The following is a 456,860-nucleotide window of genomic DNA, read 5'->3' as shown; positions in this document are numbered from 1 at the left end:
GCAGTGACTGATGAAGGTTGCAGTGTGATCTATGACCCGGCCCGCTTGGGTGAGGCCGCGCTGACCCTGCTGGCAGCCCGGTTCGAAGCGGCGCTTGCGCAGATCGAAGCGGCGCAAACCTGCGCCGATCTGTGGGCCTTGCCTGCCTCCGAACGCGATCAATTGCTTCTGGGTTGGAACGCCACCGACCGCAGCTATGACCGCACCACCATTCACGCGGCATTCGAGACGCAGGTCGCCCTTACGCCGGATGCAGAGGCGCTGGTGTTTGAGGGGGAAACCCTGAGTTATGGCGATCTGAACGGCCGCGCCAACAAACTGGCGCATGTCCTGCGCGATATGGGCGCAGCACCCGGCACGCCCATCGGCCTTTATGCCGCGCGCGGTGTCGATTTGATCATCGGAGCACTGGCGATCCTGAAATCGGGCGGCGCTTATGTCCCGCTTGATCCGGCCTATCCGGCGGATCGCATTGCCCACTACATAACCGATAGCGCTGCGCCCATCATCGTCACGCAGTCGGCGCTGGCGGGGCAATTGCCCGCGCATAACGGGCAGGTGTTGCAGATAGATACCGACGCCCGCGTGACTGCGGCACCAAAGGACAATCCAAAGGCCACTGCCACGCCAGAGGATCTGGCCTATCTGATCTACACTTCCGGCTCCACCGGCACACCCAAGGGTGTGATGGTCAACCACGGCAATGTCGCCAACTTCTTTGCCGGGATGGACGACCGGATCGACCACGAGGCGGGGGCGGTTTGGCTGGCTGTCACCAGCCTGTCGTTCGACATTTCAGTGCTTGAGCTGTTCTGGACCCTGTCGCGCGGTTTCAAACTGGTGCTGGCGGGTGATGAAAGCCGCACGCAGGTGTCGGATGGTCCCATCGGCCTGTCGGATCGCAAGATCGACTTCAACCTGTTTTACTGGGGCAACGATGGCGGTGTCGGACCCAAGAAATACGAGCTGCTGCTTGAGGGGGCAAAGTTTGCCGATGCCCACGGCTTCAATGCGCTTTGGACGCCGGAGCGGCACTTCCATGCCTTTGGTGGCCCATACCCGAACCCGTCTGTGACCGGCGCGGCGGCGGCGGCTGTCACCCAGAACCTCGAAATCCGCGCGGGGTCTTGCGTGGCCCCCTTGCACCATCCGGCCCGCATTGCCGAGGAATGGGCGGTGATCGACAATCTGACCAATGGCCGGGTGGGGATCGGCGTGGCCAGCGGCTGGCAGCCCGATGATTTTGTACTGCGCCCGGAAAATACGCCGCCCCACAACAAACCGGCGATGTTTGAAACCATTGACCAGCTGCGGCGCCTTTGGCGCGGCGAAGCTGTGGAATTCCCCAAGCAGGACGGCACGCCCCATGCGGTTGTCACCCAGCCGCGTCCGGTGTCCAAGGAATTGCCCGTTTGGGTGACCACGGCGGGCAATCCGGCGACATGGCGCGAGGCGGGCGAGATTGGCGCGAACGTGCTGACTCACCTTTTGGGCCAGTCGGTGGATGAGGTCGCGGACAAGATCAAGATCTACCACGACGCGTTGCGCGGGGCGGGGCATGATCCGGCGGACTTCAAAGTCACCGTAATGCTGCACACCTATCTTGCCGCCACCCGCGCAGAGGCCGAAGAGGTCGCGCGTGAGCCGATGAAAGATTACCTGCGTTCAGCCGCGGGTCTGATCAAACAATACGCCTGGGCCTTCCCGGCGTTCAAGAAGCCCAAGGGCGTGACCAACCCTTTTGAGGTCAATCTGGAGGATCTGTCGCACGACGAAATGGAAGGCATTCTGGAATTTGCGTTCCAGCGTTACTTCAATGACAGTGGCATGTTCGGCACCGTGGCCGATGGTCTTGCCCGTACAGAACAGCTCAAACGGATCGGCGTGGATGAGATTGCATGCCTGATTGACTATGGGATCTCCACGCCGAAGGTCATGGAAGGGCTCAAACCACTGGCGGATGTGCTGGCGCAATCCAACAAGGAAACCGTGCTGCGCGAGGATGATTATTCGCTTGCCACGCAGATCGTGCGCCACGGTGTGACCCATCTGCAATGCACGCCTTCCATGGCGCAGATGCTGGTCACCAACCACGAGGCACAGGCAGCACTGTCGCGGGTAAGACATCTGATGGTTGGCGGTGAGGCTTTGCCGGGTTCACTGGTTGCGGCGCTGAAATCCTGCACCTCGGCCAGTGTGCAAAATATGTATGGACCGACCGAGACCACAATTTGGTCGACCACAACGATGGTCCGGGACGGGGCAGAGGCCACAGCGCCCATCGGCACGCCGATTGCCAACACCCAAGTCTACGTTCTGGACGCGGACATGCAGTCGCAACCGGCGGGCGCAGCGGGCGAGCTGTGGATTGGCGGGGATGGGGTGACGGATGGCTATTGGAACCAGCCGGAACTGACCGCAGAGCGGTTTGTCGAAAATCCCTTTGGCGCAGGACGAATGTACCGCACTGGCGATCTGGCGGCTTGGGATGCGACAGGCATGTTGCACTTTATGGGCCGCGCCGATGCGCAGGTCAAAATTCGCGGTCACCGGATCGAGCTGGGGGAGATTGAAGCTTGTCTTGCGGGTTTGGATGGGCTCATACAATCGGTTGTTGTGCCGCGCGACGATGTGCCGGGCGGGCCGCAACTGGTGGGCTATTTCACCGCAAGCCGGGTTATCGCCGATGCTGAGCTGACGGCGCATCTGTCGCGCGATCTGCCGGCGATCATGGTGCCGGGGTATTTTGCGCAGCTAGAGGCTATGCCGCTGACGCCCAACAAAAAGATCGACCGCAAGGCGCTGCCTCGCCCGGATCGGCGCAAGGCCGCGCGGGCCGATGGTTCCGCCGTCAAAGCCGCGCCTGCCAGCGCGACGCAGGCCGCCATTGCCGAGGTCTGGTCCAAGGTTCTGGGCGTTGGAAACATCCGCGCCGAGGACAATTTCTTTGGTCTCGGCGGACATTCCTTGCTGGCCGTACAAGCGCACCGCGACATCAAGGCGGCGCTGGGCGCGGAACAATTGTCGATCACGGACATCTTCCGCTTTCCCACGCTCGAAGGCTTGGCGGCGCATTTGGACAAGGCACCGGGCGCGGCGGCAGAACCCGCGGCAGAACCTGCCGTTGCGGCACCCGATCCGGCCAAATCGGAGACCATGTCCAAACGCCGGATGATGCGCGCCGGGCGGAGCAAGGCCGGCGCATGATCGAGGCCTGCGCCGATGAAGATGCTGCGGTGATTGAGGCGGCAGCGGCGGACCTGTTTGACAGGGCTGTTGCTGTGGCAGTTGCTGACCCGCATCAGGCGCAGCAGCCGATCTGGGCTGAAGAGGCGCGATTTGTGGCGCAGGCGGTTGCCAAACGGCAGGCCGAGTTTGCCGCCGGTCGCAACGCGGCGCGGGCGGCGATGCGCAAGTTGGGCGGCAGGAATGCTGCGATTCCGGCAGGCCCGGACCGCGCCCCGCAATGGCCAATGGGATGGCATGGCAGCATCACTCACAATGACCGCTGGTGCCTCGCGGCGGTCACGCGCGGCGCGGCGCATCTGGGTGTCGATATAGAGGCGGCAACGCCGCTGAACCCCGATTTGTTGTCCACGATTTGCAGCCCCGAGGAACGAGCGCGGATTGCTGGTTCTGATCAGGCGATGCAGGCCAAGGTGATCTTTTCCGCGAAGGAGGCGGCCTACAAGGCACAGTTCCCTTTGACAGGAGTGCTGTTTGGATTTGATCATCTGGACATAGTTATTGCACCGGATTCAGGCCAGTTTCAGGCCCGATTTGTAAGACCAGCCGGACAGTTTGCAGCTGGTGATCGGCTGCAGGGCCGCTTTGCCCTGGTCCAAGGGCACATTGTTACGGCGGTCACCATCGACCCGGCCAAAGAGTAAAGAGGCGTTTTGTGATGGCCAGTATGAGCCGACGATTGACCCTGACCGGGCTTGCGCTTGTTGCGGCAGGCGGGGCGTTCTGGATGCTGCGGCGCCAGTCGGGCAAAGCCAAGGCCGAGGTGCTTTATGCGGCGCCTTTGCCAGCACCCGAGGGCGCACTGCGGGTTTATCACTTGGGCCATTCACTGGTGGGGCGCGACATGCCAGCGATGCTGGCCCAACTGGCGGGCGCGGGCCATCACTACGACAGCCAGCTTGGATGGGGCACGTCGCTCAAGGAACATTGGGAGCCGGATCTGCCGATCAATGGCTTTGATGCCGAAAACGCCCATCCGCGGTTCCGCCCAGCGACCGAGGCGATCACGTCAGGCACCTATGATGCGGTGGTGTTGACTGAAATGGTCGAGTTGCGCGATGCGATCAAATACCACGACAGCGCCCGTTATCTGGGCCAATGGGCCAAGCTGGCCCATGCGGCCAATCCGAAGGCGCGGCTTTACCTTTATGAGACCTGGCATCACATCAACGATCCTGCAGGCTGGAAGACACGCATAGATGATGATCTCGATGCACTGTGGCGTGAGCGGGTGCTTTATCCCGCGCTGGCCCAAGGCGGTGCTCCGATCCATCTGATCCCGGCAGGGCAGGTGATGGCGGCCTTTGCCCGTGCGGTTGAGAAGCGCGGGGGTGTTGAGGGTATCACGGCGGTGGATGATCTGTTCGGCATGACGGATGATGGCAGTCGCGACACGATCCATGTGAATGATCTGGGTGCCTATCTGGTGGCGCTGACCCATTATGCCGTTCTGTATCACCGTGATCCGTCAGGATTGCCGCATCAACTGACCCGTGCCGATGGCAGCAATGCCGATGCGCCCAGCGCAGAGGCGGCGGCGTTGATGCAGCAGGTCGTTTGGAAGGTGGTGCAATCCATGCCGGAAACCGGAGTCGCGGGATGAGCCTTCTGGATACTGTCTTTTCCGTCTTGATGGTGGGGCACAGCCTGTTTGGCCAAGACGGGCCGGATATGCTGGAGAACGCGCTCAGCGCAGGTTCAGGCGAAGCGCAGGTGCAGGCGCAGATCATCAACGGTGCGCCTTTGCGCTACAATTGGGACCATGGTGCGGACGCCGAGGGTGTGGATGCGCGGAAGGTGCTGGCGGAAGGCGCGATCACCCATCTGGTCCTGACAGAAGCCCTGCCGCTGGCCAACCATGTGACATGGTCCGACAGTGGGTTCTATGCCCGGTCCTATACAGAGCTGGCGCTGGCAGCCAATCCGGCGGTTCAAGTTTATATTATGGAAACTTGGCACAGTCTCAAAAGCGGGACAGGCGTTGCGGTGGATCACGATGACGGGGCAGATGTGCCTTGGCGCAGCCGGATTGATGCGGACCTGCCGGTCTGGGAAGGAATTGTTGACGAGGTCAACGCAGGCCTGCCAAGTGATGCGCCTGCCGCCCGTTTACTGCCCGCAGGTCAAGCCATGGGGCGGCTCTATGATGCCATCAATGCTGGCGAGGTTGCGGGTGTTTCCTCCATTTCAGCGCTGTTCTCGGATGACATCCACCTCAATGATCTGGGCCATTACTTTGTTTCCCAGGTTCAATATGCGGCACTGACCGGTCAATCCCCGCTGGGTTTGCCGGGGCCGGGTAAGGGGCGCTGGGGCGGTGATTTCCAAACGCTTGATCCCGCGTTGATGGCGGCGTTGCAGCAGATTGCATGGGATACGGTCGTGGCCTATCAGGGCGATATTGTGGTTGACGCGCCGCAACCAAAAGCAACCGCAGGGAAATCACCGAAATTACCCACTGGCCCGCCGCTGCCGGAACCCGCCACGCTGGTCGCAGGTGATGTGACCTTGGGCGGCGCCGGGGCCATTGGTCTTGCGGCCGTGACAGATTGGTCCAGCCAGCAGCCTTTCCTTGATGTGATGAAAACCGCCCGTCCGTGGTTTGGCCATCTGCCCAAACGCTGGGGCGGGATGGATCATGCGGTGTTGCGCGATGAAGGCTATCTGGATGCGCAAGGCTGGCCAATCCGGATGCCTGCGGAGGTCAGCAGCATTGGCACCATGGCTCTGACCGATATGCCTGAGGGCGCGACATCACTGGCGGGGCGGTATGTGCTGCGCTTTGAAGGGGACGCGGTGATCGAAGTTGCGGGCCGTGCCAGCAACATCCGCTATGGCACGGGCGAGGTGCGTTTTGACTATACCCCCGGTCCGGGCAGCGTGGATATCCGGGTGCAGCGTATAGGGACGGCCGCGCCACTGGGTGAGATCACATTGGTACGTGAAGACCGCGCGGCGCTGTTGGATCAGGGGGCGATGTTCAACCCCGATTGGACGGCGCGGCTGACCTCGTTCGAGGTGCTGCGGTTTATGGATTGGATGGAGACCAACAATTCAGACCTGTCCGCATGGCAGGACCGCCCGGTGCCGGGCAATGCCACCTATATGGGCGGGGTGCCGATTGAGGTGATGATCCGGCTGGGCAATGAGTTGGGCAAGGACATTTGGGTCAATGTTCCGCATCAGGCCACGGAGGATTTTGTGCAACGCTTCGCCGCAATGACCCGCGATCAGTTGAAGGATGAACGCAAGGTTTTCGTCGAATTCTCAAACGAGGTCTGGAACTGGCAGTTTGATCAGGCCCGATGGGCGGATGAACAGGCGCGAGACCGCTGGGGCGAGGATAACGCGTGGATGCAATATTACGGGTTGCGGGCAGCAGAGGTGGCGCGGATCTGGTCGGCTGCATTTGCGGCGGAGGCCAAAAACCAACTGGTCAATGTGATCAGCAGCCAAACCGGTTGGCTGGGGCTGGAGGATGCGGCATTGAATGCCCCTTTGGCACAGGCCGAAGGTGTTGCCGCACCAAAAACCGCCTTTGATGCCTATGCCGTAACGGGGTATTTTGGAGGTGTTCTGGGGCTGGAGGACCGCGAGGATATGGTCAAAGGCTGGCTTGCAGATAGCCTTGCCAAAGCGCGGGCCGATGCCGCCTCTGACGGACTGACTGGGCAGGCTGCAATCGAGTATATAGCCGCGTATCGCTATGATCTGGCCAGCACCTTGGCGGCACGTGAATTGCATGACGGCGCGGTGAGTGGCAATCCAGAAGACACCTTGGCCGATCTCATCGGACGGGTTTGGCCGTATCATGCAAAGGTTGCTAAAGACCACGGGCTGGACCTGATCATGTATGAGGGTGGCAGCCATATTGTGGGTCTTGGCCCGCAGGTTGAGGATGCCGAGCTGACCGCGTTCTTTCACCACTTCAACTACACGCAGGAGATGGGTGATCTTTACCGGACACTGCTGGCCGGCTGGCAGTCTGTGGGAGGCAAACTGTTCAATGCATACTCAGACGTGTATAGCCCAACCAAATGGGGATCATGGGGTGGCTTGCGCCATCTGGATGATCAAAACCCACGTTGGACCGCATTGACAGGCAATTTATGACCGGCACTTCCATCCTGATCCCTGCCCATAACGAGGCCGGCTATTTGCCGGCCTGTATGCGGGCGGTGCTGGCTTCTGACCTGGTCGAAGGACCGGTTGAGGTGATCGTGATCGCCAATGGGTGCACTGACGACACTGCCGCGATTGCGCAGGGGTTTGAGGAACAGACCCTGCTCAAGGGATGGCGGCTCAAGGTGTTGGACCTGGCCCAGGGCGGCAAACTGAATGCGTGGAATGCCGGAGAGGCCGCGGCACAGGGGGATGTGCTGATCTATCTGGATGCGGATGTGAATGTGTCGCCTCCGCTGGTGGGGCAGATCGCCAAAGCGCTGGCCGTGGATGCCCCGCGATATGCCAGCGGGCGGCCCAATGTGACGGTGCAGGATGATGCATTGACGCGGCACTACACACGGTTCTGGCTGACCACACCGTTTATGACCCACGGCGTGCCCGGTTTTGGCGTGTTTGCGATGAACCGTGCCGGGCGCAGGCGCTGGGACCATTGGCCGGATATCATTTCGGATGACACCTTTGCCCGCCTCAATTTTCGCCCCCACGAACGACACGCTGTGGATGCGGTTTATGATTGGCCGATGATCGAAGGGTTCGCGCGGCTGGTGCGGGTGCGGCGGCGGCAGGATATCGGGGTGGCCGAGATCGAAGACCGCTATCCAGCGCTGTTGGCCAATGACGACCCCAAGGACAACGTCGTGCCGGTGTGGAAGCGCGCCCTGCGTGATCCGCTGGCCTTTGTTGCATTTGCGGCTGTGCGGATTGCGATCAAGCTGCCGATCCTGCGATCGTCAGACCGCTGGGTGCGGGGCCGCTAGATTTACCGGACGTGAGAGGCCAGTTTGGCCGCTTCGACCGCGACATCATGGCGGGACAGGGCGCGAATACGGCCCGCTTCGCCCATTTTTGTTAGCTTTTGCGAAGTGGCCCTGGCCAATTCATCTAGAGCGCGGGCCAATGCATCTGCATCCCCTGCAGGCACCATCCAGCCGGTCTTGCCATCCACCACCAGTTCCGGCGTGCCAGCGATATAGGTCGCGATCACCGGGCGGGCGGCGGCCATCGCCTCCATAATTACCATCGGCAGACCTTCGGCAAAGCTGGGCATGACAAATCCATGCGCACCGGCCAGTTCGGAGCGTACCCGCGCCTCATCTACCCAGCCGGGCAAGGACACGCGCGATTGCAGGCCAAGTTGCGCGATCCGTGCCTCGATCATGCCGCGCATCTCGCCATCCCCCAAAAGGGTCAGGTGCAGATCGGGATCTTCGGTTCTGGCCAAGGCGTCGATCAACAACAACTGGCCCTTCTGTTCGACAAAGCGTCCGATGGAGACCACCCGCCGTGGCCCTTTGGGCAGGGGGGCGGGATCACCGAACCGGGCCGGCTCAATCCCGCAATGTACAACCTTGATGCGGTCCCAATCTTCGGCGGCGGCCCAGCGGCACAGCTGGCTGCGGCCAAAGTTGCTGATCGCGACGGTAAATGCAGCGTGATGCATCTTGGTGCCCAAGGACAACGCGCGGGGGGCGTCAAATTCTTCGGGGCCATGTACGGTGAATGAATACTCCGGCCCGCCCAACAAATGGGCCAGCATCGCCACGGCGGCGGCATTGGTGCCGAAATGGGCATGCATATGGGTGATGCCCTCGGCCTTACACCGCTCCAGCACGTAGCAGGCCTCGGCCAGATAGATCAGATGGCGTATGCGGCTGCTTTCGGATGCGGCACCCAGATCCGACGCAACCTTTGCCGCGGCAAAAAAAGTGGTGGCATCCGATTTCAAAACCCGAAACAGCGCACGGCCCAGCTGCCCGGCCCCTTGGGCCAGCACATGTTCGGTCTTGGCGTTTTCGGCCTGATCAAGCGGATCAACCAATGCAGCCGAAGAGGGGCGCATGGCAATGCGGAAGATATCATGGCCCTGCGTCTCAAGCGCGTGGATCTCGCGGCGGATAAAGCTGTGCGAGGGCTGCGGATAGGTGTTGAGGATATAGGCGATTTTCAAGTGGGTTGTCCTTTGGGTTTGTGCCATCCTAACGTCAAATCTTGGCGCTGGTACACGGGTCTTGCAGGGCTTAGTCTGCGCAAACGGCAGAAGTGAGGCAATTTTTCGAGTGTTTGCGCGTATTTGGGAAAAACTGGGGGACAACCGGCTGATGGCGCGGGTGTTCCGCTCGGCCTCTTTGATCATCCTTGGCTATGGTGCGTCGCAGGGGTTGCGGCTGTTGTCGAACCTGATCCTGACGCGGCTTCTGTTCCCCGAGGCATTTGGACTGATGGCGCTCATCTCTGTTGTGACGGTGGGGTTAACCCTATTTTCGGACGTGGGCATCGCCCCCTCTATCGCACAAAGCAAACGTGGCGATGATCCGGCGTTCCTGAACACTGCATGGAGCATTCAGGTGGTGCGGGGCGGGTTGCTTTGGGTTGCGGCCTGTCTTCTGGCTTATCCGCTGTCGGTGTTTTACGACCAGCCAGCTTTGGCCAGCTATCTGCCGCTGGCGGCGCTTTCGTTGCTGGTCAGCGGGTTCAACCCGACACGGATAGAAACGGCGCACCGGCATTTGTTGATGGGGCGGCTGACGGTTCTGGATCTGCTGTCACAGGTGATCGGGCTGATCAGCATGATCGCACTGGCATTGATCTTGCAATCGGTGCTGGCTTTGGTGATTGGCGGGGTGATCGGGGCGGCGGCAAAACTGGCGTTGACCCATTTTTACCTGCCCGGCGATCGCAACCGGTTCCAATGGGAAGGGGCCGCGGCCAAAGAGCTGATCACCTTTGGCAAATGGATTTTCCTGTCCACGGTGTTTTGGTTCTTTGCCAGTCAGGGGGACAAGGCCGTGCTTGGCAAGTTTCTGACGCTTGAGACCTTGGGCATTTACAACATCGGCTATTTCCTTGCCAGTTTTCCTCTGCTGTTGGGGCATAATGTAACGGCGCGGGTGATGATCCCGGTTTATCGGGAACAGACGGAACCCGCGCGGATCGCGCGGCTACGCTATGGGCTGTCGGTGGGGGTGATCGGGCTTTTGGTGGTGATGGCGCTGTCAGGGCCATGGCTTGTGGATCTGCTGTATGATGCACGCTATGCGCTGTCGGGGGCGATCATTGTGCTTTTGGCGGTGGCTCTGATCCCGCAGGTGATTGGCATGACCTATGATCAGGCGGCCTTGGCGGCGGGGGATTCGCGGCGGTTCTTTGTCTATTCCGCGATCCGGTCGAGCTTGCAGGTGGGGATGCTGTTTGTCGGAGCGGTTTATGCGGGTCTGATCGGCGCAATCATTGGGATGGGATTGGCGATGGTGCTGTCACATGGGGTACTGATCTGGCTGGCGCGGGCGCATGGAGTCTGGGATCCGCGTCATGATGGGCTGTTTGCCGGGGTGGGTCTGGCCACGGCTGTGACGGCCGGATGGATGCATTGGGGACCGATTGCCGCGCTTTGGGCGGCCTCTGGTCAACCCTGACGCAATTTGCGGGCCTGCCGTGCGGCGCGGCCGCGCTGACCAGCCTCACGGCGGCTTTGCCACATGCCCTTCAATCCGCCAGGGCCGCTGGTCTCGACCACCGGGATAGAGACAACAGGCCGCAGGCCGGTTTCTCGTTCCATCTGCCGGGCCGAACGCACAACAGGGTTCAGCAGCTCCAGCAAGAACGCCACGCCAACCGCCACAATGACAGAGGCCACGGCACCCAGCATCGCAATGGTTTTGCGACTGCGGGTGATTGCCGCCTCGGGCACTTGCGCCTCTTCAAGGGTGATCATTCGTTCGCTGCGCGCGCCTGCCTCAAGGGAAAAGCCGACCTCGGCCTCGCTGCGGCGGGTCGCGATGACGTCCAATTGCCCTTGTACCTGTTCAATCCGGCGGGTGTATTGGGCCAGTTGCAGTTCGACCTCTGGAGAGGTTTCCAGGCTTTTACTCAGAGCGGTGCGCCGTTGGTCCAAAAGCCGCCGCTGGGTGGTCAGGCTGCTGAGTTGCGCCTCGATCTCGCGCTCCTGGCGGGCGACGGTTTCGGCGCGGGCGGTGCGGTCAATGCGGGTGCGGGCCAGCTGGGTCGAGATAATCTCGCGGTCCAGTTCCAGCAGGGATGAATTGAGATTTGCAATCTCGTCACGGCGAAATTCAAGGCTGCCTTCAATGGACAGATCATTTGCCTTGCGGAACGCGGTCAGCTCGGCCTCGAGCGCGGCCAGTTCTACGATCAGCTTGTCTTCTTGCTGTTCAAAGAAATCCAGTGTTTCGCGGGTGCTGACCTCGCGCTGCTCTGCGGCCAAAAGGCGGGTGCGATCCGCGATCTCATGGGCAATGGCCTGCGCTTTTTCGGGAGTGTCCATATTGGCGGTGATGGTGATCACCGAAATGGCGCCATCATCGGCAAAGCCTTCGCGCACAGCCGCCATTCCGGTGATCGAAATGGCTTGCCGCAGGCGGCTGACTTTTTCGATCTGCATCAGACCGGGCATATCTTTGTAGAGGTCAAATTTGTCGATGATCTCAAGCAGGCTGCTCCGGGCCATGACCTGTTGTTCGATCAATTGCAAGCGCCGCGCAGAGGAGCCGTCAACGGTCGAAGGTGCCAGGTCGTCTTTGACGATGGGCTGTTCAACCTGAATAACCTCCGAAGAGCTATAGACGTGCTGTTGAAGCAGGGCAAAGACCACCGAGGCCACGCAACCCAGCAGGAACACAAACAGGATCAGCCCCGCACGGCGGCGGAGCATGTCCGTAAAGTCAGCCAGAGTATAGATCGGACCCATGCGTGCTCTATTCTATTTCAATAACCTCACCTGGATCGCCGTTCCGATCCGGGCCTGTCGTTCTAACCAGAGAATTCAGGCTAGAATAGGGCAAATTAATGTAGAAGGTTAGGGTTCTCTACTTCTGGTTAGCGGAACCGGCGGATGCTTGATTTGCGTGCGCGGTTCAGCACCACACCCAGCAACGGCACCTGACCGTCCAGCATCCGTTCGCATTCCAGCAAATCACGGCTGATTGTCTGGGTGCCGTCAGATACCACCAAGATCGCGTCAAGCTGCGGCAGGAAGGCCGAAACATCATCATAGGCCAACATGGGCGGCAGGTCGTAGATCACCAGATCGGGGTTCAGATCCTGTTGCATCCGCGCCAGCGTGGCGTGGGTCTTGGGATCCTGCATAACCTCGGCGGCATTGCGCGAGGGCGATTGGTTGAGGCCAAGCGCAAGTGTGTCTGACACACGCAGCAGGTGATCCTGATCGGCAACCGCGCCGGACAGGTAGTTTTCCATCATGCCGCCAGATGGCAGGTTAAAGGCCTGCGCCACGCCGGGATCGCGCAGGTTAAAGTCCATCAGGACGCTGCGCGAGCCTGCAATCCGTGACAGGCTTTGTGCCAGATTGGTGGCGGTGAAGGTACTGCCACAACCGGCGGTCGGGCCGGTGATGCCGATGTTGACCCATCCGTTTTCCAGCGTGGTCTGGCGCAAACGGGTGCGTAGCAAATCAAATGCACGGCCAGAGGCGTCTTCACGCTCTGCGGGCAGTGTGCTGGGGGCGGGGGACATGGCATTGCCCAGTCCTTCGGTGATCATCGGAATGTCGTTCCACCCATAGGCACGCGGTTGTACGGCCTCTTCGAGGATCATCGGCGCGGGCGCTTCTTCCTCTTCCGGGGGCAGGTCAAACTCAAGATTTGGGGCGGCAAGGGATTGATCCAGCAAGCGGCGTTTGGCCTGTTCGGCCAAGCCGCGGCGCGGGCGCAGGCTGTGTCCCATATCAACCGGGGCATCGATCAAAGCATCGTCCATGTCAAAATCGGACATGTCTTCTGAAAAATAATTATCTTTCATTGTCTTGCCTTTGGGTTTCTTGGCCATGTGCCACTTCGTTTGATAAAGGGTTGCCGGGATCGGGTTGTTTCTAGCAGCCCGTCCGGCGCAATACTACGCCAACCGTTTTGAACAGAATTTTCAGGTCCAGCATCAGCGTCAGATCACGCTCGTAGGTTGCATCAATGGACTTACGGTGGCTAAAGCCGTTGTCGTTGCGCGACGAGATCTGCCACAGACCGGTGATTCCAGGGCGCAGCGCCTCATAGGCGGAGGCATCCCCGTACATCGCCAGCTGTTCGGGCAGCATCGGGCGGGGGCCAACAATGCTCATATCGCCGGTCAGAACGTTGAACAGCTGTGGCAGCTCGTCCAATGAAGTCGCCCGCAAGAACTGTCCCACAGGTGTCACACGCGGATCATTGCGCAGCTTTTGCAGCTCATCCCATTCGCGGCGCATCTCGGGGTCGGCGGCCAGATAGGTTTCAAGAACCTCGTCGGCGTTGCGCACCATGGTGCGCAGTTTGAGGATCGAGAACCGTGCGCCTTTGCGGCCCAGACGGTCCTGCGTATAGAAAGGCGAGCCGCCTTCAATCCAAAGCGCCAAGGCACACAGCAGGATAACCGGCAGCGAGAATGGCAGGGTGATCGCAATAAAGGCGATATCCATCATGCGCTTGGCATAATCGCGATAGATGTAGAAAGGCGCGGTTTTGCGCGCAACGGCGGCATCCCAAACTTGACTGCGCGCCGCAGCACGCACCGCAACGGGTGCGGTGGCGCGGTGCGGCGCTGAAATGTCAAACAAGGCAAACTCAGGCCCATCCGCGTTAAACTTCTTCATGCCAAACCCCCCAGGGTCATTTGCAAATCATTCAGGTCCAAGTGACGGAGCATCCGCCAAACGGGGCTGGCCTTTCTCTGGCGCTTTGGCGGTTTGGGATGCAGGGGCAGCAGGCATCACCGGTTCGCTTGGGCGGCCAATCTGTCCTTCCGGGCCTCGGCGGCTTTTTTTCGCCGCATTTGCGTCAGCAAAAAGGTAGGTCGGACAACAGGCGCAGTATTCTTGGCCCATCTATAGCATCTTTTAGACACATTTGATGCGAAATCTGCGAAACAAACTGTTTCCCAAATGGAGGAAACGGTATTTCCACTACGTCATATTGTTGATTGATTTGAAGGGGGTAAGTGGCAGCCCGTAGGGGAGTCGAACCCCTCTTTTCAGGTTGAAAACCTGACGTCCTAACCGATAGACGAACGGGCCACTGTCTGTGAGCGGTTCTTTAAGCAAAGGTGTCTGGACCCGCAAGCAGAAATTTCAAACAAAATGAAAAAACTTTAGGGAGGCCGGTCTTTAAGCCTGCGCGGCATCTTCCAGACGCAATTGTACGGTCTGGCGACCGCGCCATGTGTTGATGTCCAGACGTCCCGCCAGGTGGAACCTTGCGCCATTGTGATTCTCCAGCGCCGGTCCAAGCGGGCCGTCAAACGCGCCGAAGGCGATGGCGTCCATCTTGGCGCCCAATCCATCGCCAAAGCTGATCTTGAGGTGGCTTTCGCCAACCCGCTTGGCAAAAAAGATCTTCATCTCGGCGAAAACATATCGTGGGGCAGGCGCGGCGGACCCAAATGGGCCGGCTTGCTCGATCATTTCGGCCAGCTCGACAGTTGCAGCCTCCGGCATCATCAATCCGGTCACTGACAGATCGGCAGGGCCGGCCAGATGTGCCCCCTGTTTTGCCAGCAACTCGCCCAGGCGTTCCATGGCTGCTTCCAGCTTGTCTTCGGCCACGGTCAGGCCAGCGGCCATCTTGTGACCGCCGCCTTTTATCAACAACCCTTCGGCGGCCAGCCGTTGAATGGGGGCGCCCAGATCAATGCCGGAGACGGAGCGCCCGGAACCTTTGCCGATGCCATCCTCGACACCAATGACGATCGAGGGGCGGTTGGAGGCTTCTTTCAGGCGTGATGCCACAATGCCCACAACGCCGGGGTGCCAGCCGGGGCCGGAGGCCCAGACCAGCGGTGCATCAAATCCACGGGATTCGGCCTGCTCCAGCGCAGCGGCGCGAACCGAAGCTTCGACTTCGCGGCGTTCGGTATTCAAGGTGTCGAGCCGTTCGGCCAAGGCAGCCGTTTCATGCGGATCATCCGAGGCCAGAAGCCGCGCACCCAGATCGGCTTGCCCAATGCGTCCGCCTGCGTTGATCCGCGGTCCCAGCAGGAACCCAAGGTGATAGGCGGTCGGCGCGGTGTCCATCCGCGCCACATCGGCCAGCGCGGCCAGGCCGGGCCGCTCGCGCCGTGCCATCACCCGCAGACCTTGACGCACAAAAGCACGGTTCACACCGGTCAGCGGCGCCACATCGGCCACTGTCGCCAGCCCCACCAGATCCAGCATTGCCATCAGGTCCGGGCCTTTGACCTGCGCTTCGCGCAATTGCCGTCCGGCCTCAACCAACATCAAGAACACCACCGCCGCCGCACAAAGATGGGCGCAGGCACCGTCCTCATCCTGACGGTTCGGGTTTACGACAGCCAGTGCATCAGGCAGGGTTTCACCGCCCAAGTGATGATCCAGCACAATCACGTCCGCGCCCTTGGCGGCGGCAATCGGGCCATGAGACAGCGTGCCACAATCGACGCAGATGATCAGATCATGATCCGCAGCAAGTGCCGCCATGGCCTCTTCATTGGGGCCGTAGCCTTCATCAATCCGGTCGGGGACATAGAGGGTCGCGTTATGGCCCATCTGCCGCAACCAGATCAGCAAAAGTGCGGCAGAGCTGCCGCCGTCGACATCATAATCGGCAAAGACCGCGATCTTTTCGCGGTTTTTCAGGGCAGACAGAAACCGCACAGCGGCTTGTTCCATATCTTTCAAAGATCGCGGATCAGGCAGCAGATCGCGCAGGGCCGGGGCCAAGAACGCCTCCGCCTCTTCTGCGGGCACACCGCGCCGGGCCAGAACCTGACAGACCGCCATGGGCAGGGCACTGCGTTGCATGATCAGCTCTGCTGCGCGTTCCACCTCGACGCCGGGCCCAACCCAGCGTCTGCCCGTCAAAGAAGCCTCTACGCCTAGAAAATGCACGCGCCGGCCTCCTCCTTCTTCATTTGGCCCTTTAACCTCCCCGCGGAGCGTCCCAAGGCTGCGCCCATCGCTGGGGCTTAGTGGGTCTCGACGGGGGTGCGGTAGTTGATGCGCCGCACCGATCCGGTTTTGGACCGCATGATCAGGGTTTCGGTGGTCATCCAGCCCGGCTCGCGTTTCACACCGGGCAGCAAGGTACCGCCAGTGACGCCGGTGGCGGCAAAGATCACGTCTTCGGTCACCATTTCATCGCGGCTGTAGATCCGGTCCAGATCGGTGATGCCAGCCTTGGCGGCGCGGCCCCGTTCATCATCATTGCGGAACAGCAGACGGCCGTACATCTGCCCGCCCATGCATTTCAGGGCTGCCGCGGCCAGAACACCCTCAGGCGCGCCGCCGTCGCCCATATACATGTCGATGCCGGTGTCGGGATCGGCGCAATGCATCACGCCGGCCACATCGCCATCGGTGATCAGACGGATCGCGGCGCCTTTGGCGCGGACCTCGGCGATCATCGCCTCGTGGCGCGGGCGTTCCAGAATACAGACGGTGATGTCTGCCACGTCACAGCCCTTGGCCTTGGCCAGTGCCTCCACCCGTTCGCCGGGAGACATGGACAGGGTCACAACATCGGTTTCATAGCCGGGGCCAATTGCCAGCTTTTCCATGTAGACGTCCGGTGCGTGCAGCATTGAACCACGCGGGCCCATGGCGATCACGGTCAGGGCGTTGGGCATGTCCTTGGCAGTCAGCGTGGTGCCTTCGAGCGGGTCCAGCGCAATGTCGACGCCCGGCCCGTTGCCTGTGCCAACCTCTTCGCCGATGTACAGCATCGGGGCTTCGTCCCGCTCACCTTCGCCGATCACCACAACACCGGCGATGTCCAGCATATTCAGCTGTTCTCGCATGGCGTTCACTGCCGCCTGATCCGCTGCTTTCTCATCGCCCTTGCCGACCAGCTTGGCCGAGGCCAAGGCAGCGGCTTCGGAAACGCGGGCAAGGCCCAGCGACAACATGCGGTCTTGGAATTGGGCGGAAGCGGTCATGGGCAATGTCCTTGCTGGTCAAAAAGTCAGCTCATGCTCTAACCGCCCATACCGATTGGCACAAGCATGCAGTGGCCGCGCGGCCCTATTTGAGGCCGTAAAAACCTGCTGCGGTGCCGCCAAAGACCGCCTGTTTGGCGTCTGCTGGCACGATGGCCTCATAGGCGCCGATCAGCGTTTCATAATCCGAGTAAAGCGAATCCACCGGAAAGTTCGATCCAAACATGCAGCGGTCCGGACCAAATTGATCAAGGCATGTCTCGATGATCGGGCGGATACTGTCTGCGGTCCAGTTGTGATCAAACATGCCCAAACCCGAAAGTTTGCACGTGACCTGCGGGCGCTCGGACATTCGGCGCAGGGATTTCGCCCAGGCGGTGATGCCTGCCGTGCTGCGATCATGGGGCGATCCGGCATGGCACAATGCGACAGGTACATCCGGGGCATGGTCCAACACCCGTGCCATTCCATCGTAAAGCTCGGGAATGAGTTGCAGATCAAAGGACAATCCGCGTTTGCCAGCCAGCGCAAGCCCCTTGGCAAACGCGGGGTTGTCCAGCAGATCGTTGGTGCCGGTCACGGCGTCCTCGCCGGGGGCGCGGCCGACGATCTGCCGCACACCGCGCAGGGTGCTGAGCGTCTGGAAATGATCAAGCTGCGCATCAAGATCGGGCGCGGTCAGATCGCAAAACACCACCTGCGCCAAGGGCCAGTCCGGTGCGTTGTCCGCTACCATCTGCACCCAGGTTGCCTCGGCGATACTGTCGGCGGCGCCCACCTGAATATGGACAGAGGCGTCAAATCCGGCAGCATCCTTGCGAAACTGATCCAGCAGATAGTCCTGCTGGATCGGGGCGGGGTTGCCAAAGAACCGTTCCACCCCCTTGGCCATCAGCCAAGGGTAATGCACAGCGCCGAGATCCCAAAGATGATGGTGCGCGTCTATTCTCATGTGCTCTGCCCTGTGGCTTCGGCCAGAAAGTCGCGACCTTGGGTCTTCCAGAAATGCAGCAGGTCAATGAAGATCCAGTTTTCGGCCAGCTTGTCCCCGTCGCGGCGGTAGATGTCGATCACCCTGAATTCGCCGCTGGTGTCACTGCCGGGCAGTCCCATAAAGCCGCCGGTGGGGCGGGCGGTAAAATTGGGCCAGCCAAAAAAGCCGCCATAATGCCCCTCGGCCAGCCTTGCGATATGTCTGGTCTTGGCGCGGTCGGTGAAACCGGCGCGGAAAGGGCCAGCGTGTTGTTTGGCATAGCGTTCAATGGTGTAGGTCGCGCCAATCCCCTCTGGCCCCCACCAGATCATGTCGTCATGCCATGTGCGGACCAGCTCGTCCTCAAGGGTCAGGCCGGATTTCCACTGCCCCAGATCGCCAATCATCGCATTGATGGCAGCGAGCGTGGCTGCGCCTTCCTCTTCGGGTTGGTCATCGATCAACAAGCCGTCGTGGGTCATCGGGCCGGGTTGCACCAGATGGAAGGCGGTCTGTGACGGGAAGGGACATTGCCCGGCCTGGGTCATCAGGTGTGGAATGTCGAAGTACATGGCTGTTTCGGTGATTTTGCCATTCTCGACCCGGTCAAAGCTACAATACCGCAGGAACGCCATTTTGTTGGTGGGTTTGATGCCCAGCCAAGGCTGATCAAACAGCCCCATCAGATGGCCCATGGACACCACCCAGACCCCTTTGAAGCCGTCCATTTCGTTGGTGCCGGCAAAGAAGATATCCTCGCGCCGTTGCATCCGGGTGAGGGCGGTGCGCAGGGGCGTCCAAAAGCGGGAGGCGACGGTCTCAGCGCCATTGATAAGCCCAAAGGGATGGAAGCCGCGCCAGAGGTAATCTTCGGCAACATCACGCTGCATCGATTCGCCGATTTTCGCCGGATCTGCCGAAATGAGGGCGGCATGGTGGGCGCGGACGAGGCGCTTTTCTTCTTTAAATGTTAACACGTTATAAGCCTGTGGTTCAGTTTTTTGCATACGTTTGCGAAAAAGAACTTGCCGTAAGGTAGGTCACATGTCTACCCTTGTTGCAAACGTATGCAAAAACATCATTGCGGGGGGAGATCGCTTTGGCCGAAATCAAATTGTCCGGCGTTTCAAAACGATGGGGTGCCTTCATAGGTGTCAACAAATTCGATCTGACGATTGCGGATCGGGAATTTCTGGTTCTGCTGGGGCCTTCGGGCTGCGGCAAGACAACAACCATGCGGATGATCGCAGGTCTGGAGGATCCCACCGATGGTGAGATCCTGATCGGTGGTCAGGTCGTGAATGATCTGGAACCCAAAGATCGCGACGTGGCGATGGTGTTCCAGAGTTACGCGCTTTATCCCAATCTCAACGTTTATGAGAACATCCGCTTTCCATTGCGGGTGCGGGGGGTCGATCCTACGACCCACAATGAAAAAGTGATGCGGGCCAGCGCGATGGTGGAACTCGACGAATTCCTGCACCGCAAACCGGCAGAGCTTTCGGGTGGTCAGCGCCAGCGTGTGGCCTTGGCCCGCGCTATTGTGCGTGAGCCGAATGTGTTCTTGATGGATGAACCTCTGTCAAACCTCGACGCCAAGCTGCGGGTTTCAACCCGTGCCCAGATCAAGAACCTCAGCCACGAGCTGGCGGCGACCACCATTTACGTGACCCATGACCAGATTGAGGCGATGACGCTCGCGGATCGGGTTGTGGTGATGGAAAAAGGCATCGTGCAACAGGTTGGCAGCCCCACAGACATCTATGACCGTCCGGCCAACACCTTTGTCGCCAGCTTTATCGGCAACCCGGCGATGAACCTGATCGATGGCGAGATCGCGGGCGGCGCCTTCACGGCCAAGCACACCAACATTCCGGGTCTGAAGGTCAAGGACGGCCCGATCACTTTGGGCTTCCGCGCCGAGGATGCGACGGTTTCTGCGGAAGGCGGCAATATCAATGCGCCGATCTACACGCTGGAGCTTTTGGGCGATGCGACCATGGTCAGCGTTCGGATCGGAAGTGCGCTGGTCAGTGCCCGTGCGGACAAAACCTTCCGCGCCGAGATCGGCGATATGGTGTCGATCACGATACCTCAAGATCACTGCCACTTGTTTGATGCAGAAACAGGGGCACGGCTGGAGGATTGATCCTCCGGCAAACCGAACCGCGCCCCAAGGCGCGGCTTTATCTACAGGGAGAAAACCAAATGAAACTCAAGACAATCCTCATGGCAGGTGTGATGAGCGTTGCAGGCAGCATTGTTGCTGCGGACTGCGCGTTTGAAAACACTGTCGAATTGCGTTCGCTGTCTGCGGGCTTTGAAGCATGGAAAGCTGTCACAGACGCGATGGCAGAATGCGGGAACTTCGAGGCCAACCTCGACCAGGACTTCCGCGAAAAGCAGCCAGAAGCTTTCGCTGCGAACCCATCGCTGTATCACATTGGCGGCGTTGCCAACTCCACCATGATCCCGCTGCTGACAAGCGGCTCGATCCGTCCGTTGGATGATCTGGTTGCCAAATACGGCCAGAACCTGACGCCAAACCAGAAGATCACTGTGGATGGCAAGATCATGGCGATTGCCATGATGGTGAACAACCAGCACCTGATGTACCGCGAGGACATCCTGAACGATCTGGGTATCGCTGTTCCGACAACCTATGACGAAGTGTTGGCCGCAGCTGAGAAGATCAAGGCGGCAGGCGTTGTTGAATACCCCTTGGGTGGCACCTTCAAAACAGGTTGGAACCTCGGCGAAGAGTTCATCAACATGTATCTCGGCGAGGGCGGTTCGTTCATCGACGGCAACAACATGCCAACGATCAACAACGAAAAGGGCATCAAGTCTCTTGAAACACTCAAGGCTCTGACCGCGTATATGGATCCAGAATACCTGGTGTCCGATTCCACATATGTGCAGCAGCAGTTCCAGCAGGGCAAAATCGCCATGGCGAACCTCTGGGCCAGCCGCGGCGGCGCAATGGATGACGAAGCGGAAAGCCAAGTTGTCGGCAAAGTCAAAATGGCCGCTGCGCCAATGGGTTCTGCTGCACCTGCCTCCTCGATCTGGTGGGACGGTATCGTGATCGCCTCCAACATCACCGACGAAGAAGCCGAAGCGGCGTTCCGCGTTGCGATGGAAGGCATGGACGAGGAAGTCGTCAAAGCCAACAACGACGCGGCTGTGTGGCTGATCGCAGGCTATGAGCCTGGTCCACTGGCAGCCGGCGCTGCGGCGACCGCACAAAAAGGTGCCAAGCCTTACCCTGCGTCCGGTCCGATGGGCATCATGCACACCTCTTTGGGTAACGGGATCTCCGACTACCTGACCGGTGCAAAAGACGCGGCAACTGCGCTGGCAGACATCGAAGCGGCCTATATAACAGCTGCCAAAGAATCCGGCCTGATCGACTGATCCGGTTGCGGGGCCGCCTTTTGCGGGCGGCCCCGATTTCCCAAACCAACTCAATTAACAAACAGCCGAATACCGGAAAGGGAGGTCGCATGAAGTTCAAGACATTCGCCGCATTTGTCGGCCCGTCCGTATTGATAATGCTGATTTTTATTGCTTTCCCGCTGATCACGGTGTTCTGGCAAAGCTTTAATCTGACACAGCCTATCTACAAAACCATCGAAGTTGAGACCTGCACGCCGGGTTTTCTGACCCAGACCTGTACGATGGAAACACAAACCATCCCGGAGCTGGACGAACATGGCGAGGTCATTACAGAGACCACATTCGTCGGGTTGCAAAGCTACCGCAATGTGCTTGAACTGGACCGTTTCTGGGAGGCTGTGTCCGAAGGGGCATGGGGCAAGCTGCAAACCATCGATTTCTGGAAAGCTCTGCGCTTTACCCTGATGTTTACGCTGGTCACCCTGCCACTTGTTGTGGGCACCGGGTTGCTGATCGCGCTCACCATCAACAACGCCAGCCGCGCCATTCGCGGGCCGGTGATCTTTATCTCGCTGCTGCCATTTGTCGTGACACCTGTGATCGGCGCTCTTTCGATCAACTGGCTGTTCCGCGGCGACGGTATTCTGACGGCCTTTCTGGAATGGTGGACCGCCAAGGATCTGGCGCTCTTTGCCCAGGCCTGGACCATCGAATTGATGATGATGTTCTACCGCGTCTGGCACGTCGCGCCCTTTGCCGCGATCATCTTCTATGCCGGCCTCCAGACAGTGAACCAGGACAGCCTTGAAAGCGCGGTGATCGACGGGGCAAGCCGTTGGCAGCGTCTGCGCCTGATCATTATTCCGCATCTGATGCCGCTGATCATCTTTGTGACCATCATTCACCTGATGGATTGCTACCGTGCCTTCGAAGAGATCGTTGGCTTCAGCAGCCAGGGTTACGTGATTTCCCTGCAATGGCTGACCTATGACTTCCTTGTGCCGGATCAGGCAGGCAACCGCTCTGTTTCACGGGCATCGGCCTCGGCCATGCTGACAATGATCGGGATTGCGATCCTGCTCGTGCCACTTCTCAAGCGCACCTGGCGCGACCATCGGGGGACCCACTAATGACTGCTCGCGCCCTTCAACAACCGACATCGCTCAAGATCGCATCGGGCAGCTTCCTCGCGATCTGGAGTGTGATCGCCGCTTTCCCGATCTTCTGGATCACGGTGATGAGCTTCAAATCCCCCGTGGATGCTTTCGACAGCAACCCGCTGAACGTGATCTTTGGCCCCGAAACCGTGGCCAATGGCAATGGGCTCTCGCTGTTCGATATCCTGCTTGGCGTTGTGCTGATCTATTTCGTGATCCGCCTCTGCATGCAGCGGTTGCCCGCACTGGTCGAACGCCACTCTCCCGGCGGTTGGCTGGTGCTGGGCTGGATCATCGCTGCTGCGCTGGCGGGTGTCGCTGTGATCTTTTTGTTCCTCGGGGTGTTCCCCGTGGTCAGCAACGTGGTGAACCCACTGCTTGGCCCGCTTGGCAAAGATGTGCTGGGCGCAACCACGGAACATTATTACACGGTCTGGTTTGAACGCGGATTTGCCAACAACTTTGCCAACTCCCTGATCGTGACCGCCGGCGTTGTGACTGTCTCTCTGACGGTGGGGACATTGGCAGGCTACGGGCTGGCACGGTCCGGTTCGGTTCTGGCCTTCTGGCTGCTGATCATTGCACTTGTTTTCCGCGCCCTGCCGCATTCGGTTCTGGTCGCAGGCTACCTGCCTGTGTTCATCAGCTCGTCTGAATGGCTGGCCCCGATCTTGGGTGAAAACGCGCCCACGCTTTACGGCAAGCCCATCGCGGTGATCGCGGTTCTGGTGGCGATCAACCAACCCTTTACGATCTGGATGCTGCGCAGCTTCTTCTCCAACATCCCTGCGGATCTGGACGAGGCCGCACGTGTGGACGGCTGTTCACACTTCAAAGCCTTCCGTCTGGTGATCATGCCAGTCATGTGGCCGGGGGTGATCACGACGGGTCTCTTCAGCTTCTTGCTGGCCTATAACGACTTCCTCGTGACCTCTTTGCTGCTTGATGCCAGCAATCAAACGATGGTTCCGGCGATCGCAGGCATGTTCAACCGCGAAACCACCACCACTGACCAAGTGGTTGCTGTGGCTGCGGCGGTGTCGATCACGGCGCCATTGTTCCTGCTGGTGATGGTGTTCCAACGCCAGATCGTCAGCGGCCTGACCGCAGGTGCGGTGAAAGGCTGATGAGCAGCAAGGCACGACATGGGGCAACTGCCCGGCATCCGGCGCTCAACCGGATGCCGCGGGACTTCATAGGCAGGATCGGCGCGTGCTGATCTGAAACCTATGCAAGAAAGGATGATCCGATGAAAGGATCCCGACCCGAACAAGCCGTGCTGAGCCGTGATACGGACCTGAGCAAAACAGATGAGACCCGCGCCGTGATCGAAGGCATGGTAGATGGGCTGAATGACCATACGATTGATGGCATTGGCGCATTCTTCCACGATAGCTTTCGCTGGATGGGCAACACCGGCTGCGGCACCAAAACCGGCCTGACGCAGTTTCAGGACAACTGGCAACGCCCCTTTCAGGCGGCGTTCTCGGACAAGGTCTGTGTGGACGAGGCCCGCCTTTACATGGGCGAATGGGCCGCGGCCTTTGGCCGGCAGGAAGCCACGCATTCGGGCGATTTCATGGGTCTCGCGCCCACAGGTAAAAGAATTGAAATCCGCTACATGGATTTCTGGAAAGTTGAAGACGGCAAGATCTCGGACAACTGGGTGATGGTCGATTTTCCGCATGTATTAGCCCAGCTGGGTGTCGATGTGTTCAACGGCGAAGGCTGGGAAAGCTATGACCGGGGCGAAAAAACGCCGCCCCGGCCCGACAATCAAGGATAAGAGCAATGGCGATCGAATTTCTCAAGCGCAGCAAGCCCGAGACAGAAAAAGCAGAAGATGACGCGAAGGTGCGGGATGTTGTGGCCTCCACTTTGGCGGATATCGAGGCGCGCGGCGATGCTGCGGTGCATGAGCTGGCGGTGAAGTTTGACGGCTATGACCGTCCGTCCTACCGCCTGTCGGATGACGAGATCGCGGCGATCATCGCCAAGGTGTCCGAGCGTGACATGGCCGACATCCGCTTTGCCCAGGAACAGGTGGTCAATTTCGCCAAGGCGCAACGGGCCTCGATGACCGATATCGAAGTGGAAACGCTGCCCGGTGTGATTTTGGGCCACAAGAACATCCCGGTGCAATCGGTGGGCTGCTATGTGCCTGGCGGCAAATTCCCGATGGTTGCTTCGGCGCATATGTCGGTGGCCACGGCCAAGGTGGCGGGGGTGCCGCGCATCATCGCCTGCACACCGCCCTTCAACGGAGAGCCGAACCCGGCAGTGATTGCTGCAATGCACATCGGCGGCGCGGACGAGATCTATGTTCTGGGCGGCATTCAGGCGGTGGGCGCGATGGCCATCGGCACCGAAAGCATCGCGCCGGTGCATCTGCTGGTTGGGCCGGGCAACGCCTTTGTCGCCGAGGCCAAGCGCCAGCTCTTTGGCCGGGTGGGCATTGATCTGTTTGCCGGGCCCACCGAGACCATGGTGATTGCCGATGACACGGTGGATGCCGAGATGTGCGCCACCGATCTGCTGGGACAGGCCGAACACGGCTACAACAGCCCCGCCTGCCTGATCACCACCTCGCGCAAACTGGCCGAGGCGACGATGGGCGAGATCGAGCGTATCCTGAAGATCCTGCCGACCGCCAACACCGCTTCGGTCAGCTGGGAAGACTTTGGTGATGTGGTGCTATGCGACAGCCATGACGAGATGCTGCAGGTTGCCAATGACATGGCCTATGAGCATGTGCAGGTGATGACGGACCGTGATGACTGGTATCTGGAGAACATGCACAGCTATGGCGCGCTGTTCCTTGGTCCGCGCACCAATGTGGCCAATGGTGACAAGGTGATCGGCACCAACCACACGCTGCCCACCAAGAAGGCCGGTCGCTACACGGGCGGTCTGTGGGTCGGCAAATACCTCAAGACCCACAGCTATCAGAAAGTCACCACGGACGAAGCCGCCGCGATGATCGGCGCCTATGGCTCACGCCTGTGCCTGCTCGAAGGCTTTGTCGGCCACGCCGAACAATGCAACCTGCGTGTCCGCCGCTACGGCGGCCAGAACGTGCCATATGGCGAGGCGGCTGAATGACGCAAGACAGACACGAGGCCAACAAAAGCGCCCTCGCGGCCCTGCGGGCGGCCCAGTACAACTGGGACGCGGCGGCCATTCGCAAGGCGCTTGACGATATCACTGCGCCGGACGCAGTGTTTCACCACTGCCACCCTTTCGGGGATCTGATCGGCGCTGAGGCGTTTTATGACGGGGCTTTGGCCCCGCTTCGGGCCGCTTGGCCCGACGTAGAGCGGCGCGACTGGATCGTGATGGCAGGGCAGGATGGCGACGGGGCAGAATGGGTCGGCTGCGGCGGGCATTTCTACGGCACCTTTGCCGCGCCGTTTCTGGATATCCCGCCAACGGGCCATTTGTGCCACATGCGGTTTCACGAATTCTACAGGTTCGAGAACGGCAAAGTGGTGGAGTTTCAGGCGATCTGGGACATCCCCGAAGTGATGATGCAGGCCAATGCATGGCCCATGTCGCCTTCGCTGGGGCGCGAGTATTGCGTGCCGGGGCCGGCCACCTGTGATGGGCTGCACCGCCCCGCGCGTGATCCTGAGCAAAGCCAGCAAAGCTGCGACCTGATCGTGGATATGCTGGAACATCTCAAGCTGCATCCGTCCAAAGGCGGTCCTGAAGTCATGCAAATGCCCAAGTATTGGGACGAACGTATGAACTGGTACGGGCCTGCGGGCATCGGAACCGGGCGCGGCTATGCAGGTTTTCGCAACTGGCACCAGATCCCGTTTCTGGGCGGCATGCCGGACCGCGGCCAATATGTGGATGAGATCACCTATCACTTCTTTGGCGACAACAATTATGCTGCCGTCACGGGCTGGCCCAATATGATCCAGACCGTGACCCATGACGGTTGGCTCGGGATTGCCCCTTCGGGCAAGAAAATCACCATGCGGTCGCTGGATTTCTGGCGTATTGAAGATGGCAAGATCCGCGAGAACTGGGTGACGGTTGATATTCTGGATGCCTACCGGCAATTGGGTGTAGACGTCTTTGCCCGTCTGCGGGAGTTCAACAAGGCCCGCGTGCCCGGCGCGGTGCCATTCCCAGTAGGAGACCCTTGATGGAATTGCCTTCAACACCGTCCTTTCGTCTGGATGGAAAACGCGCCCTTGTTGCGGGGGCGTCTTCCGGGATCGGGCTGGCCTGCGCGACCGCTTTGGCAGAGGCGGGCGCCTCTGTCACGCTGGCGGCCCGGCGGCGCGGCGCCTTGGAAGACTGCGCGGCGGCCTTTGCTGAAAAGGGCTGGAGCGCGGAAATCATGCAGTTGGACATCGGCGATCTGGAAGGCACCCGCGCAGCGGTCGGTGCGGCCGATCCGTTTGATATCCTGCTCAATGCCGCTGGCACGGCGCGCCATGCTCCGGCGCTGAACACAACGTCAGAGGATTTTGACGCGGTGATGGGCGTGAACGTGCGCGGCACCTATTTCTTGGCCCAAGCCGTGGCACAGGGGTTGATGGATGCGGGCAAGCCGGGTTCACTGATCACGATCTCCAGCCAGATGGGTCATGTCGGAGGACAGGAACGGGCGCTTTATTGTGCGTCCAAACATGCCGTGGAAGGCATGACCAAGGCGATGGCGATTGAATGGGGACCGGCGAAGATCCGCATCAACACCATTTGCCCGACCTTCATCCTGACCGACCTGACACGCCCGACATTTGATGATCCGGCCAAACGCGCCTGGATCGAAGAGAAGATCAAGCTGGGCCGCGCAGGCGAGGTCGAGGATATCATGGGCGCTGCGGTATATCTGGCCTCAGATGCCTCTGCGCTTGTCACCGGCACGGCGATGCTGATCGACGGAGGATGGACAGCAGACTGATGGCGCAGAACAAGGTCACCTCAGCAGAAGTTGCCGCCCGCGCAGGCGTAAGCCAATCGGCGGTCAGCCGGGTGTTCACGCCCGGTGCTTCGGCCTCGGCCAAGACTGTGGAGAAGGTGCGCACTGCCGCGGCAGAACTGGGCTACCGGCCCAATGTTCTGGCCCGTGCGATGGTATCAGGGCGCAGCCGCATCATCGGGTTGGTGGTGGCCTATCTGGAAAACCAATTCTATCCCGTCGCGCTTGAACTGCTTTCAAATGCCTTGCAGGCCAAGGGCTATCACATCCTGATCTTCACCGCGCCAAACTCCACCGACGGGATCGACAGCGTTTTGCAGGATCTGATGGATTATCAGGTCGATGGCATTGTCGCGGCGTCGGTTTCGATGAGTTCGGATCTGGCGGCGCGGGCGCGCTCGGCTGGGATTCCTGTCGTTCTGTTCAACCGGGGCCAAAACGGCGAAGGGTTTTCCAACGTCACCTCAAACAACGTGTTGGGCGGCGCCAAGGTGGCGGAATTCCTGATGGCTGGCGGACATGAGCGGATCGCCCATATCGCCGGTTGGCAGGGCAGTTCGACGGGCCGTGATCGCCAAGAGGGGTTTGTTACCGCGCTTGAAGCGGCAGGGGTGGAGCCGTTTGACGTGCTGGAAGGCATGTATAAACGCGATATCGCAATGGCGGCGGCGCGGTCCCTGGTGGACCGTACAGACCCGGCAGATGCGATTTTTGTTGGCAACGATCACATGGCCTTTGCCGTGATGGACGCGGTCCGCGACGCCGGGATGACACCCGGCAGAGACATTTCGATTGTGGGATATGACGATGTGCCAATGGCAAGTTGGGGCTCTTACGACCTGACAACGCTGCGGCAACCGGTCAATCGCATGGTCGATGCAACGGTCGAAACTCTGATCGACCAAATTGAAAAACCAGCCGGAAAACCCGGCCTGTTTGAAATAGAAGGCCAGCTGGTTGTACGCAGCTCGGCACGCATTCCTGAAGGATGGACACAATGAAAGGGTTTGACCCTAAATTCACCGATTTTCCCGACTATATCATCGGTATCACCAAAGAGATCTGGGAAGATCGCGGCATTTCCACGCTGCATCAATATTATGCACCCGACATCGTTGTGCGCTCACCTGCCTCGGTTGTGGTTGGCAATGAAGGGGTGATTGCGGCCACCATGGCCACGCTGGCGGAGTTTCCTGACCGGACCCTGTTTGGCGAAGACGTCATTTGGTCCGGCACGCCCGAGGAGGGCATGCTCAGCTCGCACCGGCTGTATTCGACGGCAACGCACAGCAATCCTGGCGTTTACGGCGCGGCGACGGGCAAGAAACTGGGTTACCGGATTCTTGCGGATTGCCATGCGATCAATAACCAGATCAACGACGAATGGCTGATCCGCGATCAGGGTGCGATTGTGCGCCAGCTGGGCGTTGACCCCAAGGATTATGCCCGTGATCTCATCGCCCGCGAGGGTGGTCCGGAAAATTGTGTACGGCCCTATACCCCTGCAAATGACGTCGAAGGTCCCTACAAGGGCACCGGCAACGACAATGAATGGGGACAGCGGTTCGCCGATATCCTGACCCGTATCATGAATGCCGATTTTACCGTGATCCCGCAGGAATATGACCGCGCGGCGAACCTTAATTATCCGGGCGGCATTGAAGCGATGTCATTCGACGGGGCGGACCAGTTCTGGATGGGGCTTCGGGCGTCCTTCCCGAATGCGGAGTTCAAGATCCACCACACGATTGGCCGCGATGATCCAATGATGCCGCCCCGAGCAGCCTTGCGCTGGACCTTGCACGGCAAGCACAGCGGTTGGGGCAGCTTTGGTGTGCCCACGGGCAAGGATGTGTTCATCCTCGGTGCAAGTCACGCCGAATTTGGGGCGCTTGTGGGCGGCGAGCCCAAGCTGCGCCGCGAATGGTCCTTGTTTGACGAAACATCTGTCTGGAAGCAAATCCTGCTTCAGACCGGAGACCTTTAAAATGGACGCAGGGCAACAGCCCTTTTGCCAGACATCGGGCCTGTGCGAGACCGCGCAGACCCGGCGTTTGCATGCCTATTTCCAAAGCCGCCGTGCGCGGCGGCTGAACCTGCGCCCACCGGGAGTTGCAGTGATCTGAACGGGCCATCGGCCCACATCCAAAACCAGACAACTGAACAAACGGAATATTCATATGACACGCGCAGACATCGAAAAACGCATCGTTCGCTATGGCGAGCTGAAGCCCTGCAAAACGGCCTTTATCGACGCTCACACACCGGGCAGCGATCAAAAGGAAAACTTTACTATTATCGGCGGCGGGGTTTCCGAAAGCCCGGACCAACACGTCCATATCCGCGACACCCCCGGCTTTAACATCGGGGCGGCGGGACAACCGCCCAAATGCCGCAACTCCCTGCACAGCCACACCACGGCAGAGGTGTTTTTTGTTCTGAAAGGGCGCTGGCGCTTTTTCTGGGGTCTGCACGGCACAGCGGGCGAATTTATCGCCGAAGAGGGGGATATCTTTAACATCCCCACCGGCATTTTCCGCGGCTTTGAAAACGTTGGCACCGATTACGGGATGATCATGGCCATCCTTGGCGGTGACGATGCAGGTGGCGGCGTGACCTGGGCGCCGCATGTGATCGAAGAGGCCAGTGCGCATGGATTGGTTCTGGGCGAGAACGGTGTGCTTTATGACACCAAGAAGGGTCAGGAGCTGCCGCACAATGTATCGCCCATGCCATTGCTGAGCGCCGAACAGCTCAAGGAATTCCCCGAAGTGCCCGTGGAAAATGTCGTGCCGCGATATGTCGCGCGGTACTGGGATCTGATGGCACTGGCCGGCAAGAAGCCGGCCAAGGTGATCGGCACCGATGCATTGCTGAAAGACAAACCGGGTTTCGAGGTGGATTTCCTGACCCGTGGGTCCATCGCGGACGAGATGCACAGCCATGAAAAACATGTTGTGCTGATGCCGATGCGCGGCCATTGGACATTGCGTTTTGAAGGTTATGAAACTGTGCTAAACCCCGGTGACACCGCGCTGATCAACCCACAGGAGGCCCATGCGCTGGCCCCCTCCATGACCGGCGAGGCCAGCCTTTATCGTGTAACCGCGACCGATGATCCGGCCGGCGCAACCTGGACCGAAAACTAAACAAGGGAAGAGCCCACATGACAACGATCAAAACCACCCATGTGGGCTCTTTGCCCCGGACCCAAGAGGTCGTGGATTTCATTTTCGCCCGCGAAAACAACGAAAACTACGATCCGGCGGCCTTTGACGCGGCAATGACTGCGGCGGTGTCGGACACCGTGCGCAAACAGGTTGAGGCGGGCGTCAGCATTGTCTCGGACGGGGAAACCTCCAAGATCAGCTATGCCACATATGTCAAAGACCGCTACACCGGATTTGACGGCGACAGCCCCCGCCACGCGCCAGCGGATCTCAAGAAATTTCCCGGCTTTCTCAAACGTTTGGCCGATGACGGCGGCACCCCGCAATATGCCCGCCCGATGTGCGTAGGGCCGGTCAAATCCAAAGGTCAGGGCGAGCTTGAGAAAGACATTGCCAACCTCAAGGCCGCGATGGCCACGCATGGCGCAGAGCGCGGTTTTATGAATGCAGCATCGCCCGGTGTGATCTCGCTGTTTTTGCAGAACGATCACTATGCCACCCGCGAGGCCTATCTGGCGGCGCTGGCGGATGCGATGAAAGACGAATACGAGGCGATTGTGGCCTCGGGTCTGGATCTGCAACTTGATTGCCCGGATCTGGCGCTGTCGCGGCACATGCTTTTCAACGATCTGAGCGATGCAGAGTTTGTGAAGATCGCCAACTCCCATGTCGAGGCGTTGAACCATGCGCTGCAAAACGTGCCGGAAGACAAAGTGCGCATTCATATCTGCTGGGGCAACTACGAGGGGCCGCATATCTGCGACGTGCCGATGGCGACCATGTTTGATACGCTGATGTCTGCCAAGGCGCAGTATGTGTTGTTCGAAACCTCCAATCCGCGCCATGGCCATGAATGGACCACGTTCCGGGACCGCAAGGCGGATATCCCGGATCACAAGGTGCTGGTGCCCGGTGTCGTCGATACCACCACCAATTTTGTCGAGCATCCCGAACTGGTGGCGCAGCGGACCCAGCGGTTTGTCGATATCGTAGGCAAGGACAGGGTCATCGCAGGAAGCGATTGCGGCTTTGGCACCTTTGCCGGATTTGGCACTGTGGATCCCGATATCGCCTATGCCAAGCTGTCGGCATTGGCCGAAGGGGTGGCACTGGTCAAGTGACAACCCCGCTTGTTCTGTTGCCGGGCATGATGTGTGATGCCCGGCTGTTTTCCCCCCAGATTGATGTTTTCGGCGCGGGCCGTGCGGTAGAGGTCCATGACCTTGCCAGCGCGGATAGTGTCGAGGCCTTGGCCGAAACGATCCTTGCCGCCGCGCCGCCGCGATTTGCCCTTGGCGGATTGTCTATGGGCGGGATCGTGGCGATGGAGGTCTTGCGCCAGGCGCCGGACCGCGTTGCGGGGCTGGCCCTGATGGACACCAATCCATTGGCGGAAAAAGATGAGGTCAAAGCCCGACGCGCCCCGCAGATGGACAAGGCCCGCAATGGCCAGCTTGATAGCGTGATGCGCGACGAGATGAAGCCCAACTACCTCAGCGATGGGCCGCGCCGGGGCGAGATCCTAGATCTGTGTATGGATATGGCATTGGCGCTGGGGCCGGAGGTGTTTTGCCGCCAATCCGTTGCCCTGATGAACCGGCCCGACCAGACCGAAACCTTGCGCTGCTTTGACGGTCCGGCGCTGGTGCTCTGCGGGCGGCAGGATCAGCTTTGCCCGGTGGAGCGGCATGAATTGATGGCCGGTCTGATGCCCCAATCACGGCTTTGCATCATCGAAGGCGCGGGCCATTTGCCGGTGCTGGAACAACCTGACGAAACAACCGCCGCGCTGCGCCGCTGGCTTGAGGAGATAGACAATGGATGAACAACTGCTGGCGCTGCTGCGCTCTGTCGATACGCCAACCGTGTGCAACGCCATCGAGGTGGTGGAGGGCAAGCGCGGTTTTGACCGTTTCACGCGCGGCACGGTGCTGTGCAGTGATCCTGGCGCGGGGGCCATCGTGGGCCGCGCCCGCACGGCCAAAATCTCGGCGATTGCGCCCCCAACAGAAGAGGCGGATGTGATCCGCGCCCGGCGTATGGATTATTACCGCCACATGGCCAGCGGCCCGCGTCCGGCGCTGGCGGTGGTCGAAGACGTGGATGGTGATGCGGCCATCGGTGCCTATTGGGGCGAGATCAACACCAGTGTCCACAAGGGCTTTGGCCTAGCCGGAGCCTTGACCAACGGGGTGATGCGCGATCTGGGCGATTTGCCTGACAACTTTCCGGTGATTGCCGGATCGGTGGGGCCAAGCCACGGTTTTGTGCATGTGCTGGAAATCGCAACACCGGTGACCGTCTTTGGGATGCAGGTCGCGGACAATGAGATGGTGCATGCGGACCGTCACGGTGCCTTGGTGATCCCGGATGATTACCTGGGAGCGATCGGCGGCGCGATTGCCAAACTCCTGGAGACAGAAAAGATTGTTCTGAATGCCGCGCGGGAGCCGGGCTTTGACTTTGCCAGTTTTGAGGCGGCCTGGGCCGAATTCGAACGCCAGCGTACCTGAAGGGCACGGATCAGACCAAAAAGAAAGGCGCGGGATCAGATGATCTCGCGCCTGTTTTATTTCGGCCCCGGTGCCAGCGGCGGGTCAGACCTCTTCGATCCGCAGTGCCACGGGTTCACCGGCCAGAACACCGGTGCCGTGCATATTCTCAAGCGCCGCCTCAAGCGCGGCGTGGGTTGTCTTGTGCGTGACGATCAACACCGGCGCGGAGGGGGCATCATGCTCATACTGGCGCATCCGGTAGATGCTCACGCCCGCTTCGCCCAGAACGGTGGCGATCTTGGCCAAGGCACCCGGTTTGTCGACCAAGGCCATGCGCAGATAATAAGGGGCGGCGGCCTGTGACTGCGCCGATTGCGAGGTTTCCAGCGTCGCGGCTGGCTGGCCAAAGACCGGACCGGACCAGCCCCGTGCAATGTCGCAGACATCGGCCATCACCGCGCTTGCGGTTGGACCTTCGCCCGCACCTGCGCCGCGCAGAACGATCTGGCCGACGGCATCGCCTTCGATGACCACCATATTGGTGCCGCCGTCAAGTTGGCCAAGCGGTGATGTTTCAGGGACAAGGCAAGGCTGCATGCGCTGTTCCAGACCGCGGCCCGTTTTCTGGGCGACGCCGAGGAGCTTGATCTTATAGCCCATATCGGCGGCAGCATTGATATCCTCGATGCTGACCCGCTCTATGCCTTCCAGCTGGATACCGTCAAAATCGACCTTGGTGCCAAAGGCGATGGCGCTGAGGATTGCCAGCTTGTGGGCGGCGTCGATCCCGCCCACATCCAGCTGCGGGTCTGCCTCAAGGTAGCCAAGGCCATCGGCCTCGGCAAAGATTTCCTGATAGGTTTTGCCGGAATTTTCCATGCGCGTCAGGATGTAGTTGCAAGAGCCATTCATAACGCCCATCACGCGCTTGATCTCATTGCCTGCCAGCCCTTCGAACAGGGCCTTGATCACCGGAATGCCGCCAGCAACAGCGGCCTCGTAGCGCAGGGTCAGCCCCTTGGCTTCGGCCAGTTCGGCCAGCGCCTGGCCGTGGATGGCCAGCATTGCCTTGTTGGCCGTGACCACATGTTTGCCTGCCTTCAGCGCCGCCTCGGTTGCGTCTTTGGCAAGGCCATCTTCGCCGCCCATCAGTTCAACAAAGACATCAACATCGTCGCGGGTTGCGAGGGCCACCGGATCATCTTCCCAAGCGTAACCAGACAGCGAAATGCCGCGATCCCGGCCTTTGCTGCGGGCAGAAACCGCGGAAATTGTGATCTCTCGTCCGGTGCGGGCGGACAGCAGTGCCGCCTGCTGGCGAATGATGCGCACCACACCAATACCCACCGTGCCCAAACCGGCGATACCAAGGCGAAGCGGGTCAGACATGTGAGGTTCCTTTGTAGCAATTCAAAATAAATAGGGGCTGCCCAATAGGGCAGGCTTCAAAGGCGATGTAGCGGGTTCAAGCGGCGCTTGCAACGCGCCAGATGCCTATTGCAAGCCTTCTTGCAGCCGCTGCTTTTCCCGTCCGGTCAGCACGGTGCCGCGCAAACGATCGGCACGGGCGCGCAACCCGGCAAGACGGCCATTCAGTTCCGCTTGGGTCTGGGCAGGATCAATACGGATGGGGTCCGTGCTGGTCTGCAATGTGGACAGCGGCACAAGCGTTGCGTAATCGGCATCGCGCACCTCTGGGCGAATGCTGTCATCAAGCTGCGGAAACGTCGTACAGCCCGCTGCAAAAAGCAGCGCAAAGGCGCAGATGTATGGAGAACGCGATGGCATCATGGACCTGTTTTTGCATCAGTGGGGCAGGGCGTGCAAGCGGGCTTTGCTTTTGAACGATTGTTCATTAAATTGCCCCCATGGCAAGAACCACCGGATCTCATTCTGATATCACCGGCCCCCGCGTGCGGGCGGCTGCGCTGCGGCTATTTGCGCAGGGCGGCTATGCCGCGGTGTCGATGCGGGCCATTGCGGCCGAGGTCGGCGTGCAGGCCGGGGCGCTTTATAATTATACGCCGGACAAACAGTCGCTGCTGTTTGATCTGATGCAGGGGCATATGACCGACCTGCTGGCCGAGGTGCCGGTGGCCGAGGGTAAATCCGCGCTTCAGGCCCTGCGCGATTTTGTTGAATTCCACATCCGGTTTCACGCGGATCGCCCGGACGCGGTGTTTATCGCCTATATGGAACTGCGCAATCTGACGCCTGAAAACTTCAGCCAGATCGAGGCGTTGCGCCGGCGGTATGAAGATCATCTCGAAGCCATCTTGCAGGCCGGCGCGGCGGAGGGGGTTTTTGTCGTCAGCGATACCAAAATTGTCACGTTGGCGATCATTGCGATGCTGACGGGGGTCAACACCTGGTTCCGGTCCGGCGGGCGGTTGTCGCTGAACGAGGTTGTGGCGCAGTATTGGGATATGGTCCGCAAGGCGGTTGGAGCGGGGTGACGCGCATAACTGCTGTTGGTGATGGGCGCTCGTGGTGCTCTTGAGTTTTTTTGGCCAAATGAAGAGAGGGGCGTTTGCCCTATTAGCGTGGGATGCCTTGTGGTGAGGGCGGCGGGGTTGCGCCGCCCATCCAAGGTCAGTGTACCGGCTTGATGAAGGTGCCGTTCTTGAGGTCCTGAAAGGCCTGCATCAGCTCCTCGCGGGTGTTCATCACGATGGGGCCATGCCATGCGACGGGTTCTTCGATCGGCGCACCTGAAATCAGCAGAAAGCGGATGCCATCGGGGCCAGCCTGAACCGTGACTTCGTCACCTGTGCCAAAGCGGATAAGCGTGCGATCCCCCGACAGATCGCGGATGTTCAGCTCTTGACCCGCAACTTCTTTCTCCAGCAGTACGCCGGACGGGGCAGAGGCATCGGCAAATGCGCCAGCCCCATCGAAAACATAGGCAAAGGCGCGGCGGTAGGTATCGATCCTGAAGGTCTTTTTCACGCCTGCAGGGACAAAGACATCAAGGTATTGCGGATCGGCGGCGATGCCGTCCACCGGGCCGCGTTTGCCCCAGAACTCACCCGTGATCACCTTGACGCGGGTGCCATCGTCATCTGTCACAACCGGAATATCCGCCGAAGTCACATCCTGATAACGCGGCGCACACATTTTCTGCGTGCCGGGCAGATTGCCCCAAAGCTGAAATCCGTGCATCTGGCCGCGTGCGTTTCCGCCGGGCATTTCCTGATGCATGATGCCGGAACCGGCGGTCATCCATTGCACATCACCCGCGCCCAATGTGCCGGTGTTGCCCAGCGAATCTCCATGCTCCACGGTGCCTTCCAGCACATAGGTGATGGTCTCGATGCCCCGATGCGGGTGCCAAGGAAAGCCTTTTTCAAAGTCTTCAGGCCGCTCGTTGCGGAAATCATCGAACAGCAGGAAGGGATCCAGTTCGGAGGGATCCTGAAAGCCGAAAGCGCGGTGCAGTTTCACGCCGGCGCCCTCAAGCGTTGGGGTGGCGCGGCGAGTTTCCAATGTGGGTCTGAGAGACATAGCATTCTCCTTTCTCAGCGTTGAGATGGATATAGGGCTGTGCAACTCATGCGCCAATAGGGCCGAAACTCAGGGCGGCTGTGCAGGGTTGCACAGAACTAGGTGCGTCCTTTGGCATATCGCGCCAGCCGGGTGTCCAAGGTGCCGCTGTGCAATTCGAACATGTGGTTGTCATCGTCATAAAAATAGAGCGAATGGCCTTCCCCCTCGACGCGCGCCCGGCCCTCGCGCAGGGTCAGGCCCAGTTTTTTGATCCGGGCGAGGCGGTCGTCATAGTCATCCGCGCCCATTTTGAAGGCGACGTGGTTGTAGGTTTGATCGACCAGCGGATCACCTTCCATCGTGGCAACCCAGACCCCGCCGATGTCAAAGAACCGTTCGCGTGAGAGAGAGAATGTCTTATCTCCACTGTCGTAGATTTTTCGCGCATCGAAGACGGTTGTCAGGATCTCTTCCATTCGGTCAAGATTGCGGGTGATAAAGGTGATATGGCTGAGCCCTTCGATCATTCTGCCGCCGCCCACCAATCAGAGGGTTTGCGGCGTTTGCCGCGGTTTCGATCCAGCCAAAGCGCCAGTTTGCGCAGGGGCGACAGGGCCAGTTTCAGCCACAGACGATGGCTGGTCTTGCTAAAATCGCGGTTGAACGGGCAGACCCGCATGCAGATCGCACAATCGGATGACATCTTGGCCCAGAAGCCAAAGCATTTCTCGGCATCGGATGTCCATTTGCGCACGCCCTTGATCGCGGATGGGTTGCTGCCGCCAACCTCGGGCGGGCCAAAGGGCAGCGCCTTGACCGGGCAGGCATCGGCGCATTTGGTACAGATATCGCAAAAGGCGCGCACGCCCTTGGGCTCGGGGCGGTCATGGGTCAGGGGCAGATTGGTAAAGATCTTGGAAAACCGCAGCCGTGGGCCAAATTCCGGTGTGATCACCATCTGGTTGCGGGCGTATTCGCCCAAACCTGCCTTGATCGCATAGGGGATGACCAGCCCGGTGTCATTCATGCTGGCCGTGGCCTCATAGCCCAGATTGCGGATATAAGCGGCCAGTTGCATGACCACGGCGGCCTCGTGGCTGTATTCACGCCCCGTGGCCGCCCCGGCGAGGGCGGAGGGGTAGGTCGCAACCAGCTCTTCTTCCATCTGGTGGCCCATGACGATCACCGATGTCATGCCTTCGGGCAGGTCGTTCGGAGCCTCCGTCATATCGCGGGTGTCGACGCGGCTGGCATAAAGCCACCGGTCGTCCATATCGGTGATCCCGCAGAGGTCCGCACCAAAGAAACGCGCGATGCGTTTGATCTCATGGGACATTTTCGCCGGATCGTCGATCTCTTGCTGCATCGGGGCGACCGGGGTGTCATTGGCAATCGAGGATTGAAATCCTTCGCGGCGGCCGGTGTCACCGCCCCGATCCGAGATCAGATCACTGATCAGCCAGGAGGCGTTGCGCAGGGCAAAGTCACGCTGGGTAAAGCCATCACCGCGGCGCGGGGTGGCCTCCATCCGGTAGGAGGCAAAGAAGGCGTCGGACCTCTTGGTGCGCACCGCATCGTCCCAAAAGGCGCGGGTAAAGATATCGTTGCGCTGGGTGAAGCGTTCGAAATCTTCGGTGACGTCAATGCCTGCGGCGGCATCGTCGGGGTGGGGCGCGGGGCGGTTGGAAGGATAGCTCATGGCCGGAGTTGAGCCTGCGCCGCCGGATTTGTCAAAGGCTGGATTGCACAGCGAATTGGCCGCTGGTTTTTGCGTCCGCCTCCGTGCGGTCCGGGCAGGAAAAGACCGCGCCATGGCAAACTTCGGTGGCAGGGCCAGCGGTCATGGACGGGCCTGCCCCTGCGAAGGCCTCAACGGCCGCGCAGATGCGCTGCAGGGCCTCCGTTGATGACTGTCTGGTGCTGTCCAGCGCCTGAAAGTTATGGGCCATGTCGGGCCACAGATCGAGCAATACATCAGCGCCCTTCGCGGCCTGTGCGCGGGCAAAGTCTCGGATCATGTCGCGCAATATCTCGCGGCCGCCTGCCTGTAGATAGATTGGTGCCAAGCCACTGTAATCATAGGCAATGGGCGACAGCGCAAGCCGCCCGAAGGTGCCTTTTGGGTCAAGCCACTCGCCGAACCTTAACGCCATCCAGCCTTGCACCAGATCATAGGAATCGTTGCCATGAAGGCTTGCCCCGCGATCCCCGATATCCGTCCAGGGGCAGAGGCCAATGCAAAGGGCGGGCTGCGGCTCCCCTTCGATCTTGAGCCGTTGCAGCAGGCTGAGGGCCATATGCCCGCCTGCACTGTCACCGATCACCACGATCTGCTTGGCGGGAACGGTTTCGCGCAGATATTGCCACGCGGCAAAGGCGTCATCTGACTGCGCTGGATGAGGATGTTCCGGCGTGAGGCGGTAATCGGGGGCAAAGAGCGGCGCCCCACTATGATGCGCCAGCATATCGGCATAGCGGTGGCTGACTGCGCCGTGAAATGTATAGCCGCCGCCGTGTAGATAGAGCAGGGTTGCGGCGCTTGATCGGGTTTCAGGGTGGTGCCACACTCCCTTTGGACTGTCGCTTGTGCTCCGTCTGACGGCATAGTGATCGTCAGTTTCGGTTTGCAGGCTGTCAAACAATGCACGGCCTTTGTCTATATCATCCATGGCCAATGCCTTGGTGAACTGGTGCCGCCAAAAGCGGATGCCGATTTCAAAATGCGCGTCCCATGTCCGCTCCAACCGGCGGCCAAGAGCGTGGCGGGCATAGGTGGCGAGAGCGATCTTGTTGATCGCGAGAAAGCTGGACAGGCGCAGGGAAAACGGCCCGCTGAATTTGATCTTGGACATCGGATGCTCCGGCTTTGAGAAGGTCGGTTTGGATTTGCCAGAGACTGCCCGCCCGCAATAGAATGATCCCGACAGTCGAGGACAAAAGCGTGGCACCCATTTCCAAATTGTTCTTGCCGCCTGCGGGTTTGGCGGATGCGGTGTTTGCGGGCATTCTGCGCGATACGCGCGGCTGCACCCTGAGCGATGCGGACAGGTTGAACCATTTTCCGGCCTCGCCATTGGTCTCGGTGTCCTTTGTGATCGAAGGTGGGCTGCGCATTTTGCCTGAAGGCTGCGATGTGGCTGTGGCCCACCAATTGCCTGAAATGGATCGGTTGTCCCTGACCCCGCCGCAGGCCAGCCCGACAACCAGCTGGAGTGACGGCCCGGTCTATGCCATTTCGGTTGGGCTGTTCCCCGATGCCTGGGAGGGGCTGTCGGAAGAGGCGCAGGGTGGTCCGGTCCCGGCGTTTCTTGAGGCCGCAATTGGTGGGTATGCGCAGGGCTTGCCTGCGGATGCAGCTTGGGCGCAATTTTGTGCAGTGTTGATGGCAGAGCGGTCGAAATCTCGCCCTTCCGCTGTTGGCTGGTCGGGCGGTCCGTGGTTGTCGGGCTGGTCGCGGTCCCTGATGCACCGCGCCGCATTGGCCGGGCCGGGGCGCAGCTTGCGGGCGATGGAACGGCGGATCAAACGCTGGAGCGGGCAGTCGCGGCAAACCCTTGCGTTTCATGCAGCGATTGACCGGCTGCATCAGATTTCAGTGGCAGAGAAAGACGCGCCATTGGCGGCGATTGCCGTGGATGCAGGATTTGCCGATCAGTCGCACATGGGGCGCGCGGTGCGCCGCGCCACAGGCTTTTCCCCCGCCAAGCTGAACCGGATGATTGAAACGCAGGAGGCCTTCTGGTGCTATCGCCTGCTGGGAGAGCGGTTCTAGGAGGCTGGGCCGCGTGATGTCGCCCAAAGGCCAGAACGTCGCGATCAGGCGCGACAGGTCGCGGGCGGGCCTCGCTGATGGGTAAAGATATCAGGGAGATGCAGATGAAAGTTGGGTTTATTGGGCTGGGGAATGTCGGCGGCAAACTGGCGGGATCGCTGCTGCGCAACGGGGTGGATCTTGCGGTCTTCGATCTGAACGCCGATCTGGTGGCCGATTTCGCCGAACGCGGCGCGGCCACTGGGGGATCCGCAGCGCAGCTCATGCAAGAATGCGACGCTGTGATCACTTGCCTGCCCAGCCCGGCGGCCTGTGCGGCGGTGGTGGCGGATATGCTGCCCCATGTGGGGAAGGGCAAGATCTGGATGGAAATGTCGACCACGGATGCCGATCAGATCAAGGCCCATGCCGAAGCGGTGATTGCTGCCGGCGGTGAGGCGGTGGACTGCCCCGTGTCAGGGGGCTGTCACCGGGCCGGGACCGGCAACATTTCGATCTATGCCGGCTGTACGCGGCAGACCTTTGACAAGGTGTTGCCGATCCTGACACATATGGGACGCCGGATTTTGCATGTGGGTGACGTGGGCACTTCCAGCACATTAAAGGTGATGACCAACTATCTGGCAACAATGAACCTTTTGTCTTTGTGCGAGGCGTTGACGGTGATGAAAGCTGCCGGGATGGACCTTGCCATGACCTATGAGGCAATCGCGATGTCCTCTGGCACGAGCTTTGTGCATGAGACCGAAAGCCAGCTGATCCTGTCGGGGTCGCGGGATGTGAATTTCACCATGGATCTTGTGCAAAAGGACATCGGCTTGTTCCAGAAACTGGCCGATGATCACAGCGTGCCACTGGAACTGTCGCCCTTGATGATCGAGATGATGACAGACGGGCAGAAGCGCTTTGGCGAACGGGCACAGTCGGACCGGATGATCGAGCGGCTGGAAGAGGCGACGGGCCTGAGTGTGACCGCCCCTGGTTTCCCGCAGGAACTGGTGGATGATGAACCCGAGGAACGCGGTTATGAGGTGAAAGTCCGGCGCGGAGCGTAATCCGGCGGGCGCGGCCCGCAGGGGCCGCGACGTGATATTTGGCGCGGGGGGCGGCGCGAGCCCATGCCTTGACAGGGTTGCGGAGGTGAGGGCAGTGGCCCGTTTTGCGCAGAGGTGCCTGAGCCGCAGGTCTGCGCTCAAGGCACCGATTCGAGGGTGGGGACGATTCCATTCGGCCTCAAGGACAAGCCGGGCAGGCCCGGTGCTGCGCATCCTTGACCCCAAACAGAATCGCCGTGTTTGATCAGCAGTTGGGAACGTTGACGGCCAGACCGCCCAGCGAGGTTTCCTTGTATTTCTCGGACATATCCGCACCGGTCTGACGCATGGTTTCGATACAGGCGTCCAGGGGCACAAGGTGGGTGCCATCGCCGCGCAGCGCCAGGGAGGCAGCCGAGACCGCCTTGATCGCGCCCAACCCGTTGCGTTCGATGCAGGGCACCTGCACCAGCCCCTTGACCGGATCGCAGGTCATGCCGAGGTGGTGCTCCAGTGCGATTTCCGCCGCGTTTTCAATTTGTTCGGGTGTTCCGCCCATCACGGCACAAAGGCCGGCGGCAGACATGGCCGCGGCAGAGCCCACTTCGGCCTGACAGCCCGCTTCGGCGCCCGAGATCGAGGCGTTGAACTTGACCAGCCCGCCGATAGCTGCGGCCGTCAGGAGGAAGTCCTCGACGTGGCTTTCGGAGGCGCCCGGCACGTGGTCGAGGTAGTAGCGCAGGGTCGCAGGCATCACGCCGGCCGCGCCATTGGTGGGGGCGGTTACAACCTGTCCGCCAGCGGCGTTTTCTTCGTTCACCGCCATGGCATAAACGCTCATCCAGTCATTGATGGTGTGCGGCGCGGATTGGTTCAGCCCGCGTTCGGCGATCAGGGCGTCATGGATGCCCTTGGCGCGGCGTTTGACGGACAGGCCGCCGGGCAGGATGCCGTCGGTCGCCAGACCGCGGTTGATGCAATCGTTCATCACCTGCCAAAGCCGTTTGGTGCCGGAACGCAGATGCACCTCGCCGTTGCGGGACACTTCGTTGTCACGTTTCATCTGGGCGATGGATTTGCCGGACGCTTTGGCCATCTCCAGCATTTCGGCGGCCGATTTGAACGGAAATGGCACAGGCGCGCCTTCGTCGGTGTCTTTTCCTGCCGCCAGTTCGGCTTCGGTCATGACAAAGCCGCCGCCGATGGAATAGAAGGTTTCGCTCAAGGTGACGTCGCCTTGGGCGTCCGTGGCCATCAGCATCATGCCGTTGGCGTGGCCTTCCAGTTTGTGATCGTAGTCAAAGATCATATCGGTCTTTGGGTTGAACCGCAGGGGCGGCAATCCGTCGACCGTGATTTCATGGGTTTCGTTGATCTGGGCCAGCACCGCCTCGGCGCGGTCGGCGTCATAATCGCCCGGGGTGAACCCTGCGAGGCCGAGAATGGTGGCGCGGTCCGTGGCGTGGCCGACGCCGGTGAACGCCAGCGATCCGTGCAGGGAGGCGCGCAGCCCGGCAAAATGGAAGGGCGAGGCGCGCATCTGGTCCAGGAACCGTGCGGCGGCCACCATGGGCCCCATCGTGTGCGAGGAAGACGGGCCAATGCCCACTTTGAACATGTCAAAAACCGAAAGAAACATCAGGTGGCCGAGCCTTCTGGAGGGGTGGGGCGCCGGGGCGCGGTGAAGGGTGTATCGCCCAGACCTTCAGCCTTTTGCAAGCCGGCGGTGCAGGGCAGGGTTTCGATGCGGGTGCAAAGATCCTGCAAAGCAGGGTAGTCGGCCAGCGTGAACCAGCTGCGATCAGCGTCTGACGGGTAGAGCGCGGGCCAGCGCAGCAGGGCAACGGTGTAGAAATCAAGCACGCCGGGCTTTCGGCCGCTGAGCCATGTCTCTGATTGGGAGGCATAGGTGTCGAGGGTTGCAAAGCCCTGTTTCAATTGGGCCTGCAATCCCCTGCGCAGCGCATCTTGATGGCCAGTGCCGATGTATTTCTCCGGATAGAACAGCATCCGCAGGCAGGGGTGCAGGGTGTTGGCCGCAAAGAAAAGCCATTTGAGAAAGTCACCGCGCGCCGGATCTGCGGGTTCAGGGCCAAGCCCGCCATGGGTGTCGGCCAGCCACAGCAGGATTGCGCCGGTTTCAAACAGCGGACCTTGCGGGGTTTCCAGGGTCGGGATCAGGCCGTTGGGATTGAGCGCACGGTAAGCCGCCGAGCTTTGTTCTTGGCTGGCGCGGTCTACCAGTTGGGTCCGGTATGGCAGCCCGCGATGATCCAGCGCCATGCGGACGATCAGGGAAGCGTTGTCAGGGGCATAGTGAAGCACATAGGTCATGGGCCCGTGTAACCCTGCCGCCGTCCGCCGTCAGGTTTGAAAACGACCACTTGCCTCTTGAATGGGTCTTGCAGGGCCGCAGGAGGATCGGCGCTGCAAAAAAGACCTTCCTGCCTCTCGCACCCGCGCGGCAATGTGCCTATAACCGCGCCAGACGTCATTTATCGGAGCTGCCTCATGTCCGGAGAACTCTCACCCATCGACAAGGCCAAATTTGTTTCGGCAAAACGGGCCGCGCAATATGTCGAAGACGGGATGCGTGTTGGGCTTGGCACCGGATCAACCGCCGCATGGCTGGTGCGTTGTCTGGGGGAGCTGGTGCGCGATGACGGGCTCAAGATCAAGGGCGTGCCGACCTCCAGCCGCACCGCGCAGCTGGCGCGGGATGTGGGGATTGAGGTGATCACGCTGGACGAGGCCAAATGGCTGGATCTGACCATTGACGGGGCTGATGAATTTGACGGTGATCTGAACCTGATCAAGGGGGGCGGCGGCGCGTTGCTTTTGGAGAAGATCGTGGCAACGGCCAGTGACCAGATGGTGGTGATTGCCGATGTCGGCAAAGAGGTCGAGACCCTTGGCGCGTTTCCCCTGCCGGTGGAAGTGATCCCGTTTGGCTGGCAATCCACACAGGCGCTGATCGAAGAAACGCTGATCAGCATGGATGTTCTAGGGCGCAGCTCAACCCTGCGGATGAACGGTCAGACGCCCTTTGTCACGGATGAGGGAAATCACATCCTTGATCTGCATCTCAACCGGATCGGCAATGCCCGGCAACTGGCGCTGGTACTGAACCAGATGCCAGGGGTTGTGGAAAACGGCTTGTTTATCGACATCTGTGACACAGTTGTGATCGGTTACGGGGATGGCAAGGTCGAGGTGCGCGACATAAATGAAGGCACGGTTGCAACAGAACGGCTTGATTTTGTTGAATCTGACAATTTGTTTTCGGACCTTACGGAATAGGAAATGCGCCCCATGGCCAACACAGACTTTGACTATGACCTTTTTGTAATCGGCGGCGGCTCTGGCGGGGTGCGTGCGGCCCGTGTGGCGGCTGGCGAATATGGGGCCAAGGTGGCGCTGGCCGAAGATGACCGCTATGGCGGCACCTGCGTGATCCGGGGCTGTGTGCCGAAAAAGCTGATGGTTTTTGCTTCTGGCTATGCCAATGTGGTGGAAGAGGCCAAATGCTATGGCTGGGATCTGACCGAAGGGCCATTTGACTGGCATGGCTTTAAAACCCGCCTGAATACGGAATTGGACCGCCTTGAGGGGGTGTATCGCAATCTTTTGGCCGGATCCGGTGTGGACACCTATGATCAGCGGGCCAAGCTGAAGGATGCCCATACGGTTGAGCTGGCCGATGGCACCACCAAGACGGCGAAACACATCCTTGTGGCGACGGGCGGGCGGCCCATCCGGCCTGACATTCCCAATGCCGAATTGGGGATCGTGTCGGATGACATCTTCCATTTGGAAAAACTGCCAAAGTCCATTCTGATCATTGGCGGTGGCTATATCGCGAGCGAGTTTGCTTGTATTCTCAATGGCTTGGGGGTTGAGGTTACGCAATATTATCGCGGTGCGCAGATTCTGCGCGGCTTTGATGAAGAGGCCCGCGGCTTGGTTGCGGAATCCATGCGCGAAAACGGCGTTGATCTGCACGTAGGCACCAACATTCTGGAAATGTCCCTGCTGGCCGATCACAAGGATGGCGCGATGCCGACCCAGTCAGATGCGGCGATGGGCGCCTCTGTGCAGCAAGCCCAAGAGATGCACGCCCAAAGCAGCGGCGCATCCGCCGGGCAAAAGGGGCCGATCTGGGTCAAGTCGACCACGGGCGGCGAAAAAGTATTCGACATGGTGCTGTTTGCCACGGGCCGTGACCCGGCAAGTGCCGATATGGGCCTGGAAGAGCTGGGCGTGAAGCTGGGCCGCAAGGGGCAGATCGAGGTGGATGAATACAGCCAAACGGCAGTGCCATCCGTCTATGCCATCGGCGATGTCACGGACCGGGTGAACCTGACCCCGGTCGCGATCCGGGAGGGGATGGCTTTTGTCCAAACCGTGTTTGGCGCCAATCCAACGCCGGTGGATCACGATCTGATTGCCAGTGCCATTTTCACGCAGCCGGAGATGGGCACCGTTGGTCTGAGCGAGGAAGACGCGCGTGAACAAGAGGAGATCGAGGTTTACAGCACATCCTTCCGGCCGATGCAGTCGGCCTTTGCCGAAAAATCTGATAGGGTGCTGATGAAACTGGTCGTATCCAAGAAAAACCGCACGGTCCTTGGCTGTCATATTGTCGCCCCCAATGCGGGCGAGATGATCCAATTGGCAGGGATCGCGGTAAAGGCGCGGTTGACCAAAGAACAATTCGATGCAACCTGCGCGGTGCACCCAACCATGTCCGAAGAGTTGGTCACCATGCGCAATCCGACGCGGACGGCTTGATTTTCGGCCATCTGCACACAAGTTTGAGACATCGGCCGCACTGAGCGGCACATAAGGGGAAAAGAATACATGGCTGGCAATTCAGGCGGTCCCTGGGGCGGGGGCGGAAACAGCGGCGGAGGCAACAACGGCGGCGGTGATCGCGGCACGCCTCCTAACCGTGGCAACCAAGGGGGCGGACGCCGCCCTGAAGGTGAAAAACCGCAAATCCCGGAGATCGACGATCTGGTGAGAAAAGGCCAGGAGCAGCTGCGTGTTCTGATGGGCGGCGGCGGTGGCCGTGAGCGCGGCGGCAATGGCAGCGGCGGCGGAGGCGGCAATGGTCCGGCCCTGACGCGCGGCACAGTCGGCATCGGCATTCTGGCCGCTGTGGCACTTTGGGGGTTTGCAAGCTTCTACACCGTGCGCCCTGAACAGCAGTCAATCGAGCTGTTCCTTGGCGAATTCTCCGAGATCGGCACCGAGGGTTTGAACTTTGCCCCATGGCCGGTTGTCACGGCTGAGGTCTTTGACGTCACCACCAACCGCACCGAAGAGATCGGCGTGGGGCGCGGGGCCAGTGACAACGACGGTTTGATGCTGACCACGGATGAAAACATCGTGGACATTGATTTCCAGGTGGTCTGGAACATCAAGAACGCCAAGGATTTCAAATTCTCGCTGCGCGATCCGGATGCCTCTGTGCGGGCGATCTCTGAATCTGCGATGCGCGAAGTGATTGCGCAATCTGAACTGGCACCAATTCTGAACCGGGATCGTGGCGCTGTTGCCGACCGCGTGAAGGAGCTGATCCAGATCACGCTTGATAACCGCCAGACTGGTATCAACGTGCTGCGTGTCAACGTGAACAAGGTTGACCCGCCAAGCCAGACAGTTCGGGTGACCAATCCGGATGGCACAATCAGCGCCGAATCTGTTGTGGATGCCTTCCGCGACGTTCAGGCCGCTGAACAGGAACGCGACCGGGTTGAGCGTCAGGCGGATGCCTATGCCAACCGCCGCACGGCTGAGGCGCGCGGTGAAAGCGCCCAACTGCTCGAAGCGGCCGAAGGCTATCGCGCCCGTGTGGTCAACGATGCTGTGGGTGAGGCAAGCCGCTTTGAGGCGGTTCTGACCGAATATCAGGCGGCACCCGAGGTGACGCGCAAACGTCTTTATATTGAAACCATGCAAAAGGTACTGGGCGACGTGGACAAGATCATTCTTGAAAACAACACCGGCGGTGCTGGCGGGCAGGGCGTTGTGCCTTATCTGCCGCTGAATGAATTGCGTCGCAACGGGGGATCAAACTGATGCGGAAAACAGGTTTTCTGATCCCGATTGTGGTGATTGCCGCCGTGGCGGTGTTGTCGTCGATTTTTGTTGTGGACGAACGCGAAAAGGTACTGGTGCTGCGTTTCGGCCAGATCAAACAGGTGCGGATCGAGCCGGGCATCGGCTTTAAAGTACCGATGTTGGATGAGGTCGTCCGCTTTGAAGACCGTATCCTGTCGCTTGAGACCGAGGTGATCGAAGTGACGCCGGCCGATGACCGCCGCCTCGAAATCGACGCCTTTGTGCTCTACCGGATCGACGACATCGTACAGTACCGTCAGGCGATTGGTGCTGGCGGTGAACGTCAGGCCAGCAGCGATCTGAGCGGTATTCTGGAATCACAGATCCGCGCGGTGCTGGGTTCGCAAGGTGTGACCTCAAACACCATCCTGTCGCCGGAGCGTTCGGCGCTGATGGACCAGATCCGGGAACGGGCGGACGCACGGGCCAATGCGCTGGGCCTCAAGGTTGTGGATGTGCGCCTGCGCCAAACCAACCTGCCGGAGCAGAACTTCGACGCCACCCTGCAGCGGATGATCGCGGAGCGTGACCGTGAAGCGACCGACGAACGTGCCCGCGGCCAAGAGGCGGCACAACGTGTGATCGCCCTTGCAGACCGGACCTACGAAGAGATCCTGTCAGAGGCCCGCCGTGATGCGCGTATCATCGAAGGTGAGGCAGACGCCGAGCGGAACCGCATCTTTGCCGAGGCTTATGGAAAAGATCAGGAGTTCTTTGAATTTTACCGGTCTCTGACGGCCTACGAAGAGTCCTTGAAAGGGGAGAATTCGACCATGGTTCTCTCCCCGGACAGCGAGTTCTTCAACTACCTGCGCTCCGATCAGGGCAGCCGCTCCGAAGAAGGCGAACGCAACTAAGGGTTTGTTCCGCTGACCTGCGGGTTGGCAAAGAATTTGGAAGGGGCCGGTGCATGCACTGGCCTCTTTTTTGTTGGGGGTTGGGGGCTGATCACGCTCAACGGTCTGGCAGTTCTGGTTGACCGAAAAGGGGGATCAGGTGTCAAATGTCGGCCATGCGGACAGAGGGTGAATTCGCTGCGCTTGCGCGAATGTCTGGATTGAACGATCAAATTTACTTCTATTCTGTTCTTTGAAACATCAATTTGTATCTTTCCGAACGGCGCCGGATAGAAAATTTTTAACTAACTGCCTGAATCTAAACCCTTCATTAATTTGAAGACTTGGCTCCGCATCCAGGATGCCATCGGCGCGTTTTCGGAACGCTTGTGCCAAACGCCGATGATCAACGCAGGTTCAATCTTCATTGGAGGTTTGAACACATGCAGCCCAAATGCCTTGGCCACCTTCTTAGCAAGTTGTGCAGGCACAAGCGCGATGAGATCGCTTTCGCTCACCGCGCGGCATACACCGCTAAACACAGGAACAGTCACAGCGACCTGTCTACGTTTACCAACGCGTGCCAGCGCTGCATCACCCATCGCAGCGAGATTTCCTTCAGGAGAAAACAGAACGTGGTGAAGCGCGCAAAAGGTTTCCATTGGCATCTGCGTCCCGTCCGTAAGTCCCTCAATACCTGGATTGCTTTTGCGGGCGATTACGTGGAACGGGGAATGGAAGAGCGGTTCTCGATTGACCCAGTCCGGCAATTCCAAGTCGGGGATCAGTGCAATGTCGGCCTTACGTTGTTCTAGGCTAGCCACATAATCATTCGGAACCAGGTCAACGAGTTGTGCGCGAAGACTAGGCGCTGATTTTTGCAGGAGATCGGCCAAGGGCGGCATGAGGAGTTCCGCGAAAAAATCGCTCGCGGCGATACGGAACGTGCCTTCTGCGGTTTGTGGATCAAAGGTCGCCGGCGGCGCAAGTAATGTTTCCAGACGTTCGAGTTCTTCGCGTAAACCGGTTTCGATCCCCGCTGCGTAATCCGTCGCAACCAATCGATTTCCCTGCCGGACAAAAAGGGGATCGCCCAAGGCATGGCGTAGACGCGACAGGGCTCCAGACACAGCCGATTGTGACATGGCCAAGCTGTTCGCCGCCTTGACGGTTGAGCCTTCGTGGAAAACTGCGTCTAAGACACGTAAGAGGTTAAGATCCAAAGTGGCGAAATTCACTTGGTCGATATCCTGTATCAGATAATACGATTTGCCTGATAGGTTGGCAAAATTGTAATATTCTGTCAACGAAAGCGCTTTCGTTTCATCCAATATCAAAGGGAGGAAACGATGAAAGACCTGGCCCAAATCGACGGAGCCATTGAATGGCTAGGTGTCCAGTATAAGACCATTCTGGGTCCTGAACAGACAGGCGGTGCAATGTCCATTGTGGATAGTTGGTCCCCTGCGGGCAGCGGTCCACCGCGCCATGTACATCAAAACGAGGACGAAACCTTTGTCATACTCACTGGGACTTGCAAGTTCTGGCTGGAAGGCCGGGAGTTTACAGCAGGTGCTGGCGAAAGCGTGTTCATCCCGCGCGGCAAGGAACATACGTTCAAAGTAACTGATGACGGACCATGCCGACACCTGATTATCCTGACACCCGGCGGTTTCGAAGGTTTCTTTGCAGACATGGCCGCTGGTCAGTGTCGCATCCTCGAGGACATGCCTGTCATCGAAGAGAGTGCCAAGCGGCACAATATGGCCTTTACCGGCCCCCCGCTGGATTGATCACATGACTGACAAACATATCGTTTATCACATCCCCGTCTGCCCTTTTTCGCAACGACTGGAGATTTTGCTGGCTCTTCGGGGTCTGTCAGGCGCGGTCGAATTCAGGGTCGTGGATATCACCAAACCGCGCGACCCGGATTTGCTGGCCAAAACCCGAGGCACCACTGCTTTGCCAGTGCTGGAAACCAGTGATGGGCGCATACTCAAAGAAAGCCTCGTCATCCTGCGCTACCTTGACGAAGTCTTGCCGGGGGCACCGTTGCGCCGTAGCGACCCGGTCGAACATGCCATTGAGTCAATGCTTATTGCCTGCGAAGGGCCCTTTACGATGGCTGGCTATCTTTTTGTCATGAACCAGGATCTGGCACAGCGGGACGCGCATCTAGACAAGCTCTTGGCGCTGTACCGGGAAATTGACGATTTTCTGGGTCATTACAATCCGACCGGCCCTTATCTATTTGAGGAATTCGGTCTGGCTGAGGCCGTCTTCACACCAATGTTCAAGCGATTTTGGTTCCTCGATTACTACGAAGGCTTCAAACTTCCCGAAGGCAAAGACTATGACCGTGTTCGCGCATGGCATGACGCGTGCATGGCTCATCCGGCGACAAAGCAAGTGACCGAAGAAGAGATCGTCAAGCTGTACTACGACTACGCGCTTGGGGCAGGAAATGGTGCCTTGCCAGAAGGGCGCAGCGTTTCAAGTTTCGCCTTCGAGCCGCCTTGGCCATTAAGACCCATGCCCCCCAAAGAGAAATATTTGGCTACAGCCACCGACAAAGACCTTGGCCTTGTCGCCTGACCATGGCGTAGGAAATAAAAACCGGAAATTTATGCTCCGCGCAGCATCGGACAGTTTGGGTTCAAAACAGACACCCCAAACCGGCAGACCGGCCCGTACCGTTGGAACAGTGGCTCAATACGCTTCTGGCCACCACAGACGCGCCAGACCGCGCCTCATCCCTCCCAACCGCCCTTTTCGGCAAAATTTTGCGCATATCTCACCTCACGACTGCCCTTGCGGCAGTTGAAAAGCACGTGATCAGCCACATCTTTCATATTGCGGAGCGGCCTTGCAGGATGCAGTCTGCTCTTCACGGAATGACCGGGGCGTGCCCGCGCCCAGCAGGACACAGCAGGAGAATACCATGCAGTCACAGGCAAAAGTGCAAGCCAGCCCGATACAGGAAACGCTGGCGTTCAAGGCCTTTTTCCTCAGCTTTTTGACGTTGATCTTTCTCACGGTGCAGGCGGCGATGGCCTTGGCCAAACCCGAAAGCCTCGCGCCGCTGGCCGAAAAGATCAGCCCCTCGGTGGTCAATATCACCACTTCAACCGTGATCGAGGGCCGCACCGGCCCGCAGGGCATTGTGCCCGAAGGATCGCCGTTTGAGGATTTCTTCCGCGATTTCCAGGACCGCAACAACCGCGGTGATGGCAACCGCCCACGCCGGTCCTCGGCACTTGGGTCGGGCTTTGTGATTTCGGAGGACGGCTATGTCGTCACCAACAATCACGTCATCGACGGGGCGGATGAGATCACCATCGAATTTTTCTCTGGCGAAGAACTGCAGGCCAAGGTGATCGGTACGGATCCGAACACCGATATTGCCTTGCTCAAGGTAGAGGCCGAAACCCCGCTGCCGTTTGTATCGTTCGGTGACAGTGACGCCGCCCGTGTGGGCGACTGGGTGATCGCCATGGGCAATCCGCTGGGGCAGGGGTTCTCTGTTTCTGCGGGTATCGTGTCTGCCCGTAACCGGGCCCTGTCCGGCACCTATGACGATTACATCCAGACCGATGCGGCGATCAACCGGGGCAATTCGGGCGGCCCGCTGTTCAATATGGACGGTGACGTGATCGGCGTGAACACGGCGATCCTGTCGCCCAATGGCGGCTCTATCGGGATCGGCTTTTCCATGGCCTCCAACGTGGTGACCCGTGTGGTGGACCAGCTCAAGGAATTTGGCGAAACCCGCCGGGGCTGGCTGGGTGTGCGCATTCAGGATGTGACCGATGATGTGGCCGATGCCATGGGGCTCGAGAACGCTGCAGGTGCGCTGATCACCGATGTGCCGGATGGCCCCGCCAAAGAGGCAGGCCTTGAAACAGGTGATGTGATCCTGTCCTTCGATGGCGTCGATGTGGCCGATACCCGCGGCCTCGTTCGTCAGGTGGGCAACAGCCCTGTGGGCGCAACGGTTCGGGTGACCGTCCTGCGCGAGGGCAAAAGCCAGACAATCAAGGTTGTTTTGGGCCGCCGCGAAGATGCGGACGGGGCGTCATCCTCTCCTGCGCAGGAACAAGAAACGCCGGCACCGCAAAGCAAAACCGTGCTGGGTCTGACCCTTGCACCGCTCACCGACGATCTGCGCTCGGAACTGGGTGTTGAGGCGAACATGGCCGGTCTGGCCGTGACCGAAGTGGATGAAACCTCCGAGGCCTTTGAGAAAGGTCTGCGTGCAGGTGACATCATCACCGAGGCGGGCCAACAGAAGGTCACCAACATCGCTGAGTTGGAGGCGCGTGTGGACGCGGCCAAGGAAGCAGGGCGCAAGTCACTGTTGATGTTGGTGCGCCGCGCGGGTGATCCACGGTTCGTGGCGCTGACCCTGTCTGACTGATTGGGCGCAGGACAAATCGCATTCATGAAAAAGGGCGTCCTGCGGGGCGCCCTTTTTTGGGACCTGACCCTTGGTCTTGCCTTTATTCCAACGTTGTCCTGTCCACAGCGATCAACCCCAGTTGCCGCGCAGAGGCCAGCGACAGCACACCGCTGTCCGGACCGGTGGTCCGCTGAAAGGCGCGAATGGCGGCTTGGGTGTTTTTGTCCAATATCCCTGTGATCGGCCCTTCGTAATAACGGCGCACGGCAAGTGCACGCTGCAACGATGCAATGAAATCCGGCGTCAGAGCCTCGGCGCAGGGGGTCTCGAACCAACTGTCAACACGGGGCGTGACGATCATTTGCCGGGCTTCGCTGCGGTATGACGGCGGGCGCAGCAGGCTGCCATCAGGATTGTATTGCGCCGGCGACACCTGCACCTGCTCTGTGACCGTTTCAATCACCGCCGGGCTGACTGTGCGGCCCCAACAACTGCCTTGGGGTGCGCCATCCGGGCCATTGCGGGTGGCCTGGTAGACACCGGGCTCTGCCCTATAGGCATGGCCCTTGTCGGCATATTGGGTTTCGCATCCCGCCAGAACAACAGCACCGCCCAGCCCAAAGGCCGCCAGCCGGAGCCATCGGAGCGGTGTTGCCTGTATCATAGCCCAATGCCTCTTGGGTCTGCGGTTCGGCCCAGATTAGCGGTTTTCCCGCCGCCTGCCTAGGGTCCGGACCTATTAACCCTGCCTGAAATTCAGGCCCCAAACCCCGGCCAATCTGTCATGGAAAAACGCCAATGAAAAAGGGGGTGGCAGTGCCGCGCTTGCCCCGCTAAACAGAAAAAATCGAAATTTGATTGAGGGCGCTCGAATGGCGAAAATCACCTATGTGGAGCACGGCGGAACCGAACATGTGGTCGAGGTCGCAAATGGCATGACCGTCATGGAAGGCGCACGCGACAACAACATCCCCGGTATCGAGGCCGATTGTGGCGGTGCCTGTGCTTGCTCCACCTGTCATGTCTATGTGGATCCGGCTTGGGTAGAGAAACTGCCGGCCAAAGACGACATGGAAGAAGACATGCTGGATTTCGCCTATGAGCCAAATCCAGAACGATCCCGACTGACCTGCCAGCTCAAGGTGACAGATGCCTTGGACGGCCTGCGCGTGCAGATGCCAGAAAAGCAGATCTGATGCGCCTGTGGCAGCGGAGTATTCTGGCGCTGCTGCTCACTCTGGGGCAGGGGGCCATTGCTGGCCCCGCCCCGACGATCCTTGCGGCGGAATATGCCGAGCCCACCACGCGCTACACCCATGGCATCCTTGGCGATGCGATCGAATGGGGTGCGCTGCGGCTCAAGGTAAAGGACTGTACTGACTGCTCGGCCCGACAGATCCTGCTGCGTCTCCCCCAACATCGCGTTTTTGAGGATGTCGCGCCCCGGCTTGCCGATCTTGGCGCAGGTGCGCCGTTGGTTGTGGTTGTCGAAAGCGATCTGTCCAAAGGGGCGCGACTGGCGATCTACGACGCAAACGGCGTCGTGACAGCGACACCCTTCATCGGCACTCGCAACCGCTGGCTGGCCCCGATTGGCGCGGCGGATCTGGACGGCGACGGCAGGGTCGAACTGGCCTATATCGACCGCCCCCATCTGGCCAAAACCCTGCGTCTCTGGCGGTTCGAAGACAACCGGCTCGCAGAGGTGGCCACGCTGCCGGGCCTGACCAACCACCGTATTGGCGAGACGGATATCGCAGGGGGCATTCGCAGTTGCGATGACAGACCTGAAATGATCGTCGCCACCGCAGATTGGTCGCGCCTGATGGCGGTCACTTTCGACGGAACCCAACTGCAAAAACGCGACATCGGCCCGCACAAGGGACGCAAAAGCTTTCGCGCCGCGCTTGCCTGTAACTGACCCTTTTTGGCCCTAAATATTCCGGGGGGTGCGGGGGGCTGGCCCCCCGTCCGGTCGGATCGGCAAAGCCCGATCCGAAGATGTTTACCCCAAAGCCCGCCAGCCGATATCTCGGCGGCAGAACCCTTCGGGCCAGTCAATCCCATCCACCATCTTATAGGCCCGCGCCTGTGCCTCGACCAAAGAGGCTCCGCGCGCCGTGACGTTCAAGACCCGTCCGCCCGTGGCAATGACCGCCCCGTCTTTCAGGGCTGTGCCCGCGTGAAACACCATATTGGCGCTGTCTTCCGGCATGTTGTCCAAACCGTTGATTACCGATCCCTTGTCATAGCTACCGGGATAACCCTCCGCCGCCATCACAACCGTAATGGCATGATCCTCGGCCCAGTTGACGCGCATTTCGTCCAGCCGCCCTTCTGCGGCGGCCTGGATCAGGTCAAAGGCCTGCGCCCCCAGCCGCATCATCAACACCTGACATTCCGGATCACCAAAGCGCACATTGTATTCCACCAAACGCGGCTGGCCATCCTTGATCATCAGCCCGGCATAAAGCACCCCCTGATAGGGCGTGCCGCGTTTGGCCATTTCGGCCATGGTCGGGCGAATGATCTCGTCCAGCGCCTTTTGCGCAATCGCGTCGGTCAAAACCGGCGCGGGGGAATAGGCGCCCATGCCGCCGGTGTTCGGGCCGGTGTCGCCTTCGCCCACGCGTTTGTGGTCTTGGGCGGTGCCGATGGGCAGCACCTCTTCGCCGTCACACAGGACAAAGAACGAAGCCTCTTCACCTTCCATGAACTCCTCGATCACCACCTCTGCGCCCGCCGCGCCAAAGGAGCCGTCAAACATTTCGTCCACCGCCGCCAGTGCTTCGGCATCGGTCATGGCGATGATCACACCTTTGCCTGCGGCCAGACCGTCAGCCTTGATCACAATTGGTGCGCCCTGCGCGGCGACATAGGCCCGCGCGGCGGCAGCATCGGTGAAATGACCATAGGCCGCCGTTGGGGCGTTGCAGGCGTCACAAATCTCTTTGGTAAAAGCTTTGGACGCTTCCAGCTCCGCCGCACCTGCCGAAGGGCCAAACACCTTGAAACCGGCGCTGCGCAGATCGTCGGCCACACCGGCGGCCAGGGGCGCCTCGGGGCCGACGATCACAAAATCAATACTGTTCTCTTCGCAAAACCCGACCACCACGGCACCGTCCATGATGTCAAAGCTGGCGCAATCGGCAATTGCTTCGATGCCTGCGTTTCCGGGCGCGACAATGAGTTTGTCACATTTAGGGTTCTGCATCACCGCCCAGGCCAATGCATGTTCGCGTCCACCGCTGCCCAGAATTAGGATGTTCATCGCGCTCTTGCTCCCTTGGCCTCTGCGTGCTGGCGTTCTAAGCTGGGCAAAGCCCCGAGACAAGGCGGCGCAGGCGGACATAAGGACACAATCTGCATGGACCTGATCGACGATCCCCAGGACGGGCTGAACAGCCCCGAATTTTCGGTCACCGAACTGTCAGGCGCGATCAAGCGTGTGATCGAGGGCGAATTTGGCCATGTGCGCATCCGCGGCGAAGTGGGACGGGTCAGCCGCCCCCGGTCCGGGCATATCTATCTGGACCTTAAAGACGACAAATCGGTCATATCCGGCGTGATCTGGAAAGGGGTCAGCGCCAAGCTGGAAACCCAGCCCGAAGAGGGGATGGAGGTCGTGGCGACCGGGCGCGTCACCACCTTTGGCGGGCAGTCCAAGTACCAGATCGTCATCGAAGATATCAAACCGGCAGGCATGGGCGCCTTGATGGCGCTTTTGGAGAAACGCAAGAAAATGCTGGCGGCAGAAGGGTTGTTTGACCCCGCCCGCAAGCGGCCCTTGCCTTACCTGCCTGAAATTATAGGCGTTGTGACCTCGCCCTCCGGCGCGGTCATCCGCGACATCCTGCACAGGCTGCGGGATCGGTTTCCGCGCAAGGTGCTGATCTGGCCGGTGGCGGTGCAGGGGGCCAAATGTGCGCCCGAGGTGGTCCGCGCAATCGAAGGCTTCAATGCGCTGACACCGGGCGGGGCGCTGCCACGGCCCGATTTGCTGATCGTTGCGCGGGGCGGCGGGTCGGTCGAGGATCTTTGGGGTTTTAACGAGGAAAGTGTGGCGCGGGCTGCAGCCGCCTCGCAGATTCCCCTGATCTCGGCGGTGGGGCATGAAACCGACACCACCCTGATCGACTTTGTGTCGGACAAACGCGCCCCAACTCCAACGGCGGCGGCAGAACTGGCGGTGCCGGTCCGGCACGAATTGGCCGCTTGGCTGGAGACCCAAGAGGCCCGCATGGGCCAGATGCTGAGCCAGGGATTGACCCGGCGGGGCCAACGGCTGCGCGACATGGCCCGTGCCTTGCCACGCCCCGAGACCTTGCTGGATGGCCCGCGACAGCGGCTTGACCGCGCGGCAGAGAAACTGGAACCGGCGCTGATCGCCGGGGTGCAACGGCGGCGGGTGCGGCTCGCGGATGTGTCAGGATCGTTGCGGCCAGCGACCTTGAATCGGCTAATGGACAATGACCGGCGCAGGTTGGCGGGATTGGCGACGCGCCTTGATCCGGCGCTCTTGCGCACCATCGCGGCCAAGCGCGACCGTTATGAGGCCCGCGCAAAGGCGTTTCGGCCCGAAGCCTTGGCGCAGGATCACCAGCGCAAGTCGGGGACTCTTGCCCAGATCAGCCTGCGCCTGTCCGAAGCGGGGCAACGGCAGACCCGCAATTGGCGGCAAAAGATCGACGCCTTGGACCGGCTGCGCGAAACGCTGAGCTACAAATCCACCCTGGCGCGGGGCTATGCCGTGGTGCGGGGCGATGGGGCGGTGATCACGGGCAAAGCCGCGGCGAAAAAAGCAACAACGCTTGAGATCGAATTTGCCGATGGGCGGGTTGAGGTTGGCGGCAAAGCCCCGGCCAAGAAGAAAACCCCGCCGCCACCCGCACCGGAGCAGGGGACGCTGCTTTAATCCGCCTGCGGCCCTTAGACGCCGACCTTTGGGCCTAGGCAAACCATCTCTTCACCCACGTCCTGCGCCTCGTAAAGCTCTGTTGTCAGGGGATTGTTTTCAAACCGCGCGACCAGTCCGCCGCTGCCCTCGGTGAAGGACCAGCATTGCGGGTCAGGGTTGTCCTCATAGACAAAACAGATCAGCCCGGCCTCTTCATACCATTCCCCGTCCTTGCATTGCCCGTCCAGAAAGGACCAGCGCACCCGGCGGTTTTCCAGATAGACCTCGGCCCCATAAGCCGCGCCATCGCGGCCATAGAACAGTGTCTTGCCCTTGGTGTAGCGGTCAAATTCAGCGGCTGTCATCAGATCCTGCGCTGCGGCGGGCAGAGCGGTGAAGGCGGCAAAGATCAAAGCGATGTATCTCATGGGCCAATGATTGTCAGAAACCGGCCTCATCGACCAGCCCTCTGATCGGCAGAAGCCGCATTTTGCCAACGGGCAGCGCGATGATCCATGATCCGGCGCCAGATGGGCGGGATCAGCGCGATGCTGGCCATAACAGGCAGGGACCGTGGCAGCACTGGCATGGTGTCCGGCGTCACCTGGAGCGCCGGAAACGGGCGGGCAGGGCGCAGGTGGTGATCCGAATGGCGCGGTGCGTTCAGCATCATCGCAGAAGAATACCATTGCGGCGCATTCCAGCTGTGCTGCGGGCCCATGGGTTCGGGTTTGCCCCCTGGCAGGATTGCACGGCGTAGCCCGTAGTGTTGGACATAATCGGACAAAAGCAATTGCCATTGCGCATAGGCGGCCAAGGCCACATGGATCAACAGCCCGCTCGTTCCCGCAATTGCATAGGACAAGAGCAGGCTGACCGCTGCTCCGCCGATCCACAGCCAATAAGGGTGGCGCAGCGGCTTGCCTTGATGTCTGCGGCTCTCAGCCCTCAGGCCAGCGACAAATTCTGCCGGTGCGGCCCGCAACCAGAACTGCCAGAACCCTTCGCCCAATCTGGCCGAATTCGGATCGCCGTTTGTGGCGGCGTGGATGTGATGGACATGCAGATGCGCCGAGACATGGTGCCCGTGGCCCAAGGTGCAAAAGATCAAGGCACCCAAGCGGCGGGGCAAGCGCGCCCTGGTGTGGATCAACTCATGCGCATTGGAATTGGACACCTGACCCAAGAACAGCCCCAATGCGGCAAAGGTCATGATTTTGCCGGTGAGATTTAGTGGATTGTCTGAGGAAAGCGCGATAACCCCCAACCACAGCAGCAAAAAATGCGCGGCAGCCAAGAGGTAAGACAGCCAGAGACCGGAGCTTTGCGTGTCTGGCAACAGCCGGTTCAGGCGATCCATAAAATACACAGCGCCGGTCACCGACAGCAATGCCAGCAACGGCCATATCCCTCCCCACAGGCAGGCGGCCCCCAGAAACGCCGCAGGGGTCAGGCTGGCGATGGCATACCACAACACGAAACGGCTCTCCTCAACTGCGGCTATTCTGGCGCGGCGGCGCGGGCGGCACAATCACACTTATCGCCCGCCGCCCGCGCAAACTGCGATGGAATTGTCGCTTTTTTATCGTGCCCGCCCCTAAGGATTTGTTAGAGATGCGCCAACCAATGCACAAAAAGGGTAGATCATGGCGCTGGATGAGAACACCAAGACCGCAGGCGACGGGCCGAAAAAAGGCGTCTGGAAGTCCGGCAAAGGCAAGGGCCGCCGTCACACCAAGGGCCGCCAGCTTGAGGATCAGGCCTGGGATGAGGTGCGTGCGCTGCTTGACGGGAAAAGCCGCGACCGGGATCTGCTGATTGAGCATTTGCACCTGATTCAAGACAAATACGGGCATTTGTCTGCCGCGCATATCCGGGCGCTGGCCGAAGAGATGCGCCTGTCGATGGCGGAGATTTACGAGGTCGCAACCTTTTATGCGCATTTCGATGTGGTCAAAGAGGGCGAAACTCCGCCCCCCGCACTGACCATTCGCGTATGCGATTCTCTGTCTTGTGAACTGGCTGGCGCACAACAACTGAAAGCGGCGCTTGAAGACGGGCTTGATCCGGCAGAGGTCCGCGTTCTGCGGGCGCCCTGCATGGGCCGCTGCGACACCGCGCCAGTGCTGGAACTGGGCCACAATCATATCGACAATGCGACCCCCGAGAAGGTGCAGGCCGCAATTGCTGCAAGTGACACCCACGCCCATCTGCCCGATTATGAAACCTTTGATGCCTATGCCGCCACCGGCGGCTATGAAACCTTCAAAGACCTGCGCGACAATGGCAATTGGGAAGAGGTGCAGGAAAAAGTGCTGGCCTCTGGCTTGCGCGGTCTGGGCGGGGCTGGTTTCCCGTCAGGCAAGAAATGGGGCTTTGTTCGCGCCAACGCAGGTACACGTTACCTTGCTGTGAATGGCGACGAAGGCGAGCCGGGCACGTTCAAGGACCGTTGGTATCTGGAACGCACGCCGCATTTGTTCCTTGAGGGCATGCTGATCGCCGCATGGGCCGTTGAGGCGGAAAAAGCGTTTATCTACATGCGCGATGAATATCCCGCGGTTCTGGAAATTCTGCGCCGTGAGATCGCCGCGCTGGAAGAGGCCGGGATCGTCAAGCCGGGCTATATCGATCTGCGCCGCGGCGCTGGCGCCTATATCTGCGGCGAAGAAAGCGCGATGATCGAAAGCATCGAAGGCAAACGCGGCATGCCACGCCACCGCCCGCCATTTGTGGCGCAGGTCGGAATTTTTGGCAAACCGACATTGGTGCACAACGTCGAAACACTCCATTGGGTTGCGCGGATTTGCCGGGAAGGGCCGGAGGTTCTGTCGTCCACCGAAAAAAACGGCCGCAAAGGGCTGCGCAGCTATTCCGTGTCGGGCCGTGTGGCCAATCCGGGGATGTATCTGCTGCCCGCCGGATCAACCATCACCGATATTATCGAGGCCTGCGGCGGCATGGCGAGCGGTCACAGCTTCAAGGCCTATCAGCCGGGTGGGCCGTCTTCGGGACTGCTGCCTGCGTCGATGAATGACATCCCCTTGGATTTCGACACGTTGCAGCCCCATGGATCCTTCATCGGCTCCGCTGCGGTGGTGGTTCTGTCCGATCAAGATTCGGCCAAGGCGGCGGCACTGAATATGCTGCGGTTCTTTGAGGACGAAAGCTGCGGCCAATGTACACCGTGCCGGGTAGGCTGCGAAAAGGCAGTGAAGCTGATGCAGAAAGACAGCTGGGATCAGGGGCTGCTGGAAGAATTGAGCACAGCGATGGTTGATGCCTCCATTTGCGGTCTGGGACAGGCGGCGCCAAACCCGATCCGGCTGGTGATGAAGCATTTCCCGGACGAGATTTAAGGATTGATCTGGGCACTGACAGGGGCGGCCGCCGCGATCTATTGGGCGCTGTCCCTGTTCGAAGGCCGCAGCGTTTTTCGGAGCGCTGTCAAAGGCTTGTCTGTGTTTCCTCTGGCGATTGTGGCGCTGCTTGCGGGTTTGCCCGCGCTTGCCCTGGCTTTGGCGCTTTGCAGTCTTGGTGATGTGATTTTGTCCCGTCCGGGGGACAAGGCGTTTCTGGGGGGATTGATCGCCTTCGCGCTGGGACATCTGGCGTGGATTGCCGTGTTTTTTGTCTATCTGGTTCCTGATCCGGCCCAGCTGGCTGCGCCGCTGGCCATTGCACTTCTCATTGGTCTGGCGGTTCTGGCGGGCGTCATGGTGCGCGTGCTGTTGCCCAATGCCGGTGATCTGCGCCTGCCGGTGGCTGTTTATATAGGTATTATCATCACCATGGGCATCTGCGGTCTTATGACGGCAGAACCTTTGGTGGTTTTGGGGGCATTGACGTTTGCGGCCTCCGATACCCTGCTGGGATTGCAAACCTTTGTTTTGGCGCGGGGGGACCGGGCCGAACGCTGGGCCAACGTTCTGATCTGGCCGCTGTATTGGGGGGCGATCGTGCTTTTGACACTCGGGACGGCTGGGCAAGGGGTGTTTTAACCGGCCACTCTTCCATCCGGCGGAACTAGACTATAGATCAGGGAAAACCTGCGCGGAGATTTCCCTTGGCATTTTTCAAGAAGCTCAAAGACAAGCTGTTTAAATCCTCGTCCAAGATCGACGAAGGTCTGGAGGCGATTGTCAGTGATGGCGGCGCCGAAGAGGCGGCTGTGGATGAGGTGATGCAAGAGGCTCCGGCGGCAGCTGCGGAAATTTTGCCGGAGGCCGTTGATCCGGAGCCTGCGCCGGTTGCAGAAGTTAAGGAGCCGCTGCCGGAACCAGTGCCTGCGCCCGTTGCAACGGACCCCGAGCCGATAGAAGAGCTGGCCAAAGAGGAGGAGATCGCCGAGCCCCTTCCAGAGCCAGAGCCAGAGCCAGAGCCAGAGCCAGAGCCAGAGCCAGAGCCAGAGCCAGAGCCAGAGCCAGAGCCAGAGCCAGAGCCAGAGCCAGAGCCAGAGCCAGAGCCAGAGCCAGAGCCAGAGCCAGAGCCAGAGATTGCGCCCGAACCGGAGCGGATCAAAGCCGAACCGCTGCGCACCACCATGACGTCGGTGGCACCCGATCTCGAAGAGGCCATGCCGACAGAGGTTGTCAAACCGGGGCTATTGGGCCGCCTGATGGGGCGCGCCGCACCAAAAACCGTGGTGCGCCGGACATTGGACGACGACATGCTGGAGCAGCTCGAAGAGCTGCTCATCACCGCCGATATGGGTGTGGAAACGGCGATGCGGGTGACCGCCAACATGGCTGAAGGGCGGTTTGGCAAGAAGCTGTCCGTGGGCGAAATCAAGCAATTGATGGCAGATGAAATCGCCCGGATCATGGAGCCGGTTGCACGTCCCTTGCCGCTTTATTCCAAAACGCCGCAAGTGGTCTTGGTCGTGGGAGTCAACGGATCGGGCAAGACCACGACCATCGGCAAATTGGCCAGCCAGTTCAAAGCGGCGGGCAAGAACGTGGTGATCGCGGCGGGCGATACATTCCGCGCCGCCGCTGTGGAACAATTGCAGGTCTGGGGCGACCGTGCGGGGGTGCCTGTGCTGACCGCCGCGCAGGGCACGGACCCGGCCAGCCTGGCCTTTGACGCAATGACCAAAGCACAGGAAGACGGCGCTGATTTGCTGATGATCGACACCGCCGGACGATTGCAAAACCGCGGTGATCTGATGGAAGAGCTGGCCAAGATCGTGCGCGTGATCCGCAAAAAGGACGACACCGCGCCGCATAACACGCTGTTGGTGCTGGATGCGACAACGGGCCAGAACGCGGTCAATCAGGTGAAGGTTTTTCAGGACATTTCCGATGTGTCCGGTCTGGTGATGACGAAGCTGGACGGCACGGCGAAGGGCGGTGTTCTGGTGGCGCTGGCCGATCAGTTTGGCCTGCCGATCCATGCTATCGGTGTGGGCGAACAGATCGACGATCTGTCGCCCTTTGACCCGCAAGAATTTGCAGATGCCCTTGTCGGTTATGAACGGTGAGGTTTAGACCCGCCTTTGCCCGTCCATGACCGATTGGTTGATCTCTATCGAAGGGACGGCAACGGGCCATACGGTGGCCCTTTGGCTGGCGATCATGGCGGCGTTTTTGCATGCGGTTTTCGGGGCGCTGCAAAAGGGGCGGCATGATCCCTGGCTGACACGGGGCGCGATTGACTTTGCCTATTGTGTGATGGCCGCGCCATTTGCGCTTCTTGTGGTGCCTTGGCCGGAGCCGCATATGTGGATCATCTTCCTTGGTGCGTTCCTTATTCATATTGTTTACAAGATGTTGCAGGCTTGGGCCTATACCAAGGGCGCCTATACCGTCGTCTATCCGGTGGTGCGTGGCACGGGGCCGCTCTTTGCGGTCATTGGCGCCTATCTGATCTTCGAGGAAAGCTTCACCTTGCTGCAATGGATGGGCGTTGCGGTCTTGCTTGCGGGGATCTTTGGGCTGGCGATCTACAACATGATCTTTCTCACGGCGGAGCGGGAGACGTTGAACGCCGCCCTTGCGATTGCGGTGCTGACCGGCCTCTTCGTGGCGCTTTATACCACTTATGACGCTTACGGCATCCGTGCGACGGCGGATCCTTTCACCTTTCTGGCATGGTTTTTCATGATTGACGGATTGGTGATGCCCTTCATCGCCGCGCGGCGGTGGTGGGCCATGGAAAACCCGCCCGCGCTTGGGCCCCTGATGGGGCGCGGTTTCATTGGCGGGCTTGTCGCCTTCATGAGCTTTGGCGCAATCATGATGGCAACCCGGCTGGACAAGGTGGGTGAGGCGGCGGTGCTGCGCGAAACCTCTACGGTGTTTGCCGCGATCATCGGCTGGGTGTTTTTGAAAGAAACTGTCGGCCCGCGCCGCGTGGCTTTGATGGCCTTGATTGCGGCGGGCGCCGTGATAGTTGAGATGGGCGGATAAGCAGGAGCAGATGATGGCGCAGGAACGGCAGATCAACCCCATGGTCAAGATGGCGCTCGAATACGGGCCGATCATCTTGTTTTTTGTCGCCTATTTGCGGCTGAAGGACCGGGTGTTCACCATCGGCGGCACTGAATACGACGGATTTATCGTTGTGACAGCGGCGTTTATCCCGATCCTCGTTGCGGCGATCGGGGCGATCTGGGCGCTGACCGGCAAGATCAACCGGATGCAGATTGCCACGGTGGTGTTGGTTGTGGTCTTTGGCGGGTTGTCGGTCTGGCTCAACGACGACCGGTTCTTCAAGATGAAGCCAACGATGATTTACGCCTTGTTTGGCGGTGTTCTGGCAGTTGGTTTGCTGCGCGGGCAGTCTTACCTTAAATATGTGATGGAAGAGATGATGCCGTTGCAGGATGCCGGTTGGATGTTGCTGACAAAACGGTTGATGTTGTTCTTCTTCGGGATGGCCGTCGCCAATGAACTAATCTGGCGGATGTTCAGCACAGAAATCTGGGTCTATTTCAAAACCTTCGGTCTGACAGCGGCGATCTTTGCGTTTTTCATGACGCAAGGCGCATTGTTCCAGACTTATGGGATTGAGAAAGACGACAGCGGGGCGTAGCAGAGATTTCAATAAGTCCGCGCCCGCCACGGTAGCTCAACGCTTAAACAATTGATCCTGCGCGCCTTTGTCCTTGGCGATGTCACCGCGTTTTTCGGCATGAAGCGCCCGTCCGGCCTGAACGCCGGGCCGCGCGGCCATCTGGTCGAGCCATCGGGCCATATGCGGCTTGTCCTCCAGCGTCTGTTGCTGCCCTTCCCACAAGGACGCCCATCCCCAGATCGAGAAATCCGCGATCGAGATAAAATCACCCGCCACGAATTCATGCTGCGCCAATTGCCGGTCCAGCACACCATAGAGCCGCGCCACCTCGTTGCGGTAGCGGTCCTTGGCATAGGGCAGATCGTTGGGCGGCTCCATATTGGGGGCGTATTTGAGGAAATGATGCGCCTGTCCCGCCATCGGACCCAGTCCGCCCATCTGCCACATCAGCCATTGATCCACTGCAATGCGTTCGCGTTCGGTGCTGCCGCAAAACTGGCCGGTCTTGCGGGCGAGGTATTGCAGGATTGCCCCGCTTTCAAAGATGGCAATCGGTGCGCCATCCGGGCCATCCGGGTCTACAATCGCAGGCATGCGATTGTTGGGGGAAATCTTTAAAAACTCCGGTGCAAATTGGTCGCCAGCGCCGATGTTGATCAAATGGGTGTCATAGGGAAGGCCCATTTCCTCAAGCGCGATAGAGACTTTCCAACCGTTGGGCGTGGGCCAGAAATAAAGGTCGATGGGGGCTGTCATGGGGCGCTCCTGCTGCAGTTTGTGCCAGCTTGGCCTGTTGCCGCCGGATTGCCAAGAGGCCAGCCCGTCAATCGCGCAGCGCACCATTGACGCATGACGTCATCAGGCGTAAAGCGGTCCCGTGGTGATTTGTAACCGGATTGCGGGCCACGTTAAACAATCTGCTAAAAGGTCAGGATGAAAGCCCTCTTTCGCTTGACCGCGTTGGGGGCATTTTTGTCTCTTTCGCCGCCGGGTCAACTTATGCCTGCCGTGCAGGCGCGAAAGGAAAAGACGATGAGCAACGATTGGCATCCGCGCACCAAAGCCATTCACGCCGGCACCCGCCGCAGCCAATATGGCGAGGTGAGCGAGGCGATTTTTCTCACCCAGGGGTTTGTCTACGAGACCGCCGAACACGCCGAGGCGCGTTTCTTGGAAAGCGGCCCGGACGAATTTATCTATGCCCGCTATGGCAACCCGACCGTGGCCATGTTCGAGGACCGCATTGCAGCGCTCGAAGGGGCAGAGGATGCTTTTGCAACCGCATCCGGAATGGCCGCGGTCAGCGGCGCGTTGACCGCGATGCTCAAGGCCGGGGATCACGTTGTCTCGGCGCGGGCGTTGTTCGGATCTTGTCTTTACGTTCTCGAAGACGTGCTGGCCCGGTTCGGGGTCGAGATTACCCTGGTGGACGGCACCGATCTGGCCGCATGGGAGGCGGCGATCCGTCCTGACACCAAAGCGGTGTTTTTTGAATCGGTTTCCAACCCGACGCTGCAACTGGTCGATATCAAAGCGGTGTCCGAACTGGCCCATGCCCAAGGGGCATTGGTTGTGGTCGACAATGTTTTTGCCACGCCGGAATTTTCCAGTGCCATCGCGCAGGGGGCAGATGTGGTGATCTATTCGGCCACCAAACACATCGACGGCCAAGGCCGCACCCTTGGCGGGGTGATCCTTGGCACCCGCGATTTTATCCGCGGCACGGTTGAACCCTATATGAAACATACCGGCGGTTCCATGAGCCCGTTTACCGCCTGGGTGATGCTCAAAGGGCTGGAAACCATGAGCCTGCGCGTGCGGGCGCAAGCGGCGTCGGCCCAGACCATCGCGGAGGCATTGCAGGGCCATGAGGCGCTGGAGACAGTGATCTATCCCGGTTTGGCGGATCATCCGCAGAACGCACTCGCGTTGTCGCAGATGGGGGCGGGCGGCACGGTGTTGTCGCTGGTTCTGAAGGGCGGCAAGGACGCCGCGTTCAAGTTCCTCAACGCGATCGAGGTCGGGGTGATTTCCAACAATCTGGGTGATGCCAAGACCATCCTGACCCATCCTGCCACCACCACCCATCAGAGGTTGCCGCAGGATCAAAAAGACCTTCTGGGAATCGCACCGGGCCTCGTGCGGATGTCCATCGGGCTGGAAGATGCGCAGGATCTGATCGCCGATATCCGGCAGGCGCTCACTGATTTGTGAAGGATGGGGCGCGGTTTGCGGTCCAAACCGTGCCATTCCTTACTTTTTTTGACGTGTGATGTTGGTTTTGGCCTCTCAAAGGACGCAAACGGTGTGATCCATGCCCCGACTTGCACCGTATGTGTTAAGATAATTGGTAATTGGCGCCGCGCAGCATAAGTATGAGGCAGGCACCAAAAGGGGGACACCGCCATGAATGCCATCACATCCGTCGAAAAAGGGCCGGACCGGTCCGATGCAGAGCAGGCGCTTGCCACGCTCAAGGCCTGGGCCGCAGGGGCCAGCGCGACCGAGATTGATGCACTCGACCCCCAGGTGGCGCGGCTTTTGCAAGACAAAGGTGAATACCCAAACTTCAGCCGCGAATACCCGCAGGATTTCAAAGTGGATGCCGCCTATAAGGCGGGTTTGCCCGACCTACAGAACGGACCTTCAAGCCTGATCCGCGGGGCCAAACAGCAGATCCAGCATGTTGGCATTTCGAACTTTCGCCTGCCTATCCGGTTTCATACCCGCAACAACGGTGATCTGACGCTGGAGACATCGATCACCGGTTCGGTCAGCCTTGAGGCGGACAAAAAGGGCATCAACATGTCCCGGATCATGCGCAGCTTTTACAAACATGCCGAGCGCACGTTCAGTTTTCATGTGATTGAGGCGGCGCTGGACGATTACAAATCCGATCTGGAAAGCTTTGATGCACGGATTCAGATGCGGTTCTCCTTTCCGATGAAAATCGAAAGCCTGCGCTCGGGCCTGTCGGGGTACCAGTATTATGACATCGCGCTGGAGCTGGTGGAGAAAGACGGTGTTCGTCAGAAGATCATCCATCTCGATTACGTCTACTCCAGCACATGCCCTTGTTCCCTGGAATTGAGCGAACATGCCCGCGCCACGCGCAATCAATTGGCCACTCCGCATTCGCAGCGATCCGTGGCACGCATTTCGGCAGTGCTTGAGGGCGACAACAGTTGTTTGTGGTTTGAAGACCTGATCGAGGCCTGCCGCCGCGCGGTGCCGACCGAAACACAAGTGATGGTCAAGCGCGAGGATGAACAGGCCTTTGCCGAGTTGAACGCAGCCAACCCGATCTTTGTGGAGGATGCAGCGCGTCTTTTCTGTCAACAATTGCAGCAAGATGCGCGCGTTGGCGATTTCCGCGTGATTGCCAGCCATCAGGAAAGCCTGCACAGCCATGATGCGATCAGCATTCTGACCGAGGGGCCGACCTTTGAGATGCAAAGCATCGATCCCAAGCTGTTCAACACGTTGTTCCACGTCGGATGACGGGCAGGGCGCGGCATGCTGCGCCCCTATGCCGCACTGCAGCGCGGGTCAAGCGCGGCTAGGCTGACCTCAATCAGCCAGGGAGCGCCGATATGACACGGGTCCGCAAGATTGATCTTCCCATTCACAGCCAGCTTTGGTCGCGGGTCGGGCCGCATGATTTTGTCGATTGTTATACCGTCGCTGCGGATATGCCCCCGCGCCGTGCCGCCGAGATCATCACCAGATTTCCCGGTTGGGCGCAGTTCTTGCTGCTGATCCGTCGCTGGGTGACGACGCCCTTCGGTCTGTCCAACGATGGGCCGGAAGGCAAAGACAAGGTCGGCATTTTTCCGGTTGAGATCGACACCGAGGGCGAGCTGATCGCAGGGTTCAACGACCGCCACCTCGATTTTCGCGTTTCCGTTCTGCGTCAGGGCGGGCAGGTGTCATTGGCCACCTGGGTGCATCCCCACAACATCGGCGGTCAGCTTTATCTGCGGATGATCCTGCCGTTTCACATCATGATCGCCCGTGACGCCTTGGCCCGCGTCAACGCTGCGGAGTGATCTTTCTTGCGCGCCGCTGCCCTGTGCGGGGCGGGCGGCGGCTATGCAGTATTGTCGGTACTGCCCGGTGATGTCTGTCCCTATGTAGAGGGCAAGACATTCCAATCATTTGCTGAGATAAAACAATGGCATATAACGACATCGCATCCCCTGCCGAAGTAATGGGCCGGGAAATCACCATGACCCGCAATCTGCTCGACGCAATTGCCAATAGCATTTCGAAGTTCGGCCGCGCGATCATGGCCAATTCCGCCGGCCAACGGCGGATCGACCGTGTGGAACGGCTGCGGGCAAAATCGGACGCCGAATTGGCGGAATTGAACATCAAACGCGATGACATCGTGCATTACGTGTTCAAAGACATCTACTACGTTTGAGCGGCACCACCACCCAACACGCAATTGGCCCTGCCTGACGTCGCGTTTTCGCGGCCGGGCGGGGTCTTTTTGTTTGGCTGGCGTGGCTTGACACTGGCCCGCCCCCGCGCCAACGCTGCGGCATGATGGATCTGCGCCCTGTTGGATATGTTGTTGGACTGCTGGTGGCGGTGCTGGGGCTTTTCATGCTCTTGCCGATGCTGGTTGATCTGGCCGAAGGGCGCGGCCATGCCTTCGTTTTTGTTGAGACCTTTCTGATCACCACACTGGGCGGCGGCATGATTGCGCTGGCCTGTTCCAATGGTGTGCGCGAAGGGCTGACGATCCAGCAAACCTTTTTGCTGACCACTGGCGTTTGGCTGATGCTGCCGTTGTTTGGCGCATTGCCGTTTATTCTGGGCGAGACCAATTCCAGTGTGACGGACGCGGTGTTCGAGGCGATGTCAGGGCTGACCACGACGGGGTCCACGGTTTTGTCGGGGCTGGACAGCTTGCCCAAGGGGCTGCTCTTGTGGCGCGGTATTCTGCAATGGTTGGGCGGCATTGGTATCATCGTTGTGGCAATGGTGTTTCTGCCAGAGCTGAAGGTGGGCGGCATGCAAATCTTCCGCTCCGAAGGGTTTGATACCTTTGGCAAAATCCTGCCCCGTGCCGGTGAAATCGCGACCCAGATCGCGGTGATCTACCTGTGGCTGACCATGGGCTGTATCCTGAGCTATTTGGCGCTGGGGATGAATGCGTTTGACGCCACGGTACATGCTCTGACCACGATCTCGACCGGTGGGTTTTCCAATTACGATGCCTCCTTTGGGGCGTTTTCGGGGCCGATGGAATATGTGGCCACGGTATTTATGATCCTCGCGGCACTGCCCTTCGTGCGCTATGTGCAATTGATCAATGGCAACCCGCTGGCCCTGCACCGCGATCCGCAGGTGCGTGGGTTCCTCGTGACCATCGTGATCCTCGTCGCCGTGATTGTCATCTCGTTGCAACAGACCTTTTCCTTTGGTTGGGAACGCAGTTTTCGAGAGGCGCTGTTCAACATCACCTCGATTATCTCGGGCACGGGTTATGCCTCTGTTGATTATATGCAGTGGGGCCCCTTTGCGGTGGCGCTGTTCTTTTTCATCGGGCTGATTGGCGGCTGCGCGGGGTCGACCGCCTGTTCGATCAAGATCTTCCGCTATCAGCTGCTCTTTGCATCGATCCGCGCCCAGTTGCGACGCATTCGGTCGCCGCATGGCATTTTCACCCCCCGCTATGACGGCAGACCTGTGGGACAGGACGTTCTGAGCTCGGTGATGTCGTTCTTTATGTTCTTTGTGGTGACGATGGGATTGGTGGCTGTGGCGCTGAGCATGACGGGGCTGGATTTTGTGACTTCGGTCTCCGGCGCGGCGGCGGCGCTGGCCAACATCGGTCCGGGGCTGGGCGATATCATCGGCCCCGCGGGCAATTTCAGCAGCCTCAACGACACCGCAAAATGGATCCTGACAGCCGCGATGCTGATCGGACGTCTCGAACTGATGGCGGTTTACGTCATTCTTACCGTTAAATTCTGGAGGGCCTGATGGCTGATCAAAACGGCGCTGGCCGCACCCGTCCCTTGGGGGCGCAAATCTCTCACATGCTCAAGGATCGCGGGGTGGATGTGATCTTTGGCATTCCCGGCGTGCACAATCAGGAAATGTATCGCGGGATCGAAGAGGCAGGCATCACCCATGTGCTGGCCCGTCACGAACAGGGTGCGGGGTTTATGGCCGACGGCTATGCCCGCGCAACGGGGCGGCCAGGGGTGGCCTATGTGATCACCGGACCGGGTGTCTGCAACATCATGACCCCGATGGGGCAGGCCTATTCGGATTCGGTGTCGATGTTGGTGATGTCTTCCTGTCTCGATGAAACAGCGGCGCGGCGCGGGCAATTGCACCAGATGAAGGATCAGGAAATTGCCGCTGGCACGGTGTGCGATTGGTCGGAAACGGCCCTGTCGGCGAATGCTACCTATGCGCTGATCGACCGTGCCTTGGTGGAGTTTGAGACCAAACGCCCACGCTCCAAACATATTCAGGTGCCGATTGCCCAGCTGGAGGCGCAGGCGCCCGCGGCGGATTTGGCGCATACGCCCAAACGCAAGCGGCCAGCCGCGCATGCGAATGACGTGGCGGAGGTGGCATCGTTGCTGGCGGCAGCCAAAAAGCCGATGATCGTGTTCGGTGGCGGGGCGGCGCAGGCCTCCGATGCCGCGCGTGATGTGCTGCGCAAAAGCGGCGCGGCCTCCGCGACCAGCTATGCCGGGCGCGGGATCGTCGGGCCGGATGCGCCCCTGCATTTCGGAGCCTGTCTGGCGCGGGCGGACAGCGCCGCAGTGATGGCCGAAGCTGATCTGGTGCTGGCGGTCGGCACCGAACTGGTGGAGGTCGATCTGTGGCGGGCGCATTTGGGTCATACCGCACCGATGATCCGGGTTGATTTGGACCCTGAAGTGCTCTGCGATCCGCAGGGGGCCAGCTTTGCCATCCACGCGGACGCGCAAGCGTTCCTGTCTGCCTTGTCCCGGGCCATGCCAGACGGAGCAGGCAGCAGTGAATGGTCCGAAGAACAGGTGGCTGCAACCCGCGCCCGCTGGCGGGCCGAAACCGATGCGGAACGTCCGGGCATTGTGCCGATCTGTGATGCGCTACGTGCGGCAGTGCCCGCCGATACGATGATATATTCGGACATGACCCAGTTTGCCTATGTGGCCAAGGAAGTGTGGGACATGGACCGGCCCGGCCACTGGCATCATCCATATGGCTTTGGCACCTTGGGCTATGCCACGCCTGCTGCGATTGGCGGCGCAGTAGCGCGGCGGGGGCAACCGACCATGGCGATCATTGGCGATTACGGTTTTCACTACACGATGCAGGAGCTGGGTGTTGCGGTGGAACTGGGTCTCAGCCTGCCGATCATCCTGTGGGACAATGGCAAGCTGAAAGAGATCGAGGACAGCATGGTCGGCGCGCAGATCGCGCCAAATGCGGTGATTGCGCAGAACCCCGATTTTGTGAAGCTGGCCGAGGCGTTTGGCGCGCGTGCGGTTGCTCCGGGATCACTGGAAGAGATGCAGAGCGCGGTTTCGGAGGCCTTTGAGGCGGAAGGACCGACCTTGATCTATCTCACACCGGCGCTGACGGCGTGATGCGATCTTTTTAGAAAAACCGCCCCGGAGTCTTTGATAACTCCGGGGCGTTGAGTTCTTGTTTGACATCGTCAGCCGATCATCTGGAGAAGATCGTTCCGGAGTTTTCAAGATCTCCGCAGGCTGTCCGCCTTTACTCCCAACAGCTGACCAGTACGGTCATGCCTTGCGCTGCGATCCGCAAATCTCGGGGGGCGACGGATCCGACATTGTCTGTCTTGGTCAGGCTCAAACCGGCCTGCTGCACCAGATCGGCAATCGTGGCTCCTTCAATGGCAAAGCTGACGTTTTCCGGCAATTGCTGACCATTTTGCGCATTGGGCAACAGCATACCAAGAACATTGCCGCTGACGTCAAAGACCGGCCCGCCCGCATCGCCGGGCTGTGCGTCGAGCGCCAGGCGGCTCAGGTTTTCCTCGCCGCGCAGGCCCTTCAAATCGGCCAAAGTGCCAAAGGTCAACGTGGCCGCGCTGAGCACGCCTTCGTAGGAATAGCCGGCGACCGAGATCTCTGATTGCAGGCGGGGCGGGGTGCTGCCGAATTGCGCCACGGCCATCGGTGACAGGCGATCGCGTGGTTTCAGCAGGGCGACTCCGCTGGCGCTGTCATCAGCCAGAATATCCGCCTCTGTGTCGCCATCAAGGGTCACGCGCGTACAGGCCTGAACCGCCTCAGTGGTGGTCGCAACTGTGCCTTGCCCGTCGATAAAGAAACCGGAGCGCGAGATTTTGGGTTGGCGGATCTTCAGGCCGGCCACCAGATCAATCGCCTGTGTGTCGCTTCCCCCCGCTGCGGGGTCGAGGGCGCCGTCCAGACGCGTCAGGCTTTTGGACATCTCCGCCACAACGCGGCGGCGGCGGTCCTCGTCACCTGCGGGCCAGATCAGGGTGAAGCCTTTGATTTGGCCGTTCTGCAACGATACCTGTGTCTGGCTGATGATGCTGCCGTTCTCACCGATCAATTCGAACGAATTGTTCTTGCGTGCGCGTGGACCATCCAGCGGCACGATCTCAAGGGTTTGCATGATGTCATAAAGACCAAAAAGCGTGTTCTGATCCCCGGCTTGCGAAATCAGCAAGACCTTTGCGCCGATATTGCCGGTGCTGTCGTAATGGGCGAAGGGTGGCTCGTAACGGGCAAAGGCAACTTCGGCAGTGGGCATCATGATCTCGATACCTGCGGTCTCGTCGCGGACCATTTGCAGGCCCAGACCGTCCAGCACCGCGTTGTACTGTCTGATTAGTGCCGCCCGCTGGCGGGTGGTCAGAACCCCGGTGACCTCATAGCCGTTGGCCTCTTGCCAGGCGCCCATGGAGTTGCGGGTGCCGCGCCCGAATGCGCCATCAATGGCGGCGTTGTAAAAACCGGCCCATTGCAGAGCAATCTGCAAATCCTTGCGTTCGTCGCGGTTCAGCAATTGCTCACTCCGGCGGGCTTCACGCGGGGTTTCATCGGGCTCTTCGGCAATCACCACGGGTGCTTCTTCCTGCGCCGCGGTTTCCTGCGTGGGTGTCTCGTCGGGGGTCTGCGGAGGAGGGGCGGCACCCACGCTGGCGGGCGCTTCGATCACGCCGCGGTTCAGCACATTTGCACCAACGGGCCAGAACTGTTGGCGGAACCGGCTGGAAAGCTGGATAAAGCTGTCACGCGCGACCAGCCCTTGACGCACGTAGGTGCGCCGGACCAGTTCTGCATCGGCGCGGCGATAAGGGCCAAGGGCAATACCGTACCAGCCGCCACCAAGGGCAAAACCGTTCACATCCTCAAGCTGCCCACTGAAATCGCGGGCGCGTTCGGTCGCGGCTGCCAAACTGGGATGTGCCTCGATCTGGACCCAGACAACATCGTCGTCTGATTGTGATTGTGCCATGGCTGGCACGGCCAGAAATACGGCCAGAAGGGTTGTCATAAGGACGTTCAGAATGCGCAACATCGTCAACTCAGCTCTCGTTCACCAAAATTCGCCGCAGATAAGCAGGAAATCCGGTAAAATGCCATGGGAAAGCACGGTGAAAATGTGTCATTGCTGCAATTGACCCTGCGCGGCTGCGCTCGTAGGTAAGTCGCGCAAGTTCAAAGGGGATCTCCATGTCCGAAAAGCCGCAAACACCCCGGTCGTTTCAAGCGATCATTCTGGCGCTCCAAAACTATTGGGCGCAGCAGGGATGCGCGATTCTGCAGCCCTATGACATGGAAGTTGGGGCAGGGACGTTCCATCCGGCCACCACATTGCGCAGCTTGGGCAGCCAGCCCTGGACAGCTGCCTACGTGCAGCCCTCGCGCCGCCCGACGGATGGTCGTTATGGGGAAAACCCGAACCGTCTGCAGCATTATTACCAATATCAGGTGCTGATCAAACCCAGCCCGCCGAACCTGCAGGAATTGTATCTCGGCTCGCTTGAGGCGATTGGCATCAATATGGATCTGCACGACATCCGATTTGTCGAGGATGACTGGGAAAGCCCGACGCTGGGGGCCTGGGGGCTGGGTTGGGAGGTCTGGTGCGACGGTATGGAAGTCAGCCAGTTTACCTATTTCCAGCAGGTCGGCGGCCATGACTGCGCACCGGTCTCGGGCGAATTGACCTATGGCTTGGAACGTTTGGCGATGTATGTGCTGGGCGTGGACCATGTGATGGACATGCCGTTCAATGATCCTGATGCACTGATCCCGTTGACCTATGCGGATGTGTTCAAACAGACCGAAGAGGAATACGCCCGCTGGAACTTTGACACCGCCAACACCGAAGTTCTGTTGCGCCAGTTCGAAGAGGCCGAGGCCCATTGCAAGGTGATCCTTGAGCAACCCGCGACCGATCCAAAGACCGGCAAGCGCATCATCATGGCGCATCCGGCCTATGACCAATGCATCAAGGCCAGCCACATGTTCAATCTGCTGGACGCGCGGGGCGTGATCTCTGTAACCGAACGGCAGGCCTATATCGGGCGTGTCAGGGCATTGGCCAAGATGTGCGCCGATGCCTTTGTGCAGACCCGCGCTGGTGGCTGGTCCGAGGATGCCGCGTAACAGCGTGGCCAGGTTGAGGGCAGGGATATGAACGGCAAGATCGTGGGAATCGTCATTATGGTGTCGGCGCTGATTGCGGGCCTTGGCCTGTACTACCTGCAAATCTACGGGTTCTACCGCGAGGTGCCTGCGGCTGACGTGACCTTGGTCTCTCTTACCACGCAAGAGCCGGAAACCATTGAGGCTGGCGGGATACAGGCGATTGATGCTGACAGCTCCCCCATTCGGTTCCGGGCCTGTTTTACCACGGATCTCAGCCTGCCCTTGCTGACCGAGACCTATGTACTGGTCGACAGCGCCACGCCACGCAACGCGCCGGGGTGGTTTGACTGCTTTGACGCCGAGGCGCTTGGCAACGAGATCGAAACCGGCACCGCGTTGACCTTTCTGGGCCAAAAGAACATCGCTTATGGCGTTGACCGGATTGTCGCGATCACCGATGACGGGCGCGGCTATGTCTGGCACGAACTGAACGATTGCGGCGAAAAGGCCTATGACGGCACGGTTGTCGGCGAAGAATGTCCGCCGCTTCCGTCCAGCCTCTCGGACTAATCCCCGCTCAAGGCGGAACCAAACCGCCCCTTACCGGCTTGTTCTTTCATAGCGAAAGGATTTGCCCGTGTCTGACACCCCACATTCCACCCTCAAATGGGTCATGCGATGCGGCTATGCCGCCCGCGGGATCATCTATTTCCTGATCGGGGGGCTGGCGTTCTGGGCATCGTTTTCCTCCATGTCCAGCTCCGGCACCGAAGACACGCTGTCGGCCCTGCGCGCACAGCCCATGGGGGTTCCGGCGCTTTGGGCTATCGGGCTTGGTCTGATGGCCTATCTGGTGTGGCGTGTTACGGCGGGGATCGCGGATGTTGAGGACCATGGAACCGGTCCGAAGGGTTTGATTGCGCGTGGCGGTCAGATCGTGACGGGGCTGATACACGGCGGGATCGGGCTGTCGGTGATTGGTCTGGCCTATGCCGGATCGGATCAGGGGGGCAGCGCGGCGCAAGACTGGACCGCGCGATTGATGGCGATGCCGGGCGGGCGCTATTTGGTGGCGCTGGCGGCGTTGATCCTCGTCGGGGCCGGGATCTACTACATGCAGAAGGGCTGGCGCGGCAGCTACAAGTCACATCTTGCCCGCTCACAATTCACGCAGAAGGTTGATCCTGTGCTGACCGCCGGCTTGATCATCTACGGGCTGATGCTGGCGCTGGTGGCCCTGTCGCTTGGCTTTGCCGCGCTGAATGCCGATCCGTCGCAGGCTGGCGGGCTGGGGCAGGCGCTGGACCAGCTGCGGAGCGCTTATCTGGGGCGGTTCCTGCTGGCGGGTGCGGGGCTGGGACTGGTGGCATTTGCCGTGTACAATATGGTTGAGGCGGGCTGGCGGGTCGTGCCGAAGCTGTCAGCGCCGGATATTCGCACATTGGCCAGCTAAAGACCGGGTTCTATAGCCATGGCGGAGGCGCTTCGGGGCTGGACCCACGCCGCCCCTGCGGTTATCCAAGCGCGAAAGACGCGCCGCATCGCGGCAAGACGAAGGACACCGCCCGTGCCAGACCTGCTGATTGAACTGTTTTCCGAAGAAATCCCCGCGCGGATGCAAACCCGCGCCGCCGAGGATCTGAAAAAGCTGGTGACCAATGGTCTGGTAGAGGCGGGTTTGACCTATGGTTCTGCTGCGGCCTTTTCCACACCGCGCCGGTTGACGCTGGCGCTGGGTGATATGCTGGCCGCCAGCCCGCGCACGGTGGAAGAGCGCAAAGGCCCAAAAGCTGACGCGCCCGAAAAAGCCATCGAAGGGTTTCTGCGCGGCGCGGGCCTGACCCGTGACCAGCTTGAGGAACGCGATACCCCCAAAGGCAAGATCCTCTTTGCCATGATCGAAAAGCCGGGCCGCCCGGCAGCCGAGATCGTGGCAGAGGTGCTTGAACAGACCATTCGCAACTTCCCATGGCCCAAATCCATGCGCTGGGGCAGTGGTAGCCTGAAATGGGTGCGCCCGCTGCATTCGATCTTGTGCATCATGTCGGCCGAAGACGGCGCCGAGGTTGTCGCGCTGGACGTGGACGGGATCACCTCCGGCGATGAGACTCGCGGCCACCGCTTCCTTGCGCCAGAGGCGATCAAGGTCAGCAGCTTTGAGGACTACGCGGCCAAACTGAAACGTGCCTTTGTGGTGCTTTCCGCCGAAGAGCGTGCTGAAACCATCTGGAATGACGCCACCAATATGGCCTTTGCCAATGGGCTGGAAGTGGTGGAGGACGCGGGTCTTTTGGCCGAGGTCGCAGGTCTGGTCGAATATCCGGTGGTTCTGATGGGCCAGATTGCCGATGATTTTCTGGGCCTGCCGCCAGAGGTGCTTCAGACCTCTATGCGCGAACATCAGAAGTTCTTTTCCGTGCGCAATCCCAAGACCGGACAGATCGAACGGTTTATCACCGTGGCCAACCGCACCACGGCGGACAATGGCGCGACCATTCTGGCCGGCAATGAAAAGGTGCTGTCGGCGCGGCTGGCGGATGCGAAGTTCTTCTGGGAGAACGACCTGCGCACCGCGACTTCGGATAAGGGCATGAGCGCTTGGGTCAAATCGCTTGAGAATGTGACCTTCCACAACAAACTAGGCACGCAGGCCGAATTGATCGAACGCATGGCCGTGCTGGCCCGCGAACTGGCCCCGATGGTCGGCGCGGATGCCGATGAGGCAGAGCAGGCGGCGCGGCTGGCCAAGGCGGATCTGAGTTCTGAAATGGTCTATGAATTCCCCGAACTTCAAGGACTTATGGGCAGTTATTACGCCAAAGCGGCGGGCAAAAGCGATGCGGTTGCGGCGGCAGCCAAGGAACATTACGCGCCACTTGGGCCATCCGATGACGTGCCCACCGCGCCCGTGTCGGTTGCCGTGTCGCTGGCTGAAAAGATCGACAAGCTGACCGGGTTTTGGGCGATTGATGAAAAGCCGACGGGTTCTAAGGACCCCTTTGCCCTGCGCCGTGCGGCGCTGGGGGTAATTCGGATGTTGGTTGAGAACGACATCTCATTGCACATGGACCGTTTTATCGACGCGCAACTGGTGCGCAACAAGGGGCAGTCAAATGGCGACCTCAAGGCAAACCTGATCCACGATCTGGTCGAAGAAATTGCCGAACACGGCGTGTTCGGGGCGGCATTCAAAACCGTGAAGGCGCGCCTTGCCGAAGGGGAAGGCAACGCTGCCTTTGAAGCTTTGGGTGAACAGGTGCCGGACAAATCGGTGGATCTACTGGGTTTCTTGCACGACCGCCTCAAGGTCTACCTCAAGGACCAAGGCATCCGCCACGACATCATCGACGCTTGCATTGCGATGGAAGGCAACGATGATCTGACGCTCTTGGTCAAACGCGCCCGTGCCTTGTCCGAGACCCTGTCAACCGATGATGGCGAAAACCTGATCCAGGGTTTCAAGCGCGCCAACAACATCCTGACCCAGGCCGAAGCGGCGGATGGGGTGGAATACTCTTACGGTGCAGACATCAAATTCGCCGAAACCGATGAGGAAAAGGCGCTGTTCGCCGCGCTGGACAAGGCCGAAGCCGCGATTGCCCCGGCAATGGCCGCGCAGGATTTCACCACAGCGATGTCCGCCATGGCCGCGCTGCGCGGTCCGATTGATGCGTTCTTTGATGCGGTTCAGGTCAACAGCGACAATGGCACCGTGCGGCGCAACCGTCTGAACCTGCTCAGCCGCATCCGCACCACCTGTTCTTCGGTCGCGGATCTGACGCGGATTGATGGGTAAACGCCTGCCCCTCCGGCGGGGCTGATACGGCAAGTTTGACGAAGGCAAAGGCGTGATGCAGTCAGCTGCTCACGCCTTTCTCTTGCCTGTTGGCGTCAACTGCCTATGCTGCACCTGAACACGAAAGGTGCTGCGGTGCAGAATAATCCACATACAACGCTGGTAACGGCCGACGGGCCGATTGCGAATGACACCCACGGCGGGCGGGCGAAATGCCTGCAACGGCTGGTGCGGCTTGACCTGCCTGTGCCGCGCACGGTGGCGCTGTCCTTTGATGCGGTGCAAAAGATCGCAGAGGGGCATTTGCCCGATGTGGATGCCGTGGTGGCGCAGTTTCCCAAAGAGGCGTTGCTCTGTGTGCGCCCCTCCAGCCAAGACCCTGATTGGGGCGGGCCGGGGGCCGTGTTGAACATTGGCATCAACGGCGCGCGGTTCGATGAATTCTGCGAAACCATGGGCGAGGAGCCGGCAGCGGCGCTATATACCCGGTTTGTCCAGACCTATGCGATCAACGTGGCGCGGCTTGACCCGGATATGTTTGACGATGTGACCGGCGATGGCCGCGCGGCGTTGGAGCAATCGCTCTGGGCCTATGAACAAGAGACCGAGGAAAGCTTCCCCCAGGATCCGGCCAAACAGCTGGCGGGCGTGTTGCGGTCGATGGCGCGGGCCTGGGGTGGCACCTCGGCGCGGCTGTTGCGGCAGGCCAAGGGGGCGCCAGCGGATGCGGGGCTTGGTCTTGTGGTGCAAGAGATGGCCTTTGGCGTCGGAACCGGCCAATGCGGGTCGGGCGTTTTGCAACTGGTGGACAGTGATACAGGGCTGCCGCAGATCAAGGGCCGCTACCTTAGCCAATCGCAGGGGCGCGACGCGCTGCAGGGCGATTCAGAGGCGCTGTACCTGACCAAAGACCCGCGCGGCCTGTCGCTTGAGGAACTGGTGCCGGACGCCTTCGCCGAACTGACCCAACATGCCGCTTTGATGCGGGCCAAACTGCGCGAGGAAATGCAGGTCGAATTTGTCATTCAGGATGGTGCTTTGCACATATTGGACGGCGTGCGCGTGGTGCGGTCGTCACGGGCGGCGGTGCGCATTGCCGTGCGACTGGCGGATGACAAGATTATCCCCCGCGAAGAGGCATTGATGCGGGTGGAACCGCGCACATTGACCGAATTGTTGCACCGGCAGGTGGATCCCAAGACCAAGCGAGACGTGATCGGGCGCGGCATTGCCGCCAGCCCCGGTGCGGCCACGGGCCGGATCGTGTTTTCCGCGACCGAGGCGCAGGCCAGCGCCTCACGCGGCGAACCTTGCATTCTGATCCGCCGCGAAACCAGCCCTGAGGACATTCGCGGCATGCATGCCGCCAGCGCGGTTTTGACGGAACGGGGCGGGATCACCAGCCACGCTGCGGTGATCGGGCGCGGGCTTGGCCTGCCTTGCGTTGTTGGCGCCTCTTCGATGAAACTGAACCTGAAGAAAAAGCAGATCACCGCGCCGGATGGCCGGGTGTTCAACGCAGGGGACGAAATCACGCTGGATGGATCAAATGGTCAGGTTCTGGCGGGCGCGGTTAAGATGCAAGAGGCCGCGCTGGACGAGACATTCAACAAATTACTCGACTGGGCAGAGCAGGTCGCCGACATTGGCATCCGCGCCAATGCGGACACGCCAGCAGACGCGCAGACCGCCCGCAACTTTAACGCCCATGGCATCGGGCTGTGCCGCACGGAACACATGTTCTTTGATCCCGGCCGCCTGACCGTGATGCGCGAAATGATCTTTGCCGAAACCGGAGAAGACCGCCGCGCCGTGCTGGAACGGCTGTTGCCGATGCAACGCGATGACTTCACCCAGTTGTTCCGCATCATGCAGGGGCAGCCGGTGTGCATCCGTTTGTTTGATCCGCCCTTGCACGAATTCCTGCCCGCGGACCGGATTGGCCAGCGCGAGTTGGCCGAGGCATTGAGCCTGCCCTTGTCGGATGTGACCCGCCGGATCGAGGCGATGAGCGAATACAACCCGATGCTGGGGCTGCGCGGGGTTCGGTTGGGCGTGACGGTGCCGGAGATTTACGAGATGCAGGCGCGGGCGATCTTTGAGGCGACCATTGCCGCCAGCAAAGATGGCGAACCGGTGGTGCCGGAGATCATGATCCCGCTGGTCAGCGCCAAACGCGAAGTCGAGCTGATCAAGACCTCCGTGGATGCGGTGGCGGCGGCGGTGCGCACTGAAAGCGATGCCAGCTTTACTTACCGGTTGGGTGTGATGGTGGAAACGCCGCGTGCAGCCTTGCGGGCGGCCGAGATTGCGCCGCATTGCGCGTTCCTCAGCTTTGGCACCAACGATTTGACCCAGATGACCTATGGTCTGTCCCGCGATGACGCGGGGCGTTTCATGTCTGATTACGTGCAGCAGGGGGTCTTTCCAGAAGATCCGTTTCACGTTCTCGATGTTGAGGGCGTGGGCGAGCTTTTGCAGCTTGGGGCAGAGCGGGGCCGCAAGGCGCAGCCGGGATTGACCCTGTCGATCTGCGGGGAGCACGGCGGCAACCCCGAATCGATTGCATTTTGCCGGGAATCGGGGTTCGACTACGTTTCTTGCTCACCGTTTCGCGTTCCAGTAGCAAGACTTGCCGCAGCACAACTCGCAATCCAACACAAGATCGGGTAGAAATCCCCTGCGGATCAACAATACCGGCCAATTTTTTCCACAATTGACGCACCCGCAAACGGGTGGGTTTACCAGAACGCGGATTCTGGGTAGGCGCTCAGCTGAGTTAACAGCACACGAGGCGCAGCATGCGTTGGTTTCAGACTTCGATTTTCGCGGCACTTTTGTCGGCCATCGTGATCACCCCCGTGGTCGCAACAGCCAATGCAGACAAGGCCGAAGAACTGGCTAAGGTCGAGGCAAAGGGCCTCAAATCTGCCGGGGACAAACGATTGAAGTCGTTGGTCACAGAGCCAAAAGCAGCCAAATCCGATGTTGAGTTCTCACGCAAGTGGCTCGACGCGCAGCCCAAAGCCTCAGGGTCCGCCCAATGGCGCTGTCTGGCCGAGGCGCTTTATTTCGAGGCGCGCGGCGAGACCGTGAAGGGCCAGTTTGCCGTGGCCGAGGTGATCCTGAACCGGGTGGAAAGCAAACGCTTTCCCAGCACTCCTTGCGGTGTGATCAATCAGGGGACCGGCAAGAAATATCAGTGCCAGTTCACCTATACCTGTGATGGCCATAAAGAAGTGATCGCTGAGCCACGTGCCTTTGCCCGCGTGTCGAAAGTGGCCCGCGCAAGCCTTGACGGCAAGGCGCCTGAGCTGACGGATGGCGCCACGCATTACCACACAACGGCGGTCAAACCGCGTTGGTCGCGCGTCTACACCCGCACGGCCCGGATCGGTGTGCATCTGTTCTACCGTCACACCTGGCGCACGGCCTCCAACTGAATTTGCCCAAAAGGGCGTGTTCCGGTGCTGGTCTGCCGGAAAAATGGCTGCTAATGCGGGCCGGATCGGCTATGCCCGCATCTGAAAACACCCATTGAAGGCCAGAACCATGTCGAACGAAGTCCGCCTTGCCTTTGCGCATCCCTCAGAGCGTGCGGAGGCCATGGCCGGTGATGCTCCGCTGGACCGCATTTCCCTGCGCGATCACATCGTCGAGGTCGAGATCGGCGCGTTTCAGGCTGAACGCGGGGTGACACAGCGCATCTGCTTTAATGTCGTGGTTGAGGTGCAGCCGCTGACCGGGCCTATTGAAGACGATGTGGACCGTATCCTGAGCTATGACCGAGTGACCGAAGCGATTGCCGCAGAACTGGCGGTGGAGCGTTTGGCGTTGCTTGAAACACTGGCAGAGCGCGTTGCAGATCGAATATTGCTGGAACCGCAGGCCATGCGGGCCTTTGTGCGTATCGAAAAGCTGGATCGTGGCCCCGGTGCATTGGGCGTCGAGATTGTGCGGGCCCGCGTGGCCGCTGCCCCCGCGCCCGAGGTGGTGCAAGAGGCCGCACCGCAGCCGCAGTTTCTGTTTCTGGGCAATGCCGCAATTGCCTCTCCGCATCTGGCGGGATGGCTGGATCAATTGACCGGGCAGGGCAAGCCGGTGATTATTTGTGTGGGCGCACCGGATGCCGCCGCGCCGCAGTTGTCGCACAAGATGGCACAGCGCCGGATTGATCTGTTGGCGATTGAACAGAATGCATGGGTTCTGGCCTCCAGGGATGACCGCTGCGTTGTGGTGGACACGCGCACCGAACTGGATTGGGCGATGAAGAATGGCCAGACCTGTGTTTGGGCACCCTCCAAAATCGTTCTGGATTCTGTGGATACCCCGTCTGCCCAGCCGCGTGATGCGGTGGCGCTGGCCGCATGGTTTGCCGCCTCGATGGAGGCCGAGGATATGCTGGTGATAGGGGCGGCGCTGCCGCAAGAGGCATCCGTGCCGCTCAAATCCATCTCGGCGGAGCAGGACAGGTTGTGACTGGGCGCGACTATTTTCGCCCGCTTGTGCAATGCGGGCCAGCGCGGCCTGATGAGGCGCTTTCCCTTGCGGGGGGATGGGGCTGGTTCTCGCAAGTTGAGGTATTGCGCCGTGGCGCGTCGGGGCAGATCATCGCGGCGCAAGACCTGCCGGCCGATGCGGCCGCCCTTTTGAGTGCACCGCGCCCGCAAGTGGCCATGCTGACCATGGATCGTCCACGGGTGATGGGCATTCTGAACACCACACCGGACAGTTTTTCAGATGGCGGTGTTCATGCGGCGGAACAGGACGCGGTTCGCGCCGGATTGCAGATGCAGGCTGCGGGCGTGGATATTCTGGACATCGGCGGCGAATCCACCCGCCCCGGCGCGGAAACCGTCGCCGTGGACGAAGAGATCCGCCGTACGTCTCCTGTCATCGAAGGGTTGCGGGCCTCCGGTGTGGATTGTGCGATCTCCATCGACACCCGCAAAGCGGCGGTGGCTGAAAACGCAATCCGGGCGGGTGCGGATCTGGTCAATGACGTTTCCGGGCTGACCTATGATGAGGCGCTGGCGCCTTTCTGCGCGGCACGGTCCTTGCCGGTTTGTGTGATGCATGCGCAGGGCGATCCCGAAACCATGCAGCAAGACCCGCGCTATGATGATGTGCTGCTGGATGTCTTCGACTATCTGGCAGGCCGCATTGAAACGCTTGCGGCCCAGGGCATTCCGCGCAGCCGGATCATCGCCGATCCGGGCATCGGTTTTGGCAAGACGCTGGATCACAACCTGACCCTCTTGGCGCGGCTCAGCCTGTTTCATGATCTGGGGGTGCCGATCCTATTGGGTGCATCGCGCAAGCGGTTTATCGGCACCATCGGCAATGCCCCGCAGGCAGATCACCGCGCACCGGGGTCGATTGCGGTTGCGCTTGCAGGCCTTGCCCATGGTATTCAGATCCTGCGTGTGCATGATGTGCCGCAAACAACTCAGGCAATAGCGCTGTGGCGGGCTGCCATGGCAGGAAGACAGGCATGACAAAGCTTTTTGGCACTGACGGCGTGCGTGGCACGGCCAATATCTATCCCATGACCGCCGAGATGGCCCTGCGCATCGGTGCGGCTGTGGGGCGTTATTTCCGGCGTGACAACAAGGGTGTGCACCGGGTGGTGATTGGCAAGGACACGCGGTTGTCTGGCTATATGTTTGAAAACGCGCTGACGGCGGGTCTGACCAGCACGGGCATGAATGTGCTGCTTTTGGGGCCGGTGCCGACCCCGGCGGTTGGGCTGCTGACCCGGTCGATGCGCGCCGATCTGGGTGTGATGATTTCCGCCAGCCACAACCCGGCCCATGACAATGGCATCAAATTCTTTGGCCCTGACGGGTTCAAACTGTCCGATCAGGCTGAGGCCGAGATTGAGGCGCTGGTCGCCGAAGGGGTTGAACCGACTGCGGCGGCCGAGATTGGCCGCGCCAAACGTATCGACGACAGCCGCTTTCGTTACATCGAAAGGGTGAAATCCTCCTTTCCGCGCCAGATGCGTCTGGACGGGTTGAAGGTGGTGATAGATTGCGCCAACGGTGCGGCGCATCACGTCGCGCCGATGACCCTGTGGGAGCTGGGCGCGACCGTGATTCCCGTGGGCGTGGCCCCCAATGGCCACAACATCAACGAGGGCTGTGGATCGACCCATCCGCAATCCGCGGCAGAAACGGTCGTGGCCCATGGGGCAGATGTGGGCATTTGTCTGGATGGTGATGCCGACCGGGTGATTCTGATCGACGAGAAAGGCAATGTTGGCGACGGCGATCAGTTCATGGCGCTGATGGCGGCCCGCTGGGCCGAAGAAGATCGGCTGAAGGGCAACGCCCTTGTGGCCACTGTGATGAGCAATCTGGGGCTGGAGCGTTTCCTGGACGCGCGTGGTTTGCGGCTGGAACGCACCAGCGTTGGCGATCGCTATGTGGTGGAACGCATGCGGCAGGGCGGCTTTAACCTTGGCGGCGAACAATCGGGGCACATCGTGATGACCGATTATGCCACCACGGGCGACGGGCTGATGGCGGGCATGCAGTTTCTGGCGGAACTGGTGCGGGGCGGGCGCAAGGCGTCAGAGTTGTTGCATCAATTTGATGCGGTGCCGCAATTGCTTAAGAACGTACGTTTTGCGGCGGGCCAGGCGCCGCTGGAAATGGCCCCGGTCAAGGCAGCGATCGCGCAGGCAGAGGCGGATTTGTCTGGGGGTGGGCGTCTGCTCATCCGCAAGTCCGGCACTGAACCCTTGGTCCGGGTGATGGCCGAACACGAAGACGCAGCGCTGATGGAGCGTTGTGTGGATGGTGTTGTGGCGGCTGTGACAGAGGCCGTTGGCGGTTCGAGTTAGGCGCGGCCAAACAACCGGCGCAATGCTCCATATTGGCTGATCCCGACCCCGACCAAGATCAAGACCATCGCATAAAGCAGCGATGGCGGCATCGGTTCGGCCAGGATCCATGCGCCCAGCACCACAGACCAGACCGGCACCTGGTAATTGACCAGTGACATGAAGACCGGCCCGGCGCTGCGCACCACCAGCACCCGCAGGATATTGGCGGCAGCAGTGGGGATCAGTCCCAGAAAGGCAAGCACAACAAGGGTTTGCTTGTCTGGCAGCGGCGGCAGCCCTTCGGTGATGAGGGCCAGCGGCACGGTGATGGACGAGGCGATCAACAGCAATACGGTCGCCAGACCAATGGGATCGACCGCAGGCAATCGGCGCATCAGGATCGAGCTGACCGAATAACAGAACGCGGCGCCGATGCAGGCCGCACGTCCAATGGGTTCCAGCAGGCCGCCCGAGGTCTCGAAGGCTTGACCACCGATCAGCACCACAACCCCGCAAAATCCGATGGCAAACCCGATAGACCGGCGCAGGGTCAACCGTTCACCCGGCACAAAGAAATGCGCCAGCACCAGCATGATCAGCGCGGTTGAGGCCATGGACACGCCGGCAAAGCCAGAGGTCACATGCTGCTGGCCCCAAGCGAGCAGGGAAAAAGGCACCGCCGAACTGGCCGCGCCGATGGTGAACAGGGCCGCACGTTGAGGCCCGCTGAGTGGAGCCTGGAACAGGACAAAGCCGCGCAATCCCCAAACCGCGATCATGATCAGGGCAGCGAATACAATGCGCGAGGCCGCCAGCCAGAACGGGGTGATGCCACGCAGCGCCACTTCGGTGACCATAAACGTGCCGCCCCAGACAAAGGCAAGGATGGCCACCATCAGCCAGCTGTAGAGGGTGATGCGTGGGGTGGTGTCAGGTGGCACTGGCGTCGATCACATAGGGGCTGGTTGCAGGCGCGCCTTGTAAGGTTTCAAAATGTCTTTCGGCAGTCTCTCCTGCGTCATCTCTGGTGAAATGCAGAACGCGGTCGTGGTCCGGAAAGGTCACGGTGTCGGCCTCCTTGCGAGTGCCGATGACGAGATATGTAATCGGTCGGTCTGACTTGTTCTGCACGCAATGTCCCAAGGGATCGCCGGCCCTGAAAGTTGCAGCATCTCCGGGGGTGAGCTGGTGTTCCTTATCTCCTTCGAGGACAGTTGCAACGCCGTCCAGAACATAGATCATTTCGTCTTCCTTGGCATGCCAATGTTTGATGGACGATGCCGAACCCGGTGGCAGGGTCTCAACAAAAGCGCCAAATTGGGTCAACCCTCCGCTGTCGGAAAAAAGCAGCGCCTCGTAAGGGCCACATGGGTTGCCCTTGCCGTCATCGCTCTCGCGTCTTGCGGCGGCTTTGGTGATGATGGGCATCTCGGCTCTCCTAGACCTTGGGGGTGATGCGTTCACGCAAAAGACCCCGACAGGGGACCGGGGTCAATCAGATTTACTTCGCCATGGGCCGAAGGATGGCAGGGCCGCCTTTGGAGCCGGCCCAGTAGGACGCCAAGAGATTTGAAAAGCTGCGCTCACCAGCCGTTGAACCTTGGCCAGAACCCACCCTGCCGCAGATGATAGCCTTCATAGCCGCCCGCCGCCGTGAGGCAGGCATGACCGGGCAGAATGCGCACCTGTGTTCCGATGGGCAAACGGTCAAATGCGGACGGGTCTTTGACCACCACCGTGCCGTGCTCCTGATGCACTGTGTCGATGCTCAGACCCAACGGGGTCAGGTCATTTGCATCGCAAAGCCAGCCAAAACGCGCATCAGGCAGATAGGTGTTGGCGCCTATGTCCTTGGACATGGCCAGAGCGCCCGCATCGACGGTCAGAACGCCCGCGCTTCGGTTGTGCCCGATCACCGTGGCCAGCACCGTCAAGGCGAGATCGTCTAGGGCGCAGATGCCCCGCCCGAATTGGCTCAGATCCCAGACCATGTAGATCCCGCAGCGCACCTCATTGACCCCGTCGAGGGTGTCCGCATGCAGCACCGTGGGCGTTGATCCGACAGAGACAATCGGCACCTCTATCCCGGCAGCCCGGAGCCGCGTTGCCGCTGTGGTGGCTGCATTGACCTCATCATCGGCGATCTCTTTGATCCGTCCGATCTCGTCAGAGCTATAAGAATGACCTGCGTGGGTCATAATGCCCGCAAATTGACGTCCAAGCACCCGGGCGATGTCTTCTAAATCTTTGTTATCGCTTCCGATCCCGCCTCGATGTTCGCCGCAGTCAATCTCGATCATCGCACTGTTGGGCAGGTCGTTTTGCACCAAAGCCTGCGCCATTTCGATAGAATCAAGGGTCAGGATCAGCCTCTTGCCAGTCTCTGCGTTGATCCTGCGCACGTGATCAAACTTGTTCGGCGTAATCCCCGCAGCATGCAGGATGTCGTCAAAACCGGCGCGGGCGAGAACCTCCGCCTCGCGGAGCGTAGAAACCGTGATCCTCTGCAGCATTCCACCCGTCGCAACCTTGGCCGCGTCAACCGATTTGAGCGTCTTGAGATGCGGCCGGAGGGCGACACCGCGTGCATCACAATGGGCACGCATCCTGGCTGCATTGGCCTCAAATCGCTCGTGGTCGAGGATAAGGCAGGGTGTTTCCATGTCCGCATAATTCATTGGGCTTCTCCTGTGTGCCGGCCAGCTGAAAAGGCCCGCACAATAAAAAGCGCCCAGCAGAACAGGCTGCCGGGCGCTGAATTGTCGAGATCGTAAGCCTTAGTTCTTGGCTTTGTCGACCATCTTGCCCGCAGAGATCCAGGGCATCATGTCGCGCAGCTTGCCACCGACAACTTCGATCTGGTGCTCGTCGTTTGCACGGCGCGAGGATTTGATCGTTGGCTGGCCAACTGCATTCTCCAGCATGAAGTCACGCACGAACTTGCCGGACTGGATGTCGCTCAGAACCGCTTTCATACGGGCCTTGGTTTCGTCGTAAGGCAGGATGCGCGGGCCGGAAACATACTGGCCATACTCGGCTGTATTGGAGATCGAGTAATCCATGTTTGCGATGCCGCCTTCATAGATCAGGTCCACGATCAGCTTGGTTTCGTGCAGGCACTCGAAATAGGCCATCTCAGGCTCGTAACCGGCTTCAACCAGTGTTTCGAAACCCATACGGATCAATTCAACGATACCGCCACAGAGAACGGCCTGTTCGCCAAAGAGGTCGGTTTCGCACTCTTCGCGGAAATCTGTTTCGATGATGCCAGAACGGCCGCCACCGATGGCGGAGCAGTAAGACAGCCCGATTTCCAGCGCTTTGCCGGAGGCGTCTTGGTTTACCGCAACGAGGCAAGGCACGCCGCCGCCTTTGGTATATTCGCCGCGCACGGTGTGGCCTGGGCCTTTTGGCGCCATCATGATCACGTCAACGCCTGCCTTTGGCTCGATGAGGCCAAAGTGTACGTTCAGACCGTGGGCAAATGCGATCGCTGCGCCTTCACGGATGTTGTCGTGAACATATTTCTTGTAGGTATCGGCCTGCAGTTCGTCGGGCATGGTGAACATGATCACATCGGCCCATGCTGCGGCTTCGGAGATTTCCATAACCTTGAGACCTTCGCCTTCGGCCTTGGCCTTGGAGGCAGAGCCGTCGCGCAGGGCTACTACAAGGTTTTTCGCGCCGCTGTCGCGCAGGTTCAGCGCATGGGCGTGGCCCTGAGAGCCATAGCCGAGGATGGCGACTTTTTTGTCTTTGATGAGATTAACGTCACAGTCACGGTCGTAATAAACGCGCATTTTGGTGGTCCTTTCGAGGTCATAAATCTGAGGTTCAACATACGCATTGTGCCGTGAGGGGCTATTGCTGATTTGTGAGTTTATTCGATCAGATGAAGATGGTAATGCGTGATTTGGTCAAATAATGGAAAAATCATGCTTGATGACATGGATCGGCGTTTGTTGCGCTATTGGCAGGCGGAGCCAAGCCTGAGCCCCGGTGAATTGGCCGAACGCTGCGGCATGACACCGGGCAAGGCGGCGCGGCGGATTGCCAAGATGGAAGATGACGGCATCGTGCAGGGCGTGAGCGCGGTGGTGAACTGGGCCGCGCTTGGCTATGCGGTGGAGGTGTCCTTGCGGGTGACGCTGGACAAAACCCAAAGCAATGCGTTTGACGCCTTTCTCGCCGAGGCACGGCAGGTGCCCGAGGTGATCGAGGTCCAGACCTTTTTGGGCCGCGTCGATGTGCGCCTCTCGATCATCGCCCGTGACATGGGCCACTATCAACAGATTTACCGCAGCCGTATCCTGACCCTGCCGCATATTGCGGACATTGAGGCCTTGATGCAGGTGGCGCGGATCAAATCAGAACAGACTTTGCCGATATGATTGATCTTGATGAAATCGACCATCAATTGATCCGGTCACTGGCGCGCGACGCCACACAAAGTGCTTCTGCCTTGGGGCGGCGCTATGGGCTGAGCCAGCCGGCCACATGGCGGCGCATCCGGCGGCTTGAGGAGGCCGGGATCTTGCGCGGGCGCAGATTGCGGCTCAATGCAGAAAGTCTTGGCTTTGGGGTGACGGTGTTTTTGGGCATCAAACTGGCCACCAAGGGGCGCGTCAGCCTCGAGGATTTTGAGCGTGCAGTGGCGGCGATCCCCGAAGTGCAGACGGTGGAGCATGTTCTGGGCCTTTATGACTACCGTTTGCGGGTCGTGGCGCGGGATTTGCCGGATTTTGAACGGGTGCTGCGGCGGCGGATCATGACCTTGCCCGGCGCGGGCGAGGTGGAGGCGAATGTGCTGCTCAGCGAGGAACGTCTGCCGGGGCCACTTGGCGTTTGAACGGGGTGCATAAGGGGCCAGACATCCGGGATTTTCGTGTTAGCATGACCCCAAGGAGGAGCCACAATGCCCCAGATCAAAGCCAATGCTGCCTTGCAGACCGTCATCACCACCTTCGAATGTTCGCCCGGAACCTGTCAGGATTTGCTGGACCTGCTGACCCAGGCCTATGCTGAGTTTATCTCGAAACAACCGGGATTTACGGGGGCCGGACTGCATGTGAATGACGCGGAAACGCGGATTGCGAATTACTCCCAATGGGCCACCCGTGATGATTTCAAGGCGATGCTGCGCACAGATGAGATGCGCCGCCGCAACCGCGAGATTGCCAAGCTTTGTACCCGGTTCGAGCCGGTGATGTATGAGGTCGCTGCCACCTTTCCGCAATAGGGGTGCAGGGCGGGCACGCTTGCGCTATGCCTTGGGCGTGAATTCAGCGTAAAGGATCGCGGCATGTTCATTCAGTTGCTTTTGGGAAGTGGTTTGATCGCAATCACTGCCATCGCCGCTGCGATGTCGTGGTGGGGGTTGGAGCTGGCACTGGCGCGCAGTCACCGCTGGGTGATCCGCCCGCCTCATGGGCCAAAACTGACCATTGTTTTGTCCTTTGCGATGTTTTGGACATTGGTGATGATGACAGCGGCGGTCTGGATCTGGGCGGTCGCCCTGTGGCTGTTGCAGATCTTTGTGACCTTTGAGGCATCGGTTTATTTCTCGCTGGTTGCCTTCACCACGTTGGGGTTTGGCGACATTCTGTTGCCGGTGGAATGGCGCCTGCTTGGCGGATTGGCAGCGGCAAATGGTCTTTTGATCTTTGGTTTGCTCACTGCGATGCTGGTGGAAACCCTGCGCCAGATCCGCACCCGCCAGCGCGGTGGGTCGGTTTGACCGGATCGGATATGGACATCAGATTGACTTACCTGCGCGGCGAAAGTGCAGGGCGAATTGCAAAAGGAACCTCAAATGGCTTTGCTAAATACAATTGACCCAAGCGGGTTGGATGAGTTTTCCGTGGTATTTACGGATCGGTCGCTCAACCATATGTCCGCCGCCTTTCAACAGGTGATGCGCGACATCTCCGAGCTGATGAAAGAGGTTTACAACGCGGATGCTGTGGCCCTGATCCCCGGCGGCGGCACCTATGCGATGGAAGCCGTGGCGCGGCAGTTCGCCCGCGGCGCCGAGGTGCTGGTGGTGCGCAATGGCTGGTTTTCCTACCGCTGGAGCCAGATCATCGAAAGCGGCGATTTGACTGGCAACACCACCGTGATGAAGGCACGGCCTCAAGGCAATGCGCCGCAAAGCCCCTTTGCCCCTGCGCCGATTGAGGACGTGATCGCGGCCATCCACGAGAACAGGCCGCAGGTGGTGTTTGCCCCCCATGTGGAAACCAGTGCCGGGGTGATCCTGCCCGATGATTACATCACCGCCATGGCGCAGGCCGCCCATGAGATTGGGGCGCTGATGGTGCTGGATTGCATCGCTTCGGGCTGCGCTTGGGTCGATATGAAAGCCCTTGGCGTCGATGTGGCAATTTCGGCCCCGCAAAAGGGGTGGAGCGCCTCGCCAAGTGCAGGCATCGTGATGATGTCATCGCGTGCCGAGGCGCGGTTGGCAGAGACACAATCGGACAGTTTCGCCATTGATCTGGCCAAGTGGCGCAGCATCATGAAAGCCTATGAGGACGGCGGTCATGCCTATCATGCGACCATGCCGACCGATGCCTTGCGGGCGTTCCGCGATACGGTGATCGAGACCAAGGAATACGGATTTGACCGCTTGAAAGAGGCGCAATGGCGGCTTGGTGATGGGGTGCGGGCGATGTTGGCGGCCAAGGGCGTGACCTCGGTTGCGGCGGATGGCTTTGGTGCGCCGGGGGTTGTGGTCAGCTATACCTCCGACCCGCAGGTGCAGAACGGCAAGGCGTTTGCCGAAAAGGGTATGCAGATTGCAGCCGGTGTGCCGTTGCAGGTTGGTGAGCCTGAGGGCTTCAGCACCTTCCGTTTGGGTCTGTTTGGTTTGGACAAGCTTTACGATGTGGACGCCACATTGGCGCGGCTGGCTGCCGTGCTGGATGAGGTGATTTGAGGGGGTGGTTTTGGGGGAGGAAAATGTCGGGTGTGCGGACTCAGCCGCCTTTAAAGTGCCATCGCGGCCGAACCGAGGGGTGGAAGCAAAGCGCCCGCCCCGTGGGGGCGGTTCGGGCGCTGCCAAATCGGTGATTTGGCAATTTGCACGCTATCTTCAAGGGCACCTTCGGGCTCGAAACGGACGTCTGGCGGCTTCAGTCTGCGAAAGGCGCAACACAGCACAAGCAAGCGTCCCCCAGAGCCGACCAACGTGGCGGTTTGAACCCCGCGTTACCGCACGCCAAGGCCCATTTGCATCAGCATCTTGCGCACCTGCGGCATGGCATAAAGCGCGTTCAGACCGGCCGCGCGGGCGTCGCGGGCGAGCGGGCTGCTGGCTTGGCTGGCGCGGTTGAGCAGGTCAATGCCGCGCACCCGCAGTTGGATGTCGGCAAAACGGGACTTGTGATATTTCTCCAGCATCGCCGCATCGCCCAGCGTTTCGGGATGTGCCACCGCCAGATCCAGCAAGCAGGCCAGATCATTGAGCGACATGTTCAACCCCTGCGCCCCGATGGGCGGCACGACATGGGCGGCCTCTGCGATCAACGCCAACCGTTCGCCCGCCAACCTTTCGGCGTGCTGATTGATGATCGGCCAGACGTTGCGCGGGCTGGCCAAGGTGAGTGGGCCAAACAGATGGCAGGACCGCTCTGACATTTCGGCCTCAAAATCGGCGGTGTCCGTTGCGGCGCGGGCCACGGTCAGGGGGCCATCGTCCATCCAGACCACCGCCGACGAGGGCATGCCATCCAGATCGGGCAGGGGCACCAGTGTGAACGGCCCGCCAGTGCGGTGAATCTCGGTCGATACATTTTCGTGCGGGATCGGGTGGGTCACGGCAAAGGCCAGTGCCTTTTGCCCATAACGCCGGGTGCTGACGGAAATGCCCGCCGCCTCGCGCATCGGGCTTGCGCGGCCATCGGCGGCGACCACCAGTTTGCAGCGGATGCGGCTGCCATCGGTCAGGCCCACGCGGGCCTCTGCGGTGCGGGTGAACAGGGATGTTGTGCCGGTGCCGGGCCGGAAATCCACATTAGGGAGATCGTTCAGCCGCGCCACCAGTTCCCGGCGGAGCAGCCAGTTGGGAAAGTTCCAGCCAAAGGGCTGATCCGAGATATCGCTGGCATCAAATTCGCGGGTAACACGCGGTTCGGCTACTTCTCCGCCGGCATCGACGATCCGCATGATCTGTAAAGGGGCGGCATGAGGGGCGAGCGCGGGCCAGATCTCGGCCGCTTCCAGCACCCGGCGGGCCGGCTGCAGGAATGCTGTGCTGCGCATGTCGGCGCCTTGTGCATCCTTTTCGACAACGGGCGGTGCCGGATCAACGCAGATCACATCAAACCCTGCGGTGCCAAAGGCCGCCGCCGCGGTCAGCCCGGCAATCCCGCCGCCCGAGATCAGAATATCGCAGTCAAAAGCCATGGTTTACACTTATGCTTTCACCCGGCCGAGGAAACCCCGAAGATCATCGGTATGGTAATCAATATGCGCGGCATGCTGTCGCGCAGGGGCCACATGCACCGTGCGCATGCCCATCTCGAAGGGTGCGGACAGGTTGCGGGCATCATCCTCGAACATCGCGGCAGAGGCAGGGTTCAGGCCGTCGGTGGCAAAAACCTTGTCAAAGGCGGCCCGGTCCGGCTTGGGCAGGAAATCGGCGTGTTCCACCCCGTAGACCGCATCAAACAGCCCCGACAGGCCACGCGCGGCCAGCACCCGCTCGGCATAGGGGGCGCAGCCATTGGTGTAGACAATGCGCCGCCCCGGCAGGCTGCGGATTTCGGCGGCAAGGTCGGGATCGGGGGTCAGGCTGTCCATGGAAATATCATGCACGTCCACAAGGTAGGGGGCGGGGTCGATGTCATGTTCGCGCATCAAGCCGGCCAATGTGGTGCCGTGTTCGTGCCAGTATTTGCGGCGCAGACGGTCCGCTTCGGGCTGATCCACCTTGAGTTCCTGCATCACCCAATTGGTCATGCGGACTTCAATCAGGTCAAACAGCCGCGCCTCGGGCGGGTACAGCGTGTTGTCCAGATCAAAGACCCAGGTATCGACGTGAGAGAAGGCATCGCGTGGCATATGTTTGGCTTAGGCGCTTGGCGGATGCTTCGCAAGGGGGCTGCGGGCTTGCGCCGAAGGGATCAGACAGTAAGGTGGCCGCAACCAAAGGAAGATTGCCATGGCCGCGCCCAAACCCGGATCAACAGACGCCTATTCGATGATACTTGAGGCCATCGATGTGGGCACCTATCGACCCGGTGACCGGCTGGTGGAAAGCGAATTGGCGGATCGTTTTGGCGTGTCCCGCACCCCGGTGCGCGAGGCGTTGCAACGGTTGGAGACACAGTCCTTGCTGACACGTGACGGGCGCAGCCTTATCGTGGCGTCACTGGATCACAACCAAACCGCCGAACTTTATGTGGTGCGGGGGGAGTTGGAGGGGCTGGCCGCACGTCTGGCCGCCCGCCACGCCACCGAGGAAGAGGTGCGGGTTCTGCGCGAAATGGTGGAGTCGGACAATAAGCTGGTCAATGATCCCTCGGCGCTCTCGCGCAGCAACCGGCGCTTTCACAAACAGATCCATCTGTCCTCGCACAACCGCTATTTGGTGCAACAGCTCGATCTTTTGTACCGTTCCATGGCGCTTATGGCGACCACGTCATTGGCGGCGGAGGGGCGCGGAGCGCTTGCGCAGGCGGAACATGACAAGATCGTTTCAATGATCGAAGCGCGGGATGAAGATGGCGCGGATGAGGCGCTGCGCAGTCATATTTCGGTGGCCTTTGTGACCCGTCTCAAGCAAGAGGCAGCGCGCCGCGAGGACGAAGGCTAGACCCTTTGCCTTGGGTGTCTGTGTCACCATCTAGCTGAGATGTGAGGCGTTTGCGGGCAAATGCGGCTGCGGGTCCGGCGTGACGCCATGCTGGGTTTTGTCCCAGAAAAACGGGCTGACCACAAATTCATGCAGAGCCTTGTACGCGGCCAGCGCCCCAAGTGGAAAATAGAACGGTGTCGTGAACACCCAAGGCATCAGGCGGCGGTGCCGCTCGCCGGAGGTGGCAATCATCCCGATCAACAGGTTCAGGGTCTCTGACAGAATAAACAGCGTCACCATCGCCCATAACACCCCATTGCCCATGGTCATCGGCACCGGATGGGGCAGCCCCGCCAGCGCCAGCCAGAATGACCACAGCAGCGGCGCGGCGGCAAACTGGGCAAAGGTCGCCAGCAGCATGGTTTGCACCCCCAAAAACCGCAGCCACCCCAGATCATGCAACAAGGCGGCCGGATCGCGCATATGCACCGACCATGTGATCAAGAACCCCTTGAGCCAGCGCGAGCGTTGCCGCACCCAAGGCCACGTCCGGCAATTGGCCTCTTCAAATGTGACGGTATCAATCAGCTCCGTGCTGTATCCATGGCGGGCCAGTCGCACGCCAAGATCGGCATCCTCGGTGACGTTATGGGCATCCCAACCACAAAGCTTCTCCAGCAGATCACGGCGAAAAAACAGGGTTGTCCCGCCCAGGGGCATCACCAGTCCCAACCGCGCCACACCGGGCAAAAGCACCCGCCACCACGCCGCATATTCGATTGTAAAACAACGTGATAACCAGTTTGCACTGCTGTTGTAATAGTCCAGCTTGCCTTGCAGGCAAGCGACCTCTGGCGGGGCGGATTGGAAACGGGAGACGACCTTTTCGATCTGATCGGCCTCCGGGGCATCTTCGGCGTCCCAAACGCCAATGATCGATCCTTGGCAAAAGTCCATCGCATAGTTCAATGCCCGCGGTTTTGTGGTCAATTGATTGGCTTCGGGCACCTCGATCACACTGATCCATTCGGGTAGCGATGTGCGGGCCAATGTCTCGCGGGTGAGTTCGTCCGTGGCCTCCAGCACCAACACAATTTCCAGCAGGGATTTTGGGTAGGTCAACCGTTCAAGCCTTTTGATCAGGGCGCCCGCAATTTCCTTCTCGTGCAGCAATGGCACCAGGACAGAGACCTTTGGCACCCGAAACGGCAGGACAGAGGAGGGCGCGGTCTGGCGCGACGCTGTATATCTATGGGACAACTCGGCCCAAAGCGCGGCGGCCTTGAGAGTGGTGGACATCACCAATGTCCCGACCGCGAAAAGCATCAGCACGGTGAGGGTCCAAAGAGGCGCGTAAATAAGCGCCACCATCAAAGCGGAGATGACGGCCACAGCCCAATTGCGCCGCCGGTTTCCCGAAATGTCCCAGATTCGGCAACTTTCGGCTGCGGGCACCTTTCTGGCGGCATGCTGGACCAGTTCCGCGCCGTAAAGGCGGCTGATATGTTTCTTGATTTGCCCCGGCGAGGCGATGGCTGGAAACATCCGTTTGCCGTTCTCTCCCACGGAGAGGCGCAATTGTTCAAACTCATTGGGATTGCTGGTGGCAACGAGAAGCATACCATTCAGGGATAGCCACGGAACCACTTGAAATTTCAGGCAAACCGAAGCGGACAGATGCTGTGCCATCATCGGGGTTGGCGGTTGACCATCCAGATCGGCCAATTGTGCGGCGCTTTGGCGTGACAGCGCCAATAGAACATCGTTGCGCGTCGCCAACCCTTCGGCAACCAGGATTTCGCCAATAGGCGCGTCAACATGGCGCTGCAAATCCAACGCATGCGCCAAATCCTGATCACCAATAACCCCCGCCGCCATCAGGTGTTGGCCCAATGGCATACGTTTTTGAACCGGGTTGGCGATCTGCGGCGCTGCCAGAGCCAGCCGAAGATTGCTCATTTTCAAAACCCCAACCTGAAATTCAGGTCAGCATTGGCTTTGGTTGGTTAATTTTCCCTTAACCAGAGAGAAGAACGGTTGACCGTCAAGCCGGATCGCGGATCAGACGCGGTTTTCCATCGCTTCTGCAAAACGCTCAAACAGGTAGAAGCTGTCTTGCGGTCCGGGGGAGGCTTCAGGGTGGTGCTGGACCGACCACACCGGACGATCCGCCAGACGGATACCGCAATTGGACCCGTCAAACAGCGACACATGGGTCTCCACAACGCCCTCCGGAAGGGTCTGGGCATCGACAGCAAACCCATGGTTCATCGAAGTGATCTCAACCTTGCCGGTGTCATTGTCTTTGACCGGATGGTTGGCGCCGTGGTGGCCGTGGCTCATCTTGATGGTCTTGGCACCAAGGGCCAGTGCAAGCATCTGATGACCAAGGCAAATTCCAAAAACCGGCAGCTCCGTCTTGTCCAGCACTTCGCGGATCATCGGCACGGCATAAGCGCCTGTGGCCGCCGGATCGCCGGGGCCGTTAGACAGGAACACGCCGTCAGGATTATGCGCCATCACATCCTCATAGGTGGCCGTGGCAGGCAGCACCGTCACATCACAACCGGCAGAGGCTAGGCAGCGCAGGATGTTGCGCTTGGCGCCATAATCAACGGCGACAACCTTGTGCTTGGGGTTCTCATTGGGTTTGTAGCCATCGGGCCAGGCCCAACGGGTCTCGTTCCAGCGGTAAGACTGCGCACAGGTCACTTCCTTGGCCAGATCCATGCCTTCCAAACCGGCAAAGGCGCGGGCCTTGGCGATCAGATCTTCGATATCGAAGTTGCCATCGGGGTCATGGGCCATCGCCACGTGGGGCGCGCCGCTGTGACGGATGGCGCGGGTCAGACGGCGGGTGTCCACACCGCCGATCGCGATCCGGCCCCGCGCCGCCAGCCAATTCGACAAATGCTGCACATTGCGCCAGTTGCTCGGGTCCGTCGGCATCCATTTGACGACCATGCCCGAGGCGACCGGATCGCCGGTTTCATCATCTTCGGGGTTGGTGCCAGTGTTACCGATGTGCGGAAAGGTGAATGTCACGATCTGGCCCGCATAGGAGGGGTCTGTCATGATCTCCTGATAACCGGTCATTGCTGTGTTAAAACAAAGCTCTGCGACGGTTTGGCCAGTGGCACCAAAACCCATGCCGTAGAAAATTGAACCGTCCGCCAGTACAAGACAGGCAGTCGGGCGAGGGGGAACGGGCGCGGACATGGGGGGCCTCCGGGCGGGATGTGTCTGGATAAATCTGCGCGAACCTAATGCCGGGGCGGGCTGTGGTCAAGTCTTGTTGAAAAATGAGATTGTGTTGGAAAACAATATCTTAGCGGCTTTGATGCCCATTGCCTGCTGGGCGGAGTGCAGGTATGGTCCGAAGCTTAGTATCGATCAGAGCACAGGACCGAACTCATGACTTTGCGCACCCGCATCTCAGATGCCCTCAAACAAGCCATGCGAGACAAGGCCGCTGAGCGGCTTTCGACCTTGCGGTTGATCAATGCTGCGATCAAGGACAAGGACATTGCGAGCCGCGCAACCGGCAGCGACGACGGCGCCAGCGAAGCCGAGGTTCTGGCGATTCTTGGCAAGATGGCCAAACAGCGGATGGAATCGGCGCGGGCCTATGAAGAGGGCGGGCGACTGGATCTGGCTGAGCGGGAACGTCAGGAGATCACTGTGATCGAAGAGTTCCTGCCGCGTCAACTTGACGATGCCGAGGTTGAAGCCGCCGTCGAAGCGGCGATTTCAGAGGTTGGTGCGTCGTCTATTCGGGACATGGGCAAGGTGATTGGCCTGCTCAAGACCAAGTACACAGGGCGGATGGATTTCGGTGCTGTTGGGCCGAAGGTCAAGAACCGACTGGGCTAATTTTTCCACAGGGGTGCGATGCGCCCTAGTTTCAAACATAACAAATGCTTGGCGGGACTACCTCATGCGGCGCATGAGGCAGTTATCCACAGGGTGGGGCTTCTTATGCCGGTTTCCGGGCGATCAGAAAAACGGCTTTGCGCTTGCCCGGACGCCAGCATGTGTGGATCTTCAAACCGGCATCCTGCACCGCATCTTCCAAATCACGTTTGCGTAGAAAATTGATGCGCGGCAAAAGTCCAAGGATGCGGCCGGGCCAAGCGATCAGTTTGAAAGCTGACAACCCTTCCGACATGCAGATGGTGCTGGTCACGAGAAAGCCGCCAGGCGCCAGCATATTGGCCATGTTGGTGATCACTTCGCGATGATCTTTCACCAGATGCAGCAGGCTATGGGCCATGATCATGTCATAGGGCCGATCCGGTTGCGGGACATCTTCGGCCGCGGCCTCCACAAAGGTGACGTTCTCAATCGCTGCTGTGCGGGCCTTTTCGCGGGCGATGTCCAGCATGCCAGAGGATAAATCCGTTGCCGTGATATGCGCAACGTTTGGCGCGTGCCAAAGTGCGGTGGATCCGGTTCCACAGCCGATCTCAAGCACCTGCATGTCAGGCCGCATCAATGCGGCGGTTTCACGCAGCTTGCGTTCGTAGTTTTCCACATCGGAGATGGTGCTGCGGGCATAACCGGGGGCCATACGGTTCCAAAACCGGCTTTCGGGATGGGGTTTGGTGAGATTGGTCATTGGGTGATCCATGCATTTGAGGCGTGAAGCGTGGCTACACCATAAGAAATTTTAGGGGAATTGACTAAATCTGGTGAATTGCTATGCAAATTTGCATGGATTGGCGATTGATCAACTTTGATTGGAACAGGGCGCGGGCCTTTTTGGTCACGGCGGAAGAGGGCTCTTTGTCCGCCGCTGCGCGGGCTCTTGGCTTAACCCAGCCAACATTGGGCCGGCAGGTGGCCGCACTGGAGGAGGAACTGGGTGTGGCCTTGTTTGAACGGGCAGGGCACGGTCTGATGCTGACCCCTTCAGGGCTCGAGATGATGGACCACGTCCGCGCCATGGGACAAGCCGCAGGTGGGCTGTCACGGGTGGCATCGGGGCAATCCCAGACGGCGGAAGGATTGGTCAGCATCACCGCCAGCGAGATTCTGTCGGTCTATAATCTGCCGCCCGTTCTGGCCAAGCTGCGGCAGGCGCATCCGGGCATTCGCATTGATATCGTGGCCAGCAACGAACTGCGCGATTTGAGGCGCCGCGAGGCCGATATCGCCCTGCGTAATGTAAGGCCCACCGATCCGCAATTGATCGCCCGAAAGCTGCGCAATGGCCGGGCCAGCCTCTATGCCGCGCAAAGCTATGTGCGCGATAACGGTCCCTTTGACACGCTCAAGTCCTTGGTGGCGGCCGATTTTATCGGCTTTGCCGACAATGATGTTCTGATTGACGGCTTGAACGCGGCGGGCGTGCCGGTTACGGCGGAGAACTTTATTTTGACCAGTGCCACCCATCTTGTGCAATGGCAAATGGTGCAGCAGGGGCTTGGTATCGGGATAATGACCGATGATGTGGCGGCGCAAACGGCGGGGGTGGTGCGGCTGATGCCGGGGATTGCCCCCTTTGAGATCGAAACCTGGCTGGTGGCCCACCGCGAGTTGAGCACAAGCCGCCGGATGCGCATTGTCTTTGATTATCTGGTTGAGGCACTTGGCTGATCCGGGGGTAGGCGGCGCTGCAGCTCCTCAAAAAGGGCGATGCGTTCGTCCTCGGACAGGAAGGCTCCGATTTCGACTTCGCGCCCCTTGCCGCGCAGGGTGACGTAGTGCGGCACCGGGCCGTCTGCGTCATATTTCGTGACCTGGGTCCAATAGCGGTTGCAATCCCAGTCTTTAACCTCCCCCTTGGCCGTGGTGTGGCGCAGGTGGGTCATCTCCTGATCGAGGGTCAGCACCTCTTCGATCAGGCGGGATTTGTGATTGCGTTGCAATGCAAAATAGATCCCCGCCACAGCCAACAGGACAAAGGGCAACAAGCCCCACAGAAGCGCCGTGCCCAACAGGGGCAGGGTCGGGATCAGGATCAGCGTGAAGGTCACAAGGATAAAGCCAGCAAAGCCGCGCGGCGGCAGGGATTGATGCGGCCAAAGGCGCATTTCCTGAGGTGTGTCACCGGGCGGAGTGGTCCATTCGTAGGGCATCGGATCAGCGCAATTGTTGTCTTGGATGGCCAAGATAACCGCCCCAGGCGTCAAGGCAATGCGGCACGATGTGCAAACTTCAGCTGCCGATCAGATCCCAACGATTGCCAAAAATGTCGCGGAACACTGCAACGGTGCCATAGGGCTCATGGCGCGGCGCTTCTTCAAAGGTGACACCCGCCGCCAACAGCCGCGCATGATCTGCGGCAAAATCATCGGTTTGCAAGAACAGCCAGACCCGCCCTGCACCCTGATCGCCGATCGCGGCGGTTTGTCGGTCGTCCGCCGCTTGGGCCAGTACAAAGCCCGCGCCGCCGCCCGGAGGTGTGACCCGGACCCAACGTTTGCGCCCCTGATCAATATCTTCATCCAAAACAAACCCCATTTGCCCGCAGTAAAAGGCAATGGCGGCGTCATAGTCGGGGACAATCAAGGTCAGGGCAGAAAGGCGCATGTGACGTCAGTGCAGGTTCTGCGCCCGATGATCAAGCATTTGAAAGATGCTATGGGTCAGGATTGATTTGCAAGCGGTCCAGCCAGCCCCCATATTGCGCATATGCAGCCAGACCCGAACCTCAGCAGTCATGACGCCATTGCAGAATGGCTTGTCCTACAAGGGGTCTACGGCACCTCGCAAGAAGACCTGCTTGAAGGGTATTGCACCCGGATATTGCAGGCGGGTCTCCCGGTGCAGCGGGTGCATGTGGCACAGCGGGCCTATCATCCAGAATATGGCGGCTTTGGCTACAACTGGCAGCGGGACGCAGGCATGGAGCGCGATTCCTATGAACACACGGATGCGCCGCTGGATGTCTGGCTGGCCAGCCCGCTTTATTATCTGTTGAGTGTCGATGAGGCGGATCTGCGGATCAGCCTCGAAAAGGGCGACCCGCCCGCCCGGTTTCCGTTTCTGTCCGAATTGAAAGAACGCGGATGCACCGATTATTTCGCGGCCAAGGTCAGCTTTGAACAGCCGCGCAATTCGTTGGCGACCAATCCCGATGACCCCGCCGAAGGATTGATGATGTCCTGGACCAGCGACCGCGAAGGCGGATTTTCTGATAGTGATCTTGCCATGTTGCGGCGGTTGTTGCCCTATTTGGGGCTGGCGCTCAAATCGGCGTCGAACCGGCAGATGGCCAGTGACATCGTGCAGACTTATCTGGGCGCCGATGCGGGCGAACGGGTGCTGTCGGGCGATATCGTGCGCGGCTCATCCGAGACAATACATGCGGTGATCTGGTACTTTGATCTGCGCGGTTTTACCAAATTGTCGGAACGGATTGCCGGTCATGCGGTCATTGATATGCTCAATGACTACTTTGGCGAAGTGGTCGGCCTTGTGGAAGGGCACGGCGGTAATGTCTTGAAATTTATGGGCGATGGCCTGCTTGCGATCTTTGATTGCAGCAAAGACGCCGGCGCGGTGGACAATGCGCTTGAGGCGGCGATCCAGGTGGGAGAGCGGATGGCGGCGGTCAGCGCCCGGCGGGCGGAGGAGGGATTGACCACCACCGATTACTCGCTCTCGCTGCATCTGGGTGATGTGCTTTATGGCAATATCGGCGGCAAGGCGCGGCTGGATTTCACGGTGATCGGGGCTGCGGTCAATCAAACGGCCCGTATTCAGGGCATGTGTGGGCCGCTGGACCGCAACTTTATCATGTCCGCCCAGGTCGCGCGGCAGGTCACAACCCGCAAGGCGGAGGTGATCTCGCTTGGCCCCTATATGCTGCGCGGTGTCGAAGCGCCGCAGGAATTGTTCACGCTGTATTTGGGCAGCGAATGACAGGGCGGCGTTGAACCGCCCTGCTGATAGCCTTTATTCCAACTCGACCAGCAGGTCTTTGGCGTCGATCTGGCCACCTGCCTGCACATGCACGGCCTTCACAACCGCGTCGCGCTCGGCGTGGATGCCGGTTTCCATCTTCATCGCTTCGATGGTCAGCAGGAGGTCACCTGCGTGCACGGTTTGCCCAACCACGGCCCCGACAGAGGCCACAACCCCCGGCATCGGCGCGCCGATGTGATTCTCATTACCCGCCTCGGCCTTGGGCCGTTGCAGGGTTGTAGATTTGACCAATCGGTTCGGCACCCGGATCACACGCGGCTGGCCGTTGAGTTCAAAGAACACTTTTACTTCGCCGTCTTCGGTGGTCTCGCTCATCGCTTGCATGCGAATTTCGAGGGTCTTGCCGGGGTCAATTTCGGCCGAGATTTCTTCGCCCGGTTCCATGCCATAGAAGAAGGTTTGCGTCGGCAAGGTGCGCACCGGGCCATAGCTGCGGTGGCGGCCCATGTAATCGAGGAAGACCTTGGGATACATCAGATAGCCGCAGAGATCCTCATCGTCGATGGCCATGCCGTCCAGCTCTGCCGACAGCTCGGCGCGGACGGCTTCGAGATCGACCGGTTCAAGGTGTTTGCCGGGGCGTTCGGTGTTGGGCGCTTCGCCCTTGAGCACCTTTTTGACGATCCCCTCCGGGAAGCCGCCGGGAGGCTGGCCCAGGTTGCCGCGCATCATGTCAACAACGCTGTCGGGAAAGGCGACATCGGTTTCGGGGTTCTCCACATCGGCGCGGGAAAGCCCTTGGGAGACCATCATCAACGCCATGTCGCCCACAACCTTGGAGGAGGGCGTCACTTTGACGATATCGCCGAACATCTGGTTCACATCCGCATAGGTGCGGGCGACCTCTGGCCAGCGGTCGTCAAGGCCAAGCGAGGCGGCCTGCGCCTTGAGGTTGGTGAACTGGCCGCCGGGCATTTCGTGCAGATACACCTCTGAGGAAGGCGCCTGCATGCCGGTTTCAAAGGCGCTGTATTGGCCGCGTACCGCTTCCCAATAGTCAGAGATTTCGCGCACTGCGTTCATATCCAGACCGGTGTCGCGGTCGGTGTGTTTGAGCGCCTCAACCACGGACCCAAGCGTCGCTTGTGAGGTATTGCCGCTGAGCGCGTCCATGGCGCAATCCACCGCATCCACACCGGCCTCGGAGGCCGCAAGGATGGTGGCAGAGGCAATGCCCGCCGTGTCGTGCGTGTGGAAGTGGATCGGCAGGCCAACCTCGGTCTTGAGCGCCTTGATCAACACGCGGGCCTGCGCCGGTTTCAAAAGTCCGGCCATATCCTTCAGGCCCAGCACATGGGCGCCAGCGGCCTTCAGATCCTTGCCCATCTGGACATAGTATTTCAGGTCATATTTGGCGCGGTTCGGGTCAAAGATATCGCCGGTGTAGCAGATCGTGCCTTCGCAGACCTTGTTCGCCTCGACCACGGCATCCATTGCGACGCGCATGTTCTCTACCCAGTTCAGGCTGTCAAAGACGCGGAAGACATCGACCCCGGTTTCGGCGGCCGTGGCGACAAATTTCTGCACCACATTGTCAGGATAGTTGGTGTAGCCCACACCGTTTGAGGCGCGCAGCAACATCTGCGTCATCACATTGGGCAGGGCGGCGCGCAGATCGCGCAGGCGCTGCCATGGGCATTCCTGCAAGAACCGGTAGGCCACGTCAAATGTCGCGCCGCCCCAGCATTCCATCGAGAACAGTTGCGGCAGGTTGGCGGCATAGGCGGGGGCGACCTTGATCATGTCGTGGCTGCGCATCCGCGTGGCCAGCAAGGATTGGTGCCCGTCGCGCATGGTGGTGTCGGTGATCAACAGCTGGCGTTGTTGGCCCATCCAGTCGGCCACGGCTTGCGGGCCTTTCTGTTCCAGAAGGTTGCGGGTGCCCATCATCGGATCTGCCTTGGTGGCGGGCGGCTTTGGGTCGCGCAATTGCACAGAGGGGCGCGGGGTATCCTTGGTCTCGGGATGCCCGTTCACGGTGATGTCGGCGATATAGGTCAAAACCTTGGTGCCGCGGTCCTTGCGCTTTTTGAACTGGAACAGCTCGGGCGTCTCGTCAATGAACTTGGTCGTGTATTCGTTGTTCAAGAACGTCGGATGCTTGAGCAGGTTTTCCACAAAGGCAATGTTGGTGCTGACGCCGCGCACACGGAATTCCCGCAGGGCGCGATCCATCCGGGAGATCGCCTTTTCCGGGGTTGGCGCCCAGGCCGTGACCTTGGTCAGCAGGCTGTCGTAATAGCGGGTGATCACCCCGCCCGCATAGGCGGTGCCGCCATCCAGGCGGATGCCCATGCCGGTGGCCGAGCGGTAAGCGGTGATGCGGCCATAATCGGGGATAAAATTGTTCAGCGGGTCTTCGGTGGTGACCCGTGTTTGCAGGGCGTGACCATTCAGGCGGATCTCGTCCTGTGCGTTCTTGCCTGTGGCCTCGGCAATGGTCTTGCCCTCGGCGATCAGGATCTGCGCCTGCACAATGTCGATGCCGGTGACCTCTTCGGTGACGGTATGTTCCACCTGCACCCGCGGGTTCACCTCGATGAAGTAGAATTTGCCCGTTTCCATATCCATCAGGAATTCAACAGTGCCAGCACATTCATAGCCGACATGGGCGCAGATCTTGCGGCCCAGCTCGCAGATCTCGGCGCGCTGTTCTTCGGTCAGATAGGGGGCAGGGGCGCGTTCCACGACCTTTTGATTGCGGCGCTGTACCGAACAATCGCGTTCAAACAGGTGATAGATTTCCCCGTGTTTGTCGCCCAAAATCTGCACCTCGACGTGGCGGGCGCGGATGATCATCTTTTCCAGATAACCTTCGCCATTGCCAAAGGCGGCCTCGGCCTCGCGGCGGCCCTCCAGCACTTTTTCCTCAAGCTCGGCCTCGCCGTGGATCGGGCGCATGCCGCGCCCGCCACCGCCCCATGACGCCTTGAGCATCAGGGGATAGCCGACCTCGGCTGCCTCGGCGCGGATAGCGTCCATGTCATCGCCCAGCACCTCGGTGGCGGGAATGACCGGCACACCGGCCTCCATGGCGACGCGGCGGGCGGATGCCTTGTCGCCCAAGGCCCGCATGGTTTCTGCCTTGGGCCCGATAAAGGTGATGCCGTTGTTTTCGCAGGCGTCAACAAAATCGGGGTTCTCCGAGAGCAGACCATAGCCGGGGTGGATCGCATCCGCGCCGGATTCCTTGGCCACGCGGATGATCTCGTCAATCGACAGATAGGCGGCCACTGGCCCCAATCCTTCGCCAATGCGGTAGGCCTCATCTGCCTTGAACCGGTGCAGACCCAGCTTGTCCTCTTCGGCATAGACGGCCACTGTTGTCTTGCCCATCTCGCTGACGGCACGCATGACGCGAATGGCAATTTCGCCGCGGTTGGCGATCAGGACTTTGGAAAAATCGGGCATGGGGCAGATCCTCGACGATTGAATTTGGCCGCACTTTAAGGATGCTGCGATGCAGCGCAATCCCTCCTGCGACGGTTTTGTAACAATTGCGAAAGGTTTCGTAAGGATTGGCGCGCAGGGTCAACTGCCCCAACGTCAATTTTTCCTTTACAGGGCTGGTTTTACAGGATTTTCTGTTAGCGCAATCGGGGCGGGCAGGTTTTTTAGGTCTGTTGCGCCCAATTGGCCCATATTGGCGCTGAGATCCTTGGCAAGCAGGTCAATCAGGTGATCAACGCCCCTCGGACCCAGCGCTGCAAGTGCGAAATGCGGGGCGCGGCCCAACATGACAAAATCCGCGCCGAGGGCCATTGCCCGCAGGATATCAAGGCCACTTTCCACACCGCTGTCAAAGATCACAGGCAGGTCTGTTGCGTCCCGAATGGCCGGAAGTGCGGCGATGCTGGACGGCGCGCCATCAAACTGGCGACCCGCGTGATTGGACACCCAGATGCCATCTACGCCAAGGCTTTCCAGCTGTGCTGCATCTTCAGGGCGCAGCACGCCTTTGATGACAAATGGCCCGTCCCAATGATCGCGCAGCCATTTGACATACTCCCAATCGGGCGCCGTGCGCAGCAGGTAGCCCACATGGGCCGTGGGGGACAGATTGGCGGTGGCGTCACTTGTGTATTTGTCCAGCATCCGCATATGCGGCATGCCGCGCTGTGCCATGCCCAAGGCCCAGGCCGGACGCATCGCCACTTGCGCCATCAGGCGCGGTGTCAATTTTGGCGGGTTGGTCAGACCCGATCGCACCTGTCTTTCGCGGCGGCTGGCCACGGGCACATCTACGGTCAGGATCAAAGTGTTGAACCCGGCGGATCTGGCACGCTGCAACATATCCTTGCGGATCTCGGGATCGCGGGGCGGATACATCTGGAACCAGCCGTGGCTGCCCAGATGCGGGGCGAGGTCTTCGGGGCTTTGGCTGGCGACGGTGGACAGGGAATAGGGGATGCCCGCCCTGGCCGCGGCGCGGGCGAGGTGGCCTTCAGCGTCGGGCCAGATCAGACCGGACATGCCAATGGGCGAAAACCCGAAAGGCAGGGGAAGTGTCTGGCCAAAGAGGGAGATGCTCAGGTCCGGGGTAAATTCGCCGCCCAGAATCGCCGGCATCATGCCGATGCGGTCGAGATCTGCGCGGTTGCGGGCCTTTGTCGCCTCGTTGCCGGTGCCGCTGTCGAGATATTCCCACACAAATTTGGGTATCCGCCTTTGGGCGCGGCGGCGCAGGTCAGACAGGGCGGGGTAGGTGGCGTGCAGGTCCATATCAGCATTTGCGCCAAGAGGGGCGGAATTGTCTAGCGCCAGTTGGGGGCCAGCCCCCAAACCCCCGGAGGTATTTAAGGCCAAAAAGGGAGGGGAACATCCCAAGAACATGGGTTTTCCTGCGCGGTGAAAGCGGCTAGGTTAACCGCCATGAGCAGTTTTGATGAAATGGACGCCTTTGAAGGCGCATCTTTGTCCGCCCGCGCAATGGCGGCGCGGCCTCAACCCTATCTGGACGGGCTGAACCCCGCGCAGCGGGCCGCGGTGGAGCAGATGGACGGGCCGGTGTTGATGCTGGCCGGGGCAGGCACGGGCAAGACCAAGGCCCTGACCGCGCGAATTGTGCATTTGATGAACACCGGGCGGGCGCGGCCAAACGAGATTTTGGCGGTGACCTTTACCAACAAGGCAGCGCGAGAGATGAAGACCCGCGTTGGGCATATGCTTGGTCAACAGGTTGAGGGGATGCCCTGGCTTGGCACATTTCATGCGATCTGTGTGAAACTGTTGCGCCGCCATGCGGAACTGGCGGGGCTCAAGAGCAATTTCACCATACTGGATACGGATGACCAGCTGCGGCTGCTGAAACAGTTGATCCGGGCCGAGAATATCGATGACAAACGCTGGCCGGCGCGGATGCTGGCGGGGATCATTGATGGCTGGAAGAACCGCGCGTTGACGCCCGATAAAGTGCCAGCGGCCGATGCGGGGCTGTATAATCACCGCGGTACAGAGGTTTACGATCAATACCAACGACGTTTGAAAGAGCTGAACGCGGTGGATTTTGGTGATCTGCTTTTGCATATGGTCACGATATTTCAGACCCATCCGGACATTCTGGAGCAGTATCAGCGCTGGTTCAAATTCATCCTTGTGGACGAATACCAAGATACCAACGTGGCCCAATATCTGTGGCTGCGTCTGTTGGCACAGGGGCATCGCAATATCTGCTGTGTGGGGGATGATGACCAGTCGATCTATGGCTGGCGCGGCGCCGAGGTGGGCAATATCCTGCGGTTCGAGACGGATTTTCCGGGCGCGCATGTTGTCAAGCTGGAGCAGAACTACCGCTCGACCCCGCATATTCTTGCTGCTGCCTCCGGCGTGATTGCGGGCAACGAGGGGCGTTTGGGCAAGACGCTGTGGACCGAGGCCGAGGACGGCGAGAAGGTGCGCCTTATTGGCCATTGGGACGGTGAGGAAGAGGCCCGCTGGATCGGGGATGAGATCGAAGCGATGCAGCGCGGCACGCGCGGGCAGGCGCCGATGGATCTGGATCAGATGGCGATCCTGGTGCGGGCCAGCCACCAGATGCGCGCCTTTGAGGACCGGTTTTTGACCATCGGTTTGCCCTATAGGGTGATTGGTGGGCCGCGCTTCTATGAGCGTTTGGAAATCCGCGATGCCATGGCCTATTTCCGCGTGGTGACCAGTCCGGATGATGATCTGGCGTTTGAGCGGATTGTGAATACGCCCAAGCGCGGGCTGGGGGACAAGGCGCAGCAAAAGATCCAGATCACCGCCCGCGAACATGGCACCAACCTTGTCGAGGGCGCGCGGATCTTGTTGGCTCATGACGGTTTGGGCGGCAAGGGCGGGGCGCAGCTTCGTCTTTTGATCAACGGGATTGACCGCTGGGGCCGGATGGTGGGCGATGAGACGATGTCCCACGTGGAGCTGGCCGAGATCATTCTGGACGAAAGCGGCTATACCGGGATGTGGCAAAATGACAAAACGCCTGAGGCGCCGGGGCGGCTGGAAAACCTCAAGGAACTGGTCAAGGCGCTTGAACAATTCGAGAACCTGCAAGGGTTTTTGGAACATGTCAGCCTGATCATGGACAATGAAAGCGATGACGGCGGCGCGAAAGTGTCGATCATGACCCTGCATGCGGCCAAGGGGCTGGAATTTCCTGCGGTTTTTCTGCCCGGCTGGGAGGATGGTTTGTTCCCCTCGCAGCGGTCGATGGATGAAAGCGGAATCAAGGGTTTGGAAGAAGAGCGGCGGCTTGCCTATGTGGGGATCACGCGGGCCGAAGAGCTGTGTACTATTTCCTTTGCCGCGAACCGGCGGGTGTTTGGCCAATGGCAATCCTCCATGCCGTCACGGTTTATTGATGAGCTGCCAGAGGAAAACGTCGAGGTGCTGACGCCCCCCGGTCTTTATGGCGGGGGCTACGGCGCGGCGATGCCGACCAGCAATCTGCATGATCAGGCGGCGGAGGCGAATGTCTATAACTCCCCCGGTTGGCGGCGCCTGCAGGCGCGGGCAGGGGAGCGTGGCATGAGCCAGCCCAAAGAAACCCGCAATGTCACGATCGATATGAACGCCGTGAGCAGTTTCACGATGGGCGAAAGGGTGTTTCACCAGAAGTTCGGCTATGGCGCGGTGATCGGGATCGAGGGTGACAAGCTTGAGGTCGAATTTGAAAAAGCGGGCACAAAGAAAGTTGTGTCCCGCTTTCTCTCAGGTTGCGATGATGTGCCGTTTTAACGCCTGATCAATCGGGGGAGTGGGTGTCGATCACACGGCATTTGTCCAATCCGTTTGACCGAGCCCATTTGCGCCCCTCAATGCCCAACCTGGCAAGCGCTTGGGCACTGCCGACGTTACAAAACTCGATAGCAGCGGCGTTTGCTTCGGCGGCGCTGACCCATCCGTAAGAAAAGCCATGATCGCTTGCTCCGTTGATGGCAAAGGCCCCGAATTTACCTTTATTTTGCTTTTTGACGTAGGTCGAAGCGAACTCCTTGCCTGCTCTTTGCCCAAGCCCCGCAAGCCCGTTGCCGTTGGGATCCATGCCTTTGGGGAATAACACAGCGACCAGTGAACATTTGGCCACTTTCGCGCCAAGCTCGCAGCCCTTCTTGGCACCCATTTTGGCGCTGTTCAGGCTGTGGAAATTTCTGGTCCAGAAGGAATAGTCGGTGGGTTGACCCCTATGCAGAGATCTCCGTCACGACCCGCATCGTGTTCTTTTGCGTCTGGCTTGTTCCCACGGCACTGGGTTGGCTGGCCTATTTGACCGGCGCGTCGCTGCTTTGGTTGCTGCGGGCCGGGGCCGTGTTTGATCAGCGCATTGCCTGCCGGCTGGTTTGGATGGGGCTGTTGATCTTTGGTTCTGCGACAACTTCGCTTCTGGCAGGCGCGGTAGGCCCGATGATCCGGTCCTGGCACAATGCGGGCGGTCCCTTACCGCTTCGGTTCTGGTATGACAGCGGCAATCTGGGATTGGCGTTCAGCGGGCTGGCATTCTTTTTCCTCGGACTTGTGATGCGCGAAGCCATCCGGATCGCCCGCGAGAACGAGGAGTTTGTCTGATGCAGATCATTGTCCGGTTGGATGTGATGTTGGCCAAACGCAAGATGAAGTCCAAGGATCTGGCCGAAGCGGTGGGGATCACGGTGCAGAATTTGAGCCTGCTCAAGTCCGGTAAGGTTAAAGGGGTGCGGTTTGAAACGCTGGCCAAGATTTGCGAGGTGCTGGAATGCCAGCCCGGAGACCTGCTTGAAGCGGCGCCCTGAGGCGACATCGGCCTCACAAAAGAAAACAGCGACACCTTGGGAGGAAGGTGTCGCTGTTTCTATGTCGGCCCGAAGCGTCAAGGGAGGGTCGGCTTCGGGTCTATGCGCAGGGTCTCGCAGCATCAGGGAGGAGGAAGGTGATGCGGACCTCTGCTTTGGACGCAAAGGCAGGGAGGTGCGTTGCGTCCAATCTCGGTGTCTTAGGCGCGGGAGGCTTCGATCGAAACGCGGCGCAGGTCAGAGCGATTCAGGCCCAGATCGGCCAGTTCACGGTTGCTCAGGGCGCTCAGCTCATCAAAGGTTGCGCGGTAAAGACGGTATTGTTTGTAGCGTGTTGCTGCGCCTTCAAAGAATGCACCGATTTGTGCAAATACAGAAGGGTGAGCGGCGGTTGTTGTGTTCATGTATGCCATCGGGGCACCTCGTATATGTATGACGTTATCGTCTTGTCTGATGAGGGGTACATACGCCTTTCCCAGACCCTTACAACGGCTGTAATGGCAAAGCCGATATGCAGTTTTTGCATGGGCGACGTGACGGCAACCTGTTGTTAATAAAACGGAAACAAATGGCGCTGCGGTTTGGTGCAGGGCATCGGTGTGGGGCGAAGCTGATTTTGAAGGGGGAGAAAAGAAAGAAAGGGCGACGACATTAGGGAGGAGGAAAATGTCGCCGCCAAATTCAAACAAGCCCGGGAGGAGGTAGGCCTGTTTGGTAACTTTCTCAAGGAGCCTTGCGACTTCCTGATGAGACTAGGATGGGGCAGATGCTGCAAGTGCACAATAATTAAATTTGCAATGCTGCTATGCAGCATTCGCATGGATTGCGATGGCCCCCTTGCATTGCGCGCAGAGCCATTGCGCAAATCGCCGCGCCCCTCTTGTGATTTGGGCAGAACCTGCCATTTCAGGGTCAAACAAGAGGAGAGTTCGCAATGCCCATCACCAAAGCCGAGGTAGAGGCCGCACTGGCCCGTGTGGCCCTGCCGGATGGCAAAAGCATTCTGGATCATGATTTGATCCGTGCATTGACCATTGACGGGGATGTGGTGCGCTTTGTCATTGAGGCGCCAAATGCGGACGTGGCCCGTTCCATGGCGCCGCTGCGCGATGCGGCGGAGAAGGTCGTGGCGGATCTGCCTGGTGTCTCCCAGGCCACGGTCGCCCTGACAGCACATGGTCCGGCGGCCAAACCGGCCGCACCTCCATCCCTAAAGATCGGCGGTCATCCCAAACCACAAGACGGTCCAACCAAACCATCCGGTGTCAAACGCATTTTGGCCATTGGATCGGGCAAGGGCGGTGTCGGCAAATCCACGGTCAGCACCAATCTTGCTGTGGCGCTGGCACGGGCCGGGCGCAAGGTCGGTCTTTTGGATGCCGATATCTATGGACCCAGTGTCCCGCGTATGATGGGGATCAACAAAAAGCCCGCCAGCCCTGATGGTAAGACGATCATTCCCTTGCAGGCCCATGGGGTCACGCTGATGTCGATCGGCTTCATGATGGAAGAGGGCAAGGCGGTCGTCTGGCGCGGGCCGATGTTGATGGGCGCCTTGCAACAGATGTTGGGACAGGTGGAATGGGGGGAGCTTGACGTTTTGCTGGTCGATCTGCCGCCGGGTACAGGGGATGTGCAGTTGACTCTTTGCACCAAGTCCGAACTGACCGGCGCGATTGTGGTCAGCACACCGCAGGATGTGGCGTTGATTGACGCCCGCAAGGCGCTGGACATGTTCGGCACGCTGAAGACACCGGTTTTGGGCTTGATCGAGAATATGTCGATGTTCGTGTGCCCCGACTGCGGGGCAGAGCATCAGATCTTTGGCCGCGGCGGCGTGGCGGATGAGGCCGAGAAGATCGGCGTGCCTTTGCTAGGCACTTTGCCGATTGATCTGGAGACCCGGTTGGCGGGTGACGGCGGCACGCCGGTCGCGGCGGGGGACAGCGCGATGGCCAAGGCTTACGGGCAGATCGCCGAAGGCTTGATCAAAGGTGGCATGGCATAGGGGCAGGACTTTAGGCCCGAAGGCGCATGTCACCCCAACGTGCGCCTTTCCACCAAATGACCGTATAGGGTTGTCAGGACCGAGACAAAGACCAACCCTTCGATCATGTAAACGCAGGCCGAAATCAGGGCTGAGACCACGGCGGCCTCTGGCAGGATCATCGCGGCAAGACCGTTGATCCCGATGTTGATCGCCGCCAAAAGCGCGGCAACGCCCCAAAGCGGTCCGGAGATCGGCGCAGTTTCGCGCCAGCTTTCGAAGATCTTCATTGGTTGCCCCAATGCAGCAGCCGGCAGCACGACCGAGAGCCGCAGCGCGATCCAGACAAAGACCACACTGGCCAGCAGCCCGATGACCAGTCCCAAAAATGCGCTGCCGCCCAGTCCTGCAGTCATCCCAATCACGGCGCCGATGGCGGCGGTGCCAATGACAATCGGGATGGTAGCGAGCAATTGCATGAGGCCGACAAGGATCGCCCGCCAGACGTAAGACAATACAATCGATGCAGAAGGGCGCAGATCGTCGGCATGGTCGGTCCCACTCAGCAAGACATGCCGGTGCCACAGGATCGCCATCAGCACATAGCCCATCAGCGCACAAAGTCCGAAAAGCGCCAGCAAGCCAAGTTCCCCACCGGAGGGCAGAACCATATCTTCCGGGTGGGCTTGCAACGCGGCGATGGCGTCGGGCAACAAGACCACGGACGCCAATGTGCTGCCAAGCACCAGCAGGATGGCGGGCATCACAACTTTCAACGTTGTGCCGGTTTCGAACACCAACATACGAATGGCATGGGAAATCAGCGCCAGTGCGGTGGTCATCTTTAGCTCCTCTGCCCAATAGCCCGTAGTGCGGGCTGGCCCGCCTGTTTTGGCGGTTTGGCGCGGGGGACGCAAGGTAAGGCGCGATTTTGCAGCGCGTGGAAGGTCAGAACTGGGATCCTATGGCACCTGTGGGATTAGATGGGACGGCTTACGGGAATAGATGGGCCATATGCCAATCAGGGGCGTGAAGTCCGGCTGAAACCTGCCGAAACCGAATCAATTCCACGGGAATAGGGTTGAAATTTGCCTTGGTTTGCAGTTACTGATGGGAACAAGTGGTGAACATTGCTTGTGGATAAGTTTGTGGGCGAAAATTTATGGGAAATTACCCCACTTTTTTCGATGTGTCGATGTCCTACTATATGTAGTGCCTTTGGGGTCATCTACTGCAAATTGAGCCAATTTTGTGAGCCATTTCTTAGCTAAATCTTGTTTTTCAGCCTTGTGCAAAACCAGATATTGTGTCGATTAGCTATAATAAATGTAGACACCCATGATTTCCCGTGGCATCCCTTCTTCATCGGATGAGAACGGGACACGGGGCACCAAACGACCCCACACAATAAAAACCACGCAGGTTTCATACAGGCCCTCGATTTCATCAGACCAAGAGATCCGGCGCGCGAGCGAGCAGACATCCCCCCAGGTGGCGCGCGCAGTCGGACTTCCCCGCAACAGCGGGACGAGGGCGGCGGGTTGATCAGTGGCAGCAGATCAACCCGCCGTTTCCATTTCACAAGATCGGTGGGGGGCATTCGCGGGGGCGCGACAACAGCAAAGCGCAGTTAAGCGCAGGCAGGACAAAGACAGTGAGCCGCAGGTTCAGAGGCGAGAGCCAACACAAGGTCGATACGAAGGGGCGGGTGTCTATCCCAGCCTCTTTTCGCCGTGTGCTTGAGGCTGGTGACCCGAACTGGCAATCGGGCAACAACCCCGAACTGGTCATTGTCTATGGCGATCATCGCCGCAATTATCTTGAATGTTATACAATGGACGCCATCAACGAGGTGGACGACAAGATCGACGCGCTGCCGCGCGGATCAATGGAGCGCAAGATGCTTCAACGTCTGTTTCACGGGCAGTCCTTTCCCACAAATGTAGATGAAACCGGGCGTTTGGTTCTGCCGGCCAAACTGCGCCGGAAAATCGAGCTTGAAAACGAAGCCTTCTTTATCGCGGCGGGCGACACCTTCCAGATCTGGAAGCCTGAAACCTACGACACCGTAGAGCGGGCAAAAGAGGAAGAGTGGTTAGATGAATTGCCCGAGGACTTTGATCCTCTGGTCTTTCTGGACGGAAAGTCGGGGGAGTAACGGATATGGCTGCTGCGGCCACTGATCATCCCTCTGCCCCCCACACCCCAGTCTTGTTGCGCCCGTTGTTGGCGGCCGTTGCGCCGGTTGAGGGCGTTTGGCTGGACGGCACGTTTGGTGCAGGCGGCTATACGCGCGGCCTGCTTGAGGCAGGCGCTGAGCGCGTGATTGGCGTGGACCGTGACCCGCTGGCCTTTGAGATGGCCGCGGAATGGGCGGGCGACTATGGCGACCGCATCGTGATGCAGCGGGGCGTGTTTTCGCGGATGGATGAATATGCGCAGGATCTGGACGGAGTTGTGCTGGATCTTGGGGTGTCCTCAATGCAGCTAGATCTCGCGGAACGCGGGTTTTCGTTCATGAGGGATGGCCCACTGGACATGCGGATGTCGCAGGACGGACCATCGGCGGCCGACCTGGTCAACGAGGCCGAAGAAGAGCTGCTGGCCAACATCCTGTTTCAATACGGCGAAGAACGCGCCAGCCGCCGCATCGCCAAAGCCATTGGCCGTGCGCGGGCCGAGGCGCCGATCACCACCACGCTTGAACTGGCCTCCCTGATTGAAGGGGTGTTGCCGCGCAGCAAGCCCGGCCAATCCCATGCCGCCACCCGCAGCTTCCAGGCGCTCCGGATTGCGGTAAACGATGAATATGGCGAATTGTTCCAAGGCCTTATGGCCGCCGAGCGGGCGCTGAAGCCCGGGGGAAAATTGGCCGTTGTTACCTTTCATTCTGTAGAAGACAGAATGGTCAAACGGTTCCTGACCGCGCGGTCAGGGTCGGGCGGCAATGCAAATCGCTTTGCCCCCGAGATGCAGCGCGACGCGCCGCAGTTCACCGTGAAATCGCGCAAGGCGATAGGACCGGATGCCGAAGAATTGGCAGACAACCCGCGCAGCCGCTCGGCCAAGCTGCGGGTGGCGACACGTACTGACGCACCCTCAGGGGGCGTTGATGCAAAATCCATCGGGATGCCGATGGTAAAGGGGCTCTGATCATGCGAGCGGTGTTATACATCCTGACGTCTTTGGCGGTGATCGGTCTGGCCTTCTGGGCCTACCGCGAGAATTATGCGACCCAATCGGCGCTGAGCGAAGCAGACAAGCTGCACGCCAGCATCCGGCAGGCCCATGCAAGGCTGGCGGTGCTGCGGGCCGAATGGGCCTATCAGAACCGTCCTGACCGGCTGCGCGATCTGTCGGTGATCAACTTTGACCGGCTGGGCCTTCTGCCCTTGCAGCCGGATCAGTTCGGCCTTGTGGATCAAGTGGCCTATCCCCCTGCGCCGCTGTTGCCGATCACCAATCCGGTCGATGTCTCCACCATGAACTCTGGCACTTCTTCTCAGGATGATCCGCTATGATCCGCACGCCGCTCCGCCCGCTTGCCCGCATTCTGGACGCCCGTCAAAAAGGCGAAAATCCCGACGCGATCGAGCGGGAAAACAAACGTATCCGTCACGAACAGATGCGCGACCAGTCGCGGCAACGCGCCGAGGGCCGTTTGCTGATCATGGGCGTGTGTTTCTTTTGTGCGTTCTCTGTTGTCGGTGGGCGTATGGGCCTTTTGGCGATGTCCGAACCGGTTGAGCCGCGCACCCATGCGCCGGGCGCCGTCATTTCGGCAAGCCGGGCCGATATCGTGGACCGTCATGGCAGCCTGCTGGCCACGAATTTTGACACCCATGCCCTTTACGCCCAGCCCCTGCATATGGTTGATCCCAATGCTGCCGCCGAAGGTCTGGTCAAGATCTTCCCCGATCTGGATCTGGCACGGCTCAAGAAGGATTTTACCGGCAAGCGTAAGTTCTTGTGGATCAAAAAGAAAATCAGCCCGGAGCAAATGCAGGCCGTGCATGATATTGGTGATCCCGGTCTGCTGTTTGCGCCGCGCGACATGCGGCTTTATCCCAACGGCAAGCTGGCCGCACATGTGATGGGCGGTGCCAGCTATGGCAAAGAGGGCGTGCATGCTGCCGAGGTGATCGGCGTTGCGGGAGTTGAGAAATATTTCGACAAATACCTGCGTGATCCGGCCAACGGCAACAAGCCGTTGCAACTGTCGCTGGATCTGACAGTGCAGGCCGCAGCCGAACAGGTGCTGTTTGGCGGTATGAAACTGATGAACGCCAAGGGTGCGACATCGGTGTTGATGGATGTGAAAACCGGCGAAGTGATCAGCGTGGCCTCTTTGCCAAGCTTTGATCCCAATGATCGCCCGCGCCCCGCGGTGGAAGGCGACGCCTCCGACAGCCCGTTGTTCAACCGGTCGGTGCAGGGGGTCTACGAGCTTGGCTCGACCTTCAAGATCTTTGCCGCCGCGCAGGCCGTTGATCTGGGGCTGGTGAACCCGGACACCGTGATCGACACCAAAGGCCCGATGAAAGTTGGCGGGTTTCGCATTGGCGAGTTCCGCAACAAGAACTACGGCAAGCTGTCAGTCACTGACATCATCGTCAAATCCTCGAACCGAGGCACCGGCCGGATGGCCTTGGAGATTGGCATCAAACGCCAACAGGAATTTCTAAAAAGCCTTGGCTTTTTTGAACCCACGGGCTTTGAAATCGTCGAGGCCGCAGGGGGCAAACCCTTGTTGCCAAAGAAATGGACGGACCTGTCCAGCGTAACAATCTCTTACGGTCATGGCATTTCGACCAGCCCAATGCATTTGGCGGCAGGTTACGCGGCGATTGCAAATGGGGGGTTCAAGGTGGAGCCGACCTTGATCAAACAGCCCCGTTCCAAGATGGGCGAGCGGGTGATGTCCTCACGCGCGGCCAAAGCGGCGCGGTTGATGCTGCGCAAAGTGGTCAGCAAGGGCACCGCCAGCTTTGGCGAGGTGCCCGGCTATCATGTGGGCGGCAAAACCGGCACAGCGGACAAACCCAAACCCACGGGCGGCTATTACGAGGACAAGGTGATTGCCACCTTCGCCTCGATCTTTCCCGCGCATGATCCCAAATATGTGCTGGTTGTGACGCTGGACGAACCGGTGGAAAGTTCGGGTGACAAGCCGCGCCGTACCGCTGGCTGGACGGCGGTTCCGGTGGCTGCGGAAATGATCCGGCGCGTCGCACCGCTTTTGGGGGTGCGACCAACTGTTGAACCTGCAAACGACGCTGTGCTAACGCTGACCAGCAGCAACTGACAAAAAGAATAACCTATGGCCAGCCCGTGTGTTTCCCTTTCCTCCCTTGGTCTGACGGCACGGGGCGGGGCCAATCCCGATATCACTGGCGTTGCGGTGGACAGCCGCGCCGTGAAAGACGGATTTTTGTTTGCCGCGATGCCCGGCAGCCGGGTGCATGGCGCTGAATTTATCCAATATGCATTGCGCATGGGGGCGGTGGCGGTCCTGACCGATGCCGAAGGGGCCGAGATTGCCGCAGATCTTATGGCGGAGGCAGGCACAGCTGTTGTCATCACCGATGCCCCGCGTGAGGCCTTGTCACGGGCGGCAGCCTTGTGGTCGGGGGCGCAGCCCCAGACGATGGTCGCGGTCACGGGCACCAATGGCAAAACCTCGGTCTCGACATTTGTGCGGCAAATCTGGATCGAGATGGATCTGCCAGCGGTCAACCTGGGCACCACCGGCGTTGAAGGTGCATGGTCCGCCCCGTTGGCCCATACCACGCCAGAGCCGATCACACTGCACCGGACCTTGGCCGAGGCCGCGCAGAACGGGATCACCCATGCGGCGATGGAGGCCTCGTCACATGGGCTGGATCAGCGGCGATTGGACGGTGTGATCCTACGTGCTGCCGGATTTACCAATTTCACTCAGGATCATCTGGACTATCACCAGACGTTCGAGGCCTATTTTGATGCCAAGGCGGGACTGTTTTCGCGGGTTTTGCCGCAGGATGGCACGGCGGTGATCAATATCGACGACCCCAAGGGCGTGGACATGGCCGCGATTGCCAAGGCGCGCGGCTGCGAGGTGATCACAGTGGGCCGCGATGGCGGTGATCTTCATCTGACAGCTCAGAGATTTGATGCTACGGGCCAGGATCTCCGGTTTGATTGGCGCGGCAAGACCTTTCAAAAGCGGCTGAACCTCATTGGCGGCTTTCAGGGCGACAATGTGCTGTTGGCGGCGGGGTTGGTCATCGCTTGCGGTGGTGATCCGGCGGATGTGTTCGACACGATCCCGCATCTGACGACGGTGCGTGGCCGGATGCAACTGGCCGCGACCCGCGACAATGGCGCGGCCGTGTTTGTCGATTATGCCCATACGCCTGATGCGGTGGCGACGGCACTGGCGGCGATGCGCCCCCATGTGATGGGGCGTTTGATCGCCATTGTTGGTGCGGGCGGCGACCGGGATGCGGGCAAACGTCCGTTGATGGGCGCGGCAGCGGCGGAAAATGCGGATCTGGTGATCGTGACGGATGACAACCCGCGCTCCGAAGAGCCGGCGGCCATTCGCGCCGCTGTGCTGGAAGGTGCGCCCGAGGCAACCGAGGTTGGCGACCGTGCCGAGGCGATTCTGCGCGGCGTGGACATGCTTGGGGCCGGGGATGCGTTGCTGGTTGCGGGCAAGGGCCATGAAACCGGGCAAGTGGTCGGTGATGACATCCTGCCCTTTGATGATGTGGAACAGGCCAGCGTTGCGGTGGCCGCGCTGGACGGGAGACTGGCATGACACTTTGGACCAGCGCAGAGGCGCAGGCGGCAACGGGCGGCAAGGCTCAGGGAGACTGGGCCTGCAACGGGGTGTCCATCGACACCCGCACGATTGAAGCAGGCGATTTGTTCGTGGCCCTTAGAGACGTGCGTGACGGCCATGATTTTGTGGCGCAGGCCTTTTCAAAAGGCGCGGGCGCAGCCCTTGTCAGCCATGTGCCGGAAGGTGTCGCGCCGGACGCGCCCTTGTTGATCGTACCTGATGTTTTGACCGGCCTGGAACAGCTTGGCGCGGCCGCGCGGGCGCGGACTGCCGCCAAAGTTGCCGCAATCACAGGCAGCGTTGGCAAAACCTCGACCAAGGAAATGCTGCTCTCAATGCTGGGGGATCAGGGGCGGACCCATGCCTCTGTCGCCAGTTACAACAACCATTGGGGGGTGCCGCTGACGCTGGCGCGGATGCCGCAGGACACCGAGTTCGCGATCATCGAGATCGGCATGAACCACCCCGGCGAAATTGCGCCGCTGGCCAAAATGGCCAAACCGGATGTGGCCATGGTCACAACAGTTGCCGCCGCACATCTGGAGGCATTCAACGATGTGGCGGGCATCGCCGTTGAAAAAGCATCGGTGTTCGAGGGGCTGCAGCCTGGCGGCGTGGCGGTGATCAATGCCGATATTGAACATGCGGCGATCCTGATGGCCAAGGCCGTGGATTGCAAATTGCGCGATGTGGAGTTTGGCACCCATGCGATGCATTTCAAATTGATAGAGGTGCAGGTGCAGGCCGATACCACCGTGGTGCAGGCGCAGGCCAATGGCACGCCGCTGCTGTTCAAAATCGCAACGCCTGGGCGACATTTTGCGATGAACGGGCTGGGCGCATTGGCGGTGGCGGAGGCGATGGGTGCCGATCTGGCGCTCGCTGCGCAATCGCTAGGCCGCTGGTCGCCCTACAAGGGGCGGGGCGTGCGCGAAACGGTGCAGCTTGACCCGGTGGAACATCACCTGACGCTGGATCTGATTGATGACAGCTACAACGCCAATCCGACCTCGATGGCCGCCTCTTTGGAGGTGCTGGCAGCATCGGCAGTTGGCGAGAATGCCATTCACAACCGCGCAGGGCGGCGGATTGCCATTCTGGGCGATATGAAAGAACTGGGCAGCGACGAGATCGCGCTGCATGCAGGGCTCGCCCATCTGGAGGCGATGGAGAAGGTGGATGTTGTGCATTGTATCGGGCCGCTGATGAAATCGCTTTATGATCTGTTGCCCGAACACCGGCGTGGTGACTGGACAGAGACCTCCGCCGAGATGCTGGAGGGGCTGACAGCCCGTTTGCATGCGGGAGATGTGGTTCTGGCCAAGGGGTCTCTTTCGATGAAACTGGGCGCTGTTGTTGACGCCATACGCAAAATGGGCCATCGCAACGGCCAGAGTTGAACGGGGCCATCTGGCCTCCCGATCATGAGTAAGGACGCATTTTATGCTCTATTGGTTGACCCTGCTGTCGGACGGTGGCGATTTCTTTAACCTGTTTCGCTACATCACCTTCCGGGCCGGGGGGGCGTTTCTGACCGCCTTGCTGTTCGGGTTTCTGTTCGGCAAGCCATTGATCGCGGTGTTGCGCCGCAAGCAGGGCAAAGGCCAGCCGATCCGCGATGACGGGCCAGAAGGGCATTTCGTCAAGGCGGGCACGCCGACAATGGGCGGGCTGTTGATCGTTGGGGCGCTGTTGACTTCGACCTTGCTTTGGGCGCGGCTTGACAATCCGTTTGTCTGGCTGGTGCTTTTTGTCACCATGAGCTTTGCCGCGATTGGCTTTGCCGACGATTACGCCAAGGTCAGCAAGCAAAACACGGCCGGTGTATCGGGCAAGGTGCGGCTGTTGCTGGGGCTGATCATTTCCGGGATTGCGGGCTATTGGGCGGCGCAATACCACCCTGAGGCGCTGCAGTACAAACTGGCGCTGCCGGTGTTCAAGGACACGCTGATCAACCTTTCGGTGCTGTTCATCCCCTTTGCGATAATCGTGATCGTGGGCGCGGCCAATGCGGTGAACCTTACCGATGGACTGGACGGTCTGGCGATCATGCCGGTGATGATTGCCGCTGGCACCCTTGGCATCATTGCCTATGCTGTGGGCCGCGTCGATTTCACCGAATATCTGGACGTGCATTACGTGCCGGGAACGGGCGAGATCCTGATCTTTACAGCCGGTATTTTTGGCGGCGGCTTGGGCTTTCTTTGGTACAACGCCCCTCCGGCGGCGGTGTTTATGGGCGACACGGGGTCACTCGCCCTTGGCGGGGCGCTGGGCGCGATTGCGGTGGCGACCAAGCACGAGTTGGTGCTGGCGATTGTTGGCGGATTGTTCGTGGTAGAGGCGCTGAGCGTGATCATTCAGGTGCTGTACTTCAAACGCACCGGCAAGCGGGTGTTCCTGATGGCACCGATCCATCACCATTATGAGAAAAAAGGTTGGGCGGAGCCGCAGATCGTGATCCGGTTCTGGATCATTTCGCTTATTCTGGCAATGCTCGGGCTGGCGACCTTGAAAATCCGTTAAGGATCTGCCGCAAATCTAGAAGATCGACCAATTCATCTGGCGCGCAAGGGTGGCCAAGGCTTCGGTGCCCTTGTGCGAGTTGCCATAGCGGTTGAGCCCCGGCGACCACACCGCAATGCTGGCCTGGCCGGGAACAATGGCAAGGATGCCGCCGCCAACCCCGGATTTCCCGGGCAGGCCGACGCGATAGGCAAAATCGCCCGATCCGTCGTAATGGCCGCAGGTCAGCATCAGCGCATTCAGCCGCCGGATGCGCCCCGCCGAGACAAGGCGCGGCAGGCCGGGCGCATCGACAAGGAACCGGCCCGCCATGGCCAGTTGCCGGACGGACATTTCGATGGCGCAGTGGTGGAAATAGGTGCCGAGCGTCAGCTCAGGCGCGTTCTTGAGGTTGCCAAACGACGCCAGAAAATGTGCCAGCGCAAAGTTGCGGTGGCCAAAGGCGGTTTCTGACGCAGCAACGGCATCATTGATGTGGATGTCCTCGGTGCCTGCCGCGGCGCGGACAAATTGCACGATCTCTGCCAAAGCCTCGCGCGGGGGGCGCTGGCCCAGCACCTCGTCCGTGGTCACGATGGCACCGGCGTTGATGAAGGGATTGCGCGGGCGGCCCTGTTCCTGTTCAAGCTGCACGATGGAGTTGAAGGCGCGGCCCGACGGTTCCCGCCCGACCCTTTGCCACAGTTGATCGCCGGACCGGCCCAACGCGATGGCAAGGGTGAAGACCTTGGTGATGGATTGAACCGAAAAGGGCACGTCGCTGTCGCCTGCCACATGACAGGTACCGTCCGCCGTCACCACGGCAATGCCAAACTGGCGCGGATCCACATGGGCCAGCTGCGGGATATAGGCGGCAACATCGCCCCAATGGTCATCCTCGCGCATGTGCCCGTTAAGGCGCGACAGGAGGCCGGGCAGGTCAGGGGCGCTGGATCGTGGCATGGACGGGCCTTTCTGGCGGATGCGGTGTGGGTCTGTCGAGGTTGCCTAGCAGGGGCGGGCGCGTGTTTCCAGTGGCAGCAGGGGGCCAGCCCCCATCGCGGCAGGCCGCGATTCCCCCGGATTATTTAGGGCCAAAAAGGGACAGGGTGGATGGTCTTCGACGCGCCCTTGCGCCATCTTGCCGGCAAAAGAAGGGGACGGCGATGATTCCGGTGCAAGGATTGGCGGGCACGCAGGTGGCGGTTTTGGGACTGGGGCGTTCGGGGCTTGTGGCCGCGCGGGCCTTGGCGGCTGGTGGGGCTGCGGCGCTGTGCTGGGATGACAATCCGGCAGCGCGAGCCAAGGCCGAGGCTGAGGGATTTGAATGTGTGGATCTCCGGCGTCGCGGCTTTGACGGGATTGCGCGTCTGATTGTCAGCCCCGGCATTCCGCATCTTTATCCTGATCCAAATCCGGTTGTCGCGGCGGCCCTGGAGGCCGGCGTGCCTGTGGACAATGACATCGGGCTGTTCTTTCAAAGCTTTGCCACCAGTGAATGGGACAATTTTGATACCAGTCCACGGGTGGTTGCGGTCACCGGATCGAACGGGAAATCAACGACATCGGCGCTGATCCATCATATTCTGGAACAGGTGGGCCGGCCCTGCCAATTGGCGGGCAACATCGGGCGCGGGGTTCTGGATCTGGATCCGGCGATCGATGGCGAAGTGGTGGTGCTGGAGCTGTCAAGCTATCAGACCGATCTGGCGCGCAGCCTGACCCCGGATGTGGCGGTGTTCACCAATCTCAGCCCCGACCATCTGGACCGGCATCATGGATTGGGCGGATATTTTGCGGCCAAGCGACGGCTTTTTGCCGAAGGCGGACCGGACCGTGCGGTGATCGGTGTGGACGAGGTCGAAGGGCGGTTTCTGGCCGGGCAGCTCACCGAGGGACCGGCGGATGACCGGGTGATCCGGATCAGTGTGGCGCAAAAGCTGACAGGGCCGGGCTGGCAGGTGTTTGCCCGCAAAGGGTTCCTGTCGGAATATCGCAAGGGCAAGCAGGTGGCGTCGATTGATCTGCGCGGGGTGGCAGGTTTGCCCGGCGCACATAATCACCAGAACGCCTGCGCCGCTTATGCGGCCTGCCGGACGCTTGGCCTGGCGCCCAAGGTGATCGAGGCGGCCTTTCACAGCTTTGGTGGTTTGCCGCATCGGTCCCAGACCATCGCCGAGAAAGACGGCGTGCGCTATGTCAATGACAGCAAGGCCACCAATGTGGACAGCGCGGCCAAGGCGCTGGCGGCCTTCAGCAACATCCGCTGGATTTGCGGGGGGCTGGAGAAGGAGGGCGGTCTCGGAGGGCTTGCAGGCGCCACCGGTGGGGTGCGCAAAGCCTATGTGATCGGGCGCGAGGCGGCGGGTTTTGCCATGCAGCTGGACGTGGAGGCCGAGGTTTGCGGTGATATGGCCACAGCCGTCGCCCGTGCGGTGGCGGAGGCCGAAGCGGGCGATGTGGTCCTGCTGGCCCCGGCGGCGGCGAGTTTTGACCAATATGACAGTTTCGAGCGGCGCGGCGATGACTTTGCAGCGCAGGTGGCCAAGCAGCTGGGCTAAGTCAGCTCATCGTGCGTGCGGCCGCCATCGCGGAGGACCAGGCCCATTGGAAGTTGTAGCCGCCAAGCCAGCCGGTCACATCCACCGCTTCGCCGATGAAATAGAGGCCCGGAACGGTTTTTGCCATCATGGACTTGGAGGACAGCGCATCCGTGTCCACCCCGCCAAGGGTTACTTCGGCGGTGCGGTATCCTTCGGTGCCGGAGGGAACCATCTGCCAGTTTTGTAGACCGTCGCAGAGGGCCATGAGCCGTGCATCGGACCAGTCAGCCAGGTTTCCGGTCAGGTCATGCAAGGCCCCAAGGTGCTCCACCAATCGGGCGGGCAGGTGGGCAGAGAGTTCAGTGGTGAAATTGCGGCGGCCGTAGCTTTGGCGCTGGTCGCGCAGCGCTTCGAACAGGGCGGTCTTTGGGTCGAGATTGACGGTGATCTCCGCGCCGTCCTGCCAATAGGAGGAGGCCTGCAAGACCGCCGGACCGGACAGTCCGCGATGGGTGAACAAAAGCGCTTCGTCAAAGCTGGTGCCGCCGGCCGCCACACGGGCCGGGACTGCGGTGCCCGAAATCGGGGCGAACCGCGCATCGGTGAAGGTGAATGGCACCAATCCTGCGCGCGTCTCTGTCACCGGAAGGCCAAACGCAGCGGCGACCTCATAGGCAAAGCCGGTCGCGCCCATTTTGGGGATGGATTTGCCGCCTGTGGCGATCACAAGGTTATTTGCAGCAACCAATGTATCGCCCTGCGGCCCATGCAAGGTCAGCGCAAAGCCGCTTTCCGTCTTACGGATGTTCGAAACACTGCTCTGCAGGCGCAGATCGACGCCGGCCTTCTGCATCAAGCGGCGCAGCATGGCGATGATCTCTTTGGCGGAGGTGTCACAAAACAGCTGACCAAGAGTCTTTTCGTGCCATTTGATACTGTGTTGATCGACCAGCTCGACGAAGTCCCATTGGGTATAGCGGGCCAAGGCGGATTTGACAAAATGTGGATTGCCAGAGAGGAAACTGCCCGGATCGCAGTACATATTGGTGAAATTGCAGCGCCCGCCGCCGGAGATGCGGATCTTTTCACCGGGCGCCTTTGCATGATCAACCAACAGCACCTTGCCGCCCGCATGGGCTGCGCACATCATGCCAGCCGCGCCTGCGCCTATGATTGCTGTATCCACCTGCATGGGGCGGCTCTGCCTGCTTTGGCGAGGGCGGTCAAGATGCTGTGAGGGGGATTGCCGCGACACCATGGGGCGTTAAGTCGGAGGAAACACGCAAGAAAGGACAAAGAATGAATACGCTAGAGGCCGGACAGGCATTTCCGCTCATGACCGCAGACAAATTGGGCGGGGGGCATGTGACCCTTGGCACGCCCTCAGACGGGTTCGAGTGGCAGATGGTAGTGGTCTATCGCGGGCTGCATTGCCCGATTTGCAAAAAATACCTTGCCAAGCTGGAGGAACTGGCCCCGCAATACCACGCCGAGGGGGTCGAAGTGGTCATGGTTTCAGGCGATCCTGAGGAAAAAGCGCAGACAATGGTGGATGAAAAGGAACTGAGCCTGCCAATGGGATACGGGCTGAGCGTTGCGCAGATGCAGGCCTTGGGGCTTTATATATCGGACCCGCGCAGCGCAAAGGAAACCGACCGTCCGTTCCCCGAACCGGGCCTTTTTGTGATCAATGAAAAAGGCAATGTGCAGATCCTTGATGTGTCCAATGCGCCCTTTGCCCGGCCGGAGCTGGAAGGTATCCTGAACGGGATCAAATTCATCCGGGCCAATGACTATCCGGTGCGCGGAACCCACCGCGCCGCATAATCTGCGAAAAACTGCCACCGGGGGATCATCCCCTGGTGGAAATCCACTAGATTACAGGGGCTTTTCGCGTTATGCTGCCTTTTAGACCCCGAAAAGGGGCGACGTGCCGGGCAGAAGCCAGGACGCGGCAGTTGAAGGCAGTGTAAGGCAGAGCCCATGACAGAAATGGTCTATGGTGCGGTCCCGGTGCGGGATGGCGAACCGATTCTTCCAAAATGGTGGCGAACAGTTGATAGATGGGCGATGTCCTGCATCCTCATGCTGTTCCTTGTTGGCATGTTGCTGGGGCTCGCGGCCTCGCCGCCCCTGGCCGCGAAAAACGGCTTTGAGCCGTTTCACTATGTGCAGCGGCAGGCATTCTTTGGCGGTCTTGCGATGATCGCAATGGTGCTGACCTCGATGATGTCGCCGGTTCTGGTGCGGCGGCTGGCGGTCCTTGGGTTCATCTGCGCCTTTGTGGCGCTGGCGTTGCTGCCGTTTCTGGGGACAGATTTCGGCAAAGGCGCGGTGCGTTGGTATTCACTTGGCTTCGCCTCGGTGCAACCTTCCGAATTTCTCAAACCCGGATTTGTGGTGGCGGCGGCCTGGATGATGGCCGCCAGCCAGGAAATTAACGGGCCTCCAGGGCGGCTTTGGTCTTTTGCGCTATGCATCGCGATTGTGCTGATGCTGGCGATGCAGCCCGATTTCGGTCAGGCCTGTCTGGTGCTGTTTGGCTGGGGCGTGATGTATTTTGTCGCCGGTGCGCCGATCACATTGTTGGTGGGTATGGCTGGATTGGTCGTTGTGGCAGGCACGGTGGCCTATTCCAATTCCGAACACTTTGCCCGGCGGATTGATGGGTTTCTCAGCCCCGATGTCGATCCCACAACGCAACTAGGCTATGCCACCAATGCGATCCGCGAGGGCGGGCTCTTCGGTGTGGGTGTGGGCGAGGGGCAGGTGAAATGGTCCCTGCCGGATGCGCATACGGATTTCATTATCGCGGTGGCGGCCGAAGAATACGGGCTGATCCTCGTTCTTTGCATTATCCTGCTGTACTCCGGCGTTGTGGTGCGGTCGCTGTTGCGGCTGGTGCGGGAACGTGATCCGTTCATCCGGCTGGCGGGCACGGGGCTGGCCTGCATGTTTGGCGTTCAGGCGATGATCAACATGGGCGTTGCGGTGCGTTTGCTGCCGGCCAAAGGCATGACCTTGCCGTTTGTCAGCTATGGCGGTAGTTCGGTGATTGCATCCGGGATCGCGGTTGGCATGTTGCTTGCCTTTACCCGCACAAGGCCCCAGGGCGAAATTTCTGATATACTGGGCCGCGGCCGGGCACGCTGATCGTGCCAAAGGGCGGCACAAGGAGACGGTCATGACGGCACCGCTATTGATTATCGCAGCCGGAGGCACCGGTGGGCATATGTTCCCCGCGCAGGCGCTGGCGGAGGTGATGCTCGCACGGGGCTGGCGGGTGCGCCTGTCCACGGATGCACGCGGGGCGCGGTACACAGGCGGTTTCCCAGATGCGGTCGAGATCGTGCAGGTGAGTTCCGCCACCTTTGCCCGTGGCGGACTTGCGGCCAAGGCCATGGTGCCGCTGCGCATTGGTGCAGGCGCGCTGGGCGCGATGGCCCGTATGCTGCGCGACCGGCCTGCGGCAGTGGTCGGTTTTGGCGGATATCCTTCTATTCCGGCGCTGGGCGCGGCTTGGGCCTTGCGGCTGCCGCGCATGATCCATGAACAAAACGGCGTCTTGGGCCGCGTGAACGAGGTGTTTTCCAAACGCGTTGATGCGGTGGCCTGCGGGACGTGGCCGACAACCCTGCCCGAAGGGGTGGAAGGGGTCCATGTGGGCAATCCGGTGCGCAGTGCCGTTCTGGACCGAGCCGGCGCTGGCTATATCGCGCCGGGGGATTATCCGATGGAACTGCTGGTGATGGGCGGATCGCAAGGCGCCCGCATTCTCAGTGACGTTGTGCCACCGGCCATTGCCAACCTGCCGATGGATATGCTGCGCAACATCCGCGTCAGCCATCAGGCGCGGGATGAAGACGGCGAACGGGTCTCGGCCTTTTATGCCGAACACGGGATTTCCGCCGATGTTCAGCCGTTCTTTGACGATGTGCCGCGCCGGATGAGCGAAGCGCAGCTGGTGATCAGCCGCGCTGGTGCGTCCTCGGTTGCGGATATATCGGTGATTGGTCGCCCGTCGATCCTGATCCCCTTCGCCGCGGCCACGGGCGATCATCAGACCGCAAATGCACGCGGCCTGGTTGAGGCCGGTGCGGCGATCATGGTGCCGGAAGACGCCGCAAATCCCGAAAGCCTGACCGAACAGATTCACTTGGTGCTTGGCAATTCGGATGCGGCGATGCAAATGGCGCTGGCCGCGCTGTCGGTCGGCAAACCCGAAGCTGCCGAGGCATTGGCGCAGATGGTCGAAGAACTGGCCCAAAAAGGAAAGCAGACATGAACGCAGCCGCCACCAAACTGCCCACCGATGTGGGCCCCATCCATTTTGTCGGTATCGGCGGCATTGGCATGTCTGGCATCGCCGAGGTGTTGCTGAATCACGGGTACACCGTGCAAGGCTCTGACCTGAAGGCCAGCAAGATTACCAACCGTCTGGCCGAATTGGGCGCGACGATTTTTGAAGGCGGGCAAAAGGCAGAAAACATCGAACATGCCGAGGTTGTGGTGATCTCTTCCGCGATCAAGCCCGGCAATCCCGAACTCGACGCCGCGCGCGCCGCAGGCCTGCCCATCGTGCGCCGGGCCGAGATGCTGGCCGAACTCATGCGCCTGAAATCCAACATCGCGGTCGCAGGCACCCACGGCAAGACCACCACCACAACACTGGTGGCGGAATTGTTGGTCAAGGGTGGGATTGACCCCACGGTGGTCAACGGCGGGATCATTCACGCTTATGGCTCCAATGCCCGGATGGGGCAGGGCGAATGGATGGTGGTGGAGGCCGACGAAAGCGATGGTACTTTCAACCGCCTGCCGGCAACCATCGCGATTGTGACCAACATCGACCCTGAACATATGGAACATTGGGGCGACTTTGACACGCTGCGGCAGGGCTTCCTCGATTTCGTGTCGAACATCCCGTTCTACGGGCTGGCGGTGTGCTGCACTGATCACCCCGAAGTGCAGGCGCTGGTGGGCAAGATCACCGATCGCCGGGTCGTGACCTATGGGTTCAACGCGCAGGCCGATGTGCGGGCCAGAAACCTGCACTACAAAAATGGTGTTGCGCATTTTGATATCTACCTGCAGGCCGAAGACATCGTGATCAAGGACTGCAGCCTGCCGATGCCGGGGGATCACAACGTGTCCAACGCGCTCTCGGCGGTGGCTGTGGCACGGCATCTGGGCATGAAGGCTGAAGAGATCCGCGGCGCATTGGCCAGCTTTGGCGGCGTTAACCGCCGGTTCACAAAAGTTGGCGAAATTGATGGCGTGACGATCATTGATGATTATGGCCACCACCCGGTTGAAATTGCCGCCGTTCTGAAGGCCGCGCGGCAAGCCACCGAAGGGCGCGTCATCGCGGTGCATCAGCCGCATCGCTACAGCCGGTTGCATGACCTATTCGATGACTTCTGTGCCTGTTTCAACGATGCGGATGTGGTTGGCATCGCCGATGTCTATTCGGCGGGTGAAGACCCCATCGAAGGGGCAGATCGTGACGGTCTGGTGGCCGGATTGATCCGCCACGGCCACCGTCATGCCCGCGCTGTGCAGGATGGCGATGATCTGGCCCGATTGGTGCGTGAACAGACCAGCCCCGGCGACATGGTGGTCTGTCTTGGTGCCGGTACGATCAGTGCATGGGCCAATGAATTGCCGGACCGGTTGAAGACGATGAAAGGGGCGGCGGCGTGACCTTGCTTTGGCTGTGCATTTTTTGGGTCTTTGCCTCCGTGGGCGTGGCAATGCTGCCCATGCGGCGGCAATATGTGCCGGGGGTGGCGCTTTTGTTGGCGGCGCCGGTGCTGATCGTGATGATCGGATTGCAGGTGGGATGGCTGATTGCCGCGCTTGCGCTGGCAGGTTTTGTCTCGATGTACCGTAACCCGCTGAAATTCCTGATCGCCAAGCTGCGTGGCCAAAATCCGCAGGTGCCGGAATGAGCCTTTCCCTGACGTTGGCCTGCTTGTGGGCCGTAGTGGCCAATGTCCTGGCTATGACGCCAAGCAAGGATCAGCATTGGCGCAACGCCTATATCCTGATCGGGCTGGGCATCCCCATTCTCGGCTATGTCACCATGCAGCATGGTCCCTGGGTGGCCTTGCTGGTTCTGGCGGGGGCCTGTTCGGTGCTGCGCTGGCCGGTGATCTATCTGGGCCGTTGGCTGCGCCGTGTGGTGTTGCGCCGGGATGGCGCTGCGGAATGAGCCTGCTGGTCGCCTCGCTTGTTGCGGTGCTGGCGGTTTGGATGCTGGCCTGTGCCTGGACCGGATTTCATTTCAATATCAAACGGTTCTTTGCTGTCTTGATTGTCGGGCTGGGGCTTAACATGATCTGGATGATGGGATGGCTGAATGCGCATCCCCTTGAGATCAACGCGTTGATTGCGCAGGCCTCTGCCGTTCTCTATGCGCTTTGTGCCTTTGGTGTCGGCGGGTTCGCCGGGCGCATCCACCGCGCTTGGGTGGCCAGCCGAGTGGATCAAAGCGATGTTTGACCCGCACAAAAATTGCCGCTAGTCCCGCGCCATGACTGATGCGAATTACCCATCCGTGCGCGGCAAGCTGACACCGCAGCGCCCCCTGAACGATCTGACCTGGCTGCGCGTGGGCGGACCGGCGGATTGTCTTTTTCAACCCGCTGATCTGGATGATTTGCGCGATTTCCTGCGTGATCTGCCCAAAACTGTGGCGGTTTTCCCCATGGGCGTGGGCAGCAATCTGATCGTGCGGGACGGGGGCTTGCGGGCCGTGGTGATCCGTTTGGGGCGCGGTTTCAACGGCATTGACGTATCAGGCGGCCAAGTCACTGCTGGCGCGGCGGCGCTGGATGCACATGTGGCCCGTAAGGCGGCAGATGCGGGTCTTGACCTTACATTTTTGCGTACCATTCCGGGCAGTATCGGTGGTGCAGTTCGCATGAACGCAGGGTGCTATGGCAGCTATACGGCGGATCATTTCGTCTCGGCCCAGGCGGTGACCCGCAGCGGCAGTTTGATCACCCTGACTGCCGATGATCTGAATTTTCGCTATCGCCAAAGTGACTTAGCAGATGGTGCCGTGATCGTCAGCGCCACCTTTGCGCCGCCCAAGGGCGATCCAGAGGCATTGCACGCCCGCATGGAAGACCAATTGCGCAAGCGCGATGAGACCCAACCCACAAAGGACCGCAGCGCGGGCAGCACATTTCGCAATCCTGCGGGTTTCTCAAGCACGGGCAAAGCCGACGATGTGCATGATCTCAAGGCATGGAAGGTTATCGACGACGCAGGCATGCGCGGCGCCTGTGTGGGCGGCGCGCAGATGAGCCCGAAACATTCCAATTTCATGATCAACGCCGATCAGGCCACAGCCGAAGATCTTGAAAGATTGGGCGAAGAGGTGCGGAAAAAGGTTTACGCAACCAGTGGGATAAGGCTAGAATGGGAAATCATGCGCATCGGTGAATTTTTAGGCGATCCGGTGCCTGAGGCATAAGCCGAAAATCGGCAAATAAACTGAAAATAAGGGCCGCAAAAGGTCCGGGACAAAAGGCACTCCGGTGGGTACGTCGAGCAGGACAACCCCGACAGTGGCGGTATTGATGGGCGGCCCCTCTGCAGAGCGCGAGGTCTCGCTGTCCAGTGGGCAAGCCTGCGCAGCCGCGCTAAGGGAAAGAAACTACAATGTGATCGAGGTCGACGCTGGCCCCGATCTTGCTGCCGTTTTGACACAGATAAAGCCTGACGCCGTTCTCAATTGCCTGCATGGCCGCTGGGGCGAAGATGGCTGTGTGCAGGGTTTGCTGGAATGGCTGCAGATCCCTTACAGTCATTCGGGTGTGTTGTCTTCTGCGCTGGCGATGGACAAACAGCGCACCAAGGAGATTTATCGCAGTGTTGGCCTGCCGGTTGTGCAAAGCACGATAGCCGCCGCCGAGGATGTGCGCCGCGACCACGTGATGACGCCACCCTATGTGGTCAAACCCAATAACGAAGGATCCTCCGTCGGGGTCTATCTGGTGGGCGCCGAGAACAACGGCCCGCCGCAACTGGGCCCGGAGATGCCAGAGTTTGTGATGGTCGAGGCTTTCGCGCCGGGGCGCGAATTGACCACGACTGTGATGGGACAGCGGGCGCTGACGGTCACGGATATCCTGACCACCGGCTGGTATGACTATGACGCGAAGTACAAAGAGGGCGGATCGTCCCATATCGTGCCGGCCGATGTCCCGACCGAGATTTTTGAGCTTTGTCTTGAGTATGCCTTGCGGGCGCATAACGCCTTGGGATGCCGGGGCGTCAGTCGCACGGATTTCCGTTGGGACGAAAGCAAGGGCGCCGATGGTCTGGTGCTGCTTGAGACCAATACCCAGCCGGGCATGACTGCCACGTCACTGACGCCGGAACAGGCGGCGGCTTGCGGCATGTCTTTCCCTGAGCTTTGCGCCTGGATGGTGGAGGACGCGACATGTTCCCGCTGAGCCTGCGCCGTTCCTCGGCCAAACCGGCCAAAGCAGACCCCGCGCCATCGCGCTGGTCCTGGCGGATGCAGCGGTTGATGCTGACGCCGGGGTTCCGGCTGGCACTGCGGGCGGGTGTTCCGTTTTGCCTGACCTTGATGGCCGCCACGATTTACCTGTCCAACGAAGAGCGCCGCGAGGCGATTGCGCTGGCGGTGTCGGACGCACGGCGCAGCATTGAAGAGCGCCCGGAATTTATGGTCAAACTGATGGCTGTGGATGGGGCGACCGGCGCGCTCGCGGCAAATGTGCGGGCGCTGGTGCCGGTGGAATTTCCCGTCAGTTCTTTTGATTTGGATGTCACAACCCTACGCCAGCAGATCACCGATCTGGACGGGGTCAAGAATGCCAGCGTGCGGATCAAACCAGGCGGTATTTTGCAGGTGGATGTGACGCCGCGCATTCCGGTTGCGGTTTGGCGCACCGAAGACGGTTTGGTTCTGGTGGATGAAGGTGGCGCACGGGTCGAAGTGGTTGACAGCCGCGCGGCGCGTCCCGATTTGCCGTTGATCGCCGGGCAGGGGGCGCAGGCAAAGGTGCCCGAGACATTGCGCCTGATCAACGCAACCGCGCCTATTGGAAAGCGACTGCGCGGTTTGGTCCGTGTGGGCGAACGGCGCTGGGATGTGGTTCTGGACCGCGACCAGCGGATCATGTTGCCCGAAACCGGCGCGGTTCAAGCGTTGGAGCGGGTGATCGCGCTGGAAGGCGCACAAGAGGTTCTCAGCCGGGATGTGTTGGTTGTGGACATGCGGTTGGCCCAGCGGCCGACCGTCAGGATGAGTGAAGAAGCCACAAAACAATGGTGGCAGATCAAACAGATTTCGGGCCAGTGATGCTGGACCCGCGACATGAGGCGGTGAGACGATGACAAATCTATATGACAGCCAACGGTCTATGCGGCACATGCGGAAACTCGCCATGCAGCGCGGTGTTGTCGCCGTTCTGGATGTAGGCAGTTCCAAGATCGCCTGCCTTGTTCTGCGCTTTGACGGGGCGGGGCAGTTGGGCGACGAGGGTGAGATCGGATCGCTGGCGGGGCAGTCGGGCTTTCGGGTTATTGGCGCCGCGACGACACGGTCTCGCGGGGTCCGCTTTGGCGAGATATGCGCGATGGGCGAAACCGAACGCGCCATCCGCACCGCATTGCAGGCCGCCCAAAAGATGGCCGGCATCCGTGTGGATCACGTGATTGCCTGTTTCTCCGGGGCCGAGCCGCGCAGCTACGGGCTGGACGCGCAGATCGAACTGGACGGGCAAACCGTGTCCGAACAGGATGTCGCCCAGGTTCTGGCCGGATGCGAGGTGCCCGAATACGGCGAGGGCCGCGAAGTGCTGCATGCCCAGCCCGTGAACTTTGCGCTGGACCATCGGTCGGGGCTCAGCGATCCGCGCGGACAATTGGGCAATACCCTTTCGGTGGATATGCATATGCTGACGGTCGATGCCGCAGCGGTACAGCATCTGGCCCATTGCATCAAACGTTGTGATCTTGAATTGGCTGGCATTGCCTCTTCTGCCTATGTCTCGGGCATTTCGGCACTCGTCGAGGATGAGCAAGAGCTGGGCGCGGCCTGTATCGATATGGGGGGCGGATCAACCAGCGTGTCTGTTTTCATCAAGAAACATATGATTTTTGCAGATTGCGTGCGCATGGGCGGTGATCACGTCACCAGCGATATTTCCATGGGCCTTCAGGTGCCAACAGCCAATGCCGAACGGATCAAGACATTTTATGGCGGCGTGCATGCCACCGGCATGGACGACCGCGAGATGATCGAGATCGGCGGCGACACGGGCGATTACGAACATGATCGCCGCACCGCCAGCCGCGCCGAATTGATTGGCATCATGCGGCCACGGGTCGAAGAGATCCTCGAAGAAGTGCGCGTGCGCCTTGATGCGGCAGGCTTTGACCATCTGCCGAGCCAGCAGATCGTTTTGACCGGCGGCGGCAGCCAGATCCCCGGCCTGGACGGGCTGGCGAGCAAGATTTTGGGACAACAGGTGCGCCTTGGCCGGCCCTTGCGCGTGCATGGGTTGCCGCAGGCCGCAACCGGGCCGGGCTTTGCCTCGGCGGTAGGGCTGTCGCTCTTTGCGGCGCATCCTCAGGACGAATGGTGGGACTTTGCGATCCCGGCGGACAGCTATCCGTCTAAGTCGCTCAAGCGGGCCGTAAAATGGTTCCGAGACAATTGGTGACCGCAATATGCGGTGGATGACCCGAAATGCATGGTAAATCGGCGAAAAAATGCCCATATTTAGCTGGTTTTAATCGATTTATGGGTGACGATGGGGCTGCAGGCCGTTAAGATTACCGGCAATTGGTGGCGAAATAAGCCTGCGAACGTGGGCAAATAAACAGGCGGACAGCATTATGACACTCAATCTTTCCATGCCCGGGCATGATGACCTGAAACCACGGATCACCGTTTTCGGTGTCGGCGGCGCAGGCGGCAACGCGGTCAACAACATGATCGACAAATCGCTCGAAGGCGTCGAATTCGTGGTTGCGAACACCGACGCGCAGGCTTTGCAGCAAGCCAAGGCGGAAAGCCGGGTGCAGTTGGGTATCAAAGTGACCGAAGGCTTGGGCGCGGGCGCACGGGCCAGCGTTGGCGCGGCCGCTGCCGAGGAAAGCATTGAACAGATCGTCGATCATCTGGCGGGTGCGCATATGTGCTTTATCACCGCAGGTATGGGCGGCGGCACCGGCACCGGTGCAGCCCCGATCATCGCCCAGGCGGCGCGTGAACTGGGCGTTTTGACCGTTGGCGTTGTGACCAAACCCTTCCAGTTTGAGGGTAACAAACGGATGCGCCAGGCCGAAGAGGGTGTCGAAGCCCTGCAAAAGGTCGTGGACACGCTGATCATCATTCCAAACCAGAACCTGTTCCGTTTGGCGAATGAAAAGACCACCTTTACCGATGCCTTCTCGATGGCAGATGACGTGCTTTATCAAGGGGTTAAGGGCGTTACGGATCTGATGGTCCGTCCCGGCCTGATCAACCTCGACTTTGCCGACGTGCGGGCCGTAATGGACGAAATGGGCAAGGCGATGATGGGCACAGGCGAGGCTGATGGCGAGGATCGCGCCATTCAGGCCGCTGAAAAGGCCATTGCCAACCCGCTGCTGGACGAAATCAGCCTGCGCGGAGCCAAGGGCGTGTTGATCAATATCACCGGCGGTCAGGATCTGACCTTGTTCGAACTGGACGAAGCGGCGAACCGCATTCGCGAAGAAGTTGACCCGGATGCGAACATCATCGTCGGGTCCACCATGGACGATTCCCTGGGCGGCATGATGCGCGTCAGCGTTGTGGCAACAGGCATTGACGCGGTTGAGGTCAACACGGACATCCCGGTGCCGCGCCGATCCATGAGCGCCCCCTTGAAGCCGCAGACCGTGGCCGAAGAGGCACCTGTTGATGTGGCCGATGAAGCGCCAATGACGGCTGAGACCGCACAGGCGGAAGATCAGGCGCCGCTCTTTGAGGATCTCGACGTGCAACGTGCCGCCGAGGAAGAGCAGGTCGACCATCTGTTTGCCGAAGACACCAATGATGCGGATGACCTGCCACCACCGGCCTATCAGCCGCAGGTCGCGGCCTTTGAACCCCGTCAGGAAGAAAGCCTTGAGGCCGAGCCTGATACCTTTGTGGCCCCGCGTGCCCCCGCACCTGGCACCCCGTCTCCAGAGGCGCTGGCACGTTTGCGGGCCGCGGCTCAGAAAGCCGCACCAGAGCAACAGCGAGCGCCCGCCGCGGCACCACAGGTTGCGCCGCAGGCTGAAAAACCACGCTTTGGCATCAACTCGCTGATCAACCGGATGACCGGCCACGCAGAGGGCGAAGCGCAGCAGCGTCCGGCCCGCCAGCAGCCGCAAATGCAGCCCCATCAGGGGCAGGCCGCAGCCGCGCCGCAGCCGCAGGAAAGCTCCGATCCGGATCAGGAACGGATCGAGATTCCCGCGTTTTTGCGCCGTCAGGCGAACTAAGCGCCTCACAAATGATCAAGGAAGGGTCGCTTTTTGGCGGCCCTTTTTCGTTTTTAATCAGGGTCTTGGTTTGTCATTGGCGTCTTTGCGCTCAATCATTACAGCCATGTTTCAGTCCGTTACAAAGATTGAGTTGAGACTGCGGTGTCCGCCCCTTACTTCCATGGCAACCGCTGCGGCGGGATTCGGATACAGGCGGACTGCGTGCAGAATACGATCAAATCTTCCATCAGCTTTACGGGCAAGGGCCTGCACTCGGGTGCACCGGCCACAGTGACCGTGCGCCCCGCCGGGGCCCATCACGGTATCTGGTTTTCCCGGAGCGATGTTTTGGTCGGTGACCGCCTGATCCCCGCACGTTGGGACGCGGTGAACCGTTCGCCATTGTGTACCAAGCTGGAAAATGCCTCGGGTTTGGCTGTTTCGACGGTTGAGCATCTGATGGCGGCGTTGGCTGGTTGCGGCATCCACAATGCAATGATCGACATCGACGGACCGGAAGTGCCAATCCTTGATGGCTCTGCGATCCCGTTTGTGCGCGGTTTCATGCAGCGTGGCATTCGCCAGTTGTCCGCGCCTGTGATGGCGTTTGAGGTGCTCAAGACCGTCACTGTCCGGGATGGTGAAGCGACCGCAACAATCGCGCCGGCCGACACGCTGCGCATTGATTTCGAGATCGATTTCGCTGACGCGGCCATTGGCCATCAGAAGAAATCCCTGGTGATGAACAACGGCTCATTTGCCCGCGAGCTGTGTGACAGTCGCACGTTCTGCCGCCAAGCGGATGTGGATGCGATGCAGGCCAATGGTCTGGCGCTGGGTGGCGATTCTGGTGAGAACGCGGTTGTTTTTGACGGTGACCGTGTCATCAGCCCGGGCGGTCTGCGCTATGCGGATGAGCCTGTGCGTCACAAGATGCTGGACGCATTGGGTGATCTGGCTTTGGCGGGAGCGCCACTTTTGGGCCATTATACGGGTTTTCGTGCGGGCCATTCCCTGACCAACACCTTGCTGCGCGCACTCTTTGCCACACCCGGTGCTGTGCGGCTGATCACCTGTGATGCACAGACCGCAGCGCGGCTGCCGGGTGCGGGCCTGATCTGGGACGAAATTCCGCAGGTTGCTTAGGGTCGGGACGCAACAGTTGCGATGTTGCAGCTATTGCCATTGAAGCGTGGCCCAAGTGCATGTAATTCCATACAGATAACGGTGGCGGCGCGTCAATTCCTCGGACTTTTCCGTGAGGTACACCACAAAGTGCGGAATCGGCGTTTTGCAACGCAAATTATTGTGCTAGGCAAGGTCGCAAGAAGGGTCGGGTGACCATGTGTTTAACGATACAAAGGGTGGGGGCATGACAGTGGCGGGGTCGCGTAAGCGGATGATCGGTGCGGTGCTTGTGGTTGCGGCTTTGACGGCTTGCGGCGCACGGGATGCCGGGCGCACCACAACAAGTTTCTTCAACCCTCAGGAAATCCCGCTTGAGACCTATTCTGCCGAACAGATCTTTGAACGGGGCGAGTTTGAACTGAACCGCCGCCGCCCCAAAGAGGCCGCTTTCTACTTCGCCGAGATTGAGCGGCTCTATCCCTATTCGGATTGGGCCCGCCGCGCATTGATCATGCAGGCCTTTGCCTATCACAAGAACAAGGACTACCCCGACAGCCGGTCTGCGGCGCAGCGTTTCATCGATTTTTACCCCGATGATGACGATGCCGCCTATGCGCAATATCTGCTGGCACTCAGCTATTATGACCAGATTGACGAAGTGGGCCGTGATCAGGGGCTGACCTTTCAGGCGTTGCAATCGTTGCGTGACGTGATCGAGAAATACCCAGACAGCGAATATGCCAAATCGGCGATCTTGAAATTCGATCTGGCCTTTGACCATCTGGCGGGCAAAGAGATGGAGATCGGCCGCTATTACCTGCGCCGGGATCATTACACCGCTGCGATCAATCGTTTCCGCGTTGTGGTGGAGGATTTCCAGACCACAACCCACACTGCCGAAGCCTTGCATCGTCTGGTCGAAGGATATCTTTCGCTTGGCCTGACAAACGAGGCCCAGACCGCGGCGGCGATCCTTGGCCACAACTACCGATCCACGGATTGGTATGAGGACAGCTATAAACTGCTGACCGGGCAGGGGCTTGAGCCGAAGTTCTTTAAGGACAACTGGCTGGGCAAGATTTACCGCCAGACCATCAAGGGCGAGTGGTTGTAACGCGTGGGGTAATTCCCCACTCTACGGGCTGATCTGATGCTGCGCGGGCTTGATATATCGGACATGCTGATCATTGACCGGCTGGAGCTTGGCTTTCAACCGGGGTTGAATGTGCTGACCGGTGAAACCGGTGCGGGCAAGTCTATCCTTCTGGATTCTTTGGGATTTGTTCTGGGTTGGCGCGGCCGCGCCGATCTGGTGCGCCAGGGGGCGGAGCAGGGCGAGGTCACAGCATGGTTCGATCTGGCCGAGGGGCACCCGGCCCGTGCTGTTTTGCAAGAGGCGGGATTGCCTGATGGGGATGAGTTGATCCTGCGGCGGATCAATGGCCGCGACGGGCGCAAGACCGCCTGGGTCAATGACCGGCGCTGTTCGGGCGAGGTGTTGCGGGCACTGTCCGAAACCCTGGTGGAATTGCACGGGCAGCATGACGACCGCGGTTTGCTGAACCCGCGCGGGCACCGGGCCATTCTGGATGATTTTGCCGGCAACGGTGCGGCACAAATCAATGTGCGCAAGGCATGGTCTGCGCTTGCGGCGGCGCGAAAAGCTGCAAAGATCGCAGCAGATGAACGCGAAGCTATTGAAGCCGAAGAAGAATTCTTGCGCCATGCGGTGGCCGAACTGGACAAGCTGGACCCACAAGAAGGCGAAGAGGCCACGCTGGATACCAAACGCCGGATGATGCAGGGCGCGGAAAAGATCCGCAGCGATGTGGTCAACGCCTATGAGATGATGGGCCAGAACGGTGCGGAGCGGCAATTGGGCGATGCGCTGCGCTGGCTCGATGGTGCGGCCGCACAGGCCGAAGGGGCGCTTGAGGCACCGATGGCGGCGCTGAACCGGGCGATGATGGAACTGGACGAGGCGATGTCCGGCGTGGCTGATGCGATTGATGCGATGTCCTTTAACCCGATTGAGCTGGAAGAGGCCGAAGAGCGCCTGTTTGCCATTCGCGGACTGGCGCGCAAACATGATGTGGCCCCCGACGATCTTGCCGGATTTGCCGATACCCTGCGGGCCAAGCTGGATGCATTGGACGCAGGCGAGGCAGCGCAGGCCGCGCTTGAACAGGCTGTCCGCGATGCCGAAGCTGCTTATGAGGCCGCAGCAGAAGCATTGAGCCGGAGCCGCGCCAAGGCCGCGGCCAAGCTGGACAAGGCTGTCGCGGCAGAGCTGGCCCCTCTCAAGATGGAGCGGGCGGTGTTCGAAACCCAAATCACCGCCGAAGATCCCGGCCCGGACGGACGCGATGGCGTGTCCTTTACCGTGGCCACCAACCCCGGTGCGCCCGCTGGCCCGCTGGGCAAAATCGCCTCTGGCGGTGAACTCAGCCGCTTTTTGCTGGCGCTCAAGGTCTGCCTGACCCAAGGCCAGTCGGGGCTGACCCTGATCTTTGACGAAATTGACCGCGGTGTGGGCGGGGCAACCGCCGATGCGGTCGGGCGACGTCTGTCGGCGCTGGCCGAGGGAGGGCAGGTTCTGGTTGTCACCCATTCGCCGCAGGTGGCCGCCCTTGGGGCGCATCACTGGCGCGTGGCCAAAGGCGTGGCCAAGGGGATCACCACCTCAACCGTGGTGCCGTTGACCCCTGCGGACCGGGTGGACGAAGTGGCGCGGATGTTGTCGGGGGACGTGATCACCGACGCCGCCCGCGCCGCCGCCGAGGCCTTGTTGGCGGGGTAGGCGGGATGGGGCAATGTCATAAGTCTTTGCTCCGATCTGATCGATCCTCGTTGCCGGTGGTGACATGACCGAACGCCCGCCTTCCTTTCTTGCACAGCAGTTTGACCAGGCGGTCTGCGCCTGCCGTGATGGTCTCAAGGTCATTCGCACCCGTGGTCCGGGCAAGATCACCTTTTGGTTTATTGCCCTGTTGATCGGCATCGCCGCCGGTTTCGCAGCACTGTTTTTTCGTAAAGGGATCAATTGGCTACAGGCCACTCTTTACGGAACGGAAGATGTGCAGAACCTGCATAGTTTCCTCACCGGAGTGCCGTGGTATTATATCGTTTTGATCCCCACCATTGGCGGGTTGATTGTCGGGCTGATCCTGCATTTCTTCACCCATGATGCGCGGTCGCGGTCCGTCAGTGACGTGATCCTTGGCGCGGCGATGCATGATGGCCGGGTCGAGACCCGCGCCGGGCTCGCCTCGGCGCTGTCGTCAATGATCACCCTCAGCACCGGTGGGTCGTCGGGGCGCGAAGGGCCGGTCGTGCATCTGGCGGGGGTGATTTCCACATGGGTCAGCCGCCGGATAAACGCCGATGGTATAACGGGGCGGGATCTGCTGGGATGCGCAGTGGCGGCGGCGGTATCGGCCAGCTTCAACGCCCCCATTGCAGGGGCCTTGTTCGCGCTTGAGGTGGTGCTGAGGCATTTTGCCGTACATGCCTTTGCACCCATCGTTATTGCATCTGTAGCGGGCACAGTGATCAACCGCTGGGAGTTTGGCGGCGTCACCGAGTTTATCCTGCCGACCTATGGCGATCTGCAATTCTATGTCGAGCTGCCCGCGTTCCTGCTGCTGGGGCTCACTTGCGGTTTGGTCTCTGTGGTCTTGATGCGGGGAATCTTTTGGGCCGAAGACTTTGGTGATGTCATTGAAAAGGCGACAAAATTGCCGCGATGGCTGCGCCCGGCGGTGGCGGGGGCGATCCTTGGCGTCATTGCGATCTGGTTTCCGCATATCATTGGCGTGGGCTATGAAACCACGTCTCACGCACTGACCGGCCAATTGGTGTTGCACGAGGCAATCATCTTTGCCGTGCTCAAGGTGGCGGCGGTTTCCATCACCTTGGGCGGGCGCATGGGCGGCGGGGTGTTTTCGCCCTCGTTGATGATCGGTGCGCTGACGGGCCTGGGCTTTGGCCTGATTGCCACCGGCGTGTTTCCCGATGTCTCCGGTTCGTCCTCGCTTTATGCGCTGGCGGGTATGGGCGCGGTGGCCGCAGCGGTGCTGGGTGCGCCGATTTCCACCACATTGATCGTCTTTGAGCTGACCGGGGATTGGCAAACCGGTCTTGCGGTGATGGTCGCGGTCAGCATGTCTACCGCGCTGGCCTCGCGCATCGTCGATCGCAGTTTCTTCCTGACCCAGATCGAGCGGCGCGGCATTCATCTGGCCGCAGGGCCGCAGGCTTATCTGCTGTCGATGTTCATGGTGGCGCGGATCATGCGCCGGCCGGATGATCCGAGGGCGGCGGATGACGCCGCCTGTTGGGATCTCATCAACGAAGGCACCTATATCGACGGCACCGCCACGCTTGAAGCTGCGCTGCCGGTGTTTGAGCAATCAGGCGCACGGTTCATTCCGGTCGTGACGCTCAGCTCGGATGCGCCTCCCGAACTGCTCGGGGCGTTGTTCCACGTCGATGCGCTTAAGGTCTACAACAGGGCCCTGGCCGCCACAGCGGCAGAAGAACACTCCTGACCCGGTGCGGGATCAGATCTGTTCGACGGTGATTTCCTCGATGGGATAAAAGGCAAGATGATCCTTGATCGCCGCCACGGCCTCATGCGGGTTTTCGTAGGACCAAACCGCATTCTCCAGCGTTCGGCTTTTGGTCACCACAGAGAAATAGCGGGCATCACCCTTGTGCGGGCAATGGGTGGTTTTGTCCGTTTCATCCAGAAACGCCATGGCAATATCGCTGCGCGGGAAATAGACAACCTCGGGATAATCGCCCTCTTGCAGGATCAGGGCATTGGTGGTTTCGCCCAGAACGGCACCACCGGCACGCACGGTCCAATTGGCATCGGATTGTGTAATTGTGATGTGATCGGCCATGCTGTTTCTCCCCAAAAGCGTTCTTCTTCCCCGTCAAATCGGGGCGGTGGCAGCATCCAACCATAGTTTTGTAACAGGCGATACCCGCGGGCCGATTTTTTCTGCAACCTCGGCGTGGTAGGCATTGAGCCATGTACGCGCCAGCGGGTCCAACAGTGCAGGCAGGATCAGCCTCCGGTCGATGGGCGCAAAGCTGAGCGTGCGCCAATGCAGCATTTTACGGTGCGCGTCGCCGCCGGCCAAATCTGGTGCGTCTTCGACCACCAAAAGGTTCTCGATCCGGATACCAAAGGCGCCCTCGCGGTAATAGCCCGGCTCATTCGACAGGATCATGCCCGTATCCAGCGGCACATGACTGAGTTTGCTGAGCCGTTGTGGCCCCTCATGCACGCTGAGATAAGCGCCAACGCCGTGCCCCAGCCCGTGATCGAAGTCTTGCCCAGCCAGCCACAGCGGCATGCGGCCAATCGCCTCGATATCACGTCCCGCCAGCCCGCGCGGCCAGCGCAGGCGGCTCATGGCAATCATTCCGGACAGAACGCGGGTGAAGGCAGCGCTGGCCTCTTCAGGTGGTGTGCCGATGGCAATGGTGCGGGTGATGTCGGTGGTGCCATCGAGATATTGCCCGCCGGAGTCCAGCACCAGCAGATGACCGTCTTCCAGGCGGCTGTCACTGTCTTCGGTCACGCGGTAATGCATGATCGCGCCATTAGGGCCGGTGCCTGCGATGGTTTCAAAGCTGATGTCCTGCAGCGCATTGTCCTTGCGCCGCGCTGCCTCCAACTGGCTGACCACCTGTGTCTCTGTCAGGCTGCCCACGGGCTGCGCGTCCAGCCAGGCCAGCACTTCGCAGAGCGCGGCCCCGTCGCGCAGATGCGCCTGAGCTGATCCGGCGATCTCGGCGGCGTTCTTGCAAGCCTTGGGCAGGGCGCAGGGATCATCGCCAAAGACCGCAGCATCGCGCAAAGCTTCGGCCAGAATGACCGGAACGCTTTGCTTTTCGATGCGCACCGGGCCTTTGAGCTGTTGCAGAAAGGTGATCAGTGTTTCGGGGTTATGTACCGTGACTTCCGCCCCCAGATGGTCTGTTGCCGCTTGCAGCTTGGAGGCGGCAGCGAACAGATCCACCGCGCCGTCCTGATGCAGCACCGCAAAGCCATGCATCACCGGATTGCGCGGAATATCCGCGCCGCGCAGGTTCAGCAGCCAGCACAGGCTGTCGGGCAGGGTGATCAGGGCTGCGGAATGGCCTGCCTTTTGCAAAGACTTGCCCAGCCGTGCCCGCTTGTCCTCATGGCTTTCGCCAGCAAACTCAATGGGGTGTACCTTGGCCGGTGCCATCGGCGGGGCAGGTTGATCCGCCCGGATCCGGTCCACCAGATTGGCGCAGGTCCGCATTTCTATACCGGTGCCGGATAGTGCCTCGGCCAGTTGTTCCAGCTGTCCTGCGGTGTGCAGCCAGGGGTCAAACCCAACTGCGCCGCCGCTGGGCAATTGGTCCTTGAGCCACTGCGCCAAAGACATTTCCGGCCATGGCACCGGTGTAAATTCTGCCGCGACCTGCGTCTTGACCTGTGTGCGATAGCGCCCGTCAATGAACACGCCCGCCACGTCTTTCAGCGCCGCACAAAAGCCTGCCGAGCCGGTAAACCCGGTCAGCCAGGCCAGCCGGTCATCACGGGGGGCAACATATTCGCCCTGATGGGCATCGGCGCGGGGAATGAGAAACCCATCAAGGCCCTCTGCGGTCAACTCTTGGCGCAGCGCGGCCAGACGGGGAGGCCCCTGTTCCGGGCGTGCGGTGACCTCGAAACTCTGGAACATCCGCCCCTCCTTCATTTGGCTCAAAAAACTCAATCCAGCGCTCTCAACTGGCTCGGCGAATACCCATGACGCGGGCCCGTGCCCGTGGATCACTGTCAAACAGCGCCGCCAGTTGTTCGGTCATTGCACCGGCCAATTGCTCCACATCGGTGATCGTCACCGCGCGGTCGTAATAGCGCGTGACGTCATGGCCGATACCGATGGCCAGCAGTTCCACAGCCTTGCGTTTCTCGACCATGGCGATCACATCGCGCAGATGCTTTTCCAGATAATTGGCGGGGTTCACCGACAGGGTGCTGTCATCCACCGGCGCCCCGTCCGAGATCACCATGAGGATCTTGCGGGCTTCATGCCGCGCCAGCATCCGGCGGTGCGCCCATTCCAGCGCCTCACCGTCGATGTTCTCCTTCAGCAGGCCTTCTTTCATCATCAGCCCCAGATTGGGCCGGGTCCGCCGCCACGGGGCGTCAGCGGACTTATAGATGATGTGGCGCAGATCGTTCAGGCGACCGGGCTGCACCGGGCGACCTTCGTTCAGCCACGCCTCGCGAGCCTGCCCGCCTTTCCAGGCGCGGGTGGTAAAACCGAGAATCTCGACCTTGACGTTACACCGCTCCAACGTGCGGGCCAGAACATCGGCACAGATCGCGGCGATGGAAATCGGCCGACCGCGCATGGAGCCTGAGTTGTCGAGCAGCAGCGTCACAACCGTGTCGCGGAATTCGGTGTCTTTCTCGACCTTGAAGGACAGCGGCGTCGTGGGATTGGCCACAACCCGCGCCAACCGGCCCGCGTCCAACATGCCCTCTTCAAGGTCAAATTCCCAAGACCGGTTCTGCTGGGCCTGCAAACGGCGTTGCAACTTGTTGGCCAGACGGCTGACCGCGCCCTTGAGCGGCTCAAGCTGCTGGTCGAGATAGGCCCGCAGGCGTTCAAGCTCTACCGGCTCTGCCAGATCTTCGGCACCAATCACCTCGTCGTGGGTGTCCATATAGACCAGATAATTGGGATCCGCGTCCGAGACCGGCTGCGGAGCAGGCGGCTCAAGCGGGGCCTCGCCCTCTGGCATCTCGGCCTCTTCGCCCAGTTCCTGATCGGCCATTTCGTCCATCGAGACCTGCGCCTCGGCGCTGTCTTGCTGTTCTTCCTGGCTTTGCTCGGCGCTGCCTTCGGCGTCGTCTTCGTCCTGATCGTCCTCGCCGGTGCTGTCGGGGTCTTGTTCTTCCTCCGCGCCTTCTTCGGCCTCGTCTTCCATGTCTTCGTCAAGCTGGTCGGGATCATCGCCCAATTGATCGCCATAACCCAGATCGCTGATCATCTGGCGGGCGAATTTGGCAAAGGCGGATTGGTCTTCCAGAATATCCCCAAGGGTGTCCAGCGTACCGCCGGCCTGTTCCTCGATATAACCGCGCCACAGCTCCATCGCGTTGTCCGCGCCGGGGGGCAAGTCGCGCCCGGTGGCCAGATGTCGCACCAGATAGCCCGCAGCGGTGGCCAGTGGCACGTCACTGGCCTGTCTGGCCTGATCATAGCCCTTGCGCAGGGCGTCATGTTTGATTTTGACGTCGATATTACCTGCGGTGCCGGGCATGTCGCGCGCGCCCACCGCTTCGCAGCGGGCGGTCTCCATGGCCTCGTAAAGATCGCGCGCCATTTCCCCTTGCGGGGCATAGCGTGCGTGGGTCTGGCCGTTGTGATAGCGCCGGTTCAGCGCCAGCGCATCGGCGGTTCCACGGGCCAGCAAGACCTCTTCGCGGGTCATGCGGCGGGTCACTTGCGGCAGGCGCATGGTGTCGCCGGACAGGCCGGAGGGATCTACCGAATAGCTGACCGTCAGTTCGGGATCATTGGCCATGACCTTGGACGCTTCGGCAAGCGCCTTTTTGAACGCATCTGCGGGATTGTCGGATGGTTTAGACATTGGTTGCCCCCATTGCATGCTCGTTCAGATCAGCCGCCCCCGTGGCCAGCTTGACCAGAAGGTCGATATGTATGTCTAGCGCGTCAATCACCCGATAGCCAACATCGCGCCCGTCAAACGCAAGGTTCAGATCGGTGCCTGCCAGAACGACGGCATCCGCGCCAGCGTCGATCAGGCTTTGACCCTGCTCAAAGAAATAGCTGCGCTGCGCGTCGGTGCAGATGCTCGACAACGCCATATCGAGATAGGTTTGGCCCGCGCCGGCGATGTCATCGGGCGCAATGGCCGCGGTGTTCTCAAGCTGGCCGTATAATTTTGTGCGCATCACCACTGCCGTTCCCAACAAGCCAACCGTTTTGATGCCCTGCTGCGTGAAGTATCCGTCCAGCGGGGTCACACCGCTGATCAACGGCAATGCGGACAGCGGCACGGTTTCCTCAATGCAGAAATGCCCCCCCAAAGAGGTGATCACCGCACAATCGGCCCCCGCCGCCTTGAGCCGGTCAATCAATCCCGCATAGACCTTTGCCTGCGCGGCGCGGTCATCTGCCAGATTGTTTTTCACCAGAACATTGGCATCCGCGTTGACGATGGTCAGCTCCAGCGGCTGCCCCAATGCGCGCAGGGCAGACGTCAGTTTTTGATAATAGACAACCGTGGATGCCGGACCGATGCCGCCGATCAAACCTAAGTGCATGACGCCTCCTTAGGCTTTGGCTTACCCCAAGCTAACGCTGGCCGCGCTTTCGGGCAGTTCCTCATCGAACAGACGCTGATAGAACTCCGCCACCGTCTGGCGCTCCAGCTCGTCACATTTGTTGAGGAAGGACAGGCGGAAGGCATAGCCGACATTGCGGAAAATTTCGGCGTTCTGGGCCCATGCGATGACGGTACGTGGCGACATCACGGTGGAAAGCTCACCATTCATGAAGGCCGTACGCGTCAGGTCCGCAACAGTCACCATCTGCTTGACCATTTTACGGCCCGCTTCGGTGTTGTAATGCGGGTTCTTGGACAGAACGATCGCGGTTTCTGCATCAATGCTGAGATAGTTCAGCGTCGCCACCAAAGACCAACGGTCCATCTGCCCCTGGTTGATCTGCTGTGTGCCGTGGTAAAGGCCAGTCGTGTCACCCAGACCCACGGTGTTGGCGGTCGCAAAAATGCGGAAATAAGGGTGGGGCGTGATCACCTGGTTCTGGTCCAGCAGGGTCAGCTTGCCGTCCACTTCCAGAACACGCTGGATCACGAACATCACATCGGCGCGGCCTGCGTCATATTCATCAAATACAATCGCGGTCGGGTTGCGCAGCGCCCAGGGCAGGATGCCTTCTTGGAAGTCTGTAACCTGCTTGCCGTCCTTGAGCTTGATCGCGTCCTTACCGATCAGGTCGATCCGGCTGATGTGGCTGTCGAGGTTGACGCGCACTGCAGGCCAGTTCAGGCGGCTTGCCACCTGTTCGATATGGGTCGATTTGCCCGTGCCGTGATAGCCCTGGATCATCACGCGGCGGTTGTGGCTAAAGCCTGCAAGGATCGCCAATGTCGTATCGGGATCGAACTTGTAAGTGCTGTCAAGATCCGGCACGCGGTTGGTGCGTTCGGCAAAGCCTTTTACAACCATGTCCGTATCAATACCGAAAACCTCGCGGACGCTGATTTCTTCGGTTGGTTTGGTGTCGATATCCAGCGCGCCGTCGGCCATCTGTCCTGTCCTTTTCTCTGGTGCGCCCCAAAGGGCGGCTCAAGCCGGACCGTTGTTCACCATTCGTCCGATGGGTGCAAGGGTTGGGCTAATGGTTTGTCAGACTTTAAGGCCAGTTATTTGGTGCAACATTGCGTCACGGCAACCTGGGCACATCCACAGGCCGCCAAAATGGGCCGATCCGCGCGGGCATTGGCCAGATCGAGGCGCAATTTGATATGGGGTGCCTCTTCGGTTTTTCCCTGTGCGGTCAGACAGTCATAAAGCCCGCGCAACGCCCAAACGTTGTCCGGATGCACGCAGGCACGGGGCAGGCCGGGGGCAAGGCCGAGATCCTCGCGAAAGACCTGTTCGGCCTCGGCATATTGCCCTTGTTCATAAAGCAACGCGCCAAGGGCATGGCGGGTGGGCTGGATCCAGCCCCAGGGTTCGTCATAGGGCAGGGCATCATCCAGCGCCACGGCCCGGCGCAGATGCGCAAAGGCGGTGTCATAGTCGCGCTTGCGATAGGTCAGCTCCCCTCGCAGCATGGCCTCGGCCACGTCCAACAGGTCAACCCCGCGCACATTATGCGACAGGCGGCTTTCCGGCACACGCGCCTTGGCGGCCAGAAACACCTCAAGCTGCGACTCGGCTTGCGGTACATTGCCAAGCGCGGAATGGGCCAGCGCCTTGGCGTATTCGATAAAAGCCGTGGTCATACAATAAAGTTCGGTATCGGCCGGCAGATCCAGTTCCAGGATCTCGTTCCACATGCCAAAGCGGATCAGGACATGGGGCTCTTTGCCCAAGGCCGTTTCGAAATAATCGGCCATCGGGGGTGACTTGATCTCCAACAGCTCTGGCGGGACGGTCTCTGCCATTTGCCGCACGGCCTGCATGGCTGGCTCAAACTGTCCCAGAAACATCGCGCCGCAGATCACAAAGTGATAATTGTGCTGCCGGTAGCCGGTGTAAATGTTGAACGCGCCTTCTGCCTCGTAATATTTCAGATCGGCCTCGATCGCCTTTTCGTTCCAACGCACGACGTTTTCATAATGCCCGCACAGCACGTCGATATGGGTGGGCATATGCACCAGATGGCCCGCATCGGGCACCAGAGTGCGCAGGACATCCGCCGCCTTCAGCGCCTTTTCGGGGAAGGGGGACATTTCCATCAGGTGAACGTAGAGATGCAGGATGCCGGGATGCGCCATGCCGCCGGGCATGGCCATGTGCCGCTCCAGCACCTCTTGCGCCTCTTCGGTCGCCGCATCAAAGGCTATTGCGCCGGTTTCGAGGTTCCACATGTTCCATGGGGTCAGGTTCATCAATGCATCGACAAAGATGGTGGCGATGTCGGCGTCATGGGGAAAGGCGTGGTGAACCGCGCGCATCGCATCGGCAAAGTCATAATCCCACTGGTGCATGTCCTCGATCACCTCCCGCTGTGGATAGCGTGCGGTGAGCGCGTTGATCAGGGCCGCTTCCGGCGGGGACGCATGGGCAATCTGCGCCAAGGCGGCTTGGGTGGCGTCATAGGACGCGGCAAGCGCCTCCGCCCGGCCTTTGTCATCGAACAGATCCCAGGACATGTTGTAATTGGGACCGGCCGCATAGGCATGCCCCCAAAAGGCCATGGCGCAATGCGGATCTGCGGCGGCGGCCTTGATAAAGCAGGCAACCGCCTCTTCGTGGTTAAATCCGTAGATCCAATTGAGGCCGCGATCGAACCATGTCTGCGCGTCCGCTGCGCCAGTCGTCACGGTGCGGCCGTATCGGCCCAAATCATAAGGGTAATTCATCTGCGCGGCTCCTGCGGTTTGGCGCAGGATGCCAATTGCAATGGGTTTTGCCCAGACCCGGCAGATGAAAAAACAAAAGGACCGCCGGGGCGATCCTTTAAGGTTTTGATATCAATCTGATATATTCAGATCAGTCCTTGAAATTCCGGCTGCCTTTGATCTGGTCCCATGCCCATACAACCTCTTGCAGCTGCTCTTCCTGGGACCGGTCGCCGCCGTTCATATCGGGGTGAAGCACCTTGATCAGAGCCTTGTAGGCCTTGCGTACCTCGGGCTTGGACCATGTGTCCTTGGCTTCAAGTATTTCGATGGCGCGGCGTTCGGTGGGGGGCAGGCGGCGGCCCGCCTGTGGCCCGCGACCGGGGTTCTGAGTCGCGTTCTTACCCAGAACCTGATGCGGGTCTTCAATCCCAAGACGTGCCCATGCGCGCGCTTCGGGATCGCCCAGCGGCTTGGTCTTGCGTTCCCACACCTTGTCTTCGGACATCTGGGCGTTCATTTCGGCCTCGGTGGTGCCGTCAAAGAAGTTCCACTTGAGATTATATTCGCGCACGTGCTGCTGGCAGAACCAGAAATAATCGTCCAGAACATCGGGTGCTTTGGGCGCGCGGAACTTTCCCGCCTCCTCGCATCCCTCATGATCGCAGATCCGTGTCGATGTCTCGGACGCGCCGGACATGCCACGGCGACCGCGCGGATTTTTCTTTTTCGATGTGGACACGGACATGTCAAATCCGAACGGATCTGGTTTGGGCATAGTGATAGACCTTTTAGACTCAGGCGGCAGAGTTTAGACTTTGTGCAGCGAGATTGAAGGGGCTTCGGAAAAAAAATGTCGAAAACGCAAGAGATCGAAGACCGGCTGACCGCTGCCTTTCCCGATGGCGAGGTTCTGGTGGTGGATGACAGCGAAAGCCATCGCGGACATGCGGGCTATCAAGAGGGGGGCGAAAGCCATTTCAATGTGCGCATCCGGACCAAGGATTTTGAAGGCAAAAACAGGTTAGCGCGGCACCGGGCGGTTCACGCCGCACTGGGGCCGGAGCTGATTGCCCGGATTCACGCGCTGGCACTTGATTTGGACGTTTAAGAGCGCCTCTTAATTATCTGATTTTGTTTTATTTCTTGCCTTTGCAAGAACCTCAAGTGGTGAGCCGATACCGGCCACATCATCAGTGTCTTCAACGCCGTTATCCACAGGGTTGTCCACAGGTGTTTTGGGCTGTTCATCGGGTTTTTCTGTAGCCTTGTCCTCAGCTTTTTCAGGAGCCAATTCCGAGGGCTTTTCCGCCTCAGACTCCCCGGCCGTTTCAGGCTTTTCGGGGGCAGGATCTTTGGGCATTTCCACTGGCACAGGGGCAGGCAACAGTTCAGGCGTAAAGGCCTCGGTCTGGGTTTCCACCGCGCGGCGGAACACCAAAACGTGACGCCACTCTGTTGTTGATGATGTCAGACCGGACCGTTCGACACTCGGCAGCGTTTCCGCACGCTGGTATTCCCAGCCATCGCCACCAAGTGTGTTCATCAGCGCTTGAAGCGCATTGGAAAACCGGGCCTCCGGTGTCCGTAATCCCTTCGCTTTGAGACCTTTTGTCGGGGCGGGCACAACTTTGTATTCGTAACGGGGCATAGGAACATCTCTTTAAAATCTGCGCGCTGTCTACCTTATGACGCGCCCAAAGGGAATGTTATCCGTTCATGGGGCAAGCAAACTGGCCAATGCGCCGCGATTGGCAGAGACATCGGCGAGGCTATAAGGGTCCAACGCGGCAAAGAACGCCTCCTTGGCCTGGGCCAGCGGATCGCGCAGACCGCAGGCAGATTCGATGCGGCATTGGCAGTTCGGGCCAAAGCATTCCACCACCGGCTCGTCCTCTTTGAGATGACGAATGACCGCGCCGATGCTGATCTCATCTGCCGCCCGAGCCAGAGTTAACCCACCTGCGCGGCCCCGTTCGGAACGTAGAAACCCGCCCCGCACAAGGGCAGAGGCCACTTTGGACAGGTGGTTTTCAGACAGGTTATAGACCTTTGCGATGCGGGCCACCGCCATCTTTTCTGGGTGGTGCACCGCCAGCGCCATCAGGATGCGCAGGGCATAGTCTGAGAATTTATCGAGCTGCATGGCTTTATTTAGCATTTACAATGCGTATTTAGAAGCGTTATAAAAGCCGCATCGAAAATACCGATTATAGGTGCGACATGACTCTATCAGATCTTATCCTTTGGCCTGGAACCCAGTTTTGCAAATGGATCGGGGTGGAGCCGACCTCGGACGCGGGCTTGATCCGCTGGATGATCAATACCTTGGTCTACACCGTCGTGATGTTGATCGCCGTTTGGGTGTTTGCCGTATGAGCCTTCCGCCGAGATTTGACGTGGATGCGGATGAGATCATCCGCGTTGTGCGCAGTTTCTACAGCGCCGTGCGGGACGATCCGGTACTAGGGCCTGTGTTTGGCGGCCATGTTGCCGATTGGCCCAGCCACGAGGACAAGATCGTTCTTTTCTGGCGCAATGCGATCTTGGGAGAGCGGTGCTATTCGGGCAATCCCATGCAGGTTCATCTCAAGGCCAAATCGGTGCATCCCGACCATTTTACAGGTTGGCTCACCTTGTTTGACGAGGTGTTGCAGCGCGAGTTGCCGCAAACATCCGCACAGGCATGGTCGGCGCTTGCGCACCGGATCGGGCAGGGGTTGCGGTCTGGCCTGTTGGCGCAGCGCGGCGGGTTCGGAGCGCTGCCGGATCTGGGGTGATCAGGTCTTGCGCTTGATCCCGATGCTGCGGCCCACACGGTCTGGAAGAGGCATTTCGCCTTGCCCGGCCTTGAACGCCGCCAGCTTTTTCTGAATGTCGTCCGGCATCGGTGCCACGCGCGGGCCGGATTGATCAACATGCAGCGTCAGCCCTTCGGCAGTCGCTGCACGCCAGCCATCCGAATGCCACATCTCTTGATAATAATGGAAACGTTTCTCATCATAATCAATCAATTGCAGCGTGACCGTGACCTCGTCGCCCTCATGCAATTCGCGCAGATAACAGATGTGGCATTCCGCAACATAGGTGGTGCAGCCGGTCTTTTGATACTCTGGCCCAAAGCCCAACTGCTCGTATGCGTGATCCACCGCGTGATCAAACAACACGTTGTAATAGGCCATGTTGAGATGGCCGTTGAAATCAATCCACTCCGGCAAAACCTTGAGCGGACGGGATCGGAAAAGCTGGGTCATTGGCGCTCCTGCGGGTGGCCCCGTTTATGAGTTCAGCTTTTTCGCGACCAGTTGGTTCACAGCCTTTGGATTGGCCTTGCCGCCAGTTGCTTTCATCACCTGACCCACAAACCAACCTGCCAGTTTGGGGTTTTCCTTGGCCTTGGCGACCTGATCAGGGTTGGCGGCGATGATCTCGTCCACTGCGGCCTCGATGGCGCCGGTGTCCGTGACCTGCTTCATGCCTTCGGTCTCGACAATCTCGCCCGGCTCGCGGCCCGTGGTATAGCTGATTTCAAAGACGTCCTTGGCGATTTTGCCAGAGATTGCGTCAGATGCGATCAGATCCACGATGGCACCCAAATGTGCGGGGGACACCGGGCTTTGTGTGATGTCCCTGTCGTCTTTTTTCAGGCGGCCGAACAATTCGTTGATCACCCAGTTCGCAGCCATCTTGCCGTCACGGCCTTTGGCCACGGCTTCGAAATAGCCCGCCGAATCCAGATCTGCGGTCAGCACCGAAGCGTCATAATCGCTCAGCCCGAAGTCGCTGATAAAGCGAGATTTCTTCGCGTCTGGCAGTTCGGGCAGATTGGCCGCGATGTCATCCACCCAGGCCTGTTCAATCTCAAGCGGCAGCAGATCGGGATCAGGGAAGTAGCGATAATCATGCGCCTCTTCCTTAGACCGCATGGACCGCGTTTCCTGTTTGTCTGGGTCAAACAGGCGGGTTTCCTGCACAACTTCGCCGCCCGCCTCGACAATCGCGATCTGGCGGCGCGCCTCGATTTCAATCGCCTGCTGGATAAAGCGCATGGAGTTCATGTTCTTGATCTCGCAGCGGGTGCCGAGGTGGGAAAAGTCCTGTGTTTCCTGATACTTCTCATACTGGTCCGGACGGCAGATTGACACGTTTACATCGGCCCGCATCGCGCCCGACTGCATGTCACCGTTGCAGGTGCCCAAGTAGCGCAGGATCTGGCGCAGCTTGCCCAGATAAGCGGCGGCCTCTTCGGGGCCGCGAATGTCGGGCCGGCTGACAATCTCCATCAGGCAGACGCCCGTACGGTTCAAATCCACAAAAGACATGTTCGGATCCATGTCGTGGATGGATTTGCCTGCGTCCTGTTCCATGTGGATGCGTTCCACCCGGACCAAACGCGCGGTGCCATCGCCCATCTCAACCAGAACTTCGCCTTCACCGACAATCGGTTCATAAAGCTGGGAGATCTGATAGCCCTGCGGCAGATCGGGATAGAAATAGTTTTTCCGGTCAAAGGCAGATTTCAGGTTGATCTGCGCCTTCAGGCCAAGGCCGGTGCGCACCGCCTGTTCCACACAATATTCATTGATAACCGGCAACATGCCGGGCATGGCGGCATCCACGAAAGCCACGTTGCTGTTCGGCTCTGCACCGAATTTGGTCGAGGCACCTGAGAACAATTTGGCGTTGGATTGCACCTGTGCGTGCACCTCCATCCCGATGACCAGTTCCCAGTCATTCTTGGCCCCCGCGATCACGCGTGGTTTTGGGGTGTCGTAAGTCAGATCAAGCATGGAAGGCCCTCGTGCGTTGGCGAACGTCGAAGGTCATAGGACAGGGGGCGGGGTGCTGCAAGAGGCTGCGGCTTATCCGGCGCGTGCAATTGGCCCTGTGTCGGTGAAAACGATACGTTTTCCGGCCGCTATTTCGCGTTGGAAGAGTTTTGTGATGATCCGCACGGCATCTTCGCGGCCCGCTTCGGCAAAACGTGTGGCAGAGCGGATGCGCAGATTGTTGTCAAACCCGCGGGCGGCATGGGCCCAGATCATCGGGTGCAGTTCGGTCAGGTGGCGGCGCACAATCCAATGGGCGCAATCCGCGATTTGCGAGCGGATCTGATCCACATCATCATTGCCGGAGATCGCCTGCCCAATGGCATTGGCGCAATAGGCGGCCAGCAGATTGGCAGTATATGGATCGGGGCGGCGTTCAAGGATGTCGTGCAAGCCCTCGATAAAGAACGGCAAATCGAGGTTGGCACAGGCACCTTCGTCGTTGAAGATCGCGTCGAAATAGACCCAGGTGTAGGCACCGGCGCCCCATGTGTCAGTGGTGCGGGCGGCGGTGCGGCGTGCCTCCAGTTCCAGCTCATCATAAGAGCCGTACCAGCGCGGCAACAGGTGGTTGCCCATCGCCCGCATCACACGCGGGTTGGCAGGGTTCAAATCAATCAGCTTTTCATAGCGGTCTGCCACCGGTAGCCTGCCGGGCGCAGTGCCGCCCAAGAGGGCACATGCCGTGCCCGCCAAGAGCGCCGATTGGTGGATTTGAATATTAAAGTCAGAGATGATGTCAGTGGCCCGGTCAAAATGCGCAGCAAAGGCGTTGGCATTCAGTTCCGGTACATCCCCGTCCCAGCCGTTGCCGCGCCAGGCCCAGCCGATGTCCATATGCGCCTGGGCGACGATCGACCCGATGATGTGATCACCCTTGTTTTCTGCCAACACATGTTCCAGCGCTTCAATCCCGGCCAACAGGGGCGCGCCCTTGGCTGGTTTTCCATCCATCAAGGCATGTTCAGCGGCGGCAACAACATCGGCGCGGGCGCCATATGCCATGAGATCGGCCACCGGCATCGCACCCGGTGTCATTTCGCGGCGCATGTCCGCATCTTTGATGGTTTGGGTCAGCTCCGCCCAGCGTTCCTGGCGCACCAAGGCCTGCGCCTGCCGGATGTGGCGGTCGCGCAGGGTGTCTTCGGCGGTGGGATCAGGGCATGCAATGCGCAGCGTGTCACGTTTGACCAGGGGCGCCAGCGGGACAATCGGATCCATCGCGTCCTCTTGCCGGCGAGATTTGCCGCGACGGGTGCCAACACGCGATTTATCGAGCAGCCCAAGCAGGGGGCTGGCGTGTTTTTGCAGAATGTCGTTCAGCGTTTTCATCACGGGTTTGGTCCTGGCGATTTGTGTTCGAGGTCCAATCTGCCCCTGATTTGGGGCGGAACCATGACCGCTGTGGGGTGTTCTCGCGGAGAAATCGGGCCGGAACCCGCTCTATGGCGTGGTCTGGCGCAGAATGTGCCGGATTGTTGCAAAGGGCAGGACAGTTGCGCAAATGCCGCCTTTTTGTCGCCCTGAAGGGTTAAGGCGCGTTAAGAAACTTGAAAATGGCATCGTGGGGCACCCATAGTTTCGCGATGAAGTTTACGTTCCTTGGGGGGGCGCTGGCGATCTGGATTGGTGCGGGGGGTGTCCTTGCACAGACGGACACGCCTGTTGCAGTGGCATTGGTGGCCCCGTCCGATCAGAGTATGCCAATAGATGCGGGGCTCAAAAAGCTGCGTCCGCCGCTGCGCCGGGCCGCGCTGCCGCGCACGCGTTGGCAACATATGAAGGGCCACGCCACATGGACGCGCGGCGCCTTGTCTGCGCTGGCGACCCATGGCAGGCCGCTGGTCGAACTGGTGCCTGCTGATATCGCCAAATGGTGCCCGGCCTATCCGGCAGCGGATGCACAGCAAAGGGCAGATTTCTGGGTTGGGTTCATGTCTGCACTGGCCAAACACGAAAGCACCTACCGACCTTGGGCCGTGGGCGGCGGCGGGCGCTGGTATGGCCTGCTGCAAATTCTGCCTGCAACGGCGCGGGGTTACAAATGCAATGCGCGGTCTGGCGACGGTCTCAAGAACGGTGCGGCTAACCTCAGCTGCGCGGTGCGGATCATGGCCCATACTGTGCCGCGTGACGGGGTCATCCATGGCTATCGTGGCCGCAAGGGGCAGGGGGTTACCGCCGATTGGGGCCCGATGCATTCTGCGGCCAAGCGCCGGGACATGGCCGGATGGCTGCGCAAGCAGGCCTATTGCACCCGTCTGGACAAACAGCGGCCCAAGGCGCGGCCTGAAACCCCGGACTACTGACGCAGTTGGAAATGGGTGCGCCGCACCTTGAGCCCCTGGGCGGTCAAAGCGTCCTCGAAGTCCTGATGTGGCGGCGTGCATTCAAATGGCAGGCGAATTTTGCGCCCGGTCTTGAGCACCGCAGTGGCCCGCACCGAAAAGTCCAGCCGCGTGTCCAGACGCATATGATCAATATCTTCCAGCGCGATCTCGGCGCTGCGGCGGCCGGTGAACCATCTGAGGTCGGTCTCTGACAGATCCAGCCCGCTTTGGGTGTCGCGGACCAAATCCCACAGCGCGGGCAGGGTGAAGGCCCCCAGGAAAGCGATGATCCACCACGCCGCTTCCAGCATCAAAAGAGCGGCAAGCAGCACCAGCCAGATCACCGCAAGCGTGATGAGCGTGCTGCGATTGCGGGCCGAGCGGCGAAAATGCAGCCCGTCCTCCATGGGATCAGCGGCCCCCGGTGACATTCAGAACCGATCCGGTGACGTAAGAGGCCTCATCCCCCAGCAGCCAGATCACCGCATTGGCGACCTCTTCGGCGCTGCCCGCGCGGCCCATGGGGGTGCTGCCGCCCAGCCGCGCGGCGCGGTCTGGCTGACCGCCCTTCATATGGATATCCGTTTCAATCAGGCCCGGCGCAATGGCCATCACCCGAATGCCATTTGGCGCGACCTCATCCGAAAGCCCCTTGGTGAAGGTGTCGATCGCGCCTTTGCTTGCGGCATAGTCGAGGTATTGATTGGCAGATCCAAGCCGTGCCGCAGCAGAGGAGATGTTGACGATCACCCCGCCGCCCGCAGGTTCCATCCTTGCCACGGCCCCCTTGGCCACCAGCATCGCGCCGATCACGTTGACATCAAATATCTGCTGCAGGCGGGCGTGATCCATGTCAGTCAGCCGCGCCGCCTCTGCGACAATGCCCGCGTTGTTGATCAGCACATCCAACCGCCCGAAATGTTGATCGACCGCCCTGTACATGGCTTCAATGGCTTCAGGGTCTGCCACGTCCAATTGCAGGACGACCACCTTTGCCCCGGCTGCACGGGCTTTGCCGGCAACATTCTCTGCGCCCTTGGGGTCAGAGTTGTAGGTCAGCGCCAGATCGTAGCCACGGCTGGCCGCCAGTGTTGCGCAGGCCGCACCGATGCCCGCAGAAGCGCCCGTGATGAGACAAACCGGACGCATCTTATGCCCCCCGGATGCGGGTGAGCATCTCTGTTGTATCGGGGCTGAGATCCGGTGTGGCCAGTATGCGGTCCAACGCGGCGGCGGCCTTGGCCTGGCGATCCGCGTCATAGCGTTTCCAGGTCTGGAAGGCGGTGCACATCCGCGCCGTGGTTTGCGGGTTCACCGCGTCCAGCTTGATCAGCCAATCGGCCAGCAAGGCATAGGCGTCGCCGCTGGCGTGATGGAACCCCGCGTGATGCATGGACAGGCTGCCAAAGACCGCGCGGAAACGGTTGGGGTTCTTCCAGTTGAAATCGCTGTGCTTCGTCAGGGTTTCGGCCACGGCGGCGGCCTCTTCGGGCTTGGCTTCCAGCACCTGTAGGCCAAACCATTTGTCCATCACCAGCCGGTCATCGCGCCATTGGGTTTCAAAACTGGCGAGGGGTTTCTCGCCGTCACCGGCGCGGATCAAACAGGCCAGCGCGCTGAGCTGTTGGGTCATGTTGTCGGCTGCGTCATACTGCGCTTGGGCCAAGGCCCCACCCTGGCGGCGAGTGATCATGGACAGCATGGCGTTGCCGAGGCTGCGTTTGCCCGCCTGCTCGGCACCCGGATCATAGGGGCCATCGATTTTGCAGGCGTCATAGATGGCTTGGGCTTCATCTGCGAAACGTGCAGCCTTTGCATCGCGCATGGCCTCACCGGCGCGGTAGATCGCGGCGGGGTCCGGCACTTGTCCTTGGTCATGCAGGGCGGAGGCCAGATCTGATTGGCTGGGCAGGCCCAGCATCAACGCGCGGTACGCCGGATCAAGGGCGGCGTCACAGACCACCGCATGAATGCCATCCAGATACGCGCTGTCGGGCGCGGCGTCCGATGTAATCATCGCCAACAAGGATTGCCGCGCCAAGCTGCGCCCGGCCTCCCAGCGGTTGAACGTGTCGGTGTCATGGGCCAGCAAATGCGCACGGTCCGCGTCGGACAGATCATGGGTGAGGACAACCGGCGCCGAGAACCCGCGCAGGATTGAGGCCACGGGCCGTGCGCCCAACCCTTCGAAGGTAAAGCTTTGCTTGGCTTCGGTCATTTCCAGAATTCGCGTTTCGGCCAATTCGTTGCCATTGGGGCCGATCAGGCCCGTGGCAATCGGGATGACCTGCGGCTGTGGATCGGGGGTGGCGACACTGGGCGGGGTGTGCTGGGTAAAGGTGAGGGTCAGCGTGCCGTCTTCCCATGTTTCCTCAACGCTCAGGCGCGGGGTGCCGGCCTGACCGTACCAACGCTTGAACTGCGCCAGATCACGGCCGGTGGTGTCCTCAAACACTTTCAGCCAATCCTCGATTGTTGCCGCATCACCGTCATGGCGCTCAAAATAGAGGTTCAGCGCTTTTGCATAGGCTTCATCCCCCACCAACGTCTTGAGCATCCCGATCACTTCGGCGCCTTTTTCATAGACCGTGGCAGTGTAGAAGTTGTTGATCTCCTGAAAGCTTTCAGGGCGCACAGGATGGGCCAGCGGCCCTTGATCCTCGGGAAACTGCCGCCCGCGCAGGTCGATCACATCCGAGATCCGCTTAACCGCGGCAGAGCGCATATCAGAGGTGAACTGGCTGTCGCGGTAGACGGTCAGCCCTTCCTTGAGGCACAGCTGGAACCAGTCACGGCAGGTGATGCGGTTGCCGGTCCAGTTGTGGAAATATTCATGGGCGATGATCGCCTCGATCCGCTCAAAGTTCATGTCGGTCGAAGTTTCGGGGGAGGCGAGGACGGCGGAGGAGTTGAAGATGTTCAGCCCCTTGTTCTCCATCGCGCCCATGTTGAAATCGTCCACCGCAACGATGTTGAACAGATCGAGATCATATTCGCGGCCATAGACCTCTTCGTCCCATTTCATCGAGGCGATCAGCGCCTCCATGCCAAAGGCGCATTTGCCCTCATCGCCGGGACGGACATAAAGGTTGAGATCAACCTTGCGCCCGCTTTGGGTCGTGAACTTGTCCGGATGGGCGACCAGATCACCGGCGACCAAGGCAAAGAGATAGGCGGGTTTGGGCCAAGGGTCATACCATTTGGCATGATGCTCTGAACTGCTGACCGGATTGCCATTGGACAGCAGCACGGGGTGGGGGCCATTGATCGTGACCTCAAAGGTGGCCATCACATCGGGGCGGTCGGGATAATAAGTGATCTTGCGAAAGCCCTCGGCCTCGCATTGGGTGCAATACATCCCGTTCGACATATAAAGCCCCTCCAGCGCGGTGTTGCCGATTGGGTCGATCTCGACCTCTGCCTCAAAGACAAAAGGTGCGTCCGGCACATCGCAGGTCAGCCCCTTGGACGTGATCTGGGGTGAAACCGCCTGTCCGTCGATTTTCGCCGAGATCAGCTTGAGGTGCTCCCCATGCAGGAAAAAAACGTGGTCCTCGGCATCTGGGTTGGGGCGAAAGGCGATGCGGCTTGTTACGCGGGTCGCGCGGGGATCCAGATCAAAGGTCAGCGCCACGCTGTCCACGATGAAACCGAAGGGAGTGTAATCGGCCAGATAGATGGTTTCGGGGGCGGTCTCGGGCATGGAGCAGATCCTTGAGATGGAACAATTTGTTTTGCCGCACGTTATGTCCCTGAACGGAGACCCGCAACCGGGTCTGAACCGAACTGATGAGAGGAACGAACAATGTCTGCACCCGACACAAATATCGAAACACAAAAAGAAAACCACCGTCCCCCGCTTTTGGGGATCAAAGGCGCAATGATCTTTGGGGCGCTGATGCTTCTGGTTGTGATCCTCTTTTCGGTCATGAACGGATCAGAACCAAGTGCGGAAACCCTGATCGGGACTGAAACGACGGTTCAGCCCAGCAACTGATCATTATAAATTTATCTATGAGAAAGCACATCCGGGAGGGTGTGCTTTTTCTTTTGGGCCGCCTGCAAAGTGCACCACTTGTGATCATAATCGCGTAGGGATCGGAATTGGTAATATAGTATTACCGCCCCAACTTGTATCGCTGCGACATTATGGATAAACGCGGCAAGGCCGAACATTGCATTGGAGGAGCGCATCGTGACAAACAGGACCGATAAACACGGGTTGCAGGTGGACCCGCTGCTGGCAGACTTTATCGAAACCAAAGCCTTGCCGGGCACGGGCGTGGACGTAGATGCGTTTTGGTCCGGTTTCTCATCGCTTGTTCACGATCTGGGGCCAAAAAACCGCGCATTGCTGCAGGCCCGCACCGATATTCAGGCCAAAATTGACGATTGGCACAAAGATCACAGGGGCCAGGCCCACGATGCGGCGGCCTATACCGCGTTTTTGAAAGAGATCGGTTATCTGGTGCCGGAAGGCAGCGCGTTCTCTATTGAAACGACCAATGTTGATCCTGAAATCGCACAGGTGCCGGGGCCGCAGCTTGTGGTGCCGATCACCAACGCCCGTTTTGCGCTGAACGCTGCCAATGCCCGCTGGGGGAGCCTCTATGATGCGTTTTATGGCACCGATGCGCTGGGCGATCTGCCTGCCAAGGGCGGCTATGACCCAGAGCGCGGTGCGCGTGTTGTGGCCAAGGCCAAGGCGTTTCTTGATGAGGTTGCGCCGCTGGCCGGTGGCAGCCATTCGGATGTGACGGGATATCGTGTCACGGATGGAGCGCTTGCGCCTGCATTGGCTGATCCCGCTCAATTTGCCGGGTATCGCGGCGCGGTGGATGCGCCATCGGCGATCCTGCTCAAGAACAACGGGTTGCACATCGAGGTGCAGATTGACGCGGAGCATGCCATCGGAAAAACCGATCCGGCGCATGTGTCCGACATGATCATGGAATCGGCCCTGTCCACGATCATGGATTGCGAAGACAGCGTCGCGGCCGTGGATGCGGAGGACAAGGTTGTCGCATATGGCAACTGGCTTGGCCTGATGAAAGGTGATCTGGAAGAGACCTTTGAAAAGGCCGGAAAGCAGATGACGCGCCGGATGAATCCGGACCGCGACTATACCGCGCCAGACGGGTCTGAGCTGACGCTGAAGGGTCGGTCGCTGATGCTGGTACGGAATGTGGGCCATCTGATGACCAATCCGGCCATTCTGGACCGCGACGGGCTGGAAGCAGGCGAGGGCTTGATGGACGCGATGATCACCAGCCTGATCGCCATGCACGATCTGGCGCGCGAGGGCGGCAATTCCGTCAAGGGCAGCATCTATGTGGTCAAACCCAAGATGCACGGGCCGGAAGAAGTTGCCTTTGCGGACGAGATTTTCAGCCATGTCGAGGCGGCGCTGGGCCTGCCTGCGAACACGGTGAAACTGGGCATCATGGACGAGGAGCGCCGAACCTCTGCCAATCTGGCGGAATGTATCCGCGCCGCGAAAAAACGGGTCGCCTTCATCAACACCGGGTTCCTCGACCGCACCGGCGACGAGATCCATACCTCGATGGAAGCCGGCCCAATGGTGCCGAAAGGCGAGATGAAAAATGCCGCCTGGATCGCGTCCTATGAGGATCGCAACGTCGATATCGGGCTGGCCTGCGGGCTGCAAGGGCGTGCGCAGATCGGCAAGGGCATGTGGGCCATGCCCGACCTGATGGCCGATATGCTGGAGGTCAAGATCGGCCACCCCAAATCGGGTGCCAATTGCGCATGGGTGCCATCCCCCACAGCGGCGACATTGCATGCCACCCATTATCATCAGGTGGATGTTCTGGCCCGCCAGAACGAGATCAAGGCAGGCGGCGCCCGCGGCACCCTTGCGGATCTGCTGACCATCCCGGTGATGGATGGCCGCAATCTGAGCGCCGAAGAGATCACCCGCGAGATCGAGAACAACGCCCAAGGCATTCTTGGCTATGTGGTGCGCTGGGTCGATCAGGGCGTGGGCTGTTCCAAGGTGCCGGACATCAATGATGTGGGCCTCATGGAAGACCGCGCCACCTGCCGGATTTCGGCGCAAGCGATGGCGAACTGGCTGCATCACGGGGTGATCAGCGAGGCGGAGGTCCTGGCCGGATTGAAAAAGATGGCTGCAGTGGTGGACCGGCAGAACGCCGGAGACCCGCTTTATCAGCCAATGGCGCCAGGGTTTGACGGGATCGCGTTTCAGGCGGCCTGTGATCTGGTGCTGAAAGGGCGGCAGCAGCCCTCAGGCTATACCGAGCCTGTGCTGCATGCCCGGCGGTTGGAGTTGAAGGCCGCAGACTAGGCTGCGCGGAACACAGGGCGGATGCGAGGGGCCAGCCCCTCGCGCACCCCGGAGTATTTAGAGCCAAAAAGGGAAGAGGAAGATCGAGATGGGTATTTCATTGCGCAAGGCGCGGACGATTATTCGCAAGTCACTGGAAAAAGGCCGCGAGATGGAGCTGAAGCCATTGTCCGTGGTGGTTTTGGATGCAGGCGGCCATGTTCAGGCGTTTGAGCGGGAGGATGGCGCAGCACCAGGGCGGTTCTCGATCGCCCATGGCAAGGCCTATGGTGCCGTGATGTTGGGCATGGCCGGTACGGCGCAGATGAAACGGGCCGAGGATCAGGCTTATTTCATGGCGGCGGTGAACGGCGTTTATGGCGGTCAGGTGATCCCGGTGCCGGGCGGCGTGTTGCTGCGCGACAAAAAGGGCGCGGTGATTGGCGCGGTTGGCGTCACGGGGGATACCTCGGACAATGATGCGGTGGCGGCGCTGGCCGGGATCGAAGCGGCGGGTCTGACCGGCGAGATCTGATCGGTGGTTGAGGGCGGGGAAATCCCGCCCTATATTGCCTCGAACCTGTCTAACCTTTTGGTGATCTATGGCCCGTCCAGTTGTTGGCATTATCGGCAATTCCTATTTGTTGAACGATCAGTACCCGGTGCATGCGGGCGGGCAGATGAACGCGGATGCCTTGGCCGAAGTGGCCGGCTGCATGCCGTTGATCATTCCGAGTGACCCCAAACATGTCAGCGTTGCAGAGCTTCTGGATGTGTGTGACGGCTTCCTGCTGACCGGTGGGCGGCCCAATGTGCATCCCGAGGAATATGGCGAGGACGCAACCGAGGCACATGGAGAATTTGACCGCGCCCGCGATGCAATTGTTTTGCCGCTGGTGCGGGCCTGCGTGGAGCGCGGCCAGCCGTTTCTGGGCATTTGCCGGGGGTTTCAAGAGGTCAATGTCGCGATGGGCGGCACGCTTTATCCCGAGATCCGCGATTTGCCGGGGCGCATGAACCACCGGATGCCGCCCGAGGGCACCATCGAGGAGAAGTTCGAGCTGCGCCATGATGTGACCTTTACCGAAGGCGGCGTGTTTCATGAGCTGATGGGGGCGCCGGTCGTTCGTACCAATACGCTGCACGGGCAGGGGATCAAACGCGCCGGGCAACGGATTGTGATTGATGGTCATGCCGAGGATGGCACCCCTGAGGCGATCTATGTTGAGGGCGCGCCGGGCTTTACCCTGGCGGTGCAATGGCACCCGGAGTGGAACGCGGCGGGTGATCCTGTTTCACGGCCCTTGTTTGCCGGATTTGGCAGCGCGGTGCGCCAATGGGCGGCGAGTGGCGCCGCGCCGGCCCTCAAAGCGGTCTGAATTCACAAAGCAACACGCGCGATCTCAAAGGGTTGCGGTATTACTGGCGGCGCGGCAGAGCCGAGTGGCGCAGGCAGGGGGTATCCGCGGGCAAGGTCGCGGTGGATCGATGAATATTGCCAATCCTGCGGGGTCTTGCACAATCCGGCCTGAACCGGACTGTGGTAAATCAAAGCCCGATACCGATTGAACTCGGCCGCATTGCGTAGAGGGTGGCACCAATAGCCGCGCTGCCAGATGCCTTTCTCTCCCTTCTTGATTTGTGACGGGCTGCGATATGTTGCGGGTGGCAGATGTTTTGAAAACCGCGCTTTGAACATCCCAATCCGGTTGGCGATATCAGTATTTTCATGCGGCAAGGTCCAGATCATGTGGATCGTTGCAGGCAGAACGGCAATGGCATCTATGCGAAACCTGTGATGGCGCAGGGTGCTGCGCATGGCGGCGCGCAATTTGCCGATGCGGCGCAGCAGCACATCGTCTTGCGGATCGGCGAGGCGAAGCGTGAAGAAGTGGCGGTTCGTGCCGAAGGCGGGCGGGGTGAGATCTTGCATGGTGATGAGGCTACGCAGGGCAAGGTTAACACTTGGCTAACGCCGGGGGAGCGGAAAACCAGAGGTGCGCAGGCGCACCGGCCTCATCGATGCGGCAGGGCGATTCACCTCTGCAAATGCGGCTCATGGCACCGGAACATTCTGATCACGACACTTTGTGCCTAAGAAACAGCATTTTTGGGAAGGATTTCCCTCGTTTGACGCCCCGAAACATGGACTGCCGCTTGTACAATTGTGGTCTGCACGCTATCGGATACGCAACAAAGTTGCGCCAATGGGGTGCGGCTCATTTGCGGGGGATTTTGAATTGAAGATCGGAACGCCAAAAGAGATTTTTGAAGGGGAAGCCCGCGTTGCAATGACGCCGGAGTCGGCTCTTCAGTTGCAAAAACTCGGGCATGATTGTGTGATTGAAACGGGGGCGGGTGCCGCTGCTGGTTTTGATGATGCGTCATATAAGGCTGCGGGTGTCGAGGTGGTCAAAACCGCTGCGGCGCTCTGGAAAGCGGCCGATGTGGTGGCCAAGGTCCGCGCGCCCAATGACGCCGAGCTGAAGCGCCTGCGCGACGGCCAGACGCTGATTTCCTTCTTCAACCCGGCAGGAAATGCCGAAGGCATGGAAGCGGCGGCCAAGAAGGGCGCCACAGTCATCGCGATGGAGATGATCCCGCGTATTTCCCGCGCGCAGAAAATGGATGCGTTGTCGTCGATGGCCAATATCGCAGGCTACCGCGCGGTGATCGAGGCAGGCAACAACTTCGGCCGCTTTTTCACCGGCCAGATCACGGCGGCGGGCAAGGTGCCCCCGGCCAAAGTTCTGGTTGTCGGGGCGGGTGTGGCCGGCCTTGCGGCGATTGGGACATCCACATCGCTGGGTGCGATCACCTATGCTTTTGACGTACGTCCAGAAGTGGCCGAACAGGTTGAATCCATGGGCGCTGAATTTGTCTACCTCGATTTTGAGGAAGAACAGCAGGACGGCGCAGCAACAGGCGGCTATGCCTCTGTTTCTTCACCGGAATTCCGCGAGGCGCAGCTGGCCAAATTCCGTGAACTGGCGCCTGAAGTCGATATCGTGATCACCACGGCGTTGATCCCCAACCGCGAGGCGCCGGAGCTGTGGACCGAAGATATGGTCAAGGCGATGAAGCCGGGCTCTGTCATCGTGGATCTGGCGGCGGAAAAGGGCGGCAACTGCAAGCTGACCGTGGCGGACGAGAAGATCGTGACCGACAATGGCGTGACCATCATCGGCTACACGGATTTCCCAAGCCGGATGGCGACGCAGGCTTCAACCCTCTACGCCACCAACATCCGTCATTTGATGACCGATCTGACCCCTGAAAAAGACGGTGTGATCAATCACAATATGGAAGATGACGTGATCCGCGGCGCGACCGTGACCCACGCCAAGGAAATCACCTTCCCGCCGCCACCGCCCAAGGTGGCCGCAATTGCCGCCGCGCCGAAAAAGGAAGCCCCCAAGGAACTAACAGCCGAAGAAAAGGCTGCGCAGGAACTGGCGACCTTCAAGCAGCAGACCAAGAACCAGGTGACCTTGCTGGCGGTTGGTGCGGCACTGCTGCTGGGCGTGGGTCTGGTGGCGCCAGCCAGCTTTATGCAGCACTTTATCGTGTTTGTTCTGGCGGTCTTTGTCGGCTTCCAGGTGATTTGGGGCGTCGCGCACAGCTTGCACACGCCGCTGATGGCGGTGACCAATGCGATCTCTTCGATCATCATTCTGGGGGCGCTGATGCAGATCGGCTCCAGCTCGTTCCTGGTGATCATTCTAGCTGCCTTGTCGGTCTTCATGTGTGGGATCAACATCTTTGGTGGCTTCCTCGTGACACGGCGCATGCTCGCCATGTTCCAGAAATCTTAAGGGAGCGGGATCCATGGATTTTGGTTTTACAACAGCAGCCTACGTCGTTGCGGCCGTTCTTTTCATTCTCAGCCTTGGCGGGCTGTCCGGTCAGGAAAGCGCCAAACGCGCGGTCTGGTACGGGATTGTCGGCATGGCGCTGGCGGTTGCGGCCACATTGATCGGGCCGGGCTCCGGGTTTTGGCTCTTGTCGTTGGTCCTGATCGCGGGTGGCGGTGCCATTGGGTATCAGCTGGCCACACGGGTGCAGATGACGCAGATGCCCGAATTGGTCGCGGCGATGCACTCCTTGGTGGGTCTGGCAGCGGTCTTTGTCGGCTTTAACGCCCATTTTGAGCTGGGCAATGTCATGGCGATGGACGAGGCCGCGAAGAAGGCGACCGAAGGCTTTGCCGCGCTTCTGGCCAAGAAAGACGGCGTCGAGATTGCCATCCTGCGGGTTGAGGTCTTTTTGGGCATCTTTATCGGTGCGGTGACCTTTACCGGCTCTGTGATTGCCTATGGCAAGCTGGCGGGCCGTGTAGATTCAGCGGCGAAGAAACTGCCCGGTGGGCATTTCCTGAACGCGGCTGCGGCGGCGCTCTCTGCCATTTGTCTGATCTGGTATTTCAACACAGGTGGCTTCCTGCCGCTCTTTGTGATGACGCTGGCCGCCTTGTTTATCGGTTATCACCTGATCACGGGGATCGGCGGCGCGGATATGCCGGTGGTTGTCTCGATGCTGAACTCCTACTCAGGTTGGGCTGCGGCGGCGATTGGCTTTAGCCTTGGCAATGATCTGTTGATCGTGGTGGGTGCACTTGTTGGCTCTTCCGGTGCGATCCTCAGCTACATCATGTGTAAGGCGATGAACCGTTCGTTCATCAGCGTGATCCTCGGCGGCTTTGGCGGCCCCGCAGGAGAGCAGATGGCGGTTGAGGGCGAGCAGATCGCGATAGAAGCGGATGGCGTTGCAGCGGCCTTGAACGAGGCCGACAGCGTAATCATCATCCCCGGTTACGGTATGGCGGTGGCCCAGGCCCAGCAGGCCGTGAGCGAGCTGGTGAAAAAGCTGCGTGCAAAGGGCAAGAATGTGCGGTTCGCCATTCACCCGGTTGCGGGGCGTTTGCCAGGACACATGAACGTGCTGCTGGCCGAGGCCAAGGTGCCTTATGACATCGTGATGGAGATGGACGAGATCAATGATGATTTCCCCGACACCGACGTGGCGATTGTGATTGGCTCCAACGACATCGTCAATCCGGCGGCGCAGGACGATCCGAACAGCCCGATTGCCGGTATGCCGGTTCTGGAATGCTGGAAAGCCAAGCAGGTGTTCGTGTCCAAACGCGGGCAGGGCACCGGTTATTCCGGGATCGAGAACCCGTTGTTCTTTAAGGAGAACACGCGGATGTTCTATGGCGACGCAAAGGCGTCCCTGGACAAGCTGTTGCCAATGATCGACTGACGTTTTCCTGGAAAGAAAACGGTGCGGAAATTTTGAAAAATTCCGCGCACCATCCTTGAACGCCCTGCCAGAAATGGCGGGGCGTTTTTCTTTGAAGGCAGGAGCGCAGAATTCGATTAGGATAGTGGCACCGTGGCCGTTCCAATTGGTTCAGAGACCCGCGGCCAAATGTGCCATGGGCAGGTGCCGCCATAACACGCCTTGTCAGCCCCCCGCTTTGGGCTGCGATGATGCGCGGCGTGGCAGGCAATGATCTGTATACCGAAGTACACCGTCAAGATGCTGATATATAACATTTTTTCTCTATTCAGGGCGGAGAAATTCCCTATGGTGGGCGAAATGTCCTCGACTGCCGGATTTGACCCATGGCCCCGATCAAAGACCACCCCAACCGCTATGCCCTTTCGGGGGAGCTTCACGCGCGGCCCTTTCCATCGCTCACTGCGCCCTCAACGGCGGTCTTCCTGGCGATCCAACCCTCTCCAGATCCTGCCAAGCGGGACCGCAGCGCCGATCACGCGCATTTGGTCGCCTTGCTGGACCATTACGGCGCGCCGCATCCCGGTGCGGATGCCACACATTATTATGGTGAGATGGGGAAATACTGGCTCAAGTGGGAACAGCACACGGAATTTGTAACCTATACGGTATTTTCACAAGATGTGTCGGACCGGCCATTTGATCCTGTCGAGTTTGATGTTTTTCCCGACTATTGGCTTGAGAGCGTGCCGGGGGGGCGGATCACATCTGCCTTGCTCCGGTTGATGCCGCGGCCAGAGGAGGACACCCAGATTGCCGACCAGTTGCGCAATTGGTTTGTGCCCGAAAGCCTTGCAGTGGCCACGGTTCTGGAAGGGGCTGCCGTTGTGGCCACCGATTTCAGGATCGATCCGGCGGGCCACCTGCGCATTGCGATTTTCACGGCAGAGACCACCGGCAAACGTCGCATCGGGCGCATTCTGCAACGGCTCTGCGAGATCGAGACCTACAAGGCGGCCTCGATGCTGGGGTTTGCCATGGTCAAGACCATGTCTCCGCAGCTCAACCGGCTTGATGGCAAGCTGACCGATCTGATGGCGCAGATGCGCGGCTCTTCTGCGGTGGCAGAGGACACCTTGCACGCGCTGTTGGATATCTCGGTGGAGCTTGAGACGCTGTCTGTGCAATCGGCCTACCGGCTGGGTGCGACGGGGGCCTATCAGGCCTTGGTCAACCAGCGCATCCTGGCGCTGCGGGAGTCGCGGTTTATGGGGCGGCAAGGCTTTGGCGAATTTATGATGCGCCGCTATGAGCCTGCGATGCGCACCGTGCAATCCACCGAGGCGCGGCTCAAGGAGACATCGGCGCGGGCGATCCGTGCCAGTGAGTTGCTCAGGACGCGGGTGGATGTGGAACGCTCGGCCCAGAACCAGGCCATTCTGGCCAGTATGGACCGCCGCGCCGATTTGCAGTTGCGGTTGCAACATACCGTTGAGGGGCTTTCGGTTGTGGCGATCAGCTATTACGCGGTCTCGCTCACCGGGTATTTGCTCTATCCATTGGCGGGGGTGATGGAGATGAGCAAAGGCATGCTCATCTCGTTGATCACTCTGCCGGTAGTGGGGGCTGTTTGGTGGATGGTGCGGCGTCTGCGTAAGCGTCTTGGCTGAGCAGGGCGTGGGTCACTTTGGCCCCGACCGCAATCATCACAATTGCCAGAATGGCGGCCACAGAGAGTGTCGGCACGCCTGAAAGGCCTGCACCAAGGGTACAGCCGCCCGCGAGCACACCGCCCACACCCATCAAGGCCGCGCCCAGCATGTAGCGCCCCGTCTGACGCGGCGCTTCAAAGCTTTGCCATTGGAAGCCGCCAAACAGCAGGCTGGCCAGCAAGGCTCCGACAAACACGCCGCCCAGAAGGCCAGTGCCGAATCCGGCAGGGATTGAGCTGCTGGCAATGCTCCAGAACAGGGTCTCCGATGCGGGGGAGGTGAACGACAGGCTTTCCATGGCGATGGGGTCAAAATCGTCAAAGAGGACAAAGCCGGTGCCGACCCATGCGGCAGGCACCAAAAGGCCGATCACGGCGGCCATCACCAATTGCGCAACGGAGTTGCCGGATTGAAAGGCAAAGATCAGGGCGATCATGACAATCAGCCCACTCCAGACCCATGCGCCGCCGGGCAGGGCGGCGAGGCTGACGTAGTCGCCCATTTCCACCGTGACACTGCCCAGGGCCACGCGCAGGGGGGCCAGAACCCCTTTGAGGGTCATATGGGCCACAACGGCAAAGACCAGCACCACCAGCGCTGCACGCAGGTTGCCAGAGCCGGATAGAACCGTCAGGCGAGAGATACAGCCGCGTGTCAGGACCATGCCTGCACCAAAGAGCAGGCCGCCTGCAGCGATGGCCAGAATGGGCAGGGCCGATGTCATAAAGCGATGTTCGTCAAAGGTGATCCATTCGGCGGCCACCGCACCTTGGGTGCCGATGATCGCGACAGCCAGCGCCATGAGCCAGACACCACCGGCGGCGCGGCGATCTTCGCCAACCAGCGACCGGCGGAAACAGAACTTGGTGCGCTGCGCCAACACGCCAAACACCAGACCAATGATCGCCGCCAGCAGAACAGACGCCTGCCGCGCGGTGGTTTCTTCAAAACCAAAAGACTCAAACATCGCCGTAATCTCCAAAATCGGAATATTTTCCCATTTGGCGCGATATACATTGCCAATCAAGCATATGAGAATGTGATTGTGGGGTGTTGGCAGGGAGATAATTCTGAAAAAGGGTGGAGGATCAAAACATCCTCCACCCTTTATTGATTTGTCAGAACAGGAGTTGTTTCAACGCGCCAGAGGAGGCGCATTGATCCTTATTTGCCTATCGGCCACGGATCCGCGGATCGAGCGCATCACGCAGGCCATCGCCAAGGTAGTTCACGCTCAGCACCGTCAGAGAGATCGCGATGCCGGGCAGCAAGACCCGTTCGGGGAAGTCCTGCATCCGCTGCACCGCATCGGCCAATAGCTTGCCCCATGTCGGATAGTCCGAGGGGAAGCCAACGCCCAGAAAGCTCAGCGCGCTTTCGGTGATGATCGCGGTCGCCAGACCCAGCGTCGCGGAAACCATGATGGGCGAGATCACATTGGGCAGCAGGTGCCGGCGGATGATCTTGCCCGAAGTGGTGCCGATGGACCGGGCGGCGAGGATGAACTCACGTTCCTTGAGCGCCAGAATGTCACCCCGCACGATCCGCGCGGTTTGCATCCATGAGGTGAGGCCGATGACCGCGACAATCAGGATGAACATGCCGCCTTCGGGTCCGAACCGCGAATTGAGCGGTTGCCGGAACAGGGTCACCGCCAGCAGAACCAGTGGCAGGATCGGCAGCGACAACACCAGATCGGTAAATCGCATCAGCCAGAAATCGAGCCGCTTGAAGTAGCCGGCAATCACGCCGATAGCGGTGCCGATGACCAAAGCCAGACCCATGGCGAGCCAGCCGACGGACATGGATACGCGCCCTCCGGCAATCATCTGGGCCATGATATCGCGGCCCAATTGGTCGGTGCCAAAGGGATGCGCCCATCCGGCCTTCGCATCCGGTTCCCAAAGCAGGGTGTAGACCGGGCGCCAGTTCTTGTTGCGAATATCGAGCCCCTTGGGATCAACATCCCACAGGTAAGGGCCAAAGATCACCGCAAAGGTGATGAAGATCAGGAAGCCGCCACCAAAGACCGCGCCTTTGTGTTTGCGGAACTGGTCCCAGACATCACGCCACTGGCTGCGCGGCGGCTTTTGAGGCTCTTTGTCGGTGAGCGCACCAAAGGTCTCGATATCGGCCTCGATGGGGCTTGCGGGGATAGGTTGCTCAGTCATAGCGGATCCTCGGGTCAAGCGCGCCATAGAGGACGTCGGCGATCAGGTTAAACAGAACGATCAGGATGGCGAAGATAAAGGTCAGGGTCATCACCATCGGCAGATCATTGGCAAACAGCGCGGTCAGCAGAAGCTGTCCGATGCCGTTCACCTTGAACACGTTCTCGGTGATGATCGCGCCGCCAAAGATCGCCGGCATGCCCAGTGCAATCACGGTCACAACCGGGATCATCGAGTTGCGCAGCACATGCACCATGACTACAACGCCTTCGCGCAGACCTTTGGCACGGGCTGTGCGCACATAGTCCTGATTGAGGTTGTCCAGCATCGCACCGCGCATATAGCGGCTGATCTGGGCGGTGGTTTGCAGCGCCAGCACCATCACGGGCATGATCATCTGAAAGAACTGCACCTTGAAGCTTTCCCAATCGGTCACAACATGGGTGGTGTCATAAATCGACGGCAGCCAGCCCAGATAGACCGAGAAAATCACGATCAGCAGCGGGCCGGTAAAGAACGGCGGGATCGAAAAGCCGATCATGGTGATAAACGTACCGGCCTGATCGAAGACGGAGTAATGCTTGTAGGCCGAATAGATCCCGATCGGGATCGCAATCACGATGCCAACAATATAGCTCAGCCCAACAACCCACAGGGTTTGCGGCATCCGCTGCACCACGATGTCCATCACCGGAGAGCGGGTTTGCCAGCTGATCACGCGCAGTTTGCCTTCGGAGAATGCGGTATCCGGCAGCCAGCTGAACAGGCTCGACGTGTTGGTCAGATAATCGATAAAGACCAGCGGTTCGATCCAGAAGAACTGGATCAGCCACTTGTAGTACTGCACATGGATCGGCTGACCCAGACCCAGCGCCTCGCGCATCTTTTGTTTGACCTCGGGCGGCACCGTCAACGGCACCTGTGCCATAGGATCGCCCGGAGCGAGTTGAAGAAGAAGGAAAATAACGAGACTGATGAACAAAAGTGTCGGGATCGACAGCAACAATCGTCGTAGGGTGAAGGTCAACATAAGCGTCGCCTTTGCAATTCAGTCTGATGGGGTGGGTGAAGGTGCAGGGCGAGACATGCCCGCCCTGCCGCAAAAAGAGAAAGGCGGGCCAGACGACCCGCCATTCCTTTATTCCTTGATGCGATACCAGTCAGCAACGTTCCACAGTTCGCTGTCCCATGTGTTCAGGACAACACCGCCCAATGTGTTGGACGCAGCGGAAACACGACCACGGTCAACCAGCGGCACGATTGTCATCGTGTCTTTGGTGAGCATGTTGTTCAGCTTCTTGGAGATTTCACCGCGCTTGTCCAGTTCGCCTGTGCGGGACAATTCGTCCAGCAGGGCGTCATATTCTGGATCACAGAAGCGGTTGATGTTTTCACCCTGCCACTGGCTGGATGGCTTTGGCTCGTTGCCGCAACGGTAGGCCGACAGATAAGCCTGTGGGTCTGTGCCGTCGAAGTTGTTGGCGTACATTTCCACGTCCGCGTAGAACTTCTGGAAGGTGTCAGGGGAACCTGGGTCACCACCAAAGAACACGGATGCGTCCAGGTTGCGCAGTTCAACTTCTACGCCGATCTGGTTCCACCAGTCCTTGATCAGGGCTTGGAAATCCTGACGCACAGCGTTGGTCGATGTCTGGTACAGGATCGACAGTTTCACGCCGTCCTTGTCACGTACACCGTCGCCATCGCTGTCAACCCAGCCGGCCGCGTCGAGCATGGCTTTGGCGCCATCGATGTCTTGTGTCAGACACTCGGTGTTGTCGGACGCATAAAGCGCTGGCGCAGGCACCAGGTTACAGGTCGGACGACCCGCCTGACCGTAGCCAACTTCGACCAGCAAAGGACGGTCGATCGCCATGGACAGTGCCCGGCGTACCGCTTCGTCAGACAGGAACGGGTGCGGATGCGCAACGGTGGAGCGCTCGCCCTCGGGCAGATCTGGCGATGGGTTGGTCAGGTTCATTTCCAGACGCTCAACCAGCGTACCGAATGCGGAAATTGGCTTGCCTTTGCCCGCTTCGGCCATTTTGGCCAGAACATCGGGTGCCAACTGCATGTTCCATGCATAGTCAAACTCGCCGGTTTCCATAACCGCACGGCCAGCTGCAACCGCATCACCGCCACCTTTGAAGGTCAGCGACGCAAAGGCAGGTTTGCCTTCTTCACGGTAGTTTTCGTTGGCTTCCATGGTGATCACGTCATTTGGACGGAACTCCACAACCTTGAAAGGACCGGTGCCAATTGGGTTAAAGTTGGCTTCGGTACATTCCGGCGCCTTGGCACCGAGGCATTCAGAGAACTGTGCCTTCTGAATGATCGGGGACTGGCCGCCCATGAACGGGCCGTATGGGTTTGGTTTGGCTTCGGAGAAGTGCACCTTGACCGTCAGGTCATCCAGAACTTCGACCGAATCAACGCCGTCAAACTTGGAACCCTGCGCACAGCCACCTTCGGGGTGCATACAGTATTCCGCCGTGAACGCGACGTCCGCAGATGTCACAGGGGAGCCGTCGGACCATACAAGACCGCTTTTCAGCTTCCATGTGATGGATTTGAGGTCTGCGCTTACGCCGCCATTTTCAACCGTTGGAATTTCTTCCGCCAGATAGGGGACCAATGCGCCGGTTTCGTTGTAACGGCCCAGAGGCTCAATCACGAGCGAGGCCGATTCGAGATCCTTGGTGCCGCCGGACAGATATGGGTTCAGGATCGATGGCGCTTGCCAATAAATGATCTTGACCTCACCGTCGCGCCCGCGTTCGCCGGAATGGCCGTCCGCGAGGGCGAAAGGTGCAAAGGCAGCTGAGGCAATTGCACCCATCAAAAGGGTTTTCATTTTCATTTTTTACTCCTTGTTGGACACGTGTTGCGTGTCGCGTTTTGGGGTGGGGTTGGTCCGCACCCTTTCTTGTCGCATTGAGTTTGGTTTAAGAACGACGGCTAACGTTGCGTAAAGTCCGCGCAAAAGCCGATTTGTTTGTTCACTCCCCCAAAGCGCATGGGGCGTATCGAAACAGGTTTGGCCAGAAATGCAACCCCAGACATTAATCCAGCCGCAAATTACGCATGGGCAACGGCGGATGTTTGACAGTCTTGGTGCAATCGCCGTAGCGTCCATCAACCCAGACGACAAATAACAATAGGAAACGTGATGCTGGATCAGACGACCAAAGGCCCGATTGCCCAAATTCAAGGGCTTCGCGTGGAATTTCAAACAAAAGATGGCCCTGTGGTCGGCGTTGAAGATGTCAGTTTCGACATCAATCCGGGCGAAACGGTCTGTGTCGTGGGCGAATCTGGCTCCGGTAAATCGGTCTCATCGCTGTCTTTGATGCGGTTGGTCGAATATGGTGGCGGAGAAATTGCCGGGGGGCGGCTGTTGTTTGACCGTGCCCAGGGCGGCGAGGTGGATCTGGCGCAAACCAATCAGCCAACGATGCGCCATATTCGCGGCAATGAGATCGGGATGATCTTCCAAGAACCGATGACGGCCCTGAACCCGGTGTTCACAGTGGGCAAGCAGTTGACCGAGGGTCTTCGCTTGCACAAGGGCATGAACAAGTCGCAGGCCGAAGCGCGGGCGCTGGATCTGCTCAAACAGGTGCGCATCCCCGAGCCGGAGCGGCGTTTGCAGCAATACCCTCATGAATTGTCAGGCGGCATGCGCCAGCGTGTTGTGATCGCCATGGCGCTGGCCTGCGAGCCGCGCCTTTTGATCGCGGATGAGCCGACAACGGCATTGGATGTGACAATTCAGGCCGAAATCCTTGCCTTGATGGACCGATTGAAGCGCGAAACCGGCACGGCGGTGATGTTTATCACCCATGATATGGCCGTTGTGGCACAGATGGCCGACCGTGTGGTGGTTATGTTCCGCGGCAACAAGGTAGAAGAGGGCACGGTCGAAGAGATTTTCGAGAACCCGCAGCACCCTTATACCAAGGCGCTTTTGGCGGCGGTTCCAAAACTGGGCGAGATGACCGGCAAGGCCTATCCCGAGCCGATGAAACTGATGGGCAGCGAAGACAAGGAAATCCTGCCGATCAAGGGATCGGACGAGGTTTTGCTGACGGTCAAGAATCTGACCACACGTTTTCCGGTGCAGGGCGGCTTTTTCCGCCGGACAATCGCCAATGTGCATGCGGTCGAGGATGTCTCATTCTCAATCAACAAAGGCGAAACGCTGAGCCTTGTGGGCGAATCCGGTTGCGGTAAATCCACCGCGGGCCGGTCCATTTTGCGGCTGGTAGAGCCGCAAGAGGGTGAGATCGACCTTGGCGGCAAAGACATCATGGCGTTGAACCACCAGCAGTTGCGCAACGCGCGGCTTGATATGCAGATGATCTTTCAAGATCCCTTCGCCTCGCTCAATCCGCAGATGCAATTGTCCGATCAGGTGGCCGAACCCATTCACAACTTTGCCACGCTCAAGGGTGGGGACATCACCAAACGGGTCGAGATGCTGTTTGACCGGGTGGAGCTGCCGCGCAGCTTTATGCGTCGCTTTCCGCACGAACTGTCCGGGGGACAACGCCAACGTGTCGCGATTGCCCGTGCGCTGGCACTGAACCCCAAGTTGATCATTGCGGATGAGGCTGTCTCGGCGCTGGACGTGTCGGTGCAGGCGCAGGTGCTGAACCTGATGATGGAGCTGCAACAAGAGCTTAATCTGTCGTTCCTGTTTATCAGCCACGATATGGCGGTGGTCGAACGTGTGAGCCACCGCGTGGGCGTGATGTATCTGGGCCGGATTGTCGAGATCGGAAAGCGATCTCAAGTATTTGAAAACCCACAGCATCCTTACACCCAAGCCTTGATGAAAGCGGTTCCCATCGCCGACCCGCGCAAACGTAAGGACGAGAAGGATCTCAACTTCAAGCCGATCCCTTCGCCGATCCATCCAATCAGTTACAGGCCGCAGAAATCCATCTACCGGCAGATCGAACCGGGCCACGAGGTGTTGCTGACCGACAGCGGCTATTGATCCCATGCGCCTGACGCAGATCACACCCTTTGTGCCCTGCACCAACCTGGCGGCGCAGACCGGGTTCTATCGCGACGTGCTGGGGTTTACCCTGGGATTTGAGGCAGACAATTACGCCTTTTTGCGCCGGGATGATGTTGCGGTTCGATTGGTCGAGGTCAGTGCGGGGGTAGATCTCAAAGATCCTGCCCGCGAGGGATCATTCTACATAGATGTACAGGGCATTGACGCGCTTTATGCCGACATGAAACCCATGCTGGACAGGCTGCCGGCGGGCCGGGTGCGCGCCCCCTTCAACCAAGATTATGGCCAGCGTGAATTCCACGTGGCGGACGAAGACTGCACCCTGGTCTTTTTCGGAGAAGGAATAAACTCAAATGGCTGAACGGCTTTCCCCCTTCGCCCTGATGGAAAAACTCATCAGTTTTCCCACTGTATCGCGTGACACCAACATCCCGCTGGTCGACTGGGTGGCCGATTACCTGGACAGCCACGGCATCGAGAGCCATCGCTATGTTGATCCGGAGGAGCCCAAGCATGCGCTTTTTGCCCATGTCGGCCCTTGGGAAGAGGGCGCAATCGTCCTGTCGGGTCATACTGATGTTGTGCCGATTGACGGGCAGCCCTGGGACACTGATCCGTTCAGCGTTGTGGAAAAAGACGGCAAATATTACGGGCGCGGCACCTGCGACATGAAAGGGTTTGATGCGCTGGCCCTTTGGGCCTTGGTCGAGGGGAAATACATGGGGCTGAAACGCCCGTTGCAGATCGCGTTGAGTTTTGATGAGGAAATTGGATGCACCGGGGCGCCGCCGATGATTGAGGCGATGCAGCCTGTGTTGCCCAAGGGGTCTGCCGTGATCGTGGGGGAGCCGTCAACCATGCAAGCGGTGACCGGCCACAAGGGCGGCACCGGGTTTGACACGCACGTGGTGGGCTTTGAGGTGCATTCCTCGCTGATGCACACCGGGGTCAACGCGATCATGGCCGGGGCCAAATTGATCGAATGGGCCAATGAAATGAACACTCAAAGCATGGCGCGTAAACCCACTGCCATTGCCGCGATGTTTGATCCGCCGTTCACCACCAGCCATGTTGGCATGATCGAAGGGGGAACAGCCCATAACATCACCGCCAAGGACTGCAAATTCGCCATGGATTTCCGCGTGGTGCCGGGCGAGGATAAAGATGCCTGGAGTACCGCCTATCTCAAGAAAGTGCGCGAGGTCGAAGCGCAGATGCAGGCTGTTGTGCCCGAGACTTACATCGAGGTCACACCACGTTTTGATGTGCCGGGGCTCAAGCCCGAAGACAATGGCGAGGCCGAAACATTGGTGCGCCAGATCACCGGTGACAATGCCAGTCACAAGGTCAGCTATGGCACTGAGGCCGGGCAGTTCCAAGAGGCCGGATATTCGGCGGTGATCTGCGGGCCGGGGGATATCGCGCAGGCGCATCAACCCAATGAGTTTATTGAGATATCTCAGTTCAACGCCGGACATGACTTTATGAAGAGCCTGCTGTCGCGGCTGGCCTCTTAAGGCCCGAACAGTCACCAATGTCCGCCTTCCCGTTCCGCGCCCCGATACCGCAACGCTTTGCCGGGCCCGTGCCTGAGGCGGCGGATGTGGTTGTCATCGGTGGCGGCGTGATCGGGGTGACCACCGCGCTTTACCTGGCGCGGAGCGGGCACCGGGTGGTCCTGCTTGAAAAAGGGCGCATCGCCGCCGAACAATCCGCGCGCAATTGGGGGTGGATCAGGCAACAGGGCCGCGATCCCGACGAACTGCCGATCATGATGGAGGCAATCGGCCTGTGGCAGGATCTGGCCGCCGATTGTGCCGTTGACATCGGGCTGCATCAGGGCGGCGTGACCTATTTTGCGGAGACCGAGAAAGACCTGTCCGGATTCGCCAATTGGCAGTCGTTGGCGGCGGATCACGATCTGGACACCCGTATGTTGTCCTCGCGTGAGGCGGCGGCGATGTTTCCCGATATGGGACAGCGTTACAAAGGCGCGATGGTGACGCCGTCTGACATGCGGGCAGAGCCATGGCTGGCGGTGCCCGCCCTGGCGGATCTTGCGGCGGCGGAAGGTGTAGATATCATTGAGAACTGCGCGGTGCGTTGCCTTGATCTGGCGGCGGGCAAAGTGGCGGGCGTCGTTACGGAAAGCGGCCATATCGCTGCGCCGCGTGTGGTTTTGGCGGCTGGCGCGTGGTCATCACTGTTTCTGCGCAATCACGGGGTGTCCCTGCCACAGCTTTCGGTGCGCGAAAGCGTTCTGTCGACCGCGCCCTTGCCGCATCTGTGTGAAGGCGCGGCTGCGGACAGCAAAGTGGCGTTCCGGCGCCGGGCCGATGGCGGCTACACCTTGGCGCCCTCTGGCGTGACAGAGCTCTTCATCGGTCCAGATGCCTTTCGCCATTTCGGAAAATATCTGCCCCAGCTCAGGGCCAATCCCTTGGGACAATCCTATCATCTTGCATCGCCAAAGGATTATCCGGATGGTTGGGGGACCAAACGCCGCTGGACCGCAGATGAGCAAACCCCGTTTGAGCGGATGCGCATTCTCGACCCTGCGCCCAACATCAAAAAGCTGGACCGTTTGGTGGAAGATTTTGTCGCGCTTTTCCCGGCCTTGCCTGAGGTCAAGGTCACGGCCCGCTGGGCAGGGATGATCGATACAATGCCTGATGTGGTGCCTGTGGTGGACCATTGTACTGAGCTGCCGGGGCTGGTGATCGGCACGGGCATGTCCGGCCATGGGTTCGGCATTGGTCCTGCGATGGGGCGTGTTTTGGCGGCTCTGGTCACTGGCGATCCGCTGGGGCATGATCTGACAAGGTTTCGCGCAGCCCGATTCACCGATGGCAGCGCGATCCGGCTGGGCCCATCTGTTTGAGCCCGCCAATTTAGGGGGACATATGCCAATTAAGAACCGTTTTGCCGAAACTCATGCCGAAATCACCGCATGGCGCCGTCACTTGCACCAATATCCAGAACTGCAATTTGACGTGCATGAAACCGCGAAATTCGTTGAGGAGAAGCTGAGGGAATTTGGCATCACGGACATCACCACCGGCATTGGCCAGACCGGCGTTGTGGCGGTGATTGAGGGCAAGACCAACACATCGGGGCGCACAATCGGGCTGAGGGCCGATATGGATGCACTGCCGATCGAAGAGGCGACGGGCCTTGAGTATGCCTCCAAAGTTCCCGGCAAGATGCATGCTTGCGGCCATGATGGCCATACCGCGATGCTGCTGGGGGCGGCGCAATATCTGGCGGAAACCCGCAACTTTGATGGCCGCTGTGTTCTGATCTTTCAGCCTGCCGAAGAGGGCGGCGGCGGTGGCAATGAGATGGTCAAAGACGGGCTTATGGAACGATGGTCAATTGATGAGGTCTACGGCATGCACAATATGCCGGATTACCCGGTGGGCAAATTCGCGATCCGCCCCGGTGCCTTGCTGGCGGCGACGGATCAATTTGACATCGTGATCGACGGGCAGGGCGGTCATGCCGCCGCCCCCCATGAGGCGGTTGATACCAATCTGGCGGCGGCGCATGTGGTGGTGGCGCTGCAATCCATTGCCAGCCGCAATGTGGACCCGATCAAACAGGTGGTTGTCTCGGTCTGCACCCTGCGCAGTGACACCGACAGCCACAATGTATTGCCGCAAACCGTACGCCTGCGCGGCACGGTGCGCAGCTTGGATGAAGACGTGCGCGATCTGGCCGAACAGCGGCTGCGCGATCTGGTGACGCATACCGCTGCGGCCTATCAATGCCGCGCCGATATTGACTATGAACGTGGCTATCCCGTGACGGTCAATCACGACAAAGAAACCGTATATGCCGCTGATGTTGCTGAAAAAATTGTGCCGGACGTCTGGCGCGACACGCCGCCGATCATGGCCGGAGAGGATTTCTCCTACATGCTGAATGCGCGTCCGGGAGCCTATATCATGATTGGCAACGGCGATGGCGCGACGGTGCATCACCCGATGTATGATTTCAACGACGATGCGATTCCGGCGGGCTGTTCATGGTTTGCCGAAATGGTTGAGACTCGTTTGCCGTCAAACTGATCCTACATATCAAACAGAGGCGGATGAAACCGCCTAAACAAGAATAAAAGGAAGACACCCAATGCCCGTAAAGAATCGATTTGCCGAATTGCATGATGACATCACCGCATGGCGACGTGATTTGCATGAACACCCCGAAATCCTGTTTGAGACCCACCGGACCTCGGCCACCGTGGCCGAGAAACTGCGGGCGTTCGGCTGCGACGAAGTGGTCGAAGGCATCGGGCGCACCGGTGTTGTGGGCGTGATCAAGGGCAAATCGACCGCGTCTGGCAAGGTGATCGGCCTGCGCGCGGATATGGACGCGCTGCCGATCCATGAACAGACCGGTGTTGAATATGCCTCCAAGACGCCCAATGCGATGCATGCCTGCGGCCATGACGGGCATACGGCGATGCTTCTTGGCGCGGCGCAATATCTGGCGGAGACCCGCAATTTTGACGGCACGGCGGTGGTGATCTTTCAGCCCGCCGAAGAGGGCGGCGGCGGTGGCCGCGAGATGTGCGAAGACGGGATGATGGACCGTTGGAACATCCAAGAGGTTTACGGCATGCACAACTGGCCGGGCGTGCCGACGGGCAAGTTCGGTATCCGCTCGGGCCCGTTCTTTGCGGCGACCGATCTGCTGGATATCGAGATTGAGGGCTTGGGCGGCCATGCGGCCAAACCGAACGAGACAATTGATACAACCGTTGTCGCCGCGCATATCGTGACCGCCCTGCAGACCATTGCCTCGCGAAATGCCGATCCGGTGGGCAGCATCGTGGTGTCGATCACATCCTTTGAAACCTCCTCAAAGGCGTTCAACGTGATCCCGCAGCGGGTCAATATGCTGGGTACGGTGCGCACCTTGTCCAATGAGCTGCGCGATCTGGCGGAAAAGCGGGTGACGGAGATCTGTGAAGGCATCGCCACGACCTTTGGCGCGACTGCAAGAGTGAACTATAAACGCAACTATCCGGTCATGGTAAACCACGAAGAACAGACAGAATTTGCAGCTGAAGTCGCGCGGTCCGTATCTGGAGATTGTGACGAGGCGCCGCTGGTCATGGGCGGCGAAGATTTCGCCTTTATGCTCGAAGAGCGGCCCGGCGCCTACATCCTTGTCGGCAATGGCGACAGCGCCGCCGTGCATCACCCTATGTACAATTTCAACGATGAGGCAATCCCGGCGGGATGCAGCTGGTGGGCGGGCATCGTTGAGCAGCGCATGCCTGTGATGAACTAAGCGGCGGGCGCTAACCCTGCCAAAGCGATTGGTAGACGGCATCAATGCCGTCTGCCTCTGCCTTGGCGCTAAAGCTGTGAAGCGCCACGTCACGGGCCGCAGCAGCGGCGTTCTTACGGTCCAGCATTTCCTGTGCGGCAAAAGCGGCGGCTTCAGCATCTTGCAGCGGGACAATGGCACCGACGCGCCCCTGCGCGGAAAAATTGCGATAGTATCCTGTTTCGCTGCCCACGAATGGCACCCCTGACGCGAGACCTTCCAGCGGCACCATGCCATACCCCTCATAGCGCGGCAGTTGCATCACCAGTGACAGGGACCGCATCAGCATGGGCAACCTGTCCGCTGCAATCTCGCCGGGAAAGAGCAGGCGATCGGCCAGTCCGGCGGCGGCAACCTTGGCTTTCAAGTCTTTGAGATAGCTTTCGTATTTCCCGCCAGCCCGGCCAATGACCAGAGCTACCGTTCCGGGCCGTTCAGGCAGCAGGCGCAGCATTGCATCGACAAAAACATCGGTGCCTTTTTCAGGCCGGATGCGCCCGATGGTCGCGATCCCCGAGGTGCCGCCATAGCCGAGATTGGCCCATGCGGCGGCGCGATCCTTGGCGGGATAGAACGCCTCGGTATCGACCCCATGCGGCACCACGGCGCGCACGTGGGGCACAAATTCGGCGGCTTTATCCGTAGTGGCAATCACCGCGTCCATGCGGCTGATCAGCCAGCGCGGATAGGCCGAATGCAAGCGTTGCGCGGCGGAGGTAAAGACGATCTTGATCGGCGCGCGCCGGATATCGCGCAACCAGATGGCGCTGCGCATTTCGGGGTTCCGCCGCACATGCCAGATCGCGAATGGGCGGTCCTCGGGCGCGGTGCGGGACATGGCATGGGCCGCACCCGGCGTGACCGGATCAGGGCAGCCGGGCAGGGGGTGTCCAACAAAGGTCAGATCATAGCGCCGCCGCTGCTGGCGGATCACATTGGCGGCTGTGGCCGAAACACCGGTGAAATTCGGGTTGTAGTTCGTGACAAAGACTTCAGCCATCTGCGCCAAGATCCAATGCTTTGATCAGGCGCTGCGCGATGCTGTCCAGCTTGTCGGTTTGCGCGGCGGTAAAGGAGGCAGCTGCATTTTTCATGGCAGTCCGCCGTGTCTCGTTGTCAAGCAGTTCAGCGATGTGTGCGGCGAGATCCTCGGCTGCCTCGACCAAACGGGCAGCGCCATTTTTTTCCATTTCTTCATAGGTTTCGGCAAAATTCTTTACGTGATGACCGGACAAAACCGCAGCGCCTGATTGTGCCACTTCAAACGGATTGTGCCCGCCGATGGGGTGCAAAGACCCGCCCAGAAACACCAGATCACTGACGGCATACCAACTGCCCAATTCGCCCATGGTATCGGCCAGAAACACCTGTCCGCCGGGCATGTCGCCTGCGGTTCTGCGGGTCATGCTGAGGCCGGATTGTACGATCATCGCTGCCACCGCATCGCCGCGTTCGGGATGGCGGGGGGCGAGGATCAGGCACAGATCAGGGAACCGTTTGAGCAAAGCCTGATGCGCCGCCAGCACCGTTTCCTCTTCGCCTTCATGGGTCGAGGAGGCCACCCAGACCGGCCGATGCCCAAGCGCGGCGCGGGCCTCAAACAGGAGGTCTTCGTCCACTGGCAGCGGGCCTGCCATGGATTTAAGGTTGATCCCTCGCGCCACACGATCCGGCGGCGCGTTCATCGCCACCATCGCCCCGGCCATTGCGTCGTTTTGAGTCAGGATCAGCGAAAAGACATCAAAGATATAGCGGGCGGTTTTGGGGAACCTGCGCCATTGCGCGATGGACCCTTCGGACAGGCGGGCATTGACCAGTGCCATACTGGTGCCACGCTCATAGGTCCGGCGCAGCATTTGCGGCCAAAGTTCGCTTTCCACAAACACCGCCGCATCGGGGCGCCAATGGCGCAGAAACCGTTTCAGCGGGCCGGGGGCGTCCAGCGGGGCAAATTGATGTACCGCGCGGTGCGGCATGCGCTGCGCCAGGAGGCGGGCCGATGTGGCGGTGCCGGAGGTGATCAGAAACTGCGCATTCGGCAAAGCCTTGCCCATGCGGTCAATCAACGCCAGCACAGACAGGCTTTCCCCGACAGAGGCGGCGTGAAACCAGATCAGCAGGCCAGAAGGATCGCGCGGTTCTGTGGCATGGCCCAGCTTTTCATGGGCGCGGTCCACTGACAGTCCGGCATCGCGCAATTTGCGCACTTCACGACGGGCAAAGAATGGCACAAGCAACATGCTTGCCCCCACCCAGGCACGATAGAGAAAGGGGGCAGGCATGGAAGATCAGCCGCCTGTATGGCTCATGTGGCGCGACATCTGGCCATCGGCGCGCTGGCGCGAATAGTCAAAGTCATGGCCCTTGGGCTTGCGTTCAATCGCGGCGCGGATCGCGGCCTCAAGCGGGGCGCTGTCAGTGGGATGGGCCCGCAGAGGGCCGCGCAGGTCGGCGACGTCCTCCTGCCCCAAACACATGTAAATCTCGCCCGTGCAGGTGATACGCACACGGTTGCAGCTTTCACAGAAATTATGGCTCAGAGGGGTGATAAAGCCGATCTTCTGGCCGGTTTCCTCAAGGCGCACGTAACGCGCAGGTCCGCCGGAGTTCTCCGCCAGATCTGTCACCGTGTAATGTTCGGCATAACGTGCGCGGACATCGTCGAGGGACCAATATTGTTCCAACCGGTCTTCATTGCCCAGATCGCCCATCGGCATCACTTCGATCCAGGTCAGATCCATGTCCCGCTCGGCGCACCACTTGGTAATTTCGGGCAGCTCGTCTTCGTTGAAACCTTTGAGCGCCACAGCATTGATCTTGACCCGCAGACCGGCTTTTTGCGCCGCATCAACACCGCGCAAAACCTGCGCCAGACGGCCCCAGCGCGTGATTTCGGCGAATTTGCCTTCGTCCAGGGTATCGAGCGAGATATTCACCCGCCGCACGCCTGCGGCATAAAGATCACCCGCGAAACGCTCCAACTGGCTGCCGTTGGTGGTGAGCGTCAGTTCCTTGAGCGTTCCAGCCTCAAGGTGACGGCCCATCGCATTGAAAAACGTCATGATGTCGCGGCGCACCAAGGGTTCTCCGCCGGTGATGCGCAGCTTTTGCACGCCCAGTCCAACAAAGGTGGAACACATGCGGTCCAGTTCTTCGAGGGTAAGCAGTTCCTTCTTGGGCAGGAAGGTCATGTTTTCCGACATGCAGTAGACACAGCGGAAATCGCAACGGTCCGTGACAGAAACCCGCAGATATGTGATTGCGCGCGCGAAAGGATCAATGAGAGGTGCGTTCATGGGTCATAGGTAATGCCCCGCCTATTGCGGGGCAAGCGCCAATTGGTTGATTGCCGGTCCGAAGGGCCGGGGCTAGAATGGCAGGATGAAGCCGTTTGCCCTGATCAGTTTGTCCTGTCTTATCCTCGTCGGTTGCGCTGGCGTGATGGACAGGATCGGAATCTCCATGCCCGGACCGGGCAAACCGGATGCGGTGGCTGATGACGCGCCGCTTGATCCTTTTGTCCCCAGTGATCCGGCGTCGCAGAGTAATATCTTGACCCCGGAAACCTCGGCGCCGCCGCCCGCGCCAAGCGCCCAATCGGCAGAAGCATTGGACACCACCACAGCAGAGCAACGCGCCGCCGCTGTTGCCCCCCCTGCCGCGCCCACCCGCGATCTGGGGCGCACCGTGGCCAGTCTGGGCAGCCCAACAGAGCCCGGATTATGGTTGAAAACACCCTTGGTCAAATCCGAGGCGCAAGGACGGGTGACCAATCCCGCCAATGGCAAATCCTCTCTGGTGACCTTAATCCCCTTGGATGGACCCGCAACGGGCGGCAGCCGGATGTCACTGTCTGCCATGCGTTTGATCGGCGCGTCCTTGACTGACCTGACCGAGGTCACTGTCGCGCTGGAGGGTTAACGGCCCGCTTTTTTCAGATGCCGCATCGCTTCTTTCACTGCGAAAGGCTTCATGACATCCCCGTGGGCCTCGACAAAGGCGATGGTGCGGGCCGGATCATGGCGCGACAGGTCGCGCAGCCACCAGCCGATGGCTTTTTGGATAAACCACTGATGATCTTTAACCAGGGCTGCGGCCCAGCCCAGAATTCGGTCCCGAGCGGCCAATTCATGGGGTTTAGGGTGGTTCTGCTTGGTCCAGGGCAAGGTCGAGACAAACGCCGCACGCCGTGTCCACATGTGATCGGAGGCAATCCAGGTTTCGACCTCGTCTAAACGTGCGGGGCCAGCCACCAAACGCTTTTGCGCAGCCATAGAGGCGTGATCGGCGATCGCCCAGCTGTCAAAATCAGGGGTCCATGATGCAATCAATCGCCATGCGGGTGTGTCATCGGGGCGCAGTCGGGCCTGGGTTAGCAATTTGGCCGCTGCCAAACGCCCTTCGAAAATATCGGTCTGCCAAAGCGCATCTGACAGTGCGACCCGTTCTGCCAGATTCAGCTCGGCCCGCCAGGACTTGGTCAGCGCGTCAATTTGCGGGTTGGCCAGGCCAAGGTATCGGCGGTCAGCCTTGTGATACTTGCGCATCTGCACGGCGCGTTCGGGGTCTGACAGCGCCTCCAAGGCCTCAAGGTACGGATCAATCATCAGACGGACCAAGAATATGGGTTGGCATCCCGTCAATGGTGCGCTGGTTGCGGGTGTCCCAATAGGTTTCGATTTCCGCGGGGCTTTTGTCCAAGGTCCATTTTTCCAAGGTGTCGCGCGGGCCTTGGTGGTCATAGTACGGCACGGCATAGCCGCAGCTGGTTTGCACAAGGTCGATCTGCAGGTCGTAGATCTGCCTTGCGCCGTCTGAGGGTGGGAAGAGCTTGTTAAATTCGGCGAATTCCACATCACGGGGGTGCAGGGTGCGGGCCGTGCCGTAGCAGCGCAAAATCATCGGGCGCTTTTCAAATCCGCACCACATCAGGGTCATGCGATTGACCCGTGCCAAATGACCGGCGGTTTCATTGCCCGATCCCGTCAGATTGCGCCAGATGATCCGGTTGGGGCCAAGCACCCGCAGGCTGTCCATCCCTTTGGGCGAGATATTGACACGTCCGTCCTGCGCCGCACTGCCACAAAAGAACATGTGCTGCGCGGCGATAAAGCTGCTGTGATCGTCGCTGAGGGCGTCAAATTGCTTGGCCATTACTCCACCGTGACCGATTTGGCCAGATTGCGCGGCTGGTCAACGTCCGTCCCCTTGGCGACGGCGGTGTGGTAGGCCAGCAATTGAGCCGGTATCGCATAAAGGATCGGGGTGAGTGCATCGCTTATTGAAGGCATCTCGATGCTCGACCAGACTCCTTCATTGGCCTCGCTCAAGCCCTTGTTGTCGGACACCAAGATCACTTTGCCTTTGCGGGCCATGACCTCCTGCATGTTGCTGACCGTCTTGTCGAAGAGCGGATCACGCGGGGCCAGCACCACCACCGGCACGTTCTCATCCACAAGCGCGATGGGACCGTGCTTCAGTTCACCTGATGCATAAGCTTCGGCGTGTATATAGCTGATTTCTTTTAATTTAAGGGCACCCTCAAGAGCGAGAGGATACATGTGGCCACGCCCCAGAAACAGCACATCTCGGGCCGAGGCCAGTTTACGGGCCGCATCGCGCAGGGCATCGTTTTGCTCTAGCGCGGTGTTCAATACGGCGGGCAATCCGCGCAGATGGCTGATGTGATCCGCGATGGCGGCGTCATCCAGAGCGCCGCGGTCTTTGGCCGCCTTCAGAACAAGCAGGAACAACACTGTGAGCTGGCATGTGAACGCTTTGGTCGAGGCCACGCCAACCTCAACACCGGCAAAGATCGGCAGCGCCAGATCGCTTTCGCGGGCGATGGAGGATTCCGGAACGTTGATCACTGATGTGATGGTTTGCGCCTTGCCCTCGCAATAGCGCAGGGCGGCCAGGGTATCGGCAGTCTCGCCTGACTGGCTGACAAACAGGGCCAGGGTGCGATCAGGGATCGGCGGTTCGCGGTAGCGGAATTCGGAGGCCACATCGACCTCTACGGGCAGGCGAGCAATTTGCTCAAACCAATATTTCGCGGTGAGGCAGGCATAGAATGCCGTGCCGCAGGCGACCATAGTGATGCGGTCTATCTTGCTGAAATCAATGCCTTTATCTGGTAGGTTAATCTCGCCTTCGGCGGTGATATATTGCCGCAGTGCATCCCCGATCACACCGGGCTGTTCGGCGATTTCCTTGGCCATAAAGTGCTTGTGCCCGCCCTTGTCGATGCGGGTGCTGTCGATCTGGATGGTACGGATCGCGCGATTGGCCAATGCGCCGTTTGCATCGGTGATTTCGGCGGAGTTTCGTGTGATGACCGCGACATCGCCTTCTTCAAGATAGGATATCCGGTCTGTCAGCGGCGATAGGGCAATGGCGTCGCTGCCGACGAACATTTCGCCCTCGCCATAGCCCAACGCAAGAGGTGATCCCTTGCGGGCTGCAATCATCAGATCGTCATGGCCGTCAAACAGGAAAGCCAAGGCGAATGCGCCATCCAGCCGGGCAATCGTGCGTTTTGCCGCCTCAACCGGCTCATGACCCTGAGACATATAGTGCTGCGCCATAAGAGCGACGGTTTCGGTGTCGGTCTCGGTGATGAATTTCACACCGTTTTCCGCCAGTTCGGACCGCAATTCGCGGAAGTTCTCGATGATCCCGTTGTGCACCACGGCAACTGGACCGGCCTTATGGGGGTGTGCGTTGTTGATCGTCGGCGCACCGTGGGTGGCCCAGCGGGTATGGCCGATGCCGGACTTGCCCGCCAGCGGTTCGTGCACCAGCAGATCGCTGAGGTTCACCAGCTTTCCGACTGCACGGCGGCGGTCCAATGTGCCGTCGTTCACCGTTGCGATACCGGCGCTGTCATAGCCACGATATTCCAGCCGTTTGAGAGCCTCTACAAGTATCGGCGCTGCTTCGTGGTTTCCCAGTACCCCTACAATTCCGCACATTTCTAGCTGCCTCTCTGCGCTTTGGCCTTTTTGGCCTTTAACATTTCGAACAATTTACGTGCCATCCCCGGTTTCTCGACCTGCGGCGCACGGGCCAGCGCCAGCGCGTCAGGCTCCACGTCCGAGGTGATAACAGAGCCGCTGCCGGTCATCGCGCCATCCCCGATTGAGACCGGCGCGACCAACATGGTGTTTGACCCGATAAATGCGTTCTCGCCGATATGGGTGTGATGCTTCATGACGCCGTCATAATTGCAAGTGATCGTGCCTGCGCCGATGTTGGATTTACGCCCGATTGTGGCATCGCCAATGTAGCTGAGGTGGTTGACCTTGGCCCCTTCGGCGATTTGCGCGTTCTTCACTTCGACAAAATTGCCGATGCGCACGTCTTCGGCCAGCTCCGCGCCAGGGCGCAGGCGGGCATAAGGGCCGACAATGGCACCGCGGGACACATGGCAGCCTTCCAAATGCGAAAACGCGCGGATGGTTGTGCCGGATTCGACAGTCACGCCGGGGCCAAAGACAACATTCGGTTCAATCACCGTGTCGCGGCCAATCACCGTATCACGGGCCAGATAAACTGTTTCGGGGGCCATCAGGGTGACGCCATCTTCCATCAGGGTTTGGCGGGCGCGGGCCTGAAACGCGGCATCGGCGGCGGCCAGATCAACGCGAGAATTGACGCCCATGGTTTCTTCTTCGGCGCAGGTCACTGCAGTGGCAGACAAGCCCCGCGCACGGGCGATTTCGACGATGTCGGTGAGGTAATATTCGCCCGCCGCATTGTCATTTCCAACGGCATCAATCAGATCAAAGAGCAGGTCCGACTTGCAGGCAACAACACCGCTATTACAGAGTGTTATTGCGCGTTCTTCATCTGATGCATCTTTGTATTCGACGATCCGGTCCAGGTGATCCCCTTGCAGGATCAACCGCCCATAGCGGGCCGGATCAGCCGCTTCAAAGCCCAGCACAACCAGATCATGCCTGGTCAGTGCCTCTTGCATTTTTTCTAACGTTTCAGGCTGCACGAATGGGGTGTCACCGTATAGCACCAATGCCATTCCATCGAACCCATCCAGCGCCTTGCGGGCCTGCGCCACCGCATGGGCAGTGCCAAGCTGTTCGTCCTGGGTGACAACGGTGACATCGGGATCATATTCCAACGCTGCGGTTTCGACCTGCGCGGCCCCATGCCCGGCGACAATCACGGTACATTCCGGTGCCAGCGCCGCACCGGAGGCCATGGCGTGCACCAGCATCGGCTCTCCCGCGATTGGGTGCAGTACTTTTGGTAATTCCGAATTCATCCGCGTGCCTTTGCCTGCGGCAAGGATGATCAGTCCAGTTTTCATGTCTGTCTCTTTATTCTGATACTTGCTTTCTCTTTACGCCCTTCGCACAAAGGCGCAAGGCTGCGCGGCATCAAACAAGGTTGCGGGTTGCAACATGTACGGGCGGGGTTCCGCTTAGCAGAGGGTTTCATGAAGACAGTTGTTTTTGATCTCGACGGCACTTTGGCAGACACCAGCGGGGATCTGATCGCGGCGGCGAACGCCTGTTTTCGGCAGATGGGCGAGGGCGATCTGCTGGATGCTGCCCGCGATGCGGGGACGGCGTTGCGGGGCGGTCGGGCGATGCTGACCCTCGGGATGGAACGTTTGGGCCGTCCGCTTGATGATGCCGTGATTGATGTGTTCTATCCCAAGCTGCTTGAAGCCTATGCGCAGGACATCGACAGCCGGACCTATCTGTATCCCGGCGCGATGGATGCGGTTGAGACCTTGAAATCAAGCGGTTATCGCGTTGCGATCTGCACAAACAAGCCAGAGGCGCTGGCCGATCAATTGCTGCGGCGGTTGGGCGTGCGTGACATCTGGCAATCCATGCTGGGGGCCGACAGCCTCGCTGTGCGCAAGCCAGATCCTGAGCATTTGCACGAAACCACCCGCCGCGCAGGCGGGGATCCGGCGCAGTCCATGCTGATCGGGGATTCGATCACGGACCGAAAGACGGCGCAGGCGGCCGGGGTGCCTTGTGTGTTGGTGACATTCGGTCCTGCGGGCGGCGACATGTCGGCATTGGAGCCTGAGGCGTTACTACATGATTATGCGGAACTGCCGGGCATTGTTGAAAATTTGATCGGAAGGGCGGGGCAATGACAGAGGTTTTCAAAGGCAGTTTCACACAGCAAGAGCCAATTCCCGAGGCCGGCATCGAGGCGGCCGTGGCGGTGATGCGGCATGGGCGCTTGCACCGATATAATACTGTCGCGGGCGAGATCGCGGAAACTGCGCTGTTGGAGCAGGAGTTTGCCGCGCAGGTCGGCGCGAAGTACTGTCTCGCGGTGGCATCGGGCGGTTATGCGATGGCCACGGCGATGCGGGCGGTGGGGGTCAAACCCGGCGATAAGGTTCTGACAAACACTTTTACCTTGGCCCCGGTTCCGGGGGCAATTGCGGCGCTTGGCGCTGTGCCGGTGTTTGTCGGTGTCACAGACCAGTTGGTGATTGATCTTGAGGATCTCGCCGCCAAGGCCGATCAGGCCGATGTTTTATTGTTGAGCCATATGCGCGGGCATTTGGCAGATATGACCGCGCTTATGGCGATTTGTGATGCGGCGGGGATCACCGTGATTGAAGATTGCGCGCATACCATGGGCGCGGCCTGGGACGGGGTGCCATCGGGAACGCAGGGCAAGGTCGGATGTTATTCCTGCCAGACCTACAAACATGTCAATTCGGGCGAGGGTGGATTGCTCGTCACAGACGATGCAGAGGTGGCGGCGCGGGCGATCATATTGTCCGGCTCTTACATGCTGTATGAACGGCATGAAGCCGGTCCGCCAAGAGAAGCTTTTGAGACCATTCGCTATGAGACCCCCAATATTTCGGGGCGAATGGATAATCTGCGGGCCGCGATCCTGCGCCCGCAATTGAAGGACCTGGACCGTCAAGTGCAGAGGTGGAACGAGCGGTACTATGCGATCGAAGCGGGGCTGCGCGGCACGCCGGGCCTGACCGTGATCGAACGCCCCGGAAAAGAAAGTATTGTTGGATCTTCCATTCAATTCCTGCTGTCCGGCTGGAGCGAGGCCGCCGTGCTAGAGGTGCAGCGCAGTTGCGCGGCACGCGGTGTTGAATTGAAATGGTTCGGCGGGGCAGAGCCGGTCGGATTTACCAGCCGCTATGATTCATGGCGTTACGTGGATGCGCCGCCGATGCCCAAAAGTGATGCGGTGCTGGCCGGGATCGTGGATATGCGCGTGCCGCTGACCTTCTCTTTGGAAGATTGCGCCTTGATTGCGCGGATCATCCGCGCAGAGGTTGGCCGCGTGTATCAAGCGCCAAGCTAAAACGCCCCCTCCTAAAGGAGAGGGCGCTGGGTTGATTAGAAATGCACCGTGCCGTGTTGGCCGACATCGGGTTGTTGGTCTGTCAGGTGGGCCTTGGCCACTTCGAACAGGAATTTGATGCTGCCATCGGTCAGCCAGACCTCGGCCTGTTTCAGATCCATCCGCAGCAGCTGCACGTCACTGTCATGCTTACCCCCATCAAACCAGACATCGGCCATCACGTTCCAGATCCGGTCAAGCTGCGCAGGGTCATTCACTGCCTGGACACGCCCATCAATGCGGGCGTAAAGCTGTTCGTCCTTGGTCGATACAATATATTGGGCGTCGGCGCCGGTGGCTGCCGCCTCGGCCAGTGCGGTGCCTTTGGCGGTGATGAACCACAAGAATGGCGCGGTGCTGTCGTCCTCAACAAAATGGCTCATTGGGACGGCAGGGGCGGATCCGGCGGACAACATGCCTGTGCGCGTGTCTTCCAGACGGTCCCAGAATTCTTTTTTCAAGCTGTCGGTCATGTTCTCTCTCTTTTTGCTGAATTTGCATTGCTGAAGGACCAACGGGCAGCGCGGCAATTGGTTCCACCTTTCCAAGACGCTTGACCGGTGGATGTTTGATCTGTAAGTAATGAACAAGCGTTCAATAAACGGGAGAGAGCCATGTTCAACGCCAGTATGCAGTTTGATCTGGGGGAAGATGTCGGCGCATTGCGCGAAATGGTGCATCGTTGGGCGCAAGAGCGCGTCAAGCCGATGGCCGCAGACATTGACACCAAGAATGAGTTCCCGCCCGAGCTTTGGACCGAGATGGGGGAGCTGGGCCTCCTTGGTATGACCGTCGACGAGGAATTTGGCGGCACCGGCATGGGCTATGTGGCGCATACGGTTGCGGTAGAGGAAATCGCGCGGGCGTCGGCTTCGGTCTCGCTGTCCTATGGGGCGCATTCGAACCTGTGCCTGAACCAGATCAAGTTGAACGGCACGCAAGAGCAGAAAGAGAAATACCTGCCCAAGCTGTGTTCCGGCGAACATGTTGGCGCTTTGGCAATGTCAGAGCCATCTGCGGGCAGTGACGTGGTCAGCATGAAACTTCGCGCCGAAAAGCGAAACGATCATTACCGTCTGTCGGGCAATAAATACTGGATCACCAACGGCCCGGATGCCGATACATTGGTGGTTTACGCCAAAACGGACCCCGATGCCGGCTCCAAGGGGATCACCGCCTTTTTGATCGAAAAGTCGATGAAGGGTTTCACCACCAGCCCGCATTTTGACAAGCTGGGGATGCGCGGGTCGAACACGGCAGAGCTGATCTTTGACGATGTAGAAGTGCCGTTTGAGAACGTGCTGGGCGAGGAGGGCAAAGGCGTGCGCGTGTTGATGTCCGGTCTGGACTACGAACGCGTGGTGCTGGCCGGTATCGGCCTTGGCATTATGGCGGCCTGTCTGGACGAGATCATGCCTTACATGGCCGAGCGTAAACAATTTGGTCAGCCGATTGGCAACTTCCAACTGATGCAGGGCAAGATGGCGGATATGTACACCGCGATGAATTCGGCCCGTGCCTATGTCTATTCGGTTGCGCAGGCCTGTGACCGTGGCACCGTAACCCGTCAGGATGCTGCGGCCTGCTGTCTTTACGCTTCGGAGCAGGCCATGGTGCAGGCGCATCAGGCCGTACAGGCCATGGGCGGCGCGGGCTATTTGTCCGACAACCCGGTGGGCCGGATTTTCCGTGATGCCAAACTGATGGAAATCGGCGCAGGCACTTCGGAAATTCGCCGGATGCTGGTGGGCCGCGAGATGATGGCTTCGATGGGTTAAACAGATGCCGCGCTGGCTTTGGTGGGCGCCCTTGGCGGCGCTGACCGGTCTTGGCGCGGTACTGGTTTTCCGGTTGGGCTGGATCGTGGCCACGCTGGAGCAAAGCGACGTGATCGCGCGGTATGCCGCGCTTTATCTGCAGGAGGCCGGAACAGGGGCCAAACCAACCGATTGCGCGGCCTATCCCGCGCCGGATTGGGCCAACGTTTGGATCGTCGTGCGGTGTAAACCGATGGGAGAAACTGGAGTGTTTGAGGCTGTGTACTACGTGAACAGGTTCGGCGGCCGCATTGCGGCACCCTTGCCTGCGGCCGGTACATCGCCTTTTCCGGAACTGGAGCCCGACACATGACAACCCCTCTCAAAGCCTTGTTTATCAACACGTCTCTCAAGAAAGAGCCATCGGAAAGCCATACCAAGCTTTTGATGAACGCCAGCGCCGCCATCATGGAGGGCGAGGGCGTAGAGGTCGAACATCTGCATCTGCTCAGCCATCAGGTGCCGCCAGGTGTTTATCCCGACATGACCGAACATGGCTGGGCGCAGGACGACTGGCCAATGTTATGGGAAAAGGTGCTGGCCGCCGATATCCTGATCATAGGCACGCCGCTTTGGCTGGGCGAGGAATCTTCCGTTTGCCGTGTCCTGATCGAACGTCTCTACGCGATGAGCGGGGAGCTGAACAACAAGGGGCAATCGGTCTTCTATGGCAAGGTGGCGGCCTGTGTGATCACCGGCAACGAGGATGGCATCAAACACACCGCGATGACCCTGGGCTTTGCGATGAACCACTTGGGCTACACGATCCCGCCGCAGGCCGATTGTGGCTGGATCGGCGAGGCGGGGCCGGGGCCATCTTATGGCGACGATCTGGAGGATGGCAGCCGCGCCGGGTTGGACAATGAATTCACCCAGCGCAACACGACGATCATGACATGGAACGCCATGCATCTGGCGCGAATGCTCAATGCGGCAGGCGGTTATCCCAATCAGGGCAACGATCGCAAGGCTTGGGATGCGGGTGCACGATTTGGCTATGAGAATCCGGAGTATCGCAGCTGATGAACCTGCCGGGCCTGCATATTGACCACAGCTGGGACATTCCCGCGCGGCTGAACATGGCCGCGCAATGCCTGTCGCAGCCGGACGGGGCCACGGCGATCATTGATTTGACCGGTCCGCAGCGTCGCGATGTCAGCTTTGGCCAATTGCATTCCATGGCCGATGGTCTGGCCCGTGCCCTGTTGAAAAAGGTGCGGGCAGGCGACCGTGTGGGCGTCTTGCTCAGTCAAAGCCCTTGGTGCGCGGCGGCGCATCTGGCGATCTGGAAAATTGGCGCGATTTCAGTGCCTTTGTTCAAACTCTTCAAGCATGATGCGCTGGCCAGCCGGGTCGGGGATGCGGGCTGTGCCATCGTTCTGACGGACGATGAAGGGGCGGCACTGCTGGGCGATTTGGCAGAGGCGTGGATCGCGAACTACGTCGGCATACAGGGTGATCCGGTCGGGTTTGCCGACACCGCATCTGACGATCCCGCCGTGCTGATTTATACCTCCGGCACCACCGGCAGCCCCAAGGGCGCGCTGCATGGGCACCGGGTTCTGACCGGCCATTTGCCCGGGGTCTCGATCAGTCACAATCATCTGGGGCAGGTGGGTGATTGCCTCTGGACACCCGCGGACTGGGCGTGGATTGGCGGGCTGTTTGATGTGCTGATGCCCGGGCTGGCGCTTGGCATTCCTGTGGTGGCGGCGCGAATGAGCAAATTCACGGTGGAGGGCTGCGCCGGGGTGATCGCGCAGTGCGGGGCGCGCAATGTATTCTTTCCGCCCACTGCTTTAAGAATGCTCAAAGCGGCAGATATGGCGATCCCCGGTTTGCGGTCCGTGGCCAGCGGCGGCGAGCCATTGGGCGGCGAGATGCTGGCTTGGGGGCGCAAAGCCTTCGGGTTGGAGATCAACGAGTTCTACGGCCAGACCGAATGCAACATGGTCGCTTCCTCCTGCGCCGCTGATTTTGCTGCACAACCGGGGTGTATCGGGAAGCCGGTGCCGGGCCATGACGTTGCCGTGATTGACAGCGCAGGCCAACCCACATCGGGCGAAGGTGACGTGGCCATTCGGCGCGGATCGGCGTCGATGATGCTGCGCTATTGGAACCGGCCAGAGGCGACGGCCGAGAAATTTCGCGATGATTGGCTGATTACCGGAGATCGCGGCATCTGGGAGGGTGATTACCTGCGCTTTGTCGGGCGCGAGGATGATGTGATCACCTCGGCCGGATACCGCATTGGCCCGGCCGAGATTGAAGATTGCCTGCTGACCCATCCCGGCGTTGCGACCGTGGGGGTTGTGGGCAAGCCTGATCCGCTGCGCACGGAGGTGGTCAAAGCCTATGTGGTGCGCAAGGACGGTTCCGGTGTAGAGGCCGAAGAGTTGCAGAAATGGGTCAAAGATCGGTTGGCAAGCTATTCTTACCCAAGGGAAATTTCTTTTGTCGACGCCCTGCCGATGACGGTAACTGGCAAGGTGATCCGCAAGGAGCTGAAGGCCCGTGCTGCGGCGGAGGGGGCCGTATGAACTGGTCCATTCTCCTCCCGGCGGCAGAACAGATTTATTCGAAAAAGCCGGCACCTCGGTGCCAGAATATTCCGCGAAATGAAGGAGATGAAACGTGAAACTCACTTCGCAGGCGCTGCCTTCGTCCGAAGGCTACAAAAACAACGAAGCGGCCCATCTGGAGGCGCTGGAGCAGGTGCGCGAGGCGGCACAGGCCGCCGCATTGGGTGGCGGCGAGAAGTCCCGCGCCCGCCACGAAAGCCGGGGCAAGATGTTGCCGCGCGAACGTGTGGCCAACTTGCTGGACCCCGGCAGCCCGTTTCTGGAGATCGGCGCGACGGCGGCGCATGGGCTTTATGATGGGGCGGCGCCCTGTGCGGGTGTGATCGCAGGCATTGGCCGGGTGCAGGGGCAAGAGGTCATGGTGGTGTGTAACGATGCCACCGTGAAGGGCGGCACCTATTATCCGATGACGGTGAAAAAACACCTGCGGGCCCAAGAGATCGCCGAGACAAACCATCTGCCTTGTGTCTACTTGGTGGACAGCGGCGGCGCGAACCTGCCCAATCAGGATGAAGTGTTCCCCGACCGCGACCATTTCGGCGCGATCTTCTACAATCAGGCCCGGATGAGCGCAAAGGGCATTCCGCAGATTGCGGTGGTGATGGGCTCTTGCACCGCGGGCGGGGCCTATGTACCGGCGATGTCGGATGTGACAATCATCGTCAAAGAGCAGGGCACGATCTTTCTCGCCGGTCCGCCCTTGGTCAAGGCGGCCACGGGCGAGGTGGTCTCTGCCGAGGATCTGGGCGGCGGTGATGTGCATACGCGCCTGTCCGGTGTGGCTGATTACCTGGCCGAAGATGACGCCCATGCCTTGTCTCTGGCCCGCCGTGCAGTGGGGCAGCTGAACCGCAGCAAGCCAAAGACCGTGGAATGGGCCAGCCCCGAAGAGCCGGCCTATGATCCATCCGAACTGCTGGGTGTGGTGCCAGCGGACCTGCGCACGCCCTATGATATCCGCGAGGTGATCGCGCGTCTGGTCGACGGTAGCCGCTTTGATGAATTCAAGGCCCGCTTTGGCGAAACCCTCGTGACCGGTTTTGCCCATGTCAAAGGCTGCCCGATCGGGATCGTGGCCAACAATGGTGTGCTGTTTTCCGAGGCAGCGCAGAAGGGTGCGCATTTCATTGAACTGTGCTCGCAACGCAATATCCCCTTGGTTTTCCTGCAAAACATCACCGGCTTTATGGTCGGACGTAAATATGAAAATGAAGGCATTGCGCGGCACGGCGCCAAGATGGTGACCGCGGTGGCCAGCACTAATGTACCCAAGATCACCATGCTGGTGGGCGGCTCCTTCGGGGCGGGCAACTATGGCATGTCCGGCCGGGCCTATCGCCCGCGGTTCCTGTGGACTTGGCCCAACAGCCGGATTTCTGTGATGGGCGGCCCGCAGGCGGCGGGGGTTCTGGCGACAGTCAAACGCGATGCCATTGAACGGGCCGGCGGCACCTGGTCCGCCGAAGAAGAGGCGGCCTTTAAGCAACCGACGATAGATATGTTCGAAGAACAGAGCCATCCGCTTTATGCCTCCGCGCGGCTTTGGGACGACGGGATCATTGATCCGCGCAAGAGCCGCGATGTGCTGTCACTGTCTTTGTCAGCCAGTTTGAACGCACCGATCGAGCCGACACGCTTTGGCGTGTTCCGGATGTGATGGCGATGGATCACGAAGGCGCAGGGGTCTTTTTTTGGGCAGAGCTGGGGGCCAGCCCCCAGACCCCCGGTGTATTGAAGGCCAAAAAGGAAGACAAAGTTGAAAGTGAAGGAACGGCGAATGTTTGACACGATCCTTATTGCGAACCGGGGCGAGATTGCCTGCCGGGTGATGGAAACGGCGCAGGCTATGGGTGTGCGTTGCGTGGCGGTGTATTCTGATGCGGACCGCGCGGCAAAACATGTGCAGATGGCAGATCTGGCTGTGCATATTGGCGGCTCCGCCCCGGCGGAAAGTTATCTGAAGGGTGATGTGATCATTCAGGCGGCGCTGGAGACCGGCGCACAGGCGATCCATCCCGGCTATGGCTTTCTGTCCGAGAACCCCGATTTTGTGGAGGCCGTCGAGAAGGCCGGTTTGACCTTTATCGGGCCATCGGCATCGGCCATTCGGGCGATGGGCCTGAAGGATGCGGCCAAGGCGTTGATGGTGGAGGCCGGCGTGCCGGTGGTGCCGGGCTATCATGGGGCGGATCAGGACGATGCGCTGCTGGCAGCCGAGGCCGAGAAAATCGGCTATCCGGTTCTGATCAAGGCGGTCGCAGGCGGCGGCGGCAAGGGCATGCGATTGGTCGAAAAGGCGGGCGCGTTCCAGGCGGCGCTGGACTCGGCTCGCTCTGAGGCCAAGACCGCCTTTGGCAATTCGGATGTTCTGGTTGAGAAATTTGTGACCAAGCCGCGCCATATCGAGGTGCAAGTCTTTGGTGATGGCACCAAGGCGGTGCATTTGTTCGAGCGCGATTGTTCCTTGCAGCGCCGCCATCAGAAGGTGATCGAAGAGGCACCCGCGCCGGATATGCCGCAGGATGTGCGCGATGCCATGGGCCAGGCGGCGGTTCGGGCCGCCGAGGCGATTGGCTATGCCGGGGCCGGCACCGTAGAGTTTATCGTGGACGGCTCGGGCGGATTGCGCGCAGATGGTTTCTTTTTCATGGAGATGAACACCCGCTTGCAGGTGGAACACCCCGTGACCGAGTTGATCACCGGTGTTGATCTGGTGGAATGGCAGCTGCGCGTGGCGGCGGGCGAGAGCCTGCCGAAGCAGCAGGGCGAATTGTCGATCAGCGGTCACGCCTTCGAGGCGCGGCTTTATGCCGAGGATGTGCCAAAGGGATTTTTGCCCGCGACCGGCACGTTGACGCATTTGCAGTTCACCCCGCAGACCCGTGCCGACAGCGGTGTGCGGGCGGGCGATACCATCAGCCCGTTTTATGATCCGATGATTGCCAAGGTGATTGTGCATGGGCCGAACCGTGATGTGGCCCTGTCGCGCCTGCGTGCGGCACTGAGCGGTTGTCAGGTGGGCGGCACCGTGACCAATCTGGCCTTCCTCGGCGCGCTTGCCGCGCATGAAGGGTTTGGCAAGGGCGAGGTCGATACAGGCCTCATTGCCCGCGACATTGATGCGCTGACAGCCGCACCGGAGATTGCACCGCGCCATGCGGCGCTGGCCGGAATGGCGGCGCTGGGCCTCTTGGAGACCCAGGCCGAGACGGGATTCACCCTGTGGCGGGCGCTGCGGCGTCAGATCATGCTCGGCTGGGGCGGCGAGGAACATCTGCTGAAAGTGCGGGTGATCTCACCGGATGAACAGCATTGGACCTTGGGCGAGGACGAAGTGCAGGCCCTGCGCCGGGGGGGGCGCTGGACCATTGGCGGCCAACCTGCGGCGGATGTGGCCATCTCGGGCGCGACAGTCACTGTGTTTGAGGGTTACGGAATGGCCTTTGACGTGATTGACCCGCTGTTGCGGGCGGCAGGGGCGCAGGGTGACGGCAACCTTATCGAGGCGCCAATGCCCGGTTTGGTCCGCGCCGTTGATGCCAAAGTTGGTCAGGCCGTGGCCAAGGGCGACCGCTTGGCGGTGCTTGAGGCGATGAAGATGGAGCATTCTTTGTTGGCGGCCCGTGATGGGGTTGTGGCCGAGGTTCTGGCGACAGCAGGTGATCAGGTTGAAGCTGGGGCAGCACTTGTTAGGTTGGAGGCCGAAGAGGAGGCCGCTGCATGATCACATTGCACCACTGTCCGCAGACCCGCTCGATGCGCACCCTTTGGTTGCTCAACGAGATGGATGTGGCGTTCCAGCTCAAGCTGCATGCGTTTGACAAATCCCTGCGCGATCCGGAGTACCTGAGCTTGTCACCGGCAGGCCGGGTGCCTGCGCTTGAGATCGACGGGGAACGGATGTTTGAAACCGGGGCGATCACACAATACCTGTGTGAACGCTACAGCCCTGACCGGTTGGGCCGTCCAGCGGATGATCCGGACCGCATGGCCTGGCTGGTCTGGGTACATTTCGCTGAAACCATCAGCCAGCACACGGCGGCCCTCACCCAGCAACATGTGGCGCTGCGCGAGGACCATATGCGCAGCCCTATCGTGATGAAGCTGGAGGCGGCGCGGATTGGCAAATGTTATGATGCACTCGAGGCGCGGCTGAGCACACCGGTGGAGAACCGCGACTATCTTTTGACCAGCGGGTTTTCGGCTGCGGATATTTCTGTTGGTCAGGCTGTTTATATGTCACGCTACTTTGTGAAGCTGGATCAGCACCCTGCGGTGGCCGAATGGTATGCGCGGATCACGGCGCGGGACAGCTTTGCCAAATCCTTGCCCACAGAGGGTGGGATCTATGAACAGGAATTTTATCCCCCTTGGCCAATAGAAAAGGTCTGAGGCGGATGCGGCAACGAAGGGGAATGCCATGAGCTTGGGACCATGTGAAATTTTTGAGGTCGGCCCCCGGGACGGATTGCAAAACGAGGCACGGGAAATTCCCGTGGCGGAAAAGGTCGCGCTGATCGACCGGCTGAGCGACGCGGGTTTTAGGCGCATTGAATGCGCCAGTTTTGTCAGCCCCAAGTGGGTGCCGCAGATGGCGGGCTCGGGTGAGGTGCTGGGCCAGATCAAGCGGGCCAAGGGCGTGCGCTATGCCGCCCTGACGCCGAACATGCTCGGTTACGAGGATGCGCTGGCGGCCAAAGCTGATGAGATAGCGGTGTTCGGTTCGGCCTCTGAGGGGTTCAGCCAAAAGAACATCAACGCCAGTATCGCAGAATCGCTGGAACGTTTTGTGCCAGTGCTGGAGGAGGCGCGGCATCTGGATATCCCGGTGCGCGGCTATGTGTCCTGTGTGGTGGAATGCCCCTATGACGGCGCGGTTGATCCCTCCGCTGTGGCAATGGTGGCGGACAAGCTGTTTGCCATGGGATGTTATGAGGTCTCGCTGGGCGACACGATTGGCGCGGGCACGCCGGACAGCATTGCCAAGATGCTGCTGGCGGTGCGCGATGTGGTGCCGGTGGGGCGTCTGGCGGGGCATTACCATGACACCCACGGGCGAGCGATGGCCAATATTGATGCATCTTTGTCGATGGGGGTGCGGGTCTTTGATGCGGCTGTTGGCGGCTTGGGTGGCTGCCCCTATGCGCCGGGGGCGGCGGGCAATGTCGCAACGGAGGCGGTGAATGCGCATCTGACGGCACTGGGCTATGAAACGGGCCTTGATCAAGCGGTGATCGAAGAGGCCGCCGGGATGGCCCGCGCGATGCGGGGCTAGGGCCACGGGCGCGGCAATCAGTAAAAAACGAAGTAGGAACAATATGTTCGAGACAATCAAGATTGAAACCGACACGCGCGGTGTGGCGACGCTGACGCTGAACCGGGAGGAAAAGCACAACGCCATGTCGGCGCAGATGCTGGCCGATCTGACACAGGCGGCGGCGGATCTGGCGGCGGATGATGCAGTGCGGGTGGTGGTGTTGACCGGTGCGGGCAAATCGTTTTGCGCGGGCGGTGATCTTGGCTGGATGCGCGATCAGGCCGAGATGGACCCGGAAACCCGCAGCAAAGAGGCAGGCAAGCTGGCGACGATGCTGGGGGCGCTCAACAGCTTGCCCAAGCCCCTGATTGGCAAGGTACAGGGCAATGCCTTTGGCGGCGGGGTTGGCATGGCCTCGGTCTGTGACGTGGCGATTGGTGTGGACAGCCTGAAGATGGGGTTCACCGAGACCCGGCTGGGGATCATTCCGGCGACCATCGGCCCTTATGTTCTGGCTCGGATGGGCGAGGGGCGGGCACGGCGCGTGTTCATGTCGGCGCGGCTTTTTGGCGCGGATGAGGCGATTGATCTGGGCCTGCTGGCCCGCGCGGTGCCTGCGGATGATCTGGACGCTGCGATTGAGGCCGAAGTGGTGCCCTATCTGTCCTGCGCCCCCGGCGCGGTGGCGGCGGCCAAGAAACTGGCCCGCGATCTGGGACCACGGATTGATGATGAGGTCGTCGCGCATACCATTTCCGCACTGGCGGAACGGTGGGAGACAGAAGAGGCCGCCGAGGGCATCGGCGCGTTCTTTGACCGGCGCAAGGCGGCTTGGATGTCGTGAGGGGCAGGGACGGCGCGGCGGTTTGTTTGTTCATAGCGTTTGGCGCTTTGATCTGTGCCGCGCCAGCGAGTGCTCTGAGCTGTCGATACCCTGAGGCCTTTTTTGGCAAAGACCCGGCCAAGTAAACTCAGGATGAATTTATTCGGCGGCTTGCGATGGCGCATGGCGATTTGTCAGAAGGGGAATTTCTGGTCTGGGGCACCTTTGAAAAGGTGAAAGTCGGGCCATTTACACATGAGATCGAGGTTGATGACCGATCTGAGCGTTGGCTCGATCCCGATACCGCGGCAAATGAAATTCAAGCTGATGTCACCTATACCTATTGTAGAGCCATTCGATTTTCGGGCGTGCGGCTGAAAAACGGATCAGCCGAGTCCTTCTCGACCAGCCAGACGATCGTTCACTTGCCGGTTCGGGCGCAATTCATCGGATCACTGCCAGCGTTTGATGAGCCGGTTTTTGGCATAATGTGGTCATCTGGTCAGGAGGATTGGGTCGAAATTCGCGCTGATCTGTGTGAGGTCTATTTCAGGCTTTCTGAACCCATGTTCCAGAAGGTCCGGGCCTGTTTGGCGGACCCAGATTGCACGATTGCGGATTGATCGACTGCAAAGGGGTAAACCGCGAACGCGGCCAAGCCCTTGCGGTCAATCCGCGCGAGGCACCCCATATCCATCCAATTGCGCCTGATAAGGGCGCTTCTGCGGCCATTTACACCCATCCTCCCGTTGACCCTGACCACCACCTTGGCTAAACCCGTTCCAAGTCTGTTCTGCCAGCGTCTTTGACCAATCCAAAGACTGCCAAGCTAAAGGAGCCTCCCCTTGGACGACATGCTGCGGGAATACCTGCCCATCCTTGTTTTTCTGGCCGTGGCCATCGGGTTTGGCGTTGTGCTGATCCTTGCCGCTATCGTGGTTGCTGTGCGCAACCCGGACCCTGAAAAAGTGTCCGCCTATGAATGCGGGTTCAATGCCTTTGACGATGCGCGGATGAAGTTCGACGTGCGATTCTATCTCGTCTCGATTTTGTTCATCATTTTTGACCTTGAGATTGCCTTCCTGTTCCCATGGGCGGTGGCGTTCAAGGATATCTCCATGGTCGGCTTCTGGTCGATGATGGTGTTCCTGGGGGTTTTGACCGCCGGATTTGCTTATGAGTGGAAGAAAGGGGCGCTGGAATGGCAGTGACCGCAACGGCAGGGCCCGACCGCGAGGTTGCAACGCAGGCCCTGAACGCAGAATTGCAGGACAAGGGGTTCCTTGTCACGTCAACCGCAGACATCATCAACTGGGCCCGGACAGGCTCGTTGCACTGGATGACCTTTGGTCTGGCGTGCTGTGCGGTTGAGATGATGCACACCTCGATGCCCCGCTATGATCTTGAGCGTTTCGGCACCGCGCCGCGCGCCAGCCCGCGCCAGTCTGACCTGATGATCGTTGCCGGGACGCTGACCAACAAGATGGCGCCGGCGCTGCGCAAGGTCTACGACCAGATGCCCGAGCCGCGCTATGTGATCTCCATGGGATCCTGTGCCAACGGTGGCGGCTATTACCACTATTCCTACAGCGTTGTGCGCGGCTGTGACCGGATTGTGCCGGTGGATGTCTATGTGCCGGGCTGCCCGCCCACGGCTGAGGCGCTGCTGTATGGTCTGCTGCAATTGCAGCGCAAGATGCGCCGGACAGGGACAATTGTACGATGAGCGAGCAACTGCAAGAACTCGGCGCCTATATTGAGGCCAAACGCCCCGATTGTGTGCTGTCATGGGAGATTGCCCATGGTGAGTTGACCGTGGATGTCACACTGACCAATATCACTGGTCTGGTGGAGTTTCTCAAAGGCGATGCAACCTGCCGGTTCTCGACCTTGATCGACATCACAGCGGTGGATTATCCGGGCCGGGCCAAACGCTTTGACGTGGTGTACCATTTCCTCAGCATGTACCAAAACCACCGCATTCGCCTGCGTGTCGCCGCGCGAGAAAAGGATATGGTGCCCTCACTGGTCGATGTACATCCCAGCGCCAACTGGTTCGAGCGTGAAATTTTTGACATGTTCGGCATCCTGTTCTCCGGTCACCCGGACCTGCGCCGCATCCTTACGGATTACGGCTTTCGCGGGCATCCGCTGCGCAAGGATTTCCCGACCACGGGTTATACCGAAGTGCGCTATGACGAAGCGCAGAAACGCGTGGTCTATGAGCCGGTGAAGCTGGTTCAGGAATACCGCCAGTTTGACTTCATGTCGCCATGGGAGGGGGCCGAATACATCCTGCCCGGCGACGACAAGGCGGAGGCGAAGTAATGGGCGGTATCTGGTGGTTGATCCTGTCTGCACTGACAGCCATCCCGATGGTCAAGCTGCTGCCATTCTTTGGCATCAACAAATACTGGGCGGCTGTGTGCCTTGTCCCGCTGGGCACTATTGCCTTGCTGTGGTGGATGGGTCTCAAGCTGCAAGAGTTGGAGAAACTGTAATGATTGCGTTTCTGGAAAAGATGATGGCCGATCTGTTTGGTCTGCGCCAAGAGCTGCCGATCCCTGTGCGGGTTGAAGACAGCGATGACAAGTCGGACATCTTTGCCCGCAGGACATCCGGAGGCGATCAATAATGGACGGCGATATTCGCGTGAACACCTATGATGATGGCTCAACCGATGCTGTCACCGGGGAACAGAAGATCCGCAATTTCAACATCAACTTCGGCCCGCAACACCCTGCGGCGCACGGGGTTTTGCGTCTGGTACTGGAACTGGACGGCGAGATTGTAGAGCGCTGCGATCCGCACATCGGCCTGCTGCACCGCGGCACGGAAAAGCTGATGGAAAGCCGGACCTATCTGCAAAACCTGCCGTATTTCGACCGGCTGGATTATGTGGCGCCGATGAACCAGGAACATGCCTGGTGTCTGGCGATTGAAAAGCTGACCGGCACCGAAGTGCCGCGCCGCGCCAGCCTGATCCGGGTGCTCTATTCCGAGATTGGCCGGGTGTTGAACCACCTGCTGAACGTGACGACGCAGGCCTTGGACGTGGGGGCGCTGACGCCGCCGCTATGGGGTTTCGAGGAACGCGAAAAGTTGATGGTGTTCTATGAGCGGGCCTGCGGCGCACGTCTGCACGCGGCCTATTTCCGTCCCGGCGGTGTGCATCAGGATCTGCCCGAAGACCTGATCGACGATATCGAAACATGGGCCAATGAATTTCCGAACCTCTTGGATGACATTGACGGGTTGCTGACCGAAAACCGGATTTTCAAACAGCGTAACGTCGATATTGGCGTCGTGACCGAACAGGACATTCTGGATTATGCCTTCAGCGGCGTTATGGTGCGCGGCTCCGGTATGGCATGGGATTTGCGCCGTTCGCAGCCCTATGAGTGCTATGACGAGTTCGATTTCCAGATCCCGATCGGCAAGAATGGCGATTGCTTTGACCGCTACCTTTGCCGGATGGAAGAGATGCGCCAATCTGTCAGCATCATCCATCAGGCCATTGCCAAGCTGCGCGCGCCCGAGGGCAAGGGCGATATTCTGGCACGGGGCAAACTGACCCCGCCGACCCGCTCTGCGATGAAGACCAACATGGAAAGCCTGATCCATCACTTCAAGCTTTATACCGAAGGGTTCCACGTGCCGGCGGGCGAGGTCTATTGCGCCGTCGAAGCGCCAAAAGGCGAGTTTGGTGTGTTCCTTGTGGCGGATGGATCCAACAAACCCTACCGCGCCAAGATCCGCGCACCGGGCTATCCGCATTTGCAGGCGATGGATCACATCAGCAAGGGCCACCAGCTGGCCGATGTTGCTGCGATCATTGGCACCATGGACGTGGTGTTCGGGGAGATCGACCGCTGATGCGGCCGATGGACCATCACCTATTTGAATACACTCATGGCGGGCCATCGGTCCGCCACACAAACGAAAGCTAGAGACTATGCTGCGCCGTTTGCACCACGAACAACCCGAAAGCTTTGCCTTCACCCCTGCCAATCAGGCCTGGGCCGAAGCGCAGATGACCAAATACCCCGAAGGGCGTCAGGCCAGCGCGATCATTCCACTGTTGTGGCGTGCGCAGGAACAGGAGGGCTGGCTCAGCCGTCCGGCGATTGAGCATATCTCTGACATGCTGGGCATGGCCTATATTCGCGGGCTTGAGGTCGCGACCTTCTATTTCATGTTCCAGTTGCAGCCGGTTGGCTCTGTTGCGCATATCCAGATTTGCGGCACCACGACCTGCATGATCTGCGGCGCCGAAGATCTGGTTGGCTTGTGCAAGGAACGCATCGCGCCCAACCCGCATGAGCTGTCGGCGGATGGCAAGTTTTCCTGGGAAGAGGTCGAATGCCTCGGGGCCTGTGCCAATGCGCCCATGGCGCAGATCGGCAAGGATTATTACGAAGATCTCACCCGTGACAAATTGATTGAGTTGCTGGATGATCTTTCCGCTGGCAAGGTTCCGGTTCCGGGTCCGCAAAACGGGCGTTACGCCTCCGAGCCACTCAGCGGTCTGACCAGCCTGACCGGCCATGACAGCGGCAAGACACAATACAACGCCAGTGCGCAACTGGCCGTGGACATTGGCGACAGTGTCAAACGCATTGATGGCACCGAAGTGCCGTTGCTGACCCCATGGCTCAAGGGTGCAAACGCGGACAAGAAACCTGCGGCGGCGAAAAAGACCAAGGCGGCGGCAAAACCTGCGGCGGCCAAACGCGCGGTGGGCGAGAGTTCCGACAAGTACTCCGAAACACCGGGCGAAGCGCCCAAGGTCAAGGCAAAGGCCAAGCCCAAGTCGGGCAGTGTGGCACCAGCACCGACCAAGGCAGAGGCGGCCCCGGCTGCGGGCAAAAAGCCACGCACGATGAAAGCGCCGCGCAAAGCGGGACCGGATGATCTGAAAATGATCAAAGGCGTCGGGCCAAAGCTGGAAGATTTGCTCAACTCCATGGGCTATTTCCACTACGACCAGATCGCGAAGTGGGACGCACAGGCGGTGGCTTGGGTGGATGAGAATTTGGAAGGCTTCAAAGGTCGCGTGAGCCGCGACAATTGGGTCGAACAGGCGGTTAAACTGGCCGCAGGCGAGGAGACAGAGTTTTCCACGCGGGCCAGCAAGGGGAATATCTACAAAGACTGAGACATAAAAAACAACGGGAAGAGGGACGAAAATGACAAAAAACACAGAAGGCGCCGATTGCGCGCGTAACTGTTGGATCATGGGTGCCGTTGGCGGCGTGATCTGCGCATTGTTGCTGCTGGCCCTGGCGGGCTGGTCGTTCCTTTCATCGCTGTTTGCAGGGATCGTGATTGCGATCATTCTTGGCTATTTGTTGATCCAGTTCCGCTGTAGCAGCAGTGGCAGTTCCTTTGCCTCGGGTCCGGCAGCGACGACGGTCTCTGCGGCCAGCGCAGCCAGCACGGACACCACAACCTCTGCTGCACCTGCTGCGTCTTCTGCTGCGGCAACGGCCCATGCAGCACCGGCCAAAGCGGTCGATATGGTTGATCCCGCGCCTGAGCCGGAGGCGCAGGAGGCCGCACCGGCAGAGACCTCCGCCCCGGCCACAGAAACAGCTGAGGCCGCAAGTGCCAAACCGGCCGCCGCCGCCAAGCCAAAAGCCGCCGCCAAGCCAAAAGCCGCAGCCAAACCGAAAGCCGCAGCCAAACCGAAAGCGGCAGCAAAACCAAAAGCCGCTGCCAAGTCCAAAGCCGCAGCGAAACCCAAGGAAGATGCCGCGGCCAAGCCCAAGCGGGCGCCCGTCGCGGCGGATGGCAAACCCGAATTGATGACTGCACCGCGTGCAACTGGCGCGGATGATCTCAAACTGATCAGCGGCGTTGGCCCCAAGTTGGAGCAAACCCTGAACGAGATGGGCATCTGGCACTACGATCAGGTTGCCGGATTGCGCAAGAAAGAGATCGCCTGGGTTGATGAGCGCCTGCGCTTCAAAGGCCGCATCGAACGGGACAATTGGGTCAGTCAGGCCAAGATACTGGCCAAAGGCGGCGAGACCGAGTTCTCGAAGCGTAAGAAGAAATAGACCGGAGCGCCCCGCAGATGAGCGTTGAGACAGACAAAGCAATTGCACGCAAAGGCCAGAGTGTTGCTCTGGTCATTGCCGTGACGATGGTGCTTTGGATCATCGCACAATGGGCGGGGCCTGCGTTGGGGCTGCCGGGGCGTTACGCGCTCCTGTTCGATTTTGCAGCTTTGGCCGCGCTCTTTTGGGCGTTGGTTGTGATTTATCAGATATGGCAGGCCCGGCGGGCCGCCAAAGCAAGTGAGTAGGTAGGCAGTTATGCTTCAGGACCAAGACCGCATCTTTACCAACATCTACGGGATGCATGACCGTACGCTCAAAGGGGCGCAGGCGCGCGGCCATTGGGATGGCACCGCCGGCATCATCAAAAAGGGGCGTGACTGGATCATCGACCAGATGAAAACCTCCGGTCTGCGCGGGCGCGGCGGTGCGGGTTTCCCCACCGGTTTGAAATGGTCCTTCATGCCGAAAGAAAGCGATGGCCGGCCATCCTATCTGGTGATCAACGCGGACGAATCCGAGCCGGGCACCTGCAAGGACCGCGAAATCATGCGCCACGATCCGCATACACTGATCGAAGGGTGCCTGATTGCCAGTTTCGCGATGAATGCCAACGCCTGCTACATCTACATTCGCGGCGAATACATCCGCGAGCGTGAGGCGCTGCAAGCCGCGATTGATGAGGCTTATGACGCGGGCCTTTTGGGCAAGAACGCTGCCAAGTCCGGCTGGGACTTTGATCTTTACCTGCACCACGGCGCCGGCGCCTATATCTGCGGCGAGGAAACCGCGCTGCTGGAAAGCCTTGAGGGCAAAAAGGGCATGCCGCGGATGAAGCCGCCGTTCCCGGCGGGGGCTGGCCTTTATGGCTGTCCGACCACGGTGAACAATGTGGAATCGATTGCCGTTGTGCCAACAATCCTACGGCGCGGGCCGGAATGGTTTGCCGGTTTTGGCCGCCCCAACAACGCGGGCACCAAGCTGTTTGCGATCTCCGGTCACGTCAACAACCCCTGCGTGGTCGAAGAGGCGATGTCGATCACTTTCGAAGAACTGATCGAAACCCACTGCGGCGGCATTCGCGGCGGCTGGGACAATCTCAAGGCTGTGATCCCGGGCGGATCCTCGGTGCCGATGATCCCCGGCAAGGACATGCGCGAAGCGATCATGGACTTTGACTACCTGCGTGAGCAGCGCTCTGGTCTGGGCACGGCGGCGGTCATCGTGATGGACAATTCCACCGACGTGATCAAAGCGATCTGGCGTTTGTCGAAGTTTTACAAGCACGAGAGCTGCGGTCAGTGTACGCCCTGCCGCGAAGGCACGGGCTGGATGATGCGGGTGATGGACCGTCTGGTGACAGGCGACGCGGAACCCGAAGAAATCGACATGCTGCTGGACGTGACCAAACAGGTCGAAGGCCATACAATCTGTGCGCTGGGTGATGCGGCGGCCTGGCCTATTCAGGGTCTCATCCGCCACTTCCGCGATGAGATCGAAGACCGGATCAAACACAAACGCACCGGACGCGTTTCAGCAGTGGCGGCAGAATAATGGAAGCTTTTGCAGAATACAGCCACGCCATCCTGTCTTTGGCGCTTTGGTCAGTGATTGTTGCGCTTCTGGCGGGGGCGTCCACGATTGGCCGCTCGGCAGAGAAACGTTGTGAATGTGGCAAGCCAAAGCGGGATTATTCCGATGTGGTTTACCGCCGCGAGCGGGCGTTCATGAACGCGGTTGAAAACTCCGGCCCATTCGTGGCGGCTACAGCAGCCGCGATGCTGGCCGGTGCGCCGGCGTTCTGGGTCAATCTTCTGGCCTCGTTGTTCATCGTGGCGCGGATCGTAATGGTGTTTATTCACATCAAGACGGAAAACCAGGGCATGCGTTCGGCCAGCTTTGCTGTGGGGTGGTTCTGCATGTTGGCATTGGCTGTTCTGGCCGTTGTGGCGGTGCTTTGATCTGATGCAACATCCCGCCGGTCATCATCTTGCCGAGCTGAACCTGGGCATTCTCAAATATGATTGGGATGACCCAAGGGTGAAGGATTTTGTAGATGGGCTGGATCTGGTCAACGGGATTGCGCAACGCGCACCCGGTTTTGTCTGGATGATGAACGAAGACACCATGGAGCGCGAACAGAACAATCCCGAAGGCGAATTGGGGGGTAACCCGCGCATGGCCTCGACCCTTTCTGTTTGGGAAAGCGTTGAATCGCTTGAACATTTTGTTTGGAACACCGTTCACAAGCAGTTCTATGACCGCAAGGCGGAATGGTACGACATGGGCGCGGCACTGCGGTTTGCGATGTGGTGGGTGCCTGAGGGACATCGCCCCACCATGGCCGAGGCGATGGAACGTTTCAGGCATCTGGAAAAGCACGGCGAAAGCGATTTTGCCTTTGGCTGGTCCTTTGTGAAATCTGCAGGGCTTTGGAAGACCAAGGCCTGTGGCGCGGGGCAGGCGGCGTGAGCATGACGCGCGGGCAACATATGATGATGCGGGGGCTGCGGCCCTGCTGCATTCTGGCGGAGAAGTAAGATGAAGATAATTGTTCCAGCCCTGATGGTTGCCGCGCTGCTGGCAGGCTGCGCAGACAAAAGCAAACTGACCCCGTTCGAAGGGTTCTATTATCGCACCAAGGTGGCAAAGGTGGACAAACAGCTGGATGTATTCACCGTGACAGTGCGCGACGCCTCCCAGTCGGTTGAGGGTGCGCGGCAGGCCGGTGAACACGCGGCGATCTCCCATTGCGTGCAGTACTACGGCAGTTCCGATATCGAATGGACGGTTGGTCCTGACACCCCCGCAGAGGAGTTGAGAATTGTGGATGACCGGCTGGTTTTCAGTGGCCGTTGCCCACAGTAAAATTTGGCGCGTAAAACCCGCCTGAGGCTTTGCATTTCGTGATGTTATTGCCTATCAGACACCAAAACCGCATGTGCGAAGCTGGGCCAGACTGCCCGCATCACATGAGGAGAAGTAAGAATGCGATTTATCGTGATTGCAATAACCGGATTAAGTTTGATGGCGGTGCCCGCCATGGCCAAGCCCCCGTTGCGGGAGGTGGCTGTGATTGATGATGCGCTGCTTGATCTTGGGATTGCCGACCGGATCCGCAAAAGCTGTCCAACGATCTCGGCGCGGATGCTCAAGGCGGTCAGTTATGTCTGGGATCTGAAGGCGCAGGCGCGGGCGCTTGGCTATTCCGAAGCAGAGATCGAGGCCTACGTCGACAGCGAGGCCGAAAAAGACCGGATGCGTGCCCGTGGAAGGGCGTTTTTCAAGGCAAAGGGGGTCGATACTTCTGACCCGCAAAGCTATTGTGCGCTAGGACGTGCAGAGATTCAAAAATCGAGCCGGATCGGTTCGTTACTGAAAGCGAAGTGAGCATATGAGCGATACCCGCAAGATCATCATCGACGGCAAGGAAATCGAAGTCGATGGGGCGATGACCCTCATTCAGGCCTGTGAGCAGACCGGCGTCGAAGTGCCGCGGTTTTGCTACCATGAACGGCTGTCGATTGCCGGGAACTGCCGAATGTGTCTTGTCGAGGTTGTGGGTGGTCCGCCCAAACCTGCGGCCTCCTGTGCGATGCAGGTGCGCGATCTGCGCCCCGGTCCCGAGGGCCAGCCGCCTGTGGTCAAGACCAATTCGCCTATGGTCAAAAAGGCCCGCGAAGGGGTCATGGAATTTCTGCTGATCAATCACCCCCTCGATTGCCCGATCTGCGATCAGGGTGGCGAATGCGATCTTCAGGATCAGGCGATGGCCTACGGCGTTGATTTCTCGCGTTACCGCGAGCCCAAGCGCGCCACCGAAGATCTGGATCTGGGGCCATTGGTTGAAACCCACATGACCCGCTGTATTTCCTGCACCCGCTGTGTGCGTTTCACCACCGAGGTGGCTGGTTTGCACATGATGGGTCAGACAGGCCGCGGCGAAGATGCCGAGATCACCTCGTATCTGGGCCAGACGCTCAACAGCAATCTGCAAGGCAACATCATTGATCTGTGCCCCGTGGGCGCATTGGTGTCGAAGCCTTACGCCTTTACCGCCCGTCCGTGGGAATTGACCAAAACCGAAAGCATCGATGTGATGGATGCGCTTGGCTCCAACATCCGGGTGGACACCAAGGGCCGTGAAGTGATGCGCATTCTGCCGCGCAACCATGACGGCGTGAATGAGGAATGGATTTCCGACAAAACCCGTTTTGTATGGGACGGTCTGCGCCGCCAGCGTTTGGACACGCCCTACATTCGCGAAAACGGCAAGCTGCGCAAAGCCAGCTGGCCAGAGGCGCTGTCCGCGGCTGCGGCGGCGATGAAGGGAAAGAAAGTTGGCGGTCTGGTCGGCGATCTGACGTCGGTCGAGGCGGCCTTTGCCTTGAAACAACTGATCGAAGGGCTGGGCGGCAGCGTTGAATGCCGCACCGATGGCGCGAAACTGCCAGCGGGCAACCGATCTGGCTATGTGGGCACGGCCACAATCGAAGACATCGACAGCGCACAGGCGATCATGCTGATCGGGACCAACCCCGCAGTTGAAGCGCCGGTTTTGAATGCGCGTATCCGCAAGGCCTGGACCAAAGGCGCGGGCATTGGCGTGATTGGCACAAACGTCGATCTGACCTATGAGACCATGCACATTGGCGATGATCCCTCGATCATGTCCGACCTGATGAAGCGGGATCATTCTGATGTGGCTGAAAAGCCGTCGGTGATCATCATCGGGCAGGCGGCATTGGCCCGAGAGGATGGCGCGGCGATCCTGGCCGAGGCGATGGCGCTGGCCGACAGCACCAAATCCACCTTCATGGTGCTGCACACTGCGGCAGGCCGTGTGGGCGCGATGGACATTGGCGCGACGTCCGAGAACGGCATCACCGATGTTCTGGGCGCAGAGGTGATCTACAACCTTGGCGCGGACGAGGGTGACATTCCCGCCGGTCCGTTTGTGATTTATCAGGGCAGCCATGGCGACCGTGGTGCTCACCGCGCAGACATCATCCTGCCCGGTGCCGCCTATACCGAAGAGCCGGGTCTGTTTGTGAACACCGAAGGGCGGCCACAGATTGCACAACGTGCAGGCTTTGCCCCCGGCGAAGCCAAGGAAAACTGGGCCATTCTGCGGGCACTTTCTGCGGAACTGGATGCAACCTTGCCGTTCGATTCCATCGCTGCCCTGCGTCAGCAATTGGTCGCGGCGCATTCGCATCTGGGCGATGTCGATGAAGTTGCGGCGAACGAATGGCAACCACTTGAGCGCGGCAAGATCACGGCCAACCCATTTGACGCGGCGATCAAGGATTTCTACCTGTCCAACCCGATTGCCCGCGCCAGCCAATTGATGGCGGAGCTGTCCGCCAACGCCGCCGCACGCGCCGCTGCACCACTGGCGGCGGAGTGAAGCGGGTGGCAGCAGTTTTTCCTCTTGCCTTGGCGGCTTGCGAGACACCGCCGCCCACGGCGGAGGATTTCATCCCGGAATACAAAGGGGTGGAAACCAAGCTTTTGGAGGGCGATCTGGTGCAGTTCAATGTCGCCATGACCAAAGCACAAAGCACAAAAGACGTGGCGGATTACGCCAGATGCGCTGCTGCGCAGTACACGTTAATCCGTGGTTACGGTTTTGCGCGTCATGTCCGCACAAATGTGAGCCAAGAGGGTAGCATATGGCGGGCAGATGCTGTTTACACAATCTCGCCGAGCCTGCCGCGCGGCTTGAGGACAATTGATGCTGAAGTGACTGCGCAAGACTGCGCAGAACGCGGCATACCGACGGTGTGAGGGACTAATGGCTGAATTCTTTTACAACACGGGTCTGGGCATTGCCTTGCTGACATTGGGGCAGGTTCTGTTGATCCTTCTGCCGCTTTTGGTCGCGCTGGCCTTTTTGATGTACGCGGACCGCAAAATCTGGGCGGCGGTGCAGATGCGCCGGGGGCCCAATGTGGTGGGCGTCTTTGGTCTGATGCAAAGTTTCGCGGACTTGCTGAAATACGTGGTGAAAGAGGTCGTCGTCCCTGCGGGCGCGGACAAGCCGGTGTTTTTCCTCGCGCCGATGGTGTCGCTGGTGATGGCACTGATCGCCTGGGCCGTGATCCCCTTCAACGAGGGTTGGATCCTGTCGGACATCAACGTGGCGATCCTGTATGTTTTTGCGGTCTCCTCGCTTGAGGTTTACGGCGTGATCATGGGTGGTTGGGCGTCCAACTCGAAGTATCCGTTCCTTGGCTCGCTCCGCTCTGCGGCGCAGATGATTTCTTACGAGGTGTCGATCGGCCTGATCATCATCGGCGTGATCCTGTCCACCGGTTCGATGAACTTTAGCTCGATCGTGAATGCGCAAGATGGCGACTGGGGCATCTTCAACTGGTACTTCCTGCCGCATTTCCCGATGCTGTTCTTGTTCTTCATCTCGGCGCTGGCCGAAACCAACCGCCCACCGTTTGACCTGCCCGAAGCGGAATCAGAACTGGTGGCGGGCTATCAGGTTGAATATTCCTCCACGCCGTTCCTTTTGTTCATGATCGGTGAACTGGTAGCCGTGGTTCTGATGTGCGCATTGGTATCGCTGTTGTTCTTCGGTGGCTGGCTGTCGCCGGTGCCGTTCCTGCCCGATGGCTTCTTCTGGATGTTCATCAAGATGCTGTTTGTCTTCTTCATGTTCTCCATGGTGAAGGCGATCACGCCGCGCTACCGCTATGACCAGCTGATGCGACTGGGGTGGAAAGTGTTCCTGCCGTTCAGCCTGTTCTGGGTGGTGTTCGTGGCCTTTGCCGCAAAATTCGAATGGTTCTGGGGCGTATATGCGCGCTGGACCGTAGGGGGCTGATATGACGCAGATCGACTATACCCGCGCCGCAAAATATTTCCTGCTGCAGGATTTTGCCAAAGGCATGATGCTGGGCCTGAAGTATATGTTCCGCCCCAAGGCGACCATCAACTATCCGCACGAAAAAGGCCCGCTGTCCCCGCGGTTTCGCGGTGAACATGCGCTGCGCCGCTATCCAAATGGCGAAGAGCGTTGCATCGCCTGCAAATTGTGCGAGGCGGTCTGCCCTGCACAGGCGATCACCATCGACGCCGAGCCGCGCGAGGACGGCAGCCGCCGCACCACGCGTTACGACATCGACATGACCAAATGCATCTACTGCGGTTTCTGCCAGGAAGCCTGCCCTGTAGATGCGATTGTCGAGGGGCCAAACTTCGAGTTCTCAACTGAAACCCGCGAAGAGCTGTATTACGACAAGGCCAAGCTGCTTGAGAACGGTGACCGCTGGGAAGCCGAAATCGCCCGCAACCTCGAAATGGATGCACCTTACCGATGAGCGATCCCAAAAACCCCTTTGAAGCGATGATGAACCAAGCGCAGGAAATGGCCAAAGGCTTTCCTGCGATGGATGCGTTCACGCCCAAGGGGTTTGAGGCGATGATGGGTACCATGCCCAAGGACATGATGGAAATGATGTTCGGCAATACGCTGAACGAAGGCGGGCTGGATGCGCGCACACGGATGTTGCTGACATTGGCCGGACTGACCATGCAGGGCGCACAAAACGATATGGCCGTGCGCCAGACTGTGCGCCACGCGCTTGAGGCCGGGGCGACCAAGCAGCACATCGTAGAAACAATCGGGCAGATGTCGGTGTTCGCCGGTATTCCCGCAATGACCCGCGCGCTGGAACTGGCGCAAGCGGTGTTGGACGAAAAAGAGGGCGACGCATGAGTGTCTTTTCATTCTACCTGTTTGCAACCTGCGTGATTGCGGGCGGGCTGTTCACCGTGATCAGCCGCAACCCCGTGCACTCGGTGCTGTGGTTGATCCTGTCATTCCTGAGCGCGGCGGGCCTGTTTGTCCTGCTGGGGGCGGAATTTGTCGCGATGCTGCTGATCATTGTCTATGTCGGCGCTGTCGCGGTGCTGTTCCTGTTCGTGGTGATGATGCTGGATGTCGATTTTGCCGAGCTGAAGGCAGAGATGGCTCGCTATATGCCGCTGGCTTTGCTCATCGGTCTGGTGATCTTGATGCAATTCGTCATGGCCTTTGGCGCATGGGAAAGCAACGCGGCGGCCGAGGGGCTGCGCACGCAGGTGACGGACACAAGCGTGCACAACACTGCGGCGCTGGGTCTGATCCTTTATGATGACTACTTCCTGCTGTTCCAACTGGCGGGGCTGATCCTGCTGGTGGCGATGATCGGCGCGATTGTGCTGACGCTGCGCCACCGGGTGGATGTGAAACGCCAGGACGTGGTGGCGCAGATGATGCGCGATCCGGCGAAGGCGATGGAATTGAAAGACGTGAAACCGGGGCAGGGGCTCTGAGCCCCGATTTTTCGGAAAAATCGGACCGGTTTCTTCGAAGAAACCGGCGCAAGACGGAAAGTGTAAGAATAAGATGATCGGACTTGAACACTATCTGACAGTAGCGGCGACGCTGTTTGTCATTGGCATCTTCGGGCTTTTTCTGAACCGTAAGAACGTGATCATTTTGTTGATGAGCATCGAATTGATGCTCTTGGCGGTGAACATCAACTTTGTCGCTTTCTCCAGCTTTCTGGGTGATCTGGTCGGGCAGGTTTACACGTTGTTTGTCCTGACCGTTGCGGCGGCTGAGGCGGCCATCGGTCTTGCCATTCTGGTCTGTTTCTTCCGCAACCGTGGCACGATCGCGGTCGAAGATGTCAACGTGATGAAGGGCTGAGATCATGGAAACCACACTCCTTTTTGCCCCTCTGGTTGGCGCATTGATCTGCGGCTTTGGCTGGAAGATCATCGGCGAACGACCTGCACAGATGGTTGCAACTGCGCTTTTGTTCCTGTCCGCCGCGCTGAGCTGGCTCACGTTCCTGACCTTTGAGGGACCCACAGAGCATATCCAGATCCTGCGCTTTATCGAAAGCGGCAGCCTGAGCACCGATTGGTCGATCCGTCTGGACCGTCTGACCGCGATCATGCTGATTGTTGTGACCACGGTCTCCAGCCTCGTGCATCTTTATTCCTTTGGCTACATGGCCCACGACGAGAACTTTGGTGAAAACGAAAGCTATCGCCCGCGTTTCTTTGCCTATCTGTCGTTCTTTACCTTCGCGATGCTGATGCTCGTGACCTCTGACAACCTTGTGCAGATGTTCTTTGGTTGGGAAGGGGTTGGCGTGGCCTCCTATCTGCTGATTGGTTTCTACTTCAAAAAGCCAAGCGCCAATGCTGCCGCGATCAAGGCCTTTGTGGTCAACCGAGTGGGCGACTTTGGCTTTGCGCTGGGGATATTCGCGCTGTTCTACCTGACCGACAGCATACGCTTTGACGATGTATTCGCTGCGGCACCGCAGCTGGCTGAACAGACCGTTGGCTTTCTGTGGACCGAATGGAATGCGGCCAACCTGATTGCCTTCTTGCTGTTCATCGGCGCGATGGGCAAATCTGCGCAGCTTTTCCTGCACACATGGTTGCCGGACGCGATGGAAGGCCCGACCCCGGTGTCTGCCCTGATCCACGCTGCGACCATGGTGACCGCAGGTGTATTCCTTGTCTGCCGCATGTCCCCATTGATGGAATTTGCGCCTGAGGCCATGACATTCGTGACCGTGATTGGTGCAACAACAGCTTTCTTTGCCGCGACAGTGGGTCTGGTTCAGACCGACATCAAACGAGTGATTGCCTATTCCACCTGTTCGCAGCTGGGCTATATGTTCGTGGCTGCAGGCGTAGGCATGTATTCCGCCGCGATGTTCCACCTGTTCACCCACGCGTTCTTCAAGGCGATGTTGTTCCTTGGGGCCGGTTCGGTGATCCACGCGATGCACCACGAGCAGGACATGACGAACTATGGCGGTCTGCGCAAAAAGATCCCCTATACCTTTGCTGCGATGATGATTGGTACGCTGGCGATCACCGGTGTTGGCATTCCGCTGACGCATATTGGTTTCGCGGGCTTCCTGTCCAAGGACGCGATTATCGAAAGCGCCTGGGGCGGCGGGTCTATGTATGGCTTCTGGCTCTTGGTTGTGGCTGCCGCGATGACCAGCTTCTACAGCTGGCGCCTGATCTTCCTGACATTCTATGGCACCCCGCGCGGCAACAAGCACACCCATGAGCACGCCCATGAATCGCCGATGACCATGCTGATCCCTCTGGGGGTTCTGGCCTTGGGCGCGGTGTTCTCGGGCATGTTGTGGTATGGCAGCTTCTTTGGGCACACTGACGAGATTGCGGAGTTCTATGACATTCCGCTGGCCCAAGAGGCCGGGCATGGCGACGCCCAAGTGGATGGCGCGTCAACCGATCACGGCGAAGGTGATCATGGCGCTTCTGACGGTGAACACCACGCGGCTTTTGGCGGCAACCCTGGTGATGGCGCGCTCTACTTTGCTCCGGATAACCATGTGCTGGATGCGGCTCATGACGCCCCGAAATGGGTTAAGGTCAGTCCCTTCATCGCGATGCTGGGCGGCTTTCTCATGGCGATGTGGTTCTACATCTGGAACCCGACCCTGCCGGCACGTTTGGCCGAAAACCAAAAGCCGCTTTATCTATTCCTGAAAAACAAATGGTACTTTGATGAGATCTACAACGTGGTCTTTGTCGGCCCTGCCAAGGCACTTGGCCGCTTCTTGTGGAAGCGCGGAGATGGCAACGTGATTGACGGCACTTTGAACGGCGTCGCCATGGGCATCGTCCCCTTCTTCACCCGTCTGGCCGGTAAGGCGCAATCGGGCTACATCTTTACCTATGTCTTTGCCATGGTGATCGGGATCGCGGTCCTTGTCACATGGATGACGATGAGCGGGGGGGCAAACTGATGGACTCGCATCTGCTTTCCATTGTCACGTTCATGCCCGCCTTTGCGGCGCTGATCCTGGCCATTTTCCTGCGCGGTGATGATGAGGCTGCGGGGCGCAATGCCAAGTGGCTCGCGATGATCACCACCACGGTGACCTTCCTGATCTCGCTGTTCATTCTGTTTGAATTTGACCCCAACGACACCGGGTTTCAATTTGTCGATGAGGCAGACTGGCTGCTGGGCCTGAAGTACCGCCTTGGTGTTGATGGCATCTCGATCCTGTTCGTGATGCTGACCACCTTCATGATGCCGCTGGTGATCGCAGCCTCCTGGAACGTGAACACCCGTGTGAAAGAATACATGATTGCCTTTCTGGTGCTCGAAACGCTCATGCTGGGTGTGTTCATGGCGCTGGATCTGGTGTTGTTTTACCTGTTCTTCGAGGCAGGCCTGATCCCGATGTTCCTGATCATCGGCATCTGGGGCGGGGCCAACCGCATCTATGCCAGCTTCAAGTTCTTCCTTTATACCTTCCTCGGCTCGGTTCTGATGCTGGTGGCCATGGTGGCGATGTTTACCGAGGCGGGCACCACATGTATCGGCGGTTGCGAGCTGAGCTTGCTGACACACACCTTTGGGTCCGAAACCTTCAGCGTGATGGGCGTTCAGATCATCGGCGGGATGCAAACACTATTGTTCCTCGCGTTCTTTGCCAGCTTTGCGGTGAAAATGCCGATGTGGCCGGTGCACACCTGGCTGCCGGATGCCCACGTACAGGCACCAACCGCAGGATCCGTGGTTCTGGCGGCGATCCTGCTCAAGATGGGTGGCTACGGTTTCCTGCGCTTCAGCCTGCCGATGTTCCCTGTGGGATCGGATATCATGGCGCCGCTGGTGTTGTGGATGTCGGCGATTGCGATTGTCTATACCTCGCTGGTCGCGCTGGTGCAGGAAGACATGAAAAAGCTGATCGCCTATTCATCTGTTGCGCATATGGGCTTTGTCACCATGGGGATCTTTGCCGCCAACCAGCAGGGTATTGATGGCGCGATTTTCCAGATGATCAGCCACGGCTTTATCTCCGGTGCGCTCTTCCTTTGCGTTGGGGTGATCTATGACCGGATGCACACTCGCGACATCGACGCCTATGGCGGTCTGGTGAACCGGATGCCGGCCTATGCGATGATCTTTATGCTGTTCACCATGGCCAATGTCGGCCTGCCGGGTACTTCCGGATTTGTCGGGGAATTCCTGACGCTGATGGCGACCTTCCAGGTCAACACCTGGGTTGCAGCGATTGCCACAACCGGCGTGATCTTTTCGGCGGCCTATGCACTTTGGCTGTACCGCCGGGTGGTCATGGGCGACCTGATCAAGGAAAGCCTCAAGGCGATCACCGATATGACCCCGCGTGAGCGCTGGATCTTTGCGCCACTGGTGGTGATGACCCTGCTCTTGGGGGTCTATCCGGCACTGGTGCTTGATATGATCGGCCCGTCCGTTGCGGCGCTGGTTGAAAACTACACTGTGGCGCTGGACGCGGCTGATACCGCTGTCCAATCCGCCGAAGCCACTCATTAAGAAGGACCACGCGATGATTTCCGCTGATCTGAATATCATCCTGCCCGAGATTCTGCTCTCAGCCTTTGCGCTGTTGGGGCTGATGGGGGCGGTCTATACCACCAAGGACAAAACCGGTGGTTTGCTGGTCTGGCTGACGGCCATCGTCTTTGTCGCGCTGGCGGCATGGATTGGCCTGACGGGTGAGGGCACGCGCGTGGCCTTTGATGGGATGTTCATCGAGGATGGCTTTGCCCGCTTTGCCAAGGTGACGATCCTGCTGTCCGCAGCGGCGGTTCTGGTGATGTCCGAAGGCTATATGAAATCGCGCGGTTTGCTGCGGTTTGAGTATCCGATGCTGGTGGCACTTTCTGCCGTGGGCATGATGATGATGGTCAGCGCGGGCGACTTGATGGCACTTTACATGGGTTTGGAGCTGCAATCGCTGGCACTTTACGTCGTTGCCTCCCTGCGCCGCGACTCTGTCAAATCCACTGAGGCCGGCCTGAAGTACTTTGTGCTGGGCGCGCTCAGCTCTGGTTTGCTGCTCTATGGTGCATCGCTGGTTTATGGTTACGCGGGCACAACGCTGTTCTCCGGTATCATCACCACCGCACAATCGGGCAATGTCTCGCTGGGGCTGCTGTTTGGTCTGGTGTTCCTGATCTCGGGCATGGCGTTCAAGGTATCCGCGGTGCCGTTCCACATGTGGACCCCTGACGTTTATGAAGGGTCTCCAACCCCGGTTACCGCGTTTTTTGCCACTGCGCCCAAGGTTGCGGCGATGGGTCTGTTTGCACGTGTGCTGCATGATGCCTTTGGCAACGCGGTCAGCGACTGGAGCCAGATTGTTGCACTGCTCTCGGTGCTGTCAATGTTCCTTGGCGCGATTGCGGCGATTGGCCAGACCAACATCAAACGTCTGATGGCGTTTTCGTCCATCGCGCATATGGGTTACGCCCTGATGGGTCTGGCGGCCGGTACCGTGTTGGGTGTGCAGGCGATGCTGGTCTATATGGCGATCTATGTGACGATGAATGTCGGCACCTTTGCCTTCATCCTGATGATGCAGAAGGACGGCGCACCGGTCACGGATATTTCGTCGCTGAACATGTACTCCAAAACCAATCCGGGCCGTGCCCTGGCGATGCTGGTTCTGCTGTTCTCGCTTGCGGGCGTGCCGCCGATGCTGGGCTTCTTTGGCAAGCTTTACGTGCTGCGGGCCGCCTATGAGGCTGATCTGGTGTGGCTGGCGATTGCCGGTGTGATCGCCTCTGTGATCGGTGCCTATTACTATCTGCGGATCGTTTTCTACATGTACTTTGGTGAGGAACAATCCGAACAGCTCGACAATTCGCGTGGCGGGATATTGGGCGGCTTCCTGATTGCTTCGGCGCTGATCATGGTGCTTGGCATTGCCAATATGTTTGGCGTGGAAGGGGCCGCAGCGGCGGCGGCGGGTGCGCTTGTCAACTGACGGTGCCTGCCTGCCGGCTGTGATGCCGTGCTTTGAAGACATGGTGAAAACATGACCGCCTGGCCGGATGGCTATGGGCGGCATGTTTTTGATGTGCTGGATTCAACCCTGTCCGAGGCGGCGCGTATGGCGCCCACGTTGTCCGGACCTGCGTGGATACTGGCGCTGGAACAAACCAACGCGCGCGGGCGGCGCGGGCGGGCCTGGTCCACCCCGCGTGGCAATTTTGCAGGCACCCTGATCATGCGGCGGCGAGAAGAGCCGGGCGTGGCTGCCCTGCGCAGTTTCGTGACCTCACTGGCGCTCTATCGGACCTTTGTCGAGGTCACGGGGCAGGCACAGGCTTTTGCACTCAAATGGCCCAATGATGTATTGCTCAAGGGCGGTAAGGTCGCGGGTATTCTGCTGGAAAGCATCGGCGATCACCTGGTGATCGGCATCGGCGTCAATCTGGCCCATGCCCCCGGCGCCGGTGAGGTCGAGGCGCGGGCGCTGACGCCGATGTCGCTGGCCGGAACGCTGGATATCAATGTCGCACCTGAGGTGTTTCTGGACGTACTCGCGGCGGAATATGCGGTGCTGGAGACCCAGTTTACCGCACATGGATTTGCCCCGATCCGCCGGGCGTGGCTGTCTCATGCGGCCAAACTGGGCGAAGTGATCACTGCCCGCACAATGCGGGATGAAACCGTTGGCACCTTTGAGGATGTCGATGAGGCGGGCAATCTGATCTTGCAAACGGCCAATGGCCGCGCCGCGATCACAGCGGCGGATGTCTATTTCTAACCCAAAAGGAGGCCAAGATATGCTTCTGGCCATTGACTGCGGCAACACCAACACGGTTTTTTCGATCTGGGACGGGGAGAAATTCCTCTGCACCATGCGAACCTCGACCCATCATGCGCGCACGGCGGATGCCTATTTCACGTGGTTCTCGACCTTGCTGGAACACTACGGCATTGATCCAAAGATCACCGAGGTGATCATTTCCTCTACCGTGCCAAGGGTTGTGTTCAATCTGCGGGTGTTCTCCGATCAGTTTTTTGGTTGTCGCCCGCTGGTGGTGGGCAAGCCTGACTGCCTGTTGCCAGCGCTTCCGCGTGTGGATCAGGGCACGATTGTCGGGCCAGACCGTTTGGTCAACACCGCAGGAGCCTTTGACCGCCATGGCGGCAACCTGATTGTGGTGGACTTTGGCACTGCGACGACCTTTGACGTGGCGGGCCGGGATGGTGCCTATGTGGGCGGCGTGATCGCCCCCGGTGTAAATCTGTCACTCGAAGCGCTGCATATGGCCGCCGCCGCGCTACCGCATGTGGACATTACCAAGCCGCAGCGTGTAGTAGGCACTAATACCGTCGCCTGTATGCAATCGGGCGTCTTTTGGGGCTATGTCGGGCTGGTCAAAGAGATCTGCGCCCGGATCAAGGCCGAACGCGACCAGAAAATGAAAATCATAGCAACCGGCGGACTGGCCCCGTTGTTTGCGCAAACCGAAGATCTATTTGACGTCATCGAAGATGACCTGACGATGCACGGGCTGACCGTCATCCATAAATACAACAAGGAAAATGCTTACTAATGAGCAGTGAAAGATTAATCTACCTGCCCCTCGGTGGGGCCGGTGAAATTGGCATGAATGCCTATGTCTATGGCTATGGGAAACCGGGCAAGGAGCGGCTGATCGTCGTGGACCTTGGCGTGGCCTTCCCCGACATGGATGGCAGCCCCGGCGTGGATCTGATCCTGCCCGATATTGCCTGGCTGAAGGAACGCCGTGACCAGATTGAGGCGGTGTTTATCACCCACGCCCATGAGGATCATATCGGCGCCGTGGCCCACACCTATGACATGCTGCGCGCGCCAATCTATGCGCGCCGGTTCACCGCCAATATCGCCCATCGCAAGATGTCTGAACACGGTCACCCCGAAGACGCGATCAGTGTTGTCGGGGCTTATCCAGAACAGATCAAAGTCGGTCCATTCAGCATCAGCTTTTTGCCGATCTCGCATTCGATCCCTGAATCCTCGGCCATGGTGATTGATACACCTGCGGGCCGCGTGATCCATTCGGGTGATTTCAAGATCGACACCACGCCGGGTGTGGGTGAGGCCTATGACCCCGATCTTTGGGCCGAAGTCTGCAAGGATGGCGTCAAGGCGCTGGTCTGCGACAGTACCAATGTCTTTTCGCCCGCGCCGGGCCGGTCTGAAGTGACCGTTGGCCCCGAGATTGAAAAGCTGGTTTCAAGCGCCGAAGGAATGGTTGTCGCAACCACCTTTGCCTCCAACGTGGCGCGGGTGAAAACCCTTGCCGTGGCGGGGGACAAGGCCGGGCGGTCGATTGTCTTGCTGGGCCGTGCGATGAAACGCATGGTCGAGGCGGCGCTGGAAACCGGGGTGATGAAGGATTTCCCCAATGTGATCAGCCCCGAAGAGGCCCGCGCGGTGCCACGCGAAAATCTGATGCTGTTGGTGACGGGCTCGCAAGGCGAGCGCCGTGCAGCCTCGGCGCAGCTGGCGCGGGGCAAGTATCAGGGGATCGAGATGAAGGAAGGGGACATGTTCCTGTTTTCCTCCAAGACCATCCCGGGCAACGAACGCGGCGTTATTCGCATCATCAACCAGTTCTCTGAAAAGGGAGTGGATGTGGTGGATGACAGCTCCGGTCTTTATCACGTGTCCGGTCACGCCAACCGCCCGGATCTCGAAACGCTGCATGATGTGGTCAAACCGCAAGTGCTGATTCCGATGCACGGCGAACACCGCCATCTGCGCGAACATGCCAAGCTGGCCGAAGCCAAGGGCATCAAAGGTGTGCTGGCTGTGAACGGCATGATGATTGATCTGTCCGGCAATGAGCCGAAAGTGGCGGAATACATCGAAACCGGCCGCACCTACCTGGACGGTTCGGTGCAAATCGGTGCGCTTGATGGTGTGGTGCGGGATCGTATCCGCATGGCGCTGAATGGGCATGTGACCGTGACTGTGATCATGGACACCGATGACGAACCTCTGGGCGATCCTTGGGTGGATATGATGGGGCTGCCGGAAACGGGCCGATCCAAGGCACCGCTGGTCGATGTGCTGGAGGAAGACCTTCGCCAATGGCTTGGCCGGTCCAAGGCAGCGACATTGCGCGACGATGACAAGCTGCACGATGGTCTGAAACGCGTGGTGCGTCAGTCCGCACAGGACGAAATCGGCAAAAAGCCGGAAGTAACAATCGTGGTGAGCCGGCTGAGTTGAGCCGGTTTTCCACCCATGCAAAACAAAAGGCCCCGCAAATTGCGGGGCCTTTTTTGTACGCGTGTCCGTTTGATCAGGTCGCGTTGCGGCGATCATCAAAGCTGAGGCCAATAAACTCTGGCGTGTGATCACCCAGACCCACCACCTGATGGCCACCACGATGATCGTTGCGGCCACGGCCACGTTTGTCATTGCGGCCCTTCTGGCTGTTGTCGCGGCCCTGTGTCTCGCGGGGTTTGTCATCCTGCTTGGGCTTGCCCTCGGATTTGGCCTTGGGGGCTGCCTGTTCCTGAGCGGGCTTTGAAGGCGTTTCCGCCGTTTGGGCCGCCTCTTTGGGCTTGTCGTCTGACTTGCGGGAGCGCGAGCGGCTGCGCTTGGGTTTTTCGCCCTCGGCGCTTTCTGCTGGCTTGGTCTCTGCTTTGACGTCCTCTTTCGGCTGACCCTTGGCCAACGGGTTGTCCAGGCGCGGAATTTCGTTCTGCACCAGACGTTCTACGTCTTCGAGGTTCTTCTCGTCGCGCGGCACGCAGATCATGATTGCGGTGCCATCGCGCCCGGCGCGGCCTGTGCGCCCGATGCGGTGGACATAATCTTCGGCATGGCTGGGCACGTCGTAGTTGAAAACATGGCTGACAGAGGGCACATCCAGACCGCGCGCAGCCACGTCAGAGGCCACAAGGATCTTCAGCGCGCCTTCGCGAAAGCCATCAAGCGTTCTTGTACGCTGGCTTTGGTCCAGATCACCGTGGATCGGCGCGGCATCATATCCGTATTTTTTCAGTGACTTGGCAACGATATCCACATCCATCTTGCGGTTGCAGAAGATAATGCCATTGGTCAGTTTTTCGCCCTCGGCGTCGATCAAAGTGCGAAGCAGTTTGCGTTTCTCTGACCCTTCGCGATCTTTGCGGGAGGCTTTGAACTTGACCACACCTTGGGTGATTGTCTCGCTTGTGGTGGCCTGGCGGGCAACCTCGATCCGCTCTGGATTGCTGAGGAAGGTGTTGGTGATCCGTTCAATCTCGGGGGCCATAGTGGCAGAGAAGAACAATGTCTGGCGGGTAAAGGGGGTCAGGCCAAAGATACGTTCGATGTCGGGGATGAACCCCATATCAAGCATCCGGTCAGCCTCATCCACAACCATGACTTTGACGTCATTCAGGATCAGCTTGCCGCGCTCAAAATGGTCAAGCAAACGGCCCGGCGTGGCGATCAGGACGTCAACGCCCTTGTCAATCAGCAGGTCTTGTTCCTTGAACGACACCCCACCAATGAGCAATGCCTTGGTCAGTTTGACGTGTTTGGCATAGGTGTCAAAGTTCTCGGCCACCTGTGCGGCGAGTTCCCGTGTGGGGCATAGAACCAAAGACCGAGGCATCCGCGCCCGCGCCCGGCCACGCGCCAAAAGCGTGATCATCGGCAGCGTAAAGCTGGCGGTTTTACCGGTGCCGGTCTGGGCAATGCCCAAAACATCACGGCCAATCAACGCAGGGGGAATAGCACCCGCCTGAATGGGGGTAGGGGTTTCGTACCCGGCCTCTTCAACGGCCTTGAGCACTTTGGGATTCAGATTCAGATCAGAAAATTTTGTCATGTGTATCCGATAAAAGCGGACACGCTTGGCCCGCAGCAGCAGTTCATGTCGGCCCGCATGGCCCAAGGGGCGGCCACCCGGCCGCTACATGTTGCGTTCGCATAACAACTTGGTGCTATCGCGTCAAACAGATGTGCGATTAGAGCAAAAACTGCGGGAAATGTGTGGACAATGTTGCCTTTAAGCCAAGATTGGCCCGCTTGAGCAGGTCAAAACCCGCCAACCTTTCCCGCATTGCGGGTGTATCTGCGCAAAGCTCGTCAAAGAACGCGCGCAGTCCAGCCTCGCCATCTTCGGTTTCGATCATTGTCAAAAGCTCATGCATCGACAACCCGCCCTTGTCGCGGGGTTGGTTCGGCGCAAGTTCCGCGCGGTAGGACCCTTTGGCGACGCGGAACCGATATGCGGCCATCCATTTGTCCCAACTCGCGGCGTGCAGGTGGGCGAGATCAATATCGGGATGTTGCTCTGGCCCTTTGAGCATCTGATCGTTTTGAAAAGCGTTGTGGATCTGCACTCGAACGTCGGGCAGTCCGGTGCGTACAAACACCTTGCCGGCCAGATGGCTGAGAAACCCACCTTTCACATAGGCGCCGTAAGTCGGGTAAAGGTCGCGCACGATCTTGGCCCGGTCAGGACCGTTGGGAATGAAGGCTTTGAACGCGGTGCCGTCACCTGCCAGCGCTTCCATCGGGCGAATGCGGGCGATTTTCTGGTCTGCCGGGCAGGCGGCAAGGGAGGCCGCAACAGACCGGGATGACACCAGAAACTCATCCACATCCATATGGATCAACCAATCGACTTCGCTCGCCCGTTGATAGGCCTGCGTGGCATTGGCCGATTGCCGGACCTGATGTTTGCGGGGCCGTTTCATACCCAGCCGGTCCCAGTGAGCGGCATCACAGCGGGTCACACGGACCTTGGGATGTGCTTTGAGCGCGTCAAAGGCGGCGGGGTTGTCATCGTCCAGATAGAGATAGATCCGATGCGCGCCCGCCTCCAGATGGTAGGCGGCAAATTGCAGAATTTCCGCGGCAGGGGCGAGGACAGTCGCGCTCAACCCCCAAGTGGTCATTACACCATCATCTCCTTGGTCGCGGTCAGGCGCACGTCGGGATAATCGCGCTCAACCCGGTCAATGTCCCACTGCAAACGGGTGAGATAGACAATGTCGCCATCATGGTCATGGGCGATATGTTGTTTGTTGCTATCCGCAAACTTTTCAACGGCTTGCGTATCACCGTTCACCCAGCGTGCCGAGGTGAATTGTGAGGCTTCAAACCGCACAGGCAGTCCATATTCCAGCTCGATCCGGCTGGCCAGAACTTCGAATTGCAACTGCCCCACAACGCCGACGATAAAGCCCGAACCGATGGAGGGTTTGAACACTTTTGCCGCGCCTTCTTCGGCAAATTGCATCAGAGCTTTCTCAAGGTGTTTGGCCTTGAGAGGATCACCCGCACGCACCCCTTGCAGCAATTCGGGCGCAAACGACGGGATGCCACTGACCCGCAACGCTTCGCCTTCGGTCAGGGTATCGCCGATGCGCAATTGGCCGTGATTGGGAATGCCGATGATATCGCCGGCCCATGCCTCTTCGGCCAGCTCACGGTCAGAGGCCAGGAACATCACTGGATTGGTGATCGACATCGGTTTTTTGGTGCGCACATGGGTCATCTTCATGCCGCGCAGAAAATGCCCCGAGGCAAGCCGGACAAAGGCCACGCGGTCGCGGTGCTTGGGGTCCATATTGGCCTGCACCTTGAACACAAATCCCGACACTTTCTTTTCTTCGGGCAGGATGTGACGCGGTTCAGCCGACTGGATTTGCGGCTCCGGGCCAAATTTGGCGATGCCCTCCATCAGTTCCTTGACCCCGAAAGAGTTGATTGCGGAGCCAAACCAGATCGGCGTCAGTGATCCTTCGGCCATCAATCTCGCGTCCATGGGCGGCATCAATTCGCGCACCATTTCAAGATCTTCCTGCAACTTTTCCAGCAGGTTGGCCGGCACATGTTCGGCCAGTTTTGGATCATCCAAGCCGTTGATCTCGATTGATTCCGAGACCTTGTTGCGATCGGCGCGGTCCATCAGCTCAAGCCGGTCGCGCAGGATGTCATAGCATCCGATAAAATCGCGTCCGATCCCGATGGGCCAGCTGGCTGGGGTCACGTCAATGGCGAGGTTTTCCTGAATTTCGTCAATGATCTCAAAAACGTCCCGGCTTTCGCGGTCCATCTTGTTACAGAAGGTCAGGATCGGCAGATCGCGCATCCGGCACACTTCGAACAGCTTTTGCGTCTGGCTTTCCACACCCTTTGCACCGTCAATCACCATCACGGCTGCATCCACCGCCGTCAGCGTGCGATAGGTGTCCTCGGAAAAGTCGGAGTGGCCGGGTGTGTCCACAAGGTTGAAGCGGAACTCTTTGAAATCGAAGGACATTGCCGAAGCGGAAACAGAGATGCCACGGTCCTTCTCCATCGCCATAAAGTCAGAGCGCGTGCGCCGCGCTTCGCCCTTGGCACGGACCTGTCCGGCCATCTGGATCGCACCCCCGAACAGCAGGAATTTTTCCGTCAGGGTGGTTTTGCCCGCATCAGGGTGACTGATGATGGCAAAGGTCCGGCGACGGGCGATTTCCGGGGGCAATTCGGGGCGGTTCTTGAGGTTGTCCAACATGGATTGGCATATAGCGATGGCGCAGCGCGGCGGCAAGCGGGCTTGGGCGGCGGTGATGGGCTGCTTTACGTCGGATCTGGTTGGCGCAGGGCTGACCTGCCCGTTAGGGTGGCTGAATGGAATCAGATTTAACCCTCCCGATCTCACTTGCCGCGGCGGCATTGAACATGGCTTTGGCCCTCGTCTGCGGGGGGTTGATCGGATCAGAGCGCCAGGTGCGCCGGCGTATGGCGGGGCTACGGACCAATGCATTGGTCGCGCTTGGTGCGGCAAGTTATGTCGTGTTTTCAAGCCTTTTCCCCGATGAATTAAGCCCGACACGGGTGGGCGCACAGGTGGTGTCCGGCATTGGTTTTCTGGGCGCGGGGATCATTTTCCGGCATGGGTTTACCGTGCACGGACTGAACACTGCGGCAACCTTGTGGTGTTCTGCTGCGGTCGGTTTGTTGGCCGGTGCGGGGGCGCCATTGTTTGCGGTGCTTGCCACAGGCATGATCATTTTTGTCAATCTGGGCCTGCGGCCCTTGGTGAAATTTCTCAAAACCAAGACCTCTGCTGGCATGCCGATTGTAACGGAGGCGCATATCACGGTGTCTTGTCAGTCCAAGCATGAGGCGGATGTGCGGTCTTTGCTTCTGAACCGTTTGCCGCCTCCTGAATTCCATGTCAGCGGGTTGGAACGTCAGCGCGAGGATGACAGCGGGGCATTGCGGCTGGAACTCAGTGTGACAGTGGCGGGTCCGTCGGATGCGCCGCTCAAGGAAGCGCTTGATCCGCTGATGCTGGACCTCAAGATCAGCAGCCTGCGCTATGAGGCGGCCGGCGACAGCTAGCGTTCGCATCCTAGCCCCGGCTGGCGCGGCGCAGCAGTCTGGCGGGGCTTTCCCTGCCAAAAGGGGCGGCGGCGATTTCAAATGCGGCATGGGGGCGGTCGGAATGGCCAGGGATTGCAGCCCCCCATCGGCGCGACATTTGGCTTGGCAACAAGGTGCGATTGCGGCGGGTGATCCGCATGGTTTCGACGGCGATGCCTTCGGCAAAGATGATCTGGTGATTGTCGAAAACCAACTGATAATATTCAACAAAACCACCCTCTTGCCGGGTGATGATCTGGCCGTCAACAAGATGCTCTGCCTTGATCATCACTTCGGCGCGGCCAAGGCCCAGACGGTCGTCCCGCTGATAGATGAACAGGCTTTGATCCTTGCTGAGCAACAGATCGTTTTGGTTGTTCAGCGTTCCGGTCGGGATCAGAACCGGGGCCAGATCCCCGACCGCCCGCAGCGTTTGCTGCCCGATCCAGCGTAGGGGTTGCGCACCGTCGTCACGGGTCATGATCAGATCGCCGGGAACCAAATGTTCGACGGGGGTTTGCTGTCCGCCCGCCCGTGTGATCAGGGTGCCGCGCCCCAGTGACACCGTGCCGGATTGCGCAAAAAACAGTCGCGCATTGTCCGGGTCAATATCCACCAGTGCATAGGGCACACCGGGCATCAGGGGCGAGAAAGGATGCAGGAAAACCGCGCGGTTGGCACCTGATGTGTTTGTCTCAACAAGCAAGAGCGCATCCATCATCATCCCCATTGGCGACATCATGCACAGCCGCGCTTCCAACAAAAGTTGAGCACCCGCGCGTGCCACAGACGCACCATCGGCAACCTCAAACAGGTTGTCCGGGCCGGGATGCAGGGCCAGAACCTCCGCTGGTGCATCCTTGGCCAAGGTATATTGATCGTCCAACACCAAATCAGAGGCACCAGTCAAAACATCCCCTTGATTTGCGCCCTGGCTGACGCGGAAGTCATCACCGCGTATCACGGCAAGCTGATGCGGATGGGACGTGCGAGAGGCTGGCATGGCAGGATCCTTTGCAGTTTTGCGATGATTTACCTGAAACCGTGAGAATTCCGTTAACCGGTAAGGATGATGTATCGGTGCTGGCTTCGGATCGTGGCCGTGGTAGGTCTTGCACAACAGATGGAGGGAATCGCGATATGGATCTTGGGATCAAGGGCAAAAAGGCACTGGTGTGCGCATCTTCAAAAGGCCTCGGCCTTGGCTGCGCCGAGGCATTGGCGGCGGCTGGTGTCAATCTGGTTATGAACGCACGTGGCGCCGAGGCGCTGCAGGCCTCGGCGGAGCGTCTGCGGCAGGCTTACGGTGTTGAGATCACCACAGTGGCGGCGGATGTGGCCACCGCAGAGGGCCAAGCGGCCGTGATCGAGGCGGCGGGCGACATTGATATTCTGGTCAACAACGCTGGCGGCCCGCCTCCGGGTATGTGGCATGACTGGGACCGCGAGGATTTCATCAAGGCGCTGGATGCCAATATGCTGGCTCCGATTGCCCTGATCAAAGCCAAAGTGCCGGGCATGATGGAGCGTGGCTGGGGCCGGGTGGTCAATATCACCTCGCAATCCGTGCGCGCGCCGATTGGTGTTTTGGGCCTGTCCAATTCGGCCCGCACCGGGCTGACCGGGTATGTCGCTGGCACCTCGCGGCAGGTGGCGAGCAAGGGCGTGACGATCAACAACCTGTTGCCCGGCATTCATGCGACCGACCGCGCAGATATGCTGGATGGCGGCGTGGTGAAGGCCCGCGGCATTTCTCTTGATGAGGCCCGCGCCGAACGCGCAGCCACAATTCCGGCAGGGCGCTATGGCACCTCGGACGAATTTGGTGCGACCTGCGCGTTTCTGTGTTCACAACATGCCGGTTTCATCGTCGGGCAGAATATCCTGCTGGATGGTGGTGCGACCAATATCACGATGTAATGGCTGAGAAATTTTCGCTTAAGGATCACCTGTTCAATCCGGATTCGGTGGGTGATCTGGCATCCGAATTTGCCAGCGCCTTGCCCGACTTTGACGCCGCCCGTTTCCAGCGGGAGGCGCTTGCAGGCTTTGCCGAGCGGGAATTGCTGGCGCGGATGGAGTGGATGGCCGATTGCCTTGAAGCGCAGTTGGCCCGCGATTTTCCCACCATGGCCGCACAGCTTGAAGCGGCGATGCCGCCTCCGCTTGATCCGTCATTGACCGATGATGATTTTGGGCGGTTTATCCACGGTTTGCCCGGCATTCTTGCGGTGCGGCATGGGCTGGAGGATCACCGGGAACGGGCGCTTGATCTGCTTTATCAGGCGACCAAACGGTTCTCGATGGAGTTCTACATCCGACCCTTTCTGAACCGTTGGCCGGATGAAACACTGGCGCGGATGAACCGTTGGGTTGAGGATGAGAATTACCATGTGCGCCGCCTGGTAAGCGAAGGCACACGCCCGAAATTGCCATGGGCCAAGGCTGTCACCTTGAGCAGCGATCAGACTTTGCCATTGCTGGCGCGGCTTCATGCGGACAAGACCCGATATGTGACAAGATCGGTCTCTAATCACTTGAATGACATTGCAAAAACCCAACCCGATGTCGTGGTGAATCTGCTTAGATCCTGGGATGACAGTGGCAAGCAAAGTGCCAAAGAACTGGCGTGGATGACCCGGCATTCCCTGCGCACCTTGATCAAGCAAGGGCATGGCGGGGCGCTGGATCTGCTTGGCTACCGCAGTGATGTCGATGTGGCGGCGCAGGTCAGGCTGGGACAAGAGAGCTATGCCATCGGCGAAGTTCTGAGCTTTGAGGTGGAACTGACTGCCAAGCAAGAGCTGCCTGTGCTGGTGGATTACCGCCTGCGATTTGCGCGACCGCAGGGCAAGAGCGCGGAGAAAGTGTTCAAGCTCAAGACTGGCAAGATCACGGCTGGCAAACCTCTGATCCTGTCCAAGAATCACCGGCTCAAGGGCGATGCGACAACCTTTACCCTGCATCCGGGTGCGCATCAGGTCATCTTGCAGGTCAATGGTGTCGATGTGGCCACGGCGGATTTTGAGCTGACCTGAGGGATGACAACCCATCACATTCCTGACAGCGGCGCCTGCGACAACTGGCGGGGCTGGTGGTGCTCGACTAAGGCTGATCCACAAGTTGATCTGCGAAAGGCTTTACCATGCAAACCCCTGTTCTGATTGCGCTCTTTGCGGCGGTCCTTGTTGCCAGCCTATTGGTAGCGCCGCGCCGCGCCAGCGTTGAGGGGTTCTTTGGCGGGCAGGGGGTGGATGGCCGAGCGCCCGGTCTCTGGGTCTTGGTCCTGTCGCAGGTGACCACCTGGATATTTGCCCGATCCCTGATGAACGCAGCGATTCTGGGCTATTATTACGGGATTGCGGGCACCTTGGCCTATGCCGCCTATTACGGATCGTTCCTGACGGGCGGCTATATCGTCGGGCATCTGCGGCGCGGCGGCGCAGGGTCCGTGCAGGATTGGTTGCAAGGCCGGTTTGGCGCGGTTGGCACCGGGTGCTACAATCTGGTGATTGCATTACGGCTGTTGTCCGAGGTCTTTGCCAATCTTTTGGTGGTGGGGCTGATTTTCAACGCTGTGCTTGCGGGCAGTGGCACGGGCGCGATCTTGATCGTTGCGGTGCTGGGGCTGGCCTATTCGGCATGGGGCGGTTTGTCTGCCGCGCTGCGCACGGATGTTTTGCAGATGGCGGTGTTTCTGGTGGTGTTTGGCCTTGCCTTTGGGGCGCTGTTGGCGGCACCGGGGTTTGATCTGCCTGCCGTTCTGACCGCACCGGGCGTTTCTGGTGCTTACAACGGCTGGGTGCTGCTGTTGGTGGCGGGGCTACAGGTTTTCTCCTATCCCGCGCATGATCCGGTGATGATGGATCGCGGGTTCATCGCGGATCCCGCGACGACACAGCGTTCCTTTCTGCATGCCTTCTGGATCTCGACCCTTTGCATCATCGGATTTGGCTTTTTCGGAATTCAAGCTGGGCTGTCCGGTGCGGATTATGAGGGACAATTGATCGGCACATGGGCGCTCATGTTCCCGCCTTGGGTCTTTGTGGCGTTAATGATTTCGCTGCTGGTGTCCGCGCTCAGCACTTTGGATTCGGCCCTGTCCTCTGCGGCGCGTCTGGTGGTAGAGGAGTTGCGCCTTGCGCCCCGGTCCCTTGGTGGCGGACGTATTGTGATGCTGGTGTTTATGACTGCTGGCACTGTGCTGACGCTGTGGGGCAATGCGACGCTGTTTGATGCAGTGGCGGTGTCTGGTACGGCGTCGATGTTCCTTACACCCGTGCTGATTGTCGGGTTGGTGATGGGACGGCCTGTGGCACTTTGGGCTTATCTGGTGGCCTTCGGCGCAGCGATTTTGGGTGCCTTTGCCTATTTCGCCCGCAGCTGGCCGACGGTGGCCGCATTCCTGCCGGAGGGGCACAAATACGAACAACTGCTGGTGATCTGCGTGGTGGTTTTGGTCGCAGGTTTTGCCGCAGTGCTTGCGGGGATGCGGCGGGGCTGATAGCTGGTTTCCGAGTGATTTTATCGGATACCCATGACTGCCCCTGTTCCCCGCCTTGAGATCAAAGACCTGCGCCGCACCTATGAGGGGCGGCCGGTTGTGGATGGTGTGTCTTTGCAGATCATGCCGGGGCAGGTGACCTGTCTTCTGGGCCCGTCTGGCTGCGGCAAATCCACGACATTGCGGATGATCGCCGGCGTTGAGATGCAGGACAGCGGCACGATCCATGTGGATGGCAAGCTGATCTGCGACACGGTGTTTCGTGTCCCGCCTGAGCGGCGCGAGATTGGCTTGATGTTTCAGGATTTTGCCCTGTTTCCGCATCTAAGCGTAGCAGACAACGTCGGCTTTGGCTTGAAGACCGGGACCAAGGCGGAAAAACGCAAGCGGATCGAAGAGCTTCTGGAACGCGTTGATCTCAAACGGTTTATCGACGGTTATCCGCATCAGCTTTCCGGCGGCGAACAACAACGCGTGGCGCTGGCCCGTGCGCTTGCCCCGCGTCCGCGCATCATGTTGATGGATGAGCCGTTCTCGGGGCTCGACAACCGGTTGCGCGATGGCATTCGCGATGAGACCCTGAGCATCCTGAAAGAAGAAGACACGGCAGTTTTGCTTGTCACCCATGAGCCGGACGAGGCGATGCGGATGGCGGATGAAATCGCCCTGATGCGCAATGGCAAGATCGTACAGCAGGGCGCGCCCTATAATGTCTACACCCGCCCGATTGACCGCGCCTCGGTTGCGTTCTTTAGTGACGCCAATGTGCTGCGGGCCGAAGTTTCGGGCGCTTTGGCACAAACTCCATTTGGCCGGTTTTTGGCCCCCGGTGTGCCCGATGGCACCGCCGTTGATATCGTTTTCCGTCCCCAGCATGTGCGCATCGACTTTGATCGTGGCGGCAAAGGGCCAGCGCCCACGGCCACCGACGGCGCGGCGGCGCGGGCCGTGGTGGAACGGGCGCGCTTTATGGGCAACGAAAGCCTTGTGGAATTTCGCATGGATCACGATGGGTCATTGCTCAAGGCGACGGTGCCCAATGTGTTCCTGCCGCAGCCCGGAGCGGTGATGTGGCTGACCATCCGGCGCGACAAATGTTTTGTGTTTCCAGTCACTTGACCGGGGACTGATCGAGGAGGGCAATCATGGCGCAGACGTTGTTGGTGGAATTTGGTATGGGGTCGTCGCTGCGGCGCGGAGATTATACCCAAGCGGCAAAGCGTGCTGTGCAAGATGCGCTCTGGCATAATTCGATCAATCTGGCGGAGCTGTTCGGCTTTGACAAAACCGACATGCAGATCACCCTCGATGTGGGTGTGCAAAAGCCCGAAGAGGTGGATGCTGATGCCCTGCGGGCGGTGTTTCCCTATGGCGATGTGACCGTCAACGTCCAGCGCGGCGGTCTGGATGTGCCGCGCCCGGATGGGGACGGCCATCCGACAATCATGGCCAATGTGGCGCTGTCCGTCGGGTTCGAGATGGAGCGGGCCGATGCGTAACACCAAAGACCATCAGCGCGTCATCATCGAAATGGGCATGGGCAATGATCTGCACGGTATGGACTATACCAAGGCCGCTGGCCGCGCGATTGAAGATGCGTTTCGTCATTCCTCACTGCCGATCTTTGGCGTGACGGGGCTGGATCACAATGACATGAGGGTCCAGGTGACGGTTGCGGTGCAGGAGCCGGAAAAGCTTGATCTTGAGGTTCTCGCGGCGAAACTGCCACGCGGTCGGGCCGAGGTCACGGCGGTGTTTGGCGGATTAAACGTGCCAGCGGGCGGCGAGACTATTGTGATAGCTCAAGCCAGTGTCGAGGCGTTCTTGCCGCCGCAGAACGGATGGAAGATCAAGGGCTGATCAACTGTCCGCATAGGGCTGGTAATCCGCGATGGTTTTACCCGGTTCGTCCACAAAGAGTTCCGGCAGAGCCTCGGTGCTTTCGATCAGGTCAAGGCGAAACACCCTGAAACCATTGCGCAATTCGCACCATGATGTCAGCGTCCAAACGCGGCCCCAATATTCCATATGCAATGGCCGGATCACCCGGCTTGTGACATTGCCGTCCCGCGAGGTGTAGGTCAGCCGCACCTTTTGCCGGGCTTTGATGGCGCTGCGCAAGAGGGCCATGTGGCTCAGGTTTCGGGTGGCATCGGCAAAAGGATAGACTGCAAATTTCCACGCCTGCGCCTCGGCAATCGTGCGGGCGGGCAGCACGGCATCAATCTTGTCCGCCAATGTGTCGGCGGCGTTTTTGAGATCCTGATCGGCGGCCTGCGCCACAACAGCCAGCCCCAGGTTCAACGCCTCCAACTCGCTGGCCGTCAGGGTCAGAGGCGGCAGGCTGATCGCTTCGGTGATCATATAGCCGACGCCGCGCTCCCCCTCGACGGGAACGCCGGAGCCAACCAGCGTGTCCATATCGCGGTAGATCGTGCGGGTGGACACCTCCAGACGTGCGGCGATGTCCTGCGCGCGGTGCAGTTTGCCGTCGCGCAGGATCTGGATGATGTCAAAAAGTCGATCGCTGCGGCGCATATTACTCCTTTTGATACATGATCCTGGCGTGGCGCAGGGCCACATCATCGGGGTCAATCATCGACATCATGGGCGCGGCGGCGGGATCGGCAATCATCTGTTCTGCAACTGTCCGGGCCGATTGCAGATCGGTCCAGATGATGTGATCGGTCCATAGTCCATCATCGTCCATGGACAGGGTCCGCCCCAGAACGGCTCCGCTTCTGCGAAGGATGGGATCAATCTCGGCAGCAGCGCTGACAAATGCGGCGGGATCGGCGCCCTTCAACAGGCGGAACGTGACAACTTCGGCAACTTGTGCGGTCTCAGACATGGGATACTCCTTTTCATGTGTGAGGCCGTCTTAGCCACCTACAACTGACATAAACCTGTCAGTTGAGTGTCGCAAGTGCCTGATTTTTTGCGTATCGACCCCGCGCAGTGCACCGCAAAGGGCGTTTGCCCTTCCTGTCTTGCGCCAAGCGGCCTAAGAAAGATGCTGAAAAACGGTCGCCTGAGGGGCGGCTTACAGAACGGAGAAGCAAAATGTTGAACAATATCGGATTGCCGGGCCTGCTGCTTATTGCGGTCGTGGTGCTGGTGCTTTTTGGCCGTGGCAAGATCTCGTCGCTCATGGGCGAAGTCGGCAAGGGCATCACCAGCTTTAAAAAGGGCATCAACGAAGGCGAAAAGGAACTGGCAGACCAGTCCGAGACCGCTGATCAAGAGACCGCTCCGGAAAAAGACAAGGTCTAAGGGATGTTCGATCTGGGCTGGACCGAACTATTGGTCGTTGGCATCGTCGCGTTGATCGTGGTGGGGCCGAAGGATCTGCCTGTGTTGTTCCGACGTGTCGGGCAGTTTGTGGGCAAGGCCAAAGGTATGGCGCGTGAATTCAGCACGGCGATGAATGACGCCGCGGACGAAAGCGGCGTGCGCGAAATGTCCAGCAGCATCAACAAATCCCTCAAGGCGGCCACCAACCCGGTGGGGGCGGCGATGGACGGTGTCAAATCGGCAGCCTCGTCATTGACGGACCTCGACCCCAACAGCGAGACTGGCAAGCTGGCCGCAGAACGCGCGGCGGATCGCAAAAAGATCGAAGCCGCCACCGCACGCGCCGCCGCAGAGCGAAAGCAGCGCGAGGCGACTGAGGCGCTGGCCAAAGCCGAAGCGGCAGAGGCGGATGTCGCTGCGCCATCGGCGGAAAAACCTGCCACCAAAAAGCCAGCCACCAAAAAACCGGCGGCCAAGAAACCGGCAGCCAAGAAAACCGCGGCGAAAAAACCTGCTGCGAAGACGGCCCCGGCCAAGACGCCCGCTGCCAAAAAAGCGCCCGCTAAGAAAAGCGCCACCAAAACAGCTGCGGCCAAAAAAGAGTAAAACATGAGCGCCACCGAAGACATCGACGACAGCGCAGCGCCGCTGATTGAACATCTGGCAGAATTGCGCACGCGGCTGATCCGGTCGGTGCTGGCGTTCCTGGTGGGGATGATCATCTGTTTTGCCTTTGGCAGTGCGATCCTCGATTTCCTTTTGGTGCCGATTGAAAACACCATGCGGAATCTCGGAAATCCCAATCCGGTGATGCAATACACTGCGCCACAGGAGTATTTCTTTACATTGATCCGCATCTCGATGGTGGGCGGTCTGGCCATCAGCTTTCCGGTGATTGCCAACCAGTTGTGGCGCTTCGTGGCGCCGGGGCTCTACAAGAACGAAAAATCGGCGTTCCTGCCGTTTCTGATCGCCTCGCCTGTCTTATTCCTAATGGGGGCCGCATTTGCGCATTACGTGGTTGTGCCGCTGGCGATGCAGTTCTTCCTTGGGTTTTCTGACGCGGCATCCTACATCGCCGCCCTTGTGGTTGACGGCGATGGCCGCAAAAGCGGGATCGATATCGTGTTCAACGGTAAGGTCAACGAAAGCCTTGATATCACGTTGAAAATGATCGTCGCCTTTGGCTTGTGTTTCCAGTTGCCGGTGCTTTTGACCCTGATGGGCAAGGCCGGTCTGGTCAGCACCGAAGGCCTGCGGAACGTGCGGAAATATGCGGTTGTTGGTATCCTTTTGCTGGCCGCGCTGGTGACACCGCCCGATGTTGTCACCCAGCTTATCCTGTTTGTTGTGGTCTATGGGCTTTATGAGATTTCGATCTTCCTTGTCAGCCGGGTTGAGGCCAAGCGCGAGGCACGTCTGCGGGCCGAAGGGTATTATGACGACGAAGATGATCTCTTGGCAGAATTCGACGACGAAGACGCGGATGACGAGGACGACCTGAAGTGACGAAAGATCCGATGGAACGTATCGCAGCGGCCCTGGAACGCATGGCCCCTGCGCCACTCGCCACGCCGGATTTTGACGCCGCGACAGCCTTTGTCTGGCACACCGATCCGGACCGGCTAGAGCCGGTTGGGAATGTGTCGCGGGTCGATATCGGCCTGTTGGTCGGTGTGGACCGGTCGCGCGATACATTGCTGGCCAACACGCGCCAGTTCGCGGCGGGGCTGCCCGCCAACAACGCGCTGCTTTGGGGCGCGCGGGGCATGGGAAAATCCAGCCTTGTCAAAGCGATACACGCGGATGTTCACGCCAGCCATGACCGGTTGCGGATCGTGGAATTGCAGCGCGAAGACTTGCCATCGGTGGGGCGTTTATTGTCGCTTCTGCGCGGTGCGCCGCAGCGGTTTATCCTGTTCTGCGACGATCTGAGCTTTGGCCATGATGATGCGCATTACAAGTCGCTCAAGGCCGTTCTGGACGGCGGGATCGAAGGGCGGCCGGACAATGTGGTGCTTTATGCCACGTCAAACCGCCGTCACCTGATGCCCCGTGACATGATCGAAAACGAGCGCGGCTCGGCGATCAACCCCTCCGAGGCGGTTGAGGAAAAAGTATCCTTGTCGGATCGCTTTGGTCTTTGGCTCGGTTTTCATCCCTGCGATCAGGACCAATATCTGTCGATGATCCGTGGCTATTGCGATGCCCATGGAGTGCAGATCAGCGATGACGATCTGCGGGCCGAAGCCATCGAATGGCAGGCCACACGCGGTGCACGGTCGGGCCGCGTGGCATGGCAATACTTTGTTGATCTGGCGGGCCGCAAAGGCGTGACGCTGGGCTAAACCCTTAATCAGCCGTTGATAAACGGTTCCGGATCGACGCTGTCAAAGCCTTTTCGCACTTCAAAATGCACATAGGCGTCATCGCCGCTGCGCAGCTTGGCGATGGATTGCCCGCGCGAGACCTTATCGCCTTTCTTGACACTCACATCGGTGACGTTTGCATAGACGGTCAGCAGGTTATCGGCATGGCGTACCACGACAATAGGCACACCTTCAGCGTTCTTGGTGATCGCGGCGACGGTGCCCTTGTCGGCGGCTTTTACCGCAGTGCCGGCGGCAGCCTTGATGTTGATGCCCTCATTGCGACCTTTGGAATACCCGCGAATGATGCTGCCCTTCACGGGTGTCAGGAGTTTGCCCGCCTTGGCAGCTTTGGTGGGTTTGCCGACATCGGCCACCGGTTTGGATGGTGCCGCTTTTTCCTTTTGGGTCAGTGGCTTGGCCGTGCTGTCCTGAGGCAACGGTTTGGCCGCTGAGGGCGGTGTTGGCGTTGGCGATCCGGCACCGGGAAGGGTGGTTGTAACGGGCTTGGCGGTGGCCGCTGCGGTCTTTTTCGCCGTGGCGGGCTGCGGTTTGCGCTTTGGCGGGGCTTGCTGCGGCACAGGGATCAACAGGAATTGCCCCTCCCGCAGGGCAAAATCGGCGCCAAGACCATTCCATTCGGCCAGATCCTTGACCGGCACCGCATAGAGCCGTGCGATGGTATAGGCAGTCTCGCCGCGTTCCACTTGGTGCCGGATCGGTTCTTTGCCAGTCATCACGGGCACGGCCTTGGCGCTGGCCGCTGGCTGGGATGGCGGCAGCGCGGCGGTTTGCACGGCCGGAGTTTCCGGCGCACGGGCGATCGCGCCTTCGGCAATGCTTGTGATGTCCAGGGGCTGAATTGGGCCGGTGCCCGCCGCGCCTGTGGCGGGGGAGGGTTCGGCCACGCGGTTGGGCAGCGCGATGATCTCGCCCTTGCGCAGGGCCACGTCGACCTCGATGCCGTTATAGCTGGCCAATGTGGACGCATCGGCGCCAACCCGTGCCGCCACATCATCCAGCGTGTCACCGCGCCGGGCGACGGCCACCTGATAGTTCGGATAGGAGATGATCCCGCGATCATCGGGTTTTGGGCGTTTGGCCAGGGGGCCGGTGGCCGCTTCGGCGGTGCTGAATCCGCCGCCAAGGCCGCGCAGGTCGAAATCAAGCGGCTGATCACCGCAAGCGGCCAGAATAATGGCGCTGCTGCCTGCCAACAGAGTCAGCCGCGCACGGCGGCGTAAAAATGAACGGTGCATCTGCATGTCCTCATCCGCGTCTATTCCGTGTCGTCCGGAATTTTCGCATACCATAATATATTTATCCGTCCTTGCCCAACCCTTCCAACAGGGGAACAAATCGGACAGAGCGTAATTCGTCATATTCGAGACCATCGGCGGATTTTCGCACGCGGATCAGGTGTTGAACCGCATCCGACTGGCCCACAGGCAGCACCATGATGCCGCCCTCCTTGAGCTGCGCCAACAGCGGGCCGGGCGGGTCTTCGGCCGCGGCGGTCACGATGATCCGGTCAAACGGGGCCTGTTCAGACAGGCCAAAGCTGCCATCGGCGGTGATGGCGGTGATGTTGTGCATGTCCAGCGCGTCAAAGATGCTGCGGGCCTCCTGCACCAGACGGCGGTGCCGGTCGATGGTGTAGACGCGCCGCGCCAGTTTGCTGAGGATCGCCGCCTGATAGCCAGAGCCGGTCCCGATCTCCAACACCTTGTCGCGCGGGCTGATCTCAAGCGCCTGAGTCATCAGCCCAACCACAGAGGGCTGGCTGATGGTTTGGCCGCAGGCAATCGGCAACGGCATATCCTCATAGGCGCGTTCGGAAAACAGCCCCTTGATGAACGGCCCGCGATCCACCGCTTCCATGGCCGACAGCACCCGGTTGTCCGTCACCCCCTTGGAGCGCAGCGCATATAGGAACTGCATCTTGCGTTCTGCATCAGAGGCGGCGGGATCACTCATGTGTTGATGCCATCCAGCGATTGCATCATGTCGTGGGCCGTCAGATCGGCGCGCATGGGCGTTACCGAAATATATCCCTCAAGGTTCACGGCCGCGTCGGTGCCGGGGGCGGTTTTGATCTGTTGATCGCCGCCCTTGATCCACAGAAAACGGCGGCCCGAGGGCGACTGATGCGGCTCTGTTGAAAAGCCCGTGCCGGGGCGGCGGCCCTGTTCGGCCAGACGGATGCCTTTGACATCCGCGCCGGGGACGGGCGGGAAATTCACGTTGTAAAACAACCGGTAACCGTCTGTCTCGTTTGGCGTCGCGGCCAGGATGCGGCGGATCACATCGACCCCGTGTCGGGCCGAGGCGTCGAATGGGTTGTCCATGTCGCGGTTGGCGGGGCCATAGTACTGTGACAGGGCGATGGCCGGAACGCCTTGCAGCGCCGCCTCCATCGCGCCGCCGATTGTGCCGGAGTAAAGGGTATTTTCGGCAGAGTTGTTGCCCCGGTTCACACCGGACAGCACCAGGTCGGGCGGCGCATCCGGCATCACGTCATGCAGCGCGGCAAGCACACAATCGGCTGGCGATCCCTCGGCGGCAAAGCTGCGCTCGTCCATCTTGGCGATCATCATCGGGTGAGTGTAGCTGATGCAATGTCCAACACCGGATTGTTCAAACGCGGGGGCGCAGGTCCAGACTTCGCCCTCCGGTCCGGCAAGGGTTTTGGCGATCTCTTCCAGAACCTGCAGCCCCGGCGCGTTGATACCATCGTCATTTGTGATCAGAATGCGCATGAAAGCCCCTTTTTCGCCTTGATAGGCGAGGGGCCGCGACTGGGCAAGGATGCGGGCCTTGCCGAGCCGCAATTTACCCCACAGCAGCGTTTAGAGTTGCGCCAATACCGCAGCGGCCTGGGTTTTGGTGTCGCTCAGCGGGCTGCGATCCTCGCCGGGAAAGAACCGGGCGCGGGTGCCGGTGGGCATAGGCGCGGGTGTGGCGATCTGGATCTTGGGGCCGATATTGGCGGTTTCGGCCTGCCAGGACCGGGCCAATGCCATCTGCGCGGCTTTGGAGGCGCCATAGCTGCCAAAGAATTTCTGGCCCGCGCAAGGGTCGTCAAAGAACACCGCCTGACCGGATTGCCCCAGCAAAGGCGCAACATAGGTGATCAGCCGCGATGTGGCGGTGACGTTAATGTCGATGGATTTGGCCAGATGCTTGGCATCCACATGATCGGCAGGGGCCAGCGGCGCGGCGTGAATGGCGGTGTGCAGCCATAGATCAAGGCTGCCCCAACGGTCATGAATGCCCTTGCACAGGACCGCCATGGCATCAGCGGTGGTGATGTCCATCGGGGCCAGCGTGGCAGTGCCGCCAGCGGCCTGAATGCGGTCATCCAGCTCTTCTAGGGCGCCGGTGGTGCGGGCCACAGCGATGATGTGATGGGTGGGGGCCAAAGCCTCTGCCAGGGCGGCGCCAAGGCCGCGCGAGGCGCCTGTGATCAATACGGTTTTTGTCATGGGCGCGGTTTGCACTTCGCGGCCTTGCGCGTCAAGGCTGCTGTCAGGTCTGGGGCAGCTTCATTTGGGTGGTTTTGCCACGTTTGTTCAGGATTACGGCGTTTTCACTGATCGCGGCGACCACGCCCCCCGCGACCTTATCGCCCACCGCGACCCGTTCAATCTTGCCTCGGTGGGTACGGATCAAGGCGCCGGGCGCGGCGTTGCTGCCGAAAATCCCGATCACTGCGATGCTGTCCAAGCGAACCTGTTCGGTGGCCAGTTTGGCCACTTGTGGGGGCGTCTGCCCCTGCGATGTCTGCGATGTCATATATGCCTTCTTGCGCCTGGCTCTCTGGCCCGGCTGCTTAACGGGTGGTGTGTTAACAGCCAGCTAACAACGCCCGTAATAAGGTAAAAGGGGCCTGTCTTGGCGTCAGCCAAAGCCTGCCAATACGGCGGCGGAGATTAGCCGACAGCGGCGGTTTTCAGATGATAGCAGAAGGTCATCTGCGCCAGATGCGCGATGGCCTGCTCCGGGAGGGGCTGTGCCAGATCCACCGCAAGACGCCGCCGCCCGTCATTTTGCGGCAAATCGGGGTAAAGGGTCCGCATGCGGCTGGCCAAATCGGTTTTGCAATCCACAAACAGGGGCAGGTGATTGGGATCACCGCTGTCCCAACTGACCCGCAAAGTCGACCCTGTGCGCGGCTTTTTCGGCCGCCAGGACGGTTGGCCCCATTTGAGGCTTTCGTCCAGATGCCCGATGCCAGCGGTCCCCGCCACATCGTGAAAGATGGCACGGCAGGCCCAAAGCCCTTGCTGGGCGGGGCCGGACCATTTGGCGATCAGGGCCAGAAGCGGGGCGGGCGCATGTTCCATCCTTTGGGTTATGCCATGAATTGCTGACAAAAGATGGCAGGAGGTTGGCCCCCGACCTGGATTGCGGGTCAGGGGCCAACCGCTCAAAGCCGTTTGCGAAAGATCACCTTGTCGTCGCCATCAGCCCAAAAGTCCCTAATGCGGGCCTCTTGGTCATAACCGGCGGTGTCATAGAAACGGCGGGTAGCGGCATATGCCGCCAAACCGGAAGTTTCCACAATCAGCAGTCGCTGCGCATTTTGGCGCAGCTGCGCTTCTGTTGCGCGGACAAGGTCTGCGCCGTGCCCTTTGCCCTGATGGTCCGGTGCGATGGCAATGGCCAGCATGTTCCACGCCCCTTCGGCAAGCATTTCAGGTTCGGTATAGCTGAACCCGATGGCGCTGCCGTCCAGATGTGCAGTGAGCCACAGCGCGGGATGGCTGCCATCCAAAGCAGGCATGAGCATTTCCTTGAGCATCTCAGGCGGAAAAAGCTCGGTCTGGTCAAGGATTTGCCGAAGGGCAGGGATGTCATCGGCGCGTGTTGGTGTGATGGTTAATGTCATATTTATCGCCTATCTGTTGTCGAGTTGTGCGCGGACGCAGGCCAGACCCTGCTGGGTGACTCGGTAGGGGCGTCCGCCTTTGGATTTGATGAACCGCCGTTTCTTGAGGCGGTCAAAGAGGGGAAGCGTACAGTCCTCCAGCAGGTGCCCCTGCCGTGTGTAACAACTGACGCTGTTGATTTTGCCGTTGGGCATACGTTCGAAATGAATTGCGCCGCCCTGTGCAAGGACGTGCAAAACACGCTGTTCGTGTTTTGAGATGTTCACTGTGATGTCTCGTGGATTTACGTCAACGCAAAACGCCTACCGGCCTGACGCGCGGTAGGGGTTTGGGTTAGGTCGATCCGGCTGGCCGGATCTTAGTGGCGGACCACAATCGTAGACATAAACACTCCATCATATCGCGGCTGGGCGATACGTTGCGGCTCAGATAGGGGGATGTGCGGGATCACGCAAGCGCCGCTATAGGGCTTGCGTGCAAGTGTTGCTATTCCGCCGCTGGCTTCATCTCGAAACCATGGCTGATCTGATCGGCAGGGGTGACCGGATATTCGCCAGAGAAACAGGCATCGCAATATTGCGGACACTTCTTGTCGCGCCCCTTTGTTTCACCCACCGCGCGGTACAGCCCGTCAAGCGAGATAAACTTGAGACTGTCCACCGCCAGATGTTCGCGCATTTCCTCTTCGGACATGGTCGCGGCCAGCAGTTTTTCGCGCTGCGGCGTGTCCACGCCATAAAAACACGGCCAGGCCGTGGGCGGCGATGCGATGCGGAAATGCACCTCCTTGGCGCCGGCATCGAGGATCATTTCCTTGATCTTGCGGCTGGTGGTGCCGCGCACCACGCTGTCGTCCACCAGGATCACCCGCTTGCCCTTGATCAGGGCGCGGTTGACGTTCAGTTTCAGACGCACACCCATGTTGCGGATCTGTTCCGTCGGCTCAATAAATGTGCGGCCCATGTATTGGTTCCGAATGATCCCCATGGCGTAGGGAATGCCGGATTCCAGCGAAAAACCGATGGCCGCAGGCGTGCCACTGTCCGGCACGGGGCAGACCAGATCGGCCTCGACCGGGCTTTCCTTGGCCAGTTCGCGGCCAATGGCTTCGCGGGTTTCGTATACGGACCGTCCACCCAGAATGCTGTCAGGGCGGCTGAAGTAGACATGTTCGAAGATGCAGAACCGCGAGGGCTGACGGCGGAAGGGGAAATGCGATTCAAGCCCCTTGGAAGTGATAACGACCATCTCCCCCGGCTCGATCTCGCGAACAAATTCTGCGCCGATGATATCCAGCGCGCAGGTTTCTGAACTCAGCGCCCAGCCGTCACCGACCTTGCCCAGAACCAGCGGGCGCACGCCCAGCGGGTCACGCACACCGATCAGCTTTGTACGGGTCATCGCGACGATGGAAAACGCCCCTTCAACCCGGCGCAGGGCGTCTTCCATGCGTTCGGGGATGTTGCGTTGCAGGGAACGGGCCATCAGGTGAATGATGCATTCACTGTCTGACGAGGATTGAAAAATGCTGCCCCGTTCGATCAATTCGCGGCGCAGGGCTTCGGCGTTGGTGATGTTGCCGTTATGGGCAATGGCCGCGCCGCCCATGGCAAATTCGCCAAAAAACGGCTGCACATCGCGGATCGCGGTCGGGCCTTTGTTGCCGGAGGTGGAATACCGCACATGCCCGATGGCCAGCGGGCCAGGCAGGGTTTCCATCACGTCCTGCGAGGTGAAGTTGTCCCGCACATAGCCAAAGCGGCGGGCGGATTGAAAACCGGCATCAGGATGGTGGCTGACAATGCCGCCGGCCTCTTGGCCGCGGTGTTGCAAGGCGTGCAGGCCGAGGGCGACAAAATTGGCGGCATCAGCAACGCCGATCACGCCGAACACCCCGCATTCTTCCTTGAGTTTATCACCATCATCACTATCGCGCAGATAGGAGGTGTCAAAGGGATGGGCGGGGGGCATGATCTTGGACAACGGTGAGGCTCCGAATCCGGCTAACAGACATCGCCTGTTTAGGGGGAATGATCGCGCATGTCACCCCGCAAGAACGTCTGATCCGGGCGGTTTTTGCCTTTGTCCAGATACATCTCCGAATAGCGGTTGTGTGGTCTCGATCAACAGGGGCCGGGCCTTGGGGCTTATTGCCCGCAATTGCCCACCAATGCCTCGTAACGCGAGGTGATCCAGCCCATGGCCTCTTCGGGGTTTTGCTCTTCGATCTGGCCGGTGAATTGGCCAAACACAGCGGCAGAACGGCTTTCGTCCACAATGGTGTATTGCTGGCCAGTGATCACGGTGTCGTAGACAAAAAAGGCAATCGCAACCAACAAGATGCCCCGTGCCACGCCAAAGACAAAACCAAGCCCCTGATCCAATCCACCCAGCACCGAGCGTTGCACCAGCGATGAGAACAGCGGTGTGAAGAGCGACACAACGATCAGCGCAATGGCAAAGACAATGGCAAAGGCGCCAATGATCGACAATTCACAACTGTCCGCCAGAAATTCACCGACAACCGGAATTTCGCGCACCAATGGTTCGACCCGAGGCGCAAACAGAAACGCCAGAACAGCCGCCGCCACCCAGCCCACAATTGCCATGCTCTCTCGCACCAGCCCACGGCCATAGGCCAACAGGGCGGACAACACGATGACCAATGCCACCACGCCATCAATAATGGTAAAACCTTCCATTTGCCTTTTGCCTTCCGCTATGGGCCTCAGCCCGCTCCGAATATTTCGCCAACAAACCCGGTGAGATCGCTCATTGTGTTGAGGGTGATCCCAGAGGTGCCAACAGCTTTGCCGCCCGACGGAGCGATGGCGCTGGTAAAACCAAGTTTTTGCGCTTCTTTCAACCTGTTTTCGGTCTGAGAGGCCGGTCGCAGGGCGCCAGAGAGGCTAATCTCGCCAAAAACAACAGTTTCTGCGGGCAGGGCCACGTCTTCCCTGGCACTGAGGAGCGCAGCAGCGACCGCCAGATCTGCGGCAGGTTCCGAGATTTTCATGCCGCCTGCCACGTTGAGGTATACATCCAGCCCTGCAAACGGGATGCCGCAGCGGGCCTCAAGAACCGCAAGGATCATCGCCAGCCGCCCCGAATCCCAGCCCACAACCGTTCTGCGCGCCTGCGAATGCGGCGAGGGGGCAACAAGCGCCTGAAGTTCCACCAACACGGGCCTTGTGCCCTCGATCCCCGCAAAGACCACAGATCCGGCGGCGGGTTGACCACGTTCACTGAGAAACAGGGCAGAAGGGTTGGTCACTTCGGACAATCCGTGCCCGGTCATTTCAAACACGCCAATTTCGTCGGCGGGACCAAAGCGGTTTTTGACGCTGCGCAGGATACGGAACTGATGGCCACGCTCGCCTTCGAAATAAAGCACCGTATCGACCATATGTTCCACGACGCGCGGGCCTGCGATCTGGCCTTCCTTGGTGACATGGCCTACCAGAATGACCGACGTGCCGGTGCGTTTGGCAAAGGCGGTCAATTCATGGCTGGCGGCGCGGACCTGGCTGACCGATCCCGGCGCGCTTTCAACGTTGTCAGCCCACATGGTCTGAATGGAATCGATGATCGCAAGCTGCGGGCGCTCTGCGTCCAGCGTCGTCAGGATATCGCGCAAGTTGGTCTCGGCGGCCAGTTTCACCGGCGCATCCGCAAGACCAAGGCGCTGAGCCCGCATGCGCACCTGTGCGCTGGCCTCTTCGCCGCTGACATAGATGGTCTTGATGCCGTTCTTGGCAAAATGCGCCGCGGCCTGCAAAAGCAGGGTGGATTTGCCGATGCCTGGATCGCCGCCCACCAGAATGGCCGAGGCCGGCACAAGCCCGCCGCCCAAAACGCGGTCCAACTCGCCAATGCCGGAATGGCTGCGCGGCGGCGGCGCTTCTTCAGTGGCCAGATCCGTCAGTTCCAGCGCCGCACCGCGACGTGCGCCCAGTGATTTGCTGGGCGGTCCGGCGGAAATGCCTTTGTCTTCTTGAATGGTATTCCATTCGCCGCAGCCGTCACAGCGCCCGGACCATTTGTTGAAACTGGCCCCGCAGCTGGCGCAGGAGAATGTCTTGCTCGATTTTGCCATATCGTCTTGTGGCGGAGGTGATGCGCGGGGTCAAAGAAAAACCGCAGGGGCAGCATGGATCACACTTTAGGGTGAGGTTTTGCCAACAGGTTCTGGGTGCGCCAGGAGATCAGCAGCGATGCCAGAATGCAGGCCGTGAACAGATAGAGCCCCCATGCGGTTTCAATCCGGCCCAGCCCGATGCCTTTGGTGAGCGTGATATAAAGCGCGATCAGGAACACATCGGCCATCGCCAGTTTTCCCAGCACGTGCAACGCGGGCAGGCTGCGCTCACTGAGCCATCCAAACTGCACAAGCGCGAGGCCTATCGTCTTGAGATATGGTGCAAAAAGAGCAAACACCGTCACCAGAAGCGCCAGAAAAATGTCGGATGCCCAAAGTGATTGCAGACCCGTCAGAACCGAAATTTCACTCAGCGAAAACAGCGGCAGCAGGCCTGCCCGCATCAAAGGGGCCGTCCATGCAATGGGGTAAAGGACCAGCAAGGACAGGTTGAGGAATTTTAATAGTGCCATGGCAGAACAAACCCTTTGGCACTGTGGCCGCACCCGTGATGTTATCCGATATAGGTACGATTGTACCGCGCCCCAAGCGAGGTCAGGATTTCATACCCGATGGTTCCGGCGAAACCGGCAACCGTATCAACGGATTGATGTTGCCCAAGCAGTTGCAATTGCGCTGGTGCGTGATCCAGCGCAGTAACGTCGATGGTCAACATGTCCATAGAAACACGCCCCACCACAGGCAATTTTTGTCCCTCGCAGGTAACAGTCGCGCTTCCGCCCATGGCGCGGATCAGCCCGTCGGCATAACCTGCGGCAACGGTCGCAATGCGGGTTGGCCGCTGCGCAACAAATGTATTGCCATAACCCACAGTTTCGCCCGGCTCCACGTCTCGGATTTGAATAACCGGCAGATCAAGCGTCACGACAGGGGCAGCATCTACAAAGGGCAGGCCGCCATATAGGCCAACACCGGGGCGGGTCAGATCAAAATGATAATTCCGGCCCAGCAGGATACCGCCCGTGGCCGCCAGCGACAAAGGTGCCTCAACCCCTTGAACCATTTCCTTGAAGCTGGCCAATTGCGCGGCATTCATCGGGTGGTCCGGTTCATCCGCGCAGGCCAGATGCGACATCACCAGCCGCAAATCCTGTGCCTCTGCAATGTCGCGCAGGGCGGCCCATTCGGCGGGCTCCATCCCCAGCCGGTTCATGCCGCTGTCCAGTTGCACGCCGAAATGGTGCCCAGGCAGGGCCTCGACTTGCATCAGCAATTGATCCACCGAGTTGATCATCGGCACCAGATCGGCTTGCTGCAACAGCTGTGCGTCGCCATCCATGTGGCCAGACAGGATCAGGATCTCCGGGCCGGGGCCAAGCACGTGGCGCAGCGCAGCGCCTTCTTCCGCGGCGGCGACAAAGAACTGCCGTGCGCCCGCGGCGGCAAGGGCAGGGCCAACCTGTTCGATGCCAAGACCATAGGCATCCGCCTTGATCACGGCTGCGGTGGCGCAATCTGTGAGGCGGTTCAGGGCTTGCCAGTTGGTTGCAATGGCAGAAAGGTCGATGGTGAGATGTGCAGTTGTCATGGGCTTCTGCTGGCTCAAAACCTGCGATGCGTCAAGCGATGACGGGCAGATTTGCTGAACCCGCCGGATCAGCGCAACAAATTCGCGCAAGGGTTATGCAAGTCGACCTCGCGTCAGCTTGCGCGCGCCACGCTTTACAAACCAAGGGCCGTCAAAGCACACTTGCCTTGAAAGGGGGCATCAGACCCATGTTGCGACTGTCGATCATGTTCAAACATCCCGCGATCTGGATAATGGCGCTGGCCTGCGGGCTGGCCTTTGTTGCGATGATTTTCGCCGGGCCAGCTTGGGTGTGGTTGCTGGTGCCGCTGGGCATCGGGGCGCAATTGTTGAACGAATACAACCTGCACCGCCATGTCTTTCACCTGGATCCGCCGCGCCGCCAATGGGCATTTGATCTGCTCTATCAGGCGCATTACGGCCATCACGATTTCCCAACCAATCACGGGTTGTTCTTTGTGCCGATCTGGGTTGCGCTGCCGATGCTGGCGTTTAATTTCCTTGCGGTCTGGGGGATTGCCGCGCTCTTTGGGGCGGCGGATGCCATCTGGATCGCGGTCGCGATTGTGCCTGCGGGCGGGGTTTTGATGTTTATGGTTTATGAGTGGTTCCATATGACCGCCCATCTGAACCTGCCCAAAACCGCAGTTGAGCGGCATGTGACCCGGCTGCACAATCAACATCATTTCCGCGACTTCGGCAAATGGTTCCATGTCAGCCCTGGCGGCGAGATCATTGACCGCGCCATGGGCACCGATATCGACCGCGAGGCGCTCAAATCGCAACAGCGGATGGAGTTCATCCGCACTCTTGGTATGTCACCGGATGATCCGCGCCTTGTCGCCGCGCGGGCCCGTTTTGCGGACAAATACGGGCTAAGCACGGCGGAAATAACGCAGGCGGCGCGTGTGTCGGGCTAGGCCGAAACGCCGCAACGTCACCAAAGCATTTCTTGCCCTGTCCCTGCCGCACTCTAAGCTGATCCGGATAAAGGGAGGACATCATGAACAGATCAACATCATTGGCGGCCCTTGCGGCCAGCGCCAGCCTGATCGGGAGCGCCGCATTGGCCGAAAACCCCATAGATACACAATTGCCAAGCGCACCGGAACTGGCCGCCTATGGCGAGATGCCCGTGGGCGTGCGCCAGCTTGAGATGGTCAATGCGGACCAGATCAATATTCTGGCCATCGACCCTGCCGCACCCAAGCCGGACGCTTGGCCGCGCTATGACCGGCCCTTGACGGTCGAGATGTGGTATCCCGCAGCCGCAGGGGCCAGCGGCGACACCACGCTCAAGGCGTTTCTGCGCGATGGCACAACCGAAGTGACACTGACGGGCCGCGCCGTGCGCGATGCCGCACCTGCGCAAACAGACACGGCTTATCCGCTGGTGTTGATCAGCCATGGCTATCCGGGCAACCGTTTCCTGCTGTCCCATCTGGCGGAGAACATCGCGTCGAAGGGCTATGTCGTGGCCTCGATCGACCATACGGACAGCACCTACCGGACGCAGGCGGCGTTTGGCTCTACGCTTGTGAACCGCTCGCTGGACCAGTTGTTCGTGCTTGAGGAAATGGCGCAGATGGCGACGGAGGGCGGTGATTTTGCCGGGCTATACGATGCAGGCAACACCGGTTTGATCGGTTATTCCATGGGCGGTTACGGCGCAATCATCACCGCAGGTGGCGGTGTGACTGAAGCCTCGGTTGGGTATCCTTGGGGCGGGCCGCACGGAACGCTTGGCATCCACCAAGCGGGCAGCGAGACCCATAACGCGCTGCCTGACGCACGGATCAAGACCGCCGTGGCCTTTGGCCCCTGGGGTATGAACACCGGGTTTTGGGATGCCGATGGACTGGCGGGGATACAAATCCCGATGCTGTTCATCGCCGGATCGCAGGACGATGTTTCGCTTTATGAAAACGGTGTGCGGGCCATCTGGGACAACGCCAGCAATGTGGACCGCGCCTTGCTGACCTATGTCAATGGCGGCCACAACTCCGGTGCCCCGATGCCTGCGCCAAAGGAAAGCTATTACTTCAACGAAAGCAAAGGCTTTGACATCTCGGAGCACTACACCGATCCGGTCTGGGATTCGGCGCGGATGAACAACATTGCACAGCATTTTGTAACCGCGTGGCTGGATTCCCATCTGAAAGGCGATGCCGAAAAAGCCGTCTATCTTGAGCTGACCGAGGATTCAAACGCGGGCGTGTGGTCGATGAACGAAGACGGCACGGCCAAGGAAGACCACAGCTATTGGAAAGGTTTTGCCAAGGGCACGGCCAAGGGTCTGAAATACGAGGTCAAAAAGGCCGCTCAATAAGCAAGAACGGCGGGCCCATCAGCCCGCCGTTTCATACCGTTATCCTGACCTCAAAACCCTTCCGGGTTTTGCTGCCAAGGCTTTGCAAGATTGCCAAAGCGGGTGAACTCGCTTTCAAAGCTCAGCTCAACCGTGCCAATTGGACCGTGGCGCTGCTTGCCAATGATCACCTCGGCCTTGGCGTGCAGGCGGGCCATGCGTTCTTGCCATTCGGCCATCTCGTCAAGACGTTCTTCGCCGGGCTTTTCCCGCTCGACGTAGTATTCTTCGCGGAACACGAACATCACCACGTCCGCATCCTGTTCGATGGAGCCGGATTCGCGCAGGTCTGACAGTTGCGGGCGCTTGTCTTCGCGGCTTTCCACCTGACGCGACAGCTGTGACAGGGCGATCACCGGAATATCCAGTTCCTTGGCGATGGCCTTGAGACCCATGGAAATTTCGCCAATTTCCTGCACCCGGTTTTCAGCCGTGCCGCGCACCAACTGCAAATAGTCCACGATCAGCAGATCCAGACCGTGCGTCCGCTTGAGCCGCCGCGCCCGCGCAGAAAGCTGCGCAATCGGAATGGCAGCGGTGTCATCAATGAAAAGCGGGCAGGCCTCCAGTTCCTTGGCGGCGTTGACGAACCGGCGGAATTCGGTTTCGTCCATGTCGCCTTGCCTGATTTTGTGGCTGGAGATTTCCGACGCTTCCGCCAAAATCCTGCCCGCGAGCTGCTCGGCGCTCATCTCTAGGGAAAAGAACCCTACCACGCCGCCATCGACAGCCCCCTCGGTGCCGTCGGGGCGCGTGCCACGGCGATAGGCCTTGGCAATGTTGAAGGCGATGTTGGTCGCAAGCGAGGTTTTGCCCATCGACGGACGACCGGCGAGGATCAAAAGGTCCGATTTGTGCAAGCCACCCAGCTTGTTGTCCAGATCGTTCAGTTTGGTGGACAGCCCTGCAAGCCCGCCTTCGCGTTGATAAGCGGCGTTGGCAACATTAACAGCATCGGTTACCGCCTTGAGAAAGCTTTGAAAACCGCTTTCGGTCTGGCCTTGCTCAGCCAGTTTGTAAAGCTGTTGCTCGGCCTCGACGATTTGCTCGCGTGGCTCTGATTTGACATCGACCTGCGCGGCCTTGGCCGATATGTCCCGGCCCAGTTGGATCAGGTCGCGGCGGACCGCCAGATCATAGATCATCTGGGCATAGTCGCGCACCGCAAAGGCAGAGATCGCAGCGCCGGCCAGACGGGCCAGATAGGCCGGACCGCCCAATTCCTTGAGGCCTTCGTCATCTTCCATGAAGGCTTTGAGAGTCACGGGCGAGGCAAGGTTGTTCTTGGCGATGCGGGCGGCCGCAATGTCGAAAATGCGGGCATGAACCGGATCGTAAAAATGCTTGGCCGTGATGATCGAGGCAACACGATCATAAATGTCGTTATTGGTCAGTATTGCACCCAGAAGCTGTTGTTCAGCCTCGATGGAATGCGGCATTGTTTCAGGGGCCTGCACAGCGATCTGGTTCGCGTTCAGCGATGTTATTTCGTTCATTATCTCACCCTGTCTGTCCCGCTTCTGTCATAGACAGAGGCGCGGATCGGCGCAAATTGTATGTTTATGTGGATAAGTTGTGGAAGGCTTTGCGCACACTTCATCTTGCCCCGAAAGGGCATGCGACGTCAACATATTGTGGGTTTGCGGCCGTTAGACTTTTCGGGCGTCCTGCCATTCTTTTGGTGCGTTCAAGAACGCCTCAACTTCGGACAGGGTGCTTTCGTCAAACGCGCCCTGCGCCTTGGCTTCGGCCAGAACGTCCCACCATGTGCACAGGCTGTGCAGGGCCACGCCGTGATCGCCAAGGGTCTTTTCGGTCTGCGGGAAGATACCGTAATAAAAGATCACCGCCGTATGGGCGCAGGTCGCGCCGGTCTCGCGGATGGCGTCCACAAAGCTCAGCTTTGATCCGCCGTCGGTGGTCAGATCTTCGACCAGCAGCACACGTTCACCTTCGCTCATCGCGCCTTCGATCCGGGCATTGCGGCCATATCCTTTGGGCTTCTTGCGCACATAGGTCATCGGCAGCGCCATACGTTCGGCGACCATGGCGGCAAAGGGAATACCTGCGGTCTCGCCGCCCGCAATGTTGTCAAAGGCTTCAAAACCTGCGTTGCGCATCACGGTGACGGTGAGAAAATCCATCAAGGTGCTGCGAATGCGCGGATAGCTGATCAGCTTGCGGCAGTCGATATAGGTGGGGCTGGGCAGGCCGGAGGCCAGGGTGAATGGTTCATCGGCGTTGAAATGCACCGCCTTGATCTCAAGCAGCATCCGTGCGGTGAGGCGGGCCATTTCTTCGGCGGTGGGGTAGCTGGAAGGGATCATGCAGGCGGTCCTTTGGTGGCAGGCTGGGATTGAAATTTAAGCAACACGCCAGTGCAGCGGCATATCGGGATCAAAGACGGTGACGGGGCCATCGGGCGTGTCTATCTGCACAGGAAAGCTGGGCGTTTCGCGGATCAAGGTGATCTGGTCCTCGTTCGCTGGCAGGCCGTAATAGGCAGGCCCGTTCAGCGATGCGAAAGCCTCAAGCTGATCAAGTTTGCCTTCTTGTTCAAACACTTCGGCAAGGATCGACATGGTGTTGGGCGCAGTGAAACAGCCCGCGCATCCGCAAGGCAGCAGCTTGTTGGCGTCGGTGTGCGGGGCGCTGTCGGTCCCAAGGAAAAACCGTGGATCGCCGGATGTGGCGGCGGCCCGAAGGGCAAGACGGTGGGTTTCGCGTTTGGCCACGGGCAGGCAGTAGTAATGCGGCTTGATACCCCCGGCGAGGATATGATTGCGGTTGATCACCAGATGGTGCGTCGTGATTGTTGCCGCGAGGTTCTGATCGGCACTGCGCACATAATCAGCGGCGTCTTTTGTGGTGATATGTTCCATGATGACGCGCAGCGCCGGATGGTCCTTGCGGATGGGGTCCAGCACCCGGTCGATGAACACCGCCTCGCGGTCAAAGATGTCCACGTCGCTGTCGGTCACTTCGCCATGGGTGCAAAGCGGCAATCCGATTTCAGCCATTTTTTCAAGAACTTTTGCAACTTTGTTAAAGTCGCTGACACCGCTGGCGGAATTGGTTGTTGCGCCTGCGGGGTATAACTTGACCGCTTTCACCAGCCCACTGGCATGGGCGGCGGCCAGATCTTCGGGATCTGTATCTTCGGTCAGGTAGAGTGTCATTAACGGCTCAAAATCACTGCCCTCGGGCAATGCGGCCATGATGCGCTCGCGGTAAGCGGCGGCGTCAGCACCGGTCACAACCGGCGGCACCAGATTGGGCATGATGATGGCGCGGGCAAAGTGATTGGCGGTATGGGGCAGCACGGCGCGCAGCATATCGCCATCGCGCAGGTGCAAATGCCAGTCATCGGGGCGGCGGAGTGTCAGGCTCTGTGTCATGGCGCTTCCGCTAGCACAGAGCGTTTGCCAATCCTAGCCTTGTTCTGCTGCTTTCTGCTCTGGTTCTTCGTCATATTCGCGCAGCTTGTTGGCGAATTTGCGGGCGTTCATGCGGCTTGTTACATTGCGGCACAGCGCGAGAAGCATCGGAATACGTTCCTCGGCTTCGAGGTGTTTCATCAGATTGCGCAGGTAGGGGCGGTAGTCGCGGCGGGCGCGGTACATCTTGGCAAAGCGGCGCACGGTCAGCCGGTCATCCGCTGCAGCGCACAGCAGCGCCTCCCATTGTTCCATCTCCAGCAGATCTGTCTGCAAGGCGCCGCCCATATAGGGCATCCGAAGTTTGCGCACATTGGGACGGGTGAAAAGTGCGGCGTGAACGGCATCAAGCTGTTCACGCGGGTCATACATCACATAGGCCTGCTCGGCCGCATCCAGCATATCGGGGGCATAGCCATAGCGGGAAGTAAAATCGATGATCCGCATCTCGGTAAAGCGGTTGTCCCATTCGGTGACGCGCGGGTCCAGCGTGGCCTGCGGCTGGATCGCCACCACACGGGCGCCGGGGGCAGCCACCGAAAAGGCGGCGGCGGCATAGCCGCAGGGACCGGCGCCATAAAACAGGATGGTCTCAAATTCGTCAAACACGCCTTCGTCGATCAGGCGGTCGAAAAAACCGTAAACCTTGTTGTCGCGAAACCATGTGTCGCCATGGCTGATAATGCTGAGGCTGGACCAATTGTGGTTGCGGGCCATGTCCCAGGCCAGAGGTTGGCCATAGTCGGACAGGGCGTGAATGCCTTGAATGGTCTCGAAGGAGACCACCAATGTATCGCCTTTTTCAACATAGGCGGCAAAGTGGCGTCGGCCCAAAGGTTCGTAGAAACCTTCGTTTTCACAAATGCTTTCGATTGCACCAAGCCAGTCCCGCCGAGGCAGGTCTACCAGTGACGTCTGAAGTGTGGGCGTCTCGTTTGTCATTGCCACGTCCTCAATAGCATATCCGCGCTTATTTTGTGCGCATTTGTATGAGGATTTACCGGCTCAATGCGGCGAAATTGCGGAAAATGCGTGTGAAAACAGTGAGGTTTAGTGGCGGTTTTGCGCCATTCGCCCATAAGACATAAGGAAACTAGCGGTTTCAGAAAGGACCGGTTCAGAGGCTGGCGTCATCGCCAAACGGCCAAAAAGGGCGCGGTTCGGCTCGTCCAGCATCAGCGCGTCAAAGCGGTCTTTGCGCCATTGCACGGCCTGTTGGTGCAGCTCTCCCAGCACGGGATCGGCGTGCAATTCCGCCTGTAGGGCGTCGCGCCGGGGGGCCAATGCGGAAATGGAAGTGTCCGTGTCGGTGTTGAAATTCCGTTCGACCCAATAGTCCATGCCCAAGCGGTCCTCGGCATGTACGGCGCGGCCACGGTCAGCCTTGAGAATATAGCTTTCCATCGCGCCAAGGGGGTAATGGTTCAACTGCACCAGAGGTGTGTTGTCCTGCCGGAAATCGGAAAAGATCCCCTTGGTGCGGAAGCTGTCATCCAAAGCCTCTCCGCGCCCGTCAAACCATTGCGCCTCGCTCAGGCGGGTTTTGTCTGGATCACGGGGCCGGTGCACGCCGGGTTTGCGGTAGATCCCGTCATTGCGATACAGCGTTTTGAACATCGCCGCCCGCCACGGCCAAGGCATGACCTTGGGGGCACACCGGGTGAAGGTCTCTGTCACGGGCACATCTGCGTAGCGGGCAATGCCGCCATTGCCAAACAGCCGCCATGTCAGCGTGATCGCCGTTGCCTCGGGCAGGGCGGTGTGCAGCGCGGCCAACGTGTGATCGCCGCAGTGAATGTTCACAAATTCGTCCACGTCCAGCGGCAAAATCCATTCGGCCCGCTTGACCGCATCCAGCTTGGACGCTTGTTTGAGCGCGGTAAACTGAATGCCGCCACTGTCGTAGGGGCCATCATTGCGATGATGGGTCAGCCAGCCAATGTCTTGCAACCGGTCCAGAATTTGATCGGTGCCGTCGCTGCAGTCATTTGAAAAGACAATAAAATCGTCAAACCCGCAGGCACGGTGATGGGCCAGCCATTCCAGCAGAAACGCGCCTTCGTTCTTGACGCAGAGGATGGCGAGGTGGGTCACTTACCAATCCGTCCGAAAGGCCAGAACCTTGCCATGCGAGCCGCGATGGTAATAGGCCAGACCGGCATCCATAAAGGCGCGGAAGACCTTGTTGATGCCCTCTGGGCCGATCCACTGTGGATGGGTTTCGATGATCGCGGCCCTGAGACCGGTCAGATCCAATTGCGGGATCAGATCGACCTCGGCCCCCTCGATATCGCAGATCAGGACGGTTGCGCCGATCTCCTTGAAGGTCGCTTTGGCATTCAGCACGTCCACCTTTACAGAGGGTGGATCAACCTCACCCTCCAGCACCTGCATGGACGAGCCAAGCATTGGCTCGCGCACATAAAAATCCACCGATCCCTTGCGCGGACCTAGGATGGCGTTGGTCACATGGGCGTTGGTCACGTTATTGGCCACGTGGACCGAGCGGATATAGGGGATCAGGTTTGGATTGGCTTCAAATACATGCACCGATTTGATCGCGCGTTTGGTGGCCACCAGCGTGGACATATACCCGATACCGCCGCCCAGTTCGACCACCACATCGCCCTCGCGCACCACACGCAGGGCGGCTTCGGTTTCTTTGGCCTCGTAGGAATTAGACCGCAACAACCGGCGAATTTTACCCTGCATGATCTCGGGGTGCTTGGGAAATTTCATCCCGCGAGACCGGACAAATCCTGTGTCTTCAGTCGCTTGGCCGTCCATGCTCAACTCTCCATATCTAGCGAAAGGGCATAGGCCACCCGTTCGGTTTCGTTCAGCTTGACCTCAAGCGCCTGGCGGTAAAGATCCTGAAATTCCGGCATTTGGTGCAATTCCCTTGCCTTGGCCTTGTGCCATTCGAAACCGTCCTGATGGGCTTGGCGCAGTATGTCGTCCCGCATCAAATCATCATATTCGGCGCGGACACGGGGAATGTTGCGTTTGATGGTGATGTCGCGGAAATCGGACCAGTCCATCCGAATCCAGTAGTTGATGCCGATCGAGCGATCCACATGCAACGCGCGTCCTCTTTGCCGTTTGATCAGGAAACTCTCGGCAGAGCGCAGCGCATAATGGTTCAGCTGCAAAAGGTCGTAACCGATGTTGTTCTTTGAGGACCGCCAGCCGTTATGCGCGGCGTCGCGGGTCATATCCTGACCGGAGCCGTTTACCCATTTGATTTTGTTTTCAAACCCTTCGTCCAGTTTGTTGGGACGGTGGCAGGAAATTTTGGCATAGGCCCCGATGTTGCGGAACATCGTTTTAAACCCCCAGACCGTATGCGGCTTGGGGCAGTATTTCGGCGCACAGGCGTCAAATTGATCAATCACAAAGGCATCGTTCAATTGGGTGATCCCGTTGTGCCCGAACAGCCGCCATGTCATCGCGATATTTGTGGCATCCGGCACAGCGGCAAAGAGATCATCCAAAGTCCCGTTACCGGTGCGCACGTTCATGAACTCGTCCACGTCGATGTGGATGATCCATTCCGCGTTCTGGATGACGGGCTCTTTCAGGGCTTGGTTCAGCGCGTATTGCTGCGGGGAATTGCCTTTCCAGTTGTCGTTGTTGCGGTGCTGGATCACGCCCATATCCTGCAAGCGGCCCAGAACCTCGTCCGTGCCATCGCTGCAATCATTGGTGTAGATCAGGAAGTTATCGACCCCGATGGCGCGGTGATAGGCGATCCATTCCACGATATAGGGCGCTTCGTTTTTCATGCAGCCGACGATGACATTGCCGCTGCTGCCGGGGGCCAATTTGCGGGGCGGGGCGATGGTGTAGGCGGCTGCCAGTTCCTCTTCGTTGACCGCGCCCAGATTGTTGTGGGGTCTGAACTGCGTGTTCAGGATCATTTCGTGGTTCAGCTTGACCCGATTGAGCAGACGGGCATTGCTGGCCTGCTGATCTGCGTCAGCGGTATCATCTGATAAAAGCGTATCGAATTTCGCAGTGGCCTCTTTCGCCGCCGCCGCTTCGGCGCGTTTTTCGGCGACGGGGGTGCTGTTCTTGCGGATCTGGTGGGCATAGGCGGCAAGGTATTGTGTGGCGCGGTACCCATTGGTGGGATCAGCCTCCTGCCAAGCCACAGTTGGTGCATCAGGGGTCAGCGCGCCAGCCAGACCAGGAAAGGCCTTGATCAGCTTGGCATTGTCTTTGGCAAAATGGTCCGAGACCGCAAAGAGGCTGCCGGGCGCGGTGGGCGGGCCGGGCACGCGCAGGCTCATCCGCATCTGCTGGCATAGGTCACGCGGCACAATGATGTCTTTGGCCTGCGCATGGCGGATCAATACCTCGTTGAACTGCCGCATCCGGGTGAGAGAGGCCGCAGGCTCGGGATGGAACACCCGCTCCTCTGCCATCTTGCCAAGGTTTGCGCCGAGGCCCAGCATATTCACCAATTCATCGGTGCAGGTTTCTGACCTCAAAGCGGCCAGATCAAGCGGGCGCAGGTGCATTTTGCCTTTGCCAAAGGCCGTTTCCCAATGATCAAGCAGCGCGGCATAGTCCAGCCAATGCGGCGGATGTTGTACATCGTCAAAGAGGCCCGCATAGGTGTCCGGCCCCTGTCGCAAGGCCAATGCGCCGGCCCACCAATTGCTGCCTTTCGCCAGATCAAGCTCTTGCTGCAACGAATGCCGCCGCCCGTCCAGAATCGCCGTGATGTAATGCGCCGCCAAGGCCCGCGCCTGTTCCTCAACATGAGCCACGATTTGGATGTCATCGAAATAGGGCGCCAAAAGGCCGTGCAAACGTTTGATTTCCGATGGTTTCGTCAGCAGAGACCCCAATTGTGCCGCGCTGAACACCACATGGTCAACTGGCGCTTCAGGCAGTTCTTTGTCAAACAATGTCTGAAACTCATGCGCCATGGTCTGCTGCACCAAGGCGCTGTCCATCCCGCGTTTGTGGCGCAGCGAGGTCACATCGCCTGTTTCCGCGCAGGCGGCATAGAGCCTTACATGGTTCCACTCCGGCACCCAAATGCCCTGTTTCTCCAGTGCGGCCGCCTTTTGTTTGAACATCGCACGAAACCGCGCGGCGGCTTTCTCATTGGGTCCGATCAGCAGTGTCAGACGCATCAGTTTGCCTCTTCCGCTTTGACCTTGCCGACATTGGCCTGTCCCCACCACGGCAGTTCGATGCCCAGATAGGCGGCAAGCTTTTCAGGCGCTTGGCTGTCTTCGATATCATAGGCATGGAAATTGTCGCAGCCCTGAAAGACACGGTCACAAAAGGCGTAATGTCCTTCCATCCATCGGGCAAGTTCTGTCTCGCTCTGGCCAAAGCCACGCGGCAGGCCGGGAATATCGGCCTGTGGCAGTCGGCGTTTGCCAAGATTGTTCCACCGCATCATACTGTTGGCTGCCTTGGCCGGATCGCGGCGCGTCAGTACGAATTTGACGCCGGGGTGATGCTTCTGGATGGCGCTCAGCAGACCCCAATCGGTTTGCGGCCACAAGGACCGATCCTCGCGCACGGCCGACATTTCGTTCACGGCGTCAAACTCATCCAGCCGCGCCAATGGATCGCCGCTGTCGAAATAATCGGTATAGATTATTTTCCCCAGATGCTGACGCGGAATGTCATTGCGGGTGGATTGGCCGGGGCGGATCTTCCAATCGGCGACCGTCAAACCAGCGGCTCGCAAGGCCTCGGTCAGGGTGGTGGTGCCGGTTTTGGGCAGGGCCAGATTGACAATGCGCAAACGGCTCATGGCTGTGCCCCTTCGTCCATTCCGATCTCTTCTCGGATTGCGGCCTCAGCAGCGCAATAACGGCTGGCATTGCGCAATTGGTCCTGCATGGCGCGGTAACTGTCCTGGGACAGCAACTCGTCGCGTTTGGCGCGGTGGAGGGCGACTGCCTCCTCATGCAGGTCCGCAACGCCGGGGAGGGCTTTGAGGCGGTTCATCTCTTCGGTCAGCGCATCGCGGTATCGCAAGATGCTGTCATCAAAGAACGCCCCATCGTTGCGCTCGCGCCAATAGCTGTCGTCAAAGGCACGGTGTTCGCGGTTCACATCGCCCCGGTCGTTCTTCACCAGATAGCTGTCGAGCGAGCGTAGGGCATAATGGTTCAACGTTGCAAATCGCCGGGCACCATGGGCGGGAAAGGCGCGGATGCGGCGCTTGTTGGCGCGGCGGCGGAACGGGCCGGGCACAGGACGGCCCGCGCCATCGGTCCAGCTTGGCCGCTCTTCCTTTGGCACATCCTCATTATGGAAGGGACGATGCGCACCATAGTAATCCAGTGGGAAATCCCCACGTACCAGGCTTTTGACTTCAATCGCCGTGTCGGCGCACCAGATGTCAGGGTTGTGACTGCGCAAAAATTGGGCGATCACCGGCTCATCTTCAAAGGTCTCTATACCATCGTTGGCAAAGAACTGAAACGTGACCGAGATTGCCTGCGGATTGCCGCAGGCATGGATCAGCGCGGGGATCGTATGATCGCCCACATGAATGTTCAGAAATTCGTCCACATCCGCCACCCAGACCCAATCGGCATTGCGGATCAAGGGATGCTTTCGCGCCTTTTTCAGCGCTTGCATCTGGTAATTGCGGTTGGTCGCCGGATTGGGCAGATGCGCGACCATGCCGTGATCCTCCAGCCGGTCCAGCAAACGGTCGGTCGCATCGGTGCAATCGTTGGAATAAAACAGAAAATCGGTCACGCCGATCACACGGTGAAAGGCGATCCACTCCAGCAGGAACGGGCCTTCGTTCTTGACACAGGTCACAGCGGTGATGCGCATATCAGGCCGCACCGCCCGCATTGGGGATGTAGATATTCTGTCTCATAGCCGCCTCTGGGCCGGGTGCGAGATGCCCCGAAACCTCATATTATTCGCCTCTGAGTATGGCAGGGCGGCTGAATCGCGTCAATCTTTGCAGCAGCAGGCGGGCAGGACGTGACATATCCGCCAGCACGGCTTGACGCTGCGCCGCCAAGATGCACCTTTGAGGCAAGAGGAGCTGCCATGCCAGACATATCCAGTATCGACGCCGTTCAGAAAATGCTGGACGATCAGGGCTATATCAGCGACCGGGCTTTGGGCACCGTGGTGTTTCTCGCCCTCTCGCTTGGCCGGCCGCTGTTTCTCGAAGGGGAGGCTGGCGTGGGCAAGACCGAGATCGCCAAGGCATTGGCGGCGGGTCTGGACCGCCGCTTGATCCGCCTGCAGTGTTACGAGGGGCTTGATGCCTCTTCTGCAGTCTACGAGTGGAACTTTCCGGCCCAGATGATTGCGATCCGCACGGCCGAGGCCACCAGCAGTGCCGACAGTGCCGCGCTCAATACCCAGCTTTTCAGCGATGACTATCTGATTGAACGCCCTCTGCTCGAGGCGATGCGCCCTGATGAAAACGGCGCGCCGGTGCTGCTGATTGATGAGCTGGACCGCACCGATGCCCCATTTGAGGCGTTCCTGCTCGAAGCGCTCAGCGATTTTCAGGTCACCATCCCCGAACTTGGCACGATCAAGGCGCCAGAGCCGCCGATCGTGATCCTGACCTCGAATCGCACCCGCGAGGTCCATGACGCGCTGAAACGGCGCTGCCTTTACCATTGGGTCGATTACCCCGGTTTCGACCGCGAAATGGAGATTATCGCTGCCCGCGCGCCCGAGGCATCAGAGGCGCTCAGCCGGGAAGTTGTCGCCTTTGTCCAGCAATTGCGCACCGAGGATTTGTTCAAGAAACCCGGCGTGGCCGAAACCATCGATTGGGCCAAATGCCTTCTGGCCCTTGACGTGATCAGTCTCAGCCCCGAGGTGGTCGCCGACACATTGGGCGCGATCCTGAAATACCAAGATGACATTGCCAAACTGCAAGGGTCCGAGGCCAAACGCATCCTTGATCAGGCCAGGGCCACGCTGGACGTGGCATGACCCCCTTTTTGGCCCAAAATACTCCGGAGGTTTGGAGGCAGAGCCTCCAATCAGCCATTCATGGCTGAACACCTGCCCCTCGATCTGCCCGATGATCCCAAATTGGCGGGCAACATCACCCATTTCGCCCGCGCTCTGCGCCGGGCGGGGTTGCCCATTGGCCCCGGACGGGTGATCGACGCGATCCGCGCGGTGCAGGTGGCGGGTTTCACTGAAAAACGCGATTTCTACTGGACCCTGCATGCCTGTTTTGTGAACCGCCCGGAGCACCGCCGGGTCTTTGCACAGATCTTCCGGCTTTACTGGCGTGATCCGCGTTATCTGGAACATATGATGTCGGCGATGTTGCCTGCAATCCGCGGGGTACAGGAGGACAGACCAGCGCAAGCGGCAGAGAAACGCGCGGCGGAGGCCTTGTTGGACGGCGCAGATGCGCCGCTACCGCAGGATGAAGACGAGACCGCCCAGGATGATCCATTATTGGAAGTGGACGCCAGCCTGACCATGTCGGCCACCGAACGGTTGCGCCAACTGGATTTTGAACAGATGAGCCTTGCCGAAATTGCCCAGGCCAAACGCATGCTGGCGCGGCTCACGTTGCCTGTCAAACCCTTGCCATCGCGCCGGGCCATGGCCGCGCCGCGCGGGCGCATCGATGCCGCCCGCACCCTGCGCGGGGCATTGCGCAGAGGCGGCGAGATGCACCAGCTTGTGCTCAAGACCCCGCGCCCGCGTTACCCCAATCTGGTGGTGCTGTGCGACATCTCAGGGTCCATGAGCCAGTATTCGCGAATGATCCTGCATTTTCTGCATGCGGTCAGCAACGCGCAGGGGGCAGGTTGGGCCAGGGTGCATGCCTTTACCTTTGGCACACGCCTGACCAATATCACCCGCCATCTGGCCACCCGTGATGTGGATGCGGCGCTGGCGGCGGCGGGGGCCGAGGCGCAGGACTGGGAAGGCGGCACCCGGATCGGGGCCAGTCTTGAGGCATTCAACCGCGATTGGTCGCGGCGGGTCATGGGGCAGGGTGCGGTGGTTCTTTTGATCACCGATGGGCTGGATCGAGATGCGCCCGAGGACTTGGGGCGGCAAATGCAGCGTCTGCATCTGACCGCGCGGCGGCTGATCTGGTTGAACCCGCTGCTGCGCTGGGATGGCTTTGCGCCGAAGGCGGCAGGCATTCGCGCGATGTTGCCCCATGTGGACAGTTTCCGCGCCGGTCATTCCATCGCCTCGTTGGAAGCTTTGGCCGAGGCTTTGTCACGTCCCGATGACAGCGGCGAAAAGCAGCGCCTGTTGCTGGCCATGGAGCAATGAGCGGCTGCGCCGCATTCGATTTTTGATTTTTCCGGTTTTCGCTGCGGGCTCACCTGACCCAAAGGGTCCGGGGTGCATCCCTTGCTTGAGCCCTGTCTGCCCAATCTTCTCGTCCCGCTCAAGACAAATAGCCGTATCCCCTGCGGGGGCCCTCGGCGATTTGTCTTGACCGTGCCGCGCTGATCGGGCCGCCCGTGCACAAGCAAGGGCGGCTCCGGACCCAAAGGATCAGGCGAAAGTATCCGCGAAGGTGGTACGGTAGATGGTTTTGAGCTCTTCCAGCGGGGCGGAGGTGCCGCCGAAGGATACATCGGTGCCGCCGAATTTGCCGACCGTGTGCAGGGGCAGACCTGCGGCACCTGCGGCGGTCATCAAGGCTTCGGCCTGATCAAAGTTGCAGGCGATCAGGTAGCGGGCTTGATCTTCGCCAAACAGCGTCGGCGTGTCTGCGGGGTCGAGGGTGACGCCCACATCTGCGGCTTCGGCCATTTCAAAGGCGGCCAGTGCCAGACCTCCATCACTGAGGTCGGTGCAGGCTTTGATCAGGGCACGGTTGGCGCGGATGAAATCGCCGTGGGCTTTTTCTGCGGCCAGATCGATATGGGGTGCATCGCCGTCTGCCCGTCCAAAGACCTGTGCGAGGAGTGCCGATTGGCCGAGATGGCCCGCGGTGTCGCCCAGCACCAGCGCCAGATGACCTTCGCGGACTTCACAGCCGATCAGATCGTCGGTGTGGTCCAGCAAGCCCACTGCGCCGATGGTGGGTGTGGGCAGGATCGCCGCGCCGTCGGTTTCATTGTAGAGCGAAACGTTGCCCGACACGATGGGCATATCCAGCGCCTCAACCGCCGCGCCGATGCCTTTGATCGCACCCACAAACTGGCCCATGATCTGCGGCTTTTCGGGGTTGCCGAAGTTCATATTGTCGGTGGTGGCCAAAGGCCGTGCGCCAACAGCGGTCAGGTTCCGGTAGGCTTCCGCGACCGCCTGCTTGCCGCCTTCGAAGGGGTTCGCCTTGACATAGCGCGGGGTCACATCGGAGGTGAAGGCAATTGCCTTGTCGGTGCCATGCACCCGGATAATGCCCGCGCCAAGGCCGGGCATGCGGGCGGTGTCGCCCATCACCATGGTGTCATATTGTTCATAGACCCAGTTCTTGGCGGCATAGTTCGGATCACCGATCAGCGCCTTGAGCCCGTCAATCGGGTTGACCCCCGGCACATCAGCCATGGGTTCGGCTGGCGGGGTTTCGACCCAGGGGCGGTCATATTCAGGGGCGGTGGAGGCCAGTTTGCTGAGCGGCAGGTCGGCTTTGACCTCGCCGTTGAGCATGATCAGGAACCGGTCATCGGCCAGCGTTTCCCCGACAATGGCAAAATCCAGATCCCATTTGTCGAACACGGCTTTGGCTTCCGCCTCAAGCTCGGGGCGAAGGACCATGAGCATGCGTTCCTGGGATTCCGACAGCATCATCTCATAGGCGGTCATGTTCTCTTCGCGCGTGGGCACCTTTTCAAGATCAAGGCGCACACCAAGTTTGCCTTTGTCGCCCATTTCCACGGCAGAGCAGGTCAGACCCGCCGCGCCCATATCCTGGATCGAGATCACCGCACCTGTCGCCATCAGCTCCAGCGTGGCTTCCATCAGGCGCTTTTCGGTGAAGGGGTCGCCGACCTGCACGGTGGGGCGCTTTTCTTCGATGGTATCATCAAATTCGGCCGAGGCCATGGTTGCCCCGCCGACGCCATCACGGCCGGTTTTGGCACCAAGATAGACCACCGGCATGCCCACGCCCGAGGCAGCGGAGTAGAAAATCTTGTCGGTATCAGCGAGGCCTGCGGCAAAGGCATTGACCAGGCAATTGCCGTCATAGGCCGCATCAAAGCGCACTTCACCGCCCACGGTTGGCACGCCAAAACAATTGCCATATCCGCCGACGCCGGCCACCACACCATGCACAAGCTGGCGGGTCTTGGGGTGATCGGGGCGGCCAAAGCTGAGCGCGTTCATCGCCGCGATGGGGCGGGCGCCCATTGTGAAGACATCGCGCAGAATCCCGCCCACGCCTGTGGCGGCCCCTTGGTAGGGTTCGATGTAGGAGGGGTGGTTGTGGCTTTCCATTTTGAAAACCAACGCCTGGCCGTCGCCGATATCCACGATGCCAGCGTTTTCGCCGGGGCCGCAGATGACCTGCGGGCCGGTCGTTGGCAGGGTCCGCAGCCACTTCTTGGAGGACTTGTACGAGCAATGTTCGTTCCACATCGCCGAAAAGATGCCCATTTCGGTGTAATTGGGGGCGCGGCCGAGGATGTTGTTCACTTCGGCGTATTCATCCGGGGTGAAGCCATGTGCGGCAATGATGTCTTCGGTGATGGCTGGTTCGGTCATGCGCGGTCCCCTTCGGCATTGATGCCGCGTCTCTTAGAGGATGGGCGGGCGCGGGGGAAGGGGGATACGCAAAAATGGGCGGCTTTCCGAAGTGGAAAGCCGCCCCTTGGTGCAGAGATGCCCGAAAGGGCGATCCGTTTACATCACGATGACAGTTGTGCGTGTTTCGTCATCGGCCTTGGAACCCTGCTGGGCCTTGAGGTAAAGCTCGTCCGCCGTGGTATCGATCACGATCTGGCCGTTATCGAGGCGCAGGCTGTCTGGCAGCAGCGTCACGACCAGCACTTCGGCGTCAATCTTGGTATCTTCTTCCAGGTCCACGATCATTTCAGGGTTGCCCTGACCGTCGAAGCTGACGCCTTTCACAACGCCCAACACTTCACCGTCTTGGGTTTCGAAGTTGGCACCGACGGAGGCTTTCACCGCCGCGTATTCTTCATCGGTAAGGCTCATGGTAGTGGGGTCGTAATCGGCGATGCCGAGACCATAGCGTTTGTTGTCCGTATCGTAATTGTTCAATGTCGAACCGCCATCAGTCGCGGGTACGTTCGCGCTCACTTCAGGCGAGTTGGTTGGCAGCTCATCAGCGATGGTGCCACTGGCATAGGCCATAGGGGCAGCGATCAGTGTGGCGATGGTGGTGGATGTCAGCAAAAGCTTGCGTGTCATGGTGTAAACTCCTTCATTCGTTACTCTCAGTCCGCATCGTCAGCGGTGTACGGTGAGACAACGGATGCCTGGGTGGGAAGTTCCAAAAAAATTTGAAAAACGGGTGGAGAATTTGTTTAACTGACTGTTTTATATTTGTTTATCGGGTCTTGAATTTTCTGGCGTTGCGCCGACCCGGTAGGAACAGAGGCACGTTCAGGTCGTATGCAGTGGGGTGATGGACCAATCCTCAGACCGATGCGCAAAAAAAAGGCCGAGCATTACGCTCGGCCAAGTCCAACAGGGAGGTATGAAGCGACGCGCCCTCGGGCGGTCAATCTTCATGATGGTCAATTAGGCAGCAGTGCTGCTTCGATCAAGTCAGTTTTGACCATTTAGTAAGCATGTCCGGTATGCGCGCCGTGCATAGCTTAGTCTTTTTCTTTTTCTCTCAATTGCTTGCGGTAAGAAATGATCTCATCCTGAACGAAGTCTTTGAAGGCCGCAACGCGCTTGGATTGGCGCAATTCTTCGGGATAGGCCAGAAAAACAGGCACATCTGCCGACTCAACTTCGGGCAGGACTTGCACCAGATCGGGAAAATCCTGCGTTAGGTAGTCGGGTAGAACCCCAATCCCCAGATCATGCAGAACCCCCTGCAGCACGCCGAAGTAATTGTTCACGGTCAGCATGGACCGCACATCATTCAGCATCAGTTGCTGTACAAGGTTCTGACCTGCCGCAACTTGATCGCTGTCGGTGTTCTGGCAAATCAGACGGTGATTGGACACTTCTTCGATGGTTTGCGGGTTGCCGTGTTCGGCCAGGTATTTTGGGCTGGCATAAAGGCACATGCGTACATTCATCAAACGTTTGCGAATAAGGTCCGCTTGGGAGGGCTCTTTCATACGGATGGCCACGTCAGCTTCGCGCATCGGCAGGTCCAGCACCCGTTCCTCCAGCATCAGGTCGACCTTCAGATCGGGGTATTTCTCATAGAGTTTAGGCAGCCGCGGCGCCAGCCACAGGGTGCCAAAGCCGGTGGTGGTGGTGACGCGCAATTCGCCAAACACCTCTTCTTCGCTGTCGCGAATGCGGGCGGCAGCGGCATCGACACGTTTGGTCATCGCAGAGGTGGCATCAAAAAGCAGCTCGCCCTGCTCGGTCAGGATCAGCCCCCGCGCATGGCGGTGAAACAGGTTCGTGTTAAGCTGTTCCTCTAGGCCGCGAATCTGCCGTGACACGGCAGATTGCGACAGGTTCAGCTTCTCGCCCGCGTGGGTCAGAGACCCGGCATCCGCTACGGCGTGAAATATTCTGAGTTTGTCCCAATCCATCGTCCCGCGATCCTATTCTTTTTTGCGTTAGTCCTAACCTAAATTGGACCAAAAGACAGGGGTTGGATCGGCAGATTTGCACTTATGCACAAAAAACACGCTATACAGGTCAGCAATTGTGACCTATATAGCCGTCCATATCTGTTTGCCATCGCGCCCTAAGGGAGGACCGCCATGACTGCCCCTAAGATTTCGCTGAACGACCGTTTTGATCTGGAAAAATCGCCTGTGCTGCTCAATGGCACGCAGGCACTTGTGCGTCTGATGATGATGCAATCGGCGCGGGACAGGGCCGCTGGTCTCAACACTGCGGGCCATTGCACCGGCTATCGCGGCAGCCCTCTTGGCGGGGTCGATCTGCAGATGAGCAAGGCAGAGAAACTGTTGGCCGCGTATAACGTCAGCTTTCAGCCCGGCCTGAACGAAGATCTGGCCGCAACCGCCCTTTGGGGCACCCAGCAGGCCGAGCTGCGCGGCGAAGGCAAATATGACGGTGTCTTTGGCCTGTGGTACGGCAAAGGTCCGGGTGTGGACCGCACCGGCGACGTGATGCGCCACGCCAATATGGCCGGCAGTTCCAAGCATGGTGGTGTTCTGATGGCGATGGGGGATGACCACACCGGCGAATCCTCTACCGTGTTGCACCAATCGGAATGGGCGATGGTGGATGCCTATATGCCCGTGGTCAGCCCTGCGGGTGTTCAGGAGATTCTTGATTACGGTATTTACGGCTGGGCCTTGTCGCGGTTCTCTGGCCTCTGGGTGGGTCTCAAGACGATGAAAGACACCGTCGAGGCCACCAGCGTCGTCAATGGTGATCCAAACCGGATGAAACTGATCACGCCGGAGTTCGAGATGCCGGACGGCGGGTTGAACATCCGCCTTGGCGACACGCCGCATCTGCAAGAAACCCGGATGATCGATTACAAACGCTATGCCGCCGAAGCCTTCAGCCATGCCAATAAGATGGACAAGCGCATGTGGGGCAAGCGCGGGGCCAAGATCGGCTTTGCCGCTGCGGGCAAGAACTGGCTGGATCTGCTGCACGCGATGAGCTTGCTGAACATCGACGAGAACGAGGCGGAGCGGCTGGGCCTCACCCTATACAAGATCGGGCAGACCTTCCCGCTTGATATGAAGGGCTTTCATGAGTGGGCCGAAGGTCTTGATCTTGTTGTGGTGGTCGAGGAAAAACGCAAGCTGATCGAAGTACAGATCAAAGAGGCGTTGTTCTCGGATCAGCACCGCCGGGTCTATGGCTGGTACAAGGGCGGCGGCGCGGGGCTTGAGCATGGCGAAGAACTGTTCCCGACGCGCGGTGCGCTTGATCCGATTCTGATTGCGGAAAAGATTGGCGGTATCCTTTTGGAAGAGGGGCGCGAGACCGATGGCATTCGCGCCGGGCTTGAGGCATTGGACAATGCCCGCCGCGCCGACAATGCCGAAGATATCGCGGCGCGTTTGCCGTATTTCTGCTCAGGCTGCCCGCATAATTCATCGACCAAACTGCCCGAGGGTGCGCGGGCCTATGCGGGCATCGGCTGTCACTACATGGTGCAATGGATGGACCGTGAGACAACCGGCTTTACCCATATGGGGGGCGAGGGCGCGAACTGGATCGGTGAGGCACCGTTCTCGAACCGCAAACATGTGTTCCAGAACCTTGGCGATGGCACCTACAACCACTCGGGCGTTCAGGCGATCCGCGCGGCCCTCGCAGCTGGCACCAACATCACCTACAAGATCCTTTACAATGATGCGGTTGCCATGACCGGTGGCCAGCACAACGAGGGCGATCTCAGTGCCCCGCGCATCGTCGCGGAACTGCAGGCGATGGGGGTCAAGACCCTTGCCGTTGTTTATGACGAGAAAGAAGACGTTGATTTTGCAGCGTTCAAAGGTGTTGAGCTGTTTGAGCGTGCCGAGTTGATGAATGTGCAGAAACGTTTTGAAAAGGTCGAAGGCGTCAGCGCGATTGTCTATATCCAGACCTGCGCCGCCGAAAAACGCCGCCGCCGCAAACGGGGGCTGTTCCCCGATCCGGACAAACGGGTGTTTATCAACGACGCGGTTTGCGAAGGTTGCGGTGATTGCGGGGTGCAGTCCAACTGTGTCTCGATCGTGCCCAATGAGACCGAACTGGGCCGAAAACGTGCGATTGATCAATCGTCCTGCAACAAGGATTTTTCCTGCGTCAAAGGGTTCTGCCCGTCGTTTGTGACGCTCGAAGGGGCCAAGATCCGCAAGGATCCCACGACAGAGCTTACCATCCCCGATCTGCCGATGCCAAACCTGCCCAAAATCAACGGCACCCATAACGTGGTGATCACCGGAGTGGGCGGGACAGGTGTCGTGACCATTGGCGCATTGCTGGCACAAGCCGCCCAGTTGGATGGCAAAGGTGCGGGCATGATGGAAATGGCGGGCCTCGCGCAGAAGGGCGGCGCGGTGCATATCCACTGCCGCTTGGCCGAGCGGCCCGAAGATATCAACGCCATCCGCGTGGCCACGGGGGAGGCACATGCCTTGATCGGCGGCGATCTGGTGGTTTCAGCCGGGAACAAGACACTTGGTCTGACCAAGATGGGGCAAACCGGTGCTGTGGTGAACTCGCATCAGATCATCACGGGCGATTTCACCCGCGATACAGAATTCCAATTGCCCTACGACCGGCTTGAGCTGGCCCTGCAGGCGCGTCTGAAAGACGATGTGGCGCTGTTTGACGCCTCTGATCTGGCCAAAGCGGCGCTGGGCGACAGTATCTATTCCAACATGATGGTCTTTGGTGCGGCCTGGCAGCAGGGGCTTTTGCCGCTGTCATTGGAGAGCCTGCAAGAGGCCATCCGCATGAACGGTGCCGCAGTAGACCGGAACCTGAGGGCGTTCGAGATCGGGCGCTGGGCGGTGCTCTATCCACAGGACGCCGCAGAGATCAGTAAACCCAAGGTGATCGCGCTGCCAAAAACGCTGAACGACAAGATCGCGTTCCGCAAGGAGCATTTGACCGCGTATCAAGGCAAACGGTTGGCCAAACGCTATGGCAAGATGCTGGATGGCATTTCGGATAGGGCGGTCAAAGAGGCGGCCGCGCTGGGCTATCACAAGTTGCTGGCCTATAAGGACGAATACGAAGTGGCGCGTCTGCTGCTGCAAAGCCGTGACAAGGCACGAGCGGAATTTGACGGTGATTTCAAAATGACTTTCAACCTCGCCCCGCCGATGCTGAGTGGCAAAGGGCCGGATGGTCGTCCCAAGAAACGCGAATTTGGCGAATGGTTGGAGACACCTTTGCGCCTGTTGGCCAAGATGAAAGGCCTGCGCGGCACGCCGCTTGACCCATTTGGCCGCACAGCAGAGCGCAAGATGGAACGGGCGCTGATCAAACAATATGAGCGCGACATGGCCGAAGTATTGCCGTTGCTCACAGATCAGACCCGTGATGCCATTGTTGCGCTTGCCGAATTGCCCCTGCAAATCCGCGGCTTTGGTCCGGTGAAAGAGGCAAATGAGGCCAAAGCGGCCAAGCGCCGCGAAGAGCTGTTGTCGGTGATCCGGGCGGGCGGCACCAAAACATCCAGGGCGGCAGAGTAACTTCGTCATGTAATCTTCGCAAAACCGTCGTAAATGGGGGCAGGGTGCCTGCCCCCATTACGACCGGAAGAGAGATGACCAAAGACACTGCCGCATCCACCCGCGATATCTCTTACGCCTATTCCGCCGCATCGCGTGGTGGGCGAGCCCTGATCCGGTTGATGGAGAACAGCACCGGACGGCTGGGTCTGATCCGCCGTGCCTCCGGCTATGAGGAAGACATGCGCTCGGGGCGCAGCTTTTTTGACGTTATGGCAGATCGCTATGGGCTGAGCCTTGAGATCACCAGCGGGTCATTGGCCAATATCCCGCGCCATGGCCCCGTGATTTTGATCGCAAATCATCCCTACGGCATTCTTGACGGGCTTATGCTGGGGCGAATGCTGTCACAGGCGCGCGGTGATTTCCGTATTGTGGCCCATTCGGTGTTCCGCCGTGCGCCCGATCTGGGCAAACACCTCCTGCCCATTAGCTTTGATGCGGATAAGGCGGCGCTGGCGTTGAACATCCAGACCCGAAAGACCGCGCTTGACTATCTGGGGCAGGGCGGTGCCATCGGTATCTTTCCGGGGGGCACTGTCAGCACCGCGGCACGGCCGTTTTCGAAACCGCTGGATCCGGTCTGGCGCAGCTTTACCGCGCGGATGATTGCCAAATCAGATGCCACGGTGGTGCCGGTCTATTTTGACGGGCACACCAGCCGAATGTTCCAGATTGCCAGTCACCTGCACAGCACATTGCGCATGGGGCTGTTGATCAAGGAATTTCGCAAACGGGTCGATACCCCGGTGCGCGTGGCCATCGGAGCACCCATCACCCGCGACATTCTGAACCCACTGTCAAAAGACGGCAAAGCGATGATGGATTTCCTGCGCAAAGCCACTTATGAGTTGTCCCAAGAGCCGGATCGCGCCAGCGAGTTGGGCTTTGAATTTGAAGAGCGGCATCGCGCTGCAAGGTGACAGTGACATGGCAGTAGGTATTTTTGACAGCGGCCTTGGCGGGCTGACAGTTCTGGATGCGGTGCAAAAGCGGCTTCCGGATACAGATTTTGTCTATCTGGCGGACAGCGCTCATGCACCCTACGGCGTGCGCACCGCCGATGATATCTACAACCTGACCGTGGCCGCCGTGCAGCGGCTGTTTGATGCGGGCTGCGATCTGGTGATTCTGGCTTGCAACACCGCTTCGGCCGCCGCGCTTCGCCGGATGCAGGAAAGCTGGGTGCCCGAAAACAAGCGTGTTCTGGGCGTGTTTGTGCCGCTGATCGAGGCGATGACGGAACGCCAGTGGGGCGATAACTCACCGCCCCGCGAGGTGGCTGTAAAACACGTGGCGCTGTTTGCCACACCCGCCACTGTGGCATCGCGGGCGTTTCAGCGGGAACTGGCCTTCCGGGCAATTGGCGTGGACGTTGAGGCGCAGGCCTGTGGCGGGATTGTGGATGCCATCGAAGACGGCGATTTCATACTTGCCGAGGCGATGGTGCGCAGCCATGTGGATGCGCTCAAACGCAAGATGCCCGATCCAGAGGCGGCGATCCTGGGCTGCACCCATTATCCCTTGATGCAAAAGGCCTTTCAGGATGCGCTGGGCCCGGATGTAAAAGTGTTTTCGCAGGCCTATTTGGTGGCCGAAAGCCTTGCCGATTATCTGGAACGGCACCCCAACATGACGGGCAGCGGCACATCGTCGTTTTTGACAACGGGCGATCCAAAACGGGTCAGCAGCCGCGCAACACAGTTTCTGCGACGAGAAATCACATTTACCGCCGCCTGAAACTCTTGCACATCATACCCAAAGTGGGACCGACACATGACCTATAACATCGCCATCCTTGGCGCGTCCGGCTATACCGGCGCAGAACTGATCCGGCTCATCGCTGGCCATTCTTCTATGACAATCAAAGCCTTGGGAGGGAACTCCAAGGCCGGGCAGCAGATGTCTGAGGTGTTTCCGCACCTGCGCCATTTGGACCTGCCCGAACTGGTGACCATCGAAGATATCGATTTTTCCCAGATTGACCTGTGTTTCTGCGCCCTGCCGCACAAGACCTCGCAGCAAGTGATCGCCGCCTTGCCCAAAACCTTGAAAATTGTCGATCTGTCTGCGGATTTCCGGCTACGCGATCCGGCGGAATACGAGAAATGGTATGGCAACCCACATGCCGCGCTGGAACAGCAGGAAGAGGCGGTTTACGGGCTGACCGAATTTTACCGCGACGAGATCGCCGCCGCGCGTCTGGTGGCGGGTACGGGCTGCAACGCGGCCACTGGGCAATTCGCACTGCGGCCGTTGATCGCCGCAGGGGTGATTGATCTGGACGAGATCATCATGGACCTGAAATGCGCGGTGTCGGGGGCAGGTCGGGCGTTGAAGGAAAACCTGCTGCATGCGGAGTTGTCCGAAGGTTATCATGCCTATGCCGTGGGCGGCACCCACCGGCATCTGGGCGAGTTTGACCAAGAATTTACCGCAGTTGCAGGACGGCCCGTGCAGGTACAGTTCACGCCGCATCTGGTGCCTGCGAACCGGGGCATTCTGGCGACCTGCTATGTCAAGGGCTCGGCCGAAGAGATCCATGCGACATTGCAAAAAGCTTATGCAGAGGAACCCTTTATCGAGGTTCTACCGATGGGCGAGGCGCCCAGCACACGGCACATTCGCGGCTCTAACTTCTGCCATATCGGGGTGGTTGCGGACCGGATCGAGGGCCGCGTGATCGTCATCGCCGCATTGGACAACCTGACCAAGGGATCGAGCGGTCAAGCCTTGCAGAACGCCAATCTGATGTTAGGTCTGGAAGAGACCGAAGGGCTGATGATGGCCCCTCTGTTCCCATGAGGTGATATGAAAAGCCTTAAAAAACAAAGACGTATCCAGGTGATTGCAGTGGCGGTGGTGGCGTTGATCGCCGCCACGGCACTGATCGGCTATGCCTTGCAGGATGGCATCAACTATTTCCGCTCGCCCAGCCAGGTGATGGAGGAACCGCCCGTGGCAAGCGAGGTGTTTCGCATTGGCGGTCTGGTTGAAGAGGGATCACTGGTGCGCGGCGATGGTGAAACTGTCCGCTTCAGCGTGACAGATGGAGGCGCTACCGTGCCCGTGACGTTTACGGGTGTTCTGCCGGATTTGTTTGAGGAAAACCAGGGCATGGTCGGCACGGGCCGTTACATCAACGGTGTTTTTGAAGCGACTGAAATCCTTGCCAAACACGACGAGACCTATATGCCGAAAGAGGTCGTGGACGCGTTGAAGGAACAAGGTGTCTATCAAGCGCCGGACAGTTAAGACCGCGCGGTGCACTGACGGGTGATTAACCATTCTGGCCTTCCCTTTGCCGACCAAACGGGGAGGGACGGATGCAAACGGTCAGAGAAATTGCAAAACAGATCGTCGCCCGCGAAGGCGGCTTTGTGAATGACCCCGATGATCCCGGCGGCGCGACCAAATTTGGCGTCACGATCCACACCATGCGCCGCCTTGGCGTGGACCTGACAGGGGATGGCAGGGTGACCGCTGCAGACGTGCGGCGGCTGAGCCGCGCGCAGGCAACGGACATCTTCATTGAGCACTATTTCAAACGACCGCGCATTGGTGATTTGCCCGAGGCGCTACAAGCGAGCGTCTTTGACATGTACGTCAATGCGGGCGCCAATGCGGTGAAAATACTGCAACGACTGCTTTGCGATATGGGGTTTGTGGTGGCGGTGGACGGGGCGCTTGGACCGCAGAGCGTTGCCGCCGCTGCACAAGCGATGTCAGCCGCGCCGGATCATCTGGTGGACGCATACGGCATTGCACGGCGCAACTATTATTTCCGCCTTGCGGACCGGCGACCTGCCAGCCGCAAATATGCCCGAACAATTGCTGGCGGGAAAGGCGGCTGGATCAAACGGGCTGAAGAATTCATTGATCCCAAATACCATCTCAGCGATGCAGAATTTGCACAAAGGACCGCGGCATGGGGATGATCGAACGCATCTTCGGGTTTATTTTTGGAAGCAACCGCAATGTCTTGCGCGACACGGTTGAAGTGTTCCGCGAAAACGCGGAGGCGGGCGCAGGGCGCAGTGCCGAGATCCAGAAACAAGCGATGAGCCAGCTGGGCGCAGAGTTTGCCGTGCCGCGTTTGGGCCGGTTTGATCGATTCATGGACGGCTTGAACCGCTTGCCGCGTCCGGCGCTGGCGCTTGGCACACTGGGATTGTTCGTCTCGGCGATGGTGCACCCGCTGTGGTTCGCCGAACGGATGCAAGGCATTGCACTGGTGCCAGAGCCGCTTTGGTGGCTGCTTGGGGTCATCGTATCGTTTTATTTCGGGGCGCGTCATCAGGTCAAAGCGCAAGATTTTCAACGCGACATCGCGGCCAGCATGATCCGCGTGCCGCAGATGATCGAGAATGTGCAAGCTCTTGAAAAGTTGAGATTTGATGATGGACAGGCCGCCCAAACCGGCACCGATGCCGCGCTGGAAAACGCCAGTCTGGCGCCGCAGGAGAACCCCGCACTCATCGCTTGGCAGGCGACGCGGCGCTGACTGCGACGCTTTGCGCTCAAACGTGATGTAAAAGGCCATGGCAAGGGGGCACCCTGCGCCCTATAACCATGGTATGACAACAGAACTTGGACATTTCGCCCTGATCCTCGCCTTTGCTGTGGCGATTGTTCAGATGATCGTGCCGCTGATCGGGGCGCACAAACGCTGGCCGGGTTGGATGGCCATCGCCGAACCTGCCGCCGGGGCGCAATTCGTGCTGACGGCGCTGTCTTTTGGCGCTTTGACATGGGCCTTTGTTGTCTCTGATTTCTCGCTCAACGTGGTGGTCGCCAACAGCCATTCGGCCAAGCCGATGCTCTATAAAATCAGCGGCACATGGGGCAACCACGAAGGGTCGATGCTGCTTTGGGTGCTGATTGTGACCTTGTTTGGCGCGATGGCGGCATGGTTTGGCGGTGGTTTGCCGCCCACCTTGCGGGCGCGGGTTCTGGCCGTGCAATCAGCCATCGCGGTGGCGTTCTTTGCCTTTATCATCTTTACTTCCAACCCGTTTCTGCGCCTTGAGGTGCCGCCCTTTGACGGGCAGGATCTGAACCCGCTGTTGCAAGATCCCGGTCTCGCGTTTCACCCGCCGTTTCTTTACCTCGGCTATGTCGGGCTGAGCATGGCGTTCAGCTTTGCCGTGGCGGCCTTGATCGAAGGGCGCGTGGATGCTGCCTGGGGGCGCTGGGTGCGGCCATGGACCTTGGCGGCATGGATCTTCCTGACCATCGGGATCGCATTGGGATCATGGTGGGCCTATTATGAGCTGGGCTGGGGCGGCTTCTGGTTTTGGGATCCTGTTGAAAACGCCAGCTTTATGCCATGGCTCTTGGCGGCGGCGCTGCTGCATTCGGCGATTGTGGTGGAAAAACGCGAGAGCCTGAAAAGCTGGACCATCCTGTTGGCCATTCTGGCCTTTGGCTTCTCTCTGATTGGCACGTTTATCGTGCGCTCCGGCCTGCTGACCTCCGTCCATGCTTTTGCGAATGATCCCGAACGCGGGGTGTTCATCCTCGCAATCATGGCGTTCTTTATGGGCGGGGCACTGGTGCTGTTTACCCTGCGGGCGGGCGCGATGGAGGCCAAGGGCGTCTTTGGTCTGGTCAGCCGCGAATCCGCGCTGGTGGTGAACAACCTGTTGTTGGCGGTTGCCTGCTTTGTGGTCTTTGTCGGGACAATGTGGCCCCTGTTGGCCGAGATGTTCTTTGACCGCAAGCTCAGCGTCGGCCCGCCGTTTTTCAATGCGGCCTTCACCCCCTTTATGGTGGCGCTTGGGTTGATTTTGCCGGTGGGCAGCGTTTTGCCATGGAAACGGGCGCGGATATCCCGCGCGATGTGGCCGCTGCGCTATGTTTTTGTGTTGGCTTTGGCCGTCGCGGGGCTGGCCTTTGTGATGCAGACCGGGCGCAGCATGTTGGGGCCCATGGGTCTTTTCCTTGGCGCTTGGCTGGTGTCTGGCACTGTGGTGGAGTTGATGCAACGGACCGGGCGAGGGGCGAACCGGCTGGGTCGTTTGTGGCGTCTGCCGCGTGCCGACTGGGGCAAGGCGGTGGCTCATGGCGGGCTGGGCGTGACGATGGCGGGCATCGCCGGTCTGACGGCCTGGACCGTGGATGATATTCGCGTGGCGCAGATCGACACGCCGTTTGATGTGGGCAGCTACACGCTGACGCTGACGGATGTGCAGGAATTGCGCGGGCCGAACTACCTTTCGACAACCGGTTTTGTGACACTGGCCAAAGACGGTTCAGAGATCGCGAAAATGACACCGGAGAAACGGTTTTACCCGGTTGCGCAGATGCCCACGACCGAAGCCGCGATTGATTACAATCTGTTGCGCGATGTCTATGTGGTGATCGGGGATCAGCAGGACAACGGCGGCTGGACCGTGCGGACCTATATCAAACCCATGACCAACTGGATCTGGATCGGCTGTGCCCTCATGGCGCTTGGCGGATTGCTGAGCCTGTCTGACAGGCGGTTCCGTGTGGCGGCTGGCGCCCGCAAGTTCAGCGCGGTGCCTGCCGAATGAAACGCATCGCCCTGATCCTGATGTTGCTGGCCAGCCCTTTGGCCGCGGTCCAACCTGATGAGGTGCTGGACGATCCCGCACTTGAGGCGCGGGCGCGTGAGCTGTCCAAAGGGCTGCGCTGTTTGGTGTGCCGCAACGAGAGCATTGACGAAAGCAATGCAAGCCTTGCGCGGGATTTGCGGATCTTGCTGCGTGATCGGCTTGTGGCGGGGGATACGGACGCGCAGGCGGTCGCATTTATCGTGGACCGTTACGGCGAATATGTTCTGCTCAAGCCGGACAACACAGGGGCCAATTGGCTGCTTTGGGGGGCGGGGCCGCTCATGCTGCTTTTTGCAGGTGGGGCCGGTATGATCTATCTGCGCGGTCGGTCCAAAGCTGTGGCCTCTGCCGACACCCCGCTGAACGCGGAAGAACAAGCGCGGCTGGATGATATTTTGAAGGGCTGACGCGCGGTTTCGCTGGTCCCTCCCGCTGGCTTTGATAACTTGCGCCAAATGCCGGCAATCAAGGACTGACAAAATGGACTATCAAACGATCACCTATGACGTTTCGGACAACGTGGCCCTGATCACGATGAACCGGCCCGACAAGATGAACGCGCTCACCACCCAGATGCGTGCCGAGATTGCCCATGCGGTTACCCAAGGCGGCAAGGATGCCCGTGTGGTTGTCATCACCGGATCTGGTCGGGCGTTTTGTTCCGGTCAGGATCTGGGGGATCGTGCATCCGGTGCTTCGGTTGATCTGGAACGCACTTTGCGGGACGAATATGCGCCGATGTTGCGGGCGATTGTGAATTGTCCGGTGCCAACCATTGCGGCCGTGAATGGTGCGGCTGCGGGGGCAGGGGCAAATCTCGCGCTGGCAGCGGATGTGGTTTTTGCAACGGAATCTTCCTATTTCCTGCAGGCCTTCACCCGGATTGGTCTGATCCCGGACGCTGGCGGCACCTATACGCTGCCGCGTCAGATGGGCATGGCCAAAGCGATGGGCGCGGCACTGTTTGCCGACAATATCTCGGCCCGTCAGGCCGATGATTGGGGCATGATCTGGGAGGCGGTGCCGGATGCCGATTTTGACGCTCATTGGCGCGGCAAGGCGGCGCAACTGGGCGCAGGGCCAACAGCGGCCTATCAGGCGGCCAAAGAGGTGATCCGCGCCAGCTGGGACAACACATTGGAAGAACAGCTGACGCTTGAGGCGCAACAACAGGGCGTTTGCGGCAAATCGCGTGACTTCAAAGAGGGCGTGTTGGCCTTTACCGAAAAACGCGCGGCCAAGTTCGAGGGCCGCTGATCCTGTCCATGTTCGGATGGGGTGGATTCTTGGCCTGGCCTACAGGCTCCGCTCCACCAACAGCACCTCATCAACACGGGGCGCAGGGCCGGTGGCCCGCGCCACAACGGCAACGGCCACTCCATCGGCAAGCACGGTATGCACGGTACCGGAAATCTCTTTGATGGTAATCTCGGGCGGCGGATTGCCCTTGTCGTAAACCACGGCAATCTGGTCATGGTTTTCTTGCGTATTTGGCACCAGTACCCCTTGCGGGCAGGGTTCTGTTGCGGCGGCAACGGGCATCATATTGGCCGCGCTGTCCCAGCACAGGTGGCGATGCGTCATTTTCTTGCTCATCGCATGTTCCTTTGTGCGTTCTGCGCCTTGGCACAGATCGCTGCTGTGACCCAAAGACGGCCCGCCTGGACCGCGATACCTGTTAACACCAGCAAGGCGCAGCATGTCGCCAGAATTTCCATCATTAGATCGCACCCTGATTTACGTTGCTCTGACGATAGGGGGGCGGGGCGCGTCCGGTCAAGTTTGAGCAGGGCATTGTCACAGCGCCAGAAACAATGCCACATCCGCGCCTCATTTAGCGCCAAAGCAAGACAAAGTGTCAAAATTGGGCGGGTGGATTGGCGGCAAAACCCTGATGAATCGGTTGATCTGGTCAACGAATCAAAGGGCATTTGACCTTTAGGGGTTCTTAAGGGCGGGACCTGCAGCTTAGGGGCGAGTAGACGTCAGCCTTGGCTGTGGTTCATTGTTTCTGATCTGGAAACAGGCTGTTGAACGAAAAACGCCCCGGAAACACCGGGGCGTTTGTCAGTTTGGATCTGGATCCGGAACTTAGCGGTTTTCGATATCCACATAGTCGCGGCTGGTCTCGCCGAGATAAAGCTGGCGTGGACGGCCGATCTTGTTCTGTGGATCCCCGATCATCTCTTTCCACTGGGAAATCCAGCCGACGGTCCGTGAAAGGGCAAAGATCGGGGTGAACATCGATGTGGGGAAGCCCATGGCCTCCAGGATGATGCCGGAATAGAAATCGACGTTCGGGAACAGTTTCTTTTCCGCGAAATACGGATCTTCCAGCGCCTGACGCTCAAGCTCCTTGGCGACCTGAAGCACCGGATTGTTTTCAACACCCAGCAGTTCGAGCACTTCGTCCGCACTTTCTTTCATCACGGTGGCCCGTGGATCAAAGTTTTTGTAAACGCGGTGGCCAAAGCCCATCAGACGGAATGGATCGTTCTTGTCCTTGGCGCGGGCGATGAATTCAGGAATGCGATCAGGCGTGCCGATTTCCTTGAGCATTTCCAGACAGGCCTGGTTGGCGCCGCCATGTGCCGGACCCCAAAGACAGGCAATGCCCGCCGCGATACAGGCAAAGGGGTTGGCGCCAGAGGACGATGCCAAACGCACGGTCGAAGTCGATGCGTTCTGTTCGTGATCGGCGTGCAGGGTAAAGATACGGTCCATCGCGCGGCTCAGGATCGGGTTTACCTCATAGTCCTGTGCAGGAACGGCAAAACACATGCGCAGGAAGTTGGACGCATAGTCAAGATCGTTGCGCGGATACTCAAATGGCTGACCGATGGTGTATTTATAGGCCATCGCGGCAATGGTTGGCATCTTGGCGATCATGCGGATCGAGGCGACCTCACGCTGCCATGGATCAGAGATGTCCGTGCTGTCGTGATAAAATGCCGACATCGCGCCCACAACACCCACCATGATGGCCATTGGATGCGCATCCCGGCGGAAGCCACGGAACAGATACATCATCTGTTCGTGCAGCATGGTGTGGTTGGTCACGCGGGATTCGAAATCTTCCAGCTCTGCGGGGGAGGGCAGCTCACCATAGAGCAGCAGGTAGCACACTTCGAGGTAATGCGATTTGCCTGCCAGTTGATCAATCGGATAGCCGCGGTGTAGCAACACGCCTTCCTCGCCATCAATAAAGGTGATGGTGCTGTCGCAAGACGCAGTCGAGGTAAAGCCGGGGTCATAGGTGAAGACATCCGCCTGAGCATACAGCTTGCGAATATCGAGCACATCAGGACCAGCCGTTGGCGAAAAGATGGGCAAATCGTAGCTTTTGCCATCAATTGTCAGCGTTGCGGATTTCTTTGTTTCAGTCATATGGTCCCTTCCCGAATGTTTTTGCGGTACAGGTGACCGCCGTCTTGGCCAGCCCCCGAAAAGGCTGCCTTGTCTGTTATCCCCTCCCGCCTTGAGAAACGGTTAACCAGTTCTCAGGCAGAGGCCTCTGTCAATCGGGCCAGGGTTTCGTCACGTCCCAACACAAGCATCATGTCAAAGACAGATGGTGTGACGGCCCGCCCAGCAAGGGCCGCGCGGAGCGGCCCTGCCAACTTGCCAAACTTGGTGTCTTTCGCGGCGGCAAAGCCGTTCAGAACCTCTTCCAGCGTTTCTCTGTCCCAGCTAGCATTTTGCAGATGCGGCGTCAATTCCGCCAGTATACCACGGGATACCGTATCGAGGTTTTTTGCAGCCTTCTCATCCGGTTCAATGGGGCGGGACGTGAGGGCAAAGTGTGCCTTTTCAACGAGTTCCGGCAATGTCTTGGCCCGCTCCTTGAGACAATAAAGCGCAGCCTCAAAAGCGGATGACTGGGCGTCAGAAAAGGCCGGTTCGCCTGCTGCTTGCAAATAAGCCTCGGTTTCACGCCGCAATGCAGCATCATCCGTCACCGCAATATGCTGACCGCAGATGTTCTCAAGCTTCTTGAGATCGAACTGCGCGGGGCTTTTGCGGATACCGCTCAGATCAAACCATTCCTGTGCCTGCGCATCGGTAAAAAACTCGTCATCCCCATGGCTCCAGCCCAAACGGGCCAGATAATTGCGCATGCCAGCGGCAGGATAGCCCATGGCCTGATATTCCTGTGCGCCCAAGGCGCCGTGACGTTTCGACAGTTTCTTGCCATCCGGCCCGTGAATCAGCGGAATATGCGCCCAGACCGGCACGTCCCAGCCCATCGCATCATAGATCATCATCTGCCGGGCGGCATTGTTGAGGTGGTCATCGCCCCGCACCACATGTGTCACGCCCATATCATGATCATCCACCACCACGGCCAGCATATAGACCGGTGTACCGTCAGAGCGTAACAGAACCATGTCGTCCAGCTGATCGTTTCGGATGGTGACATCGCCCTGCACCTGATCGCGGATCACGGTTTCGCCGGTTTGCGGCGCTTTGATGCGCACTACATAGGGCGCATCGGGGTGGGTTTCGGGGGCGGCATCGCGCCAAGGTGAATGGTAAAGAGTGCTGCGCCCTTCGGCGCGGGCGGCCTCGCGGAAGGCGGTGATCTCGTCTTGGGTGGCAAAGCATTTGTAGGCCTTGCCTTGTGCCAGCAGATCCAGCGCAACTTCGGCGTGGCGCGGGGCGTTGTCAAACTGACTGACAATTTCACCATCATGATCAAGGCCAAGCCAGGCCATGCCCTGCAAGATGGCCTCTGTTGCTTCGGGGGTAGACCGCGCCCTGTCCGTATCCTCGATCCGCAAAAGGAATTTGCCGCCCCGACCACGGGCATAAAGCCAGTTGAACAGGGCGGTGCGTGCCCCGCCAATGTGCAAAAAGCCGGTGGGCGATGGGGCAAAACGGGTCACAACAGATGCGGACATGACAGTGTCTTTCTTAACTGGATAAGGCGGCGCGGCGGCTGGGGCTGCTGGTGTTTACCATTTGCTAACCATCCGCGCCGTAGATTTCCCGTCTGTCTATCCAGTGCGGGGAACGGGGGCAAGCATGGGGCGGGCCGCGGCGCTGTCCATTTGGGTAAAATCGGCGTTGGGCCAGATGATGCTGGCGCAACGCGGGATGATGCTGGGCTGGGTGCCGGTTTGTCTCGCCATTGGCATCGGGTGCTATTTCAGCCTGCGTTTTGAGCCTGCTTTGGTGCTTTACCCTGTCTTGGCGGGGGTGGCCGTGGCCTTGGCGGTGCTGGCGGTGTTCCTGTCCGAGGCGGCGGCACCACTGGCCATCGCAGGGGCGCTGATTGTGACCGGGTTCACCGTTGCCGGACTGCGGGCACATAGCTTAACCAATCCGGTTCTGGGCTGGCGGTATTACGGCGCGGTTGAAGGCCGGATCATCGCTATGGACCGCAGTCAATCGGATGCCCTGCGCCTGACGCTGGACCGTGTGCAGTTGGAACGCGTACCGCCGGAGCGGACCCCCGCGCGGGTGCGGATCTCCTTGCACAGCAAAACCCAGGGTATCACCCCCGAACCGGGACTGCGGGTGATGACCACGGCGCATTTGTCGCCGCCCTCCGGCCCGGTGGAGCCGGACGGCTTTGATTTTCAGCGCCATGCCTGGTTTGCCCAACTCGGTGCTGTTGGCTATACCCGTGTGCCGTTGATGGGGGCCGCGTGGCCCGAGCACGGCACGCTGGATCTGATGTTGTTTCGGACGCGAATGGCCATCTCGGCCCATATTCGAAACATCTTGCCCGGCGAGATCGGCGGTTTTGCTGCGGCGTTGACCACGGGAGACCGCAGCGCCATTCCCCGCAGTACGTTGGAGGATTTGCGGGCCAGCAATCTCGCGCATTTGTTGGCAATTTCGGGCCTACACATGGGATTGCTTGCAGCGGTGGTTCTTGGTGCCCTGCGCGTTCTGCTGAGTGCGATCCCCTATACTGCTCTTTATTGGCCAACCAAAAAAATTGCCGCGGTTTGTGCGCTGGTTGCTGCGGCGGGGTATCTGGCGTTGTCGGGCGGCAATGTCGCGACCGAACGGGCGTTTATCATGGTAGGGACGGCGCTTGGGGCGTTGTTGATCGGGCGGCGGGCGATTTCGCTGCGGGCGGTGGCGGTGGCTGCAACGATTGTTTTGCTGCTGCGGCCAGAGGCACTGACCGGGCCGGGCTTTCAGATGTCCTTTGCCGCGACGGTGGCCCTGGTTGCTGTCTTCGGCTGCCTGCGTGATGCGCCGCTCCCGCAGATGCCGCGTTGGGGCAGGGTGGTTCTGGCCACGGTTCTGTCCTCGGCAGTGGCAGGATTTGCCACAGCGCCAATAGCGGCGGCACATTTCAATACCATCGCCCATTATGGATTGGTGGCCAATCTTCTGTCGGTTCCGTTGATGGGGGTTCTGGTGATCCCAGCGGCCGTTTTGGCGCTGGTATTATGGCCCTTCGGGCTGGAGGCATTGGGGCTTTGGCCAATGGGATGGGGGTTGTCGTGGATCCTTTGGGTGGCGCATCAGGTGGCAACGCTGGATGGTGCGCGGGGCTATGTTGTGGCGCCGGGGCCATCCGTGCTGCCGGTTCTGGCATTGGGGTTTTTGGTGCTGGTGCTCTGGCAGGGTCGCTTGCGCTGGGGCGGGCCGGTGATGATGGCGGCGGCGCTGCTGCTTTGGCGGGGGGCGGAGCGGCCAGATGTGTTGATTGCCGAACAGGGCACCTTGGTCGGGGTGATGGGGTCGGAGGCCCGCGCCTTGAGCAAGGCCAAAGGCGCTGGGTTCGTTGCACAGATCTGGCTGGAGAACGATGGCGATGGGGCAAGGCAGGATCAGGCCGCCGCCCGGTGGAAAAACGGCCCCGTGCAGCATCTGTCTGGCAAGCGGGCGCTGGCCAGCTTCAAGGGATGTTCGGCGCAGCAGATTGTCGTGGTGTCCGTGGATGCACCCTGGATCGCGGGTGCTGACTGCCTGATTTTCGATCCTGCAGCATTGCGGAAAACCGGTGCATTGGCCCTGCGCAAGGGCGCGCGGGACTGGCAAATCACAACCGCGCGCGCCCGCACAGGCGAACGGCTTTGGACCAATTGGCCCAAAGCGCCGCGCGATCCTCAATAGGTGCGGATCAGACCGACCAGCCGCCCCTGCACCTTGACCATGTCAGAGGGCAATACCCGCGTTTCATAAGCGGGGTTGGCAGCCTCAAGCGCGATGGAACTGCCGGAGCGTTTGAAACGTTTGAGCGTCGCTTCACTGTCTTCGACAAGGGCCACGACGATGTCACCATCATCGGCCACATTGGTTTCGCGGATCACCACCACATCGCCATCGTTGATGCCGGCCTCGATCATGGAATCGCCTTTGACTTCAAGGGCATAGTGCTGTCCGTTGCCCGACAGCATACCGCCCGGCACAGCCACGGAATGGGTCATCTGGTTGATCGCCTCAATCGGCACACCTGCCGCGATGCGGCCCATAACGGGCAGATCGACGGCCTGCGCCGTGTGCGTTTGCAGGGCTGTCGCTGGCGGCGGGCCATCGGGCCGATCGCCATCAATGACCTTGGGTGTGAACCCGGCATTCGGCGTGCCGCCAAGGCTTTCTGGAAGTTTGACAACCTCGATCGCACGGGCGCGATGTGCCAGACGGCGGATGAATCCGCGCTCTTCAAGGGCTGTGATCAGCCGGTGAATGCCCGATTTCGACCGCAGATCCAACGCCAGCTTCATCTCATCAAAGCTGGGCGGCACGCCATCGCGCTGCACCCGTTTGTGAATAAAGGCCAGAAGATCGAGTTGCTTTTTCGTCAACATGGGCGGTCCCTTCGAACATCGGTTTTGTTTTGTTCTAGTGATGTTCCCGTTTTGTGTCAACAATTCTTCGAAAATTGGTTTGTTCGCGACGGTTCTGGCAACAGGCCTTGCTTATATCGCGATGTATTCTGCGCGATCGCCCGCTTTGCGGGGGGGCTCGTCCACGGGGCGTACCATCAAGGCATCTGCTGTGGCCAGTACCGACAGAAGAGAGCTGTCTTGCCTGTCATCCGGGAAAAGTACGCCATCGCGCAAATGGGCGCGCATGTAATGGGCGCGAGGGCCGTTTTGCGGCAGGTCGACGCCCAGCGGCGCCTCCTGCATCGGCAGGGGATCGGACCCAAGCCCTAACATCTTACGCAGGAGCGGCACCCCAAAGATCGTACCGCAGACCATCGCAGACACCGGATTGCCCGGCAGGCCCAGCATAACCGCATTGCCCAAGGTGCCCGCCATCAGCGGTTTGCCGGGGCGCATGGCCACTTTGTAAAAGCTTTGCTGCATTCCGATTTCGGCAGCAACTGGCGCAACCAGATCGTGATCACCAACAGAAGCGCCACCGATGGTCACAATCAGATCCGCACCCTTGGCCAGCGTAAAGGCCTGCTTGAGAGAGGCCGCATTGTCGCGGGCCACGGGCAGCAGTCGAACCTGAGCGCCTTTGCTTTCGAACATGGCTGCCAGGCCATAACTGTTTGAGGCAACAATCTGATCTTCGGCCGGTGTCTCGCCCGGTTGCACCAATTCATCCCCCGTGGCGAGGATCGCAACGACGGGTTTGCGGGCGACCGGCACGCGGGCAATGTTCATGGCCGCCAGCAAGGCAATATCGGCAGGGCGCAACAGCAGGGGGGCAGAGACCTTTTGCCCCTTGGCAAAATCGCCACCAGCCGGACGTATGTTATCTTTGATTCCGACCTTGTGACCCAATGTGATCAGATCACCGCGGCGCGTTGTATCTTCTTGAATAACAACAAAATCTGCGCCTTCGGGGATGGGGGCACCGGTAAAGATACGCACCGCTTGTCCGGCTTTGAGCGTGCCCTTGAACCGATGGCCCGCCGCCGCCTCGCCAATGACCTTGAACATCGCGTCGGGTTCAACCTCGGCGCGGCGCAGCGCATAGCCATCCATGGAGGACGCGGCAAAAGGCGGCTGTGTTCGGGCCGCGACCACGTCACGGGCCAATACCCGTCCGGCGGCCTGGCGCAGTGGCACGTCTTCGACATCAAGGGGTGAGGCCAGATCCAAAAGTTGTTGCAGCGCCTCGGCGACAGGGATCATTCGGATGCCTCGTAACGCCCTGATTTCCCGCCGTCTTTCAGCACGACCCGAATGCCGCCGATCTCCATGGATTTATCGACCGCTTTGGACATGTCATAAACCGTAAGTGCGGCGGTGGAGGCGGCGGTGAGCGCTTCCATTTCAACGCCGGTTTGGCCGGTTGTCTTGACAGTGGCGGTGATGCGGATGCCGGGCAGGCTATCATCCGGCTCCAGATCGACGCTGACCTTGGTGATCGGCAAAGGATGGCACAGCGGGATCAGATCGGCGGTGCGTTTCGCCGCCATGATACCGGCCAGTCGTGCGACACCGAGAACGTCGCCTTTCTTGGCACGGCCTTCGGTAATGATTTCAAAGGTTTCGCGCTGCATCTTGATATGACCCTCGGCCACGGCGATGCGTGATGTGATGTCCTTGCCTGAGACATCCACCATATGGGCGTCGCCCTTGGCGTCAAAATGCGTGAGAGCCATCACATGCCTCCGGCGGTCAGGGGATCGGCAAGCAGATCACGGGTGGCGATCTCGACATCTTCTTGCCGCATCAGGCTTTCGCCGATCAGGAACACCCGGGCGCCAAAGCGGGCCATATCGGCCAGATCTTCGGGTGTGTTCAAGCCCGATTCCGAGACCATCATCCGGTCCCCCGGCACCTGTTTGGACAGGGTGCGGGTCACATCAAGAGAGGTCTCGAAAGTCTTGAGATTGCGATTGTTTATGCCGATCATGCGGCTTTTGAGACGGGTGGCGCGCTCCAGTTCTTCGGCGTCATGCACTTCAATCAGTGCATCCATGCCCCATTGGGCCGCGGCATCCTCCAATTCGGCGGCTTGGGCATCAGAAACGGAAGCCATGATGATCAGGATACAATCTGCCCCCAGCGCCCGCGCTTCGGCAACCTGATAGGTGTCATACATGAAATCCTTTCGCAGCGCGGGCAGATCGCAGGCTGCGCGGGCCTCGACCAGATAGTCCTTGGCGCCTTGAAAACTGGGCGTGTCGGTCAGAACCGACAAACAGGTTGCGCCGCCTGCGGCATAGGCCTGCGCCAATGCGGCCGGGTCGAAGTCGGCGCGGATCAAGCCTTTGGACGGGCTGGCTTTCTTGATTTCAGCGATCAGGCCATAGCCTTGTAGGGATGCCTCAAAGAGTGCCTCTGAAAAGGGGCGCACGGGGCTGGCGGCCTGCGCTTCGGCTTCAACTTCGCTGAGGGGTTTTGCGGCCTTGTCGGCGGCAACTTCTTCCAGCTTGTAGGCTTTGATCTTGTCGAGAATGGTATCGGTCATGGCAGCTTTCTCATGGGTTGGCCCAGTTTATGACCCCCATGCCGCGGGCCTGCAACCATGCATTGCTGCGGCTGAAGGGGCGTGCGCCAAAAAATCCACGATATACAGACAGGGGGGAGGGATGGGCCGTTTCGATCTTGAGATTCTGATGGGGGTCGATGTGGCGCCCGATCTTCTGCGCCGGTCCGCCCCAAAGCAGATACACGCGGGGGCGATCTGCGAGTTTGGCCAAGACCTCTTGGACCAGCACGGACCATCCCAGCTTGGCGTGCGCCTTGGCCGCGCCCTGCGGCACGGTGAGCGCGGTGTTCAGCAGCAGAACGCCCTGATCGGCCCAGTCTTGCAAGTCGGTTCTGGTGCGAACCTGACCAAGATCGGTCTCTATCTCTTTGAAAATATTGCCAAGACTGTCGAGCCTCCCGCCAAAGTCTTGGGGGATGGAGAAAGCCAGACCATCGGCCTTGCCCGGTGTGTGGTAGGGATCCTGGCCAAGGATCACGACGCGGGTGTCTTCTGGCTGGCAGCGTTCCAAGGCGTTAAAGACCGCCTTGGCTGGCGGAAAGACGGGGCGCTCTTCGGCGGCAAGGGCGGCTTCGATCCTTGGCAAAGTTGTCTCAAAAAAGGGCAGGTCGGACCACGCCCCGAGATTGCTGACATCAAGGGCGGTCATTTTTCCTGCGACAGGGCCGCGCATTTGGTCAGGCGGTCGCGGGCGGCCCCGGAATCGATACTGGTGCGTGCCATTTCTGCCCCGGTTTTCAGATCCGTTGCGGCATCCGCCACCACCAGCGCTGCGGCGGAGTTCAGCAGTACCGCATCGCGGTAGGCTGATTGTTCACCGTCCAGCAATGCGTTGAAATCACGGGCATTCTCCTCTGGTGTGCCGCCGACGATGGCCTCGAAAGGATGCACGGGCAGGCCGGCCTCTTCGGGATGTATTTCAAAGTCTGTCACCGCACCATCCGCCAAGGCAGAGACCCAGCTGACCCCGGTGATGGTCAACTCATCCGTGCCGTCCGATCCATGTACCAACCATGCTTTTTCAGAGCCCAAGGCTTGCAGGGTTTCCGCCATCGGGCGGATCAGATCGCGGCGATAGGCGCCGGTCAACTGGCGTTTGACACTGGCGGGGTTGGTGAGTGGGCCGAGAATGTTAAAGATCGTGCGTGTGCCCAATTCGGACCGTGTTGGCATCACATGGGCAATCGCCGGGTGGTGCATCGGTGCCATCATAAAGCCGATGCCAGCGCCCGAGAGTTCGCGTTCCACCACCTTGGGGCCGACCATCACGTTGATACCCATCTGGGTCAGCGCGTCAGCCGCGCCGGACTTGGAGCTGAGGTTGCGGTTGCCGTGTTTTGCCACCGTCACACCCGCGCCCGCCACGACGAAGGCGGTCGCGGTGGAAATGTTCAGCGTGCCTTTACCATCGCCGCCGGTCCCGACGATGTCCATCGCGCCCTCTGGCGCTGCCACCGCGTGACATTTCGCCCGCATGACACTTGCAGCGGCGGCATATTCATCCACTGTTTCGCCCCGCGTGCGCAGCGCCATCAGAAAGCCGCCGATCTGGCTTGGCGTGGCCTCGCCGTCAAACAGGATTTCGAAGGCTTCGCCAGCCTGTGCGCGTGTCAGGGGGCCGTTGGCGGCGGCATCAATCAGCGGTTTAAGCGCGTCACTCATGCGGGCACCTTCATTTCATTCAGGAAGTTCTGGAGCATGGCATGCCCGTGTTCGGAACGGATCGATTCAGGATGGAATTGCACGCCGTGCAGGGGCAGGCTGCGGTGTTGCAGGCCCATGATTGTCCCGTCTTCCAATTCTGCGGTGATTTCAAGCGTGTCTGGCAGGCTGTCTCGATCCACCACCAGCGAATGATATCGCGTCGCGGCAAAGGGGCTGGGCAGACCAGCAAACATGCCTTTGTTTTTGTGATGCATCTGGCCAAGTTTGCCGTGCACGATGTCTTTGGCCCGCACCACCTTGCCGCCAAAGGCCTGGCCCAGTGTCTGGTGGCCAAGACAGACACCCAGCAAAGGCAATTTCGCCTCTGCCGCCGCGCGTGTCAGGTCAAGGCAGATGCCTGCCTGATCGGGGTCACATGGACCGGGAGACAGCAAGATCCCCGCAGGGTTCATCGCCATGGCTTTGTCCACGGTGATCTGGTCATTGCGCACCACATGCACATCCGCGCCCAAAGCGCCGAGATAATGCACAAGATTATAGGTGAAACTGTCGTAGTTATCGATAAGCAGCAACAATGGACAACTCTTTGTATTGGGGCCGGGCATTAGGGCTAGAGTAACGCTGCCGAGACAGAGTATACACGGTGCCATACATGTTCAGGCTTGTCCGCTGGCGTCAAGAGCGGGGCAGCCAGATGAGGACAGAGACCGCACAGCATGCGGTCGTTTGAGCAGGAGAGTGCGCGATGGCACGGGGATTTCTAAGCGGTGTGCTTTGGGGCGGCGTATTGAGCGTCGGCGTGGCCGGTGTGGCCTCGGTGATGATGCCATTGCCGCAATCACCTGTGGTGGATGATATGGCCCCCGGTGCGGTGGATGCCCCCGTGGCCGATCCTGCAGCGCCAGACACACAGCCTAACACCGACAGTGCCCCGGCATCGGTCGGCACCGCGCCGCAAGCCACGGCACCAGCGCCCGACAGCGAGGCGGCTTTAGGCGCAGAGGAACAGTCTTCCGCAGGGCGCCCCGAAACCGGATCGGCGGATGGCTTGCAAGCCCCGGCAGGCACCGATGATACGGGCAGTGTGGCGATCGCGCCCGATGCGCCTGTACTGCCCAATCCGCAGGCCCTTGCCCCGATGGCACCGCCCGAAACCGATGATGTGGCGATCAACACTGATCCCGGCCTGCCGCAACAACCTGTCACCCAAAGCAACGATCCTGCGCTGTCCAAGGCACCTGAAGCCGAAGAGCCGGTGCAAGCGCCCGTGCAAATTGGCGAGGCGCCTGCGGATTCGGTAAAACCTGATTTGGCGGGCAACACCGAGGCGGATCAAGCGCCCGAAACACCGCAGACCGCCAGCCAGCCCGAAGCGCCAGCACCTGCGGCGGAACCTGCGCAGCCGCAGACCACAGAAACCGAAACGAATGATGCAAACACTGGCCGCCCCAGCATCGGCAAGCCTGCGATCTCTTTGACAGACCGGGACAGCGGCGTAACGATCAATCGCGGACCGGCCACTGATGCGCCGGCAGATGCGGAAACCACTCCGGCTGCGCCAGAGGTCGTGGCTGAGGTCGGACCCGCGCTTGAGATCAACGCCGAGCCTTTTGAAAACCCCGAAGGCAAACCCTTGATGGCGATCGTCCTGATTGACGACGGCAATGCGCCTGTCACCGGGGCGGCGGGCATAGCCGCGCTGCGCAGTTTTCCCTATCCGCTCAGCTTTGCGGTCAATGCAAACGCCCCTGACGCGGCCGAGCGGATCGCGCTTTACCGGTCCGAAGGGTTGGAGGTGTTGATCGAGGTGGATCTGCCCGAGGCGGCAACCGCCGTTGACGCCGAGACCCTGCTTGCCACGGCGTTGGCCGGTTTGCCGGGCGCTGTGGCCGTGCTGGAAGGGACCGACACGGGTGTGCAAGGCTCCAAAGAACTGTCAGATCAGGTCACTGCGATCCTTGGCCAGACAGGACATGGGCTTGTGACACAGGACAAGGGTTTGAACACAATGCCAAAACTGGCCCGCAAGGCTGGTGTGGCTGCCGATCCGATCTTCCGCGATTTTGACAGCAAGGGCCAGACCGCCACCGTGATCCGGCGTTTTCTGGATCAGGCGGCGTTTCGCGCCGGCCAAGACGGCGGTGTGATCATGCTGGGCCGGTTGCGGGCGGATACAATCTCGGCGCTCTTGTTATGGGGGCTGCAGGACCGCGCGGGCAAAGTGGCGTTGGCGCCCATTTCCGCTGTGCTGAGCCGCGAACAATAAACGCGACTTATGAGCCTGTCTTGCGGGCGGTGATCACAAACTGACTGAGCGAGAAAAAGAAATGTCCCCTGCGGGCCAGATCCTCTTGTTCGGCGAACCAATCGTCCGCCTCATCCTGTGAGACATGTCCGTTTTCAACGGCATAGCGGGTCATAAGGTGCATCATCATGCGCGCCAGCCCGCCCGGCCTGAGGCAATGATCGGCGGTGGTGAAGGGGCGAACCGCTTCGACGCGATGACCGGCCTCTTTCAACAGCGGCAGCATTTTGGTCGGCAGGTCAGCATGGACAAAGTGGTGGTCCCATGCGGCCCGCATCCGTGCCATACGTGGGAGATTCTCGCTGTGCCAGATGAAACTGCCGAAGTGAAGATCGCCGATCACCAACCGCCCGCCGGGCTTGAGACATCGCATCGCGTCCCGCATGGCGGTGCCTAGGTCCTCAACATATTCGAAAACCTGCAACGCCACGGCGCCGTCGGCCACGCCATCCTCAACCGGCAGCGCACCGGCCAGTCCGTCACGGAATGTCACATGGGGCTGCCCTGCGCATCGCGCTGCGGCAACCTTGCGCATATCCGCGCTCGGATCAATGCCCACGACCCGGCCTTCTGGCCCTGTGGCGCGGGCCAGATCCAGTGTCAGCAGACCGTTGCCGCATCCGATATCCAGGAGGGTCTCGCCGGGGTTTGGCGACAAGGCGTTGTAGGAGACCAAGCGCCGCGCCGTGACATCGGCCCCTTGATAGGCGTTGTCCAGGATCTTGGCGGTTTCGGCGTCAAACTTCAGCATTTCGGGGCTCCGGCAGGGAAAGCTCCGACAGTTTAACAAAAAATGGCGATCTGCGCAGCGTTGCGAAAATTTTGGGTCAGTGGCCTGACGCAGCTAGATAATTTCATCCTCGTCAAACAACGGATCACTTTCCAGCTGCTCGGCGAGATCCTCCACCGTATCGGCATTGGCGCGGGGGCTGAGCTGGGCCAGATGGAACACCGCATCGCCCTCATTCACCACCGGCAGGATCGCGCGGCCAATCAGGATGCCAGCGGAGGGTGCGACCAGATCGGCCTCCACATCGCCAAAGGGATCAGAGACCGTGGCAAGCACATCCCCTTTGGCCACGGTTTCCCCCTCGGCGCGGAAGGTGCGCAGCAGCCCGCCCGCCGGGGCGCGCAGCCATGTGGAAGAGGTGCAGATATGCGGTGCGCTCTTGGCCTTGGCGATGCCCTTCGCGGGCAACATATCGCGCCCGCGCATCACTCGCAGGATACCGGCCACACCGGCCCGCACGGCCATCTCGTCAAACCGTAAACCTTCGCCCGCCTCATACAGCAAAATGGGTGTGCCGTGTTTGGCTGCCACGGCCCGCAACGACCCATCCCGCAGGGGCGAGGTCAGCACCACGGGAGCGCCAAAATCAAGTGCCATGCCTGCGGTCACCTTGTCTGCCGGAGACACCCGCACTTGCGGCAGGTTTGTCCTGTGGATTGCTGCCGAATGCAGATCAATTCCGAAATCGCAGCGCAGAACCACCTCATTTAGAAAGATATGTGCCAACCGGGCGCCCAGTGAGCCGGATGGGTGCCCCGGAAAACACCGGTTGAGATCGCGCCGGTCGGGCAAATAGCGTGAGCGGGACAAAAACCCGTAGGAGTTGACCACCGGAACCACCAAGAGCGTGCCGCGCAGGGATTTGAGCTGCGGTGCGCGCAACAGGCGGCGCACGATTTCAACGCCGATCACCTCATCGCCATGCACGGCCGCACTGACGCACATCGTGGGGCCGGGGCGCTTGCCGTGATGGACCTGTACAGCCAACCCGACAGGCGTGTGATCGGGCAGGATCGACACGGGCAGGGTGACAGATTGCGACGTGCCTGGGGCAATGGATTGGCCCGCGATTTGAAAAGCTTCACGGCTCATGCTGCGGCATCCTGCAGATCGCTACGCACTTGCATCAGAATCTTTCCAAGCATGTTTGCTCCTTGTCCATCTGGCCCGCAGCCCCAGAAACTGTCCATGGGCGCGTTTTCGACAATGTCCTCTGTCCCGGTCGACAGCAGCAAATCCCGCGGTTTTGGGTGGGTTTTGAATTTGCAGGCCACTGCGCTGTGCATTAGCGTAACTTTTGTGTCCTCCCAATCCGATCGCAGTGGTAAGGCTCGGGTCATGCCAAGTGCTTTTGCGTCCTTAGGTTTAATGGCCCGGCGAATTCGCTCTTGATATACTGCATCGGTGAATTTCTGCGCTTGGAAGTAGTGCTCCACGGTCGGCCACCAAAGCTCATCCATTTCAACCCCGAACGGAGCAAAGTTTGAAAACTCGGCATATGGGTCCGTTTGAGCGTAGAAGTAGATAGTCATGCCTATCTATTGCCCTTGCCATCAAAGCGCGCCGCATCGGCAGCCGCGCGGCGGATGGCACCGGATTTGTGTACAGTTTCCATGAATTCGGCCTCGGCGTCGCTGTCATAGACCACGCCGCCGCCTGCTTGGATATACAGCGTTTCGTCCTTGATCACCGCGGTGCGCAGGGCGATGCACATGTCCATATCACCACCCGCGCTGAAGTATCCGACACCGCCGCCGTAGACGCCGCGTTTTTCCGGCTCCAGCTCATCAATGATCTCCATCGCGCGGACTTTGGGTGCGCCGGACACCGTGCCGGCTGGCATTCCGGCAAAGAAAGCATCAAGCGCATCACAGCCTTCTTTCAGTTCTCCCACCACGTTCGAAACGATGTGCATCACATGGCTGTAACGCTCAACGATGAACTCTTCGGTGGGGCGCACAGTGCCGATCTTGGCCACCCGGCCCACGTCATTGCGGCCCAGATCCAGCAGCATCAGATGTTCTGCCAGTTCCTTTTCGTCGGCCAGCAATTCGGCCTCCAATGCGCGATCTTCTTCTGGGGTTTCACCGCGTTTGCGTGTGCCTGCGATGGGGCGGATCGTCACCTCGTTGCCGAAGACCCGCACAAGGATCTCGGGCGAGGCGCCAACCACATGGAAGCCGCCGAAGTTGAAGTAGAACATGAACGGCGACGGATTGGTGCGCCGCAAGGACCGATAAAGGGCAAATGGCGGCTGGGTAAACCCCTGGGCCCAGCGTTGACTTGGCACCACCTGGAAAATATCGCCCGCAACGATGTATTCGCGGGCTTTTTCAACAGCGGCCTTGTACCCCTCACGGGTGAAGTTGGACACAGGCGCAGCATCTTCGCCCGCATCGCCCAGATCGCGGGAGGCGCCGGGCATGTCGCGTTCCAGATCGCGCACCGCATCCATCACCCGTTCGGCGGCTTGGGCATAAGCGGCGCGGGCCGATTGTCCGTCTGAAGCCCAGGCGGGAGAGACAATGGTGACCTCACCTTTGACCCCGTCGAGCACCGCAATAACAGAGGGGCGCAGCATCAGCGCATCGGGCAGTCCCAGCGGATCGGGGTTCACATTCGGCAGGTGTTCCACCAACCGGATGGTGTCATAGCCCAGATAGCCAAACAGGCCCGCCGCCGCTTGCGGCAGATCTTCGGGCAGGTCGATCTTGGATTCCGCAATCACGCTGCGCAGCACATCCAAAGGGTCGCCCGGCACATCTTCAAAGGCCTCCGCATCATAGCGGGCGGCGCGGTTGATCGCGGAGGTTTCGCCCCGGCAGCGCCAGATCAGATCGGGCTTCATGCCGATGATCGAATAGCGGCCGCGCACTTCGCCGCCGGTGACGGATTCCAGCACAAAGGCATTTTCTGCCGCGCCCGTCAGCTTGAGCATCAAGGATACAGGCGTGTCCAGATCCGCGGCCAGACGGGTATAGACGATCTGATTTTGTCCGGCGGAATAGGCCTTGGCAAAGTCATCAAATTCCGGGGTCAGTGCCATGTATTCAGTGCCTTAGGGAAAGTTGACGTGAACGGCCTGCAAGGCGCGTTGGTCGATTTGCGGGCCTGCACGGCTGACGACCTCGTCGGCAAAGATCCCGTAAAGATCCTGCGCGAGGGTCTGGTTCAACTGCTCGCTGATCTGGGCAACAAGCGCGTTGGAGCGGTCGTCATCTTGCGATGCCGCGTTGATATCGTCGAGCCGTAGAATGGTCACCGTGTCCTCACCGGGCAGGACCGCGACATCGCCGATGTTCATGGCGAAAACCTCGTCCATGAAACCGGCAGGTGCCCCTTCGATAAAGGCGTTGCGGTTCTGGTCGGTCTCGACAGTTGCATCCAGACCGGCGGCTTCAAAGGAGGCCGCGCCGCCCAATGTGGCGATCTGCGTTGTGGCCTGCGCCGTCAGGAGATTGACCGTTTGCTGGGCTTGCCAGCTTTCCAGTACGGCATCACGGGCGCTGTCAAACGGCTCAGGTCGAGCGTCCAGCGCGGTGTCGAGACGCATGGCGTAGATGCCGCCATCCTCAAGCTGTTCGATCTTGGGGAAATCGCCCTCGTCAAGTGCCGCTGCGGATTGACGGAACTCGCCGTAGGCGGCGATACCCTCGGAGCTGTCCTCGGTCCAATCAATGGTGCCAAGGCTCATTTCGGTCTCTGCTGCCAGTTGTTCGAGCGTTGCACCGCCCGCCAGTTGGTCATCAAGATCCTGTGCGCGGGCCTCTACCGCACGCACAGCGCGGGTCAGGGCCAATTCCTGACGCAGGGCCGGCATGGCCTCTTCAAAGCTGGTGTTCTGTGCGGGCAGAACCGCGTTTACGCGGAACAGGGCCGGGCCGAGATCGCTGGGCAGGGGGCCAACCACCGCACCCACTTCGGCGGCAAAGACAGCCTCTCCGGCGGCATCAAGCTCTAGGCGGCTGACATCGCCGAGATCCACATCGGAGAGCTGAAGCCCGCGTTCCTCGACCAAGGCGTTGAACGTGGTGCCACTGACCTCAAGCATGGCGGCAGCGCTGTCGGCGGCGTCACTGTCCGAGAACACCAAACGTTCGACCAAGCGTCGCTCGGGCTGATTGTATTCATCGGCGCGGGCGTCATATTCGGCGCGCAGTTCCTCTTCGGGGACGACAACCTCGTCGATCAGCGCATCAGGCGACAGTGTGACATAGGTAATCTGTTTGCTGGCGGGCAGCATGAACAGATCAACATTCTCATCATAATAGGTTTTCAGAACGTCATCTGCCGGGGTTTGCAACGGCGCGGCCAGATCATCGCGATCCAGTTGCGACCAGGTGAAGCTGCGGGTCTCGGTCAGATAGCTGACAAGGGTCTTGGCATAGGTGTCGGGCATCTGCACACCGCCGACAATCGCGCCCTGAAGCAGGGTGCGGGCCGCCTCTTCGCGCAGGGAGGTTTCAAACTCCGCCTCGCTGATGCCGCCCTGTTGCAAGGCAAATCGATAGCCTTCGCGGTCAAATTCGCCGTTTACGCCCTGAAACGCGGGGATCTGCAGGATCTCGTCGCGCAGGGTTTCATCGCCGACAGAGAGGCCAAGCTGTTCTGTCTCGTGGTCCTGGGCGCGATTGCGCACCACACGTTGCAGCACGGCGCGGTCCAGACCCATTTCCTGAGCGCGGGCAAAGGGCAGGGCCTGTCCGGTTTGCTGTTCCAATGCGCGGATTTCGTTCTGGATCTGGCGGGCATAGGCATCCACGGGGATTGCCTTGTCACCGACAGTGCCGATTGAGCGGATATTGCCGCTGAGGTTCACCGCGCCAAAGCCGCCAAGGCCTAACATCAGCAGACCCATCAGGATCCAGATTGCAGTTTTCGAAAGGCTAGAACCTTTGGCCATGTCAGCGCACCTGTAAATTTGTTTGTCGATTGTCTATGCCCTGCGTGGCAGGGGGGCAAGAGCCGGTTACGCCTGTGGCACCGCGGCCAGCCTGTCAAACAGCACAGCAATCCCGTCCGCGTCCAGATTTGCAAAGGCGATCCGCAGTTGGCTGGCACCGCTTGGGTCACTTTCAGGACAGAACATGGTGCCCGGCAGGGTCAGGATACCCGCATCGCGCACCAGACGCGGGGCCAGATCGGCGGAGCTTTCTGCAAAGGGATGCTGCATATAGGCAAAATAGCCGCCCAGACCCAGCAGTTTCCAGCCCAGCGGTTCCAGCTTGGGCATGTATGCGGTGATCGCGGCGCGGCGGGCGAGGATTTCATCGCGCTCTCCGGCCAGCCATTGTTTGAGGTTCTGCATCCCCCAAAGCGCGGCATGTTGGCCCAGTTGCGCCGGACAGATTGCCACGGTGTCGAGAAACTTTTCCACCTCGGCCAGACGTGCCGCGCTGGAGATCATCGCGCCAACGCGGTGGCCGGTCAGGCGGTAGGCCTTGGAGAAGGAATAAAGGTGGATCAGCGTGTCCTGCCAATCGGGATCCTGGAACAAGGCATGGGGCGGGCCGCTGCGGCTGTCGAAATCGCGGTAGGTTTCATCAAGGATCAGGGCGATGCCCTTGTCGCGGGCCAGATCAAAGAAGCCCTGCACCAGTTCGGCGGGGTATTCGACGCCGCCGGGGTTGTTGGGCGTGACCAGCGCAATCGCACGGGTGCGCGGGGTGATTAGGGCAGCCGCCGCTTGCGGATCAGGCAGCAGATCCGCGCCGGTGGCCAGTGGCACGGAGGTGACGCCGGACATGTCCAGCCACATTTTGTGGTTGAAATACCAAGGGGTTGGCAAGATGACCTCATCCCCCTCGCTGCACAGCATCGCAATGGCGGCGGCGAAGGCCTGATTGCAGCCGGAGGTGATGCAGACCTGTTCGGCATGCACGGTGCCGGCGTAATGCGCAGCGGTTTGTGCGGCCAGTTCGGCCCGCAACTCCGGCAGGCCCAGCACAGGCCCGTAGAGATGCGCCTCGTCATTGGTCAGCGCAACATCGGCCATCGCCTGGCGCAAGGGCGTGGGGGGCGGATCAACCGGCGCGGCCTGGCTGACGTTGATCAGCGGGCGATCTGCGGGAAAATTCACGCCCGCGAGCCAGCGGCGGGCCTCCATCACGGGGGGCGGGAAGGTGGCGGCGGTGCGTGTCAGGGTCATGTGCGGCTCATGGGTGAGAGTGCGGGAGAGTATTTATGGCCAAAAAGGGGGCGCAGAGGGGTCAGTCCTTGCCGCGGTAAGGCTCGACATATTGCAGGGCCATGTCCCAGGGGAAGAAAATCCATGTGTCCTGGCTGACCCCGGTGATGAAGGTGTCAACCTGTGGCTCGCCTTCGGGTTTGGCGTAGACTGTTGCGAAATGGGCCTGCGGGTAAAGCTGGCGCACCAGTTCGAGGGTTTTGCCGCTGTCCACCAGATCGTCGATGATCAGCACGCCGGTTCCATCGCCCATTACTTCTTTGTCCGGGGATTTGAGCACTTTGGCTTCGCGGCGCTGATCGGCCTTGCCGCCACCGGAATGATAAGACACCACGGAGATTGTATCGACGGTGCGGATGTCCAACTCGCGGGCGACGATCATCGCGGGGGCCATGCCGCCACGGGTGATGGCCACCACAGCACGCCACGCGCCATCATCCGGCCCCTTGCCATCAAGCCGCCACGCCAGGGCGCGGCTGTCGCGATGGATTTGATCCCAGCTAATGTGGAACCCTTTTTCGTGGGGCAGTCTGTTGTCGGTCATGGGGGTTACCTTTCAAGGAGCAGCCGCAGTCCAAACGCGCCCAGCAGAGAGGCGGCGATGCGGTCAAAAATGGGTTTGAGGCGCAGATATCCTGCCCGTGCAGCAGGGGCGCTGAGGGCGGTGGCCAGAATGCCGTAAAACAGCCATTCCAGCACAAGGTGGTTGAGCACAACAAAGGTGATCTGCCCGGCGCTCAGATCCTTGGGAAAGACCACGAGGATCACGGCGGCGGCAAAAAGCATGGATTTTGGATTGCCGAAGTTCACCAGCAATCCGCCTGCAAAGCTGCGGGCCGAAGGGGTTGGGGCATCGTTAAGAGGGGCGCGGGCGTGGCGCCATGTCTGCACAGCGATCCAGATCAGATAGAGCGCGCCGCCCGCCTTCAAAGCGCCATAAGCCCATGGGAACAGGGCAAAAACGCTTTCCAAACCCAGAAAGGCGGCGAGGGTCCAGCAGGCGGCGGCGGTGCCGAGGCCCATACCAGTCATCATACCGGCCCGGCGGCCTGCACTGACGGTTTTCTTGACGGTGTACAGCATGGCAGCGCCGGGGCTGGCAAGCGCGGCCAGCAGGACGAGATTAAATGCAATCAGGGCTTCAAGAGACATTCAACGGATCCTTCGTGCGGTTATGACAATGCAATTCGGACACCAAAGAGGCCCAGCAGCACGCCAAAGACCCTTTCTGCACCAGTCTTGATCCGCACATAGACGCGGCGCGGTCCCGCGCGGGAAAACAGTAAGGAAAGCGCGGCATACCAGCCGGTTTCGATGGCAAAGATCATGGCAAGCACGACCAGCGCCTGCATCAGGGTCAGGTCTGCGGGCAACACACCGGTGAACACAGCGGCGAAATAGGCGAGCGCCTTGGGGTTGGCCAGATTGGTCCAGATGCCCAGTCGCAGGATGGACAGCGTGCTGCGCGGAAGTTGCGTGCGGGTCTCGGGCAAGGGCGCCGCGGCATTGCGCCAAAGGGCGAGGGCGATCCAGATCAGGAACAGCCCGCCAGCCACCCGCAGCCCCGTTTGCAGCCACGGCATGATTTCGAACACCAAAGACAGGCCAAGCAGGGCAGCCACGGCCCAAAGCAGCACACCAATCGCGAGGCCGACGCTGAGGGTCAGCGCGGGTTTGGCACCCTCAACCGCCGCCGTGCGGATCGTCAGAACCGCGGCAGGGCCGGGGCTCATTGCGATCAAAAGCTGCACAATGGCAAGGCTGGCGAGTGCGGTTGCCGTCATTCCTTGCTCATGTCCGGTGCATCCACCGCCTTCATACCCACGACGTGATAGCCCGCGTCCACATGCAGGTTCTCGCCCGTGGTGCCGGAGCCCAGATCGGAGACAAGGAACAGAGCCGCCTTGCCCACATCATCAATGGTCACATTGCGGCGCAGGGGCGAGTTGTATTCGTTCCACTTCATAATATAGCGGAAATCGCCAATGCCGGAGGCGGCCAGCGTTTTGATCGGACCGGCAGAGATTGCGTTGACGCGAATGCCGTCTTTGCCCAGATCCTCGGCCAGATATTTCACCGATGCTTCAAGCGCGGCCTTGGCCACACCCATGACGTTATAATGCGGCATGACCTTTTCTGCGCCGTAATAGGTGAGCGTCAGGGCGCTGCTGCCGGGCGACATCATCTTTTCCGCGCGTTGCATCACGGCGGTGAAAGAATAGACAGAGATATCCATCGACATGGCAAAGTTACCGCGGCTGGTGTCGACATAGCGCCCGCGCAATTCGTTCTTGTCGGAGAAGCCGATGGCATGGACGACAAAGTCCAGTTCGCCCCAGCGCTCCTTTAGATCGGAAAACAGCGCATCCAGCGAGGCCTCATCGCCCACATCGCAAGGCAGGACAATGTCACTGCCCAATTGTGCGGCCAGTGGATCAACGCGTTTTTTCAAAGCATCGCCCTGATAGGAAAAGGCCAGTTCTGCCCCGGCATCGGCCAGTGCGCGTGCGACGCCCCAAGCGATGGATTTGTCGTTGGCGAGGCCCATAATCAGCCCGCGTTTGCCCTGCATCAAGTCGTTCGCCATAGTGCTGCCTCACCCTGAAAGTCATTAACAAAGCCACGTTTAGGGGATTGTGACCATGCCATCAAGCGCCGCGCGGCGCATATGTCCAATTGACCTTTGCGTTGCTGCCGTATGTCTATTGCGTTAGCGATTTGGAAATCCCGGCGCTGTCGGGGCAAAGCATGGATGAGTATCACAATGGAAAAACGTACAGGTCTGTTTGCGGGTGACGATCCCTTTGAGATTGCCCGCCGCTGGTTGGCAGAGGCCGAACCGGCCGAGGTGAATGATCCCAACGCGATTGCCCTGTCGACAGTGGATGCCGATGGAATGCCCAATGCGCGGATGGTTCTGCTGAAAGAAATCGAGGCGGATGCCTTTGTTTTTTATACAAATTACGAAAGCGCAAAGGCGCAGGAGCTGGACAGTGCGGGCAAGGCGGCCTTTGTAATGCATTGGAAATCCCTGCGCCGCCAGGTGCGGGCGCGGGGGCTGATCACCCGTGAGGATGGGCCAAAGGCGGATGCCTATTATGCGTCGCGGTCGCTCAAGAGCCGGTTGGGCGCCTGGGCCTCTGCGCAGTCGCGGCCGCTCAGCAGCCGGGCCGCACTGATGGCCGAAGTCGCCAAAATCACGGCCAGCAAAGGGCCGAATCCCCCGCGTCCACCCTTTTGGGGGGGATACCGGTTGACTCCGCTGGAGATCGAACTGTGGGCGGATGGAGATTTCCGTCTGCACGACAGATTCCAGTGGCGCCGCGCAGCCCCGGACGCCCCTTGGAGCGTGACGCGCCTGAACCCGTGATGTGATAGGACATAGATCACGGGCTAAATTTGATGCAAAACAGAAAAAAATGTCTAATGTCGTCCAGATAACGAAGCCGTGAACGGCAAAACAGCAATGGTTGAGATGTGTCACAAGACAACCCTGAAATACCCCAGGTTGATCCGCAGCCGCTGACCGGAGTGGTCAAATGGTTCGACCCTGTCAAAGGCTTTGGCTTTGTCATTTCGGATCATGGTGGGCCGGATATTTTGTTGCATGTCAATGTGTTGCAAAATTTTGGCCAAAGTTCCGTTGCGGACGGGGCCAAGATAACCTTCCACGCCCACCAGACAGATCGCGGCGTTCAGGCGGCAAGCATCACCGAGATCATTCCACCTGAGGGTGCGCAGGCGGCGGTGCTGACAGACATCGGAGATCTGGATGCACAGGCGATGGCGGATACGCCGTTGCAACCGGCGCGTGTCAAATGGTTTGACAAGGCCAAGGGATTTGGATTTGCCAATGTCTTTGGCAAGGACGAAGATGTGTTTTTGCACGTCGAAGTGTTGCGGCAATCGGGCTTGTCCGATCTGCAACCGGGAGAAGCTTTGGCGATGCGGGTGATCAATGGTAAACGCGGCGTTATGGCCGCTGAGGTGCAGGCATGGGAAGCAGCAATTGGATCAAACGAGGGTGGCGGCACCTAGGCGGGGCGGCGGCTCTGTCGCTTTTGCCACTCGGTGCCTTCGCGCAGGACATCTGCCAAGACGACACCGTCAGCTTGCGCGGCGACTGGGGGCAGGCCCGTTTCAACGTTGAAATTGCCGATGATCCCGCCGAACAGGCGCAGGGATTGATGCACCGCGAAGAACTGGCGGCCAGCGCAGGCATGCTCTTTGTCTACCCGGCGCCGCAGACTGCGCAATACTGGATGCGCAACACGCTGATTCCCCTCGATATGCTGTTTGTCGACGCGCAGGGCATTGTGCAGCACATTCACCATCAGGCGATTCCCCTGGATGAGACGCCGATTTTTGGCGGGGATCAGGTGCTGGCGGTGCTGGAGATCAACGGCGGAATGGCCAAAAAACTGGGGATAAACGAGGGCAGCGCCCTGCGTCATCCGGCCTTTGGCGCCCATGATCCGGCTTGGCCCTGCAATTGATCTCAGAAACTCGCAATCTAGGGCTTTTCATTCAGATCAACTGTGGCTAAAGAGGCCACGTCGGAGCGTGGCGCAGCCTGGTAGCGCACCTGTTTTGGGTACAGGGGGTCGGAGGTTCGAATCCTCTCGCTCCGACCACTTTCACCAGCATCATCAGAGACTTCCACTTTTGTGGGCCGCATGACGGGTGAAGACTTCGCCAGGCTATGATGGCCGCGATTTTTACCTTTCCGGGTGTTTTTCGGATTCTGCCTGTCCGGGCCGCCTCAGGATCGTGGCGGCGGTACTCCGCTTGGCCCTAACGAATCCAGGTTGAATTGCCCCCCTTGGCAGGGCACCCTTTTGCGATTGTCGCCAATTGACACGCACCTTTGAGGGAACGGAGTTATGGCATCTATTGAAATTGCCGGACGCAGGGTTGGTCAGGACATATCAACCGGCGCAGGGCATCTTGCTTTGATCCTCACCGATGATCGGGACGCTGAGTTCATCCTCTCGGCCTATACAGATAACACCCTGTTTTCAGGGGAATTATACGTTGAGACACATCAGCAAAGCGCTTGGGTGCCGCGTGCGCTTTCTTCTGAAAGCAGCATAGAAGCGCATCGGATCGACCGCGTCACGCTGGATCTGGGCGGCAGATCCCCCGCCGCCGTGGCCGCGCTGATTGATCAGTTTGCGCTGGCGATGAACGGCCAGACCCTCAGCTACGAGGTGTTCGATCAAAACAGCAATTCTGTGGTAGGCTCGCTCTTGGATCTGGTCGGGATTGATGTCGATGATGTTCTGCCCAATCCGTCGGGTGTGGGTTGGCTTGGCTTTGTTGCGCGGGACACGCTTATTGAGTTTCCGTTTTCGATTGTCGGCACGGCAGAGGCGGATGTGATCCTGACCCGCGGCTTTGATCAGGAAATTTTTGGTGCGGGCGGTGACGACATGCTGTCCGGCGGGGCCGGTGATGACCGGCTGTCCGGCGGCAATGGGAACGACATTCTGGATGGCGGGCAGGGCGTTGATACGGCGGTTGTGTCTGGTGAGAAGGACAGTTTTACGCTGACCGTTGGCCCATCTGGCGTCACGCTGCTGGATCGCAGGGTCGATGGTGAAGGGCTGGATGAGTTGACGCGGATCGAGCATCTGGAGTTCGACGGAGGCGCTGGCGACGCTGGGGTGAATCTCGCGGCTTTGATGGCGGTGTCCCAAATCGCGCAGAGCGATCTGAGAAGCATCATCGAGCTTTACGTGGCCTATTTCGACCGGGCCCCGGATGCGGAAGGATTGTATTTCTGGGCGGCGGCATTTGCTGATGGTTTGCCGCTAGATAAGATGTCGCAGGAATTTTCCGGTCAGGCCGAAACGCTTTCCCTTTACCCCGTTGGCACCAGCGCGGCTGAATTTGCCACTGCAGTTTATGACAACGTTTTGGGCCGCGCACCGGACACGGACGGCTTCAACTTCTGGGTGGGCCTGCTGGACAGCGGGCAGGTGCAACGCGACGCATTTATTTTGCGCGTGCTGGAAGGCGCCAAGGCCGCGCCGCCCTCCCATCTGGGGCAGGAATTTGAAAATCAACAGCTTGCAGATTTGGCCTTTCTCGAAGCCAAGACGGACATAGGGGCGTATTTCTCTGTGCAGCTGGGCCTGTCCGATCTGCAAAGCGCATCCTCTTCCATGGCCTTGTATGACGGCAGCGATGCGGGTTTTTCTGAAGCAATTGCAGCGATTGATCTGGCGCATCTTGCCGCGCTCGACCCGGAACAGGGTGCGTTCCTGATGCCGATGGCGGGATTCTTGGATGATCTTTTTGCCGTGGCGTGATCCTAGGCCGCAAACGGATCATCGACCACACCCACAACGGAGATCAGGAATTCACCGTTCTGGGCATCCAAAGCATCTGCATAATAACCATCAATCGCGTTTTTCGCGGCGGTGATGCTGTCTGCACTGCCGTTAAACAGTGTCATGGCTGCGCGGGCATTTTCTACGTCGCTCATGCCTTTGATGGCAGAGAAATAAGTGCCCAGATCGGCCTTGTTTGACAGATAGGCCACATCGGCGGCCTTCTGATCCTTGAAAGCCTGGCTTGCATCCTCCGCCGCCGGTGCTTTTGCTCCTCTGATGATCTCAAGCATGAAGGTTGGCAGGGCCACGGCGCCGCTTTGCAGAACCGATACCCAGAAATCGAGCCCTTCTTGATCAAATGCGCGGCCCAGCACGTTTTGATAGACCTGTTGGGCGAACCCCTGAAGATCGGTGATCTCATCGCCATAGATGCTGCGGGTTTCGTCCTGATCAAAGAACAGTGCCGCGATCTCTTCCAGGGAGGTGCCGTTGGACAGGGCATTGGCCCAGAAGAACAGCCCCTCGGCATCCGGGGCGCGATTGAAGTAAGCGATATACATCTCGATAAAGGTCGAAAATTCCGCCTGGCTTAGCGTGGTCACGTCAGAAAACACATGCAGCGGCCAATTATTGTCGAGAAACGCAAGGGTTTCGATATTGGCGATCTGGTCCGTGCCATCACCATCGGTGCGGCGGTCGTCCACAATGATCCCCTGCTGGCTGAGCGTGATAGAGTAGCTTGCCCGATTTGCGGTAAAGACCAGCGTGTCGTGATCGTCCAGACCATCAATGAGATCGTTGCCGGAGGTGCCGGTCATCTGGTCAGCGGCTTCGGTGCCGATGATCGGATCCGGTATGGCAAGTGGGGCACTGGCGAGGGTTGCCTCCGTGCCGGTGCTGTCAACGTAATGCAATTGCACGGTAATATCGCGGCCCATCAGCTCTGGTGTAATTTCCAGAACAGGGCCTGTTGCGCCTGTGATGGGCTGTCCATCGCTGAGCCATTGATAGCTCTCGCTTTGCAGTGCAAGGCCGTCGGGGTCATTCAATTGATCTTTGGACACCTGCAGCACCTGAAACAATCCGGCAGTACCGGTGATGGCAAGTGTTCCAGTCACCGGCGTGGCCTCGGCCGCAACTGCACCTGTGGCAAGGCTGGTCACCGCCTCCGCCGTGCCGCCCTCATCGTTGTAGAACAGTGAGGCGGACAGTGTTGCATCGATGTCAGCGTCGCTGAGGGTGAAGGTGCTGGCGGTGGCTCCGGCAATCTCTGCCCCGTTTCGCAACCATTGATAGGTCATTGTGGCGCTGTCGATCCCGTCCGGGTCGGAAAGCTGTGACAGATCGACGGTCAGGGTCTGGCCCACAATTGCAGCGCCGGAGATACGAATGTCCCCTGCGGGCGCATCATTTTCATTCTCGATGGTCACCGTCACGTTTGCCGTATCGGTGCCACCTGTGTCGTCTGTGACGGTATAGGTGAAGGTGTCGGTGCCGCTGAAATCGGGATCAGGCGTATAGCTGACTGTACCGTCAGCGTTCAACATCACATCCCCATGTGCGCCTTGGCTGACAGACTGGATGCTCAATGGATCGCCCTCTGCATCGCTGTCATTGCCCAGTAGGTTCGCGATGACCAGAACGGCATCTTCTGTGCCGGTGGCCGTGTCATCCTGTGCAACGGGCGGGTCATTGACTGCCTCAATGGTCAGCTCAAAGGCTTGCACCGCGGTGCCACCGTTGCCATCCCTGATGGCGATGTTAATCGCATGGGTGCCGACATCCGCCTGTGTCGGGGTGCCACTCAGGGCGCCGGTTGCCGGATCAATAGTCAACCAATCAGGCAGCACGGTGTTCGCCATGTCGATGGTCGGGATGTCCCCGTCCTCATCGTTAAAGGTCGGGGTGTAGCTGTAGGCAGAGCCTTCGGTCCCCGTCAGGATCGGGGAGGTGTCAAAGACCGGATCATCATTGACGTTCAAAACCTCAATGACAAATTCCTGCGTTGCGGTCAGGCCGCCCGGATCCGAAATAACAAAGCTGAAGCTGTTGCCTTCTGTGCCGACATTCTCTTGCGTGGGGGTGCCTGTCAGTACCCCGCCCACCGGCGTCAGCCAGGATGGCCAGGAGGAGCTGACAAAGCTGAGGTTGTCGTCGTCGGGATCGTCTGCCGTCACGCGGTAAGTGAACAGCTCGTCTTCGTTGATGGTCAGGGGCGGGACGCTGGTAAACTCCGGCGCGCGGTTGGCAAAGACCCCCAAAAGGGTCACGGACGTGTCGCCATCAAAGGTAAAGACCCGATATCCGTCTGCATCGACAGTTTCGACCACTGTAGGCGCGCTGCCAAAGCCGACGGTGCCGAATTGATCAATGCCGACCTGAAAATCTGTGATGATATCGTGACCACCGCCCGGAGAGAATTGAAAGATATCCGCACTGCCGCCACCGGTTAGGGTGTCATCGCCGCCCATGCCGTTGATCCGGTTGCTGCCCGTATTGCCAATTATGACATTGCCCACCTCATTGCCAGTTGCGCTGGCGTTGCCGCCCTCGATCAGTGTCAGGTTCTCGATCTGGTTTGCCCCGCCAGCCTCATTCCAGGGCAGCAAGGTCCAACTGATGCTGGAGCGCACTTCGTCAATATCGCCGGTTGCTGAATTGCCAGGGCCCATCACATCGGAGGAAAGCTCGATCGTCTGATCACCAAAGTTGTCGACGATGTAGATCGTCGCGCCGCCGCTGCCTTGCATGTAGTCCGCGCCGGTGCCGCCGTCGATGTATTGCACTGCGCCGCGTCCTGTTATGCTGTCGTTACCCGCCTCGCCATAGGTGATGGAGTTATTGCCGGCAGGCAGATCGTCGCCCATGTTGATCAGGTCATCGCCATCGCCGCCGTAGATTACGTCGGTGATGGAAAGGTCGTCTTCGGCCACGCCGAGGATTGCGCCATCATGGTCCGGGTCCGGTCCATTCGAGCTTACGATGGTGTCATTGCCGCTGCCGCCCAGGATCGTATCTGCGCCCAGCCCGCCGATGATGCTGTCGTCGTTGTCACCGCCCTCAATCAGATCATCGCCGCCCAATCCATAGATCGTGTCGTTGCCTGCGAGGCCAAGCAGCGTGTCGTCCGCTTCGGTTCCGACGATCAGGTCGTCTGGCGCGGCCCCGCTGACGCTGTTCAACAGATCCGTAATTTCCAAAGTATAGGTGCCGGTACCTGTCAGCCCGGTTGCGGACAGATAATAGACACCGCTGTAGGGCGCATAGAATGTCGTTGCGCTGTTTGTTGTGTCGGCAGAAGCGTCGCCATTGCCGGTACCCACCGCTGCCGTGCCATCGGACAAAAACACACCGGCAAATTCTGGATCGGCCAATGTGCCATCCGCGGTGTCTGCGCCGCGCATCTCTATTTCATAGATCCGTCCCGCGATCAGCGTGACCTCGAACCAGTCCGCATCACCGATGACTTCGATCTCGCCGGTGACCGATGTGCCGGGGGTGATTGCACCGGAAGTCAATGTTGTATCGGAGAAATCGTCAGGCATCTAATTGGCTTTCTCAAAATGGCGTCGGCGGGCAATGGTTAATGTCATACAGTCGGCGATGCTGGATCGTCGGTGGATCTATCTGATTTGCCGCGCAGATATGATCCCGATCCGGTCTTGCACAAAGTGGCGTACCCTAGACCCAGAGCGCAATAGGGGCCAAGGGAAAATCATCGAACAGCGCTGTTTGGCCTTTGTATCCGGCCTCGTCGGGCTGTTTTAGGCCTTCCCTAGATATGGTGTGTTTTGTCGCGAAACCCTCCCAGATGGTGTGACCGGCCTGAGCTGAGCCTTGAGAGATTCGGTGCCGATTCTGTGGGCGCGGCGCAAAAACGGGTGATCTGTGCTGCAAAAATGCGCAAAGGTTAACGTGGGGTTAGCGCCGCCGGGAAGGGCCATTTCTGTAACTGGTTTTTGTGGATAACTTCACCCATCAGATGAGCAATTTTGGCTAAGCCTGCCGGAAACTTCGGTTAATTGGGATGCTGTGCGGACCCGTGCCTATGGATCAAGCTGGGGATAGATTGCGCTTGAATCACTTTGGCCGGGTTGGCCCGGCAGGAATATCTTTGGTCAACAATTTCTTTTGGAAATTTTTACAATATTTCCGTTGACCCATTAGGGGTGAATACGTCAGTTTGTGGAGGCCGACGATGACGCCACAATATGTAGTGGATGAAACCGCAAGGGCGCATCGCAGGTGCAGGCAGGTTTAGGACTAAATATCAAAGTCAGATGCTGCGTTTCGGCCGGTCAACAGGTTTGACCGGGCCAATAAACGACTGCGCCAATTTGGCGGTTATGAGGGGCGGAGGCGACCTGCAATGACGGGTGCGGCTCTTGATGTGGACAGCTGGATATGAGGCAGCGACAATGAAGATTGAACGGAATTTCACCAAAGCCGGTCAGGACGCCTACGCGGACCTGGATTTTATCACCACGGTATCGGAAATCCGAAATCCGGATGGATCGGTGGTGTTCAAACTGGACGATGTCGAAGTTCCGTCAAGCTGGAGCCAGGTCGCAAGCGACGTCATCGCGCAAAAATATTTCCGCAAAGCGGGCGTTCCGAGCAAACTCAAGAAGGTCAAAGAAAAGGGCGTGCCAGAGTTCCTGTGGCGCTCTGTTGCGGCTGAGGGCGCCGAGATGGGCGGCGAGACTTCTTCCAAGCAGGTGTTTGACCGTTTGGCAGGTGCCTGGGCCTATTGGGGTTGGAAGGGTGGCTATTTCACCACCGAGGACGACGCCCGCGCCTATTATGACGAAATGCGCCACATGCTGGCCAGCCAACGCGCCGCGCCGAACTCTCCTCAGTGGTTCAACACCGGCCTGCATTGGGCGTACGGCATCGATGGTCCGGCACAGGGCCACTATTATGTCGATCACAAATCCGGCAAGCTGACCCGCTCCAAATCCTCATATGAACATCCGCAGCCGCATGCCTGCTTTATCCAATCTGTCGCCGATGATCTGGTGGGCGATGGCGGCATCATGGATCTTTGGGTCCGCGAGGCGCGTCTGTTCAAATACGGCTCCGGCACCGGCACCAACTTTTCGTCCCTGCGGGCCGCAGGAGAAAGCCTGTCTGGTGGCGGCAAATCCTCTGGCTTGATGGGATTCCTGAAAATCGGTGACCGCGCTGCGGGCGCTATTAAATCGGGCGGCACAACGCGCCGCGCGGCCAAAATGGTGATCGTCGATGCCGATCACCCCGACATCGAAGAATTCATCAACTGGAAGGTTCTCGAAGAGCAGAAAGTGGCGTCCATCGTCGCAGGCTCCAAGATGCACGAGCAAAAGCTGAACCAGATCTTTGACGCCATCAAAGCATGGGACGGGGCAGAGGCAGACGCCTATGATCCGGCCAAGAATGATCAGTTGAAAGCAGCTGTGCGCGACGCCAAAAAAGTCGCGATCCCAGAGACTTATGTCAAGCGTGTGCTGGATTACGCCAAGCAGGGTCACACCAGCATCGAATTCCCCACCTATGACACCGACTGGGATTCCGAAGCCTATAATTCTGTATCGGGCCAGAACTCCAACAACTCCATCCGTGTCACCAACGCATTTCTCACAGCCGTGGAAAAAGACGCCGATTGGGAACTGATCGACCGGGTGAACGGCAAAGTATCCAAAACCGTCCGGGCCCGCGATCTGTGGGAACAGGTGGGCCACGCGGCATGGGCCTGCGCCGATCCGGGTATCCAGTATCACGACACGGTCAACGAATGGCACACATGCCCCGAGGACGGCGCCATTCGCGGCTCAAACCCCTGTTCTGAATACATGTTCCTTGATGACACGGCCTGTAACCTTGCCTCGATGAACTTGCTGACCTTCCTCAAGGATGGCGAGTTTCAGGTCGAAGACTACATGCATGCCTCGCGTCTGTGGACAGTGACACTGGAAATCTCGGTGATGATGGCGCAGTTCCCGTCCAAAGAGATTGCACAGCGGTCCTATGACTTCCGCACGCTGGGTCTGGGTTACGCCAACATCGGCGGTTTGCTGATGAACATGGGGTATTCCTATGACAGTGATGAGGGCCGTGCCCTTTGTGGTGCGCTGACCGCGATCCTGACGGGCGTGTCTTATGCCACCTCCGCCGAGATGGCGGGCGAGTTGGGCGCGTTTCCGGGCTATGCCAAGAACGACAAACACATGCTGCGGGTGATCCGCAATCACCGCAACGCGGCTTACGGCAATGACACCGGCTATGAAAAGCTGGCGGTCAAGCCTGTGGCGCTTGATCATGGCAACTGCCCGCAGCCGGGTCTGGTCGATGTGGCGATGTCCTGCTGGGATGAGGCGCTGAAGCTGGGCGAGGCCCATGGCTACCGCAACGCGCAGGTTTCCGTGATCGCGCCAACCGGCACCATTGGTCTGGTGATGGATTGTGACACCACCGGGATCGAGCCTGACTTTGCGCTGGTGAAGTTCAAGAAACTGGCCGGCGGCGGTTATTTCAAGATCATCAACCAATCGGTTCCGGCAGCACTTGAAAAGCTGGGCTATGGCTCTGCCCAGATCGAAGAGATTGTATCTTACGCAGTGGGCCACGGCACCATCGGCAATGCGCCGGGCATCAACCACACCACGCTGGCCGGTCACGGCTTTGGTCCCAATGAACTGGCCAAGGTTGACGCGGCATTGGCGCAGGCTTTTGACATCCGGTTTGTGTTCAACCAGTGGACATTGGGAGAAGAGTTCTGCACCCAAGTGCTTGGTATTCCGGCGGAAAAGCTCAATGATCCCACCTTTGACCTGCTGAAATCTCTGGGTTTCTCCCGCAAGGATGTGGATGCAGCCAACGACCATGTCTGCGGCACCATGACCCTTGAGGGCGCGCCGCATCTGAAAGAAGAGCATTACGGCATCTTCGATTGCGCCAACCCATGTGGCAAAAAGGGCAAGCGTTACCTGAGCGTGAACAGCCACATCTACATGATGGCGGCGGCACAAAGCTTTATCTCCGGCGCGATCTCAAAAACCATCAACATGCCAAACGATGCCACCATCGAGGATTGTCAAAAAGCCTATGAGCTGAGCTGGTCCTTGGGCATCAAGGCCAACGCGCTCTACCGTGACGGCTCCAAACTGTCGCAACCTCTGGCGGCGGCGCTGGTTGAGGATGACGATGAGGCGGCAGAGGTGCTGGAAAGTGGCTCCATTCAGGAAAAGGCTGCGGTTCTTGCGGAAAAAGTCGTGGAAAAGGTGATCGTCAAAGAGATCATCAAATCCCACCGCGAGAAAATGCCGGAACGCCGCAAGGGCTACACCCAAAAGGCGGTTGTTGGCGGGCACAAGGTCTATCTGCGCACCGGCGAATACGAAGACGGCAAGCTGGGCGAGATCTTCATCGACATGCACAAAGAGGGTGCCGGCTTCCGGGCGATGATGAACAACTTTGCCATCGCAGTATCGGTTGGCCTGCAATACGGCGTGCCGCTTGAGGAATTTGTCGACGCCTTCACCTTCACCAAATTTGAGCCTGCGGGCATGGTGCAGGGCAATGAGACCATTCGCAACGCGACCTCGATCCTTGACTATATCTTCCGCGAACTGGCGGTAAGCTATCTGGACCGCACCGATCTGGCCCATGTGAAGCCGCAGGGCGCGACATTTGATGATCTGGGCAAGGGCGAGGCCGAAGAAAACGTGGCCAATGTGTCCGAACTGTCCGAAACCGCTGCGACGCGGTCCCTCGAAGTGCTCAAGCAAATCAGTTCAACCGGATATCTGCGCAACCGTTTGCCGCAGGAACTGGTTGTCCTGCAGGGCGGCCAGGAAGTGACGGCATCCGCGGTAGAAACACTTGTGCCCGAAGTGGCCACTGCCGGCGGCGTTGCGGTTGCGATGTCGACCACCACGGCTGTGGCGTCCGGCTCTGTCACCAGTCTTGATGCCCGGACGAAGGCCAAGATGCAGGGGTATGAGGGTGAGGCCTGCGGCGAATGCGGCAATTACACTCTGGTGCGCAACGGGACCTGCATGAAATGCAACACCTGCGGTGGGACAAGCGGGTGTAGCTAAGAAATTGGGGCATCGGTGATCCGGTGCCCCTTTGCGATGGGTGGGGCGGTACGTTACGTCCCCCCACCTCACAAGGGGCGGGTGCGCTCGCCCCGGACGACGTTCAGGCCGCAGGCAAAAATAAATCTCGAGCGGTTAACATATTGAGCTTGAACGGCGAAACTCAGGGAGAACTCCGGTTCTCCCTTTCTTTTTTCTGTGCGTGACGCGGGCTGACTCCACCTTTGTCTGCGCCAAAGGTTCTGTCAGGGGAGTGTGCGTTCTGAAGAACACCCCCGTGAACGGCGAAACTCAGGGAGAACTCCGGTTCTCCCTTTCTTCTTTTCGGCAACCTAGGGCAAAGCCCTTGATTGCATGCAGGAAATGCCTTGGCGTAGAAGCGCCGTTACTGCACCGGCAAATGGATCGTAAATGCCTCTCGCAGGGCCTTTTCCAGCATCGGATCAAAACTGGCGGCAGACCTCTGGCTCAAAATCTGCTCCTTGCGGGCCGTGGCCTTTTCGATCAGATCCGGCTTGCCCAGTTCGTCCCATTCCTTGGGCGAGGACCGATCGCCAAGCGCCGGATAGACATGATCCAGTTCCATCCGGCTCAGGGTCTGTTCGGTGCCCAGATAATGCCCCGGCCCGCCCATGCAGACCTGCCGCATCTGATCCAGCGCCAATGTTTCGTCGTTCACCTCGATCCCGCGCACACAGCGCAGCGCCTGACCAATCAGGTCATCCCCCAGAATCAGCGATTCGTGGCAAAACCCAAGCAGCGAGGCATGCATCCCGGCGGCCTCATAGATCATGTTGCAGCCTGACAATCCGGCCATAACATTAGAACACATCTGCTCCCATCCGGCCTGCATATCGGGCAGTTTGCTGTCTGCAATGCCCGCCGCCGCGCCGCCAGGAACGCCGTAGAACTTGTGCATCTGGGCGCAACCGGCGGTCAACAAGGCCTGCTCTCCGGATCCGCCCGTCATGGCACCCGACCGCAGATCAAGGCCAAAGGGCCATGTGCCAAAGATCGCCGGATGCCCCGGTTTCACGGCGTTCACATAGACCAACCCGGCCAGACATTCCGCGACGGCCTGCACAATCGCGCCCGCCACGGTGGAAGGGGCCGTGGCCCCGGCCATGCCAGCCGAGAGCAGCAGCACCGGCATGCCGCCTTCAATCACCGCCTCCATAACCTCGCAGGATTCAGTGGCGAATTTCATCGGCGGAACCACGAAACAATTGCTGTTGGACATGAAGGGGCGTTCGCGCCATTTGTCTTCGCCGCCCGCAATCATATGCAGCATTTGCAATGCCTTAGGCACGAATGCGGGTTCCGTGAAAGAGGTGCCGATGTGCTTGGTCGTGCCAGAGCAGCAGGCGAAAATGGTGTTGAGATCCATCTCCTGATTGTCAGGAATATCGCGGCAGACCATCGGGCGCTGCACAAAATGGATGTTGTCCAGAGTGTCACAGATCCGCGCCGCATCATGCAGATCCTGCACGCCACATTCGCGGTAATTGCGGCCCTGCGCATCGACCATATGTACCGCTGCGCCGGCCGTGCCGAAATGCACGCGGTTGCCGCCCAATTCCAGATCATGGGCCGGATCGCGGGCGCAAAGGGTGATCTGGCGATTGGCCATTGCCAGCGTGTCTTCAACCAAGGCGCGGGGAAAGCGGATGCGCCCGTCGTCGCCCAGGATCGCACCCGCGCCGGTCAGATAAGCTATGCCGCTGGGCGGGGCATCGGCCAACCCGATCTCTTCGAGGGCTTCAAGCGCTGCGCGGTGAATGGCCTGCATATCGGCCTCGCTGAGCGGCTTATAGGTGCCACCCTCAAGGCCGGGGCGGATGGGGCGCAGGTGCTGGGCAAGGGGCGCGTTGCGCGCAGCACGGCGGGCAGCACGGCCACCGCTGCGTGAGGGAGAAATGTCTGACATGGCAAGATCCGTTGTAAAAAAGAGGGAAGGGCGGATTACCCCTTGGCCGGTGCCCCTCGCGCCGCACGTCCCCGTTCCGCACCGATGGTGCGGATCACGCGGGAAATAATGCACAGATCTCTTTTCATATATGCTCCGGACTTTTGAAAAGTCTGGGAAATCCCCGATTGCGGTTCTGTCCCGTTTGCGACCGGCTGTTCCATTTGCGACTTGGTGTGAGCTTAAGGTTTTCAAGGAGCAGTCAGGCGCATTTGCAGGGGCATGGCAGCCATGGGCCAATGCTGGCCGACGATAAATCGAAATCGGGCGATATTTCGCCCATGACGGTTATGGGGGATGTCGACAAGGAAACCCGATCCTATTTGCCGCGTTAACAGATGATCCCGCCGCAACGGTGGGGCTGTTGTTAACAAGGAGCAGAGATATGACACGTTTCACCAAACTGACCGCCGCCGCCGCGCTGTTGTCCGCCACCGCCTTTACCGGCATCGCACAGGCAGGCAGCCTGCAAGATCCCGCTGTTGAGGCGCCCGTGGCTGTGCCCGCCCCGGTGATCGCCGCATCCGGCGACTGGACAGGCTTCTACACCGGTTTGCAGCTTGGCTATGCCGATGCGGATGGCCCCGGCGCACTGGATGGCAATGACAATTCCTACGGTTTTCACGCAGGTTATGACTACGACTTTGGCGATTTTGTTCTGGGTGGTGAACTGGACTACGACAAGACAGACATCAGCCTTGGGGGCGGTGCAGCCTCCATCGATTCCGTGGCGCGGCTCAAGCTGAAGGGCGGCTATGATCTGGGCAATACATTGATCTATGCCACCGGCGGTGTCGCCCGCGCGGATACCTCCGTTGGCGATGAAACCGGCCCATTTGCAGGGATCGGCGTAGCTCATAGGGTCACGGACCGGTTCACTGTTGGCGCGGAGCTGCTTGAGCATCGGTTCAGCGATGTTGGCGGCGTAGCCGGCAATGATATCGATGCGACCACGTTCAGCCTGCGCGGTTCGCTCCGGTTCTGAAGATCGGGTTGATTTGAGGCAGAGGGCCGGGGTGCGAACACGCCCCGGCCTTTTTCGTTTCAGCCCGTTGCGCAGGTCTGGGCAAAGGCACAAAGGGTCTTGAGCGCCGCTTCAAAGGCGTCATCCTCAATCGTCATCGCCACGCGCAGATGGCCCGCCGCCGCCTCGCCGAAACTTTCGCCGGGCATGGTGGCAATCTGATGGGCATCGAGCAGCGCATTGGCAAACTCTTCGCCGGTCATTCCGGTGCTCCGCAGATCCAGCATCAGATACATCGCACCCTGAGAGGGCACCAATGACACCGTGTTCTGACCGGCCAGAACCCGCTGTGCAATGGCGCGGCGGCGGCGGAACGGATCGGCGATTTCTTCCTCAAATTCAGTGCCTTGGTCCAAGGCAAAGACGGCGGCATCCTGAATGAAACCGGGCACGCCATAGGTGGTATGGGTGGCCAGGTTGATCAGATCGCCGATCACATCCTCCGGCCCGATGATCCAGCCGCAGCGCGATCCGGTCATGGCGTGGGATTTCGACATGGATCCGACAACCAGAGTACGTTCGGCCATGCCGGGCAGGGCGCGGGGCGAGAGATGTTCGCCCTCCCATACCTGGGTGTCATAAACCTCGTCCGAGATCAGCCACAGATCATGATCCTTGCAAACCTGCGCGATCCCCTCAAGCGTGGCGCGGGAATAGACCACGCCAGTGGGGTTATTGGGCGAGTTGATCAGCAGGGATTTGGCCCCCTCAGCCGCCGCTGCGATGTCAGACGCACGGGGCTGAAACGCATCCTCTGCGCGGGTGGCTATGCGGCGGGGTGTGCAGCTGACCCCGCGAATGGTGCCGGGGTAGGTGGCATAAAACGGATCAAGGTATAGCGCGGTATCGCCTGCATCACAGGCCACCATATGCGCGGCATAAAGGGCCGATTGGCCGCCGGGAGTGATCAACACATTGTCACGTGTGGTTTTCACGCCGGTGCGGTCTTGCACCCGTTTCGCCACAGTGTCGCGCAGGGCATTGGTGCCCGGCACAGCGGCATAGCCTGTGTGACCCGCCATCGCGGCGCGGTGCATATCCAGCAGGATCGGCGCAGCGGTGCGGATGTCATGTTCGCCAATGGTCAGCTCTGTTACGGCCACGCCATCCGCGATCATGTCACGGGCGCGGTTGAACACATCCCAACCGTCTGATCCACCACCTAGAATGCCGCCAATGCGCTGCGATACCTGCATAACTTTCTCCCATGCTTTGGGGCAGGGGCGCAGAGGTCATTTGATTCGTCAATTGCCCTTGACCGCACGGCGGGTCGCGGGCTAGGCAGGGGTATGAACACGATGACCTGCATTATTTGCTGCATTATTACCTGCTGAGACTTCTCGCGGGCGTGTTCATGTCGTTTTCATTCTGAGAAATATGTGGCAAGCCCGCGCCAGACCTGCGCGAGGACGAACCCATGACGACGATCAAGCTGCACAACACGAAGACACGGACAAAAGAGGATTTTGTCCCGATCAACCCTGACGATGTGCGCATGTATGTCTGTGGGCCAACGGTTTACGACCGCGCCCATATCGGCAATGCGCGTCCCGTGATCGTGTTTGACGTGCTGTATCGATTGTTGCGCGAAGTCTACGGCGCAGACCATGTCACATATGTGCGCAATTTCACGGATGTGGATGACAAGATCAACGCGCGTGCGGCGGAAACCGGGCGCTCCATTGGCGATATCACGGCCGAGACAACCCAGTGGTTTCTGGATGACATGGCCGCCGTCGGGGCGTTGCAACCCTCGATCAGGGGGGAGGCGCATCAAAAGGCGATGCCGCGTGCCACTGCCTATATCGCGGAAATGATTGCGATGACCGAAGATCTGATCGCCAAGGGGCATGCCTACGCGGCCGAGGGGCATGTGCTGTTCCGGGTGCGGTCCTACGAGAAATACGGTGCGCTTTCGGGCCGTTCTGTGGATGACATGATCGCCGGTGCGCGGGTCGAGGTGGCCCCCTACAAGGAAGACCCGATGGATTTTGTCCTGTGGAAACCATCAGATGCGGACACCCCCGGCTGGGACAGCCCATGGGGCAAGGGGCGTCCGGGCTGGCACATTGAATGCTCTGCGATGGCTGAGGCCTTGCTAGGAAGCGAGTTTGACATTCACGGTGGCGGCAATGATCTGCAGTTCCCGCACCACGAAAACGAGATCGCCCAGAGCACCTGCGCCGGTCACGGTTTTGCCCGTTATTGGATGCACAACGAGATGTTGCAGGTGGAGGGCAAGAAAATGTCCAAGAGCCTGGGCAATTTCTTTACCGTGCGCGATTTGCTGGATCAGGATGTGCCGGGCGAGGTGATCCGCTTTGTCATGCTGTCCACGCATTATCGCAAGCCAATGGATTGGACGGAGAAAAAGCGGGCCGAGGCGGAAAAGACGCTGCGGAAGTGGTATGAACAGGTTGCAGAGGCATCCAGTGGCGCGGTGCCGCAAACAGTTGTTGATTTGTTGGCGGATGATCTGAACACCCATGGCGCCTTGACGGAAATGCATCGGCTGTCGTCTGCAGGGGATGTGGACAGCCTGCGCAGCGCGATGATCGTGGTTGGTCTGTTGGATGCGGGCGTACCGAATTGGGCCTCTGTTCTGGGCATTGATTTGTCGGCGCAGGAGGCGCGGTTTACCGCGGTTCGAGAGGCCGCAATGCAAAGCAAGGACTTCACTGAGGTGGACAGGATAAAGACGGCGTTGCTTGAATTGGGTATCGAAGTGCAGATGAGCAAGGCAGGCGTCAAACTGACTGCGCCATCTGGTTTCGATGTCGCAAGGTTGCAAGGGGTGCTGTGATGTTTGAAGGCAATACACAGAACATCGCCCAGCAACGGGGGGGCAAAAAGCGCCCACCGTCAAACCGCAGGTTTGCCTTCGGCAAAACGGCGGCGGTCGGGGACTGTTCGTGCCACGGGCACGAACCGGTTTTCAGAACTGTTGTCTCCTGCCCAAAAGGAGCACAGTCATGAAAACCCGCCTGTGCCTTTATGACACCACCCTGCGCGACGGTCAGCAAACCCAGGACGTGCAGTTCTCCACCGAAGAAAAGCAACAGATCGCCCGTGCGCTCGATGATCTGGGGGTCGACTACATCGAAGGCGGCTGGCCCGGTGCCAACCCGACCGACAATGCCTTTTTTGATGCGGCCCCAAAGACCAAAGCCAAGATGACCGCCTTTGGCATGACCAAACGCCCCGGCATGTCGGCGCAAAACGATGATGTTTTGGCCGCAGTGCTGAACGCCGGCACCAAATCGGTCTGTATCGTTGGCAAGACCCACGAATTTCACGTCAAAACCGCCCTTGGCATCACGCTTGACGAGAATCTCGGCCTGCTGCGCGACAGCATTGCCCATATCGTGGCCAGCGGGCGCGAGGCGCTTTTTGATGCGGAACATTTCTTTGACGGTTACAAGGCCAATCCAGACTATGCGATTGAATGCCTCAAGACCGTGCGGGACGCCGGTGCGCGGTGGATCGTGCTGTGCGACACCAACGGCGGCACGCTGCCTGCCGAGGTGGGGCGGATCACGAGCGAGGTCATTGCGGCGGGCATTCCGGGCGAAAACCTTGGCATTCACACCCATGACGATACCGAAAACGCGGTCGCCTGTACCTTGGCTGCCGTCGATGCCGGGGCGCGGCAGATCCAAGGCACGCTCAACGGGCTGGGCGAGCGATGCGGCAATGCCAATCTGACGGCGCTGATCCCGATCCTGCTGCTCAAAGAACCCTATGCCAGCACCTATGAGATCGGCGTCAGTAAAAAAGCCCTCAAAGGGCTGACCCGCACCAGCCGGATGCTGGATGAAATCCTCAATCGCGTGCCCAAGAAACAGGCAGGCTTTGTCGGTTCTTCCGCCTTTGCCCATAAGGCCGGTTTGCACGCAAGCGCGATCCTCAAAGATCCGAGCACATATGAGCATGTCGATCCCGCTTTGGTCGGAAATGCGCGGATCATCCCGATGTCCAATCAGGCCGGACAATCCAACCTGCGCCGCCGCTTGACCGAGGCGGGGCTGGAAGTGCCCAAGGGTGATCCGGCGCTGGGGCGCATTCTGGAAGAGGTCAAAACCCGTGAGGCCATCGGATATGCCTATGACACCGCGCAAGCCAGTTTTGAGCTGCTGGCGCGGGATGCCTTGGGCCAGATGCCGAAACTCTTTGAGGTCAAACGCTATCGCGTGACGGTGGAGCGCCGTAAGAACAAACACAACAAGATGATCAGCCTGTCAGAGGCCGTGGTGGTCGTGAAGGTCGATGGCGAAAAGCGCATGTCGGTCAGCGATTCCATGGATGAAGTCGGCGGCGATCGCGGGCCTGTGAACGCGCTGGCCAAGGCTTTGGCCAAGGATCTGGGTAAATATTCGGCCCTGATCGAAGACATGCGGCTGGTCGATTTCAAGGTCCGCATCACCCAGGGCGGCACCGAAGCGGTCACGCGGGTCATCATCGACAGCGAAGATGGCGAGGGCCGCCGCTGGTCCACCGTCGGTGTCAGCGCCAACATAGTTGATGCCAGTTTCGAGGCACTATTGGATGCGATCCGGTGGAAACTGGTGCGCGACACCAAGGGTTAGGGTTTTGTTTTTTAAAATTCTTTCGTTTGCGGCCATTTCGCTCTGCATCACATTGGTGATCGCGGTCGGGTTGATCCTGTCACAACGCCCCGGCCCGTTGAAACCCGTCGAGGGTGGGCTGAATTTTGATCAGACCCTTGCGACGGACCGTGTCGCGCCTGCCGCGCAGGAGGCTGTAAAAATGCGCGATGGCTTCGATCTGCACGTGCGCCGCTATGATGCCGATCAGCCGGATGCGCCGCTGCTGGTGCTGTTACATGGCTCCGGTTGGCACGGACTTCAGTTTGACAGCCTGGCGCGGCAGCTTTCGGCGCAGGCCGATGTGCTGGTGCCTGATCTGCGAGGCCATGGGGCCAAACCCGGACGGCGCGGCGATGTGGATTACATCGGCCAGTTCGAAGATGATCTGGCCGATCTGATCACGGCAGAGCGCAAGGCGGGACAAAAGGTCATTCTGGGTGGTCATTCCTCTGGCGGCGGGCTTGTGGTCCGGTTCGCTGGCGGCGCGCATGGGGCACTGCTGGATGGTGCGGTTCTGTTGGCGCCGTTTTTGAAACACAATGCCCCCACCACACGCCCCAATTCCGGCGGCTGGGCAGAGCCGCTTTTGCGCCGGATCATCGGGCTTTCGATGCTCAACACCTTTGGGATAACGGCGCTGAACCACCTGACCATCATACAGTTTCACATGCCCGCTGCGGTGCTGAACGGGCCGTTGGGCGACACGGCGACGACGGCCTATTCATACCGGCTCAACACCTCCTTTGCACCGCGCAGTGATTATCTGAAAGATGCCGCCGCGCTTCCGCCTTTCCTGCTGATTGCGGGATCTGCGGACGAGGCGTTTTTCGCAGACCAGTATGAGCCGACATTGGCCGGGTCCACCCAAAAGGGCAGCTATGAGATCGTGCCGGACCTTGGCCATCTCGATATTGTCGATGCGCCGCAAACCGCCAAGGCCATAAAGGAATTTCTCAATGACATCTGACCCTATGAAGGCCTTTTTTGAGCTGCACCGCGACTTGCCCCGCGAAGGGCCGGGCGAGGCGGCGGACGTAGCTTGGGCGGCTGACATTGCCCGGTTGCCGGCCAACGCCGAGATTGCCGATGTCGCTTGCGGGCCGGGCGGCGATATCGCCAGCCTGCTCAAGGCCGCGCCTCAGGGCCATGTGACCGCGCTGGACAAGACTGCGCATTTTGTCGAGGCAGCCCGCGATGTCTGGCAAAGTGACAGCCGCGTGACGGTGCTCAAGGCTGACATGGCGCGGATCATGAACAGCTTTGACATGATCTGGTGCGCTGGCGCGGTGTATTTCCTGGGCGTGACCGAAGCCTTGACCGCATGGCGCAAATCCTTGCGGCCAGGCGGCGTTGTCGCCTTTACAGAACCCTGTTGGTTCACAGATGACCGCTCGGAACGGGCGCAGGCCATGTGGGCCGGTTATCCCCCGATGACCGGTGCTGCGGGCATCGCCGCACGGGTGGAGGCCGCGGGCTATGAAACATTGGACACGCGCAAGCTGTCCGATGCGGCGTGGGAAGGGTATTTTGGACCCCTCGACAAACGGATCGCGGCGCTGCGGCCAACTGCGGATGCGGCTCTTGCAGCCGTGCTGGACGAGGCCGAGGAAGAGGCCGCAACCTGGCGGGCGCACCGCGACGAATGCGGCTATCTGCTGAGTGTTGTGCGGCTGAAATGAGCTTTGATGCGGATCTGAACGCCTGCGCGGCTTTGGTGGAACGGGGTGATCCGTTGCGCTTTCGCGCGGTGATGGCGGTGCCTGTCGCGGCCCGCCGGGTGTTGTTTCCGCTTTATGCCTTCAACGTCGAGGTGGCGCGGGCGCCGTGGGTCACGCAGGAGCCGATGATCGCAGAAATGCGCCTGCAATGGTGGCGCGACGTATGTGAAGAGATCGCCAAGGGTGGCCCTGTGCGCCGCCACGAGGTGGCCACACCATTGGCTCAGGTGATAACGCCGGGAGATGCTGATCTATTGGATCAGCTTGTCGCGGCAAGGCGTTGGGATATCTACAAAGATCCGTTCGAGGATGCGGCGCATTTTGCGGATTACCTCAACAGGACATCCGGCCATCTGACATGGGTTGCCGCGCGGTCCTTGGGCGCTGCGGATGAGGCTGTTGTGCGCGACGCGGCCTTTGCCGCCGGGGTCGCAACATGGCTGCGCGCGATTCCTGAGCTTGAGGCGAAGGGGCGCATTCCGCTGGTGGATGGTACTGCGGACGGCGTGAAGGCACTCGCTGGCGAAGGATTGGAGCGATTGCAGAACGCCCGCAAATCCCGTGCTTTGGTTTCAAAGAACGCGCGTGCGGCTCTGCTGCATGTCGGGCAGGCGGAAACTACATTGAAAGCCGCATTGGCTAACCCTGCGAGGGTCGCAGATGGACAATTGCCAGATGTTGCAGCGCAAGATCAATTGCGCCTCGCGTTCCGGAGCCTGACCGGGCGCTGGTAGCCGCCGATCAGGCGTCCTTGCCGCGCATCACCAGCCAGATCAACGACCCGCCAGCCAGCGCGAGGAACGGCACCATCGCCATGTTCACCGCTGTCCAGCCCTCGACAGCAGACCCGCCGGAGCAGTTCATCAACCCGCCGGAAGCCAGCGACGCAACGGTCACGCCGCCAAACACCAACAGATCGTTCAGCCCCTGCATCCGGCCCCGTTCATGCGGCTCATGTGCACCGGTCAGCATGGTGGTCGCCCCGATAAAGCCAAAGTTCCAGCCCAGCCCAAGCAGGATCAGCGCGATAAAGAAGTTTTCAAGGTCAACACCTTGCAAGCCCACGACGCCCGCCGCAGCGAGGATCGCAATGCCAAGGCCCATGATCTTTTCCACACCGAAGCGGTTGATCAGATGCCCGGTAAAAAACGACGGCGCAAACATCGCCAGAACATGGCCCGTGACCACATAACCGGCGGTCTTTTCGGTATATCCGCAGCCGACAACCGCCAAGGGGGTGGAAGTCATCACAAGGTTCATCAATGCGTAGGAAACCATCGCACAGATCACCGCCACTGCGATGCGCGGGGTGGTCAGCAGCTCCCACCGGCTGCGGCCACGGGGGGCATCGGGGTTGACAGGTTCGGGCTTGGGAATGTCGAGGAACAAAAACAGCAACGATCCGATCACATTGACCGAAATCACTGCAAAATAGGTGCCCAGAAAGGGAACAACAAAGGCGTTTGAAGTGGCCGTGGCAAGCTGCGGCCCGATCACCGCAGAAATCAATCCACCCGCCATCACATATGAAATTGCCTTGGGCCGGAAATCATCAGAGGCGGTGTCGGTCGCGGCAAAACGGTAAAAACCCTGCGCGGACATATAGATACCAGAGATAAACGATCCGACAAGGAACAATGCGAACGACCCGGTATATAGCCCATAGGCCGAGACAACCGCCCCGGTTGCGCCGCCAAAGGTGCCAAGAAAGAACCCCGCCCGACGGCCATACCGCTGCATGATTGCCGACACTGGCGTCGCTGACAGCATGGATCCCAGAACGATCATCGAGATGGGCAGGGTGGCGAAACACACGTTGCTGGCCAGCATTTGACCCGCCAGACCGGCCACAACAAACATCATCGGCATTTGGCTGCCCAGAATGGCCTGCGCCCCGACCAAAACCGCTACATTGCGCTTGGCGCGTGTATCATCAATCATCGTAAATCCACTTCTGCGCAAAGGCGTACCGCCGTGATTGGGCAGGAGCAACCCCTTGCACACGCCGGTCAGGGGCCTAATGTCGCGGCCATGACAGGCGGATCAGATATATTATTATTGGCAGGCAGCGCCGAGGCGCGGCAGATCGGCGCAGCGCTGCGCGATCAAGGGATTGGCGTGCGGGCCTTGATGTCCGAACCGCCGCGCGGATCGAACCCGATGCCTATGCCCTTTGCTTTGCACGATTTTAACGATTTGGCAGGCCTGACGGCACAGATGCAGAGCTGCCGGGCTGTTGTTGACGCAAGCCATGGCTTTGACGGGATCATGACCCAGCAGGGCTTTCTGGCGGCGCGGCAGGCGGGCTTGCCCTTCGTCAGCCTCTCGCGGCCAAGCTGGGACGTGGGTGCAGGGCGCAACCTGCAGGCCGCCGCAGATGTGCGCATTGCCAATGCGATGATTCCGGCGGGTGGGCGGGTGTTTTCCGCAACCGGTTGGGCCAGCTTGTCCGACTATCTGCCCTTTGCTGGATCAAAATTATTCTTGCGCCAAACCGGACGACACGGGCGGGCCGCACCATATGATTTTGTGGAGTTGGTTTTTGGCGATCCGCCCTTCACTGTGGCCGATGAGATTGCCTTGTTTGAGAAACTTGGCGTGGAGGTTCTGATCTGCCGCAACCTTGGCGGGGTGCCAAGCCGCCCCAAGGTGGACGCCGCCGAGGCGCTTGGTCTCACCACGATCCTGATTGATCGCCCTGCGCCGCCGCAAGGGGCATTGGTGGTGCGTGATGTCGGGGCAATCCTCGATTGGGTGGCGGAGCTTTGACCGCACAGTTCCGTCTGATCCAAAACCATGATGACCTCACTGAAGGGGCCGCATGGCTTGCGCGGGCCGAGCCACGCTTTGCCCCGGTGCTGGATCAGGTGGGCGATCTGCCCCTGCGCCTGAAATCGCCGGGTTTCAGAGGTTTGACCGAAATTATCATCAGCCAGCAGGTCAGCGTGGCTTCCGCCGATGCAATCCGGTTGCGCATGGCCGAGGCTGGTCTGTTTGAGCCCTCCAAGGTCCAGCGTGCCGGACAAGACGGGCTGCGTGCCGCAGGGCTCAGCAAGCCCAAGGCCCGCTATGTGCACGCACTGGCGCTGTCAGATCTGGACTATACCGCCCTTGAGCATTTGCCGGACGCCGAAGCGATTTCTGCGCTCACCGGTCTTTTGGGCATCGGCCCCTGGACCGCGCAGATTTACGTGATGTTCTGTCTGGGCCGCGCCGATATGTTCCCCCCCGGCGATCTGGCCTTGCAAGAGGCCGCCCGGGTGCTGTTTGACCTCGATGCACGGCCCACGTCAGAGGCGCTGGCTGTGATGGCGCAGCAATGGTCGCCCTGGCGGTCGGTTGCGGCGCGGGCGCTCTTTGCCTACTACCGCATTATCAAACAACGGGAAGGTCTGGGATGACACGGGTACTCAACGCGGGGCGCCGGGCGCCAAAATCTGGCGAAACACGATCGGTTGTGGTGTTTCTGCACGGCTACGGCGCCAATGGGGCCGATCTTCTGGGGCTGGCCGATCCATTGGCCGATCATCTGCCGGATACGCTTTTCGTGGCGCCAGATGCGCCTGAGGCCTGTGCCGGCGCACCGATGGGCTATCAGTGGTTTCCGATCCCCTGGATCGACGGTTCCTCCGAAGAGGAATCCGAACGCGGCATGATGCAGGCGGTCGCAGATCTGAACGCCTTTCTCGATGCGCTGATGGTGGACGAAGATGTGCTGCCCGAACAGGTGGTTCTGTTTGGCTTTTCCCAAGGCACAATGATGGCCCTGCATGTCGCGCCGCGCCGCGAGGATGAAGTGGCGGGCATCGTTGCGTTCTCGGGGCGTTTGCTGTCCCCCGAAACCCTTGCGGATGAGGTTGTGGTCAGACCTGCAGTATTGTTGGTTCACGGCGACGCGGATGATGTGGTGCCGCCGCAATCGCTGCCGCAAGCTGCCGAAGCGCTGCAAGAGGCGGGATGGCAGGACGTTTACGCTCATGTCATGAAAGGCACAGGCCACGGCATCGCGCCCGACGGGCTCAGCGTGGCCTTGGCCTTCATGCGCGATAAACTGGGGCTGTGACCCGGCGCTTGTTATGAAACTGTCGTAATCCCCGCCTATATGTTCCGCGACATCTTGTGCAAAACCTAGGGCTTGCAAGAGGAAAACCACGAGATATAGTTGACGGAAACGGGCAGGGGACGACACCAGAAATGGACGGCGATTTCAGAACCGAATTCACCCGCGCACCAGCGGGTCTGAAACACAAGCCAGCGCTTGTGCTCAATGCGGATTATCGACCGCTCAGTTATTATCCACTCTCCCTTTGGCCCTGGCAGGATGCGATCAAGGCCAAATGGCTCGACAGGGTGGATATCGTCGCCGAATACGACGATGTGGTGCGCAGCCCTTCGACCGTGATCCGGATACCTTCGGTGGTTGTGCTCAAAGACTATGTCAAACCTCAAAAGCGCGTGGCCTTCACGCGCTTTAATTTATTTCTGAGGGACGAATTTCGCTGCCAATACTGCGGTGCCAAAGGGGACCTGACCTTTGATCACGTGGTGCCCCGCGCGGCGGGCGGTGTGACGTCTTGGCAAAACGTGGTGGCGGCCTGTTCACCCTGTAATCTACGCAAAGGTTCCAAACCGCTGCATCACACAGGTCTTTCACTGCGCAAACCGCCGCGCCAGCCGGGGGCCGAGGAACTGCGCAATACGGGACGGAAATTCCCGCCCAATCACCTGCACGACAGCTGGCTCGACTATCTTTACTGGGACGCCGAGCTCGAAGCCTGAGCCCTGCCTTTTTGGCTATAAATATTCTCGGGGGTCCGGGGGCAGACAGCCCCCGGCGATCCGCCAAGCAGCGCTAGGCTCAAAAATCCAGATCAACCCAGACCGGCACGTGATCAGACGGTTTGTCCCGCCCGCGCACATCGCGGTCAATCTGGCAGTCGCGCAGCATGTCCGCACAGGCCGGGCTCAGCAGGAAATGATCAATCCTGATGCCATTGTTGCGGTTCCATGCGCCGGCTTGATAGTCCCAAAAACTGTAATGCCCCGGCCCCTGTGTGCGGGCGCGGAAGGCTTCGGTCAGTCCAAGATTCAACAAGCGCCGCCAGGCTGCGCGGGATTCAGGGCGGAAAAGTGCGTCATCACGCCAGGCATCGGGTTTGGCAGCATCTTCGGCCTGCGGAATAATATTGTAATCCCCGGCCATCAAAAACGGGGTCTCTTCTGCCAGTAAGGCCTGCGCCCGCGCCTTAAGGCGCTGCATCCACGCCAGCTTGTAATCAAACTTTGGCCCTGGCGCAGGGTTGCCATTGGGCAGGTAAAGCCCGCAGACACGCAGCGCCTCGCGCTCGCCCATCACCGTGGCTTCGATCCAGCGGGCCTGTTCGTCGCTCTCATCGCCCGGCAGGCCGCGTGACACATCTTCCAAAGGATGTTTGGACAGGATCGCGACACCGTTAAAGGATTTTTGCCCATGGGTTTCCACATTGTACCCGCGGTCTTCGAACAGCTCGCGGGGGAAGTTTTCATCTACCGATTTGATTTCCTGCAACAAAACCACATCCGGCTGCGCTTCATCGAGCCATGCCGGCAGCGCCTCGGCCCGCGCTTTGATCCCGTTGATGTTGAATGTGGCGATTTTCATCTTGATGTCCTCACTGCGTTGCACTTGGAATGCCGCAAACCGCAAGTTCGGACAAGGGGTGCACCCCGAGATTGATTCGCTTTTGCCGCCTTTGATCAGATCGGGTGACCGTCGATCTCTGCTGTATTGGCCCGTCGCCCCATGTGTATTGGCCCGCCGCCCCGCGAAACATTGGAAAAATGTCAGATTGTGGACAGGATCCAATAATCAGCCTGCCAAAAAATTTTGTGCTCCGTTCTTAATGTGGATAACTTTCGAGCTCTCCCAAAAGTTGTATATAGTTGTTGGCAAAACAACCTTAGCGGGCAATGCTGTTTGAGATTGCAATCACAACCTTCACCCATCCCAAAAGGAGATTGTCCCATGACATCACTTGCACTTGCGATCCCAACCCCCGCCCGTTCTACTCACACCCAAATAAACAGTGGCCAGGGGCTTGACCTCTTTACCACCGGCTCTGCGCCCGCTGCGGCGGATATGATGACAGGTGGCGGGCTTGATCTGTTCACCACCGGGTCTGCGCCATCGGGGCGTCTGGCGGCCACTGGTCATGGTTTGGACCTTTACACCACCAGCTGCTGAACCTTTCTGTCAGGGCCCGCATTGAGTGCGGGCCTTTGGCACCTGATCCACCAGCCGGAGCGATCCCATGTCAAATATCCTCAGCTTTCAATCTGCCATGCAGCTCAATCAGGATGCACGCCTTCGTGCGCTGATCACCGCGGTTGTCGAAGGACGGCATGGCTCGAGTGACATCTATTGGCTCAAGGAAGTTGCTGAATTGCTTGGTGTTTTGGCCTCCGAAGGGGAGGAGCTGCCTCCGGGCGCGCTTGATCCCTTGCATGATTTTTATGACCGCATCGAAGACCAGTTGCATTTCTTCCCGCAGTATTATCGGTTTTTGCTGTCGATCTGTCTGGATTTGGAAGACTTGGGGATGGCCGGCCAACGCGGGCAGGAATTGTGCAACTGGGTTGCGACCCACAAATTCGCAGAGGCCGAGATGTCGGATCTGCAACGCGCCGAGGCCCGGCGCTTGCTGCGCAGGCGCGGCGTTGGTGCGCCGGTAGAAGACGGCCCGTTGGCCCGTCGGTTGCACCGCTTCATGTCGCGTCCGGCGACCTTTGCATTGCCCAACAAGAAGGCAGCGTATGAGCTGACCCATGTTGTGTTTTATCTTTCCGATTATGGCCGCCGCGTGCCTGTCATGTCGCATAATGCCCTTCTGGGGCTGCATTACGCGGGCATTCTGGCGCATCTTGATCTGGATTTTGACCTTCTCGCCGAGGTTTGCGCCGCGCTGGTTCTGGCCAAGGCCCATGTGCCGCCGGTTTGGCAGCGGGCCGTTGCTGATAGCTATCACAGCATCACGCTTTTTGCTGATCGCGCGGCCCCGCTCGGCGATGGATATCATCAATTTCTGGTCAGCCGTTGGGCGCTCGGCCTGATGGGGGCAAGGCCGGATGTGCCGCAGATCCCGGCGGGCCCGCTGCGGTTTTCGCTGCCCGATCGTTCAATTGGCCCGCTGCATGGCATGTCTGAAAGCCTGCATGATATGGGCCCGGCGCGGCAGGCGGACTGGCCGCGTATGCGCGGACATATATTGACCTATCTGTCCCCTGAGTGCCAGGCGGTTCTGGCAGAGGCAGAAGGCGCAACACCTTATTTTGAAACATTCTTTGAGTGTTTTTCCCGTGCGGCTTTTGCCGAAGGACAAATTTCCAAGCTCGCGCGTTCGGCGCGCTGATCCCAGGGCTGCCGTTACATCGAGAACGACGTGCCGCAGCCGCAGGCCGAGGTGGCATTGGGATTTTCGATGGTGAAGCGCGCGCCGATCAATTCTTCGCTGAAATCAATCACGGCATCGGTCAGGAAGGGCAGGGAGATGCTGTCCACAACCACCTTTTGCCCGCCGCCTTCGAGGATCAGATCGTCCTCTTTTGGTTCATCGAGTGCGATTTCATACTGAAATCCTGAACATCCGCCGCCTTCAACGGCCACACGCAGGGCTTTGCCTTCACCCGCGGCCCCAATTTCGGCAAGGCGTTCAAAGGCGCGGGGGGTAACTTTGGGCGGCAGGTTCATTGCAGGGCTCCGAAGGGTCGGTTTTCATCTGTGGTTGCCTGTAATATAGAAACCCCAAAGACAGGCGACAAGGACCAGCCGCTATGCGCGCGTCATTTGCCTCTGATCCGGCACAAACCATGGGACGGCGCGTGCAGGAAGAGGAAAGTACATTTCGCTCCTGCTTTCAGCGGGATCGGGACCGGATCATTCATGCCAGCGCCTTCCGGCGTCTGAAACACAAAACCCAGGTTTTTGTGGAGCATGAAGGCGACTATTACCGCACCCGTCTGACCCATTCGATCGAGGTGGCGCAGGTGGCGCGGACCATCTCGGGCGCTTTGGGGCTGAACGGAGAGCTGACCGAGGCGGTCGCGCTGGCCCATGATCTGGGGCATACGCCCTTTGGTCACACGGGCGAGGATGCCCTCCACGCGTTAATGGCCCCCTATGGCGGCTTTGATCACAACGCGCAGGCGATCAAGATCGTGACCTCGCTGGAACGGCATTATGCGGAATTCGACGGGTTGAACCTCACTTGGGAAACCCTTGAAGGCATTGCGAAACACAACGGGCCTGTCGTGGGGGAATTGCCGCATGCCCTGGCCGGTTACAACGCCCTGCATGATCTGGAACTGGACACCCACGCCAGCGCAGAGGCGCAGGTCGCGGCGCTGTCTGATGACATTGCCTACAACAACCACGATCTGCATGACGGGCTGCGGGCCGGTCTGTTTACCGAAGATGAAATCGCCGAATTGCCAATGATTGGTCCGGCCTACGCTGCGGTTGATCAGCTTTACCCCGATACAGACAGCTACCGGCGGCGGCACGAGGCGCTGCGCCGGGTGTTTGGGGTGATGGTGTCTGATGTGATCGACACCTCGCGGGAACTGTTGGCAGCATCGGGGGCTGCGTCGGCCCGTGACATCCGGCATCTGGGCCGCCCGGTCATCCGGTTTTCGGATCCTGTCTGGGCCGATCTGCGGCAAATCCGGGCGTTCCTGTTCAAACGCATGTACCGCGCCCCATCAGTGATGCAAAAACGCGCCGAAGTGACCAAGGTGGTTGAGGATCTGTTCCCGCTGTTTTTGGCCCAGCCCGAACTGCTGCCGCCCCATTGGGCCCGGCAGGTGGCCGATGCCAGTGGCGATGCGACCGCGCTGGCGCGGATGGTATCTGACTACATCTCCGGCATGACCGACCGCTTTGCGCTTGGCGAACATCAACGTCTTTTTGGCCGCCAAGACCCCGCCTGATTGACTGCGCCTTCCCAAGTGGTACATGGGCGGTGAACAAGGAAAACTGACATGAATATCTTTGCCGAAATCCGTGGGCTGATCATTGCCACGTTGGACCAGATGGTTGCCGAAGGGGCTTTGCCCGATGGGCTGAACTTTGACCCGATCACCGCAGAGCCGCCCCGCGATGCCGCCCATGGCGATATGGCGACCAACGCCGCGATGGTGCTGGCCAAACCGGCCGGTATGAAACCGCGTGATATCGCAGAGGCGCTTGCGGCACGTTTGGCAGATGATGCGCGGATCACCTCCGCCGAAGTGGCCGGGCCGGGCTTTTTGAACCTGCGGCTTGCGGCGTCGGTCTGGCAACAGGTGGCAGCAGCTGTCTTGAACACTGGCACTGATTTTGGTCGGGGTGCACTGGGGCAGGGGCAGAAGGTGAATGTTGAATATGTATCGGCCAATCCGACCGGCCCCTTGCATGTGGGTCACACACGCGGTGCGGTCTTTGGCGATGCGCTGGCCTCCCTGCTGGATTTCGCCGGTTATGACGTGACGCGGGAGTACTACATCAATGACGGCGGTGCGCAGGTCGATGTGCTCGCCCGGTCCGTGTATCTGCGGTATCTTGAGGCGCACGGGCAAGAGGTGGCCTTCCCCGAGGGGACGTACCCCGGTGATTACCTGATCCCTGTGGGCCAAACCCTGAAGGACAAGGTTGGTGACGCCTATGTGGACCAGGACGAAAGCGTCTGGCTGGCCGAGGTGCGCGAATTTGCAACCGAACAGATGATGGATCTGATCCGGGCCGATCTTAAAGCGCTTGGCGTTGAGATGGATGTCTTCTATTCGGAAAAATCCTTGTATGGCACGGGCCGGATTGAGGCCGCGCTGGAGGATCTGAAATCCAAGGGTCTGATCTACGAAGGCGTGCTGGAGCCGCCAAAAGGCAAAAAGCCCGAAGATTGGGAGCCGCGGGTGCAGACCCTCTTCAAATCCACCGAACATGGGGATGATGTGGACCGTCCGGTGATGAAATCCGATGGCGGCTGGACCTATTTTGCGCCCGATATCGCGTACCACTATGACAAGGTGCAGCGCGGTTTTGATGCGCTGATCGACGTGTTCGGCGCCGATCACGGTGGCTATGTCAAGCGGATGAAAGCGGCGGTTTCGGCGCTGTCTGACGGCAAGGTGCCGCTGGATATCAAGCTGACGCAGTTGGTGAAACTCTTCAAGAACGGCGAGCCGTTCAAGATGTCCAAGCGGGCAGGGACATTTGTGACCCTGCGCGACGTGGTGGACAGTGTCGGGCGGGACGTGACCCGCTTTGTGATGCTGACCCGCAAGAACGACGCGATGTTGGACTTTGACTTCGACAAGGTTCTCGAACAAAGCCGCGAAAATCCGGTGTTTTACGTGCAATACGCCCATGCGCGGGTCTCCTCTGTGCTGCGCAAGGCCGCCGAGGCGGGCATTGATGTGTCCGAAGTTGCGCTCAAGGGCGCTGATCTGGGCAAATTGGACCACGAGGCCGAGTTGGGCGTGCTGCGCAAACTGGCGGAATGGCCCCGTTTGGTTGAAACCGCCGCCCGCACCAATGAGCCGCACCGCGTTGCCTTCTACCTTTATGAATTGGCCGGTGACTTCCATGGGCTTTGGAACCGGGGCAATGATGTGACTTCGCTTCGGTTCATCCAAGAGGATGATACGCAGACGTCACAGGCAAAAATTGCCCTCGCCCAGGCCGTGGCGATTGTAATTGCGGCAGGTCTTGGTATTCTTGGGGTCAATCCGGCGCAAGAGATGCGATAACGCACCAGCGCGCCTTGAACAGGCAACCCAAGATCAGCCCCGCAGGGCAATGTATTCTGCGGGCAGTGAGGCAGACATGGCAGATTTTACGTCCTCTCCCGCATCGGGGGATTACGCAGATGAATCCGCATCCATCTACGTGACGGAACAGCCCGTTAACGCACTGACAACGTTCACGAATGTGGCGGGTGCTGTGGTGTCCTTGGCGCTTGTCATCGGGATCGGGGTTTGGGGGTACAAGTTGCTTGTGCGCGATGTGTCCGGCATTCCTGTGGTCCGCGCTGTCAGCGGCGAAATGCGCGTGCGCCCCGAAGAGCCGGGCGGCGTTTTTGCCCAACATCAGGGTCTGTCCGTCAACGAGGTTGCCGCCGAAGGCACCGCCGGCCGCCCCGCGGATGAGCTGCGCCTCGCCCCCGCTGCGCTGGATCTTGCCGATGAGGATCAGGTGATCACGGCGGCAATGGTTGCACAGGTGCCACAGGCCCCGATTGAAGCTCCCGCCGCGCTGAGCCCTGAGGCTGCGCAACCTGCGCTGGACGTTTCCGCCGCGCTGCAATCTGGGAATGTGGATGATCTTGTCGCGCAACTGACCGAAGGGGTTGCGCCACTGTCTGATCAAAGTGATGCTGCGGCCAAGCCAACCGAAATCGCAGTGAAAAAGGCCGTGGCCGAAGTGCAGGCCGCGGAAAAGAAACTGGCGGCGGTTCTGGATGCGCCCGGCGTGCGGCATTCGTTGCGCCCGCGCAAGCGGCCCGCGAATATGCCGGAGATCGTGCCTGCCTCATTGGCCCCGGCAGCGCCGCAGGAAACCCAAGACATTGATCCCGCGACCTTGCCCGCTGGCACCCGTCTGGCCCAGTTGGGCGCGTTCGACAGCGCCGAAGTGGCCCGCGAACAATGGGACCAGATCAAGGGCCGCTTTGGCGTTTACCTTGAGGGCAAAAGCCGCATCGTTCAAAAGGCCACCAGCGGTGGCCGCGTGTTTTACCGCCTGCGGGCGATGGGGTTTGAAGACATTGCCGATGCGCGGCGGTTCTGTTCGGCATTGGTCGCTGAAAACGCCGATTGTATCCCCGTGGTGACACGCTGATGGGGTTCGGGGCGACCATCCTTGATGCCGAAGGTCTGCGGCTGACCGACGAAGAAAAGGCATTTTTTCGAGATGCCAACCCCTTCGGCTTTATTCTGTTTGCCCGCAACATCGAGAGCCCGGACCAACTGCGGGCGCTTTGCAGTGACATGCGCGAGGCCGTGGGCCGCGATGCGGTGATCACCATTGATCAAGAGGGTGGCCGCGTACAGCGGATGCGCGCGCCGCACTGGCGTGAATGGCAACCGCCGCTGGAATTTGTCGCCCTTGCGGGCGACCGCGCCGAAGAGGCGATGTATCTGATGTACCGTACCATTGCCCATGAGCTGCGCAGCTGCGGGGTGGATAGCAATTGTGCGCCAATGGTGGATATTGCCGGGCCGCAGACCCATCCGTTCTTGCGCAATCGCTGTTATGGCAGTGATCCTGAGCGGGTGATCAAAGTGGCCCGCGCGGCGGCCAAGGGGCTCATGGATGGCGGTGTCCTGCCCGTGGTGAAACATATGCCGGGCCATGGCCGCGCCACGATGGATAGCCATTTTGATCTGCCATTGGTCGAGGCGCAGATCGCCGATTTGCGCCGCAGTGATTTCGCCCCCTTCAGGGCGCTCAACGATCTGCCAATGGGGATGACCGCGCATCTGGTTTACGAGGCATTGGATTACCGGCCCGCAACCTTGTCGCCGAAGGTCATGCATCTGATCCGCGAAGAGATCGGTTTTGACAATCTGATCATGACCGATGACATCTCGATGAAGGCGCTCAGCGGCACGCCACCTGAAAATGCCGCCGCTGCCATCGCGGCGGGCTGTGATGTGATCCTTTACTGCAACGCGCCATTGCCGGACCGTATCGCCGTCGCCGAAGCGGCGGGCGAAATGACAGCCGCCGCCCAAACCCGCGCCGAGCGGGCGCTCAAGATGCGCAAAACACCCGAAGATATTGACATTTCCGCCCTTGATGCGCAGCTTGAGACGCTTCTGGGCGGGGCATCTCATGGCTGACACCTCACTATTCGAAGAAGACGCGGTATCGGTTGCGGATCGGCTTGCTGCCGAGGCGCTGATTGTGGATGTCGACGGCTTTGAAGGGCCGCTGGACCTGCTGCTGTCGCTCAGCCGCACGCAAAAGGTCGACCTGCGCAAAATCTCCGTTCTGCAACTGGCGCGGCAATATCTGGCCTTTGTGGAAAAGGCCAAGGCGCTGCGGCTGGAACTGGCGGCGGATTATCTGGTGATGGCCGCCTGGCTGGCGTTTTTGAAATCGCGCCTGCTGTTGCCGCCCGATCCGGACGAAGAAGGCCCGTCCGGCGAAGAACTGGCCGCGCATCTGGCGTTTCAGCTTGAGCGGTTACAGGCGATGCGCGATGCCGCTGCCCGCCTGATGGCACGGGACCAGTTGGGCCGTGATTTCTTTGCTCGCGGTCAGACCCATGAGGTCGAACAGGTGCGGCGCGTGACCTATACGGCGACCCTGCTGGACCTGATGCAGGGCTATGCCCGGATTCGCACCCGCGATGATTTTCGCCCCTTTGTGATGGACCGCGAGGCGGTGTTTACGATGGAACAGGCGCTGGACCGGATGCGCGGGCTGATCGGCTATGCGGGCGATTGGTCGGATCTGACCAGCTATCTGCCGGAAGGCTGGGAAAGTGATCCGGTGCGGCGTCGCTCTGCCACGGCATCGACCTTTGCGGCATCGCTTGAACTGGTAAAGGAAGGCCACCTGGAAATCCGGCAAACAGAGCTGTTTGCGCCGATCCAGTTGCGCAAGAAGGAATAAGACGTGGCCGAAGACAGCCCAGACATCGAAGAAAGCCTGTTTGAAGCGCCCCCCATGGCCGAACAGGAACGCATGATCGAAGCGGTGCTGTTTGCCACCTCTGATCCGATCACGCTGAAGGAATTGACCGCGCGAATGCCGCATGGCTGTGATCCGGCCGAGGCGATGGTGCATCTGCGCAAACGGTACGAAGGGCGCGGCGTTCAGGTGGTGCGTGTGGGCGACGGTTATGCCATGCGAACAGCACCGGACCTTGGATTCTTGATGCAAAAAGAAACAGTTGAAGTGCGCAAGCTCAGCCGTGCCGCGATCGAGACCTTGGCGATTATTGCCTACCATCAACCCGTGACACGGGCCGAGATCGAAGAAATTCGCGGGGTTTCCGTCTCGCGCGGGACCGTGGATCAACTGCTGGAACTGGAATGGATCCGCTTTGGCCGCCGCAAAATGACGCCGGGGCGCCCGGTGACATTTGTGGTCACGCAGACCTTTCTCGATCACTTTGGCCTTGAGAATGCACGCGATCTGCCGGGGCTCAAGGAACTGCGTTCTGCCGGTTTGCTTGAGAATCGTCCACCGCTCGGCACATTACCGACGATGGGCGAGGATGCGGAAGAGGATCCGGAGGCCACCGAGGGTCAAAGCGAGCTTTTTGAGGATTAACCGCCGCTTTGCCTGAAAAACGACAGATTTAACGCTATGTTAAGCTGCGAGGCAGAAAAGGGTCAGTCCATGAACCAGATTATCAACATGATCATTCGGCAGGTGATGCGCCAGTTGATCAACCGCGGCGTCAGCGCGGGATTCGATCAGGCCAGCAAGATCGGCAAAGGCAAGGGCGCCGGTATGGATGAGGAAACAAAGCCGCAAATGACAGGGGCGGAACGCCGCGCCCAGCGGCAGGCGCGTCAGTCAATGAAGGCGATGCGCCGGATCAGTAAGTTCTGATCTTTGGCCCTGCGCGGGCCATAAACGGCTGTGGTTCAGGGGCTTTTGAAGTGTTTTGACAGCTTCAGACCTTGGCCCTGATAGTTTGACGCCAGATCCGCGCCGTAAAGCTGGGTCGGCGGTTCGGCCATGCGTTCATAAACCAAGCGTCCGACGACCTGTCCATGCTCCAGCACGAAGGGGGCCTCGTGGCAGCGGACCTCAAGCACGCCGCGCGAGCCTGCGCCGCCTGCATCTGCATAGCCAAAGCCGGGGTCGAAAAAGCCCGCGTAATGCACGCGAAACTCACCGACCATTGCCAAAAACGGTGCCATTTCAGCAGCATAGTCCGGGGGAATGGTCACTGCCTCGCGGCTGACGAGGATGTAAAACGCACCGGGATCGAGGATAATCTGGCCGTTGTCGCTGTGAACCTCTTCCCAGAAATCGGCGGGCGAATAGTGGCTGATATTGTCCAAATCAATCACGCCGGTGTGCGGTTTCGCACGGTAGCCGACCAGCGTCGTGCCCGGCAGGCGCAGATCAACGGAAAAGCCCAGACCCTCGTCAATCACCGCCTCGCCATCCACCAGTGGGGTTTTGCCGTGCAGGTCGCGCAGGGCGGCATCGTCGAGCACGGCATCGCCGCGGCCAAAGCGGATTTGGTTCAGGCGCATGCCGGGCCGGACCAGCACCGAAAAGGAGCGCGGGCAGATTTCCGCATAAAGCGGGCCGGTATAACCCGGCGCGACGCGGTCAAATTCCGTGCCGCTGTCGGTGATGGTGCGGGTCAACAGATCCAGCCGCCCGGTTGAGCTTTTGGCGTTGGCAACGGCGGTCACATCCTTGGGCAGGTTCAGCGATTCCATTAAAGGCACAACGTAAACACAGCCTTTTTCCAGCACGGCGCCCTCGGTCAGGTTGACCTGATGCATCTGAAATTCGTTCAGCCGCTCGGCCACGGTATTGCCTGCACCGGCCAGAAACGAGGCCCGAACACGGTACGCAACGGTGCCGAGGCGCAGATCAAGGCTGGCAGGTTGGATCTGTTCTGGGATCACCGCAGGAGATGCGGTGATGGCGCCGTTCTTGATCATGCCGGAGATATGCTGGTTCGGGATCACGCCGTTCATTGCGCCGCTCTTTCTTCAAAAACAAACGCCCGCGTCCCAAGGGCGCGGGCGGTTTGATGTTGTGTTGGTCGGGCTAGCAGGACTCGAACCTGCGACCTTCCGTCCCCCAGACGGACGCGCTACCAGGCTGCGCCATAGCCCGACTTGAGGCGGTTCATACCTGATCTTGCCGCTGGTGCAAGAGGGAATTGCCACCGATTGCATGGGTTTAGTCTTTTGGTCCGGCGCTTGCACCGCCGCGCCTGCTGGCGGCCATCGAATCGCGCAAGGCTGTGAGCCTTTGCAAAAGCGGTGCGGCAAGGCGGGCCTGATCTGGCGTGAGGCGCTTGGCGCGAAACGCAGCGCTCAAAACGGCGGGGCTGGCTTCGATCTGGTCCTCCGGTGTGATCGGAGGTCCGTCAATGATCCGGGGTTTGGGTGCGGGCGGCGCGGCCTCTGGCTCTGGTGTGGGCTCGGGTTCGGCAGCTTGCGATACGGCTACGGGTGCTTGCGGAGGCTGTTCCTCGGCCGGCGGGGATACCTCTGGTGCGGCGGGCGGATTGTCGCTGGCCTTGGGCGCTTCCGGCGTCAATGGACGGCGCAAGAAGTCCGGGATGGCGGCAGCGGCGGTTTGCTCTGGCGTCGGTCTGGGCCGGTCTGTTTCAGCACCTTCCTGCGGAGCGTTTTCAGTGTCGCCGGACGCGGCCACTGGCGTTGCCTCTGATGCGGGGTTTTTGGCGGACTGGTCATCGGCAGCAAGCGGCGCTTGTGGTGCGGCAGGGGGTGGCGGTGCCGGACTGTCCGACCTGTCCGGAACGGCGGGGGGTGGCGGTGCGCTGTCCTGGGCGGACGGCGTTGCGTCAGTTACATCTGGCGGCGCCGGTGATTGCGCTTCGGGCTGGTCATCCGCTGGCGTGGCGGCGGGATTGGCCGGCGACTGCGCCTCTTCATCCATCGCTTGAACTTGACCGGATGTTTCTTTTTTATCAGTATCTTCGGTGCTTATCTTGATGTCATCTTCGGGAGATTTCGTCTCAAAGCTCAGCACCACGCCTTTGGGTTCTTCGGCAATGGTCACAGGCACTTCGGCCTGTTGCAAGACGCTGGTGTCTTCGCCAATTTGCTGCAATGTCAGCTCATCCAGGGGCGGTGACATTTCTGCGACATGGCTCATGCCTTCTTCGCGCAGGATCTTTTGCACGCCTTTGATCGTCAGGCCGTCTTCGTGCAAAAGTTGTTTGATCCCGCCCAGAAGCATCATGTCGGCAGGCCGGTAATACCGCCGTCCACCTGCGCGTTTGATCGGTTTGACCTGCGTGAATTTGCTTTCCCAAAAGCGCAGCACATGGGCCTGAATGCCCAGCCAGTCTGCGACCTCGGAAATGGTGCGGAATGCGTCGGGCGATTTGGCCATCAGATCAGGACTTGTTCCCGTCCGCGACCCGGTCTTTCATCAGGTGCGATGGGCGGAAGGTCAGCACGCGGCGCGGGTTGATCGGAACCTCTTCACCGGTCTTTGGGTTGCGGCCGACACGGGCGGTTTTGTCCCGCACGGAGAAGGTTCCAAAAGACGAGATCTTAACCTGTTCACCGGCCACCAATGCATCGGACATATGGTCCAGAACGGTTTCAACCAGCTGTGCGCTTTCGTTGCGTGACAGACCGACCTCGCGGAAAACCGCCTCGCTCAGGTCCATACGCGTTAAAGTCTTATTCGACATTCCATCCCCCATGTTTTGATCAACATAGGCCGTTGGGAAATTCGGAGTCAATATCAATGGCTTGCAACGCATGATTGAGTTGCATTTTTTTGGTCCTGATCTCAGGCGTTTACCAGCGCAGAACCACGGCGCCCCAGGCCAGCCCGCCGCCGATCGCCTCTGTCACGATCAGATCGCCCTGCTTGATCTGGCCACGGTTACGGCCCACAGACAGGGCCAGCGGAATGGAGGCGGCTGAGGTGTTGCCGTGATCCTGAACGGTGACAACAACCTGCTCCATCGGGAGGTCCAGTTTTTTTGCAGTGCCTTGAATGATCCGGATATTGGCCTGGTGGGGCACGATCCAGTTGATCTCGCTTGCACTGACGCCCGCACGCTCCATTGCGGTTGTGGCGGTGGCTGCCAGTTTGGAGACCGCATGGCGAAACACCTGATTGCCCTGCATCCGCAGATATCCTGTGGTGCCAGTGCTCACGCCGCCATCCACATAAAGCAGGTCGCGGTAACGACCGTCTGAGTTCAAATCCGTTGACAGGATGCCGCGATCTGCGGGCGTGCCTGCGCCGTCCTGCGCTTCGAGCAGCAATGCGCCTGCGCCATCGCCAAACAAGACGCATGTGGATCTGTCGGTCCAGTCCATGATGCGGCTGAAGGTTTCGGCGCCAATCACCAGCACGCGCTTGGCCTGGCCTGAGATGATCAGGGCGTTGGCGTTGCTGAGCGCATAGACAAATCCGGCGCAAACGGCCTGCACGTCAAAGGCAAAGCCGCGGGTCATGCCCAATTCGGCCTGTACCATGGTTGCGGTGCTGGGGAAGGTCAGGTCAGGGGTGGATGTGGCCACGATGATGGCATCGACGTCATCTGCGACCAGTCCTGCGTCCTTCAGGGCCGCTGTGGCAGCGGCTGTTGCCATATTGGAGGTGGTTTCACCCTCAGCCGCGAAATGGCGGCGTTCGATCCCTGAACGGCTGCGAATCCATTCGTCGTTGGTGTCCAGCGTTGCTTCAAACTCGACGTTTTCAACAACACGTTCAGGCAGGTAGTGGCCGCAGCCGATCACAACAGCGCGCAGGCTCATCAGGGTTATTCCTCAGTCGGTAGTGTGGCAGCGACACGGGCTGCCAGCTTATCGTTGAACTGGTTCTCTGACAATTGTGCCGCCAGTTTGATGGCCGCCGAGACGCCTGTGGCATCGGCGGAGCCGTGGGATTTGACCACTGTGCCATTGAGACCCAGAAACACCCCGCCATTGACGCGGCGCGGATCGATCTTCTTGCGCAGGCGCATCAGGGATGGATAGGCCAGAAGGGCGGCCAATTTGGACAGGATGGAATGGTTGAACGCCTCGCGCAGGCGCAGGCTGACCAGGTTTGCCGTACCTTCGCCGGTTTTGATTGCGACGTTGCCGGTAAAGCCGTCGGTGACGATCACATCCGCCACATTGCCCGAAATATCACCGCCTTCAACAAAGCCGACAAATTCAAAGCCTGCTTCGGTTTCGCGCTGTCGAATCAGATCATAGGCTTCCTTGAGCTCGCTGCGGCCCTTGTGTTCCTCGGTGCCGACGTTCAGCAGGCCAACGCGCGGGCGCGGCAGGTCCATGCCGTTGCGGGCGTAGGAAATCCCCATCAGGGCAAAGCGCATCAGATCATCGGCGTCTGCCCGCACATCGGCGCCCACATCCAGCATGACATTGAACCCATGCGGATTGGAGGAGGGGTAGAGGACCGCAATCGCGGGACGGTTTACACCGGGCAATTTGCGCAGGCGGATCATCGAGATGGCCATCAAGGCACCGGTGTTGCCGCAAGACACGGCCACAGCCGCCTCGCCGGAGCGGACCGATTCAATGGCAGACCACATCGAGGTGTCCTTGCCGGTGCGCACCACTTGGCTGGGCTTGTCATCCATCGTGACAACGCCGCTGGCGCCGCGAATTTCGCAACGCCCGGACAGTTCGGGTCGTTTCGCCACCAAAGCGGTCAATTCGGCCGCGTCGCCGTGCAAAATAAAGCCGATGTCGGAATTCAACTTTGCAGACAAAGAACACCCGGCAACTACAGCTGCCGGGCCTTGATCACCCCCCATGGCATCCACGGAAATGAGGGTGTGTCTGGCTTTCGCTTTGTTCTGATCGGTCTGGGCCGTCATGACTGCGAATGCCTTATATGATCTGCGAACAGAGGATGAGCGCGCTTATGCTGCGTCGTCTTCCAGATCGATCTCGTCGGTCAGCGCGACAACTTCGTTGTCGTTGTAGTGACCGCAAGATGCGCAAACGTGGTGTGGGCGTTTCAGCTCACCACAGTTGGAGCATTCGTTTGGATTCTCTGCGGAGAGCGAATCGTGTGCGCGGCGGTTGTTGCGGCGCGACTTGGAAACTTTATTCTGCTGGACAGCCATGTCTGGTGCCTTTGTCATTCGGGGGTCGGAGCCAAAATGCGCTGGCCGGACCCGTGTTTCATCTATCCCCTGATCGGGCGTGACGCCGCTTTAGGCCCAAGGCCCCGCAATGTCCAACCTTAATTGGGGTGAGGGCGGCAAAATACTGCGAAATTGTGACGATGCAAGCCCGTAATTCGGCCTGCGCGATCTTGCGCTAGTCCTCATCCTTTTCCAACTGTCCCTTCAGTGCGGCCAGGCCGGCAAAGGGCCGGGCGTCCTCGTCCGTCATCGGGGCATGTCCGGGTTTTGTATATACCATCTGGCCCAATTCTGCATCGCTTTTGCGCGGATAATCCGGCACAGCAAGGGCCAATGCCTCCATCATCACCATGGCCGGATCAATCCATTGGCCAAGGGCTTCGGTGCTGTCGTCTTCGGGCATTTCTGCCTCGGCTTCTTCGATGTCTTCATAATCGCTGACAAAATGCCGGGTCACATCCACGTCAACGCGAGTGGTCACAGGCTCCAGCGTGACAACGCAGGGCTGTACCACGGTGGCGCCAAGGCGGGCCTTGAGGGTCCAGTCGGATTTGCCTTGGGGGGCTATGACGCCCTCAAAGGCCAGCTTGCGCAGGGCGCTGAGGTCCAGTTCCTGTGCAATCAGATCGCGCTGCGGTGCATCTGGGCGCAGGGCAAAACTGTTGTCAGCGCTTTGCGACAGCTCTGAAACGCGAAACGCGGTGTCACTGGGAGGGGTGCGAGACATGGCAAGCCTTCTTTCGTTTCTTGAAACCAAGGGGCTCCTTGGTGTATGCGGAATAAAAGCCAGAACATCCAAGGGCAAGAGGGCAGACCACATGCGTAACAAGAGCCGCGCCAGCATTATGGCAATTCGGGCTGCATCCTTTGGCTTGATCCTTGCCCTCGGGGCCTGTGCCGCCAAATATCAGAACCATGGATATATCCCACCAAAAGAAGATCTGGACCAGATCACGGTTGGTGTCGATACCCGCGCATCTGTCGCGGAAAAGATCGGCACGCCAGCCTCTGCGGGGGTTCTGACCAACTCGGGCTATTACTACGTGCGTTCGCGCAAACGCGCCCTTGGCCCGCTTGCCAACCGCGAGATTGAGCGTGAAGTCCTCGCCATCAGCTTCTCAGACGCAGGCATTGTGCAGAACATCGAACGGTTCGGCCTCGAAGACGGGCGAGTTGTCCCGCTTGAGCGGCGCGTGACCTCCTCGCCCGTCAGCAACAAAACCTTCCTGCGTCAGCTCTTGGGCAGCATTGGCCGGATCACGCCTGCCGGGTTCAACGGCTGATTCTTTCGGTCATGTTCCGGTTACGTTTTGTGGTCTATCATCGGGCCGTGCAACGCTGATCGAAAGAGGCTGGCATGATCGTGCTTGAAAAAGGCAGATATACAGCGCGTCAAACGGATGACCCGTCGGATATCGCCGCGGCGCAAGCGCTGCGGGCGCGGTGTTTTGGTCTGGATATACCTGCGGACCGCGATGCGTTTGATGCCAAAAGCGTTCATATCCTGCTCGAAGACACCGCAGATGGCAGTTTGGTCTGCTGTTTCCGGCTTTTGCCGCTGCAAGGGTGCGATCTGCCATCGTCCTATGCCGCGCAGTTCTATGAGCTCAGTGCGCTTTCCTCATATGACGGGTTGATGATGGAGGTGGGGCGGTTTTGCGTTACGCCGGATCGCACGGACCCGGACATCCTGCGCCTCGCCTGGGCGGCGATGACTGATTATGTGGACAGCCAGGGCGTGGGTATGCTGTTTGGCTGTTCTTCTTTTGCCGGGGTCGAAACGGCGCAATATCTGGACGCTTTTGCCGTGCTCAGGGCGCGGCATTTGGCGCCGAAACGCTGGCTGCCTCAAATCAAAGCACCGAATGTATTCCGTTTTGCGGCCAAGCTGCGCCGCAAGCCGGATATGAAGCAGGCCATGCTGCGAATGCCCCCCTTGCTGCGCAGCTATTTGATGATGGGCGGCTGGGTCAGCGATCATGCGGTGGTCGATCACCAGATGAACACGCTGCATGTTTTTACCGGGCTGGAGATCGGGGCGATTCCAGCGGCGCGCAAACGGCTTTTGCGGGCGCTTGTCTAGCCCGGAATAATCGGGCAGGGGCAATTGACCTTGGCGCTGCTGACCGATAGCTGGCTGCCATGGCACGCGCACCTCTTTTACAACTGAATGAAATATCGCTGACCTTTGGCGGCGATCCTGTGTTTGACGGACTTTCGCTGGTGATACAGCCGGGGGACCGCGTGGCGCTTGTCGGGCGCAACGGGTCGGGCAAATCCACCTTGATGAAGGTTATGGCCGGGTTGGTCGAGGCCGACCGCGGCGATGTGATTGCCGGGCCGGGCGTCAGTGTCGGCTATATGGAACAGGATCCGGATCTGAGCGGGTTTGAGACCTTGGGCGAATTTGCCGCCCACAGCCTTGATCCGGGTGAAATGTACAAAGTGGAACGCGCGGGCGAGGGGCTCAAGTTTGATCCCGCACGCCCTGTGGCCACGGCCAGCGGCGGCGAACGGCGGCGGGCCGCCTTGGCACGCCTGATGGCCGAAGAGCCCGAATTGATGCTGCTGGACGAGCCAACCAACCACCTTGATATCGAAGCGATTGCCTGGCTCGAACAGGAGCTGAAGAACACCCGCACCGCCTTTGTAATCATCAGCCACGACCGCGCCTTCCTGCGAGAGCTGACCCGCGCGACCCTTTGGATCGATCGCGGCATGGTACGCCGGCAGGAGAAAGGCTTTGCCGCTTTTGAGGCGTGGCGCGACACCCTGTGGGAAGAAGAGGACATGCAGCGTCATAAGCTGAACCGCAAGATCAAGGCGGAGGCGCGTTGGGCGGTTGAGGGTATCTCGGCGCGGCGCAAGCGCAATCAGGGTAGGGTGCGGGCGTTGCAGGATCTGAGGGCGCAGCGGGCGGCGCAGATCAATCGTCAGGGCACCGCTGCGATGGAACTGGACGCCGGTCCCAAATCCGGTCGCAAAGTGATCGAGGTGGCGGGGCTAAGCAAAGGGTTCGGCGACAAGACCATCGTCAAGGATTTCTCGCTGACGGTGCAACGCGGCGACCGGATCGCGCTGGTTGGTCCCAACGGCGTGGGCAAAACCACCTTGCTCAATATGCTGATCGGCCGCGAAGAACCGGACAGCGGCACGGTGAAACTGGGCACCAATCTGGAACTGGCGCTGTTTGATCAGGCGCGGGCGCAGCTTGATGGCGATATGACGCTGTGGGAAAGCCTCACGGGTGATCCAGACATGCGTGTGTCGGGCAAGGCCGATCAGGTCTTGGTGCGCGGCAACCCCAAGCATGTGGTTGGATATCTTAAGGAATTTCTGTTTGATGAGGCGCAGGCACGGGCACCCGTGCGCTCCCTCTCGGGTGGCGAAAAGGCGCGGCTCTTGCTGGCCAAGATCATGGCGCGGTCCAGCAACCTGTTGATTTTGGACGAACCGACAAACGATCTGGACGTCGAAACGCTGGATCTGTTGCAAGAACTGCTGGGCAATTACGACGGCACCGTGATCCTTGTCAGCCACGACCGCGATTTTCTGGACCGTGTTGCCGCCACCACCATTGCGATGGAGGGCGGCGGCAAGGCCACGGTCTATGCCGGGGGCTGGAGCGATTATCTGGCGCAGCGCGGGCAGGACGATTTTGCCCAAAGCGTGTCCGAGACCAAGAAAGCCGCCGTGGCACGGCCCAAGCAAGACAAAGCCAGCAAAAAGGGGCTGAGCTTCACCGAAAAACACCGGCTTGAGGCATTGCCCGCGGAACTGGAACGGTTGGAGGCCGAGATCGGCAAGCTTGAGGAATTGCTGGCAGATCCTGATCTGTTCACCCGTGAGCCGGTCAAATTCAGAAAAGCAACCGAGGCCTTGGTGCAGCGTCAGGAGAAACTGGCCGCTTCCGAGGAAGAATGGCTGGAACTTGAGGAAAAGGCGGCCGGTTGATCAGGCCCAGGGCCGCCAGCGCAACCATGTGCCGCCGGTCCGCACCATTTCTGCGCCGCTGCGCAGTTTGAACCGGTTCAAGCCCGGCGTACGCGGGTCCAGCAGCCCCAGATCAATCTCTTCAATGCCGCGCTGCGCCAGATCGCAAAAGGCCCGCCACATCAGCAGGTTATGGGCGCAATGCGCCTTGCCCCGCGCGGTGGTGTGACCGATGTGATAGCTGGCCCGCCCGCCGTGGGACAAAAACAGCATATGCGCGACGGGTTGCCCCTTGAGATTGGCGGTGAACAGATGGGTCTGCTCTGGCGCAGCCTTGGCAAAAGCGGCGGTCAGGGGGGCGGGCCAATGTGCATATCCGCGCGCTCGTGCCTGCGCCGCCTCTCGTCGCAAGACGGGATGATCCGGGTCGGCGGGCAGATGGCTATGCCGCAATTTCAACGGCCCAGCTTCGGCGCGTTTCAACTGATTGCGCCACTTGCAGTGCAACCTGTCCCGCAAAACCTCCGCAGAAGGCCGCAGATCAACCTTCGCGATCGTTTGGGGCCGGTGCAGTCGTAGCGCCCGCGGGCGGTGCCATGGCCGCTCCGGTGACAAAACCAGCGGCAAGCGCTGCACCCCGGCGGCCTTCAACTGTTCGATCAGATCGTCGGGTGGCAAGGCGCGGGGCAGCATCAGGACGGGCATGCCAAAGAACCGGCGTTTGAGCAGAACTGTTCTATCCGGCAACACAATCGGATTTTGCCCACACAACCGCAGCGCCGCCACAAAGGCGGGGTCTTGCAGCAAGGCGTGTGTTGAAGGGCGGGCCGCATCGAACATGCGCCGGATTAAGCCCGCCCATGGTTAATTTGCGGTTAGCACGCTTGTGGTCAGCGTTTGTCACCCTGCGAACAGGTAATCCGAAAAAGGGTTGCACTGCTCGATGAATACCGAAGATCGCTGGCAGGACATTTTCTGCGCCGCTCGAAATGCCCCATCATCTTCTGGGCCTGTGCAACTGACGGGATCGGCGTGCCCGCGTGGGTTACGATGCCGACTTCATAAAAGGTCTTACTCCGCCCGGCTTTGCGCGATTTCGTGGCAAAGGCGTGGTAGCCGCCCTCTCCGATATAGCGGGTTTTTATGTCGAACGGGATCAGTGCCTCCCCGCGACAGACCGCCTGAGCAGTTTGCGGTCTCACAAGCTTTGCAAGGGACTTTGGCAGACAATTGGCCAATCCCGGTGTCGCGGACATGCACAGGCCCGCGACCAGGCCAAGGTTAACCCAATTTTACAAGCGCATGGCGTTTTTTCCCGGCGGAGAGTTTTATGGGGCTCGACAGGGCAGCCGCGTCAATCATCAGGCCAGCATTGGTCAGCGGGGCGTCATCCAGTTTGGCACCGTTCTCTGCGATCAAGCGCTTGGCCTCTTTGCCAGAACCCGCCAGGCCGGATTTCACGATCAGTTGCACGATAGAAATGCCATCGCCCAGCTCCGCCGGCGACAGGGTCAATGTCGGCAGATCGTCGCCCACACCGCCCTTTTCAAACACCTCACGTGCCGTCGCCTCTGCCGCCTGTGCGGCCTCCGCACCATGCAACAGCGCCGTGACCTCATTGGCCAGCCGCACCTTGGCTTCGTTGATCTCGGACCCGGCGAGGGCACCCAGACGGTCACATTCATCCACCGGCAGTTCGGTATAAAGCTTGAGGAACCGGCCCACATCGGCATCGGTCGTGTTGCGCCAGAACTGCCAGAACTCATACGGCGACAACATATCGCCATTCAGCCAGATCGCGCCGGCCTGGCTTTTGCCCATCTTTTTGCCATCCGAGGTGGTCAGCAAGGGCGACGTCAGGCCATAGACCTCACCGTCAATCACCCGTCGGGTCAGGTCGATCCCGTTGACGATATTGCCCCATTGGTCCGACCCACCCATTTGCAGGATACAGCCATAGCGGCGATGCAATTCCATGAAATCATAGGCTTGCAAGATCATGTAGTTAAATTCGAGGAACGACAGGCTTTGCTCTCGGTCCAACCGCGACTTGACGCTTTCAAAGCTCAGCATCCGGTTGATCGAGAAATGCCGGCCGATGTCACGCAGAAAATCGAGGTAGTTCAACCCGTCCAGCCATTCGGCATTGTTGATCATCATCGCATCCGACGGGCCATCGCCATAGGTCAGATAGGCCGAAAACACCTTCTTGATGCCAGCGATGTTGTCGTCAATCTGTTCGGGGCCAAGCAGAGGGCGTTCATCGGCGCGGAACGACGGATCGCCCACCTTGGTTGTGCCGCCGCCCATCAAGGTGATTGGCTTGCCGCCCGATTTTTGCAACCAGCGCAGCATCATGATCTGGATCAGCGAGCCCACATGCAGCGATTTGGCAGTGGCATCAAAACCGATATAGCCCGGCTGTCCGCCCTTAAGCAGCGCCTCGTCAAGGCCCTGATAATCGGTGCAATCGGCGAGAAAGCCGCGCTCTTTCATCGTGTGGATGAATTCCGATTTGGGATGGTAGGTCATGATCACTTGCCTCGGGCTTGAATTGCGGGGCAATCTATAGGCGCAGAGCAGTCAAAGGAAAAGGCCATGAATAAGGCCATCGGAAAAACAGGCCCGGTTGTGGCATTGGGGGCGATGTCCGGCACCTCACTGGACGGGGTGGACGCGGCGGTGCTGACCACCGACGGGCATCAGATTTTGGGGTTCGGGCCAAGCGGCTATCGCCCCTATGGCCCCGGCGAACGCGCCACCATTGCCGCAGGATTTGGCAAATGGTCGGGGGACGAGGTCGAGGCGGCAGCAAAGGTGGTCGAAGCCGCCCATCTAGAACTGCTTGCAGGTTTCGAAGGCGTTGAATTGATTGGATTTCATGGTCAAACTTTGGCCCATGCCCCGCGCCTGCAAGGCACATTGCAAGTCGGGAATGGCGCCGCTTTGGCTGATGTATTGGGTCTGCCGGTGGTCTGGGATTTCCGCAGCGCCGACGTGGAACTGGGCGGCGAAGGGGCGCCGCTGGCGCCGTTTTTCCACCATGCTTGCGCCCGCTGGGCCAAGATGGACGCGCCCGTTGCCTTTCTCAATCTGGGCGGTGTTGGCAATCTGACATGGGTTGATCCCGCATTTGAAAAACCTCAGGCGGAAGGGGCGCTATTGGCATTCGACACCGGTCCCGCCAATGCGCCGGTCAACGACCTGATGCAATCGCGTCTGGATCTGGCCTTTGACGAAGGCGGCAGGATCGCCGCCAAAGGTCAGGTTGAACAGGGCGCGCTTGAGCTGTTTCTGGCGGAGCCATACTTTGCAAAGATGCCGCCCAAGTCACTGGACCGAAACGATTTTGCCGAGATGGTGGCGCTGGTGAACGAGCTGTCCGATGCCGATGCCGCTGCCACATTGACCGCCATGTGCGCCGCTGGCGTGGCCGAGGCGATGCAACATTGCCCCAAGCCGCCCACACGGGTTCTGGTGACGGGCGGCGGGCGCAACAATCCGGTGCTGATGCAGATGCTGGCGGTGAGTCTTGATTGCCCTGTCATGCCGGTCGAAGAGATCGGACTTGACGGTGATATGCTGGAGGCGCAGGCCTTTGCTTATCTCGCGGTGCGCGTGGCACGCGGCTTGCCCACGTCCTGTCCCGGCACCACCGGTGTGCGCGCGGCTGTGGGCGGCGGAACGGTCAGCTGGCCTTAACAAAGGGCTGTTCTGTTTGGCAAATACCCGGGGCTTTGCCCCGGACCCCAGAGGTTTAAGGGCCAAATGAAGAAAAAGGCGCTCTGGTCTTCATTTGGCCAAAAAACCTCCGGGGGAAGCGCCGCGCAGCGGCGATGGGGGCTGGCCCCCCATTTACCGCGGGATATCAAAATCCGGCGCGGCGAGGGTGAAGCCCGCAAACTCGAACCCCGGCGAAACGGTACAGCTGACCAAGGTGTAATCGCCAGTGGAACGGGCCGCCTGCCAATGGTTCTCCGGCACGATGATTTGTGGCGCACCTTTGGACAGGTCCGGTGTCAGCAGATGGTCTTGCGCTGGCCCTGTGTCGGTTGCTGCCATCGACAACACCAGCGGTGCACCTGCGTGATAGAGCCAGATCTCGGTTGCATCCACCCTGTGCCAATGGCTGCATTCGCCTGATTTCAAAAGAAAATAGATGCAGGTTCCGGTGGCGCGGCCCTCATTTGTCGCTGTCCATGTTTGTCGGTAATGTCCACCTTCGGGGTGCGGGGAAAGACCAAGGTGAGCGATAATCTGTTCGGCGGTCATGACAGTGCCTTCATCATCGACAGGTTGCAGGTGGTGGCATAGCCCATGGCCCGTTTGACACCGGGAAGCAGGGCGGCGCCGTTCATTGCGAAGGATAATTCGATCAGCCCCGCTTCGCCGTAAGCCTTCAGGACGTCTGCACGGGCATCGGGCGCGTCCTGTTTGCCTCCGACAACTGCATCTGTCAGGGCGATCACCGCGCCCAGCGGGCCGTCTGCCGTGCTGTTCAGGATCGCCTTGACCAAGGTTTTGCTGAGCCCGGCTTGCAGCGCCAGATTGATCTCGGCCTCGACGCAGGTGCCACAATCGGCGGCCAGGGCGCCGCGCAAGCGGGCGGCGTGATAGGCTTTTGCAGGGAGATGTTTGCGCGGATCCAGGAAACCAAAAACCTTGTTGTATCTCAACAACAGGCCAAAGTCTGTCTGTGCGATCTTGCGCACGTAATCAAATGTCACGCCGACACGTTTCTCGGCCTGTTTGACCATTGCTAAAGTGAGAGGGGTAAGAAATGCCATGATCTTGTCCTGTGTAATCCAGACACAGAGTGGCAGCGATCAGCAATTGCGCAAGGTGGCAAAAGCGACATTCCAGATCGAAGATTGACCGGGCGTGTAACCCGGTCAATCCGTTCGTTTGATTTACTTCAGAATGCTGCGCCCGGCATATTCAGCCGTTTCACCCAGCGATTCTGCGATGCGGATCAACTGATTGTATTTCGCCAGCCGGTCAGATCGTGCGAGCGATCCGGTTTTGATCTGGCCGCAGTTGGTGGCAACCGCCAGATCGGCGATTGTTGCGTCCTCTGTTTCGCCCGAACGGTGCGACATCACATTGGTAAACCCGGCCCGGTGGGCCATATCGACCGCCTTGAGCGTTTCGGTCAGGGTGCCGATCTGGTTGACCTTGACCAGCATCGAATTGGCGCTGCCACGTTCGATCCCGGTGGCAAGGCGGGCAGGGTTGGTCACAAACAGATCGTCGCCTACCAGCTGGATCTTGTCGCCCAACTTGTCCGTGAGGGCTTTCCAGCCGTCCCAGTCATCTTCGGACATGCCATCCTCGATGGAGATGATCGGATAGTCCGCAACCAGCGCCGCGAGATAGTCGACATTCTCTTCGCTGGTCAGGGATTTGCCTTCGCCTGCCAATTCATAGCGACCATTCTTGTAGTATTCGGTTGCAGCACAATCCAGGGCGAGGTGAATATCTTCCCCAGGCTTATACCCAGCCTTCTCGACAGATTTCAGAATGAAATCAAGCGCATCACGGGCAGAGCTGATGTTGGGTGCAAAACCACCCTCATCGCCGATGCCGGTCGAAAGGCCCGCGTCAGACAGTTCTTTCTTCAGGGTATGGAACACCTCCGCGCCCATGCGCACCGCATCGCGGATGTTGGTGGCGCTGACCGGCATGATCATGAATTCCTGGATGTCGATCGGGTTGTCGGCATGTTCGCCCCCGTTGATGATGTTCATCATCGGCACCGGCAGGATGCGGGCAGAGGTGCCGCCGACATAGCGATAGAGCGGCTGCGTGCAGAAATCTGCCGCCGCCTTGGCTGCGGCCAGCGAAACACCAAGGATGGCATTGGCGCCGAGGCGGGATTTGTTCTCGGTGCCGTCCAGTTCGATCATGCTTTCGTCAATCTCGACCTGTTCGGTGGCGTCGATGCCGACCAGCGCCTCGGCAATCTCGCCGTTCACGGCGGCGCAGGCTTCCAGCACGCCTTTGCCCAGATAACGCGATTTGTCGCCATCGCGGCGTTCTACGGCCTCATAAGCGCCGGTGGATGCGCCCGATGGCACAGCGGCGCGGCCCATGGTGCCGTCTTCGAGGATCACATCAACCTCCACTGTCGGGTTGCCCCGGCTGTCGAGGATTTCGCGGGCGTGGATGTCGATGATCGTGCTCATGGGCAATGTCCTTTTGGCTCAAGTCGAGTGCGTTTTAACGAGGCAGGGCCGGGTTGGAAAGGCGGCTTACTGTAGCGGCCTGATTTTGCGTTCGCGCCAGACGGTATAGATGCCGGAGGCCACAATGATGGCCGCCCCCAGCAGGGTCAGCGTATCGGGGGATTCGTCAAAGATGACGACACCTGCAATCAGCGCAAAAATCAGCCGCGTATAACGGAAGGGCGTGACAAAGCCGATGTCACCTACGCGCGTTGCGGCAACAATGGCGTAATAGGCAAAAAGGCCAATGGTGATGGCCGAGATAACCTTGATCCAACCGCCAGAGGTCGGCGCGACAAGGCTTTCGCCGGTGAAAAACAACAAGATCACCCCCGCAGGCAGCACGGAAACAAAGCCAACAAAGCTGAGCTGCATCGACGACACGCTTGGCGGGATCTTGCGCGTGGACAGATCCCGCAGCGCCAGTGCAAAGACCGCGATCAGGGCCAGAATGGACAATAGTTCAAAGCTGTCCATGCCAGGCCGGATGATCAGCAAGACACCAAACAGCCCGACAAAAATCGCGCTCCACCGGCGCCAGCCCACAGGCTCGCCCAGGAACAGTGCCGCGCCCAGTGTGACCACCAGCGGGGTGGCCTGCAAAATCGCCGAAGCGCTGGAGATCGGGGTCAGCACGATGGCCGAGACAAAGGTCAGTGCGCCGATCAACTCGCCCATCGCGCGGGCCAGGATGGGCCAGGACAGCATTTCACGGGTGAACAGGGATTTGCCCTGTGCCAGAACCACCGCGCCAAAGACCGCCGATCCGCCAATGCCCAGCATCAACAGGATCTGCCCAATGGGCAGCGCGTCGGCCAGCAGCTTGATGAACATATCCTCAAGCGCAAAGCCCAGCATCGCCAATACCATTAGGACGGCGCCGCAAAAGTTGTCCATGTTCAGATCCCAGCCGATTGTCTTTTCCCCGCCATGACGGTTTTGGCGGCCAAGGGCAAGTGCGGCTGGAAGCTGCCTGCAACCGATGATAGCACGAGGCATGCAAAACGATGTTTCCCGGATTTCCCCGCTCACCTCCGCAATCACTCTTGCCATTGCGATCGCAGGTGCTGCCCTGGGATGGGCCATAAACGCGCCGGTCTATATGTTGCTTGGCCCGGCAATCGCGGTGACATTGGCGGGCTTGGGCGGCCTGACGACTGGTGTTGACCCCCGGCTTCGCGATTTGTGTTTCCTGCTGCTGGGGATCGCGGTCGGGGCGGGGTTCGACGCGGATGCGCTGGCGGCGATGCTGCGCTGGCCATTGGCCTTTGTCTTTATGGCGCTGATCATCTGGGCGATCCTGGTCCTGTGCCGGTTCATGCTGGTACGCGGGTTCGGATTTGATCCGCGCTCGGCCATCCTTGCCTCTGCGCCGGGGCATCTTAGCTTTGTCATGGCCATCGCAACCGACGGTGGTTCTGACGTGGCGCGGATCTCGATCACGCAATCGGTGCGGCTGTTGTCGCTGACGATTGTGGTGCCCTTTGTCGCCCTTGCCATGGGGATCGAAGTGTCGGGCAATGTTGCCCCGCAAGGCGATCAGATGAGCCTGCTGGTGATTGCTGTTCTTGCGGTTCTGGCCTCTGGGGTTGGCTATTTGTTCATGCGTTGGAACGTGCCGGCGCCGTTGTTGTTGGGCGGCATGGCGGTCAGTGCACTTGGTCATGTGACGGAATTGACGCCCGGTGTCTTGCCCGCATGGTTGATCCTGCCGGCCTATCTGGTGCTGGGCGGGTTGATCGGGACACGGTTTTCAGGGGTGACATTGGCGCGGCTGACCAGTGGGCTCATGGCCGGTTTGGCGATCACCGGCGTTGCGGTCGGGCTGGCGGCGCTTGGCGCAGTGCCGGTTGGCCTGGCACTGGGCATGCCTTTGGCGCATGTGCTGGTCGCCTTTGCACCCGGCGGTTTTGAAACGATGATCGCGATGGGCGCGGTGCTGGGCGTGATCCCCGGCTTCGTCGCGGCCTGCCATATCATGCGGCTTGTGGTGCTCAGCTTTGTTTTGCCCGCGATGTTGGCCCGTCAACGACGCAAAGAGGGCGCCGCCTAGCTGCCTTTCTTGAGCGGGACGCCGTAAAGCTCCATCCGGTGCCCGCGCAGCTCGTATCCCAGCTTCTTGGCGATGCGTTCCTGCAATTGCTCAATTTCGGCATCTACAAATTCGATGACCTTGCCGGAATTGAGATCAATCAGATGGTCATGGTGATCGCGCTCTGCATCTTCATAGCGTGCGCGCCCGTCACCAAATTCCAGCTTGTCGAGGATGCCCGCCTCCTCAAAGAGTTTGACCGTGCGATATACCGTGGCAATCGAGATTGCACCATCCAGCGCGGAGGCACGCGTGAACAACTCTTCGACATCCGGGTGGTCGCGGCTGTCTTCGATGACCTGGGCGATGATGCGGCGCTGGCCTGTCATGCGCAGCCCCATGCTTTCGCAGCGGGTGATGATGGATGTACTCATGGGCCGCCCCCGGTCGCCTGATCGTCAAAGAGCCCCCGTCTTAGCGGTGTTCGCGCCGCAGTTCTACAGGCTTTTGACCGCAGAGGTTGACTTTCGCGCCGCGAACCCCCATTTGACCGCTCAAGTGATGCTTCTGCCGCGTGAGCAGTTCCGGTGCCGGGGATACGCCCCAACAGTCCGGCTTGTAAGCTTCGCCTCTTGTTCCCAAAATCACGCGTGGGGCCAAACGCATCAGACAGGTGTGTGGCATATGGCCCGCGCGTGCGATCTGTTTTGCGTGACCCTGCCTGCGCCTTGAGAGGCGTGATGCAATAAGAAGAAGCGCCGGGGCGATGCCTCAAGGCGTTGGAAAGACGTAAGATGAGCGATTTTGACATGATGGACCTGCCGCCAAAACTGGTGGAGCGTCTGAATGAAATGGGTCTCAAAGACCCGACACCGATCCAGAGACAGGCAATTCCGCATGCGCTGAACGGGCGCGATGTGATGGGGCTGGCGCAAACCGGCACCGGCAAGACGGCGGCTTTTGGTGTGCCGCTTGTGGCGCAGATGCTTGAGATGGCGCAGCGGCCCAGCCCGAAATCCGTACGCGGTCTGGTTCTGGCCCCAACGCGGGAGCTGGCCCAACAGATCATGCAGAACCTCAAAGGGTTTTGCGAACGCACGCCTTTGAAGGTGCAGATGGTTGTCGGCGGCCAGTCGATCAATCCACAAATCAGCCGCCTCGCCAAAGGGGTGGATCTGCTGGTGGCCACACCTGGCCGGCTGCTGGATCTGATGGACCGCCGTGCCGTGCGGCTGGACGAAACCACTTTTCTGGTGCTGGACGAGGCGGACCAGATGCTCGACATGGGCTTTATCCACGATCTGCGCAAAATCTCGTCGGTGATCCCCAAGGAACGCCAGACCATGCTGTTCTCGGCGACCATGCCGAAACTGATGAACGAGATCGCCAACAGTTATCTGCGCAGCCCGATCCGCATCGAAGTGTCCCCTCCGGGCAAAGCGGCAGACAAAGTCACCCAAGAGGTGCATTTCATCGCCAAGGCCGAGAAAACCAATCTGTTGATCGAGCTTCTGGCAAAACACCGCGGTGAACGGGCGCTGGTCTTTGGCCGCACCAAGCACGGGTCTGAAAAGCTGATGAAAACGCTGGTGAAGGCGGGTTTTGATGCGGCATCCATCCATGGCAACAAATCCCAGGGTCAACGTGACCGCGCCATCGCGGGCTTCAAGTCCGGCGACGTGTCGATTCTGGTGGCAACAGATGTTGCGGCACGCGGCCTGGATATTCCGGACGTTAAACATGTCTACAATTACGACCTGCCAAACGTGCCGGACAATTATGTGCACCGCATCGGCCGGACCGCCCGCGCAGGCAAAGACGGCGCGGCCGTGGCCTTTTGTGCACCCGATGAGATGGGCGAATTGAAAGCGATCCAGAAAACCATGGGCGTCAGCATCCCTGTGGCCTCAGGTCGCCCGTGGGAGGCCGTTGACGCCCCCGACAAACCCAAGGGCAGGGGCCGCGGACGCGGTGGTCGCCCAGGGGGCGGCGGCGGTGGTGGCGGCAATCGCCAACAGGGGGGCGGCGGCTCCGGCAGCGGCGCACCCGGCAAACCCGGCGCAGGCCGCAGACGCCGGCGCGGCGGCGGTGGCAGCAAACCGGGCGGTCAGAAAGCCGCCTGACCCCGCGCCCTTTTTGGCCAAAAATACTCCTGTGCGACGCAAGCCCGTTGCGCAGGTTTTTCTTTTTCAGACAAGACCTTGCTGTCAGGTGTAAAGCGACGGCACGCCCATTTGGGCGTGGATCTCATTTACCTGGGCCGGTTGCAGGCCCAGACCCTGCGCGAGTTGGTGCAAATATTGCGCCTCGTCCTGAGTGTCGAGATCAATGCCCAGCACAGACATCGCATAGACCTGCGGCCCCATGCCTTGGGGCGCTTGTGCCACCAATCCGTCGATGTCCACCGGCGCCTGCAATTGCTGCTGCACAAAGGCAGCCTCTTCGGCATCCACATCGCCCAACTGGCCCAGCAGTTTTTCTTTTTCCGCCTCGTCGAAGGTGCCATCAGATTTGGCCGCCTGGATCATCGCGGCCAGCATGAGCGCGGCGGTGGCCTCCTGTTCTTGCGAGGGTTCAATCTCCGGCTCCGATGTCGCGTCAAATTGAGAGTTCAAAACCGCGCCAAAACTGGATGTGTTGCGGGCAGGGCGTTGCTCCATCGCCTTGCTGACCCCCGCCAGCAATCCACCCGCGCCGCCGGCCCCCGCCAAACCGCCGAGCAATCCACCAAGGCCGCTACCGCCGCCGCTTGAGCCGCCCAATTGTTCAAGCAAACCGCCCAATCCGCCCGCGCTGCCCGCACGGCTGGTGCCGCCAGCACCGCCCAGCAAACCGCCCAACATGTCGTTCAGCCCGCCGCCTGCCGCGCCGCCACCCCCGCCTGCCAGACCGCCCAGCAATCCACCAAGCCCGCTGCCCGCACCTTGGCCGCTGCCGCTTTTCTTCATCATCGAACTTGCGCCCTTGGCCAGCGCCACGCCAACCGCCACTTTTGCCAGTGTTTTCATCAAACTCATCTACAGATCTCCCGTTATGTTTGGCCCAACAGTGGCAGATTTGACGGTTGATGCGAGGGGAAATTCCGGCCGGTTGCGCCATGGGCAGGCTTTTGCACATTGACTTCGCCGCGCTGCTGCCCGTTTGTGGCCCGATGGACCGCAAATCTCATATGGATCTCATTGGCGCTGTGGCGCTGACGGCTTTTGCCTTTCACCTTGGCTTTAACCAAGTGGTGATCAAGGTGACATCGGGCGGGTTCAGCCCCGTCTTTTCTGCCGGCCTGCGGTCGGCGGGGGCGGTGCTGGTGCTGCTGTTGTGGATGTATCTGCGCGGGGTGCGCATCGCATTGCCGCGTCGGGCTTGGGTTGGCGGCATTTTATCCGGGGTGTTGTTTGCGCTGGAGTTCACCAGCGCATTTACCGCGCTTGATCTGTCTACGGTCAGCCGGGTTTCAGTGATTTTTTACTCCATGCCGGTCTGGTTGGCTTTGATGGCGCATTTCTTGCTGCCCGGAGAACGGCTGACAGCAGGGCGCGGCTTTGGTCTGGCGCTGGCTATGGCCGGGGTGGCCTTGGCACTGTTGGACCGAGACAGCGGCGCGGCCAGTTGGACGGGGGATCTGTTGTCGCTGTTGGCGGCGCTGTGTTGGGCCGGGATCGTGCTTTGTGTGCGGCTCACCCCGCTCAGCGAAGTGCCGCCCGCGCAACAGCTGATCTGCCAGGTCGCGATATCCGCGCCGATCCTGTTGTTGATTGCACCGTTTTTTGGCCCGCTGATGAGGGAGGTGGAGCCGATCCATATCGCAGGCCTGTTGTTCCAAATTCTGGCGGTGGCCAGTTTCGGCTATCTGATCTGGTTTTGGTTGATGACGATTTATCCGGCTTCCTCCGTCGCATCGTTCAGTTTTCTGTCGCCGGTGTTTTCGGTGCTCTGTGGCTGGTGGTTCCTGTCCGAGGAGGTGGCGCTGTCGATCTGGGCTGCCTTGGCGCTGGTGGCGGCGGGGATCTATCTGATCAACCGCAAACCCGGACGTCCCCGCAGCGCCTGAGTTTCTTGGCCAAATGGAGATCAGGTGCCGCAGAAGGTCGCCGGTACAATCTCTTCCTGGCTGGGCGGGCGTTGCAGGTCCGGATCGGTGTTTTCAAAGGGCGTGGTGAGTGCTTTCATCAGGCGGTGGAACGGGGTCATGTCGCCGGCAACTGCGGCCTCAATCATCTGTTCGATCCGGTGGTTGCGCGGGATGATCTGCGGATTTGCAGTTTGCATTCTGGACTGCGGGTCCGGTTCATCCTTGATCCGGTTCCGCCAGTTTTCTGCCCATACATCAAAGGCTTCTCGGTTTGTGAACTGATCGCGGGCATTCGGTTTGCAAAGGGAATTGAACGCATTTGCAAAATCCGCACCGTCGGTTTGCATCAACCCCAAAAGCGTATCAATCAGATCGCTGTCCTCAGCGCGGGGATCGGCGATGCCGATCTTTGCGGCAAAGCGTTTGAGCCAATTTGCCTCGATCTGTCCGGGCATGGCATGCACGATCTCTGTGGCCTCTTCGACAGCGGCCTCTTTGTTCTCAAAAAGCTGGATGAGGCTGGTGGCCAGCTGTGCCATGTTCCAGACCGCGATGTTTGGCTGATTGCCAAAGGCATAGCGCCCCTGTTGATCAATGGAACTGAACACCCGGTTCTGGTGAAAGCCGTCCATAAAGGCGCAGGGGCCGTAATCAATCGTTTCGCCGCTGATGGCGCAGTTGTCGGTGTTCATCACCCCGTGGATGAAGCCCACGGACATCCACGCCGGGATCAACGCGGCCTGCGCAGCGCAAACCCTGCGCAGCAGATCCATCGGCCCGCTGGCATCCGGATAATGCCGTTTGATCGCGTAGTCGGTGAGAATGCGCAGATGATCCACCTCACCACGATGGGCAAAAACCTGAAACGTGCCAACCCGCAGATGGCTTTGCGCTACGCGTGTCAGCACCGCACCGGGCAGCGCGCCCTTTTCACGCCAGATGTCTTCGCCGGTGGCAACCGCCGCCAAGGCGCGTGTTGTCGGGATGCCAAGGGCATGCATCGCCTCGCTCACCACATATTCGCGCAGCACCGGACCCAGCCAGGCGCGGCCATCGCCCATGCGCGAATAGGGAGTTGGGCCAGAGCCCTTGAGCTGTATATCGCGGCGAATACCGTCGTTGCCGATTACCTCGCCCAGCAGGATCGCCCGACCATCGCCCAATTGTGGATTGAAATTGCCAAACTGATGCCCCGCATAAAGTTGGGCCAAGGGCGCGGCACCTTCGGGCGTTTGATTGCCGCCAAAGACTTGCGCCAGATCGGGCACATCCGCCGCATCAATGCCCATCACCTTGGCCAGATCATCGTTAAAGGCCAGCAGCTTGGGTGCTTTGACCCTTGTTGGCGCCAGCCGCGTAAAAAAGGCATCCGGCAGTTGGGCATAGGAATTGTCAAAGGCGATGGTCATGGCCGTCCTTCAAAGTGTCTTTGACATGAACATATAGCGGTCGCGCGTGACAAATCCTGCGCGTTTGTAAAGTTTCACCGCCGCTTCATTGCCGCTGTCCACTTCGAGATGGATCGCCCGTAGACCGGCACCCGCCAGCGCACGGGGCAGAGACATCAGGGTTTCAGTGGCAATGCCGCGCCCACGCACGGCAGGGCGGATGTACAACTCGTCTATGATCGCATCGAGACCGCCAAACTCCACCGACCAGCCAAAACACACCACGATATAGCCGATAGGGCTGCGCGGTGGCCCGATCAGATAGGCAGCCCCGTGCGGGATACCATCCAGCAAAGGGGCCAGACCCGCGCGGCGGGCCTCATCCGACATGTCGATGCCTTCCTCGGCATGGAAAGCCGCAGCAAGCGTGGTGATCTTGTCCAGATGTTCCGGCTTGGCAAGGGTGAGGGCGGCGCTCATAGCCGGGCCAACCGTTCCGTCAGAAGGGAAAAGAACCCATCGGCGTCAATATCACCCATAAAGGTAGCGTTGGCCGGACGATCTGTCACGCGCCACCAGTCGGCAACGGTCATGCCCATGGTCAGTTCCGACTGGGTCTCGATCTCGACGTTAATGTGACGCCCTGTGAAGAGATCCGGATTGATCAGATAGGCGGTGACGCAGGGATCATGCAGCGGCGCACCGGCCGATCCGTATTTTTCTTTGTCGAAGCGTTCAAAGAAATCGGTCATTTCCGCCACGGCTGTTCCGACCGCCGTGCCGATATTGCGAAAGGCATCGTTGCGCGGTTTGGTGACCAATGCCTTATGCGTGACATCAAGCGGCATCACAACGATGGGCGCGCCACATTTGAACACGATATCAGCGGCTTGTGGGTCGACGTAGATGTTGAATTCCGCCGCCGGGGTGATGTTGCCCCCTTCGAAATAACCGCCGCCCATCAGCACGATCTTGGCGATCCGATTGGCGATATCGGGGGCTTTTTGCAGGGCTGTCGCGATATTGGTGAGCGGGCCAAGCGGGCACAGTGTGATCGTGCCGGGGGCATATTCGCGCAGCTGATCAATGATAAAATCCACCGCATGGCCGTCTTGCAGGGGCATTGTCGGGTCAGGCAGGTCGGGGCCATCAAGGCCGGTTTTGCCATGTACATGTTCCGCCGTCACCAGATCGCGGCCAAGGGGGCGATCACAGCCGGCAAAGACTTTGACATCGCTGCGCCCCGCCAGTTCACAGATGATCCGCGCGTTTTTCGAGGTCAGGTCAAGCGGCACATTGCCCGCCACACAGGTGATGCCCAGCACCTCCATGTCTTCGGGGCTGGCCAGGGCCAATAGGATTGCGACGGCGTCGTCCTGTCCGGGGTCTGTGTCGATGATGATCTTGCGGGCGGGCATAGTGTGTTCCTTTTTTCCACTGGAATAGGGCATGAGGTCTGCGAGCAAAAGGTCCGTTCAATCCTTGGTGGCGGCGGCACGCTCATCCGCTTTGATGTCATTCCACATGGCGTCCATTTCTTCGAGGTTGCTTTGTGCGGGCGTTTTGCCGATGGCGGCTAATTTTGCCTCTACCCCTTCAAAGCGTTTGGTGAATTTGGCATTGGCACGGCGCAAGGCTGCCTCGGGGTCAAGATTGAGGTGGCGGCCGAGATTGGCCATCACAAACATCAGATCGCCAAATTCCTCTTCGATCTGATCTCGTGTCAGCTCATTCTGGGCCTCGACCAATTCGGCAGCCTCTTCCTTGATCTTGTCGAGCACCTGCGTGGTTTCAGGCCAATCAAAGCCGACCCGCGCCGCCCGTTTTTGCAATTTATACGCCCTCAGCAGGGCGGGCAGACCAATCGCGACCCCGTCCAAAGCCCCTTTTTGCGCTTTGCCCGCGCGCTCTTGCGCTTTGATCGCTTCCCAATCGGCGGTTTGCTGTTCCGCGGATTTGTCGCGCGATTCCTCGCCAAAGACATGCGGGTGCCGCGCCACCATTTTATCGCTTATGTTCTGCACCACGGATTGAAAGGTAAAATGTCCGGCCTCTTCGCCCATCGCGGTGTGATAAACCGTCTGGAGCAGCAGATCGCCCAGCTCACCTTCGAGTTCGGGCCAATCACGTCGCTGGATCGCATCGGCCACTTCGTAAGCTTCTTCAATGGTGTAGGGGGCGATGCTGTCAAAATCCTGTTCGATGTCCCATGGGCATCCGGTCTGCGGATCGCGCAGGCGGCGCATGATCTCCAGCAGGCGATCGATGCCTGCGGATTGGTCGTTTATCAGGGTGTCGGGCATTGCAGCTTTGTCCTTGGTGGTGTCAGATGCAGCCTGATCAATTCTGAACCAAGGAGTCCACCCCATGCCTGTCGTCAACCGCATCGCCGATTTCAGTGCCGACATGGCCAAGTGGCGTCAACATCTGCACACAATCCCTGAACTGGGGTTGGAATGCCACCAAACAGCGGCCTTTGTGGCGGAGCGATTGCGCGAATTCGGAGTCGATGAAATTCACGAGGGGATCGCAAAAACCGGTATCGTGGCGATCATCAACGGGCAGGGGGACGGCCCGACAATGGGTCTTCGGGCCGATATGGACGCGCTGCCGATCACCGAAGAAACCGGTGTGCCCTATGCCAGCACCCATGAGGGGAAAATGCATGCCTGCGGCCATGACGGGCATACGGCGATGCTGCTTGGCGCGGCGAAATATCTGGCGGAAACCCGCAATTTTTCAGGGCGGGTGGCGCTGCTTTTCCAGCCTGCCGAAGAAATTATCGGCGGCGGTGAGATCATGGTTAAAGAAGGGGTGATGGACCGTTTTGACATTGGCCAGATCTATGCGCTGCACAATGCGCCGGGGCTTGAGTTTGGCCGTTTTCACACCACGCCGGGGCCGATCATGGCGGCAGCCGATACCTTTACGATCAACCTCACCGGCAAAGGGGGGCATGGCGCCCGACCACATGATTGCGTTGATCCCGTCGTGGCGGCCTGCGCGATTGTGCAAAGCTTGCAAACCATCGTCAGCCGCAACGTTGACCCGCGCCAGCAATTGGTTGTTTCTACGACACAAATCCACACTGGCACCACCGACAATGTGATCCCTGAAGAGGTCTATATCAACGGAACTGTGCGCACCTTTGACAAGGATGTTCAGGCCATGGTCGTGCGGCGGATGCAGGCGATTGTAGACGGTCATGCGGCCAGTTTTGACCTTAAGGCCGAGCTGGATTTCGAGTTTGGCTATCCGCCCACGGTCAATAATCCGGGCAAGGCAGACTTTGCCGTCGATGTGGCTGGCGAAGTCGCCGGGGAGGCGGGGGTTGAGGCGGATTTCCCCCCTGTGATGGGCGCCGAGGATTTTTCCTACATGCTTGAGGCGCGTCCCGGTGCCTATCTGATGCTGGGGCAGGGTGAAGGCGCAGGCGTGCATCACCCCAAGTACAATTTCAATGATGACATTGCCCCTATTGGCGCGTCTTTCTTTGCGCGTCTGGTGGAGCGGGCGCAGCCCGTCGCGGGGAAGTAACATGGCACTGGAGGATGCAAAAAACCAGGTTGATCAGGCGTTTACCCGTGACGATCTCAAGGGGCCAAGCTTTGAAAATGCCTTTGGTGGGGCCACGTCGTTTCTGCGGCGGCGCTACACCAAGGATCTGACGGGCGTTGATATCGCCGTGACGGGGGTGCCGTTTGATCAGGCCGTGACCAACCGCACCGGCACCCGCCTTGGCCCGCGCGCGATCCGCGAGGCGTCCAGTTTGCAACCCTATGATCCGCCCTATGGCTGGGACTTTGATGTGCTGAGCGAATTTGCCATCGCGGACTATGGTGATCTGGCCTTTGATTATGGTCACGTCAGTCAGTTCCCTGCCGCTTTGACCGCGCATATCAAGGGGATTCTGGATGCCGGCGCGGCCAGCGTTGTTCTGGGGGGCGATCATTACATCAGCTTTCCGATTCTCAAGGCCTATGCCGAAAAATATGGGCCTATCAGCCTGTTACAGTTCGATGCTCACTCAGATACATGGCCCGATGACGACATGGACCGAATTGATCATGGGACAATGTTTTACAAGGCGGTGAAGTCGGGCATCGTTGATCCTGAAACCTCTGTGCAGGTGGGCATTCGCACGACCAATCCAGACACTTTGGGTGTTACAACCATTGACGCCCGTGAGGTGCATGAACTGGGGCCTGCTGCCGCCGTCGCCAAGATCAAGGCGGTTCTGGGGGACCGGCCATGTTACCTGACCTTCGACATTGATGCGCTTGATCCGGCTTTTGCGCCGGGGACCGGAACACCTGTCTGGGGCGGTTTGACCTCGGCGCAGGCGGCGATCATGCTGCGGGATCTGGCGGGGATCAACATCATGGGCGGTGATATCGTGGAGGTCTCTCCGCCATTTGACACAACAGGTGCCACCGCGATTGCGGGGGCCCATGTCGCCACCGAAATCCTGTGTCTGCTTGGCCACCGGATGAGAACGGCATGAGCACGTTCAACCAACCGATTGGCGGCAATGATCTGGCGCGATTCTCGGGGCCGAACACCTTTATGCGGTTGCCGTCTGCAAATGATCTGGCGGGGCTGGACGTGGCGGTCTTGGGCGTGCCGATGGATATCGGCACCAGCTGGCGATCAGGTACGCGTTTTGGCCCCAAACAGATCCGGGCGGAATCGGCGATGCTGCGCCCCTATAACCTTGGCACCGGGGCTGCGCCATTTGATGCATTGCAGGTTGCGGACATCGGAGATCTGGCGATCAATACTTTCTCTCTGAGTGATAGTTTACGCATTATTTCAGAAAGTTATGACGCAATCCTCAAGCATGACGTGAGGCCTTTGGCGATGGGCGGCGATCATTCAATAACTCTGCCGATCCTGCGGGCCATCGCGCGCAAACATGGGCCGGTCGCGCTGGTCCATGTGGACGCCCACGCCGATGTGAATGATGAGATGTTCGGCGAGCGTGAGACCCATGGCACAGTGTTTCGACGCGCATATGAAGAAGGGCTGATAAACCCCTCCAAAACCTATCAAATCGGCATTCGGGGGTCGGGCTATTCTGCCGAGGACTTCTCGGAAGCCGCAGGCTGGGGGTTCCAGCAGTTTCCGGCTGAGGGGCTGTGGGGGCGTGATCTGTCATCGCTGGGTGCTGAGGTTCGGCGCGATATTGGCGATCTGCCCACCTATGTGACCTATGACATCGACAGCCTTGACCCCGCCTTTGCACCCGGCACAGGCACGCCTGAGATTGCCGGATTGACCACGCCGCAGGCGTTGCAATTGATCCGTGCCTTGCGAGGGGTCAACATCATCGGCGGCGATCTGGTTGAGGTTTCTCCGCCTTATGACACATCCGGCAACACGGCGCTGACCGGGGCGAATATCCTGTTCGAGATGCTCTGCGTTCTGCCCGGTGTCAGCTACCGCTAGCGGCAGCCGAACAATATGAAGAAGGGAATTGTGATGTCCATATGGGTGGTTTTGCTGCTGTCCGTCGCGGCTGTGGCTTACGTCCGACTGGCCCCGTCTGATCAGGGGAAGTGGCACAAAGCGGCGCCTTTTCAAAGCGTTGAAGAAAAGCACGGCAAAGGTTTTTACATCTGGAGACAAGCGGCGGAGGACGACGGCACAGCCACACTTGCCGCGTTGGACCAGATTATCCGCGCAGAGCCGCGCACCAAGCTATTGGCAGGATCACTGGCTGACAAGCAGCTCACCTATGTGTCGCGCTCCAAGGTCGTGGGCTTTCCCGACTATACGACAATTGGCATCTACCAGACGCCCGAGGGGCAAAGCTATCTTGAGGTCTATGGGCGTTTGCGCTTTGGCCGGTCAGATCTTGGGGTAAACGCCAAGCGGATTAAAGGTTGGCTCGGGCAATTGCAGGTCTGAAGACAGGCACCCTTGCTGCACTTCGCGCCACATCGGCACGTTCAGCGACATCTGGCATTGTGCCATGAACATGCGCCCATCCACTTGCAAACAAATGGTTTCTCCCAGCTCGACCCGGCTTCCGGAGCGGTCCGTACAATAACAATCAATCGTCTTGCCGCCGGGGCCGACCACATCGGCGGTTGCGGGAAGGGCGAAAAGGCTTGCGATCAGTGCGATGCGTTTCATGCGCCTAGTATAGCACGATGCGGCCCTTGACCAAAGCCCCTGCATCCGCCAGAGGTTTGCCATGATCCCGATCGACCGACTTGAACAAATTTCTCAGCGTTTCCAGTATCTGGAAGCGGCAATGTCCGCAGGCTCCGATGGGGCGGATTTCGCCGCTTTGGCCAAGGAATACGCAGATCTGCGCCCGGTGGTGGAGCAGATTGAGGCCTACAAACAATTGCTCAGCGATCTGGCCGAGGCCGAGGCGATGCTGGCAGATCCCGAGATGGCAGAGCTGGCGCAAGAGGAACTGCCCGCACTCAAGGCCGCGCTGCCCAAGGCGGAAGAGGCCTTGCAACTGGCGCTGTTGCCGCGCGATGCGGCGGATGCGAAACCGGCCATGTTGGAGATCCGCCCTGGCACAGGTGGCGATGAGGCCGCGCTTTTTGCCGCCGATTTGTTACGCATGTATCAACGCTACGCCGAGGCGCGCGGTTGGGCTTTTGAGCTGATCGAAGAACAGATGACCGAACTTGGGGGCGTCAAAGAGGTGGTCGCGCATATCAAGGGCGACAACGTTTTTGCGCGTCTCAAGTTCGAAAGCGGCGTTCATAGGGTCCAGCGGGTGCCAACCACCGAAAGCGGCGGGCGTATTCATACCTCTGCGGCGACGGTTGCGGTGCTGCCAGAGGCCGAAGATGTGGACATCGAGATCAACGCCAGTGATTTGCGGATTGATACGATGCGATCCTCCGGTGCGGGGGGGCAGCATGTAAACACCACCGATTCTGCCGTGCGGATCACCCACCTGCCAACCGGGATCGTGGTGACGTCCTCGGAGAAGTCCCAGCACCGGAACCGCGACAAAGCCATGCAGGTGCTCAAAGCGCGGCTCTATGATCTGGAACGCAGCCGGGTGGATAGTGAACGGTCGGCAGACCGTGCCGCGCAGGTGGGGTCGGGGGATCGTTCAGAGCGTATTCGCACCTATAATTTCCCTCAGGGGCGCATGACGGACCACCGGATCAATCTGACCTTATACAGGCTCGACAGTGTGATGCAGGGCGATCTTGACGAGATTGTGGATGCCCTGACCGCCGATGCACAAGCGCGGCAACTGGCCGAGATGAACCAATGAGCGCACCCACGGCGGCACAGGCGATGGCCGCCGCCGCAGCACGGCTGAGGGCCGCAGGTGTGCCAGATCCGGCCCGCGATGCGCGGATCCTGCTGGCCCATGCGGCCTCGGTTGATGCGGCGCGTGTGACGTTGATCGCCCCCGAAGAGATTGCGCCAGAGATCGCCGAGCGGTTTGAACAACTGGTCGCCTTGCGCGCGGTGCGCGTGCCGGTGTCCCAATTGATTGGCAGCCGGGGGTTTTATGGCCGCGATTTCCGGATCAGCCGCGATGTGCTGGACCCGCGCCCCGAGACAGAGACCTTGATCGAATTGGCGCTTTCTGCCCCGTTTGAGCGGGTGCTGGACCTTGGCACCGGATCAGGCTGCATTTTGGTGACATTGCTGGCCGAGCGGCGAACAGCAAGCGGTGTCGGTGCCGATTTGTCCGAAGCGGCCTGTTTGCAGGCCAGCGCCAATGCGGTGCTGCACGAGGTGGCCGGACGGGCTGAGGTGATCCAGTCTGATTGGTTTGACCGGATCGAGGGGCGGTTTGATCTAATCGTATCCAACCCGCCCTATCTTGCCGCAACCGAAATGGCAGATGTCGCGCCTGAATTGCGCGATCATGAACCGGCGATGGCGCTCACCGATGGGCTGGATGGTCTCTCGGTCTACCGGATCATCGCCGATCAGGCACAGGGTTATCTGACCGCAAAGGGGCGTGTTCTGGTCGAGATCGGCTGGCAGCAGGGCGATGCAGTTTGCGCGATATTCCGCGATGCAGGCTGGGCTGGCGTGACATTGGCACATGATCTGGATGGGCGTCCGCGTGTCGTTTGTGCCGATACACCGGCCTGATTGGGCAAAAAAACACCTAGTTAGCCGGATTTTCTGCACTTTTGGCTTGCCGCGGGTCACTTGAAATGCTTATTCAAAGATGTTGCAGCGGTGGATGCCTTAGGGCGGTCCCGCGCGGCGTTAAGCCCAACAAATAGCTCAACCGGGATTGAATGGCGGCCAAGTGCCACCCGGTTATTTTCGAAGAACAGCATACAAGGCTGAAATTTTTCATGAAATCCACGAGATCCCGGTCCCGGTCGAAGAACAATCGCAATCGCCAACAGCAAGGCGGTAACGTTGTTAATCGCGTCTTTGACAGCTCTGGCCCAGAAGGCAAAGTGCGCGGCACACCGCAGCAGGTGATTGATAAATACAATCAGCTGGCCCGTGATGCACAGTTGAGCAATGACCGCGTGGCGGCAGAGAACTTTCAGCAGCACGCAGAGCATTATCTGCGCATGCTGGCCGAAGCGCAGCGTGAGATGGATCAGCGCCGTGAAGAGCAAGAGCGCCAGAACCGTGAGCGTCAGGCCGAGCGGGACCGCGAGCGCGCAGAGCGGCAGGAGCGCGAAGCGAACCAGCAGCCACAGAATGATCCGGCAAATGTCCCACAGCCCGACGTTGGCAGCGATGACAATGCCGAGGCAAAAGGCAGTGACGAGGACAGCGGTCTGGTGGAAACACCAGAAAGCAAACCCAAGCCCAAACGCCAGCCGCGCCGCAAGCCCAAGCCAAAGTCCGAGGGCGACGCGCCGCAGGGCAACGGCAGCGGCGATCAACCCGAGGCGGCGGAGTAAACCGGCGAATTCAGGTCAGTAAGACATTCCAACCGCCCTTCGGGGCGGTTTTTTGTTGGTGTCATTTGGCGTCTGCCACAAGGTTAGTATCAGGAAGTTTGTGCCAGACTTACCGGCAGCTTGATCATTTGCCCTTGCCCTTGGCCTTGGCAACCTCGCGGGCCAGGGCGCAGAACCCTTCAAGGGGAACCTGCTCGGCCCGTTCTGTAGGCTTGATCCCAGCGGCATTCAGCACCTCTTCGATCTCGGGAACCACACCCTTCAACGCGGCCCGCAGCATTTTGCGGCGTTGGTTGAAGGCGGCGGCCACCACATGGCTGAGCACGGCTGGATCGGCGGGAAAGCGCGGCTCGGGCAGGGCGTCCAGATGTACCACGCTGGAGGACACTTTCGGCGGCGGGGTAAAGGCGCCAGGGGGCAATTGCAGCACGATCTTGGCCTCGGCCCGCCACTGCGCCAGTATCGCAAGACGTCCATAGGCCTTTGATCCCGGTTGCGCGACGATCCGTTCGGCGACCTCGCGTTGGAACATCAAGGTCAGGCTTTGCCAGAACGGAGGCCATTGCGGCGGCGTCAGCCAGCGCACCAACAACTCGGTCCCGACGTTATAGGGCAGGTTCGCCGCCACGCGGATGGGCGGGGTCAGATGGGACAGTGGATTGACCTCAAGCGCATCCCCCTCGATCACCGTCAAACGGTCTGGATAGGCCTCTGCGATCTCGGCCAGCGCGGGCAGGCAGCGGCTGTCTTTTTCGATGCACAGCACCCGCCGCGCCCCTTCGGCCAGTAACCCGCGGGTCAAACCGCCGGGGCCGGGGCCAATCTCAAGAACATCACAGGCGCTCATGTCGCCTGCCTGCCGGGCGATTTTGGCCGTAAGGTTCAGATCCAGCAGAAAGTTCTGGCCCAGTGACTTGCGGGCCGACAGCCCATGGTTGGCAATCACTTCGCGCAGCGGGGGCAGGGTGTCGATTGCGCTCATGAGTGTTGGGCCATTCTATATGCGGTCCTGATCGCTTCGATCATGCTGGTCGGATTGGCGATGTCTTTGCCTGCAATGTCAAAGGCCGTACCGTGATCGGGCGAGGTGCGTACAAAGGGCAGCCCCAGCGTCACGTTCACCCCACGGTCAAAGTCCAGCGTTTTGATCGGGATCAGCGCCTGATCGTGGTACATCGCGACCGCGGCGTCATAGCGGGCACGGGCAGCGGCATGAAACATCGTGTCGGCGGGCAATGGGCCTGCCAGATCAAAACCTTCGCCGCGCATCTGGTCCAGCAGGGGCGCGATCCAGTCGCATTCCTGCCGCCCCATGGCGCCGCCTTCGCCGGCGTGTGGGTTGAGACCGGCCACAGCAAGGCGCGGCGCGGCGATCCCGAACATATCTCGCAGCCCCGCATGGGTGATCTCGATCGTGCGGCGCAGTCTTTCGGGGGTCAGGGCGGTTGGCACCTGATCGAGCGCAATGTGAATCGTTGCAGGCACCACCCGCAATTGGTCAGAGGCCAGCATCATCACCACATCCGTCACCCCGCCAAGGGCGGCGAGATATTCGGTGTGACCCGGATAGGCAAAACCTGCGCCATCCATCAGCGCCTTTTTGTGAATGGGCGCGGTGCAAAGTGCGGTCGCCTGTCCTGTGCGGACCAGATCAACACCGGCGGCGATCACATCAATCACATGCTGTGCATGGGCGGGGTCGGGCTGTCCGGCAATGGCGGGGCTGCCAAAATCATATGCAAGAACCGGCAAGGCGTCGGGCGATAGGGCCGCGGCTTGCGATGCATCATCGACCACCTCAAATGCGGTGCCTTGAGGCAGATGGCGCGGATCGCCCAGCCACAGCAGCGGGATTTCGTCCTTCAGCGCGGCCCATGCCGATGCGGCAACTTCCGGACCTATGCCTGCGGGTTCGCCGCAGGAAAGGACAACCGGCCGCCTGCTGAGGCTCATTTGTAGATGATGCGGGCTTCGGCGCGCAGTTGCTGCAACAGTTGGTTGGAATAGCCTTGCAATTTTTGCTGGCGCAGGGCGTTCAGAACGGCGTCGCGGTCGGTTTCGGCGTTGGCCTCTGCGGTGCGTTTGCACAGCATCAGCAGCACAAGGTTCTGGCCATTGGCGCGGGTCAATGCCGTGGAGGTTTCACCGGGGTCCAGCTTGGACAGCTCGATGGCGTAATCCTTGGGCAATTCGCCGGGCTTTTTGGTTTCGCGGACCAGAACTTCAGGAGGCTGGCCCTTGGCGATGCCGTAAAGGTCGTCGCAGACATCCACCTTGCCTTGAATGCGTGCGGCCTCTGCCAATGCGGCCTCTGACCGACCTCCGGGAATGAAATAGGCGGCGTATTCAATGGCGGAATAGCTTTGTTCCGGGGCGCCGGTTTCTTCGATCGCACGCAGCTGGAACAGCGCCACGGCATTGGGGATCGGCAATGGCGAAGTGACTTCACCCGGGGCAAGGGCCAGCAACAGCGGCTGTAGGGAGGGTGGCAATTTGGAAAGTGGCGTCCAAGGCAGGCGCCCACCGGCACCGCGAGAGGCCGTCGCGGAATATTTCCGCGCATAATTTGAGAATTCGGCCTCGGAGGTGGTCTGCGAGATTTGACCGGCCAATGCATTGACCCGCGCAGCCTGTGGCGGCGGGGCAGGAATGATAATTTCCGAGACCAGCACACGCAGACCGCTGCCGCCGCTGCTGGCGCCCATGGCACGGTCAATTTCTGCATCCGTGATGTTCACCGAATTGAGATAGCGCGCGCGGATCAGCTCGCGCCAAATCAGTGACGTGGTGACATAATCGCGGAAGGTTTCGCGCGATACGCCGGATTGCTCCAGCGCCTTGGTAAACTCTTCGGTCGTAAGGTTTGCACGGGCCGCAAATTCGCTCAGCCCGGTTTGGATGCCTTCCTCGGTCAGCTCAAGCCCCACATCGGTGGCGGCGCGATTGCGCAGGCGATCATCGATCAGGCCTTCCACGACGCTGTCGCGGTCAGACCCCGGTGCGTTGAGCAATTGCAGGAACCGCTGGCGCTGCTGCACTTCGAATTCTGTGACCACCATGCTGTCGACCCGAACAACAGGTGCAAACAGGTTTTGGGCGCTGGCCGAGTGCCCGCCAAGCGTAACAGCCGCCATCAAGGCAAAGGTGCGGGTCGCCTTGGCGAGGGTGGTGATGATCATTTCCGACATGAGCGCAGGTATCTCTCTGTTCCGGTTGACGCGGCAAAGCCCCGTAGGCCGACGTTAAAGCCGATATTGGTGGTAGGCTCAACACTAGTTGAGGATGAATAGCTCCGCCAGACCGAGAGATCGACGGTAACACATTCATTGTCATATTGCAGGCCAACGCCTGCTGTGGCGGCGCGGTCATCCGCCACGTTGAACCGCCAATCGGCACGGGCGGTCCATTGGTTGTTGATCTGGTAATTGCCCTTGAGGAAAATCTCCGAGACGGCATTGGCGCGATCTTCGGCTGGATCGGCATCAAGCCAGATATAGCTGCCCGAAACCCAGCCGCGTTTGAACTCCCAAATGCCGCGCAATTCGGCCTTGGCAAAATCCAGATCCTCGTCGATCAGGCTGCGCCCCAGAATGGAGAAGCCGCCCGGCATTTTCACCTGTCCGGCAATCAGGAAACTTGAGGTTGTCCCCGTCAGGCCCGAGGTGTCGGAAAAGGCCGTGTCGGCCTCACCGCGCAGCACTTGACCCACACTGACATGGGCGTTCCAGCCTGTTGGATCAAACCGCGCCCAGTTCACGCCGATCGCCGCCACGGTCTTGCGTTCACGCCGGTCGGGGCGGGGAAAGCGGGACAGTGACAACAGGTTGCCTTCGTCAAATTCCACCCGCGTGCTTTCGTCGTTGGGCACGTTCAACCGGTTGCCCCCGGTCCAGGCCAGTTGCGCCACGGGTTCCAGCATCTGTGTGACGCCGCCCGCGCCGTGGCGGATCATGGGATAACGCAGGGCCACCGCGGCATGGGGGACCACTTCGGAATGGTTTTGGGGGAAAGTTTGATCCTGCGTGATGTCAAAAAAGTTAAAACTGGCCCCCATGCGCAGATCGGCCACAACACCGGAGGAATAGGTAAACCGGCGCAGCCATTCGGCCTGCCCATGCAAACGCGCCACATCGCGGCCATCCACGATCAGGTCCGCATCCGGCCCGTCCGTATCCCTGTCCGAATTGCGTCTGTGACTGTGCGCCCGCAGGCTCAGCCGCAGTTCGCCGCCCCAGGCTTTGGGGAACAGGCGTTTTTCATATTCACCGTCCAGAACGATCGTGGGCAGGTTGTCGTTGATATCACCGTCCCGCAGGCTTTCGAAATTGTAGACACTGGCGCGGATGTACTCATCCCGCCGCGCGCGGCTGAGGGTGACGTCACTGGAAAGGCGGTCCCCGTCAAAATAGCCGTATTCAGAGAAATAACTGCGATCGCTGGTGGCTTGCAGGCTGAAGGTCAGCTTGTAATCCCGCTTGAAATCAAAGGCGCCAGACCCGATCAGATAACCACGCAGCTTGCCCGGACGCTGGTCATCGCGGGTCAAGGCGCCGTCAAAGGTGATATATCCGCGCCGGAATGCCTGGCGGTAGCGCAATTCAATCGTGCGGGTCGCACTCGATAAATAGGGGGTGATGGTCAGATCGCGATGATCGCCCAGCTTGACAAAATACGGCAGTTTCAACCCGGTCCCAAGTTGCGATGTGGTCCGGATGGAGGGCACAAGAAAACCTGTCGCCCGTTTCAGATTCGGATCGGGCAGGCGCAAATGCGGGATATATAGAACCGGCACGTTGAGAATGCGAAACTGTGCCTCATCGAAATAGAGCTGCTGTTCCACCTTGTCGTGGACAATCCGGCGGGCGCGGATCTGCCACAGGGGCGGGCGGCCATCCTGACAGATCCGGCAGGACGTGACCGAGGCTTTGTAAAGCTGGCTGTAGCGCCCATCCACCTGGTTGATTTGCTGTGCGGCCAGTTGCAATTGCTGGTTCAGGATCAGCCGCGCCGACAGCAACAAGCCCGAGCGCAGGCGGTTGTTCAATTCGCCGGCATCGGCAAGAAGCACACTGTCATCGCCATCGGTGATGACAATCGGCCCCTCCAGGATCAATGCGCCGGTGTCCTGGTTGTAGCGGATCGCGCTGGCCCGAATTTGCGTGGTGCCCTGGAAAGCCTCGACATTGCCCTGCGCCACCAAGGTACGGTCACGGGTGATATAGACTTGATCGGCGATCAAAACCGCCGGTTGCGGCGGTGCGTTCTGGGCCCGGGCGGAAAACGTCAGCGTGCCGATGGCCAAAACAGCAAGAAGAAAAGATCGCAGCAACACCGGTCAGCCATCCTCTGCGTGCAACAGCAGGCCAAGCGCCAGCAGAATCGCCGCCACGGGCGGTGCCCAAGCGGCAAGCATCACGGGAATTTGCCCGTTTTCACCCAAAATCTGCGCAAAACTGCGAATAAAATACAAACCAAACCCCAGCAGGACAGATGCCAGAACGGCCACCCCCGTGCCGCCAAAACGGGTATGGCGCATGGTAAAGGCACTCGCAACAAGAACCATCGCAACAAGAAAGAAGGGACGGGCGATTTCGGTTTGCAGCCAGACCTTGTGGCGGCGCGGGCTGAAGCCTGCCTGCTCTAACTGGCGGATGAAGTCGGGTAGATTGTAGATCGATACAGCCCCCGGTTTGCCAATGCTTTCGCGAATGCGGTCAAGGGTCAGGGAGGAAGGTATCACCAGTGTTTCAAAAACCTCTGCGTTGGCTTCTGCATTTTGACCGGCGGCCAGCGGCCATGACTTGGCATTGCGCAGGGACCATTGGCCGTTTTGCAACGCGGCGCTGCCCGCCTCGATCCGGCGCACGGGGCCGTTGGCATTGTCATAAGACAGGAACGTCACATCAAACAGAACGGATGCATCGGCGTTGGACCGCCAGGCGCGGATCACGGTCTGGCCCGACGCGCTGCCTTGGCGCAGCCACAGCCCCTCGTCGCTGATCGACAGGGCAGATGCACCGCCCGCGCGGTAACTTTCCGACAACTGCAAATACCGATTGCCCGTCGCCGCGACGATGGGATTGAGCATGCCAACCGCCATCACACCGATGATCAGCGCAACCACCACCGGAGATATCAAGGACCGTAGTGCCGAACGTCCCGCCGCCCGCGTCACCACCATTTCGGAGGATCGAGCCAGCGAGATAAACAGCGTCACCGTGGCGAGGATCATGATCAGAGGCAGAATCAAATTGATGGTCTGCGGCGCGTTGAGCAGAGTCAGCCCCATGATGTTCTGCCAGCCGATATCATAGCTGCCGAACTTGCGGGCCTGTTCCACCGCATCCACCAGCATCACCAGCGCAAACAGCACCGCCGTGATCAGCAAAAAGGTCATCGCAAAGCGACGGGCAAAATACAGGTGCAGGATCATGATGCAGCCCTTCTGCGGCGCAACCGGTACAGCCAACCGGGGTTTGACGCCTGCCAAAGCATTCCGATCACAAGTAAGAATCCGACTAAGGACGGCAGATAGAGCAGGGGCCAATTCTGGGCATCTGCCCGGACAATATCGACCAGAACGCCGCGCATGCCATCGATTGAGATCAACAAGCCAAATGCAATGGCCACCTCACGCCATACGCCAAAGCGCGAGAAACCACCCAGTAGAAGCGTCGCAAAACCAACCATCGCTGCAATGACGCAAAACAGAGGTTGCGCAAACCGGGCGTGCAGCTCCTCGGCGATGGACCCCGTCGGCTCTCCGGTGTTGGCAGCGATGGCGTCCCAATCGCCGATCAGGTCGGGGGTGATCATATTGCCAACCGACTTGTTGCCACTGGGGGCTTTGGTCATCAAGCCGGAGATATCAAAGGAAAAATCGCGGAACTTGGCCGTTGCGAGGCGGTTGTCTGCAGTGCCAAGCCGCTGCGCCAGCCCGTCCACCATGATCAATGTCGTGCCATCGCCGTTGCGCACCAGATAGGCCTCCGCCGCGGTGTAAATGACACCTTGTTCAGGATCGCGCCGGTCCGACAGGAACACATCGCGCAACACCCCATCTTCGTCGATCAGACGGGTGTAGAACGTTACCTTTTCCGTTGGGTGCAGGAACGTGCCTTCGGTCAGCAACCGCGAGGTAACGTTCTGGGATATCTCGTTTTCGCGCTGGTTCAACTGGGCCTGTGCCATCGGCACAAGGTAATGGCTCAGCACACTCATCATCAGGGCAACGCAAAGGCCGTAAACCAGCACGGGCCGCGCCAGCCGCCATGGGCTGGTGCCGGTGGATTGCAAAACCGTCAGCTCGGATTCGCCGCTCATCCGGTTGGTGACATAGACCGCGCCTGCAAAGGCCGCGATGGGCAAGACCGTGGTGATCAGCTTGGGCAGGCTAAGCGAGGTAAACTCAAGGAAAACAAGGGCCGATTGCCCATCACCGATCAAACGGTCAAACAGGACAACCGCCCGGTTGATCCAGAACAGGGCCACCAGTACCAGCGCGAAAAAGCCGAACATCACAAGAAGCTGCGACAGCAAATAGCGGTCGAATTTGGCCACTGCGACTCCCCCAAGTTGCTCTAACGGCGTGTTGGCACAATCTTACTGCATTATCTGATCGGCGAAAACTGCTATCTGGTCATGTCGGCGGTGCCGCGCTAGGTCTTGTCGCGAAACCAGACAGAGGCCTGCGCAATGACAACTTTGACACCCATCACATTCGAAAGCACCGAGATCGACCAGATCGCGGAACATCAGGGGCGGATTGCCGTATTTGTCGATCCCGAAGGTCGCCTTGATGCCGGGGCGCGGCGGGTCAACAAGCTGATGCGCGGGGCGCTGTTGCGTCTGGTGGAGGGCGAGGGGTTTGCCAAGGCCAAGGCCGGGGACCTGCATGTCATGTCCTACCCGACGGGTTTGGCGGCCGAGGCGGTGGATGTGGTGTTCCTGCCGCGCAAGGCATCGGTACAGGAGGCGCGGCGCGCAGGTGCGTCATTGGCCAAGCGCCGCGGCAAGTCCAATGTGCTGGCGCTGGCGGCAGGCATGCGGCGGGTGGCAGATATGGCTTTTGGTTTGGCGATGCGTGACTATGGCTATGACGCGCAAAAATCAGACGCCAAACCGCGTGCCGGGGCCGTGACCATCATGTGCGGTAAACCCGATGAAGCGAGCGAGGCAGCAGCGCCATTGCTGGCCGTTGCCGAGGGCGCATTCATGACACGTGATTTGACCAATGCGCCAGCAAATGTGTTGACCACCAGCAGCTTCGCCGACGAACTTGTTGCGATGGGTGAACTGGGCCTCAAGGTTGAAGTTATGGATGAAGACGAGCTTGCAAACCTCGGTATGCGCACACTTTTGTGTGTGGGACAGGGATCTGACAGCCCCTCCAAGGTTGTGGTCATGCACTGGGACGGCGGCAAGAAAGGCGATGCGCCTTTGGCGCTGGTTGGCAAGGGCGTGGTGTTTGACACCGGCGGGATCAGCCTGAAGCCCGGCGCGGGTATGGAAGACATGACCATGGACATGGGCGGCGCGGGCGTTGTCTCCGGCGTGATGCGCAGCCTGGCTTTGCGCGGGGCCAAGGCCAATGTGGTCGGTCTGGTAGGTCTGGTTGAAAACATGCCCTCGGGCAATGCGGTGCGCCCCGGCGATGTGATCAAATCCATGAAGGGCGATACGGTTGAGGTCATCAACACAGATGCCGAAGGGCGTTTGGTGCTCTGTGATGTGATGTGGTACGCGCAGGAACGCTTCAAACCTTCCGCAATGATTGACCTGGCGACCTTGACCGGTGCAATCATCATCGGGCTGGGCCATGAGAACGCGGGCGTGTTCTCCAATGATGATGACCTGTGCAACGATTTCCTCAAGGCCGCCAAGGCCGAGGGTGAGGGCGCGTGGCGGATGCCTTTGGGTCAGGCCTACGACGATATGCTCAAAAGCCGGATTGCAGATATGAAAAACATCGGCGGACGTCCGGCGGGCTCGGTCACGGCGGCGCAGTTCCTGCAACGGTTTGTCAAAGACGACGTGCCGTGGATTCACCTCGATATTGCCGGTGTGGCTTCGGTCAAATCCGAAACCGCGCTGGCCCCTGTCGGCGCGACGGGCTGGGGCGTTGCGACGTTGAACCGTTTGATCGCAGATCGGTACGAGGTGGAGTAACGCCGATGGGCGCTGCGTTTTTCTATCACCTGACGCGGAAATCACTGGCGGAAACGCTGGTGATGCTGCTGGGCAAATCGCTTGATAACGGATGGAAGGTCGCGGTGCGCGGGACAGATGCATCGGCCCTTGCCGCGCTGGATCAGGCGCTGTGGCGGGGGCCAGAGGACAGCTTTTTGCCCCATGGTCTGGCCGGCGGGCCGCAGGACGCGGATCAACCGGTTCTGTTGACCACAACCACGGAGGCCCCCAACCGGCCCAATTGCGTGATGTCCGTGCACGGGGCCGAGGTCAGCGCCGAAGAAGTGGGGACATTGGACAGGGTGTGTATCTTGTTTGACGGCATGGACGAGGCGGCGGTGGCCCATGCCCGTACCCAGTGGAAGACCCTCAAGGACGCAGGCGCGTCGGCGCAATATTGGTCGGAAGAATCAGGGCGTTGGGAAAAAAAGGCAGAGACTTGAGAGGTTTGGAGAGGGGGCTGTGCGGACGCAATTGCCGTTCAATACACTTGCAAGCACTCTGACTTTTGTTTCGAGGCAGTCGTGATATTTTTTGTCAGGATTTCATGTAGGATTGACGATGTGATGCCCCATTTCCTCGAGACGCCAGACGCCATATCAGACACTTCCGAAGTCGAGACCTTGCTAAGGGAATATCTTTCGTGGGTCGTTCCGCTCTTTAATGCTCAGAATGATCTGAACGTTGATGTCGATGTGGCTCTTTCGAACGCAATGCTAGATCTGACCGAAGTTTTACCGCCAAACGGGCGGACGGTTCTGGCGCGCGACCCTAGTGGAGTTGCCAATGCCATTGGTTTTTATCGAAAAATTAGAGCTGACGCGGTAGAGATTAAGCGGCTATATGTCCGGCCCGCAGTGCGGGGCGAAGGTCTTGGGCGCAAAGTGGTTCGGCGGTTGATAGACGAAGCGCGCAATGAAAATTATTCGCAGGTCTTTTTAGATAGCACTGCTTTCATGTCCTCCGCTCATGCACTGTACCGTTCGGAAGGGTTCCGAGATGTTGAGTTTTACCCCGAAGCAGAGCACTCACAAGATGTATCCCCGCACGTGATCTACATGGCCTTGAATATCGACTGAGATAGTGCCGAGAGTGTGTTCTTGCTCACGTCTATGGCGTCTGTTTGGGCTCATACCCGACATCTGACAATCTCGGTCGGCATTGCCAACTGGTAGGGTGGGGCACGACACACAGGAGAGCCAACGGCGGCTGTGCGGACTTAGTTGCTATTGGAAAACCTCTTGAGTGCTTGTGAACCGCATCGTCAAATTTGTATCCAACCCGTTATGTCAAACTCGTCAAAAGCAATGCTCAATCGATTATTGCGGGGCATTTCTACCCACCATGTTCAAACTGTGCGTCAGGCATGGCGCGAGTTATTAAATGATCGACAGGTTGCGACCCCACTCGTTCGCGAGAAGCTTTGCTCAAATGCTTGGCGCGACAAGCCGATTGGACCAAGCGCTAGTTATCTCGGCGTGCTTCTCGCCCTTTTGCATGAGCTAAGCCCGGAAGAATTCAAAAAAGAGATACAAAGGCTTCGCGCTGAGCCAACTCACCCGTTGCATTCGAATACCATTGAAATGATGGCCAAACGGCATGGTGACCAGGTTTTTGGCAATATCATTGGCCAAATTCCAGTCTATATTTCGCGTGAAATTGACAAACCCGAATTAATTTTCAGTTACTTACAGCGCTGGAGCCAGACCCGTGATCTAGCCTTTTCAAAAATCACTCGTGTGGACGTAATCGCACTTCATCCAGAGATGGATTACCTCGGTAGATACAACTTTTATTATGATGGCATCATCCTGGCTTGGCAGAATGAGGTTTCACCCGGATTCAAACATTGGTGGCGAAAAACTAGGACTGAGTTGACATTCTATCATGAGGTTGGACATCACTATTATCAACATAGCGAGGGAGGGCAGGTCAAAGAACAAGAGCAGGAAGCCAATGAATATCAGTGGCGCATGTTCCGCAATGCCCACCCCTTCCTAATCACCTTCGGCAAAGTTATTTTTTCGCCTATTCTAATAGCCATGAAACTCTCGAAAAGGTTGTCAAAGAGCTGAGGCGGGACCGTGCCCTAGGCTTTCTAAGCTGTAAATAGAACAACATCATTTGGCGTAGGTTTGGGCTTATTGCAGACCTTCATTTCCTCCCTCTCGGAAAAAACTCCGACCTTAGCCCCCCAATCACCGCGTCAGGATCAGTTCACCTCCGGCAATCTCGATCCGGCCCCAGCGTTGCAGGTATCCCATTCCCATCAGGGATTGCGACATTTCGCCTTCGTTGACCACGGCGGAAACATCGCGGTCTGTCACATCCCCCAAAGTCACCTGATCCAGCCGGACAAAAGCGGTGCGCACCTGGCCATTGGCGGTGTTGGCGCGGCCCAGATAGGCGAGGTTTTCAAGGTCGATGCCCGCACGTTCCGCATCGGCTTGGGTCAGCACCATATCGGTGGCACCCGTATCGACTACAAAGCGGACATTCTCTCCGTTGATCATCGCGGTGAGGTAATAATGCCCGTCGCGGGCGCGGGGCACGATGATCTGGCCTGCGCCGGTCATTTGCACCTGCGCGCCAGAGCCGCTGCGCGAGATGTCCTGCCACAGGCCCACGGCCGCGGCGCCGCCGACAAAAATCATGCCCCAGACAGCCGCATATTGCAGGGTCCGGTTCAACCCCTGACGTGATTGCATAAAAAACCAACCCGCCACCATGATCAGCAGCACAACGAGGTAAATCACCCGTCCGGTTTCTATTTCGGCCATATGTCAGTTCCCGCTCATCCGCTGTGGTCTTCAAAGGGATATAGGGGCGGCAAGGCGGAATTTCAGCCCGTGCTGGGGCCAAATCCGAATGCGGCCAGCCCATCAAGCACAAATTGCACCGAAAGCGCGGCCAACAGCATGCCCAGCAGACGGGTGATCACGTTGATTCCGGTCTTGCCGATCCGTTCCAGATAGCCACTGGCCTGCAACGTCAGCGCCATCACGGCAAGGATGAGGACTGTCATTACAATCACGGTGGCAAGCCCTTCGACCCCCGGTTTTTCCCCGGTCAGCAAGATAATGGAGGCGATGGAACCCGGCCCCGCAATCAGCGGGATGGCGATGGGGAACACCGATGGATCGTCATGGTCGTCCTCGTCGGCACGGTCCTTGCGGCGCTTGGTGCGCCGATCAAACAACATGTCGATGGCGGTCAGGAACAACAAGATACCGCCCGCCACGCGAAAGGCCGGCATGGAAATTCCGATAAAGGTCAAAACGGCCTCACCGGCCAGTGCAAAGATCGCCAGGACAAAACCGGCCACGGCAACCGCACGCCATGCGATGCGGCGGCGCTGTGCGTTGCTCAGACCGGGCGTCAGGGCCAGAAACACCGGCGCGATCGCGATCGGATCCATCACCACAAACAGGGTGACCAGCACTGTGATCGTGTAGGCGGTGTCGAGCTCCATCTCCCGCTCCCTTGTTCCGGTGGATCAGGCGGAGGCCTTTTCCAGTTTGCTTTCAGCCGTCATCCAAAGCGTTTCCGCACGTTCCAGCGCATCCATCACTTCGGCGTATTTCTTGTTCCAAACCTCAAGCTCGCCGATTTTGCCGTCTTCGTACAAAGCCGGATCTGCCAGTTTCTTGGCCAGTTTGTCGCGCATTTCGTTGAGTTTATCAACGCGCGCCTCGGCCTTGCGCACTTCGGAACGCAGGGCGAGGATCTCGTCACGGCTGGCGCGTTTGGGTTTGGGCGCTTCTTTTGGTTTGGCGTTCTTGCTGACCGGTTTGGTCGGGGTCAGCAGCATCTTGCGATAAGATTCCAGATCATCGTCATAGGGTTTGACGGTGCCGTCAGACACCAGCCACAGACGATCTGCTACCATCGACAGCAGGTGCATGTCGTGGCTGACAAGGATCACGGCCCCCGAATATTGCGTCAGCGCCTCAACCAGCGCCTCGCGGCTTTCGATATCAAGGTGGTTTGTCGGCTCATCGAGGATCAGCAGATGCGGGGCATCCAATGTCGCCAACAGCAGTGACAGACGCGCCTTTTGACCACCCGACAGGCGGCCCACTTCGGTTTCGGCCTGTTCCGCACCAAGGCCAAACCCGGCCAGTTGCGCCCGCAATTTGGAATGCAGCACACCGGGGCGCGCCGAGATCATATGTTGCAGCGGGGTTTCCTTGATCTGCAACTCATCCACCTGATGCTGGGCAAAGAACCCAATGCGCAGTTTGTTGGCCTTGACCGCCTTGCCGTCCATCAGGATCAACCGGTCCGACAGCAGCTTGGACAGGGTCGACTTGCCTTGGCCGTTCTTGCCGAGCAGCGCGATGCGGTCGTCCTGATCAATGCGCAGGTTCAGCCGCGACAGCACCGGGTTGCCTTCGGTATATCCGACAGAGCCGCCTTCGATGGAAATGATGGGCGGAGACAGTTCCTCTGGCTCGGGGAAGGTGAAAACCCGTTTTGCCGCCTGTTCGGGGGTGGCAATCATGTCCATCTTCTCGATCATCTTGAGGCGGGATTGCGCCTGTTTGGCCTTTGACGCCTTGGCCTTGAACCGGTCCACAAAGGATTGCATGTGATCGCGGCGGGCCTGTTGTTTCTTGGCCATTGCCGCCTGCACCGCACGTTGTTCGGCACGCTGGCGGGCGAATTGATCGTAGGGGCCTTGGTAATAGGTCAGTTTGAGATCTTCGAGATGCAAAATCCCGCCTACCGCACGGTTCAGCAATCCGCGGTCGTGGCTGATGATGATCACGGTATGGGGGTATTTCGCGAGATAGCTTTCCAGCCACAGCGCCCCTTCGAGATCAAGATAGTTGGTCGGTTCATCCAGCAGCAGCAAATCGGGCTGGGCAAACAGAACCCCGGCCAGGGCCACACGCATCCGCCAGCCGCCGGAGAAGGCAGAACAGGGCATTTGCTGTTCTTCATCGTCAAAACCGAGCCCCTTGAGGATCGACGCGGCACGCCCTTCGGCGGACCAGGCATCAATATCGGCCAGCCGTGACTGGATATCGGCAATGCGCCCCGGATCACTGGCGGTTTCGGCTTCAACCAGCAGGGCAGCGCGTTCGGTGTCGGCGGCCAGCACCGTATCAATCAAGGATACGTCGGAGGAGGGCACCTCTTGGGCGACGCCGCCGATCTTGGCGCGGGAGGGCAGGGTGATTGCGCCGGCGTCCAGCCCAAGCTCGCCGCGGATGATCTTGAACAACGTGGTCTTGCCCGCGCCGTTGCGACCCACAAGACCCACCTTGTGACCTTCAGGAATGACGGCGCTGGCCTCTTCAAACAGAGGGCGACCCTCGACGGAGTAATTGATTTCTGAGATGCGTAACATGCGCGGGGTGTGGACCAAGACCGGCCCGCCGTCAATCGCGGCTTTTCAACTGTGAAACCCCATGTTAGGGAGCGGCCAAATTCACACCCCAAAGGAGCAAGCCAAATGGCCCTTGAGCGTACATTCTCTATCATCAAACCAGATGCAACCAAGCGCAACCTGACCGGCGCAATCGTCAAGAAATTCGAAGACGCAGGTCTGCGCGTTGTCGCATCCAAGCGCATCCATCTGACCAAGGCGCAAGCGGGCGAGTTCTACAAAGTCCACGCCGAGCGTCCATTCTATGACGAACTGTGCGAATTCATGGCCTCCGCGCCAATCGTTGCTCAGGTGCTGGAAGGCGAAAACGCCATCGCGAAAAACCGCGAAGTCATGGGTGCAACCAACCCGGCAGACGCCGCGCCCGGTACAATCCGCGCCGAGTTCGCCGAAAGCGTTGGAGAGAATTCCGTCCACGGCTCCGATGCACCGGAAACAGCGGCGGTCGAGATCGCGTATTTCTTCTCCGGTCTGGAGTTGGTGGGCTAAGCCTTCTGACTTCTCAGACAAGGATTGTAAGGGCCGCAGCGATGCGGCCCTTTTTTTGCGGTGTCATTCTGCTGGTTCAGCCGGCCAGCGGCATCACCATTTCATGCCATTGCACGCCCCCGTAGGAGGAGGTGGACAGTTTGCTATACCGATAGCCAAACTTCTCATAAAGCGGCACGTAGTGGTCTTTGCACATCAGGTGAATGGTTTGTTTGTTGAGCGCAATCATCCGCCGCACAAATTCCCGCATCAAGGTCCGCGAGTGGCCATTGCCGTGGTGCGCGGGATCGACGACTACGGACAGGATCACGACATTGGGTGCATCGGGATCATGGCCGATCAAAGCCTTGAAGTCATCATCCGACATATCGACCTCATGGGCGCAGCCGCTGTTGATAAAGCCGATGACCTTGCCCTGTACCTCAAGCACCACGAACCCTTGCGGATGGCCGGCGATCCGCTTTGTTATCTTTTCGAGCGTTGCCGCCTCGGAGGCGCTGTAGGCCGCGGCTTCGATTTCAAAACAACGCTGCGCATCTGTTGGAACGGCGGTGCGAAAGGTCTGCATGATGGCTCTCCGTGGCTGAGGCGGTGGTCTGATTCGAGTTGATTGGCGCCCGCTCACGTGACTGGCTTTGCTCAGGCTGGTCAGGGTTCTGCTATGAACACAAAGGCACAAGTTGGTTCTGGGTTAATCTTTCAAAAATTTGGAAACTTCGCTCAAAAAGCGTTGAAGAGCCGGATCGCTGCTCAGCATCACGTGGTTGCGCCCTTCCAAGGGGACAAATCGTGCATTGGGGATGGCCGCCGCCATCCTTCTTCCTTCTTCAAACGGCGCTCTTGCATCTTCGCGCACATGGAAAACGAGTGTTTGTGCTTTGACATTGGCCAGTTCTTCCGAAATGTCGATGCTGTCGATTGCAAGTTGAATACTTGCCGCGTTCTCCGGGGGAGTGGCCCTGCGTTGCAGGTTGGTGAAACCTGACAATTGTTCGGCGTTTGCATCCGGCATGAAGAAGGCGCCGAACATCCGCACGTAGGCATCCAGTTCTTTGCCCCAACCTTCCTTGATCATGGTGATGAAGGCATCGCTCTCGGCGATTTGGCCTTTTGACCCTCTCATCCGGCGGCCTCGCGCGTATCCACCACACAAGACCAGCTTCTTCACTCTATCTGGATTCCGCGCAGCAAATGCCGCCGCAACGGCAGCACCTTGAGATTGCCCCACCAGCGACACCTCCTGTAGACCAAGTGCATCGATGACACTCGTCAGGTCCATGACGGAGGCATCCAGAGAAAAATCTTTGATGTCCCTGTCCGACAAACCACTGCCGCGCGCATCATATCGGATAATCTGGTTGTCGGTCGAAAGCAGTCGAACAAGTTCACGGCGCATGGGGATCTGAAAGTCCAGCTCCAGATGGGTGAGCCAGTTCGAAACTGATACGACTGGTGGGCCTTCGCCGATCGTTGCATAAGCGATCTGAACACCATCAGGCGTTTCGCAAAACCGGATATCTTGCACAAATGATGGTGTCTTGACCGACGTTTCAGCCGCGTTCTTCTTTCGGCTGACTTCGAAAACCTGCACGGGTTGAGGTATATTCTTTACTTGGCAAGGGCCCAAATCGATCAATTCAAAGGTGTCGCTGCTGGTCAGATGCTCTTGCAGATTTCCCGAAATGCAGATCGAACCCGGTTCGGCAAGGCTCTCCATACGCGCTGCGACATTCACACCATTGCCAAACAGGTCGGCGCCCTCAACGATGACATCGCCCAGGCTAATCCCGATGCGCATCCTGATTTCTTCACCCGGACTGCTTTGTTGTTGCCCCTGGTCCAGCAGGTCTTGAAGCTCAACGGCGCATTTCACAGCCTCGTTCGCACTTGCAAATTCGACAAGGGCGCCATCCCCCATCATCTTGAATATCCGGCCAGCGTTGCGCTTTACGACAGGTCTGAAAACCTCTGCCAAAACAAGTTTTAAGCGGGCATGCGTTCCAGATTCATCGGTTGCCATCAACCGGGAGTAGCCGACGACATCTGCTGCCAGAATGGCAGCCAGCTTTCTTTGACCTTGAATCGCAGACACGGATCCCTCTCAGTTTGTCCAATCCTCGAGAACTGTCAGGTTGTGACAAATGTGTACAGGCTTGCGTGCCTTTTGGAAGAGGCCAAAACGACAACGTTTCTGCTGAATCTGATGGCTCTGACTGCAGGACCCGACATTCAACCATCTCTGCCGGCAGGCTGTTGAACACCCACATAGTGGCAGTTCAACGGGCCAGGTCAATCTCGTTAGCCTTGCCGCCGCCCCTGCAATCTGCGGATCACCTCGCGGGCCTCGGGGGGCGGGGCCTGTTCGATGCGGCGGTAGTCGCTTCCATCCAGATTGCGTTCGATCAGGCCCATGCTGACAAGACTGCGGCGCAAAATGGCAGCGTCGTCGAACAGATGTGCTTTGTTGAACAGACCATTCACATCGCGTTCCTGCAACGTGGTCTCCGCGGGCAAAAGTGACCAGAACGCCCAGAGACACAGTACCTGCACGCTGCGTTTGGCGGGCCATTGGCGCAGGCGTCCCATGTCGTCGTATTGGTTGAGCGCCCGTTCTACCAATTTGAAATCGACAGTGACCTCTTGCGGAGCATCCAGCCGGGCCAGCGCGGTATTGGCCGCGCGCAGATGTTGAAAATTGCGAAAACCAGCGGCGCGGGCCAGCATGTTCAGCAAGCTCAGGTGCGATGGTGTTTCAGATTGGGATTTAAGCTGCCCGTTCAGATGGCGGGCAAAGCTGGAGATATCCGCGATGTGCAGCGGGATAAGGTCTTTCGACATGTCATGTCCTCATGGTGCCACGGGAAATGTCGTTGGTCGCTGTCTTACGACGGGCACCTGACAAAATGTCGAATGCTGTCTGATCATGGCAGCTTTAGCTTCCCCAAACAGGGACAGCGACGCCTAGGTGACTGCCAACCGAGGGCAGGTCTAGTCCATGGGCGGGCAGGCGGCAAGGGGGCAGGTCGGGCGGATTACCCTTCGCGGACACCGATCACATTCATCATGCGTTCAAATTCAGAGGTTTTGGGGTCAAAACTGGCGGCTTTGATCGCGTCGAATGTCACGCGCAAGGCCTTTTTCTCGGCGCCTTTGCAATCGTTCCACGGGCGGCCCTGAAGCGCCATCACCAGAACATAATATCCAATGAAATGCGGACGCATCCCGGAGGCCAGCAATTTGGCGTAGGCGGCATCGGCACCCAGCGCGCGCAGCTCTTCTGCGCTGTTTATACCCGCTTTGGTGCAACTGGCCTCAAATGCAGGGCCAAGGTTGCGCAGGGAGGAAACGGGCGTGGACATAGGCCCGTGTTTAATCTGCACAGGCAGGTCTGTCACGCCTCAAAGGCTGGCGTAATCGGTGATCAGGGGCGCGGGCTGCTGCTGGTCCTGGGTCTGGCCGGTCGCGGACTGGGGCTCTGGCGTTTGGGTCTGCTGTGGTTCGGCCGGTTGGTCTTTCTTCGGTTCTGGACGGATCATGGATCTGCTCCTCGCTCAATGGGGGACGGGAATCGTCCGCGCCTGAGGCAAGAATTGCAGAAAAGCATGCCGATGCAGGGGCTGGAAGGGGGCCGAATAGGGGCAATTTCTTGCCGAAAGCCCCATGTTCTTAACGTTTTCTCTGGAAGGCCGCTTCCAGGTCAGACAAACCAGATCCCGTCCTCGATGGCGGCAGATACATTGGTCTTGACCTCGTCACTTTCGGAGAAAAACGTCAGCATTTCGGCCCGAGACAAGCCGTTGTCCTGTTGCATGCTCCAGAAATCATAACCCGCCTGATCTGGGTTGCGGTCCAGCACGTTGTGATAAAGCAGGTCGAGATATTGCGCATCGGTCAAGATGTCGTTGTCGCCATGGGTCTGGGTGAATTCTTCGGAGTCGATAAAATACTGGGCAATCTGGTTCAGCGAGAGCGCACCGCCATCCAGTTGACCGATCCAGAACCCAAGACCGGCCTCATCCGGCGTTCGGTCAAAGCTGGCCTGGTACAAACGGTAGGCCTGCCCGCCGTTGCCTTCGAAATCAAATGCGATGGCGCCATCGTCAAACCAGATCCGCTCCACACCGTCGAGTTTGAGATCATGTGCGGTGTCAGCGTGGGAAAAGGCGATGTGCCCGTCGTCGTGCTGCTTGATCTTCACTTCATTACGCCCGGCATTCACCAACAAGCTGTCCAGTCCGCCGCCGCCGTCTGCCTCGCCCAGCAGATCGTCATAAATGATCAGATCGTCTGCGTCGCTGCCGATGAAGGTTGCCAATTCAACAGGCGCGGGCGGGGTTTCGATTGTCAGCTCAAGGAATTCAAAGGGTTTCAAATCAAAGGTGATGTCGCTGGCGTCTGCATAGGTGATATCGGTGAAATACACATCTGCGTCATGTTCGTTGTAAAAATAGGGGCGCCCGTCAACGGTGATGCCGTCGGTTGCGATGCCGTTGTCCCACTGCAACCCGTTGGTTGTGCTGGTGTCCAGTGAGACTTTGACGCCGCTGATGGAAGCGGCGTTTGCGAAGAGTTTCGAAAGGTCCAACGTGACATCCAGGCTGTCCAGAGTGCGGGACGAGACATAGAGCACGGTTGTGTTCAGATCCGCATAGGTGGTGACTTCGATCTGCGGGAAGGCTTGGTCAAAACCAAGCGAGATCAGTTCCTTACCTGCAATGGACCCCGCCATCAGGTCAAAGGCGGCCGCTTGCGAGGAATTCATCATCCGGCCTTGATCATCCATAATGGCACCGCCATCGGTCTCCAGGGTCAGGGCGGTTTTGGAATGATAGTCCAAAGCCCAGATATTGGCCGCATCCGCGCCAAGTTCGATCATGTTCGAGAATTGTTTGATCAGCGTAGACCCGGCAACAAAACCCTGTTGGGCGGTTGTCGTGGTGCGCACGTTCCATTCCGTGATGTGCAGATCCAGATCTTTATCAAACGCCTTGGACCAGACATCGAAATCACGATCGATAAAGTTCACTTCGTTGGAGTGGGTGCCGAATTCATAATGGCTTTTGTTGTAGTAATAATGCTCTGTCACGCCATCGATTGCGCCGCGGGCGGCGTCGCTGAGTTGGTCAATGATCTGTTGGTTGGCATCATCATTGCGCTGGCGGAAGTCATTCACGCCGGGGGTGGCCTGAAACTCTGAGCCGACGTTGCCGGCAGTGGCCATCTGCACAATGATCGACGGTTGATCCTGTTGTGCAATGCCGGCGCTGATCATGCCGGCTTCAACGGCCTCGGCTGCGATCGAGGCGCGTTGGCCGTAGGCCGTTTCGCCGATGTCCCAGTATTCATTGCCGATCTGGAAGGCTTCGATCAGATGGCCGTATTGGGTCATCACGGCCTGGGTAAAGGCTGCGATGTCATCGGCAAAACCGGCGTAGTTTTCTGTGTTCAGATGTTTTGTAGGGATCACCAGAACCGCGCAAATCGGATCGGCATCGGGGCCGGCATAGCCGCCCGCGCTGCACCACTCGAAGAAGTTCACAACTTCGGAGCGCAGATTGCCGCCCGGCATGGTCACGATGTTGATCCAGTCGTCCCCATCCACGGGGCTCTCGCCATCGTCATGCAATCTGGCGGGTGGCAAATCGCTTTGCCCGCCGCCAAAACGCACGGAGGTGACACCAAGGTTGGTTGCGGCTGATGAATACGCCTCGCCGGGTGCGCCATCGTCGGTGCGCTCAAAAACAGCGTTTGCGCCGAACATGCTTTTGGCAACGAAAGAGCCGGTCGCAGAAGATCCCGTGAGGGTAAGTCTAGGCATAATAAACCCTAAAATTAACCCAACCGAAGCATTCTGCGTTCAAGTTGAAAGTCCCCCGACCCTCAACAACAAACTGCCCGAAAGAGTGTGCATCTCTCAAGGAAAATAGCTCATTTAGGGGAAATGTGGCAGCGCAGGCGCAAATGCTGGTGAATATCGAGAACAATATTTTGCAAGCACTCGGTTTGTTTCGTCGATCAAGACAATGATGTGATTCCGATCTGCTGGATGCCCGAATCGAAATAATAGACTTTGTCCACTAACTTGCGGAAATGCGCATCTTTTGGGTGCAAATCGCAAAAATTGAATTGCATTTTTGGGGTTCGGTCTGGCGCAAAAAGTAAGGGCCCAGCAATTTCTTGCTAGGCCCTTTGAAACTTTTGGCTCCGACGGTAGGGATCGAACCTACGACCAATTGATTAACAGTCAACTGCTCTACCGCTGAGCTACGTCGGAACGGTCTGCACCGTATAGCCGTGAGAATCTGGGGCGTCCAGAGGGTTTTCGGGCATTTTTTCACTTTTTTTCGGACGGGTCCGGGTGAACCTTGAATTGTGCTTCGGCGTGTAGGTCTCCGACCGGTGTGGTGATAGATTTTCCCATGAGATCAATAAGGTGGGCCAGTACATTGCGCGTCGCCGCGCCCAGCAATGCGGGCGGCGTATCGGCGTAAATGCGGGCGGCAAGGGTGGCCGCGGTGGCGGGGCCTGACCTGAGTTCTTGCAAGATAGAGGTCTCCCGCGCGCGGCGGTGCGAGATCAGCCAGTTCAACCGCGCAGCGGGATCATCCACAGCGGCTCCATGACCGGGATAGAACACCCGCCAGTCCCGTGCCGCAAGCCGTGCGCAGGAGGCCATAAAGTCGGTCAAATCGCCATCGGGGGGCGAAACCAGTGAAGAGGCCCAGCCCATCACGTGATCGGCGGTAAAGCAGGCGTCGTTCCAGGCCAGTGACAGGTGATTGCCAATGTGGCCGGGTGTGTGCAGCGCCTCAAGCGTCCAGCCGTCGCCTTTGACCTGTTCTCCGTCCGCCAATGTGATGTCGGGGACAAAGGCGCTGTCGATGCCTTCGCCGCCGCCCATAAGCCCGCTGCGGGCGAGATCTTGCATAACCGGAGAACGGCCTGCCTCGGCACTGCCAAAGGCCAGAACAGGGGCGCTGCAGGCCTGTGCCAAGGGGCGCGCCAGCGGCGAATGGTCCAGATGGCTGTGGGTGACGATGATGTGGCTGATGTGCTGTGCGTCGCCGACGGCATCCAGAATTGCCTGCAAATGCGCAGGGTCGTCAGGGCCGGGGTCAATCACGGCCAGACCGCCGGTGCCGAGCAGATATGTATTGGTGCCGCGATAGGTCATCGGTGAGGGATTGGGCGCCACGATCCGGCGCAAGCAGGGCTCAAGCGTTTCGGCAACGCCAATGGGCGGATCAAAGTTATCAGGGGCTTGCATGGTTTCACCTTTCACAGGGGCGGGGGGCTGGCTAAGGTCTATGCATGTTCTTTGTCTGGCTCAAACGATATATGCCGCGCGGCATCTACGGACGTGCGGCGCTGATCCTGATGTTGCCGGTTGTCTTTGTACAACTGGTGGTCACCGTGGTCTTTGCCCAACGGCACTTCGAGGGGGTCACCCAGCAGATGACCACCGCCATGATGCGCGAGCTGGCGATGGTCATGCAGGTGGTGGAGGAGGCGGAGGATTCCAGTGACATTCCGTCCCGTGTCGCGGCGGAGGTTGGATTGCTCGACATGAACGTGCAACCGGTTGATCAAGGCGCAGTGCCGGAACAAAGCCAGATGGTCTGGTACGATTATTCGGGACGGGTTCTGGATGACAAATTGCAGGCGGAATTGCCGGATTACCTTGCGGTCGATCTGACGCAGGGCAATCAGGTTCTGCTGTATCTGGACAGCGGCAAAGGGCCGGTGCGTGTGGGGCTTGACCGGCGGCGGGTGTCGGCGTCCAATCCGCACCAGCTGTTTGTTTATACTCTGTTTTTTGGCGTTTTGATGACCTTCATCGCATCGGTTTACTTGCGCAATCAATTGCGCCCCATTCGCCGGTTGGCCCGCGCGGCAGAGGCGTTCGGGCGGGGGCGGCATTTGCCCTATACGCCGGCTGGCGCGGTCGAGGTGCGCAGCGCGGGGGCGGCTTTTGTCGATATGCGGGCACGTATCGAGCGGCAGATCGAACAGCGCACATTGATGCTGTCAGGGGTCAGTCATGATCTGCGCACGCCGCTCACGCGGATGCGGCTTGAACTGTCGATGCTGGATGAAGAGGAGGCTGCACCGCTGTTGCAGGATGTGGATGACATGCAGCGCATGTTGGACGAGTTTCTTGACTTTGCCAAAGGGGCCGGTGAGGGCAAACCCGAAGCCATCGAACCGCACAAGATGATAGCGGGTTTGGTGGACGAGGCCCGCAGGGCAGGGCGCGATGTGACGTTGCTGCCGCCGGAGGGGGACGGTACAGGCACGGTTATGCTGCGGGCCGTGGCGATGCGGCGGGCGGTCGACAACCTGATTTCCAATGCTGTGCGCTATGGGGCGCGGGCGGAAGTGTCTGTCATGCTCAGCGACAAGACATTGCGCATTCGGGTTGAGGATGACGGTCCGGGCATTCCCGAAAGCCGCCGCGCCGAGGCCACCCGCGCCTTTACCCGCCTTGATCCGGCGCGCAACCAGGACAAAGGCGGCGGTGTCGGGCTTGGCCTTGCCATTGCCACGGATATTGCACGGGCCCATGGCGGGGTGCTGCGTCTTGGCGAATCCACCCGGCTTGGCGGGTTGCGGGCCGATATTGTGATTGCACGGTAGAGCGGGCATCTGACCCAGCGGCAGGATTGCTTTTGTCGCCAATGGTTTGCACGTTAGCTTCAAACAAGCGCAGGAGCCCGCAATGAACCCCTATGAGATGATCAAAGCCCACCTTGGCACAGCTGTGCCTTTTGCCAACCATGTTGGCGTCAAATTGCTGGAGGTTGGCGATGGTGTTGGCAGTGCCGAGCTGGAGCAGCGCACAGAGGTGTCCAACCATATCGAAAGCATGCATGCAGGGGCGATGTTCACATTGGGCGAGGCGGCCTCCGGTGCGGCGGTTGCGGGGGCCTTGGCGCCGGTGATCCTGGAGATGCGGCCGGTGGCAGCAACCGGTCAGATCGCTTTCAAGAAGGTCGCGATCGGGACATTGACCGCTCATGCCAAAACATCCCAGCCGGGAGCGGCGTTGATGGCAGCAATCAAGGACACGGGCAAGGTCGCCTTTGACGTGACCGTCGATATCCAGGACAGCAGCGGCGACACCGTGGTTGAAATGACAGTGAATTGGTACGTCAGCGCCAAAAGATAACGCGGCCTGTGCGATCAGGCCATTTCCGGTGGATGTTAATCGCCCATTAGGGTGCGGGCGATAGGTACGCGGTGAATAAACCGCGGCCGAAAGGCGCGATGCCTCGAACATCAAAGGACTCTGCCATGAAATTTCCCCTACTCGTTCTTTCCCTGCTGTGCCTGCCTTTCCTTTTTCCCACAGCATCAGATGCAACTGTCAGGCTGGGCGTGATGTCCCCCACGGGGGAGGCAACCGCGATGAAGCAATGGTCACCCGTCGCGAAAGAGCTGGAAGCGATGCTGGACGAAGAGGTGGTGCTGATCGCCCTGAACGCCGGTAACCTATTGGAAAGACTGGACAGTGGCGCGTTGGACGTGGTGATCGGAAATCCGGTTCAGGCTGCGATTGCAACGACCCAGATGCGCGCACAACCTGTCGCCAGCGTGGTCAAGAAAACCGGCAAACAATTTGGCGGGGTGATCGTTGCAAACCCCAATGCGGGGATTACATCCGCTGCGGACCTCAAGGGCAAAAGTGTCATGACGCTCAAGACTTCTGCGGCGGGTGGGTTCATTTTTCAGACCCATTATCTGCTGGGCCTTGGCATCACATCACCGGATGATTTTGGCCGGCATGCCGTCGCCAAAAGCCAAAAAGACATCGTAAACCTCGTGGCCAAAGGTGCGTTTGACGCGGGGTTTGTGCGCACGGGGATGGTGGATGACATGATCGCACGGGGCGAGATTGCCAAAGGGGATGTGATCATCGTGGACCGCAAGGAAACGGTTGGTTTTCCCCATGCCCATAGCACGGGCCTTTATCCTGAGTGGATGGTCTTTGCGCATGCCGATTTTGATGTTCAGACCGTCAATCGGCTGCGTGATGCGTTGACCACGCTCGCTGCGGGCGCTCCGGCGTTGGAAACGGCGCGGCTGCAGGGTTTTGACGCGCCGCAAGATCTGTCCGGCATTATTGATGCCTTGGATGCGGTTGGGATTTTGGCAGGGGGCAGCGACTGAGCGTTCTGCGCCGGGAAGAATTTTCGAGATCAAACAGGTGTCCGATGTCTAGACTGAGCATTTCGATAAAACTTGCGATGATTGTTGGAATGCTCTGCATCGGCATGGTCGCATTTGTGACAACGGCCAACATCTCGCGCCAGACCGACGCTTTGGGCGCATTCGGGCAGAAAAGCCTGAGTATGGTGACCCAACTGGGCGCAACCCAGATTGCCGATGCCGAAGCTGACGCCGAAACGAAAATGCAGTTCATTATTGATCTTCTGACCTCCGTCAGTGGCGATGCATTGGCCTCTTACAACGTTGATTTGCTGGACAAAATCATCTCTGCCGTGCTGGTGGATCCTTCCGTGGCGCATGTGGCGTTCAAAACAATTGATGGTGTTGAACTGGCCGAAGGTGGCGCCATCCCCGAAGGTGTGGAAACCCGCGCGGTCACTGCAACCGTCGCGGCGGATGGCACCGATTTTGGAACCGTGGTGGTCACGCGAAGTTTCGCCCCGATTGTGGCCCTGAGGCATGGGATCGACACCCTTACTGAAGAAAAGGCCGATCTGCTTTCTGCGTTGTCCGGCGATCTGAGGACCAGCACAATCAACGCCTCTATCAGCTTTGCGGCCATCGCTGCGGTTCTGGCTGCTGTCGCGGTCTACGGCGTGACAGTATTTTTGGTCGGCGGCCCACTGGCGGTGAGCGCGACCTTGATCAAAAAGATTACCAATGACGATACCGATTTTGAGCGGCCGAAAATGGCGGCCCGCAAGGACGAGATTGGCCAGCTTGGCAAAGCTATAGACATTTTTCGCCAAACGGTTGTTGATGCCCGCGAGATGCAGCGCAACGAAGCGGCGCGCGCCGCGCAGGACGCAGCCGAGGAAAAAGCCCGCAAGATAGCCGAGACCGAGGCAGAGCAACGCCGCGCCGAAGCGGAGGCCGCCGAAGCAGAGCGCCGCCGCGCCGAAGAGGCGGAACGCGCCGCGGAAAGGGACGCCATGCGCAGCCAGGCCGATGCGGAACGTCAGGCGCTTTTGAACCAGCAGGCCAAGGTTGTCGATACGCTCGCCAATGCATTGAAAAGACTGTCCGATGGCGATCTCAGCGTGTCGATTGATGCGGTTTTTGATGGCCCCTATGAAGGCCTGCGCTCCGACTTCAATTCAACCGTTGTGACCCTCCGGTCAGCGATTTCTGCCGTGGCCATGCTGACCTCTACCATTCGCGGTGAGACCGCGGCGATATCTTCTGGTGCAAATGATTTGTCGCAGCGAACGGAGCGGCAGGCCGCCACGCTTGAAGAGACGACCGCCGCATTGACCCAATTGAACGCATCCGTGCACTCCGCGTCCGGCCGGGCGCAGGACGCGGACGAAAGGGCGCAATCGGCACGCATCAAGGCAGATGAAAGCGGCGAGGTGGCGCAATCTGCGATCCTTGCCATGGGGCAGATCAAATCATCATCGGATCAGATTTCAAAAATCACCAAAGTCATCGACGAAATTGCATTTCAGACCAATCTGTTGGCCCTGAATGCCGGGGTCGAGGCGGCTCGCGCAGGGGACGCCGGGCGCGGATTTGCAGTTGTGGCCACCGAAGTGCGTGCGCTTGCCCAACGATCGGCAGATGCGGCCCGTGAGATCAGCGAGCTGATTCTTGCAAGCGAAACCCAGGTCAACGCCGGGGTGGAGCTGGTCGAAACAACTGGCACATCGCTGGCAGATATCGTGGCCTCCATCTCAGAAATCACCGAACTTGTAGGCTCCATCGCGGCCTCCACCAAGCAACAATCGGAAGGCTTGAACGAAGTGAACGAAGCCATGACCAAGCTGGATCAGGTCACGCAGCAAAACGCAGCCATGTTCGAAGAAACCGCCGCCGCCAGCCAGGCGCTCAATAACGAAACAGACGCCCTGTCAGATGCAGTGTCGCATTTCAAATTGGCGGAACTGACAGATGCGCCCTCAGAAAACATTGCACTTGCATCATAGATGCCTGTTTCGCGTCCAGAGGCGGGCCAGTGCAATGCCAGGCGAAGCATGACGCGGCACGGCAAGCAGGCGCAGATCCTTGGCAACACTGGCGCACGGCTTGTCGCCTTATAGATCCTCGGCAGACAGCTTATTCCCAGAAATCGCGGCAGCCCTAAGCGAATCAACTTCAGACATGGCTGTAGGTTCGGCTTGATGGGTCTTTTATGAGATAGCGGTAGGCCCGGCAGGACTTGAACCCGCAACCAAAGCGTTATGAGCGCTCTGCTCTAACCAATTGAGCTACAGGCCCGCCACGGCGTTTGGGTATGCGGGTGCGGCGCTTTCGTCAAGGCTTACCGTTGCACCATTTGCAGGGATGGACTAACCCCGCAGCAACGCAACATCTCACTGCCAGGGGACCAGAGCATGTCAGCACCCAAAAACGGAATCACCTACGCCGATGCGGGCGTTGATATTGATGCAGGCAACGCATTGGTGGAGCGGATCAAACCGGCTGCCAAACGCACTGCGCGCCCCGGTGTGATGTCCGGCCTTGGTGGCTTTGGCGCGCTCTTTGATCTCAAGGGCGCAGGGTTCACCGATCCGGTTCTGGTTGCGGCCACAGACGGCGTGGGCACCAAGTTGCGCATCGCAATCGACACGGGCAACGTCGATGGCATCGGCATTGATCTGGTGGCAATGTGCGTTAACGATCTGGTGTGTCAGGGGGCAGAGCCGTTGTTCTTCCTCGACTATTTTGCGACGGGCAAGCTTGAACTGGATCAGGCGACACGGATCATTGAGGGCATCGCCGAGGGCTGCGCCCTGTCTGGCTGTGCCTTGATTGGCGGCGAAACCGCGGAAATGCCGGGCATGTATGATACGGGCGATTTTGATCTGGCAGGCTTTTCCGTTGGCGCAATGGAACGCGGTGCGGAACTGCCGCGCGATGTGGCCGAAGGCGATGTCCTGCTTGGCTTGCCCAGCGATGGCGTCCACTCCAACGGTTACAGCCTTGTGCGCAAGATCGTTGAGGTCAGCGGTCTGGCGTGGGGGGATGATTGTCCTTGGGGCGAGGGCACGCTTGGCGCGGCGCTGCTGACGCCGACCAAACTCTATGTCAAAGGGGCCGTGGCAGCCCTGCGCGGGGAGTGCGTGAATGCGCTGGCGCATATCACGGGCGGCGGGCTGACTGAGAACCTGCCTCGGGTTCTGCCCGAAGGACTTGGTGCGGAGATTGATTTGACGGCATGGGAATTGCCGCCCGTGTTCAAATGGCTGGCTGTTCAAGGTGGCTTGGCCGAGGCGGAATTGCTCAAGACCTTCAACTCCGGTCTTGGAATGATCGCGGTTGTGCCTGCAGGCAAGGTTGAGGCCGCAACGCGGGCCTTTGCCAGTGACGGCCATGCCGCGATCCAGATTGGCAAGATCACGAAAGGTGGCGGGGTCCGCTATCAGGGCAGCTTGCTTTGACCAAGCGGGTTGCGATTTTTGTCTCGGGCGGTGGCTCCAACATGCGGGCGCTGGTGGAAGATATGACCGGCGACCATCCGGCGCGGGCCAGTGTCGTGCTGTCGAACAATGCCGATGCGGGCGGTATCGCCTGGGCCAAGGCGCGGGGGATTGCGACCGAAGTTGTGGATCACCGCCCGTTCCAAGGCGACCGCACCGCATTTGAAGGGGCGCTGAGCGCGGCCATGGCCCGTCACCGGCCTGATATGATTTGCCTTGCCGGTTTCATGCGCAAGCTGACCGGCGGATTTACCGATCAATGGGCCGGCCGGATGATCAATATTCACCCATCTTTATTGCCCAAATACAAAGGGTTGCACACACATTCCCGCGCGCTTGACGCGGGTGATACGATCCATGGCTGCACCGTACATGAAGTCACCGCCGCCTTGGATGATGGTCCGATCTTGGGGCAGGCGCAGCTTTCCATCAATGCGGACGACACGCCAGAGACATTGGCCGCGCGTGTTTTGACGCTGGAACATCAGCTGTATCCCGCTGTTTTGCGCCGGTTTGCCGCCGATGATCGCACCCCGGTGTTCTTGCAGGGGTGATCTGGCCAAGCGGCGGCAGTTGATGTACCGATGACGGAACTGCGCCCTGCAAACCCGTTTTTTCGAAGTGAATACATGAAAACGATCACCACGACCGCCGATCTGGCTGCCTTTTGCAGCGAAGCCGCCAAATACGATTATGTCACTGTAGATACGGAATTTTTGCGCGAACGAACGTATTATTCCAAGCTGTGTCTGGTGCAATTGGCGATGCCGGGCACCGATGATAGCAACGCGGTTTTGGTGGATCCGCTGGCAAAAGACATCTCGCTTGAGCCGCTTTATGAGCTGTTTCGCGACAAGTCTGTGGTCAAGGTGTTTCACGCCGCGCGGCAGGATCTTGAGATTTTCTTTGTCGATGCTGGGGTGTTCCCGGAACCCCTTTTTGACACGCAGGTGGCGGCGATGGTTTGCGGGTTCGGTGAGCAGGTCGGCTATGAAACGCTGGTGCGCAAGATCACCAATGGCGGCGTCGACAAGACCTCGCGTTTTACCGACTGGTCGCGGCGCCCTTTGACGGAAGCGCAGAAAACCTACGCCCTCGCCGATGTGACGCATTTGCGGCAGATCTACGAATTTCTGGCCGAAAAGCTGGACGAAAGCGGGCGCGGGCGTTGGGTGCAGGAAGAACTGGCGATCCTCACCAATCCCGACACCTATGTGACCCAGCCGCAAGAGGCGTGGAAGCGGGTCAAGACGCGGACAAATTCCGGTAAGTTCCTGGGCATCGTGCGCGAGCTGGCAGCGTTTCGCGAAGAATATGCCCAGACGCGTAATGTGCCGCGCAACCGGGTGTTCAAAGACGACGCATTGGTCGAACTGGCCAGTCTGAAACCAAAAAACACCGAAGAATTGAGCCGTTCGCGCCTGTTGCTCCGCGAGGCCCGCAAAGGTGAAATCGCAGAAGGCATCCTCAAGGGGATTGCGGCGGGGGTGTCTTGCCCGCCAGCGGATCTGCCGAAACCGGACCGGAGCCGTGACAAATTGCAGGTGAACCCGGCGCTGGCCGATTTGCTGCGTGTCCTGCTCAAGGCCAAGACCGAACAGGCGGGGGTGGCGGCCAAGCTGATCGCGCCTGCGGCGGATCTGGATGGTATCGCTGCGGGTCTGCGTGACCTGCCCGCGTTGAACGGTTGGCGGCGTGAGGTGTTTGGCAATGACGCGCTGCGCCTGTGCAACGGTGAAATTGCGCTGACGGCGGTGGGCAACGACGTGAAGGTTGTCGAGGTCTAGGGTAGAAGCATCAATAAAATCAAACAGGAGGCAGCAATGTCAGAAATTACACGTCACCATACAAACACCCGGATGAGCCAGATCGTGGAGCATAACGGCACGATCTATCTGGCCGGTCAGGTTGGCACCGCCGGGGCCAGTGTGGCACAGCAGACGCAGGATTGCTTGGACGCGATTGACCGTCTGCTGGCCGAGGTTGGATCAGACAAGACACGCATCCTGCAGGCGGTGATCTGGCTGGCAGATATGGCCGATTTTACCGAGATGAACGGCGTGTGGGATGCATGGGTTCCCGAAGGACAAGCGCCTGCGCGGGCCTGCGGCGAGGCCAAATTGGCCCATCCTGATTTTACGGTTGAGATTATTGTGACGGCTGCCGCGGCGGGCTGATCCAAGAGGCGTTTCGGACAGGATCCGAAACGCCATTTCGCTTTAGCGGCGGATAACGCGCGCGTTTTCAATGCCCTCGACACGAATGCTGCGCACATTGCGCAGGGTCTGATCGGTCACTCTGCGTGCTGCAACCACCTCGCGTGTGGCGCGGGCGCCGACAGGCGTTGGCGTGTTGGGGCGCACCCCTTCCAAGCGATAGGTCAAAACACCATCGACGGGCAGTTCGGCATCGTTTTGTGGCGTCAGCCGCACTTGATAAATGCCTTGCCGTGCCGCAAGGCCGGTCGCGCGGATGATGGCACCGCCCGGAATGCGTTCGATTGTCAGCTCTGTCACCTGCTCGAACGGCCGGCCTGCATAGGTGTCGGCGGCCTCGCGATCGCGGGCAAACAAACCGCCGGTCTTTGGAATCAGCGGATTGGTGTTTTCCACCTGTTCAATCGGTTCGGAACGCGATTTTCCGAACCAGTTGAACGGGTTGACCCGGCTGTCGCGGATCGTGCCGCAGGCGGCCAATGTCAGAGATGTTGCGAGAAGCAAAGAGAGGGTCTTGCGCATCAGGTCGCCCTTGGAATTTGAACTGTCTTTTGACTACCTGATCCCGTGGGCCTTGGGAAGGGGGTGGACCTTTGGCGGCTCTGCTCCTACCTCTGTGACGCAAATATCACCTGAGGATCCAGCTATGGCCAATGCCGCGTTTGAAGAGCTTGTCGAAGATTTTGAGTTTCTTGAGGATTGGGAAGACCGGTATCGCCATGTGATTGAACAGGGCAAGGCGATGGAACCTTTGGAAGAGGCGCTGCGGGTGCCTGCGACCAAGGTGGACGGCTGTGCCTCTCAGGTGTGGCTGCATGCGCAGTTCGACGACGGGCGCCTGCATTTCGACGGAGCGAGTGACGCGATGATCGTGTCGGGCCTGATTGCAGTTTTGCGTATTCTTTACAATGGATTAACCGCTGCGGAGGTGCTGGCAGTGGATGCCCGCGCCGAGATGGGGCGGCTTGGGCTGAACGATCATTTGTCGGCACAGCGTTCGAACGGGTTGCGGGCGATGATAGAACGTATTCGCGAAACCGCCGCGCAGGTGGGCTGATCATCCGTGGGCAGGGGGCCAGCCCCCAATCGGCCCTGACGGGCCGCTTCCCCCGGAATATTTGAAGGCCAAAAAGGGGAGGACTGGTGACATGAGATCCGACAGTGTGGCGCAGGCCGCGGCCTATGCTGATAATGGTCAATTGCAGGCGGATTTGGCCGCTTGGGTGGCGTTTCGGACAGAAAGCCAGAATCCGGCGCAGCGCGACGTGCTTTATAAATACCTGCGTTCTGCGATCCTGCCACGGTTGCAGACCAACGCCTTTGATGGGGCGATATACGACAATCCGGTTGCGGGCGGCGGGCCGTTTCTTTTGGCGGAGCGGATCGAAAATCCTGCTTTGCCGGTTGTTCTGATCTATGGCCATGGCGATGTGATCTGGGGGCAGGATGATGCCTGGGAGGCAGGGCTCGCGCCGTTTGAATTGACAGAACGGGGCGCGGCGTTGTTCGGGCGCGGTGCGGCGGACAACAAGGTCCAGCATTTGATCAACATCGCGGCACTAGAGGCGGTTTTAGCGGTGCAGGGGCGTCTTGGGTTCAATGTCAAGATTGTGATCGAGATGAGCGAGGAAATCGGATCGCCGGGGCTTGCAGAGATGATGCGCAGTCATCGCGAAACCTTGCAGGCGGATGTTTTGATCGCCTCTGACGGTCCGCGATTGGAGCCGGACACGCCGACGATGTTCATGGGCTCGCGCGGGGCGTTGAACTTTGATCTGGTGGTGGATCTGCGCGAAGGTGCGCATCATTCGGGCAACTGGGGGGGATTGCTGGCCGATCCGGCGGTGATCCTGACCCAGGCTTTGGCGTCGATTTGTGATGCGCGGGGGCAGATCAAAGTGCCGGAGTGGCGGCCAGACAGTTTGACACCCGAGATCCGTGCAACGCTTGCACGGTTGCCGGAGACAGATAGCAGCGATCCAAATTGGGGCGAGGCGGGGCTGACCCCTGCAGAGCGCGCCTTTGGATGGAACAGTTTTGCGATTTTGGCCATGTCTTCGGGCCGTCCTGAGGCGCCGGTGAATGCGATTTCCGGATCGGCGCGTGCGCATTGCCAGTTGCGCTATGTGGTGGGCACCGATGCTGATGACATCCTGCCTGCGCTCCGGCGGCATCTGGCGGCGGCGGGCTTTGATCAGGTTGAGGTGCGCGAGGCGGACAGCGTTCCGATGCGGGCGACGCGGCTGGATCCGGAGCATCCTTGGGTGCGCTTTGCAGAGGCGTCGATTCAACGGACCACAGGCAAGACACCACATGTTTTGCCGAACCTTGCCGGATCGCTGCCCAATGAATGTTTCTCCGATATCCTGGGCCTGCCGACCATCTGGATTCCCCACAGTTATCTGGGCTGCAACCAACATGCGCCAAACGAACATGTGTTGAAATCCATTTGCCGAGAAGGGATGCAGGTGATGGCCGGGTTGTTCTGGGATATCGGAGCAGGCAGGCCGCCTAGAGCGCTTTGAGCGCCTCGGTGAGATCCCCGTATCCGGTCAGGCGACGTTCAAATTTGAGGCCCAGCCGATCGGCGCATTTACGGGCCTTTTCTGTCAGCTCTGGATCATCTGTTTGGGCCTGGTAGACCAGTTTCTCGTAGTTGCCAAAATACATATCACGCAGTTCTGGATGCCGGTCGAGGCCCATGGGTTTGATGATGAAGGCGTCAAATTGGCGTACCAGAAAATCGGTCAGGTAAAAGCTGGTGAATTCCTCGTCCATCTTGGCGGCAAAGGCGGCGTTGCCTTCGAAAAAGCTGTAGCAATGCGGGCCGGCCACCATTTTGACCCCCAGTTCATCGCAGGCGGCCTGTAATCCGCCACCGGTGCCGCAATCTGCGTAAACCACGAAGAAATCATCATAATCCTCGCGGTGCTTGGCGATCGTGGCCCGCACGGCGTCGGTGATTTTTTCCGGGTAAAGGTGGTATTTCGCCGGCAGGCAGGTCAGGTCCAGATGGGTCCAGCCATTGGCGGCCTTGAGGTCGAGAATTTCGCGCGCCAGAGCGCCGCAAGCGATCAGCAGGATGCGCCCGCGCGGGGTATCTGTGTCCAGCCCGTTCTCTGTCAACTCGGCGTCGCTTGGGATCATGATCGGAACTTTCGCAGGGCCACCGCAGCGATGAGCGCCAGCACCGGGACCAATGCACCAATGGGCGCAGGCAGAACGGAGAATGCCAGCACGGTCAGTCCCGCACATAGCAGGACTGCGACAATCATCAGGGCAAACAGGCGTGGGGGCATGGGCAGACCTTTCTTGTGTCAAGATAGGTGGTGCGGGGCCATTAAAAAAGGCCCCCGCAGGGGCCTTTCAAATCAGGGTCAGGCGGATTTTGCGCTGTTGTGCTTGCGTGCCATCCACTCTTTGGCGGTTTCAACTGCCACCGCCGCATCGCGGCAATAGGCGTCTGCGCCAATGGCTTTTCCGAACTCTTCGTTCAGGGGCGCGCCGCCGACCAGAACGATGTAATCATCGCGAATGCCCTGTTCGATCATGGTGTCGATCACGACCTTCATATAGGGCATTGTGGTGGTCAGAAGTGCGGACATGCCAAGGATATCAGGGCCTTCGGTTTCCATCGCCTCAAGATAGTTTTCGACCGGGTTGTTAATACCCAGATCAACCACTTCAAAGCCTGCGCCTTCCATCATCATGCCGACAAGGTTCTTGCCGATGTCGTGGATGTCGCCCTTGACGGTGCCGATGACCATTTTGCCAACGCGCGGAGCACCGGTTTCGGCCAGCAGTGGCTTGAGGATGGCCATGCCGCCCTTCATCGCATTTGCCGCAAGCAAAACTTCGGGCACAAACAGGATGCCGTCCCGGAAATCCGCGCCAACGATGGTCATGCCGCCGACTAGCGCTTTTGTCAGGATGTCGTAAGGTTCCCACTTGCGCTCAAGCAGGATGTTAACCCCTTCTTCGATCTCTTCCTTGAGACCGTCGTAAAGGTCGTCGAACATCTGTTGGACAAGTTCTTCGTCGTCGAGTTCTGACAGGATGATTTCGTCTTCGTCGGACATGTTATTTCCTTCTGCTGCCGTTGCAGGTGCTTGGCCTATGCGCCTTTTTGTCACGGAATGTCGGCGCTTGGTGCGCAAATTGCGACATGGATGAGGTTTTGCGCGACTTCGATGAACAAGAATTTAACGTCTTTTTAGTCCACCGGACAAGGGATTAGCGGGTTTCGATTGCGTGTGTTCATGATTTGTTCCAAAATGGTGTATGGATCATGAAAATCATCGTTACAAAGTTGTCGGGCGGGCGGCGGGCAGCAACCATGCGGGCCGGTTCGAGGCGCACAGCCGTGAGGCGGTCAGCGACGGATGGGACCGTGACGACGTTCTGCCGGTGCTGCGGACGCAAACCACCATCGAAGTGCCGCGCAAGGTTATCACCTATAATACCTCGCCGGATTTGCCCTTTGACCGGTCGATCAATCCCTATCGCGGCTGCGAACATGGCTGCGTTTATTGCTTTGCGCGGCCCAGCCACGCTTATCTTGGGCTGTCGCCGGGGCTGGATTTTGAGACCCGTCTGATTGCGCGGCCTGACGCGGCGGAGGTGCTGCGCAAGGAGTTGGCGGCGCGCAAATACCGGCCCGCGCCGATTGCGATCGGAACCAACACAGACCCTTATCAACCAATTGAAAAAACACACGGCATCATGCGGCGCTGTCTGGAGGTGTTGTCGGACTGCAATCATCCGGTGGCGATTGTCACCAAAGGCAGCCTGATCGAGCGCGATATTGATATTCTGGCGGATATGGCACGGCGCGGATTGGTGCGGGTTGGCATATCCGTCACCACACTGGACGCAAAACTCAGCCGATTGATGGAGCCGCGTGCCCCTGCGCCCGCGCGGCGATTGGTGATGATCCGTCGATTGGCGGCGGCAGGTGTGCCAGTGCGGGTGATGGCCTCACCAGTGATTCCGGCGCTCACCGATCCTGAGCTGGAGGCAATATTGCAAAGCGGCAAAGAGGCGGGCGCACGCCATGCCAGTTGGATCATGCTGCGATTGCCCCGTGAGGTGTCGCCGCTGGTGCAGGATTGGCTGGCAGAGCATTACCCGGACCGGGCCGAGCGGATCATGAACCGATTGCGCGAGATGCACGGCGGTAAGGAATATGATGCGCGGTGGCACCGGCGCATGCGCGGGGAGGGGCCCTATGCCGAAGTGATTGCACAACGGTTCAAATTGGCTGCCAAACGGCTTGGCCTGTCCGGCCAAGCGCCGCCAATGCGTTGTGATCTGTTTCGCCCGCCAGTTCTGCCTGGCGCACAGTTAAACCTGCTGTAGGCCGGGCATTTTGCCCGGCACAATGTCCTTATCCCCGGCGGCGGCCACGGCGGCTGCGACGTTCAGGGGCTTGATCATCGCCGGTGCCATCGCCGGCAGATGAAAACGGGCCAAGCGCGGCCACGATTTCTTCCAGCTCCGGTGCGCTGCCCTTGGGCCTTGTGTCCAGCGCCTCGCGCATTTTTTCAAGGTGGCTGGGCATCGTGCCGCAACAGCCGCCGATCACCGACGCGCCGCAGTTGCGGGCCATCACGGCGTAATCGGCCATCAATTCCGGTGTGCCATCATAATGGATGTGGCCGTCAACATACTTGGGAATGCCGGCGTTGCCCTTGGCCACAAGAGGCAAGCGGCCTTCTTCTTTTGCGGCCATGCCCAAAATCGTGCGCAGCAGATCCGACGCGCCCGTGCCGCAGTTTGCGCCAAAGGCCAGTGGCGTGTTGTCCAGATCATGCACCATCTCAACCATCCCTTCGGAGGTCAGCCCCATCATGGTGCGCCCGGCGGTGTCAAAGCTCATGGTGCCGACCCAATCCAGCCCGGCCAGGGCAAAGCCTTCGGCGGCGGCGCGGTATTCCTCGGGGGCGCTGATGGTTTCGAGCCAGCCAATATCGGCGCCTCCGGCCTTTAGTCCATCGGCGGTTTCGTGAAACATCTCAACGGCCAAAGCATGGCTCAGGCTACCGACGGGTTCCATAATCTCGCCGGTTGGGCCAACGGATCCGGCCACGATCACTTTGCGTCCGGCAGTATCAGCAACCTCGCGGCCGATCTCGGCGGCAACGCGGCTTAACTCATGGGCGCGTTTGGCAGCGTCGTGTAATTTGAGGCGCGAGGCATTGGCCCCGAAACTGTTGGTCAGAAACAGATCACTGCCCGCATCCACCGCACCTTTGTAAAGCGCGACGATCTTTTTGGGCTCATCGGTGTTCCAGAACTCCGGTGCGTCGCCTGACATCAGCCCCATATTGAACAGATTGGTGCCCGTGGCCCCATCGGCCAGCAGGGCGCCCTTTTCAGCAAGCAATTGTGTGAAGGCATTGGTCATCGGGCATACTCCGCGCGCGTTACGTCCGCCTCATTTCACGGCGCCTGATCCAGAGCAATCTCATAATCTTCATCTTCTTCATGAAGCGGGTGATCATTGGGCAGCAGGTGGCGTAGGGCGCGCTCACCCGCAGCCCCAAAAAATGCGCCCTCCAATTGACCGAAGGACGCATCAATTCTTGCGCGTTATGGTGCGATAGATCAGTCGGTTTCGGCCATGACCTGCGCCTTGGCTTCGACCAGGAAGCTTGCCATCTTGTCGCGGATGGTTGCCTCATCGGCCTTGTCGCCCAGATCGCCCGCAACCTTGCGGTAAACGTCTTCGTGGCCGGCTTCTTCGAAATCGGACTTGACCACCTCTTTGGCATAGGCCTCGGCGTCGGCGCCGGACTTGCCCATCAGGCCAGCAGCCCAAAGGCCCAGCAATTTGTTACGGCGCGCGTCTGCCTTGAACTGCATTTCTGCGTCATGGGCAAACTTGTTCTCGAATGCTTTTTCGCGGTTGTCGAAGGTGGTCATCATGCTCTCCTGTCTTTGCACGCCTATTATATAGATATGGGTGATCCGTGACCAGCAGACAAGAGCGCACAGGAACGCGCGACGAACCCATGCTTGCAGGGGGGCGGGCCTTAGACTAAGAGGGGGCCAAATCGTCTGGGACCCTCCCAGCCTGTCGCGGAAAGGACGCCCATGGCCCGGCGCAAGAAGATTTACGAAGGCAAAGCAAAGATCCTTTATGAAGGTCCGGAGCCGGGGACAATTGTCCAGTATTTCAAAGACGATGCCACGGCGTTCAACGCCGAAAAGAAAGACGTGATCGAAGGCAAGGGCGTGTTGAACAACCGCCTGTCCGAGTATTTCATGACCGGGCTGAATCAAATCGGCGTGCCGACGCATTTCATCAAACGTCTGAACATGCGCGAACAACTGGTGCGCCAATGCGAGATTATTCCGCTTGAAGTGATCGTGCGCAATTATGCCGCGGGCACCATGTCCAAACGTCTGGGCATCGAAGAGGGCACGCAGCTGCCACGCCCGATCGTAGAATATTGCTACAAAGACGACAGTCTGGGCGATCCTTTGGTGACCGAAGAACATATCGCGGCCTTTGGCTGGGCCAGCCAGCAGGACATGGACGATATTCTAAGCCTGGCGCTGCGTGTGAATGATTTCATGTCCGGCATGATGCTGGCGGTCGGCATTCGTTTGGTGGATTTCAAGATCGAGATTGGCCGCGTTTATGACGGCGATTTCCAACGCCTGATCATCGCTGATGAGATCAGCCCGGACAGCTGCCGTTTGTGGGATATCGAAACCGGTCAGAAGCTGGACAAGGATGTGTTCCGGCGCGATCTGGGATCTCTCACCGACGCCTATACCGAAGTGGCCAAACGGCTGGGTGTGATGCCCAAGTCCTCAACGCCGATTTCCAAACCAACCTTGATCAACTGAAGCCGCGGGAGCGCTTGAGTTTTTTAGCCAAATGAAGCTGGGGGATGTGCAATGAAAGCACGGGTTCATGTGATGTTGAAGAACGGGGTTCTGGACCCCCAGGGCGAGGCCGTGCGCCATGCACTGGGTGCGCTTGGGTTTGATGGCGTGAATGGCGTGCGTCAGGGCAAGGTGATTGAGCTGGATCTCGCAGAGGGCACCTCCGAGGCGGATGTGACTCAGATGTGTGAAAAACTGCTCGCCAATACGGTGATCGAATCCTATTCGGTGGAGATCGGCTGATGCGGGCCGCCCGGCTTACAGCCTGGCGGGCACCATTGGAGATTGCCGATCTGCCGATGCCGGATGCACCAGATGGCGGTGTGGTGTTGCGGGTTCTGGCCTGCGGTGTTTGCCGGTCTGACTGGCACGTATGGACCGGCGCGGACCCGGATGTTTCGCTGCCGCATGTGCCCGGCCACGAATATTGCGGCGAGGTCATCGCCGTGGGCGCAGGTGTGACTCGCTGGCGCATCGGCGACCGGGTGATTGCCCCCTTTATTCTGGCTTGCGGGTCATGTCCTGACTGTGCGCAGGGCCATCAGACGATTTGCGCGCAGCAGGCTTTGCCGGGGTTCACCCATGCCGGTGCGTTTGCCGAAGCGATCGCGGTGCCTTTTGCCGATGCCAATCTGACGGCCTTGCCCGAAGCCCTTGATCCGGCTTTGGCGGCAGCGCTGGGGTGCCGGGTGACAACGGCCTGGCATGCGCTCACGGGGCGTGCGGCGGTGCAGGCCGGTGAATGGGTGGCGGTCTTTGGCACAGGCGGCGTTGGCCTGTCAGCGGCGCTTTTGGCGCGGGGGCTGGGCGCGCGGGTGATTGCGGTTGATGTGGCCCAGGGAAAGCTGGACCATGCCAAGGCCTTGGGCGCAGATGCTGTTGTAAACGCCGCGCAATGCGATCCGGCAGAGGCAATCCGCGAGTTGACAGGTGGCGGCGCAGATGTGGCCATAGAGGCGCTTGGCGTGGTGCAGACAACGGTTCCGGCACTGAAATGCCTGCGCAAACTGGGGCGGATGGTGCAGGTGGGGATGCCTGCAGGCGATCACACCACAATGCCAATCCCGATGGATGCTGTTTATAGCGGTCAACTGGCCGTGTTCGGCACACGTGGCATGCCAAGCTGGCGCTATCCGCCGCTGATCGATTTTATCATGTCTGGCCGTGTGGACTTGACGCCGCTGGTCGCGCGGCGCATTGGACTGAGCCAAGCGACCGAGGAATTGGCCGTATTTGACGGCCCCGCACCGCCCGGCGTGGCGGTGATCACTGATTTCGCAGGTTAAGGAGACCTCTCATGCGCGCAGCTGTTGTTGTTTTTCCCGGCTCTAATTGTGACCGTGACCTTGCCGTTGCCTTTAAGGCGGCCGGTGCAGAGGTGGAAATGGTCTGGCACAAAGACAGCGACCTGCCACAGGGCATTGATATCGTTGGTATTCCCGGTGGGTTTTCCTATGGGGACTACCTGCGCTGCGGCGCGATTGCGGCCCAGTCACCGATTGTGAAATCGGTTAAAGCCCACGCGGATCGGGGCGGTTACGTCATGGGCATTTGCAACGGTTTCCAGGTGCTGACGGAAACCGGCTTGCTGCCGGGGGCGCTTTTGCGCAATGCGGGGCTGAAATACATCTGCAAAACAGTAGGGCTAAAGGTGGAAACCTCGGCCAGCGATTACACCGCCGGATACAACGCAGGGGATGTGATCGACATTCCGATTGCCCACCACGATGGCAATTACTTTGCTGACGACGAGACTCTCAAGCGCCTGCAGGGCGAGGACCGCGTGGCGTTTTCCTATACCGACAACCCCAATGGTGCACAGGCCGATATCGCCGGCATTCTGTCGGAAAACCGCCGCGTTCTGGGGATGATGCCGCATCCGGAGCGGGCGGCAGATGCGGGGCATGGCGGCACCGATGGTGTGGCGCTATTCCGCGCATTGGCAGGTGCGCTGCAGACCGCCTGACTTGAGCAAAACCGCCGCAGCGCGTAAGCTCCGCACATGAGCGAACCTGCCAAAAGACAACAAAGTTTGACGGTCTCCTGGCGTGTTCGGGTGGCCATCGGCCTGTTGATGGTATTGGCGGTGGTGACGATCTCGGTCACCAACAAATTGCTGACCCACAGGTTCACCGAAAGCACCCGCAACCGGGCAGAGCTGCGGATTGCGCTCTACAGCGGCAACCTGTTGGCCGAACTGCGCCAAAACGCGATTGTGCCACAGCTTCTGGCCCGCGATCCGACGTTGATCGGGGCGTTGCAATCTGCGGATTATTCCCTGTCCACCCAGCGGCTTATCTCCTTTGTCGAGGAAATCGGGGCGGCCTCGTTGATGCTGTATGACATTGACGGGCGCACGGTGGCGGCCACGGACCGCAACAGGATCAGTTCGTCACACCGGTCGGAGGCGTATTTTGTTGATGCGATCCGGTCCAATGCGACGATCTTTAGCGTCATCCGGCTAGATGGTGGCGGCTACCGTTTTTTGTATTCGCGGCGCATTCAGGATGGCGGCACCACCATCGGTGTGATTGCCGTCGAAGTGGATCTGCAAAAGTACGAGCGGGCCTGGGCGGGCATTTCGGATGCTGTGATTGTCACCGACAGTCAGGGCGAGATCATTCTGGCCACCGCCCCGCGCTGGCGCGGGCTGACGGAACCTGAGGCGCTGGCCCTTTATACCCCGCAGAACGCCATCGAGCGGGCGATCAAGGCCACGGCGGATTGGACAGCACTGCCTCCTGATGCCTATTTGCAGGGTGAGGCGGTGATGCGCCTGACCAACAAGATCCCGTTTCGCGGCTGGCGCATGACCAGTTATACCACCTATGCCTCCGTGCGCGAGCGGGTGAACGGTGTTCTGGCGCTGGAAGTGATGGGATTTGCGATTCTGCTGGCTTTGGCCTTCTATTTTCTCAGCCGCCGCACCGCCGGACGGCTGGCGATTTTCCAACGGGAGTCGGCCAAACTTCGCGCATTGAACCTCGCCCTGCAGCGGGAAATTGCCGAACGCAAACGGGTGCAAGAGACCCTCGCTGTGGCCGAACAGACGCTTGAACAATCCAGCAAGCTCGCCGCTTTGGGAGAGATGTCGGCGGCAGTCAGTCATGAGCTCAACCAGCCACTGGCGGCGATGAAAACCTATCTGGCGGGGGCGCGGCTTTTGCTGCGCCGCAACCGGCCGGATGAGGCGCTGTCGTCCTTTGGCCGCATTGATGATCTGATCGAACGCATGGGCGCGATCACACGCCAGCTCAAATCCTATGCCCGCAAGGGGCAAGAGGCGTTTTCCCCTGTGGATATGGGCGCGGCGCTGGCCTCAAGCCTGTCGATGATGGAGCCGCAGTTGCGCCAGCGGCAGGTTCAGATCAGCCGGATTGTGCCGGATACGCCCGTCATGGTCATGGGCGACCGGATGCGGATTGAACAGGTTATGGTCAACCTCTTGCGCAATGCTCTTGATGCCACCAAATCAGAACGGAACCCGCAGGTGAACATCATCCTCTCTGCGGGGGAAACCGCGACCCTGACGGTGCGCGACAATGGACCGGGGATCGAAAACCTCGATGCGCTGTTTGAACCGTTCTACACGACCAAACAGCCCGGCGACGGGGTTGGGCTGGGTCTTGCCATTTCGTCGGGGATCGTGAACGACCTTGGGGGTCGCCTGACGGCCCGGAACGGGCAGGCGGGCGGCGCGGTGTTTGAAATGCAATTGCCCATTATGGGCAGTGACAAGAATATAGAAGCGGCGGAGTAGACCAATATGGCTCAGGCAATGAAGATCGCGATTGTCGATGACGAACAGGACATGCGCCAATCCATCAGCCAATGGCTGGCGCTGTCAGGCTATGACACCGAAACCTTTGGCAGCGCCGAGGATGCGCTCAAGGTGCTGGGGCCGGATTATCCGGGCATTGTCATTTCGGACATCAAGATGCCGGGCATGGATGGCATGCAGTTTCTGAAAAAGCTGATGGGCAATGACAGTGCCTTGCCGGTGATCATGATCACCGGCCATGGCGATGTGCCGATGGCGGTTGAGGCGATGCGCGTGGGCGCGTTTGATTTTCTGGAAAAGCCTTTCAACCCGGACCGGATGAGCGAGCTGGCCAAAAAGGCCACCAATGCGCGGCGTCTGGTGATGGACAACCGCGCCCTGCGCCGCGAATTGTCCGATGGCGGGCAGTTGATGAAGAAACTGATCGGCCAAAGCCCGGCCATGGACCGCCTGCGCGAGGATATTCTCGATCTGGGGCAGGCCGATGGTCATGTGCTGATCGACGGCGAGACCGGCACCGGCAAGACATTGGTCGCCCACGCCCTGCACGCCGTTGGCAGCCGGGCGGGCAAGAAGTTTGTCTTGGTGTCCTGCGGCGCATTCGAAGAAGACGCACTGAGCAAACGTTTGTTTGGCCCGATGTTGCCCGAAGACGCGCAATTGCCCGCCATCGAAGAGGCGCGAGGCGGCACGCTTGTGCTGGAAGACATCGAAGCGCTGTCCGAAACCCTTCAGGCGCGGCTTCTGAGCGTGATTAACGAACAAGGCACGCCCGCCGAGACCCGCATCGTCGCGATCTCCAACCTGCAAGAGGCGGGGCGGACGTCCGAGGATTCCCTGCGCTCCGATCTGTTTTACCGGCTCGCTGCCCTGCGCATCACCGTGCCGCCCTTGCGGACACGCGGCGAAGATATTCTGACGCTGTTCACCCGGCTCAGCGAACAATTTGCCGACGAATACGGCTGCGACGCGCCCGAGGTTTCTGCCCAGGAGGCCGCGCAGCTGTTGCAGGCGCCCTGGCCGGGCAATGTGCGGCAGTTGATCAATGTGGCGGAACGGGCGGTGCTGCAATCGCGGCGCGGGTCAGGCACAATCGCATCGCTGCTCATGTCTGATCATGACGAGATGCAGCCGGTGATGACCACCGAGGGCAAGCCGCTGAAGGAATATGTCGAGGCGTTTGAACGAATGTTGATCGACAACACCATGCGCCGGCACAAGGGATCAATCGCCAGTGTGATGGACGAATTGTGCCTGCCACGCCGGACGCTGAACGAAAAAATGGCCAAATACGGCTTGCAGCGGTCAGATTATCTCTGACCGCCGAAGGGTCTTGATCAGCGCGGTTTAAGTTCGATCAATTCTTTTGCGCGGCCATTGTCATCTGTGTGGCAAGTCCAGGAATTGGCGTTAGGCACATCGATAACATATTGATTGATCTCAACAATGGGCAAGGTGGTGTTCAATGTGGCACCGCCGCCCACCTGTTTGTTCACTGCCGCAACACAGCTTTTGGCGGCCCGCAGATCCGCCAGGGCCACCGGATCATTGGCGACGGCCAGTTCATCGCATGCCGCTACGGCGATCAGGGGCAAACACAGGGCTGTGCGCAAAAGATAGTGCATCGGTTGTCATTCCTTCGATTTGGGCTGTCCATGGCCGCAAAAGCCGGACAGGGAGCCGCAGGCCGCCCTGCGCATTGGGCGCGAATGTTCCCACACAACCGTTGCTTGTCAAGCGGAGGGGGCGGTTTTACATAATTGATGGCGGCAGGGCGCGATTGCCCATTGTCATTTGATCACCAAAGCCATTATCTAGGAGGATGGGACAAGAACGTTCAGGCGTTCGATTGATGTCCTTACGAGTTTCGCTGCTTCTGCAGAGCCCCCACCGGGCGCGGAGCAGACCGATTGGGCCGGAAACGGCCAGAGAACCGCTGATGTTTTGACGGGGCAACCCCGGATGAAACCAGTTAACAATGGATGTGCAGGGTCCGCCCTGTCACGTCGGAGAAGAACCGCGATGACGCGCGCACACGCTATGAGCAGACGACCAGAGGCCAGTTTTGGCCCCGTCTTGCCCGCGTCCCACATCGCCCTGACAAGTCACACAACGCAGCCTGAGGCACCCCCGGGGACCGCAGCCGCGCGATTGTTGTGCATAGTGGATTTATGCCTAAGAAAATGCTTATCGATGCCACCCACTCCGAGGAAACTCGGGTTGTGGTGGTCGACGGAAACAAGGTTGAGGAATTTGACTTTGAATCCGAAAACAAACGCCAGCTTGCTGGCAACATCTATCTCGCCAAGGTAACACGGGTCGAACCGTCCCTGCAGGCGGCTTTTGTGGACTACGGTGGCAATCGCCACGGCTTCCTCGCGTTCTCGGAAATCCATCCCGATTATTACCAGATTCCCGTGGCCGACCGTCAGGCGCTGCTGGAAGAAGAACGCGCCTATGCCGAGGCGCAGGCGGCCAAGGATGATGACGAACCCAAGCCCAAGCGGCGCTCACGGTCGCGCAGCCGATCCAAATCCAAAGCCGAGGACGTCACAACCGAGGATGCAAAAACATCTGGTGAAATCGAAGGTATGGAAACCGTCGATCTGACCGATGACGACGAAGTGACCGTCAGCGACGATGAAGCGTCCTCGCCAATGGAACGGGTCACCGAAACGCCGGTCGAGACCCCGACGATGGACGAAGATGCCGATAGCTCTGACGCTGATGAGGGTGACGACGAGGAGGATGCAAAATCCTCCGACGCGGCCTCCAAGGATGAAAGCATCGAATCTGTTGCCGATGAGGACGACAGCGAAGACATCCGTCCTGTGCGCAAACCGCGCCCGAAGCGTTACAAGATTCAAGAAGTGATCAAGGTGCGCCAAATCCTTTTGGTGCAGGTCGTCAAAGAGGAACGCGGCAACAAAGGCGCGGCCCTGACCACCTACCTTTCCCTTGCGGGCCGCTATTGCGTGTTGATGCCCAACACCGCCCGTGGCGGCGGGATCAGCCGCAAGATCACCAATGCCGCAGACCGCAAGAAGCTCAAAGAGATCGCGAACGAAATTCAGGTGCCATCGGGCGCCGGTCTGATCGTGCGCACGGCAGGGGCCAAACGCACCCGCGCCGAGATCAAGCGCGACTATGAATACCTGCAACGCCTCTGGGAACAGATCCGCGAGCTGACGCTGAAATCTATTGCGCCGGCGAAGATCTATGAAGAGGGCGATCTGATCAAACGGTCGATCCGCGATCTTTACAACCGCGAGATTGACGAGGTCTTTGTCGAGGGCGAACGCGGCTACCGCATCGCCAAGGACTTCATGAAGATGATCATGCCCTCGCACGCCAAGAACGTGAAACGCTATGAGGAAGGCCTGCCGCTATTTGCCCGCTATCAGGTGGAAAGCTATCTGTCGGGTATGTTCAATCCAACGGTGCAGCTGCCGTCGGGCGGATATATCGTGATCGGTGTGACAGAAGCCTTGGTGGCGATTGACGTCAACTCTGGCCGGGCGACCAAAGAAGGTTCAATTGAACAAACTGCGCTGAAAACCAACCTTGAAGCCGCTGACGAAGTCGCCCGTCAATTGCGCCTGCGCGATCTGGCCGGTCTGATTGTGATCGACTTTATCGATATGGATGAGCGCAAGAACAACGCCTCCGTCGAGAAACGGATGAAAGACAAGCTCAAGACCGACCGCGCCCGCATTCAGGTGGGCCGCATTTCGGGCTTTGGCCTGATGGAAATGTCGCGGCAACGTCTGCGCCCCGGCATGATCGAGGCGACAACCCAGCCGTGTCAGGCTTGTCACGGCACCGGTTTGATCCGGTCTGATGACAATCTCGCGCTGTCGATCATCCGCCAGATCGAAGAAGAAGGCACACGCCGCCGGTCTCGCGAAGTGCTGGTGAAATGCCCTGTGGGCATCGCCAACTTCCTGATGAACCAAAAGCGCGAACATATCGCCCAGATCGAGGCGCGTTATGGTTTGTCTGTGCGCATCGAAGGTGATCCATCGCTGGTCAGCCCTGAATTCACGCTTGAGAAGTTCAAGACCGCGACACGCAATGTGGCCCCTGTGGCCGATCATATCGTGTCTGTTGATACATCCTTGATGGATCAGATCGACGAGGATGAGGCCGATACATCCAGCGATGAAGAGACCCCAGAAGCGCAATCGTCACACCAGGACAGCGGCGATTCAGACGGCGAGGGCAAACCAAAACGCCGCCGCCGCCGGCGTCGCAGCCGTGGTGGTCGCGGCAAGAATGGTGGCGGTGATTATCAGAACGGCGAAGACAACAAAGACGCGTCTTCTGCCGATGAGAACGCCGATGCGCCCCAGAATGCAGAGGGTTCAGACACCTCCGAACCGGCAAAGCAGGACACTGCTGAAGAGGCCAAATCTGACGCGGCGCCGGTTGCGGCAGATGCGGCCAGTGATGCCAAAGCGGACACGCCAGTAGCGGAAGAAAAGCCCAAGCCCAAAACCCGCAGCCGGTCCCGCAGCACCAGCGCCAAAGCCAAAGCCGAGAAAGAAGCGGCAGAAGCGGCCGCCGATGGGGATGCCAAGACTGCGGAACCTGCACCGGAGGCAGCTGAGGACGAAAAGCCCAAAGCCAAGGCCAAGCCGAAACCGCGCAGCCGCGCCAAGAAGGCGGACAGCAAAGCCACGGAAGAGGCCGCTGCAGAGACCACCATGGCGGAAGAAAAATCGGCCGATGCGGCGGAAGAGAAGCCCAAGCCAAAGCGCACCCGCGCCAAGGCCAAGCCGAAGGCCGAGCCCAAGGCAAAGGCAGCACCAAAATCCAAGACCAAGGCGGCGGAAACTGCATCAGAGCCGGAAGAGGCCAAAGCGCCGGAACAGGCAGCTGCGCCAGCGCCCGAGCCTGCGCCGGAACCTGTTGCCGCCGAAGAGCCCAAGGCCGTCGAGACTGTTGCGGCGGCGGAGCCCGTGGCAGAGGCCAAGCCGGATCAAGCGGAAGAGGCGAAAAAGCCAAAGCGGCGCGGTTGGTGGTCCTTGGGGCGCTAACAGCCCCGAGGTATTGACGAAGAATCAGAAAGGCAGGTCTTTGGGCCTGCCTTTTGCTTTGTTGTATACCTTTTTCTGAGCAGACCGTTGGTGAGGCTACCCAGCCACAGACGGTCAGCCGCCCTTGCGTACCAGATAGACCTGAACGTCACCCTCTTGCGCGGTTTCCACCAACGCATGTCCGGCCTCGGCGCAGAAATGCGGCACATCGATCACCGCCGCCGGATCATCCGCCCGTAGCCGCATACAATCCCCTGCATCCAGAGGGCCAAGCCGTTTGCGCAGTTTCAGGACAGGTAGGGGGCACAACAGCCCAGTGGCATCGAGATCTACAATCTTCATAGGTTTGAGATAAATCAGATGTTACACCCCGTCCACAGTGTTGTGACCGCAAGGGGGCGTGACGGCGGGCGCGAAGGCGGTTAGGTGTGGCCCATGTTTGGAATTGAACTGATTGACGCGGGTCTGATGCCCGCCATGATTATCGCGCTTGTCGCGGGGGTGATCAGCTTTCTCAGCCCCTGTGTGCTGCCGATTGTGCCGCCCTATCTGGCCTATATGAGCGGTGTATCCCTGAACGATATGTCCAGCGGCGGCGAAGCCCGCAGACGTGCTGTGATCGCCGCGCTGTTCTTTGTTCTGGGCCTGAGCACGGTGTTTTTGATCCTTGGCTTCACCGCCTCGGCATTTGGCGCGTTTTTCCTGCAAAATCAGGTGCTTTTTGCGCAAATCTCGGGTGTTGTGATCATCGTCTTTGGTCTGCATTTCATCGGATTGTTCCGGATCCCGTTTCTGGATCAAGAGGCGCGGCTGGACGCGGGTGACAAAGGCGGTTCCAGCTTTGGTGCCTATGTTCTGGGCCTTGCCTTTGCCTTTGGCTGGACGCCTTGCATCGGCCCGCAACTGGGCGCGATCCTGTCCCTGGCGGCCTCCGAAGGGTCGGTCAGCAAAGGCACATTGTTGCTGGGCATTTATGCCATCGGTCTGGGGCTGCCGTTTTTGCTGGCGGCGATGTTTATCACCCGTGCAATGGGTGTGATGAACCGGATCAAACCGCATATGAAACTGGTTGAGCGGATCATGGGCGGTCTGCTGGTTCTGGTCGGGCTGGCAATGGTCACAGGCGCCTTCAGCAGCTTTGCCTTCTGGCTGCTCGAAACCTTTCCGGCATTGGCGACCCTGGGCTGAAATCTGCGGGGTTTTCCCCGCGAATTCACTACCTCTTAGGAGTCTTCGCCGTTAAACTTGTTGGATGAACAGGCAAGGCGCAGATCAACCCTTTCGGCGGCGGGTGTTTTACATTCCCGGCTATGATCCGATCCATCCGCGCCGCTATCGCGAACTCTATCGCAAAGAGGGCGCGGCCCAATCACATATTTCCGGCTATGACATTGCGTTGAAACCCAAAAAGTCAGGCGCAAATTATGGGTGGCACGTGGACGCGATCATGGATGGCCGTGCGGCGCAGGCTGATTTTGAGGTTTTGGTCTGGTCCGACATTGTGCGCGGTTCCATGGATGGCTCGATCGCGGGCACCTATCTGCAACTCGTGCGCACCGCGTGGATCTACATCTGCACCGGCGCACTCTGGCGGTTGATGAAGCTGCGCAAGGGACCGGTGATTGCGGCGCTCTATCCGGTTGGGATGTTGCTGTTGCAATTGCTGCTGGCGGGTTTTGCGTTTTGGGGCATTGCAAGCCTGATCGGGGTCGGGTTCGGGCAGCTGGAACAACAGCTTTGGCCGGGTCGGATCTTTACGCCGCTGTTCTATCCGTCGATTGGCCTGTCATTGGTGGCGGGGGGGCTATGCGCCATTGCCGTGTTGCGTTGGTTCAAACGCAAGGACAATCGCTTTTACGCCTACTACCTGATGCATGATTATGCCTATTCGGCGGCGCAGAGGGGTGGGTATCCTGCAGAGCTGGAGACCCGCATTACCGCGTTTTCGGATGCCATTGCGGCCGCATTGCAAGAGGACGTGGGCGAGGTGCTGGTCGTCGGCCATTCCTCTGGGGCGTATCTGGCGGTGTCTGTTCTGGCCGATCTGCTCCGTGCTGGCCGGGTGCCGGAGACCGGGCCAGCATTGGGTTTTTTGTCATTGGGTCAGGTGGTTCCGATGGTTTCTTTTTTGCCCAAGGCAGACCGTTTGCGCCGCGATCTGCATGAATTGGCAGCCACGGATGCCCTGACCTGGGTGGATGTGACCGCGCCGGGGGATGGCTGCGCCTTTGCGCTTTGTGATCCGGTGGCGGTGTCGGGCGTCGCGCCCGAAGGCAAGAAATGGCCATTGGTGTTTTCCGCGGCCTTTACCCAAACCCTGAGCCCGGCGCGGTGGAAGGCGCTGCGTTGGCGTTTTTTTCGGCTGCATTTTCAATACCTTTGCGCTTTTGACCGCCCGAAAGACTACGATTATTTCCAAATCACCGCTGGACCGATCCCGTTGGGCCAGCGCTATGCCGGCCGCCCGCCATCGAAATCGCGGATCGAGACACCCGTGAACGGCTTTAGGAATATGGCGCCATGACCCTGCCGCCCAAACCGCCCAGCCGGCCCGAGAAAGTGTCGCTTTTGCAGTACATGCGCCTGTTTCGCCGCGATATCCTGTCGGCGCAGCCCGCCAAGCTTTATCGCGCGTGGATGGCCGAATTTCGCACGCCGTTTTTCCGCAGTTTCATGATCAATGATCCGGCGTTGATAGAAACGGTCTTGAAAGAACGCCCCGATGACTTCCCCAAATCCGCCCGGATCAGCGAGGGTCTGCGCCCGTTGTTGGGACAATCGGTGTTTCTGACCAATGGCGAGACGTGGAAACGCCAGCGCCGCATCATTGATCCGGCCTTTGAAGGGGGACGTCTGCGCGAAACATTTCCTGCCATGTGGGATGCAGCGGAGGCCGCAGCGGCGCGACTGGACGGGCAGGCGGGGCAAGTCATCGAGATCGAGGCGGAAACCAGCCATGCCGCCGCCGATGTGATCTTTCGCACCTTGTTTTCGATCCCGATTGATCACCATCTGGCACAGCAGGTCTTCGATGCCTTCCGCAGCTACCAACGCAGTCAACCGATCCTGAACCTGGGCGCATTTGTGCCGCTGCCGCGCTGGATGCCGCGGCTGCACCGCAAAAGCACCCGCATGAACGCTGCCAAGATCCGCCAATTGATCACCGAACTGACGCAAAGCCGGGCGGCCCAGATCGCGGCAGGGACAGCGCCGGATGATCTGGCCACAAAGATCATGACCACCGTTGATCCTGTGACGGGCGAAGGGTTCAGCACCGATGAAATGGTCGATCAGGTGGCGATCTTTTTTCTGGCAGGACACGAAACCAGTGCCTCCGCGCTGGCTTGGGCGCTTTATCTGATGGCGCTTTATCCTGATTGGCAGGATCGGGTTGCGGATGAGGCTACGGCTCTGAAAGACTGTGACTTTTCGGTGATGTCAGCACTCAGGATCAGCCGCGATGTATTCCGTGAAACCCTGCGGCTTTATCCGCCGGTGCCGATGATGGTGCGCGAGGCCGGATGCCCGGAGCATTTCCGCGACCGCCCCGTGCCAAAGGGGGCGCAGCTCGTGCTGAGCCCTTGGCATTTGCATCGCCACGAGCGGTTGTGGGACAATCCCGACAGCTTTGACCCTGAACGGTGGCATACGGAAAATGGCAAGGCCTGTCAGCGCAACGCCTATATGCCGTTTTCCGCAGGTGCGCGGGTCTGCACGGGCGCGGGCTTTGCCATGGTCGAAGGGCCGCTGATCCTGTCGCGGATCTTGCGGGATTACCGCGTCGTGGTGCAGCCGGACAAAACACCGGTGCCGGTTGCCCATCTGACGGTGCGGGCGCAGAACGGCATTTGGCTGCGTCTTGAGCGGCGGTAGGTTCTATCATCGCGGGCGGCTTTGAATTAGAACCCCATTCAAACGGAATCATTTTCAAACGCGGGGATATCAGGATGCCAATCGACAACGCACAAAAGACGCAGATGCAAAGCGGCGCAGGGTTTATTGCGGCCTTGGATCAGTCTGGCGGCTCCACCCCCAAAGCGCTGAGCCTTTATGGCGTTGAACCTGAGGACTACAACGGCGAGACCGAGATGTTTCAGGCAATGCATGACATGCGGGCGCGGATTATTCTGGCCGATGATTTCACCTCGTCCAAGGTGATTGGCGCGATCCTGTTTGAACGCACGATGGACGCGACGATCAAAGACAAACCCGTGGCGCAATTGCTGTGGGAAGATCGCGGCGTGGTGCCGTTTTTGAAGATCGACAAAGGCCTGGCGGATCAGGAAAATGATGTGCAATTGCTCAAGCCGATGCCGGAACTGGCGGCGTTGCTGAACCGTGCCAAGGCGGCCGGCATTTTTGGCACCAAGGAACGGTCCGTCATTCATGAGGCGAATGAAGCGGGCATTGAAGCTGTGGTCGCCCAGCAATTTGAAGTTGCCAAACAGGTCTGCGCGGCGGGGCTGGTGCCGATTATCGAGCCCGAGGTGAATATTCATTCAGGCACAAAAGCACAGGCAGAACAGGTGCTTGCAGCTGCGTTGCTGCGTCATGTTGAGGCCTTGTCGGCAGATGAGCTGGTGATGCTGAAGCTGACCATACCAGAGCAACCGGGGATTTATGATGCCTTGGCCCATCATGCCAATGTGTTGCGGGTTGTGGCTCTTTCTGGCGGTTACTCTACGGATGAGGCCTGCGCGCGGCTGGCACAGAACACCAAGATGATCGCCAGCTTCTCGCGGGCGCTGACCGAAGGGCTGAATGTAAAGATGACCGATGCGGAGTTTAACGCGGCGCTTGGGGCAAATATCAATCAGATTTACAAGGCCTCTGTGGCGTAAAGCACGGCAGGCGGCTCGGACAAAAAGGATGTGGTTGCCGAATTCTTTAAAGAATTCGGACCGTTTCCTTTGAAGGAAACGGGGGCTTGTCGCATTTGGGTCCGTAGGTTTCCGAAGTCTTTAAAGACTTCGTTCCGATTTTTTTGAAAAAATCGGCCCAGTTATCAGGCGAATGGGCTCCTGATTGCAGAAAATGACAAGCTGTCCGGCGTTCTCTACCGCGTGAAAGCCGCGCCGGTTCAGCTCTGTCAGGAACTCCTCCAATCCGACATAACGTTCGATATCGCGAATTTTGCACCTGACCACGCCCCCCTCTCGGGCGGCTTTGGCGCTAAACAAATGGGTCGTCCAGTTTTGCGGGGACAGATCGGCAGGCAGGGTGATGCGCCAACCCTGCCTGGTTAAGGTAAACGTTCCTTTAACGTGCGCAGCACAAACAATCGGATGGCAGAGGCCAGCCCCAGATCCAGCCCGCGTTCGGCATCAATCTGTGCCACCAGCGCATTGATCGGCACGCCGCGCTGCGCCGCTATCGCGCGAAACTCGGCCCAAAACTCGTCCTCCAGAGAGATCGACGTGCGATGCCCCTTAAGCGTGACGGAATGTTTGACGGGCCGCCCGCTCATGGCTCGCGTTTATGCCCGTCCAAAAAGCGCACCGTTTTGTCTGCCTGCGCCTTTTGCACGTTTTTCTCGGCCTTGGTCCGCCCGAACTTCACGCTGTTTTCCTCCGCACGCGCTTTCTTCTCGGCGCGTGCGCGGGATTTTCGCGCCTTGTTCAGGTTGATGGGCGTGCTCATTTAGGACCGATCATCTGCTCCGGCCGCACAACTCGATCAAAGGTCTCTTCATCGACAAAGCCCAGCGCGATTGCCTCTTCCTTGAGGGTGGTGCCGTTCTTATGCGCGGTCTTGGCCACCTTGGTGGCATTGTCATAGCCGATGGTCGGGGCCAGTGCCGTCACCAGCATCAGGCTCTCTTTCATCAGCTTGTCGATCCGCGCCTCATTGGCCAGCGTGCCCACAACCATGTTGTCGGTAAAGCTGCTGGCGGCATCGCCCAGAAGCTGCATCGACTGGATCACATTGTAGCTCATCATCGGGTTATAGACGTTCAGCTCAAAATGACCCTGCGATCCGGCAAAGCCCACAGCCGCGTCATTGCCCATCACATGGGCGCAGACCATGGTCAGCGCCTCGGCCTGCGTCGGGTTCACCTTGCCCGGCATGATAGACGAGCCCGGCTCGTTCTCAGGCAGGATCAATTCGCCCAAACCAGAGCGCGGACCGGAGCCCAGCAGGCGCATGTCATTGGCGATCTTGAACATGGAGGCGGCCACAGTCTTCAGCGCACCGGAGAACATCACCATGGCGTCATGGGCGGCCAGCGCCTCAAACTTGTTGGGCGCGGTCACGAAAGGCAGATCCGTGATCTTGGCGATCTCTGCTGCGACTTTTTCGGCAAAGCCTTTGCGGGTGTTCAAGCCGGTGCCGACCGCCGTGCCGCCCTGGGCCAGTTCGTAAATATCAGGCAGACAGGCTTCAACCCGTGCGATGCCTTTGGCCATCTGATGGGCATAACCGCCAAATTCCTGACCCAGCGTCAGAGGCGTCGCATCCTGCGTATGGGTGCGGCCGATCTTGATGATGTCTTTGAACTCTTCGGATTTTGCCTCAAGTGCGGCGTGCAATTTGCGCAATCCGGGCAACAGCGTATCACGGGCGACCATGCCGATGGCCACATGCATCGCGGTGGGGAAGGTGTCGTTGGACGATTGCCCCATGTTGCAATGGTCATTCGGATGCACCGGGGATTTGGACCCCATCACGCCACCCAGAATCTCGATCGCTCGGTTGGAGATCACTTCGTTGGAGTTCATGTTGGACTGGGTACCGGACCCGGTTTGCCAGACCACCAGCGGAAAGTTGTCGTCGAACTTGCCGTCGATCACCTCTTGCGCGGCCTGCTGGATGGCAGGAGCCAATGCGGCGTCCAGATCACCAAATTCGAGGTTCACCGCGGCGCAGGCTTTTTTGATCACCCCCAGGGCACGCACAATCGCCACAGGCTGTTTTTCCCAACCGATGGGAAAGTTGATGATCGAGCGTTGCGTCTGTGCGCCCCAATATTTGTCTGCGGGGACCTCCAGAGGTCCAAAGCTGTCGGTCTCTGTGCGCGTATCGGCCATGATGCTGTTCCTGCGTTGTGGGCGTTTGCAGGCGGTGTAGCGGTCTGCGCAAGCCAGTGCAATCTGCGATGGCGCTAACGCAAGGCCACAGGTCGCATTCGTCGCAGGGCAAAGTTACTTGCGGAAGCTATCCAGTGAAACAATTTCGGCGTCTTTTGTGGTCTCTTCTTCGACCTCAAGTTCGTCCTCATGTTCCTGCAAAAGCGCGGGCGCCGGTGCATCGGCATCCTCTTCATCACCGTCTTGCTGTTCAAACCGCAGGCCAAATTCCACCGACGGATCCACAAAGGTGCGGATCGCATCATAGGGGATATAAAGCGGTTCTGGCGCGTCGCCAAAATTGAGTGTGACCGAGAACCCTTCCTCGGTGACCTCAAGATTGTCGTACCAATGCTGCATCACCACTGTCATTTCGCCGGGATAGCGATCAGACAGCCAATCGGCCAATTCTGCGTCAGGATGGGCGGTGTCAAACGTGATGAAGAAGTGATGATTGCCGGGCAAACCGTGCGCGGCAACATCGAGCAGTACATTGCGGATCAAACCGCGCATGGCATCATGCATCAGGTTACCGTAGTCGATCTCGCGGCTCATCCTCATCTCCGGTTTGGCGCTCGGGCTGGGGGTAGCATACGCCATTTGCCGCCAAGGGAAAGAGGCTACCTTAAAGAAGTGCGAAGACCAGCGCGGCCAATGCCAAAAGCGTCATACTCAGGACAAAACCACGTTTCAGGCCCAGCATAAGAACGGCCGCCGCGATGGTGAATGTGGCAGCTAAACCATTGAAACTGCTCCATTCCGGTATCGGCAAGGCCAAGGCGGCACTGCCGTGAACTTGATCAAAAAGGACATGCAGGGCAAACCAGACTGACAGGTTGGCTATCACCCCGACCACAGCCGCGGTAATGGCCCGCAGCGCCCCGGCAAGGCGCGGTTGGGCGCTGATCTGTTCAAGGTAGGGACCGGCCAGAAAGATCCACAGAAAACAGGGGGTAAAGGTCACCCAAAGCGCCAGCAGACCCGCCGTGATGGCCCCTGTGACACCGGTTTGGGCAAATCCCGCCAGCAGCGCGACAAATTCTGTCACCAAGATCAACGGGCCGGGTGTGGTTTCGGCCAGACCCAGTGCATCGATCATCTGACCGGTGGTGATCCAGCCGAAATCCTGCACCACGGTTTGGGTCATATAGGCCAGAACCGCATAGGCGCCGCCAAAGGTCACAACCGCCAGCTTGGAAAAGAACAGCCCAAGTTGCAGCAAGAATTGATCATCCAGCGCCCAGAGCGCCGCCAAGGGTGCGGCCCAAAGGCCACCCCAGATGGCAATGGTGCGCAGGCTGTGTACGGCGCGGGCAGGGGTGTGGGCGTTGTTACTTACGGGCGACGCTGTCCCCCGCGCGGCAATCATGCCCCAAAGGCCAGCGGCAAGAATGATCAAGGGAAAGGGCAAGCCAAAAACAAAGAGCGCCAAAAAAGATAGCAACGCCAGCGCCCATCCCTGCACCCCATGCAGCGCCTTGCCGGCCACTTTGCTCAGGGCTTGAAAAACCACAACGATCACCGCTGCCTTGATGCCCAAAAATGCCGCCTGCACCAGCGGCAGCTGGCCAAAATAGGCATAGCCCAGGGCCAGCACAGCAATCACAATCGCCCCCGGCACCACAAACAGCAATCCGGCCAGCAATCCACCCGCAACCCCGCGCATCCTCCAGCCTGCATAGGTGGCCAGTTGCATCGCCTCGGGGCCGGGCAACAACATGCACAGCGACAGCGCCCGCAGATAGCTGTCTTCATCCAGCCATGGGCGTTCCTCCACCAATTCGCGGTGCATCAGGGCGATCTGCGCAGCGGGACCGCCAAACGAAAGCAGGCCAATGCGCCCAAAGATGCGGGTCATCTCCGACCAGTTCGGTGCGCTCATTGCCGTGGTCCTGCGGGCCAGTCGTGGCCCTCGTCCGATCCATCCCGCGCCCAACGGTAAAGCGCATCATAAAGCGCCATACCTGCCTCAAGCTGCTGCAGATCGTCACGGTACTGGCGGGACAACCCGACAGAAAGAGCAAGCAAACCAGAAGCTTGCGGAGACTTGTCATGTGTATTGGTATCTGCCGCCCGCACCACCTGTGCCAGCCTGTCCAGTGCCTCGGTGTGCAGGGCGAATTCATCCAGCATCGTGTCAAAGGTGCAGTTCTCGCCTCGGTGCGACCAGAACACATCCTCAACATCAAATGGGGTCGCGCCATACCGGTCCGCGACGCCCATGACCTCGGCGGGAGAGACAAACAGGAACCGCGCGGCAGGGTCAACAAAACGACGGATCAGCCAAGGGCAGGCGATCCGGTCAATCTTGGGCCGGTGGCGCGTCACCCATAGCGTACTGCCTGCCACAGGGGCCGGAATGGCGGCAAAGGGAATGCGTGGCGCGGCGTCATGGTCGCGCCAGCCGTACATGCCCCCCTTGAGGTACTCGGCCTTGATCCCGTCCTGGCGCAGCCATGCGGCCAGGCCTTGGCTGAGTTTGATACCTTTTTGACAGGTGATCACGCAGGCCCGACCCTGCAATCGGGATTTCAGCCCTTCAATGTCGGTATGGGGGTGCCGGAAAGATCCGGGAATAAGGTAGGGATCATCGGCAAAATCGGGATCTATCGAAATATCGACAATGACCGGCGCATCGGGCAGGCCGATCAGGCGCAAGAGTTGAGGAACGGTGATTTCATTTGGGGCAGCCATGGCATGCGTCCTTTTTGTGGATACATGCGAACTTTTGGCTGGCGCCTCACGGGGCGTTCGCGGTTGCTCCCCATAGGGTCAAACCATCATTGATGTGCGGCATTGTCAAGCGGCGCGCGCGTTGCGCCTAGCCCAATATGTCGCGCGCGATCCGTTCAAAAATTGCCGCACCGATGGGGATCAGATCATCGGGAAAGTCGTAATCAGGGTTGTGTAGGGCCGCAAAGTCCACCCCCGGCCCAAGGCAGAGCATGGCGGCTTTTGCGTCCCAGCCAAAGACGCCAAAATCCTCTGAGGCCCGCATCGGCAGGCCGCTGTCGTCATTCGAAACCCCGATTGCATCCATCGCTGCAACGGCTAGGGCGGCGGCCTCCGGATCATTGATCGAGGCGTTGAAATGGTCAAACACCTCAAATTGCACGGTCAAGCCATGCTGTTTGGCGGCTTCTGTTGCCAATTGCCGGGCGGCTTGTTGCAGCGCATCCAGTCCGTCGTCCTGCGCGGTGCGCAGGGTGGCATTGATCACCGCGTCCGCGGGCGCGATGCCAAAGGTCGGCTCGCCGATGTTGATATGGGTGAGCGTCACAAGTTTGAAATCATCGGTCAACGCGCCGCCAACGCCCAATGCGCCCAATGCCGGGATCAGTTCGGCCACGGCCAAGGCAGGGGACCGGCCCTCTTCTGGTTCTGCGGCATGGGCGGTTTTGCCACTGAGCCGGATTTGCAGGCCCAGCGAGGCGCAGTTGATCAGCCCCGCTCGGGTGGACACATGCCCAAAGGGTTTGCCAGGCTCATTGTGGATGGCAAAGGCCCAATCGGGCGCAATCTCGGCATAGGCCGGATCTGCGACCACCGCCCGCGCGCCGCTGCCGTCTTCTTCGGCAGGTTGGAACATCAGGACAACGCGCCCCTTTTGCACCGGCTGCCGCGACAGCATCCGGCCAAGCGCCAGCAACATGGTCATATGGCCATCGTGGCCGCACAAATGCCCCTTGCCGGGGATATCGGACACCCACGGGGCGTCCGAAAGTTCCTCAATCGGCAGCGCATCCAGTTCGGCGCGAAACAGCACCGTCGGTCCGGGCTGGCCGCTGTCAAAGACCGCCGCGACCCCATGACCGCCCAGATCCGTCAGGATACGGCTTGGGGCCAGATCGCCCAATGCCGTCTGAATGGTGCGGGCAGTCTCGGCCTCCTGGCCGGAGATTTCGGGGCGGCGGTGCAGGGCACGGCGGAAAGCGGTCAGCTCCACCAGATCGGAATTTGTCAGCAAGGGAACAACCTCAGGGTCAATTTGCGCCACCATGGCGCAAAGTCACAAGGCGGACAATCCGCAGCAGAACCTGAAGGGGGGGAAAGTGCAGGTTTCTGTTGCCAGGTACCTGCGAACCCCGCCTAGTGCTGCAAGGCGCTAGGACTTAAGATTTCAGTATCTCCGGTCGCTTACGCGGCCATTGCTACTGGAGCACGATTGTCATTTGCAATTGTACAGTTTTCGCCGATAACGGTGGCAGACAGCCGAAACAAAGCTAACCCCTTTAGACGTTCGTCGATCCTATTTCGGCCCCATGATCCCCAAATGAAGGATGTTTGGTGGAGCCGCCGGGTACCGCCCCCGGGTCCGATCCGCTTATTACGAGCGCGTTTATGTTCATAGTCCCGAAGGACAGCTGTAATATAGGGGCGCTGCCGGGGCATTGCAAATGGTTGCTGTTGAAAATTCCGCATTTTGAGGCACGGGGCGGAATGGGTCATCCGGCAAGCGGCGTTCGGTTTTCTGTTTGGTGGGCGTTGACTGAGGTCCGTTGGTCTATCGCGGCATGGGCCGGATGCACGGCAACATGATCGGGCAGGGTGGAGATCTGGAATTTTGCCCCTGCCGCGACCAATCCATCCGCCTCGGCCTTCAACGCGCGGCTGATCTGGGTGGTGTCCGATAGCAATTGCGCATTGTGACGTGTAACTTCGTCCAGTTCGCGCACAGCGGTATCAATCTGCGACAGGCTTTGGCTCTGGCTGGTCGAAAATTTGGCGATGTCCACAACCTGCACCGAAATATCGCTGATTTTCCCCAATATCTCATCCAGGGATTCGCCAGCGCGGGCGACCAGTTCTGCGCCCTGAGAGATTTGCTTGGTGGTTTGGGCGATGACCGAGTTGATGTCAGCTGCGGCGTTCGAGCTGCGCTGGGACAGGGCGCGGACCTCGGTGGCGACCACGGCAAAGCCGCGCCCCGCTTCGCCGGCGCGGGCCGCCTCGACTCCGGCATTGAGGGCCAGAAGATTGGTTTGAAAGGCAATTTCTTCGATCAGTTTTGTGATGTTTGAGATTGCCGCGGATGATTTTTCGATCTCGTCCATGGCCACAACCGCATCGCCCATCACCCGGCTTGAGGTGGTTGCGCTTTCGCGGGTGGTTGACACCATGTCACTGATGGATTGTGACCGCTCTGCCGTTTCAGAGAGGGACTGTGTGGTTCTGCTGATATCTTGCGCGGTTGCGGCCAGTGTCGCCGATTGTGCATTGGTTCGGTTCAATACGTCATCACTTGCGCTGGCGACCTCCTGGGCGCTGCTGTCAATGGCGTGAGAGCTGCGAACCAATCCGGTCATAGTCTCGCACAGCCCGTCAACCGCGCTGTTGAAATCGCGGCGCAGCTGATCGTACTCACCGGCGAAGGCCTGATTGATGGCGGCGGTCAGGTCTCCCTCGGCCAAACGGCTGAGCGCGTTGCCAAGGTTGGTTACCACGTCGCGTTGATCCTGGGCGGTTTGTTCCTGTTCGGCTGTGGCCGCTTCCATTGCGGCACGGGCTTGTGACACGTCATTGCCGATCATCACAATCGTCAGCGGTTGATCTTGGTCATCCGCCACAACGGTCAATCCGCCATCCAGCCAAATCTGATGGCCTTCGGTGCCCTGCACCAGAAATTGCCCCCAAACGGCGCCCGCGTCCAAAACACCGGGCCAGAAGCCATCCGGATGGGCGATTTTGGCGGGATCGAGTACCAGCATTTGCGCCACGTCACGCCCGGCAAAATCTTCGCGCGTGCCGCAAAGTAGATTTTGCAGCTTATTGTTGATTTCAAGCACTTTTCCAGCGGGCGTAAATTCAATGATGCATTGCCGCTGTTCGATGGCATTGAGCAGCGCGGTTTTGCGGAAATCTGCAGTGCGGTCGATCCATTCCACAACAGCGCCGCAAGCCACATCACCGTCAAACAAGGTGCGGAGGGCGAGCGACAATCGCCGGTCTTCGACCGCCAGATCGATTGTACTTTCTGGAATGGAACCTTGGGCAACCTGGCGCACAGTTTCGGCATCCGTGCCCAAAAACTGTGCGAGGTCAATGGGCCGGGGGGTATCCCCGGCCTTTGCCGTGTTGGACCCGAAGCTGGCAAGCATCGTGTTGGCTGCGGTGTTGGCGTGTTGCACGGTGAGAGTTTCATCGACAATCATCAGGCTTGCACTGGCAGCTTGCAGCGCGGCGCCCAGGACGGCGGCGCGTTCTTCGGTGCTGCGGGCCTCCAACAAGGAGCGGCGCAAACGGTCCAATGTGAGTGCGATGTCGCCAATTTCGTCGCCGCGCCGTGCTGCGGGCACTTGTGCGGTCAAATCTCCTTCAGCGACCGAGATCATGGATTGACGAACACGGTCAAGGGGGCGGGTCAGGCTTTTGGATACGACAATCGCGACGATCGCCGCCACAATCAAAAGCAATACGCCCCGTTCGAGAACCGATCTTTCCAGAACACTGGCCTGAGCAAACATTTCTGCTGTGTCTTGCTGCGCAACGATGGCCCATCGGCTGTCTTCGAACTGCACCTGGCCAAATGCGGAGATCACCGGCGTGCCTGCGTCGGAATTGCCGGTTTGCACACCCTGCAAACCCGCGAGCGCCCCTGCAACCGGCCCGTCCTGTTCTATCGCGGCGCGCAGCGCTCCGGCGCCGGGGCCAATTCGCATGCGCCCATCCGCACCAACGGCAAACAGAACCCCGGTTTGGCCGAGCCCCTCTGCCGCATCCGCCGAAGGCTGTAGGGCGGCAGGTTCAATGCGCACGGCAAAAACCCCGATGATCGCACCGTTCGACGCGAGAATCGGGGTTGCCATAAAGGCAGAATATGGGGTGCCTTTCAGGGGGTAGTCGCTGAAATCCTCGAAGACGAATTGCGGGGCGTTCGCCGGATCTGACATGATCCGCCCAAAGACCCGCGCCAACCCATGGTCTTTGTGATCGGCGCTCGCCAGATTGACAGCAAAGTCCTCGTTTTTCATCACACTATAAAGAACGTACCCTTTTTCATCGAGCAGGTAGAAATCCGAAAAGTTGTTCTTCTCCGTGAGGGACCGAAAATAGGGATGCGCCTTGCGGTGGGCCCGGTTGTAGGCATCGCGGCCTTTGACAAAATCGGTAAGCTGCCGTTGCCCGTAGGGATGCTCATCCTCGGTGATATAGCGGGTTTGCAGGTATTCGGTTTTGTCGCCGGGGATCGCCTCGGATGCGCCAATGAGGGAGGTCATGGTGGATCTGAACACCGGCGAGTTTGACTGAGAGACAATGCTGGTGCGCATTGCCTTCAGCGCGGCCTCGGTCGATGCGATCTGCGCCTGTGCGATGCTCGACAGTCGTGTGCGGGCCTGGCTTTCCAAAATGTCGTGTGCCGCGCTCACCGCCATCAGGCCCATTGCGCCCGCGGCCAAACAGCACAGGCCGACAATGATCAGCGGCAGCTTTGCCGAAATGCGCAGTGTCTTCATCAGGGATGCATCTCTTCATCATGGTGGCGTGCCCGCCCGCAAGGTGGCGGGAACGGGCAACGGGCACAGCCCTAGGGCATGAAGATTAAGAAAGCTTTGCGCAGCTTTCGCGCGGAGTGGCTGATGGGTCCGTCAGGAGGAATTCCCGGCGCGGGCGGCAAATACATCACGCCCGAGCGCGCGTGTCTCGCGTTCAAGGGCCTGCAACCCCAAGGTGATTGCATTGGCATCACGGGCCTGTGCTGCATCAGCGATCTGTTGATGCAAATCGGCCACGCCACTGCGTGAGCGCGCCGTGAATGTGATCATGTTCATCAATGGCTGCATGGCTTCAACAGCCCCGGCAAGCTGATAGGACAAAACCGGATTTCCGGCTGCATCCACCAAGGCGCGGTGAAAGGCCACATCAGAGGCGCAGAATGCCTCATCCGTCAGATCCTCGCTGCGCTGGCGGGTGATCTGGTCTCGCATGGTTGCCAAATGTGCCGCTTCGCGGCGTTCCGCGGCCAGGGGTGCACAGGCGCGTTCCAGTGCAAAACGTGCCTCGCAAGCGGTTTCGAAACTGACGTCATTCATGGAAAGCAGCAGGGTGGAGGTTGTGATCTGCTGTTGCTGCGCTTCGCGAAATGTGATGCGATTGACAAATGCACCGCCCGTTGCACCACGCTGTGTGCGGATCAGGGATTGTGCGGCCAGTCGTTTAAGTGCCTCGCGCACCGTGGGGCGGGAGACGCCGAAACTGTCGGCAAGCTCGGCCTCGGTTGGCAGGCGTTGATCAACGATCAGACGCCCCTGAACAATGGCATCACGAATGGCCGCTGCGATTTGAACCGGCAAATCTGCCGGATTTTCGGGGTCAATTTTCATATGTCTTACATTTAAAGTTTGCCGGATTATCAATTGTCTGACATTAGGGAAATTGACCGGAATTGAAAAGGCTTTGCTTCTTCGAACTTAAGGCCGGGGCACAGAAATGAAGCGAAGGCGCAGGTAGACGTGTTCGCATTCAAGCTTTGCATTAGGAATGATATCTAACACTCTGAAAGTGGACAATTAAATGGAGAACTTAATGTGATTACACCTGACTATGTTAAGATCATGTCTCGATATAACTTGTGGCAAAACAACCAGTTGTACTCCATTCTTAAACAGATGGATGATGCGGAGGTTGAGCTGGATCGTGGCGCGTTTTTCGGGTCTATTAAGGGGACTTTGAATCATCTGCTGTGGGGTGATCTCCTGTGGCTGTCCCGCTTTGCTGGCGGTGACTATCCAAAGATTGAAAACGCGTCGCAGTTCATTGATTTATATCCTACAATTTCAATCTGGTCGTCAGAGCGGTTTCGCTGCGACAAGAGGATCATTGCCTGGGCTGATCGCCTTAGACAGGTCGATCTGACAGGTGAATTAACGTGGAAATCCATATCAATGGAGGAAGAAGTTAAGACACCACTTTCATTGTGTATCACCCACTACTTCAACCACCAGACCCACCATCGGGGCCAAGTACATGCAATGCTTACCGCCGCCGGTCAAAAAGCGCCGGTGACCGATCTTCTTTTTATGCCGGAGGACCTTTGATGGCACTTATCTCACCTTCCCGCCGGCTGCGGCGCACACCCTTCTCTGACGGCGTCGAAGCTGCGGGCGTAAAGGCCTATACCGTTTACAACCGGATGCTGCTGCCCACGGTATTTGAAAGCGTCGAGGCGGACTATCATCACCTCAAGAAGGCTGTGCAAATCTGGGATGTGTCCTGTGAACGGCAGGTTGAATTGCGCGGGCCAGATGCGGCGCAGCTGATGCAATTGCTGACACCGCGCGCCTTGGACAAGATGCAGGTCGGTCAGTGTTACTATGTTCCGATTGTCGATGAGACCGGCGGCATGTTGAACGATCCGGTGGCCGTCAAGTTGGCCGAGGATCGCTGGTGGATCTCGATTGCCGACAGCGATCTGTTGCTCTGGGTCAAGGGTGTGGCGTTTGGCCGGAACCTGGATGTGACCATTGAGGAGCCGGATGTCAGCCCGCTTGGCGTGCAAGGCCCGCTGGCCGATGATCTGATGGCACGGGTCTTTGGCGAGGCGGTGCGCGATGTGCGGTTCTTCCGGTTCGGCCGCTTTGATTTTCAGGGGCGGGCGCTGGTCGTGGCACGGTCGGGCTATTCCAAACAGGGTGGATTTGAAATCTACCTGGAGGGGAGTGATCTGGGCATGCCGCTGTGGGACGCATTGATGGAGGCGGGGCAAGATCTGGATGTCCGCGCCGGTTGTCCGAACCTGATTGAGCGGATCGAAGGCGGGCTGCTGAGCTATGGCAATGACATGACCCGCGCCAATACGCCGTTTGAATGTGGGCTGGGCAAGTTCTGCAAGGTCGGGCCCGAGGCCCATTGCATCGGGCATTCGGCCCTGCAAGCCTGCGCGGATGAAGGGCCGGTGCAGCAGATCCGCGCGATTGACATTGAGGGCGAGCCAGTGGCGGGCTGTGATCGGCTGTGGCCGCTGTTTGACGAAGGCCGACAGGTCGGGCATGTCAGTTCCGCGGTGTGGTCACCGGATTTTCAGACCAATGTTGCCATCGGGATGGTGCGCAAAAGTCATTGGGCACCGGGCAGGCGTTTGCAGGTGGAAACGCCCGGCGGCCTGCGCGGCGCGGTGGTGCGCGAGGGCTTTTGGTCCTGAGACAAGATCAGAGGGCAGGAGCGGGGGCCAGCCCCCGCACCCCCGGAATATTTAGAGCCAAAAAGGCATGAGGGGGACAGTCCCCGGAATGGAGAATGAGATGTTTAAAGCACTGGTTGTGAACAAGGATGAGGATGGCAAGACCTCTGCCGCGGTAGAGGAGATGACATTGGATCAGCTGCCGCAGGCAGAAGTGACGGTGGCAGTTGAGTATTCGACGGTGAATTACAAGGATGGTTTGTGCATCGGGCCGGGGGGCGGCTTGGTGCGAAATTATCCGCATGTGCCGGGAATTGATTTTTCCGGAACGGTCGAGGCTTCGGATGATGACCGTTACAAGCCCGGTGACAAGGTGGTGTTGACGGGATGGCGCGTCGGCGAGGCCCATTGGGGCGGCTATTCCCAGAAGGCACGGGTGAAGGCCGATTGGCTGGTGCCGCTGCCTGCGGGTCTGGACACGCGCCAGGCGATGGCGGTCGGCACGGCCGGATTTACCGCGATGTTGTCGGTCATGGCGCTGGAGGATCACGGGATCAAGGCCGGGCCGGTGTTGGTGACCGGGGCTGCTGGCGGCGTTGGGTCTGTGGCGACCGCGATATTGGCGCATTTGGGGTACAAGGTGGCGGCAGTTACCGGACGGCCGGAGACCGAAGCCTATCTGCGCGATCTTGGTGCAAGCCAGATCGTGCCGCGTGAGGAGCTGAACGAGACCGTCAAGCGCCCTCTGGAGGGCGAAACCTGGGGCGGCTGTGTGGATGCTGTGGGCGGCGCCATGTTGGCGCGGGTTCTGGGCCAGATGGAATATGGCGCCAGCGTTGCGGCGGTGGGTCTTGCGGGCGGTGCCGGTCTTCCGGCGACCGTGATCCCGTTCCTGCTGCGCGGGGTGAACCTTTTGGGCATCGATAGCGTGATGCAGCCCTATGACAACCGGTTGCGCGCCTGGGAGCGGATCGCAAAAGATCTGCCGATGGAGAAGCTGGAAGCGATGGTGCGCCCGGCCACCTTGGCTGATTTGCCGCAGCTTGGGGCCGATATCCTCAAGGGGCAGGTGCAGGGCCGCGTTGTTGTGGATGTGAACGCGGGATGATCGCCGCTTGTGCCCTGCCGGAGGAGGCGCTGTTGCAGCGCTATGCCGCGCAGGCAGGGTGTTACACCGATTGTTTTGAGACAGCGCTGCCGCAAACGGTGGCGCTGCCTGCTTTTCTGGAAGCGTTTTACGGCAGTTGGCTGTTTGGTTTGGAAAAACTGGTGTTGCGGGCGCATTTGCGGGGCAGACCCATCAATTGGGACGTTGCGCCGGTGGCGGCGGGGTCGGCGGATGCCTATGCTGCCTGGACTGTAGAGGGGCGCGGTGACGGGCAGATCCTGATGCGCGATCTGGGCGGGCATACGCGGTCTTATCTGTCGGTGGAGGACACCGCCGAGGGCGGAACACGCTTGTTGTTTGGATCGGCGGTTGTGCCGCGCGCCGGGCAGGAGTTGCCCTGGCTGGCGCGGGCCATAGTTCCGCTACATCGGTTCTATGCGCGGTCCTTGCTCAGGGCGGCGCGGGCGCGGTTGGTTTAGGGGTGTCTCGACGGCGGGCCGCCTTGCCTTTAGACAGGGGCAAAGAGATCAGGAGACCACGATGACCGCCTATGACGACGATAATATCTTTGCCAAGATCCTGCGGGGGGAGATCCCCAGTTTCAAGGTCTACGAGGACGACGCAACATATTGCTTTATGGACATCATGCCCCGCAGTGACGGGCATTGTCTGGTGATCCCCAAAACCCCGTGCCGCAACATTCTAGACGCCTCGCCCGAGCAGTTGGCAGCCTGTATGGCGACGGTCAAGAAAGTGGCAAACGCAGCCAAGTCCGCGTTTGAGGCTGATGGGATCACCCTGCAACAGTTCAGTGAAGCGGCAGGCGGGCAGGAGGTGTTTCACCTGCATTTCCACATCCATCCGCGCCATGCGGGCGTGCCAATGCGCCCTGCGGGCACGATGGGGGACATGGATCTGATCAAGGGCCATGCCGAGGCGATCGCAGCGGCCATCGACTGAGGTCTCTTTCGCGCAATGAAAAGGCGGCGCCCGGTTTCCCGGACGCCGCCTTTTTTGTTTGCTTTGAGTGGTCTAGCGCTTATTCAGCGGGCTGGCCTGCGACATCTGTTGCAATGCCCGCGCTGTCGCGGCGTCCATCGTTGTAAAGCGCCTTGATCAGCGCCAGCACCATGCCAACCATAACCATCGTAAAGGGCAATGCCCCGATGATCATCGCGTTTTGCAGGGCCGACAGGCCGCCACCGCCGGCCAGCAGCAGCGTGCCGATCACCAGCGTCAGGATCACACCCCAGATGATACGGTGTTTGACGCCGGTTTCTTCTGCACCGCCGGACATGATGGTGTTCATCACCAGAATGCCGGAGTCCGCGGAAGTCACCAAGAAGGTCATGATCAGTACAACACACATGACGATCAGCGCCTGAAGCACACCGCCCGACAGCATCTGTTCCAGTGTCACGAACAGTTTGGCCGAGTTGGAGGCCGCGATGATGGCGCCATCTGCGGTGCCGGACAGTTCCAGATCAATGGCTGTGCCGCCGAGGATGGTCATCCAGGCAAAGCAAACCAGGGATGGTGCAATCACGGCGCCCAATACGAATTCACGCACCGAGCGGCCTTTGGAAATGCGGGCCAGGAACAGACCAACAAATGGCGAGAACGCGATCCACCAAGCCCAGTAGAACGTGGTCCAACCGGCCTGCCAGTTGAAGAGGCGTCCTTCGGTACCGGCTGCATAGGCGGCGGCCAGGTCTGCTTCGGACAAGGTGATGCCCGCATCCGCAACGCTGGTTGTGAAGCCGCCAAAGCTGCCCCATGCGTTTGTCGCACCGCCATAGACCGTTGCGAGTTGGTCGGCCTCCAGTGCCTGAACTGCCGCAGGTGCCGTCGAGGCGAACATGTCAGCCGAAACCGGACCATGTGCGGCAAAGCTCAGCGAGATGAAGTTGAGGATGTAATCCACAAATGCCGATGCATAGGTTGTCATCGCAAAGAGGAACGAGCCAAAGATCACGAATGTCAAAAGCAGGATCAGCGAGAGCACGAGGTTGATGTTTGACAACCACTTAACGCCGCGCCCAACCCCTGAAACCGCCGAAAGGATCGACAGCGCCATGATCATCACAAGTGCTGTGATCAGGCCCGCTTTGGTGGCTGTTGGTGTGTCACCTGTGGTGTCCATCAACCAGCCTGCGCCGGTGATCGCATAAGCACCATCAACAAGCTGACTTACGCCGAAGCCGATTGTCACGGATACACCAAGGATCGTTGCCACAACGCCAAGCACGTCAATCACGTGGCCAAAAAACCCGTTGGCATATTTGCCAATGAGGGGCGTCAGCGCCGAACGGATCGTCAGCGGCATGCCGCGTGTGTAGGCGTAATAGGCAAGGCTGAGACCGGTCACGACATAGATCGCCCAGGCGTGAAAGCCATAGTGCGCGAAGGTATAGCGGTAGCCAGATTGCAGTGCCTCGGGGGTATTTGGTGCAATGTCACTGGACAGCAGCACCGGGTTGGAGCCCCAAAGGCCAAGAGGTTCTGCCGTGGCAAAGGTCATCAGACCCACACCCAGACCGGCGCCGAACATCATCGAGAACCAGGAAAAGTTGCTGAACTCCGGCTTTTGGCCCGGTGTGCCCAGGACGCGCTTGCCCGTGGACGGGATCAACGCGATGGCAAAGAGAAAGAACGCAAAGGCACCAACGGCAAGAATGTAGAAGGTGTTAAAGCTTTGCAGCAATGTTGAGTTGATGCTCGACAGCATGCTGCCGGCATTGAGCGGAAAGATAAGAGCCCATAGCACCAGCAGAACCATGCTGATCTTTGATATCAAGGCAATTGGAAGGCTATAGCCTTCGTAGAATCCGCCATCCTGCGTTTGGATATCTAGATCCGTAAAAGGAGGTTTGACTGACATGAGAAGTGTCCCTGTTTGTCGATCGCTGCACGCGATCTGTTTTGCGTGGGGCAACTGCCGCGCCGGGAACTGGCGTGGCATGAACACCCACTTTGAAGGGCGCGGTAAACAGATTTGGGTCCGCACCTTGACCCGAACGTGTTACAAATTCGAAACATGCACATATGCTGTGCCGCGACAGTATGACGCAAAATACGACAATTTGGCAGGTATTTTTGTCGGCTTGAACGCCTGGGGCGGTCCGGCAACCGCTCAGTTTCGGTTTTTCAACAACTTGGTTTTGGGTTTGACGCGGGCGGTTGGCTGTAGAAATGTGCCGCCATGACATTAGATACCGCATGGGTCCGGGCCCAATTTCCCGCCTTCGCCGAGCCATCCCTTCAAGGGCAGGCTTTTTTCGAGAACGCTGGCGGGTCTTACACCTGCAAACCGGTGATTGACCGACTGACGCGGTTTTACACCCAGCGCAAGGTCCAGCCTTACGCCCCTTATGAGGCCAGCCAGCTTGGTGGTCAGGAGATGGACGAGGCCCGCCGCCGCATGGCAGCTATTCTTGGGGTGGAAACCGACGAGCTGAGCTTTGGGCCTTCGACCACGCAGAACACCTATGTTTTGGCGCAGGCCTTTGGGCAGTTGCTTGAGCCCGGCGAAGCGATCATCGTGACCAACCAGGATCACGAGGCCAACACCGGCCCTTGGCGGCGTCTGGCGGACCGGGGCATCGAGGTGCGCGAATGGTGTGTCGATCCCGACACCGGTGCGTTGAACACCGATGATCTGGAAAACCTGCTGGATGAAGATGTGCGGCTGGTGTGTTTCCCGCATTGCTCAAACGTTGTTGGCCAGATCAATCCGGTGGTGGAGATCACTGCACTCGCCCATGCGGCGGGAGCCTTTGTCTGTGTCGATGGCGTGTCATATGCGCCGCATGGCTTTGCTGATGTGGGCAATATGGGCCCGGATATCTATCTGTTCTCCGCATACAAGACCTTTGGCCCGCATCAGGGGTTGATGGTCATTCGGCGTGCCTTGGGCAATCTGCTGCCAAATCAGGCGCATGTCTTTAACGGCGAAACACTTTACAAACGTCTGACGCCTGCCGGCCCCGACCATGCGCAGGTCGCCGCCTCTGCGGGGATGGCCGATTATGTGGATGCGTTTTATGCCCATCACATTGGTGGGGATGCCGATGCCGCTGGGCGCGGCGCGGCAGTGCATGACATGATGCGGGATCATGAGACCGCGCTGTTGCAGCCGTTGCTGGACGCGGTGAAGGATCGCAATTCTGTGCGCCTGATTGGTCCGGCAGAGGCGGTGGGCCGTGCACCCACTGTGGCCATGGCGCTGAACCGTCCGGGCCTGGAGGCTGCAACGGAGCTGGCCAAACACGGGATCATGGCAGGCGGCGGCGACTTTTACGCTGGCCGTGCATTGAAGGCGATGGGTGTGGATGAAGACAAAGGTGTGCTGCGCCTCAGCTTTACCCATTACACCACAAAGGCCGAGGTGGATCAGCTCTTGAACGCATTGGACGATGTTTTGTGATTTAGCGCCTTGAAGGTTCCTGCCGCGCCCTAGTTTAGGAAAAGGCAGAATCCAGAAGGGCATAGCATGAGCGATACATCACCGATCTTGGTCTGGTTTCGGCGGGATTTGCGGCTGAGCGATCACGCGGCGCTTTCGGCGGCTTGTGACAGTGGCCGGCCGGTCATTCCGGTTTTTGTCCATGACGGGCTGAGCGAAAATCTGGGCGCGGCACCAAAATGGCGGCTGGGCCTCGGGGTCGGTGCGCTTGGTGAGGCGTTGGAAGAGAAGGGCAGCCGCCTGATCCTGCGGCGTTCTGACCAGGCTTTGGATGCCTTGCAGGATCTGATCAAGGAAACCGGTGCCGGCGCAGTCTATTGGTCGCGGCTTTATGATCCTCAAACTGTGTCACGAGACAGTCAGATCAAAGCGGAGCTGAAAGAGCAGGGTATCGACGCGCGGTCCTTTGGTGGCCATCTGATGTTTGAGCCCTGGACGGTGGAGACCAAGACGGGCGGCTACTACAAGGTCTATTCGCCGTTCTGGAAAACGGTGAAAACCCGCGATGTCGAGGTGCCGCGCAGCGCCCCATCAGATCTGCATCCCCCTGAAAACTGGCCAAAAAGCGATGCTTTGGCAGAATGGGAGATGGGGGCCGAGATGAACCGCGGTGCCGCGGTTGTGCGCCCCTTCGTGCAATTGGGTGAGGCTGCTGCACAGGCACGGCTGGGCCATTTCATTGCCCATCTGATTGATGGCTACAAAGACAACCGGAACACGCCGGGGATGGATGGCACGTCCAACCTCTCAGAGAACCTCAGCCTGGGCGAGATCAGCCCGCATCAATGCTGGCATGCGGGCCAACGCGCCCTGCAAGAAGGCAAACGCGGCGCCGAGACTTTCCTGAAAGAACTGGTCTGGCGCGAGTTCGCCTATCATCTGATGCACCATACGCCGCGCATTCTGGACCAGAACTGGCGTGAAGAATGGAACGATTTTCCTTGGAAGGATGATGGCCGCGCCGCCGAAGTCTGGGCGTGGAAAAAGGGCCGCACGGGCGTGCCATTTGTCGATGCAGCGATGCGGGAGCTCTATGTGACTGGCCGCATGCACAACCGCGCACGGATGATTGTGGCCAGTTATCTGACCAAACACCTGATGACCCATTGGCGGATCGGGCAGGCGTGGTTCGAGGACTGCTTGATTGACTGGGATCCGGCCAGCAATGCAATGGGCTGGCAGTGGACCGCCGGGTCAGGCCCGGATGCCGCGCCGTATTTCCGCGTGTTCAATCCCGTCACCCAGCGCGAGAAATTTGACCCAGACGCCGCCTATGTGGACCGCTGGATTGCCGAAGGCCGTGATGCGCCACATGACGATGCGCTTGCCTTCTTTGAGGCCTGTCCGCGCCACTGGGGCATGAATGCGCAAGACAGCTATCCTACGCCGATTGTCTCGCTTGACGGGGGGCGCAAAAGGGCGCTGACGGCTTATGAGAACCGCAAAGATTAGGAAAACCGGCCGCTATCATTAAGGAATTGTTAATTCTGCGAAGCGCGGTAAGCTGATTGCGCCTGAGGAGCACGAAGGGGAGCGTGATATGACCTTGATCTCGACAGAGGGGCAAAAAGACCTGCCGCGCTATTTCGCGCGGGTTTTTGCGATGGCACAAGACATGCAGCGCGGGCGGCTCGACTTTGTTTTGCCGGATGGACGGCGGTTCAGGGCCGAGGGTAAATTGCCCGGTCCGGTCGCGGAATTGCATATCCACAACGATGACCTGTTCTCGCGTCTGATCCGCGAAGGCGATCTTGGGTTTAGTGACGCCTATCTTGACGAATGGTGGTCCACGCCCGATCTGCAGGCTTTCATGGACCTCGTTCATGCGGACAACGATGAGCTTTATGACGGGTTTCCGGGGCTGAGCATGGTGCGCCTGTTCGAGAAAATGCGGTTCTGGCTGCAAAGCAATTCCAAAACGCAGGCCCGCAAGAACATCAGCTATCATTATGATCTGGGCAACGATTTTTACAGCCTCTGGCTGGATGACACGATGACCTATTCCTCGGCGTTGTTCGATGAAAATGCTCAGCTGTCGCTGGAGGCGGCGCAGACCGAAAAGTACAAGTCCATGGTGGATCAGATGGGCGTCAAGCCGGGTGATCATGTTCTGGAAATCGGCTGTGGCTGGGGCGGGTTTGCCGAATATGCCGCTAAGGAACGCGGGCTCAAGGTGACAGGCCTGACCATCAGTGAAGAGCAGTTTAAGTTTGCCAAGGAACGAATTGAAAAAGCGGGACTTTCTGAGCAAGTTAATCTAAAGCTTCAAGATTATCGCGACGAGACCGGCCATTATGACGGTATTGCAAGTATCGAAATGTTCGAGGCGGTTGGCGAGAAATATTGGCCAACTTATTTCAATGCTTTGCGCGATTGTCTTAAACCTGGCCGTGCCGCGACCTTGCAGATTATTACCGTCGATCATGCCCGTTGGGACGTGTACAAACGCGGCGTTGATTTCATCCAGAAATACATCTTTCCGGGCGGTATGTTGCCCAGTCCTGTGATCTTGCGTGAACAGGTCGAGAAGGCCGGATTGATCGTCGATAAATCCATCGAGTTTGGCAAAAGCTACGATATCACCCTGCGCCGGTGGCATGAAACCTTTAACGACAAATGGGACCAGATCACCACGCTAGGCTTTGATGATCGGTTCCGACGCATGTGGAATTTTTACCTCACTTCCTGCGCGGCTACATTTGACAGTGGAAATTGCGACGTCACACAGATTACGGTAAGGCGACCGGGTTAACCTTTCTTAAGGAGCCATCCCATGCCCACCGCCGCAAAATTGATGGCAGCCGTCTGTTTGGCGGTCGTTGGCTATATCCTGTCTTTGATGGTCATGCCGCTGATGCCGGAGAGCACGGATTTTGGCTATTTTATCCCCTTGAATATTGTTCTTGGTCTCTGTGCGGGTTGGTTCGTGATGGGCCGCCGTGCGGGGCGCGGGACGACAGCAGCGATCAACAATGGCCTGACGGGGGTCTTTGTTCTTTTGCTTTGGGGCGTCGGTGTTCAAGCCATTTACGAGATGTTCCGGCTTGCCATGCGCAACCGTTACGATGGCCCTTTCGAGGCGATGGTGGCCGTTTTTCAGATCGGTGCTGAATTCGCCGTGATTATCATGACCGTGCCCATTACGATCGTTGCAGTGATCGCCTCGGTGTTCAGCGGTCTGTTGGTTGAGTTTGCCCATAAGCACGGTCGCTAAGTTCATGAGAAACCTGTTTTTTTATGGCACCCTGCGGGACCGGCCATTGCTTGAGATCGTGATGGGTGCCAGCGGCGATGCGTTGGATGTAACACCTGCGGTTTTGCCCGGATACAAAGTGTCGTCCGTGGCCCAAGGGCCGTTTCCGATGATCGAAACCTGCACGGGCGAGACCGCCAAGGGCGTCTTGGTGCGGGGACTGACCCAAGAGCAGATTGCGCGGCTGGATTTCTATGAGGGTGGCTTTGGCTACGATCTGCATCAGATCACACTGGAGGATGGGCAAAGCGGAGAGGTCTATGTGCCAGAGCCGGATCTTTGGGCGCCTGACGGGCCTTGGGATCTGTCCCTTTGGCAGGACGAGTGGGGCGCGTTGAGCCGCCATGCCGCGGTCGAGGTGATGGGGTACATGGGGAGCCGCAGCCGCGATGATGTGGCCCGTATGTTTCCGCGCATTCGCGCCCGCGCGGCGGCAAAGGTCAACGCATCGGCCTCCATTCATGGGGCAGGGACGCTGCATGGACAGATAGATGTTCAGAACCAGCAGCGGGTCTATTCCAACTTTTATGCACTCGATGAAATGCGTTTGCGCTACGAGCGGTTTGATGGCGCACTGTCAGCCCCGGTGGACCGTGCGGTTTTTGTCGGATCGGACGCGGCGATTGTGCTGCCTTATGATCCGCTGCGTGATCGCGTTTTGTTGATCGAACAGGTGCGGATGGGGCCATTGGCGCGTGGCGATAAATCCTGCTGGCAGTTAGAGCCAATTGCAGGGGCTGTGGACCCCGGCGAAACACCGCAGATGGCCGCCCGCCGCGAGGCGCAAGAGGAGGCCGGGCTGACGCTGGGTGAGGTGCTGCCGGTCAGCGAGGTTTATGCATCCCCTGGTAATTCAACAGAATTTTACTATATTTATCTTGGACTTGCCGATCTTCCGGATGAGGTGACGGGCATTGGCGGGCTGGACAGCGAGGCCGAGGATATCCGCAGCCACCTGATGTCTTTTGACGATTTGATGGATCTGGTCGATGGCATGGGGGCGGTGAATGCGCCACTGGTTTTGGTGGCCTATTGGCTGGCACGGCATCGCGATGGCTTGAGATTGGCGAAGGCGGCAGCTACACCGGAGTAAGCACAACTTTGGGGGCTTTCATGCACGTCGCATCTGATCTGGCGCAAGCCATTGGCAACACACCTCTTATCCGCCTGCGCAAAGCCAGCGAAGACACCGGATGCGAGATCTACGGCAAGGCCGAATTCATGAACCCCGGTCAGTCGGTCAAGGACCGCGCGGCGCTGTTCATCATTCAAGATGCAATTGCCAAAGGCACACTCAAGCCCGGCGGCACCATTGTCGAAGGCACCGCAGGCAACACCGGTATTGGTCTGGCGCTGGTTGGGGCCTCGATGGGATTCAAGACCGTGATTGTCATTCCCGAGACGCAAAGCCAGGAAAAGAAAGACATGTTGCGCCTTGCTGGTGCCGAACTGGTGCAGGTGCCCGCCGCGCCCTACCGCAACCCGAATAATTTCGTACGCTATTCCGAACGTCTGGCGAATGAGCTGGCCCGCACCACCAATGAAGGGGTGATCTGGGCCAACCAGTTTGACAATGTCGCCAACCGGCAATCGCATGTCGAAACCACCGGCCCCGAGATTTGGGAACAGACCGGCGGCAAGGTAGACGGCTTTTGCTGTGCGGTCGGGTCTGGCGGCACGCTGGCCGGGATCGCCATGGCGCTTCAGCCCAAGGGCGTGAAAATTGCCCTGGCCGATCCCGATGGCGCGGCGCTGCATTCCTATTACACCACGGGTGAACTGGCCTTTGAGGGCGGGTCGATTGCCGAAGGCATCGGTCAGGTGCGGATCACCAAGAACCTCGAAGGGCTGAAGCCGGATTTCAGCTATAATATCCCCGATGCCGAGGCATTGCCGGTGGTGTTTGACCTGCTTCAGCATGAAGGGCTGTGCCTTGGGGCGTCTTCGGGCGTCAATGTGGCGGGCGCGATCCGTCTGGCCAAGGAAATGGGGCCGGGGCACACGATCGTCACGATCCTTTGTGACTTTGGCACGCGCTACCAATCCAAATTGTTCAATCCTGAATTCCTGCGTGAAAAGGGTCTGCCGACACCCTCATGGCTGGACAGGGCACCGGCCTCCATTCCCGGCGTCTTTGAAGATCAGTGATGGGCGCGGCGCTGCGCACCGGGGTCTTTGCGCTTGTTGGCCTGTGGTTGTTGATCGCACCGGCCTTTGCGCAGGAAGTCTCGCAAGAGGCCTTTGAACGTTGGGAGACTTTGGCAAGAGGCGCCGAGGAAACCATAGATGCCGAACGCGGATCCAACGACACGTTTGAAGCGTTGCGGTCGCGGATCGCCGATTTCCGCGGTCAATTCGACACGGCCCGTGATCAGAACGCCACGCGCATCGCCACATTGCGGGAACAACTGGCCGCACTTGGCCCCAAGCCGGAGGGCGAGGGCGCACCAGCGGAAGCTGCTGATGTTGCGGCCAAACGGGAAGAGCTGAACGATCAGCTTGCCAAGCTGTTGTTGCCCGTGCATCGGGCTGAAACCGCCTTTGTGCGGGCGGACAATCTGGTCGGGGAGATTGACCGGATCTTGCGTGACCGTCAGGCACGGGAATTGCTCACCGTGACGCCATCGCCGCTCAATCCGGTACATTGGCAACCGGCGCTGACAGAATTCATGCGTGCGGTAGACGGGTTGTGGAACGAGAATCCGCGCAGGGGCAAGGAACACAGCTGGGATGAGCTGCGTTCAACCCTGCCGATTGCCCTGCTGTTGCTGGTGCTGGGCAGCATCCTGATTTTGCGCGGTAAAAAGTGGTCCCGCGTAATCGTGGACAAGCTGCGCCGGTTGGGCGCACGGGGCTTGGGGATCTGGGGTTTCGTGGTGTCCTTGCTTCAGGTGATCTTGCCGTTTGCAGGCATGATCCTCTTGGCCTTTGCGGCGATCTCGACCCAGTTCTTTGGCGAGTCCGGTCATGAGGTATTGATCAGCATCGCGGTGCTGGCGGGCATAATGATGTGTGTGCGCTGGGTCTCCGACCGGGTGTTTTCTTCCAATGATGACGAGGCATTGATCCTGCTGACGCAGGACAAACGTGGTGAGCTGCGCTTTCATGTGGCGGTGATCACAGTGATGATTGTGCTGGGCGAAGTCATCACGCTGGTGTTGCAATCGGGTTTTTACGCCGAAGCCACCAAAGCGGTGCTGACCTTCCCGCCGATGCTCGTCTCTTCCATCGCGCTTTACCGGATCGGGAGCGTTCTGCGCGGGTATGAGGTGATCCTGAACGAGGACGAAACGGACGCAGAGCCGCGCGTGTCCAGCTTTAGCCGGGTAGTGCGCTGGCTTGGCACGGGGGCGGTTGTTGTCGGGCTGCTCTCTCCGATCTTGCTGGCGGCGGGGTATTTCAGGGCCGCCGATGCGATCCTGCCACCCTATATCCTGACCCTGATCCTGCTTGGGCTTGTGATGTCCCTGCAGCGCTTTACCGCGGATGTCTATGGCGCCGTAACAGGGCAGGGGGTGCAGGCGCGGGATGCGCTTTGGCCGGTGTTGTTCGGGCTGATCCTGTTGGTTCTTGTCGCGCCTGTGCTGGCGCTGGTCTGGGGCGCGCGGGTCACGGATCTGACCGAATTGTGGTCGGCGATCGGGCGTGGTTTTGCCATAGGGGAAAGCCGGATTTCACCGACGGATTTCCTTGCCTTTGCGGTGATTTTTGTCATCGGTTACGGGCTGACCCGGCTGGTACAATCGGCGCTGCGCAACAATGTCCTGCCCAAGACCAAGATTGACGTGGGCGGGCAGAATGCCATCGTGTCGGGCCTTGGCTATGTCGGGATATTCCTTGCCGCCCTGGCGGCGGTGACAGGGGCGGGCCTTGATCTTTCGTCGCTTGCGATTGTCGCCGGGGCGCTGTCTGTGGGCATCGGTTTTGGCCTTCAGACTGTGGTCAGCAACTTTGTCTCCGGGATTATCCTGCTGATTGAACGCCCCATTTCCGAGGGCGATTGGATCGAAGTGGGCGGCCAGATGGGATACGTACGTGACATCTCCGTGCGCTCGACCCGGATCGAGACCTTTGACCGCACCGATGTGATCGTGCCCAACGCGGATCTGGTCTCCGGCACTGTTACCAACTTCACCCGCGGCAACACCGTGGGCCGGTTGATCGTGCCCGTTGGCGTGGCTTATGGCACTGACACACGGCATGTCGAAAAGGTCTTGCGCGAGATCGCCGAGGCGCAGCCGATGGTTCTGACCACGCCGCCGCCGAATGTTCTGATGGTCAATTTCGGGGCGGATTCGCTTGAGTTCGAGATCCGCTGCTATCTGCGCGACGTGAACTGGATGATGTCGATCAAGAGCGACATAAACCACGCGATCGCCGCACGGTTTGCCGAGGAAGGCTTTGAAATTCCATTTGCGCAGCGCGATCTTTGGCTGCGCAATCCCGAGGTGCTGGCACAGCCCAAGGAGCCGGCGCAAAATATGACAAAGAATGAGGATGACAGCCTATGACCACGATGCTGTTTCGCGATGATGCCTATTTGCGAGAGGCACCAGGCAAAGTGAAAAGCATCACCCCTGAGGGCGGTGTCGTCTTGGATGCGACAGTGTTTTATCCGACGGGCGGTGGACAACCGGGGGATTCGGGCTGGCTGTCCTGGGACGGGCAACGCCTGCCCATTGCCACGGCCGTCAAAGGACAGGGCGATGACATCGTGTTGGTGGCGGCCGAACCTGCGGCGCTACCGCCTGTCGGAGCGCACGTGGTGCAGGAATTGGACTGGGACCGCCGACACCGGTTGATGCGCGTGCATACGGCCCTGCATCTGTTGTCGGTTGTCATTCCCTTTGGCGTCACGGGCGGCCAGATCTCTGCAACCCACGGGCGGCTGGATTTTGACATGCCAAACGCGCCAGAAGACCGCGATGGAATCGAAGAAGACCTCAATGAATATGTCGGCATGGATGCCCGCGTCAGCGACGGTTGGATCACCTCGCGCGAGCTGGCCGATGCGCCGCATCTGATCAAGACGATGGCCGTCAAGCCCCCCATGGGGGCCGACGACGTGCGATTGGTGCGCATTGGCGAAGAGGATGACTGGATCGACCTGCAGCCTTGCGGCGGCACCCATGTGGCCCGCACCGGGGAAATCGGCGCACTGCGGCTCGGTAAAATCGAAAAGAAAGGCCGGGTGAATCGCCGGGTCTATGTGCATCTGGAAAGTTAATTGCACAGAGGGGCAAAAGGGCGCGATTTCCCTCTTGCAACTTATGGCGGGGTAACGGTAAACCGCCCCCAACGGAGCGGTGGCCGAGTGGTCGAAGGCGCACGCCTGGAAAGTGTGTAGGCGGGAGACCGTCTCCAGGGTTCGAATCCCTGTCGCTCCGCCATTATCTTTCTTGATCGGGTCGCCTTTGGCGGCCTTTTCTGTTTTTCGGCATTGTTTAGTTGTAATTGCCGCTTGGGTTATGTGTTTCTCAACGCCGCATTCTAAGGGGACATGGACCTCCTGCATTGAGAAACCTGAGCAAGGGCGTGATCGAGATGGGACTGAGCCATTCTGAATTATGGCTTCATGAGGCGAGCTGATCGGCCCGGCGCGCGCACCAATGGCCGCTGCATGGCGCTGATTGTCCCGTCTATTGCTGCAGGTGACCTGAGAGTATTGAGGTGAGGTCTGATGCGGCCTCATGTCGGCTTGGCAACAGCCAGCACTGGCTTGCCCAAAGGCAAGGAAAGGCCCCGGCATTTTGCTGGAGCCCGTCTTCATCAACCTAGTTTGATACGGCGGAGGCTGCGCCGGTGATCAGGGAGGGTGTGATCTGGTTAACAACACGGTTCCAGCGGGTGATAGGTTGCTCAGCGATGAAAACAATGTCGTTGGGACCAGTTCCCATTTCCCGCCCAAAGTGAATTATCACCCAAAACGCTGAAAAATGTTGTTTGTCTGGATTGTGAGTTCATAAACTGCAGTCGCTATTGATGCAGACTTGGATTTACTGAATGCCCGTTCGAGAACTTAGCCGGATTCTTTGCAATGACGAAAATAAGAAACCATGTCAGTTGATTGTCTATGAGCACTTCACTTTGGTGGAGAATTCGGCAGGTCAAAAGGTTGAGGTGATCGGGCACCAGGAGGCGCGTCTATTGGATGGCTCACCGGTGAATTATTGCAGTGAAAATGTGTTTGAAATTGTAAAAACCGGGAAGCTGCTTCATCGGGTGTTGTAATGACGCACATGCCTTTTGGGCCGGAGCCTTCAACCTGTCCTTGACCTATGCCGCTTTCATTGATGCCCCATCCAATGAAAGACATCCCGTTCACTTCCAAAAAGATGGCCGACCCCCTGATCGCTTAACATGATGTTCACTCCGGGCCGCGAAAACCATAGGAGAACAGCCGCAGTGATTGGAGGGATGGTTTCGTGCAGCACACCATCAATGTGTTTTGACGGACGTCTTGAAATCCACCATCGGGTTGGTGCGGCAAATCGCGATTGTCGATGATGCGCCGCACCTGCGGGCATGGGTGCGTGCCATTGTGCGCGAACACCCTAAATTGAATCTGTTGGTCGAGACCACTCATGCAGAAGCGACGCAAACACTCCTCACTGCCGGGCGACCAGACGCTGTGATGGTTGTGCTGGGGGCTGCGCCGCAACCCAGCCTTAGGTTGTTGCGACAGCTGCTGGACAGAAATCTTACCGTAGTTGTCGTGTTCGTTGGCAATGGCCGCGGGCATTGCAAAGCAACGATCGCGGCTCTGTCCAAGGGGGCGGTGGATTGTATTTTTTGCCCAGTCGACCCACGCGATCCAATTGTGAAAAAGGACATTGGGCATCGCGTGTTGGCCGCGGCCAAACAACGTTCACAAAAAGCAGACGGTTCTGCGCAGATGCATGGACCAATTGGGCAAAACTGTGAGGGCCGGGCGCAGCCGCTGATCCTGCTGGGGGCGTCGACAGGCGGAGTGACGGCGCTTGAACGCGTATTGACGGATTTGCACCCTTTGGGGCCGGCGGCAGTGATTGTTCAGCATATGCCAGCGGCCTATCTTCGCAATTTTGTTGAGATGCTGAACCGGCAGTTGCCGCAGGATGTTGCGCTGGCCAAAGAGAACACCCCGCTTGAGGATGGGCAGATCAGGTTTGCACCGTCCAATGGGCTGCACAGTGAGATTTGCCGCATGAAGGGCAAATGGACCTGCCGGTTTAGTCCGGCGCGGGAGGCGGATTTGCATTGCCCCTCGGTGGACCGGTTGTTTGCCTCTGCTGCGGTCTATCACTCCGATATGATTGCGGTCATCTTGACCGGCCTGGGCCGCGATGGTGCCGACGGAATGCATCAGATGTACCTTGCCGGGGCCACAACCATTGGTCAGGACGAGGCAAGCTCGGTGGTTTATGGGATGCCGCGGGCAGCATGGGAACTCGGTGCTGTGGGCCAGCAACTCCCGCTGAGAAACGTGGGGCCTGCGATCAATCTGGCGGTGGCCCAA

Annotated in this window: 436 protein-coding genes, 6 tRNA genes, 1 other RNA gene, 1 pseudogene and 1 riboswitch (2 of these 445 running past the window's edge); of the genes and pseudogenes, 256 read left to right on the top strand and 188 right to left on the bottom strand. The window is 59.5% G+C overall.

All coding sequences use genetic code 11. The annotated features are described in order from the left end of the window. The 5 genes in view from JNX03_RS07190 to JNX03_RS07170 are tightly spaced (at most 14 nt apart) and all read left to right on the top strand, a layout consistent with a single transcriptional unit that may run on beyond the window. A protein-coding gene (locus JNX03_RS07190; RefSeq protein WP_203211714.1) for a MupA/Atu3671 family FMN-dependent luciferase-like monooxygenase crosses the window boundary here: on the top strand, positions 1-3,207 show its 3' portion. It extends 1,377 nt beyond the left edge of the window; only the last 3,207 of its 4,584 coding nucleotides appear in the window; its start codon lies off the left edge, out of view; its stop codon occupies positions 3,205-3,207. Further along, a complete protein-coding gene (locus JNX03_RS07185; RefSeq protein WP_203211713.1) occupies positions 3,204-3,890 on the top strand; it encodes a 4'-phosphopantetheinyl transferase family protein in 687 nt (228 codons plus the stop codon). Before JNX03_RS07190 ends, JNX03_RS07185 begins: the two co-directional genes overlap by 4 nt. A 14-nt stretch (positions 3,891-3,904) precedes the next feature. After that, entirely contained in the window at positions 3,905-4,849 is a 945-nt protein-coding gene (locus tag JNX03_RS07180) for a hypothetical protein (RefSeq protein WP_203211712.1), read from the top strand. Next, positions 4,846-7,359: a hypothetical protein gene (locus tag JNX03_RS07175; protein WP_203211711.1), complete on the top strand. Its 2,514-nt coding sequence runs from the start codon at positions 4,846-4,848 to the stop codon at positions 7,357-7,359. The genes JNX03_RS07180 and JNX03_RS07175 overlap by 4 nt, the downstream gene beginning before the upstream one ends. Continuing rightward, a complete protein-coding gene (locus tag JNX03_RS07170; protein WP_203211710.1) occupies positions 7,356-8,189 on the top strand; it encodes a glycosyltransferase family 2 protein in 834 nt (277 codons plus the stop codon). Before JNX03_RS07175 ends, JNX03_RS07170 begins: the two co-directional genes overlap by 4 nt. 2 nt (positions 8,190-8,191) lie before the next feature. On the opposite strand, the gene JNX03_RS07165 is transcribed toward JNX03_RS07170, so the two are convergent. Next, entirely contained in the window at positions 8,192-9,379 is a 1,188-nt protein-coding gene (locus JNX03_RS07165) for a glycosyltransferase (protein ID WP_203211709.1), read from the bottom strand. A 151-nt stretch (positions 9,380-9,530) separates the two neighbouring features. On the opposite strand from JNX03_RS07165, the gene JNX03_RS07160 reads away from it, so the two are divergent. Further along, positions 9,531-10,844: an oligosaccharide flippase family protein gene (locus tag JNX03_RS07160; protein WP_203212167.1), complete on the top strand. Its 1,314-nt coding sequence runs from the start codon at positions 9,531-9,533 to the stop codon at positions 10,842-10,844. On the opposite strand, the gene JNX03_RS07155 is transcribed toward JNX03_RS07160, so the two are convergent. From JNX03_RS07155 to JNX03_RS07120, 8 genes are all read right to left on the bottom strand, one after another. Next, positions 10,835-12,136, bottom strand: coding sequence for a GumC family protein (locus tag JNX03_RS07155; protein WP_203211708.1), 1,302 nt, complete (start codon positions 12,134-12,136; stop codon positions 10,835-10,837). The two genes, JNX03_RS07160 and JNX03_RS07155, sit on opposite strands and share 10 nt — an antisense overlap. Positions 12,137-12,264: 128 nt before the next feature. After that, entirely contained in the window at positions 12,265-13,206 is a 942-nt protein-coding gene (locus JNX03_RS07150; protein ID WP_203211707.1) for a CpsD/CapB family tyrosine-protein kinase, read from the bottom strand. Between the two features lie 70 nt (positions 13,207-13,276). Next, positions 13,277-14,029 carry a sugar transferase gene (locus JNX03_RS07145; RefSeq protein ID WP_203211706.1) on the bottom strand — a complete coding sequence of 251 codons (753 nt, stop codon included), beginning with the start codon at positions 14,027-14,029 and terminating at the stop codon, positions 13,277-13,279. Positions 14,030-14,374: 345 nt separating this feature from the next. Beyond that, positions 14,375-14,449, bottom strand: a tRNA-Glu gene (locus tag JNX03_RS07140). Between the two features lie 90 nt (positions 14,450-14,539). Further along, positions 14,540-16,279 (bottom strand): single-stranded-DNA-specific exonuclease RecJ, encoded by a 1,740-nt coding sequence (recJ, locus tag JNX03_RS07135; RefSeq protein ID WP_203211705.1) that lies wholly within the window; start codon positions 16,277-16,279, stop codon positions 14,540-14,542. A 77-nt stretch (positions 16,280-16,356) separates the two neighbouring features. Continuing rightward, positions 16,357-17,325 carry a class II fructose-bisphosphatase gene (gene glpX / locus JNX03_RS07130; protein ID WP_203211704.1) on the bottom strand — a complete coding sequence of 323 codons (969 nt, stop codon included), beginning with the start codon at positions 17,323-17,325 and terminating at the stop codon, positions 16,357-16,359. Positions 17,326-17,410: 85 nt separating this feature from the next. Then, a complete protein-coding gene (locus JNX03_RS07125) occupies positions 17,411-18,277 on the bottom strand; it encodes an amidohydrolase family protein (protein ID WP_203211703.1) in 867 nt (288 codons plus the stop codon). After that, entirely contained in the window at positions 18,274-19,305 is a 1,032-nt protein-coding gene (locus tag JNX03_RS07120; protein ID WP_203211702.1) for an ester cyclase, read from the bottom strand. Before JNX03_RS07120 ends, JNX03_RS07125 begins: the two co-directional genes overlap by 4 nt. A 92-nt stretch (positions 19,306-19,397) precedes the next feature. On the opposite strand from JNX03_RS07120, the gene JNX03_RS07115 reads away from it, so the two are divergent. The 15 genes from JNX03_RS07115 to JNX03_RS07045 all read left to right on the top strand — a co-directional run bounded on the left by JNX03_RS07115 (position 19,398) and on the right by JNX03_RS07045 (position 33,473). Continuing rightward, positions 19,398-20,447: an ABC transporter ATP-binding protein gene (locus JNX03_RS07115; RefSeq protein WP_203211701.1), complete on the top strand. Its 1,050-nt coding sequence runs from the start codon at positions 19,398-19,400 to the stop codon at positions 20,445-20,447. Between the two features lie 59 nt (positions 20,448-20,506). Further along, positions 20,507-21,715: an ABC transporter substrate-binding protein gene (locus JNX03_RS07110; protein WP_203211700.1), complete on the top strand. Its 1,209-nt coding sequence runs from the start codon at positions 20,507-20,509 to the stop codon at positions 21,713-21,715. 89 nt (positions 21,716-21,804) lie between these two features. Further along, the gene (locus JNX03_RS07105) at positions 21,805-22,827 is read left to right on the top strand and encodes a carbohydrate ABC transporter permease (RefSeq protein WP_203211699.1); all 1,023 of its coding nucleotides are present in this window, start codon (positions 21,805-21,807) and stop codon (positions 22,825-22,827) included. After that, positions 22,827-23,981, top strand: coding sequence for a carbohydrate ABC transporter permease (locus JNX03_RS07100; RefSeq protein ID WP_203211698.1), 1,155 nt, complete (start codon positions 22,827-22,829; stop codon positions 23,979-23,981). Before JNX03_RS07105 ends, JNX03_RS07100 begins: the two co-directional genes overlap by 1 nt. A gap of 122 nt (positions 23,982-24,103) precedes the next feature. Further along, positions 24,104-24,640, top strand: a complete 537-nt coding sequence (locus JNX03_RS07095; protein WP_203211697.1) for an ester cyclase — start codon at positions 24,104-24,106, stop codon at positions 24,638-24,640. Positions 24,641-24,645: 5 nt separating this feature from the next. Then, positions 24,646-25,956: a histidinol dehydrogenase gene (hisD, locus tag JNX03_RS07090; protein WP_203211696.1), complete on the top strand. Its 1,311-nt coding sequence runs from the start codon at positions 24,646-24,648 to the stop codon at positions 25,954-25,956. Beyond that, positions 25,953-27,008, top strand: a complete 1,056-nt coding sequence (locus JNX03_RS07085) for an ester cyclase (RefSeq protein ID WP_203211695.1) — start codon at positions 25,953-25,955, stop codon at positions 27,006-27,008. The genes hisD and JNX03_RS07085 overlap by 4 nt, the downstream gene beginning before the upstream one ends. Further along, positions 27,008-27,772, top strand: coding sequence for an SDR family NAD(P)-dependent oxidoreductase (locus tag JNX03_RS07080; RefSeq protein WP_203211694.1), 765 nt, complete (start codon positions 27,008-27,010; stop codon positions 27,770-27,772). Before JNX03_RS07085 ends, JNX03_RS07080 begins: the two co-directional genes overlap by 1 nt. After that, positions 27,757-28,791, top strand: coding sequence for a LacI family DNA-binding transcriptional regulator (locus JNX03_RS07075; RefSeq protein WP_238937760.1), 1,035 nt, complete (start codon positions 27,757-27,759; stop codon positions 28,789-28,791). The genes JNX03_RS07080 and JNX03_RS07075 overlap by 16 nt, the downstream gene beginning before the upstream one ends. Beyond that, the gene (locus JNX03_RS07070) at positions 28,788-29,777 is read left to right on the top strand and encodes an ester cyclase (protein ID WP_203211693.1); all 990 of its coding nucleotides are present in this window, start codon (positions 28,788-28,790) and stop codon (positions 29,775-29,777) included. Before JNX03_RS07075 ends, JNX03_RS07070 begins: the two co-directional genes overlap by 4 nt. A gap of 1 nt (position 29,778) precedes the next feature. Beyond that, positions 29,779-29,916 carry a hypothetical protein gene (locus JNX03_RS07065; RefSeq protein WP_203211692.1) on the top strand — a complete coding sequence of 46 codons (138 nt, stop codon included), beginning with the start codon at positions 29,779-29,781 and terminating at the stop codon, positions 29,914-29,916. Positions 29,917-29,970: 54 nt separating this feature from the next. Beyond that, positions 29,971-30,939 (top strand): cupin domain-containing protein, encoded by a 969-nt coding sequence (locus JNX03_RS07060; RefSeq protein ID WP_203211691.1) that lies wholly within the window; start codon positions 29,971-29,973, stop codon positions 30,937-30,939. A gap of 17 nt (positions 30,940-30,956) precedes the next feature. Continuing rightward, positions 30,957-32,081 (top strand): cobalamin-independent methionine synthase II family protein, encoded by a 1,125-nt coding sequence (locus JNX03_RS07055; protein WP_203211690.1) that lies wholly within the window; start codon positions 30,957-30,959, stop codon positions 32,079-32,081. A gap of 29 nt (positions 32,082-32,110) precedes the next feature. Next, a complete protein-coding gene (locus JNX03_RS07050) occupies positions 32,111-32,785 on the top strand; it encodes an alpha/beta fold hydrolase (protein WP_203212165.1) in 675 nt (224 codons plus the stop codon). Continuing rightward, positions 32,778-33,473, top strand: a complete 696-nt coding sequence (locus JNX03_RS07045) for an RraA family protein (protein WP_203211689.1) — start codon at positions 32,778-32,780, stop codon at positions 33,471-33,473. The genes JNX03_RS07050 and JNX03_RS07045 overlap by 8 nt, the downstream gene beginning before the upstream one ends. Before the next feature lie 84 nt (positions 33,474-33,557). Here the strand turns inward: JNX03_RS07045 and JNX03_RS07040 are convergent, their stop codons facing one another. Continuing rightward, complete coding sequence (locus JNX03_RS07040) at positions 33,558-34,844, bottom strand: homoserine dehydrogenase (protein WP_203211688.1); 1,287 nt, start codon at positions 34,842-34,844, stop codon at positions 33,558-33,560. Positions 34,845-34,949: 105 nt separating this feature from the next. Further along, on the bottom strand, positions 34,950-35,243 hold the full coding sequence (locus tag JNX03_RS07035) for a hypothetical protein (RefSeq protein ID WP_203212164.1): 294 nt from the start codon (positions 35,241-35,243) through the stop codon (positions 34,950-34,952). A gap of 80 nt (positions 35,244-35,323) precedes the next feature. Here JNX03_RS07035 and JNX03_RS07030 point away from each other — a divergent pair, with 80 nt between their 5' ends. Then, a complete protein-coding gene (locus tag JNX03_RS07030; protein WP_203211687.1) occupies positions 35,324-35,911 on the top strand; it encodes a TetR/AcrR family transcriptional regulator in 588 nt (195 codons plus the stop codon). A gap of 136 nt (positions 35,912-36,047) precedes the next feature. Here the strand turns inward: JNX03_RS07030 and JNX03_RS07025 are convergent, their stop codons facing one another. The 4 genes from JNX03_RS07025 to JNX03_RS07010 all read right to left on the bottom strand — a co-directional run bounded on the left by JNX03_RS07025 (position 36,048) and on the right by JNX03_RS07010 (position 39,793). Then, positions 36,048-36,959 carry a pirin family protein gene (locus JNX03_RS07025; protein ID WP_203211686.1) on the bottom strand — a complete coding sequence of 304 codons (912 nt, stop codon included), beginning with the start codon at positions 36,957-36,959 and terminating at the stop codon, positions 36,048-36,050. Between the two features lie 98 nt (positions 36,960-37,057). Then, entirely contained in the window at positions 37,058-37,468 is a 411-nt protein-coding gene (gene fosX / locus JNX03_RS07020) for a FosX/FosE/FosI family fosfomycin resistance hydrolase (RefSeq protein WP_203211685.1), read from the bottom strand. Continuing rightward, positions 37,465-38,640, bottom strand: a complete 1,176-nt coding sequence (locus JNX03_RS07015; RefSeq protein WP_203211684.1) for a reductive dehalogenase — start codon at positions 38,638-38,640, stop codon at positions 37,465-37,467. Before JNX03_RS07015 ends, fosX begins: the two co-directional genes overlap by 4 nt. Positions 38,641-38,671: 31 nt before the next feature. Next, a complete protein-coding gene (locus JNX03_RS07010; RefSeq protein ID WP_203211683.1) occupies positions 38,672-39,793 on the bottom strand; it encodes an alpha/beta hydrolase in 1,122 nt (373 codons plus the stop codon). An 89-nt stretch (positions 39,794-39,882) separates the two neighbouring features. On the opposite strand from JNX03_RS07010, the gene JNX03_RS07005 reads away from it, so the two are divergent. Both JNX03_RS07005 and JNX03_RS07000 read left to right on the top strand, forming a co-directional pair. Next, on the top strand, positions 39,883-40,713 hold the full coding sequence (locus tag JNX03_RS07005; RefSeq protein ID WP_203240786.1) for a helix-turn-helix domain-containing protein: 831 nt from the start codon (positions 39,883-39,885) through the stop codon (positions 40,711-40,713). Positions 40,714-40,778: 65 nt separating this feature from the next. Then, positions 40,779-41,768: pseudogene (locus JNX03_RS07000) on the top strand (NAD(P)-dependent oxidoreductase); the annotation flags it as partial. Between the two features lie 244 nt (positions 41,769-42,012). Here the strand turns inward: JNX03_RS07000 and JNX03_RS06995 are convergent. Next, positions 42,013-43,386, bottom strand: a complete 1,374-nt coding sequence (locus tag JNX03_RS06995; protein ID WP_203211680.1) for an L-serine ammonia-lyase — start codon at positions 43,384-43,386, stop codon at positions 42,013-42,015. Further along, positions 43,386-44,081 carry a glutathione S-transferase family protein gene (locus tag JNX03_RS06990; protein ID WP_203211679.1) on the bottom strand — a complete coding sequence of 232 codons (696 nt, stop codon included), beginning with the start codon at positions 44,079-44,081 and terminating at the stop codon, positions 43,386-43,388. Before JNX03_RS06990 ends, JNX03_RS06995 begins: the two co-directional genes overlap by 1 nt. Positions 44,082-44,258: 177 nt before the next feature. Here JNX03_RS06990 and rpiA point away from each other — a divergent pair, with 177 nt between their 5' ends. From rpiA to hflC, 4 genes are all read left to right on the top strand, one after another. Next, complete coding sequence (gene rpiA, locus JNX03_RS06985) at positions 44,259-45,047, top strand: ribose-5-phosphate isomerase RpiA (protein WP_203211678.1); 789 nt, start codon at positions 44,259-44,261, stop codon at positions 45,045-45,047. Between the two features lie 12 nt (positions 45,048-45,059). Then, positions 45,060-46,538 (top strand): FAD-dependent oxidoreductase, encoded by a 1,479-nt coding sequence (locus JNX03_RS06980; protein WP_203211677.1) that lies wholly within the window; start codon positions 45,060-45,062, stop codon positions 46,536-46,538. Positions 46,539-46,607: 69 nt separating this feature from the next. Next, positions 46,608-47,831 carry an FtsH protease activity modulator HflK gene (gene hflK, locus JNX03_RS06975; RefSeq protein WP_203211676.1) on the top strand — a complete coding sequence of 408 codons (1,224 nt, stop codon included), beginning with the start codon at positions 46,608-46,610 and terminating at the stop codon, positions 47,829-47,831. Beyond that, positions 47,831-48,730 carry a protease modulator HflC gene (gene hflC / locus JNX03_RS06970; protein ID WP_203211675.1) on the top strand — a complete coding sequence of 300 codons (900 nt, stop codon included), beginning with the start codon at positions 47,831-47,833 and terminating at the stop codon, positions 48,728-48,730. Before hflK ends, hflC begins: the two co-directional genes overlap by 1 nt. Positions 48,731-49,014: 284 nt before the next feature. On the opposite strand, the gene JNX03_RS06965 is transcribed toward hflC, so the two are convergent. After that, positions 49,015-50,076, bottom strand: a complete 1,062-nt coding sequence (locus tag JNX03_RS06965) for a LysR family transcriptional regulator (RefSeq protein WP_231024163.1) — start codon at positions 50,074-50,076, stop codon at positions 49,015-49,017. On the opposite strand from JNX03_RS06965, the gene JNX03_RS06960 reads away from it, so the two are divergent. The 3 genes from JNX03_RS06960 to JNX03_RS06950 all read left to right on the top strand — a co-directional run bounded on the left by JNX03_RS06960 (position 50,059) and on the right by JNX03_RS06950 (position 53,129). After that, the gene (locus JNX03_RS06960) at positions 50,059-50,502 is read left to right on the top strand and encodes a cupin domain-containing protein (protein ID WP_203211674.1); all 444 of its coding nucleotides are present in this window, start codon (positions 50,059-50,061) and stop codon (positions 50,500-50,502) included. The genes JNX03_RS06965 and JNX03_RS06960 overlap by 18 nt on opposite strands. Before the next feature lie 4 nt (positions 50,503-50,506). Continuing rightward, positions 50,507-51,307: a glutathione S-transferase family protein gene (locus tag JNX03_RS06955; protein WP_203211673.1), complete on the top strand. Its 801-nt coding sequence runs from the start codon at positions 50,507-50,509 to the stop codon at positions 51,305-51,307. Between the two features lie 346 nt (positions 51,308-51,653). Then, on the top strand, positions 51,654-53,129 hold the full coding sequence (locus tag JNX03_RS06950) for a DegQ family serine endoprotease (RefSeq protein ID WP_203211672.1): 1,476 nt from the start codon (positions 51,654-51,656) through the stop codon (positions 53,127-53,129). Positions 53,130-53,211: 82 nt separating this feature from the next. On the opposite strand, the gene JNX03_RS06945 is transcribed toward JNX03_RS06950, so the two are convergent. Then, entirely contained in the window at positions 53,212-53,775 is a 564-nt protein-coding gene (locus JNX03_RS06945) for a peptidoglycan-binding domain-containing protein (RefSeq protein ID WP_203211671.1), read from the bottom strand. 208 nt (positions 53,776-53,983) lie between these two features. On the opposite strand from JNX03_RS06945, the gene JNX03_RS06940 reads away from it, so the two are divergent. Further along, entirely contained in the window at positions 53,984-54,307 is a 324-nt protein-coding gene (locus JNX03_RS06940; RefSeq protein WP_025048791.1) for a 2Fe-2S iron-sulfur cluster-binding protein, read from the top strand. Then, entirely contained in the window at positions 54,307-55,032 is a 726-nt protein-coding gene (locus tag JNX03_RS06935) for an FG-GAP repeat domain-containing protein (RefSeq protein ID WP_231024162.1), read from the top strand. Before JNX03_RS06940 ends, JNX03_RS06935 begins: the two co-directional genes overlap by 1 nt. An 84-nt stretch (positions 55,033-55,116) precedes the next feature. Here JNX03_RS06935 and purD read toward each other — a convergent pair whose 3' ends face one another. Next, entirely contained in the window at positions 55,117-56,382 is a 1,266-nt protein-coding gene (purD, locus tag JNX03_RS06930) for a phosphoribosylamine--glycine ligase (protein ID WP_203211670.1), read from the bottom strand. 96 nt (positions 56,383-56,478) lie between these two features. Here purD and xseA point away from each other — a divergent pair, with 96 nt between their 5' ends. Beyond that, positions 56,479-58,026 (top strand): exodeoxyribonuclease VII large subunit, encoded by a 1,548-nt coding sequence (xseA, locus tag JNX03_RS06925; RefSeq protein WP_203211669.1) that lies wholly within the window; start codon positions 56,479-56,481, stop codon positions 58,024-58,026. A 14-nt stretch (positions 58,027-58,040) separates the two neighbouring features. Here the strand turns inward: xseA and JNX03_RS06920 are convergent, their stop codons facing one another. Together JNX03_RS06920 and JNX03_RS06915 are read right to left on the bottom strand one after the other, a co-directional pair. Next, the gene (locus JNX03_RS06920; RefSeq protein ID WP_203211668.1) at positions 58,041-58,436 is read right to left on the bottom strand and encodes a hypothetical protein; all 396 of its coding nucleotides are present in this window, start codon (positions 58,434-58,436) and stop codon (positions 58,041-58,043) included. A 26-nt stretch (positions 58,437-58,462) separates the two neighbouring features. After that, positions 58,463-59,485: an alkane 1-monooxygenase gene (locus JNX03_RS06915; protein ID WP_203211667.1), complete on the bottom strand. Its 1,023-nt coding sequence runs from the start codon at positions 59,483-59,485 to the stop codon at positions 58,463-58,465. Positions 59,486-59,654: 169 nt separating this feature from the next. Between JNX03_RS06915 and JNX03_RS06910 the strand changes: the two genes are divergently transcribed. From JNX03_RS06910 to JNX03_RS06890, 5 genes are all read left to right on the top strand, one after another. After that, positions 59,655-61,367: an NAD(P)H-dependent oxidoreductase subunit E gene (locus tag JNX03_RS06910; RefSeq protein ID WP_203211666.1), complete on the top strand. Its 1,713-nt coding sequence runs from the start codon at positions 59,655-59,657 to the stop codon at positions 61,365-61,367. A gap of 3 nt (positions 61,368-61,370) precedes the next feature. Beyond that, entirely contained in the window at positions 61,371-62,009 is a 639-nt protein-coding gene (locus JNX03_RS06905) for a lysoplasmalogenase (RefSeq protein ID WP_203211665.1), read from the top strand. Between the two features lie 65 nt (positions 62,010-62,074). Beyond that, positions 62,075-63,490, top strand: a complete 1,416-nt coding sequence (ftsY, locus tag JNX03_RS06900; protein WP_203211664.1) for a signal recognition particle-docking protein FtsY — start codon at positions 62,075-62,077, stop codon at positions 63,488-63,490. 25 nt (positions 63,491-63,515) lie between these two features. Continuing rightward, positions 63,516-64,418, top strand: coding sequence for a DMT family transporter (locus JNX03_RS06895; RefSeq protein ID WP_203211663.1), 903 nt, complete (start codon positions 63,516-63,518; stop codon positions 64,416-64,418). A 13-nt stretch (positions 64,419-64,431) separates the two neighbouring features. Further along, positions 64,432-65,043: an inner membrane-spanning protein YciB gene (locus tag JNX03_RS06890; protein WP_203212161.1), complete on the top strand. Its 612-nt coding sequence runs from the start codon at positions 64,432-64,434 to the stop codon at positions 65,041-65,043. Positions 65,044-65,079: 36 nt separating this feature from the next. Here JNX03_RS06890 and JNX03_RS06885 read toward each other — a convergent pair whose 3' ends face one another. Further along, positions 65,080-65,781, bottom strand: coding sequence for a glutathione S-transferase N-terminal domain-containing protein (locus JNX03_RS06885; protein WP_203211662.1), 702 nt, complete (start codon positions 65,779-65,781; stop codon positions 65,080-65,082). A gap of 111 nt (positions 65,782-65,892) precedes the next feature. Then, positions 65,893-65,969: riboswitch (SAM riboswitch) on the top strand. Between the two features lie 88 nt (positions 65,970-66,057). On the opposite strand from JNX03_RS06885, the gene metZ reads away from it, so the two are divergent. From metZ to JNX03_RS06855, 6 genes are all read left to right on the top strand, one after another. Beyond that, complete coding sequence (gene metZ, locus JNX03_RS06880) at positions 66,058-67,239, top strand: O-succinylhomoserine sulfhydrylase (protein WP_203211661.1); 1,182 nt, start codon at positions 66,058-66,060, stop codon at positions 67,237-67,239. Positions 67,240-67,431: 192 nt separating this feature from the next. After that, positions 67,432-68,526 carry a GTP cyclohydrolase FolE2 gene (gene folE2 / locus JNX03_RS06875; protein ID WP_203211660.1) on the top strand — a complete coding sequence of 365 codons (1,095 nt, stop codon included), beginning with the start codon at positions 67,432-67,434 and terminating at the stop codon, positions 68,524-68,526. A gap of 92 nt (positions 68,527-68,618) precedes the next feature. Then, the gene (locus JNX03_RS06870; protein ID WP_203211659.1) at positions 68,619-69,074 is read left to right on the top strand and encodes a DUF2867 domain-containing protein; all 456 of its coding nucleotides are present in this window, start codon (positions 68,619-68,621) and stop codon (positions 69,072-69,074) included. A gap of 125 nt (positions 69,075-69,199) precedes the next feature. Then, positions 69,200-69,451, top strand: a complete 252-nt coding sequence (locus JNX03_RS06865; RefSeq protein ID WP_203211658.1) for a DUF1127 domain-containing protein — start codon at positions 69,200-69,202, stop codon at positions 69,449-69,451. 122 nt (positions 69,452-69,573) lie between these two features. After that, positions 69,574-71,022, top strand: a complete 1,449-nt coding sequence (locus tag JNX03_RS06860) for a TrkH family potassium uptake protein (protein WP_203211657.1) — start codon at positions 69,574-69,576, stop codon at positions 71,020-71,022. Between the two features lie 56 nt (positions 71,023-71,078). After that, complete coding sequence (locus tag JNX03_RS06855) at positions 71,079-72,632, top strand: 5-guanidino-2-oxopentanoate decarboxylase (protein ID WP_419584929.1); 1,554 nt, start codon at positions 71,079-71,081, stop codon at positions 72,630-72,632. Positions 72,633-72,765: 133 nt separating this feature from the next. On the opposite strand, the gene JNX03_RS06850 is transcribed toward JNX03_RS06855, so the two are convergent. Beyond that, positions 72,766-74,565 carry a serine protease gene (locus JNX03_RS06850; RefSeq protein ID WP_231024161.1) on the bottom strand — a complete coding sequence of 600 codons (1,800 nt, stop codon included), beginning with the start codon at positions 74,563-74,565 and terminating at the stop codon, positions 72,766-72,768. Positions 74,566-74,720: 155 nt separating this feature from the next. Here JNX03_RS06850 and JNX03_RS06845 point away from each other — a divergent pair, with 155 nt between their 5' ends. The 9 genes from JNX03_RS06845 (at position 74,721) to glmM (ending at position 86,284) form a co-directional block, all read left to right on the top strand. Beyond that, the gene (locus tag JNX03_RS06845) at positions 74,721-75,659 is read left to right on the top strand and encodes a glycine--tRNA ligase subunit alpha (RefSeq protein WP_203211654.1); all 939 of its coding nucleotides are present in this window, start codon (positions 74,721-74,723) and stop codon (positions 75,657-75,659) included. 27 nt (positions 75,660-75,686) lie between these two features. Next, a complete protein-coding gene (locus JNX03_RS06840; protein ID WP_203211653.1) occupies positions 75,687-76,211 on the top strand; it encodes a DUF6446 family protein in 525 nt (174 codons plus the stop codon). A 67-nt stretch (positions 76,212-76,278) separates the two neighbouring features. After that, positions 76,279-77,094 (top strand): DUF1206 domain-containing protein, encoded by an 816-nt coding sequence (locus tag JNX03_RS06835; protein ID WP_231024160.1) that lies wholly within the window; start codon positions 76,279-76,281, stop codon positions 77,092-77,094. Positions 77,095-77,208: 114 nt separating this feature from the next. After that, positions 77,209-79,437, top strand: coding sequence for a glycine--tRNA ligase subunit beta (gene glyS / locus JNX03_RS06830; protein ID WP_203211652.1), 2,229 nt, complete (start codon positions 77,209-77,211; stop codon positions 79,435-79,437). Between the two features lie 105 nt (positions 79,438-79,542). Further along, positions 79,543-82,110: a putative PEP-binding protein gene (locus JNX03_RS06825; protein WP_203211651.1), complete on the top strand. Its 2,568-nt coding sequence runs from the start codon at positions 79,543-79,545 to the stop codon at positions 82,108-82,110. Positions 82,111-82,238: 128 nt separating this feature from the next. Beyond that, a complete protein-coding gene (locus JNX03_RS06820) occupies positions 82,239-82,880 on the top strand; it encodes a cell wall hydrolase (protein ID WP_203211650.1) in 642 nt (213 codons plus the stop codon). Between the two features lie 109 nt (positions 82,881-82,989). Then, a complete protein-coding gene (locus JNX03_RS06815; RefSeq protein WP_203211649.1) occupies positions 82,990-83,916 on the top strand; it encodes a dihydroneopterin aldolase in 927 nt (308 codons plus the stop codon). Next, positions 83,913-84,935, top strand: a complete 1,023-nt coding sequence (gene folP, locus JNX03_RS06810; protein WP_231024159.1) for a dihydropteroate synthase — start codon at positions 83,913-83,915, stop codon at positions 84,933-84,935. The genes JNX03_RS06815 and folP overlap by 4 nt, the downstream gene beginning before the upstream one ends. Beyond that, positions 84,932-86,284 carry a phosphoglucosamine mutase gene (glmM, locus tag JNX03_RS06805; RefSeq protein WP_203211647.1) on the top strand — a complete coding sequence of 451 codons (1,353 nt, stop codon included), beginning with the start codon at positions 84,932-84,934 and terminating at the stop codon, positions 86,282-86,284. Before folP ends, glmM begins: the two co-directional genes overlap by 4 nt. On the opposite strand, the gene JNX03_RS06800 is transcribed toward glmM, so the two are convergent. From JNX03_RS06800 to ilvC, 4 genes are all read right to left on the bottom strand, one after another. Further along, positions 86,281-87,162, bottom strand: a complete 882-nt coding sequence (locus JNX03_RS06800) for a DMT family transporter (RefSeq protein ID WP_203212159.1) — start codon at positions 87,160-87,162, stop codon at positions 86,281-86,283. The two genes, glmM and JNX03_RS06800, sit on opposite strands and share 4 nt — an antisense overlap. Positions 87,163-87,196: 34 nt before the next feature. After that, on the bottom strand, positions 87,197-87,694 hold the full coding sequence (locus tag JNX03_RS06795) for a cupin domain-containing protein (protein ID WP_203211646.1): 498 nt from the start codon (positions 87,692-87,694) through the stop codon (positions 87,197-87,199). 155 nt (positions 87,695-87,849) lie between these two features. Next, positions 87,850-88,944 (bottom strand): alanine racemase, encoded by a 1,095-nt coding sequence (locus JNX03_RS06790; RefSeq protein WP_203211645.1) that lies wholly within the window; start codon positions 88,942-88,944, stop codon positions 87,850-87,852. 99 nt (positions 88,945-89,043) lie between these two features. Then, entirely contained in the window at positions 89,044-90,066 is a 1,023-nt protein-coding gene (gene ilvC, locus JNX03_RS06785) for a ketol-acid reductoisomerase (RefSeq protein ID WP_203211644.1), read from the bottom strand. 135 nt (positions 90,067-90,201) lie between these two features. Between ilvC and JNX03_RS06780 the strand changes: the two genes are divergently transcribed. The 5 genes from JNX03_RS06780 (at position 90,202) to JNX03_RS06760 (ending at position 93,203) form a co-directional block, all read left to right on the top strand. Next, the gene (locus tag JNX03_RS06780; RefSeq protein WP_203211643.1) at positions 90,202-90,657 is read left to right on the top strand and encodes an Lrp/AsnC family transcriptional regulator; all 456 of its coding nucleotides are present in this window, start codon (positions 90,202-90,204) and stop codon (positions 90,655-90,657) included. Then, positions 90,654-91,115 (top strand): Lrp/AsnC family transcriptional regulator, encoded by a 462-nt coding sequence (locus JNX03_RS06775; RefSeq protein WP_203211642.1) that lies wholly within the window; start codon positions 90,654-90,656, stop codon positions 91,113-91,115. Before JNX03_RS06780 ends, JNX03_RS06775 begins: the two co-directional genes overlap by 4 nt. Positions 91,116-91,181: 66 nt before the next feature. Beyond that, positions 91,182-91,505, top strand: coding sequence for an antibiotic biosynthesis monooxygenase family protein (locus JNX03_RS06770; protein ID WP_203211641.1), 324 nt, complete (start codon positions 91,182-91,184; stop codon positions 91,503-91,505). Between the two features lie 63 nt (positions 91,506-91,568). Beyond that, positions 91,569-92,003 carry an ion channel gene (locus JNX03_RS06765; protein WP_203211640.1) on the top strand — a complete coding sequence of 145 codons (435 nt, stop codon included), beginning with the start codon at positions 91,569-91,571 and terminating at the stop codon, positions 92,001-92,003. Positions 92,004-92,078: 75 nt separating this feature from the next. After that, entirely contained in the window at positions 92,079-93,203 is a 1,125-nt protein-coding gene (locus JNX03_RS06760; protein ID WP_203211639.1) for an aminotransferase class V-fold PLP-dependent enzyme, read from the top strand. Positions 93,204-93,475: 272 nt separating this feature from the next. Here the strand turns inward: JNX03_RS06760 and JNX03_RS06755 are convergent, their stop codons facing one another. Both JNX03_RS06755 and JNX03_RS06750 read right to left on the bottom strand, forming a co-directional pair. Then, on the bottom strand, positions 93,476-94,672 hold the full coding sequence (locus JNX03_RS06755) for a UbiH/UbiF family hydroxylase (protein WP_203211638.1): 1,197 nt from the start codon (positions 94,670-94,672) through the stop codon (positions 93,476-93,478). A 9-nt stretch (positions 94,673-94,681) separates the two neighbouring features. Further along, positions 94,682-95,329 (bottom strand): pyrimidine 5'-nucleotidase, encoded by a 648-nt coding sequence (locus JNX03_RS06750; protein ID WP_203211637.1) that lies wholly within the window; start codon positions 95,327-95,329, stop codon positions 94,682-94,684. Positions 95,330-95,429: 100 nt separating this feature from the next. On the opposite strand from JNX03_RS06750, the gene JNX03_RS06745 reads away from it, so the two are divergent. Then, complete coding sequence (locus JNX03_RS06745; protein WP_203211636.1) at positions 95,430-96,083, top strand: GntR family transcriptional regulator; 654 nt, start codon at positions 95,430-95,432, stop codon at positions 96,081-96,083. A 30-nt stretch (positions 96,084-96,113) separates the two neighbouring features. On the opposite strand, the gene JNX03_RS06740 is transcribed toward JNX03_RS06745, so the two are convergent. Further along, positions 96,114-98,024, bottom strand: a complete 1,911-nt coding sequence (locus JNX03_RS06740; RefSeq protein WP_203211635.1) for a glycosyltransferase family 2 protein — start codon at positions 98,022-98,024, stop codon at positions 96,114-96,116. A 102-nt stretch (positions 98,025-98,126) separates the two neighbouring features. Further along, a complete protein-coding gene (gene carA / locus JNX03_RS06735) occupies positions 98,127-99,284 on the bottom strand; it encodes a glutamine-hydrolyzing carbamoyl-phosphate synthase small subunit (RefSeq protein WP_203211634.1) in 1,158 nt (385 codons plus the stop codon). A 195-nt stretch (positions 99,285-99,479) separates the two neighbouring features. Between carA and JNX03_RS06730 the strand changes: the two genes are divergently transcribed. Further along, positions 99,480-99,938, top strand: a complete 459-nt coding sequence (locus JNX03_RS06730; protein WP_203211633.1) for a GatB/YqeY domain-containing protein — start codon at positions 99,480-99,482, stop codon at positions 99,936-99,938. 103 nt (positions 99,939-100,041) lie between these two features. Here the strand turns inward: JNX03_RS06730 and JNX03_RS06725 are convergent, their stop codons facing one another. After that, on the bottom strand, positions 100,042-100,683 hold the full coding sequence (locus tag JNX03_RS06725; protein WP_203211632.1) for a class I SAM-dependent methyltransferase: 642 nt from the start codon (positions 100,681-100,683) through the stop codon (positions 100,042-100,044). 95 nt (positions 100,684-100,778) lie between these two features. Between JNX03_RS06725 and JNX03_RS06720 the strand changes: the two genes are divergently transcribed. Then, positions 100,779-101,663 carry a LysR family transcriptional regulator gene (locus JNX03_RS06720; protein ID WP_203211631.1) on the top strand — a complete coding sequence of 295 codons (885 nt, stop codon included), beginning with the start codon at positions 100,779-100,781 and terminating at the stop codon, positions 101,661-101,663. Here the strand turns inward: JNX03_RS06720 and JNX03_RS06715 are convergent. After that, a complete protein-coding gene (locus JNX03_RS06715) occupies positions 101,639-102,145 on the bottom strand; it encodes a DUF2244 domain-containing protein (protein WP_203212158.1) in 507 nt (168 codons plus the stop codon). The two genes, JNX03_RS06720 and JNX03_RS06715, sit on opposite strands and share 25 nt — an antisense overlap. 79 nt (positions 102,146-102,224) lie before the next feature. Then, positions 102,225-102,599 carry a VOC family protein gene (locus JNX03_RS06710; protein ID WP_203211630.1) on the bottom strand — a complete coding sequence of 125 codons (375 nt, stop codon included), beginning with the start codon at positions 102,597-102,599 and terminating at the stop codon, positions 102,225-102,227. A gap of 102 nt (positions 102,600-102,701) precedes the next feature. On the opposite strand from JNX03_RS06710, the gene JNX03_RS06705 reads away from it, so the two are divergent. Further along, positions 102,702-103,934, top strand: coding sequence for an adenylate/guanylate cyclase domain-containing protein (locus JNX03_RS06705; protein ID WP_203211629.1), 1,233 nt, complete (start codon positions 102,702-102,704; stop codon positions 103,932-103,934). Between the two features lie 33 nt (positions 103,935-103,967). Here the strand turns inward: JNX03_RS06705 and JNX03_RS06700 are convergent, their stop codons facing one another. Further along, positions 103,968-107,408: a pyruvate carboxylase gene (locus JNX03_RS06700; protein ID WP_203211628.1), complete on the bottom strand. Its 3,441-nt coding sequence runs from the start codon at positions 107,406-107,408 to the stop codon at positions 103,968-103,970. Positions 107,409-107,555: 147 nt separating this feature from the next. After that, positions 107,556-108,719 (bottom strand): alpha-hydroxy acid oxidase, encoded by a 1,164-nt coding sequence (locus tag JNX03_RS06695; protein WP_203211627.1) that lies wholly within the window; start codon positions 108,717-108,719, stop codon positions 107,556-107,558. 150 nt (positions 108,720-108,869) lie between these two features. Between JNX03_RS06695 and JNX03_RS06690 the strand changes: the two genes are divergently transcribed. Beyond that, on the top strand, positions 108,870-111,212 hold the full coding sequence (locus tag JNX03_RS06690; protein ID WP_203211626.1) for an ATP-dependent helicase: 2,343 nt from the start codon (positions 108,870-108,872) through the stop codon (positions 111,210-111,212). Between the two features lie 7 nt (positions 111,213-111,219). Here JNX03_RS06690 and JNX03_RS06685 read toward each other — a convergent pair whose 3' ends face one another. Then, entirely contained in the window at positions 111,220-111,597 is a 378-nt protein-coding gene (locus tag JNX03_RS06685) for a hypothetical protein (protein WP_203211625.1), read from the bottom strand. A gap of 92 nt (positions 111,598-111,689) precedes the next feature. Between JNX03_RS06685 and JNX03_RS06680 the strand changes: the two genes are divergently transcribed. Together JNX03_RS06680 and JNX03_RS06675 are read left to right on the top strand one after the other, a co-directional pair. Continuing rightward, positions 111,690-112,040: a hypothetical protein gene (locus JNX03_RS06680; RefSeq protein ID WP_203211624.1), complete on the top strand. Its 351-nt coding sequence runs from the start codon at positions 111,690-111,692 to the stop codon at positions 112,038-112,040. Beyond that, entirely contained in the window at positions 112,040-112,243 is a 204-nt protein-coding gene (locus JNX03_RS06675; RefSeq protein WP_203211623.1) for a helix-turn-helix domain-containing protein, read from the top strand. Before JNX03_RS06680 ends, JNX03_RS06675 begins: the two co-directional genes overlap by 1 nt. A 200-nt stretch (positions 112,244-112,443) precedes the next feature. Here the strand turns inward: JNX03_RS06675 and JNX03_RS06670 are convergent, their stop codons facing one another. Next, positions 112,444-112,656: a DUF1127 domain-containing protein gene (locus tag JNX03_RS06670; RefSeq protein WP_203211622.1), complete on the bottom strand. Its 213-nt coding sequence runs from the start codon at positions 112,654-112,656 to the stop codon at positions 112,444-112,446. 521 nt (positions 112,657-113,177) lie between these two features. On the opposite strand from JNX03_RS06670, the gene JNX03_RS06665 reads away from it, so the two are divergent. Next, positions 113,178-114,251: an Mrp/NBP35 family ATP-binding protein gene (locus tag JNX03_RS06665; RefSeq protein ID WP_203211621.1), complete on the top strand. Its 1,074-nt coding sequence runs from the start codon at positions 113,178-113,180 to the stop codon at positions 114,249-114,251. Positions 114,252-114,280: 29 nt separating this feature from the next. On the opposite strand, the gene JNX03_RS06660 is transcribed toward JNX03_RS06665, so the two are convergent. Next, positions 114,281-115,072, bottom strand: coding sequence for a hypothetical protein (locus tag JNX03_RS06660; protein ID WP_203211620.1), 792 nt, complete (start codon positions 115,070-115,072; stop codon positions 114,281-114,283). Between the two features lie 812 nt (positions 115,073-115,884). Between JNX03_RS06660 and mraZ the strand changes: the two genes are divergently transcribed. Genes mraZ through mraY form a run of 7 tightly spaced genes read left to right on the top strand, consistent with a single transcriptional unit; the run spans position 115,885 to position 123,582 of the window. Beyond that, the gene (mraZ, locus tag JNX03_RS06655) at positions 115,885-116,388 is read left to right on the top strand and encodes a division/cell wall cluster transcriptional repressor MraZ (RefSeq protein WP_203211619.1); all 504 of its coding nucleotides are present in this window, start codon (positions 115,885-115,887) and stop codon (positions 116,386-116,388) included. Positions 116,389-116,393: 5 nt separating this feature from the next. Further along, positions 116,394-117,383 (top strand): 16S rRNA (cytosine(1402)-N(4))-methyltransferase RsmH, encoded by a 990-nt coding sequence (rsmH, locus tag JNX03_RS06650; protein WP_203211618.1) that lies wholly within the window; start codon positions 116,394-116,396, stop codon positions 117,381-117,383. 2 nt (positions 117,384-117,385) lie between these two features. Then, positions 117,386-117,751 (top strand): cell division protein FtsL, encoded by a 366-nt coding sequence (gene ftsL, locus JNX03_RS06645; protein WP_025048854.1) that lies wholly within the window; start codon positions 117,386-117,388, stop codon positions 117,749-117,751. After that, on the top strand, positions 117,748-119,535 hold the full coding sequence (locus tag JNX03_RS06640) for a peptidoglycan D,D-transpeptidase FtsI family protein (protein ID WP_203211617.1): 1,788 nt from the start codon (positions 117,748-117,750) through the stop codon (positions 119,533-119,535). Before ftsL ends, JNX03_RS06640 begins: the two co-directional genes overlap by 4 nt. Positions 119,536-119,550: 15 nt before the next feature. Next, positions 119,551-121,032 carry a UDP-N-acetylmuramoyl-L-alanyl-D-glutamate--2,6-diaminopimelate ligase gene (locus JNX03_RS06635; protein ID WP_203211616.1) on the top strand — a complete coding sequence of 494 codons (1,482 nt, stop codon included), beginning with the start codon at positions 119,551-119,553 and terminating at the stop codon, positions 121,030-121,032. After that, positions 121,029-122,456 (top strand): UDP-N-acetylmuramoyl-tripeptide--D-alanyl-D-alanine ligase, encoded by a 1,428-nt coding sequence (locus tag JNX03_RS06630; protein WP_203211615.1) that lies wholly within the window; start codon positions 121,029-121,031, stop codon positions 122,454-122,456. Before JNX03_RS06635 ends, JNX03_RS06630 begins: the two co-directional genes overlap by 4 nt. 43 nt (positions 122,457-122,499) lie before the next feature. Then, positions 122,500-123,582, top strand: coding sequence for a phospho-N-acetylmuramoyl-pentapeptide-transferase (gene mraY, locus JNX03_RS06625; RefSeq protein ID WP_203211614.1), 1,083 nt, complete (start codon positions 122,500-122,502; stop codon positions 123,580-123,582). A 15-nt stretch (positions 123,583-123,597) separates the two neighbouring features. Here mraY and JNX03_RS06620 read toward each other — a convergent pair whose 3' ends face one another. Then, entirely contained in the window at positions 123,598-124,524 is a 927-nt protein-coding gene (locus JNX03_RS06620; protein WP_203211613.1) for a glutaminase, read from the bottom strand. A gap of 203 nt (positions 124,525-124,727) precedes the next feature. On the opposite strand from JNX03_RS06620, the gene murD reads away from it, so the two are divergent. Continuing rightward, positions 124,728-126,122 (top strand): UDP-N-acetylmuramoyl-L-alanine--D-glutamate ligase, encoded by a 1,395-nt coding sequence (murD, locus tag JNX03_RS06615; RefSeq protein ID WP_203211612.1) that lies wholly within the window; start codon positions 124,728-124,730, stop codon positions 126,120-126,122. A 1-nt stretch (position 126,123) separates the two neighbouring features. Here murD and JNX03_RS06610 read toward each other — a convergent pair whose 3' ends face one another. Further along, positions 126,124-127,296 carry an NAD(P)/FAD-dependent oxidoreductase gene (locus JNX03_RS06610; RefSeq protein ID WP_203211611.1) on the bottom strand — a complete coding sequence of 391 codons (1,173 nt, stop codon included), beginning with the start codon at positions 127,294-127,296 and terminating at the stop codon, positions 126,124-126,126. Positions 127,297-127,403: 107 nt separating this feature from the next. Between JNX03_RS06610 and JNX03_RS06605 the strand changes: the two genes are divergently transcribed. From JNX03_RS06605 to JNX03_RS06530, 16 genes are all read left to right on the top strand, one after another. Beyond that, the gene (locus tag JNX03_RS06605) at positions 127,404-127,931 is read left to right on the top strand and encodes a peroxiredoxin-like family protein (RefSeq protein ID WP_203211610.1); all 528 of its coding nucleotides are present in this window, start codon (positions 127,404-127,406) and stop codon (positions 127,929-127,931) included. Positions 127,932-128,087: 156 nt separating this feature from the next. Next, complete coding sequence (gene ftsW, locus JNX03_RS06600; RefSeq protein WP_203211609.1) at positions 128,088-129,257, top strand: putative lipid II flippase FtsW; 1,170 nt, start codon at positions 128,088-128,090, stop codon at positions 129,255-129,257. A gap of 31 nt (positions 129,258-129,288) precedes the next feature. Next, on the top strand, positions 129,289-130,389 hold the full coding sequence (locus JNX03_RS06595; protein WP_203211608.1) for a UDP-N-acetylglucosamine--N-acetylmuramyl-(pentapeptide) pyrophosphoryl-undecaprenol N-acetylglucosamine transferase: 1,101 nt from the start codon (positions 129,289-129,291) through the stop codon (positions 130,387-130,389). Beyond that, positions 130,386-131,807 (top strand): UDP-N-acetylmuramate--L-alanine ligase, encoded by a 1,422-nt coding sequence (murC, locus tag JNX03_RS06590; protein WP_203211607.1) that lies wholly within the window; start codon positions 130,386-130,388, stop codon positions 131,805-131,807. The genes JNX03_RS06595 and murC overlap by 4 nt, the downstream gene beginning before the upstream one ends. After that, positions 131,804-132,055, top strand: a complete 252-nt coding sequence (locus JNX03_RS06585; RefSeq protein ID WP_203211606.1) for a DUF2484 family protein — start codon at positions 131,804-131,806, stop codon at positions 132,053-132,055. The genes murC and JNX03_RS06585 overlap by 4 nt, the downstream gene beginning before the upstream one ends. Beyond that, entirely contained in the window at positions 132,052-132,318 is a 267-nt protein-coding gene (locus JNX03_RS06580) for a DUF2484 family protein (RefSeq protein ID WP_203211605.1), read from the top strand. The genes JNX03_RS06585 and JNX03_RS06580 overlap by 4 nt, the downstream gene beginning before the upstream one ends. Next, the gene (locus JNX03_RS06575; RefSeq protein WP_203211604.1) at positions 132,315-132,608 is read left to right on the top strand and encodes a hypothetical protein; all 294 of its coding nucleotides are present in this window, start codon (positions 132,315-132,317) and stop codon (positions 132,606-132,608) included. Before JNX03_RS06580 ends, JNX03_RS06575 begins: the two co-directional genes overlap by 4 nt. 31 nt (positions 132,609-132,639) lie before the next feature. Then, positions 132,640-133,587: a UDP-N-acetylmuramate dehydrogenase gene (murB, locus tag JNX03_RS06570; RefSeq protein WP_203211603.1), complete on the top strand. Its 948-nt coding sequence runs from the start codon at positions 132,640-132,642 to the stop codon at positions 133,585-133,587. 106 nt (positions 133,588-133,693) lie between these two features. Beyond that, on the top strand, positions 133,694-134,572 hold the full coding sequence (locus tag JNX03_RS06565) for a D-alanine--D-alanine ligase (protein ID WP_231024158.1): 879 nt from the start codon (positions 133,694-133,696) through the stop codon (positions 134,570-134,572). Then, on the top strand, positions 134,560-135,447 hold the full coding sequence (locus JNX03_RS06560) for a cell division protein FtsQ/DivIB (RefSeq protein WP_203211601.1): 888 nt from the start codon (positions 134,560-134,562) through the stop codon (positions 135,445-135,447). Before JNX03_RS06565 ends, JNX03_RS06560 begins: the two co-directional genes overlap by 13 nt. Positions 135,448-135,478: 31 nt before the next feature. After that, positions 135,479-136,813 carry a cell division protein FtsA gene (gene ftsA / locus JNX03_RS06555; RefSeq protein ID WP_203211600.1) on the top strand — a complete coding sequence of 445 codons (1,335 nt, stop codon included), beginning with the start codon at positions 135,479-135,481 and terminating at the stop codon, positions 136,811-136,813. Positions 136,814-136,988: 175 nt separating this feature from the next. After that, entirely contained in the window at positions 136,989-138,608 is a 1,620-nt protein-coding gene (gene ftsZ, locus JNX03_RS06550) for a cell division protein FtsZ (protein WP_203211599.1), read from the top strand. A gap of 204 nt (positions 138,609-138,812) precedes the next feature. Continuing rightward, entirely contained in the window at positions 138,813-139,736 is a 924-nt protein-coding gene (gene lpxC, locus JNX03_RS06545) for a UDP-3-O-acyl-N-acetylglucosamine deacetylase (protein ID WP_203211598.1), read from the top strand. Between the two features lie 226 nt (positions 139,737-139,962). Continuing rightward, positions 139,963-140,832, top strand: a complete 870-nt coding sequence (locus JNX03_RS06540; RefSeq protein WP_203211597.1) for an outer membrane protein assembly factor BamD — start codon at positions 139,963-139,965, stop codon at positions 140,830-140,832. A 36-nt stretch (positions 140,833-140,868) separates the two neighbouring features. After that, positions 140,869-142,518 (top strand): DNA repair protein RecN, encoded by a 1,650-nt coding sequence (recN, locus tag JNX03_RS06535; RefSeq protein WP_203211596.1) that lies wholly within the window; start codon positions 140,869-140,871, stop codon positions 142,516-142,518. Between the two features lie 64 nt (positions 142,519-142,582). Beyond that, on the top strand, positions 142,583-144,268 hold the full coding sequence (locus JNX03_RS06530) for a chloride channel protein (protein WP_203211595.1): 1,686 nt from the start codon (positions 142,583-142,585) through the stop codon (positions 144,266-144,268). Between the two features lie 12 nt (positions 144,269-144,280). Here JNX03_RS06530 and JNX03_RS06525 read toward each other — a convergent pair whose 3' ends face one another. From JNX03_RS06525 to JNX03_RS06495, 7 genes are all read right to left on the bottom strand, one after another. After that, complete coding sequence (locus tag JNX03_RS06525; protein WP_203211594.1) at positions 144,281-144,625, bottom strand: DUF427 domain-containing protein; 345 nt, start codon at positions 144,623-144,625, stop codon at positions 144,281-144,283. 33 nt (positions 144,626-144,658) lie between these two features. After that, a complete protein-coding gene (locus tag JNX03_RS06520) occupies positions 144,659-146,449 on the bottom strand; it encodes an aminopeptidase P family protein (RefSeq protein ID WP_203211593.1) in 1,791 nt (596 codons plus the stop codon). Positions 146,450-146,492: 43 nt separating this feature from the next. Further along, a complete protein-coding gene (gene cobT, locus JNX03_RS06515; protein WP_203211592.1) occupies positions 146,493-148,370 on the bottom strand; it encodes a cobaltochelatase subunit CobT in 1,878 nt (625 codons plus the stop codon). Continuing rightward, a complete protein-coding gene (locus tag JNX03_RS06510) occupies positions 148,363-149,067 on the bottom strand; it encodes an aspartate/glutamate racemase family protein (RefSeq protein WP_203211591.1) in 705 nt (234 codons plus the stop codon). The genes cobT and JNX03_RS06510 overlap by 8 nt, the downstream gene beginning before the upstream one ends. 21 nt (positions 149,068-149,088) lie before the next feature. Next, positions 149,089-150,075 carry a cobaltochelatase subunit CobS gene (cobS, locus tag JNX03_RS06505; protein ID WP_203211590.1) on the bottom strand — a complete coding sequence of 329 codons (987 nt, stop codon included), beginning with the start codon at positions 150,073-150,075 and terminating at the stop codon, positions 149,089-149,091. 116 nt (positions 150,076-150,191) lie between these two features. Then, on the bottom strand, positions 150,192-151,859 hold the full coding sequence (locus JNX03_RS06500) for a tetratricopeptide repeat protein (RefSeq protein ID WP_203211589.1): 1,668 nt from the start codon (positions 151,857-151,859) through the stop codon (positions 150,192-150,194). A gap of 130 nt (positions 151,860-151,989) precedes the next feature. Then, on the bottom strand, positions 151,990-152,616 hold the full coding sequence (locus JNX03_RS06495; RefSeq protein WP_203211588.1) for a J domain-containing protein: 627 nt from the start codon (positions 152,614-152,616) through the stop codon (positions 151,990-151,992). A 75-nt stretch (positions 152,617-152,691) separates the two neighbouring features. Between JNX03_RS06495 and JNX03_RS06490 the strand changes: the two genes are divergently transcribed. Then, positions 152,692-152,949, top strand: a complete 258-nt coding sequence (locus tag JNX03_RS06490) for a BolA family protein (RefSeq protein WP_203211587.1) — start codon at positions 152,692-152,694, stop codon at positions 152,947-152,949. Positions 152,950-152,958: 9 nt separating this feature from the next. On the opposite strand, the gene JNX03_RS06485 is transcribed toward JNX03_RS06490, so the two are convergent. Both JNX03_RS06485 and JNX03_RS06480 read right to left on the bottom strand, forming a co-directional pair. Next, a complete protein-coding gene (locus JNX03_RS06485; protein ID WP_244968376.1) occupies positions 152,959-153,465 on the bottom strand; it encodes a DUF4177 domain-containing protein in 507 nt (168 codons plus the stop codon). 90 nt (positions 153,466-153,555) lie between these two features. Next, positions 153,556-153,999, bottom strand: coding sequence for an RrF2 family transcriptional regulator (locus JNX03_RS06480; RefSeq protein WP_231024157.1), 444 nt, complete (start codon positions 153,997-153,999; stop codon positions 153,556-153,558). 62 nt (positions 154,000-154,061) lie between these two features. Here JNX03_RS06480 and JNX03_RS06475 point away from each other — a divergent pair, with 62 nt between their 5' ends. Continuing rightward, on the top strand, positions 154,062-154,217 hold the full coding sequence (locus tag JNX03_RS06475; RefSeq protein WP_203211584.1) for a hypothetical protein: 156 nt from the start codon (positions 154,062-154,064) through the stop codon (positions 154,215-154,217). Further along, positions 154,214-154,618 carry a group III truncated hemoglobin gene (locus JNX03_RS06470; RefSeq protein WP_203211583.1) on the top strand — a complete coding sequence of 135 codons (405 nt, stop codon included), beginning with the start codon at positions 154,214-154,216 and terminating at the stop codon, positions 154,616-154,618. Before JNX03_RS06475 ends, JNX03_RS06470 begins: the two co-directional genes overlap by 4 nt. Here the strand turns inward: JNX03_RS06470 and JNX03_RS06465 are convergent, their stop codons facing one another. The 3 genes from JNX03_RS06465 to JNX03_RS06455 form a co-directional block, all read right to left on the bottom strand. Further along, positions 154,619-155,092, bottom strand: a complete 474-nt coding sequence (locus JNX03_RS06465; protein ID WP_203211582.1) for a thioesterase family protein — start codon at positions 155,090-155,092, stop codon at positions 154,619-154,621. 24 nt (positions 155,093-155,116) lie between these two features. Next, on the bottom strand, positions 155,117-156,628 hold the full coding sequence (gene gatB, locus JNX03_RS06460; protein WP_203211581.1) for an Asp-tRNA(Asn)/Glu-tRNA(Gln) amidotransferase subunit GatB: 1,512 nt from the start codon (positions 156,626-156,628) through the stop codon (positions 155,117-155,119). A gap of 72 nt (positions 156,629-156,700) precedes the next feature. Beyond that, a complete protein-coding gene (locus tag JNX03_RS06455) occupies positions 156,701-157,999 on the bottom strand; it encodes a hypothetical protein (RefSeq protein WP_203212157.1) in 1,299 nt (432 codons plus the stop codon). A gap of 224 nt (positions 158,000-158,223) precedes the next feature. Between JNX03_RS06455 and JNX03_RS06450 the strand changes: the two genes are divergently transcribed. Then, positions 158,224-158,976 carry a transglycosylase SLT domain-containing protein gene (locus tag JNX03_RS06450; RefSeq protein WP_419584926.1) on the top strand — a complete coding sequence of 251 codons (753 nt, stop codon included), beginning with the start codon at positions 158,224-158,226 and terminating at the stop codon, positions 158,974-158,976. Here the strand turns inward: JNX03_RS06450 and JNX03_RS06445 are convergent. Genes JNX03_RS06445 through pepN form a run of 3 tightly spaced genes read right to left on the bottom strand, consistent with a single transcriptional unit; the run spans position 158,970 to position 162,700 of the window. Next, positions 158,970-159,428: a hypothetical protein gene (locus tag JNX03_RS06445; RefSeq protein WP_231024156.1), complete on the bottom strand. Its 459-nt coding sequence runs from the start codon at positions 159,426-159,428 to the stop codon at positions 158,970-158,972. The two genes, JNX03_RS06450 and JNX03_RS06445, sit on opposite strands and share 7 nt — an antisense overlap. Then, on the bottom strand, positions 159,409-160,146 hold the full coding sequence (locus JNX03_RS06440; RefSeq protein ID WP_203211579.1) for an SDR family oxidoreductase: 738 nt from the start codon (positions 160,144-160,146) through the stop codon (positions 159,409-159,411). Before JNX03_RS06440 ends, JNX03_RS06445 begins: the two co-directional genes overlap by 20 nt. Before the next feature lies 1 nt (position 160,147). After that, a complete protein-coding gene (pepN, locus tag JNX03_RS06435; RefSeq protein WP_203211578.1) occupies positions 160,148-162,700 on the bottom strand; it encodes an aminopeptidase N in 2,553 nt (850 codons plus the stop codon). Between the two features lie 102 nt (positions 162,701-162,802). Between pepN and JNX03_RS06430 the strand changes: the two genes are divergently transcribed. The 4 genes from JNX03_RS06430 (at position 162,803) to JNX03_RS06415 (ending at position 166,683) form a co-directional block, all read left to right on the top strand. Continuing rightward, on the top strand, positions 162,803-162,994 hold the full coding sequence (locus tag JNX03_RS06430; RefSeq protein WP_203211577.1) for a hypothetical protein: 192 nt from the start codon (positions 162,803-162,805) through the stop codon (positions 162,992-162,994). 198 nt (positions 162,995-163,192) lie between these two features. Continuing rightward, complete coding sequence (locus tag JNX03_RS06425) at positions 163,193-165,325, top strand: malate synthase G (protein WP_203211576.1); 2,133 nt, start codon at positions 163,193-163,195, stop codon at positions 165,323-165,325. 88 nt (positions 165,326-165,413) lie between these two features. Continuing rightward, a complete protein-coding gene (locus JNX03_RS06420) occupies positions 165,414-165,839 on the top strand; it encodes a GlcG/HbpS family heme-binding protein (protein WP_203211575.1) in 426 nt (141 codons plus the stop codon). A 67-nt stretch (positions 165,840-165,906) separates the two neighbouring features. Further along, positions 165,907-166,683 carry a gamma-glutamyl-gamma-aminobutyrate hydrolase family protein gene (locus JNX03_RS06415; RefSeq protein ID WP_203211574.1) on the top strand — a complete coding sequence of 259 codons (777 nt, stop codon included), beginning with the start codon at positions 165,907-165,909 and terminating at the stop codon, positions 166,681-166,683. 2 nt (positions 166,684-166,685) lie between these two features. Here the strand turns inward: JNX03_RS06415 and JNX03_RS06410 are convergent, their stop codons facing one another. Continuing rightward, positions 166,686-167,237, bottom strand: a complete 552-nt coding sequence (locus JNX03_RS06410) for an REP-associated tyrosine transposase (RefSeq protein ID WP_203211573.1) — start codon at positions 167,235-167,237, stop codon at positions 166,686-166,688. A 307-nt stretch (positions 167,238-167,544) separates the two neighbouring features. Between JNX03_RS06410 and JNX03_RS06405 the strand changes: the two genes are divergently transcribed. The 3 genes from JNX03_RS06405 (at position 167,545) to JNX03_RS06395 (ending at position 172,215) form a co-directional block, all read left to right on the top strand. Beyond that, complete coding sequence (locus tag JNX03_RS06405) at positions 167,545-169,119, top strand: Re/Si-specific NAD(P)(+) transhydrogenase subunit alpha (protein WP_203211572.1); 1,575 nt, start codon at positions 167,545-167,547, stop codon at positions 169,117-169,119. 13 nt (positions 169,120-169,132) lie between these two features. Next, positions 169,133-170,566 (top strand): NAD(P)(+) transhydrogenase (Re/Si-specific) subunit beta, encoded by a 1,434-nt coding sequence (locus JNX03_RS06400; protein ID WP_203211571.1) that lies wholly within the window; start codon positions 169,133-169,135, stop codon positions 170,564-170,566. Between the two features lie 365 nt (positions 170,567-170,931). Then, positions 170,932-172,215 carry a DUF3422 family protein gene (locus tag JNX03_RS06395; RefSeq protein ID WP_203211570.1) on the top strand — a complete coding sequence of 428 codons (1,284 nt, stop codon included), beginning with the start codon at positions 170,932-170,934 and terminating at the stop codon, positions 172,213-172,215. Here the strand turns inward: JNX03_RS06395 and JNX03_RS06390 are convergent. The 4 genes from JNX03_RS06390 to JNX03_RS06375 form a co-directional block, all read right to left on the bottom strand. After that, entirely contained in the window at positions 172,151-173,224 is a 1,074-nt protein-coding gene (locus JNX03_RS06390) for a YeeE/YedE family protein (RefSeq protein WP_203211569.1), read from the bottom strand. The genes JNX03_RS06395 and JNX03_RS06390 overlap by 65 nt on opposite strands. 205 nt (positions 173,225-173,429) lie before the next feature. Then, the gene (locus tag JNX03_RS06385; RefSeq protein ID WP_203211568.1) at positions 173,430-174,428 is read right to left on the bottom strand and encodes an ABC transporter permease; all 999 of its coding nucleotides are present in this window, start codon (positions 174,426-174,428) and stop codon (positions 173,430-173,432) included. Continuing rightward, entirely contained in the window at positions 174,421-175,458 is a 1,038-nt protein-coding gene (locus tag JNX03_RS06380; protein WP_203211567.1) for an ABC transporter permease, read from the bottom strand. Before JNX03_RS06380 ends, JNX03_RS06385 begins: the two co-directional genes overlap by 8 nt. A gap of 108 nt (positions 175,459-175,566) precedes the next feature. Beyond that, the gene (locus JNX03_RS06375; protein ID WP_203211566.1) at positions 175,567-177,288 is read right to left on the bottom strand and encodes a peptide ABC transporter substrate-binding protein; all 1,722 of its coding nucleotides are present in this window, start codon (positions 177,286-177,288) and stop codon (positions 175,567-175,569) included. Positions 177,289-177,597: 309 nt separating this feature from the next. Between JNX03_RS06375 and JNX03_RS06370 the strand changes: the two genes are divergently transcribed. From JNX03_RS06370 to JNX03_RS06345, 6 genes are all read left to right on the top strand, one after another. Next, on the top strand, positions 177,598-179,430 hold the full coding sequence (locus JNX03_RS06370) for an ABC transporter ATP-binding protein (RefSeq protein ID WP_203211565.1): 1,833 nt from the start codon (positions 177,598-177,600) through the stop codon (positions 179,428-179,430). A gap of 4 nt (positions 179,431-179,434) precedes the next feature. After that, entirely contained in the window at positions 179,435-179,815 is a 381-nt protein-coding gene (locus JNX03_RS06365; protein WP_203211564.1) for a bleomycin resistance protein, read from the top strand. Continuing rightward, a complete protein-coding gene (gene argE / locus JNX03_RS06360; RefSeq protein WP_203211563.1) occupies positions 179,808-180,971 on the top strand; it encodes an acetylornithine deacetylase in 1,164 nt (387 codons plus the stop codon). The genes JNX03_RS06365 and argE overlap by 8 nt, the downstream gene beginning before the upstream one ends. Before the next feature lie 17 nt (positions 180,972-180,988). After that, entirely contained in the window at positions 180,989-182,335 is a 1,347-nt protein-coding gene (locus tag JNX03_RS06355) for an NAD(P)/FAD-dependent oxidoreductase (protein WP_203211562.1), read from the top strand. 22 nt (positions 182,336-182,357) lie between these two features. Further along, the gene (locus JNX03_RS06350) at positions 182,358-183,524 is read left to right on the top strand and encodes a M20 aminoacylase family protein (RefSeq protein ID WP_203211561.1); all 1,167 of its coding nucleotides are present in this window, start codon (positions 182,358-182,360) and stop codon (positions 183,522-183,524) included. Between the two features lie 61 nt (positions 183,525-183,585). Beyond that, positions 183,586-184,752, top strand: a complete 1,167-nt coding sequence (locus JNX03_RS06345; protein ID WP_203211560.1) for a M20 aminoacylase family protein — start codon at positions 183,586-183,588, stop codon at positions 184,750-184,752. A 10-nt stretch (positions 184,753-184,762) separates the two neighbouring features. Here JNX03_RS06345 and JNX03_RS06340 read toward each other — a convergent pair whose 3' ends face one another. Genes JNX03_RS06340 through moaA form a run of 3 tightly spaced genes read right to left on the bottom strand, consistent with a single transcriptional unit; the run spans position 184,763 to position 188,087 of the window. After that, complete coding sequence (locus tag JNX03_RS06340; RefSeq protein ID WP_203211559.1) at positions 184,763-185,791, bottom strand: glycosyltransferase family 4 protein; 1,029 nt, start codon at positions 185,789-185,791, stop codon at positions 184,763-184,765. Next, positions 185,784-187,073, bottom strand: coding sequence for a 3-deoxy-D-manno-octulosonic acid transferase (locus JNX03_RS06335; RefSeq protein WP_203211558.1), 1,290 nt, complete (start codon positions 187,071-187,073; stop codon positions 185,784-185,786). The genes JNX03_RS06340 and JNX03_RS06335 overlap by 8 nt, the downstream gene beginning before the upstream one ends. Before the next feature lie 6 nt (positions 187,074-187,079). Further along, the gene (gene moaA, locus JNX03_RS06330; RefSeq protein ID WP_203211557.1) at positions 187,080-188,087 is read right to left on the bottom strand and encodes a GTP 3',8-cyclase MoaA; all 1,008 of its coding nucleotides are present in this window, start codon (positions 188,085-188,087) and stop codon (positions 187,080-187,082) included. Between the two features lie 85 nt (positions 188,088-188,172). Here moaA and JNX03_RS06325 point away from each other — a divergent pair, with 85 nt between their 5' ends. Beyond that, positions 188,173-188,712 (top strand): hypothetical protein, encoded by a 540-nt coding sequence (locus JNX03_RS06325; protein WP_203211556.1) that lies wholly within the window; start codon positions 188,173-188,175, stop codon positions 188,710-188,712. Here the strand turns inward: JNX03_RS06325 and JNX03_RS06320 are convergent. Genes JNX03_RS06320 through glmU form a run of 4 tightly spaced genes read right to left on the bottom strand, consistent with a single transcriptional unit; the run spans position 188,709 to position 193,120 of the window. Next, entirely contained in the window at positions 188,709-189,398 is a 690-nt protein-coding gene (locus JNX03_RS06320; protein ID WP_203211555.1) for a DNA alkylation repair protein, read from the bottom strand. The genes JNX03_RS06325 and JNX03_RS06320 overlap by 4 nt on opposite strands. After that, a complete protein-coding gene (locus JNX03_RS06315) occupies positions 189,391-189,945 on the bottom strand; it encodes a pyridoxamine 5'-phosphate oxidase family protein (RefSeq protein ID WP_203211554.1) in 555 nt (184 codons plus the stop codon). The genes JNX03_RS06320 and JNX03_RS06315 overlap by 8 nt, the downstream gene beginning before the upstream one ends. After that, complete coding sequence (glmS, locus tag JNX03_RS06310; RefSeq protein WP_203211553.1) at positions 189,945-191,765, bottom strand: glutamine--fructose-6-phosphate transaminase (isomerizing); 1,821 nt, start codon at positions 191,763-191,765, stop codon at positions 189,945-189,947. Before glmS ends, JNX03_RS06315 begins: the two co-directional genes overlap by 1 nt. A gap of 2 nt (positions 191,766-191,767) precedes the next feature. After that, the gene (glmU, locus tag JNX03_RS06305) at positions 191,768-193,120 is read right to left on the bottom strand and encodes a bifunctional UDP-N-acetylglucosamine diphosphorylase/glucosamine-1-phosphate N-acetyltransferase GlmU (RefSeq protein ID WP_203211552.1); all 1,353 of its coding nucleotides are present in this window, start codon (positions 193,118-193,120) and stop codon (positions 191,768-191,770) included. Positions 193,121-193,249: 129 nt separating this feature from the next. Between glmU and JNX03_RS06300 the strand changes: the two genes are divergently transcribed. Both JNX03_RS06300 and JNX03_RS06295 read left to right on the top strand, forming a co-directional pair. Further along, on the top strand, positions 193,250-193,927 hold the full coding sequence (locus tag JNX03_RS06300) for an HAD-IIIA family hydrolase (RefSeq protein ID WP_203211551.1): 678 nt from the start codon (positions 193,250-193,252) through the stop codon (positions 193,925-193,927). Further along, complete coding sequence (locus tag JNX03_RS06295) at positions 193,924-195,120, top strand: DegT/DnrJ/EryC1/StrS family aminotransferase (protein ID WP_203211550.1); 1,197 nt, start codon at positions 193,924-193,926, stop codon at positions 195,118-195,120. Before JNX03_RS06300 ends, JNX03_RS06295 begins: the two co-directional genes overlap by 4 nt. A 35-nt stretch (positions 195,121-195,155) precedes the next feature. Here JNX03_RS06295 and JNX03_RS06290 read toward each other — a convergent pair whose 3' ends face one another. After that, entirely contained in the window at positions 195,156-195,632 is a 477-nt protein-coding gene (locus JNX03_RS06290; RefSeq protein WP_203211549.1) for a pyridoxamine 5'-phosphate oxidase family protein, read from the bottom strand. Positions 195,633-195,773: 141 nt separating this feature from the next. Here JNX03_RS06290 and JNX03_RS06285 point away from each other — a divergent pair, with 141 nt between their 5' ends. The 37 genes from JNX03_RS06285 (at position 195,774) to JNX03_RS06110 (ending at position 228,775) form a co-directional block, all read left to right on the top strand. Continuing rightward, a complete protein-coding gene (locus tag JNX03_RS06285) occupies positions 195,774-196,937 on the top strand; it encodes an isovaleryl-CoA dehydrogenase (protein ID WP_203211548.1) in 1,164 nt (387 codons plus the stop codon). A 4-nt stretch (positions 196,938-196,941) separates the two neighbouring features. Next, the gene (locus JNX03_RS06280) at positions 196,942-197,289 is read left to right on the top strand and encodes a hypothetical protein (RefSeq protein ID WP_203211547.1); all 348 of its coding nucleotides are present in this window, start codon (positions 196,942-196,944) and stop codon (positions 197,287-197,289) included. Beyond that, on the top strand, positions 197,286-197,999 hold the full coding sequence (locus tag JNX03_RS06275; protein ID WP_203211546.1) for a flavodoxin family protein: 714 nt from the start codon (positions 197,286-197,288) through the stop codon (positions 197,997-197,999). The genes JNX03_RS06280 and JNX03_RS06275 overlap by 4 nt, the downstream gene beginning before the upstream one ends. Next, positions 197,999-199,516, top strand: a complete 1,518-nt coding sequence (locus JNX03_RS06270; protein ID WP_203211545.1) for an AMP-binding protein — start codon at positions 197,999-198,001, stop codon at positions 199,514-199,516. The genes JNX03_RS06275 and JNX03_RS06270 overlap by 1 nt, the downstream gene beginning before the upstream one ends. A 94-nt stretch (positions 199,517-199,610) precedes the next feature. Next, positions 199,611-201,215 (top strand): carboxyl transferase domain-containing protein, encoded by a 1,605-nt coding sequence (locus JNX03_RS06265; protein WP_203211544.1) that lies wholly within the window; start codon positions 199,611-199,613, stop codon positions 201,213-201,215. A 120-nt stretch (positions 201,216-201,335) separates the two neighbouring features. Further along, complete coding sequence (locus JNX03_RS06260) at positions 201,336-203,282, top strand: acetyl/propionyl/methylcrotonyl-CoA carboxylase subunit alpha (protein ID WP_203211543.1); 1,947 nt, start codon at positions 201,336-201,338, stop codon at positions 203,280-203,282. Next, entirely contained in the window at positions 203,279-203,950 is a 672-nt protein-coding gene (locus JNX03_RS06255; RefSeq protein WP_203211542.1) for a glutathione S-transferase family protein, read from the top strand. The genes JNX03_RS06260 and JNX03_RS06255 overlap by 4 nt, the downstream gene beginning before the upstream one ends. 28 nt (positions 203,951-203,978) lie before the next feature. Next, complete coding sequence (locus tag JNX03_RS06250; RefSeq protein ID WP_203211541.1) at positions 203,979-204,833, top strand: hydroxymethylglutaryl-CoA lyase; 855 nt, start codon at positions 203,979-203,981, stop codon at positions 204,831-204,833. A 43-nt stretch (positions 204,834-204,876) separates the two neighbouring features. Beyond that, positions 204,877-205,659 carry a crotonase/enoyl-CoA hydratase family protein gene (locus JNX03_RS06245; RefSeq protein WP_203211540.1) on the top strand — a complete coding sequence of 261 codons (783 nt, stop codon included), beginning with the start codon at positions 204,877-204,879 and terminating at the stop codon, positions 205,657-205,659. 155 nt (positions 205,660-205,814) lie between these two features. Beyond that, the gene (locus JNX03_RS06240) at positions 205,815-206,261 is read left to right on the top strand and encodes a hypothetical protein (protein WP_203211539.1); all 447 of its coding nucleotides are present in this window, start codon (positions 205,815-205,817) and stop codon (positions 206,259-206,261) included. A 222-nt stretch (positions 206,262-206,483) separates the two neighbouring features. After that, on the top strand, positions 206,484-206,849 hold the full coding sequence (locus tag JNX03_RS06235) for an NADH-quinone oxidoreductase subunit A (protein WP_025048934.1): 366 nt from the start codon (positions 206,484-206,486) through the stop codon (positions 206,847-206,849). Next, entirely contained in the window at positions 206,840-207,364 is a 525-nt protein-coding gene (locus JNX03_RS06230) for a NuoB/complex I 20 kDa subunit family protein (RefSeq protein ID WP_025048935.1), read from the top strand. Before JNX03_RS06235 ends, JNX03_RS06230 begins: the two co-directional genes overlap by 10 nt. Then, positions 207,361-207,966, top strand: coding sequence for an NADH-quinone oxidoreductase subunit C (locus JNX03_RS06225; protein WP_203211538.1), 606 nt, complete (start codon positions 207,361-207,363; stop codon positions 207,964-207,966). The genes JNX03_RS06230 and JNX03_RS06225 overlap by 4 nt, the downstream gene beginning before the upstream one ends. Beyond that, on the top strand, positions 207,966-208,139 hold the full coding sequence (locus JNX03_RS06220) for a hypothetical protein (RefSeq protein WP_025048937.1): 174 nt from the start codon (positions 207,966-207,968) through the stop codon (positions 208,137-208,139). The genes JNX03_RS06225 and JNX03_RS06220 overlap by 1 nt, the downstream gene beginning before the upstream one ends. Then, a complete protein-coding gene (locus JNX03_RS20675) occupies positions 208,139-208,273 on the top strand; it encodes a hypothetical protein (protein ID WP_259942670.1) in 135 nt (44 codons plus the stop codon). The genes JNX03_RS06220 and JNX03_RS20675 overlap by 1 nt, the downstream gene beginning before the upstream one ends. Next, on the top strand, positions 208,273-209,514 hold the full coding sequence (locus JNX03_RS06215) for an NADH-quinone oxidoreductase subunit D (protein WP_203211537.1): 1,242 nt from the start codon (positions 208,273-208,275) through the stop codon (positions 209,512-209,514). The genes JNX03_RS20675 and JNX03_RS06215 overlap by 1 nt, the downstream gene beginning before the upstream one ends. A 79-nt stretch (positions 209,515-209,593) precedes the next feature. Beyond that, positions 209,594-210,796 (top strand): NADH-quinone oxidoreductase subunit E, encoded by a 1,203-nt coding sequence (locus JNX03_RS06210; RefSeq protein ID WP_203211536.1) that lies wholly within the window; start codon positions 209,594-209,596, stop codon positions 210,794-210,796. 31 nt (positions 210,797-210,827) lie between these two features. Beyond that, positions 210,828-211,700, top strand: coding sequence for an NADH:quinone oxidoreductase (locus JNX03_RS06205; RefSeq protein ID WP_203211535.1), 873 nt, complete (start codon positions 210,828-210,830; stop codon positions 211,698-211,700). Between the two features lie 17 nt (positions 211,701-211,717). After that, positions 211,718-211,948 carry a DUF5337 domain-containing protein gene (locus tag JNX03_RS06200; protein WP_025048941.1) on the top strand — a complete coding sequence of 77 codons (231 nt, stop codon included), beginning with the start codon at positions 211,718-211,720 and terminating at the stop codon, positions 211,946-211,948. 10 nt (positions 211,949-211,958) lie between these two features. Continuing rightward, on the top strand, positions 211,959-213,254 hold the full coding sequence (nuoF, locus tag JNX03_RS06195; protein WP_203211534.1) for an NADH-quinone oxidoreductase subunit NuoF: 1,296 nt from the start codon (positions 211,959-211,961) through the stop codon (positions 213,252-213,254). Next, positions 213,254-213,661: an MAPEG family protein gene (locus JNX03_RS06190; protein ID WP_203211533.1), complete on the top strand. Its 408-nt coding sequence runs from the start codon at positions 213,254-213,256 to the stop codon at positions 213,659-213,661. Before nuoF ends, JNX03_RS06190 begins: the two co-directional genes overlap by 1 nt. A 4-nt stretch (positions 213,662-213,665) precedes the next feature. Beyond that, positions 213,666-214,172: a DUF3291 domain-containing protein gene (locus tag JNX03_RS06185; RefSeq protein ID WP_203211532.1), complete on the top strand. Its 507-nt coding sequence runs from the start codon at positions 213,666-213,668 to the stop codon at positions 214,170-214,172. A gap of 69 nt (positions 214,173-214,241) precedes the next feature. Beyond that, positions 214,242-214,568, top strand: a complete 327-nt coding sequence (locus JNX03_RS06180; RefSeq protein ID WP_231024155.1) for a hypothetical protein — start codon at positions 214,242-214,244, stop codon at positions 214,566-214,568. A 120-nt stretch (positions 214,569-214,688) separates the two neighbouring features. Beyond that, positions 214,689-215,090, top strand: a complete 402-nt coding sequence (locus tag JNX03_RS06175) for a DUF5333 domain-containing protein (protein WP_203211531.1) — start codon at positions 214,689-214,691, stop codon at positions 215,088-215,090. Positions 215,091-215,094: 4 nt separating this feature from the next. Continuing rightward, entirely contained in the window at positions 215,095-217,110 is a 2,016-nt protein-coding gene (nuoG, locus tag JNX03_RS06170; protein ID WP_203211530.1) for an NADH-quinone oxidoreductase subunit NuoG, read from the top strand. After that, the gene (locus tag JNX03_RS06165) at positions 217,107-217,490 is read left to right on the top strand and encodes a hypothetical protein (RefSeq protein ID WP_203211529.1); all 384 of its coding nucleotides are present in this window, start codon (positions 217,107-217,109) and stop codon (positions 217,488-217,490) included. Before nuoG ends, JNX03_RS06165 begins: the two co-directional genes overlap by 4 nt. Positions 217,491-217,497: 7 nt before the next feature. Next, positions 217,498-218,538 carry an NADH-quinone oxidoreductase subunit NuoH gene (gene nuoH / locus JNX03_RS06160; RefSeq protein WP_203211528.1) on the top strand — a complete coding sequence of 347 codons (1,041 nt, stop codon included), beginning with the start codon at positions 217,498-217,500 and terminating at the stop codon, positions 218,536-218,538. 1 nt (position 218,539) lies between these two features. Next, positions 218,540-219,034, top strand: a complete 495-nt coding sequence (gene nuoI / locus JNX03_RS06155) for an NADH-quinone oxidoreductase subunit NuoI (RefSeq protein ID WP_203211527.1) — start codon at positions 218,540-218,542, stop codon at positions 219,032-219,034. Next, entirely contained in the window at positions 219,031-219,432 is a 402-nt protein-coding gene (locus JNX03_RS06150) for a carboxymuconolactone decarboxylase family protein (RefSeq protein WP_203211526.1), read from the top strand. Before nuoI ends, JNX03_RS06150 begins: the two co-directional genes overlap by 4 nt. After that, positions 219,429-220,031 (top strand): NADH-quinone oxidoreductase subunit J, encoded by a 603-nt coding sequence (locus tag JNX03_RS06145; RefSeq protein WP_203211525.1) that lies wholly within the window; start codon positions 219,429-219,431, stop codon positions 220,029-220,031. Before JNX03_RS06150 ends, JNX03_RS06145 begins: the two co-directional genes overlap by 4 nt. 73 nt (positions 220,032-220,104) lie before the next feature. Beyond that, positions 220,105-220,410: an NADH-quinone oxidoreductase subunit NuoK gene (nuoK, locus tag JNX03_RS06140; protein WP_025048953.1), complete on the top strand. Its 306-nt coding sequence runs from the start codon at positions 220,105-220,107 to the stop codon at positions 220,408-220,410. A 4-nt stretch (positions 220,411-220,414) separates the two neighbouring features. Further along, positions 220,415-222,508, top strand: coding sequence for an NADH-quinone oxidoreductase subunit L (gene nuoL / locus JNX03_RS06135; protein WP_203211524.1), 2,094 nt, complete (start codon positions 220,415-220,417; stop codon positions 222,506-222,508). Next, the gene (locus JNX03_RS06130) at positions 222,508-224,070 is read left to right on the top strand and encodes an NADH-quinone oxidoreductase subunit M (RefSeq protein ID WP_203212154.1); all 1,563 of its coding nucleotides are present in this window, start codon (positions 222,508-222,510) and stop codon (positions 224,068-224,070) included. Before nuoL ends, JNX03_RS06130 begins: the two co-directional genes overlap by 1 nt. 13 nt (positions 224,071-224,083) lie before the next feature. Continuing rightward, positions 224,084-225,526, top strand: a complete 1,443-nt coding sequence (gene nuoN / locus JNX03_RS06125; RefSeq protein ID WP_203211523.1) for an NADH-quinone oxidoreductase subunit NuoN — start codon at positions 224,084-224,086, stop codon at positions 225,524-225,526. Positions 225,527-225,577: 51 nt separating this feature from the next. Beyond that, a complete protein-coding gene (locus JNX03_RS06120; protein ID WP_203211522.1) occupies positions 225,578-226,312 on the top strand; it encodes a biotin--[acetyl-CoA-carboxylase] ligase in 735 nt (244 codons plus the stop codon). Positions 226,313-226,331: 19 nt separating this feature from the next. After that, on the top strand, positions 226,332-227,108 hold the full coding sequence (locus JNX03_RS06115; RefSeq protein WP_203211521.1) for a type III pantothenate kinase: 777 nt from the start codon (positions 226,332-226,334) through the stop codon (positions 227,106-227,108). After that, complete coding sequence (locus JNX03_RS06110) at positions 227,108-228,775, top strand: ribonuclease J (protein WP_203211520.1); 1,668 nt, start codon at positions 227,108-227,110, stop codon at positions 228,773-228,775. Before JNX03_RS06115 ends, JNX03_RS06110 begins: the two co-directional genes overlap by 1 nt. A gap of 73 nt (positions 228,776-228,848) precedes the next feature. Here JNX03_RS06110 and JNX03_RS06105 read toward each other — a convergent pair whose 3' ends face one another. The 3 genes from JNX03_RS06105 to JNX03_RS06095 form a co-directional block, all read right to left on the bottom strand. After that, positions 228,849-230,369, bottom strand: coding sequence for a DEAD/DEAH box helicase (locus JNX03_RS06105; protein WP_203211519.1), 1,521 nt, complete (start codon positions 230,367-230,369; stop codon positions 228,849-228,851). 139 nt (positions 230,370-230,508) lie between these two features. After that, the gene (locus tag JNX03_RS06100) at positions 230,509-231,444 is read right to left on the bottom strand and encodes a glycosyltransferase family 2 protein (RefSeq protein ID WP_203211518.1); all 936 of its coding nucleotides are present in this window, start codon (positions 231,442-231,444) and stop codon (positions 230,509-230,511) included. Then, positions 231,444-233,051, bottom strand: coding sequence for a peptide chain release factor 3 (locus tag JNX03_RS06095; protein WP_203211517.1), 1,608 nt, complete (start codon positions 233,049-233,051; stop codon positions 231,444-231,446). The genes JNX03_RS06100 and JNX03_RS06095 overlap by 1 nt, the downstream gene beginning before the upstream one ends. A 116-nt stretch (positions 233,052-233,167) precedes the next feature. On the opposite strand from JNX03_RS06095, the gene JNX03_RS06090 reads away from it, so the two are divergent. Beyond that, on the top strand, positions 233,168-233,884 hold the full coding sequence (locus JNX03_RS06090) for an MgtC/SapB family protein (RefSeq protein ID WP_203211516.1): 717 nt from the start codon (positions 233,168-233,170) through the stop codon (positions 233,882-233,884). Between the two features lie 10 nt (positions 233,885-233,894). Here the strand turns inward: JNX03_RS06090 and JNX03_RS06085 are convergent, their stop codons facing one another. Continuing rightward, complete coding sequence (locus JNX03_RS06085; RefSeq protein ID WP_203211515.1) at positions 233,895-234,908, bottom strand: Hint domain-containing protein; 1,014 nt, start codon at positions 234,906-234,908, stop codon at positions 233,895-233,897. Positions 234,909-235,045: 137 nt separating this feature from the next. On the opposite strand from JNX03_RS06085, the gene JNX03_RS06080 reads away from it, so the two are divergent. From JNX03_RS06080 to JNX03_RS06055, 6 genes are all read left to right on the top strand, one after another. After that, entirely contained in the window at positions 235,046-235,825 is a 780-nt protein-coding gene (locus JNX03_RS06080) for an SDR family oxidoreductase (RefSeq protein ID WP_203211514.1), read from the top strand. Next, on the top strand, positions 235,825-236,943 hold the full coding sequence (locus JNX03_RS06075) for a DNA alkylation repair protein (protein WP_203211513.1): 1,119 nt from the start codon (positions 235,825-235,827) through the stop codon (positions 236,941-236,943). The genes JNX03_RS06080 and JNX03_RS06075 overlap by 1 nt, the downstream gene beginning before the upstream one ends. 107 nt (positions 236,944-237,050) lie before the next feature. Further along, a complete protein-coding gene (locus JNX03_RS06070) occupies positions 237,051-238,409 on the top strand; it encodes a sodium:proline symporter (protein WP_203211512.1) in 1,359 nt (452 codons plus the stop codon). A gap of 33 nt (positions 238,410-238,442) precedes the next feature. Continuing rightward, the gene (locus JNX03_RS06065) at positions 238,443-239,528 is read left to right on the top strand and encodes an ABC transporter ATP-binding protein (protein WP_203211511.1); all 1,086 of its coding nucleotides are present in this window, start codon (positions 238,443-238,445) and stop codon (positions 239,526-239,528) included. Between the two features lie 26 nt (positions 239,529-239,554). Next, complete coding sequence (locus JNX03_RS06060; RefSeq protein WP_203211510.1) at positions 239,555-239,908, top strand: Lin0512 family protein; 354 nt, start codon at positions 239,555-239,557, stop codon at positions 239,906-239,908. Continuing rightward, a complete protein-coding gene (locus JNX03_RS06055; RefSeq protein ID WP_203211509.1) occupies positions 239,901-240,269 on the top strand; it encodes a Lin0512 family protein in 369 nt (122 codons plus the stop codon). The genes JNX03_RS06060 and JNX03_RS06055 overlap by 8 nt, the downstream gene beginning before the upstream one ends. Here JNX03_RS06055 and JNX03_RS06050 read toward each other — a convergent pair whose 3' ends face one another. Further along, the gene (locus JNX03_RS06050) at positions 240,270-240,947 is read right to left on the bottom strand and encodes a helix-turn-helix transcriptional regulator (RefSeq protein ID WP_203211508.1); all 678 of its coding nucleotides are present in this window, start codon (positions 240,945-240,947) and stop codon (positions 240,270-240,272) included. Between the two features lies 1 nt (position 240,948). Then, complete coding sequence (locus JNX03_RS06045) at positions 240,949-241,260, bottom strand: hypothetical protein (protein ID WP_203211507.1); 312 nt, start codon at positions 241,258-241,260, stop codon at positions 240,949-240,951. A gap of 212 nt (positions 241,261-241,472) precedes the next feature. On the opposite strand from JNX03_RS06045, the gene tatA reads away from it, so the two are divergent. Genes tatA through JNX03_RS06025 form a run of 4 tightly spaced genes read left to right on the top strand, consistent with a single transcriptional unit; the run spans position 241,473 to position 244,051 of the window. Further along, on the top strand, positions 241,473-241,682 hold the full coding sequence (gene tatA, locus JNX03_RS06040) for a twin-arginine translocase TatA/TatE family subunit (RefSeq protein ID WP_203211506.1): 210 nt from the start codon (positions 241,473-241,475) through the stop codon (positions 241,680-241,682). A 3-nt stretch (positions 241,683-241,685) separates the two neighbouring features. Next, positions 241,686-242,309, top strand: coding sequence for a Sec-independent protein translocase protein TatB (gene tatB / locus JNX03_RS06035; RefSeq protein ID WP_203211505.1), 624 nt, complete (start codon positions 241,686-241,688; stop codon positions 242,307-242,309). Between the two features lie 3 nt (positions 242,310-242,312). Continuing rightward, positions 242,313-243,212 (top strand): twin-arginine translocase subunit TatC, encoded by a 900-nt coding sequence (gene tatC, locus JNX03_RS06030; RefSeq protein ID WP_203211504.1) that lies wholly within the window; start codon positions 242,313-242,315, stop codon positions 243,210-243,212. Beyond that, positions 243,209-244,051 (top strand): ATP-binding protein, encoded by an 843-nt coding sequence (locus tag JNX03_RS06025; protein WP_203211503.1) that lies wholly within the window; start codon positions 243,209-243,211, stop codon positions 244,049-244,051. The genes tatC and JNX03_RS06025 overlap by 4 nt, the downstream gene beginning before the upstream one ends. A gap of 8 nt (positions 244,052-244,059) precedes the next feature. Here the strand turns inward: JNX03_RS06025 and JNX03_RS06020 are convergent, their stop codons facing one another. From JNX03_RS06020 to alr, 13 genes are all read right to left on the bottom strand, one after another. Further along, positions 244,060-245,331 carry a M23 family metallopeptidase gene (locus tag JNX03_RS06020; protein ID WP_203211502.1) on the bottom strand — a complete coding sequence of 424 codons (1,272 nt, stop codon included), beginning with the start codon at positions 245,329-245,331 and terminating at the stop codon, positions 244,060-244,062. Positions 245,332-245,392: 61 nt separating this feature from the next. After that, the gene (locus JNX03_RS06015; RefSeq protein WP_203211501.1) at positions 245,393-246,049 is read right to left on the bottom strand and encodes a protein-L-isoaspartate(D-aspartate) O-methyltransferase; all 657 of its coding nucleotides are present in this window, start codon (positions 246,047-246,049) and stop codon (positions 245,393-245,395) included. Then, positions 246,046-246,831: a 5'/3'-nucleotidase SurE gene (gene surE, locus JNX03_RS06010; RefSeq protein ID WP_203211500.1), complete on the bottom strand. Its 786-nt coding sequence runs from the start codon at positions 246,829-246,831 to the stop codon at positions 246,046-246,048. The genes JNX03_RS06015 and surE overlap by 4 nt, the downstream gene beginning before the upstream one ends. A gap of 90 nt (positions 246,832-246,921) precedes the next feature. Beyond that, on the bottom strand, positions 246,922-247,557 hold the full coding sequence (locus tag JNX03_RS06005) for an SDR family NAD(P)-dependent oxidoreductase (RefSeq protein ID WP_203211499.1): 636 nt from the start codon (positions 247,555-247,557) through the stop codon (positions 246,922-246,924). Between the two features lie 43 nt (positions 247,558-247,600). Beyond that, complete coding sequence (locus JNX03_RS06000; RefSeq protein ID WP_269142424.1) at positions 247,601-247,930, bottom strand: pilus assembly protein PilP; 330 nt, start codon at positions 247,928-247,930, stop codon at positions 247,601-247,603. 74 nt (positions 247,931-248,004) lie between these two features. Continuing rightward, on the bottom strand, positions 248,005-248,418 hold the full coding sequence (locus JNX03_RS05995) for a hypothetical protein (RefSeq protein WP_203211497.1): 414 nt from the start codon (positions 248,416-248,418) through the stop codon (positions 248,005-248,007). 83 nt (positions 248,419-248,501) lie between these two features. Next, complete coding sequence (locus tag JNX03_RS05990) at positions 248,502-248,963, bottom strand: GNAT family N-acetyltransferase (RefSeq protein ID WP_203211496.1); 462 nt, start codon at positions 248,961-248,963, stop codon at positions 248,502-248,504. A gap of 9 nt (positions 248,964-248,972) precedes the next feature. Further along, complete coding sequence (locus JNX03_RS05985) at positions 248,973-249,230, bottom strand: YjhX family toxin (protein ID WP_203211495.1); 258 nt, start codon at positions 249,228-249,230, stop codon at positions 248,973-248,975. Between the two features lie 220 nt (positions 249,231-249,450). Beyond that, on the bottom strand, positions 249,451-250,935 hold the full coding sequence (gene purF, locus JNX03_RS05980; RefSeq protein ID WP_203212153.1) for an amidophosphoribosyltransferase: 1,485 nt from the start codon (positions 250,933-250,935) through the stop codon (positions 249,451-249,453). Positions 250,936-251,111: 176 nt separating this feature from the next. Beyond that, entirely contained in the window at positions 251,112-251,666 is a 555-nt protein-coding gene (locus JNX03_RS05975) for a CvpA family protein (RefSeq protein ID WP_120504770.1), read from the bottom strand. A gap of 26 nt (positions 251,667-251,692) precedes the next feature. After that, on the bottom strand, positions 251,693-253,060 hold the full coding sequence (gene radA, locus JNX03_RS05970; RefSeq protein WP_203211494.1) for a DNA repair protein RadA: 1,368 nt from the start codon (positions 253,058-253,060) through the stop codon (positions 251,693-251,695). 59 nt (positions 253,061-253,119) lie between these two features. Beyond that, entirely contained in the window at positions 253,120-253,575 is a 456-nt protein-coding gene (locus JNX03_RS05965) for a paraquat-inducible protein A (protein ID WP_203211493.1), read from the bottom strand. 41 nt (positions 253,576-253,616) lie between these two features. Continuing rightward, positions 253,617-254,651, bottom strand: coding sequence for an alanine racemase (gene alr / locus JNX03_RS05960; protein WP_203211492.1), 1,035 nt, complete (start codon positions 254,649-254,651; stop codon positions 253,617-253,619). 188 nt (positions 254,652-254,839) lie between these two features. Between alr and JNX03_RS05955 the strand changes: the two genes are divergently transcribed. Both JNX03_RS05955 and JNX03_RS05950 read left to right on the top strand, forming a co-directional pair. Beyond that, entirely contained in the window at positions 254,840-255,571 is a 732-nt protein-coding gene (locus JNX03_RS05955; protein ID WP_203211491.1) for a sterol desaturase family protein, read from the top strand. Positions 255,572-255,654: 83 nt separating this feature from the next. Then, entirely contained in the window at positions 255,655-256,980 is a 1,326-nt protein-coding gene (locus tag JNX03_RS05950; protein ID WP_203211490.1) for an alpha/beta hydrolase family protein, read from the top strand. Between the two features lie 50 nt (positions 256,981-257,030). Here the strand turns inward: JNX03_RS05950 and JNX03_RS05945 are convergent, their stop codons facing one another. The 9 genes from JNX03_RS05945 to JNX03_RS05905 all read right to left on the bottom strand — a co-directional run bounded on the left by JNX03_RS05945 (position 257,031) and on the right by JNX03_RS05905 (position 267,278). Continuing rightward, entirely contained in the window at positions 257,031-258,515 is a 1,485-nt protein-coding gene (locus JNX03_RS05945) for a replicative DNA helicase (RefSeq protein ID WP_203211489.1), read from the bottom strand. A 153-nt stretch (positions 258,516-258,668) separates the two neighbouring features. Continuing rightward, on the bottom strand, positions 258,669-259,346 hold the full coding sequence (locus JNX03_RS05940) for an orotate phosphoribosyltransferase (protein WP_203211488.1): 678 nt from the start codon (positions 259,344-259,346) through the stop codon (positions 258,669-258,671). Positions 259,347-259,382: 36 nt separating this feature from the next. Beyond that, positions 259,383-260,417, bottom strand: coding sequence for a dihydroorotase (gene pyrC, locus JNX03_RS05935; RefSeq protein ID WP_203211487.1), 1,035 nt, complete (start codon positions 260,415-260,417; stop codon positions 259,383-259,385). Between the two features lie 33 nt (positions 260,418-260,450). Further along, complete coding sequence (locus JNX03_RS05930) at positions 260,451-261,398, bottom strand: phosphoadenosine phosphosulfate reductase (RefSeq protein ID WP_203211486.1); 948 nt, start codon at positions 261,396-261,398, stop codon at positions 260,451-260,453. A gap of 108 nt (positions 261,399-261,506) precedes the next feature. Continuing rightward, positions 261,507-262,550: a glycosyltransferase family 2 protein gene (locus tag JNX03_RS05925; RefSeq protein WP_203211485.1), complete on the bottom strand. Its 1,044-nt coding sequence runs from the start codon at positions 262,548-262,550 to the stop codon at positions 261,507-261,509. Next, positions 262,551-263,243 (bottom strand): FkbM family methyltransferase, encoded by a 693-nt coding sequence (locus JNX03_RS05920; RefSeq protein ID WP_203211484.1) that lies wholly within the window; start codon positions 263,241-263,243, stop codon positions 262,551-262,553. Between the two features lie 2 nt (positions 263,244-263,245). Continuing rightward, complete coding sequence (locus tag JNX03_RS05915) at positions 263,246-265,603, bottom strand: glycosyltransferase family 2 protein (protein ID WP_203211483.1); 2,358 nt, start codon at positions 265,601-265,603, stop codon at positions 263,246-263,248. Further along, the gene (locus tag JNX03_RS05910; RefSeq protein WP_203211482.1) at positions 265,603-266,238 is read right to left on the bottom strand and encodes a sulfotransferase; all 636 of its coding nucleotides are present in this window, start codon (positions 266,236-266,238) and stop codon (positions 265,603-265,605) included. The genes JNX03_RS05915 and JNX03_RS05910 overlap by 1 nt, the downstream gene beginning before the upstream one ends. Further along, complete coding sequence (locus JNX03_RS05905; protein WP_203211481.1) at positions 266,235-267,278, bottom strand: glycosyltransferase family 2 protein; 1,044 nt, start codon at positions 267,276-267,278, stop codon at positions 266,235-266,237. Before JNX03_RS05905 ends, JNX03_RS05910 begins: the two co-directional genes overlap by 4 nt. Before the next feature lie 225 nt (positions 267,279-267,503). Here JNX03_RS05905 and JNX03_RS05900 point away from each other — a divergent pair, with 225 nt between their 5' ends. Continuing rightward, entirely contained in the window at positions 267,504-268,412 is a 909-nt protein-coding gene (locus tag JNX03_RS05900; RefSeq protein WP_203211480.1) for an AAA family ATPase, read from the top strand. Between the two features lie 60 nt (positions 268,413-268,472). Continuing rightward, positions 268,473-269,732, top strand: coding sequence for a vWA domain-containing protein (locus JNX03_RS05895; protein WP_203211479.1), 1,260 nt, complete (start codon positions 268,473-268,475; stop codon positions 269,730-269,732). Positions 269,733-269,960: 228 nt separating this feature from the next. Here the strand turns inward: JNX03_RS05895 and purL are convergent, their stop codons facing one another. From purL to JNX03_RS05880, 3 genes are all read right to left on the bottom strand, one after another. Beyond that, positions 269,961-272,120, bottom strand: coding sequence for a phosphoribosylformylglycinamidine synthase subunit PurL (gene purL / locus JNX03_RS05890; RefSeq protein WP_203211478.1), 2,160 nt, complete (start codon positions 272,118-272,120; stop codon positions 269,961-269,963). 138 nt (positions 272,121-272,258) lie between these two features. After that, a complete protein-coding gene (locus JNX03_RS05885) occupies positions 272,259-272,789 on the bottom strand; it encodes a hypothetical protein (RefSeq protein ID WP_203211477.1) in 531 nt (176 codons plus the stop codon). Between the two features lie 410 nt (positions 272,790-273,199). Beyond that, on the bottom strand, positions 273,200-274,105 hold the full coding sequence (locus tag JNX03_RS05880; RefSeq protein ID WP_203211476.1) for a LysR family transcriptional regulator: 906 nt from the start codon (positions 274,103-274,105) through the stop codon (positions 273,200-273,202). A gap of 174 nt (positions 274,106-274,279) precedes the next feature. Between JNX03_RS05880 and JNX03_RS05875 the strand changes: the two genes are divergently transcribed. The 10 genes from JNX03_RS05875 to JNX03_RS05830 all read left to right on the top strand — a co-directional run bounded on the left by JNX03_RS05875 (position 274,280) and on the right by JNX03_RS05830 (position 285,573). Beyond that, positions 274,280-277,696: an indolepyruvate ferredoxin oxidoreductase family protein gene (locus JNX03_RS05875; RefSeq protein ID WP_203211475.1), complete on the top strand. Its 3,417-nt coding sequence runs from the start codon at positions 274,280-274,282 to the stop codon at positions 277,694-277,696. 74 nt (positions 277,697-277,770) lie between these two features. Continuing rightward, positions 277,771-278,658 carry a lysophospholipid acyltransferase family protein gene (locus JNX03_RS05870; protein ID WP_203211474.1) on the top strand — a complete coding sequence of 296 codons (888 nt, stop codon included), beginning with the start codon at positions 277,771-277,773 and terminating at the stop codon, positions 278,656-278,658. Between the two features lie 7 nt (positions 278,659-278,665). Next, complete coding sequence (gene murI / locus JNX03_RS05865) at positions 278,666-279,475, top strand: glutamate racemase (protein ID WP_203211473.1); 810 nt, start codon at positions 278,666-278,668, stop codon at positions 279,473-279,475. A gap of 36 nt (positions 279,476-279,511) precedes the next feature. Then, a complete protein-coding gene (gene argC / locus JNX03_RS05860; RefSeq protein WP_203211472.1) occupies positions 279,512-280,540 on the top strand; it encodes an N-acetyl-gamma-glutamyl-phosphate reductase in 1,029 nt (342 codons plus the stop codon). Positions 280,541-280,546: 6 nt separating this feature from the next. Further along, complete coding sequence (gene ccmE, locus JNX03_RS05855; RefSeq protein ID WP_203211471.1) at positions 280,547-280,990, top strand: cytochrome c maturation protein CcmE; 444 nt, start codon at positions 280,547-280,549, stop codon at positions 280,988-280,990. 71 nt (positions 280,991-281,061) lie between these two features. Then, positions 281,062-281,673: a holin-associated N-acetylmuramidase gene (locus JNX03_RS05850; protein WP_203211470.1), complete on the top strand. Its 612-nt coding sequence runs from the start codon at positions 281,062-281,064 to the stop codon at positions 281,671-281,673. Next, positions 281,664-282,239, top strand: coding sequence for a holin family protein (locus JNX03_RS05845; RefSeq protein WP_203211469.1), 576 nt, complete (start codon positions 281,664-281,666; stop codon positions 282,237-282,239). Before JNX03_RS05850 ends, JNX03_RS05845 begins: the two co-directional genes overlap by 10 nt. A 73-nt stretch (positions 282,240-282,312) precedes the next feature. Beyond that, positions 282,313-284,274 (top strand): heme lyase CcmF/NrfE family subunit, encoded by a 1,962-nt coding sequence (locus JNX03_RS05840; RefSeq protein WP_203211468.1) that lies wholly within the window; start codon positions 282,313-282,315, stop codon positions 284,272-284,274. Next, positions 284,271-284,723 carry a cytochrome c-type biogenesis protein gene (locus tag JNX03_RS05835; protein WP_203211467.1) on the top strand — a complete coding sequence of 151 codons (453 nt, stop codon included), beginning with the start codon at positions 284,271-284,273 and terminating at the stop codon, positions 284,721-284,723. The genes JNX03_RS05840 and JNX03_RS05835 overlap by 4 nt, the downstream gene beginning before the upstream one ends. A 73-nt stretch (positions 284,724-284,796) precedes the next feature. Then, a complete protein-coding gene (locus tag JNX03_RS05830; protein WP_203211466.1) occupies positions 284,797-285,573 on the top strand; it encodes an enoyl-CoA hydratase-related protein in 777 nt (258 codons plus the stop codon). Positions 285,574-285,612: 39 nt separating this feature from the next. Here JNX03_RS05830 and JNX03_RS05825 read toward each other — a convergent pair whose 3' ends face one another. The 4 genes from JNX03_RS05825 to gltX form a co-directional block, all read right to left on the bottom strand. Next, a complete protein-coding gene (locus tag JNX03_RS05825) occupies positions 285,613-285,912 on the bottom strand; it encodes a hypothetical protein (protein ID WP_203211465.1) in 300 nt (99 codons plus the stop codon). Beyond that, positions 285,909-286,139: a hypothetical protein gene (locus tag JNX03_RS05820; protein WP_203246350.1), complete on the bottom strand. Its 231-nt coding sequence runs from the start codon at positions 286,137-286,139 to the stop codon at positions 285,909-285,911. Before JNX03_RS05820 ends, JNX03_RS05825 begins: the two co-directional genes overlap by 4 nt. A 268-nt stretch (positions 286,140-286,407) precedes the next feature. Next, complete coding sequence (gltA, locus tag JNX03_RS05815) at positions 286,408-287,703, bottom strand: citrate synthase (RefSeq protein WP_203211463.1); 1,296 nt, start codon at positions 287,701-287,703, stop codon at positions 286,408-286,410. A 113-nt stretch (positions 287,704-287,816) separates the two neighbouring features. Further along, entirely contained in the window at positions 287,817-289,217 is a 1,401-nt protein-coding gene (gene gltX, locus JNX03_RS05810) for a glutamate--tRNA ligase (protein WP_203211462.1), read from the bottom strand. 124 nt (positions 289,218-289,341) lie between these two features. Between gltX and JNX03_RS05805 the strand changes: the two genes are divergently transcribed. Beyond that, a complete protein-coding gene (locus JNX03_RS05805; protein WP_203211461.1) occupies positions 289,342-291,396 on the top strand; it encodes a ComEC/Rec2 family competence protein in 2,055 nt (684 codons plus the stop codon). On the opposite strand, the gene lexA is transcribed toward JNX03_RS05805, so the two are convergent. From lexA to JNX03_RS05770, 7 genes are all read right to left on the bottom strand, one after another. After that, entirely contained in the window at positions 291,390-292,091 is a 702-nt protein-coding gene (gene lexA / locus JNX03_RS05800) for a transcriptional repressor LexA (protein ID WP_203211460.1), read from the bottom strand. The genes JNX03_RS05805 and lexA overlap by 7 nt on opposite strands. Positions 292,092-292,202: 111 nt before the next feature. Beyond that, the gene (locus JNX03_RS05795) at positions 292,203-293,375 is read right to left on the bottom strand and encodes a molybdopterin molybdotransferase MoeA (protein WP_203211459.1); all 1,173 of its coding nucleotides are present in this window, start codon (positions 293,373-293,375) and stop codon (positions 292,203-292,205) included. Further along, the gene (gene moaC, locus JNX03_RS05790) at positions 293,372-293,848 is read right to left on the bottom strand and encodes a cyclic pyranopterin monophosphate synthase MoaC (protein WP_203211458.1); all 477 of its coding nucleotides are present in this window, start codon (positions 293,846-293,848) and stop codon (positions 293,372-293,374) included. Before moaC ends, JNX03_RS05795 begins: the two co-directional genes overlap by 4 nt. Further along, complete coding sequence (gene trpC, locus JNX03_RS05785; RefSeq protein ID WP_203211457.1) at positions 293,848-294,660, bottom strand: indole-3-glycerol phosphate synthase TrpC; 813 nt, start codon at positions 294,658-294,660, stop codon at positions 293,848-293,850. Before trpC ends, moaC begins: the two co-directional genes overlap by 1 nt. A 10-nt stretch (positions 294,661-294,670) precedes the next feature. Continuing rightward, positions 294,671-295,330 (bottom strand): uracil-DNA glycosylase, encoded by a 660-nt coding sequence (locus JNX03_RS05780; RefSeq protein WP_203211456.1) that lies wholly within the window; start codon positions 295,328-295,330, stop codon positions 294,671-294,673. Next, positions 295,327-296,343, bottom strand: coding sequence for an anthranilate phosphoribosyltransferase (gene trpD, locus JNX03_RS05775; protein WP_203211455.1), 1,017 nt, complete (start codon positions 296,341-296,343; stop codon positions 295,327-295,329). Before trpD ends, JNX03_RS05780 begins: the two co-directional genes overlap by 4 nt. Further along, on the bottom strand, positions 296,340-296,921 hold the full coding sequence (locus JNX03_RS05770) for an anthranilate synthase component II (protein ID WP_203211454.1): 582 nt from the start codon (positions 296,919-296,921) through the stop codon (positions 296,340-296,342). Before JNX03_RS05770 ends, trpD begins: the two co-directional genes overlap by 4 nt. A gap of 170 nt (positions 296,922-297,091) precedes the next feature. Between JNX03_RS05770 and JNX03_RS05765 the strand changes: the two genes are divergently transcribed. Further along, positions 297,092-298,612: a divergent polysaccharide deacetylase family protein gene (locus JNX03_RS05765; protein ID WP_203211453.1), complete on the top strand. Its 1,521-nt coding sequence runs from the start codon at positions 297,092-297,094 to the stop codon at positions 298,610-298,612. Between the two features lie 7 nt (positions 298,613-298,619). On the opposite strand, the gene JNX03_RS05760 is transcribed toward JNX03_RS05765, so the two are convergent. From JNX03_RS05760 to fabI, 10 genes are all read right to left on the bottom strand, one after another. Continuing rightward, on the bottom strand, positions 298,620-299,402 hold the full coding sequence (locus JNX03_RS05760) for a methyltransferase domain-containing protein (protein ID WP_203211452.1): 783 nt from the start codon (positions 299,400-299,402) through the stop codon (positions 298,620-298,622). Between the two features lie 93 nt (positions 299,403-299,495). Next, complete coding sequence (locus JNX03_RS05755; protein WP_203211451.1) at positions 299,496-300,533, bottom strand: succinylglutamate desuccinylase/aspartoacylase family protein; 1,038 nt, start codon at positions 300,531-300,533, stop codon at positions 299,496-299,498. Further along, positions 300,530-300,973: an NADAR family protein gene (locus JNX03_RS05750; RefSeq protein ID WP_203211450.1), complete on the bottom strand. Its 444-nt coding sequence runs from the start codon at positions 300,971-300,973 to the stop codon at positions 300,530-300,532. The genes JNX03_RS05755 and JNX03_RS05750 overlap by 4 nt, the downstream gene beginning before the upstream one ends. 2 nt (positions 300,974-300,975) lie before the next feature. Then, positions 300,976-302,487, bottom strand: coding sequence for an anthranilate synthase component I (gene trpE / locus JNX03_RS05745; protein WP_203211449.1), 1,512 nt, complete (start codon positions 302,485-302,487; stop codon positions 300,976-300,978). 12 nt (positions 302,488-302,499) lie between these two features. After that, positions 302,500-304,344: a SurA N-terminal domain-containing protein gene (locus JNX03_RS05740; RefSeq protein WP_203211448.1), complete on the bottom strand. Its 1,845-nt coding sequence runs from the start codon at positions 304,342-304,344 to the stop codon at positions 302,500-302,502. A 66-nt stretch (positions 304,345-304,410) separates the two neighbouring features. Beyond that, positions 304,411-305,589 carry an aminotransferase gene (locus tag JNX03_RS05735; protein WP_203211447.1) on the bottom strand — a complete coding sequence of 393 codons (1,179 nt, stop codon included), beginning with the start codon at positions 305,587-305,589 and terminating at the stop codon, positions 304,411-304,413. Between the two features lie 61 nt (positions 305,590-305,650). Beyond that, positions 305,651-306,172: a xanthine phosphoribosyltransferase gene (gpt, locus tag JNX03_RS05730; protein ID WP_203211446.1), complete on the bottom strand. Its 522-nt coding sequence runs from the start codon at positions 306,170-306,172 to the stop codon at positions 305,651-305,653. 5 nt (positions 306,173-306,177) lie between these two features. Continuing rightward, positions 306,178-306,780: a LysE family translocator gene (locus JNX03_RS05725; RefSeq protein ID WP_203211445.1), complete on the bottom strand. Its 603-nt coding sequence runs from the start codon at positions 306,778-306,780 to the stop codon at positions 306,178-306,180. Positions 306,781-306,800: 20 nt separating this feature from the next. Further along, the gene (locus JNX03_RS05720) at positions 306,801-307,412 is read right to left on the bottom strand and encodes a LysE family translocator (protein WP_203211444.1); all 612 of its coding nucleotides are present in this window, start codon (positions 307,410-307,412) and stop codon (positions 306,801-306,803) included. Continuing rightward, a complete protein-coding gene (fabI, locus tag JNX03_RS05715; protein WP_203211443.1) occupies positions 307,409-308,215 on the bottom strand; it encodes an enoyl-ACP reductase FabI in 807 nt (268 codons plus the stop codon). The genes JNX03_RS05720 and fabI overlap by 4 nt, the downstream gene beginning before the upstream one ends. Before the next feature lie 177 nt (positions 308,216-308,392). Between fabI and pdxH the strand changes: the two genes are divergently transcribed. The 5 genes from pdxH to JNX03_RS05690 all read left to right on the top strand — a co-directional run bounded on the left by pdxH (position 308,393) and on the right by JNX03_RS05690 (position 311,942). Beyond that, on the top strand, positions 308,393-308,998 hold the full coding sequence (pdxH, locus tag JNX03_RS05710) for a pyridoxamine 5'-phosphate oxidase (RefSeq protein WP_203211442.1): 606 nt from the start codon (positions 308,393-308,395) through the stop codon (positions 308,996-308,998). Positions 308,999-309,105: 107 nt separating this feature from the next. Beyond that, the gene (locus JNX03_RS05705; protein ID WP_231024154.1) at positions 309,106-309,666 is read left to right on the top strand and encodes a cold-shock protein; all 561 of its coding nucleotides are present in this window, start codon (positions 309,106-309,108) and stop codon (positions 309,664-309,666) included. Further along, positions 309,624-310,124: a DUF192 domain-containing protein gene (locus JNX03_RS05700; protein WP_203211441.1), complete on the top strand. Its 501-nt coding sequence runs from the start codon at positions 309,624-309,626 to the stop codon at positions 310,122-310,124. Before JNX03_RS05705 ends, JNX03_RS05700 begins: the two co-directional genes overlap by 43 nt. A gap of 61 nt (positions 310,125-310,185) precedes the next feature. Beyond that, positions 310,186-310,262: transfer RNA gene (locus tag JNX03_RS05695), tRNA-Pro, on the top strand. A gap of 249 nt (positions 310,263-310,511) precedes the next feature. Further along, entirely contained in the window at positions 310,512-311,942 is a 1,431-nt protein-coding gene (locus tag JNX03_RS05690; RefSeq protein WP_203211440.1) for a DUF4214 domain-containing protein, read from the top strand. A gap of 2 nt (positions 311,943-311,944) precedes the next feature. Here JNX03_RS05690 and JNX03_RS05685 read toward each other — a convergent pair whose 3' ends face one another. Further along, positions 311,945-315,511 carry an Ig-like domain-containing protein gene (locus JNX03_RS05685; protein ID WP_203211439.1) on the bottom strand — a complete coding sequence of 1,189 codons (3,567 nt, stop codon included), beginning with the start codon at positions 315,509-315,511 and terminating at the stop codon, positions 311,945-311,947. An 873-nt stretch (positions 315,512-316,384) separates the two neighbouring features. On the opposite strand from JNX03_RS05685, the gene JNX03_RS05680 reads away from it, so the two are divergent. Beyond that, complete coding sequence (locus JNX03_RS05680; RefSeq protein ID WP_203211438.1) at positions 316,385-320,044, top strand: vitamin B12-dependent ribonucleotide reductase; 3,660 nt, start codon at positions 316,385-316,387, stop codon at positions 320,042-320,044. 385 nt (positions 320,045-320,429) lie between these two features. Here the strand turns inward: JNX03_RS05680 and JNX03_RS05675 are convergent, their stop codons facing one another. Next, a complete protein-coding gene (locus tag JNX03_RS05675) occupies positions 320,430-321,971 on the bottom strand; it encodes a trimethylamine methyltransferase family protein (RefSeq protein WP_203211437.1) in 1,542 nt (513 codons plus the stop codon). Between the two features lie 424 nt (positions 321,972-322,395). Between JNX03_RS05675 and JNX03_RS05670 the strand changes: the two genes are divergently transcribed. Next, on the top strand, positions 322,396-322,995 hold the full coding sequence (locus JNX03_RS05670) for an outer membrane protein (RefSeq protein WP_203211436.1): 600 nt from the start codon (positions 322,396-322,398) through the stop codon (positions 322,993-322,995). Positions 322,996-323,054: 59 nt separating this feature from the next. On the opposite strand, the gene JNX03_RS05665 is transcribed toward JNX03_RS05670, so the two are convergent. Beyond that, complete coding sequence (locus JNX03_RS05665; protein WP_203211435.1) at positions 323,055-324,230, bottom strand: pyridoxal phosphate-dependent aminotransferase; 1,176 nt, start codon at positions 324,228-324,230, stop codon at positions 323,055-323,057. A 221-nt stretch (positions 324,231-324,451) separates the two neighbouring features. On the opposite strand from JNX03_RS05665, the gene cysS reads away from it, so the two are divergent. The 5 genes from cysS (at position 324,452) to JNX03_RS05640 (ending at position 330,093) form a co-directional block, all read left to right on the top strand. Further along, the gene (gene cysS, locus JNX03_RS05660) at positions 324,452-325,837 is read left to right on the top strand and encodes a cysteine--tRNA ligase (protein WP_203211434.1); all 1,386 of its coding nucleotides are present in this window, start codon (positions 324,452-324,454) and stop codon (positions 325,835-325,837) included. A 169-nt stretch (positions 325,838-326,006) separates the two neighbouring features. Further along, on the top strand, positions 326,007-327,620 hold the full coding sequence (gene cimA, locus JNX03_RS05655; protein WP_203211433.1) for a citramalate synthase: 1,614 nt from the start codon (positions 326,007-326,009) through the stop codon (positions 327,618-327,620). A 4-nt stretch (positions 327,621-327,624) separates the two neighbouring features. Beyond that, positions 327,625-328,608 carry an alpha/beta hydrolase gene (locus JNX03_RS05650; protein WP_203211432.1) on the top strand — a complete coding sequence of 328 codons (984 nt, stop codon included), beginning with the start codon at positions 327,625-327,627 and terminating at the stop codon, positions 328,606-328,608. Further along, on the top strand, positions 328,598-329,320 hold the full coding sequence (locus JNX03_RS05645) for a class I SAM-dependent methyltransferase (protein WP_231024153.1): 723 nt from the start codon (positions 328,598-328,600) through the stop codon (positions 329,318-329,320). Before JNX03_RS05650 ends, JNX03_RS05645 begins: the two co-directional genes overlap by 11 nt. Beyond that, on the top strand, positions 329,317-330,093 hold the full coding sequence (locus JNX03_RS05640) for a squalene/phytoene synthase family protein (RefSeq protein ID WP_203211431.1): 777 nt from the start codon (positions 329,317-329,319) through the stop codon (positions 330,091-330,093). Before JNX03_RS05645 ends, JNX03_RS05640 begins: the two co-directional genes overlap by 4 nt. 7 nt (positions 330,094-330,100) lie before the next feature. On the opposite strand, the gene JNX03_RS05635 is transcribed toward JNX03_RS05640, so the two are convergent. After that, the gene (locus tag JNX03_RS05635; protein WP_203211430.1) at positions 330,101-331,300 is read right to left on the bottom strand and encodes an MFS transporter; all 1,200 of its coding nucleotides are present in this window, start codon (positions 331,298-331,300) and stop codon (positions 330,101-330,103) included. 90 nt (positions 331,301-331,390) lie between these two features. Between JNX03_RS05635 and JNX03_RS05630 the strand changes: the two genes are divergently transcribed. The 4 genes from JNX03_RS05630 (at position 331,391) to JNX03_RS05615 (ending at position 334,138) form a co-directional block, all read left to right on the top strand. Beyond that, positions 331,391-332,128, top strand: coding sequence for a precorrin-6A/cobalt-precorrin-6A reductase (locus tag JNX03_RS05630; RefSeq protein WP_203211429.1), 738 nt, complete (start codon positions 331,391-331,393; stop codon positions 332,126-332,128). Next, entirely contained in the window at positions 332,125-332,760 is a 636-nt protein-coding gene (locus JNX03_RS05625; protein WP_231024152.1) for a DNA-3-methyladenine glycosylase family protein, read from the top strand. The genes JNX03_RS05630 and JNX03_RS05625 overlap by 4 nt, the downstream gene beginning before the upstream one ends. Further along, complete coding sequence (locus tag JNX03_RS05620; protein WP_203211428.1) at positions 332,757-333,422, top strand: alpha/beta hydrolase; 666 nt, start codon at positions 332,757-332,759, stop codon at positions 333,420-333,422. Before JNX03_RS05625 ends, JNX03_RS05620 begins: the two co-directional genes overlap by 4 nt. 131 nt (positions 333,423-333,553) lie before the next feature. Continuing rightward, positions 333,554-334,138: an HNH endonuclease gene (locus tag JNX03_RS05615; protein ID WP_037904329.1), complete on the top strand. Its 585-nt coding sequence runs from the start codon at positions 333,554-333,556 to the stop codon at positions 334,136-334,138. 79 nt (positions 334,139-334,217) lie between these two features. Here the strand turns inward: JNX03_RS05615 and xth are convergent, their stop codons facing one another. Continuing rightward, positions 334,218-335,000 (bottom strand): exodeoxyribonuclease III, encoded by a 783-nt coding sequence (gene xth, locus JNX03_RS05610; protein WP_203211427.1) that lies wholly within the window; start codon positions 334,998-335,000, stop codon positions 334,218-334,220. Between the two features lie 363 nt (positions 335,001-335,363). Here xth and JNX03_RS05605 point away from each other — a divergent pair, with 363 nt between their 5' ends. Together JNX03_RS05605 and JNX03_RS05600 are read left to right on the top strand one after the other, a co-directional pair. Beyond that, complete coding sequence (locus JNX03_RS05605; protein WP_203211426.1) at positions 335,364-335,582, top strand: DUF6749 family protein; 219 nt, start codon at positions 335,364-335,366, stop codon at positions 335,580-335,582. Positions 335,583-335,649: 67 nt separating this feature from the next. Beyond that, on the top strand, positions 335,650-336,747 hold the full coding sequence (locus tag JNX03_RS05600) for a DUF6902 family protein (protein WP_203211425.1): 1,098 nt from the start codon (positions 335,650-335,652) through the stop codon (positions 336,745-336,747). A gap of 14 nt (positions 336,748-336,761) precedes the next feature. Here JNX03_RS05600 and JNX03_RS05595 read toward each other — a convergent pair whose 3' ends face one another. Continuing rightward, positions 336,762-337,085, bottom strand: a complete 324-nt coding sequence (locus JNX03_RS05595) for a HesB/IscA family protein (RefSeq protein ID WP_203211424.1) — start codon at positions 337,083-337,085, stop codon at positions 336,762-336,764. Between the two features lie 83 nt (positions 337,086-337,168). Between JNX03_RS05595 and JNX03_RS05590 the strand changes: the two genes are divergently transcribed. The 7 genes from JNX03_RS05590 to JNX03_RS05560 all read left to right on the top strand — a co-directional run bounded on the left by JNX03_RS05590 (position 337,169) and on the right by JNX03_RS05560 (position 343,940). Next, positions 337,169-338,323: a deoxyguanosinetriphosphate triphosphohydrolase gene (locus JNX03_RS05590; protein ID WP_203211423.1), complete on the top strand. Its 1,155-nt coding sequence runs from the start codon at positions 337,169-337,171 to the stop codon at positions 338,321-338,323. Between the two features lie 51 nt (positions 338,324-338,374). Beyond that, positions 338,375-340,120 (top strand): arginine--tRNA ligase, encoded by a 1,746-nt coding sequence (argS, locus tag JNX03_RS05585; protein ID WP_203211422.1) that lies wholly within the window; start codon positions 338,375-338,377, stop codon positions 340,118-340,120. Positions 340,121-340,196: 76 nt separating this feature from the next. Next, positions 340,197-341,210: an SPOR domain-containing protein gene (locus tag JNX03_RS05580; protein WP_231024151.1), complete on the top strand. Its 1,014-nt coding sequence runs from the start codon at positions 340,197-340,199 to the stop codon at positions 341,208-341,210. Then, positions 341,210-342,214, top strand: coding sequence for a beta-N-acetylhexosaminidase (nagZ, locus tag JNX03_RS05575; protein WP_203212149.1), 1,005 nt, complete (start codon positions 341,210-341,212; stop codon positions 342,212-342,214). The genes JNX03_RS05580 and nagZ overlap by 1 nt, the downstream gene beginning before the upstream one ends. Continuing rightward, the gene (locus JNX03_RS05570) at positions 342,207-342,992 is read left to right on the top strand and encodes a segregation and condensation protein A (protein WP_203211420.1); all 786 of its coding nucleotides are present in this window, start codon (positions 342,207-342,209) and stop codon (positions 342,990-342,992) included. The genes nagZ and JNX03_RS05570 overlap by 8 nt, the downstream gene beginning before the upstream one ends. Before the next feature lie 54 nt (positions 342,993-343,046). Then, positions 343,047-343,655, top strand: a complete 609-nt coding sequence (gene scpB, locus JNX03_RS05565) for an SMC-Scp complex subunit ScpB (protein ID WP_203212148.1) — start codon at positions 343,047-343,049, stop codon at positions 343,653-343,655. Positions 343,656-343,724: 69 nt separating this feature from the next. After that, positions 343,725-343,940, top strand: coding sequence for a hypothetical protein (locus tag JNX03_RS05560; RefSeq protein ID WP_203211419.1), 216 nt, complete (start codon positions 343,725-343,727; stop codon positions 343,938-343,940). A gap of 35 nt (positions 343,941-343,975) precedes the next feature. On the opposite strand, the gene JNX03_RS05555 is transcribed toward JNX03_RS05560, so the two are convergent. From JNX03_RS05555 to JNX03_RS05520, 8 genes are all read right to left on the bottom strand, one after another. Then, complete coding sequence (locus JNX03_RS05555; RefSeq protein ID WP_203211418.1) at positions 343,976-345,052, bottom strand: 2'-deoxycytidine 5'-triphosphate deaminase; 1,077 nt, start codon at positions 345,050-345,052, stop codon at positions 343,976-343,978. Between the two features lie 65 nt (positions 345,053-345,117). After that, positions 345,118-345,194 (bottom strand) — tRNA-Pro (locus tag JNX03_RS05550). A gap of 66 nt (positions 345,195-345,260) precedes the next feature. Beyond that, positions 345,261-346,445 carry a MerR family transcriptional regulator gene (locus JNX03_RS20605; RefSeq protein WP_231024150.1) on the bottom strand — a complete coding sequence of 395 codons (1,185 nt, stop codon included), beginning with the start codon at positions 346,443-346,445 and terminating at the stop codon, positions 345,261-345,263. Positions 346,446-346,449: 4 nt separating this feature from the next. Then, positions 346,450-346,752, bottom strand: a complete 303-nt coding sequence (ihfA, locus tag JNX03_RS05540; protein ID WP_025049070.1) for an integration host factor subunit alpha — start codon at positions 346,750-346,752, stop codon at positions 346,450-346,452. Between the two features lie 109 nt (positions 346,753-346,861). Further along, on the bottom strand, positions 346,862-347,833 hold the full coding sequence (locus JNX03_RS05535) for a beta-ketoacyl-ACP synthase III (protein ID WP_203211417.1): 972 nt from the start codon (positions 347,831-347,833) through the stop codon (positions 346,862-346,864). 5 nt (positions 347,834-347,838) lie between these two features. Then, positions 347,839-348,906: a phosphate acyltransferase PlsX gene (gene plsX, locus JNX03_RS05530; RefSeq protein WP_203211416.1), complete on the bottom strand. Its 1,068-nt coding sequence runs from the start codon at positions 348,904-348,906 to the stop codon at positions 347,839-347,841. Positions 348,907-348,951: 45 nt separating this feature from the next. Continuing rightward, positions 348,952-349,158 carry a 50S ribosomal protein L32 gene (gene rpmF / locus JNX03_RS05525; protein WP_025049072.1) on the bottom strand — a complete coding sequence of 69 codons (207 nt, stop codon included), beginning with the start codon at positions 349,156-349,158 and terminating at the stop codon, positions 348,952-348,954. 196 nt (positions 349,159-349,354) lie between these two features. Further along, positions 349,355-349,906, bottom strand: a complete 552-nt coding sequence (locus JNX03_RS05520; protein ID WP_203211415.1) for a YceD family protein — start codon at positions 349,904-349,906, stop codon at positions 349,355-349,357. Between the two features lie 91 nt (positions 349,907-349,997). Here JNX03_RS05520 and JNX03_RS05515 point away from each other — a divergent pair, with 91 nt between their 5' ends. From JNX03_RS05515 to JNX03_RS05505, 3 genes are all read left to right on the top strand, one after another. After that, positions 349,998-350,462 carry an outer membrane protein assembly factor BamE gene (locus JNX03_RS05515; protein WP_203211414.1) on the top strand — a complete coding sequence of 155 codons (465 nt, stop codon included), beginning with the start codon at positions 349,998-350,000 and terminating at the stop codon, positions 350,460-350,462. A 74-nt stretch (positions 350,463-350,536) separates the two neighbouring features. Then, positions 350,537-351,262, top strand: coding sequence for a GNAT family N-acetyltransferase (locus JNX03_RS05510; RefSeq protein WP_203211413.1), 726 nt, complete (start codon positions 350,537-350,539; stop codon positions 351,260-351,262). A gap of 59 nt (positions 351,263-351,321) precedes the next feature. Further along, on the top strand, positions 351,322-353,133 hold the full coding sequence (locus tag JNX03_RS05505; protein ID WP_203211412.1) for an ABC-F family ATP-binding cassette domain-containing protein: 1,812 nt from the start codon (positions 351,322-351,324) through the stop codon (positions 353,131-353,133). On the opposite strand, the gene JNX03_RS05500 is transcribed toward JNX03_RS05505, so the two are convergent. The 3 genes from JNX03_RS05500 to tyrS are packed head-to-tail and all read right to left on the bottom strand — an operon-like array spanning position 353,134 to position 355,644. Beyond that, positions 353,134-353,952 carry a GNAT family N-acetyltransferase gene (locus JNX03_RS05500; RefSeq protein WP_203211411.1) on the bottom strand — a complete coding sequence of 273 codons (819 nt, stop codon included), beginning with the start codon at positions 353,950-353,952 and terminating at the stop codon, positions 353,134-353,136. A gap of 50 nt (positions 353,953-354,002) precedes the next feature. Then, the gene (locus tag JNX03_RS05495) at positions 354,003-354,368 is read right to left on the bottom strand and encodes a hypothetical protein (RefSeq protein WP_203240785.1); all 366 of its coding nucleotides are present in this window, start codon (positions 354,366-354,368) and stop codon (positions 354,003-354,005) included. 25 nt (positions 354,369-354,393) lie between these two features. Continuing rightward, positions 354,394-355,644: a tyrosine--tRNA ligase gene (tyrS, locus tag JNX03_RS05490; protein WP_203211409.1), complete on the bottom strand. Its 1,251-nt coding sequence runs from the start codon at positions 355,642-355,644 to the stop codon at positions 354,394-354,396. A 66-nt stretch (positions 355,645-355,710) separates the two neighbouring features. Between tyrS and JNX03_RS05485 the strand changes: the two genes are divergently transcribed. Further along, positions 355,711-356,814 carry an anhydro-N-acetylmuramic acid kinase gene (locus JNX03_RS05485; RefSeq protein WP_203211408.1) on the top strand — a complete coding sequence of 368 codons (1,104 nt, stop codon included), beginning with the start codon at positions 355,711-355,713 and terminating at the stop codon, positions 356,812-356,814. A gap of 153 nt (positions 356,815-356,967) precedes the next feature. Here the strand turns inward: JNX03_RS05485 and JNX03_RS05480 are convergent, their stop codons facing one another. The 4 genes from JNX03_RS05480 to JNX03_RS05465 form a co-directional block, all read right to left on the bottom strand. Continuing rightward, complete coding sequence (locus JNX03_RS05480) at positions 356,968-357,384, bottom strand: cupin domain-containing protein (RefSeq protein WP_203211407.1); 417 nt, start codon at positions 357,382-357,384, stop codon at positions 356,968-356,970. After that, the gene (locus tag JNX03_RS05475; protein WP_231024149.1) at positions 357,381-357,899 is read right to left on the bottom strand and encodes a hypothetical protein; all 519 of its coding nucleotides are present in this window, start codon (positions 357,897-357,899) and stop codon (positions 357,381-357,383) included. The genes JNX03_RS05480 and JNX03_RS05475 overlap by 4 nt, the downstream gene beginning before the upstream one ends. 123 nt (positions 357,900-358,022) lie before the next feature. Beyond that, a complete protein-coding gene (eno, locus tag JNX03_RS05470; protein ID WP_203211406.1) occupies positions 358,023-359,297 on the bottom strand; it encodes a phosphopyruvate hydratase in 1,275 nt (424 codons plus the stop codon). 66 nt (positions 359,298-359,363) lie between these two features. Next, on the bottom strand, positions 359,364-360,233 hold the full coding sequence (locus JNX03_RS05465; protein ID WP_203211405.1) for a DMT family transporter: 870 nt from the start codon (positions 360,231-360,233) through the stop codon (positions 359,364-359,366). Positions 360,234-360,333: 100 nt separating this feature from the next. Between JNX03_RS05465 and JNX03_RS05460 the strand changes: the two genes are divergently transcribed. Then, a complete protein-coding gene (locus JNX03_RS05460; protein WP_203211404.1) occupies positions 360,334-361,389 on the top strand; it encodes an AbrB family transcriptional regulator in 1,056 nt (351 codons plus the stop codon). Here JNX03_RS05460 and JNX03_RS05455 read toward each other — a convergent pair. Then, positions 361,386-361,802: a Fur family transcriptional regulator gene (locus JNX03_RS05455; RefSeq protein WP_203211403.1), complete on the bottom strand. Its 417-nt coding sequence runs from the start codon at positions 361,800-361,802 to the stop codon at positions 361,386-361,388. The genes JNX03_RS05460 and JNX03_RS05455 overlap by 4 nt on opposite strands. 360 nt (positions 361,803-362,162) lie before the next feature. On the opposite strand from JNX03_RS05455, the gene JNX03_RS05450 reads away from it, so the two are divergent. Beyond that, a complete protein-coding gene (locus JNX03_RS05450) occupies positions 362,163-363,491 on the top strand; it encodes a DEAD/DEAH box helicase (RefSeq protein ID WP_203211402.1) in 1,329 nt (442 codons plus the stop codon). 84 nt (positions 363,492-363,575) lie between these two features. On the opposite strand, the gene JNX03_RS05445 is transcribed toward JNX03_RS05450, so the two are convergent. Next, positions 363,576-364,385, bottom strand: coding sequence for a tellurite resistance TerB family protein (locus JNX03_RS05445; RefSeq protein WP_203211401.1), 810 nt, complete (start codon positions 364,383-364,385; stop codon positions 363,576-363,578). Positions 364,386-364,519: 134 nt separating this feature from the next. Between JNX03_RS05445 and JNX03_RS05440 the strand changes: the two genes are divergently transcribed. Continuing rightward, on the top strand, positions 364,520-365,416 hold the full coding sequence (locus tag JNX03_RS05440) for a DMT family transporter (RefSeq protein WP_203211400.1): 897 nt from the start codon (positions 364,520-364,522) through the stop codon (positions 365,414-365,416). 20 nt (positions 365,417-365,436) lie between these two features. Here the strand turns inward: JNX03_RS05440 and JNX03_RS05435 are convergent, their stop codons facing one another. Genes JNX03_RS05435 through mazG form a run of 4 tightly spaced genes read right to left on the bottom strand, consistent with a single transcriptional unit; the run spans position 365,437 to position 369,128 of the window. After that, the gene (locus JNX03_RS05435; RefSeq protein WP_203211399.1) at positions 365,437-366,846 is read right to left on the bottom strand and encodes a protein adenylyltransferase SelO; all 1,410 of its coding nucleotides are present in this window, start codon (positions 366,844-366,846) and stop codon (positions 365,437-365,439) included. Positions 366,847-366,855: 9 nt separating this feature from the next. Continuing rightward, the gene (locus tag JNX03_RS05430; protein ID WP_203211398.1) at positions 366,856-367,305 is read right to left on the bottom strand and encodes a GNAT family N-acetyltransferase; all 450 of its coding nucleotides are present in this window, start codon (positions 367,303-367,305) and stop codon (positions 366,856-366,858) included. Further along, complete coding sequence (locus JNX03_RS05425; protein WP_203211397.1) at positions 367,302-368,243, bottom strand: nucleoside hydrolase; 942 nt, start codon at positions 368,241-368,243, stop codon at positions 367,302-367,304. Before JNX03_RS05425 ends, JNX03_RS05430 begins: the two co-directional genes overlap by 4 nt. Before the next feature lie 57 nt (positions 368,244-368,300). Further along, positions 368,301-369,128, bottom strand: a complete 828-nt coding sequence (gene mazG / locus JNX03_RS05420; RefSeq protein ID WP_203211396.1) for a nucleoside triphosphate pyrophosphohydrolase — start codon at positions 369,126-369,128, stop codon at positions 368,301-368,303. A gap of 64 nt (positions 369,129-369,192) precedes the next feature. Here mazG and JNX03_RS05415 point away from each other — a divergent pair, with 64 nt between their 5' ends. From JNX03_RS05415 to JNX03_RS05400, 4 genes are read left to right on the top strand one after another with little or no spacing between them, the layout of a single operon-like run. Then, positions 369,193-370,362, top strand: coding sequence for a M20 aminoacylase family protein (locus JNX03_RS05415; protein WP_203211395.1), 1,170 nt, complete (start codon positions 369,193-369,195; stop codon positions 370,360-370,362). A gap of 1 nt (position 370,363) precedes the next feature. After that, positions 370,364-371,329 carry an agmatinase gene (gene speB, locus JNX03_RS05410; protein ID WP_203211394.1) on the top strand — a complete coding sequence of 322 codons (966 nt, stop codon included), beginning with the start codon at positions 370,364-370,366 and terminating at the stop codon, positions 371,327-371,329. Next, positions 371,326-372,273 (top strand): agmatinase, encoded by a 948-nt coding sequence (gene speB, locus JNX03_RS05405; protein WP_203211393.1) that lies wholly within the window; start codon positions 371,326-371,328, stop codon positions 372,271-372,273. The genes speB (JNX03_RS05410) and speB (JNX03_RS05405) overlap by 4 nt, the downstream gene beginning before the upstream one ends. Before the next feature lie 33 nt (positions 372,274-372,306). Beyond that, a complete protein-coding gene (locus JNX03_RS05400) occupies positions 372,307-372,735 on the top strand; it encodes a DUF1499 domain-containing protein (protein ID WP_231024148.1) in 429 nt (142 codons plus the stop codon). Here JNX03_RS05400 and JNX03_RS05395 read toward each other — a convergent pair. Next, on the bottom strand, positions 372,676-372,963 hold the full coding sequence (locus JNX03_RS05395) for a hypothetical protein (protein WP_203211391.1): 288 nt from the start codon (positions 372,961-372,963) through the stop codon (positions 372,676-372,678). The genes JNX03_RS05400 and JNX03_RS05395 overlap by 60 nt on opposite strands. A 61-nt stretch (positions 372,964-373,024) precedes the next feature. Between JNX03_RS05395 and prfA the strand changes: the two genes are divergently transcribed. The 3 genes from prfA to JNX03_RS05380 all read left to right on the top strand — a co-directional run bounded on the left by prfA (position 373,025) and on the right by JNX03_RS05380 (position 375,698). Continuing rightward, positions 373,025-374,080, top strand: a complete 1,056-nt coding sequence (gene prfA, locus JNX03_RS05390; RefSeq protein WP_203211390.1) for a peptide chain release factor 1 — start codon at positions 373,025-373,027, stop codon at positions 374,078-374,080. Next, complete coding sequence (gene prmC, locus JNX03_RS05385; protein ID WP_203211389.1) at positions 374,077-374,919, top strand: peptide chain release factor N(5)-glutamine methyltransferase; 843 nt, start codon at positions 374,077-374,079, stop codon at positions 374,917-374,919. Before prfA ends, prmC begins: the two co-directional genes overlap by 4 nt. Before the next feature lie 212 nt (positions 374,920-375,131). Next, a complete protein-coding gene (locus JNX03_RS05380) occupies positions 375,132-375,698 on the top strand; it encodes a DUF4167 domain-containing protein (RefSeq protein ID WP_203211388.1) in 567 nt (188 codons plus the stop codon). A 124-nt stretch (positions 375,699-375,822) separates the two neighbouring features. Here JNX03_RS05380 and rsmA read toward each other — a convergent pair whose 3' ends face one another. The 6 genes from rsmA to lptF are packed head-to-tail and all read right to left on the bottom strand — an operon-like array spanning position 375,823 to position 383,258. Next, the gene (rsmA, locus tag JNX03_RS05375; RefSeq protein ID WP_203211387.1) at positions 375,823-376,680 is read right to left on the bottom strand and encodes a 16S rRNA (adenine(1518)-N(6)/adenine(1519)-N(6))-dimethyltransferase RsmA; all 858 of its coding nucleotides are present in this window, start codon (positions 376,678-376,680) and stop codon (positions 375,823-375,825) included. Beyond that, entirely contained in the window at positions 376,677-377,651 is a 975-nt protein-coding gene (gene pdxA, locus JNX03_RS05370; protein WP_203211386.1) for a 4-hydroxythreonine-4-phosphate dehydrogenase PdxA, read from the bottom strand. Before pdxA ends, rsmA begins: the two co-directional genes overlap by 4 nt. Continuing rightward, the gene (locus JNX03_RS05365) at positions 377,648-378,886 is read right to left on the bottom strand and encodes a peptidylprolyl isomerase (protein ID WP_231024147.1); all 1,239 of its coding nucleotides are present in this window, start codon (positions 378,884-378,886) and stop codon (positions 377,648-377,650) included. The genes pdxA and JNX03_RS05365 overlap by 4 nt, the downstream gene beginning before the upstream one ends. Further along, positions 378,874-381,030: an LPS-assembly protein LptD gene (locus tag JNX03_RS05360; RefSeq protein ID WP_331000469.1), complete on the bottom strand. Its 2,157-nt coding sequence runs from the start codon at positions 381,028-381,030 to the stop codon at positions 378,874-378,876. Before JNX03_RS05360 ends, JNX03_RS05365 begins: the two co-directional genes overlap by 13 nt. Before the next feature lie 3 nt (positions 381,031-381,033). Beyond that, positions 381,034-382,131, bottom strand: a complete 1,098-nt coding sequence (gene lptG / locus JNX03_RS05355) for an LPS export ABC transporter permease LptG (RefSeq protein ID WP_203211385.1) — start codon at positions 382,129-382,131, stop codon at positions 381,034-381,036. Continuing rightward, positions 382,128-383,258: an LPS export ABC transporter permease LptF gene (gene lptF, locus JNX03_RS05350; protein ID WP_203211384.1), complete on the bottom strand. Its 1,131-nt coding sequence runs from the start codon at positions 383,256-383,258 to the stop codon at positions 382,128-382,130. The genes lptG and lptF overlap by 4 nt, the downstream gene beginning before the upstream one ends. A 135-nt stretch (positions 383,259-383,393) precedes the next feature. On the opposite strand from lptF, the gene JNX03_RS05345 reads away from it, so the two are divergent. The 4 genes from JNX03_RS05345 to JNX03_RS05330 all read left to right on the top strand — a co-directional run bounded on the left by JNX03_RS05345 (position 383,394) and on the right by JNX03_RS05330 (position 386,962). Beyond that, positions 383,394-384,866: a leucyl aminopeptidase gene (locus JNX03_RS05345; RefSeq protein ID WP_203211383.1), complete on the top strand. Its 1,473-nt coding sequence runs from the start codon at positions 383,394-383,396 to the stop codon at positions 384,864-384,866. A 5-nt stretch (positions 384,867-384,871) separates the two neighbouring features. Then, positions 384,872-385,330, top strand: coding sequence for a DNA polymerase III subunit chi (locus JNX03_RS05340; protein WP_203211382.1), 459 nt, complete (start codon positions 384,872-384,874; stop codon positions 385,328-385,330). 123 nt (positions 385,331-385,453) lie between these two features. Further along, on the top strand, positions 385,454-385,966 hold the full coding sequence (locus JNX03_RS05335) for a GNAT family N-acetyltransferase (RefSeq protein ID WP_203211381.1): 513 nt from the start codon (positions 385,454-385,456) through the stop codon (positions 385,964-385,966). A gap of 162 nt (positions 385,967-386,128) precedes the next feature. Next, positions 386,129-386,962: a hypothetical protein gene (locus JNX03_RS05330; RefSeq protein ID WP_203240784.1), complete on the top strand. Its 834-nt coding sequence runs from the start codon at positions 386,129-386,131 to the stop codon at positions 386,960-386,962. 123 nt (positions 386,963-387,085) lie between these two features. Here the strand turns inward: JNX03_RS05330 and JNX03_RS05325 are convergent, their stop codons facing one another. The 3 genes from JNX03_RS05325 to JNX03_RS05315 form a co-directional block, all read right to left on the bottom strand. Next, positions 387,086-387,667 carry a retropepsin-like aspartic protease family protein gene (locus JNX03_RS05325; protein WP_203211379.1) on the bottom strand — a complete coding sequence of 194 codons (582 nt, stop codon included), beginning with the start codon at positions 387,665-387,667 and terminating at the stop codon, positions 387,086-387,088. A 62-nt stretch (positions 387,668-387,729) separates the two neighbouring features. Next, on the bottom strand, positions 387,730-388,359 hold the full coding sequence (locus JNX03_RS05320; RefSeq protein ID WP_203211378.1) for a MarC family protein: 630 nt from the start codon (positions 388,357-388,359) through the stop codon (positions 387,730-387,732). Positions 388,360-388,383: 24 nt separating this feature from the next. After that, entirely contained in the window at positions 388,384-390,243 is a 1,860-nt protein-coding gene (locus JNX03_RS05315; RefSeq protein WP_203211377.1) for an ABC-F family ATP-binding cassette domain-containing protein, read from the bottom strand. 105 nt (positions 390,244-390,348) lie between these two features. On the opposite strand from JNX03_RS05315, the gene ndk reads away from it, so the two are divergent. Beyond that, positions 390,349-390,771 (top strand): nucleoside-diphosphate kinase, encoded by a 423-nt coding sequence (ndk, locus tag JNX03_RS05310; protein ID WP_203211376.1) that lies wholly within the window; start codon positions 390,349-390,351, stop codon positions 390,769-390,771. Positions 390,772-390,847: 76 nt separating this feature from the next. On the opposite strand, the gene JNX03_RS05305 is transcribed toward ndk, so the two are convergent. The 8 genes from JNX03_RS05305 to JNX03_RS05270 all read right to left on the bottom strand — a co-directional run bounded on the left by JNX03_RS05305 (position 390,848) and on the right by JNX03_RS05270 (position 398,038). Then, a complete protein-coding gene (locus tag JNX03_RS05305) occupies positions 390,848-391,339 on the bottom strand; it encodes a GNAT family N-acetyltransferase (RefSeq protein WP_203211375.1) in 492 nt (163 codons plus the stop codon). A 123-nt stretch (positions 391,340-391,462) separates the two neighbouring features. Beyond that, on the bottom strand, positions 391,463-392,863 hold the full coding sequence (locus tag JNX03_RS05300) for an alpha/beta fold hydrolase (RefSeq protein WP_203211374.1): 1,401 nt from the start codon (positions 392,861-392,863) through the stop codon (positions 391,463-391,465). A 206-nt stretch (positions 392,864-393,069) separates the two neighbouring features. Beyond that, positions 393,070-393,609: a DUF2087 domain-containing protein gene (locus JNX03_RS05295; RefSeq protein WP_203211373.1), complete on the bottom strand. Its 540-nt coding sequence runs from the start codon at positions 393,607-393,609 to the stop codon at positions 393,070-393,072. Positions 393,610-393,803: 194 nt separating this feature from the next. Then, on the bottom strand, positions 393,804-394,130 hold the full coding sequence (locus tag JNX03_RS05290) for a TfoX/Sxy family protein (protein WP_203211372.1): 327 nt from the start codon (positions 394,128-394,130) through the stop codon (positions 393,804-393,806). 39 nt (positions 394,131-394,169) lie between these two features. Continuing rightward, positions 394,170-394,307, bottom strand: coding sequence for a hypothetical protein (locus JNX03_RS05285; RefSeq protein ID WP_203211371.1), 138 nt, complete (start codon positions 394,305-394,307; stop codon positions 394,170-394,172). Positions 394,308-394,468: 161 nt separating this feature from the next. Further along, entirely contained in the window at positions 394,469-396,589 is a 2,121-nt protein-coding gene (locus tag JNX03_RS05280; RefSeq protein ID WP_203211370.1) for a DUF4214 domain-containing protein, read from the bottom strand. 381 nt (positions 396,590-396,970) lie between these two features. After that, positions 396,971-397,045, bottom strand: a tRNA-Asn gene (locus JNX03_RS05275). 60 nt (positions 397,046-397,105) lie between these two features. Next, the gene (locus tag JNX03_RS05270) at positions 397,106-398,038 is read right to left on the bottom strand and encodes an MBL fold metallo-hydrolase (RefSeq protein WP_203211369.1); all 933 of its coding nucleotides are present in this window, start codon (positions 398,036-398,038) and stop codon (positions 397,106-397,108) included. 44 nt (positions 398,039-398,082) lie between these two features. On the opposite strand from JNX03_RS05270, the gene JNX03_RS05265 reads away from it, so the two are divergent. The 4 genes from JNX03_RS05265 to JNX03_RS05250 all read left to right on the top strand — a co-directional run bounded on the left by JNX03_RS05265 (position 398,083) and on the right by JNX03_RS05250 (position 402,926). Continuing rightward, positions 398,083-399,408, top strand: coding sequence for an ATP-binding protein (locus JNX03_RS05265; protein ID WP_203211368.1), 1,326 nt, complete (start codon positions 398,083-398,085; stop codon positions 399,406-399,408). Between the two features lie 82 nt (positions 399,409-399,490). Continuing rightward, positions 399,491-399,940 (top strand): DUF4442 domain-containing protein, encoded by a 450-nt coding sequence (locus JNX03_RS05260; RefSeq protein ID WP_203211367.1) that lies wholly within the window; start codon positions 399,491-399,493, stop codon positions 399,938-399,940. Between the two features lie 125 nt (positions 399,941-400,065). Then, positions 400,066-400,941: a phosphate/phosphite/phosphonate ABC transporter substrate-binding protein gene (locus JNX03_RS05255; RefSeq protein ID WP_203211366.1), complete on the top strand. Its 876-nt coding sequence runs from the start codon at positions 400,066-400,068 to the stop codon at positions 400,939-400,941. A gap of 44 nt (positions 400,942-400,985) precedes the next feature. After that, entirely contained in the window at positions 400,986-402,926 is a 1,941-nt protein-coding gene (locus tag JNX03_RS05250) for a methyl-accepting chemotaxis protein (RefSeq protein WP_203211365.1), read from the top strand. A 218-nt stretch (positions 402,927-403,144) separates the two neighbouring features. Here JNX03_RS05250 and JNX03_RS05245 read toward each other — a convergent pair. Further along, positions 403,145-403,218, bottom strand: a tRNA-Ile gene (locus JNX03_RS05245). Positions 403,219-403,334: 116 nt separating this feature from the next. Here JNX03_RS05245 and purM point away from each other — a divergent pair. The 4 genes from purM to JNX03_RS05225 all read left to right on the top strand — a co-directional run bounded on the left by purM (position 403,335) and on the right by JNX03_RS05225 (position 406,597). Next, on the top strand, positions 403,335-404,381 hold the full coding sequence (gene purM, locus JNX03_RS05240) for a phosphoribosylformylglycinamidine cyclo-ligase (protein ID WP_203211364.1): 1,047 nt from the start codon (positions 403,335-403,337) through the stop codon (positions 404,379-404,381). After that, complete coding sequence (gene purN / locus JNX03_RS05235; protein WP_203211363.1) at positions 404,378-404,974, top strand: phosphoribosylglycinamide formyltransferase; 597 nt, start codon at positions 404,378-404,380, stop codon at positions 404,972-404,974. Before purM ends, purN begins: the two co-directional genes overlap by 4 nt. Positions 404,975-405,049: 75 nt before the next feature. Continuing rightward, positions 405,050-406,207 (top strand): ribonuclease D, encoded by a 1,158-nt coding sequence (gene rnd / locus JNX03_RS05230; protein WP_203212144.1) that lies wholly within the window; start codon positions 405,050-405,052, stop codon positions 406,205-406,207. Positions 406,208-406,243: 36 nt separating this feature from the next. Further along, on the top strand, positions 406,244-406,597 hold the full coding sequence (locus JNX03_RS05225; RefSeq protein WP_203211362.1) for a RidA family protein: 354 nt from the start codon (positions 406,244-406,246) through the stop codon (positions 406,595-406,597). A 42-nt stretch (positions 406,598-406,639) separates the two neighbouring features. Here the strand turns inward: JNX03_RS05225 and JNX03_RS05220 are convergent, their stop codons facing one another. After that, positions 406,640-407,158 (bottom strand): hypothetical protein, encoded by a 519-nt coding sequence (locus tag JNX03_RS05220; RefSeq protein WP_203211361.1) that lies wholly within the window; start codon positions 407,156-407,158, stop codon positions 406,640-406,642. Between the two features lie 124 nt (positions 407,159-407,282). On the opposite strand from JNX03_RS05220, the gene JNX03_RS05215 reads away from it, so the two are divergent. After that, complete coding sequence (locus tag JNX03_RS05215) at positions 407,283-407,693, top strand: SufE family protein (protein ID WP_203211360.1); 411 nt, start codon at positions 407,283-407,285, stop codon at positions 407,691-407,693. A gap of 91 nt (positions 407,694-407,784) precedes the next feature. Next, on the top strand, positions 407,785-409,161 hold the full coding sequence (locus tag JNX03_RS05210; protein WP_203211359.1) for a M20 family metallopeptidase: 1,377 nt from the start codon (positions 407,785-407,787) through the stop codon (positions 409,159-409,161). Here JNX03_RS05210 and JNX03_RS05205 read toward each other — a convergent pair. From JNX03_RS05205 to JNX03_RS05195, 3 genes are all read right to left on the bottom strand, one after another. After that, a complete protein-coding gene (locus JNX03_RS05205; protein WP_203211358.1) occupies positions 409,148-409,783 on the bottom strand; it encodes a DUF1638 domain-containing protein in 636 nt (211 codons plus the stop codon). The two genes, JNX03_RS05210 and JNX03_RS05205, sit on opposite strands and share 14 nt — an antisense overlap. Next, complete coding sequence (locus JNX03_RS05200) at positions 409,780-409,935, bottom strand: hypothetical protein (RefSeq protein ID WP_203211357.1); 156 nt, start codon at positions 409,933-409,935, stop codon at positions 409,780-409,782. Before JNX03_RS05200 ends, JNX03_RS05205 begins: the two co-directional genes overlap by 4 nt. 78 nt (positions 409,936-410,013) lie before the next feature. Next, positions 410,014-410,715, bottom strand: a complete 702-nt coding sequence (locus JNX03_RS05195; RefSeq protein WP_203211356.1) for a corrinoid protein — start codon at positions 410,713-410,715, stop codon at positions 410,014-410,016. 202 nt (positions 410,716-410,917) lie between these two features. Here JNX03_RS05195 and JNX03_RS05190 point away from each other — a divergent pair, with 202 nt between their 5' ends. Continuing rightward, a complete protein-coding gene (locus tag JNX03_RS05190; RefSeq protein ID WP_203211355.1) occupies positions 410,918-411,994 on the top strand; it encodes a PA0069 family radical SAM protein in 1,077 nt (358 codons plus the stop codon). Between the two features lie 28 nt (positions 411,995-412,022). Here JNX03_RS05190 and bmt read toward each other — a convergent pair whose 3' ends face one another. Beyond that, positions 412,023-413,042, bottom strand: a complete 1,020-nt coding sequence (bmt, locus tag JNX03_RS05185) for a betaine--homocysteine S-methyltransferase (protein ID WP_203211354.1) — start codon at positions 413,040-413,042, stop codon at positions 412,023-412,025. A gap of 200 nt (positions 413,043-413,242) precedes the next feature. After that, complete coding sequence (locus JNX03_RS05180; RefSeq protein WP_203211353.1) at positions 413,243-413,560, bottom strand: DUF1476 domain-containing protein; 318 nt, start codon at positions 413,558-413,560, stop codon at positions 413,243-413,245. Between the two features lie 171 nt (positions 413,561-413,731). Between JNX03_RS05180 and purC the strand changes: the two genes are divergently transcribed. Genes purC through JNX03_RS05150 form a run of 6 tightly spaced genes read left to right on the top strand, consistent with a single transcriptional unit; the run spans position 413,732 to position 419,633 of the window. Beyond that, the gene (purC, locus tag JNX03_RS05175) at positions 413,732-414,493 is read left to right on the top strand and encodes a phosphoribosylaminoimidazolesuccinocarboxamide synthase (protein ID WP_203211352.1); all 762 of its coding nucleotides are present in this window, start codon (positions 413,732-413,734) and stop codon (positions 414,491-414,493) included. A 51-nt stretch (positions 414,494-414,544) separates the two neighbouring features. Continuing rightward, positions 414,545-414,775, top strand: a complete 231-nt coding sequence (gene purS / locus JNX03_RS05170; RefSeq protein WP_203211351.1) for a phosphoribosylformylglycinamidine synthase subunit PurS — start codon at positions 414,545-414,547, stop codon at positions 414,773-414,775. Next, a complete protein-coding gene (locus JNX03_RS05165; protein ID WP_203211350.1) occupies positions 414,775-415,818 on the top strand; it encodes a zinc-binding dehydrogenase in 1,044 nt (347 codons plus the stop codon). Before purS ends, JNX03_RS05165 begins: the two co-directional genes overlap by 1 nt. Positions 415,819-415,829: 11 nt before the next feature. Then, positions 415,830-416,498, top strand: a complete 669-nt coding sequence (purQ, locus tag JNX03_RS05160) for a phosphoribosylformylglycinamidine synthase subunit PurQ (protein ID WP_203211349.1) — start codon at positions 415,830-415,832, stop codon at positions 416,496-416,498. 36 nt (positions 416,499-416,534) lie between these two features. Further along, positions 416,535-418,292 carry a sensor histidine kinase gene (locus JNX03_RS05155; RefSeq protein WP_203211348.1) on the top strand — a complete coding sequence of 586 codons (1,758 nt, stop codon included), beginning with the start codon at positions 416,535-416,537 and terminating at the stop codon, positions 418,290-418,292. Positions 418,293-418,298: 6 nt separating this feature from the next. Further along, positions 418,299-419,633 carry a sigma-54-dependent transcriptional regulator gene (locus tag JNX03_RS05150; protein WP_037904222.1) on the top strand — a complete coding sequence of 445 codons (1,335 nt, stop codon included), beginning with the start codon at positions 418,299-418,301 and terminating at the stop codon, positions 419,631-419,633. Between the two features lie 17 nt (positions 419,634-419,650). Here JNX03_RS05150 and JNX03_RS05145 read toward each other — a convergent pair whose 3' ends face one another. Then, complete coding sequence (locus tag JNX03_RS05145) at positions 419,651-419,938, bottom strand: hypothetical protein (RefSeq protein WP_203211347.1); 288 nt, start codon at positions 419,936-419,938, stop codon at positions 419,651-419,653. Between the two features lie 546 nt (positions 419,939-420,484). Here JNX03_RS05145 and JNX03_RS05140 point away from each other — a divergent pair. Beyond that, positions 420,485-423,352 (top strand): Rne/Rng family ribonuclease, encoded by a 2,868-nt coding sequence (locus JNX03_RS05140; protein ID WP_203211346.1) that lies wholly within the window; start codon positions 420,485-420,487, stop codon positions 423,350-423,352. A gap of 114 nt (positions 423,353-423,466) precedes the next feature. On the opposite strand, the gene JNX03_RS05135 is transcribed toward JNX03_RS05140, so the two are convergent. Beyond that, complete coding sequence (locus JNX03_RS05135) at positions 423,467-423,694, bottom strand: sulfurtransferase TusA family protein (protein WP_203211345.1); 228 nt, start codon at positions 423,692-423,694, stop codon at positions 423,467-423,469. Positions 423,695-423,787: 93 nt separating this feature from the next. Between JNX03_RS05135 and JNX03_RS05130 the strand changes: the two genes are divergently transcribed. The 4 genes from JNX03_RS05130 to JNX03_RS05115 all read left to right on the top strand — a co-directional run bounded on the left by JNX03_RS05130 (position 423,788) and on the right by JNX03_RS05115 (position 428,193). Beyond that, on the top strand, positions 423,788-424,540 hold the full coding sequence (locus JNX03_RS05130) for a cytochrome c biogenesis CcdA family protein (RefSeq protein ID WP_203211344.1): 753 nt from the start codon (positions 423,788-423,790) through the stop codon (positions 424,538-424,540). Between the two features lie 64 nt (positions 424,541-424,604). Then, positions 424,605-425,876: a hypothetical protein gene (locus tag JNX03_RS05125; protein WP_203211343.1), complete on the top strand. Its 1,272-nt coding sequence runs from the start codon at positions 424,605-424,607 to the stop codon at positions 425,874-425,876. Beyond that, on the top strand, positions 425,873-427,225 hold the full coding sequence (locus JNX03_RS05120) for a cytochrome P450 (RefSeq protein ID WP_203211342.1): 1,353 nt from the start codon (positions 425,873-425,875) through the stop codon (positions 427,223-427,225). Before JNX03_RS05125 ends, JNX03_RS05120 begins: the two co-directional genes overlap by 4 nt. Positions 427,226-427,299: 74 nt before the next feature. After that, entirely contained in the window at positions 427,300-428,193 is an 894-nt protein-coding gene (locus JNX03_RS05115) for a fructose bisphosphate aldolase (RefSeq protein WP_203211341.1), read from the top strand. A gap of 401 nt (positions 428,194-428,594) precedes the next feature. Here JNX03_RS05115 and JNX03_RS05110 read toward each other — a convergent pair whose 3' ends face one another. The 10 genes from JNX03_RS05110 to JNX03_RS05065 form a co-directional block, all read right to left on the bottom strand. Continuing rightward, positions 428,595-428,819 carry a ribbon-helix-helix domain-containing protein gene (locus JNX03_RS05110; RefSeq protein WP_203211340.1) on the bottom strand — a complete coding sequence of 75 codons (225 nt, stop codon included), beginning with the start codon at positions 428,817-428,819 and terminating at the stop codon, positions 428,595-428,597. Next, complete coding sequence (locus JNX03_RS05105) at positions 428,816-428,992, bottom strand: DUF4169 family protein (RefSeq protein ID WP_203211339.1); 177 nt, start codon at positions 428,990-428,992, stop codon at positions 428,816-428,818. The genes JNX03_RS05110 and JNX03_RS05105 overlap by 4 nt, the downstream gene beginning before the upstream one ends. Continuing rightward, positions 428,989-430,380, bottom strand: a complete 1,392-nt coding sequence (gene fumC / locus JNX03_RS05100; RefSeq protein ID WP_203211338.1) for a class II fumarate hydratase — start codon at positions 430,378-430,380, stop codon at positions 428,989-428,991. The genes JNX03_RS05105 and fumC overlap by 4 nt, the downstream gene beginning before the upstream one ends. Positions 430,381-430,494: 114 nt before the next feature. Beyond that, positions 430,495-430,974: an SspB family protein gene (locus tag JNX03_RS05095; protein ID WP_203211337.1), complete on the bottom strand. Its 480-nt coding sequence runs from the start codon at positions 430,972-430,974 to the stop codon at positions 430,495-430,497. 70 nt (positions 430,975-431,044) lie between these two features. Continuing rightward, the gene (gene chrA / locus JNX03_RS05090; protein WP_203211336.1) at positions 431,045-432,301 is read right to left on the bottom strand and encodes a chromate efflux transporter; all 1,257 of its coding nucleotides are present in this window, start codon (positions 432,299-432,301) and stop codon (positions 431,045-431,047) included. Continuing rightward, positions 432,298-433,113: a chromate resistance protein ChrB domain-containing protein gene (locus JNX03_RS05085; protein WP_203211335.1), complete on the bottom strand. Its 816-nt coding sequence runs from the start codon at positions 433,111-433,113 to the stop codon at positions 432,298-432,300. The genes chrA and JNX03_RS05085 overlap by 4 nt, the downstream gene beginning before the upstream one ends. A gap of 127 nt (positions 433,114-433,240) precedes the next feature. Then, a complete protein-coding gene (locus tag JNX03_RS05080) occupies positions 433,241-434,386 on the bottom strand; it encodes an amidohydrolase (RefSeq protein ID WP_203212143.1) in 1,146 nt (381 codons plus the stop codon). Positions 434,387-434,470: 84 nt separating this feature from the next. Continuing rightward, positions 434,471-434,820: a transfer-messenger RNA gene (gene ssrA / locus JNX03_RS05075) on the bottom strand. Positions 434,821-434,864: 44 nt separating this feature from the next. Beyond that, the gene (locus JNX03_RS05070; protein WP_203211334.1) at positions 434,865-437,873 is read right to left on the bottom strand and encodes a methyl-accepting chemotaxis protein; all 3,009 of its coding nucleotides are present in this window, start codon (positions 437,871-437,873) and stop codon (positions 434,865-434,867) included. 132 nt (positions 437,874-438,005) lie between these two features. Beyond that, positions 438,006-438,740, bottom strand: a complete 735-nt coding sequence (locus JNX03_RS05065) for a FadR/GntR family transcriptional regulator (protein ID WP_203211333.1) — start codon at positions 438,738-438,740, stop codon at positions 438,006-438,008. 204 nt (positions 438,741-438,944) lie between these two features. Here JNX03_RS05065 and JNX03_RS05060 point away from each other — a divergent pair, with 204 nt between their 5' ends. The 5 genes from JNX03_RS05060 to JNX03_RS05040 all read left to right on the top strand — a co-directional run bounded on the left by JNX03_RS05060 (position 438,945) and on the right by JNX03_RS05040 (position 442,604). After that, positions 438,945-439,454: a DinB family protein gene (locus JNX03_RS05060; protein WP_231024145.1), complete on the top strand. Its 510-nt coding sequence runs from the start codon at positions 438,945-438,947 to the stop codon at positions 439,452-439,454. Further along, on the top strand, positions 439,454-440,557 hold the full coding sequence (locus JNX03_RS05055) for a dimethylsulfoniopropionate demethylase (protein WP_203211332.1): 1,104 nt from the start codon (positions 439,454-439,456) through the stop codon (positions 440,555-440,557). Before JNX03_RS05060 ends, JNX03_RS05055 begins: the two co-directional genes overlap by 1 nt. Before the next feature lie 100 nt (positions 440,558-440,657). Further along, positions 440,658-441,644: an acryloyl-CoA reductase gene (gene acuI, locus JNX03_RS05050; RefSeq protein WP_203211331.1), complete on the top strand. Its 987-nt coding sequence runs from the start codon at positions 440,658-440,660 to the stop codon at positions 441,642-441,644. Beyond that, positions 441,641-442,123, top strand: a complete 483-nt coding sequence (locus JNX03_RS05045) for a hypothetical protein (protein WP_203211330.1) — start codon at positions 441,641-441,643, stop codon at positions 442,121-442,123. The genes acuI and JNX03_RS05045 overlap by 4 nt, the downstream gene beginning before the upstream one ends. A 61-nt stretch (positions 442,124-442,184) precedes the next feature. Beyond that, entirely contained in the window at positions 442,185-442,604 is a 420-nt protein-coding gene (locus tag JNX03_RS05040; RefSeq protein WP_203211329.1) for an HIT family protein, read from the top strand. 79 nt (positions 442,605-442,683) lie between these two features. Here the strand turns inward: JNX03_RS05040 and JNX03_RS05035 are convergent, their stop codons facing one another. Further along, complete coding sequence (locus JNX03_RS05035) at positions 442,684-444,525, bottom strand: BCCT family transporter (RefSeq protein ID WP_203211328.1); 1,842 nt, start codon at positions 444,523-444,525, stop codon at positions 442,684-442,686. A gap of 321 nt (positions 444,526-444,846) precedes the next feature. Between JNX03_RS05035 and JNX03_RS05030 the strand changes: the two genes are divergently transcribed. From JNX03_RS05030 to JNX03_RS04990, 9 genes are all read left to right on the top strand, one after another. Then, a complete protein-coding gene (locus JNX03_RS05030; RefSeq protein WP_203211327.1) occupies positions 444,847-446,070 on the top strand; it encodes an aminotransferase class V-fold PLP-dependent enzyme in 1,224 nt (407 codons plus the stop codon). Between the two features lie 66 nt (positions 446,071-446,136). Continuing rightward, on the top strand, positions 446,137-447,561 hold the full coding sequence (locus JNX03_RS05025) for a cryptochrome/photolyase family protein (protein ID WP_203211326.1): 1,425 nt from the start codon (positions 446,137-446,139) through the stop codon (positions 447,559-447,561). Positions 447,562-447,649: 88 nt separating this feature from the next. Then, positions 447,650-448,861 (top strand): SAM-dependent methyltransferase, encoded by a 1,212-nt coding sequence (locus JNX03_RS05020; RefSeq protein ID WP_203211325.1) that lies wholly within the window; start codon positions 447,650-447,652, stop codon positions 448,859-448,861. A gap of 21 nt (positions 448,862-448,882) precedes the next feature. After that, positions 448,883-449,323, top strand: coding sequence for a TrgA family protein (locus JNX03_RS05015; protein ID WP_203211324.1), 441 nt, complete (start codon positions 448,883-448,885; stop codon positions 449,321-449,323). A 4-nt stretch (positions 449,324-449,327) separates the two neighbouring features. Continuing rightward, positions 449,328-450,455, top strand: a complete 1,128-nt coding sequence (locus tag JNX03_RS05010; protein WP_203211323.1) for an NUDIX domain-containing protein — start codon at positions 449,328-449,330, stop codon at positions 450,453-450,455. A gap of 20 nt (positions 450,456-450,475) precedes the next feature. Beyond that, entirely contained in the window at positions 450,476-451,510 is a 1,035-nt protein-coding gene (locus JNX03_RS05005; RefSeq protein WP_203211322.1) for a cysteine synthase A, read from the top strand. Next, on the top strand, positions 451,510-453,873 hold the full coding sequence (locus JNX03_RS05000) for a DUF3772 domain-containing protein (RefSeq protein WP_203211321.1): 2,364 nt from the start codon (positions 451,510-451,512) through the stop codon (positions 453,871-453,873). Before JNX03_RS05005 ends, JNX03_RS05000 begins: the two co-directional genes overlap by 1 nt. Beyond that, a complete protein-coding gene (locus JNX03_RS04995; protein WP_203211320.1) occupies positions 453,870-454,589 on the top strand; it encodes an alanyl-tRNA editing protein in 720 nt (239 codons plus the stop codon). Before JNX03_RS05000 ends, JNX03_RS04995 begins: the two co-directional genes overlap by 4 nt. 73 nt (positions 454,590-454,662) lie before the next feature. Beyond that, positions 454,663-454,752 (top strand) — tRNA-Ser (locus JNX03_RS04990). A gap of 384 nt (positions 454,753-455,136) precedes the next feature. Here JNX03_RS04990 and JNX03_RS04985 read toward each other — a convergent pair. After that, entirely contained in the window at positions 455,137-455,259 is a 123-nt protein-coding gene (locus JNX03_RS04985; protein ID WP_203211319.1) for a hypothetical protein, read from the bottom strand. Between the two features lie 551 nt (positions 455,260-455,810). Here JNX03_RS04985 and JNX03_RS04975 point away from each other — a divergent pair. After that, positions 455,811-456,860: the 5' portion of a CheB methylesterase domain-containing protein gene (locus tag JNX03_RS04975; RefSeq protein WP_203240783.1), read on the top strand. Its footprint extends 27 nt past the window's final position; only the first 1,050 of its 1,077 coding nucleotides appear in the window; its start codon is at positions 455,811-455,813; the stop codon falls past the right edge of the window.

Origin of the sequence: Sulfitobacter mediterraneus, from assembly GCF_016801775.1 — a bacterium.
Classification (GTDB): domain Bacteria; phylum Pseudomonadota; class Alphaproteobacteria; order Rhodobacterales; family Rhodobacteraceae; genus Sulfitobacter; species Sulfitobacter mediterraneus_A.
Note: the sequence above shows the minus strand (reverse complement) of the source record. Positions and strands in the feature narration are given on the sequence as shown.

Bases quoted from the DNA above. Each gene is read 5' to 3' on its own strand.
- JNX03_RS05450 (WP_203211402.1), top strand. From the start codon at position 362,163: ATGAGCGATTTTGACATGATGGACCTGCCGCCAAAACTGGTGGAGCGT.
- argC (WP_203211472.1), top strand. From the start codon at position 279,512: ATGACCTATAACATCGCCATCCTTGGCGCGTCCGGCTATACCGGCGCA.
- JNX03_RS20675 (WP_259942670.1), top strand. From the start codon at position 208,139: ATGATTGCGTTTCTGGAAAAGATGATGGCCGATCTGTTTGGTCTGCGC.
- JNX03_RS06450 (WP_419584926.1), top strand. From the start codon at position 158,224: ATGGCATCGTGGGGCACCCATAGTTTCGCGATGAAGTTTACGTTCCTT.
- JNX03_RS06940 (WP_025048791.1), top strand. From the start codon at position 53,984: ATGGCGAAAATCACCTATGTGGAGCACGGCGGAACCGAACATGTGGTC.
- JNX03_RS07050 (WP_203212165.1), top strand. From the start codon at position 32,111: ATGTGTGATGCCCGGCTGTTTTCCCCCCAGATTGATGTTTTCGGCGCG.
- JNX03_RS05700 (WP_203211441.1), top strand. From the start codon at position 309,624: ATGGGAAGCAGCAATTGGATCAAACGAGGGTGGCGGCACCTAGGCGGG.
- JNX03_RS07095 (WP_203211697.1), top strand. From the start codon at position 24,104: ATGAAAGGATCCCGACCCGAACAAGCCGTGCTGAGCCGTGATACGGAC.
- recN (WP_203211596.1), top strand. From the start codon at position 140,869: ATGCTGCGCGGGCTTGATATATCGGACATGCTGATCATTGACCGGCTG.
- cobT (WP_203211592.1), bottom strand. From the start codon at position 148,370: ATGTCTAAACCATCCGACAATCCCGCAGATGCGTTCAAAAAGGCGCTT.
- JNX03_RS05445 (WP_203211401.1), bottom strand. From the start codon at position 364,385: ATGAGTTTGATGAAAACACTGGCAAAAGTGGCGGTTGGCGTGGCGCTG.
- ftsL (WP_025048854.1), top strand. From the start codon at position 117,386: ATGCGAGCGGTGTTATACATCCTGACGTCTTTGGCGGTGATCGGTCTG.
- JNX03_RS05155 (WP_203211348.1), top strand. From the start codon at position 416,535: ATGAGCGAACCTGCCAAAAGACAACAAAGTTTGACGGTCTCCTGGCGT.
- xth (WP_203211427.1), bottom strand. From the start codon at position 335,000: ATGAAAATCGCCACATTCAACATCAACGGGATCAAAGCGCGGGCCGAG.
- JNX03_RS06795 (WP_203211646.1), bottom strand. From the start codon at position 87,694: ATGCCCATCATCACCAAAGCCGCCGCAAGACGCGAGAGCGATGACGGC.
- JNX03_RS06150 (WP_203211526.1), top strand. From the start codon at position 219,031: ATGAGCGATCCCAAAAACCCCTTTGAAGCGATGATGAACCAAGCGCAG.
- JNX03_RS06720 (WP_203211631.1), top strand. From the start codon at position 100,779: ATGGATTGGCGATTGATCAACTTTGATTGGAACAGGGCGCGGGCCTTT.
- JNX03_RS06700 (WP_203211628.1), bottom strand. From the start codon at position 107,408: ATGCCCGATTTTTCCAAAGTCCTGATCGCCAACCGCGGCGAAATTGCC.
- JNX03_RS05830 (WP_203211466.1), top strand. From the start codon at position 284,797: ATGGACTATCAAACGATCACCTATGACGTTTCGGACAACGTGGCCCTG.
- JNX03_RS06240 (WP_203211539.1), top strand. From the start codon at position 205,815: ATGGCGCATGGCGATTTGTCAGAAGGGGAATTTCTGGTCTGGGGCACC.
- alr (WP_203211492.1), bottom strand. From the start codon at position 254,651: ATGACAACTGCACATCTCACCATCGACCTTTCTGCCATTGCAACCAAC.
- JNX03_RS07110 (WP_203211700.1), top strand. From the start codon at position 20,507: ATGAAACTCAAGACAATCCTCATGGCAGGTGTGATGAGCGTTGCAGGC.
- JNX03_RS06760 (WP_203211639.1), top strand. From the start codon at position 92,079: ATGGCTTTGCTAAATACAATTGACCCAAGCGGGTTGGATGAGTTTTCC.
- JNX03_RS06765 (WP_203211640.1), top strand. From the start codon at position 91,569: ATGTTCATTCAGTTGCTTTTGGGAAGTGGTTTGATCGCAATCACTGCC.
- JNX03_RS06755 (WP_203211638.1), bottom strand. From the start codon at position 94,672: ATGGCTTTTGACTGCGATATTCTGATCTCGGGCGGCGGGATTGCCGGG.
- tatC (WP_203211504.1), top strand. From the start codon at position 242,313: ATGAGCGCCACCGAAGACATCGACGACAGCGCAGCGCCGCTGATTGAA.
- JNX03_RS06520 (WP_203211593.1), bottom strand. From the start codon at position 146,449: ATGTTCCAGAGTTTCGAGGTCACCGCACGCCCGGAACAGGGGCCTCCC.
- JNX03_RS05025 (WP_203211326.1), top strand. From the start codon at position 446,137: ATGAGCGATACATCACCGATCTTGGTCTGGTTTCGGCGGGATTTGCGG.
- JNX03_RS06750 (WP_203211637.1), bottom strand. From the start codon at position 95,329: ATGCCACGCGATGCCTTCTCTCACGTCGATACCTGGGTCTTTGATCTG.
- glmM (WP_203211647.1), top strand. From the start codon at position 84,932: ATGACAAAGCTTTTTGGCACTGACGGCGTGCGTGGCACGGCCAATATC.
- JNX03_RS05515 (WP_203211414.1), top strand. From the start codon at position 349,998: ATGCGTAACAAGAGCCGCGCCAGCATTATGGCAATTCGGGCTGCATCC.
- JNX03_RS06320 (WP_203211555.1), bottom strand. From the start codon at position 189,398: ATGATTGATCCGTACCTTGAGGCCTTGGAGGCGCTGTCAGACCCCGAA.
- JNX03_RS06705 (WP_203211629.1), top strand. From the start codon at position 102,702: ATGCAGCCAGACCCGAACCTCAGCAGTCATGACGCCATTGCAGAATGG.
- JNX03_RS06095 (WP_203211517.1), bottom strand. From the start codon at position 233,051: ATGTTGGACAACCTCAAGAACCGCCCCGAATTGCCCCCGGAAATCGCC.
- JNX03_RS06780 (WP_203211643.1), top strand. From the start codon at position 90,202: ATGCTTGATGACATGGATCGGCGTTTGTTGCGCTATTGGCAGGCGGAG.
- JNX03_RS06260 (WP_203211543.1), top strand. From the start codon at position 201,336: ATGTTTGACACGATCCTTATTGCGAACCGGGGCGAGATTGCCTGCCGG.
- JNX03_RS07150 (WP_203211707.1), bottom strand. From the start codon at position 13,206: ATGAAAGATAATTATTTTTCAGAAGACATGTCCGATTTTGACATGGAC.
- JNX03_RS07175 (WP_203211711.1), top strand. From the start codon at position 4,846: ATGAGCCTTCTGGATACTGTCTTTTCCGTCTTGATGGTGGGGCACAGC.
- JNX03_RS05130 (WP_203211344.1), top strand. From the start codon at position 423,788: ATGTTTGGAATTGAACTGATTGACGCGGGTCTGATGCCCGCCATGATT.
- JNX03_RS05870 (WP_203211474.1), top strand. From the start codon at position 277,771: ATGACCAAAGACACTGCCGCATCCACCCGCGATATCTCTTACGCCTAT.
- JNX03_RS20605 (WP_231024150.1), bottom strand. From the start codon at position 346,445: ATGGCCAAATCGCCCGACGCATTCCGCACCATTTCCGAGGTCGCAGAC.
- JNX03_RS05495 (WP_203240785.1), bottom strand. From the start codon at position 354,368: ATGTCCGCGACACCGGGATTGGCCAATTGTCTGCCAAAGTCCCTTGCA.
- JNX03_RS06475 (WP_203211584.1), top strand. From the start codon at position 154,062: ATGACTCTATCAGATCTTATCCTTTGGCCTGGAACCCAGTTTTGCAAA.
- JNX03_RS06995 (WP_203211680.1), bottom strand. From the start codon at position 43,386: ATGTTTCTTTCGGTTTTTGACATGTTCAAAGTGGGCATTGGCCCGTCT.
- JNX03_RS05555 (WP_203211418.1), bottom strand. From the start codon at position 345,052: ATGAACGGCGTGATCCCGAACCAGCATATCTCCGGCATGATCAAGAAC.
- purM (WP_203211364.1), top strand. From the start codon at position 403,335: ATGTCAGCACCCAAAAACGGAATCACCTACGCCGATGCGGGCGTTGAT.
- folE2 (WP_203211660.1), top strand. From the start codon at position 67,432: ATGAATGCCATCACATCCGTCGAAAAAGGGCCGGACCGGTCCGATGCA.
- JNX03_RS06530 (WP_203211595.1), top strand. From the start codon at position 142,583: ATGACCGAACGCCCGCCTTCCTTTCTTGCACAGCAGTTTGACCAGGCG.
- JNX03_RS05765 (WP_203211453.1), top strand. From the start codon at position 297,092: ATGGCACGGGGATTTCTAAGCGGTGTGCTTTGGGGCGGCGTATTGAGC.
- JNX03_RS06910 (WP_203211666.1), top strand. From the start codon at position 59,655: ATGGCGCTGGATGAGAACACCAAGACCGCAGGCGACGGGCCGAAAAAA.
- JNX03_RS06865 (WP_203211658.1), top strand. From the start codon at position 69,200: ATGGCATATAACGACATCGCATCCCCTGCCGAAGTAATGGGCCGGGAA.
- JNX03_RS05580 (WP_231024151.1), top strand. From the start codon at position 340,197: ATGGCAGATTTTACGTCCTCTCCCGCATCGGGGGATTACGCAGATGAA.
- lexA (WP_203211460.1), bottom strand. From the start codon at position 292,091: ATGTTGACGAAAAAGCAACTCGATCTTCTGGCCTTTATTCACAAACGG.
- glpX (WP_203211704.1), bottom strand. From the start codon at position 17,325: ATGACCGCTTCCGCCCAATTCCAAGACCGCATGTTGTCGCTGGGCCTT.
- JNX03_RS06635 (WP_203211616.1), top strand. From the start codon at position 119,551: ATGGCCAGCCCGTGTGTTTCCCTTTCCTCCCTTGGTCTGACGGCACGG.
- scpB (WP_203212148.1), top strand. From the start codon at position 343,047: ATGGCCGAACAGGAACGCATGATCGAAGCGGTGCTGTTTGCCACCTCT.
- JNX03_RS06470 (WP_203211583.1), top strand. From the start codon at position 154,214: ATGAGCCTTCCGCCGAGATTTGACGTGGATGCGGATGAGATCATCCGC.
- JNX03_RS05320 (WP_203211378.1), bottom strand. From the start codon at position 388,359: ATGGAGCTCGACACCGCCTACACGATCACAGTGCTGGTCACCCTGTTT.
- JNX03_RS06855 (WP_419584929.1), top strand. From the start codon at position 71,079: ATGCTCAAGGATCGCGGGGTGGATGTGATCTTTGGCATTCCCGGCGTG.
- ftsA (WP_203211600.1), top strand. From the start codon at position 135,479: ATGACAAATCTATATGACAGCCAACGGTCTATGCGGCACATGCGGAAA.
- JNX03_RS05195 (WP_203211356.1), bottom strand. From the start codon at position 410,715: ATGTCCGACGAAGACGAAATCATCCTGTCAGAACTCGACGACGAAGAA.
- pdxA (WP_203211386.1), bottom strand. From the start codon at position 377,651: ATGAGCCTCAGCAGGCGGCCGGTTGTCCTTTCCTGCGGCGAACCCGCA.
- JNX03_RS05930 (WP_203211486.1), bottom strand. From the start codon at position 261,398: ATGACAAACGAGACGCCCACACTTCAGACGTCACTGGTAGACCTGCCT.
- JNX03_RS06205 (WP_203211535.1), top strand. From the start codon at position 210,828: ATGACAAAAAACACAGAAGGCGCCGATTGCGCGCGTAACTGTTGGATC.
- JNX03_RS05345 (WP_203211383.1), top strand. From the start codon at position 383,394: ATGACAACTTTGACACCCATCACATTCGAAAGCACCGAGATCGACCAG.
- JNX03_RS06895 (WP_203211663.1), top strand. From the start codon at position 63,516: ATGACCGATTGGTTGATCTCTATCGAAGGGACGGCAACGGGCCATACG.
- JNX03_RS05915 (WP_203211483.1), bottom strand. From the start codon at position 265,603: ATGCGTCTGACACTGCTGATCGGACCCAATGAGAAAGCCGCCGCGCGG.
- JNX03_RS06820 (WP_203211650.1), top strand. From the start codon at position 82,239: ATGCGTTGGTTTCAGACTTCGATTTTCGCGGCACTTTTGTCGGCCATC.
- JNX03_RS07170 (WP_203211710.1), top strand. From the start codon at position 7,356: ATGACCGGCACTTCCATCCTGATCCCTGCCCATAACGAGGCCGGCTAT.
- JNX03_RS05425 (WP_203211397.1), bottom strand. From the start codon at position 368,243: ATGCCCGCCCGCAAGATCATCATCGACACAGACCCCGGACAGGACGAC.
- JNX03_RS06710 (WP_203211630.1), bottom strand. From the start codon at position 102,599: ATGCGCCTTTCTGCCCTGACCTTGATTGTCCCCGACTATGACGCCGCC.
- murI (WP_203211473.1), top strand. From the start codon at position 278,666: ATGGCAGTAGGTATTTTTGACAGCGGCCTTGGCGGGCTGACAGTTCTG.
- JNX03_RS05975 (WP_120504770.1), bottom strand. From the start codon at position 251,666: ATGGAAGGTTTTACCATTATTGATGGCGTGGTGGCATTGGTCATCGTG.
- JNX03_RS06295 (WP_203211550.1), top strand. From the start codon at position 193,924: ATGACAGAGGTTTTCAAAGGCAGTTTCACACAGCAAGAGCCAATTCCC.
- JNX03_RS06465 (WP_203211582.1), bottom strand. From the start codon at position 155,092: ATGACCCAGCTTTTCCGATCCCGTCCGCTCAAGGTTTTGCCGGAGTGG.
- nuoL (WP_203211524.1), top strand. From the start codon at position 220,415: ATGGAAACCACACTCCTTTTTGCCCCTCTGGTTGGCGCATTGATCTGC.
- JNX03_RS06800 (WP_203212159.1), bottom strand. From the start codon at position 87,162: ATGGTGGCCATCCTTGCCTTTGTCTGGGGCGGCACGTTTATGGTCACC.
- JNX03_RS06990 (WP_203211679.1), bottom strand. From the start codon at position 44,081: ATGACCTATGTGCTTCACTATGCCCCTGACAACGCTTCCCTGATCGTC.
- JNX03_RS04995 (WP_203211320.1), top strand. From the start codon at position 453,870: ATGACCACGATGCTGTTTCGCGATGATGCCTATTTGCGAGAGGCACCA.
- JNX03_RS06885 (WP_203211662.1), bottom strand. From the start codon at position 65,781: ATGACAGCCCCCATCGACCTTTATTTCTGGCCCACGCCCAACGGTTGG.
- JNX03_RS05010 (WP_203211323.1), top strand. From the start codon at position 449,328: ATGAGAAACCTGTTTTTTTATGGCACCCTGCGGGACCGGCCATTGCTT.
- JNX03_RS05820 (WP_203246350.1), bottom strand. From the start codon at position 286,139: ATGTGGCATTGTTTCTGGCGCTGTGACAATGCCCTGCTCAAACTTGAC.
- argE (WP_203211563.1), top strand. From the start codon at position 179,808: ATGGCTGAACGGCTTTCCCCCTTCGCCCTGATGGAAAAACTCATCAGT.
- JNX03_RS05305 (WP_203211375.1), bottom strand. From the start codon at position 391,339: ATGCAGACCTTTCGCACCGCCGTTCCAACAGATGCGCAGCGTTGTTTT.
- JNX03_RS05885 (WP_203211477.1), bottom strand. From the start codon at position 272,789: ATGACACGCAAGCTTTTGCTGACATCCACCACCATCGCCACACTGATC.
- JNX03_RS05735 (WP_203211447.1), bottom strand. From the start codon at position 305,589: ATGACCCTGACACGCACCGCCGCCACCTTCCCGCCCCCCGTGATGGAG.
- trpD (WP_203211455.1), bottom strand. From the start codon at position 296,343: ATGAGTGACGCGCTTAAACCGCTGATTGATGCCGCCGCCAACGGCCCC.
- moaA (WP_203211557.1), bottom strand. From the start codon at position 188,087: ATGAACGCACCTCTCATTGATCCTTTCGCGCGCGCAATCACATATCTG.
- rnd (WP_203212144.1), top strand. From the start codon at position 405,050: ATGAAAACGATCACCACGACCGCCGATCTGGCTGCCTTTTGCAGCGAA.
- JNX03_RS05950 (WP_203211490.1), top strand. From the start codon at position 255,655: ATGAACAGATCAACATCATTGGCGGCCCTTGCGGCCAGCGCCAGCCTG.
- JNX03_RS06350 (WP_203211561.1), top strand. From the start codon at position 182,358: ATGCCAATTAAGAACCGTTTTGCCGAAACTCATGCCGAAATCACCGCA.
- JNX03_RS05875 (WP_203211475.1), top strand. From the start codon at position 274,280: ATGACTGCCCCTAAGATTTCGCTGAACGACCGTTTTGATCTGGAAAAA.
- JNX03_RS06695 (WP_203211627.1), bottom strand. From the start codon at position 108,719: ATGGACCTGCACGCCACCTACCCCGCCCTGTCTGACCTGCGCCGCCGC.
- JNX03_RS06290 (WP_203211549.1), bottom strand. From the start codon at position 195,632: ATGACCGACAGCTTGAAAAAAGAATTCTGGGACCGTCTGGAAGACACG.
- JNX03_RS07120 (WP_203211702.1), bottom strand. From the start codon at position 19,305: ATGCAAAAAACTGAACCACAGGCTTATAACGTGTTAACATTTAAAGAA.
- JNX03_RS04985 (WP_203211319.1), bottom strand. From the start codon at position 455,259: ATGGGAACTGGTCCCAACGACATTGTTTTCATCGCTGAGCAACCTATC.
- bmt (WP_203211354.1), bottom strand. From the start codon at position 413,042: ATGACCAATGCCTTCACACAATTGCTTGCTGAAAAGGGCGCCCTGCTG.
- JNX03_RS06380 (WP_203211567.1), bottom strand. From the start codon at position 175,458: ATGTTGACCTTCACCCTACGACGATTGTTGCTGTCGATCCCGACACTT.
- JNX03_RS06270 (WP_203211545.1), top strand. From the start codon at position 197,999: ATGAACCTGCCGGGCCTGCATATTGACCACAGCTGGGACATTCCCGCG.
- ccmE (WP_203211471.1), top strand. From the start codon at position 280,547: ATGAAAAGCCTTAAAAAACAAAGACGTATCCAGGTGATTGCAGTGGCG.
- JNX03_RS06495 (WP_203211588.1), bottom strand. From the start codon at position 152,616: ATGCCCAAACCAGATCCGTTCGGATTTGACATGTCCGTGTCCACATCG.
- JNX03_RS07070 (WP_203211693.1), top strand. From the start codon at position 28,788: ATGAAAGGGTTTGACCCTAAATTCACCGATTTTCCCGACTATATCATC.
- JNX03_RS06580 (WP_203211605.1), top strand. From the start codon at position 132,052: ATGAGCCTTTCCCTGACGTTGGCCTGCTTGTGGGCCGTAGTGGCCAAT.
- JNX03_RS05920 (WP_203211484.1), bottom strand. From the start codon at position 263,243: ATGGACGGCCAAGCGACTGAAGACACAGGATTTGTCCGGTCTCGCGGG.
- JNX03_RS05200 (WP_203211357.1), bottom strand. From the start codon at position 409,935: ATGCCCCCACGCCTGTTTGCCCTGATGATTGTCGCAGTCCTGCTATGT.
- JNX03_RS05900 (WP_203211480.1), top strand. From the start codon at position 267,504: ATGCCAGACATATCCAGTATCGACGCCGTTCAGAAAATGCTGGACGAT.
- JNX03_RS07025 (WP_203211686.1), bottom strand. From the start codon at position 36,959: ATGTCTCTCAGACCCACATTGGAAACTCGCCGCGCCACCCCAACGCTT.
- JNX03_RS06960 (WP_203211674.1), top strand. From the start codon at position 50,059: ATGAAAGACCTGGCCCAAATCGACGGAGCCATTGAATGGCTAGGTGTC.
- JNX03_RS06770 (WP_203211641.1), top strand. From the start codon at position 91,182: ATGCCCCAGATCAAAGCCAATGCTGCCTTGCAGACCGTCATCACCACC.
- mazG (WP_203211396.1), bottom strand. From the start codon at position 369,128: ATGCCCGACACCCTGATAAACGACCAATCCGCAGGCATCGATCGCCTG.
- JNX03_RS05095 (WP_203211337.1), bottom strand. From the start codon at position 430,974: ATGAGCCGCGAGATCGACTACGGTAACCTGATGCATGATGCCATGCGC.
- JNX03_RS05285 (WP_203211371.1), bottom strand. From the start codon at position 394,307: ATGATCCGTCCAGAACCGAAGAAAGACCAACCGGCCGAACCACAGCAG.
- murB (WP_203211603.1), top strand. From the start codon at position 132,640: ATGACTGATGCGAATTACCCATCCGTGCGCGGCAAGCTGACACCGCAG.
- JNX03_RS07075 (WP_238937760.1), top strand. From the start codon at position 27,757: ATGGACAGCAGACTGATGGCGCAGAACAAGGTCACCTCAGCAGAAGTT.
- JNX03_RS05005 (WP_203211322.1), top strand. From the start codon at position 450,476: ATGCACGTCGCATCTGATCTGGCGCAAGCCATTGGCAACACACCTCTT.
- JNX03_RS06385 (WP_203211568.1), bottom strand. From the start codon at position 174,428: ATGACTGAGCAACCTATCCCCGCAAGCCCCATCGAGGCCGATATCGAG.
- JNX03_RS05120 (WP_203211342.1), top strand. From the start codon at position 425,873: ATGACCCTGCCGCCCAAACCGCCCAGCCGGCCCGAGAAAGTGTCGCTT.
- JNX03_RS06605 (WP_203211610.1), top strand. From the start codon at position 127,404: ATGAATACGCTAGAGGCCGGACAGGCATTTCCGCTCATGACCGCAGAC.
- JNX03_RS05440 (WP_203211400.1), top strand. From the start codon at position 364,520: ATGGACCGCAAATCTCATATGGATCTCATTGGCGCTGTGGCGCTGACG.
- glmU (WP_203211552.1), bottom strand. From the start codon at position 193,120: ATGAAAACTGGACTGATCATCCTTGCCGCAGGCAAAGGCACGCGGATG.
- JNX03_RS06050 (WP_203211508.1), bottom strand. From the start codon at position 240,947: ATGCGCCGCAGCGATCGACTTTTTGACATCATCCAGATCCTGCGCGAC.
- JNX03_RS05065 (WP_203211333.1), bottom strand. From the start codon at position 438,740: ATGAAAATTGACCCCGAAAATCCGGCAGATTTGCCGGTTCAAATCGCA.
- gltA (WP_203211463.1), bottom strand. From the start codon at position 287,703: ATGACTGAAACAAAGAAATCCGCAACGCTGACAATTGATGGCAAAAGC.
- JNX03_RS05480 (WP_203211407.1), bottom strand. From the start codon at position 357,384: ATGACCGCCGAACAGATTATCGCTCACCTTGGTCTTTCCCCGCACCCC.
- JNX03_RS06935 (WP_231024162.1), top strand. From the start codon at position 54,307: ATGCGCCTGTGGCAGCGGAGTATTCTGGCGCTGCTGCTCACTCTGGGG.
- JNX03_RS06115 (WP_203211521.1), top strand. From the start codon at position 226,332: ATGCTTCTGGCCATTGACTGCGGCAACACCAACACGGTTTTTTCGATC.
- JNX03_RS05045 (WP_203211330.1), top strand. From the start codon at position 441,641: ATGATCGCCGCTTGTGCCCTGCCGGAGGAGGCGCTGTTGCAGCGCTAT.
- acuI (WP_203211331.1), top strand. From the start codon at position 440,658: ATGTTTAAAGCACTGGTTGTGAACAAGGATGAGGATGGCAAGACCTCT.
- JNX03_RS07155 (WP_203211708.1), bottom strand. From the start codon at position 12,136: ATGGGTCCGATCTATACTCTGGCTGACTTTACGGACATGCTCCGCCGC.
- JNX03_RS06565 (WP_231024158.1), top strand. From the start codon at position 133,694: ATGGGCGGCCCCTCTGCAGAGCGCGAGGTCTCGCTGTCCAGTGGGCAA.
- purS (WP_203211351.1), top strand. From the start codon at position 414,545: ATGAAAGCACGGGTTCATGTGATGTTGAAGAACGGGGTTCTGGACCCC.
- JNX03_RS06215 (WP_203211537.1), top strand. From the start codon at position 208,273: ATGGACGGCGATATTCGCGTGAACACCTATGATGATGGCTCAACCGAT.
- JNX03_RS06065 (WP_203211511.1), top strand. From the start codon at position 238,443: ATGACTGCCCCTGTTCCCCGCCTTGAGATCAAAGACCTGCGCCGCACC.
- plsX (WP_203211416.1), bottom strand. From the start codon at position 348,906: ATGACGGCCCAGACCGATCAGAACAAAGCGAAAGCCAGACACACCCTC.
- JNX03_RS07085 (WP_203211695.1), top strand. From the start codon at position 25,953: ATGACGCAAGACAGACACGAGGCCAACAAAAGCGCCCTCGCGGCCCTG.
- JNX03_RS06410 (WP_203211573.1), bottom strand. From the start codon at position 167,237: ATGCAAGATCTCACCCCGCCCGCCTTCGGCACGAACCGCCACTTCTTC.
- JNX03_RS06280 (WP_203211547.1), top strand. From the start codon at position 196,942: ATGCCGCGCTGGCTTTGGTGGGCGCCCTTGGCGGCGCTGACCGGTCTT.
- JNX03_RS05725 (WP_203211445.1), bottom strand. From the start codon at position 306,780: ATGTCTCTTGAAGCCCTGATTGCATTTAATCTCGTCCTGCTGGCCGCG.
- tyrS (WP_203211409.1), bottom strand. From the start codon at position 355,644: ATGACCTACCATCCCAAATCGGAATTCATCCACACGATGAAAGAGCGC.
- JNX03_RS07185 (WP_203211713.1), top strand. From the start codon at position 3,204: ATGATCGAGGCCTGCGCCGATGAAGATGCTGCGGTGATTGAGGCGGCA.
- JNX03_RS05475 (WP_231024149.1), bottom strand. From the start codon at position 357,899: ATGGCATTTCTTACCCCTCTCACTTTAGCAATGGTCAAACAGGCCGAG.
- fumC (WP_203211338.1), bottom strand. From the start codon at position 430,380: ATGGCCGATACGCGCACAGAGACCGACAGCTTTGGACCTCTGGAGGTC.
- JNX03_RS05670 (WP_203211436.1), top strand. From the start codon at position 322,396: ATGACACGTTTCACCAAACTGACCGCCGCCGCCGCGCTGTTGTCCGCC.
- JNX03_RS05845 (WP_203211469.1), top strand. From the start codon at position 281,664: ATGGGGATGATCGAACGCATCTTCGGGTTTATTTTTGGAAGCAACCGC.
- JNX03_RS05150 (WP_037904222.1), top strand. From the start codon at position 418,299: ATGGCTCAGGCAATGAAGATCGCGATTGTCGATGACGAACAGGACATG.
- JNX03_RS05430 (WP_203211398.1), bottom strand. From the start codon at position 367,305: ATGAGCGCCGCCCTCACCCTTGCCAAGCCGGAACATCTGGACAAGATC.
- JNX03_RS06110 (WP_203211520.1), top strand. From the start codon at position 227,108: ATGAGCAGTGAAAGATTAATCTACCTGCCCCTCGGTGGGGCCGGTGAA.
- JNX03_RS06725 (WP_203211632.1), bottom strand. From the start codon at position 100,683: ATGACCAATCTCACCAAACCCCATCCCGAAAGCCGGTTTTGGAACCGT.
- prfA (WP_203211390.1), top strand. From the start codon at position 373,025: ATGATCCCGATCGACCGACTTGAACAAATTTCTCAGCGTTTCCAGTAT.
- nuoF (WP_203211534.1), top strand. From the start codon at position 211,959: ATGCTTCAGGACCAAGACCGCATCTTTACCAACATCTACGGGATGCAT.
- JNX03_RS05645 (WP_231024153.1), top strand. From the start codon at position 328,598: ATGACATCTGACCCTATGAAGGCCTTTTTTGAGCTGCACCGCGACTTG.
- JNX03_RS06955 (WP_203211673.1), top strand. From the start codon at position 50,507: ATGACTGACAAACATATCGTTTATCACATCCCCGTCTGCCCTTTTTCG.
- JNX03_RS05500 (WP_203211411.1), bottom strand. From the start codon at position 353,952: ATGTTCGATGCGGCCCGCCCTTCAACACACGCCTTGCTGCAAGACCCC.
- JNX03_RS05115 (WP_203211341.1), top strand. From the start codon at position 427,300: ATGCCAATCGACAACGCACAAAAGACGCAGATGCAAAGCGGCGCAGGG.
- rsmH (WP_203211618.1), top strand. From the start codon at position 116,394: ATGGCTGCTGCGGCCACTGATCATCCCTCTGCCCCCCACACCCCAGTC.
- JNX03_RS05895 (WP_203211479.1), top strand. From the start codon at position 268,473: ATGGCTGAACACCTGCCCCTCGATCTGCCCGATGATCCCAAATTGGCG.
- JNX03_RS06060 (WP_203211510.1), top strand. From the start codon at position 239,555: ATGGCGCAGACGTTGTTGGTGGAATTTGGTATGGGGTCGTCGCTGCGG.
- nuoH (WP_203211528.1), top strand. From the start codon at position 217,498: ATGGCTGAATTCTTTTACAACACGGGTCTGGGCATTGCCTTGCTGACA.
- cobS (WP_203211590.1), bottom strand. From the start codon at position 150,075: ATGGCCGACGGCGCGCTGGATATCGACACCAAACCAACCGAAGAAATC.
- JNX03_RS06180 (WP_231024155.1), top strand. From the start codon at position 214,242: ATGAAGATAATTGTTCCAGCCCTGATGGTTGCCGCGCTGCTGGCAGGC.
- JNX03_RS06300 (WP_203211551.1), top strand. From the start codon at position 193,250: ATGAAGACAGTTGTTTTTGATCTCGACGGCACTTTGGCAGACACCAGC.
- JNX03_RS05805 (WP_203211461.1), top strand. From the start codon at position 289,342: ATGGGGCGGGCCGCGGCGCTGTCCATTTGGGTAAAATCGGCGTTGGGC.
- JNX03_RS05600 (WP_203211425.1), top strand. From the start codon at position 335,650: ATGTCAAATATCCTCAGCTTTCAATCTGCCATGCAGCTCAATCAGGAT.
- JNX03_RS06395 (WP_203211570.1), top strand. From the start codon at position 170,932: ATGGCCCCGATCAAAGACCACCCCAACCGCTATGCCCTTTCGGGGGAG.
- JNX03_RS06775 (WP_203211642.1), top strand. From the start codon at position 90,654: ATGATTGATCTTGATGAAATCGACCATCAATTGATCCGGTCACTGGCG.
- JNX03_RS05035 (WP_203211328.1), bottom strand. From the start codon at position 444,525: ATGTCAGTCAAACCTCCTTTTACGGATCTAGATATCCAAACGCAGGAT.
- JNX03_RS06005 (WP_203211499.1), bottom strand. From the start codon at position 247,557: ATGACAAAAACCGTATTGATCACAGGCGCCTCGCGCGGCCTTGGCGCC.
- JNX03_RS06400 (WP_203211571.1), top strand. From the start codon at position 169,133: ATGGATTTTGGTTTTACAACAGCAGCCTACGTCGTTGCGGCCGTTCTT.
- pyrC (WP_203211487.1), bottom strand. From the start codon at position 260,417: ATGACACAGAGCCTGACACTCCGCCGCCCCGATGACTGGCATTTGCAC.
- rsmA (WP_203211387.1), bottom strand. From the start codon at position 376,680: ATGAGCGCAATCGACACCCTGCCCCCGCTGCGCGAAGTGATTGCCAAC.
- JNX03_RS06670 (WP_203211622.1), bottom strand. From the start codon at position 112,656: ATGGCATACATGAACACAACAACCGCCGCTCACCCTTCTGTATTTGCA.
- JNX03_RS05615 (WP_037904329.1), top strand. From the start codon at position 333,554: ATGGACGGCGATTTCAGAACCGAATTCACCCGCGCACCAGCGGGTCTG.
- JNX03_RS05000 (WP_203211321.1), top strand. From the start codon at position 451,510: ATGGGCGCGGCGCTGCGCACCGGGGTCTTTGCGCTTGTTGGCCTGTGG.
- JNX03_RS05015 (WP_203211324.1), top strand. From the start codon at position 448,883: ATGCCCACCGCCGCAAAATTGATGGCAGCCGTCTGTTTGGCGGTCGTT.
- fabI (WP_203211443.1), bottom strand. From the start codon at position 308,215: ATGGCGAACGACTTGATGCAGGGCAAACGCGGGCTGATTATGGGCCTC.
- JNX03_RS05945 (WP_203211489.1), bottom strand. From the start codon at position 258,515: ATGAACGAAATAACATCGCTGAACGCGAACCAGATCGCTGTGCAGGCC.
- JNX03_RS06815 (WP_203211649.1), top strand. From the start codon at position 82,990: ATGTCGAACGAAGTCCGCCTTGCCTTTGCGCATCCCTCAGAGCGTGCG.
- JNX03_RS06190 (WP_203211533.1), top strand. From the start codon at position 213,254: ATGGAAGCTTTTGCAGAATACAGCCACGCCATCCTGTCTTTGGCGCTT.
- ftsW (WP_203211609.1), top strand. From the start codon at position 128,088: ATGACAGAAATGGTCTATGGTGCGGTCCCGGTGCGGGATGGCGAACCG.
- hflC (WP_203211675.1), top strand. From the start codon at position 47,831: ATGCGGAAAACAGGTTTTCTGATCCCGATTGTGGTGATTGCCGCCGTG.
- murD (WP_203211612.1), top strand. From the start codon at position 124,728: ATGATTCCGGTGCAAGGATTGGCGGGCACGCAGGTGGCGGTTTTGGGA.
- JNX03_RS06375 (WP_203211566.1), bottom strand. From the start codon at position 177,288: ATGAAAATGAAAACCCTTTTGATGGGTGCAATTGCCTCAGCTGCCTTT.
- JNX03_RS07080 (WP_203211694.1), top strand. From the start codon at position 27,008: ATGGAATTGCCTTCAACACCGTCCTTTCGTCTGGATGGAAAACGCGCC.
- JNX03_RS05180 (WP_203211353.1), bottom strand. From the start codon at position 413,560: ATGACCACCTTCGACAACCGCGAAAAAGCATTCGAGAACAAGTTTGCC.
- JNX03_RS06105 (WP_203211519.1), bottom strand. From the start codon at position 230,369: ATGACAAAATTTTCTGATCTGAATCTGAATCCCAAAGTGCTCAAGGCC.
- JNX03_RS05510 (WP_203211413.1), top strand. From the start codon at position 350,537: ATGATCGTGCTTGAAAAAGGCAGATATACAGCGCGTCAAACGGATGAC.
- JNX03_RS05840 (WP_203211468.1), top strand. From the start codon at position 282,313: ATGACAACAGAACTTGGACATTTCGCCCTGATCCTCGCCTTTGCTGTG.
- JNX03_RS06500 (WP_203211589.1), bottom strand. From the start codon at position 151,859: ATGAATTACCCTTATGATTTGGGCCGATACGGCCGCACCGTGACGACT.
- purL (WP_203211478.1), bottom strand. From the start codon at position 272,120: ATGACCGAACCAGCCATCACCGAAGACATCATTGCCGCACATGGCTTC.
- JNX03_RS05485 (WP_203211408.1), top strand. From the start codon at position 355,711: ATGAATAAGGCCATCGGAAAAACAGGCCCGGTTGTGGCATTGGGGGCG.
- JNX03_RS05290 (WP_203211372.1), bottom strand. From the start codon at position 394,130: ATGTCCACGCCCGTTTCCTCCCTGCGCAACCTTGGCCCTGCATTTGAG.
- gltX (WP_203211462.1), bottom strand. From the start codon at position 289,217: ATGTCCGCATCTGTTGTGACCCGTTTTGCCCCATCGCCCACCGGCTTT.
- JNX03_RS07015 (WP_203211684.1), bottom strand. From the start codon at position 38,640: ATGAGCTATCCTTCCAACCGCCCCGCGCCCCACCCCGACGATGCCGCC.
- mraY (WP_203211614.1), top strand. From the start codon at position 122,500: ATGCTCTATTGGTTGACCCTGCTGTCGGACGGTGGCGATTTCTTTAAC.
- ihfA (WP_025049070.1), bottom strand. From the start codon at position 346,752: ATGTCGAATAAGACTTTAACGCGTATGGACCTGAGCGAGGCGGTTTTC.
- JNX03_RS05125 (WP_203211343.1), top strand. From the start codon at position 424,605: ATGAACAGGCAAGGCGCAGATCAACCCTTTCGGCGGCGGGTGTTTTAC.
- JNX03_RS07060 (WP_203211691.1), top strand. From the start codon at position 29,971: ATGACACGCGCAGACATCGAAAAACGCATCGTTCGCTATGGCGAGCTG.
- chrA (WP_203211336.1), bottom strand. From the start codon at position 432,301: ATGAGCGCACCGAACTGGTCGGAGATGACCCGCATCTTTGGGCGCATT.
- JNX03_RS07100 (WP_203211698.1), top strand. From the start codon at position 22,827: ATGACTGCTCGCGCCCTTCAACAACCGACATCGCTCAAGATCGCATCG.
- JNX03_RS05835 (WP_203211467.1), top strand. From the start codon at position 284,271: ATGAAACGCATCGCCCTGATCCTGATGTTGCTGGCCAGCCCTTTGGCC.
- JNX03_RS07065 (WP_203211692.1), top strand. From the start codon at position 29,779: ATGGACGCAGGGCAACAGCCCTTTTGCCAGACATCGGGCCTGTGCGAG.
- JNX03_RS05400 (WP_231024148.1), top strand. From the start codon at position 372,307: ATGTCCATATGGGTGGTTTTGCTGCTGTCCGTCGCGGCTGTGGCTTAC.
- JNX03_RS06285 (WP_203211548.1), top strand. From the start codon at position 195,774: ATGTTCAACGCCAGTATGCAGTTTGATCTGGGGGAAGATGTCGGCGCA.
- JNX03_RS05635 (WP_203211430.1), bottom strand. From the start codon at position 331,300: ATGATTGATGATACACGCGCCAAGCGCAATGTAGCGGTTTTGGTCGGG.
- JNX03_RS06445 (WP_231024156.1), bottom strand. From the start codon at position 159,428: ATGTCACCGGGGGCCGCTGATCCCATGGAGGACGGGCTGCATTTTCGC.
- JNX03_RS05265 (WP_203211368.1), top strand. From the start codon at position 398,083: ATGTTCTTTGTCTGGCTCAAACGATATATGCCGCGCGGCATCTACGGA.
- JNX03_RS06055 (WP_203211509.1), top strand. From the start codon at position 239,901: ATGCGTAACACCAAAGACCATCAGCGCGTCATCATCGAAATGGGCATG.
- JNX03_RS06525 (WP_203211594.1), bottom strand. From the start codon at position 144,625: ATGGCCGATCACATCACAATTACACAATCCGATGCCAATTGGACCGTG.
- JNX03_RS06790 (WP_203211645.1), bottom strand. From the start codon at position 88,944: ATGAATTATGCGGACATGGAAACACCCTGCCTTATCCTCGACCACGAG.
- JNX03_RS06690 (WP_203211626.1), top strand. From the start codon at position 108,870: ATGAGCAGTTTTGATGAAATGGACGCCTTTGAAGGCGCATCTTTGTCC.
- JNX03_RS05210 (WP_203211359.1), top strand. From the start codon at position 407,785: ATGAGATCCGACAGTGTGGCGCAGGCCGCGGCCTATGCTGATAATGGT.
- JNX03_RS05595 (WP_203211424.1), bottom strand. From the start codon at position 337,085: ATGAACCTGCCGCCCAAAGTTACCCCCCGCGCCTTTGAACGCCTTGCC.
- JNX03_RS05955 (WP_203211491.1), top strand. From the start codon at position 254,840: ATGTTGCGACTGTCGATCATGTTCAAACATCCCGCGATCTGGATAATG.
- JNX03_RS06490 (WP_203211587.1), top strand. From the start codon at position 152,692: ATGTCGAAAACGCAAGAGATCGAAGACCGGCTGACCGCTGCCTTTCCC.
- JNX03_RS06275 (WP_203211546.1), top strand. From the start codon at position 197,286: ATGACAACCCCTCTCAAAGCCTTGTTTATCAACACGTCTCTCAAGAAA.
- JNX03_RS06130 (WP_203212154.1), top strand. From the start codon at position 222,508: ATGGACTCGCATCTGCTTTCCATTGTCACGTTCATGCCCGCCTTTGCG.
- JNX03_RS05850 (WP_203211470.1), top strand. From the start codon at position 281,062: ATGCAAACGGTCAGAGAAATTGCAAAACAGATCGTCGCCCGCGAAGGC.
- JNX03_RS06100 (WP_203211518.1), bottom strand. From the start codon at position 231,444: ATGACCACTTGGGGGTTGAGCGCGACTGTCCTCGCCCCTGCCGCGGAA.
- xseA (WP_203211669.1), top strand. From the start codon at position 56,479: ATGGACCTGATCGACGATCCCCAGGACGGGCTGAACAGCCCCGAATTT.
- hflK (WP_203211676.1), top strand. From the start codon at position 46,608: ATGGCTGGCAATTCAGGCGGTCCCTGGGGCGGGGGCGGAAACAGCGGC.
- JNX03_RS06145 (WP_203211525.1), top strand. From the start codon at position 219,429: ATGAGTGTCTTTTCATTCTACCTGTTTGCAACCTGCGTGATTGCGGGC.
- JNX03_RS05280 (WP_203211370.1), bottom strand. From the start codon at position 396,589: ATGCCTAGACTTACCCTCACGGGATCTTCTGCGACCGGCTCTTTCGTT.
- speB (WP_203211394.1), top strand. From the start codon at position 370,364: ATGGCACTGGAGGATGCAAAAAACCAGGTTGATCAGGCGTTTACCCGT.
- JNX03_RS06640 (WP_203211617.1), top strand. From the start codon at position 117,748: ATGATCCGCACGCCGCTCCGCCCGCTTGCCCGCATTCTGGACGCCCGT.
- ilvC (WP_203211644.1), bottom strand. From the start codon at position 90,066: ATGCGCGTTTATTACGACCGTGACTGTGACGTTAATCTCATCAAAGAC.
- JNX03_RS06560 (WP_203211601.1), top strand. From the start codon at position 134,560: ATGTTCCCGCTGAGCCTGCGCCGTTCCTCGGCCAAACCGGCCAAAGCA.
- JNX03_RS06075 (WP_203211513.1), top strand. From the start codon at position 235,825: ATGGCTGAGAAATTTTCGCTTAAGGATCACCTGTTCAATCCGGATTCG.
- JNX03_RS05315 (WP_203211377.1), bottom strand. From the start codon at position 390,243: ATGTTACGCATCTCAGAAATCAATTACTCCGTCGAGGGTCGCCCTCTG.
- JNX03_RS05535 (WP_203211417.1), bottom strand. From the start codon at position 347,833: ATGAGCCTGCGCGCTGTTGTGATCGGCTGCGGCCACTACCTGCCTGAA.
- JNX03_RS06860 (WP_203211657.1), top strand. From the start codon at position 69,574: ATGATGGATCTGCGCCCTGTTGGATATGTTGTTGGACTGCTGGTGGCG.
- JNX03_RS06950 (WP_203211672.1), top strand. From the start codon at position 51,654: ATGCAGTCACAGGCAAAAGTGCAAGCCAGCCCGATACAGGAAACGCTG.
- JNX03_RS06365 (WP_203211564.1), top strand. From the start codon at position 179,435: ATGCGCCTGACGCAGATCACACCCTTTGTGCCCTGCACCAACCTGGCG.
- JNX03_RS05335 (WP_203211381.1), top strand. From the start codon at position 385,454: ATGCCCCATTTCCTCGAGACGCCAGACGCCATATCAGACACTTCCGAA.
- murC (WP_203211607.1), top strand. From the start codon at position 130,386: ATGAACGCAGCCGCCACCAAACTGCCCACCGATGTGGGCCCCATCCAT.
- JNX03_RS05965 (WP_203211493.1), bottom strand. From the start codon at position 253,575: ATGGCACTATTAAAATTCCTCAACCTGTCCTTGCTGGTCCTTTACCCC.
- JNX03_RS05560 (WP_203211419.1), top strand. From the start codon at position 343,725: ATGAACCAGATTATCAACATGATCATTCGGCAGGTGATGCGCCAGTTG.
- JNX03_RS06745 (WP_203211636.1), top strand. From the start codon at position 95,430: ATGGCCGCGCCCAAACCCGGATCAACAGACGCCTATTCGATGATACTT.
- JNX03_RS06660 (WP_203211620.1), bottom strand. From the start codon at position 115,072: ATGACCACCGCACTGGCGCTGATTTCCCATGCCATTCGTATGTTGGTG.
- JNX03_RS05570 (WP_203211420.1), top strand. From the start codon at position 342,207: ATGGCTGACACCTCACTATTCGAAGAAGACGCGGTATCGGTTGCGGAT.
- pdxH (WP_203211442.1), top strand. From the start codon at position 308,393: ATGGAAAAACGTACAGGTCTGTTTGCGGGTGACGATCCCTTTGAGATT.
- JNX03_RS05620 (WP_203211428.1), top strand. From the start codon at position 332,757: ATGACACGGGTACTCAACGCGGGGCGCCGGGCGCCAAAATCTGGCGAA.
- JNX03_RS06225 (WP_203211538.1), top strand. From the start codon at position 207,361: ATGAGCGAGCAACTGCAAGAACTCGGCGCCTATATTGAGGCCAAACGC.
- JNX03_RS06020 (WP_203211502.1), bottom strand. From the start codon at position 245,331: ATGCACCGTTCATTTTTACGCCGCCGTGCGCGGCTGACTCTGTTGGCA.
- cysS (WP_203211434.1), top strand. From the start codon at position 324,452: ATGACGACGATCAAGCTGCACAACACGAAGACACGGACAAAAGAGGAT.
- JNX03_RS05780 (WP_203211456.1), bottom strand. From the start codon at position 295,330: ATGACCGCCCTTGATGTCAGCAATCTCGGGGCGTGGTCCGACCTGCCC.
- JNX03_RS05070 (WP_203211334.1), bottom strand. From the start codon at position 437,873: ATGAAGACACTGCGCATTTCGGCAAAGCTGCCGCTGATCATTGTCGGC.
- JNX03_RS06220 (WP_025048937.1), top strand. From the start codon at position 207,966: ATGGGCGGTATCTGGTGGTTGATCCTGTCTGCACTGACAGCCATCCCG.
- JNX03_RS05250 (WP_203211365.1), top strand. From the start codon at position 400,986: ATGTCTAGACTGAGCATTTCGATAAAACTTGCGATGATTGTTGGAATG.
- JNX03_RS05995 (WP_203211497.1), bottom strand. From the start codon at position 248,418: ATGGAACATGCGCCCGCCCCGCTTCTGGCCCTGATCGCCAAATGGTCC.
- JNX03_RS06370 (WP_203211565.1), top strand. From the start codon at position 177,598: ATGCTGGATCAGACGACCAAAGGCCCGATTGCCCAAATTCAAGGGCTT.
- JNX03_RS06740 (WP_203211635.1), bottom strand. From the start codon at position 98,024: ATGAGCAATCTTCGGCTGGCTCTGGCAGCGCCGCAGATCGCCAACCCG.
- JNX03_RS05665 (WP_203211435.1), bottom strand. From the start codon at position 324,230: ATGCAGGTATCGCAGCGCATTGGCGGCATTCTAGGTGGTGGATCAGAC.
- JNX03_RS06840 (WP_203211653.1), top strand. From the start codon at position 75,687: ATGAACGGCAAGATCGTGGGAATCGTCATTATGGTGTCGGCGCTGATT.
- JNX03_RS07105 (WP_203211699.1), top strand. From the start codon at position 21,805: ATGAAGTTCAAGACATTCGCCGCATTTGTCGGCCCGTCCGTATTGATA.
- JNX03_RS06200 (WP_025048941.1), top strand. From the start codon at position 211,718: ATGAGCGTTGAGACAGACAAAGCAATTGCACGCAAAGGCCAGAGTGTT.
- JNX03_RS05940 (WP_203211488.1), bottom strand. From the start codon at position 259,346: ATGATCCCTTCCAGCTACCCCACCGCCGAAGAAATGGCCCGCCTCACC.
- purD (WP_203211670.1), bottom strand. From the start codon at position 56,382: ATGAACATCCTAATTCTGGGCAGCGGTGGACGCGAACATGCATTGGCC.
- JNX03_RS05880 (WP_203211476.1), bottom strand. From the start codon at position 274,105: ATGGATTGGGACAAACTCAGAATATTTCACGCCGTAGCGGATGCCGGG.
- JNX03_RS06675 (WP_203211623.1), top strand. From the start codon at position 112,040: ATGCAGATCATTGTCCGGTTGGATGTGATGTTGGCCAAACGCAAGATG.
- JNX03_RS06510 (WP_203211591.1), bottom strand. From the start codon at position 149,067: ATGCACTTAGGTTTGATCGGCGGCATCGGTCCGGCATCCACGGTTGTC.
- JNX03_RS05085 (WP_203211335.1), bottom strand. From the start codon at position 433,113: ATGGCTGCCCCAAATGAAATCACCGTTCCTCAACTCTTGCGCCTGATC.
- purC (WP_203211352.1), top strand. From the start codon at position 413,732: ATGGCCCGGCGCAAGAAGATTTACGAAGGCAAAGCAAAGATCCTTTAT.
- tatB (WP_203211505.1), top strand. From the start codon at position 241,686: ATGTTCGATCTGGGCTGGACCGAACTATTGGTCGTTGGCATCGTCGCG.
- JNX03_RS05755 (WP_203211451.1), bottom strand. From the start codon at position 300,533: ATGAGCCGTGAAGCTTTTCAAATCGCGGGCCAATCCATTGCCCCAGGC.
- nuoI (WP_203211527.1), top strand. From the start codon at position 218,540: ATGACGCAGATCGACTATACCCGCGCCGCAAAATATTTCCTGCTGCAG.
- argS (WP_203211422.1), top strand. From the start codon at position 338,375: ATGAATATCTTTGCCGAAATCCGTGGGCTGATCATTGCCACGTTGGAC.
- JNX03_RS05215 (WP_203211360.1), top strand. From the start codon at position 407,283: ATGGCCAATGCCGCGTTTGAAGAGCTTGTCGAAGATTTTGAGTTTCTT.
- JNX03_RS05165 (WP_203211350.1), top strand. From the start codon at position 414,775: ATGCGGGCCGCCCGGCTTACAGCCTGGCGGGCACCATTGGAGATTGCC.
- JNX03_RS05630 (WP_203211429.1), top strand. From the start codon at position 331,391: ATGACAGGCGGATCAGATATATTATTATTGGCAGGCAGCGCCGAGGCG.
- trpC (WP_203211457.1), bottom strand. From the start codon at position 294,660: ATGACCGATACCATTCTCGACAAGATCAAAGCCTACAAGCTGGAAGAA.
- JNX03_RS06175 (WP_203211531.1), top strand. From the start codon at position 214,689: ATGCGATTTATCGTGATTGCAATAACCGGATTAAGTTTGATGGCGGTG.
- JNX03_RS06245 (WP_203211540.1), top strand. From the start codon at position 204,877: ATGTTCGAGACAATCAAGATTGAAACCGACACGCGCGGTGTGGCGACG.
- carA (WP_203211634.1), bottom strand. From the start codon at position 99,284: ATGTCCGCGCCCGTTCCCCCTCGCCCGACTGCCTGTCTTGTACTGGCG.
- JNX03_RS07045 (WP_203211689.1), top strand. From the start codon at position 32,778: ATGGATGAACAACTGCTGGCGCTGCTGCGCTCTGTCGATACGCCAACC.
- JNX03_RS06870 (WP_203211659.1), top strand. From the start codon at position 68,619: ATGACACGGGTCCGCAAGATTGATCTTCCCATTCACAGCCAGCTTTGG.
- nagZ (WP_203212149.1), top strand. From the start codon at position 341,210: ATGGGGTTCGGGGCGACCATCCTTGATGCCGAAGGTCTGCGGCTGACC.
- JNX03_RS06945 (WP_203211671.1), bottom strand. From the start codon at position 53,775: ATGATACAGGCAACACCGCTCCGATGGCTCCGGCTGGCGGCCTTTGGG.
- JNX03_RS07160 (WP_203212167.1), top strand. From the start codon at position 9,531: ATGGCGCGGGTGTTCCGCTCGGCCTCTTTGATCATCCTTGGCTATGGT.
- JNX03_RS05825 (WP_203211465.1), bottom strand. From the start codon at position 285,912: ATGAGCAAGAAAATGACGCATCGCCACCTGTGCTGGGACAGCGCGGCC.
- tatA (WP_203211506.1), top strand. From the start codon at position 241,473: ATGTTGAACAATATCGGATTGCCGGGCCTGCTGCTTATTGCGGTCGTG.
- nuoK (WP_025048953.1), top strand. From the start codon at position 220,105: ATGATCGGACTTGAACACTATCTGACAGTAGCGGCGACGCTGTTTGTC.
- JNX03_RS05110 (WP_203211340.1), bottom strand. From the start codon at position 428,819: ATGAGCGGGCGGCCCGTCAAACATTCCGTCACGCTTAAGGGGCATCGC.
- JNX03_RS05140 (WP_203211346.1), top strand. From the start codon at position 420,485: ATGCCTAAGAAAATGCTTATCGATGCCACCCACTCCGAGGAAACTCGG.
- JNX03_RS05520 (WP_203211415.1), bottom strand. From the start codon at position 349,906: ATGTCTCGCACCCCTCCCAGTGACACCGCGTTTCGCGTTTCAGAGCTG.
- JNX03_RS06230 (WP_025048935.1), top strand. From the start codon at position 206,840: ATGGCAGTGACCGCAACGGCAGGGCCCGACCGCGAGGTTGCAACGCAG.
- JNX03_RS06340 (WP_203211559.1), bottom strand. From the start codon at position 185,791: ATGGCTGAAGTCTTTGTCACGAACTACAACCCGAATTTCACCGGTGTT.
- glmS (WP_203211553.1), bottom strand. From the start codon at position 191,765: ATGTGCGGAATTGTAGGGGTACTGGGAAACCACGAAGCAGCGCCGATA.
- JNX03_RS06315 (WP_203211554.1), bottom strand. From the start codon at position 189,945: ATGGCCAAGCAATTTGACGCCCTCAGCGACGATCACAGCAGCTTTATC.
- JNX03_RS05435 (WP_203211399.1), bottom strand. From the start codon at position 366,846: ATGACCATCGCCTTTGACAATTCCTATGCCCAACTGCCGGATGCCTTT.
- JNX03_RS06630 (WP_203211615.1), top strand. From the start codon at position 121,029: ATGACACTTTGGACCAGCGCAGAGGCGCAGGCGGCAACGGGCGGCAAG.
- JNX03_RS05740 (WP_203211448.1), bottom strand. From the start codon at position 304,344: ATGGCCAAAGGTTCTAGCCTTTCGAAAACTGCAATCTGGATCCTGATG.
- moaC (WP_203211458.1), bottom strand. From the start codon at position 293,848: ATGGCTCTCACGCATTTTGACGCCAAGGGCGACGCCCATATGGTGGAT.
- JNX03_RS05030 (WP_203211327.1), top strand. From the start codon at position 444,847: ATGACATTAGATACCGCATGGGTCCGGGCCCAATTTCCCGCCTTCGCC.
- JNX03_RS05260 (WP_203211367.1), top strand. From the start codon at position 399,491: ATGAACCCCTATGAGATGATCAAAGCCCACCTTGGCACAGCTGTGCCT.
- JNX03_RS06090 (WP_203211516.1), top strand. From the start codon at position 233,168: ATGGAATCAGATTTAACCCTCCCGATCTCACTTGCCGCGGCGGCATTG.
- JNX03_RS05690 (WP_203211440.1), top strand. From the start codon at position 310,512: ATGGCATCTATTGAAATTGCCGGACGCAGGGTTGGTCAGGACATATCA.
- JNX03_RS06185 (WP_203211532.1), top strand. From the start codon at position 213,666: ATGCAACATCCCGCCGGTCATCATCTTGCCGAGCTGAACCTGGGCATT.
- JNX03_RS06085 (WP_203211515.1), bottom strand. From the start codon at position 234,908: ATGCCAGCCTCTCGCACGTCCCATCCGCATCAGCTTGCCGTGATACGC.
- trpE (WP_203211449.1), bottom strand. From the start codon at position 302,487: ATGGCACTGACCCCGGAATTTGATGACTTTGCCAAGGCCTATTCCGCC.
- JNX03_RS05990 (WP_203211496.1), bottom strand. From the start codon at position 248,963: ATGACATTAACCATCACACCAACACGCGCCGATGACATCCCTGCCCTT.
- JNX03_RS05040 (WP_203211329.1), top strand. From the start codon at position 442,185: ATGACCGCCTATGACGACGATAATATCTTTGCCAAGATCCTGCGGGGG.
- JNX03_RS05640 (WP_203211431.1), top strand. From the start codon at position 329,317: ATGAGCTTTGATGCGGATCTGAACGCCTGCGCGGCTTTGGTGGAACGG.
- JNX03_RS06250 (WP_203211541.1), top strand. From the start codon at position 203,979: ATGAGCTTGGGACCATGTGAAATTTTTGAGGTCGGCCCCCGGGACGGA.
- JNX03_RS06665 (WP_203211621.1), top strand. From the start codon at position 113,178: ATGCCCATCACCAAAGCCGAGGTAGAGGCCGCACTGGCCCGTGTGGCC.
- JNX03_RS05760 (WP_203211452.1), bottom strand. From the start codon at position 299,402: ATGCTGAAGTTTGACGCCGAAACCGCCAAGATCCTGGACAACGCCTAT.
- JNX03_RS05415 (WP_203211395.1), top strand. From the start codon at position 369,193: ATGCCTGTCGTCAACCGCATCGCCGATTTCAGTGCCGACATGGCCAAG.
- JNX03_RS05055 (WP_203211332.1), top strand. From the start codon at position 439,454: ATGGCACTTATCTCACCTTCCCGCCGGCTGCGGCGCACACCCTTCTCT.
- JNX03_RS05190 (WP_203211355.1), top strand. From the start codon at position 410,918: ATGGATCATGAAAATCATCGTTACAAAGTTGTCGGGCGGGCGGCGGGC.
- JNX03_RS06325 (WP_203211556.1), top strand. From the start codon at position 188,173: ATGAAGCCGTTTGCCCTGATCAGTTTGTCCTGTCTTATCCTCGTCGGT.
- metZ (WP_203211661.1), top strand. From the start codon at position 66,058: ATGAGCAACGATTGGCATCCGCGCACCAAAGCCATTCACGCCGGCACC.
- JNX03_RS05605 (WP_203211426.1), top strand. From the start codon at position 335,364: ATGACATCACTTGCACTTGCGATCCCAACCCCCGCCCGTTCTACTCAC.
- JNX03_RS05465 (WP_203211405.1), bottom strand. From the start codon at position 360,233: ATGGACAACTTTTGCGGCGCCGTCCTAATGGTATTGGCGATGCTGGGC.
- JNX03_RS05380 (WP_203211388.1), top strand. From the start codon at position 375,132: ATGAAATCCACGAGATCCCGGTCCCGGTCGAAGAACAATCGCAATCGC.
- JNX03_RS05460 (WP_203211404.1), top strand. From the start codon at position 360,334: ATGCAAAACGATGTTTCCCGGATTTCCCCGCTCACCTCCGCAATCACT.
- purF (WP_203212153.1), bottom strand. From the start codon at position 250,935: ATGCCCCCCGCCCATCCCTTTGACACCTCCTATCTGCGCGATAGTGAT.
- JNX03_RS06540 (WP_203211597.1), top strand. From the start codon at position 139,963: ATGACAGTGGCGGGGTCGCGTAAGCGGATGATCGGTGCGGTGCTTGTG.
- JNX03_RS06715 (WP_203212158.1), bottom strand. From the start codon at position 102,145: ATGCCCTACGAATGGACCACTCCGCCCGGTGACACACCTCAGGAAATG.
- JNX03_RS06595 (WP_203211608.1), top strand. From the start codon at position 129,289: ATGACGGCACCGCTATTGATTATCGCAGCCGGAGGCACCGGTGGGCAT.
- surE (WP_203211500.1), bottom strand. From the start codon at position 246,831: ATGCGCATTCTGATCACAAATGACGATGGTATCAACGCGCCGGGGCTG.
- JNX03_RS06070 (WP_203211512.1), top strand. From the start codon at position 237,051: ATGCAAACCCCTGTTCTGATTGCGCTCTTTGCGGCGGTCCTTGTTGCC.
- pepN (WP_203211578.1), bottom strand. From the start codon at position 162,700: ATGCCCGAGACCGCCCCCGAAACCATCTATCTGGCCGATTACACTCCC.
- nuoN (WP_203211523.1), top strand. From the start codon at position 224,084: ATGATTTCCGCTGATCTGAATATCATCCTGCCCGAGATTCTGCTCTCA.
- JNX03_RS05685 (WP_203211439.1), bottom strand. From the start codon at position 315,511: ATGCCTGACGATTTCTCCGATACAACATTGACTTCCGGTGCAATCACC.
- JNX03_RS07035 (WP_203212164.1), bottom strand. From the start codon at position 35,243: ATGCCATCGCGTTCTCCATACATCTGCGCCTTTGCGCTGCTTTTTGCA.
- JNX03_RS06210 (WP_203211536.1), top strand. From the start codon at position 209,594: ATGCTGCGCCGTTTGCACCACGAACAACCCGAAAGCTTTGCCTTCACC.
- JNX03_RS06610 (WP_203211611.1), bottom strand. From the start codon at position 127,296: ATGCAGGTGGATACAGCAATCATAGGCGCAGGCGCGGCTGGCATGATG.
- gatB (WP_203211581.1), bottom strand. From the start codon at position 156,628: ATGCTTGATCTGACTTACGACACCCCAAAACCACGCGTGATCGCGGGG.
- JNX03_RS06355 (WP_203211562.1), top strand. From the start codon at position 180,989: ATGTCCGCCTTCCCGTTCCGCGCCCCGATACCGCAACGCTTTGCCGGG.
- JNX03_RS06120 (WP_203211522.1), top strand. From the start codon at position 225,578: ATGACCGCCTGGCCGGATGGCTATGGGCGGCATGTTTTTGATGTGCTG.
- JNX03_RS05325 (WP_203211379.1), bottom strand. From the start codon at position 387,667: ATGGCCGAAATAGAAACCGGACGGGTGATTTACCTCGTTGTGCTGCTG.
- JNX03_RS06345 (WP_203211560.1), top strand. From the start codon at position 183,586: ATGCCCGTAAAGAATCGATTTGCCGAATTGCATGATGACATCACCGCA.
- JNX03_RS06440 (WP_203211579.1), bottom strand. From the start codon at position 160,146: ATGCGTCCGGTTTGTCTCATCACGGGCGCTTCTGCGGGCATCGGTGCG.
- ndk (WP_203211376.1), top strand. From the start codon at position 390,349: ATGGCCCTTGAGCGTACATTCTCTATCATCAAACCAGATGCAACCAAG.
- eno (WP_203211406.1), bottom strand. From the start codon at position 359,297: ATGAGCACGATCATCGACATCCACGCCCGCGAAATCCTCGACAGCCGG.
- JNX03_RS05395 (WP_203211391.1), bottom strand. From the start codon at position 372,963: ATGAAACGCATCGCACTGATCGCAAGCCTTTTCGCCCTTCCCGCAACC.
- JNX03_RS06730 (WP_203211633.1), top strand. From the start codon at position 99,480: ATGACTTTGCGCACCCGCATCTCAGATGCCCTCAAACAAGCCATGCGA.
- JNX03_RS05795 (WP_203211459.1), bottom strand. From the start codon at position 293,375: ATGATCCCTGTCGCCGAGGCGCTGCAACAACTTTTGGATCTGGCCTCA.
- JNX03_RS06415 (WP_203211574.1), top strand. From the start codon at position 165,907: ATGGCCCGTCCAGTTGTTGGCATTATCGGCAATTCCTATTTGTTGAAC.
- JNX03_RS05135 (WP_203211345.1), bottom strand. From the start codon at position 423,694: ATGAAGATTGTAGATCTCGATGCCACTGGGCTGTTGTGCCCCCTACCT.
- JNX03_RS06845 (WP_203211654.1), top strand. From the start codon at position 74,721: ATGTCCGAAAAGCCGCAAACACCCCGGTCGTTTCAAGCGATCATTCTG.
- JNX03_RS05675 (WP_203211437.1), bottom strand. From the start codon at position 321,971: ATGTCAGACATTTCTCCCTCACGCAGCGGTGGCCGTGCTGCCCGCCGT.
- JNX03_RS06980 (WP_203211677.1), top strand. From the start codon at position 45,060: ATGGCCAACACAGACTTTGACTATGACCTTTTTGTAATCGGCGGCGGC.
- JNX03_RS05905 (WP_203211481.1), bottom strand. From the start codon at position 267,278: ATGCGCATCACCGCTGTGACCTGTGTCAAGAACGAAGGCCCGTTCCTG.
- purQ (WP_203211349.1), top strand. From the start codon at position 415,830: ATGCGCGCAGCTGTTGTTGTTTTTCCCGGCTCTAATTGTGACCGTGAC.
- speB (WP_203211393.1), top strand. From the start codon at position 371,326: ATGAGCACGTTCAACCAACCGATTGGCGGCAATGATCTGGCGCGATTC.
- JNX03_RS06825 (WP_203211651.1), top strand. From the start codon at position 79,543: ATGCTGCACCTGAACACGAAAGGTGCTGCGGTGCAGAATAATCCACAT.
- JNX03_RS07030 (WP_203211687.1), top strand. From the start codon at position 35,324: ATGGCAAGAACCACCGGATCTCATTCTGATATCACCGGCCCCCGCGTG.
- lptG (WP_203211385.1), bottom strand. From the start codon at position 382,131: ATGATCCTGCACCTGTATTTTGCCCGTCGCTTTGCGATGACCTTTTTG.
- prmC (WP_203211389.1), top strand. From the start codon at position 374,077: ATGAGCGCACCCACGGCGGCACAGGCGATGGCCGCCGCCGCAGCACGG.
- JNX03_RS06015 (WP_203211501.1), bottom strand. From the start codon at position 246,049: ATGAGTGATCCCGCCGCCTCTGATGCAGAACGCAAGATGCAGTTCCTA.
- JNX03_RS05270 (WP_203211369.1), bottom strand. From the start codon at position 398,038: ATGCAAGCCCCTGATAACTTTGATCCGCCCATTGGCGTTGCCGAAACG.
- JNX03_RS06080 (WP_203211514.1), top strand. From the start codon at position 235,046: ATGGATCTTGGGATCAAGGGCAAAAAGGCACTGGTGTGCGCATCTTCA.
- rpmF (WP_025049072.1), bottom strand. From the start codon at position 349,158: ATGGCTGTCCAGCAGAATAAAGTTTCCAAGTCGCGCCGCAACAACCGC.
- gpt (WP_203211446.1), bottom strand. From the start codon at position 306,172: ATGACCGACAACAGACTGCCCCACGAAAAAGGGTTCCACATTAGCTGG.
- JNX03_RS06255 (WP_203211542.1), top strand. From the start codon at position 203,279: ATGATCACATTGCACCACTGTCCGCAGACCCGCTCGATGCGCACCCTT.
- JNX03_RS05105 (WP_203211339.1), bottom strand. From the start codon at position 428,992: ATGAGCACGCCCATCAACCTGAACAAGGCGCGAAAATCCCGCGCACGC.
- fosX (WP_203211685.1), bottom strand. From the start codon at position 37,468: ATGATCGAAGGGCTCAGCCATATCACCTTTATCACCCGCAATCTTGAC.
- JNX03_RS05365 (WP_231024147.1), bottom strand. From the start codon at position 378,886: ATGTCGGAAATGATCATCACCACCCTCGCCAAGGCGACCCGCACCTTT.
- hisD (WP_203211696.1), top strand. From the start codon at position 24,646: ATGGCGATCGAATTTCTCAAGCGCAGCAAGCCCGAGACAGAAAAAGCA.
- JNX03_RS05205 (WP_203211358.1), bottom strand. From the start codon at position 409,783: ATGATCCCAAGCGACGCCGAGTTGACAGAGAACGGGCTGGACACAGAT.
- JNX03_RS06420 (WP_203211575.1), top strand. From the start codon at position 165,414: ATGGGTATTTCATTGCGCAAGGCGCGGACGATTATTCGCAAGTCACTG.
- JNX03_RS06850 (WP_231024161.1), bottom strand. From the start codon at position 74,565: ATGTTGCGCATTCTGAACGTCCTTATGACAACCCTTCTGGCCGTATTT.
- JNX03_RS06335 (WP_203211558.1), bottom strand. From the start codon at position 187,073: ATGCCTGCCCCCTTTCTCTATCGTGCCTGGGTGGGGGCAAGCATGTTG.
- JNX03_RS07145 (WP_203211706.1), bottom strand. From the start codon at position 14,029: ATGAAGAAGTTTAACGCGGATGGGCCTGAGTTTGCCTTGTTTGACATT.
- JNX03_RS05590 (WP_203211423.1), top strand. From the start codon at position 337,169: ATGCGCGCGTCATTTGCCTCTGATCCGGCACAAACCATGGGACGGCGC.
- JNX03_RS06045 (WP_203211507.1), bottom strand. From the start codon at position 241,260: ATGTCTGAGACCGCACAAGTTGCCGAAGTTGTCACGTTCCGCCTGTTG.
- JNX03_RS06480 (WP_231024157.1), bottom strand. From the start codon at position 153,999: ATGCTAAATAAAGCCATGCAGCTCGATAAATTCTCAGACTATGCCCTG.
- JNX03_RS05910 (WP_203211482.1), bottom strand. From the start codon at position 266,238: ATGAGCCGTTTGCGCATTGTCAATCTGGCCCTGCCCAAAACCGGCACC.
- JNX03_RS06890 (WP_203212161.1), top strand. From the start codon at position 64,432: ATGGCGCAGGAACGGCAGATCAACCCCATGGTCAAGATGGCGCTCGAA.
- JNX03_RS07180 (WP_203211712.1), top strand. From the start codon at position 3,905: ATGGCCAGTATGAGCCGACGATTGACCCTGACCGGGCTTGCGCTTGTT.
- JNX03_RS07040 (WP_203211688.1), bottom strand. From the start codon at position 34,844: ATGTCTGACCCGCTTCGCCTTGGTATCGCCGGTTTGGGCACGGTGGGT.
- JNX03_RS06575 (WP_203211604.1), top strand. From the start codon at position 132,315: ATGAGCCTGCTGGTCGCCTCGCTTGTTGCGGTGCTGGCGGTTTGGATG.
- nuoG (WP_203211530.1), top strand. From the start codon at position 215,095: ATGAGCGATACCCGCAAGATCATCATCGACGGCAAGGAAATCGAAGTC.
- JNX03_RS06390 (WP_203211569.1), bottom strand. From the start codon at position 173,224: ATGTTTGAGTCTTTTGGTTTTGAAGAAACCACCGCGCGGCAGGCGTCT.
- JNX03_RS05720 (WP_203211444.1), bottom strand. From the start codon at position 307,412: ATGACGGCAACCGCACTCGCCAGCCTTGCCATTGTGCAGCTTTTGATC.
- radA (WP_203211494.1), bottom strand. From the start codon at position 253,060: ATGGCAAAATCGAGCAAGACATTCTCCTGCGCCAGCTGCGGGGCCAGT.
- JNX03_RS06920 (WP_203211668.1), bottom strand. From the start codon at position 58,436: ATGAGATACATCGCTTTGATCTTTGCCGCCTTCACCGCTCTGCCCGCC.
- JNX03_RS05255 (WP_203211366.1), top strand. From the start codon at position 400,066: ATGAAATTTCCCCTACTCGTTCTTTCCCTGCTGTGCCTGCCTTTCCTT.
- JNX03_RS06430 (WP_203211577.1), top strand. From the start codon at position 162,803: ATGTCTGCACCCGACACAAATATCGAAACACAAAAAGAAAACCACCGT.
- JNX03_RS05340 (WP_203211382.1), top strand. From the start codon at position 384,872: ATGGGCGCTGCGTTTTTCTATCACCTGACGCGGAAATCACTGGCGGAA.
- JNX03_RS06455 (WP_203212157.1), bottom strand. From the start codon at position 157,999: ATGAAAACGCTGAACGACATTCTGCAAAAACACGCCAGCCCCCTGCTT.
- cimA (WP_203211433.1), top strand. From the start codon at position 326,007: ATGAAAACCCGCCTGTGCCTTTATGACACCACCCTGCGCGACGGTCAG.
- JNX03_RS05020 (WP_203211325.1), top strand. From the start codon at position 447,650: ATGACCTTGATCTCGACAGAGGGGCAAAAAGACCTGCCGCGCTATTTC.
- JNX03_RS06620 (WP_203211613.1), bottom strand. From the start codon at position 124,524: ATGCCACGATCCAGCGCCCCTGACCTGCCCGGCCTCCTGTCGCGCCTT.
- JNX03_RS05225 (WP_203211362.1), top strand. From the start codon at position 406,244: ATGTCAGAAATTACACGTCACCATACAAACACCCGGATGAGCCAGATC.
- JNX03_RS05455 (WP_203211403.1), bottom strand. From the start codon at position 361,802: ATGAGTACATCCATCATCACCCGCTGCGAAAGCATGGGGCTGCGCATG.
- JNX03_RS05750 (WP_203211450.1), bottom strand. From the start codon at position 300,973: ATGACTATCTACTTCTACGCTCAAACGGACCCATATGCCGAGTTTTCA.
- ftsZ (WP_203211599.1), top strand. From the start codon at position 136,989: ATGACACTCAATCTTTCCATGCCCGGGCATGATGACCTGAAACCACGG.
- JNX03_RS07010 (WP_203211683.1), bottom strand. From the start codon at position 39,793: ATGTCCAAGATCAAATTCAGCGGGCCGTTTTCCCTGCGCCTGTCCAGC.
- rpiA (WP_203211678.1), top strand. From the start codon at position 44,259: ATGTCCGGAGAACTCTCACCCATCGACAAGGCCAAATTTGTTTCGGCA.
- JNX03_RS05145 (WP_203211347.1), bottom strand. From the start codon at position 419,938: ATGCACTATCTTTTGCGCACAGCCCTGTGTTTGCCCCTGATCGCCGTA.
- JNX03_RS06685 (WP_203211625.1), bottom strand. From the start codon at position 111,597: ATGGGTGCCAAGAAGGGCTGCGAGCTTGGCGCGAAAGTGGCCAAATGT.
- JNX03_RS05505 (WP_203211412.1), top strand. From the start codon at position 351,322: ATGGCACGCGCACCTCTTTTACAACTGAATGAAATATCGCTGACCTTT.
- JNX03_RS05295 (WP_203211373.1), bottom strand. From the start codon at position 393,609: ATGTCGAAAGACCTTATCCCGCTGCACATCGCGGATATCTCCAGCTTT.
- JNX03_RS05220 (WP_203211361.1), bottom strand. From the start codon at position 407,158: ATGCGCAAGACCCTCTCTTTGCTTCTCGCAACATCTCTGACATTGGCC.
- JNX03_RS07055 (WP_203211690.1), top strand. From the start codon at position 30,957: ATGACAACGATCAAAACCACCCATGTGGGCTCTTTGCCCCGGACCCAA.
- JNX03_RS07125 (WP_203211703.1), bottom strand. From the start codon at position 18,277: ATGAGAATAGACGCGCACCATCATCTTTGGGATCTCGGCGCTGTGCAT.
- JNX03_RS05680 (WP_203211438.1), top strand. From the start codon at position 316,385: ATGAAGATTGAACGGAATTTCACCAAAGCCGGTCAGGACGCCTACGCG.